Below are 368,216 nucleotides of genomic sequence, written 5' to 3' on the forward strand. Positions count from 1 at the left end.
CCCGACTGCGTGAAGGCGATCGCGTGCCCTATGCCGACATGGCGGCGCTGAAATGGCTGGCTTTGCGCGCCGCCTTTAACAGCTTCGTGACGAGCGCGAGCGAAGCGCGCCGCAAGGAATTCGACGCCTTCCGCGCTGCCCGCGCGCCGCTGTTGTCGCGCTTTGCCTGCTTCGAGGTGCTACGCCATCGCTTCACCGCGCCGTGGTGGGAATGGCCGGTGGAATGGCAGCAGCCTGACGAGGCCAAATGCGCCGAGTTGCGCAACGGCCCCGACAAGCGCGAGGTCGAATTCGTCGAATTCGTGCAATGGACGGCTGACGCGCAGCTGCATGCCGCCAAGGAGCTCGCAAGCCAGCTCGGCATGCGCGTCGGGCTCTACCTCGATGTCGCCGTCGGTGTGCAGTCCAACGGATTCGATGCCTGGAACGAGCAGATGGCGATCTCCCGTCATCTCGCCGTCGGCGCGCCGCCTGACGTGCTCAACACCATCGGCCAGGATTGGGGCCTTGCCGGCTTCAACGCCGGCGGTCTGGAAGCGCAATCCTTCGTGCCGTTCGCCGACATGCTCGCCGCTTCGATGCGCCATGCCGGCGCAATCAGGCTCGACCATGTGCTCGGCCTGAAGCGGCTCTATCTGGTGCCGCGCGGCTTCAAGCCGGACAATGGTGCCTATGTGCAGATGCCGTTCGAGGCGCTGCTTGGAGCCGTGGCGCGCGAGAGCGCGGCCCACAAATGCATCGTGATCGGCGAGGACCTCGGCACGGTGCCGGAAGGTTTCCGCGAGATGATGCAGGATTTCGGCATCTGGTCCTATCTCGTCATGATGTTCGAGCGGGACGAAACCGGCCGCTTCCGTCCCGTCGAGCATTACCGGCCCAACGCTCTGGTGACGTTGAACACGCATGATTTGTCGACCTATGCCGGCTGGCGCTCCTTTGGCGATCTCAAGATGAAGCGATCGCTCGGGCTCGATCCCGGCGAGAACGACCAGGCCCGCTGGGATGCGCTCGGCAGGCTCGACGAGATCCTGCGCCAGAACGGCATTCGTGCCAACGACCTCTATTCCGTGCTCGCCTTCCTGTCGCGCACGCCGTCCCGGCTGCTCGCTGTGTCGATGGAGGATCTGCTCGGCGTGATCGACCAGCCCAACATCCCCGGCACGATCGACGAACATCCGAACTGGCGCCAGCGCCTTCCCGTCGCGCTCGACAAGATCGCCTCGAAGATCGACCTCACGGCCTTGCGAGCGGCGACGCGGGAACGTTCGTTGAACGGCGGGAGTTGACGCGCAAGGGGTTTTCGGGGCTTTTCCAGGCTCGCACGACATTGTCTCAGAGGATCGAGGACTATGCGCTGATCGGTGATTGCGAGACCGCAGCGCTGGTCGGGCGCGACGGCTCGATCGACTGGCTGTGCTGGCCGGCCTTCGATTCCGACGCCTGCTTCGCCGCCATCCTCGGCAACCACAACAACGGCCGCTGGCTGATCGCACCGAGCGAGGACGTCACGAAGATTTCGCGCCGCTATCTCGGCGATACCCTCATCCTGGAAACGCATTTTGAGACCAAGAGCGGCGCCATTGCGCTGATCGACTTCATGCCGCCGCGCGGCAAGGCGTCCGATATCGTGCGGCTGGTGCGCGGCCTCACGGGCACGGTGAAAATGCGGATGGAGCTCGTCATCCGCTTCGGCTTCGGCGCCGATATTCCCTGGGTGCGGCGGATCGATCATTCCCTGATGGCAATCGCCGGCCAGGACATGACGGTGCTGCGCACGCCGGTGCAGACCCGCGGCGAAAACCTGACCACGGTCTCCGACTTCGAAGTGAACGCCGGCGAGACCGTGCCGTTCGTGCTCAGCTACGGCCCCTCGCATCTCGACCCACCCGCGCCGATCGAACCGGAAATCGCGCTCCGGGACACCGAGGAATTCTGGAAGGATTGGTGCGGCCATTGCGCCCGCGACGGCGACTATCGCGGCCTGATCATGCGCTCGCTGATCACGCTGAAAGCGCTGACTTTCGGACCGACCGGCGGCATCGTCGCGGCGCCCACCACCTCGTTACCGGAGAAGCTCGGCGGCAGCCGGAATTGGGATTATCGCTTCTGCTGGCTGCGCGATGCCACCTTCACGCTGCTGGCGCTGATGAACTCGGGCTATACCGAGGAAGCCTCGGCCTGGCACAATTGGCTGTTGCGCGCGGCCGCCGGCTCGCCGGCGAACATGCAGATCATGTACGGCATCTGGGGCCAGCGGCGGCTGTTGGAATGGGAGGCGGCCTGGCTCGACGGCTATGAGGGCGCGCAGCCGGTGCGCGTCGGCAATGCCGCGCATGCGCAGCTCCAGCTCGACGTCTATGGCGAGTTGATCGATGCCTTCCACCAGTCGCGCATGGCCAAGCTCAAGCTCGACGATGAAACGACCTGGGCGCTGGAATGCGCCGTGCTCAATCATCTCGCCGAAGTGTGGGACCGGCCCGATCACGGCATCTGGGAGCGGCGCGGCGAGCCCAAACACTACGTCTTCTCCAAGGTGATGACGTGGGTCGCCTTCGACCGCGGCATCAAGAGCGCCGAGACCTTTGGTTTCAAGGCGCCGCTGTTGCACTGGCGGGCCCTGCGCGAGGCCATTCATCGCGATGTCTGCAACAGGGGATTTGACGCGGAGGAAAACGCCTTCGTCGAATCCTATGGCTCGAAACTGCTCGATGCCAGCGTGCTGCTGCTGCCTTCTGTCGGTTTTCTGCCGGCGGAAGATCCACGCATCCGCGGCACCATCGCGGCGGTCGAGACATGTCTGATGCGCGACGGCTTCGTGCTGAGGCACGATCCGCGCGAGTTGCCTGTGGGGCAGCCGCCGCTCGAAGGCGCGTTCCTGGCCTGCACGTTGTGGCTGGCCGATGCCCACGTGCTGTCGGGCGATCTCGACAAGGCGCAAGGATTGCTCGACCGCGTGGCCGGCATCGCGAACGACGTCGGTCTATTGGCCGAGGAATACGATTCAGTCGCGCGGCGCCAGACCGGAAATTTCCCGCAGGCGCTGACCCACATCGCGCTGATCAACACCGCGCACAATCTGTCGGCGGCAAGGCAAAAGAGCGAGAAGCCGGCGATGCAGCGATCGAAGTGAGGCAGGCGCCCCTTGTGTGGGAGGGAACGTACCTCGTTGGAGCCTCTGTTGAGGCTCGTCCCGTCAAGCTTCACCCAACCCCATTCCGCTTCAAGATCATCTCCATCGCTTCCGCAAAACCGTCCTGCTCGTTGGTCGCGGTCACGTGGGTGGCCTGATCCTTGACGTTATCGGCGGCGTTGCCCATGGCGACCGAGACGCCGCTGACGGCGAACATCGCGAGGTCGTTCTGCATGTCGCCGATGGTGGCGACCGCATCGGTGGCAATCCCGAGGCGCTTGGCCATCGCCTTGACGAACGTGCCCTTGTTGAAGCCGGGCGGGGTGATGTCGAGATAATAGGTCTGCGAACGCACGGCGGTGGCCTCAACGCCGAGCGCTTCCTGCATCGCCTTCTCGCAAGCCTCGAGGCCGGCGGCATCGGCGCTGGCGCCGACGATCTTGCAGGCGCTGGCAAGGTAGGGCGAGAAGTCGGTCACGATGGTCGGATCGGAGCGGATCGTGTGCTGCTCATGCGCGACGTACTTGCCTTCGGGGTTGTCGATCAGCCATTTGTCGGTGGTGAACAGCCAGATATCTGCACCGAATTGACGCAGGATCTGCAGGGACCGCTCGGCCGCTTTTGCGGGGATGAGATGCTGCTCGAGCGGCCGCAGCTCGGGATCGACGATCGAGGAGCCGTTGAAGGGGCCGACCGGCAGCCACAATGCCAGCGGCTCGATCAAAAAGCGCATGCCGATGGCGGGGCGGCTGGAGGTGATGGTGAAACCGATGCCGGCCTGGTGCAGCCGCCGCACCGCACTCCTCGCACGTTCCGTCAGCGTCTTGTCCTTGGTCAGCAGCGTGCCGTCGACGTCGGAGACGACCAGTGAGATTTGCGTCATGGCAGGACCTAACGTTTCTGTTGCTTCAGCGTCTCGCGCCGCCCAGTTTCAGTTGCCGCACGATGCCATCCACGATCGCCTCGACGGTTTCGTCGATCGAAACGGTGACGACGTGCTCGCCCGCCTCCGGAGGCTCCAGCGTGTCGAACTGGCTCTTCAGCAACCCGGGAGGCATGAAATGGCCCTTGCGCTGCGCGAGCCGCTCGGCGATCACCTCCTTGGTGCCCTTCAGGAACACGAAGCGGACGTCATCGCGCCCGCGCAGCAGCACGTCACGATAGGTGTGCTTCAGCGCCGAGCAGGCGATGATGATGTGTCCGCCGCCTCCGCAGACCCGCGCGATCTCGTCGGCGATGGCGTTGAGCCAGGGCCAGCGGTCCTCGTCGGTGAGCGGATGGCCCGCCCGCATCTTCTCGACATTGCTGGCGGGGTGAAAGCTGTCGCCGTCCTCGAAGCGCCAGCCGAGCCGCTCGCCGAGCGCATTCGCAACCGTGCTCTTGCCCGAACCCGACACGCCCATCACGATCAATGCACAAGGTGCTTCAACGCCTGCCACGAATATCCTCCGGAAGCGCGGCCTGGTCGACCAGCCAGACGGTCTCACCATTCGAGCGCGCGCGTGTCGCCGGCAGAGTCTCGCCGTTGAGGAGGCGCGTCAAGATCACCTGCTTGTCGTGCCCGGCAATCTCGAACAGCATTTCACGACAGGAAGCCAAAACGGGCAGGGTGAGCGAGACCCGCGGCACGAACGGCGGCACATTGGCTTTGGGGACGCCGACCACCCAGCGTCCTGTCTCCTCGATCTCGGGGTAGCCCGGGAAGAGCGAAGCCGTGTGGCCGTCGGGGCCGACGCCCATCAGGACCAAGTCGAACAGCGGCCGTGCCGGATCGAGGTTTTCGGCGCCGTAAAAAGCTTGCAGCTCGCGCGCATAGGCTTCGGCGCTGCGATCAGGATTGTCGGCCGTGGTCGGGATCGGGTGAATATGGCCGGAGGGCGCGTTGCGATCGAGAAACGTCGCGCGCGCGACCGCCATGTTGTTGAGAGGGTCGCTGTCGGGGACAAAGCGCTCGTCGCCGATGAACCAGTGCACGCGCTCCCACGGAATCGCGCCGCGCCAGGCATCACTGCCGAGCAGTTGATACAGCTTCTTCGGGCTGGAGCCGCCGGTCAGGCAAATCGCGATGCGGCCGGCGTTGGCTGCGATCCGCGCCATCACCCGTTCGGCCGCGGCGCGCGCCAGCGCCTCGGCGTCGGCTGCGACGATCAGCTTCGGCTGGTCCGCCGCCGCCATCACGAGAATTTCCGCCAGCTTCGCCCGTCGCGCCGGAGCAGTTCGTCGGCACAGGCGGGTCCGTCGCTGCCGGCCTGGTAGGCCTCGATGCCGTTGCTGCCAGCGTTCTTCCAGGCATCCAGGAATGGCTGCACCGCCTGCCATCCGGCTTCGATGCCATCGGCGCGCTGGAACAGGATGTTGTCGCCGATCATGCAGTCGTAGATCAGCGTCTCATAGCCGGTCGAGGGATCGGCCCGGAAGTAGTCGCCATAGCGGAACTTCATCTCGACGCCGTCGATGGTGACGCTCGGCCCCGGGATCTTGGCGTTGAACTGCAGCTCGATCGTCTCGGTCGGCGCGATGCCGATGGTGAGGAAGTTCTGGGAGAGGCGATCGACAGCCGTGCCTGAGAACATCGACAGCGGGGCCTGCTTGAACTTGATCGCGACCTCGGTGCGCTTGTTGCCCAGCGCCTTGCCGGTTCGCAAATAGAAGGGAACCCCGGCCCAGCGCCAGTTGTCGATCATCAGCTTCAGCGCGACAAAGGTCTCGGTGGTGCTGCCGGGCTTGACGTCCTCGGTCCTGCGATAGTCCGGGATATCGTCGTCACCGATGCGGCCTGCGAGATATTGCGCGCGGACCGAGTTTTTCAGCGCTTCCTCCGGGCTCGGCTGCTGGATCGCGGTCAGCACCTCGGCCTTTTCGGAGCGGACCGAATGGGCATCGAAGCGCGCAGGCGGCTCCATCGCGACCAGCGACATCAGCTGGAACAGATGGTTCGGCACCATGTCGCGCAACGCGCCGGTGGCGTCGTAGAAGCCGCCGCGATGGCCGACGCCGAGCTTCTCCTCCACGGTGATCTGGATGTGGTCGATGTGGTTACGATTCCAGATCGGCTCGAACATGCCGTTGGCAAAGCGCAGCACCAGGATGTTCTGCACCGTCTCCTTGCCGAGATAATGATCGATCCGGTAGATCTGGTGCTCGTCCATGATCTTCAGGAGCTCGGCGTTGAGCGCGCGTGCCGAGGCGAGGTCGGTGCCGAACGGCTTTTCGATCACCAGCCGCCGCCAGGCGCCGTTCTCCTTGGTCAGGCCGGTGCGGCCAAGCTCGCGCGCGGTCGGCGCGAATGCGGCGGGCGGGGTGGCAAGATAGAACAGCCGGTTGCCGCCGGTCCCTTCCGAGCATTCCAGCGTATCGAGATGCTTGCTCAGCCGGTCGAACGAGGGCGGATCCTTCGGATCGGCCTCGACGAAGGTCACGCATTGCAGGAGCTGTTTCGCGATGACATCGTCGACGGGGCGGGTGGCGAACTCGCGCAGGCCTTTCATCAGGCTGTCGCGCAGCTCGCCATCCGACTGCGCCTTGCGGCCGACGCCGACGACGCAGAATTTCTCCGGCAGCATGTTCTCGGCCGCCAGATTGTAGAGCGACGGCATCACCAGCCGATGGGTGAGGTCGCCGGTCGCGCCAAAGATGACGAAGGCGCAATTTTCCGGCTTGCGCTTGGCCTGCGGGTCTTTTGTCACGAATGATTGGCCTTCGCTTGTTGCGCTTACTTGGGCTTCGCTGCGATCGGCTGCTTCGGCTCCTTGTGGCCGCCGAACCCTGCGCGCATCGCGGAGAGAATTTTCTCGGCGAAGGTGTGTTCCTTGCGGGATCGGAAACGGGTGTAGAGTGCCGCGGTGAGGACCTCGGCCGGCACCGCCTCGTCGATCGCCGCATTCACGGTCCAGCGTCCCTCGCCGGAATCCTCGACGAAGCCGGAATATTCCGACAGAAGCGGGCTGTCGGCGAGCGCGGTCGAGGTGAGGTCGAGCAGCCAGGACGGGATCACCGAGCCACGCCGCCACACCTCCGCGATGTCGGCGAGTTCGAAATCGTAGCGGTGGTCAGCCGGCAGCGCCTCGATGTTGGCATTCTTGAGAATGTCAAAACCTTCGGCATAGGCCTGCATCAGGCCGTATTCGATGCCGTTGTGGATCATCTTGACGAAATGGCCGGCGCCGACGGGGCCGGCATGGATGTAGCCCTGCTCGATGCGCGGATCGCGTCCCCCGCGTCCCTCCGTGCGCGGAATGTCCCCGGCACCGGGCGCGAGCGCGGCGAAGATCGGATCGAGCCGGTCGACCACTTGCTTCTCGCCGCCGATCATCATGCAATAGCCGCGGTCGAGACCCCAGACCCCGCCGGAGGTGCCAACGTCGACATAGTGGATGCCGCGCGCCTTCAGTGCCTTGCCGCGGCGAACGTCGTCCTGCCAGAAGGTGTTGCCGCCGTCGATGATGACATCGCCGTTCTGCATCACGCCCGCAATCGTGTCGATTGTGGCCTCTGTGATGTGGCCGGCCGGCAGCATCACCCAGGCCGTGCGGGGACGCTCGAGTTTCGAGATGAATTCCTCGAGCGTTGCGGAGCCCACCGCGCCGTCGGCGGCAAGGCTAGCTACGGCCTTGGCGTCCTTGTCATAGACCACGGTCGAATGTCCGTGGCGCATCAGGCGGCGAACGATGTTGCCGCCCATTCGGCCGAGGCCGATCATGCCGAGTTGCATTTGCAGAATTCCCTTAGTTCAGCGCCTCGTTAAGCGCCGCATTGAGTGCCGCAAGCCCCTTCTTGAGCCCGCCCTTGAGGTGAACGCGCAGCGCGCGCCGGCCGCGTTCGGTGAGCACGTCGAAATCGCCGCGTGCCTGCGCTGCCTTGATCACGCCGAAGCTCGCCTTTTGGCCAGGCACCGCAAGATCCTTGGCATCGTCGGCCGTGATCTGAAGGAACACGCCGCTGTCGGGCCCGCCCTTGTAGGCCTGCCCGGTCGAATGCAGGAAGCGTGGTCCGAACTCGGCGCAGGTCGCAACCTGACGCTTCTCGCGCACCTCGAGCCGCATCGCCTGGAGTGCATCGATCGTGCTCTTGTCACGCGCGATGTAGCCGAGCAGGGCGACGTAGTCGCCCTCGCCCGAGCGGGAGAGATGCGCCTTCAGCCAGGAGGTGAGATCGCCATTGGCGCCGGCGGCGCGGAGCGCCGTTGCGTTGGCCTCGTCGGTGTAAAGATCGGCTTCATCCGTGCTGACCACCGGCTCCTCGGCCGGCAACGCGCCGGTCTTTTCGAACGACGCCGTGAGCTCGCGGGTCTTGATCTTGGCGGCTTCAACGTCGGGCTGGTCGAACGGGTTGATGCCGAGGATCGAGCCTGCCACCGCGGTTGCCATCTCGAAGCGGAAGAACTCCTGGCCGAGATGGTCGATCGACTTCATGGCAATGCGTACGACGGGGTGGCCGGCCGCTTCGACCGCGGCAAGCTTGGAGTCATGGGCGGCGTCCGCTTCGCCCTCGACGCGGATGTCGATGAAGAAGCGGTCATTGCCGTAGACGGAAGGGTCGCCCAGCGGCTCGCCCTCTATCGGGATCAGGCCCTTGCCTTCCTTGCCGGTCGATTCCGCGATCAGCTGCTCGGCCCAGGCGCCGAAATCGGCGATCTTCTTCGATGCCAGGATCGTCACCTTGTCGCGGCCTTCAAGGCCGGCGAGGCCGATGGCGAGGCCGAGCTGCACGCCCGGATTTTCACTCGGCGGCACGTCCGGTCCGCAGGAGCGGGCCATCGCAAGCGCATGCTTGATGAAGGTCTTGACGTCGATGCCGGCCGTCGCCGCCGGCACCAGGCCGAACGGCGAGAGCACGGAGTAGCGTCCGCCGATCGAGGGCTCGCCGTGGAAGATGCGCGCATAGTTCAGCTTCTTGGCCGCCTTCTCCAGCGACGAGCCGGGATCGGTCACCGCGATGAAGCGATGGCCGGTCTTCACCTTCGGCCCAACCGCCTTGGCAACCTGCTCATGGAAATAGTCCTTCATCGCGTTCGGCTCGGTGGTGCCGCCCGACTTGCTCGACACGATGAACACGGTGTTGGCGATGTCGATCCTGGCTTCCATCGCCCGCACTTGCGCGGGATCGGTGGAATCCAGCACGTGGAGCTTCGGGAAGCCTGGCTTCTTCCCAAACGTCTCGGCCAGCACCTCCGGCCCGAGGCTCGATCCGCCCATGCCGAGCACGACGGCGTCGGAGAATTTCTGGCCCTTCACCCGGCCCGCATAGTCTTCGTAGTCGGCCACGTCGGCCTTGGCTGCGCTGTCGAGCCAGCCGAGCCATTTGTCCTCGTCTGCGCCGGTCCACACCGACTTGTCGCGCTGCCAGAGCCTGCGAATTTTTGCCGACGCCCGCCATTCCTCCGTGCCCTTGGCCACGGCCTTGCCGAGCCCGTCACCGAGCGAGAGAGACTGGCGGTCGATCGCGGGCCCCAGTACGGTTGCGCGCTTGTGGGCGACCGCGCCATACAGCTTGTCGGCGGCATCGGCGAATTGCTTGACGCCGTCCTTGACCAGCTCTTCGGTGATGGCCGCGAGCGAGATGCCGGAGCGCTCCAGCTCCTCCAGCACGCGCCTTGCGTCATCGACATTCTCTTCCAGGCTGTCGCGCGGCCTGCCGTGGTCGCGGAACGCGTCCAGCGTCGCCGGCGGCACGGTGTTGATGGTGTCGGGGCCGATCAGCTCCTCGACATAGAGAACGTCGCGGTAGTCCTTGTTCTTGGTGCCGGTCGAGGCCCACAGCATGCGCTGCGGCTTGGCGCCCTTGGCGGCAAGCTTGTCCCAGCGCGGACCTGAGAACAGGCGCTTGTAATCCTGGTAGGCGACCTTGGCGTTGGCGATCGCGACCTTGCCCTTGAGCGCGGCGAGCCGCTCCTTCTCGGACGGATCGTTGGCGCGGGCGATCTTCTCGTCGAGCTGCTTGTCGACCACGGAGTCGATGCGGCTGACGAAAAAGCTCGCCACGCTCGCGACATGCGAGGGGTCGCCGCCGCCGGCGACGTATTTCTCCAGGCCGGCGATGTAGGCTTCGGCCACCTGGAGGTACACCTCCTTGGAGAACAGCAGCGTGATGTTGATGCTGATCCCGTCGCCGATCAGCGTCTCGATCGCCGGCAGGCCGTCGGGCGTCGCCGGCACCTTCACCATCAGGTTCTCGCGAGCGACGCTCTTCCAGAGCCGCCGCGCCTCCGCCACCGTGCCTGGCGTGTCGAGCGCCAGATACGGCGAGACCTCGAGGCTGACATAGCCGTCGCCGCCCTTGAGGCGGTCATAGACCGGGCGCAGCACGTCGGCTGCGTTCTGGATGTCCTCGACCGCGACGGCCTCGAACAGATCGGCCACGGCCCGGTCGCCGCGCTTCAGCGCCTTGCCGATCGGGGCGTCGTATTCGTCCGAACTGCCGATCGCCTTCTCGAAGATCGAGGGATTGGAGGTGACGCCCTTGACGCCGTCGGTGTCGATCAGCCGCTTCAGGTCGCCCTTGGCGATGAAGCCGCGGGCGAGGAAGTCCAGCCAGACGGCCTGGCCGTGCTTTTCCAGTTCTTTGACGGGATTCATGATGCTTATTTATCTCCAAGCCTGCGGGCGAGGGGTTTCCGCGCCGGTCCTGACGCGCTATCCTCTAACTCACATGCTCCCCGGAGGGAACCAATCAAGGGTAACGGCGTCATACCCTCCAGTGTAACTCCGTCGCGATCATGGCGATCCGGGCGGCAGTAGCCGTTGTTGCGTAAAAAGTCGTTGGCCGACGGTTCGGCCGGGTCTCGTTGCGTAACGTCGGCCGCTTCGTTTGTAAGCCAGTGGCGTGGAGTGCCATCAGTGGATTTCGGTCCGTCTGGTGCATCGTGGCTCGGCCGCGAATGGCCATGCTGGGGGAAAGCATGCACGCACAAACTGACGGTATCGCCGTCGCCAAAGCTCCGCCACCGGTCGCGCCGGCCGGATGCGTTGACGCATCGCACGATCTTGAAATCGGCCCATGTACGACCTTGCTGCGACTGCTGGTCGCCGCGGGCTTTACCATGACCCTGCTCAGTGCGAGCCTCGCCTTCGACTGGTGGGACGGTCTTGGCGATTACGACACGATGCTCGGATCTGCCGGCGTCGTGGTGTTCGCCCTGATGACCATCAGGCTGATCTGGATGCTTCCCACCGAGCGGGGGCCGGTAGTGGTGGTCACGCCCTACGGCATCCGCGATCTCCGCATCGGTAATGAATTTCTGCCGTGGGACTCGATTGCGGAAATTTCGGCTGAAGAATGCGGCGGTCACAAGATGATCGTGCTGACGCCGACGCCAGGCTTGCAGCGGCAGCTCTGCAGCATCCGCAATTTGGCCCGCGGTGCGCAGAACAATCGGATCGTCATCCGGTCGGAGGGCCTGGCGACCGATTTTGATACATTGCTGCGCGCTTGTCGCGACTGTCACAATGCGGTCGGCAGTCCGCGCACCGCATTGCAGCAGGAAGATGAACGCGGCACCCAACGCACCCAAGGCTTCGCCGTACAAGCGTCATAAGATCGCCGCTGGCCGATCCCTATGCTGCGGCGCCGGATCCCCGGTAACGCCCGGATGTTGCGACCAAGTGACAATTTCTCGAAATGAGCCAATATAGACAGAGATTCGCACAAATTAGGGGCAGGTGCCTGTTCGTAACTCAGCGACTGCCTACGTTGTGCGTTGCGTCGTGTTGGCACCCGGGTGTCCAATGATCGTCATGTGCTCACGCTGATTCGAAACGGCCTGAGGAACGGTCCGGTAACTGCTTTCGTTTCAGCTTGTAGCGGAACTCACGCGGAGAGGGATCATGTACAACGATTCTCTATTTAACGCTTTCGCTAAGTCGTTCGAGGCGAGAAGCCAACACGACATGTCGATGGCGGAATATCTGGAATCGTGTCGAAGCGATCCCATGAAATACGCGAACGCGGCCGAACGACTGCTAGCGGCGATCGGTGAACCCCAGACGATTGACACGGCCAAGGACCCACGCCTTGGCCGAATTTTTTTGAACCGCACGATCCGTACCTATCCGGCCTTCGCCGGCTTCTACGGCATGGAAGAAACCATCGAGCGCATCGTCGGTTTTTTCCGCCATGCGGCGCAAGGTCTGGAGGAGCGCAAGCAGATCCTCTATCTGCTCGGCCCGGTCGGCGGCGGCAAATCCTCGCTCGCCGAGCGGCTGAAGTCGCTGATGGAAGTGCATCCGATCTACGTGCTCAAGGCCGGCGATGAACTCTCGCCCGTGTTCGAGAGCCCGCTCAGCCTGTTCGATCCCGATCAGCTCGGCCCGATGCTGGAGGAGAAGTACGGCATTCCGCGCCGTCGTCTCACCGGCCTGATGAGCCCGTGGTGCTACAAGCGGCTGGAAGCCTTCGGCGGCGACATTTCCCAGTTTCGGGTCGCAAAAATCCAGCCGTCTCGGCTGCGCCAGATCGGGATCGCCAAGACCGAGCCGGGTGACGAGAACAACCAGGATATCTCCTCGCTGGTCGGCAAGGTCGACATCCGCAAGCTCGAAACCTACGCGCAGAACGATCCCGACGCCTACAGCTATTCCGGCGGCCTCAACCGCGCCAACCAGGGCGTGCTCGAGTTCGTCGAGATGTTCAAGGCCCCGATCAAGATGCTGCACCCGCTGCTGACCGCAACGCAGGAAGGCAACTATATCGGCACCGAAAACATCGGCGCGATCCCGTTCACCGGCGTCATCCTCGCGCATTCCAACGAAGCGGAGTGGTCGAGCTTCAAGGCCAACAAGAACAACGAAGCCTTCATCGACCGCATCTGCGTGATCAAGGTGCCGTACTGCCTGCGGATCACGGAGGAGCAGAAGATCTACGAGAAGCTGATCCAGGGCTCCGAGCTGGCGGCGGCGCCTTGTGCGCCCTCGACGCTGGAGACGCTGGCGCGGTTCTCGGTGATGTCGCGCCTGCGCAAGCACGAGAATTCCACGGTGTTCGCCAAGATGCGGGTCTACGACGGGGAGAGCCTGAAGGAATCCGATCCAAAGGCGCGCAGCGTCCAGGAATATCGTGACGCCGCCGGCGTCGACGAGGGCATGGACGGTGTCTCCACGCGCTTCGCCTTCAAGATCCTGGCCGCCACCTTCAACCACGATCCGCAGGAAGTCGCCGCCGACGCCGTGCATCTGATGTACGCGCTGGAGCAGTCGATCAAACGCGAGCAGCTGCCCGAGGAAGTCGAGAAGCGCTACCTCGAATTCATCAAGGCGGATCTGGCGCCGCGTTATGCCGAGTTCATCGGCAACGAGATCCAGAAGGCCTATCTGGAATCCTACTCGGATTACGGCCAGAACCTGTTCGATCGCTACGTCGATTATGCCGACGCCTGGATCGAGGACCAGGACTTCAAGGATCCCGACACGGGCCAGCTGCTCGATCGCGAGCTTTTGAACCAGGAGCTGACGAAAATCGAGAAACCGGCGGGCATCGCCAATCCCAAGGACTTCCGCAACGAGGTCGTCAAATTCTCGTTACGGTCGCGGGCCCAGAACGGCGGCAAAAATCCGACCTGGACCTCCTACGAGAAGATTCGCGACGTGATCGAAAAGAGGATATTCTCCCAGGTCGAGGACCTGCTTCCGGTCATCTCCTTCGGGTCGAAGAAGGACGGCGAGACGGAGAAAAAGCATGGCGAGTTCGTCGCACGCATGGTGGAGCGCGGCTACACCGAGCGTCAGGTTCGCCGGCTCGTCGAATGGTACATGCGCGTGAAGCAGGCCGGTTGAGGCGGATGGGAGGCGAATGGTAAAGTGCCCATTCACATTATTGACAGGCGCCTGAATCCAGGCGGCAAGAGTCTTGAGAACCGCCAGCGGTTCTTGCGTCGGGCCAAGTCCCTGGTGCAGGGCGCCGTCAAGAAGACCTCGCAGGAACGCGACATCAAGGACGTCCTGGAGGGGGGCGAAGTCACGATCCCCCTCGACGGCATGCACGAGCCGCGCTTCCGCCGCGATGGCGGAACGCGCGACATGGTGCTGCCCGGCAACAAGAAGTTCATCGAGGGTGACTATCTCCAGCGCTCTGGCCAAGGCAGTGCCAAGGATTCCGGGCCGGGCGAAGGCGACAGCGAGGACGCGTTCCGCTTCGTACTGAGCCGTGACGAGTTCGTGGATCTCTTCCTCGACGATCTCGAGCTGCCGGATCTGGCCAAGCGCAAGATCGCGCAGACCGAGAGCGAGGGCATCCAGCGCGCCGGCTATACCACCTCCGGCTCGCCGTCCAACATTTCGGTCGGCCGGACGGTGCGGCTTGCGCTTGCGCGCCGCATCGCGCTCAAGCGTCCGCGCAAGGACGAGATCGAGGAACTGGAAGCCGCGATTGCCGCATGCACGGATGAGGACGAGCGTGTGATGCTGCTGGCCCAGCTGGAAAAGCTGAAAGCGAAAATCAAGCGCATTCCCTTCATCGATCCCCTCGACATCCGCTTCCGCCGCTTTGAGACGGTGCCGAAGCCCGTTGCCCAGGCCGTGATGTTCTGCCTGATGGACGTGTCGGGCTCGATGTCCGAGCACATGAAGGATCTCGCCAAGCGCTTTTACATGCTGCTCTACGTGTTCCTGAAGCGCCGCTACAAGCATGTCGAGATCGTCTTCGTCCGCCACACCGACCGCGCCGAGGAGGTCGACGAGCAGACCTTCTTCTACGGCCCGGCCTCGGGCGGCACGCTGGTGTCCAGCGCGCTGCAGGCGATGCACGAGATCGTGCGCGAGCGCTTCAATCCGTCGGACTGGAACATCTATGCCGCACAAGCCTCCGACGGCGACAATTCCTATTCCGACGGCGAGCTCGCGGGCATGCTGCTGACCGACAAGATCCTGCCGGTCTGCCAGTTCTTTGCCTATCTCGAGGTCGGGGAATCCGGCGGCAGCGCCTTCGATCTCTCCGACTCCTCGCTCTGGACCCTCTATGAACGCCTGCGCAACAGCGGCGCTCCGCTCTCGATGCGCAAGGTCTCGGAGCGCAGCGAGATCTTTCCGGTGTTCCACGATTTGTTTCAGCGTCGCGAGACTGCCCAGGAGAAAGCCGCTCCATGACGGAACGATTGTTCGAAGGCGCGGATTGGGATTTCCGCACCTTGCAGCGCATCACCGATGCCTGCGAGGAGGTGGCGCTGAAGGATCTCGGGCTCGACGTCTATCCGAACCAGATCGAGGTCATCACCGCCGAGCAGATGCTGGATGCGTATTCGTCGGTCGGCATGCCGCTGTTCTACAAGCACTGGTCGTTCGGCAAGCATTTTGCGTACCACGAGGCGTCCTATCGCAAAGGCCTGATGGGACTCGCCTACGAGATCGTCATCAACTCCTCGCCTTGTATCTCCTATCTGATGGAGGAGAACACGGCGACGATGCAGACGCTGGTGATCGCCCACGCCGCCTTCGGCCACAACCACTTTTTCAAGAACAATTATCTGTTCAAGCAGTGGACCGATGCCGACGGCATCCTGGATTATCTCGACTTCGCCAAGACCTATGTCATGCAATGCGAGGATCGCTACGGCCGCGTCGAGGTCGAGCGTACGCTCGATGCCGCGCACGCGCTGATGTCGCACGGCATCGACCGCTATCCCGGCAAGAAGAAGCTTGACCTGCGCGCTGAGGAGAAGCGGGCAGGGCGCCGCCGTCAGCACGAGGAGGAGGTCTTCAACGACCTCTGGCGCACTGTGCCCAAGGGCGCGGCCAAGAGCCGGACCGCGCTCAGCATCGAGCGCCGCCGAAAGCTGCTCGGCCTGCCGCAGGAGAACCTGCTCTACTTCCTGGAGAAGAGCGCGCCGCGCCTGGCACCGTGGCAGCGCGAGCTGCTGCGCATCGTCCGTCACATCGCGCAATATTTCTATCCGCAGAGTCAGACCAAGGTGATGAACGAGGGGACGGCGACCTACGTCCACTATCGCATCATGACCAAACTGCACGAGCAGGGCCGCATCAGCGACGGCAATTTCCTGGAATTCCTGGGATCGCACACCAACGTGGTGTTCCAGCCCGAATTCGACGACCCGCGCTTCTCCGGCTTCAATCCCTATGCGCTCGGCTTTGCCGTGATGCAGGACATCGAGCGCATCGTCACCAGACCGGAAGACGAGGACCGGGAGTGGTTCCCTGACATCGCCGGCAAGAACGACGTCATGGGCGTGCTGCGCGACGTCTGGGCCAATTACCGCGATGAAAGCTTCATCGCGCAGTTCCTGAGCCCGAAGCTGATGCGGCACTTCCGCATGTTCCACCTGCACGACGATCCCGAGGAGCGCGCCGGCATCCGGGTCGACGCCATCCACGACGAGCGTGGCTTCCGGCGCGTTCGCCGTGAGCTGGCGCGGCAGCACGACGTCGGCTTCATCGATGCCAATATCGAGGTGGTCGATGTCGATCTCTCCGGCGACCGGCGGCTGATCCTGCATCACCATGTCATCAAGGGCTCGCAGCTCAACGAGACCGACGCCAAGCGCGTGCTGCAGCATCTGGCCGATCTCTGGACCTACGACGTCGCGCTGATCGAGGTCGATTCCAACGACAAGGTCATGCGCGAATACGTCGTGAGCCCGCGCCCGATCTCGGCGGTGGCCTGACCCCGCTGACTACGCCTGGAGCATCGATGTGGCGGATAGCTCGCCCGCGGCCGATCCTTCGAGACGCCCGCCGTTGGCGGGCCCTCAGGATGAGGACGGAGTCTGCGGCTGCAATTTCGACCCATAGGGACGCTGCCTAGCCTCATCCTGAGGATGACCGCGGAGCGGTCGTCTCGAAGGACGAGGCGCTTGCGTTGGCCGCCGCCGAGAATTTGTGCCGACTCGAGGTGCCTTAAATCGATTTCTTCTTCGCCGGCTTCTTCTTGCTCACATTCAACTCCACCGCGGCGCGGATCAGCGCCTTCAACGCCTTGTCGTCGATCTTTTCGCCTTCGCGAATATCGATCGCACGCCGCACGTTGCCGTCGAGGCTGGAGTTGAACAGGCCCGCCGGATCCTCCAGCGCCGCGCCCTGGGCAAAGGTCATCTTCACCACCTCCTTGTAGGTCTCGCCGGTGCAGATGATGCCGTTGTGCTCCCATACGGGAACACCGCGCCATTTCCACTCCTCGACGATTTCAGGGTCGGCCTGCTTGATCAGCTCGCGGATCCGCGCAAGCGTCTGGCCCCGCCAGTCGCCGAGCTCCTTGATCCTGCCGTCGATCATCTTGGAGGGCGACGGCCCATTCGCGTCCTTCGCGCTGCTCTTCTTCGCCACTGCCTTCTTCACGAGCTTGCCTCGCTGCGCGCGCCGCCACGCTGGCCGAGATAAGGCAGCGCGAACAGATAGAGCCCGGTCGCGAGCAGCGGAATCAGCGGAACGAGCGCCAGGAAGCCGATCCAGACGGCCTGGACCTGCATGGTCATCGCCACGATGTTGGCGATGACCGCGAGCGTAAAAGCCATCGACAACCAGCGATGAATCTGCCGAACCCACATATGCGTGCTCACGAGAGACCTCCTTTGTGATCGATCGAAATGGACGCCGGCGGAGCTAGTCAGCCCGCGCCAGCACCTCGTCCAGCTTGTTGAAGAACTGCTTCCAGCCGGCGTGCGCGCCGCCATAGGCCTGCTTCTGCATCGGGCCGAAGCCCGCCTGCTCGACCCGCAGATGCGTGCCGGCGCTCGTCGGGGTGAGCGTGAAGGTCACGACACTCTTGAGGTCGAAGGCGGCGTCCTCATGCGAGAAATTCCAGGTATAGGCGAGGCTCTTCTGCGGCTCGATGGTGAGCACCTCGCAATCCAGCACGCCGCCCCATTCACCGCGCAGATTGAAGCGATGTCCGACCGAGGGCTTGAAGTCGTTCTTCATCAGCCATTCCTCGATCAGATGCGGCTGCGTCAGCGCACGCCAGAGGCGCTCCGCTGGAAACGCGAATTCGCGCTCGATCACGACGGAACGCATATCGGCGGCAGCTTCGTTCATTGGTCCATCCTCTTCAGGAGATCGTCGAGTGCGTCGAGCCGCCTCTGCCAGAAGCCGGCCATCTGGCTGGTCCAGTCGATCAGCGGATCGAGCGCGCCGGGCTGGGCGCTGTAATGGGTCTGCCGTCCCTCATGGCGGTCGCGCACGAGGCCGGCGAGCTTCAGAGCGCCGAGATGTTTCGACACGGCTGGCTGGGAAACGCCCGACAGTGCCGTCAAGGCCCCGACCGTCTGCTCGCCCTCACGACACAGCCGCTCGAAGATCGCCCGCCTGGTGGGGTCGGAGAGCGTCCTGAACAGGAGATCGTGGGCGGGTGACATAGCGATCCATAACCAATAAGTTATGGGTTAATTCATAACCTTAGGGTTATGGATAAGTCAAGAAGGATGTTGCGCCAAGCGGCGCCACATCCTCGGTCGTTGCGAGCGCAGCGAAGCAATCCAGTCCCTGCGTGGAGGCAGACTGGATTGCTTCGTCGCAAGGGCTCCTCGCAATGACGGCAAGAAGGCTGCGTGAGCACGCAATCCTACGGCCGCAAATACAAATACCCCTGCGACTGCAGCTCGGCCAGACGAACCACGCCGCCTTTCTCTGCACTGACAAAGCCCGGCAACAGATCCGTCAGCGTGACGTTCTGTGCCTTCATCGTGTTGCCGCACGCCGCGAGCTCGACGCCGTCCCTGGAGAATTCGCTGACTCGCTTGCTGATGTCGGGGTTGGCCTGTCCGCCGTGAAATGCCTTCAGCGCCGGCCCGTGGATCACCAGCGCGATCGTGACACGCTCCGCGCCGCCGACGCCGTCGATGTGGTTCTGGATATTGCCGAGCACGAAATTGACCTTCTCGGCGTCGCTGAGATGATAGACGACCTTCAGCTTGTTCGACGCCGCGGCCTCGGTTGCCGCCCTTGCGCCCGACGTGCCCAGCGCTGCGCCCAAAGCCGAGACGGCACTCCACAAGATGCTGCGGCGGTTCATGGCGGTCTCCCTAGCCTGCTTCGCCGGGACACATATCACTTGTGACGCAGCGCCGCGAGTTCCTTGCGATCCGTCACCAGCGAAGCGCATTCGCCGTTGTCGGTGCGGTCGAGCCGGAAAATCTTGTCGTCGGCGTCAGCGACGAGCGATTGCTCGGCATCGTCGTCTGGCTTGTTGTTTTGCCAGACGCGGACCTGCTCGAGCCGGACGATGGCCGACTTGTTGTCCTTGGACAGCGCCACCTCGATGCCGCCGCCCTCGCAGTCGACACCGCAGCCCATCCGGACCTCGTCGCCCTGGCTGAGAAGCGCCGCATGGCTGCCGCACGAGCCGCTGGAGTCGAAATCGCCGGAGCGGTGGCGGTAGCGAAAGCCGAGGCGGAAGGAATTGTGCAGCCGCTTGTCCTCCTTGTCGGTTTCCGCCGAGATCAGCAGCTTCATGGAAGCCACTTTTTGTTTGGCATGCCGCGCCAGGTGCTCGGCATCGTAGCGGCGGATGAAGCAGGCGTAGGCCTTGTCTGCAGGCGTCCCCCTATAAAGCCGCGCATGGAAGGCCTCGGCTTCCGCATTGCTGGTCTCGCGGACCTTGTCGGCGTCGCCGGCGTGCGCGGCGCTGGACAGCGCAGCCAAGGCTAGGACAGCAAAGATGGAGAGCTTCATGATGACCTTGCGCCCGTGACAAGTTTTGCCGCAGCAGGACAGAGCCGCTGTCTGTTGGACGCAGGCGAGGTGCTCCGCGTTCAATCTCCGACGGCGCGGACCATCGCGGTACCTTCACGCCGGACCTTAGTCGCGAACGAGATCAAGAAGGTTCAAAGCGGTGGAGCTCGTGCAAATCGGAACTTGATGCCGACAATTGCTGCGACATTGTCTCCGTTCGTCAATGTGGTAGCCTTCACAGACGATCGCCTCCGGCGGTCGTAAGCTGGGGCTACCTTGTAGGTTTGTGGAGTCCCCCGCAATGGGCGAAATTCGCAACTTTAGATCCGGGAATGACGAGCCGCCTTCGCACGGCCCTATGCCTCGTCGTCTCGCGGCCATCATTGTCGGTGACATCGCTTCCTACAGTCGCCTGATGCAGTCCGACGAGGAGGGAACGCACGTCCGCGTCAAGCGGATCGAGCGGGATCTCATCCAGCCCAGCATCGTCGAGCACCATGGAAGCCTGGTGAAGACCACGGGCGATGGCTTCATCGCGATTTTCGACAGTCCGGTCGAGGCCGTCCGGTGCAGCATCGTCATCCAGCAGAACCTCATCGGCCGCAACGCCTCGCTTCCGAAGGATACCCGGATCGAGTACCGAATTGGCGTCAATCTCGGTGACGTCATCGTAGAGCCCGATGACGTCTACGGCGACGGCGTCAACATCGCCACGCGCATCGAAGGCATCGCCGAGCCGGGCCAGGTGTATATCTCCGGCGCGATCTACGAGCAGATCAAGCACAAGGTCGTATGCGGTTACGAGTCGCTCGGGGACCGCAAAGTCAAGAACATCACCGATCCCGTGCGCGTCTATCGCGTGCTGCCGGATGCAGATGCGGTCGGCAGGACCCGAGGGCGGCGCGAGAATGCTCTGATCTTTCTCCTCGGAATCACGCTGTCTGTGATTGCCGCGGGCGTGCTGTGGTATCTGCTGGCTCAGGCGCCCGGCAGGGTGAGCGAGCAGGCCGCCGTGCCCACCGCTTCTCCGGCCGCATCACCGAGTCCGCAGCCTCCGCCGCGCGAAGCGGCGGCGCAGACGCCGCAGCCTTCGCCCTCGGCTTCATCATCTCCGTCGCCCGCTCCGGCGCCAAATCAATCGACAGCTCAATCGCCAATTCCCGTCCGCGAACCCGAGATGATCGCGATTCGCGGCGGCAGCTTTGCGATGGGAAGCAATGACGACCCGACCGAGCGTCCTGTCCACCAGGTGACGATCAAGCCGTTCTCGATCGGCAAATATCCCGTGACCGTGCAGGAATGGAACGAGTGCGCCGCTGCGAAGGCGTGCGGCTTCACGGCCATCGGCAAGGACGATGCGCCGGTCAGCAACGTCAGCTGGACGGACGCGCAGCAATATGCGGCCTATCTCGCTCAGGCGACGAAGAAGACTTATCGGCTTCCAACCGAAGCCGAATGGGAATATGCCGCGCGCGGCGGAACGCAGACCAAATATTGGTGGGGCGACAAGCTGCAGCCGGGCGTGGCCGGTTGCAAGGATTGCGGTGATCTCGCGGCCGAGCAGCCAGCGAAGGTCGGTAGCTTCAGGCCGAATCCGTTCGGGCTCCACGACATGGGCGGCGGTATCGATCAGTGGGTCGAGGACTGCTGGCATAAGACCTATCAGGGCGCACCCGGTGACGGCTCGGCATGGAGCAGCGGGGACTGCAGCGCTCACGTCCTGCGCTCGGGCTCCTGGAAGAACGATTCGAGATATGTGCGGCCGTCCAACCGCGACGGCTACGACACCAATGTTCGTTATCCGACGCACGGATTCCGCGTGGCGCTCAGTCCTTAAGTGGTGGAGTTGGTTTGATGCAGATCCTTGGTTGCGTCGCGCTGGCGGCGGCGCTCGCATTGCTCCCGGGGGCAGCCCTTTCGCAAGGCAAGACGGCCCCCAAGGACGCAAAGCTCTATTTCATCACCCCGCATGACGGGCAGAAGGTCCGCGGCGGATTCTGGGTGCGCTTCGGCTTGCGCAACATGGGAGTGACCCATGCCGGCGACGACTATCAGAACGCCGGCCATCATCATTTGCTGATCGACGTCAACGACCCAATCGATCCCAAGGAGCCGATCCTGCAGGACAAGTCGCATCTGCATTTCGGGGCAGGGCAGACCGAAACGCTGCTCGAGCTTCCGCCAGGGACGCACACGCTTCAGCTCGTGCTGGGCGATGCGAGGCACTATCCGTTCGAGCCACCTATCGTGTCGGAGAAGATCACCGTCCGCGTCAGGCAGCCCGCCGCAGCGCGCTAGGCGATCACCGCACGCTGGCGTTGAACTTGTCCAGCACCGCCGAGCCCGGGCACAGCGTGTCCGCCTCCAGCGTATTGAGCGGCGTCTCGACCGTGTTGAGATGCTCGTGCAGATCTTCCGCATCGGGGTCGACGTACAGAAGCCCGGTGACGATCTGGCCCTTGGCGGCGTGCCTTGCGAGGAAGGTCTGGGCTCCTAACCGGTCATGCGGATCGTAGTCGGCGTCGATCTTGCGCAGCGCGATCTTGCTGCCGTCATGCTGCTCGACCATTTGCACCGTGCCCGGCGCATAGTCGACCGCGATCGGGTCTCGGCCGACCAGCACGTCGAGCCGATTCACCGCGTCGTTGTGCTCGCGGACGTAATCAAAGCTCTTGGTCGAGCCGGCATGGTTGTTGAATGCGATGCAGGGACTGATGACATCGATGAACGACGCGCCCTTGTGTCGGATCGCGGCCGCGATCAGCGGCACCAGCTGGGTCTTGTCGCCGGAGAACGAGCGCGCGACGAAGGTGGCGCCGAGTTGCAGGGCGATCGCGACGAGGTCGATGGCGTTGTCGGTGTTGGTCACACCCTTCTTGGATTTCGAGCCGCGGTCGGCGGTCGCCGAAAACTGACCTTTGGTCAGGCCGTAGACGCCGTTGTTCTCGACGATATAGGTCATGTTGACGCCGCGCCGGATCGAATGCGCAAATTGGCCGAAGCCGATCGAGGCGGAATCGCCGTCGCCGGAAACGCCGAGATAGATCAAATCGCGGTTGGCCAGGTTGGCGCCGGTCAGCACGCTGGGCATGCGGCCATGCACGGAGTTGAAGCCGTGCGAATTGCCGAGGAAATAGTCCGGCGTCTTCGACGAGCAGCCGATGCCGGAGATCTTCGCCACCCGGTGCGGCTCGATCGAGAGCTCGTAGCAGGCTTCGATGATCGAGGCCGTGATCGAATCGTGGCCGCAGCCGGCGCACAGCGTCGAGATCTTACCCTCGTAGTCGCGGTGGGTGTAGCCGAGCTCGTTCTTCTTCAGGCTCGGATGATGGAATTTCGGCTTGGCAATATAGGTCATGACACGGCCTTGCGGAGCGGGGTCACCTTGAGGTGATCCTGGTGGTCGCCAATGGCTTTCGCGATGAAACGGGCGGTGATCGGCGAACCGTCATAGTGCACGATCGGCACCAGCCGCACCGGGTCGATTCCGTTCTCGTTGACGATGAGCTGGCGGAGCTGGCTGTCGCGGTTCTGCTCGACCACGTAGACGAAGTCGTGCTCGGCGAGGAAGCTCGCCACGCTGGAATGGAACGGGAAGGCGCGGATGCGCAGGCGGTCGAGATGATGCCCGCGCGCTTCCAATAGGCCGATCGCCTCGTCCATCGCCGGCGTGGTCGAGCCGAAATAGATCACGCCATATTTGGTCGGCCGTTCCGCATTGGCCTGCAGCGGTCGCGGCACCAGGTCCTGTGCGGTCTCGAATTTGCGCATCAGGCGCTGCATGTTGTCAGCGTAGACGGAGCCCTCCTCGGAGTAGCGGGCATAGCGGTCGCGCGATGTGCCGCGGGTAAAATACGAGCCCTTGGTCGCATGCGTGCCGGGATAGGTGCGGTAGGGAATGCCGTCGCCGTCGACGTCGAGATAGCGGCCGAAGTCGCGGCCCTCATCCAGCATATCCGCGGTCATCACCTTGCCGCGGTCATACTGCTTGGAATCGTCCCACTTCAGCGGGCGGCAGAGCCGGTGGTTCATGCCGATGTCGAGATCGAGCATCAGGAAGATCGTGGTCTGCAGCCGCTCGGCGAGATCGAACGCGGCGGCCGCGAATTCGAAGGCCTCGGCGGGATCTTCGGGGAACAGCAGCACGTGCTTGGTGTCGCCGTGCGAAGCATAGGCGCAGGCGATGATGTCGCACTGCTGGGTGCGTGTCGGCATTCCTGTTGAGGGGCCGGCGCGCTGGATGTTCATGATCACGGCCGGAATCTCGGCAAAGTACGAGAGCCCGATGAACTCCGTCATCAAGGAGATGCCGGGGCCGGAGGTCGCGGTGAAGGCGCGGGCGCCGTTCCAGGACGCGCCGATAACGATGCCGATTGAAGCCAGTTCGTCCTCGCCCTGCACGATGGCGTATTTGGCTTTGCCCGTTTCCGGATCGTGCCGGTACTTTTTGCAATGCGCGGTGAAGGCCTCCGCCACGGACGAGGACGGCGTGATCGGATACCAGGCGCACACGGTGGCGCCGCCATAGACGGCGCCGAGCGCGGCGGCGCTGTTGCCTTCGATGAAGATGCGGTCGCCGACCTTGTCGGACTTCTTCACCCGCAGCCCGACCGGGCATTTCAGGTTCTGCAGCGCCCAGTCGCGGCCGAGATGCAGCGCATGGACGTTGGAGGAAAGCAGTTTTTCCTTGCCCTTGTACTGCTCGCCGATCAGTTGCTCGATCAGCTTCGGGTCCATGTCGAGCAGTGCCGAGAGCGCGCCCAGATAGATGATGTTCTTGAACAGCTGGCGCTGGCGCGGATCGGTGTAGGTCGAATTGGTGATGGCGGTTAAGGGCACGCCGATCACGGTGATGTCGTCGCGGAATTTGGTTGACGGCATCGGCTTGGTGGAATCGTAGAACAAATAACCGCCCGGTTCGATGCCGGCGACGTCCTTGTCCCAGGTCTGCGGGTTCATGGCGACCATCATGTCGACGCCGCCGCGGGCGCCGAGATGGCCGTCTTCGGTCACCCGCACTTCGTACCAGGTCGGCAGGCCCTGGATGTTGGAGGGGAAGATGTTGCGCGGAGACACCGGCACGCCGTGGCGCAGGATCGCGCGCGCAAACATCTCGTTGGCGCTGGCCGAGCCCGATCCGTTGACGTTGGCGAAGCGGACGACGAAGTCGTTTACGCTGCTGATCGGCTTTTTGTCGGACATGCTGAACCTGCGTGAGTCATCTCGATCAAATATTTCTGCATGTCCCACGCTCCGGTGGGACAGCGCTCGGCACACAGCCCGCAATGCAGGCAGACGTCCTCGTCCTTGACCATCACGCGCCCGGTCTTGAGATCGGTGGAGACGTAAAGATCCTGGTCTGGGTGCAGCGAGGGCGCTTTCAGGCGCTGACGGAGATCGCCTTCCTCGCCGTTGCCGGTGAAGGTGATGCAGTCCATCGGGCAGATGTCGGCGCAGGCGTCGCATTCGATGCAGAGCGAGGTCGAGAACACCGTCTGCACGTCGCAGTTCAGGCAGCGTTCGGCTTCGCCGAGCGCCAGCTTGACGTCGTAGCCGAGCTCGACCTCGGTGCGGATGTCCTTCAGCGCGATCACCTTGTCGCGATGCGGCACCTTGTAACGCTTGTCGATCGAGATGTCGTTGTCATAGCTCCATTCGTGAATGCCCATCTTCTGGGATGAGACTTGCACGTCAGGCAGCGGCCGGTCGGTGATGTCCTCGCCCGACAGCATCTTGTGGATCGACAGCGCGGCGTCATGGCCGTGCGACACCGCCCAGATGATGTTCTTCGGGCCGAACGCGGCGTCACCGCCGAAGAACACCTTTGGATTGGTCGAGACGAATGTCTTCGGATCGACCTTGGGCATATGCCATTTGTCGAACTCGATGCCGCAATCCTGCTCGATCCAGGGGAAGGCGTTCTCCTGGCCGACCGCGACCAGCACGTCGTCGCATGCGATGGTCTGGTCCGGCTCGCCCGAGGGAACGAGGTTGCGGCGGCCCTTGGCATCGTACTCGGCCTTCACCTTCTGGAAGGTGATGCCGGTGAGCTTGCCGCCTGCGTGAACAAAGCCGACGGGGACCATGAAATTAAGGATCGGAATGTCCTCGTGGAGCGCGTCCTCCTTCTCCCACGGCGAGGCCTTCATCTCCTCGAAGCCGGAGCGGACGACGACCTTGACGTCCTCGCCGCCGAGGCGCCGCGCGGTGCGGCAGCAATCCATCGCGGTGTTGCCGCCGCCGAGCACGATCACGCGCTTGCCGATCTTGTCGATATGCCCGAACGAGACCGAGGCCAGCCACTCGATGCCGATATGGATATTGCCGGCGGCTTCTTTCCGGCCGGGAATGTCGAGCTCGCGGCCGCGCGGCGCGCCGGAGCCGACGAAGATCGCATCGTAATTCTCCGCAAGCAGCGATTTCATGCTCTCGATGCGGTGGCCGCCCCTGAAGTCGACGCCGAGGCCCAGGATGTAGCCGGTCTCCTCGTCGATGACGGAATTGGGCAGGCGGAATTTCGGGATCTGCGTGCGCATCATGCCGCCGGCTTCGGGATCGGCATCGAACACGGTGCAGTGATAGCCGAGCGGCGCGAGATCGCGCGCCACGGTCAACGAGGCCGGGCCCCCGCCGACGAAAGCGACGCGCTTGCCATTCTTTGTTGCGGGGCGCGGCAGGCGCTGCTTGATGTCGTCCTTGAAATCGGCGGCAACGCGCTTGAGACGGCAGATCGCGACCGGCGTTTCCTCGACGCGTCCGCGGCGGCACGCCGGCTCGCAGGGACGATCGCAGGTGCGTCCCAGGATTCCGGGAAACACGTTCGATTTCCAATTGATCATATAGGCGTCGCTATAGCGGCCTTGTGCGATCAGTCGGATGTATTCGGGAACGGGGGTGTGCGCAGGACAGGCCCATTGGCAGTCGACCACTTTGTGAAAGTAGTCGGGGGCCGCAATATCGGTCGGTTTCATTCCTACCCTGTCCGCGCAGGCTCAAAGACCCGGCGGCCTCTTTCTGAGCTTGGCGAACGCTTAACGCGCTTCGATCTGGTTTCTGAATGACGTCATTGGGTTAGCTTATTAGAACCTTTCCGAAGTACAACGGCAAATTTTCGCGCTTCCCCTCTTTCATGGGAGCTACGCGCGCACAGCATTAACGCCGCGCGCGCGGTGCGTGCGGTGCAACATGTTGCCATGCGTGCGAGCGCGTCAGCCGCGCGCGATGTCGCTCTTCGCGAGATCCCACATCAGGCAGTACGTGCCGACGGAGACCGGAGGCGGCAGGGGCGATGCAGCCGGGCCGGTGAAGCACTCAGCGATGACGGCCGAGACCGCGCCGATATGCGTGCCGTCGATCAACACGAACCAGTCGCGGGCGCCTTCATTGCGCACCGCCGGAATGCCCGCCGTTGCGCCCGACAATTCCGGTTCGCTTTCGAGCAGATGCATCGAGATGATGCCGTCGCGCTGTTCGGGCCTGAGCTTGGCTTGCAATGCGTCACGCCAGGGCGCGGCCTTGTCCGGCGTCGGCCGCAGCCGCACCACGCCGAGCGCAGCGCCTCGTCCAGTGCCGTTGCTGATGGTAATGCGTGCGACCACGCGCAGCATGTCCTTGAAGCGGGCCATGCTGCGCCGCGACCAATCGGTCTGGTTGGCGAGCCGCGCCCGGTAGGCAGGGCTGTCGAGCACGTCGAGCGTCGCGGTCGAGTACAGCGAGAGATATTTGGGATTAGCGGCATGCGCGACATAGCGCCGCGCTTCCAGGAATCCGTCGATCGCGACGCGCTCTTCCAGATGCTCGCGATCGTACCAGCGGTTGAAATCGGCCTCGTCGGCTGCATCGACATTCATCGACGTCAGCAGCATGCCTTTCCCGGCGAGCGGCATTCTTCTTGTCCTCTCATCGCCCGATCTTCGATGCGAGGTCGGCGATCGACTTCATCACCGCATCCCTCACGCCGGCATCATAGAGCGAATGTCCGGCGCCTTCCACGATGCGAAGCTCGGAACCCGGCCACACTTTCGTTAGGGCCTGCGATGTCTCGGGAGGGCACAGCAGATCGTAGCGGCCCTGGACGATGATGCCGGGAATGCCCGTGAGCCGGCCTGCGTTCCGCAACAAGTGGTGTTCGCTCATGAAGGAGTTGTTGATGAAATAATGCGCCTCCATGAACGGCGTCGCCGGCAGCGTGCGCCAGACGTTCAGTGACGCCAGGTCGAGCCGCGTCTTGGCGGGCTTGTGCTCGGACAAGGCGCGCTCGGTGTCATGCCAGGCGCGCGCCGCGGGTCCGTGAACGGCAGGATCGGCATCGAGGATGTGGCGCCAATAGGCGTCCACCGGCTGCGCCCGCTCTTCCGCTGGCAGCACGCTGAGAAAATCTTCGTAGAGCGCGGGATAAAATTGCGGCAGGCGCGAGCTGAACGCTGTCTCGACCTCCGTCCGCGTGCCAAGGAACGTCGCGCGTAGCGCAATGCCGGACACGCGATCGGGATGCGCCTGCGCATACGCCAGCGCCAGCGTCGCGCCCCAGGAGCCGCCGACCACCATCCAGCGGTCGAAGCCGAACTTTTCGCGGATTGTCTCCATGTCCGCGATCAGATGCGCCGTGCTGTTGTGCTCGCGCGATCCCTTGGGACGGCTGCGGCCGCAGCCGCGCTGGTCGAACAGCACCGCATGCATACGCTCGGGATCAAAAAGCCGGCGATGGTCGGGCTGGCAGCCCGAGCCGGGCCCGCCGTGCAGATAGACCGCGGCGATGCCGTCGCTGCGGCCGACGCTCTCGACATAGAGCTCATGGCCGGCGCTGACGGCGAGCATGTCGGACGTCAGCGGCGCAAACGGGTCGGCACGCCTTACGGATGTTCCTGCGTCGGCGTCAGGCGCCATTCTCGGATTCCAGGGTGCCGCCGGCAAAATTGCGGTAGAGGAAGCGGCTGGTCTCGCCCTCGGCCTCGCGCTCGGCCTGCTTGAAGATGGTCTCGTGCAACGGCGACAACGCACAGGCGGGATCGGTGTTGGCGGCATCGCCGGTCAGCGCGAAAGCCTGGCAGCGGCAGCCGCCGAAATCGATCTCGCGGAATTCGCAAGTCTTGCACGGCTCCTTCATCCAGCCGGTGCCGCGATAGCGGTTGAAGGCCTCGGAGTTCTGCCAGATCCAGGCAATCGAATGGTTGGAGCGCACCGATTCGAATTCGAGCCCGGTGATGCTCTCGGCGGCGTGGCAGGGCAGCACCTTGCCCGCGGGCGAGATGTTGAAGAACTGCCGGCCCCAGCCGCCCATGCATTTCTTCGGCCGCAACGCGTAATAATCGGGCACGACATAGTCGATCGTCAGCCGGCCCTTGAGCCGCTCGCGCGCCTCCTCGACGATGCGGGTGCACTCGTCGAGCTGCGCCACCGTCGGCATCAGCGCGGCGCGGTTCTTCAGCGCCCAGCCGTAATATTGCACGTTGGCGACCTCGAGCCGGTCGGCGTCGAGATCGACAGACATCTGGATGATGTCAGGAAGCTGGTGCAAATTCTGCCGATGCATCACCGCGTTCACGGTGAGCGGCAAATCGAGCTCGCGTGTCCATTTCGCCACTTCAAGCTTCTTGCGATGGCCGTTCCTGTAGCCGGCGACGCGATCGGCAAGGCCCTCTTCGACGCCCTGGAAGCTGATCTGCACATGGCAGAGCCCGGCATCGGCCAGTTCGCCCAGCCGCTCGCGCGTCAGCAGCACGGCCGAGGTGATGAGGTTGGTGTAGAGCCCGACGTCGGTGGCATGCTTGACCAGCTCGACAAGGTCTTTGCGCGCGGTCGGCTCGCCGCCGGAGAAATGCACCTGGAGCACGCCGATCTCGGCGAGCTCGCTCAGCACCTTCTTCCATTCGTCGGTGGTCAACTCCTTGCCGGAGCGGTCGAGCTCGACGGGGTTGGAGCAATAGGGACATTGCAGTGGACAGCGATGGGTGATCTCGAGCAGCACCGCGAGCGGAATGCCGAAGGTCTCCGCCGTCGAACGCTGCCTCTCCAGCACCGCGAGGCTGTCGCTGGGTGGGATGGTCACGTCGCTCATGACGTCTTCTCCCTGATCTCGGTGAGGAAGCCCTTGTCGGCGAGATCCTGCAGCATGACGATGACGTCGGCCAGGATCGCCTCGCGTGGAGCCGCATATTTCGCCGCGAGCTGATCGGACACGTCGCCGACACTGCGCTTGCCGTCGCAGAGTTGCAAGACTTCCACGGCGATCTCGTCGGGCGCCAGCACCCGCTCCGGCGCCAGGATCACCCACACCTTGCGGGTCTCGTCGTATTTCAGCTTGGCATGCCGCGGCAGCACGGGGCGGCTTGCCTCGCTGACGCTGATATTGCGCGGCCCGGCCATCCCGTTGCTCCCTAGGCCGCTTTGGGCACGAATGCGCCCGGCGGAATGTGGCCCTCGACATAGGCGTGCTGGAGCGCATCCAGCTGCACCCACAACACGTTGGTCTTGAAGATCAGCGCGTTGCACACAAGCGCGCGCTGCTCCGGCGTCGTGGCGTGCGCCTTGACATAGTCGAGCGCGAAGCCGGCATCGCGCGGCGCCTGCGCCAGGCGGCGCTTGAAATAGCTCATGATGTCGGGGTTGACGAAGTCGTAGTGCTCCAGCATGCCGGAGATACGCTCTTCATGCAGGTTCGGCGCGAACAATTCGGTGAGCGAGGAGGCGATCGCCTCCAGCGGGCTTTTTTCGCGACAATAGTGCACGTAAGCCTCCACCGCGAAGCGCGTCGCCGGCAAAATTCCTTCCGTCGATTCCACGTAGGCCGTGTCGAGGCCGAGGCCTTCGGTCAGCTTCAGCCAGCGCTCGATGCCGCCTTCGCTTCCGACATCGCCGTCGTGGTCCTCGATGCGATGGCGCCACTCTACGCGCGTGGCGCGGTCGCGGAAGCGCGAGATCACCACGGCGTCCTTGATCGGGATCGTGCTCTGGTAATAGTAGCGGTTCAGCGCCCAGGCCTGCACCTGGCCCTTGTTGAGCTTGCCGCCGTGCAGCAGCTTATGAAACGGATGCAGGCTGTGATAGCGCGTCGCCCCGATATGGCGCAGCGCCGCCTCGAGCTCATCGGCGCTGCTGAGCCTGATGTCCTTGCCGATCGAGAGCGCAGTCATTCCAGTCATTGACGCCGCATTCACAGCACGATCTCCGTTCCGTCGGCCGGTATCTGCCAGCCTGCCGCCTCCGCGGCCTTGCGCTCCAGGGAGGCGGGCAGGAGTGTCGGGTTCGAGTTATTGATATGCAGAAAGACCTTCCTGTCGAGCGTGAGGTCGGCCAGCCGTGCGATGGCGCCGGACTCGCCGGACATGGCGACATGTCCCATGCTCTTGCCTGTCTTCTGGCCGAGCCCGGCCTTGATCATCTCGTCGTCGCGCCACACCGTGCCGTCAAAGAACACCAAGGCGGCGCCGTCGATTTCGGCCTTGAGCGCGTCGGTGACCTCGGCGCAGGCTGCGATGAAGTAGAAGCACTTGCCCGTCGCCTTGTCAGTGATCTTCAGCCCCAGCGTATCGCCATCGCCGCTCTCCCCGCCGGGATGTGCCTTGCCCTCAAGATACCAGGCCGACTTGCCCGAGACTGCGAAGGGCAGCACCTCCAGCCCCGAGCGTGTGCCGTCGGTGAGGCGCGGCTCGAATGGCTCGTGAATGCCGATCGGCTGGCGCCGCACGTGCTTCTCGTTCAGCACGTTGAAGATGCTGTTGCTGGCAAGGATCGCCAGTACCTTCTCATGCGCATAGATCGTGAACGGCGAGCTCTCGCGCATCGACAGCAGCCCCGCCACCGCGTCCACTTCGCTGTTGGTCAAAATCACGCCCGCAATCGGCGTATGGCGCAGCGCCCCGGCCTTGGGGTGCAGTTGCGGCGTGGCATTCAATTGCTGGCGCAGATCGGGGGAGGCATTGATCAAGAACCAATGCTCGCCGTCGCCGCTGAAGGCGACCGAGGCCTGGGTTCTCTGAAACTCTGGGCCGTTTTCACGGGCCGCCCGGCAACCCTCGCAACCGCAATTCCATTGCGGCACTCCGCCGCCGGCTGCGGCGCCCAGGACGACGACGCGAAGCATGATCCGTCTCCTGGAGGCAACGTCGCCAGGTGGATCTCAGGCCGGCACAGTTTTTATCTTCCGGAAACTGATCGTGACCGAAAGAACGTGCGCCGAGAGATCCACCTGCGCAGAACGCAAACTCACCAGCCGCTTACTTGCGGGTGGCGCTCACATACATGTTGATTTCCATGCCGCAGGGCACTTCAACGATCTTCGGGGCTTTCCAAGCCATTTTGGCACTCCATTTTCGCGAATTCGGACGTATCCGCCCATCCTTAAGTTAGTGCGCGTCGCAAAGTTCGCCAGTGAAATTTTCCCGAGAAAGGCCATGTTGCGGCGCGAAAAGTGCCGGGAACACCACTTCTGACACGCTGCCTTGCATCAGGCGCATTCGGTCGCGAACCCTGTCCTGATAAAGCAGTTGTGAGTGCAGTGCAGCTTTCAATCCGGTACAGGCGCCCCAAACTGGATCTTCGTGATGCCCAAATATTTCTTCAACACCCGCATCGGCGACGAACTGATCGTGGATCCCGAAGGCGAGGACCTGCGCAACCCCGACCGCGCCTGGGAGGTCGCCCGCCAGATGATCCTGGAAGTGGTGAAGTCCGAGGGCGCCCAGCGCGCCCTGCTGGAGGCCGTGATCGAGGTCACCGACGTCGAAGGCGACATCGTGCTGGAATTTCCCTTCACCGAGGCCCTCCTGGACGTCCCGGACCCCTCAGCAACAAGGCATTAGCCCCACCTCTCTCCCGTCATTTCTTCGTGCCCTTCGCCCTGCGAAATGCGCATGGCTTTGCCGCGTTCCCGGCGCTAAAAGACGCCGGTCATACGGAGCAAGCCATGCAAGATCTCTGGCGCCTGTCGGCCGCCGACCTCGCCACCCTCGTCAGGTCCAGAAAGGTCTCCGCCAGGGAGGCCGCCAAGGCCGGGCTCGCCCGCCTGGACGCCGTCAATCCCCAGCTCAACGCCGTGATCGACCACCGTCCTGACGACGTGCTCAAGCAGGCCGACGCCGTCGATGCCGCTATCGCGAAAGGCGAGGACCCCGGCGTGCTCGCCGGCGTACCCGTCACCATCAAGGCCAATGTCGACCAGGAGGGCTTTGCCACGACCAATGGCCTCAAGCTCCAGCGCGATTTGATCGCGCGCGAGGACAATCCGGTCGTCGCCAATTTCCGCAAAGCCGGCGCGATCCTGCTCGGCCGCACCAATTGCCCGGCCTTCTCCTATCGCTGGTTCACCACCAATCTGGTCCACGGCGACACCAAGAACCCGCGCGACGCCTCGCTGACGCCGGGCGGTTCCTCCGGCGGCGCCGGTTCGGCGGTCGCGGCCGGTATCGGCCATATTGCCCATGGCACCGACATCGCCGGCTCGATCCGCTATCCCGCCTATGCCTGCGGCGTGCACGGCCTGCGCCCGACCCTCGGCCGCATTCCCGCCTTCAATCCGGCGCTGCCGGAGCGTCCGATCGGGCCGCAGATCATGGCGGTCTCGGGTCCGCTTGCGCGCACGGTCAACGACATCAGAATTTCGCTCGAAGCCATGTCGGCCCGCGACATCCGCGACCCCTGGTTCGCGCCGGTGCCGCTGCAAGGCCCCGCACGGGAAAAGCGTGCCGCGCTCTGCCTCAATCCGGGCGGGCTCGCCACCATACCGGAGGTGAAGGCGGCGGTGAGCGATGCCGGCAAGCGGCTCGAGCGCGCGGGTTGGACCGTCGACATCATCGAGGATACGCCGCCGATGCGCGAGGCGGTAGACTGGCAGATCAAGCTCTGGCTCGGCGACGGTTATGAGGCGCAGTTGGAGATGGCCGAGCGTGAGGGCGATCCCGGTGCGCTGGCGTGCCTCCGCGGCAACCGCAGCAGGGTCATGCCAATGGACCAGGCGAATTACGCGAAGGCGCTGACCCGACGCGCCACGCTGACCCGCGACTGGATGCTGTTCTTCGAAAAATATGCAGTGCTGTTGACGCCGGTCTCCGGCGAGTTGCCGTTCCCCGATCATCTCGACCGCAAGGACGACGACTCCTTCAAGCGGGTCTGGGAAGCCCAGCTGCCGCAGATCGCGATTCCCTTCATGGGATTGCCGGGCCTTGTGGTCTCCACAGGTCTTGTCGGCAAGGCGCCGGTCGGCGTGCACATCGTCTCCGGCCGCTATCGCGAGGATCTCTGTCTCCTCGCAGGCGAAGCGATCGAGGCCGGCGGCGTGCCGCCGTCGCCAATCGATCCCGTGGGCTAGCGATGTCCGTGATCTACGAGTTCAAGGCCAACTCGCTTGCCGGCGAGGAGGTCGCGATGCGCCGCTTCGAAGGGCAGGTGCTGCTGATCGTCAACACTGCGAGCAAATGCGGCTTCACGCCGCAATATCGCGGGCTGGAAGATCTCTATCGCGATCTGTCGCCGCGCGGCTTCTCCGTGCTCGGCTTTCCCTGCAACCAGTTCGGGGCGCAGGAGCCAGGGCAGGCGAACGAGATCCAGGCATTCTGCTCGACCAATTACGACGTCACCTTTCCCCTGTTCGAGAAGGTCGACGTCAACGGCGCAAATGCGCACCCTCTGTATGAGTACCTGAAACGTCAGCAATCCGGGCTTCTCGGCGCCTCCATCAAATGGAATTTCACCAAATTCCTGGTGGACCGTGCCGGCAAGGTGATCGCGCGCTACGCACCGACCGCCCGGCCCGAAGGATTGCGCAATCAAATCGAGACCCTGTTATGAGCGAGACAATCATGAGCGACGAATTTCCGGACCGCCTGTCGGTCGATCCGAACAGCCCCTATTACAACGCGGACATCCTGTCGCGCGACGTCGGCATCCGCTTCAAGGGCGTCGAGAAAACCAATGTCGAGGAATACTGCATCAGCGAAGGCTGGGTCCGCGTCACCGCAGGCAACGCCAAGGACCGCCACGGCAACCCGCTGACCATCAAGGTGCACGGCCCGGTCGAGCCGTATTTCAGGGATAAGAAGTAGTTTGAGCTGAACGCGCGCCGTGAGGTGCGCCGTCATGCCCGGGCTTGTCCCGGGCATCCACGTTCTTCGACGCGGCTAAGACGTGGATGGCGGGGGCAAGCCCGGCCATGACGAGAGGAGAGAGCCCGTAAGAAAGCCAAGCCCATGTCCGTCCGCATCGTCGACGTCCGAGAGATCACCAAGCCGATCTCATCGCCGATCCGCAACGCCTATATCGATTTCACCAAGATGACGACCAGCCTCGTTGCCGTCGTCACCGACGTGGTGCGCGACGGCAGGCGGGTCGTCGGCTACGGCTTCAATTCCAACGGCCGCTACGGCCAGGGCGGACTGATCCGCGAACGCTTCGCCTCGCGTATTCTGGAGACCGATCCGAAGTCGCTTCTCAACGTATCGGGTGACAATCTCGACCCCGACAAGGTCTGGGCCGCGATGATGACCAACGAGAAGCCGGGCGGCCATGGCGAGCGCTCGGTCGCGGTCGGCACCATCGACATGGCGGTGTGGGATGCGGTGGCGAAGATCGCGGGCAAGCCGCTGTTCCGGCTGCTGGCCGAGCGCCACGGCGTCACTGCCAATCCGCGCGTCTTCGTCTATGCCGCCGGCGGCTATTACTATCCCGGCAAGGATCTCTCGATGCTGCGCGGCGAGATGCGCGGCTACCTCGATCGCGGTTACAACGTCGTGAAGATGAAGATCGGCGGCGCGCCGATTGATGAGGATCGGACCCGCATCGAGGCAGTGCTGAAGGAGATCGGCAAGGACGCGCAGCTCGCGGTCGATGCCAACGGCCGCTTCAATCTGGAGACCGGCATCGCCTACGCAAAAATGCTGCGCGACTATCCGCTGTTCTGGTACGAGGAGGTCGGCGATCCCCTCGACTACGCGTTGCAAGCCGCGCTCGCCGAATTCTATCCAGGCCCGATGGCAACCGGCGAAAACCTGTTCAGCCACCAGGACGCCCGCAACCTCATCCGCTACGGCGGCATGCGCCCCGACCGCGACTGGCTGCAATTCGACTGCGCCCTGTCCTACGGCCTGTGCGAATACCAGCGCACGCTGGAAGTCCTGAAGACCCACGGCTGGTCGCCCAGCCGCTGCATCCCGCACGGCGGACACCAGATGTCGCTCAACATAGCGGCTGGTCTGGGCCTCGGCGGCAACGAAAGCTATCCCGACCTGTTCCAGCCCTACGGCGGCTTCCCCGACGGCGTCCGCGTCGAGAACGGCCACATCACCATGCCCGATCTTCCCGGCATCGGCTTCGAAGGCAAATCCGATCTCTACAAGGAGATGAAGGCGCTGGCGGAGTAAACGACGATCGAGTGAGCTGCTCGTTGTCTTCGCGAATGTTGCAGCACGGCCGCAAGTTGCGGATGTCTGCCACTGCTTCGATCATCGCCGCACGGCCGCCGCTTGTGGCAGCAGCATCGGCTGCCACACACCATACATTAGCGTGCGCCACAGCCATTCGATCGGGCCGTACCGGTAGTGACGCAGCCACCATGCGCTGAACAGCACCTGTCCGGCGTAGACGGTCATGCCGATTGTGAGGGCTTGCGTAATGCCGAGCCGCCCGAACAGGCCAAGGCCGTAGCCGTAAAAAATCCAGCCGAAGATGACGGATTGTGCGACGTAGTTGGTGAAGGCCATCCGGCCCAACGGCGCGGCCCAGCCGAGCAGCCTCTTGCCGCGCTCGAAACTGGTGATGCCGAGAACGGCGGCACCATAGCCCAGCGCCAGCACGATGGTGCCAAGTGGCTCGATGCCGACATAGAGTAAGGCCGTGCCGAGACTGATACTGGGGAGCGCGATGACGAACTGGCCGCGTGCATTGTGCAGAATGCCGCTACGCCATGCCAGCGCTCCGACCAGAAACAGCCCGATCGTGCGTAAAAAGACGAACGCGTGCAAAGACGCGATGAGGGGAATTTCGCGAAGGCGGAACGCCAGCACCTCGATGAAGCCGCCCGTCGCGTAGGTACGATTTGCGTCCATGACATCCCGCCAGATCGCGGCGCTGCTGGGAAACAATCCGGCCGGCGGAAACGCTTGCATGGCCAGATACAGCGCGAGAGACGCCAGCGCGGCGAGAGCAACCAGCCAGGACGGACCAAACAGGAAGGGCAGCACGATAAACCCCGCCAGTGCATATTCGGCGAGAATATCGCCGTTCCAGATCAGGCAGAGGTGAATGAGTCCGAACACCAGCAGCGCAGCTAGGCGGCGCAGGAGGAGCGAGGTGCGGCGTCCGCTGTTCTCGAGCCGATCGAATTGAATGGCAAGACCCGCGCCGAACAGAAGCGAAAACAGCGCAAATGCCTTTAGTTCGATGGCTTGTGTCAGGATCGCTTCGATGGCGCGATCGACCGGAGATGCCAACAGCTTGGGGCCAAGAAACTGTTCGAAGATCGAAACGCGGAATTCCATCACGACGTTGATTGCCATGACCCCAAGCAGAGCGATGCCTCGCAGCACGTCGATGGCGTCAATCCGCTCCGAGGGGTTGGCAGGCCGGGGAGATGCGACGCTATCGGAAGTCATTGCGCTATGAAATCCGGTTGCGCCTCGCGAATTATCTGTCGCTTACGACAACCGCATATCCAGCAACCGTCGCCCTTCGCCCTTCAGCAGCTTCTTCACCGCGTTCGACGCCACGACCTCGCCGTCGTTGGCATACGCTTCGTGGTTCTTCTCGATGTCGTCGAGGCGGTAGAGGTAATTGACCATCACGCCGGCCGATTCCCTCAATCCCTTCGGCGACAGGTCCCCCAGCCAGTTGATGCGCTCGAGCCGGGCGCCGTTGCCGAGATGGAAGCGGGCGACGGAGTCGATCAGCTTGCCCTTCGGCGTGCGCGCCTTGAGGAAGTAGTGCGCAGCTAATGGTTCCAGCACGCTGCGGAGCAGGGCCGTCGTCTCGGGGCTCTCGAACCATTTGGCATCGTCGAGGCGCTTCAGCGCCTCGCGGTCCTCGTCCGACAACGGCAAGTCCTTGTCCTGCTTCACCCAGGCCATGAAGCCCGGCACCGGCGAAAGCGTCACGAAGGTGTCGAGCTTGGGCGTCTCGCGGCGCAGCTCCTCGACCACCTGCTTGATCAGGAAGCTGCCGAAGGAGATGCCGCCGAGGCCGCGCTGGGTGTTGGAGATCGAATAGAACACGGCGGTGCGCGCTCGGTCGATCGGCAGATGCTGGCGGTCCACCGCGAGCAGCGGTGCGATCGCGCCCGGGATGGTCTCGGTCAGCGCCACCTCGACGAAGATCAGGGGCTCGTCGACCATCGCGGGATGGAAGAAGGCGTAGCAGCGCCGGTCGACCGGATCGATACGTCGGCGCAGATCGTCCCAATCGCTGATCTCGTGCACGGCTTCATAACGAATGATCTTTTCGAGGATGTTGGCCGGGGTCGACCAGTCGATCCTGCGCAGCACGAGAAACCCCCTGTTGAACCACGAAGAGAGAAGATGGGAGACGTCGCGATCGAGCGCGGCGAGATCGGTATGTCCGTTCATCATGTCGAGCAGATCGGCGCGCATGCTGACGAGATCGCCAGTGCCGCCGGGCGCGCGGTTGAGCCGGCGGATCAGCTCCTGCCGGCGCGGCTCCGAGGCGAAATGCAGCGCGCTTGCGTCCTCGTCGCTCGGCTCGGCGCGCCATTTCTCGATCGCCCTGGACAGGCGCTCCCGATCGGGGCCGAAATCGCGCACCAATCCGTCGAAGAAGGCGCGGCGTCCCGCCGCATCCAGCTCCCGATAGATGTCGAGCACCTCGCGCGCGATGGCGGTGCCGGAGGCTTCGCCCCGGCCCGACAGCAGCGCATCGCAGAGCTCGATCAGCCCATCGGCATCCCGTCTGGTGTCAGCGGAGTCTCCCCGACGAAGCAGCGTGCGGCCGCGCTCGGAGATGGTGGCGAGCAGGTCGGAGAAGAAGGCGTTGGCCATCTGGGCTTTCGTGTCAGGTTTGTGCGTTGCGGGAAGTTTACACGGAATTTGGGCGGAAGCCGATCACAATCAAGCGGAGGAATGCGGCATCTTTGGTGGTGCCATGTCGCCCCGACGAAGCTGTCATGAAAAAGGCGAGGCATGAAAAAGCCCCGGGAGGCCCAGGGCTTAAACTTGCTCGATCATTCGCTCGAAGAGAGTAATGATCAGTACTTCGCCACCACGGCGCCGCCAAATCGATAGTTGATGCCAAGTCGGAACGTATCCATCTCCTGCCGGAAACGATATGTGATGAAGCTAGTCGGAAAGGCCGGATCGAGCGCAGTTACGTTTGTCGTTCCTAGATCAATATGGAGATATTCGCCCTTCAGGCTCCAATTCGGCGCAAAGCCCCATTCAACGCCGGCGCCAGCGACCCAGCCAAAGCGCGTGTTGCTGGAGCTTCCAGCAAATGAACCAACTGCAATTGGCGTGGCGACGTCGGAAGCCCTGGTCTTGACGCCGCCATAGGCCGCGCCACCGGTCCCATAAAACAGAACGTTGTTGATAGCAAAGCCCAGCCGACCGCGGAAAGTACCGAACCAGTCGATATGGTCGCGTCCCGTGGACGTCGTCGTTGCCAGGCCCGGCGGCGTCACGACCGTTGTGTTCGAGCGGCCGATGTCAGCACCCTGAATATCGGTTTCGACGCCGAAGACTAGTCTCTCGACCTGCCAGTTGTAGCCGGCCTGCCCGCCGCCAAAATAGCCGTCATGTTTCGCATTCAGATTCGGTACCTGACCCACCGCGATAGCCGGGGCGAAGGTGGGCGAGGCGGCAACGCGATCGCCGGTCGTGGTACTCCAGGAACCGCCTGCGTTCACGCCGACATACCACCCGGACCAGCTATAGCTTGGGGCAACCACGATCGCGGGCGCCTTGGTGTAAGGGCGTGCAGCCATGTCAGCCGCGGAAGCGCTCACAGCACTGGCAGCCAGAATGGAAACAGCGAGGACGATATTTTTCATAGAGATCTCAACTAAAGAATTGTTTTCAGGATCAAGCGGCTGGGGCGATGAGTCTGAATCATGCAGGCTTGCGACAGCGGAGGCAATTGACGGAACGGAAATAGGGGGCGAGTGCCTCCACACAATTTGGGTATGTTGCAAAAAAGCATCGCACTACCCTTTCCCCGCAAACTCCGTCGGCGTCCGTCCCGTCACCTGACGGAACGCCGCCGAAAACGCTGGCACGCTGGCATAGCCGAGCGATGTCGCGAGCTGCTTCACCGACACACTGGCGTCGGTCGACAGCCGCTGGATCGCCGCGGCGATGCGGGCGCGCTGGCACCAGCTCTTGAAGCTCAATTGCGTCTCCGTCGAGAACAGCCGTGATAGCGTTCGCGCCGAGGTTCCGACCTCGCGGGCGAGCGTGTCGATGTCATGCAGACCGATGGGATCGTCGAGCACGATCATCGCGGCGCGGCGGCAGCGCACTTCGCGCGGCAGCGGCACGAAGGTCGCGGAATCCTCGGCCTGGTGCAGTTCGAGCATGACGAGCCGAACCAGCAGCTCGGTGCGCTCCTCCGTGTTGCGCGCATCGAACAGCGCGAGGATCGCCTGGTTCAGCAGCGGCGAGACCCGCACCACGAATTCCCTGGTCAATCCCTCATGGCGCTGCTCGCGCTGCAGCCAAGGCAGGTCGAAATACAGCGTCCGCATCTCGATGTCGGCGAGCAGGTCGATGGCGTGCTCGAGCCCGGCCGGGACCCAGACGGCCCGGTCCGGCGGCACCAGCCAGCGTCCCCCGGGCGTCGTCACCTGCATCGTGCCCTTGGCCGCATAGATCAGCTGCGCTTCGCGGTGCAAATGCGGGTCGATCCGCATGCCCCTGGGATAGTCGCGCGCGACCAGGTGCACGCCGGCGGGCGAGCGGTGGTTGCTCCGGACCTTCCGGAGGATTGGCGTTTCCAAGACAGTCATTGGCAGCATCCCGTCATGGGGAGGACATATAACTGATTTCGCAGCAGGAGAGGATTCGGGAAATGAACAGCCCCAGCCGGGTGATCAGTTTCGTCAACGCAGGCCATTTCATCGACCATTATGCGATGCTGATCTTCGCCGCCGCCGTCATCATCATGGGGCCGGCGCTCGGCATGGCCTATTCGGAACTTTTGCCTTACGCGACGCCGGGCTTCGTTGCCTTCGGCGCCGGCTCCCTGCTCACCGGCTGGCTGGGGGACCGCTGGAGCCGCCGCCACATGATGCTGATCTTCTTCGTCGGCATCGGTGCTTCCATGATCTCGGTCGGCTTCGTGCAGACCCCGGCGCAGCTCGGTGCCGCGTTGCTGGCGATCGGCATCTTCGCCTCGATCTATCATCCCGTCGGCACCGCCATGATCGTGTCCTATGCCGACCGGCTCGGCCGCGAGATGGGCATCAACGGCGTCTGGGGCAATCTCGGCGTTGCCTCCTCGGCGCTGGTCACCGGCGTGATCGGCCAATATCTCGGCTGGCGCTGTGCCTTCATCGTTCCCGGCGTGGTCACGATCCTGATCGGGGTCGCCTTTGCGATGATGGTCGTGCATGAGGATCGCAAGGGCGCCAAGCAGGCGGCGGCGCAGGCGCGGGTGGCAAAACAGGACATGTGGCGCGTGGTGCTGTCGCTGCTCATCGTCGTGATCGCGATCTCGACCACGTTCAACGCCGTTACGGTGGCGCTGCCAAAACTGTTTGCGGAGCGGCTCGCTGATCTCACCAAAAGCCCGGCGCTGCTCGGCGTCATCGCGGCCTGCGTCTACGTGTTCGGCGCGATGACGCAGTACACGATCGGTCGGCTGCTGGACCGCTACTCGCTGAAGACCGTGGCGCTGCCGCTGTCCTTCATGCTGGCGCCGTTCCTGTATCTGGCCGCGACCCTCAACAATCTGCCGCTGATCCTGGTCTCGATCGGCATCGTCATGGGCGCGTTCGGGCAGGTCACGGTGAACGACGCCATGGTCGGCAAATACACCAGCGAGGAATGGCGCTCGCGCGCCTACGCCGTGCGCTATTTCATCGGCTTCACCGCGGCGGGTGCCTCGGTCGGCCTGGTCGCCTGGCTCTACGAGCAGGGCGGCTTCGTCACCATGCTGCACGCCTTCGCCGCGCTCTGCCTGCTCGCCATCGCAGCCGCGATCATCCTGCCGCGCGAGATCAGGACGCCGCAGGCGGTGTGAGGACCTCGTGTTCCGGCCAAGGGCAGCGAAGCGGAGCGCAGAGCCGGGACCGAGAGCGCCACGAATCCCCGTCTCGCAGGGGACCCGGCTCTGCCGCGCACGCTGAAGCGCTGCGCTGCGTCCGGGGCACGAGAGGGTGAGGCGGCACGCCCGGCACACCAACCACGATGCTATTCTGCCAGTGTGTCGCCCGACGGCGCAAGCCATTTCGGCAGAGCCGAAAATTTCTCAAGCCTTTCAAAGCCATCTCTACTGTGCATGGGGTTGTTTCCGACTTTCTGTTGTCGCTGTCTGTCTCACACGTCAGGAACCCGCTCCACCTCCCGCGGGTTCTACTTGCGGTCGCCACCGGCATCCCGCCTGGGCGGACGAAGGGGGAAAATCACCTGCATGCGATGGCGCCTGCTCCGACCGGTCGGCCTCGTCTCCGCGGCGCTTGTCTTCACCACCGCTGCGGCCGGTGCCGCGGGCGGCACATCGGGCGGCCCGTCCGAATTCCTGCTGGTTGCGCAGATCGTGCTGTTGATCGCGGTCGGCCGCGGCCTCGGCGAGATCATGCAGCGGATCGGCCAGCCCTCGGTGATCGGCGAATTGCTCGCGGGCATCATTCTCGGGCCGTCGCTGTTCGGCTGGATATGGCCGGAGGCGCAGCACGCGATCTTCCCAAGGACACCCGAGCAGAAGGCGATGATCGACGGCATCGCGCAAATGGGCATCCTGCTCCTGCTGCTGCTCACCGGCATGGAAACCGATCTCAAGCTGGTCCGGAAGGTCGGCAAGGCCGCGATCGCGATCTCGATCGCCGGCATCCTGGTGCCTTTCGCCTGCGGCTTTGCGCTCGGCGAGTTCCTGCCCGATGCGCTGCTGCCCAATCCGCAAGCCCGCCTGGTGGCCTCGCTGTTCATGGGCACGGCGCTGTCGATCTCCTCGGTGAAGATCGTCGCGGTGGTCGTGCGCGAGATGAATTTCATGCGGCGCAATGTCGGCCAGATCATCGTCGCGACCGCCGTCATCGACGACACCATCGGCTGGATCATCATCGCCGTAATCTTCAGCCTGGCTTCGCACGGCACGCTGGATATCGCCTCGGTGGCGAAAGCCGCGCTGGGAACGCTCGCCTTCCTCGCCGTCAGCTTCACCATCGGGCGCCGCCTGGTGTTCCAGCTCATCCGGTGGGCCAACGACAACCTCGTCAGCGCGGCCGCGGTGATAACCGTCATCCTGCTGTTGATGTGCGTGATGGCAATGATCACGCATGCGATCGGCGTTCACACGGTTCTGGGCGCCTTCGTTGCCGGCATCCTCGTCGGAGAGTCCCCGATCCTGACGCGACAGATCGACGAGCGGTTGCGCGGGTTGATCTCCAGCTTCTTCATGCCGGTGTTCTTTGGCCTTGCGGGCCTTGCCGCCGATCTCTCGGTGCTGCGTGACCCCAATCTGCTGATGCTCACCGGCCTCTTGGTCGTGATCGCCAGCGTCGGCAAGTTCGGTGGCGCCTTCGTCGGCGGCACATTGGGCGGGCTGAACCATCGGGAGTCGCTGGCGCTCGCGAGCGGCATGAACGCGCGCGGCTCGACCGAGGTGATCATCGCGACCATTGGTCTGTCCATCGGCGTGCTCAGCCAGAACCTGTTCACGATGATCGTGACCATGGCGATCGTGACCACGATGGCGATGCCGCCGATGCTGCGCGCGGCGTTGGCAAGGCTGCCGATGAACAGGGAGGAGAAGGAACGGCTGGAGCGGGAGGAGTTCGAGAAGCGCGGCTTCCTCGCCAATCTCGAGCGGCCGTTGCTGGCGGTGGACGAAAGCGTCAACGCCACCTTTGCCGCCCACATCGCCGGCCTGATCGCCGGCATGCGCGGCCTGCCGATCACCGTGCTGCATATCGGCAAGCGGCCTGAGGAGCAGGAGAGGGGGCGCTACGAGGAGGAGAGCCACGAAGCCGTGGTGAAGAAGGCAGCCGAGGCGGTGTCGGGGAACAGCGAGACAGACGCCGGCAAAGTCGATGTCGTCACTCGTGCGAAGAAGGCGGAGCTCGGACAGACCATCAGTGAAGAGGCGCGTAAGGGCTTTGACCTGCTCGTCGTCGGGATCGACAAGGTCGCTGCGACCAAGGATCGCTTCGGCCGCAAGATCGAGGACATCGCAGCGACGTTCGAAGGACCGCTCGCGATCGTCGCCGCAAAGGGAAAGCACCTGAAGCAGCCGATGCCCGAAGGGCTCAACATCCTCGTTCCCGTTTCCGGCAGCGCCATCTCCAAGCGCGGCGCCGAGGTCGCGGTCGCGCTGGCGCAGGCCGGATCAGGCTCGCTTCGGGTGATCTATGTCGCGACGACGCGCGACAAGGGCGCGCAGCGCGCGCCATCCCGTGGCCTCAGCCAGGAGGCGGGCATCCTCAAGGACGCCAGCGATCTCGCCGCCCGCTATGACGTCGACATCACCACCACGTTGCGGGTGAACCGGGCGCCGGAGGCCGCGATCCTGCGCGAGATCGATACCACCGATGTCGATCTCGTCGTCTTGGGCGTCGACCGCATCCAGGCCGATCATCTGTCCTTCGGCGGCGTCGCCGACTCCGTGCTCAGGCAATCGAAGATCTCGGTGCTGCTGGTGTCGAGCGGCGAGGCCCGGCAAGCTCCGGCGGAGAATGCCTAACCTTTCGCCTCCGCCACTTTCTCCACCTTCGGCGCCTTCTTCGACGCCCGCCAGTTCTCAAACCGCAGCACCACCACGAAGAATGCAGGCACAAACAGCACCGCGAGGCAGGTCGAGGCCAGCATGCCCGAGAACACGGTGATGCCGATCGATTTGCGTGCGCTGGCGCCGGCGCCGGTGGCGAGCACCAGGGGAACCACGCCGAGGATGAAGGCGAACGACGTCATCAGGATCGGCCGGAAGCGGGCGCGGGCGGCCTCGATCGCGGCCTCCAGCACCGGCTTGCCGTCGCGGCCGTGCAGCTCGAGCCCGACCTCGACGATCAGGATCGCGTTCTTGGCCGACAGCGCGATCAAGAGGATCAGGCCAATCTGGCAATAGAGGTTGTTGTCGATCTTGAGCGCCGAGAGGATCAGCATCGGCCCGAGCAGCGACAGCGGCACTGCGAGGATCACGGAGATCGGCGCGTACCAGCTCTCATACTGGCCGGCGAGCACGAGATAGACCAGCAGCATGGCAAGCCCGAACACCCAGTAGATCTGGTTCGAGACCGCCTTCTCCTGATAGGACATCGCGGTCCATTCATAGCCGGTGCCCGGCGGCAGCGTCTTGTCCGCGATCTCTTCCATCAGCTTCAGCGACTGGCCGGATGAGTAGCCCTGTGCCGGCAGGCCGATCACGGTCGAGGACGGATAGAGGTTGTAGAGGCTGATCAGCGACGGGCCGGTGGCCGGTGTGATCTTGGCGATGGTGCCGATCGGGATCATGTCGCCGTTGGAGTTGCGCACCTGCATGTTGGCGATGTCGCGCTCGGTGACGCGGAACGCCGGATCGGCTTGCGTATAGACCTGGAACACGCGTCCGAACTTGTTGAACTGGTTGACAAAGGACGAGCCGAGATAGGTCGACAGCGCCGAGAACACCTGATCCGTCGTCACGTGCAGTGTCTGGGTCTTGACGCGGTCGATCTCGATGTTGAATTGAGGCACCGACGAGCGGAACGAGGACTGCACGCGCTGCAGCGCGCTCTGGCTCTGGCCGTTGCTGACCATCGCCGCGGTGATGGCTTGCAGCTTGGCGAAATCGCTGTTGCCGTCGCGCAGCTCGACCTGCATCGAGAAGCCGGCGGCGTTGCCGATGCCCTGGATCGGCGGCGGCGGCAGCACCAGCGTGCGCGCCTCCATGATGGTCGCGAGCTTGTCATTGAGCCCATACACCAGCGAGCGGAGATCCTCGCCGGGCCCTTTGCGTGCCTCCCAGTCCTTCAGGATGATGTAGGCGACGCCGGCATTGGCAAGGCTGGCGCTGTTGTCGAGCGCGGAGATGCCGGCGATGGTGATGACCTGCTGGACGCCGGGCGTGTCCTTGATGATCCCGCTCGCTCTGTCGAGCACGGCTTGGGTCCGCTCCAGCGCGGCGCCGTCGGGCAGCTGCACGGCGGCGATCAGATAGCCCTGGTCCTCGATCGGCAGGAAACCCGTCGGCACCCGCGACAGGCCGTAGCCGCTGGCTCCGATGACCAGCAGCGCGAACGCGACCGAGATGGTGGCGTGCCTGACCAGGAACGTGATCAGCCGCGTGTAGCCGCGCTCGACGCGGTTATAGACCGCATTGAAACCTCTGTAGAAGAAGTTGCGCCGCTCCGGCGGCACCGCCGGCCGCAGCCACAGCGCGCATTGCGTCGGCTTCAACGTCGCCGCGTTGATGGCGGAGAGAAGCGCGGTGGCCGCGATCACCAGCGCGAATTGCGAATAGATGCGCCCGGTAAGGCCGGCGAGGAACGAGGCCGGCAAGAACACCGAGATCAGCACCAGCGTGATGCCGACGATTGGCGCGAACAGCTGGTCCATCGCCTTGATCGCGGCGTCGTGGCCGTTCATGCCCTGCTCGATGTTGTGCGCCGCGCCTTCCACCACGACGATGGCATCGTCGACGACGATACCGATCGCGAGCACGATCGCGAACAGCGTCGACATGTTGATGGTGAAGCCGAGCGCTGCCATGGCCGCGAACGCGCCGATGATGGTCACCGGCACCGTGGTTGCCGGCACCAGCATCGCGCGCCAGTCCTGCAGGAACACCAGGATCACGACCAGCACCAAAAGGCCGGCCTCGATCAGGGTCATGTAGACCTCGTGCACCGACGCCTGCACGAATTTGGTGGTGTCGAACGGCGTGTCGTATTTGATGCCTTCCGGGAACCGCTTGGCGAGCTCGGCCATCTTCTTCTCGACGGCCTGCTCGACCTGGAGCGCGTTGGCGCCCGGCGATTGGAATACACCGATGCCGACGGCCGGTTGCTTGTTGAGCGAGAAGATCTGGCTGTAGGTCTGCGCGCCGAGCTCAACCCAGCCGACGTCGCGCACCCGCGTGACGTCGCCGCTGGTGCCCGATTTGACGATGATGTTCTCGAACTGGCCGGTGTCGTCGAGCCGTCCGTTGACGTTGAGCGTGTACTGGAACGCCTGTCCCGGCGGCGTCGGCGGCGCGCCGACTTGGCCGGCGGAGACCTGCTGGCTCTGCTGCTGGATCGCCTGGATCACGTCCTGCGGCACGAGGCCCCGGACCTGCAGCTTGTTGGGATCGAGCCAGACCCGCATCGAATACTGGCCGGCGCCGAATACGGTGACGTTGCCGACGCCGGGCAGGCGCGAGAGCTCGTCGCGGATGTTGATGGTGGCGTAGTTGCTTAGGTAAAGGCTGTCGTATCTGGAGTCCGGCGAGGTCAGGGTCACGAACAGCAGGATCGAGGTCGACCGCTTCTGCACGGTGACGCCCTGATTCTGGACGGCGCTCGGTAGCTGCGACAGCGCGCTGGAGACGCGGTTCTGCACCAGCACCTGCGCGAAGTTGAGGTCGGTGCCGATCTTGAAGGTCACGGTCAGCGTATAGGTGCCGTCCGAGCTGCTGTAGGACTGCATGTAGAGCATGTCCTCGACGCCGTTGACCTGCTGCTCGATCGGCAGCGCTACGGTGTCGATCACGGTCTTGGCGCTGGCGCCGGGATAGCGCGTGGTGACCTGCACGGTCGGCGGCACCACATCCGGATATTGCGCAATGGCCAGATTGAACAGCGCGACGCCGCCGATCAGGATCATCAACAGCGCGATGACGTTCGAGAGGACGGGCCGCTCGATGAAGAACTTTGAGATCATGGCTGGCAGCCCCTACTTGCTCGAGGCCTGCGGCTGCTCGATCTTCGTTGCTTGCGGATCGATCTTCTGGCCCGGGATCACCCGCAGCAGCCCCGCGATGACGACGCGGTCGTCCGGCTTCAAGCCGCTTTCGATGACGCGTAGCCCGTTGTCGACCGGGCCGATCTGCACCTTGCGCTGCGCGACGACGTTGTCGCCGTTGACCACCAGCAAATAGCGTCCGCCCTGGTCGCTGCCCAGCGCCGTATCAGGGACGAGCAGGGCGCTCTTCTCCTGGTCGAAGGGCACGCGCACCCGGACGAAATAACCGGGCAGCAGCACCCGCTTGTCGTTGGGGACGAGGCCGCGCACCGCCAGCGTGCCCGTCGATTGATTGAGGGTCGGCGCAACGTAATCGAGATGGCCTTGGTGCGGATAACCGGTCTCGGACTGGAGGCCGAGCTGGATCGGGAATTGCTTCATGTCTGCGGGCGTTAGTCCGCGGCGGGCCGCTTCGGCGCGGATGCGCAACACGTCCTGTTCGTTGACGGTGAAGTTCACATAGATCGGGTCCATCGCGACGATGGAGGCGAGCTGGGTCGGCGAGGAGACGCCGACGAGCTCGCCGACCGAGGCCATGTGGGCGCTGACGATGCCGTCGAACGGCGCGGTCACCTTGGTGTAGCCGTAGTTCACCTCGGCGAGCCTGGTATTGGCCTGCGCCTGCTGCAGATTGGCCTGGGCGTTGTCCCGCGCCGAGGTGGAATTTTCGAGCGTGGCTTGCGAGACCGCCTGGCGCTGCACCAGCTCGGCCTGCCGCTTGTAGTCGGCGTCCGACTGCCGGACCGAGGCCTGCGCGCCGGCCTCGGCCGCCTGCGCCTGTTCGAGCTTGAGCTTGTAGGTCTCGGGCTCGATCGTGAAAAGCTGGGTGCCCTGCTTGACGAAGCTGCCGTCCTGATAGTCGATCGATTGCAGAAAACCCTGCACCCGCGCCACTAAATCGACGCTCTTGATCGGCGCGGTGTTGCCGGTGGCCTCGATGTAGCGCGTGACCGGACGCTGCAGGGGTGTTGCCACTTCGACCTTGGGCGGTGGCGGTGCCACGAACGTGTTCTTGTCCTCGCAGCCGGTGAGCACGGCCACGGACGCCGCAGCGGACAGGACCCGCCCGAAGTGCCTCCACGCTCCATCGCGTCGTGCGGGAGAGACGGAATTCGTTGAGGTCATTCGATAGCCCCCGATTGCTGTCTGTCGCTGCAGCAGGCTAGCAACAAACGATTCGTCGTGGAACACCATAGCCATGGCAGCTATCGGCCTTGCACTGCAATGAGCGACGTGGCCTTTGACAAGTTTATCATGACAAACCGCTTTTCACCTGGGGCATGATCGATCAGAATTGTTTCAATGGCCGCGCGAGCCAAAGCAAACGGTCGGAAAGAAGAAAAGGTGAGGAGACCATGACATGCCAACGCCATTTCGGTCGGGCCTTGCCGGCCTCGTTCTCGCAGCGGTGGTTCGATGCCCGCGCTACCAGACGGTCTGAAGGACGAGATCGCACCGACCGGCAAGCTGCGGGTCGCGATCGCAATCAGCCCCGCAGGCGGGGCGTTCTGGTCGACCAAGACCGAAGCCGGCTATGCCGGCGTTCCCGTTGATCTTGGCAAGGCGATGGCCGCCCAGCTCGGCGTATCAGTCGAATATGTCATGCACCAGAATTCCGGACAGATCACCGACGCCGCCGGCAAGGCGACCTGGGACGTCACCTGGCTTCCGAGGGATCCGGAGCGCGAGACCAAAATGCTGTTCGGTCCGATCTACGAGGTCGCGGACGCCACCTACATCGTCAAGCCCGGCTCGAACGTCACGAACTTCGCCGGCCTCGACCAGCCCGGCGTCAGGGTAGCCGCCGTCAACGCCACAACGACGATGCGCGGCGCGATCGCGCATCTGAAGAATGCAACGGTCACGGGCTATCAGACCTATGACGAGATCTTCGGCCTCCTAAGCAGCGGCGAGATCGACGCCTTCGCGCTCTCGCGCGATCAGCTCAACAAGATGGCCCAGAAGATTCCGGGGACGCGCGTGCTCGATGAGACGTTCAAGAAGACGGTGACCGCAGTCGCCGTACCGCTCGGCCAGAGCCAGGCTCTGGCGTTCGTGACCAAATTCATGGCGGAAGCGACGACCAACGGAACGCTGCGTAAGGCCTATGACAACAACGGCCTGAAGGATTCGCCGATCCGGACGGAGTAGATCTGTCGTCCTGGCTCGCCCCGTCCGGCTAGATCCGGGCTGGTTCGCGCGCATGCCACGCTGAAAGCACTGCGACTTCCTCATCTGAGCTGAGGCCGATCACTGGCCCGTTGCCAGTGCGGAGCCAGTCGAGCGTATCGCGCGCGGTTATTGCCATCGGTCGCCAGCTCAGGCCGGCGTCGCGGGCCGGCGCGGTGTCGCGCGTCATGAAGCCGGCGAAGTCGGGCAGGGGCAGCCACAGCGGCAATGACCGCGGACCCGCCCAGCGCCGCACGTCGTGCGCCTCGAGAAAGGCGCGATCGACCCAAGTCAATGTGCAGGACGCGCTCAGCGCCGCTGCGCATTCCGCCAGGAATGCGCCGCGCGTGCGCACTGGTCCGATCCCGTCATAGATGCCGGTGAGGCGAACCTCTGCGGCATGCACGATCCATTGCGCGAGGTCGCGCACGTCGATGAACTGGACGGCGTCTTCGGGCGATCCCGGCGCCAGCACCTCGCCGCCGCGCGCGAGCCGCGCCGACCAATAGCGAAGCGCCCGGTCGGGTCCTCCGGCCCGGCGATAAGGCCGGCTCGGCAGATGAAGGCATCGGCACCGACCGCCTGCTCGCAAGCGACCTTGGCGGCGCCGTAGATGGCATCGGTGCTGTGTTCGATCTCCACTGCGACGGGCTCACGTAGCGGCGCCGTATCGGCGCGTTGTCCCGGTATGCGATTATCCGCATAGACGCTGATGGTCGATACCAAGGTCCAATGCACGCCCGGCCGCTTCAGCGCGGCGACGGCGCGGCGGACCTGGCCGGGATAACGCGAGACGTCGACCACCGCGTCGAACGTCTCGCTGGTCAGTGGCGCAAGACCGTCCGCGACGTCGCGATCGATCCGGATGAGGCGGGCGCCCGCCGCGACCGGCCCCGCGAGGCCGCGGGCGGCGCAGGTCACGTCATGGCCGGCAGCACAAGCATGGGCTGCGATAGCGCGGCCGAGAAACTGGCTGCCGCCGAGAATGAGCAGGCGCATGAAAATGTCCGTGCTGTCATCGCGGCGGAGAGCTTACAACGTCCGGTCGCGCTTGCAACCGCCGTCTCAGCGCCCCTTGATCTCCGCGTATTTCGCCATCGCCTTCTCGAACTTCCGGTTGAACAGCCACATCGCGCCCAAGATCTCGCGGAAGCTTGCCGAGGTGCGCGCCCGGTCGGCTTGTCCGAACGCGAAGATGCTGTTGTTGCGCAGATGCTTCATGATCGTCGGGCTGGACACCCTGTAGTTCAGGAGATCGCCCGACTTCAGTGCCGATCTGGTCGGGGTGGGGACGATCTGGATCAGCTCGAACAGCTTCATCTGGTCGATCGGGTTGGGCAGCGTCTTCACGATTCCTGGGATCTCACGGAACACATCCGCATGCGCGTTCATCAGGCCGTCGCGCACGTTGGTCCAGTGGTTGAAGCGTTGATCGGTGCCGCGGGCCCGCGCTTCCTCCTTGTCGTCGCGCGCACTCAGGCCCGGATCGATCGCAGCGATCTCGCCCTTGATGGTTTCCCATTTCCTGCGGCCGTTGCGGTCCTCGGCGGGGCCGGTCTGGAAGCTGCCCATATAGGTGTTCGAGCGTCCGTTGCGAACGTTCTGCTTGCCATTGGTCTCGGCAAAGAACAGCCCGAGGCTGATGCGTCCCGCGGCGTCCGCGTGGTCAGGCGCAAGCCCCTTGGCGCGGGCGATCACTGTCGCGAGATCGACGACGTCCTTGAACGGTGACGCCGAGTTCTGCGCATTGGCGGGCGGCGCCTCCATGACGTCGAACAGTTTTGAATATTCGTCGATCAACGGCTCGATCTCGGCGTCGAAATAGGCCGGCGGAATCTCGAACTTGTTGGGCCTGCCGATCCGCGAGGGCATAGCGTCGGTGAGATCCTTGTAAGTGCTGATCACCGCGACGCGCGCGAGATAGAGCGCCTGTCCCGGCAGGTTCGGCAGCGGCTCCTTGGCTTCGATCTGGCGGCGCCGTTCGGCAAGGATGGATTTGAACTCAGCGAGCGCGCGGTCATAGGAAGCAAGCGCTTCCGCTTGCCTAATCGTGAGCGTTTGCGCCCGACTCGGGAGAAAGGTCGTAAGGACCAGCCCAAGGGCCGCGATGATGGCGAGGAGTTGACGTCGTGCAGGCATGGCCGGCTCCCCCGAACGATTCGTCGGTCAGGGGATCCTAGCCTAGTCGTTGGCTTCGGGCGGCAGGAAGTCGACCTCATGCAGCGCCGAGATGCGCACGACCTCGGCCGGGTCGGTCAGGTCATGGAGCTGGTTGAACAGCTCCTCCAGCTTCTGCATCGGCGAGACCCAGAATAACGCGCGGGCCGGTTTGTCGGATTTGTTGAAATAGCCGTGCGGGATGCCGCGCGGCAGGCGCACGAGGTCGCCGGCATGGGCCTTCACCCATTTGCCGTCGAGCTTGAGGTCGAGCGTGCCTTCCTGCACCAGGATGAATTCGTCCTGGGTCGGATGGATGTGCACCGGCACGAACTGGCCGGGATCGCTGTTGGTCTCGAACGCGAAGGTGGACTCGGTGACGGCCTTGGGAAAATAGACCTGGCCCAGGATGTTCCAGGTCTTGCCGCCATAGCCCGTGCCGTTCGCGGTGATGCCTTTTTCGAGTGACGTCATGGCTCGCCTCCAATGGATTTGGCTGGGATGAGTTTTGCGCAGGTATCGCCCGCTGTCCACCGGTTGGACTCCTGGCAACGCGATTGACAGCTGTATTTAGTCTTGACGAACTTCTAATAGAGAAACTTAGAAGCACGAAAGCCCACTCCTGTCTCGGCGACGGTCTGCGCGACGCCCTCGATCCGCGAATGAACATCCGATGAGAGCAAGATCTCGAGCGAATTGAAGTCCAAGCTACGTTGAGGAGTGTCCCATGTCCCCGCCGCTCAACCGTATAAACAGCGACGAATGCCTGCCGCAGCAGGTGGACGTCGTCGTCATCGGCGGCGGGGTCGTCGGCGTCTCAGCGGCCTATCATCTGGCGCAGAAGGGCCATTCGGTCGCCCTCGTCGAGAAGGGCCATGTCGGCGGCGAGCAGTCGAGCCGCAACTGGGGCTGGTGCCGTCAGCAGGGGCGGGCGCGTGAGGAGATTCCGCTGGCCCGCGAGGCGCTGCAGCTGTGGGAGGATATGCAGATCGACGCCGGCGTCGATGCGGGCTTCCGCCGCACTGGCGTCTTGTTCCTCACCAAGAGCAAGGACGAGCTCGCCGGCTGGGAGCGCTGGGCGGCGATCGCGCGCGAACAGCAGGTCCATTCCACTGTGCTGACGCCGGCCGAGGTTGCCGAGCGCATGCCCGGCAATGCCGACAAATGGGCCGGCGGCCTGCACACGCCGAGCGACGGCCGCGCCGAACCGTCGATGGCTGTGCCCGCGCTTGCCACTGCCGCGCGAAAACATGGCGTGACCATTCATCAGGGCTGCGCCGCGCGCGGGCTGGAGACCACCGGCGGCAAGGTCAGCGCCGTCGTGACTGAAAAGGGCACCATCCGCACACAAGCGGTGCTGCTGTCGGGCGGTGCGTGGTCGTCGCTGTTCTGCCGCCGTCACGGCATCGAGCTGCCGATCGGCCTCGTCAACGCCACGGCCTGCCGGACCACGCCGGGACCGGAGATCATTTCGGGCGCGCTCGGCACCGACTTTTACTGCATCCGCCGCCGCCTCGATGGCGGGTTTACGCTGGCGCTGCGCAATCGCGGCACGGTGGAGCTGTCGCCCGATCTGTTCCGCTACGCCCGCACCTTCTGGCCGACCTATTTGCATCGCAAGAACGGGCTGAAACTGTCGTTCGGCAAGTCGTTCTTCGATCAACTCATGCGCGGCACCAGTTGGAGCTTCGACAAGCCGTCGCCGTTCGAGACCGAGCGCGTGCGCGATCCCGAGCCCGACATGTCGCTGGTCAATGCGGCGCTGGCCGCGCTGATCAAGTCGAATCCGGAATTGAAGGACATCGAGAGCGCGGAAGCTTGGGGCGGCACGATCGATTGCACGCCCGATACGATTCCGGTGATTTCGCCGGTCGACGCACTGCCCGGCTTTTTCCTCGCGACCGGTTTCTCCGGCCACGGTTTCGGCATTGGCCCCGCAGCCGGCAAACTGGCCGCCGATATCGTGACCGGCGCGGCGCCGCTGGTCGATCCCGCCGCCTACAGCCACAAGCGCATGATCGACGGCCGGCGCCTCGCGCCGGTCAGCCCGTTCTGAGGGCGGCATGACCGTTCTCTACAAGGCCAACATGGTTCGTGGTGCTGAGTGGGCGGGCCTCTTCGCCGAGTGCGCGCCCGAATTGCCGTTCCGGCTCTGGCCCGACATCGGCGATCCCGCTGACGAGCGCTATATGGTGGCATGGGTGCCGCCCGACGACATCGCGACGACCTTTCCCAATCTCGAGCTGGTCGTCTCGGCCGGTGCGTCTGCGGGGGCTGTCGAGGGATGAACGCCTGTGCGCTGCTTCCGAACGTGAGGCGATCGGTGGCGGTGCCTCTCACGAATTCACGTGGACGAAATCCCGCAGCAGCGGATAGATCTCGTTATTCCAACGCCTGCCCGAGAACACGCCGTAATGGCCGACGCCGGCCTGCATGTGGTGCACCCTGCGATAGGCGCGCACGCTGGTGCAGAGGTCTTGTGCCGCCAGCGTCTGGCCAATCGAGCAGATGTCGTCCTTCTCGCCCTCGACCGTCATCAGGCCCATGCGGCTGACGGCCTTGGTGTTCACGGGGCGGCCGCGATGCATCAGTTTGCCTCGCGGCAGGAGGTGCTCCTGGAACACGTCGCGCACGGTTTCGATGTAGAACTCGGCGGGAAGGTCCATCACGGCGAAATATTCGTCGTAGAAGGTCTTGATGGTCGCGGCCCTGTCCTTCTCGCCCTTGGCGATGTGGTTGGCGAGATCCATGTGCTGCTTGATGTGGCGCTCGAGATTCATCGAGACGAAAGCGGTGAGCTGCACGAAGCCGGGATAGACCTTCCGCAGGGCGCCGCGGCACTGCACCGGCACGTAGTTGATCAGGTTCTGCTCGAACCATTCGATCGGCTTGCTCTTGGCGAACTCGTTGACCCTGGTCGGCTGGATCCGGGTGTCGATCGGCCCCGCCATCAGCGTCAGCGTCGCCGGGCGCGAGGGATGGTTGTCCTCGCACATGATCGCGGCCGCCGCGAGCGCGGAGATGGAGGGCTGGCAGATCGCGACCATGTGCGGGCGCGGGCCGAGCTGGCCGAGGAAGTCGATGAGATGCTCGGTGTAGTCGTCGAGTCCGAAGCGGCCTTCACTGCGCGGAATGTCGCGCGGGTTGTGCCAGTCGGTGATGTAGACGTCGTGGTCCTGGAGCAGCGTCTGCACGGTGCCGCGCAGCAGCGTTGCGAAATGGCCGGACATCGGCGCCACCAGCAGCATGCGCGGCTGCTCGGACACGCCGTCTTTCCGGAAGTGCAGCAGCGAGCCGAACGGCGTCGCGTAGGCGATCTCCTCGGTGACGGCGACTTCCCGATTTCCCACCATGACGCTCTCGATGCCGTAGGCGGGACGGTGATAGGTGAGGGTGGAGCGCGAGATCAGCTCCAGCGCGGCCGACAGCCGGCCGACGATCTGATCCGACATGCCCTGCGGCACCAGATTGAGGAATTTGAGCGCGGACGAAGCGCCCGTGCGCCACGGCGCAGTCAGGTCCATTTGGTTCTGGAAGGCCTGATAATACATCGACATCATACTGAAACGCTCACCCGTTCCGTGAGGCTATGCAATAACGACGCCAAACGCCGGCCGGACCGGCCGCCAAAATTGGCACGTCGCTTGCTGTTCACGTCACGACAAGCACGGGGCACGTCCGCGAGCCGGCGGAGGCGGGGAGCAGGGAAGGGCCATATGGCAAAGGCGACACTCACCATCAGCAGCAAGAACTATTCGTCCTGGTCGCTGCGAGGCTGGCTGCTGGCAAAATTTTCAGGGCTCGATTTCGAGGAAATCGTCACCGCGCCGGACGATGCGTCGGCGCGCGCCGAAATCCTCTTGCTGTCGTCGTCGATTCTGGTGCCGTGCCTGCGGCATGAAGGCGCGGTGGTCTGGGATACGCTGGCGATCGGCGAATATCTCAACGAGGTGATGCCGTCAGCCGGCCTGTTGCCTGATGACCGCGTGCAGCGCGCCCATTGCCGCTCGATTTCAGGCGAAATCCATTCCGGCTTCACCACGCTGCGCGCCTCGCTGCCGGTGAATCTGAACGGACGTTTCCCCGGCTTCAAGATCTGGTCGCGAGCGCAGGCCGACATCGACCGCGTCCTGTCCATCTGGCGCGACTGTCTGGCAGTATCGGGCGGCCCCTTCCTGTTCGGCGCAAAGCGCACCATGGCGGAGGCGATGTACGCGCCGGTGGTGACGCGCTTCGCGACCTATGACGTCACGCTGGAGCCGCTGCTGAAGGCCTACGCCGACACCATCATGGCGATGCCCGAGATGCAGGAATGGATCGCGGCAGCAAAGGAGGAGCCAGCCGAGATCGAGGAGCTCGAGGTCGAATATTAGGCAGGCATGGCGCGGACTTGCCCGTTTCGGGGGTGGGGCCGGTCGCGGCGGCTTGAGACAGCTATGCCCTTGCCGGGATTAACCTTTGGCGACCGTGAGTGGTCGGTGCCGTTCGCCGCGCCGCACAGATATTGTACACGTCCGCGCAGCCGCATCGACATCTAGCCGTGAACAGCTGCGTACACGGCCGTTCGGCTGATTCGGGCGTGATTCGTTCGGGCCGCGTTCCGTTCGTTAAGGCGGAGCGCGGCGCCGTTGCATTTTGGAACAGATGCAGGTGTCAGGCGGCCCCGCGCTGCCTCACGCGCGGCAGGCGCCAGCCGATGACGGTGGCTTCGACCGCGATGCCGGCCTCGTGGTTCTGCCAGCGTCCCTCGACATAACGGCAGGCGAACGGCAGCTGGTACGTTCCGCTGTGATCCTCGCACAGCACTTCGAGCGCCAGGCCCGGCGGCGGTTCTCCGGCGCCATCGAATTCCGCAAGTCGTCTATCGCGCGTTGCCATTCCAAAAATCTCCCCTAAACAAAGCCGCGGAAAGAGCGCCCACTTCTTCCGCGCGCGGATCATCGTTCCCGGTCCGAAGGAACGGACGCAAGCTCAACGCGAGAATGCGGTACGAGTGTGGTAGCTTCACCCGGCTGTGCGTAAACAGCGCACATTGACGTGATCGATCGGACGAGGAACCTTCATGCTGCTTCGAAACGCCGGCATTTGTTTCGCGATATTGCTGCTCGCAACGCTGGCGAATGCGCCAGTGCACGCGCAGGACGTGCCCGGGATCGAAATCTGCACGGTCGAGAAGACCATGGAGCGGCGCACCAGCTGTCTGCAGAGCAATGTCGATTTCCTGCAGAAGACGATCACGAAGCTTAACCTCGATCATCAGCAGAAGCTGGACGCCGCGGGCCGCCAGATCGACGCGCTGAAGACGAACCTCGCCGGCCTGCAGAAGACGCTCGGCGATCTCCAGGCCGCCCAGGCGAAGACGGCCGAGGATCTGAAGAAGAAGCAGGACGCCCCGCCGGCAAAGGACGCTGCGAAATAAGCTTGGCCATCACGTCACGCGATATCGCTCCATCACGCCGCGATCAGGCTCATAGCCGAGCCCGGGTCCTGTCGGCACCGCGATATGGCCCGTGGCATCGCTATCGATGCGGCGGCCCCAGAGACAGGCTTCGCGTTTCAGATAGAACATCTCGACCAGCCCGTCGTCGCGCGTCGCGAGCAAGTGCAGTGTCGCGAGCAGGCCCGGACCGAAATACGGGGAGTGCGGGACGATCTTCACGCCGAGCTGATCGGCAAGCGCCGCGACCTTCAGAAATTCGGTGATGCCGCCGACCTTGATCACGGACGGCTGGGCGTGGCTGACCGCGCCCGCCTCCATCATCTGGCGGAATTGATATTCCGTGCAGGCATTCTCGCCGGCGGCAACGCCGAACCCTCCCTTGCTGCGGACCTCGGCGAGCGCGGCAAAATCTTCCGGCGGCCAGACCGGCTCTTCCAGAAACATCGGTCGCGCGTCCCGGCAGCTGGTCGCGAACGCGATCGCCTGCTCAGCCGCGAGCGGGCAGTTCATGTCGACCATCAGCGGAATGTTGGGGCCAATCGCCTCGCGCGCGGCGAACACCGCCGGTGTCGTGGTCTCGTGCAGCTTGATCGCGCCATAGCCGAGCGCGAGCGCCTTCCTGCATTCGGCCGCGATGTTCTCGGGCGAACCGATCCGCAGCAGGCTCGCGTAAGCCGGAATGGCCATACGCCTGGTCTCGCCGAGCAGGCGATGCACCGGCACGCCCTCGATTTTAGCAGCAAGGTCCCACAGCGCGATGTCGAGCCCCGAGATCGCGAACATGGTGATGCCGTAGCGGCCGAACAGATGCAGGTTGCGCTGAATCTGCTCCATCGCGGCGGGGATGCCGGCCGCATCGGGCACCTTCAGCCCGCGGGCCTGCGGTGCGATCATTTCCTCGACGGCACTGCGCGTGGTGCGCGGGCAGACATAGGCGAAGGCATCGCCCCAGCCGGTCAGCCCGGCATCCGTGGTGACCTCGACAAGCACCATGTCGAGGGCCGTGATCGCGGAAGCGCCTTGGCGAAAGCTCGCAACGCCGGCGTCATAGGGAATGCGGATATGGTGCGCCCGCACATCGGTAATTTCCATGGGGCGGTTCCTCCGTGCTTTCTCGTGAGCGGTTGCAGGGAGTGTAGCTGCGAATGCCGGGGCCTCGCCAGTGGCTGTTCGAGCGCTGTCTCAGCGCGCCTGCCAGGCAATGCAGCGCAATGCTGGCATACCGTCCGCCTTGCTTGGCAAGCCCCAACGACTTTGTCATAACCGCAGGCAAATCTTGCGTGTGGGGCCCGTGCCGGACATCCCGTGCAAGTCATAACAAGCAGCAGCCGGGAGGGTCCCCACATGTCCAACGTCCGCGTTCTCGCGACCGACCTTGAATTTCCCGAAGGGCCGGTCGTGATGCCGGACGGCTCGGTGGTGCTGGTGGAAATCCGCGGCCAGCGCCTGACCCGCGTCCACCCTGATGGCCGCAAGGAGATTGTCGCGAAGATTCCGGGCGGCCCGAACGGCGCCGCGCTCGGCCCCGACGGCAAGATCTACGTCTGCAACAATGGCGGCTTTTCCTGGATCCCGACCCGCAACATGATCATGCCGGGCCCGCAGCCGGACGATTATCTCGGCGGCTCGATCCAGCGCGTCGACCTGCAATCCGGCAAGGTCGAGACCGTCGTGACCAAATGCGGCGAGCACGATCTGCGCGGGCCGAACGATCTGGTGTTCGACAAGCAGGGCGGCCTCTGGTTCTCCGATCTCGGCAAGCGCCGCGCCCGCGAGATGGACGTCGGCGGCATGTACTATCTCAAGCCCGGCATGAGCGAGATCGTCGAGATCGTCCACGGCGTGCTGCCGGCCAACGGCATCGGGCTGTCGCCGGACGAGAACACCGTCTACATCGCGGAGACGCCGACGGGCCGGCTGTGGGCCTACGAGCTCTCCGCGCCCGGCACGCTCAGGCCGCGGGATCCGATCTATCGCGGCGAGCGTGGCAAGCCGATCTGCGGCCTCGGCGGCTACCAGATGTTCGACTCGCTCGCGGTGGAAGCTGGCGGCAATATCTGCGTCGCCACCCTCGTCTCCGGCTGCATCTCGGTGATCGCGCCCGACGGAACGCTGGTCGAGCAGGTCCCGACCGGCGATCGCGTCACCACCAACATCGCCTTCGGCGGCCCCGAGCTGAAGACGGCCTACATCACGCTGTCGGGCAAGGGCGAACTCGTCGCCATGGACTGGCCGCGCGGTGGATTGCCGCTCAATTTCCTAAACAAATAAACGGTGCTAGTGAGCGTCATTGCGAGCGAAGCGAAGCGATCCAGGAATGCGTCCGCGGTAAGATTCTGGTCGCTTCGCTTCGCTCGCGATGACGCAAGGAGAGATATTCGATGCCCTGGCCTGATCCTGTCACCCTGCGCGGACAGCATGCCCGTCTGGAGCCGCTGTCGCATCAGCATCGTGAGGCGCTGGTGGAGGCCGTCAAGGACGGCGAGCTGTCGAAGCTCTGGTACACCGCGATCCCGCTGCCGGAGAACATGGCCAAGGAGATCGACCGCCGCCTCGGCCTGCAGGCCGCGGGTTCAATGCTGCCGTTCACCGTGTTCGATGCCGGCGGCAAAATCGTCGGCATGACGACCTACATGAACATCGATGCCGTCAACCGCCGGGTCGAGATCGGCTCGACGTGGTACGGCAAGAGCGCGCAACGCGGCCCGCTCAACACGCAGTGCAAGCTCTTGCTGCTGCGCCACGCCTTCGAGACGCTGAACTGCATCGCGGTCGAATTCCGCACGCATTTCTTCAACCACCAGAGCCGCCGCGCCATCGAGCGTCTAGGCGCCAAGCAGGACGGCATCCTGCGCAGCCACCAGGTCGCGCCGAACGGCACGTTGCGCGACACCGTCGTCTACAGCATCACCGCCGCCGAATGGCCGACCGTGAAGACGCATCTGGAATATCAACTCAACGACAAGCCGCGCTAGTTATGATGTGCTCCGAATTGGCCGCGCGTTCGATCACCTCTCCCATAGGGAGAGGTCGGCGCGTAGCGCCGGGTGAGGGGACCGGTCTCTCGTGGGACCTGAGTCCCTCACCCGATTTGCACCGGACGATGCTACGCATCGGCGGGCGCAAATCGACCTCTCCCTCCGGGAGAGGTGTCGGCATCCGCGGCTGCAATTTACCTGATCTCACGACACGCCAGGGGCGGAAGAATGGACAGATTTGATTATGTGATCGTCGGCGCGGGCTCCGCCGGTTGCGTGCTCACCAGCCGGCTCAGCGAAGACCCCAACACCAGCGTCTGCGTGCTCGAGGCCGGGCCGAGCGACTGGCATCCCTACATCCATCTGCCGGCGGGCTTCATCAAGACCTTCCACATGAAGAGCATCAACTGGGCCTATCAGCAGGAGGTCGGGCCCTGGACCGGCGGGCGCAGCATCTACGCGCCGCGCGGCAAGACGCTCGGCGGCTCCTCCTCGATCAACGGCCACATTTATAATCGCGGCCAGCGCATGGATTTCGACACCTGGGCGCAGATGGGCAATCGCGGCTGGGGCTATGCCGACGTGCTGCCTTATTTCCGGCGGCTGGAGAAGCGGATCGGCGAAGGCGAGGACATTTATCGTGGTCGCGACGGCAACCTGATCGTCACCACCATGAACTGGCGCGATCCGCTCTGCGAGGCGTTCATGGAAGGCGCGGTGTCGCTCGGCATCCCCCGCAACCCCGATTACAACGGCAAGACCCAGGAAGGCGTCTCCTACTGTCAGCGCACCATCGACAAGGGCCTGCGTGTTTCCGGCGCGACCGCGTTCCTCAAGCCCGCGATGAAGCGGCCCAACGTGCATGTGCGTACCCATGCGCATGCGACCGAGATCATTTTTGAAGGCAAGCGCGCCGTCGGCGTGCGCTACATGAAGGGTGGCCCTCGTGGCACGCCGGTGGAGGTGCGCGCCAACAAGGAGGTGATCCTGTCCGGCGGCACCTATAATTCGCCGCAGCTCCTGCAGCTCTCCGGCATCGGCTCGCCGGACCTGCTGCAGCAACACGGCATCGCCGTGCGCCACGCGCTGCCGGTCGGCGAGGGCCTCCAGGACCATTACGCCCCGCGCACGGTGGCGCGCGTCAAGGACATCAAAACCATCAACGAGCTTCGCCGCGGTTTCTCGCTGTGGATTGAGGCGCTGAAATGGGCGACCGCGCGCAAAGGCTTGCTGTCGCTGTCGCCGACCATGGTCTATTGCTTCTGGCACTCCGGCGAGAGCGCCGACAGTTCCGACCTGCAGCTCACCTTCACGCCGGCGTCCTACAAGGAAGGCGTGCAGGGCCAGCTTGAGGACGAGCCCGGCATGACCGTCGCCTCCTGGCAGCAGCGCCCCGAGAGCCGCGGGTATGTCCGCATCCGTTCCAACGATCCATTCGCGCCGCCGATCATCCAGACCAACTATCTCGACGCCGAGCTCGACCGCCGCGTCATCGTCGGCGGCATGAAGCTGGCACGCCGCCTTTTGAAGTCCGCGCCGCTGTCGCCCTATTACGCCTACGAGGACTTCCCCGGCCCCAACATCAACACCGACGACGAATTCCTCGCCGCCGCCACCGAGCGCGGCACCACCACCTTCCACCCCGGCTGCACCTGCCGCATGGGCCCGGCGGACTCGACGTGGGCGGTGGTCGACGACCACCTCCGCGTCCACGGGCTGGAGGGCCTCCGCGTCATCGATGCCTCGGTCATGCCGCGCATGATCTCGGCCAACCTCAACGCCTCCACCATGATGATCGCCGACCGCGCCTCGGACCTGATCCGCGGCAAGCAGCCGATGGAGGCCGCGCGCGTGCCGGACGCCGCGGTGGCGTGAGAGCTTCGTAGGAGGGGTAGAGCGTAGCGAACCCATCGCCTCCATCATCGCGGAAAAGCTTGATGGGTTTCGCTGCGCTGTACCCATCCTACAGTTTGTCTTTGTCCTACACTTCCCGTCGGCTCAGGAACGCCAGCCGTTCGAACAGATGCACGTCCTGCTCGTTCTTGAGCAGCGCGCCGTGCAGCGGCGGGATCAGTTTTCGCGGATCACGCTCGCGCAACTGCTCGACGGTCATGTCTTCGTTGAGCAGCAGCTTAAGCCAGTCCAAAAGCTCCGAGGTCGACGGCTTCTTCTTCAGGCCGGGCACTTCGCGCACCTCGAAGAAGATGCGCAAAGCTTCTTCGACCAGACGCTTCTTGATGCCGGGGAAGTGGACGTCGACGATGCGGCCCATCGTGTCGGCGTCGGGGAATTTGATGTAGTGGAAGAAGCAGCGGCGCAGGAAGGCGTCCGGCAGCTCCTTCTCGTTGTTGGAGGTGATCATCATGATCGGGCGCTGCTTGGCCTTGATCGTCTCGCCGGTCTCGTAGACATGGAATTCCATGCGATCGAGCTCGAGCAAAAGATCGTTCGGGAATTCGATGTCGGCCTTGTCGATCTCGTCGATCAGGAGCACCGGGCGCTGCTCGGCGGTGAAGGCCTCCCACAGCTTGCCGCGCTTGATGTAGTTCTTGATGTCGGAGACGCGGGCATCGCCGAGCTGGCTGTCGCGCAAGCGCGACACCGCGTCGTATTCGTAGAGGCCCTGCTGCGCCTTGGTGGTGGACTTGATGTGCCAGGTCAGCAGCGGTGCGTTCAGCGCCTTCGCCACTTCCTCCGCCAGCACCGTCTTGCCGGTGCCGGGCTCGCCCTTGATCAGCAGCGGTCGCTCCAGCACGATTGAGGCATTGACCGCGACCTTGAGATCGTCGGTCGCAACATAGTCCTTGGTGCCGGTAAATTTCATCGCGCGTCCTTGTTGGTCGTCGTCCCAGGAATTGCCAAATTCATTGCCGTGGTCGCGACATGGGAACGGCCGCGCGTGGCGGCCGTTCCTGGTTCGGTCAGGCTTTCAGACCCGTTTTATCAGCGAAAGGATGACAAGCACAATCACCGCACCAATCCCGCCGGGCGGACAATCCTGTCCAGCCGCAGTAGCAAGGGTCTCTGGGGCACCTCTTGACGCCGACCATCCAAAGGGCAATCTGTCACCCATGTTCCTGCAATTCTTCACTTCTCTGCGCGACGCGCAGGTCCCCGTGACGCTGCGCGAATACCTCACGCTGGTGGAGGCGCTCGACGCTGACCTTGCGGACTACTCGGTCGAGAATTTCTACTATCTCTCGCGCACCGCGTTGGTGAAGGACGAGCGCAACCTCGACAAATTCGACCGCGTCTTCGGCTCGGTGTTCAAGGGGCTGGAAAGCCTGCTCGACGCCATGGAGAAGGCGGAGATCCCTGAGGAGTGGCTGAAGAAGCTCGCCGAGAAATATCTCACCGAAGAAGAGAAGAAGCAGATCGAGGCCATGGGCTGGGACAAGCTCATGGAGACCCTGAAGAAGCGCCTCGAGGAGCAGAAGGGCCGCCACCAGGGCGGCTCGAAGTGGATCGGCACCGCCGGCACCTCGCCATTCGGTGCCCATGGCTACAATCCCGAAGGCGTCCGCATCGGCCAGGAGAAGAACCGCAACAACCGCGCCGTCAAGGTGTGGGACAAGCGGGAATTCAAAGACCTCGACGGCAATGTCGAGCTCGGCATCCGCAACATCAAGGTGGCGCTGCGCCGCTTGCGCAAATTCGCGCGCACCGGCGCGCCCGACGAGCTCGATCTCGACACCACCATCCGCGAGACCGCCAATCACGGCTATCTCGACGTCCACATGCGGCCCGAGCGGCGCAACGCGGTGAAGCTGCTGGTGTTCTTCGACATCGGCGGTTCGATGGACGCGCATATTGAGCAGGTCGAGGAGCTGTTCTCGGCGGCGAAGAGCGAGTTCAAGCACATGGAGTATTTCTACTTCCACAACTGCCTCTATGAAGGCGTGTGGAAGCAGAACAAGCGCCGCTTCACCGACCGCACGCCGACCTGGGACGTGCTGCACAAATACCCCCACGACTACAAGATCGTGTTCGTCGGCGACGCCTCGATGTCGCCTTACGAGATCATGGTGCCCGGCGGCTCGGTCGAGCACGTCAACGAGGAGCCCGGCTCGGTCTGGCTCGACCGCATCATCCGCACCTATCCGCATTCGGTGTGGTTGAACCCGGTCGCCCAGAAGCATTGGGACTATTCGGAATCCACAACCATCATCAAGCGCATCTTCGCCAATCGCATGTACCCGATCACGATCGAGGGGCTTGAAGGTGCGATGAAGGAATTGACGCACTGATTGCTGCCATTCCGGGACGCGCATAGCGCGAGCCCGGAATCTCGACATGTTCAACTGCCGCTCGAGATTCCGGGTTCGCGACTTTGTCGCGCCCCGGAATGACAGCAAGAAGAAGGGAAGACCCATGCCCCAAAACATCACCCGCGGCATCAAAGCGCTAATCGACGAGGCCAATGCCGAGATCGAGACGCTCAACGCCAAGGACGCCATCGAGATCTCCAAGAACGGCGACGTCGTCATCGTCGACATCCGCGATCCCCGCGAGATCGAGCGTGAGGGGCGCATCCCCGGCGCGTTCGCCTGCACCCGCGGCATGCTCGAATTCTGGATCGATCCGCAGAGCCCTTATGCAAAGCCGGTTTTCCAGGAGGACAAGAAGTTCGTCTTCCACTGCGCCGGCGGCCTCCGCTCCGCGCTCGCGGCCAAGACCGCGCAGGACATGGGATTGAAGCCCGTCGCCCACATCGCCGGCGGCTACGCCGCCTGGCGCGATGCCGGCGGCCCCGTGGAGAAGTGGGAGCCGAAGAAGAAGGGGTGAGGCATGCTCCTCACGTGCCACGCGCTCCCTCATGGCCGGGCCTGTCCCGGTCATCCACGCTCTTGATCGATGCGCCGAAAGACGTGGATGCCCGGGACAAGCCCGGGCATGACGACTGAGAATCGCCGGAGAATACGTGAATGACTGACACGACAGCCGACCCACTCGTCTCCACCGAATGGCTCGCCGCCCATATGGGCGACGCCAACGTCAAGATTCTCGACGCCAGCTTCAAGCTGCCGGGCGTGCTGCCGCTGCCGAAGGATGACTATCTCGCCGCGCATCTGCCGGGTGCGGCCTTCTTCGACGTCGATGCGGTGTCGGACCATTCCAACCCGCTGCCTCACATGTATCCGAGCGCCGAGCAGTTCGGCCGCGACATCGGCAATCTCGGCATCGCAAATAGCGATACCGTCGTGCTCTACGATGCCGGTGGTTGGGTCGCGGCGCCCCGCGCATGGTGGATGTTCCTGGCCTTCGGCCACGGCAATGTGCGCATCCTCAATGGCGGCTTGAAGAAGTGGCGCGCCGAAGGGCGAGCGGTCGAGAGCGGGGAGGTGAAGCCGAAGCCGGCGAGCTTCAAGGCGAGCTATGATCCAAACCGCGTGCGCAGCATGCAGCAGCTGATCGCCAACGTCGAAAGCCGTGCCGAGCAGGTGATCGACGCGCGCGCCGCGGAGCGCTTCGAGGGCCGCGCGCCCGAGCCGCGGCCGGGCGTCCGCTCCGGCCACATCCCCGGCGCCCGCAACGTGCCCTACAATCTGCTGTTCGACGCAGGGACCGGCGAGATGAAGCCGCTCGACGATCTCCGCACCGCGTTCATGGGCGCCGGCGTCAAGCTCGATGCGCCGATCGTGACGAGCTGCGGCTCCGGCGTGTCGGCCGGCGTGCTGACGCTCGCGCTCTACCGTCTGGGGATCACCGACAGCGCGCTCTATGACGGCTCCTGGTCGGAATGGGGCCAGGAAAAAGGCCCGCCGATCGCGACCGGGCCGGCGTGAGGCGTCGATAGCCGCGGCGCCGCGCTCCCTCGCCCCGCAAGCGGGGGCGAAGAAGGAACGTCACCGCGTGCGCGTGGTCGGTGTCGCGAACGTCTGCGGCTGGCCGAACGGATCGAGCTGTTGCTGCTGCTGAGGCGGCGGACGCCGCACCACGCGATGCCGCTTCTTGGCCGCCTTGCGCTTGGTCGCCTTGCTGTCGGAGGCGCCGTCCGCCTTGCTTTTGGTCTTGGCCTTCGCCGGCGGAGCCTTCACGGCCGTCGCCGCCGGCTCGTTCAGTGCGGCCAATTTGGCCGCTGCGACATCGAGCGCCGAGGAGGCCAGGGCAGCGCTCGGATCAGCCGGCGCCGGCTCGCCGGCGGTCGCGACAGCGGCAGGCGCAAAGTCAGGCCTGGCTCCGGCGATCGATGACGTGGTGTCGGCGGGGGTGAGCGTGTCGGCGGGCGCCGGCGCTAGGGCTTCCGCCGTCGCCTCGGGCTTGGCCGGTTCGGCGGCTACCGGGTCGGTTGCGGATTCAGCGGCCTCCGTCCCTGCGTCAGCCTCGGTCGTCAGCGCGGCGACCTGCTCGGGCTCGGTTGCCGGCAATCCGATGGTCGGCACCTGGTCGCGCAATGACGGCTCGGGCTCGGCCGTCACCTCGGGCTCCACCCGGAGGACCGCGAGCACCGGCTGGGCGGGCTCGGACGCCTGCGCGAACCTCTGCTCCTGCGGCCCGTTCCGCCAGGACGAGTTGTTGGCATACTGCTCATGGTTCGCCCGCAGCAGCGCGGCGGCGCCCAGGCCGAACACCAGGACGGAAGTTGAGAGCAGGATCGCGGCAAACAGGAAGCGAAAGCCGGGAAGCATCGAGGGATTGCGAATTTCCGCCCCGGCGGCGAATTAGCCAGGGCCCATGAGCCATCTGAACGCGGTGACGGTACTGTTGGCCGCGTTCGCCACACGGGGATCGGGAGCTCAAATGGTGGCGAATCAGGCTGATTCGAACATACCGCAACGAGTCCGACCCGTTCCGCAAAAACGGGGCCGGAGACTTCGGCAAATGACGGCATGAGCTGATTTCCGCCCCGTGATGCAGCGGGGCAACGGTAGTCTTGCGGATCACAAATCGGCAAATCCGGCGCAAATAAGCCTGCTATGTCTTGAATGTGCCGCTATCTTCGGCCATCTGGCCGTTAACGGTCCGATCGGGCTTGGGGACTATACAAGAGCGATGATGATCAAACATTTTCTGACGATATGCGCTGCCGCAACAGTCGCTGCGGCGGGAACCTCGCTCGCGCAGGCTCAGAGCTATCCGGTCCAGCAGGCGCCGAGCTATGGCGCCCCCGCTGAATATCGGCCCGGCGATCGCACCCCGAATTTCGACGCGCTGGAAGATGATGATGACGACGCGATGCCGCAGGCATCGTTGCCGCCGCCCGGCCCGGCCGACGATCCGCGCTATGGCCGCCCGCTCGGCGCGCCACCGGTCTACTCGGCAGCGCCGCCGCAGGGTCCGGTGATGTCGCCGGATGATCCGCGCTATGGCCGCCCGGCTGGCGCTCCCCCGGTCTATTCGACCGCCCCGTCGCAGGGCCCGGTGATGTCGCCGGACGATCCCCGCTACGGCCGCCCCGCCGGTCCGCCGCCGGTGATCTATGCCAATCGTCCGGGGCAAGGCCAGCCGCCGGCCAATGACGGCTTGCGTCCGCCGGAGGCCGTCGGTGGTCCCGCCGCGACCGGAACGGTCCAGGCCGGGCAGCCGCCCGTCGGCGCCGATGGCCGTCCGATGACAATGGCCGCGCTCCCGCCCGAGGAGCAGCCCGATGCTGCGCCGGTGCAGCTGCCGCAGAACCTGCGCCGCCAGGAAGTCGCGTTCCAGACCAAGGAGCCGGCCGGCACGCTCGTGGTCGATACCCCCAACACCTACCTCTATTACGTGCTCGGCAATGGCCGTGCGGTTCGCTACGGCGTCCGCGTCGGCCGCGACGGCTTCACCTGGACCGGCGTGCAGAAGATCACCCGCAAGGCCGAATGGCCGGATTGGCATCCGCCGACCGAGATGATCGAGCGCCAGCCGTATCTGCCGCGCTTCATGGCCGGCGGTCCCGGCAATCCGCTCGGTGCCCGCGCGATGTATCTCGGCTCGACCGTCTATCGCATCCACGGCACCAACCAGCCCTCGACCATCGGCAAGTTCGTGTCGTCCGGCTGTATCGGTATGCTGAACGAGGACGTCTCCGACCTGTTCGATCGCGTCAAGGTCGGCACCCGCGTGGTGGTGATGCCGGGCGGCCCGCCGCCGGGAACGGCGACCGCCTCCGCAGCGCCCGCTGCCGCCGGTCCGGCTCCGATGGCCGCCCAGGCCGGTCCGGTCCCCGGCACGCAGCCGACCGTGGTGCCGCCGCTGCCCGCGCCGGTCACTGTGCGCTAACAGCTCCGCGCAATCTGAGAGCGCGAAATCTGAGGGAGCGAAGGGCGTGCCATCGGCACGCCCTTCATCGTTTCAGGCCAGCTTGCGCGGCAACTCGCGGCCGCCAGTGAAGGCGTCGATCGCCTCGACCATCTGGCCGTAATGGATGCGCAAGCCGTCCTTGGTGGCGTAGCCGAGATGCGGCGTCAGCACGAGATTGTCGAGCTTGCGGAAAGGATGGTCGACCGGCAGCGGCTCGGCCGCGAACACGTCGATGCCGGCGCCCGCGATCTTGCGCTGCTGCAGCGCCTCGAGCAGCGCCTGCTCGTCCACGATCGGCCCGCGCGCGGTGTTGACGAGAAAGGCCGTCGGCTTCATCCGCGCGAGATCGGCAGCGCCGACGAGGCCACGCGAGCGCTCGCTCAGCACCACATGGATGGTGATGATGTCGGCCTTGGCGAACAGCTCCTCCTTCGTCGCGTAGCCGACGCCGGCCGCCGCGCATTTCTCCGGCGTGAGGTTCGGGCTCCAGGCGATCACGTTCATGCCGAACGCCTTGGCGATCCCGGCCATCTTGCTGCCAAGCTTGCCGAGCCCGACGATACCGAGCGTCATTCCCTCGATCTCGACGCCGGCAAAGGTCTGCCAGGGCTCGCCGGCATGCATGCGCGCATTCTCGCGGCCGATGCCGCGCGTCAGCTCCAGGATCAGACCCATGGTGAGCGGAGCGGTGGGATCGCGCGAATATTGCGTGCCGCCGATGACGATCCCGCGCGCCTTCGCGGCTTCCATGTCGATCGCGGCGTTGCGCATGCCTGAGGTGAGCAGCAGCTTCAGCTTCGGCAAGCTCTCGAACAGGCTCTTGGGGAATGCGGTGCGCTCGCGCATCGCGCAGATGATGTCGAAATCGGCCAGCGCACTGGCCGCGGCCTGTTCGGAGCCGAAGGCATCGCTGAACACGGTGACGTCGAGGCGGTCGGACAATTTCTGCCAGTCGGCAATGTCGAGCGCGAGCTTGAAATAGTCATCGAGAATTGCACAGCGCAGCCGGCTCATCAGCGTTCATCCATGGCGAAAGGTGAGGGCGCCAGGCAAGCGCCGTCGTCGGAACCGCGCCATGGTTGCGCACAATCACGCCTGCGCGCAAGCCGCTTGCGTCTTCAAAAATCCGACAGCAGAGCGGGCGCTTTAGAAATCGCGGGGCTTCAGGCGGAACGGCGCATCCATGCCGTGCTTGGCGCGCCAGGCGGGGCCGGGGCCGCGCATGTAGTGCAGTTCGGGCCGGTAGGGATTGAAGGCGGTGGCAAAGAAGCGCTTCCAGAATCCCTTGATCTCCGAGGCGAAGTCGGAGACGTGGCCGGCTTCTCCCGGAACAGGAAGAGAATGGGTCTCGATCATGGCCATGACGCTGTCTCGCTGTGCTCCCCGTTCATTCTGAGCGGGTGGCGCTGTTTCCGCGCGAAACCGAGCTTTGGCCTGATTTATTAAAAGATGGTTTCAATTGTCCGGATCGGTGGCCGGATGGTGTCCGTCCCGTATTCACCCGTGGTGAACGGACGGAAAACATTGCCCTTTCGGGGCGGGGTCGCTACATCGGCGGCAAGCAGATTTCCTCAAATCGAAGGTTTTCGGGACCGATGGCGCGCCAGTTCATCTATTTCATGCAGGGCCTGACCAAGAGCTACCCGACCCGGAAGGTGCTCGATAACATCCATCTGAGCTTCTACCCGGACGCCAAGATCGGCGTGCTCGGCGTCAACGGCTCGGGCAAGTCGACGCTGCTCAAGATCATGGCTGGCCTCGACAAGGAGTATAACGGCGAGGCCTGGGTCGCCCAGGGCGCCCGTGTCGGCTATCTCGAGCAGGAGCCGCATCTCGATCCGGCACTTAGCGTGCGTGAGAACGTCATGCTGGGCGTCGCCAAGCAGAAGGCCATCCTCGATCGCTACAATGAGCTGGCGATGAACTACTCCGAGGAAACTGCCGACGAGATGACCAAGCTGCAGGACGAGATCGAGGCCCAGGGCCTCTGGGATCTCGACAGCAAGGTCGACCAGGCCATGGACGCGCTGCGCTGCCCGCCCGATGATGCCGACGTGACGAAGCTCTCCGGCGGTGAGCGTCGCCGCGTCGCACTGTGCAAGCTGCTGCTCGATCAGCCCGAGCTGCTGCTGCTGGACGAGCCGACCAACCATCTCGACGCCGAGTCGGTGTCCTGGCTCGAAGGCCATCTGCGCAGCTATCCCGGCGCGATTCTGATTGTGACCCATGATCGCTACTTCCTCGACAACGTCACGAGCTGGATTCTCGAGCTCGATCGCGGCAAGGGCATTCCCTACGAAGGCAACTACTCGTCCTGGCTGGTGCAGAAGCAGAAGCGGCTGGAGCAGGAAGGACGCGAGGACGCCGCGCACCAGAAGACGCTCGCGCGCGAGCAGGAATGGGTCGCCTCGTCACCGAAGGCACGCCAGGCCAAGTCCAAGGCGCGCTATCAGCGCTACGAGGACCTGCTCAAGCAGGCGAGCGAGAAGCAGACCCAGACCGCTCAGATCGTCATTCCCGTCGCCGAACGCCTTGGCGCCAACGTCGTCGACTTCGAAGGCCTCAGCAAAGGCTTCGGCGACCGCCTGCTGATCGACGATCTCACCTTCAAGCTGCCGCCCGGCGGCATCGTCGGCGTGATCGGCCCCAACGGCGCCGGCAAGACCACGCTGTTCAAGATGATCACCAAGCAGGACCAGCCGGACAAGGGCACCATCACGGTCGGCGAGACCGTGCATCTCGGTTATGTCGACCAATCGCGCGACGCGCTCGATGGCAGCAAGAACGTGTGGGAGGAGATTTCCGGCGGCAACGAGCTGATCCTGCTCGGCAAGAAGGAAGTGAACTCGCGCGGCTATTGCTCGGCGTTCAACTTCAAGGGCGCCGATCAGCAGAAGAAGGTCGGCGCGCTCTCCGGCGGTGAACGCAATCGCGTGCATCTCGCCAAGATGCTGAAGTCCGGCGCCAACGTGCTGCTGCTCGACGAACCGACCAACGACCTCGACGTCGACACGCTGCGCGCGCTCGAAGAGGCGCTGGAGGACTTCGCCGGCTGCGCGGTCATCATCAGCCATGATCGCTGGTTCCTCGACCGTATCGCGACGCACATCCTGGCCTTCGAAGGCGACAGTCACGTCGAATGGTTCGAAGGCAACTTCCAGGATTACGAGAAGGACAAGATGCGCCGGCTCGGCCAGGACAGCATCATTCCGCACCGCGTGAAGTACAAGAAGCTGACGCGGTGATGTCGGCATGATGCGGCGGGCGCTCATCGCTGCGGTGATCGTGGTCACCTGTGGCTGGTCGTCCGCCCGCGCCGCCGACGCCGCCTTCACGCAGTTCGTCGCCTCGCTCTGGCCGGAAGCGCAAGAGGCTGGCGTCTCGCGCAAGACCTTCGACGAGCAGACGCGCGGGCTTGAGCCTGACTACAAGCTGCCCGATCTGATCCTGCCGGGACGCCCCGCGACCGGCGCACCGTCGCAGGCCGAGTTCGTGCAGGTGCCCGCCGATTACGTCAAGGAAGGCTCGATCGCGCGGCTTGCGGGCGAGGGACAGCGGCTGCTGCAGAAATATCGCGACTCGCTGAACCAGATAGAGAAGAAGTCCGGCGTGCCTGCGACCGTCATGCTGGCGATCTGGGGCCGCGAGACAGACTACGGCCGCTACACGTTGCCTTACGATCTCGTCCGCGTGCTGGCCACGCAGGCCTATGTCGGCCGGCGCAAGGACCAGTATCGCAACGAGTTCATCCTTTCATTGAAGATCTTGGGCGAGGGCGTGGTGACGCGTAAGGACATGCGCTCGTCCTGGGCGGGCGCCACCGGGCTCACGCAGTTCCTGCCGTCGGAATACTACAAGCACGGTGTCGATTTCGACGGCGACGGTCGCATCGACATCTGGCATTCCGTGCCCGATGCGCTGGCCTCCGCCGCGCAGCAGCTCGTCAACAAGGGCTGGCAGAGCGGCGTCCGGTGGGCCTACGAGGTGCAGGCGCCGGCCAAGGTCGATTGCACGACGGGAGTGCCGGAGGTGACGAAGCCGATCGGCCAGTGGCTGCGCGAGGGCTTTGTGCCGGTGCGCGGCCAGCGCCTGAACGCCACGGAGCAGGCGCAGCCGGCTTCGCTGCTTCAGCCGGAAGGCATCTATGGTCCGTCGTTCCTGACGACGAAGAACTACTTCGTCATCAAGGAATACAATTTCTCCGACCTCTATGTGCTGTTCGTCGGCCATCTCGCCGACCGCATGACGAGCCCGCTTCCGTTCGCAACGCCCTGGGCGGCCTCCAAGCAATTGCGCACCAAGGACGTCGAGGCCATGCAGCGCGGGCTGACGCGCGTCGGGCTCTACAAGGACAAGATCGACGGCAAGGCCGGCATGCTGACGCGCGCGGCGCTCGGCGCCTATCAGAAGTCGGCCGGCCTCAAGGTTGATTGCTGGCCGAGCGAAGAGGTGCTGCGCTCGATCCAGACGGCGCGATAGCGTTTGACCAAAAGAAAAAGCCCGGTCGATGATCTCGGCCGGGCTTCGATCGCGGCGCTGGTGAGCGCGGTGCGATCAGATCAGTAGCAAACGCGAACCGGGCGAACGACCCAGCCATAGCCGTCCCAATAGCGCTGGCGCTGCCAATAGCAGGGCGCGGGCGGCGGGGGCTCGGCGACGTAAACCGGGCCGCCATAGGCGGGACGGCTCGACGCGATAGCGCCGCCGACGATCGCGCCGCCGATCAGGCCGGCCGCGATGCCGGCGCCGACGCCGTCATGGGCCTTCGCGGACGGAGTGGCAGTCACCAGCGAACCGGCGACGGTCGCAACCGTGAGGGCGGCAACTAGAGTCTTCTTCATGCTCAGGGCTCTCCTGCGAGATGGGTTCCTCTTGTTAGAGGCGCCCGGGTTACAAAGGTTCACGCACACGCTGGTGGAATTGGCCGTGCAGCTAGGAAGCGCGCAATTGGTCAACCCACGGTAAACGCACGCGGAGCTGTGACGAGAAAAAGCGGTCTTTTTCAGGCCCCGAGATGAACGGCGCGTCCGTAGTGAACCGACCAGCCGGCCCGCAGCGCCTTCAGCCGCAGACCCTGGCGCGGCGGACGCGCCAGCCATAGCCGTCCCAGAAGCGCTGCTTCTGCCAGACGCAGCCCCCACCGTAATAGCCGTCGGAGACATAGCCCGGACCCGGCGCGTAGTAGCGGCGCGGGTAGTAGCCGGGTTCGTAATAGCCCGGGCCGGGTCCGTAATAATACGGAGAGGCCAGTGCGCCGCCGACAATGGCGCCGCCGATGATTCCGGCCGCCACGCCCGCCGCGACACCGCGCTGCGCATTGGCCGGTGTTGCGGCCGCAAAGGCCAAGGAGGCGACGGCAGTAACCGCCAGGAGCAACTTCTTCATGGGTTTGGCCTTTCGTACGAACACGCGGGAACTGTTTGGGCGCAGAGTTCCATATTTCGCTTGAATGATCAATGAACGGCACCTTTGCCGGGCGCGACCAATTGATGTCGGGCGCGGATGTGCCTGGGAGGCGATGATGGGCAACGCGATGATAAATGCATTGATCGCTGCTGGAATTGTCCTCGCGATCGGCTACGGCTGGATCGCGCACCTTCAAAACCGCACCCAGCGCCGCTCGCGGGCTGCGGCTGGCGGCGATCGCGGCAATGGCGGCGACACCTATACGGGGTCAAATGACGGCTTCTCGCTGGGGAGCTGGTTTTCCGGCGGCAGCTCCGGCAGCTCGAGCGACGGCGGCAGCTGTTCCAGCAGTGACAGCGGCGGCGGTGGCGGGGATTGCGGAGGCGGGGGCGACGGTGGTGGAGGGGGCGGTGGCGACTAGATCCGCTCCAATTTTGATCCAGCGCAACGCTGAGATTTAGGGCCGTTCTAGGCTGCTTTCGGGCCAGTTTGGAATAGCTTCAAATCCCGCTTTTTCCTTTTGCATCCCGCCGGCCCGTTAAATATCGATGGTGAAGCATCACCAAAGGGCCTTCCGCTTCCATGATCGTTTGTTCCTGTAACGTGCTGAGCGATGACGACATCCGCGCCGCCGTCGCCGAGTCCGACGACGCCGTGCGCCATGCCAAGCAGGTCTATGGCTGCCTCGGCTGTAGCGCCGAATGCGGCCGCTGCGCCCGGACCATCAAAACCATCATCGACGAAACGCTTGGCCCCTGCGCCCAGTCCTGCTGCTCCGGCTGCCCGCACAGCCACACCGTGGCCGCCAATGACGAGGCCCCCCAGCCCGCCCAATTCGCTCTCGCGGCCTGCTGAATCTTCCGCCAGCCTGGCCTGAGCTTTTCCCCGGCTGCGTCTCCGTAGCTGGTTGCCCTCCCACGCAAACTGACTTAGAAGGATTCTAAACTCGGTTACGGCCGATTTGGAATGCAAGAGCTTGGAGTGAACCATGCAGGGCGACGCAAAAGTTATCGACTATCTCAACAAGGCACTGCGTCACGAGCTGACTGCAATCAACCAGTACTGGCTGCACTACCGCTTCCTCGACAATTGGGGCCTGCGGGACATGGCCAAGGTCTGGCGCAAGGAGTCCATCGAGGAGATGGAGCACGCTGACAAGCTCACCGAGCGGATCCTGTTCTTCGACGGCTTCCCGAACATGCAGGTGCTCGATCCCCTGCGCATCGGCCAGAACGTCAAGGAGATCATCGAGTGCGATCTCGCCGCCGAGATGAGCGCGCGGGCGCTCTACCAGGAGGCGGCTGGCTACTGCAACAGCGCCAAGGACTACGTCACGCGTGACCTGTTCGAGAAGCTGATGAGCGACGAGGAGCACCACATCGACTTCCTCGAAACTCAGCTCGATTTGATCGGCCGCATCGGCCTCGAGCTCTACACCCAGAAGCATGTCGGCGGGCTCGAGGGCGAGGGGCACTAAGCTCCGGCCCTGCTCCCTCCATTCGTCACGGCCGGGCTTGACCCGGCCATCCACGTTTTACCGCACGATGGAAGACGTGGATGCCCGGGTCACGACCGGCCTTGACGGTCTGATTGAGCGAGGCCGCTCCGAACCTACAACTGCGTCTTGTAGAGTTCTTCCACGGTCTCCTGGCTCGCCGGTTCGCCGAGGCCGGTCTGCTCGTGGACCACCGTGACGATGCTCGGCATCACCGAGCGCTGCACCTTCTCCGACGACCACAGCTGCGAGCGCATCAGCGCCTTGCCGCAGTGAAAATAGACTTCGCTGACTGCGACGTTCAGCACCGCGCGCGGCGGCTTGCCGAATTCCACCATCGACGCGAGCAGATCCGGATCGGCCGACAGCGTGCCGCGTCCGCCGACGCGCAGCGTCTCGTCAATCCCTGGCACGAAAAACAGCAGATGCACGAAGCCCGAGCCTTCGACGACGTTGCGAAAGCTGTCGATCCGGTTGTTGCCCGAGCGGTCAGGCATCAATAGCTGGTTGGGACCGGCGATGTGGACGAAGCCGATGCCGCCGCCGCGCGGCGAGGCATCGACGCTGCCGTCAGCACCCGATGTCGCGAGCACGCAAAACGGTGACATCTCGATGAACTTCTTCGCATGCGCATCGATCGCGGGACGCGCCTTCGCGATCACGCGAGGGCTCGGCTTGGCATAGATCGTGGTGAGGTCTTCGGCGCAAAGATCGGTCAACGGCGTGGCTCCGCATCAGCTTGGCGACACGCTACCCGATCGGGCGGCCTCAGCCAACGAAATCCATCAGGCTAGACTCCATTCGCCGGCACGAAGCAGCTGATGATGGCGCCGCGGTGGTGAACGTACCAGACCACGGCGTGGCCGACCGGATGCCCTGGCCGCGGATGATGGCGCCTTCGGGAACCTCCGTCCATTGTCCTTCGGTCGGCACCCAATAGGCGCCGCTCTGCACGTCGTAGTCGGTGCGATGGCCATCGGAGATGTCGCAGCAGGGCACTCCGTTCGGCGCCATCACGCTCTTGAACCAGGCGCAGATGTCGGGCGGGACGTGATCGTATCGGCCGTTGTCGACGCGAATGCGGCGCTGGTCAGCGCCGTCATCGCGGGGAACCCAACGCACAGTGCGAGCCCGCGCATGCGATCCTCCTCGTCGCGTTTTTCCTGCTCGCGCGTGAGTCCTGCTCGCGTCGCTTCGTGTCGTTGACGCGAGTAGGCCCGAGCTGTCAGCGCATTGCATGCCCAAACAATATGCGACGTTGGGGGCGTCGCACATGATGCGTGCAAAATCAGCGGCGCGCCGATTCGCTCGTTTGCTGAGGCGTGGTCTCCAGCAACTGCCGCACCTGCTCGCTGTAGAATTTCGCATTGCCGGTGGTGCCGTGGCCGCGTGTCTCGGCGCTCGCCGGGATCAGGAACAGGCGCCCGTTCTTGACCCGCTTCATCGCAGCGTCCGTGATGCCGGTCTCGGGCGGATTGCGCTCGTCGTCGGCGGAATTGATCAGCAACAGCGACGCTTCGATGGCCTCCAGCTTCTCGCCGGCATTGTAGTCGTGCGAGGACTCCCACTGATAGACGAAGTCGTTGGCATCCGCCGTGATCGGCGTCGCCAGCCGGTCGTCGACCATCTTGTCGGCCTTCGCTGCGGTCGGGGCCTGCGTTTGATAGGCCAGCGTGCCGCCGATGCTCGCGATGCCGTAGGCGGTGGCTGCGTATTTCATCATGCGCGGCTGGCTGGTATAGTTGCCGCCGTTGTAGTCGGGGTCGTTGCGGATGGTGTCGAGCATGATCCGCCGCATCATCCAGTTGCGCGAGGCCATCTCGGTCGGCTGCGAGGCCATCGGGATCAGCGCGTCCATCGCCTTCGGATATTTCTCGCCCCACAGCCAGGTGTGCATGCCACCCATCGAATTGCCGATGACGAGCCGCAGATGCTTGACGCCGAGGCCTTCCGTCACCAGTCGATACTGTGCCTCGACCATGTCGTCGTAATTGTATTTCGGAAAGTTTGTCTTCATGCCGTCGGACGGTTTTGACGATTTGCCGTGGCCGATGTTGTCGGGAATGATGATGTAATATTTGGAGGCGTCGAGCGGTTGCCCTGGGCCGAACAGCTCACCACCGAAGGAAGGACCCAGCATGCCGGTGCCCGAGCCGCCCGTTCCATGCAGCACCAGCACCGGCTGGCCTGAGGGCTCGCCGACGGTGGTGTAGTGCAGCTTCAACTCCGGCATGGTCTCGCCGGTGTGGAGCTTGAAGTCTTTGGCGATCCAGTCGCCCTGCTTGGGGGCCGGATAGTCGGCGGCCAAGACCGGTGCCGAAAAGGATAGCAGGACAGCCGTCAATGCGGCGCAAGAAGCCTTCATGTTTCTCTCCCCATTGCGGCTCATGCTCGGCGGCCGCGTTGCGGCGGAACTTAGCAGAAGTGCGCAGAAGGATGTAGGATTTCGGCTCCGCCGATCGTCTTCAAGGAAACATCCGGAGAGACCCTGCATGTGCCGCAACATCAAGACGCTGTTCAACTTCGAGCCGCCGGCGACGGAGGATGAGATCCACGCCAGCGCGCTCCAGTTCGTGCGAAAATTGTCCGGTTTCAACAAGCCGTCGCAGGCCAACGAGGCGGCGTTCGACCGCGCGGTGGCGGAGGTCTCGGAGGCCGCGCGAAACCTCCTGATTTCGCTGCACACCCATGCGCCGGCGCGCGACCGCGAGATCGAGGCGGAAAGGGCGAGGGAACGCTCACGGCTGCGGTTCGGCTAGCGATCGCCGAAGGGCTATTCCGTGATCTGGCTCACGGAAGAAGGCCCGCTAGTGCGCGATGCTGTCCGCCGGGGTTTTTGACAGCCCGGAGCACAATCATGAGCCGCCCCCTTCTGCCGCTAAAAGCAGGTGCCATTATCTTCACGCTGCTGTGGACGGCGTGGATGATGTGGTGGAGCGGCTCGTTCTCGAGCGCGAACGTGATCATCCTCGCCTTGTGCGGCGCGGCGGTCGGCTATCTCTGGTATCGCGCCATGCGCTGGCAGTTCGAGCGCATGGGCATGCTGCCGCGCAAGGATGATGCTTCCGGCGCGTCTTGATTTGGCACGTCTCCCGGACTTGGGTGCGGCGCGAAGTGCCGCTCCGCAGAGCCGGGACCCGGAAATCCTCAGCGCAGGTCTCGGCGACATGGGCCCCGGCTCAGCAGCGCATCACTACGTGTCGCGCTGCGCCCGGGGCACGCAGCCGCGCGCTAATCCTGATAGGCGGGCACGTCGATGCCGGAGGCGGCATAGATCCTGATCTTGTTGCGCAGCGTGCGCACTGACAGGCCGAGCACGCGCGAGGCGCGCGTGCGGTTGCCGTCGCAACGCGCCAGCGTCTGCAGCACGAGCTCGCGCTCGACCTCGTCGACGGTCGCGCCGATCAGCAACGGGACGATCTGGTTAGGAGCAAGAAACTGTGCGTCCGGCTCGGACGCAGCGACATGAACAGTGGTCATCGACACACTCCCCGATCAACGCCCGCTTCCATCGTTGGAAGCGGATCGAGAACAAACGACCCCCAAGCCGTAGATCTACGGTGGTCGGGTTTGGTTAATGAAAGGTTAACCGCGGCCGATCGCACCAGATGACCTCAGGAATGCCGCGAAGCCGCCGCGATTGGTGCGGGCTGAGCGATGTGTCCTCTCACACCGTCCGATAGCCGCCGTCCACCATCACGATGCTCCCGGTGACATAGGCCGACAGATCCGAGGCCAGGAAGATCGCTGGCCCCACGATGTCCTCGGGCTTGCCGGTGCGCGCGAGCGGCGTGTGATCAAGGAAGGCCTGCACCAGCGCCGGATTGGTGGCGCGCACATTGGCGTTGATGTTGGTCTCGATGAAGCCCGGTCCGATCGCGTTGACGCGCACGCCTTCCTTGCCGAGCTCGACCGCGAGCGCCTTGGTGAAGCCGAGCACGCCGTGTTTCGAGGTCGTGTAGGCCGCCGAGCTCGGCGTGCGCAGGTGCACGAAGGACTGGATCGAGCCGATATTGACGATGCGGCCTTTGCTCGCGCGCAAGGGGGCGAGGAAGGCCTGCGTCATGTTGAAGACGCCGTTGAGGTTGAGCGAGATAATGTCGTTCCAGTCCTTTGCCACCGTCTCGGTGTCCGCGGTGAAGGCGTTGCGGCGGGTGATGCCGGCATTGTTGACGAGGATCGAGACCTGCCCGACCTCGTCCGCGATTTGCTTGGCCAGCGCGAAGCAGTCCTCGCGCCGGGTCACATCGAGCGAAAAGCTCTCGGCCTTGCCGCCCGACTTTCGGATCTCCTCGGCGGCATCCGCGACGGTGTCTGAATTGACGTCGAGCAGCACCACTTGCGCGCCCTCGCGCGCATAACCGGCGGCGATCGCGCGGCCGATGCCGGAGCCGGCGCCGGTGACGACGGCTATGTGGTTTGCGAGCAGTGCCATGACATATTCCTCCCGATTTTCGTTTCGAAGTTTCACGAAACGCTAACTCGAAATTAAGGGGTCGGAAACGGCAGCCTTGGCATACTGATCTTGATTGCTAAACGTTGCGCGCATGATGGAACGGCTCGACTTCTGGAAACTCGCCCTTGAACGCCTCCGATCGGCGCAATCAGCCGACTTCGCCGAGGCGGGCCGGCTCGTGGCCGAGATCGCGCGAATGAGCACGGACACCATGCTGCGGCAGGCCGCCGAGCAGGCGCTTCCGGTGCTGCGCCAGGCCGCAGACAATGACGACCATGGCGTCGTGCTGGCGGCCCAGCGCCGTCTCGGTGTGGTGCTCGATGTCGTCCACGATTTGAGCGCGCCGCGTTTCGGCCGCCGCAATGCCAAGCCGAAGCAGCTGTCCAGCGAGGATCGCGCCCGCAAGGCGCTCGGCCTGCCGCTCGCGGTGCAACTCACCTGCGAGGACATCAATGGTGCCTATCGCCGCGCCGCCAAGAGCGTGCATCCCGACCACGGCGGCAGCGCGCAAGCCTTCATCGACCTCGCTGCCGCGCGCGACCTCCTGATCCATCCCGGCGCGCACAAGGACGCGTGAGAGCGCGTCGGCGTTTGTTCACGCAACCCAAAAAACAAGGCGGGCAAGGACGCCCGCGTCCTTGCCCGGCTTTTCGTCCGCCGATCGAAATCTTACCAAGTGCAGTGGCCGTTCTTGAGTGCGGCGTCCTTTGCCGCGAGTGCGTCGATCAAGGTCGGCATGCTCGGGCTGGCGCGGTGATAGCCGGCCGGCCACGGCGTGGTCGCCGAAAAACGCGATCGTCCTGCAAATGAAGAAGGGCGGACCGCTCGCGCGATCCGCCCTTGAAATCCGTTGTGTCGCGTCAAGCCTAGAGCGTGCAGCGGCGCTCGGCGCGCAACTTGATCTGGAGGTCGGAGGCGGCCTGGAACGTCGGGAGCGGCTTGCTGACGACCTTGTAGGTCGACACGCCCCACTGCAGCGGCTTGTACTTCAGCTCCTCGTTCCAGACCTGGCAGATGCCGGTGTTGTCCCAGCGGATCACGTAATAGCCGACCTTGGCCGAGGCCGGCACGGCGAACACGGAGGTGGCGATGCCGGCAACGGCACAGAGCGCGAGAACGCGACGCATGAAGTATCTCCTTGTGGGAACTTGGTATCCGAAAGTTCGTGCGGTAAAAACCGGCTCTTTGCAAGCCGGGGAGCGGCCGTTCACGGACATGTCAGTCGCGCCTGCGCATTTGGTTTGGCCGCGTGCCCGACAAGTCACAGACTTGGCTCACCGCGCAATCGAGGCCACCGCCTCGATCTCGATCAGCATCTTCGGATCGGGCAGGGCCTGCACCACGCAAGTGGTGCGCGCCGGGTAAGGCGGCGGGCCGAAGGCGCCGGCATAGAGCGCGTTCATGGCGGCAACGTCCGAGGCGCGGGTCAGGAGCACGTTGACCTTGGCGAGGTCGCGTGTGGTGACGCCGGCCTCGTCCAGCACGCGCTTGATGTTGACGACGACATTGGCGAACTGCGCCTCGAAACCATCGGGCAGCGCACCGCTCGCATCGAAGCCGGGAATGCCCGAGACGAACAGCAGATCGCCGACGCGCGTCGCAAAGGATAGCGGCGGCGCCTTGACGTGCGGCGGGGGCGCGAAATGCTGGATCGGCATGGGATCACCTCCGGGACTGTCGCTGACGCATCAGCGTAGCCGCAGGGAAGGGCGGCTCAAAACGAAAAATGCGAAAACAACCCCATGCACAGTAGCGATCATGCAGAGATCATTGAGTTTTCCAATTATTCGGGAACTACGAAATACCCGGTTGCTCCGTCGGGCAAAACGGGGGCATGATGACATCATGGCGGGGGTGCCGGTGTGCAGCACCAAGCCCCGTCGTCATGCCCCGGCTTGACCGGGGCCTCCAGTCCGCCGCGGCCTGTCGGTTCAATCTCGGCGTCTCTGGACGACTGGATCGCCCGGTTGAACCGGGCGATAACAGCTGAATGTGCTGCTGCAACTTCCGCCTCACCCCATCATGTCGCCGCCGCGATCGATCGGGTACATTCGCCTCCTCTGATTCGATCCCCCAAAAAAAATAGCCCGGAGACGCCCATGAAGATCGCATCCACCTTCCGCGCCGCGCTGGTCGCCATCGTCGCTCTTGCCGGGCTCTCGACCTCGGCGATGGCCGACGGTGGTTTCGTGACGCTGACGATCTACAAGGCGGGCTGGATCATCGGCGGCTCCGGCGGCTCGGGCGTGCTGAACTTCCGCGCCCGCTCCTATGGACTGTCCACCGGCGGGCTCGACTACGGCCTCGTGTTCGGTGGCTCCAAGACCGTGCTGCGCGGCCGCGTCTCCAACATCAACCGACCCTCCGACGTTGCCGGCGTCTATGGCGCCGCCGGAGCGGGCCTTGCGATCGGCCGCGGCGCGCGCGCCATCGTGCTGACCAACCAGAAGGGCGCGGTGCTGGAGCTGACGGGCTCGCAGGTCGGCCTGATGGCGAACGCGGATCTCAGCGGCCTTGCGATCACGATGCGGTAGGGGCGCAGGTCGCGCAGGGTGGGCAAAGGCGAGCAAGCGCCGTTCCCACCATCGTTGTCAGCACGCTTCGAACAGTTGGTGGGCACGCTTTCCCTTTGCCCGCCCTACGATCGCGACGCGGCGGTGAACACCGCAAGCTGCGCATCGAACGCGCGCCGGAACGCCGGCCGCGCCTCGCCGCGGGCGACATAGGCGGCGATCTCAAGGTATTCGTCGAGCACGCCCGACGTATTCAGCCGCCGCAGCACCGTCACCATCATGAGATCGCCGGCGCTGAAGGCACCGTCGAGCCACTCGGCATCACCGAGGCGACGGGACAATTCGCCAAGCCTGGTACGAACGCGATCCCTGAGCATCGGCAGTCGCTCCGCGTACCAGCTCTCGTCGCGCTCGAACAGCATCGCCATCGTGAGCTCGACGATGGGCGGCTCCACCGTGCTCAGCGCCGCGAACATCCACGCGATCGCGCGGCTCCTCGCGTTCGCATCCTTCGGCAGCAAGCCACCGTGGCGCTCGGCGATGTGCAGCAAGATCGCGCCGGATTCGAACAGCGCGAGATCGCCATCCTCATAGGTCGGGATCTGCCCGAACGGATGCAGCGCAAGGTGCGCCGGCGCCTTCATCGCCTCGAACGAGACAAGGCGGACATCGTAGGGCTGCCCGACCTCTTCCAGCGCCCAGCGAACCCGCATGTCCCGCGCCTGCCCGCGGCCGCGATCGGGGGAGTTTTCGAAGGCGGTGATGGTGGGCGGCATATCGGTCTCCGGGGCGATCGTGCTTGTCTCCAGAGGACGGATGACCAGCGCCCATTCCTACAGCCTATCTGTTTGTCGGGTAGGACGGGGCGAGCGCAGCAAAATCGATCACCCTTTCCACGGCGACAGAACGCGACCCTTATGGTGCGGCGGAGGCGCGAAGCGCCGTCTCGAACCATGTAAGGCCGACATCTCGCCCGCGGCCATCCTTCGAGACGACCGCTTCGCGGTCTCCTCAGGATGAGGTCTGTGCGTGTTCAGGGCCCAGCACAGCAATCCACGCCGCCAGCTCCCGCCACGGCTCCAGCGTCCAGTGCCCGGACGCAGCACCCGACGGCGACGGCAGGACGAAGATCTCCGGTGACTTCTCATCGCGCGGTTGCCGCCCCAGCGCGATCACACTCGACGGCCTGCCGTAAAACAGGCTCGCCGCTTTCTTGCTCGTGAACGCGATCGTCATCGGCCGATATGTCTCGATCTTGGCCTTGAACCCCGCCACGTCGATCGTCTCCGCCGCGATCTGGTGATCCATCCCGGCGCTTGACTTGGAGAGATCCGTGAAGCCGATCCCGAGGTCGAGCAGCTTCGCGAACTCGCCCGGCTGATAGCGCCGCGGCGTGATGCCGGCCTCACGGATCGCGCGCCAGAAGCGGTTGCCGGGATGGGCGTAGTAGTGCCCGAGCTCGGCCGAGCGCGTACTGGCCGCGGTGCCGACGAAGGCGAGGCGGAGGTTGGAGCGGAGCTGGTCGGGGAGGCGGTGGGGGGGCGTTTCGATAGGATGAGAGCTATTAGCTGTCTCCATATTTTGCGGTCCAGTTTCTACCCAGCAATCGGCGCGGGTGCGTGAAGTCCTAGTTCTGCAATAAATCGACTCGCGTGCAGTCGTGCCACACCATACTGTACCGATGCCGGCGTAATGCCTGCTCCCATCGCACCAGCCAATGTCATGCTGCGCGAATTTGTAAGAATTAATGTGCCCGGTTTCCCGTTAGCTAAGTCCGCCTTCACTCGCGATATTCCCACGAAGAAAAGCCGCCGCTGTTCTTCGATCTCAGCCGCAGCTTGAGCCGCCGGCGTACCTGTTGCCGGTTGTTTAGGAAGAAGTCCCTCGACGCAGCCGGCGATAATAGTGACCGGTGCACTGAGCCCTTTACTCTTATGCAGGCTCATGATTCTCACGTCGTGAATCTCTGACGGAATTTCGGGCTGGCTTATGGCTTGCATTAGAGCAAAGAGCCAATCCTCCCGATCGTTCGTTCCCACTTCTTGGAGTGCGAGAACGGCTAAGTCGCGCAAGTCTCGGACAGAGTTGTCGGCTGCAGGTAGCAGATAGTCAATTACGGCGGCCAAATCCGGAAGCGCCTCCAAAGCATCAAGCTCAGCTACCACTTCGTCGAAGGCGGCGACGATGTTCGCAGTGTACGGAATTTGTAGCGTGCCCGCAGAGAGTTGGCCAAGAACCTGACAGGGAGAGAGTCCCGCATTTTCGCAATGTTCTCTCACTCGTCGATATCCGCTCGCGTTCCAGTTGTTTCCGGGCAGTCCTACGATCCATCGGAGCGCGACTCGGTCTTCTCGATCTGCAAAGAGCTTTAGTAGGGCAAAGCGACGTTGCGCATCCTCCGAGTCAAGCTCAGCCTCGGAGTAGTACGAGCGTACAGGAACATTGCGTCCTTGCAGGGCTTCGTAGATCGGGGTCCCAATGACACCTCTTTGGGCGAGAATTAAGATGTCACCGGGTGGTGTCCCTTGATCCACCAAGTCTTGGACACGATCTGCGACGCCAACGACCTCGTCGGCCAGATTTTGGTATTGAATTATCTGAACATGCCCCGCTCCGTTTTGTGGGCGTGGTGTCAGTTGCCTTGGTACCAACCGCATTTGATTGTGCCCGATAAGGCTATTTGCCATGTGCACGACGGTTGTAGGACATCGGCGGCATTCGCTTAACTGAAGGTCGTCCGCGTTTGCGTTAATGGTAATCCAATCGCGGATGCCTTCCGGATGGGCGTGCTTGAAGCTGTATATCGACTGATCGTCGTCACCGACGATACAAACGTCTGCGATGTCCGATAGCAAATGAAGAACGCCCTGTTCCGCTTTGTTCAGATCCTGGAATTCATCGACTAGAATATGGTTGAACTCAGCGCGCTCGGGCGCTGCCGGATTGGACCTCAAATACTCGTAAAGTTGAGGAATTACCTCTCCAATCAACATCGACTCATGAAATAGGAGCCAAGACCCAAGATCAATTGCAAAGGCAGCGTCCGCCGGCGACTGAACGTACCCAGGTTGTTCGTGTTGCAGTCTGGCCCACGCGGCCTCGTACGCCTTCCTAAGACGTTCGACGCCTCTTTTGCCATCGTGAGCCTGCATTAGGTCGCTGACAAGCGGGGCGATTTCAAATTCATTCAGGGGGCGGGCAGTACGGCCAGTCGCTTGCAAGACGTGATTCCTCATGAGAATCTTCAGCGAAAGGCTGTGAAGAGTAACGCCATTCAACTCGTCACATCCAGGAACATTCATTCCTATTAGCTCGCGATGCAGGTCCTCTGCAGCTACACGAGTAAATGTTACAGGAAGTATAGTGCTCGGATCGACTGCAGCCTCTAGGAGGCGGGCGACGCGACGCTTCATTGCGAACGACTTTCCTGTGCCCGGTCCAGCGACAACCCTTATGCGAGCGTTCGCAGATGAGGCAATGCTGTGAGCGGGCGTTCCGGCGACAAGCCCATCAGACCAAGGCATATTGATTCTCGTGCAATGATTGAAAAATGGAGGCCCATAAATTCTACTAAAGGTAGTTTAGTGTAAATACATTAAACGTATAATAGGGGCAAAGCTTTTGCTTCGCCCCTATTTAATGTAACCAGACGGAGCCCCCGGGCTGACAGCCCCCTCACAACACCCGATTACTCTCCTTCACCTTCTCCGCATCCAGATACAAGTTCTCGCCCATCTCCTTGAACTTCGCGCTCATCTGCTTCATGCCGTCCTCCGCGGTCCCGCTCAGCGCCATGCCGATCGAGTTCGGATCGTTCAGCGTCGCCGCATAATCCCGCACGTCTTGCGTGATCTTCATCGAGCAGAATTTCGGTCCGCACATCGAGCAGAAATGCGCGACCTTGTGGGCTTCCTTCGGCAGGGTCTCGTCGTGGAAGTTCTTGGCGGTCTCGGGGTCGAGGCCGAGGTTGAACTGGTCGGTCCAGCGGAAGTCGAACCTTGCGCGGGAGAGCGCGTCGTCGCGCAGCTGGGCGGCCGGGTGACCCTTGGCGAGATCGGAGGCGTGGGCGGCGATCTTGTAGGTGATGACGCCGACCTTGACGTCGTTGCGATCGGGCAGGCCGAGATGCTCCTTCGGGGTGACGTAGCAGAGCATGGCGCAGCCGAACCAGCCGATCATGGCAGCGCCAATGCCCGAGGTGATGTGGTCGTAGCCCGGCGCGATGTCGGTGGTCAGGGGCCCGAGGGTGTAGAACGGCGCCTCGCCGCACTCCTTGAGCTGCTTGTCCATGTTGATCTTGATCTTGTGCATCGGCACGTGGCCGGGGCCTTCGATCATGACCTGGCAGCCCTTGTCCCACGCGATCTTGGTGAGCTCGCCGAGCGTCTCGAGTTCGGCGAACTGCGCGCGGTCGTTGGCGTCCGCAATCGAGCCCGGACGCAGGCCGTCGCCGAGCGAGAACGAGACGTCATACTTGCGCATGAGGTCGCAGATCTCGTCGAAATGCGTGTAGAGGAAGCTTTCCTTGTGATGCGCCAGGCACCACTTCGCCATGATCGAGCCGCCGCGGCTGACGATGCCGGTGACGCGGCTGGCGGTGAGGTGGATGTATTGCAGGCGCACGCCGGCGTGGATGGTGAAATAGTCGACGCCCTGCTCGCACTGCTCGATCAGCGTGTCCTTGTAGAGCTCCCAGGTCAGCTGCACCGGGTCGCCGTTGCACTTCTCCAGCGCCTGATAAATGGGAACGGTGCCGATCGGCACCGGTGAGTTGCGCAAGATCCACTCACGCGTGGTGTGGATGTTGCGGCCGGTCGAGAGATCCATCACGGTGTCGGCGCCCCAGCGGATCGCCCACACCATCTTCTCGACCTCTTCCTCCACCGACGAGGTCACCGCCGAGTTGCCGATATTGGCGTTGATCTTGGTCAGGAAGTTGCGGCCGATGATCATCGGCTCGAGTTCACTGTGGTTGATGTTGCAGGGGATGATGGCGCGGCCGCGGGCGATCTCGTCGCGGACGAACTCCGGGGTGATGAAGGCGGGCACCGCGGCGCCAAAACTTTCGCCGTCGGCGAGGGCGGCTTCGGCGCGCTCGAGCTGCTGTTTGCGGCCAAGGTTCTCGCGCGCGGCGACGTAGATCATCTCCTTGGTGATGATGCCGGCGCGGGCGAATTCGAGCTGGGTGATCTTGTGGCCGTCGAGCCCGCGCAGCGGCTTGTGATAGGCGCTGAACGCGCGCGCGGCCTTGTCGGTGGAGACGCTGCCATTGTCCTCGGGCTTGATCTGGCGCCCGTCATATTCCTCGACACCGCCGCGCTCCAGCACCCATTGCTTGCGGCTCCGCGCAAGGCCGGCGTTGACGTCGATGGTGACGCTCGGATCGGTGTAGGGGCCCGAGGTGTCGTACACCGGCAGGTTCGGCTCGCCGGCGCCCTCGGAGAGGATGATCTCGCGCAGGGGCACGCGCAGATCGGGCGCGGCATCCGGGGACGCGAAGATCTTTCGCGAGGAGGGGAGCGGGCCGGTGGTGACGGCGGGGACGGTCTTGTCGGGGTTGGAGCGGATGTTCATGGGATCCTCCGGTTTAATTCGTATGTGTTTGCGTCTGGGCGACGGTTGTGAATTCTTGCTCTGTCATTGCGAGGAGCTCGCGACAAAATTGCGCAGCAATTTTGCGCTGATGCGACGAAGCAATCCAGACTGTCTCTGCGGAGAGACTCTGGATTGCTTCGCTGCGCTCGCAATGACGGTGGGGAGAGAGTGCGGGCATCACGCCGGCTCCGCAGGCAGGCCGAGCCACTGCCGCACGCGGGCATCGGGGTCGGCATTCTGGGTGACGTCGCTGACGACGGCGATGGAATCCGCGCCGGCGGCAAAGATCTCCGCGGCGTGCTCGAACTTGATGCCGCCGATCGCGACCAGCGGGATGGGCCCGATGCGCTTCTTCCATTCGGTGATCTTGGCAATGCCCTGCGGCTCGAAGCGCATCGATTTGAGCGTGGTGAAGAAGATCGGGCCGAGCGCGACGTAATCGGGCTTTGCTTTGAGTGCGGTTTCAAGCTCGGCGTCGTCATGGGTGGAGATGCCGAGCGACAGGCCGGCTTCGCGGATCGCTTTCAGGTCCGCCTCAGCCAGATCCTCCTGGCCGAGATGCAGATATTTCGCGCCGGCCACGACTGCCGCGCGCCAATAATCGTTCACGACCAGCTTGGCTTGCGTGCCGTTCGTGATCGCCAGCGCGTCGGTGACGATCTGCAATGCGTCGGCGTCGTTCAGCTCCTTCGCACGCAGCTGAATGGTGCCGACGCCGAGCTTCGTCAGTCGCTCGACCCAGGCGAGGCTGTCGACGACGGGATAAAATCGATCAGGATACGCGTTGCGATCAGGATACGGCATGCCAGAACGGGGTCCCAACGACAGGGGTGGAGGGGGAGGCGAAGTCGCGAGCGTTCATCAGCCCGGCTTCATAAGCGGTGCGGCCGGCATCACAGCCCCGACGGAAGGCAGTGGCCATGGCGACGGGATCGGCGGCTTTGGCGATGGCAGTGTTGAGCAGCACGGCGTCATAGCCGAGCTCGAGCGCCTGCGCCGCGTGCGAGGGCGCACCGAGGCCGGCGTCGACCACCAGCGTGATGTCGGGCAGCCGGTCGCGCAGCAATTTCAGCGCATCGCGATTGGTGATGCCCTTCGCGCTGCCGATCGGGGCTGCCCACGGCATCACCACCTTGCAGCCGGCATCGACGAGGCGGTTCGCAACCGAGAGATCCTCTGTGCAATAGGGGAACACTTCAAAACCGTCCTTGATCAGGATGGTGGCGGCCTCGACCAGGCCGACGACATCGGGCTGCAGCGTGTCGTTATCCGCGATGACCTCGAGCTTGATCCAACTCGTGCCGAACAATTCGCGGGCGAGCTTGGCCGTCGTCACCGCCTCGCGCACGCTGCGGCATCCCGCGGTATTCGGCAGCACGGTGACGTCTAACTCGCGGATCAGATTCCAGAACGCGTCACCGGTTTTGCCGCCGGCGGATTCGCGCCGCAGCGACACCGTGACGATGTTCGAGCCGGAGGCGCGGATCGCGGACTGCATGATCGCAGGCGAGGGATAGAGCGCGCTGCCGATCAGCAGACGGGAAGCGAAGCTTTTGCCGTAGAAGGTCACCATGTCCTCACCCTCCCTGCCGCGGCGTGATGATCTCGATCTCGTCCCCGGCCTTCAAGCTCGTCTCGGCCCAGCGGCTTTTCGGCACGACGTCGTAGTTCAGCGCGATGGCAAAATGGGTGCCCTCGTAGTCGAGCTCTGCGAGGAGCGCGTCGACGCTGGCCGCGCTGATCTCCCGCGCCTCACCGTTGACGATCACCTGCATTGCATCACCTCGTTGTCGATCTGGCCGCGCTCGACATAGGCCAGCGTCAGTTCGGCAAGCGCAGGCGCGAGCAGGAAGCCGTGGCGGTAGAGTCCGTTGACGCTGATCTTGCGGCCGTGAATGCCGATACGCGGCAGGTTGTCGGGAAAAGCGGGACGAAGCCCCGAGCCGAATTCGACGATGCGGGCTTCACCGAACGCCGGGTGCACGGTGTAGGCTGCGCCGAGCAGCTCGAGCGCGGAGCGGACGCTGACGCCGGTGTCCTCGGCCTCGATCGAGGTCGCGCCCAGCATGAACAGATTGTCGGCGCGCGGGATCACATAGAGCGGCCAGCGCGGATGTATCAGCCGCACCGGGCGCGCAAGCTGCACCTCGTCCGTCTCGATCAGGATCATCTCGCCCTTGACGCCGCGAAGCTCCGGCTTCTCATCGCGCGCGCCAAGGCCGCGGCAGTCGATCACGATGCCGTCGGAATCTTTTGCGAGATCAGTGGCTGAAACGTCGCTGCAGAATTTGATGGTGCCGCCGGCGGCGCGGATGCGCTCGTGCAGCTGCGGCAGCACGCGGCGCGGCTCGACATGCCCCTCCGCCGGGAAGAACAGCGCATCGCGGAAGCGGCCCTCCAGCGACGGCTCGAGCTCGGCGAGGCCGGCTGCGTCGAGCCGGCGGTGGTCCTCGGTCATGCGGGCAAAACGCTCGAAATCGTTGCGTTCGCGCGGGTGGGCGACGACGAGCGAGCCGTTGAACGGTGTGTCCGGCAGCTCGCGCCGCCAGATATGAAGCGAGCGCAGCCCGAGGCGGCTGATGATGGGTTCGGCGACCTCCGCCTCGCAATAGGGCGCGAGCATGCCGCCGGCCCAATGGCTGGTGGCGTCGGTCATCGCCTCGTCACCACGCTCGTGCAAGGTCACGGCATGGCCGGCCTGCGCGAACAGCAAAGCCTGCCAGGCGCCCGCAATGCCTGCGCCGATGATGGATACCGGGGAATCCGGTCGCTTGGTCGTCTGCAACATCCCTGTCCCTTCGCCGGCATGACCCGGATCAGGTTCAAAGGGTCACCGCGGTCCTGGGCGGTATTGCCCATTTAGCGGTATCTCAGCTCCTCCTCGGAGCACCCCTCGGAACGGCTCTAATGTAGGACAGTGGGGCGGGGTGGTCAACGCGTTAGGCGGGAACCTCAGCCGTGCCCCGGACCCGATGCAGCGCGCCGCATTTTGCGGCGTGGTGCGTCGCAAAGCCGGGGCCCATGCTTGCGGGATTGCTGGGTCCCGGCTCTGCGCAGCAACGCTACGCGTTGCAGCGCGTCCGGGACACGAGAGGCTACTTCAAGGGAGGCTACTTCAAAGGAGGCTACTTCAAGGGAGCTACTTCAAGACCTGCGCCCGCGCGTTGTGGACGCGCTGGGTGAGCTTCCTGTGCGGCGTGGCGCCGAACATCGGCTGCGGGTTGCCGTTCGGCTCCAGCCAAGGTTGGCCCATACCTGTCTGACCCATACTGGTTTGGCCCATATCGGTCGCGCCCATATTGGCGACCTGCACGGCCTCGTGCCGCTGCCGCTTGGCCGCGTAGTAATAGCCGCCTGCGAAATAGCGAACCGCCCGGCCGTGGTCGCCATTGGCGGCGCGGTAGGCGCCGGCGAGGTATTTCACGGCATAGGTGAGGTTGGTGTTGGGGTCGCGCAGGCCGGCGGCATCGCCGGTGTAGCCGACCCCGCGGGCGGTCGCGAGCTTGATCTGCATCAGCCCGATGGTGCCGCCGCGACCGACGAGGTGGGGCTGATATCGGCTCTCGCGCACGATCACGCGGTGCACCAGCGCTTCCGGCACACCGTTGGCGCGGGCATGGGCCGCGACCATCTCGGCATATTCGGCTTCACCCGCGAAAGCGGCCTGCGGCAATGTCAATCCAGCCGCGAGCAGCGCGGCAATGCGTAAAATCTTCATCAGATATCCCAGCGGTCGTTGGAAGTGACCTGCACCCGGTTGCCGTTAGGCCCTCTGAAGGCGGCGATGATGTGACCAAACGCCGCCATCGCCTGATTTTGCAGTGCCGAGCCGCCGTTAGGACGCAAACCCCGTCCAGGCTCGTCCGGGTCAGACGAGCCCCGCTCGCGACAGCACGCCTGTCCATTCGCGCCGGCGCGTGAAAGCGAGTATGAAGATGCTGCAAATCGGGAGAGGTGCCATGATGAAATCGAACATCGCCCAGGCGCGTTCCGGTAGCGTTCCCAGAAACAATCCCTGTGCCCAGTGCGGCGTGCCGATCCCGCGGCCGGACTGGATCGAGCCGGGCGAGGGCCGCATGTCCTATCTCTGGACCTGCCACGCCTGCAATTACCGCTTCGAGGCGGTGGCCATTTTCGACGAGGTCGCCGTCGAGCACCCGCCGATTGCGGCATAGCGGGCTCGCCGCAAGCCGCGCTGCTGCACAATGGCAATTGCATCCGCACGATCAGCGTGCGGATTGCGGTCGTGCAGCGACAACCTCGCCCATGTGCAAGTGCGATTGCGCGCGCCGCGTGATCGTCAGCCGGGCAAACGTGCGCCGCAAAATGTTCCTGAGTGACTTAGGAACAATGGCCACTCGCTCGCCCAACTTGCGACGAAAGTTGCAGCCCAAACGGAACTGCAAGTGACCGGCGCTGTTTTCTCCGCACAAGTTTTCTGCTGAAGGAGAGGACGATATGATGATGAAATCGATCGCGGCTGGCCTGGCCGGTACCGCGCTGCTTGCGACTGTCGCGTTTGCGCAGACGACGACCACTGGCGATAAGCCATCGACATCGGCTGCCGCCACCACGACGACCACCTCGGCGTCTGGCCAGTGGCGCACGTCGAAGATGGACGGCCTCAAGGTCTATAACGAAGCCAACGAGAACATCGGCACCATCAGCGACCTGCTGATGGACAAGAGCGGCAACATCAAGATCGCCGTGATTGGCGTCGGCGGCTTCCTTGGCCTCGGCGAGCATTTGGTGGCCGTGCCCTACGAGAAGCTGAAGTTCGTCAACGAGGCCGTTGCCTACAGCGGCGCCGGGGCGAACAACACGGCCGCCCGGCCCGCATCGCCCACGACGACGACGACGACCGGCGCTGCGACGGGCGCTGACCGGCCGGCGACGACGACCAATACGAACGCCAACGCGAATGCTTCGTCCTCGTCGAAATGGTATCCGGACCACGCCGTGTTCAATGCCAGCAAGGACGAGCTGAAGAACATGCCGGAGTTCAAGTACTCGGAGTAACGCGGCTCGCGTAACCACCTGAACGAAGCGCGCCTGGTTTTCACCGGGCGCGCTGTCGTGTCCTTTCGTCACCGTCGTTGCGAGGAGCTCTTGCGACCAAGCACCGAGTGTGCGGTAGCTAAAGCATGATCCGGAAAAGTGCGCAGCGGTTTTCCGAAAGATCGTGGACCATGCGGCCGTCGATGCGGATGTTGCCAGCCTTGGCGAAGGGCGTTGACCTCCGTCTTGCGCATCTGCTCCATCACCTTCGGCGCCTCGTCGACTTGATGGCGCCGGACTTGATGTGGATCTTGTTCTTCCCCCGCGTCAGCGCGGATACCGGCAGCGCCACCGAGGACCTCGGCACGTCGAAGATTGCGTCGCGGCCGCTCAGCCGCCGCCCTTGAGCCGTTCGTTGCGCCGGCGCAGGGCTTCCATGGTGGCGAGGAGGATGACCGAGACTGTCGTCAGGATCAGCGCCGCTGCCGTGATGGTCGGGCTGATGTTCTCGCGGATGCCGCTGAACATCTCGCGCGGCAGGGTGCGCTGCTCGGGACCTGCCATGAACAGCACGATAACCACCTCGTCGAAGCTGGTCGCGAAGGCGAACAGCGCGCCCGATGCGAGGCCTGGCAGGATCAGCGGCAGGATCACGCGGCGGAACGCATAGAGCGGCGAGGCGCCGAGCGAGGCGGCGGCGCGAGCCAGATTGGTGTCGAAGCTTTGCAGCGTCGCGCCGACCGTGATCACCACAAAGGGCGTCGCCAGCGCGGTGTGGGCCAGGATCAAGCCGAGATAACTGCCGGTCAGTCCGATCGGCGCGAAGAAGAAATAGAGACCGACCGCGGTGATGACACCGGGCACGACGACCGGCGACAGCACGAAAGCCAGCACGAGGGGTTTGAACCGGCTCTTCCACTGTGCCAGCCCGAGCGCAGCCAGCGTGCCCAGCACCATGGACAGCGCCGTCGAGGCGATGCCAATGATCAAGCTGTTCTTGAGCGAATTCATCCAGCGAGGCGAAGTGATGAAGTCGTCGTACCAGCGCAACGACAGGCCGGGCAGCGGATAGGTGAGGTACGAGCCGGAGCTGAAGGACAGCGGCATGATCGCCAGGATCGGCGCGATCAGGAAGATGAACACCAGCGTGGAGACGACGATGGTCGCGGTCCACGCGATGCGCTGGCTGGCCGTGCGGAGGGAGGAGTTGTCGCTCAATTCTTCATGCCTCCCGTGACCTGTTGGCCCTGCACCAGTTTGCCATAGACGAGCGCCAGCAGAAGAGTGGCCAGCAGCAACACCGCACCCAGTGCCGAAGCAAGTCCCCAGTTGGCGGTCTCGGTCGTGTAGAGTGCGATGAAGTAGCTGATCATCTGATCGGCAGCGCCGCCGACGAGTGCGGGGGTGATGTAGTAGCCGAGCGCCAAAATAAAGACGAGCAGGCTTCCCGCGCCGATGCCGGGCAGGGTTTGAGGCAGGTAGATCCGCAGGAAGGCGGTGAGCGGCGGTGCGCCGAGCGAGGCGGCGGCCCGCATGTAAGCGGGCGAGATCGCCTTCATGCTGCTGTACAGCGGCAGGATCATGAAAGGCAGCAGAACGTGGGTCATCGCCACGCAGACGCCGAAGCGGTTGTAGATCAGGCGTAGCGGCTCGTCGATGATGCCGAGCCAGTGCAGGCTGTCGTTCACGACCCCCTTGCTCTGCAACAGCACGATCCAGGCGCAGGTGCGGACCAGCAGCGACGTCCAGAACGGCAGCAGGACGAAGATCATCAGGAGGTTCGACCGGCCTGGCGGCAACGCCGCCAAGAGGTAAGCGACCGGGAAGCCAAGGATCAGGCAGAGTGCGGTGACGCTGAGGCTGATGACGAAGGTGCGCATGAACAGGTTGCGGTAGATGGACTGGTCCGGCGCGGCCGCGATGATCGCGCCGTCCACGTTCCGCGTCAGGTCGAGCGCCGCCAGAAGGTAAAAGCCCGTGATGGGGCCGCTGGCGTCCTTGATCGTGGTCCACGTCGCGCGTTCGCGCCAGGCCGCATTGATCTTGCCAAGCGTCTCCTTGGCCATGCCCGGATCGGGCGCGGCCTTCAGGTTGCGCGCAGTGCTGGTCAGGATCGTGCGAAAGCCGTTCAGCGCGTAATTGAGCCGCTTGGCCGCGATGGCGACGGTGCCGGACGCGCGTGCCGCCAGCACATCGCTTGCCAGCGCGGCAAAGGCTGCTTCGTCCGGCAGGTCCTTGCCGTCCCAGCCAGCGAGAGCGGCTATGGTTTGAGGTAGAACCTGACGCACCTCCCGGTCGTCGACCGAGCGCCACAACATGCCGGCGATGGGCCCCGCGAAGGTGAAGAGCAGGAAGACGAGAAGCGGCAGTACCAGCGCCAATGCTTTGACCTGGCGTGTCCGCTCCGCGCGCCTCAATCGGCGCTTGAGCGGCACGTCCGCCGACGCAGTGGCGCCGGTTGAGGAGGCTGCCGTCATTGGAAGCCCCACCATGACTGGACATCTCCCGCCATCTTGGCTGTGGCAATGGCGTGTGACCTTTTGGAGCGACCTGAGCAAGCGCCTCGTCTTTCGAGACGACCGCTTCGCGGTCTTCTCAGGATGAGGCTCTCCGACGTCGCTGCCGCACACTCCGTCCTCATCCTGAGGAGCCCGCCCAAGGCGGGCATCTCGAAGGATGGCCGCGAGGAAGCTGCTTTCAATGCGCGCCGCACGCCGGTGCTGTCTCGGCCTATTTCGCCGCCCATTTGTTGAAGCGCTCGGTCAGGCGGTCGATATTCTCGAGCCAGAAGGCGACGTTGATCTCGACCGCGTTCTTGATGTTGTCAGGCGCGGTCGGCAGGTCCTTCAGAACGGCGGGCGCGAGCCGGCCGGCTGCATCCTTGTTCGAGGTGCCATAGGCAATGTTCTCCGACAGTTTCGACTGGTTCTCCGCCTTGCCGACGAAGTCGAGGAACTTGTAGGCGGCGTCCTTGTTCGGGCTGCCCTTCAGGATGACCCAGCTGTCCAGCGTGAACAGCGCCCCGTCCCACACCATGCCAAAGTTCTTCTTCTCGTTCTTGTTCGCGGTGTCGATGCGGCCATTATAGACCGAGGCCATCGCTACCTCGCCGGAGGCGAGCAATTGCGGCGGCTGCGCGCCGGCCTTCCACCAGACGATGTCGCCTTTGATGGTGTCCAACTTCTTGAACGCTCGCTCGACGCCCTCGTCAGTCGCCAGCACCTTGTAGACGTCCTTCGGCGCGACGCCATCGGCCAACAGCGCGATCTCCAGCGTGGTCTTCGGCCCCTGACGCAGGGCGCGCTTGCCCGGAATCTTCTTGGTGTCGAAGAAGTCGGCCCAGCCCTTCGGGGTCTCCTTCAGCTTGTCCTTGTCGTAGCCGAGGACGAAATCGTAGAGGATGGCGCCGACGCCGCAAGGATTGACCGACGGCGGGATATAGGCGGCCTCGCCGCCGATCTTGGAATAGTCCAGCTTCTCGAACAGGCCTTCCTCGCAGCCGACCGCGAGTTCGTCGCTCTCGACCTGGACGACGTCCCAGGTGGCGGCACCGCCCTGAACCTTGGCACGAAGCACACCAACGCCGCCGTCCCAGGACTCGTCATTCATGGCAATTCCGGCCGCCTTCTTGAACGGCTCGAAGTAGACCTTCTTCTGGGCATCCTGATAGGCGCCGCCCCAGGACACGACGGTGAGGTCACGCGCCTGCGCGACCGTCGCCAGCGCGGCGCTTGCAGCAAGCACCGCGGCGAAACCCAGAGCAATCTTGCCAATCTTGCGCTTCAGCATGGTCCTGGTTCCTTCTTCATGTCAGTTGCGTTCAGGTTGATTGTTTCAGGTCGGCTTCATCGGCGAAATGCCGCAGGGTCTGGATCAGACGGGATCGAGGGCCAGGCAGTCCTCGGGGCGGAAGGTGATGAACACGCTTTCACCATGTCGCAGGTTGTCATGCGCGCCGGGTTGAAGCTTGACCATGAACTCCCCGTTGCCGGCGACATCGAGCACGGCCAGCGCATGGTCGCCGAGATAGATCGCGTTCTGCACTTTGGCCGGCAGCCGGTTCGGTCCGTCGCTGGAGCTGCCGTCAGGGAGGATGGTGATCCGCTCCGGCCGCACGGACAGTGAGGTCGACGCACCCGCGCCTGAAATGTTGACCGCCCGTGCCGTCACGGTGCCGCCACCAGCCAGCGCGACGCGGCAATAGCCCTCGTCGACCGTCTCGACGGTACCGGCCAGCACGTTGTTCTCGCCGATGAAGTGGGCGACGAAGCTGTTCACCGGATGCTCATACAGCGCGTCGGGCCTGTCGATCTGCTGCACGACGCCGTCGTTGAACACGGCGATGCGGTCCGACATGGTGAGCGCTTCACTCTGATCGTGGGTGACGTAGACTACGGTGATGCCCATCCTCTCGTGCAGCTGCTTGATCTCCAGCTGCATCTGCTCGCGCAGGCGCTTGTCCAGCGCGCCGAGGGGCTCGTCCATCAGCACGAGCTGCGGATTGAAAACCAGCGCACGAGCCAGCGCCACGCGCTGCTGCTGACCGCCGGACAGTTGTCCGGGCCGCCGGTTCGCCAGGGCTTCCATCTTGATCATGCGCAGCGCCGACTTGACGCGCTCCTGCGCTTCCGCCTTGCTCGTCTTGCGAACGGACAGCGGGAAGGCGATATTCTCCGCGATCGTCAGGTGTGGAAACAAGGCATAGTTCTGGAATACCATGCCGATGTCGCGCTTGTGCGGCGGCATGTTCTTGATCGACCGGCCATCCAGATAGATCTCGCCATGGGTCGGAATCTCGAAACCAGCCAGCATCATCAGTGTGGTCGTCTTGCCCGAGCCCGACGGGCCAAGCAAGGTGATGAACTCGCCCTTCCTGATGTCGAGATCGAGGTTCTTCACCACGAGGTGCTCGCCATCGTAGGTCTTCTGTATGCCGGAAAAACGCACCAATGCCGGCGCGGGCGTGACCATGCCGGCTTCCATGTTGTCCTCGGCTCGCCGCTACTGTCAGCACCTCGTTCGAGGTTGCGAGCAACAGCTTAGCACCCTGCGATGAGAATGCCAGCGGGGGCGACCGATGAAGGCGTAGGCAGACCCGCGCTACATCTACGGCAGCTTCGTCACCGACACATTCAGCGAGCCGCCGGCTTCCGCGACCACGCGCAGCGTCTTGGAATCAAAGGCGATGTCGGCAAGCGTCAGGCTGTCGATCTTGGCCTCGACCTTGAGGCCGTCCTCGCTCTTCTGGTAGTCGGCGATCGCGGCGGCGATCTTCTCGCGCGCGTTTGCGGCGATGGGTTTCAGGTCGAGCGTCGCCTTCTGCACCAGCGCCTGCTGCATCTGCGGAACCACCGCGCGTGCCGCGGCGCCCAACAGGCCAAAGGCGGCCTCGGATTCCACCGCGAGCTGGACATCGGTGAGCCGGAGCGTCTGCTGCGCCTGGTCGAGCACCGGCCGTCCCCAGATGTGCACGGTCGCCTCGGCGCCGAGACCGAGCCAGCTCTTCTTTTCCTTGGCGCGCACCAGGAGCGAGATCAGCAGGCGTTCGCCCGACGGGATCACGTTGGCGCTCTTGACGGTGACGTCGACCGGACCGGAGCCGTCCTCGGGATAGGTGCGGCCGACCATCTGCGCCGTGATCAGCTTGTTGATCTCTGTAAAGGGCACATCGATGGGAACGCCGATATTCACGCCGGTGCCGGTCGGCGGCACGATCGAGATCTTGTCGGGGAACGGACAGTCCGGCTTGGTCGGCGTCGAGGTGACGCGCGTCTCCGCTTCCAGGCCCATCAGCAGCGTCACGGCTTGCGCATCGACCCGCGGCTGCGCGGCGATGGCGCGGATCGGCTTCATCTCCAGCCAGAGCGGCGGAAGCCCGGCTGAAGAGCCCGAGCCCTGCAGCGGGATCGAGCGGCACGCCTTGGCCCATTGCAGCTTCGCGTTCTCGCGCAGGCTCGGATCGTTGCGGATGCGTTCGGAGACGGCATTGATCTGCTCGCCGACATTCTTGTCGATCAGCGGCTTGACCTGTGCGGGGACGTTGACCTTGGCACCGGCGACGTTGAGGTTGGTGTCGCCAAGATTGACCTGGGCGGCGAGATTGGGCTCGAGGTGCCAGTTGGCCGCGAGCTTCGGGCGCGAGGTGACGACCACGTTGCCCTTGATCTCCGCGCTGGCGTTCAAATTCTTGATGTTGACTGCGCCGATCCGTTTCGCTGCGTCACCACCGAGCACGCTGCCGAGCGCCTCGCCGAGCGCACCTGTGGCTTTCGAGGACAGCGAGCCGGTCACGTTCAGCTTGCCGCTGAGCGGCGTCGAGATCGTCAGCGCGTCCTTGTCGCCGCTAGCCGCCATCGGCCCGCGCACCGCGGTCCAGCCAATGTCGGCGTTCTCCAGGATCTGCGAGATCGGGTTATCGGCCTTCCCTGCGAAATTGCGCGGCGCGGCCTTCTCGGCCTGTTCGCGGATCGCCGATATCGCGATGGCGACCGGCGCGATCACGATCGAGCTCTTCGCGACCGGCGGCAGCGGCGGCAATTGTACGACCGGCGGCGCCGAATTCGTCGCGCGCGGCGACAGCCAGTCCATCGCCTTCAAGCTGGCGAAGAACGACGCTGCGAGCACCGCGACGCCGATCAGGATAGTTCTCAAGTTCAACGTTAGTCGCATCAGTCCCCCAAGCCGCCCGATGGAGAGTCTACAGGGCAGGCGAGGAGGGCGCTAGAGCGCACCGATCGGGTGGAATTGGGGCGAACGGGTGGACGGCAGCGACCGCATCGCTGCCGTACATTCAGACCATCGTGACGGCCCTAGCCGCGGCGGGGACGGCGGACCGCCCTCACATTGCCGTTAGCACCGCCACCGCAGAAGAAGCGGTCGCCGCCATCGGACTCCAGCCCGGACACGCCCGTCCCGGCAGGCAGGTCGAGTTGCTCGAGCACCTTGCCCGTTTCAGAATCGATCCGCCTGATGTCGCTCTCGTCGTTCTCCCAGGTGCCATGCCAGAGCTCGCCGTCGACCCAGGTCACCCCGGTCACGAAGCGCTTGCTCTCGATGGTGCGGAGAACCTTACCCGTTTCCGGATCGACCTGGTGGATCTTGCGCTCACGATATTCCCCGACCCACAGCGAGCCCTCGGCCCAGGCGAGGCCGGAATCGCCACCTCCGCCCGGCGCCGGAATGGTGGTGAGCACCTTGCCAGAGGCCGCATCGATTTTCTGGATGCGATCCTCAGCGATCTGGAACAGGTGGCGGCCGTCGAACGCGGTGCCCGCATGAGCTGCGACATCGATGGAGCGTGCGACCTTGCCGCTGGCCGGATCGACAGCATTAAGCTTGTCGCCGGATGCGAACCAGACATGGCTGCCGTCATAGGTGACGCCATGCACGGCTTCGACCCCTGTAAAAGGCCCGTACTCCCTGACAATCTCGGCGGCTGAACGTTTCATGTGCTTGATCCCTGTGATGTCACCCATTCTACGTCTTCAGCAGCGGTCCGGGGAGTAACAAGGTTGTCGGGAAACCCGGGATCGGCGGCGTCATCCAGCGCCGCGCCCGCCCATGTCCGAAGGATTGCACCTTGTTCGATCGCGCCAACTCGTCGAGGGCGCGCTGCACCGTGCGCGCACTCGCTCCCAGCGCCAGCGCGAGCGCCGAGCTCGACCAGGGCTCGCCATCGGAGAGGATGGCGAGGATGGCGGCGTGCTTTTCCTCGACGGGCCGTGCCAGCACGAGAACTTGTCGGCTCTTACGCGGTGTCAGCGCAAAACCCTGCTTCGTCGCGGTCACATCGGCGAGTGGCCTGAGCTTCGCGCGGAGCCGCCCGATCTCGACCCGCAACCGCGCGCGATGGGATTCATCGAGATGCCTGGCCTGAAACGCTGCCGTGATCAGCGCTTCGCGCGAGACATCCGCAGGCCATGCTTGCGCCAGGATGCGCGCGAGCGCGAACAGCACGGGCCGCGTGCCGAGCGGCACGATGATGTCCTGCCGGCGAACCGAATGATGGAACGTGTCCACAACAAGCGCCGCTGAAGTGGCGAGATCTTCGATCTGTTCGAGCAGCAGCGGGCGCTCCTCGCCGCGCGTGATCAGCCGCGCTGCCGGCGTATCGAGCACGAGGCTCGTGCGTTCGACCTCGGCCGTGAGCGCAGCGATACCGGCCAGCCGGGCTGCGCGAGCCGCGCGGCCGAGTGCCGCGCGCGCGTCTTTCGTCCTGAGTTGCCGGATGGCGATGCCGGCGACGACGAGTTCGCGGGCAACTTGCGATGCGGGCGCGAGCGGGAAGGGGCCGAGATCGCCCAGCGTACGCCCAGCCTCGTCCGCGCGTCCGAGGAGAAGAAGACGACGGGCCTCGATGTGGCCCGCATGCATTGCATTGGCGAGATCGCCATGCCTTTCGAGGGTCGCACGCGCCGCGGCGAGCGTTTTTTCCGGCCAGTTCAGGTCGCGCGAGACGAGCGCGATCTCGGCCTCGGCAACCACGCACCTGGCGCGCGCGACCGCCTCGCGCGGGCCGAAAGCGCGCGCGGCGCTGCGCAGCAGCGACTTGGCCTTGGCGAGATCGCCGAGCTGTGCCATCGCAATGCCGCGCAACGCCAGCGACGGCGCGTCGTTGCGCAGCGCAACGCGGTTCAGCGCGCCGAGCGGATCGCCCGCTGCGAGCGCGCGCGCCGCCGCCGTGATCAGCGACTCCATGTCAATCCCGCCACACTTGTTACTCCCACCGCGCCACCGTTTGGTGCCAGAAATCGTTGACGGCCGACACCATGCGGCGAGGGGCGAACGGTTCTGCGACTGCAAGACGCGGACTTGCCGCCCGGATAGGAAGTTTGGAGAACCATGATGACGTCAGCAGACAAAGCAGCGACGAACGGACGGACCGCCATGCAGACACCGCCGGTGGTGTCGCCGCAGGACTGGGAGGCCGCCCGTCAGCAACTGCTCGTGAAGGAAAAGGCGCATACCCGTGCCCGTGACGCCCTGGCGGCCGAGCGCCGGCGCATGCCGTGGATGGAAGTGACCAAAACCTATGCGTTCGAGGGGCCCGGCGGCAAGCTCAGTCTGCCTGACCTGTTCCAGGGGCGGCGGCAGCTGATCGTCTACCGGGCCTTTTTCGAGCCCGGCGTGTTCGGCTGGCCCGATCACGCCTGCCGGGGCTGCTCCATGGTGGCCGACCAGGTCGCCCATGTCGCGCATTTGAACGCCCGCGACACCACGCTCGTGTTCGCATCGCGCGCGCCGCAGGCCGACATTATCAGGCTGAAGCAGCGGATGGGCTGGACCATGCCGTGGGTCACCGTCACCGACAGTTTCGATGCCGATTTCGGCGTCGACGAATGGCACGGGACCAACGTGTTCTACCGCGACGGGGCGCGCATCTTCCGCACCTATTTCGTCAAGAGCCGGGGCGACGAGCAGATGGGCGGCACCTGGAATTACCTCGACATCACCGCGCTCGGTCGCCAGGAGGTTTGGGAAGATTCGCCGCAAGGCTATCCGCAGACGCCGACCTACAAATGGTGGAACTGGCACGACAGCTACACGGAAGGCGCGGCGCCCGACAAGAAATGGGTCGAGATCTCCGACGCGGGCGAGAAGGCTTTTCGCGAGGAGGCCGCGGGAGGTCGTGACTAGTCCCGTCAGCGCAACTGCCGGCGCCTGCGGCGATGGCGTGGTGGCCGCGCGCCACCTCGCCAGATGGCTGGCGTTGGCGGCGACGCCGACCTTCGCGATCATGGCGCTGCTGGCGGCCATGCTCGGCGAGGGAGCGGCAGACATGCTCTGCACCGGCGGGCATGGATCCGTGCTCGGCGGGATGGTGCCGATGTATCTGCTGATGAGCGCGTTTCATTCGGCGGCATGGCTGAAGGTGATCGCGGAGCGGCGGCGCGGGTGAGCGGCCGGCAAATGCAGTGAAGCAGAACGGCGTGGCGCACCTGCGCGCTACTTTCCACCGGCTGACTGCAAATAGGCCACCACCTTGCCCGCTTCCTCCGTCGAGATACCGCCATAGGGCTGCATCTTGTGGCCGGACACGACCTCGTCGGGCTTGACCAGGAAGCGGGTAAGCTTGTCCTGGTCCCAGCTGAAGCCCGCCTCTTTCATCGAGGACGAATAATTGTAGTCCGGCAGCGAGCCGGCCTTGCGTCCGACGATCCTGTTGAGGTTGGGGCCGAGGCGGTTGTCGCCTTCTTTCACCGAGTGGCAGGTGCGGCAGGAATTGTTGAAGGCCTGCTGGGCTGCGTCGCCGCTCGCCGGCTGCTGGGCGAGCGTGGAGGAGGCGGACAGCAGCAGCGTCAATATCGCGACGCCCGAGATCGCGCGCAGCGACGTGCTTGGCGGGGTTTGCAGGCGTGATTGCATCCGCACCTCCATGCGCGATGACCTGGGAGCATGGGACAAACGAAAACGCCCCCGGTGGGTTCCGGCGCCGTTTGCGTCACAATGTCCTGCTCGCATTCGAGCCTTCTGTTGAAGGCTTCGGGGATTGGTCGCGAGGGCCTCGGGCCTGAACGGACGACATGGTAGAGGGCGGCGCCGGGCGATCTGATCATTGAAGTACACCTGGCAATGGGCGGTATGCCGCCCTGCGGAGCTCAACCGAAACTTGACTGACAAAGATGCGGTAACCTAGAATTGTCTATTATCTTGAGCAGGGGAAGGGCTATGTTATCTGGAAAATTGGTTGTCTTATTCGCATTGGGAAGTTCGGTCTGGTCAACAGCGGCCTCCGCGCAGCTCTCCGCGATGGATCTGAAACTCTTCTATCCACCGACGAACGCCCCGCTTAGCGAACAAAGGATTTACAAGGTTAGTTTCAGCTGCCAGGCGCGGGCGGATCTCGGCGGCGGGCAGGCTGCCAACCTTTTCATCAGGCAAGATGCCACATCTAGCCATTTCATCGTGATCAACGACAAGCTCGCCGCCACTGACGCCAATGGAAACGCTACGTTCCCGACGAGCGGTGTCGCATTCTTGCCGGTCTTCGCAATCACCAAAGGGGTCGTGAAGATCGACAATCGAACTGGTTGCTTAGCCACGCAGTACCTAACCGGTGGCCCAGATTTGTACCTCCAGGCGTATGCCAACTATTCAACCCAGAATCAGCCTGGCGTTCTGCTTAGCCTTGGCTACGCAATCGCCGGACTGATTCCGCCGCTCTGGGCAATGTTCAACGGCAATTTGAGTGGCCCAACTAAGGATCAACTGACCGCGTTCGGCAATACAGAAGATCCCCTCAAGAAGACCCTTTTAGCCCTCAATACTGAAGAGAATTATCCCGTCAGCATCAACCTTCGTCCGGGGGATTACGAAGTCAGAACGGCATTCAGCAGTGTGAAGATAAAAGTCACCTACGTGCCGTCCATCATCAAGAACGGCGGCGATACAGCGATGAAGTTCTTTCGGAAGCAGATCGATACATCACTTCAAAAGATTGACAGCAACAATCTCGCACAGTGCACTGATCTTGCCACCGATCTCCTCGCACTCGGATTTTCCAAGGAGGACGATATACCGTATGCGTTGGCGTATAAGGGCATTCGCTCTAAACTAACGGCAGCCCAGGCAAGCCAGTGTCTCGGCAAAGACTATGCAGTCGCGGCGGCATCGATCAAGCAAGGCCTTTGGGAATTCGCCAGCAGAAGGGATCAGATACTGTCGGTGGAACAAGCCAAGGCAGAGCATTCCGCTGTGCCTCTAGAGGTGCCATACCAGCCCGAATACGACGATACGCGCATGAAGCGCTTCACAGACGCACTGTCACGATTGACGCGGGTCGATACGATGGCAGCTTCGGACCAAGTTGCTTTTTCGAAGACCCTCAGGGAGCCGGTCAGCCTCGACGACCAATCTGTCGTCAAATTTTTCGGCGGAGACCCGAAAGACTATCCAGGACCGGCCCTTGCGGCATATTTCATCGAAAAAGGCTACCGGCGCTTCGGTTGCTATCAGTCAACGAATCTCGGTCAGAAGCTCGATGGCGGCAAAACGCTTCTCTTTGCATTCAAGGCAGACAAGGATGACGCTAGTCTCGGCATCGAGAATGTGGCGTTGCTCAAGCCGATTTTTACCGAAACGGGGGCCTTGAGCAAGTTGATCGCATACGATGACTTCGATTGGATAAATGCCGCGATGACCAGCCGTAGCTGGATGTGCGGACGAATCTCCATAAAGAAGCCGGCCTCTCCAGAGCCTGCCGTCGCAAAGCCCCTTGTTTCGCAGAACCAGTAGCGGCTCAGTCAGGTACTAGCTCAGCTGCTTTGCAAACGGCTCCCGCGATGCCGGAGCCCACTAGCTCTATGTGACCAGCTTTATGCTAGCGCGTGGCAGATCCGAGATCCGCACGGCGCTCCGTCATCGGCAGCACGATCACCTTGGTGCCGACGTTGACGCGGGAATAGAGGTCGGACACGTCGTCATTGGTCAGGCGGATGCAGCCGGATGACACGCGCTTGCCGATGGTGTCGGGCGCATTGGTGCCGTGGATCCGATAGATGGTGCCGCCGAGATACATGGCGCGGGCTCCCAGGGGATTGCCGGGGCCGCCGGCCATGTGACGCGGCAGATAGGGCTGGCGAGCGATCATCTCCGGCGGAGGAGTCCAGGCCGGCCACTCGGCCTTCCGGGTCACGGACTGGACGCCGGACCAGGTGAAGCCGTCGCGGCCGACGCCGATGCCGTAGCGCAGCGCCTGGCCATTGCCGAGCACGTAATAGAGATAAGTGTTGGGCGTATCGATGACGATGGTGCCCGGCGCCTCGCGCGTCGCGTAGGCAACGGTCTGGCGGCGGAAGCGCGCCGGCGTCTCGACCGCGTCCTGATCCTCGGAGGGTTCGGTCTGGTAGCTCGGCGCCTGATAGGGCTGATAGGGCTGGAACGGCTGCGGCGCGGCGAGCGGCGGCAGCGGCTGGAAGAAGGGGAAGAGCTGCACGGGCGCGGCCTTCGCCGTGCCTGCGAGAGCAATTGCGGAAACCGCGACTGCGCCAAAAACAGCGGCGCGCGAAAACGTCTTGAAGGTATCCATATTGAACATTTGATCGCCCCTGTCTGCTCGGTGTCGTTAATCACCGCGGCACCGTTTCGGTGCTCCGTTGCGTAGATCACTAACGGCGAAACGTTTCGGGACATTTGCGCGGGAAACCGAAAACGGTTTCGTCACGGCAAGGTTTGTTTCATGACAGTTTCGTGGCCGTGCCGGCCCGTTAACGAACAAAACGGCCCGCCGACACTTCCATGACGTCACACGCCTGAAATATCCTTCGTTGATGGTCGATGCCTGAGAATCATCAAACTCTCGGGATTTTCCCATGCGGGTATTAATCGCGACTGACGCCTGGCATCCGCAGGTCAACGGTGTGGTGCGGACGCTGACCTCGCTGGCGAACGCGGCCAAGGCCCTCGATGTCGAGATCGACTTCCTGACGCCGGACGGCTTTCGGTCCTGCCCGCTGCCGACCTATCCGGGCCTGCGCATCGCGCTGCCGAGCCGCAAAGAGATCGCGCGGCGGATCGAGAAGGTCGCGCCGGAAGCGCTGCACATCGCAACCGAAGGGTCGATCGGCTGGGCCGCACGCGCCTATTGCCGGCGCAACCGGCTTGCCTTCACCACTTCCTACACTACGCGCTTTCCGGAATATGTTTCGGTGCGGACCGGCATCCCGGCGGCGGTCGGCTATGCCGTGCTGCGCCACTTCCACGATGCCGCCGCCATGACCATGGTTGCGACGCCTTCGCTGCGGCAGGAGCTGTCCGAGCGCGGCTTCAAGCGGCTCGGCTTCTGGACCCGCGGCGTCAATACCGAGCTGTTCCATCCCGACGCTCCGGCCAGGCTCGATCTGCCGGGTCCGATCTTCATGACCATGGGCCGCGTGGCGCTAGAGAAGAATCTCGAAGCATTCCTCTCGCTCGACCTGCCCGGCACCAAGGTCGTCGTCGGCGACGGTCCGCAGAAGGCAGCGCTTGAAAAGAAATATCCCGACGTGGTCTTCCTCGGCGAGAAGATGGGCGCCGACCTCGCCGCGCAACTCGCGGCGGCCGATGTGTTCGTGTTTCCGAGCCTGACCGATACGTTTGGCGTGGTGCAGCTCGAGGCGCTGGCCTGCGGCACGCCGGTTGCGGCGTTTCCGGTCACGGGTCCTAAAGACGTCATCGCCGATCATCCGATCGGCGCGATCGATCACGATCTGCGCGCCGCGTGCCTGCGCGCACTCACCATGTCGCGCGAGACCTGCCGCAACTTCGCGCTGGAGCGCTCCTGGGAGAACAGTGCGCGCCAGTTCATCGGCAATCTCACCTCACTTCAGCCCAGCCGTGCCTTGCGCGCCTCGCCTCGCATGGCGCGGCGGCCGGTGCGCGGTTGACCTCTCCGTTTTGAACCACAGCGAGAACCTCAACCATGGCCAAGATCATGAACCTTGACGGCGCTCAGCAGCTCGACCTCACCCGTGGCGCGGTCGAGCAAGCCTATGACCGCTGGGCGCCCGTCTACGACCTCGTGTTTGGCGGCGTGTTCGCCAAGGGCCGGCAGGCGGCGATCGCGGCCACCAACAAGATCGGCGGCCGCGTGCTCGAGGTCGGCATCGGAACCGGCATCTCGCTGCCGCTCTATGCCCCGAACCTCCGCATTTTCGGCACCGACATTTCGGAGGCAATGTTGGACAAGGCGCGTCGGCGCGTCGCCGAGGGTGGGCTGAAGAACGTCGAGGGCCTCGCGGTGATGGACGCCGAGAAGCTCGAATTCTCTGACGATTCCTTCGACGTGGTGATGGCGCAATATGTCGTCACCGCCGTGCCGAACCCCGAAAAGGCGCTCGACGAGTTCGCCCGCGTGCTGCGTCCCGGCGGCGAGCTGATCATCCTCACCCGCGTCAGCGCGGATGCCGGCATGCGCCGCTTCATCGAGCAGAAGCTGCAGCCGGTGGTGCGTCCGCTCGGCTTCCGCACCGCCGAGTTCGCCTGGTCGCGTTATGCGAAGTGGCTGGCCGGCGCCCACGGCATCGAGCTCGCCGAGCGCCGTTTGATTCCGCCGCTCGGTCATTTCTCGCTGGTGCGCTTCCGCAAGGTCGACGTCGCCAAGGCGGCGTGAGCCGAAGCTTGCGCGTCGCATGCGTCCATCGCACCGCTGCACATCGGCACATGACAAGATGATGATGTCATACGGCCTACATCGAATCTCTTTAAATCCCGTACCTGAAGGCATTTTGGGGGAGAGCATGATCAAGAATTATCTCGAGCAGCTGCGGATCCAGCGCTGGGACGACCATCGTTACTATCACCACAGCCGCATCAATCAGAGCCTGCACTTCGTCAGCGCGCTGAGCTTCCTCTTCGCCTATGTCTGGCTGTTCATCGATCCTGTCGTCTCCGCGCTGGTCGGCTGGATGGTCTCGATGACGTCGCGCCAGGCCGGTCACTTCTTCTTCGAGCCGCACGGCTATGACCACATCAACCAGGCGACGCACGAGCACAAGGAAGAGATCAAGGTCGGCTACAACCTTCAGCGCAAGGTGGTGCTGATGTCGATCTGGGCGGCCTCGCCGCTGGTGCTGTTGGTCGATCCGACGCTGTTCGGCCTGTTCACGCCCTGGGTGAGCGCGACCGATTTCATGCGGGAGGTTGCCAAGATCTGGCTTGTGGTCGGCGGTGGCGGTCTTCTGTTCCGCACCGTGCACCTTTTCTTCATCCGCGACGTCGAGACCGGCCTCGTCTGGATGACCAAAATCCTGACCGACCCGTTCCATGACCTGATGCTCTATCGCAGCGCCCCGCTCGCCCTGATGCGCGGCGAGCTGATGGATCCCGGCCTGCACCTCAATCCGGAGCATACGCTGGGCCTGATCGGCGAGCCCACACGCGAAGAGCAGCACGCCTGAGCGTGCCGCCGCCCAGTCTGCGAATGTCCATGGTTTACGCCATGCCCGGGCTTGTCCCGGGCATCCACGTCCTGGAGCCATCGTGTGGTGATGCGTGGATGGCCGGGACAAGCCCGGCCGTGACGGAGTTAGAGAAATCGGGCTCAGCGCCCAAAACGCTTGGCCAGCATCTCCTTCAGGATCTGCCGCTTGATCTGCTTGTTGGTGAGCACGCCGTCGTGCCACCAGAAGCCGTCGGCCTTCATCTTCTCGGCGGCACGGACGAAGCGTTCGGCGACTTCAGTGAAGTTGGCGTCGGTGTAGTTGAGGCTGAAGATCAGCCGGCCGGTGCCGACCCAGCTCAGCGCGAGGCCTTCGGCGCGCAGGTAATATTGCAGCATCCAGTTGTAGCGGGACGGGGTGGTGTATTTCACCGTCCAGATCGACGAGAAGTTGGCGAGCCGCACCGGCAGGTCGGCGTCGGTCATCATCTGGTTGAGCTTTTCGGCGCGGCCGTTCCAGGTCGCCTCCAGGCCGTCATAGATGGCGCGAAAGTTCGGGCTGGCGAGCCGGCTCAAAAATTCGTCCATCGCCGTCATGACGTAGGGGTGCGAGTTGAAGGTGCCGCGGGCGAAGCAGATATCGGCGGGACGATCGTCGCGGAAGCGGCGCATCAGTTCACGCTTGCCGCAGACCACGCCGACCGGCAGGCCTCCGGCGAGACTCTTGCCGTAGGTCACCATGTCGGCCTTGACGCCGAAATATTCCTGGGCGCCGCCGGGGGCGAGCCGGAAGCCTACGAACACCTCGTCGAAGATCAGCACGATGCCCCGCTCGGTGCAGACTTCGCGCAGCCTCGCGAGCCACTCGGTGTAAGCCGTCCGGTCGAAATTGCCGCCGCGGGAGGAATCGACCAGCGAGGAATCGCCGGGCGCATTCCCGTTCGGATGCAGGCCCTGCAGCGGATTGACCAGTACGCAGGCGATGTCCTCGCGCGTCTTCAGCACGTGCAGCGTCTTCTCCGACATCTCGGCGAGGGTGTAGGTCTCGTGCGCGGCAATGGGGTTGCCGACGCCGGGCTGCACGTCGTCCCACCAGCCGTGATAGGCGCCGGCGAAACGAACAAGATGGGTACGCCTGGTGTGGTAGCGCGCCAGCCGCACGGCCTGCATCACGGCCTCGGTGCCGGACATGTGGAACGAGATCTCGTCGAGGCCCGAGATCCGGCAGAGCCGCTGCACGTTCTCGAGGATGACGGGATGGTAGGGGCCGAGCACCGGGCCGAGCGCGTGCGCGCGCTTCTCCGAGCCTTCGATGCACTCCTTGTAGAAGTCGTTGCCGAAGATGTTGACGCCGTAAGATCCCGTGAGATCGTACGAGGTGTTGCCGTCGACATCCGTGACGGTGACGCCACTCGAGGATTCCATGAAGGTCGAAGTGCCGAGATACTCGCGCACGAGACGCGAGAACTGGAACGGCACGCGGTAGCACTCGGTGAAGTTCAGGTCGGAGATTGTTTCCGCCGCTTCCTTCGTCATCGCGCGGCCCTTGGGGTAGCGATCGGCATAGAGAGCTGCAAGGCGGAAGAAGGCGTCCTTGCGCTGCTTGACCACGTTGTCAGGCGCGCCGTCGCAGCCAAAATACCGATCGCCCTCGAACTCGTAGAACGGGAGCAGCTTTGCCACCCGGCGCGACATCTTGGAGTGCCCGGCGAGCGATCGGTGCTTGGCGCGGGAGAGTTCGATCCGCGCTTTCAGCTTCGGGAGGACGGCGGCAGCGGACGCTGCGGCGGCCACGGACAGCGAGAGAATCGGGAGTGTCGTTTCCATGTCAACAAGCGCTAATACTGTGAGCTAACAGATTCATGACAGTCAAAGCCCTCATCGCCTCTTTCACCCAGCAGGAAGACCTCAATTTCCTGCTGACCAACCGCATTCCCCGCGCGGCGCTGACCCGTTTCATGGGCTGGTACTCCAAGATCGAGAACCCGTTTGTGCGGGACTTCTCGATCGCGCTGTGGAAGCTGTTCTCCGACCTCGATCTGTCGGAGGCGCGCAAGACGCATTTCAACAGCTTGCACGACTGCTTCACCCGGGAGCTCAAGCCGGGGCTGCGGCCGTTCGATCCGAATCCGTCGGTCGTCGCCAGCCCCTCCGACGGCATCGTCGGAGCTCACGGGAAGATCGCCGACACCGAGCTGTTCCAGGTCAAGGGCGCGCCGTATTCGCTGCTCGACCTGCTCGGCGATTCAGCTTTGGTCGATCAGCACCGCAATGGCCTCTTCGTCACGCTGCGGCTGACCTCCAGCATGTACCACCGCTTCCATGCGCCCTACGACGGGCACATCGAGCGGGTCACGCTGATTCATGGCGATGTCTGGAACGTCAACCCCATAGCGCTCAAGCGCGTCGAGCGTCTGTTTTGCAAGAACGAGCGTGCGGTGATCCGCACGCATCTGGCGACGGGCGAAGCCGTGACGCTGGTGCCGGTCGCCGCCATCCTGGTCGCGAGCATCCGCCTGCACTTCCTGGATATGGTGCTGAACGCGCAGACGCGCGGTCCAGTCAACTTTCCCTGCGACGTCAGCGTGACCAAGGGCGAGGAGCTTGGCTGGTTCGAGCACGGCTCGACCATCATCATGCTCGCGCCCGGCGACTTCACGTTCTGCGACGGCATCGCCGAGGGCACGCGCATTCGCGCAGGTCAAGCTCTGTTGAAAAGAAACTAGCCTTCAATCCGCCGCGCCCGGGGCCTATATCGTCGGTGGGGGCGATTCTAGACCCACGGATTGCTGATGGCGCGGGCGCCGGTGATGGCGGCGGGTGGTATTGTGTTGCGGCGAGGCGCTTTGCCGCTGATCGCGGTGGTGCGCCAGCGCAAGCGCAACGAATGGGTTCTGCCCAAGGGCAAGCTCGACGACGGCGAGACGCCGAAGGAAGCTGCGCATCGCGAGGTGATGGAGGAGACCGGCCACGACGTCGCCGTGCACGAATTCCTCGGCACGCTCGTTTACCAATCCGGCGGGCGCTCGAAGGTCGTGCATTTCTGGCGCATGGAGGCCGAGGGCGGTCCCGTCCGCAAGCTGATGAACGACATCAAGGGGGTCGACTGGTTGACACTGGACGATGCGATCGCGCGGCTGTCGCGCGAATATGAACGCGTGTTCCTCACGCAAATTGGCCCGATCGCGCTCGCGGCTGCGGGGCTGGCGCCGTCGCCCGATCCGGAGCCGACGCCGCCGTTGGCCGCAGAAGACGCCGATGCAGCACTGCACACGGCGACACCGGCCGAAGCCGCTGACGAGCTGCGACACGGTCTGTTTCAGAAGGTGCGGACCTGGCTGCGCGGCGAGGCGTGAGTTTGCTCGTCCTTGCGGGTGCGAGAATGTCCGCGACTTAGGATGGCGAGATCGCCAAGCGCTCTCCAAGTCGTCATCGCGAGCGCAGCGAAGCAATCCAGAATCTTTCCGCGGAGGGACTCTGGATTGCTTCGCTGCTCGCAATGACGAAGAGGAGCAGGCTGATCGCGATTGACGTCAATCCTCAGGGTGAGGGGCGGCACAATCACCACCGCTCCTTCTTCTCCTTTGGAGCTGGCGCTTGCCTTCGCGGCACCGCCGGACGCTGCGCGGCGGGGAGGCGCTGCTGGAATCCGTCCGGGCGCTGCAAGCCTGGCCGTTGAGCCGCGGGTGGTTGGCCGGGCTGCATGCCGGTGCGCGGCAGCTCTTGCTGCGGATTGGTCCCGCTAGGCTGCGGCGGCACAATACCTCCGGGCTGCGTCGAGCCCTGTCCACCACGTTGCGGCTGGGTTTGCGGCGTCCCGTTGGGCTGCGCGCCGGTGCGCGGCCCGCCTGGACGCCCCGCGCCGTGCTGCTGTCCCTGCTGGCCTTGCTGCTGCTGACCTTGACCCGCGCGCGGCGCCCCCGGCTGCACAGCGCCGCCTTGTTGTCCCTGCCGCTGCGGTGGCTGAGCGCGATGTCGGCCCGGTGTGCCCGGCTGCTGCTGACCCGGACGGTTGTTCAGGCCGGGCTGGCCGTTCGGCCGCTGCGGTTGCTGTCCCGGCGCCGCGTTGGGTCGCAATTGCTGCTGCTGCGGCGGCTGCGCCGGCCGCGGAATGCGGCTGAGCGCGGTCGGATTGGCGCGGCGGAAGTCGCGCTGCTCGTTGACGATCTGCCGGCCCGTGGTTTGCGCCAGATGCACCTGGCCGACGAAGCCGCGGTCGCGCGCGATCTGCTGCGGCGCGATCGTACCGCGGCGAAGCGCATGGTTCCGGCAGTGGCCGCGCCGGGACGGATCGCAAAGCCGCTCGATGCTTGCGTCAGCGCGCCGAGCCGCGTGCCGCTGGTGCGGTCGTCGACGTCGATGTGACCGACGCGGCCATCGGCGTCGGGATAGAGCTTGATGTTGACGTTGCGCGCGCCGTTCGCTGCCGCGCCTTCAGGCACGTCGATGACGCCGGTGGTGCCCCGGATGCCGAGCGTCGCCGTCGGCGTCGTGATCTTCATGTTGCCGGTCTTCGCCACCGCCGCCGCGACGAAGGCGACCGTGCCCTTGCCGACGTCGAAGATTCCCGAGTTCTGCTTGCCGCCGTCCTCGTAAACGTAATTGTCGATGGTGATCCTGGCGCTGGCCGAGAGGTTGAACGTTGTCGCGTCGTTGAACGTGATGCCAAGCGAGGAGTTCGACGAGGTCTGGACGACGTCGTTGAGATAGATGTCGTCGCGGACGCGCAGCGGATAGGAATTCTTGTCGCGGATCACGGTCGCGATGCCCGCCACGGTCGCGACGTTGCCGATCGGCTCGACGGCGGTGGGTTGCGCGTCTGGCGCGGGGGCGGGGGAAGCCGATGGAGTCGGGGAGGGATCCGGTGTCGGCTGCGCTTGCGGCTGCGCCTGGGCGAGCTCGATTGCATCGGATGCATACGCCACGCTGCCGCCTGCCAGCGGCAATGCCAGCAGCGCAAGCGCGAACAAGAGGCGGCGCCAAGCCAGCATTGATGTCACGAGGAAGTCCCGATCAGAACGCGAGGCGAGATCTGGCAATATCAGCCGGATTGAGCTGAATGGTGGATGAACATGTGTGGCAGGAGGGCGAACGTTCAACCGCGCTCTATCCCCTCATGGTGAGGAGCGCGCCCTTTGCGCGCGTCTCGAACCATGCAGGCCCCCCGTGCTGATCCGGGCCTTCGAGACGCCTGCTCTGCAGGCTCCTCTGGGTGAGGGGATAGAGTGAGGCTGTCGCGCGAAAATCCCGGGTCGATGTCTTTCATCGCCCGGGATTGAGATGCTGTGGGACGACACCCTCGTTTTATCAGCTCACCCGCTTCCAGGTCTGGCCGCCGCAGAACATGCCGCCGAAGGCGCAGCCCTGCACGCGCATCGCATTCGGGCCCTTCATGGCGATCGTGGAGTCGTAGTTGCGGCCGGAATCGGGATCGTGGATGCGGCCGCTCCACTTTGAGCCCTCGGGCTTCATGTTGATCAGGATGCGCGCATTGGTCTTCTCGGCGTAACCGCAGAGATTGGTGCCGCACTGTTCGACGCGGACATTGCCCTTGTTCTCTTCGGTGGCCCAGACGCCGATCGGCGAGTTCGCCGCGGCCACGGGCGCAGCGGCCACCGGGGCAGGGGCAGGCGCGGGAGCAACCGCGACCGGCGCGGGTGCAGGAGCAGGAGCAGGCGCCGCGGCCGGTGCGGGCTGCATCGTGTTGTCGAAGCTGACGGATGGCGCGGCGGTTGCGGCCGTCACGGGCGCGGCGGGAGCTGCCGGTGCGGTCGCCTGAACCGGCGCCTGTTGCACAGGCTGCTGCTGCACGGGAGCCGGCGCGGGCTGCGCGGTCGTCGCCGGAGCCGGCGTGGTATCGACGTCATCATCCTTGGAGCCGCCGAGACCCTTGAGGTTGATGTTGTTCAGCTTGATCGGCTTGTCCGACAGGCCCGGCGCGACGATGGTCACGCAGTTGAGCGAGGCACAGTTGCGCGGCGTCTCGATGCGGATGTGCTGGCCCTCGATCTGGAACGAGATCGAATTGCCGCCGGCATGTGCGGCGGCGGTCGAAGCGAGGAAGAGCGCAGTGGCGGCGATGGTGAGCTTGTTCATGACAACCTCCGAAAATGGCGTGGTCCGAGATGGACCGGAGTCGCTGGTGGATGAAGCGTGGTTCGACCCTACGCCGGGCCGCTCAGGTGTTCTGTGATGGGCGTCACAACGGTTCGCCAGCGTCTGGGTGAGGCAGCGCACATTCAGCCGCGCCTCATCCGCATAACTTTGCCGCGACACGACAGGAGACGCCGATGATCCGGCTTGTGACTTCGCTTGGCACATTGATCGCTTTGATGGCGGTCGTGCCCGCGGCCGAGGCCGGTTCCTACTCCTTCTCGATCGGCGGCCACCGCTTTCACGTCGAGTCGCCCAGGAGCTGCCGATCCGCCTCCTGCGTTTCAATTTCCTCCCATCGCAGCCTGCGGCGCGCGGAGGATGTCGACACCAGGCCCGTTCCGCCGCCCGCGCCGCTCGCCCAGGCGCCGCAGCCGGTCTATCCAGTGGCGCCGATCCGGCCGCCCGAGGCGGCCGTTGTCGCGGCACCGCCGCCAGCTCCCGCCCCCGTCCTTGCCGCAACGACGTCGCAGCCGGTTGCGCCGCCGCCCGCGCCGTCACGGATTGAGTTGCCGCGCGTCGATCCGCCGAAGACTATTACGCTCGACCCCCCGCGCATGGAGCCGCCGGTCGTTGCGCCAAGGCTCGAGATCAAGCAGGCGGCACCGGCCGCACAGCGCAGCGACGACGAGCCGGCCTATTCGCCGCTCGGCGAATGGGAAAGCCCGGGTGCCAAGGGGACGGTGCGGATCGAACGCTGCGGACCGGCGCTGTGCGGTTTCGCGCTCACGGAGGCGTCGAACAGGGGCGAGAGCGTGCTCGTCAACATGAAGCCGAGAACGCACGACGTTTGGGCCGGCAGCATCTACAGTCGTTCCAGCGGCAGCACCTATTATGGAACGATGACGTTGAAGAGCTCCGGCACGCTCCATGTCGAGGCCTGCGCGATCGGCCGCTTCTGGTGCTCGGGCAACGACTGGACGCGGGTCGAGGAGCCCCGCGAGCAACGGATCACGACATCGCGGCAGTGGGGCGCACGGTCGTAGCTCGTCACGATAAGCCGTCCCGACGCGCTTGATGAGTCTAGATCATGCCGAGCACGATGGCGCCGACGAAGGCCATGGCGAGGTACGCGGTGACTACGCTCAGTCTCCCGGCGAAGGTCATGAGGTCCCTCCCTCAACGCGCGCTGCTTGGCGCGCGACCTCATGGTTAACAGAAAGTGCGTTTCCGAAAAAGTCAGTCTTGCTGTCGCTCAGGCCTGCCGAGGTTTCGTCGCGCACAGCCGGCATGGTTAAAGAAACATGAAATCAACGTGTTGAAGAGTCTTTAAGTAAATTCACCGAACGTGCGTGCATGACGCGCGGAGTTCGTTTGTATCTCGTCGGCTCCATCGTCCTTGTTTCGCTAGCGGGTTGCGGACGCGGCTTCTTCCAGGCCGAACGCGAACCTTGGCGGGCCGAGGCGGAAGCCGCTTGCCTGAAATCGGGTGCGGTGAAGGAGGGACCGGATCTCGTCCGGATCGATCCCATTTCCGGCCCTGGTCAGTGCGGCGCCGAATTTCCCCTCAAAGTCGCCGCTCTCGGCGAGGCCTCCGGCAGTTATGGCTTTGCCGACGAGGAGCTGCGCCCGCCGGGCAGCGTCGGGGGCCAGCCGCGCTGGCCGGTGACGCAGCCGCGGTCGAATTATCCGCAGAGCCAGAATTATCCGTCATCCTCCTATCCGCAACGGCCGAATTATCCCGAGAGTGCGGTGCGCCAGCCGTCCGGCTATGGCACCTCGTCGGGACCGATGTCGCTGAACGCGCCCGGCGTCGCGCCGGAGGAAGACGAAATCGATCTGCCGCCCGAGGGCACCGATGCCGCGGGGGCTTCTCGCTACATGAATGCGCCGAGCTATCCCGCACGGCCCGCGAATCCCGCACCTTACTCGCAGGCGCCTGCACAGCAGCCGCTGCCGCGTCTTGGCCCGGCGCAGGGCAATCCCGTCACCGCGGTCGGTCCCGTTGCGATCAAGCCGACCGCGACGTTGGCCTGTCCGATCGTGTCCGAGCTCGACCGCTGGCTCGCCGACACCGTGCAGCCCTCGGCCATGCGCTGGTTCGGCGTCCGCGTCGCCGAGATCAAGCAGATCTCGGCTTATTCCTGCCGCGGCATGAACGGCAACTCGCGCGCCCACATCTCCGAGCACGCCTTCGGCAATGCGCTCGACATTTCCGCCTTCGTGCTTGTCGACGGCCGCCGTGTCACCGTAAAGGACGGCTGGCGCGGCATGCCGGAGGAGCAGGCATTCCTGCGCGACGTGCAGTCGGGCGCCTGCGCGCATTTCACCACCGTTCTTGCGCCGGGGTCGAACGTCCATCACTACGATCACATCCACGTCGATCTGATGCGCCGCGCCAGCCGCCGCCTGATCTGCCAGCCCGCCGCCGTCTCAGGCGAAGAGGTTGCCTCGCGTGCGCATTCGCGCAGTCCCTATGCCAATGCGCGCGATCCGTCCGTGACCGGTTCGCTCGGTGCGCGCAAAAGCGCGACGCGCAAGCGTGAAGAGGACGAGTACGCGGACGATTAGGCGCGGACGAGACCAGGCGCGCGGCCCTCCACCCGCTGCGGCTGGTCTGTTCAGCCAGCGCTGTGTCTTTGGCCAAGCGCAGCTGGCGCGCAAAAATTTGCGCCGCCGCGATTTTGCTCCAAATCATTGAATTTCCGTCAGTATTTGCGCCCGGACGGGCTTACCCGGCAGTTGGCACATTCGCTGCAATGAAGGTCCTGCAACGAAGCGGCGCGGCCGGCGCTGTGAGTCAACGGAACCCGTCATGCAGATGCCTCTCACTCCGCCCTACTCCGATCTCGAACAGCGCGTGCTGTCGCGCATCACGGAGCAGCGCTGGCTTGAACTGGCAACGGAGCTGATCCGTACCGGTCAACCGCGGTCCGGCAATCCGCTCGACCCCGACCTGCCGCCCGCCGAGGAGGAGGCGATCTCCATGCTGGTTGCGGGCAAGCTCGAAGCCCTCGGCATGGTGGTCACCAAGCACAGTGCACAGCCGCACCGGCCCAATGTGCTGGGCGTGCTGAAGGGGCGGGAGGGCGCGCCGTCGCTGATCCTCAACGATCACCTCGATACTTACCCCGTCGTCGAGCCGGAGAAATGGCACATGACGGATTTCGATCCGTTCAAGGCCACGCGTCATGGCGATTTGCTGTATGCCCGCGGCACCTCCGACACGCGCGGCAATCTTGCGGCATCGCTGCTCGCGGTGCAGGCCCTGATCGAAGAAGGTGTGAAGTTCGATGGCACGCTGATGTGCTGCTACACCGTTGACGAGGAGCGCAACGGCACCGAGGGTTCGATCTATATGCTGGAGAAGGTCGGCCTCACCGCCGACTACGAGATCACGGCCGAGCCGACCGCCTGGGGCGATGTCAGCAAGGACTGGGGCATGAACCTCTCGGTGGCCAATTCCGGCCATTGCCTGATCGAGGTCACGGTTCAGGGCATCAAGTCGCATATCTGGCGTCCCGACATCAGCGTCAACGCCATCATGGAGGCGGCGAAGCTGCTGCCGAGGCTGCAGGAGATGGCGTTCACGCACCTTCCCAGCGAGTTCATGGGGCATACGCCACCATGTTGCTCCGTGGTGCGCATCCGTGGTGGCCTGCCCGGCGAGATGCAGTTCTCACCCGATGCCTGCACCATCACCCTTGCGGTGGTCGGCATCGTGCCGGGCATGACGCTCGCCAGCGTGATGTCCGACATCGAGCGTCTCGGGCAAGCGACTTTAGCGGGTGCCAACGACGTCAAGGTCGAGGTGCGCCAGGTGCCCGGCTCACTGTTCGTCAACGCGACCCAACCGGTGCCGGTCGAAGAGGAGCCTTGCCGCTCGCTTCGTGCGGTCTACCGGCGGTTGATGGGCCGCGAGCCCGGGGTCAATCGCAAGAACGCCTTCAACGATACCATCCGTTTTCGCGAGGCGGGGATCAACGCGGTGACCTTTGGTCCCGGTGAGGATGGTTGGGCCGTCGACAACGAGAGCATCTCGATCACCAAGTCGGTGATGGCGACGCGGATCTACGCGCTGACCATCATGCAGATCTTGGGAGTGCGCATATGAGCGTCGAGGCGAGCCCCATGGAGATTCCGATTTCTGTCGATCGCACGCAGCGGGGCAGTCTGCGGCTGAACATCCCGAAGGTCTCGCGATCGCTTCTGCTCTCGACTGTCACCGTCGCCGTGCTGTTGGCCGCTTGGGCCATCGTCACGGAAGTGGGCTGGGCTAACGAGCTGTTCCTGGCGAAGCCGCAAACGGTCTGGGCTGCGTTCGTCAAGACCATGACGAAGGGCTACCAGGGAGCGACGCTACCCCAGCATCTCGGCGCAAGCCTCTACCGCATCCTAACTGCTTTCGCACTGGCCTGCTTCATCGGCATCCCGCTCGGGGTCCTCATGGGAGTGTCGCGCAATGCACGCGCGCTGCTCAATCCGCTGATCGAGTTCTACCGGCCGCTGCCGCCCCTCGGGCTCTATACGCTTCTGGTGATGTGGCTCGGCATCGGCGAGAGCTCGAAGCTATCGCTGCTGTTCCTCGCCGGTTTGCCGGGCATCGTCATCTCGACGATCCAGGCCGTCACCAGCGTCGATCCCGTCTACGTGCGTGCCGCGCAATCCCTTGGCGCGACCCGGCGTCACCTGCTCTTCCACGTCTATCTGCCCGCAGCGGGACCGCTGATCCTCGCCGGCATGCGCATCTCGCTTGGTTTCACCTATACGGTTCTCGTCGCCGCCGAGATCGTCGCGGCCTCAGCGGGCATCGGCTGGATGATCTGGGATGCCGCAAAATTCCTGCTGTCCGACGTGGTGATCATGGGCCTGATCGTGCTCGGATTTACCGGGGTCGTGCTGGACCTCATGATGCGTGGCATCGCGAAACTGTTGATGCCGTGGGCCTGACATCCAATCCTGATCGAGGGGAGATCGACATGATGAAGAGACTTCTTGCTACGCTTGTCATTGCCACGATGGCGCTCTCGGCCGCTGCGCGCGCCGAAGAGAAGCCGACCAAGGTGACCGTCGGCTATCTCAACTTGGTGAACGCGCAACTCGTCACCAAGCATCTCGGCCTGCTCGCCAAGGAGATGCCGGGCGTCGACATCAAATACGTCAAGGCCGGAGGCGGCGGCGACATGCTGCGCGCGATCGCAGGCAATGACGTCGACTTCGGCGGTCTCGGCAATCCGCCGACCGCAATCGGCGCGACCCGCGCGCTTCCGATCAAGGGCATCCTGGTTATCAACATGCTCGACTATGTCGAGTCGATGGTGGTTCGTAGCGACAAGAACATCACCTCGCTCAAGGATCTGAAGGGTAAGACGGTGGCTGCCCCCTTCGGGTCGACGACACATTACCTGCTGCTCCAGGCGCTGAAGGACGAAGGCGTCGACCCCGCTTCGATGAAGATCATCGACCTCGCGCCTTCCGACATTGCTGCCGCCTGGCTTCGCGGGGACATCGACGCTGCATGGTTCTGGGAGCCGAATTTGGACAAGGTCGTGAAGAACGGCGGCAAGATACTCGTCACCTCGGGCGAGATGGCCAAGCGTGGCTACCCGACCTGGGACATCGGCGTCGTCATGAATGCGTTCGCCGAGAAGTATCCGTCCTATGTCGAGAAGTTCATCAAGGCCGAGTGCGAGGGGATCGATTTCTGGCTGAAGAACCCGGAGAAGACGGCCGAGATCATTGCGGAGGAGCTGTCGCTGCCGCTCCCGGACGCTACTCGAATGATGAAGGGCACCGGCATGGTTCCTTGCAACCAGCAGCTTACCGAGGAATATCTCGGCACAAGCGCGAAGAAGGGCAGGTTCGTCGACACGCTGATTGCGACCGCCGACTTTCTGGTGAAGCAGGAGCGCCTGCCGAAATTGCTGCCGCGCGCCGACTTCGAAGCCTTCATCCAGCCGGCCTATATCGAGAAGGTGATCGGCCGCTGATGGCCCGTGCCGGCGGGTTCGTCTCGCCGACACCTCCGATTCCCGTGAGCACGTGACCGACATGGATATCTCGCCTCGCCATCTGCGCGCTCTCTATCGCAACGGCGCGCTCAAGCCCTCGGACGTCGCCACGCACGTGCTGTCGCGTCTAAGCGGCGCCGACCAGAGCGGCGTCTGGATATCGGCGGCAGAGCCCGAGAGCGTCATGGCCGCAGCGCGCGCGCTCGATGCGCGCATCGGCGAAATCGACAGCCTGCCGCTCTACGGGCTCGTCTTTTCGGTCAAGGACTGCATCGATGTTGCGGGCGAGCAAACCACGTCGGCCTGCCCGGAATTTGCCTATGTCGCGAAGGGTACGAGCCCGGTGGTGGCCGACGCCATTGCGGCCGGCGCGATCTATGTTGGCAAGACCAATATGGATCAGTTCGCGACCGGCCTTGTCGGCGTCCGCTCGCCTTACGGCATCGCTCGCAATCCGCACAATCCGGATTACATTCCGGGCGGCTCCAGCTCCGGCGCGGCGGTGTCGGTGGCAACCGGCACGTCGTCCTTCGCGTTCGGCACCGACACCGGCGGATCCGGCAGGGTGCCTGCGTCCTATTGCGGCGTCACGGGCTTCAAGCCGGCCCCGGGAGCCTTCAGCCAGCGCGGCATGGTCTACGCGTGCCGGAGCTTTGACACCATCTCGCTCTACACACGCACTCCCGGTGACGGCTATGACATCTATCGCGTGTTGGCACGGCGCGACCCTGCAGACTGCTTTTCGCCGGTGGATTTTGCCGGTTGGACGGAGCAGGCTTGCCCGGCGCGGTCGCTGAAGATCGCAACGCCGCGCGTCGATCAGCTCAGGTTCTTCGGCAATCCAGAGACGGAGAGGTTGTTCGGCGATGCGCTGCACAGGCTGCGACAGCTCGATCTGCCGATAACCCCGGTCGACTTCGCGCCGTTCACCTCGATCAACGATTTGATGTTCTTCGGCCCTTTCCTTGCCGAGCGCGACGTCTCGGTCGGTGCGTTCCTGGACGCCCATCCCGATGCGGGCATCGATATTGTGCGCGATCTCGTCCTCGGCAGCCGGAAATTCTCGGCCGCTGATGCCTATCGCGCGTTCTATGAGGTCAAGGCCGTCCAGCGTAGGCTTCGCGATTTCTGGGACGCGCACGATGCGCTGGTCGTGCCGACGGTCGGTACCATCCTCAGCATCGATGATGTGGCGCGCGATCCGCTGATGGCCAATTTCAACAACGGCTACTATACCAACTACGCCAATCCGCTCGGGCTCGCCGCGATCGCAGTGCCGAATGCGATGACCGCGGCCGGCGTGCCGTATGGCGTCACGTTCTTGGCGCCGGCCGGTCGGGAGCGCCTGCTGGCCGAGCTCGCCTGCGCGTTTATGGGAGCGGCAGCGCGGACTTGAGTATTTGCGCCGCGTTGCAATCCGACCGGAGACCTCCTAGCCTTCGAGCCGTCACTCGAAGGGAGACTGATCGTGGGGCGCGGTCATGCGCATGAAGTCGCCGATCCAAGCGCGCCTTGCGCTGAGGTACAAAGGGCCGGGACCGGACGTTACGTGCTGAACGCGCTGGACAAGCCCGATCTGGATCTGGTGATGCGGACCGGCAGGTTGGCGACCTACCAGAACCGCGAATATCTGCTGCGGGAAGGCGAGCCCGCCAACGGTATCCACGTCATTCTGAGCGGGATCGTCGAAAGCGCGCATGCCGGTACGCAGGGGCGCGAGTTGATGCTGGCGACCTGGGAGGCCGGTGACTTCGTCGGCGCTCCCTACATTCTCGGCGTTCACCGGCATAGCTGGTCGGCCCGCGCGCTCGGAAGGGTCGAGGCGCTTCATCTCGATCAGGATGCGATCCGCAGGCTGATCGCGCAGTCGCCCTCGTTCGCAGTCGCGCTGATCGAATGTCTCGGCTTCAAGGGCGAGACCTATTCCATGCTGGCGCAGACGCTGGCAGGGCAGAAGGCCGCCGAGCGGCTGGTGCTGTTGTTGGTGAAGCTGTCCGAGAACGCGGCGCAAAATGAGGACGGCCCGATTTCGCTCGGCCGCATCACGCAGGCCAACCTCGCGCGCATGATCGGTGCGACGCGCCAGTCGATCAGCCTGATCCTCAACCGTCTCCAGGACGACGGCATCATCTCGACCGGTCCGACCAAGATGGTCGTCAATGATCTTTCGGCGTTGAGGAAGCAGGTGACCGAGTAGCGCCCGCTGCCGTTGTCATGACGAGCCTGGCTTCGACCGTGCGAGGCCCGGCCCCATGCAGAGCTGCACCTCGCCTGGGACGTTGTAGGTGCGCATGATGTGGCGGCTGTCACGCAAGCCGGTCGCCTCACGCTGCACCACGAACATCCACAGTGCCTGGCCAGCTTCCATCACCAGCTTGCGCCTGGCCGGCTGCATCGAGGCGGGCATCTCCTGCGCGTGGGCAGCGTCGAACTCGCGCAAGCGCGCCAGCGCCTGTTCGAGTGTGCGGCCCATCCGTCCAAGCGCCGAGGCCTGTTCCTGGACGATCTCATAATGGAGGATATCGACCGGCGGGCGAAGATCACGAGACATGGCCGCAATATAGTGGCCGGTCCGGCCTGCGCAACGCGCCGACGGCTTGCCGTTACTTCGCCTTATAAGCCGCCAGGAACATCCGCGCCGCGCTGTCGACCACTTCGGTCATGCGCTGTTCCGACGGTGCGGGAGCGGCCTGGAAGACGAAGGGCAGAAAGAGCGAAGCCTTGCACAGTTCCATGAACTGCGCCGCCGCAAGGTCGCAATCGTCGATCTTGAGATCGCCGCAGCCGACACGAGTCTTGAGATAGTCGGAGAGGCGGCTGATGCTCTTGTCCAGCACCCGCGCATAATAACGGCGGCCGACATCGGGCATGCGCTCGGCGATCGCCATCACGGTGCGGATCGCCGATCCGCCGCCAGGCCGGCAGAGCAGGTGGATGTAGGCCCAGCCGAACTCCTTCAGCGTGGTCTCGGCATCGCGCGCGGGATCAAAATTGAACACGACCTGGCCGTGCTGGAGCGCCTCCTGCTCGAGGATGGCTTCGAACAACGCGCCCTTGTCGGCGAAGTAGACGTAGAGCGTGCCCTTGGAGACCTGCGCGGCGCGCGCGATCTCGCCCATGCTGGCGCCGTCGAAACCGAGATCCATGAACACCTTCCGGGCCCCGTCCAGTATCTGGCGGCGTTTGGAACTGTCCTCCTCTGGGATGACGTGCAGATGTTCGCTGGCAGCTACAACCATTGGTTCAGGGTCTCGGAAGGTTTTGAGTCGAGTCGTGGGCCATGAAACCTGAACAAAGCATTCTCGCCAGTAGGGTTTCGGCTGGGATGATTATGTATATTGACCGAACCGTTCGGTCAATGGTATTTAGATCATCGAGTGGGGAACAGGCCGCACACCTGCCGTCTCCTTGATCGCCTTTTTGGGGAGCCCTTTATGGCCGTATCGAGAGACCAGGCTGCGCGCGTCCTTCGCCAGGACGCGGTGGAGAAGCTCGCGGGGGATGATGCTGCCAGCGAGAGCGCAGCACCGCTGGCCGAGCAATTGCGCGCGCATGTGGCCGAGGAAGGCAAACGCCGCACCGGTGAGGCGCCGGAGAAGCCCCTGACCGACAAGCCGGCCGCATCTGCATCCGACGCACCCGCCGCCGGCGCTCCCAAATCCGGCAAGCGCAAGTTCGTCCTGATGGGCCTCGGCCTCGTGCTTGCGCTCGCCGCCGCGAGCTATGCCGGCTACTACACGCTGGTCGGCCGCTTCTACATCTCCACCGATGATTCCTATGTCCGCGCCAACAACACCATGCTGGGCGCGCGCGTTGCAGGCCACATCTCCTCGATCCTGGCTGGCGACAACACGCTGGTGAAAGCCGGCGATATCGTTCTGCGCATTGACGACGGTGATTACAAGATTGCGGTCGATGCCGCCGCAACCAAGATCGCCACCCAGCAGGCCACCATCGATCGCATTGGCCGCCAGGTCGCGGCGCTCGACAGCCAGGTCGCGCAGGCCAGGGCACAGCTCGTCTCGGCCGAAGCCGGCCTCAAGCGGGCCGATCTCGACTATGAGCGCCAGCAGGCGCTGAGCACCAAGGGCTTTGCCTCGCGCGCCGTGTTCGAGAGCTCGGAAGCCGGACGCGACCAGGGCGCCGCCGCGGTCAAGGCCGCGCAGGCCGCCTACGACGTTGCCGTCAGCAACGTGGACGTGGCCAAGGCGCAGCAGGCCGAAGCGCAGGCCCAGCTCGCCGAGCTCAAGACCACGCTCGCCAAGGCCGAGCGCGATCTGGCTTTCACAGCGGTGCGTGCGCCGGTCGACGGCACGTTCTCGAACCGTCTCGTCAGCACCGGCGATTTCGTCGCGATCGGCCAGCGGCTCGGCAACGTCGTGCCGCTCGACGACGTCTATATCGACGCCAATTTCAAAGAAACCCAGCTCAAGCGTATCCGTCCCGGCCAGCCGGTGACGATCAAGGTCGATGCCTACGGCATGCGCAAGTTCTCCGGCGTGGTCGACAGCATCGCGGCCGGCGCAGGCTCGGTGTTCACGCTGCTGCCGCCTGACAACGCGACCGGTAACTTCACCAAGATCGTGCAGCGCGTGCCGGTTCGCATCCGCGTGCCGAAGTCGGTGGCAAAGCAGAACCTGCTTCGTGCCGGCATGTCGGTCTACGTGACCGTCGACACCAACAAGGGCGCGGCCGACGCCGACAGCGAGGTCGACCTCGACGATCCCGCGGTCCATGCGCAGTAGGCGGCGGTAGGCAGATCATGTTCAACACGAGCGCCGCTTCGTCCGTCACCTCTCCCGAAGGGAGAGGTCGGATCGTATCGCAAGGTGCGATCCGGGTGAGGGGTTACGCCCCCTCGAGGGAGTTGCGGCCCCTCACCCGATTTGCGCTGGACGATGCTGCGCATCGCCAGGTGCAAATCGACCTCTCCCCGATGGGGAGAGGTGGACCGCGCACTCCCGCGCGAGTTGGGTGAGGGAATGGCCAGCGCCACCACTGCTTCACCTGCCATGATGGCGGATCCCGCTTCGGAGCGCATCGCGCCGAAGCGGCTGTTCGCGTTCATCATCATGGTGTTCGGGATGTTCATGTCGATCCTGGACATCCAGATCGTCTCGGCCTCCCTGAGTGAAATCCAGGCCGGACTTTCGGCGAGTTCCAGCGAGGTCGCCTGGGTCCAGACCGCCTATCTGATCGCCGAGGTGATCGCGATCCCGCTGTCGGGATTCCTGTCGCGCGCCTTCGGAACGCGGCTGTTGTTCGCGATCTCGGCGGCGGGCTTCACCGCCTCGAGCCTGCTTTGCGGCTTCGCCACCACTATCGAGGAGATGATCCTCTGGCGAGCGCTGCAAGGTTTTCTCGGCGCCGGGATGATCCCGACGGTGTTCGCCGCGGCCTACACCGTCTTCCCGCGATCGAAATTCCACATCGTCGGTCCCATCATCGGGCTTGTCGCGACCCTTGCTCCCACGATCGGTCCGACAGTCGGCGGCTACATCACCGACCTGATGTCGTGGAACTGGCTGTTCTTCATCAACGTCGTACCCGGCATCGGCATCACCATCGGCGTGCTCGCGCTTGTCGATTTCGACGAACCGCATTTCGAGCTGCTCGACCGCTTCGACTGGTGGGGCCTCTTGTTCATGGCCGGCTTCCTTGGCACGCTGGAATATGTGCTGGAGGAAGGTCCGCTGCACGAGTGGATGCAGGATACTTCGGTAGCGATCTGCGCCTGGATCTGCGCCATCTCGGCAATCGCCTTCTTCTGGCGCGTCTTCACGGCGGCCGAGCCGATCGTCAATCTGCGCACCTTCTCCAACCGCAATTTCGCTGTGGGCTGCGTGCTGCAATTCTGCATCGGCATCGGCCTCTACGGCCTGACCTACATCTATCCGCGCTATCTCGCCGAGGTGCGCGGCTACAGCGCGCTGATGATCGGCGAGACCATGTTCGTCTCCGGCATCACCATGTTCCTGGTCGCGCCGCTGGTGGGCCGCCTCATGGTGAAGCTCGACATGCGCTACATGATCGCATTCGGCCTCGTCGTGTTCGCGATCGGCTCCTACCAGATGACCTGGATCACGCGCGACTACGATTTCTACGAGCTGCTGATTCCGCAGATATTGCGCGGCGTCGGCATGATGTTCGCGATGGTGCCGACCAACAACATCGCGCTGGGCACGCTGGCGCCCGACAGGGTGAAGAACGCCTCGGGCCTGTTCAACCTGATGCGCAACCTCGGCGGCGCGGTCGGCCTCGCCGTCATCAACACCGTGCTCAACGACCGCACCGATCTGCACATCAGCCGCCTGCAGGAGCGCGTGACCTGGGGCAACGCGACCGCGACCGAAACCCTGACCATGTTCATGCAGAAGTTTCAGGGGCTCGGCGATGCCACGCTGATGGCGATGAAGCAGCTTTCCCAGCTCGTGCATCGCCAGGCCGTGGTGATGAGCTTTGGCGACGCCTTCTTCATCCTGACGCTGTTCTACCTCGGCCTCAGCCTGCTGGTGATGCTGCTGAACAAGCCGGCCGCGATGACCGGCGGTAGCGACGCGCACTAATTTGCAACACTCGTCGGTGATCTCGCGCGAGCCCCGTTGCAAAGCGCCGACGACACATCTATAAAGCGCACTCTTTCAACCGAACCGGGAGGGATTTGCATGATTTCGTCGCATTCGCAGATCGTACGCCCGCGCTCGATGATGTTTTCGATGTCCTGGCTCGGTATGTACGCGGCCTGTTAGAGGCCTCTTCCGCCAGCTTCGATTGGGCCAAGGTTTCGACCAGGCGTCCCGATCGCCCCGCTTCCCAAGTCAAAGTCAGTTTTGAGTGACGCCGTTTCGGCTCTCGTGGCCGGCCTGCGTCCATCGATGGAGCCGGCGCGCGCGTGCGGCGGGATGATGTCATGACTGCATTGTCCAAAAAACCTGCCGCAATTCGCGTGGTGCTCCCCTTCGTGTTCCGGCACTGGCCGAAGCAGCCGGGGCGCGGCCTCGATCGGATCCTGGTGTTCGACCGCGGCGAGATCGTCGAGCAGGGCACCCACGCCGTCCTCGCGGGCAAGCCAGGGGTATCTATCGCGGCCTGTTCGAGCGCCAGGTGGTGGAGCCCGGGCATATCGCAGCAGCGGAATAAGGGCGCGGGACGGCGGGGCCAATGTTTCGCCGTACTCCGCCTGAGGGGGAAGCCATGAAAGACCTGACGAACGGCTCCATCGTGAGACACATCCTGGCCATGGCACCTCCGATCATGGTCGGCATGGTCACGATCATGATTTGCCAGCTGGTCGACCTCTACTTCGTGTCGGGTCTGGGTGATGCCGCCGTTGCGGGCGTTGCCGCGGCAGGCAATGCCGGCTTTCTCATCAACGGGCTGATGCAGGTGCTGGGCGTCGGCACGGTGGCGCTGATCGCGCATGCGGTGGGACGCAAGGATCGGCCAGATGCCAATCTGATCTTCAACCAGGCTATCGCGCTGTCGGTGCTGTTCGGACTGTTGACCCTGGTCATGGGCGCAGCCATGTCGCGCCTTTACATGCGCTCGATTGCCGCCGACCAGGCCACGATCGAGGCGGGGACGACTTACCTGTTGTGGTTCATGCCGGCGCTCGCGCTGGAATTCGCCATGCAAGTGTTGGCATCCGCGCTGCGTGCGACCGGCATCGTAGGCCCCGCGATGTTCGTGCGGGTGCTCGCGGTCGTGATCAATATCGCGCTGGCGCCGGTGCTGATCTCAGGCTGGGGCACCGGTTACGCGCTTGGCGTTGCCGGTGCGGGGCTGGCGAGCTCGATCGCCTCGGCCATTGGTGCGCTGACGCTGCTTGCGTATTTCCGCAAGGTCGAGCGCTACGTCTCCTTCAATCCGGCGCAGTGGCGCCCGCAGCCGCGCCATTTGAAGCGCATCCTCAATGTCGGCCTGCCCGCCGGCGGTGAGTTTGCGATGATGTTCATCTTCATGGCGGTGGTCTACTACGTACTGCGCGATTTCGGCGCCGCGGCGCAGGCGGGTTTCGGCATCGGACAACGCGTCCTCGCCCTGATCCAGATGCCGGCGCTTGCGATTGCGCTCGCGGCCGGGCCGATCGCCGGCCAGAATGTCGGTGCCGCAAACGGCGCGCGCGTGCGGGAAACCTTCGTCCAGACGGCGTTGATCACCACCGTCGTGATGATCGGCTTCATGTGCGTGGCGCAGTTCAAGCCCGAACTCTTGCTCGCCGGGTTCTCCAACGACCGGGAAACGATGGAGGTCGCTTTCCTGTTCTTGCGGATCATCTCGCTCAACATGGTGGCGCAGGGTCTGATCTTCACCTGCTCGAGCATGTTCCAGGGCCTCGGCAATACCAAACCGGTGCTCTTGAGCTCGGCGACGCGCGTGTTCACGTACTCGCTGCCGGCGATCTGGCTCTCGACCCGGCCGGGCTTCCGCATGGAGTACGTCTGGTATCTGTCGGTCGCGGCGACCACGTTCCAGGCGGGGTTGAGCCTGTGGCTGCTGCGCCGCGAGTTCAGGAAGCGCCTGCCGCCAATTCGGCAGGCGGAGGCTCCGGCGCAGGCCGACGCCGATCCCGTGACGCCTCCGGCGCGCGCACCGGCATAGCGACGCTTGTGACCAGCCCACGGCTCCGGCTAATTTGCCGCGCCGTGGGCTGGCCAAAAGGGGCGTGATGCCGGGGGTGTCGAACGAACAGCGGGCGGCGTCGTGGCTCTCGGCAATCTGGGCGGCGCGCTATCGCACGCCGGCCCGCTTCGTCGCGCTGATCGCGCTGCTGCTGCCGTGGACGACGACCGGGCTGACCTTCGCGCTCATACCCTGGCTGATCGCGATCGCGTTCGTCGATCTCCGCGAGTTTCCGCGTTCGCTGCTTCGCCCGATCTGTCTGTTGCCGATCGCGCTGGTCGCGCTCGCCGCGGTCGGCACGCTCTGGTCGGATGCGCCATGGCCGGAACGTATCCATGCGATCGGGCCTGCGGCGAAGCTGCTGGTCATTCCGCTCCTGATCTATCAGTTCGAGCGCTGGCCTTACGGTCATTGGGTGTTTTCCGCCTTCCTGGTGTCCTGCACGGTCTTGATGCTCTATTCCTACGCCGTCGCCATCGACCCGGCACTCTCGCTGAAGCTCTATCTGTCGCGCGGACCCTACAAGGCCGAAAGCGGGATCGCGGTGCGCAATTATATCGACCAAAGCCAGGAATTCGCGCTCTGTGCGCTCGCGCTGGTCTATCCGATCCTGTCGCTGCTGCGACAACGTCGCATCGGCATCGCGGTGCTGTTCGCGGCACTCGCAATCGGATTTCTCGCCAACATGGTCTTCGTCGTGGTTTCGCGCACGGCACTCGTGACTTTGCCGATCCTGATCCTGATGTTCGCGCTCCTGCATCTGCACCGACGGGCCGCGCTGCTCGCCGCGGGCGCGATGGCGCTAGTGGCTCTGCTGCTCTGGAACGTCTCGCCGAACCTGCGCACGACGGTGGCCAAGTTCAACGGAGACTATGAGATGAGCGTGCAGGATGGTCAGATCAGTGGCATGGGCTCACGTCTGGAATATTGGCGAAAGTCCCTGGGCTTCGTCGCCGATGCACCCCTGGTCGGCCATGGCACCGGCTCGATCCGCGGGCTGTTCGCAAACGTGGCTGCCGATGCGCAGATCGATCCACTGCGCGGGGAGATCGTCAGCAACCCGCACAATCAGACCTTTAGCGTCGCCGTGCAGTGGGGCGTTGTCGGCGTCTTGATCCTCTACGCTCTCTGGTTCGCGCATCTCTTGCTGTTTCGCGGCGAGGGGCTCGCCTGCTGGATCGGCCTGCTGGTCGTGGTCCAGAACATGCTGACCTCGTTGCTCAACACGCATCTGTTCGACTTCACGCCGGGCTGGATCTATGTGCTCGGTGTCGGTGTCGCCGGCGGCATGGCGCTTGCCAAAAGGGCGCAAGGCTAGAGCGCGCCGAGACTGTTCCAGACGAGGGTAAGGCCCGACAGGAACAAGAGGCCGAGCACGACATCGCCAAAATGCTTGTCGTTGAGGGCATGATAGACGCGTGCGCCGGCCCAGGCGCCGACCAAGGTGCCTGGAAAGGCGACAAGTGCGAGCCAGACCACCTTGAATTCGACCAGACCCGATGCGGTCTGCAGCACCAATGCGGTGGCGAGCACCGTGAAATTGAAGAGCTGGAAGATGCCGCGCCGTTCGTGCTTGTTCCAGCCGCGGATGTTGGCCCACAGGATCGGCAGGGGACCCGATAGTCCCGCAAGGCCGCCCAATATGCCGCCGGCAAAGCCGATCACGCCGTCGGCGAAGCGGCCGCCGAACTTGAAGGCGAGCGGCCTCTTATTCAGGTAGAGCGCCGTCGAGAAGATCAGAATCAAAATGCCCACACTCAGCTTGAACACTTTAGGGTCGGCCGAGGCGACCAACATGATGCCCAAGGGTACCCCGATCAGCCCCCCAATCAGGAACGGCCACACCAGCGAGAGATCAAAACTCTTCCACATCGAGGGCAGCGTCGAGGTCTGCGCGATCACGGAGCAGATCAGCACCAGGGGCACCGCGAGCGAGGGCGGTAGCACGTAGAGCCAGATGCCGAGCGCCATCAAGGCCGTGCCGAATCCCGCCAGCCCCGAGACGAAGCCTCCGGCCAGAGCGCCGAACAGCAGCAGGACGTAGGTGAGCGTTTCCAACAGATCGTCCTCTTCGCAGCGGCGATCCCGAACTGTTGATCGCAGTCGCTCGCATAACACGCTTGCTGCCGTGCAGGTCAATCCATGCTGCACGCAAGCGTGATCTGCGGCATCGGGCTTTCGCGGAAGACGCGTCCGCATGACGGTCGTACGTCAATCCTCGGGCCGCCGTCGCCTTCGGCACCGGTCATGCGTTCCGGCCATCGCCGTCATCGCCGATGATCTAGACGATCTGCCTGGTGTCGGCGGGCTTCTGCAGCGCGCCGACCAGGATGCGCAGCGCTTCCGTCAATTCCGATCTGTTCCGTGCCGCCCCCAGCGAAACGCGTGCCGCATGCGGCGGCATCCCATCGACTGTGAAGGCATCGCCGGCGACGACCGCAAGTCCATTTCGCAGGAGATGTGCGGCGAGATCGGGCCGGCCCTCAGGCAGCCGCAACCACAGATGATGGGCTGCGGGCTTGGCCAGGAACTGGAAGCCCTTCAGCGTGCGTTGGGCAAGCTGCTGGCGGCCCACCGCCTCGTTGCGGATGGCGGTGATGATGCGGTCGGCAATGCCGCTTTCGATCCAATGCGTCACCAGTGCGACCATCAGCGGCGCCGGCATCTGCACGGTCGCCTGCAAGGACGTCCGCATCTCCCGCTGCGCGTCGCTGTCGGGCGTCACCAGATAGGCAACGCGCAGCGCCGGCGCGATGCATTTCGACAGCGTGGCCGCAAGATAAGTCCGCTCCGGAATGAGACCCGCGATCGGCGAGGCCGAGCGGTCGAGAAAGCCGTAGGCGTCGTCCTCGATCAAGATGGTGTCGGCATCGCGGATGATCCTCGCGACGTCACTGCGCCGCTCGGGGGAAAGCGTCGCGGTGGTGGGGTTGTGCAGCGTCGGAATGAGATAGACAGCCCTCGGCCGGTGCATGCGGCAGGCCTTTGCCAGCGCGTCGGGCAGGATGCCGCCATCATCCATGGCGACGCCGACGAGCTTGACGCCAAGCCGCCATGCTGCGGCCTTGATGCCGGGGAATGTCAGTGCCTCCGTCAGCACGATGTCGCCGGGCCGCGCGAGATAAGCGAGGAGGTTGAACAGGATCGTCTGCGCGCCTGGAAACACCACGAGCTTATCGGCCTGCGCATGCGGCACCCGCGCACGCATCCAGCGCGCGGCGACTTCGCGCTCATGTGCGCTGCCGCCGGGCGGCTGATAGTTGAGATACGCCGTCAGGCCCGATTGCCCCCGGATCGCTTCCATCCCGGCAATGATGCGCTCGTCGAGTTGCGCCTCCAGCGGGTGCGGCGGCACGTTCATCGAAAGATCGATCGCGACGGGATGCGGCAGGTCGATCGCGCGGCGCGCGCTGGTCTCCGACACGAACGAGCCCTGTCCGACCCGGGCTTCCATGATGCCGCGGCGCCGCGCTTCGGTGTAGGCGCGTGTCACCGTGGTGAGGTCGACGCCGAGCGCTTTTGCCAGCGCGCGCTGGGTCGGCAATTGCTGGCCGCGCACCAGTCTCCCTGCGGCGATGTCGGCTTCCATGGCCTCGACGATACGCTGGTAGCGCGGCCCCGGGAGCTCCGAGATTGTAGGGGTCCAATCCATGCAATTAAGCTCATATTCTTTGAATGTACGGATACAAAATAATATTGTATGGTTCGTTGGAAAGGAAGAGGTGTGGTCATGGTGATCTCTCTGGCAAAGGCGATGTGGCGCGGCTTTTGCGGCAAATGTCCAAATTGCGGGGAAGGACACATGTTCGGCCGCTTCCTGAAAGTGGCTGAGGCTTGCGACCATTGTGGCGAGGAGCTGTCCCACCAGCGCGCAGACGATTTTCCTGCCTATCTCGTGATGGTCGTGGTCGGCCATCTCGTGGTGCCGGCGATTCTTGCGGTCGAGACCGCCTACGCGCCGCCGGAGTGGCTGCAACTCGCGGTGTGGCTGCCCGTGACCCTGTTCGCCTCGCTTGCGCTGCTGCAGCCGACTAAGGGCGCCATCGTCGGGCTGCAATGGCAGCTCGGCATGCACGGTTTCGAGGCGAGCAAGCGGCGGCGCGAGGGCGATGAGCTTGCTCCGGTGCTGGTGAAGGCGGACGCGCGCGCGGCCTAAAGCGCGATGAGATCGATGAACCGTCATCGCGCTTTAGCTTATGTTTGAGCGTGATCCTTTTGGAAAACGGCTGCACACTTTTCCGGATCACGCTCTAAGCCGCAGCGTTTACATCGCGCGGCCGGCCGCTACACTCCATCGTGTCGAACAAGAACGATGGAAACGCCGATGGCCACGCGCGCGAAGACTTTCCTGCTCTGTCATGGCGCCTGGTCCGGGGCGTGGGCCTGGAAGAAGATGCATCCGCTGATGGCCGAGGCCGGTCACCGCCTGATGGCGCCGACCTACACCGGCCTTGGTGAGCGCGCGCATCTGGCCAATCCCTCGATCGACCTCGAGACGCATATCCAGGACATCCTCAACGTCATCAGATTCGAAGATCTGAACGACATCGTGCTGCTCGGCCACAGCTATGGCGGCATGGTCGCGACCGGCGTCGCCGATCGCGCCCGCGAGCGCGTGACGCAGTTGATCTATCTCGACGCCTTCGTGCCGCGTAACGGTCAGTCGCTGTTCGATCTCCACGATGGTGGACGCGAGCCGATGCGCAAGGCGGCAAGCTCCGGCGACGGCTATCGTGTTCCGCCGAACCCGCCGCCGCCGGATACGCCGCAAGCTGATCTCGACTGGCTCAACGCGCGCCGGGTCGACATGCCGATCAAATGCTTCGAGACGAGCTTGAGGCTCGATCATGGCGAACCATCGATGCCGCGTAGCTACATCTATTGCACCCGCATTCCACCGGGCGATGTGTTCGGGCAGTTTGCCAAGCGCACGAAGAACGAGGACGGCTGGCGCTATTTCGAGCTCGACGCCAGTCATGCACCGAATGTCACGGCGCCGGAGGCGCTGATGGCGGCGTTGCAAGAGATCGTCGCGTAACTCTCGTCGTCGTTCCGGGGCTCGCGCAGCGAAAGCCGGAATCCATCAGGCGGTAGAGCCGGTGGATAAATGGATTCCGGGCTCGTGCTGCGCACGGTCCGGAATGACGACGGTGGCCGAAATGGTGAGGGGCCCGGCGCATTCACGCCGAACCCCCCGTCACTTGTTCAGCAAGACGCGTTTTCTTCATGCGAACCGGAAAACCACTTCGCTCGAAAACGCTTTAGAATATCAGCCGGCCTGTAAGCCGGGTTCTGTAGGGCACCGTCCGCTTGCGCGAACGATACGTGACGGCCATTCCTCTGGGACCATGTTTGCACATGGCCTCGAGCAACCTACCCGGACGGCGGGCCTGACACCGCCCCGCGGCGTTATCGCTTGCGCGATCGGCCCGCATTTGCCGTCCCTATTCGGTTTTGCTCCCGGTGGGGTTTGCCATGCCGGCTCCGTTGCCGGAACCGCGGTGCGCTCTTACCGCACCTTTTCACCCTTACCCGCCTATGCAGCTTGCGCTGCTTCGGCGTGGCGAGCCCGAGGGCTTGTCACGCCATAGCCCTGAAGGGCGAAGGCGGGCGGTTCGTTCTCTGTGGCACTTTCCCTGGGGTCACCCCCGCCGGACGTTATCCGGCACCGTATGTCAAGGGAGCCCGGACTTTCCTCCCCGGCGGCCTTTCGGCGCTTGCCGGAGCGGCCGTCCGGCCGACTGACTGACAACGCATGGGGCATTTGTGACGGTTCCGTCAAGCCGAGATCGTCGCGCACGCGGCATCTAAAATAATTTATCCTGAAGATGTCGTTTGGAGCGTGCCCCGTTCGACTGGGTGTCGGCGATCCAGCCGTGCAACAGGAGTTAAGCGATGCAGTATTTGCTGATGATCTACCAGAACGAAGCCGAATACGCGAACATGCGTCCGGCGGCCGGCCAGCAGATGACGGCGGAATATCAGACCTTCACGCAAGGCATCATTCAGAGCGGCAATTTCAAGGCCGGCGACCGGCTCCAGCCGACCACGACCGCGACGACCGTGCGCGTGCGCGACGGCAAGACGCTGACGACCGACGGCCCATTCGCGGAAACCCGCGAGCAGCTCGGCGGCTATTACCTTGTCGAGGCCAAGGATCTCAATGCCGCGATCGAGATTGCGGCGCGGATTCCCAGCGCGCGGATCGGCTCAATCGAGGTGCGTCCGATCTGGGCTTACGACAAGTGACGGCTGAGCCGCGCGTCGCCGCATGACACCCAGCGAGATCGAAAAGATCTTCCGCGACGAGGCGGGGCGGGCGCTGGCCACCCTGATCCGCCTCGTCGGCGATTTCGATCTTGCCGAGGACGCGCTGCAGGACGCCTTTGCGGTTGCGCTCGAACGCTGGCCGGCGTGCGTCCTGCCCGACAATCCGCGCGCGTGGCTGGTCAATGTCGCCAAGCACAAGGCGATCGACCGTGTCAGGCGCCAGGCCGCCTTCCGCGGCAAGCAGCAGGCGCTTGTCCACGAGCTCGAGCTGAACGCGCAAACGGTCGATGAGCCAGCCTCGGTACTTGACGACGACATGCTGCGGCTGATCTTCACCTGTTGCCATCCCGCGTTCGCAGCCGAGGTCCAGGTCGCGCTGACGCTGCGCACGGTCTGCGGGCTGTCGGCCACGCAGGTCGCGCGCGCATTTCTCCTCAGTGAGGAGGCGATGGCGCAGCGGCTCGTCCGCGCCAAGCAGAAGATCCGCCTCGCCGGCATACCCTATGAGGTGCCCGAGCGCGACGCGCTGGCACCGCGGCTCGATGGCGTGCTGGCCGTAATCTATCTCGTCTTCACCGAGGGCTATGTCGCGACCGCCGGCGCGGATCTGATGCGGCCCGATCTTGCGGCTGAGGCCATCCGGCTCGGCCGCTTGCTTGACCGGCTGATACCGGATCGCGCGGGCATCAAGGGCCTGCTCGCCTTGATGCTGCTGCACGATGCGCGCCGCGCCGGGCGCGAGACGCCGGCCGGCGATGTCGTGCTGCTGGAGGAGCAGGACCGCATGCTGTGGGATCGCGCGCAGATCGATGAGGGCCTGCGTCTGGTCGACGATGCGCTACGCGTCCCCGGCCGGCCGCAGCCTTATGCCGTGCAGGCCGCGATTGCCGCGCTGCATGCGCGTGCGCCGAGCTTTGAGCAGACCGATTGGCCGCAGATCGCCGGCCTCTACGAGGTGTTGCTGCGCATCGGTCCCTCTCCGGTGATCGAGCTCAACCATGCTGCCGCGGTGTCGATGGTCGATGGGCCGGCCCGTGCGCTCGATCTCGTCGATGCGATCGGTGCCCGTGGCGGGCTCCGCGGCTATGAGCTGCTGCCCGCAGTGCGCGCGGATCTGTTGCGGCGGCTCGGCCGCAACGACGAAGCGCGCGAGGCGTATCGGGCGGCGACGGAGGCAACGCAGCTGGAGCCGTTGCGAAGATTGTATGCGCGGCGGGTGAGGGAGATGGAGTAGGTCTCTCGTGCCCCGGACGCAGCGCAGCGCTTCTTCAGCGATGCGCTGCAGAGCCGGGGCCCATACCACGGTCCGGATCTTGTCGCCGACTGGGTCCCGGCTCGCGCTTCGCGCGTCCGGGACACGAGAGCGGCGCACAAACCTCACTATTACTTCGACGCAACATCCGTCCCCTCCGCCGGCAAGCTTGCCAGCAGCGCCTGCAGGGTCGACAGCGTCGAGTGGTCCGCGACACCATCCAGCCGCGCCGGGCGGAAATGGCGCTGGAAGGCGGTGACGACTTCCATGGTCGCAGCGTCGTATTTGCCTGTCAGCGGCACACCGTAGCCGTATCTGGCGAGCGCCTGTTGCAAACCCAGCACCTCGTCGCTGATGGTGCCGAGCATCAGGGTCTCGCCGCGCACGACAGGGGCGGGCGTGACCCAGTGACCGACGCCGGAATTGGCCAGCGAGTGCCACGGAAACTTTTCGCCGGGGTCCTTCTTGCGCGCGGGCGCGACGTCGGAATGGCCGAGCACGCGGTGGGTCGGCACCTTGCGGCGGAGCATGATGCCGCGGCACAGCGCGATCACGGCGGCGATCTGGCGCAGCGGAAACTCGGGATAGCCCCAGTCATGGCCGCGATTGACGATCTCAATGCCGATCGAGCAGGAATTGATGTCGTCCTCGCCGGCCCAGGACGAGACGCCGGCGTGCCAGGCCCGCCTGGTCTCGGGCACGCATTGCACGATGCGGCCGTCCTCCAGCACGACGTAGTGCGCCGAGACTTCGGTGCCGGCGGTGCACAACCGGGCCAGCGCACCCTCGACATCGGGCATGCCAGTGTAGTGCAGCACGATCATGTCGGGCTGCCGTCCCTTGTTGCGCTCGCCATGGTTCGGCGAGGGGATGATGTCGGAGACGATCGAGGAGTCAGGCTCAAACGTCCGCAGGTTCGCCGCGGCCTTGGGAACCGGGAGAACGCGTTGGCGCTTCGAATCAGATCCAGACGGTGTGGACGAACCGGACGGCGGCATAGACAACTCAAGTCGAACGAGAACGGGCCAAGCCCTTCTCTTTACTATTCCTTTACCCTCCACCGTGCGCAATCGCGCGGCGCGGTTAACGGATGCATTTTGGCGCATGTGTGTGGATGAAGCATCACCGCCGCCGCACCTTTTTGTCTTGTCACGAGCCGATCAACGCTTTCTTAACGCTAAGGGCCGTTACTGAGGGATGAAGAGCCGACCCGTGCCCGGAGGCGGCCAAAGCGTATTTTGGCTCGAAATCCCATGGCTGCCCGACAAATTCCACTGGCAACACTGGGTTTGCAGCCCGGGACGACCGGCTTCGGTAACCATGCTGGACTGGGGCTTTGTCGTGGAACCGCCGCGACGCGGAATGATTCGAGGCGTTATGGGCTTGTTCGTCCCCGATCTCGTTTGGACGTCAGGCTGGACCTTCGGCCGGCGTGGCGCATGAGCTCGGCTCCGCACATCCCCGTTCTTGGCCGCGAGGCCGTCGCCCATCTCGCCCCGCGCGAGGGCGGCATATATATCGACGCCACCTTCGGCGCCGGCGGTTATAGCCGCGCGATCCTGGACGTGCCGGGAACCCGGGTCATTGCCATTGACCGCGACCACACAGCGATTACGGGCGGCGCCGAACTGGTCGAACGCTCGGCGGGCCGGCTGACCCTGGTCGAGGACCGCTTCTCCAACCTGGCCGAGGTCTGCGCGGCGCAAGGGCTCAATGGCGTCGATGGCGTCGTGATGGATGTCGGCGTGTCCTCGATGCAGCTCGACCAGGCCGCTCGTGGTTTCTCCTTCCGTCTCGACGGTCCGCTCGACATGCGGATGGGACAGGCCGGGCCGACTGCGGCCGACGTGGTCGCGCGCGCCTCGGAAGGCGATCTCGCCGACATCATCTATCTCCTCGGCGAGGAGCGGCAGTCGCGCCGCATCGCCCGCGCCATCGTTGCCGACCGGCAGGAGACCCCGTTCACGACCACGCGCGCGCTCGCCGATCTCATCGGCAGGATCGTGCGCTCCAAGCCCGGCGACATCCATCCGGCGACGCGGACGTTTCAGGCACTGCGCATCTTCGTCAACGAAGAGCTCGAGGAACTCCAGGCCGCGCTGGCCGCGGCCGAGCGCGTGCTCAAGCCGGGTGGCCGCCTCGTCGTGGTCTCGTTCCATTCGCTGGAAGACCGCATCGTCAAGAATTTCCTCTCTGAGCGTTCGAAGACCGGCGGCGGCTCGCGGCATCTGCCGGAAGTGGCGCAGGTTCCGCCGAGCTTCCAGCTGCTGACGCGGCGGCCCGTGGTCGCCGGTGAAGACGAAGTCGCGCACAATCCGCGCGCACGCTCCGCAAAACTGCGCGCAGCCGAGCGTACCTCCGCGCCGGCGCATGAGGATGGCGAGCCATCGTCCTGGCCTAAGCTCTCCGACGTGCTGAGGGGCGGCTAGCGCATGCGCATCATCCACCTTCTCGTCATCGGCGCGCTGATCTTCGCGGCGGCCTATGTCTACCGGATCAAGATGGACTCCACGGCGCGCACCGAGAAGGTGCTGCGGCTGCATGCGGAGATCCGCGAGCAGCGCGACGCGATCGCTTCGCTGCGGTCCGAATGGGCCAAGCTCGATGCGCCGCACCGGCTGCAGGGCCTGTCCGACCGGCATCTGCAGCTCAAGCCGGTCAACGGCACGCAATATGATGCGCTGAAGAATCTACCGGAACGTCCGCCGCGGATGTTCAGGCCGGGCGAGCCCGATCCGATCGGCGCCATGCTCAACACCATCGAAGCCGCCAGCGATCCTGACAACGTGACCGGCTCCGTGCCTCAGTCCGAGGACAAGCAATGAGCGCTGCCACTCCGGCCAAACTCACGGAACCCTGGCGCCAGCGGCTGATCCGCAGCCTGCTCTACGGGCGCAATGTCGACCGCGCGGCGAAGGCGCGCGCGCGCGTCGGACTGGCGATGCTCGCCTTCGCCTCCGTCTACGCCCTGATCGGCGGCCGGCTCGTGATGTTTGCGATCGGCGCGGATGCCCATGGCGCACGCCGCGCCGCGGCGCAGGAGGTGGTTGCGACCGCACGCCCCGACATCGTCGACCGCAACGGCGCCATCCTTGCGACCGACGTCAAGGCGGCGAGCCTGTTCGGCGAGCCGCGCCGCATCATCGACAAGGACGAGGCGATCGAGCTTCTCACCGCGACCGTGCCCGATCTCGACGAGGCCGAGGTGCGCGAGCGCCTGAGGACGCGCAAAGGCTTCGTCTGGCTCAAGCGCGAGGTCACTGCGAAGCAGCAGCAAGCCATTCACAAGCTCGGCATTCCCGGCATCGGCTTCCTGCGCGAGAACAAGCGCGTCTATCCCACTGGGAACGAGGTCGCCCACCTCATCGGTCTCGTCAACATCGACAACCAGGGCATCGCCGGCATGGAGAAGTGGCTCGACAATCAGGGCCTCGCCGATCTCCACCGCGCCGGCTTTGCCACAGACCGGCTGCAAAAGCCGATCGAGCTTTCGATCGATCTGCGCGTCGAGCATGCGCTGCGGGACGAGCTTCTGAAGGCCAAGGACAAGTTCCACGCCAAGGCCGCCTCGGGCATCATCTCGAACGTCAAGACCGGCGAGGTCGTGGCGATGGTGTCCCTTCCGGATTTCGATCCCAACAATCCGAAGGAAGCGCACGACCCTGACCGCATCAACCGCCTGACCACCGGCGTCTACGAGATGGGCTCGACCTTCAAGGCGTTCACGCTGGCGATGGCGCTCGATTCCGGAAAGATCAATTTGAACACGTCGTGGGACGCGCGCGGAAACCTGCACTACGGCAAGTTCACCATCCACGACAGCCACCCGCTCGGACGTTTCATCAACACCAAGGAAGTGTTCACCTACTCGTCCAACATCGGGGCTGCGCGGATCGCGCTGAGCCAGGGTGTGGAGGCGCACAAGGCGTTCCTCGCCAAGATGGGCCAGCTGTCGCGGCTGCGCACCGAACTGCCGGAGAGTGCGGCTCCGCTGGTGCCGCGACGCTGGGGCGAGCTGAATACGGTCACCATCGCGTTCGGCCAGGGCATGTCGGTGGCGCCACTCCAGGCGGTGATGGGAATCAACGCGCTGGTGAACGGCGGCTATTTGATTCCGCCGACCTTCATGAAGCGCAGCGAGTCCGAGGCCGCGGCCATGGCCAAGCGCGTCATCAAGACGGAGACCAGCGACAAGATGCGGTTCCTGATGCGGCTCAATGCCGAAATCGGCACCGCCAAGACCGCGGACGTCAAGGGCTACTATGTCGGCGGCAAGACCGGCACGTCCGAAAAGGTCATCAACGGCCGCTACGCCAAGAAGCGTGTGCTCAATTCCTTCACGGCGATCATGCCATGCGACGATCCGAAGTATCAGATCCTGATCATGCTGGACGAGCCGCAGGCTATTGCTGAAACGAAGGGTTTCATCACCTCGGGCTGGAACGCGGTGCCGACGGGCGGCAAGGTGATCGAGCGGATCGCGCCGCTTCTGGGCGTCGAGCCGCGGTTCGACCTGCCGCCTGCGGACCGCCTTATTCTTGCAGCATCCAGGACAACCCAGTAATCAACGGGGGCCATCGCCGCTGCTGAGTCGGGGCTTTTCCGAAGCTTCGGCTCTCCGGCTCGGCATGTCGACTGGAAGACCATGAAGCTGCGTGAACTCCTAGGCAATGACGCCGCGATCGACCCCGCCGTCGCGGCGCTCGAGGTGGCCGGCCTTGCGTTCGACAGCCGTCAGGTCAGGCCGGGCGATCTCTTCTTCGCACTTGCGGGCAGCAAGACCGACGGCGCACGTTTCATCGATGCTGCGATTGCCGCAGGTGCGCTCGCCGTCGTCGGCGATCATGCTCCCGAGGGGAGCAAGGTGCCGTTCATCACGGTTGTCAATCCGCGCCGCGCGCTGGCGCTGGCCGCGGCGCGTTTCTTCCCCGCCCAGCCGCAAACCATCGCGGCGGTGACCGGCACCAGCGGCAAGACCTCGGTCGCAGCCTTCACCCGCCAGATCTGGGAGCGGCTGGGACATGCCGCCGCCAGCGTCGGCACCATCGGCCTCGTCTCGCCCAAGCGCACGGTCTACGGCTCGTTGACGACGCCGGACCCAATCGCGCTGCACCGGCAGATCGACGAGATCGCACGCGAGGGCGTCACACATCTCGCCTTCGAAGCGTCCTCGCACGGGCTCGACCAGTACCGCCTCGATGGCGTGCGCGTCGCCGCCGGCGGCTTCACCAATCTCTCCCGCGACCACATGGATTATCATCCGACTGTCGCGCATTATCTCGCGGCGAAGCTCCGACTGTTCCGGGAGCTGGTGCCGCCTGATGGTGCGGCGGTGATCTCGGCCGATCATGATTGCTCGGCGGAAGTGATCGGCGCGGCAAGATCGCGTGGCCTGCGCGTGATGGCGGTCGGCCGCAACGGCGACGGGGCAGGCGAGGGCATCCGTCTCACCGAAGCCGTCGTCGAAGGTTTCTCGCAGAAGCTTACGGTCGAACATCGCGGCAAGCGCCATGCGATCCGGCTGCCGCTGGTCGGCGAATTCCAGATCGAGAACGCGCTGGTGTCGGCCGGCCTTGCGATCGGCACCGGCAGCGATGCGGCCGACGTATTCGCGAGCCTGGAGCATCTTGAAGGCGCCAAGGGCCGGCTTGAACGCGTCGGCGAGCGCAACGGCGCGCCGATCTTTGTCGACTACGCGCACAAGCCCGACGCGTTGGCAAAGGCGCTGCAGGCGCTGCGTCCCTATGCCAAGCGTCGGCTGGTGGTCGTGTTCGGTGCCGGCGGCGATCGCGATGCCGGCAAGCGGCCGATCATGGGCGAGATCGCTGCCGAGAACGCCGATGGCGTTATCGTCACCGACGACAATCCGCGCAGCGAGAAGCCGGAAGCGATCCGCGCCGCAATCCTCGCCACCGCCAAGGGCGCCCGCGAGATCGGTGATCGTGCCGCTGCGATCCGCGCGGCGATCGAGGAATTGCAGGATGGCGATGCATTGCTCATCGCCGGCAAGGGCCACGAGACCGGGCAGATCGTCGGCGGCGAGGTCTTGCCCTTCAGTGATCACGAGGCGGTTGCCGCCGCATTAGCGTCGAGGGTTGCATGAGCGCGCCGATATGGACGGTTGCCGAAGTGGCGCGCGCACTGGGCGCGGACGGAGCGTTCCCGAACACGCCGATCGACTTCGTCACCCAGGACAGCCGGCTGGTGAAGCCGGGCTGCCTGTTCGTCGCGCTGAGCGGCACGCCGAGCGGCGGCTTCGTCTCGGCCTTTGCCAGTGCGCGCGATGGCTGGGAGTTCGCGGACAAGGCGGAAGCCTCCGGCGCGGTCGCGATGATCGTGCCGCACGAGATCACGGGAATTCGCATTCCGCAGATCGTTGTCAAGGATACGCTGATCGATGGGCTCTGGGGCCTCGCGCGCGCCGCGCGCGCCCGCTTTAAGGGACCGGTCATCGGACTTACCGGCAGTGCGGGCAAGACCAGCACCAAGGAATTTCTGGCGGCCTACCCGAATGCCTATGCGAGCCCCTCGAGCTTCAACAATTTCTGGGGCGTACCGCTGACGCTGTGCAACGCCAGGCCCAACGCCAGCCTCTGGGTCGTCGAGATGGGCATGAACCAGAAAGGCGAGATCGCGCGGCTCAGCGAATTAACGCGGCCGACCGTCGCGCTGGTCGTCAACGTCCAGCCGGTGCATCTGGAAAAACTCGGCTCGCTCGACGCCATCAGACGCGAGAAGGTGTCGATCGCGCTCGGCCTGTCCGAGAACGGGGTGCTGGTGCTGCCGGCCGGGATCAAGGCGCCCGACTGGAAGGGCAAGGTCGTACGCTTCGGCGACAAAGCCGAGGTGCACGAGGTCGCGCACGCCCCGCATGGCGAGAGCTGGCAGGTCGTGGCCATGATCGGCAAGAAAGAGATCGCCTTCAGCCTGACGCCGGGCGCGCCGCACCGCGTGCAGAATGCGCTGGCCGCGCTCGCCGCGGCCCGTGCGGCCAATCTCGACACGGCGACGCTGGCGATCAAGCTCGACCGGGTCGGCATCATGACCGGCCGCGGCGTCGAGCAGGCGGTCGGCGGTATCACCGTGATCGACGACAGTTTCAACGGCAATCCGGCCAGCGTTGCTGCCGCGTTGCAAAGCCTCCAGGCGCGCAACGTGACCGGCGGCCGCCGCGTTGCGGTGCTCGGCGACATGCTGGAGCTGGGCGACGATGCGCGCGATTATCACACCGCCCTCGCCAAGCATCTCGACGGTATTGACGGGGTCTACTGCGTCGGCCCCCTGATGCGCCACCTCTACGACGTGCTGCCATCGGGCAAGGGCCTCGGATGGCACCACGATCCCGCCACGCTGAAGCCGGACGAGGTCGCAAATCTGCTGAGGGCGGGCGATGTCGTGGTTGTCAAGGGCAGCAAGAAGATGTTCTGGGTCAACAAGTTTGTGCCGGGGCTGGTGGCCGCCTTGCAGGCAAAGGCGTAAACTGCTTGGAAGGCGCTGTTCCCGAATCCCACCCTTTGCGGCGCAAGGCCGTCCGGTCTCCCCAGAGGTCGCCCGACCCATGATGAACACCAGCGAATGCGCGCCGAGGCAGGTTGAGGCCGGGACCAAGGCCAAGACCGCGTGCATAGGCGCCATAGGACCGACTGAATGTTTTACTGGCTGATCGAGCTCTCCAACACATTTCCGGGCTTCGGTGCCGTTCGCACCTTCCTGAACGTCTTCCGCTATATCACCTTCCGCACCGGCGGCGCCGTCGTCACCGGCGCGCTGTTCGTGTTCCTGTTCGGGCCCTGGATCATCGATCACTTACGTATCCGCCAGGGCAAGGGCCAGCCGATCCGCAGCGATGGTCCGCAATCGCATCTTGCCAAGAAGGGCACGCCCACCATGGGCGGGCTGATGATCCTGTCCGGCCTCACGGTCGGCACCGTGCTGTGGGCCAATCCGCTCAACCCCTACGTCTGGATCGTGCTCGCGGTGACACTCGGCTTCGGCTTCGTCGGCTTCTATGACGACTACCTCAAGGTGACCAAGCAGACCACGACCGGGTTCGGCAGCAAGCTTCGCCTGCTGATCGAGGCAGCGATCGCGCTGGTGGCCTGCTACGCCCTGGTGCGGCTGAACCGCGATCCCGCCTCGACCGCGCTGACCGTTCCCTTCCTCAAGGACACCGTGCTGCATTTCGGCTGGTTTTTCGTGGTCTTCGGCGCCTTCGTCATCGTCGGCGCCGGCAACGCGGTAAACCTCACCGACGGTCTCGACGGCCTCGCCATCGTTCCCGTGATGATCGCGACCGCGAGCTTTGCGATGATCGCCTATCTCGCCGGCAACGCGGTGTTCGCCGATTATCTCCAGATCAAATATGTCGCCGGCACCGGCGAGCTTGCCGTGCTCTGCGGCGCGCTGCTGGGCGCCGGCCTCGGCTTCCTCTGGTTCAACGCGCCGCCGGCCTCGATCTTCATGGGCGACACCGGCTCGCTCGCGCTCGGCGGCATGCTGGGAGCAATCGCGGTCGCGGTGAAGCACGAGATCGTGCTCGCGGTGATCGGCGGACTGTTCGTGCTGGAGGCGGTCTCCGTCATTGTGCAGGTGGTGTCGTTCAAGCTCACGGGCAAGCGCATCTTCCGGATGGCGCCGATCCATCACCATTTCGAGCAGCTGGGCTGGACCGAGCCGCAGATCGTGATCCGCTTCTGGATCATCTCGGTGATGCTGGCGCTCGCCGGCCTGTCGACGCTGAAGCTGCGGTGATGATGGTCGCCGTGTTTCAATTTTGCCGTCATTCCGGGGCTCGCGAAGCGAGAACTATGGTGCGCAATTGCGCACCAGAGAATCTCGAGATTCCGGGCTCGACGCTAACGCGTCGCCCCGGAATGACAGGGGTCCGATCATGATCCCCGTCACGTCCTTTGCCGGCAAGACCGTCGCGGTGTTCGGCCTCGGCGGTTCGGGGCTCGCCTCCTGCCATGCGCTGAAGGCCGGCGGCGCCGAGGTGATCGCGGCCGACGACAATGCAGAGAACGTCGCCAAGGCCGCGCAGGCCGGTTTCATCACCGCCGATTTGCGCAACGTCTCTTGGACAAATTTCGCAGCCCTCGTGCTCGCGCCCGGCGTGCCGCTGACGCATCCCGTGCCGCACTGGAGCGTGCTGAAGGCGCGCGAAGCGGGCGTTGAGGTGATCGGCGACATCGAGCTGTTCTGCCGCGAGCGCAGGCGGCACGCACCGGATGCGCCGTTCGTCGCCATCACCGGCACCAATGGCAAATCGACCACGACGGCGCTGATCGCGCATCTCACCAAGGTGGCCGGCTATGATACCCAGATGGGCGGCAATATCGGCACCGCGATCCTGTCGTTGGAGCAGCCAGGCATGGGCCGCGTCCACGTCATCGAGATGTCGTCCTATCAGATCGACCTCACGCCTTCGCTCGATCCCTCCGTCGGCATTCTGCTCAATATCAGCGAGGACCACATCGACCGTCACGGCACCATCGCGCATTACGCGGCGGTGAAGGAGCGCCTCGTTGCCGGCGTGCAGGCGGGCGGCACCGCGATCGTCGGTGTCGATGATGGCTTTTGCCGCGATATCGCGGACCGGCTCGACCGCGCCGGCAAGAACGTCGTGCGTATCTCGGTCAGGAATCCGCTCGCGAGCGGCATCCATGTCGAGCACGGCACTATCGTGCGCACGGCGGGCGGTGCGCGCAGCGAGGTCGCAAAGCTCGGCGGCATCGGCTCGCTGCGCGGCCAGCACAACGCACAGAACGCGGCCTGCGCCGCCGCCGCCGCGCTCGCGATGGGCATCAGTCTCGATGTGCTCCAGAACGGCCTGCGCAGCTTTCCCGGTCTGGCGCACCGCATGGAGCAGGTCGGCCGCCGCGGCAACGTGCTGTTCGTCAACGACTCCAAGGGCACTAACGCCGACGCCACGGCGCATGCGCTGTCGTCCTTTGTGGACATTTTCTGGATCGCCGGCGGCAAGCCGAAGGCAGGCGGGATCACTGGCCTCACCGGCTTCTTCCCGCGCATCCGAAAAGCCTATCTGATTGGCGAAGCCGCGCAGGAATTTTCCGGCACGCTCGGCACAGTCGCGCACGAGATCAGCCGGACGCTGGACGTCGCGGTCGAGCACGCCGCGCGCGATGCTGACGCCTCAGGCCTGCAAGATGCAGTCGTGCTGCTGTCACCCGCCTGCGCCTCCTTCGACCAGTACCGCAACTTCGAGATACGCGGCACCAAGTTCCGCGATCTGGTGCAGGCGCTGCCGGGCGTGAAGCCGGTGGTGTGAGCGGGCATTCGCGCTCCCATGTCGTCGCCCGGCTTGACCGGGCGACCCAGCATTCCAGATATCCAGCTCGAGCCGAGAGGCCGCGGCGTACTGGATGCCCCGGTCAAGCCGGAGCATGACGGTGTTTTGTGACGGCAGCGGAGATCATCTCCCAATCATCCGCGTTCCCTTAACCCTCCGGTAACCAACCTCGGCGACCAATGAACGGACCTCTGTCCGAAAGCGGCCGCCATGCTCTCCCGTGAAGAACGCACCCCCTTTTCCGAGTGGTGGTGGACCGTCGACAAGCCGCTGATGGGCGCGATCCTGGCCTTGATGCTGACCGGGGTGATCCTGTCGCTGGCGGCGAGCCCGCCGGTTGCGACCCGCATCGGGCTCGATCCCTTCCACTTCTTCAGCCGCCACGTGCTGTTTCTCCTCCCGTCCTGCCTGGTGCTGCTCGGCGTGTCGTTCCTGTCGCCGCGCGCGATCCGCCGCTCGGCCCTGATCATCTTCGCGGCCAGCATCATCCTGATCGTGCTGACGCTGGCGATCGGCCCCGAAGTGAAGGGCTCGCGGCGCTGGATCACGCTGCTCGGCGTCAACATCCAGGCTTCCGAAATCGCGAAACCTTCGTTCGTCGTCATCGCCGCCTGGCTTTTCGCCGAATCGACCAAGCGGCCGGAAATGCCGGCGACCTCGATGGCGCTGGTGCTGCTGTTGATGCTGGTCTCGCTGCTGGTGATGGAGCCGGACTTCGGCCAGACCATGCTGATCCTGATGGTGTGGGGCTCGCTGTTCTTCATCGCGGGCATGCGCATGATCTGGGTGTTCGGCCTCGCAGGTCTCGGTGCGGCCGGCCTGTTCAGTGCCTATCTGTTCGTCCCGCATGTCGCCGGCCGCATCAAGCGCTTCATGAACCCGGCCTCCGGCGACACCTTCCAGGTCGATACCGCCATGGAAGCTTTTTACAACGGGGGATGGTTCGGGCTCGGCCCCGGCGAGGGCATCGCCAAGCGCAGCCTGCCGGATAGCCACACCGACTTCGTGTTCGCGGTCGCCGCCGAAGAGTTCGGCATCATCCTGTGCCTCGCGATGCTGACGCTGTTTGCCTTCGTCGTCGTCCGCACGCTGTCGCGCGCCTATGCCACCGAGGACATGTTCTCGCGCTTTGCAGCTTCAGGGCTCGCCATCCTGTTCGGCGTGCAGGCCGCGATCAACATGTCGGTGAACCTGCAGCTGATCCCCGCCAAGGGCATGACGCTGCCCTTCATCTCCTATGGCGGCTCCTCGATCGTGTCGCTGGCCTATGGCGTCGGCATGATGCTGGCGCTGACGCGGCTGCGCCCACGCACCGAGGTTGAGGCGAGCGGCCACGCCGACGCGATGCGGAGTTACGCGTAGCCGCTCCCGTGTCCGGGACAAGCCGAGCGCAGAGCTAGGACCCCGACTGCGGCGATAGGCCCCGGTTCAGCAGCGCACCGCGCCGAAAGGCGGCGCACTGCGCCCGGGGGGGCGAGCACCGTCGTTGCGGCTCGCAATGACCGCTGACAGCCTGTAAAACGCTTCCACCATGGACAATTCCCCCCTGATTCTTCTCGCCGCGGGCGGCACCGGCGGCCATCTGTTTCCGGCCGAGGCGCTCGGTGTCGAACTGATCCGGCGCGGCTATCGCATCCGCCTCGTCACGGACGAGCGCGCGCTGCGCTATGGCGGACTGTTCAGCAAGGACATGATCGACGTCGTCAGGAGCGAGACCGCGCGCGGCCGTAATCCGTTTCAGCTCGCCTATGCCGGGCTCACGCTCGTGGCCGGCACGCTGTCGGCCTACACGCTGATCAAGCGCTTGAAGCCCGTCGCCGTCGTCGGCTTCGGCGGCTACCCGACGCTGCCGCCGCTGGTCGCGGCGAAATTTGCCAGCGTGCCCGGCATCATCCACGACGCCAACGCGGTGCTGGGCCGCGCCAACCGGTTCCTGTCGGGCCACGTGCGCGCCATCGCGACCTCCTTGCCCGGCGTGCTCGACCGCGATCCGGCGCTCTCTGGAAAGACCACGACGGTTGGCACCCCGATGCGGCCCACGGTCCTTGCAGCCGCTGCTGCGCCATATGCCGCGCCCGAGGTGAACGGACCGCTGCGGCTGCTCGTGGTCGGCGGCAGTCAGGGCGCGCGCATCATGGCCGATATCGTGCCGGGCGCGATTGAGCGGCTCGAGCCCGCGCTGTGGAGCCGGCTCGTCCTGACCCAGCAGGTGCGCGACGAGGACATGACCCGCGTCCGCGCGGTCTATGACAAGCTCAAGATCACGGCAGAGCTCGCGCCGTTCTTCACGGATCTGCCGGCGCGGCTCGCCTCCAACCATCTGATCGTGTCGCGCTCAGGCGCCGGCACGGTGGCCGAACTCGCCGCAATCGGGCGGCCCTCGATCCTGGTGCCGTTGCCAGGCTCGATCGACCAGGATCAGTTCGCCAATGCCGGCGTGCTGGTCAAGGTGGACGGCGCGATCCGCATCCCGCAGGCCGAGTTCACCTCCAATCGCCTTGCCGCCGAAATCTCCGCTTTCGCCGCCGAGCCCGCGCGCCTCGCCGCCATGGCCGGGGCCGCGAAGGGGGCAGGGCGGCTCGATGCCGCCGAGCGGCTGGCCGATCTGGTGGTCAAGGTCGCGGGAATCTGACGCGAAAAAGCCCTTGTCTTCGCCTTCTAAAGCGGGGCATCCAGTAGGAAAGGCACGCGCCTGATTTGGCCGTGACTTTCGCCAGATACCGCCTGTGCAAGGCGGCGAGGTCAGGGAACAGAGCATGAGACTGCCGCGCGAGATCGGACCCATCCACTTCGTCGGGATCGGCGGGATCGGCATGAGCGGCATCGCCGAGGTGCTGGTCAATCTCGGCTATGCGGTGCAGGGCTCGGACGCGTCCGACAATTACAATCTCGACCGTTTGCGCAAGAAGGGCGCAAAAGTCTCGATCGGCCACAAGGCCGAGAATGTCGACGGTGCCGAGGTCGTCGTGGTCTCCACCGCGATCAAGCGCGACAATCCGGAACTGATGGCGGCGCGCGAACGGCGCATTCCCGTGGTGCGCCGCGCCGAGATGCTGGCCGAGCTGATGCGGCTGAAGAGCTGCGTCGCCATCGCCGGCACCCACGGCAAGACCACGACGACCACGATGGTCGCAACATTGCTCGACGCCGGCGGCCTCGATCCCACCGTGATCAACGGCGGCATCATCAACGCCTACGGCTCCAACGCGCGCCTCGGCGCCGGCGACTGGATGGTGGTGGAGGCCGACGAGAGCGACGGCACGTTCCTGAAGCTGCCGACCGACGTTGCAATCGTCACCAACGTCGATCCCGAGCATCTCGACCACTTCAAGACCTTCGAGGCCGTGCAGGACGCTTTCCGCCATTTCGTCGAGAATTTGCCGTTCTACGGCTTCGCCGTGATGTGCATCGATCATCCCGTGGTGCAGAGCCTCGTCGGCAAGATCGAGGATCGCCGCATCATCACGTACGGCGAGACTCCGCAGGCCGATGCGCGGCTGGTCGATCTCACGGCCGGCGGCGGCGGCTCGAAATTCAAGGTCGTGATCCGCGATCGTAAGAGCGGGGCTGTGCACGAGATCGCCGATCTCGCGCTGCCGATGCCGGGCCGCCACAACGCCTCGAATGCGACGGCCGCGATTGCGGTCGCGCACGAGCTCGGCGTGCCGGACGAGGCGATCCGCAAGGCGCTGGCCGGCTTCGGCGGCGTAAAGCGCCGCTTCACCAGGACCGGTGAATGGAACGGCGTCACTGTCATCGACGATTACGGCCATCACCCCGTGGAAATCGCGGCCGTCCTGAAAGCGGCGCGCGACTCCTACGATGGCAAGGTCATCGCCGTGGTGCAGCCGCATCGTTACACCCGCCTGCAATCGCTGTTCGAGGAGTTCTGCACCTGCTTCAATGACGCCGATGCGGTTGTTGTCGCCGATGTCTATGCCGCCGGCGAAGCGCCGATCCACGGCATCGACCGCGACCATTTCGTCGCCGGCTTGCGCGCCTATGGACACCGCGAGGTGATCCCGCTGCCGGCTGCATCCGAGCTCGCGGGTATCGTCAAGGGGCTGGCGAAATCCGGCGATCTCGTCGTGTGCCTGGGCGCCGGTAACATCACGCAATGGGCATATGCCTTGCCGGACGAATTGAAGGCGCTGGGGTGAGCGTGGCGATGCTTCACTCACAGCTCGCTACACGGGACACTGCCCTCCCTTACCCCTTGCGGGGGAAGGCGGGGGAGAGGGGTGGCCACGCGCGAGGACTGAGCTTTTGGCTACCCCCCTCCCTGACCCTCCCCCGCAAGGGGGGAGGGAACGGAAAGTGCGTGCTCTCCTCACTTGGGGATACGGCATGAGCTTTCCCGACATCACGCCCTCGCTCAAAGCCGCAATGCCCGAGCTTCGCGGCCGGCTACTGGCCAACCAGTCGCTCGCCGAGCTCACCTGGTTTCGCGTCGGCGGTCCGGCTCAGGTGCTGTTCACGCCGGCGGATGAGGACGATCTCGCTTATTTCCTCGCGCGTCTCGCCAGCGATATCCCGGTCTACGTCGTCGGGGTCGGCTCCAACCTGATCGTGCGCGACGGCGGCATTGCGGGCGTGGTGATCCGGCTGGCACCGCGCGCCTTCGGCGAGGCGAGCGCGAGCGGCGATGTCGTCACCGCCGGTGCTGCCGCGCTCGACAAGCGCGTGGCGGAGGTCGCCGCGTCGGCCAATATCGGCGGGCTCGAATTCTACTTCGGCATTCCCGGCACCATCGGCGGCGCGCTGCGCATGAATGCCGGCGCCAATGGCGGCGAGACCAAGGACGTGCTGGTGGAGGCGCGAGGGGTTGGGCGCGACGGCAGCAAGCACGTGTTCTCCAACGCCGACATGAAATTCGTCTACCGGAGCAGCGGCGTCGATCCCTCCATCATCTTCACATCGGCGCGCTTTCGCGGCGAGATCAGGGACCTTGACGCGATCCGCGCGCGCATGGCGGAGGTGCAAAGCCATCGCGAGACCGCGCAGCCGATCCGCGAGAAGACCGGCGGCTCCACCTTCAAGAATCCGCCCGGCCATTCCGCCTGGAAGCTGGTCGACGTCGCCGGCTGCCGCGGCTTGCGTGTCGGCGGTGCTGAGGTCTCCGAGCTGCACTGCAATTTCCTGATCAACACCGGCGATGCCACCGCGCACGACATCGAGACGCTGGGCGAGACCGTGCGCGAACGGGTGAAGGCAAATTCCGGAATTGAGCTACACTGGGAAATCAAGCGGATTGGGATTCCGGCGTGAGTGTCAGTCCGGGGGCGCGTAGCGCAACCCGGAATCGCGAGGTTCCGGGTTCGATGCTGCGCATCGCCCCGGAATGACGAACACAGAGAGTTGACGGGCCAAAGAACATGCGCATCACCATCCTCTTCGGCGGCTCCAACCGGGAGCGTCTGGTTTCGGTCGCCTCGGCCCAGGCGCTGCATCTGGCATTGCCCGAGGCCGATCTGTGGTGGTGGGACGTCGAGGACAAGGTGCATGTCGTCCAGTCGAAGCAACTGCTCGAACATGCCCGTCCGTTCGAGGACGAGTTCAAGCCCGGCACATCAGGCATTCCGCTCGAACAGGCACTTGATCGGGCCAAGGCCGAGGATCGCGTGCTGGTGCTCGGCCTGCATGGCGGGCGAGCCGAGAACGGCGAATTGCAGGTGATGTGCGAGGCGCGCGGCGTCCCCTTCACCGGATCGGGCTCGGCCTCCTCGCATCTCGCCTTCGACAAGATCGCGGCCAAGCACTTCGCCGCTCTCGGCGGGGTGACGCCGCCGGCCAACATTGCGCTCGACAACATCGACGAAGCCTTCGCCGAATACGGCAGGCTGATCGCCAAGCCGGCGCGCGACGGATCGAGCTATGGCCTGATCTTCGTCAACGCCAAACAGGATCTCGTCGCCGTCCGTAACGCGGCGAAGCATGAAGAGTATGTCATCGAACCCTATATTGCCGGCGTCGAGGCGACCTGCGGCGTGCTGGAGCGCGCGGATGGTTCGATCATCTCGCTGCCGCCGATCGAGATCATTCCGGGCGAGGGCAGTTTCGACTACGCCGCAAAATATCTCCTGAAGTCGACCCAGGAGATCTGTCCGGGCCGTTTCGCGCCCGAGATCACCGACGCGCTGAAGGCGCAGGCGATGCTGGCGCACCGCGCGATGTCCTGCACCGGCTATTCCCGTTCCGACTTCATCGTCTCGGACAGGGGCCTGGTCTATCTCGAGACCAACACGCTGCCCGGGCTGACCAAGTCCTCGCTCTACCCCAAGGCGCTGAAAGCCGAGGGTATCGAGTTCGTCGACTTCCTGCGCGGCTTGGTGGAGCTCGCCGGACGGGGCGTGCGGAAATAGTTAGGACTGGTTAACGGCCGAACGGGCGAAACGGGCCGGTTTGGGGCTCAAAACCGGTAAAATGCCGGACATCCCTGCATAAATGCCTCACATAGCGGGGCAAAATGCGCCGGACGTTAACGAACTTTACCTTTTGTTTACCAGGACGTCCGAAGGTTAACGCTGGCGGCGCATATGGCGCTTTGGCTGCCGGCGCGTGAGCTGTCGCGGGTGATGTCACCTGCAGCAAACGCATTGAAGGGGAGAGGTTTTCTTCTGCTGAAGACCAGCACCCGACCCGGCATGTTCAAGACGTCATGTTCGCCAGGATCCGCGCAGTGTCGCGGTCAAACTGTTGACGAGCTCGTGCAATGGATGGAGCAGGAAGCCTCACCCGATCTCTTTTCAGATCGCTGAGGCCCCAAGCCGACCTGAAGGCGGCCGCGATCGGAGCGGTCGTGCTTCTGCGCGAGTGGCTGCAGGACAAGCGTGACGAGCGGCGCGCTGCCGCCAAGATCAAGTCCAGAGCAAAGGCCGTCGTCGAGCGTGAGCCGCCGCCGCGCGTCGTCGCATTCGTCGAGCGCTACCTGCCGCGCCGGGTCGGAATCAGCATGACCGTGCTGCTGCTGATCGGAAGCTGCGGCTTCGGCATCGTCAAGGGCGGCCACCTTCAGGATTTCATCACCGCGGTCAGCGACGCCCGCAACGCGCTGGCCAATTCCGCCGGGTTCCGCATCACCTCCGTCGTGATCAACGGCCGCAAGCAGCTCACCCAGGACGAGATCCTGGCGATCGGCGGCGTCAGCGGCCGCTCCTCGCTGCTGTTCCTCGACGCCGACGCGGTGCGCGACAAGCTCAAGGCCAATCCCTGGATCGCGGATGCCACCGTGCTGAAGCTCTATCCGGGCCAGCTCATGATCGAGCTTACCGAGCGCAAGGCGTTTGCGCTGTGGCAGGAGGCCGGCCGGCTCTCGGTCATCGCCGACGACGGCGCCGTGCTCGAGCCGTATGTTTCGCGCCGTTTCCTGTCGTTGCCGCTCGTGGTCGGCAAGGGCGCCGAAACCCAGGCCCGCGACTTCCTCGCGCTGCTGGCGCGCTATCCGCAGGTCAATGCCGTGACGAAGGCTGCGGTCTTCGTCGGCGAGCGGCGCTGGAATCTGAGGCTGAAGGACGGCCTCGACATCCGTCTGCCTGAGCAGGACGTCGGCAACGCGCTTGCGATGCTGTCCAGGCTCGACAAGGAGGACAGGCTGTTCTCCCGCGACATCGTCGCCGTCGACATGCGCCTGCCCGATCGACTGGTGGTGCAGCTGTCCGAGGACGCCGCCAAGGCGCGCGAAGATATGTTCAAGGACAAGAAGAAAAAGAAGGCCGGGGATTCCGCATGACCGGTCTCGATCGCACCCAGACGCCGAAGACGCGCCCGATGCCGCACAAGCGCGGCGGCCTCGTCGCCTGTCTCGACATCGGCACCAGCAAGATTGCCTGCATGATCGCGCGGCTGAAGCCGTCGCCACCGAGCGAGGCGTTGCGCGGCCGCACCCATGCGGTGGAACTGATTGGATACAGCCAGATCCAGTCGCGCGGCATGAAGGCCGGCGCGGTGATCGACTTGGGTGAATGCGAGCAGGCGGTGCGCCAGGCAGTCGCGCTGGCGGAGAAGATGGCCAAGGTGCGGGTCGAGTCCGTGCTGCTCTCGGTGTCCGGCGGCCGGCTTTCCGGCCAGCTGGTCGAAGCCGCCGCTGACATCCGCGGTGGCGCGGTCACCCAGGCCGATATCAGCCGCGTCACCTCCACCGGCATGCGTCACGCCACGGGCGAAGGCCGCACCGTGCTGCACGCGCTGCCGGTCGGCTACACGCTCGATGGCGTCAAGGGCATCCGCGATCCCCGCGGCATGGTCGCCCATCAATTCGGCATCGACATGAACGTCGTCACCTGCGACGCCACCGTGGCGCGGAACCTGATGCTGGCGGTGGAGCGTTGCCACATCAATGTCGAAGCCATGGCGGCGAGCGCTTATGTGGCCGGCCTGTCGGTGCTGACCGACGACGAAGCCGATCTCGGCGCTGCCGTCGTCGAGATGGGCGCTGGCACCACCACGATTGCCGTTTATTCGGGCGGCCGTTTCGTGCATGCGGCCGGTTTTGCGGTCGGCGGGCAACACATCACGATGGATCTCGCGCGCGGACTCTCCGCGACCATTGCCGATGCGGAGCGAATCAAGACGTTATACGGCACCGTCATCACCGGCGGATCGGACTCGCGTGAGCTGATGTCTGTGCCGACAGCCGGTGACGAGCAGGATCTGCCGCAGATCGTCTCCCGCGCCACCATCGCCAACATCGTCAAGCATCGTGCCGAGGAAGTCTTCGAAATGGTTCGGGACAAGCTGAAGGATTCGCCCTTCGCCGCAGAGCCCAACGGCCGCGTCGTGCTTTCGGGCGGAGCCTCGCAGCTCACCGGCCTCGTCGAACTCGGAACCCAAATTCTCGGCCGGCCCGTGCGGGTCGGGCGTCCGCTCGGCTTTGGCCGGCTACCGAACGAGGCGAAGAACGCCGCGTTCGCGGTGCCGGCCGGACTCCTCGTCTATCCGCAATATGTTCACCTCGAACATGTCGAACCGCGGCATACGCGGCAGCAGGTCAGGACAGGGACCGGCGGTTATTTCGGAAAGGTCGGACGATGGCTACGCGAGGGCTTCTGATGACTCCTTTCCGCAATTATCGATTTTCACCAACTCCCGCGGCCACCGGCCGGGGCGAACCCACGCGCGCGTGATCGAGAGGCAGCAACCATGACCATCAGCATCAACGTTCCTGATATTCACGAACTGAAGCCCCGGATCACCGTGTTCGGCGTCGGCGGCGCCGGTGGCAACGCCGTCAACAACATGATCACGGCGGGCCTTCAGGGCGTCGACTTCGTGGTCGCCAACACTGACGCGCAGGCGCTGACGATGTCGAAGGCGCAACGCATCGTGCAGATGGGCACCGCGGCCACGCAAGGGTTGGGCGCCGGCTCGCAGCCGAACGTCGGCGCCGCGGCGGCCGAAGAGGTGATCGACGAGCTGCGCGACCATCTCTCGGGCGCCAATATGGTGTTCGTCACCGCCGGCATGGGCGGAGGCACCGGCACCGGTGCAGCTCCCGTGATCGCCAAGACCGCGCGCGACATGGGCATCCTCACCGTCGGCGTCGTGACCAAGCCGTTCCACTTCGAGGGCGGCCGCCGCATGCGCACGGCTGAAGCCGGCATCAACGAGCTGCATAAGGTGGTCGACACGCTCCTGATCATCCCGAACCAGAACCTGTTCCGGGTCGCCAACGAGAAGACCACCTTCGCCGACGCCTTCGCGATGGCCGACCAGGTGCTCTATTCGGGCGTTGCCTGCATCACCGACCTGATGGTCAAGGAAGGCCTGATCAATCTCGACTTCGCCGACGTGCGCGCGGTCATGCGCGAGATGGGCAAGGCGATGATGGGCACGGGCGAAGCCTCCGGCGACAAGCGCGCGCTGACTGCCGCCGAAGCTGCGATCGCCAACCCGCTGATCGACGATAGCTCGATGAAGGGCGCCAAGGGCCTCCTCATCTCCATCACCGGCGGCAAGGACCTCACCTTGTTCGAGGTCGACGAAGCCGCGACCCGCATCCGCGAGGAAGTCGACCAGGACGCCAACATCATCGTCGGCGCGACCTTCGACGAAGCGCTCGACGGCCTGATCCGCGTCTCGGTCGTTGCCACCGGCATCGAGCAGGCCGCGATTGCCCGCAACAGCCAGGCCACCAGCGCTCCGGTCGCGAACGCGGCGCCGCAGGCACAGCAGGCGCCCGCAGCGCCCCCCGTGGCTGCCGAGAGCCGTCTCGCCGATTTGACCGCGCGGCTCCGCGCCGACAATCAGCGCATGGCCGAGCGCGCCCAGAAGCTGGAAACACAAACGCCGGGCGCAGCACAGGCTTCGGTCGCTGCCGCGCCTCGTACGAACGTCGAGCGCGCTGCGCTCGCCGCGATTGCCGCGGCCGTTGCGGAGGTCCCGCAGGCGCCTGCGCCGATGCAGACCTACGGCGACGTCACCGTGCGCCCGATTGCTCAGAAGCCGACCCTGTTTCCGGAGGCTGAGCAGGCCCCGGTCGCGATGCAGGAGCCGATGACCCCCGAGACCTTCATCCCGCCGCAGGCCGAGCGCCCGGTCCGTGCACCGCGGATGCCGCGCATCGACGAACTGCCGATGCCGGCCCAGGCCGAGCTTCGCCAGGCTCGCGGTGAGGTCGAGGAGGAGGCGCCGCAGAAGAGCCGCCTGTCGCTGCTCCAGCGCCTCGCCAATGTCGGCCTCGGCCGTCGCGACGAGGAAAGCGAGCCGCCGGTCGCGGCCCGCACCGCCGGTCCCGCGATGCCGCCGCTGCCCGAGCGCCGGCAGCAGAAGTCCGTGGCGCAGCAGATCGCGTCGAGCGAGCCGGTATCTGAGTATGCGCGCCGCCCGGCGCCGCAGGGCCTGGACATGCATGGCCGTCCAGCGCCTGTTGCGCCGGCGCCACAGGGCGACGACCATCTTGATATCCCGGCCTTCCTGCGGCGGCAGGCGACCTGAGGATTGTTACAATAAGGCAGACGAAAAAGGGTCCCGGCAACAAGCTTGCCGGGACCTTTCCTTTTGTCCCGTGCATGCCCCGATTGCGCCGACAAACAACTGATTTTAAATCATTAATTACGTGTTCGGGTGTTCAGTAAAACTGCCGGCAGCGGCCCAAAACCTCGGCGTAATTTGGTTAAGCCTTGGCGCGAATACGGCAGGTTTGGGGTAACAATCGGTAAAAAAGCGTGAGTTGGCGCTGTTTGGGGCAGTGACTATGGTTTGCCGTGACTTGGGGATACGGATTCGCGGATGCCGGCACTGGCCGGCCAAGTGGGTCTAGTATAAGTCGCAGTGGTCGTAGTGGGGCGGGTTCCTGATGAAATTTAGCCGGCAAACAACGCTTCGCGCGCAAGCCTCCGTGGCAGGCGTAGGCGTTCATTCCGGTCTCCCCGTCACCCTCACGCTTGGGCCTGCGTCTGTCGACGCGGGCTTTGTTTTTGTCCGGACGGGCCTTGAGGGAAGTGATCGCGAAGTTCAGGCGACCGCTGACCAGGTGATCGCGACCGACTTCGCCACCGTCCTCGGTGATCGCACCGGTCCGCTGGTGTCCACTGCCGAGCACGTGCTTGCTGCACTGCGGGGTATGGGTGTCGACAACGCTACCATCGAGATCGATGGTCCGGAAGTGCCGATCATGGACGGCAGCGCCGCGGCTTTCGTTGCGGCGATCGATCAGGCCGGCATCGTGACCCAGCCGGCACAGCGCCGCTTCATTCAGGTTTTGAAGCCGATTTCGGTCAAGATCGGTGACTCCTTCGGCGAGATCCGGCCCTACGCCAACGGGTTCTCCGTCGAGGTCGAGATCGACTTCACAAATCCCGTCATCGGCCAGCAGAGCTACGCTTTCGACCTTAGCCCCGAAGGTTTCCGCCGCGAAGTCGGCCGGGCCCGGACCTTTGGTCTGATGTCCGACGTCGCGCGGCTCTGGAGCGCGGGTTATGCCCTCGGCGCCTCCTTCGACAACACGGTCGTGTTCGACGAGGAGCGGCTGCTCAACACCGAGGGCCTGCGCTACGCCGATGAATGCGCCCGCCACAAGGTGCTGGACGTGATCGGCGATCTCTCGCTGGCCGGCCTGCCGCTGCTTGGCGCCTACCGCTCGGTGCGTGGCGGCCACAAGCTGAACCACGCTGTCCTGACCGCGTTGCTCGCCGATCGTACCGCCTGGCGGGTGGTCGAGGGCGAGGCGGTCCGCCGCACCACGCGTCCCCAGGGCGAAGTCGGTCGCGGTATCGTCGGCGGCCGGATCGCGGCCGCCTACGGGCCGGACGTGTCCTGACGCCTTGCTGTCGCAGGCCTTGGCCGCGGCTTACCCCGGGAAAACCCTGGTAACCATGATCGGCTAGGATTGCGGCACGTTCGCCTTAATCCGGGCGGAATGCCTGCCTATCCGGTTGGTTAAAGATCGCTTTTCGGATACATCGGCGTGGTCGCATGGCAGGCACCACGGTTACATTTCGCGCCCATGACGGGGTTCATGGGCTGGCGGGCACCGCACCACAGGGCGTCAGGGCTTAAACTCATGTCGGCACAGCGTATGACGCGCGGATATTTCTCGGTCTCGTCGCGAGCCCGTGGGCTGCTTCAGGCCGTCACCTTCATCATGCTCGCCCTGCCGCTCGCCGGCTGCGGCACCGGCTCGCTCTGGGACAAGTTCACCGCCAAGGACGACACCTTCGTCGAGGAGCCCGCCGACAAAATCTACAATGAGGGCCTGTACCTCATGAACGAGAAGAAGGACATGAAGGCGGCGAACAAGAAGTTCGAAGAGGTCGACCGCCAGCATCCTTATTCCGAGTGGGCCCGCAAATCGCTGCTGATGTCGGCCTATGCGTCCTACCAGGGCGGCGACTTCGACGGCTGCATCGGCGCCGCCACCCGCTACGTCACGCTGCATCCCGGCAGCCCGGATGCGGCCTATGCGCAATATCTGATCGCGGCCTCCCATTACGACCAGATCCCGGACATCAGCCGCGACCAGGCCCGCACCGAAAAGGCGATCGCCGCTCTTGAAGAGGTGGTGCGCAAATATCCGAACTCGGAATACGCGACCTCGGCCAAGGCCAAGATCGAGGGCGCGCGCGACCAGCTCGCCGGCAAGGAAATGAACGTCGGCCGCTACTACGCCCAGAAGCGCGACTACACCGCGGCGATCAACCGCTACAAGACGGTCGTTACGCAGTACCAGACCACCCGCCATGTCGAGGAGGCGCTGTTCCGGCTCACCGAGGCCTATATGGCGATCGGCATCGTCGGCGAGGCGCAAACCGCGGCAGCCGTGCTTGGGCACAATTTTCCTGATAGTCGCTGGTACAAGGACGCCTATAATCTTGTAAAATCCGGTGGTCTCGAGCCGAGCGAGAATCAGGGGTCCTGGATCAGCCGGACCTTCAAGAAGATGGGTCTCGGCTAGGAAATTTGGTTCCATGCTGGCGCGTCTGTCGATCCGTGACATCGTCCTGATCGAACGGCTCGATATCGAATTCGCCACCGGCCTCGCGGTTTTGACCGGCGAGACCGGTGCGGGCAAATCCATCCTGCTCGATGCCTTTGCGTTGGCGCTCGGCGGCCGCGGCGACGCTGGCCTCGTGCGCCACGGCGCGGAGCAGGGGCAGGTCACTGCCGTGTTCGATATCCCCAAAAATCACCCCGCAACCAAGATCCTGGCCGAGAACGGTCTGGACGATACGGGCGAGATGATTCTCCGCCGGGTGCAGCTCGCCGACGGCCGCACCCGCGCCTTCATCAACGACCAGTCGATCAGCGTGCAGACGTTGAAGGCGGTGGGCGCCGCCCTGGTCGAGATCCATGGTCAGCACGACGAGCGCGCGCTGGTCGATGCTGCCACCCACCGCCGCCTGCTCGATGCTTTCGCCGGCCTGGAGAAGGACGTCGCTGCCGTGGAGGCGCTCTGGGACGCGCGCCGCAGTGCCAACACCGCACTTGGGGAGCATCGCGCCGACATGGAGCGCGCTGCGCGGGAGGCCGATTACCTGCGCCACGCCTCCGACGAGCTGAAGCGGCTCGCGCCCAAGGACGGCGAGGAGACCTCGCTGGCCCATCGCCGCACCACCATGATGCAAGGCGAGAAGATCGCCTCCGATTTGCGCGAGGCGCAGGAGGCGGTCGGCGGCCACCATTCGCCGGTCTCGACGCTGTCGGCAGCGGTACGCCGGCTGGAGCGTCGCGGCGTGAATTCGCCGGCGCTGGTCGAGCCCGCGGTGAAGGCGATCGACGCCGCGATCAACGCACTGGAGGAGGCCGACCAGCATCTTCAGGCCGCGCTTGCCGCGACCGACTTCGATCCTTCAGAGCTCGAACGCATCGAGGAGCGCCTGTTTGCGCTGAGGGCCGCCTCGCGCAAATATTCGACGCCGGTCGACGGCCTCGCCGCGCTGGCCGCCAGATATGCCGCCGACGTGGTCCTGATCGATGCCGGCGCCTCGCGGCTGAAAAAGCTCGAGCAGGCCGCGATCGAGGCAGATAGCCGCTATGCCGCCGCCGCCAAGAAGCTGTCACTGGTGCGGCAGAAATCGGCGGAGAAGCTCAACAAGGCCGTCAATGCCGAGCTGGCGCCGCTCAAGCTCGAACGCGCCAAGTTCATGACCCAGGTCGCGACCGATGAGGCAACTCCGGGCCCGCAAGGCTTCGACCGAGTCGAGTTCTGGGTGCAGACCAATCCGGGCACCAAGCCGGGACCGATGATGAAGGTCGCCTCCGGCGGCGAACTCTCGCGCTTCCTGCTGGCGCTCAAGGTCGTGCTGTCCGACCGTGGCTCGGCGCCGACCCTGGTGTTCGACGAAATCGATACCGGCGTGGGCGGTGCGGTCGCCGACGCCATCGGCGGGCGCCTGGCGCGGCTTGCCGGCAAGGTCCAGGTGATGGCTGTGACCCACGCCCCGCAGGTTGCGGCCCGGGCCGACCAGCATCTGCTCATCTCCAAGGACGCGCTCGACAAGGGCAAGCGCGTCGCCACCCGCGTCAATGCGCTCGCCGCCGACCACCGCCGCGAAGAAATCGCGCGGATGCTCGCCGGCGCGGAGATCACCGCCGAGGCGAGGGCTGCCGCGGAACGGCTGCTCAAGGCGGCGAGTTAGCCTTGTGTCCCGGACGCGGTGCAGCGCGTAGCGCCGCTCCGCAGCGCCGAGACCCGGAGTGCTGCCACATGGGCCCCGGCTCTGCAGCGCTGCGCCCCGTCCCGGCACGAGACCTTTACCGCCTTTACCCTCCCGCCCGCTCCGTCGTATCCAAGCACCATGGCCAGAGCAGCAAAATCCAAAGCAACATCGCCGCGCGACGTCGCCGACCTTACCAAGGCGCAGGCCAAGGTCGAGCACATGCGGCTCGCGCTCGAGATCGAGGGGCATAACGAGCGCTACTATCAGGAGGATGCGCCCACCGTCACGGACGCCGAATACGACGCGCTGCGCCAGCGCTTCAATGCCATCGAGAAGCGGTTTCCTGAATTTGTCACCGCGGATTCCCCCTCGCAAAAGGTCGGTGCGGCCCCGTCAGGCCGCTTCAAGAAGGTCCGGCATTCCGTTCCGATGCTGTCGCTCGACAACGCCTTTGCCGAAGAGGACGTGCGCGATTTCGTCGGCCGCATCGTCCGCTTCCTGAAGCTCGACGACGACAAGGTCAATTTCTCCGCCGAGCCGAAGATCGATGGCCTCTCGATGTCGCTCCGCTATGAGGGCGGCGAGCTCGTCACCGCGGCGACGCGCGGCGACGGCGCGGTGGGCGAGGACGTCACCGCCAACATCCGTACCCTCGAAGACGTGCCGCAGAAGCTGAAAGGACGCAACGTCCCCGATATCTGCGAAGTCCGCGGCGAGGTCTACATGACCAAGAAGGCGTTCCTCGCGCTCAACGAGCGGCAGAAGGCGGCAGGCGATACCATCTTCGCCAATCCGCGCAATTCGGCCGCAGGCTCGCTCCGGCAGAAGGATCCGACCATCACCGCCTCGCGCCCGCTCGGCTTCTTTGCCTATGCCTGGGGTGAGATGAGCGCGATGCCGGAGGGCACGCAGAGCGGCATGATCCACTGGTTCGAGCGCTGCGGCTTCAAGACCAACCCTTTGACCAAGGTCTGTCACTCCGTCGAAGAGCTGCTCGCCTTCCATCATTCGATCGAGGAGCAGCGCGCAAAACTCGACTACGACATCGACGGTGTCGTCTACAAGGTCGACCGCATCGACTGGCAGGAGCGGCTCGGCTTCGTCTCGCGCACGCCGCGTTGGGGCATCGCGCACAAATTCCCCGCCGAGCGCGCCATGACCGTGCTGCGTGACATCGAGATCCAGGTCGGCCGCACCGGCTCGTTCACGCCGGTTGGAAAGCTCGAACCGGTCGGGGTGGGCGGCGTGATCGTGCAGAACGTCACGCTCCACAACGAGGACTACATCAAGGGCATCGGCAACAAGGGCGAGGTGCTGCGCGAGGGCCGTGATATCAGGATCGGCGACACCGTCGTGATCCAGCGCGCCGGCGACGTGATCCCGCAAGTGGTCGACGTCGTCCTCGACAAGCGGCCGAAGAGTGCCAAGGAATTTCCTTTCCCGAAGAAGTGCCCGTGCCCGCTGCGCACCGACGTCGTGCGCGGCGAGACGGCCGCCGGCGAAGAGGAATCTCGCGCCCGCTGCACCGGCGAGTTCGCCTGCCCCTATCAGAAGATCGAGCACCTCAAGCTGTTCGTATCACGCCGCGCCTTCGACATCGACGGTCTCGGCGAGAAGCAGCTGCAGTATTTCTTCGACGAGGGATGGGTCAAGGAGCCCGCCGACATCTTCACGCTGGAGAAGCGCAATTCGAAGCTCAAGCTCGAGGAGATCGAGGGCTACGGCGCGACCTCGGTGCGCAACCTGTTCGGCGCCATCGAGAGCCGGCGCAAGATCGCGCTGGAGCGCTTCGTCTACGCGCTCGGCATGCGCCATGTCGGCGAGACCACGGCACTGGCGCTGGCACGCGGCTACGGCTCCTGGGACGCGTTCCACGACGCCTGCCTGAAGGTCGCTGACGGTGACGAGGAGGCGATGGCGGAGATGGACGCGCTCGACCAGATCGGCGACACCGTGATCAAGAGCGTCGCCGATTATTTCGGCGAGAGCCACAATCGCGGCATCGTCGAGCGGCTGACCAAGGAAGTCGAGATCCTCGACGCCGAGAAGCCGAAGAGCAACTCGCCAGTCGCCGGCAAGACCGTGGTGTTCACGGGATCGCTGGAGAAGATGACGCGCGACGAGGCCAAGGCGACGGCAGAGCGTTTAGGGGCAAAGGTGTCGGGCTCGGTGTCGAAGAAGACCGACCTCGTCGTCGCCGGGCCAGGCGCCGGCTCCAAACTCGCCGAGGCCAACAAGCATGGCGTCACGGTGCTGACCGAAGACGAGTGGCTGAAGCTGATCGGGGAGTGAGGTCGGTACAGTCGTTCCGGGGCGATGCGAAGCATCGAACCCGGAAGCTCGAGATTCCGGGTTCGCCTCTTCGAGGCGCCCCGGAATGACGGAAATCCTCACATCATCCCCGTCTCTTCCTCTTCCGCCTGCTCGATCAGCGCCTCGCTGACCACGACTTCGCGGCGGGGGACGACGAAGAGCATCATGCAGGCACAGAGCAGCGAGATCGCCAGCACCGCGGCGGTGAGCGGCAGCGTCGTTGCGGAGTGGCCGCCGAGATAGGCGCCGAACTGGGACATCAGCGCGCCGATCCCCTGTTGCAGAAAGCCCATGGCACCCGATGCGGTGCCAGCGGCTTCGGGACGGATGCTGATTGCGCCGGCCGCGGAATTCGCCATCACGAAGGCATTGCCGACCATCACGATCATCTGCGTGCCGAAAAGCCAGGCGGGCGCTTCGTTCCAGCCGGCAAAACTCCACAGCAGGTTCAACAGGCTGCCGGCGAGCTGGAGCGCGAGCCCGAACCAGATCAGCTTTGCCAGCGAGTGCCGCGGCGCAAAGCGCACGCAGAGCAGATTGCCGACCAGATACGCAAATCCCGTCGTCGCGAACCAGGCGCCGTATTCGGCGCTGGTCCGGCCCATCTGGGTCACCACGATGTAGGGACCGCCGCCGGCGAACGTAAAGATGATCTGTGAGGCCAGCACCTGGCACATCACATAGCCGACGAAGGCACGATTGCGGATCAGGATGCCGACATCGCCACGGAAGCCGCTGCCGGCGGCGCGGTCGCGACGCGTCTCGGGCAGCGCCAGCGCGATGCCCACGGCGACCATGATCGCGGCCACGGTGATGGCGTAGAAGATCGCGCGCCAGCCGAACGCGGTCTCGATCAGGCCGCCGGTGAGCGGCGAAACCATCTGGCCGATCATCAGCGCGGCAACCACGAGGCTGATCATGGAAGCGACGCGGTCGCGCGCGTAGATGTCGCGGATGATGGCGCGGCTCACCACCATGCCGGAGGCGCCGCCGAGCGCCTGGAAGAAGCGCGCTGCGATCAGTTGCGGCAGGGTTTCGGCGAAGATGCAGGCGATGCTCGCCGCGACCATCAACGCAAGGCCTCCGAGCAGCACCGGGCGCCGGCCGAACTTGTCCGACAAGGGCCCCATGATGAGCTGCGACAGTGCGATGCCGACCATGTAGAGCGACACCGTCATCTGCGCGATGGAAATGTCGCGCCCGAAGGTCGTTGCCAGCACAGGCAGCGCCGGAACCAGGATGTAAAGCGAGATCGGCGCGACCCCGGTCATGACGACGAGCAGCAGCAACACCACGCGCGAGGTCGCAAGGTTGGTCGCCGCTCTCGGCGGCTTGCTGATGATGCCGTGCATGCGTGCCCGTCTTTCGATTTCGAGACGGACTGTAGCGGGCTCGCGCAAGAGCGATATCGGCGTTTCGGAATGCGGCTATACGGATTTCGGGATGGTTATGACGACCGCGCCATGGCGGCCGTTTGGGCGGTTTGCGTGCGCCACAGATTCGTTGTCGTCGCCCGGCTTGACCGGGCGATCCAGTATTCCAGAGAGAGAAGATGCATATGGAGAAGCTGCGGCCTACTGGATTCCGCTTTCGCGGTGAGACACTGGTGGTGTGGAAGCAGCCTTGCGCAAAACGCGTAGTGCTGTGCGCGCTCCGAAACAGGGCCTTAACCTTTCAGCTCCGCCGTGGCCTGATCGAGCCAGGCCTTCGTCGCCTCATCGAGCGCCGGCCCGACCTCGGCTCTCACGCGCGCATGGTACGCGTTGAGCCAGGCGAGTTCGTCGCGGCTCAGCATCGCTGCGTCGATCAGCCGGCGATCGATCGGCGCCAAGGTCAGCGTCTCGAACGCGTTCATCGGTTTCTCGGCGCCCTTGATGTCGGCGGCGACGACCAGCTCGAGATTCTCGATGCGGATGCCAAAGCCGTCGGTCTTGTAGTAGCCGGGCTCGTTGGAGAGGATCATGCCGCGCTTCAGCGGCGTGGTCCCGAGCTTCGAGATCCGCGCCGGACCTTCGTGTACCGACAGATAGCAGCCGACGCCATGGCCGGTGCCGTGCTCGAAATCGACGCCGGCGGCCCAGAGGTATTGCCGCGCCAGCGTATCGAGCTGCGCGCCGGTGGTGCCGTCCGGAAAGATCGCGCGCGCGATCGCGATATGGCCGCGCAGCACACGGGTGAAGCGATCGCGCATCTCGTCCGTCGGCTCGCCCACGGCCATGGTCCGCGTAACGTCGGTGGTGCCGTCTTCGTATTGCGCACCGGAATCGATCAGCAGCAGGTCGCCGGAAGCGATCCGCCGGTTGCTCTTGCGGGTGACGCGGTAGTGCACGATGGCGCCGTTCGGTCCGGTGCCGGAGATGGTTGGAAACGACACGTCTTTCAGCGCGCCGGTGTCGCGGCGAAACGTTTCCAGCGCCTCGACTGCGTCGATCTCGGTGAGCTTGCCGCTTGCGGCCTCGCGGTCGATGAAGGCGAGGAAGCGCGCGAGCGCCACGGCGTCGCGCCGATGCGCCGTCTGCGTACCCTTGATCTCGGTCGGGTTCTTGACAGCCTTGAGCAGTGCAATCGGATCGCTGCCGCGCACGGGCTTGCCGCCGGCACCCGCGATCAGTCGGCTGAGGGCGTCTGCCGCGGTCGCGCTGTCCAGTGCGATCGATCCGCCGCTCTTGGCCAGCGCCATCAGCGTCGGGGCCATCGCGTCGGGTTCGCGCACGTCGGCGGACTGCTCGAGATGGTCGCGCGTGAGGTTGGAGAGCTTGCGATGGTCGATGAAGATGGTGGGACGTCCGTCCTTCGGCACCAGCGCGTAGGACAGTGGCAGCGGGGTATGTGCGACGTCGGCGCCGCGGATGTTGAAGGTCCAGGCGACCGCGTGGCTGTCGGACAGCACCAGCGCATCGACGCCGAGCTTGCCGATCTCGCCTCTGATCTGCGTCAGCTTCTCGGCTTCAGCGACGCCGGCATGCTGCAGGCCGTGCACGGCGACGGGGGCGAGCGGCGGCTGCGGGCGGTCTTGCCAGATCGCGTCGACCGGATTGCTGTCGACGGCAACCAGCTCGGCGCCGGCCTTGGCGCAGGCGGCGGACAGGCGTTCGGCTGCCGCAAAAGTGTGCAGCCACGGATCAAATCCGAGGCGGTCGCCGGCTTTCAGATGCGCCGACACCCAGCTTTCCGGCGGCGGGTCGATCAGCGATTCCACGGCCCAGGCCTTTGCATCGACCTGCTTGGCGGCCTGAAGCGTGTAGCGGCCGTCGACGAACACGGCGGCCTCCTGGGTCAGAACCACCGCGAATCCCGCCGAGCCCGTAAAACCGGTCAGCCAGGCCAGCCGCTCTTCTGACGGCGGCACATATTCGTTCTGCTGCTGATCGGCGCGCGGAACGACGAAGCCGGTCAGCTTGCGGCGGGCGAGTTCTTCGCGAAGCGAGGCCAGCCGTGCGGTCAAGGCGACGCCGGCCTCCGGCTCCTCGAATGTCTGAAAGTGTGCTTCGAACATGTGGATCACTTTAGGATCACGGGGACGAGTCCGCAATCTGGGCGCATTTGCGTCGCATCTGGCATGGACCGTGCTTGAAGTGGTTCCACTTGAGTCGCGTGGAGTAAGGATGCGGCAGTCGCGCTTTGTCCGGATAACAGGGAAATTCGAGCAGGTGGTTCATCTCAACGACGAGGGGACACACGATGCCAGTGTTCACGTTTGAGAAGATTTCGCCGCCGGTGCGTCGTGCTCCGACCGCGGCGGCATCGAAGAAGCCGCGCGGCGTCATCAGGCAGATGATCGACCGCATCGCCGAGCGCCGCGCCAGGCGTACGTTGCAAGACGAGCGCGCGATGCGCCGGGACGAGAAGCCGGCGGAGTAGCGGCCAACTCGTAGGGTGGGGAAGGCGCGAAGCGCCGTGCCCACCATCTCTCCCGGTCGCAAAAAGTGCGTGGGCACGCTCCGCTTTGCCCACCCTACGGCACCTCGCTTATGCGACCTTCCGCAGCAACAGACTGCTCCACCCCTCGATCCGCAGATGCTTCAACGGCACGAGGCCGCGTGCGCGGTAGGCGGCGATCACGGCCGGGGCCTGGTGCGTCAGCAGGCCGGAGAGGATGACGCGTCCGCCGGGCGCGAGATGCAGCGCCATGGGGGCCGCCAATTGCCTGAGCGGGTTGGCAAGGATGTTGGCCAGCACCAGGTTGAATGGACCGCACTGGCCAAAATCCGGCGCGGCGAAGCCGGTGGCACGGATCACCCGCACATGGTTGCCAACTTCATTCAGCACCGCGTTCTCGGCCGCCACCCGCACCGACGGCGGGTCGATGTCGGAAGCGAGCACGTGGCGGTGCAACGCTTTCGCCGCGGCGATGGCCAGCACCCCCGTCCCGGTGCCGAGGTCGAGCAGGTTCCGCGGGCGGGAACTCTTCAGAACATGGTCAAGCAGCAGTAAACAGCCCCGGGTGGTGCCGTGGTGGCCAGTGCCGAAGGCGAGCGCGGCCTCGATCTCGATCTTGAGTTTGTTCGCCGCCACCCGGTCGCGATCGTGGCTTCCGTGCACGACGAAACGGCCGGCCGGGACCGGAACGAGGTCTTCAAGGCTGGCCTTGACCCAGTCCTTGGCCTCCATCGTATCGAAGATGAGCGTGTCGGCAATCGCAATTCCTGCCGAGTTTACAACGAGTTCGCGCAGGAGCGCCTGATCCGGCGCCTCCGCGAAATGCAGCGTGACGTCCCATCGTCCGTCCGGCCGCTCGAAGGCGGCGACTGCCGCATCGCCCTCGAAAAACACCTCGGTGAGCACGTCGACGACGCGCCGGGCGTCGGCCTCGCCGCCGGTCGAAAAGCTGGCGCGATGGGTCGGGGAAGGCTGCATTCAGGGTTCCGTTAAGTTCAATTTTTGGAACTTTTGTTCCCGATTTACCGCTTAAGTTGCGGTTCCCCGTTTAACTCGGCCGCAGGCTGTGCCCCGTAGGTTTGCGGGTGTTGAAGTAAGCCAACACAGCCTGGATTGAAACGGAGGCGAGTCTTGAAGAGCATGATTCAGAAGTTCTGGTCGGATGAGTCCGGTGCCACGGCGATCGAATACGGTCTGATTGCCGCGGGTATCGCCCTCGCGATCATCACCGTGGTGAACAACCTCGGCACTACCATGAACGAGAAGTTCACTTCGATTAGCACCTCCTTGAAGTAATTTCCGCCTCCTTTCCCAGCGGGGGCATGTTTTCTTCTGAGGCCATCCTGATCACCGCCCGCGAGGGGATTCCCCCTGGCGGGCGAGGTCGTTTTTGGCGAGCGTTTTCACAGGCTGTCCGCAGCTTGCCGCGACGCTATCCACCCGCTTTTCCCGCAATTGTCCGTGCGATTTTCCACCGACTTTTCCAGGTCTTTTCGAGTTCTGTCCAAGCATTCTCCGCGGCCCTTTCGACAGCTTGTCCACAGTCCATCCACAGGCCTATCCACGGCTTCCGAACAGCGACCGGTGATCCCTCAGGATGGCCTGCGCGGCGTTATGGCCGGGAGCGCCGGTGACGCCGCCGCCGGGATGGGCGCCCGAGCCGCAATGATAGAGGCCCTTGAGAGGGCCGCGATAGTCAGCGTGGCCGAGCATCGGCCGCGCCGAGAACAGCTGGTTCAAGCTCAGCGCGCCGTGGAAGATGTCGCCGCCAAGCAGGCCGAACTGCCGTTCGAGATCGAGCGGGGACAGGATCTGGCGGCCCAGCACGCTCGCCGCAAAACCCGGCGCGTATTTATCAACCGTCGCGATCATGAGATCGGCGACCTCGTCGCGATGGCCGTCCCACGACTTTCCGTCCGGGAGCTCCGGCGCGACGTGCTGGCAGAACAGGCTTGCGACATGCTTTCCCGCGGGCGCCAGCGTGTCGTCGAGCGTCGAGGGGATCAGCATCTCGACCACTGGCTCCCGACTCCAGCCCTGCGCCCGCGCATCGAGCCACGCGCGGTCCATGTAGCCGAGGCTCGGCGCCAGGATGATACCGGATGAGAGATGATCGCCTTCGCCCGGCAGCGCCGTGAAGGAGGGCAGGCGGTCCAGCGCCACGTTCATGCGGAAGGTGCCGGAGCCGTTCCGCCAGTGCCGGATACGCGCGAGGAAGTCCGCAGGCAGGGCATCGGCCGCGACCAAATGCGTGTAGAGCAGCTTTGGATTGACGTTCGCCGCGACATATTTGGCGCGGATGGTTGAGCCGTTCTCCAGCACGATTCCGACGGCGCGGTCGCGCTCGACGATGATCTCACGGACGCCCGCGTCGGTGTCGATCACGACGCCGCGGTCGCGTGCCGCGCGCGCCATTGCCTGCGTGATCGCGCCCATGCCGCCGATGGCGTGGCCCCAGACACCCTTCTTGCCGTTCACCTCGCCGAAGGCGTGATGCAGCATCACATAGGCCGAGCCGGCGGCGTAGGGGCTCGCATAGTTGCCGACGATGGCGTCGAAGCCGAACAGCGCCTTGACCAGATCATGCTCGAAGCGCTCGTCCAGCATCTCGCCGGCCGAGCGGGTGAAGAGATCGAGCAAGCTGCGGTTCTGTTCCAGCGTGAGGCCGCGCAGGAGGTTGGCGGTCTTCCAGGCGTTGACGCCTTCGCGGACGGCCGCTGCGCCAAAACCCTCGACGAGGTTCGGCGGCGCGCGGAGCACGAACTGCCGCAGGACGTCGGCGATGTCTTCCAGCTCACGTGAAAATCCCTCGATCGCAGCCGCGTCATGCGCGCTCAGCCGCGCGACTGATGCCTGCGTCCGTCCCTCGCCGGTGAGGAGATAGCTCGCATCAGGTGCGGGCAGGAAATTCTGGGCGCGCCTTTCGACGATCCGCAAGCCCTGCTCGGCGAGCTTGAGATCACGGATCACCTGCGGATTGAGCAGGCTCACTGTGTAGGCCGCGACCGAATTGCGGAATCCCGGGTGAAACTCCTCCGTGACCGCCGCACCGCCGACCACCTTGCGGCGCTCGACCACGCGCACGCGCAGGCCCGCCATCGCGAGATAGGCCGCGCAGGTGAGGCCGTTATGGCCAGCGCCGATGATGACGACGTCGGTTTCGCTCATGGTCAGTACAAGTCCAATCCACCGTCACTCCGGGCGTGCGGAGCGCGAGTAGGGTGCGGGGGTCCGCACTTGAGATTCTCGAGGTTCCGGGTTCGATGCTTCGCATCGCCCAGGAACGACATCTGTATATCAGGCATTCCTCACCGCAACATCACGGCCCCCTTTATTGCCCGTTCAGGCGCCTTATGCTCCATTGCGCCCGTCCGGCGCCCGCCGGGAATGTTTGCCGGAGCGCTCATGGATTCGATCGTGCAACCTGCCGCCGCGGAGCAGCCGTTTTCGTCGCGCAACCGGCTGCTGCTGACGGTCTACACCGCAGCGATTTTCGTCAGCGCGCTTTTGCTGTTCTCGGTGCAGCCGCTGTTCACGAAAATGGTGCTGCCGCGGCTCGGCGGCTCGCCGGCGGTGTGGTCGGTGGCGATGGTGTTCTTCCAGTCGCTGCTGCTGGCGGGCTACGCCTATGCGCATCTGTTGATGCAGGTGAAAAACCGCATCGTTCCTGTGGCGGTGCATCTGGTGCTGCTGATCGCAGCCTTCGCCACGCTGCCGCTCGGCATCGCCTCCGCCTATGGCGAGCCACCCGCTTCGGGCTATGCGTTCTGGCTGCTCGGCCTGTTCGTGGTCTCGATCGGTCTGCCGTTCTTTGCGCTCGCCGCCAACAATCCGCTGCTGCAGGCCTGGTTCGTCCGCACCGGTCATCCCGCCGGACACGATCCCTACTTCCTCTACGCCTCCTCCAACATCGGCAGCTTCCTCGCGCTGTTGTCCTATCCGTTCCTGCTGGAGCCTATGTTCACGCTGCATACGCAGAACCGGTTCTGGACCGCCGGCTATGGCCTGCTGATCCTCCTGATCGGCGCCTGCGGTGTGCTGTTGTTGCGCTCGCCGAAACTGGCAGAGGTCGATGTGCGGGCCGAGGACGCACATGCGCCGGCTCCCGGCTTCGTGACGCGTCTGCGCTGGATCTTCCTCGCCGCGGTGCCGTCGGGCCTGCTCATCGCGGTGACCGCGCACATCTCCACCGACGTCGCGGCGGCGCCGCTGCTATGGGTGCTGCCGCTGTCGCTGTATCTGCTCACCTGGGTGGTGGTGTTCCAGTCGCGGCCGCTGTTGCCGCACAAATGGATGCTGATGCTGCAGCCGGTCGCGATCGCGGGCGTCGTCGTCCTGCTGGCCTTCGGCGGCGAGCAAAATCTGCTGCTGACGCTCGGCGGTCACCAGCTCTGCTTCTTCGTCATCGCCATGGCGTGCCATGGCGAGCTGGCGCGGACCCGGCCGGCCGCCAAATATCTCACCGGCTTTTATGTCGCGCTGTCATTCGGCGGCATGGTCGGTGGCCTGTTCGCGGGGCTGCTCGCGCCGTTCACCTTCTCGTGGATCGCCGAATATCCGATCCTGATTGCGTTCGCGGCATTGTGCCGGCCGCCTGCGAACGAGCGGCTGGCGGGCCTCGTCAAATGGTATTGGCTCGCACTCGCCGCGCTCGCGGTGGCGCTCGTTGTGCCGTCCTATACCGCGGGCGGTCTCTCGACCTGGTTCGAAGATCACCGCGTCTGGGTCGCCGGCAGCGTCGGCGTGCTCGCAGCGCTGCTTGCCCTGGTGCTCAACGCCGGCCGCTGGAAGATATTCGCCACCGTCGCGCTCGCGCTGGCGCTGATCCGGGTCTATCCGGCGGACGAGGGCCGCGTCACCACGGTGCGTAGCTTCTTCGGCGTGCACAAGATCGTGGTGACGCCGGGCGGCTATTTCCATGTGCTGATGCACGGCACCACCATCCATGGCGCCGAACGCTTCCGGAACAATGACGGCACGCCGGTGACCGGCCGGCCCGAGCCGATCACCTATTATCATAAGGACGGCGGCATCGGTCAGGCCGTCAGCGCGATCCGCGAGCGCAAGGGCGCAGCTCTCGAGGTCGCCGCGATCGGCGTCGGATCTGGCACGCTCGCCTGCGCCGCCGCGCCTGGCGAGGACTGGAAATTCTTCGAAATCGACCAGTCCATGGTCGATGCCGCGCGTGACCCCAAAAATTTCCGCTACATCTCAAGCTGCATGCCGGACCTGAAACCGGTGATCGGCGATGCGCGCCTCACCTTCGCCAAGGAGCCCGACGGCGCCTACGACCTCATCATCGTCGATGCCTATTCGTCTGATGCGATTCCGATCCATCTCGCCACCGAAGAGGCGATGAAGATCTACAAAGACAAGCTCGCCCCGCACGGCGCCGTGGTCATGCACGTCTCCAACCGCCACCTCGATCTCGAGACCGTCGTGGTCGGCATTGCGGATGCCAACGATCTCAAGAGCTGGGTCTTCAACGAGGATTCCGGGCGCGATGGTGACTACATTTTCTCGACCGACGTCGTCATCTCCGCGCGCGAGGATGCTGATATCGGCCGGCTCGCCGCCTCCAAATCATGGGAGCAGACCGAAGCCGACGACAGGGTGCGGGTCTGGACCGACGACTATTCCAACATCCTGGGCGCGCTGTATCGGCGCTTCCGGGACGGGGAGTAGAACGCCGTCATGCCCGGGCTCGTCCCGGGCATCCACGTTCTTCGCGCCGCGGGGCAAGGCGTGGATGGCCGGGACAAGCCCGGCCATGACGATGCGGATACTACGGCTCCACCAGCGTTCCCGCCGGCAGCGCAATTCCCTTTTCGCCGGCGACCTGCCGCAACAGGTCCGGCCTGTCCGAAATAATGCCATCGACGCCGAGCTCGATCATGCGCGCCATGTCTTCGCGCTTGTTGACCGTCCACACCACCACGCGCAATCCGACTCCGTGGGCCTCCGAGACGAGCGCGGCGGTCACATCGCCGAAATAAGGCGACCAGATCGCACCGCCCGCCGCCTTGATCGTCCGCGGCAGCGAACCGCCGTGATCGGCCGGGCTGAAGCCCGCCGTCCAGTTGGTGGCCTGGTCCAGCGCCACTGTCTGGCCTGAGCCGCGCTGGAGCGTCAGGTACACCGTCGGTATCTCCGGAGCCTGCTGCTGCACGAGCTGCAAGGTTCTCCAGTCGAAGGACTGGATCATGACCCTGTCGGAAAACGTTTCGGCCTCGATCAGTCCCAGCAGCTTCGCGACAAAGGCTTGCGGATCGAACGTCTCGTCCGGACGGTTCGGGTCGATCTTGGTTTCGATGTTCAAGCGCACACGCAAATTGCCGGATTTTCGCACCAGAGTGAAAAGCTCGCTCAAGGTAGGAATGCGTGTCCCCGGCATGGCACGCTGGTCGGGGAATTGTTTCGCATAGGCGCTGTCCGGCCGGATCTGGCCGACGTCATAGGCCCTGACCTCGTCGAGCCGCAGTTTTACCAGGGGTGTGCCGGGTGCGGCCACATAGGCTCCGCGCGCGTCGCGTGCAAGATCAGGATTGATCCCGCGCTCATGCGAGACGACGATCTTGCCGTCCGAGGTCACCCCGACGTCGAGCTCCAGCGTGTCCACGCCCATCGACAGCGCGTTGGCGAAGGCCGGCAGGGTGTTTTCCGGCAACAGCGCCCGCCCGCCGCGATGCGCTTGGATGTCGAAGGCCATGGCCTGTCCCGCCATCAGAACCGAGAACGCAGTCACAACGGTCGCGGCACGTGATGGCATGGTGCCTCGAGGTGAAATCTGTTTGTTCGTGTTAATCGGCGAGAGAGGTCGATAGCGACCGGGGATGGCCGCGTCAGTTCTGATAGTAATAGCCGCGAGGCTGATAAACCTGCCGGGGCTGGTAGTAGGTGCCCTGCTGGCCATAGCCCTGATTGTAATATTGCTGCTGCTGCTGCTGATAGACCTGCGCGTCGTAGAGCGGGCGGTTGCCGCGCGGCGCGGGATAGCGTGCGCCGGTGTCGCTGCCGTCGGCGGGATAGATGTAGTTGTCGTCCTGCGGCAAGTAGCGGCGGGCGGGCTGCGCCGGCGGCGTCAGGTTCACCGGATCGCCCGATGTGGCGAATTGCTCCTCGGCGGGCGGCTGCGGAGCCCGCGCCACCGCGGTGTTGGCGCGGCCGCGCGGATTGCGGGCCAGCGCCACTTGTGCCGAGCCGGTCAGCGTCACCGTGGTGTTGAGCACGCCCTGCTGCTGCACCAACGCATAGAGCGTCGAGGCATTCTGGCGCGACAGCCGCACGCAGCCGTGCGAGGCGGGCGAGCCGAGACGGCCGACCGAGTCCGTGCCGTGGATGGCGTGCCCGACCTTGGTAAAGAAGATCGCGTGCGGCATCGGCGCGTCGTCGAATTCCTTGGAGTAGTGATCCTCTTCCATCCGGAAGGTACGGAAGGCGCCGTTCGGCGTCTCGCGCGAGGGGATGCCGGTCGACACCGGCCAGTGATAGCGCACGGCGCCGTCAACGGCGACGGTCATCTGCTGATTGTCCTTGTCGACGGTGATCTCGACCTTGGCTTGCGCGGTGCCCGCGCTCAAAAGCATCAGGGAGGTGAAAGCAATAAAAAACGAACGCATCTGACTTCTAGCCTCCGGCCTGTTCACGCTAGGCGCCGCGGCTCTCCGTCCCCGGCGTGCACTATGCCTGCAACCCGGCTTTCGTTCCAGCGGCCTGCCCATCCATCGTTAACGGGACGCCCGGCGTAAGCAAGGCCGCTTTGTGCCGCCAAGCCAGGGGCTGCGCTGACATTTTCGCGAGCAGGATGCGTCCACAACGCCGACAATTCGTCACAACGGCGCAACCATTTGGCCGCTGGGCGCGTTGACAATGCCCTGCCTCGATCGGCGCTTTCCGCTGCCGGTTTTACCTTTGGGAATGAAGATGAACAAAGTTTGCGTCACCGCCGCGTCACGGTCGGCTGGTCTGCCTTTCCGTTTCCTCTTCGCCGCCGCCGCCGTTCTGGCCGCCCTGTCCTGTTTGCCCCAGCCTGGCCACGCCCAGGGCATCGTGCGCGGCGCCCAGGAAGGCTCCTATGAAGGCAATCGTATTGCCGGCCCGGTGGGCGGTGCGGTCGGTGGCGTCGTCGGTGCCGGTGTCGGGGGCGCCGTTGGTGCGGTCGAGGGTGTGTTCGGCATTCCCCATCGCGGCCACCGTCGCTGCCGCGGCTATTACGACGGGTACAACCGCTTCCACTGCTATCGGTAGCTACGGGCGATTCCGGGGGCCGCGCGCGACCCCGGAATGACGGCCGGGATCAGTTCTTCAACCGATATCCCGTGCGGAAAATCCACCAGATCACGACGAGGCAGATCACCAGGAAAGCCGTGGTCATGCCCATGCTGACGGACACGCTGACATCCGCGATCTCGTAGAAGCTCCAGCGGAAGCCGGAGATCAGATAGACGACCGGGTTGAGCAGCGCCACCGTGCGCCAGGTGGGCGGCAGCATGTCGATGGAATAGAAGCTGCCACCGAGGAAGGTCAGCGGCGTCACCACCAGCATCGGGATCATCTGCAGCTTTTCGAACCCATCGGCCCAGATGCCGATGATGAAACCGAACAGGCTGAACGTCACCGCCGTCAACACCAGGAAGGTCAGCATCCAGACCGGATGCTGGATGTGCAGCGGCACGAACAGACCGGCCGTTGCCAGGATGATCAGGCCCAAAATGATCGACTTGGTCGCGGCAGCGCCGACATAGCCGAGCACGATCTCGAAATAGGAGATTGGCGCCGACAGGATCTCGTAGATCGTGCCGGTGAATTTCGGAAAGTAGATGCCGAACGAGGCGTTGGCGATGCTCTGGGTCAGCACCGAGAGCATGATCAGGCCCGGCACGATGAAGGTGCCGTAGCTGACGCCCTCGACCTGGCTGATGCGCGAGCCGATCGCGGCGCCGAACACCACGAAATAGAGCGAGGTCGAGACCACAGGCGAGACGATGCTTTGCAGCAGCGTGCGCCAGGTGCGTGCCATTTCGAACAGATAGATGGCGCGGATGGCGCGGTGGTTCATGACGTCCTCACGAGATCGACGAAGATGTCCTCGAGCGACGATTGCGTCGTGTCGAGATCATTGAAGCGGATGCCGGCGGTACGGAGATCGCCGAGCAGGCTGGTGATGCCGGTGCGCTCGCCCTTGGTGTCGTAATCGTAGACCAGCGTCGCGCCGGCATCGCAGAGCGCAAGCTCGTAATGGCTGAGGCTCTCCGGCAGCGCATCGAGCTTGCCCTGCAGATGCAGCGTCAGCCGCTTCTTGCCGAGCTTCTGCATCAAGGTCATCTTGTCCTCGATCAGCACGATCTCGCCCTTGTTGATGACGCCGATGCGGTCGGCCATCTCCTCGGCTTCCTCGATGTAATGAGTGGTGAGGATGATGGTGACGCCGGACTGCTGCAGCGTGCGCACCACCTCCCACATGCCCTTGCGCAGTTCGACGTCGACGCCGGCGGTGGGCTCGTCCAGGAACAGGATCTGCGGCTCGTGCGACAGCGCTTTCGCGATCATCACGCGGCGCTTCATGCCGCCGGAGAGCGTGATGATCTTGTTGTCCTTCTTGTCCCAGAGCGAGAGGTCCTTCAGCACCTTCTCGATGTGCGCAGGATTCTTCGGCTTGCCGAACAGCCCGCGGGAGAAGCTCACGGTGGCCCACACGCTCTCGAAGGCGTCGGTGTGCAATTCCTGCGGCACGAGGCCGATCAGCGAACGCGCCTTGCGATAAGAAGTCTGGATGTTCTCGCCGCCGACGAGGACCTTGCCTTCGCTCGGATTGGCAATGCCGCAGATGATCGAGATCAGCGTGGTCTTGCCGGCGCCGTTGGGGCCGAGCAGCGCGAAGATCTCGCCGCGCTTGATGTCGAGATTGATGTTCTTGAGTGCCTTGAAGCCGGACCCATAGGTCTTCGACAAATCGGCGACGGAAATGATAGAGGACATGATGGCCGCAGGTCTGAGGGGCAATGCTGGGAGGGGAGGCTGGAACCTGCCAGGAGGGGCGGGTCAGCGGAGCCCTGAGATAGGAATGACCTTGCCCGGCCGCAATCGGCAGGAGAAAAATGGTCCCGAAACAGGCCCTTCCGTGGCAGGTTACGGGCAAGTGTTGCGCGATGGTCACGGCTTGCTGCTAAGATCGCCGTTCACGCGGCTCTTTGTTGCGTCTGCGAGCAGGCCATGGCTACGATTCCGGCCAATCGCGAAGCGTATTCCCAGGGAAAACATCGATGAGACCGAACGGCCGTCACACCGCCGGCGCCAGCCAGTTGTCCGCCCTCCGTGTGTGGGCGATGGGCCTGCTCCTGCTGTCAGCTGTTGCCATGAGCCCGACCACCGCCAAGGCGGCGCCGAGCCAAGCTGCGGCCGCGACCACCCACGTCTATCTGCTCCGCGGCGTGCTCAACATCTTTTCGCTCGGGCTCGACACGATCGGCGCCCGGCTGCAGGCGCAGGGCATCCCGGTGACCGTCGCCAATTTCGTGTCCTGGTCCTCGCTCGCCGATGAAGCCGCGGCCGCCTACAAGGCCGGCCGGCTCAAGACCATCGTGCTGGTTGGGCACTCCTCCGGCGCGACCGCGCTGCCGGACATGATCGCCAAGCTCAACCGCCTCGGCGTTCCCGTGAAACTCGCGATCGGGCTCGACTCCGTGTTCAAGACCAAGCTCTCCACCGGCGCGGAGCGCTACATCAACATCTATATCGGCGACGGCCCCGGCGAGCCGGTGAAGCGCGCCGACGGGTTTCGCGGCAAGCTCGACAATGTCGACGTGCGCGGGTCCGGCGTCGGCCACGTCTCGATCGACAAGAACGAGGCGATCCAGCGCCGCGTGATCGCCGAGATCGACGCCGCAATCATGCGCTCGCGCGCCCCGGCGCCGGTTGCCGAACCCGGCGCGCCGCGCCCCGCGCGCGCGGCGGCCGCGACGGCTCCTGCCAGGAACTAGGCAGCCCTCACCCGCACGGGCATGCTCTGCAGTCCGCGCAGGGAGTTATTGAGCCTGCGCTTCGGCTCCGCCGTGAGTTCGATGGTCTTCACGCGCCTTGCAAGCTCGCTGAAGATCAATTCGCCTTCCAGCCGCGCGATCATCTGACCGACACAGGCGTGGATGCCCGCGCCGAACCCGACATGCCCGGTCGCGGCCCGTTCCAGCTCGAAACGATCCGGCTTGTCCCAGCGGGCGGGATCGCGGTTGGCGGAGGCCATGAACAGCAGCACCTTGCGATGCGCCGGGATCACCCCGCCGCCGATCTCGACGTCGCGCGACGTGGTGCGAAAGAACGTCTGTATCGGTGAATCGTAACGCAGGCCTTCCTCGAAAGCGTTGCGCGCCAGCTCCGGCCTGTGATGCAGCTTGCGATATTCCTCCGGATTGGTAGCGAGCGCTAGCAGGGTGTTGCCGATGCCGTTGACCGTGGTGTCGATCCCCGCCGTGAGGAACGGCCGCACCAGATGCGTCGCCTCGTGCTCGGTGATCTCGCCGTCGTCTGCCGCCTGGTAGATCATCATGCCGAGGCTGTCGGGCCGTAGCGCATCTCGCGCGCAACATTCCATGATCCAGTTCTGCGCCGCCAGGCCCGCCTTGCGCGAGCCGGCCTGAATCTCGTTGTCAGGGCCGAAGCTGTCGAACACGAACGTGCTCCAGGCCAGCAGCTTCTCGCGGCCGTCGGGCCGGATGCCGATCGCATCCGGAAACACCTTCATCGGATAGGCCTCGGCAAGATCGGTCACGGCATCGAACGTTCCGTTGTCGATCAGCTCCGAAACCTTCTTCTCCGCTTCCTTCTGAAACGTCTCCCGCAGCTTCCTTGCGACGCCTGGAGACAGCGTGCGGCCGAGCACCCGCCGGCCCTTGTCGTGATCGGGCGGATCGATCTGGAGCGTCAACGGTTTTGGCAGCGCCGGGTTCATCCCGTGGAGCCCGACGCCCTCGCCACTGATGAAGGTCTTCCAGTCCTTCAAAGCCGGCTCGACCTCGGCATAGCCGGCCATGGCCCACACCCCGTAACGCTCCAGCGCGAACGCGGGACCGAGTGCGCGCAGAGCCTCATAGGCGAGATAGGGATCCATCAGGAAGTCAGGTGCGAACGGGTCGACCGGACTGGATGAAAGGCCGCTCATGGTCTGCTCCCAACGGCTATTGCTTCGCCAGCGGGCACTGACCGTCGCCCTCGGAGCGGAACGCGTCCTCGCCCTTGATCGTGGCGACGACCTTCAGCAGATCCCAGGTCGAGGTCGACTCGTCGGGCGCCTTGACCTGCAAGAGGTAGAGCGGATGGATCTTGCGTCCGTCCTTGCGAATGTAGCCCTTGCCGAACAGGGGATCGTCAGTCGGCAACTCCTTCATCGCCGCGACCACCGCCTTGCCGTCCTTGGCGCCACCGGCCTTGTCGACGGCCTTGAGATAGTGAATGACCGAAGCATAGACGCCGGCCTGCATGTCGTTCGGATAGGCCTTCGAGGGAATGCGTTCGGCGAAGCGTTTGGCGAAAGCGCGCGTGCCGTCGTTCAGATCCCAATAGAACGGATTCATGATCTGGGCGCCTTGCGCAAACTTCAAGCCGAGCGAGGGCAGGCCGTTCATGCCGAGGATCAATCCGACCAGCTTGTGGTCCTTGGTCAGCCCGAACTCGGCGGCCTGCTTCATCGAGGTGATGGTATCGTCACCGGCATTGGCGAAGCCGATGACGTTCGCGCCTGACGCCTGGGCCTGGAGCAGGAATGAGGCATAATCCGCTGTTCCCAGCGGGTGCCGCACGCTGCCGAGCACCTCGCCGCCGGACGCTTTCACGGCTTCCGCAGCCTGCTTCTCGAGGTCGTGACCGAAGGCGTAGTCGGCGGTGATGAAGAACCATTTCTTGCCGCCCTGCTGCACGATCGCCTTGCCGAGACCGCGCCCATAGGCATAAGTGTCGTAGGTCCAGTGCACGGTGTTCGGCGTGCATTTCTCGCCGGTCAGCAGCACCGTTCCGGCGCCCGATCCGACGAAGACCTTGTTCTTCTCGGCGCTCATGCCGGCCACGGCGAGTGCGATCGACGAGTTGGGAATGTCGAAGATCGCATCGACACCCTCGTTCTCGTACCAGCGCCGGGCGATACCGATGCCGACATCCGTCTTGTTCTGATGATCGGCTGCGACGACCTCGACCGGCTTGCCGGCAGCCTTTCCGCCATAGTCTTCGACCGCCATTTTGGCGGCAACGACCGAGCCGATGCCCTGATAGCTCGCGAACGGACCCGATTGGTCGTTCAGGATGCCAATCTTCACCACGTCCTGGGCGAATGCCGGTGCGGCCGTCAGCATCGCCGCCAACATGAATAATTTGTGCAGGAATTTACTGTTCATTGTGTCCCTCCCGTGGGCGGTCTTGGTGCCGCTGTTTAATAGTTATATTTTATAGCTATTTTCCAGGGTGTCAATTCGGCCGGCTGATGCCGCCGCGGATCGAGGATGATGAGCGCGAAAGCAGTAAGACCCGGAGCGAAGCCCGCTCCGCCATCGGAGACGTCGCTGGACCTGCGCGCCCTGCAGCGGACGCCCGGCTTCATGCTGCGCCTCGCGCAGCTGAAGTTCTTCGAGGGCTTCTACGAGGAGTTCGCGGCGTTGGGCCTGACGCCGGCGACCTATGCGATCCTGGCCATCATTCGCGACAATCCCGGCGTTCCCCCCAGCAGCCTCGCCAGCGTGCTCCGCCTGCGCCTGCCGAACCTGATCAAGATCCTGAACGAGCTCGAATCGACCGGCTTCATCAAGCGCAGTCGCTCGAAGTCCGATCGCCGCGCCGTCGAGCTGATGCTGACGCCAAGGGGCGCAAAGCTCATTCAGGACGGGGCAAGGCTGACGGAGCCCTACAATCGGAAGATGCTGGTCCCGCTCACGGAGGCGGAGCAGCGTACGCTGCTTGAATTGCTGAACCGGATTCTGCCGTTGTAGCCCTTCGCGGCCGAGCTGAGGCCGATGGTGGCAAAGTCCGTGACGCCCGCGATGGGCGGCAGGTCGGCGGGCCGCCGGGGGAGGCAGCCGGTTCCGTGCCCCAAAATCCACCCAATCGGTGGTCACTAAGCCCCGGAGGGGCCATTGCCTCGGTGGTGGGACTGCTGGACTGATGATTGATCTGAGGCGACTCCTCGCGCTGGCAGCCGTCGCACTGCTCGCCTTGGGCAGCGGCATGGCCGCTGCCTCGCCCGCCAAGACGAAGCCCGCTGCGGCCGCACCCGCCGCGCCGCCGCCGCCACCGTTTGAGCCATTGGCGCCGCCGAAAATCTACCTGTTCCGTGGCGCCATGGGGCCGTTCTTCTCGACCGGCATGGACCGGCTGGAAGAGAAGCTGACGCAGGCCGGCTTTTCGGCCAACGTCTATGAATTCACCCTCTGCCGTTTCATCGGCAACCGCGTCATCGCCAGTTACAAGGAGAAGGCGGCGCCGATCGTGCTGATCGGCCACTCCATGGGCGGGCTGTGCTCGATCGTCATCGCCGAGATGGCGGCCAAGGAGAACATCCCGATCAGTCTCGTCATCGCCATCGATCCGGCGCATGCGACCGGCGACGTGCCGCTCAATGTCGAGCGCTTCATCAACATCTTCCTGTCCGACAGCGTGCTCGGCGGCGGCGACGTCGTCGCGGTCTCCGGCTTTCGCGGCCATTACGCGAGTTACGACCTGAAGGAAAACGCGCGGGTCTCGCACATCAACATCGAGAAGTCCGACGACATCCACCGCCAGATCGTCGAGATGGTGACGCAGTTGCCGCGCATTCCGCCGCAAACCCAGGCCAATGCCGTGCCGCTGCGCTATCTGGTGCCAGCGGATACGCTGGTCGAGTTGTGGGACAGTGGCGTGCGGCTGCCGGTGCGCCGCGGCGACACCATGGAGAGCATCGCCGCCGCCAATCGCGTGCCGCTATGGACGCTCGCGCAGAGCAATTCGCTGCCGGAAAACGCGCAGCTCACCCCAGGCCAGACCATCATCGTGCCGCGCCATCTGACACCGCCTGAGCCGGCAGCCGCGATGGCGACGCCGCCGTCTCCGCCGGCGGGGCGGAAGTAGCTCTTCGGCTCTAAAGCATGATCCGGAAAAGTGCGCAGCGGCTTTCCGGAAAGATCATGCTTAAACAACAACCTAAAGCGCGATGGCGATTCATCCTGATCGCATCGCGCTTTAGCTTGTGCCGCAGGGCACTTTGCATGTGAGAGTGTTTCCTTATGGTCATGCTTCGAGACGCCCGCCTTTGGCGGGCTCTCAGGATGAGGACGGAGTGCGCGGCATCAGTTTTCAGAAGAACCGATGCCGGTTGGCCTCATGCCGGACCGCCGCTCGCGGCCGCACAGCCACGACCTCACCATGAAACTGCTCGAGGCGCGCCTGCGCAGCTATGCGCGGGAAGCGTGAGGGGCTATGACGTGAGCGTGACGAGCAGGTGGGATGCGATGACGGAACGAACCGACTTGCGGGTTGCCGTCGCGGGAATGGGCTCGATCGGCACCAAGATCGCGACAGCGCTCGATCAGGGCATAGAGGGCTTGACGCTGTCGGCCGTCGGCGTGCGCGATCGCGCCAAGCATCAGGCTTTCATCAATAGCCTGCGTCACCCGCCGCACATCTTGCCGATCGGCCAGCTCGGCGACGCCGCGGACATCGTGGTGGAATGTGCGCCGAGCAGCCAGTTGCGCGCGATCGTCGAGCCCGCAGTGACGCGCGGCAAGGCCGCGGTCGTGGTCAGCGTCGGCGGCCTGCTCGACAATTTCGATCTCGTCGATTTAGCCCGCGTCCATGGCGGCCGCATCATCGTGCCGACCGGCGCGCTGATCGGGCTCGATGCCGTCAACGCCGCCGCGGTCGGCACCATTCACTCCGTGAAGATGGTGACGCGCAAGCCGATCGAGGGGCTGAAGGGCGCCCCGTTCATCGTTCAGAACAACATCGACATCGACAATCTACGCGAGCCGCTCAAGCTGTTCGAGGGCACGGCGCGCGAGGCTGCCAAGGGCTTTCCGGCCAATCTCAATGTCGCGGTGGCGCTGTCGCTCGCGGGTGTCGGGCCGGATCGCACCCAGGTGCAGATCTGGGCGGACCCGACCGTGACACGCAACGTTCATAGCATCGAGGTTGAGGCGGATTCGGCGCGTTTCTCGATGGCAATCGAGAACATCCCGTCCGAGAATCCCAAGACCGGCCTGATCACGGCGCTCTCGGTCATCGCGCTGCTGCGCAAGCAGCGCGCCACGCTGTGCGTCGGGACGTGAGCTCTTAGGCGCCGGTGACGCGCCAGATCACGTTGCCGACGTCGTCGGCCATCAGCAGCGACTTCTTGTCCGGACCGATCACGACGCCGACCGGGCGGCCGTAGGATTCCTTCTCGTCAGGGGACAGGAAGCCCGACAGGATGTCACGACCGGGGCCGGAGGGCTTGCCGTTCTCGAACGGAATGAACACCAGCTTGTAGCCGGACAGTTTGCTGCGATTCCACGAGCCGTGCTGGCCGATCACCATGCCGTCGGGGAAGCCCGGCAGCGTGCCCGCCGGCATCCAGCACAGGCCGAGCGAAGCGGTGTGGCCGCCGAGCGCGTAGTCCGGTTGAATCGCCTTGGCGACCAGCGCCGGATCCTGGGGCACGCGGTCGTCCACCGTCTTGCCCCAGTAGCAATAGGGCCAGCCGTAAAAACCGCCGTCGCGCACCGAGGTGAGATAATCCGGCGGTGTCTCGTCGCCGAGCCCGTCGCGCTCGTTGACGACAGTCCAGAGCACATTCGTATTCGGCTCCCAGGCAAGGCCCACGGGATTGCGCAGGCCGGCGCCGAAAATGCGATGCGTGCCGGCGACGAGGTCGAGTTCGTACACCGCGGCGCGGCCCTGCTCGACCTCCATGCCCATCTCGGCGATGTTGCTGAGCGAGCCGACGCCCGCATAGAGCTTCTTGCCGTCGGGGCTTGCGAGCAGGCTGCGCGTCCAGTGCCCGCCGGGCTTGAAGGTCGTGAGCCGCGTGCCCGGGGCGGTGATGCGGTCGGCGCCCGCGACATAGGGAAACGCCATCACGCCGTCGGTGTTGCCGACATAAAAGGTGTCGCCGACCAGCGCCATGCCGAACGGCTGGCTGAGGTTTTCCATGAACGCGCCGCGATGTTCGGCGACGCCGTCGCCGTCCTTGTCGCGCAGCAGCGTGATGCGATTGGCGGAAACGCCGAGCGCCGCGGCGCGCCGCATCGTTGCCTGCATCGCATAGTGAAACACGGACCTTGGTGCGCCCGCGATTTGCGTCGCCTCCGCGATCAACACGTCGCCATTCGGCAGCACCTCGATCCAGCGCGGATGATCAAGACCGGCCGCGAACGCATTGACCTTGAGCCCCGGCGCGGCCGTCGGCTTCTGTCCCTCGCTCCAGCCGCGCGCGGTCGGCATCTTCAGCGTCGGGATCGCACCTTGCGGCTTCGCTTCGGGAATGGCGGGCTTCTCTCCCCAGGCCGGCGCTGGCTCGGTGCCCGTCAGCTTCCGCCATTGCAGCGCGGCGCCGCCGAGGACTGCGACGAACTGCGCGAAGATGCTGGAAAAGGTCATGAGGAGCCCCTGTTTGCGCGCGCATCCAACTGGCTGACGGCGCCCGCGTCAACCGGTGCGGCGCGCCCGCGGGGTCTATTCCCGCGGAATGGCAGCCGATCGAATTTGCATGGGACGAACGCCGGCGGGCTTTGTCCGCATCAGCGGCGGATCTGCCGCTCCAGCCGCCGCGCCGCGCGAAAATCGTCAAGATGATGGAGGTTCGGCGCCAGCGCGGCCTCTTTGGACAGCAGATGATAGACCCGCGCCACCGTGCGCTGCTTCTGCTTCGGCCGCCCAGGCGGCAACGTCCGCGCCTTGCGGACGGCGGCGATCGCGTGCTCGCGAAAATAGTCGTAGGCGTCCGACATGGCTCGATGCTCTGCGGTCGATGGCAGGTATCGAGGGCTAACGGGCGGGTGCAGCGGCGGTTCCTTGGTGGATCGTGCGCTCGTGCCCCGGACGCAGCGCAGCGCGCCTTCGCGGTGCGCTGCAGAGCCGGGGTCCATCTCACCGCCATGCGAAGTGTCGCTATGGGTCCCGGCTCTGCGCAGCAGCGTTCCACGCTGCAGCGCGTCCGGGACACGAGAGTGAGGCGAGCTGCTACGCCTCTAGCGCGGCGACAGGAACGGAATGATCATCGGCACGCGGCGGCAATAGGCACCGTAGGCGTCTTCGCCGAGCTCCTTCGACAGGAACACTTCTTCCATCCGGCCCTTCTGCCACATGCCGAGCGAGATCAGGATCGCGCCGAGGATCGCGGTCACTGTGCCGACCGCGATGCCGGTGGCGAGCATGCCGGCGATCAGGCCGGTGTAGATCGGATGGCGCACGATGCCATACGGGCCGGTGTCGATGACGCGGTGGTCTTCCTTGTGGGTGATGGTGTTGGACCAGAACTGTCCGAGATGCAGCCGTCCCCACCAGGTGAAGGAGATTCCGGCAAGCACGATCAGCGCCACGATGTAGACGCCGGCATTGCTGAACACCCAGAGCGGCTTCTCACCGAGCACTTCCGCGGTCCACGGCGTGAACAGGATGCCGCCGACCAGGATCGGAATGCGATAGCGGCCGGACTCCAGCGTCATCACCTGCTTTTGCGTACGACCTTGCCAGAACGAGGCGCCGACCCAGCTGGCGAGCCAAGCGAGCCAGATCAAGGCGAGCAGTTGCGTCGGCCAGGTCGTGGTCCAGCCACCCCAGGCGACAGAGAGAAGCTTGCTGAAATCGAAGGACATGAAGGTTCTTTGCGTTGGGCGGCGGCTCAGCTCGCGCGCGAGGACAGGGCGTGATGCTCGATGGCGCCGGAGGGCTGCCGGCCGTTGCGGGCGAGCAGATGGGTGACGGTTTCGCGCAAGACAGGCTCGATCGGGCGCGGCGAATAGCCGAGTTCGGTGCGCGCCTTGCCGATCGAGAGGTCGCTGGCGGCGAGTGCGATGCGCACGCCCTCGGCGGTGCCGTTGGGCGGTCGCCGCGTGACACGATCGGAGATGTATTCGAGCATGATCGCGGAGAGCTCGGCGATCCTGCCGGGGACGGCGACCGGAAACTGTCGGCGGCCGCTCATCGCCGACATCATCCGCAGGATGTTGCCGAGCGGGACGCAGTCGCCGCCGAGGATGTAGCGCTGGCCGAGGCGGCCGCGCTCCATGGTCAGCACCAGGCCCATGGCGACGTCGCGGACATCGACGAGGTTGACCAGAAAGTTGAGATGCGGCTGCACCTTCTTCTGGAGGAAGTACCACAGCATCGCCGTCGGCGGCGTCAGGCTGTGGTCGGCGGCGCCGATCGGCATGGTCGGCGTGCCGATCACGAGCGGAAAGCCGTTGGCCGCAGCCTTGGCGGCATGATGCTCGGCGAGCGACTTCGACCGCGTATAGGCGCCCGGCATCGCATCGGCCGGCTGCAGCGCCTCTTCGGCGGGAGCGCCTTTGAGGTCGGAATAGGGGAACAGGATCGATTCGGTCGAGCAGTGCAAAAAGCGCGACACGCCGCGCTTCATGGCGGCCGCGAGCACGATCTCGGTGCCTCGGCAATTGACGTCGTGAAAGTCCTGCTTGTTGGCGACCCACATGCCGGGCAGGCCGGCGAGATGATAGACCTGATCGACGCCCGCGATGGCGGCATCGACCGCGGCGCCGTCCAGCACCGAGCCGTGGACATGTTCAACGTCCGCGTTCGCCGCTGCCGGCGCACGGACGTCGAGAACACGCACCCGCTGCCCACGGGCGCGGAGCGCTTCGACGAGATGATGTCCGATGAAGCCACTGCCACCGGTAACCAGGACGAGAGCCATGCAGAAGGTTGCTGTTTCGCTTCTAGAGCTATCGGGTTGAAAGGGAATTGGTCGGAACAGGCGCCAGAATCGCGGCAAGGTCGCGACGGAAGCCCAATGCAATGAATAATTTTGCCATGACGAACATCGGTCCAAGCAAAAGATGCGAAGGAAAAGTGAACAACGAGGCTTCGCGGCCCTCAAAAACCTTGTGGCCGATGGCCTGCGCGGCAAGGCCGAGCGCCACCAGCGCGGCGAAAATCGCCCACATCGTCGCGGTGCTGACTTGCGCCGCAATGCTCGTCGCAACCGAAAATAGCACGATCGAGACCGCCAGAATGCCGATCCCGAGCGCCATGTCGAGCAGCAGCCAATAGATCAGAACCGGCACGGCCAGGATCACGGCCAGGCTGACATCGAAACCGAACAGCGGAAGCCTGACCAGCGTCAGCGGCAGCACGGCGCCCGTGAACAACAGAAGAATCCCGACCACATGCAGCGCCGTGTTCCGGGGGTCGCGATGGTACTCGACGTAGACGGCAAGTTGGCGCTGAAAATAGCCACCCATTTCGGTCTCATGCAGCACGGGGTCGGGAAGGGCGAACAGAGGCTATAGCACTGGACCGGGCGGTGCACAAACCGGCGCTTTTGTCGCGCAAAACCGCATCGGTGCGCACCGGACCGGCCACAAAACGATTATTACTTCAAAGGGTTCCGTCGGATGCGAAGCTGCGTTTGCTTAGTGCTTCTTGGCCGGCTTTTTCGCCGCAGGCGCAGGCGCCGCAGCCGGATGCGCAGGCGCGTCCTCGGGCACCTTGGCATAGGTCAGGATTTGCAGCTGGCCGTTGACGGCCGAGGTCGGCTTGGCCCGGTCGAGAAACTGCTCCTCGCCGAGGCCGATCGGGTGCAGACGCTTGGTCGAGATCTTGAACGTGTTCACGAGCACGTCGCGGATCGCGTCGGCGCGGCGCTGACTCAGGATCGCGTTGGCCTCGCGCGTCTTCGAATTGGATTCGACGTGGCCGACGATCAGGAACGTGTACGGCAGCAGCGAGGCATGAACCAGCGCGTCCGCGATGCGGCCGACGGTCTGGTAGGAGGCCGGCTGGATGATCGGCGTGTCGGCGTCGAACTGGATCTGCGCGTTGAAGGTAGGCAGCTTGGCGAGGTCAGGCGCGATCGGCGGCCGGTTCACCGGGCCCGGATCGTTCTTGATCCTGGCCTTGGCGCGCTCCATCACCTGCAGCTTCAGCGCGGGAAGATCGACCTCGGCGGCTTCCTCGAAATGATTGAGCTTGCCGACGATGTCGTCACGGGTCGGCGCCGCCGTCTGCGCGCGTGCAGCGCCCGCGAGCAGGGCGAAACCCAGCGCGATGCCCAGTCCGGCCGTGGAGAGCCGCTTGGCGCGCATCAGCGATACCCCGCGTCGTCGACGGCCTTCAGGCAGTTGTTGCTGATGCCCTTGGGCGTCGAGACCAGGCAGGGAATCGACTTGCTGGTCTCCTTGGTCGAGCCGCCGCAGACCTTGACGATCTCGCGTTGGCAGGCGTTCGCCACCGTGACGCGCGCGGCGATGCGCTTCTGGATGGCGTCGAACACGCCGAGATAGTCGCTCGCGCACTGCGGGGAGAGCACGTCGCGGTTGCGCGACAGACACTCCTTCAGGCGGGTCGAGTCCGGATTGACGCCGCGGCAGTTGGCGACGATTTCCGCACCGCAGCTCTTGCCGAGCAGTCCGATCGAATCGCCAAAGCTCATGGTCTCCGCCGCTGCAAGCGACGGCATCCCCAATGCCAGCAAGATCAGTGCGATGCCCCGGACCATGGGCTGCATCTGATACGGGGAAGTTCGCGGCGGTCAAGGGCTGTTCGGGCGAGAACTGTCGAAGGTTCGCCCAGTGCGGCGAACAGTCCTCACTCCATGGCCTCAGTGGGGGGCGGCCATTCGATCAGGGCGACCGTGTGTTTCCCCAGATCGTCGGCGAACTCGGGGTCGGCCTTCAGCTCGTCCAGCGTTCTCGGCAGGGGAAGCTCACGGCCGTCCGCGCTCAGCTCCTGCGCATAGAATGCGAGTGCCTCAGGCGCATTCTCCAGGGCTTCGTCGATGTCGTCGCCGCCGGAAATGCAGCCGGGCAGGTCCGGAAACCACACGCCAACGGCATGGTCCGGGCCGGCCTCCTCGATGATGGCAATGTAGTGCGGCATGCAGGCCTCACGCCCGCTGCACGAAACTGTCCACGACCTTCTTCTCGCCGGCTTTGTCGAAATGGATGGTGAGCTTGTTGCCGTCGATCTTGGTGACGTGGCCGTAGCCGAATTTCTGGTGGAAGACGCGGTCTTCGAGCGAGAAATCCGAGGTCGTGCCGGTGGATTTGGCGACCAGCTCACCCTCGATCGTCAGCGGAGCGCGACGGCGTGAGGAGAAGCTGCCGAAATCGGGGCCGGATGACGAGGAGGAGGAGAATGTCGCGGCTTCTTCCTCGAAGCCGCCGCTTTGGCCGCCGCCGTCGCGGCCGCCGCCGCGGTTGCGGTTGGCCTGGGCGCGCTGCCAGCCCGGCGTCGAATAGGTCGAGCCGAACGCTTCCATGTCGTCGAAGCGCGAGGCGCCATAGCCGCCGCTGCCGCCCCAGGCCGAGCCGCCCTTGGATTCCGTGATCTCGACATTGGCCGCGGGCAGTTCGTCCAGGAAGCGCGACGGGATCGTGGTCGACCAGGTGCCGTGGATCCGGCGGTTGGTCGCGAAATAAATCATCGCGCGACGGCGGGCTCGGGTCAGGCCGACATGGCCGAGCCTGCGCTCTTCCTCCAGGCCGGCGCGGCCCTGCTCGTCCAGCGTGCGCTGGCTCGGAAACAGGCCTTCCTCCCAGCCGGGCAGGAATACGTTGTCGAATTCGAGCCCCTTGGCCGAATGCAGCGTCATCAGCGACACCGCGTCGTCCTCGGCGCCGCTGTCGCGGTCCATCACCAGCGAGATGTGTTCGAGGAACCCTTGCAGGTTCTCGAACTCCTCCATCGAGCGCACCAGCTCTTTCAGATTCTCCAGCCGCCCTGCGGCGTCGGCCGAACGGTCCTTCTGCCACATCTCGGTATAGCCGCTCTCGTCGAGCACGATCTGGGCGAGATCGGTGTGGGCGGTGACCTCGCGCTGGGCGCGCCAGCGATCGAAATGGGCGATGACGTCGCGAAGCGAGCCGCGCGCCTTCGGCTTCAGCTCGTCGGTCTCGACCACTGCGCGGGCCGCTTCGAACAGGGGAATGCGGCGCTTGCGGGCGTGGTCGTGCAACATCTGCACGGTGGCATCGCCGAGCCCCCGTTTAGGGACGTTGACGATGCGCTCGAAGGCGAGATCGTCGGCCGGTGAGTTGATGACGCGCAAGTACGCCAGCGCGTCGCGGATTTCGGCGCGCTCGTAAAAGCGCGGGCCGCCGATGACGCGATAGGGCAGGCCAAGCGTGACGAAGCGATCTTCGAACTCGCGCATCTGGTAGGAGGCGCGCACCAGGATCGCGATCTCGTTGAGCTTCTCGCCGCGGCGCTGGATCTGCTCGATCTCCTCGCCGATGCCGCGGGCCTCCTCTTCCGAATCCCACGAGCCCGTCACCGTGACCTTTTCGCCGTCCTGGTCCTCCGTGCGAAGCGTCTTGCCGAGCCGGCCTTCGTTGTGCGCGATCAGATGCGAGGCGGCGGCGAGGATGTGGCCGGTCGAGCGATAGTTGCGCTCGAGGCGGATCACCTTCGCGCCAGGAAAATCGTGGTCGAAGCGCAGGATGTTGTCGACCTCCGCCCCGCGCCAGCCATAGATCGACTGGTCGTCGTCGCCGACGCAGCAGATGTTTTTGGTGGCGCCTGCAGGAGCAGCCGCGATCGCCGCGCGCTCCGTCACTCCAGGATGCGCCGAAGGCGCAGACCCGGAATCTCGATCGTCGGACTCATTGCTGGAGTCCGGGTTCGGCTCTTCCATCCGCCCCGGAACGACGGTGGGTGTCGCTGCCTTCGATGGCGCCTGCGACAGCAGCCGCAGCCAGAGATATTGCGCGACATTGGTGTCTTGATATTCGTCGACCAGGATGAATTTGAAGCGCTGCTGGTATTGCCGCAGGATGTCCGGATGCTCGCGGAAGATGCGGATGTCTTCCAGCAGCAGATCGCCGAAATCGGCGGCATTCAGGATCTTCAACCGCTCCTGATAGCTCGCATAGAGCTTGCCGCCCTTGCCGTTGGCGAAGACAGCGGCTTCGCCTGGCGGCACCTGCGACGGCGTCAGGCCCCGGTTCTTCCAGCCGTCGATCAGGCCGGCCAACATGCGCGCCGGCCAGCGCTTGTCGTCGATGTTGTCGGCCTGCAGCAGCTGCTTGAGCAGACGAACCTGATCATCGGTGTCGAGCACGGTGAAGTTCGACTTGAGCTGTGCCAGTTCGGCATGGGTGCGCAGGATGCGGCCGCCGATGGAGTGGAAGGTGCCGAGCCACGGCATGCCTTCGACCGCGTGGCCGAGCATCTGGCCGAGCCGGTGCTTCATCTCGCGCGCGGCCTTGTTGGTGAAGGTCACCGACAGGATCTCCGCGGGGCGGGCGCGGCCCTGGCTCAGGATATGGGCGATACGAGTCGTCAGTACGCGGGTCTTGCCGGTACCGGCGCCGGCAAGCACCAGGACCGGTCCGTCGAGCGTCTCCACCGCCTCGCGCTGCTCAGGATTGAGGCCGGAGAGGTAGTTCGGGCCCACAGATGCGCGCGCACGCGCGGCGATGCCGCCGGCTGCGGGCTGGTGGTCGGGTACGCCAGTGATCTTGCTCGGCTCGGTCATGCGAATCATCGGCCCCACGATGGCACCGCGGGGTGGTGGAAGGGGAGCCTTCTTAACAGGGATGGTGGCTATATGGGGCGGCGGAACAAGGTTTTCCACGTGTGCGCAACGTCAATTTGTTCCTGCGGGCCCTGCGAATTTCCACCGTGTGCCGGCCGGAACCATCGTTCCCGCGTCGAGATTGTCTCGGCAGGTGGCGCGGCCCGCCGCGCTAATGCAGACAACATCAAGACGAGGATTTGACCATGCTTGGCTGGGTTGTGACGTTTCTGGTTATCGCGCTGATCGCCGGCATCCTGGGCTTCGGCGGTATCGCCGGCGCTTCGATCGAGATCGCCAAGATCATCTTCTTCATCGCGGTCGTTCTGTTCCTGGTCTCCGCCGTGGTCGGCTTGGCACGCGGCAGGAACAGGGTCTAGCGTAGTGTTTTCACCTCTCCCCGCTGGGGAGAGGTGAACCGTCGCGTGATCTGCTATTTCTTCGACGGCATCGCCACGTTGCGGCCGATGCCCTCGGGCCGCGGTATGGCACTGTGAGCCTTTGTGACCGCGCTGATACGCTCATGGATATCGGGCGGAAACGGCGCGACGCGCCGCGTATTCATATCCATGTGCAGCGACATGTTCTCCGAAGTCGCCGACAGCCAGCATTCGCTTGCATGCCGCATCTCCTCAAAGGTGTGGAGCCGCTTGTCGTCGGCCTCCAGCAACCAGACCAGGATCTGCACGGGATCGCCGAGGTGGATCTCGCGTAAATATCGCACGTGGCATTCGGCGGTGAACGTCGAGCCGTGGCGTTCCTTCATGTAGGTCGGCCCGATCCCGAGCTCGGCCCAGAGCTGATCGATCGCGCGGTCGAACATCACGTTGTAATAGGCCATGTTGAGATGGCCGTTATAGTCGATCCATTGCGGCTCGATCTGCATGATTGCGGCGCGGAACGGCTCTGCTTTCGGCGCTGAGGCGACGACCTCCGGCATGTGTTCTTCCCTAGCCATGCGTCCGGTCGCTTGACTTGACCGGTTTTATGTCCTTTGCCACGGTTCTTCTGTCGGGAGGAATTCCGTGGGCACCACCATCACCAATAATCCGCCGCGGCCGGAGCCGAAAGCCCTTGCGGGCGCGCTGGAGCAGCTTGCCGCACGCTTCGGCAACCGCCTGATCACCTCGCAGGCCGTCCGCGAGCAGCACGGCCATACCACCACCTGGCTCCCCAACCAGCCGCCTGATGGCGTGGTGATGGCGCAGGAGACCGCCGACATCCAGGACGTGGTGCGGATCTGCGCCAAAAATCGCGTCCCAGTCATTCCCTTCGGCACCGGTACCTCGCTCGAGGGCCAGGTCAACGCACCCGCCGGCGGCATCTCGATCGATTTGCGCGACATGAACAAGGTGCTCGCGGTGCATGCCGAGGATCTCGACTGCGTGATCCAGCCCGGCGTCACCCGCAAGGCACTGAACGAGCATCTGCGCGACCAGGGCCTGTTCTTCCCGATCGATCCCGGCGCGGATGCCTCGCTCGGCGGCATGGCCTCGACCCGTGCCTCCGGTACCAATGCGGTGCGTTACGGCACCATGCGCGACAGCGTGCTGGCGCTGAAGGTGGTGCGCGGCGACGGCGAGATCATCACCACAGGTACGCGCGCCAAGAAATCATCAGCCGGCTACGACCTGACGCATCTGTTCGTCGGCGCCGAAGGCACGCTCGGCATCATCTCGGAGCTGACCATTCGTCTGCGCGGCATCCCCGAGACGATCGCGGCCGGCGCGGTGTCGTTCGAGAGCGTGCACGGGGCCTGTCAGGCCGTCATCCTGGCGATCCAGACCGGCATTCCGGTGGCGCGCATAGAACTGCTCAACGCCGCGCAGGTGCAGGCCTGCAACGCCTATTCCAAGCTGACGCTGCCGGAGACGCCGCTGCTCCTGATGGAATTCCACGGCAGCGAGATCGAAGTCGCCGAGCAGTCCAAGGCGTTCGCCGAGATCGCGAAGGAGTGCGGCGGCGGTGATTTCTCCTGGACCACCAAGCCGGAGGATCGCACCAAGCTGTGGCAGGCCCGGCACGACGCTTACTGGTCGGTGAAGGCACTGCGGCCCGGCGACAGCATCGGTGTCGTCGCGACCGACGTGTGCGTGCCGATCTCCCGGCTCGCCGAGTGCGTCAGCGAGACCGAGGAGGATCTCAAGCGCCTCAATCTGCTGTCGCCGATCGTCGGCCACGTCGGCGACGGCAATTTCCATTGCTCGCTGGTCTGCGATACCAACGACGAGGGCGAGATGGCGCGCGGCGAGGAGTTCATGCATCGCCTGGTCGAGCGCGCGCAGGCGATGGACGGCACCTGTACCGGCGAACACGGCATCGGGCAGGGCAAGCAGAAATATCTCAAGGCCGAGCTCGGCCCTGAAGCGCTGGATGCGATGCGGGCGCTCAAAAAAGCGCTCGATCCGTTCAATATCTTCAACCCCGGCAAGATCGTACCGGAGGCGTAGGGCCCAAGCCCAAGTCCTGGCCCAGGGATCTCGGGCCGGGAACTTTCGGCAATCCTGTCGGTTCCAATTCCGCCAAGTTCCGATGCCTCAATGGCAGGGCTTTGCGCGGGAGGGTGCGATGGTACGACCGCTCATGGGAATAGCCGTGGTGGCATTTGCCTGCGTGCTGGCGGGCGCTGCGCTGGCGAAAGGCGGCCATGGCGGTGGTCACGGCGGCGGACATGGCGGAGGCCATGGAGGCGGGCGTGGCGGCGGTCATCATGGCGGCCATTTTCGCGGTCACGGTGGCGGTCATGCGCATGGCGGGCATCATCGGCCCGTCCGGTTCACGGCCGGCGCCCGACGCGGCGGCCCCAATTTCAGTCAGATCCGCAATGCGGCGATCCGACCGGCGAACTATCGCAACGCCCTGAACTCCAGCGCATTCCGCAACGGCCGGCTGATCAGCAACCCGGCGGCGCGCGCGCAGCTCGTGGCCGCGGCCGCACTGGCCGGCTGGAGCGGCGCAAGCAGCGGCTGGTGGCAACATCCGGGTGGCGGCTATGGCTGGGTTGGGCCGCTGTTCTGGCCGTTCGCTTATAATGATCTCTACGACTACACGATCTGGGGCGACGGGCTCGGCTTCTGGGGCTACGGCTATCCGGACATCTATGCCGGCCTGTTCGGCCCCTATGGCTATGATCGGCTGTCGGCCTATCTGCCGCAACAGCCGCAGGGACGACGGCGGGCGCGCAGCGCTCCGCTCGATCAGCTCTGCGGAAGCGACCGCCGGGCCATCATCGGTCTGCCGATCGACCAGATTGCAGCCGCCGTGCAACCCAGCGATCCGCAAGGCGCCGATCTTGACGCGCTCGGCAATGCCTCGGTCGATGCCGCGGCGCTGATCCGCACATCCTGCCCGACGCAGGCCGCAGCGACTGCCCCCGGCCGGCTCGCGGCGATGCAGTTGCGCGTCGAAGCGATGCAGAAGGCGGTCGATCTGGTCCAGCCCGCGCTCGACAAGTTCTACGGGTCGCTCATGGACGAACAGAAAGCGCGCTTCAATGCGCTGGCTGACGATCAGCGTCGTGCGACGGCGTCGAACAATGCGAACCCGTCGGTGCAGAATTGCGGCGCGTCCGCCGCGTTCGATTGGCCCGGCGCCACGATCGAGGAAAGGCTTCGTCCGAGCGACACCCAGCGCGCGGCGCTCCAGGTGCTCCAGGATACCAGCGCCAAGGTCAGCGCATCGCTCAAGGCGGCCTGCGAGCCCAACGAGGCAATGACACCGCCGGCACGGATGGCCGCAATCCGCAAGCGCCTTGAGGTAATGTTGGACGGGATCAAGTCGGTGCGCGCGGCGCTCGATGATTTCTACGCCACGCTGAACGATGAGCAGAAGGCGCAGTTCGAAGCGATCGGGCCGCGCCGCATCTCCTGAACACGCTGCGAATTATGCTGCCTCGAAGCTGGGACGAGGCGCGACGGGGGACGGGATGAGGTGGTTTGCAAGGCCGCGGCCGGCGGACATCTGGGACGAGCCGGTCCCGGGGCCGATCGGCGACATCCAAGCGGCCGACCGCATCCGCAACATCTGCGCGGATGCGAGGGCCTGCGCGGAGGCCGTCCGAGCTTACGCGAAGTCCGGCGAGCGCGAACGCTATGAACGCGCGGCACGCGCCGCGATGGAGATCGCGATGAAGATTTCCGACGATCTGATGCGCGACGACGCCGTCCGCCGCATCGTCGATCTCTGCATGAAGGCTGACGACGTCAGGACCGCCCAGATCCTGTCGCGCGCAATCCAGGCCAGCTGGGTTCGCGAGGCCGTGCAGCGGGACTATCCCGCACTCTCGGAGTAGATCCGGCTCGCGCGATCGGCGCGAGCGCGGATGTGCCGGACCCGTCTCAGTATCTGCGGTAGTCGCCGCGATAGTGGTCGCCGCCGCCGCGGCCGCCCATCCCAATGCCGATCCCGATTCCGACACCGATGCCCTGCATGACGGCGCCGGGCGGCGGCCGCGGAGGCGGCGCGCGCTCGTAGACCACTTCGTCAGGCGGCGGCCGGCGCTTGGGCGGCGTCTCGACCACCTTGCGCTTGGGCGGCGTGTCGTCGACGCGCTTCTTGATGACGGGCGCCACGCGCGGATTCACCGGCGTTGCCGGTGCCTGTGGCGCCGAGCATGGACAGGTCGGGGCCATCGCGACGGCGATCGGCGTAGGCGTCGCAGCGGCGGCAACGGGCTGGCCATAGTTGCGGTTCTGGACACGAAGCAGCATCTTGCGAGCGGTTGCCGCGAGGTCGCTGTTGTCCCAGTTGTTGAGATACGCCTCGAACGAGGCGCGGGTGTTGATCGCGGTGGCGCGCTCCCAGGCCAACATCTGGCGGCGGCGCTCGAGCACGGTGCGAACGCGTGGCGTCCGGGCATCCTGAGCATACAGCTCGATATAGGCCTGATACGCCTCCACGGTGTCATCGGTGATCACGAGTTCATAGGCGACCATGCTTGGCTTGCCCTGCAAGTCCTTGCGCCAGTCCGCGACGCTTCGCGTGCCGCCGGCGAGCGCCATCGAGGATGCGCCAGGCACGGCGGGCTGGCTGCCGCTGCTCTCGCCGAAGAACTTGAAGTCGGTGGTCAGCGAGGAGCTTTCCCAGGGGATCTGCCGTCCGTCGGTCGATTGCGCGACCGCGACGCGGATGCGCTTGAACACCTCCTCGATCGGCAGATTGGGCTGCTTGGCGACGGTGAGTGCTGCGGCGGTGTAGGGGCTGTCGATGCCGGAGCCGTCCTCTGCCTCGGCGCCCGGCGAGGTCGAATAGGAGATGAAGGAGCCCGGCGCACCGGCCTTGGTGTCGACGATCGCAAGCCCATGGCCCGCGCCGCTCAGCGCCGGGAACGGATTGTTGCGGCAGGCATCCAGCATGAAAATGCGCGCCCGCGTCGGCAGCGCGCCGAGCGTGTTGAGCAGGTCGTTCAGCCGGACGCCCTGGAGCGGAATGTCGGCCTCGCGCTTGGGATCGAGATCGACGGGAACGAGATAGTTCTCGCCGTCGATCTGCAGGCCGTGGCCGGCATAGAACACCAGCGCCACGGTATCGGCGCCACTGGCGCTGACCTTGCCGGCGAAATCGGAGATCGCCGCGCGCATCTCGTTCTGCGCCAGATTGGCGGCCGTTGTGACGGTGAAGCCGGCATTGCCGAGCAGCTCGGTCATGCCCTTGGCGTCGTTGGCGGCGTTGGGGAGTTCCGGCACCGTGCGATAGGCCGACTGACCGATCACCAGCGCGAGCCGCGCTTCGGCGGCGGCGTCCTCCGGCGTCATCAACTGTGCGAGCGCAAGAAAACCGGATGCAAGAAGCAAATTCGAAAAGACTGGGCGGCGCATGGTGTCACCTCCATCGGCAATGCGCGATGATGCCACTTTTTCTAGGGGGCCGCCACGCCCCAGTCTGTGCGCTGGATCACGCTCGGCGTGCGGCAAATTGGGTAGGGGTGTCTGCCGGAGACGGAAGCCATCGTTCTGGGCCCATCCATGTGAATTGCGCATTAATCCATGCGCCAATGGGATTGATGTCGACCCTGCGCAACAGCGCCCGTTGCGTGGATGTGGCCGCAGGCCGATCCTCGTCGCAAACCTGGGCAATCCTCCTCATTCAGCGGCGCTTGCGGACTGTCGTACGCGCGTCGTGCCGCGCTGCGGCTGCAGGCGGGCACGCTTGCCTGCGCCGCCGCTTTGGCCATACAGTCCATGCAACAGGCCGCGGCAACGACCGCGGCGAACAAAAAACAATGTGGGAGAGACCGCACCATGACCATCGTGCCCGTGAACCGTCGCGCGTTCATCAAGTCATCGGCCGCAGTCACCGCCGGTCTCGTGCTCTCCCCCGCCATCATCGGCCGCGCCGAAGCTGCGACGTTGAAGCTGAAATGCTCCTCCTCGCTGCCCAACGACCCCAAATTCGCAAACGGCCGTGTCTATTATGACAATCTCGTCAAGAGCCTGAAGGCGAACGGGCTTGGTGAGCAGATCGAGGTCGCCTTCTTTCCCGACAACCAGCTCGGCCAGGAGATCGACGTCATCAACTCGGTGAAGCTCGGCGTCATCGACCTCATGCTGTCGGGCTCGTCGATCTCGGCCAATCTGGTGCCGCTTGTCGGCACCTTCGACCTCGGCTTCCTCTTCTCGAGCTTCCCGCAGCAGACCAAGGCCTTCGATGCCGGCGCCGCCAAGCCGATCGAGGACGCCCTGCTCAAGGGCGGCAACATCCGCATCATCGCCTGGGCGTATAATTTCGGCTCGCGCAGCGTGCTGGCGAAGAAGCCGGTGAAGACGCCGGAGGATCTCGCCGGCCTCAAGATCAGGACGCTGCCAAACCCCGTGATCACCGAATGCCTGCGTCTGATGGGCGCCGCCGCGACCCCGCTGGCGTTCGGCGAGATCTACACCGCGTTGCAGGCGGGCGTGCTGGATGGGCTGGAGCACGATCCGCCGACGATCCTGGCCAGCAAGTTCTTTGAAACGTCGAAGTTCTACGGACTGACGCAGCATAATTTCTCGCCGCTCGCGATCTATTTCAGCGACATGACCTACAACCGCATGGATCCGAAGCTGCGCGAGGGGTTCCTCGACGCCGCGAAGAAGGCTGCGGCCGACACGCGTACCCATGGGCTTGCGGTCGAGAAGGAGGCGCTTGCGGCCCTGACCGAGAAGGGCGTGACGGTTGCCGAATGCGACCGCGAGGCCTTTAGAAAGCGCGTGGCGCCGCAGACCGAGAACTTCATGAAGGCGCGGCCGGAATCCAAGGCCGTCATCGACATCATCCGCGCGACGCAAGCCTGAGATGAACAAATCTGAGCTGGCCATGGCTGCCGCCGTGCCCGTTTCGCGCGGCCGCCACGGGAGCATCGCCCTGCTGCTGCGCGCCAGCGACGTGATCGCGGCCATCCTGCTCGCCGCCGATCTTGTGGTGGTCTGCGCCTCCGTGCTGCTGCGTTTCTTCTTCAACGCGCCGGTCGAATGGTCGGATGACGTGGCGCGCGGGCTGATGGTCGGCTCGGCCTTTTTCGGCGCGGCGAGCGCGCTCGCGCGCGGCGAGAATGTCGGCGTGTCCTTCTTCCGCGACCTGCTGCCGTTGCGGCTGCGCGCGCTCGTCGATGCCGCGAGCGCGCTCTTGATCGTGCTGATATCGGGATACGTCGCCTACAATGCCATCAAGCTGGGCTCATTGACCGCGGGCCAAACCACCGGCTCAGGCCTGCCGCTGGAGCTGACCTTCTACCCGATGGGCGTCGGCGCACTGTTCATGACGGTGTTCGCGATCGACCACCTCTGCGCAAGGCCGCTGCCGGAGATTGTCAGGGGCCTCGTTGCGATCGTCGTGGTGACCGGCCTTTATCTCGCCTGGGATTATCTGTCGCCGTCCTCGGTGCCGTCGGCGGGCACGCTGATGCTGATCGGCTTCTTCGCCACCCTGTTCGGCGGCTTGCCGATCGGCTTTGCGCTGGCGCTGGCCGCGCTCATCTTCATCTGGGTCGAGGGCGCGCTGCCCGGCGTCATCTTCGCCCAGCAGATGGCGCGCGGCATCGACAATTTCGTGCTGCTCGCGATCCCCTTCTTCATCCTCGTCGGCTATCTCATGGAAGCCAACGGCATGTCGGTGCGGCTGATCGAGCTGTTGCAGCGCGCGGTCGGGCGCATGCGCGGCGGGCTGAACGTCGTGATGGTCGCTTCCATGGTGCTGTTCTCGGGGATCTCGGGTTCGAAGATGGCCGATGTCGCCGCGGTCGGCTCGGTGCTGATCCCGGCGGCCCGCCGCTCCAGGCAAAATCCGGGCAGCGCGGTGGCGCTGCTGGCGGCGTCCGCGGTGATGGCGGAGACGATCCCGCCCTGCATCAACCTGATCATTCTCGGCTTCGTCGCGAACCTGTCGATCGGCGGCTTGTTCATGGCGGGGCTGCTGCCCGCGGCGCTGATGGCGCTGGTCCTGATCGCGGTGTCCATCATCTTCGGCAAGCCTCCGGCGGAGGACGACGACGTCGCACCGCAGGCGCCAGTGTCCGGGCTCTGGAGCGGTGCCATCGCCGCGTTCGGACTGATCTTCATGATCTTCTTCGGCTTCAAGAGCGGGTTTGCCACTGCGACCGAAATCTCGGCCTTCGCCGTGGCCTATGCGCTCGTCGTCGGCAGTGTGGTGTTCCGCGAGCTCAGCTTCAAATCGGCAACACACAGTTTCGTGCAGGCCGCCACGCGCGCAGGTCTCGTGCTGTTCATCGTCGCGGCCGCTCAGTCGCTCGCCTTCACGCTGACCTTGCAGCAGGTGCCGCATGCGGTCGGCGATTTCATGCTCGGCCTGTCAAAGACCTCGGGCGTCTGGCTCTTCATTCTGCTGGCGATCGCCGTGCTGATCGTGATGGGCTCGGTGCTGGAAGGCGCGGCTGCCCTCATCATCTTCGGGCCGTTGCTGTTGCCGGTCGCGGTGCAGCTCGGCGTCGATCCCCTGCATTTCGGCGTTGTTCTGGTCATCGCCATGGGCATCGGCCTGTTCGCGCCGCCGCTCGGGCTCGGGCTCTACGGCGCCTGCCTGATCGGCAACGTGCCGATCGAGCAGACGGTGAAGCCGATCATGGGCTATCTCGGCCTGTTATTCCTCTGCCTGCTCGTTATCGCCTTCGTGCCATGGCTGAGCACCGCGCTGCCGCGGGCATTCGGCTACTGAAGGAGACCAATCGTGAAGGTCCTGCTCGCTCACACGCCGGAGATGCGGCGGAATTACTACGGCGATCGCAGCCTGAATGGCCTGCGCGCGGCGGCCGAGGTGATCCTGCACGAGGGCGACGCGCCCCTGGACGCCGCCGGCGTCGTGCGCGCGGCGAAAGACGTCGACATCATCGTCGCCGATCGCATGACGGAAGGGCGCGGTGAGATCTTCGCGCAGTTGCCTGGCCTGCGGGCCTTCGTCCGCTGCGCTGTCGATATCCGTAACGTGGATGTCGAGGCGGCCTCGAAAGCGGGTGTGCTCGTGACCCGCGCCGGACCCGGCTTCGTGCAGGCCGTCGCCGAACTCGCGCTCGGCTTCATGGTCGATCTCTCCCGCGGCGTCTCGCGGAGCACAGCGGACTACCAGGCCGGCCGCAAGGCGGAAGCGCGGATGGGCCGCCAGCTCGCCGGCAGCAAGCTCGGCATCATCGGCTATGGCAGCATCGGGCGCTATCTCGCCGAAGTGGCAAAGGTGCTGCGCATGGAGGTGCTGGTCGCCGATCCCTTCGCGACCGTCAGCGACAGCGCGATCAGGCACGTCAGTCTCGACGAACTCCTCGCCGCATCGGACTATGTCGTCTGCCTCGCGATTGCCAACGAGCAGACCGAGAACCTGATCGGCGAGGCGGCGCTGGCGCGCATGCAGAAGCACGCAATGTTCATCAATCTCTCCCGCGGCAATCTCGTTGACGAGGCAGCGCTTGCGCGGGCGCTGCGCGATGGCCGCATCGCCGGCGCGGCCATGGACGTCGGCCGCGCTCCCGATCAGATGCCGACACCGGAGCTGGCGAAGCTCCCCAACGTCGTCGCCACACCGCATGTCGGCGGGCTGACGCCGCAGGCGATCGAGTATCAGTCGCTGGAAACCGTGCGGCAGGTCGAAGCGATCGTCAAAGGCGAGGTCCCGCCGGGTGCCGTCAACGCCGAGCGCTGGACGCGGCGGCCCTAAAGCCGATCCACCGGCCTGAACGTCCCGTCCTTCTGGATCACCGTCAAGAATACTTTCGGCGGCGTGTCGAGCATGCGCAGGCCGACGCTGACGATGCTGCCGCTGATGTCGAAGTCGCCGACATCGTTGATGGCGCGGAGCAGGCTTGCGCGCGTCGGTTTCGGCCCGGCCTTTTCCAGCGCGGCGGCTGCGAGGCGGCCGGAGAGATAGCCTTCCAGCGACACGAAGTCCGGTGTCGACGTCGGGTCGAACGCCTTCTGCGCCGCCTGGTAGTCGGCGACGAGCTTGAGCGAGCGATCCCATGGAAACGGCACGACCTGCGAGACGATGACGCCTTCGCCCTCGGGGCCGAGTTCCTTGGCGAGCGCAGTGGCGCCGACGAAGGAGACGTTGACGAAAGTCGGATGGAAGCCGCTGCGGTGTGCGAGCTTGATGAACTCGGCGCAGGGACCATAGGTCCCGACCATCACGATGGCCTCGGGTTCTGCGCGCTTGATCATGCGCCAGGCGGCCGTGACCGCGCGGGTGTTGCGCTCGAAGGTGCCTTCGGCGGCAAGCTCGAGGCCGCGCCTGGCGAGCGCGCGCTTCACACCGGTCAGACCGTCGCGGCCGAAGGAATCGTCCTGATAGAAGATGCCGATGCGGGTGAAGTGGCGATCCTCGGTGAGGTGCTTGATCCACGCTTCGGCCTCGGCACCATAGCTCGCACGGATGTTGACGACGTTTGCAAGCTCGAGGTCGCGCAGGAATTCGGCGCCACTGAGTGGGCCGATGAAGGGAACGTTCCTGGCGCTCGTGATCGGAATTGTCGCGATCGCGGTCGGCGTGCCCACCGCGCCGATCAGCGCGAACACCTTGTCGTCGTCGATCAGGTGCAGCGTCTCGGCCACCGACCGGTCGGGATCGTAGCCGTCATCGCGGCTGATGAGCTGGAGCTTGCGGCCGTAAACGCCGCCCTTGGCGTTGATTTCGGTGAACGCCGCGACGATGCCTTGTCGCATGCGCCGTCCGAGCGCCGAGGAGGGGCCTTCCAGCGCGGCGGCCTGGCCGAACAGGATCGCGTCCTCGCTCACCCCGGCCTCGTCCGCTTTCGCCGGAAGCATGGTCGTGCTCAGGAGCAAGATGGTCGGGACGACGGACGTCGCCAATCGAAATAGATACATCGGGAGGTCTTGCCGGATAGATGGACAGAAGACCTGTGCAAGATATCCCGGCTGCCTGAATAGCTCGCTAACCGGCGGGGTGTCGGCAGGCCGTAGTACTCCGGGCGAAATCGGCAAGGTGTCCACAATGCCGGGGCATTCGCGCAGTTCATTAACTAATCCATGCGGTGCGGTACGATCCGGTTCCGAAATTGTGCAGTTCTTAACCGCGGCCTTGTTCCGATAGCGGCGCCGGTGCCTCAACCAGAGGTTCGGCGTCGCAGACAGGGGACGGCGGCTTCAAGATGGGCGATCGCGATCAGAACGATCAGGATCGGGGGCGTGTGACCGGATGGTGGCGTGCTGCGCCGCTGCTCAGTCTCTATCGCCCTGCGCTCGTCGCGGCCGGCGTCGGTCTTCTGTTTTCGCTCGTGAGCGCGGCCGCCGTGGCGCGGTGGGAAGATCGCGTCAACAGGATCGAGTTCGAGAACGCGGCCGAAACCGAGGCGATCGTCATGCAGAACGGCATGGGCGAATACATCTCCAGGCTGCTCGCGCTGCGCACGCTGTTCGAATCGACCAACGACGAAGTCACCCGCAGTGAATTCGAGACCTTCAGCGCCCGCCTGTTCGAGCGCCATCCCGGCATGCTGCGCATCGCCTGGCTGCCGCGGGTCAACCGCAAGGAGCGCTCCGAATACGAGGCCGCGGCGATCACGGACGGGGTTTCAGGTTATCGCATCAAGGCGCTCCAGGGCGAGAGCTTCGCGACCGCGCCTCAAAGCGATGAATATTTTCCGGTGTTCTACTCGACCCAGCCGAAGACCTCGCCGGTCTATGGCATGGACTACGCCACCGTTCCCGAGCGCCGTGCGGTTCTGGAGCGTGCGCGCGACAACGACAAGGTCGCGGCCATTCGCACGCGCCTTTTCGAGCCGAGGGAAGGGGGCCGGCTGCCTGATGTCCTCGTTGCCGTTCCCGTCTATGCCAAGGGAACGTCGCGCGAGACGGACGCGGACCGGCGCCGCAATCTCGCCGGCTTCGTGGTCGGCGTGTTCGACCTGCCGCTGCTGATCCAGACCATTCGCGTGACCACCGCAGCAAGCCCCGCGGTCAGCATGAACGTCTATCCGCCGTTCACCGGACAGATCGTCAGCCTGGAGCAGATGCTGCCGGACTATTCATCGGCGGCCACGGCGCCGCAATCGATGCGCGAGGTCGCGCAGGCGCTGCACTGGTCGGGAAGTCTCAGGATCGGCGATACCGATTGGCAGGTGCGGGCGGTGCCGACTGCCGGCGGTCCGCTGGAGACGACTTACGATCGCGCGGGCGCGGTGCTGATCGTCGGCATGCTGCTGACGCTATCGCTGTCGACTTATCTCATGCTCGCCAGCCGCAATTCGCGGCGGCTGTCGCTGGCCAACCGGCGGGTGCTCGAGCTCGCCCAGACCGACATCCTGACCGGGCTGCCGAACCGCGCCTTTTTCCTCGCCCGGCTGGACGAGCTCAATGGCCGGCTGGAGGACGGCGGGCCGACGTTCTCGATCCTGATGCTCGACCTCGACCGCTTCAAGAACGTCAATGACTCGCTCGGTCACGGCGCCGGCGATGCGCTGCTGCGCCAAGTGGCGCAGCGGCTGAAATCGGCCGTGCGCGCCGGCGACGTGCTGGCACGGCTCGGCGGCGACGAATTCGCCATCATCCAGGAGCGCTGCCAGGATCAGCGCACCTGCTCGACCGAGCTGGCGGCGCGGATCGCCAAGCTGTTGACCGAACCGTTCCTCCTGCCCGGTCACCGCGTCGAGATCGGCACCAGCATCGGCATCGCCATCGCGCCGGATCACGGCCGCGATCAGGAGCAGCTCCTGAAGAAGGCGGATCTTGCGCTGTATCGCTCGAAATCAGCGGGCCGCAACTGCTTCACCATCTACGACGAGGCGATGTCGGCCGAGCTGGAGGCCCGCAACACGCTGGAGGGCGATCTGCGCGATGCCATCGCGCAGTGCCAGCTGGAGGTGCATTACCAGCCGTTTGTCGACGCCCTTAGCGGCACGCGCCGCGGTTTCGAGGCGTTGGTGCGCTGGCGGCATCCGACACGCGGCCTGATCCCGCCGGACCAGTTCATCTCGCTTGCGGAGGAGACCGGGCTGATCGTGCCGCTCGGGGAGTTCGTGCTGCGGCGCGCGTGCGCGGACGCGGCCGGCTGGCCCTCCGACCTCGCGGTCGCCGTCAACCTGTCGCCGATCCAATTCAAGGAGGCCAGGCTGTTCGAAATGATCTGCGCGGCGCTCGCCGATGCCGGCCTGCCGCCCCAGCGGCTGGAGATCGAGATCACCGAATCCGTGCTGCTGGAGCGCGGCAGCGAGAATCACGCCTTCATGCAGCGGTTGAAGCAGCTCGGCATCGAGCTCGCGCTCGATGATTTCGGTACCGGCTATTCCTCGCTCAGCTATCTGACGGCGTTCCCGTTCGACAAGATCAAGATCGACAAATCGTTCATCCGCAATCTCACACATCAGCCGCGCAGCTCCGCCATCATCTCCGCGATCGTGACGCTGGCGCGCGGGCTGGACATGTCGGTCACCGCCGAGGGCGTCGAAACCCGCGAGGAGTTCGACCGGCTGAAGGCGCTCGGCGTCAATTTTGCGCAAGGGTATCTATTCGGCCGCCCGCAGCCGATCGAGCGGATTCTGTTCGATGCGCCCGTCAAATCGTCGCGCCGCGACGCCGCCTGAGCGCGCCGCCTTCACGGCGTTTGAACATGCACAAGAGACCCTCGTGCCCGGGCTTGTCTCCGGCATCCACGTTCGTCGTTTTGGATAGCCGAGGCGTGGATAGCGGGGACAGGCCCGTCCATGCCGTCGCGGAGGCGCCGGCGCATGAACTCGACGTCTGGAGTGCTGGTCCACCGCTCTAGGGGCCGTACGCGAAAAGCGCTTGACCCAGGCGATCCCGGATGATCGGTAGGACCGTCCAGGGATGAAACAAACACAATATGCGACTTCCGTTCTTCTACGGCTGGGTCGTGGTCGCCGTGACCTTCGTCACCATGGCCATCGGCGTCAACGCGCGTACCGCCTTTTCACTGTTCTTTCCTCCCATCATCTCCGAATTCGGTTGGGAGCGTGGCGTCACTGCCGGCGCCTTCTCCTTCGGCTTCGTGGTATCCGGTGTGGTCAGTCCGCTGATCGGCCGCCTGATGGATCGCGCCGGCCCGCGCGCGGTGATGGAACTGGGTGTATTGCTGATGGGCGGCGGGCTGCTGCTTGCGCCGCTCACCAGCACGCCGTGGCATCTCTATGTCACCATCGGCGTCATGGTCGGTGCCGGCTCGGTATGTCTCGGCTACTCCGGCCAGTCGCTGTTCCTGCCGAACTGGTTCATCCGCAAACGCGGCTTCGCCATCGGCATCGCCTTTGCCGGCGTCGGCATCGGCTCGGTGACGCTGCTGCCGTGGGTGCAGCACATGATCGAGCAGACCGGCTGGCGCACCGCCTGCACCGCGATGGGGCTACTTATTCTGGTCGTGCTGGCGCCGATCAATTTGTTGCTGCACAAGCGTCCCGAGGATATCGGCCTGCAGCCGGACGGCGATGCCGCTCCGGTCGCGGGAGCGGCAAAGCCCGTCTCCAATATCGTAGATCCGGTCTGGGTCGGCACCGAATGGACGCTGAAGCGCGCCGTCGCGACCGCGCGGTTCTGGTGGATCGCGCTCGGCTATTTTTCCGGCCTGTACATCTGGTACGCGGTGCAGGTGCACCAGACCAAATTCCTGCTCGACATCGGCTTCAGCCCTGGCGTGGCGGTGTGGGCGCTCGGCACCGTCAGCCTGCTCGGCATTCCAGGCCAGATCCTGCTCGGCTATGTCTCCGACCGGATCGGGCGGGAATGGGTATGGGCGATCAGCTGCGCAGGCTTTGCGATCTGCTTTGCAGCGCTGATGGCATTGAAGTTCCAGCCGTCGCTGTTGCTGGTCTACGTGATGGTGTTCGCGCAGGGCGCGCTCGGCTACGGGCTCACCTCGATCATGGGCGCGGTGGTGTTCGAGATTTTCCAGGGCAGGCACCAGGGCAGCATCTTCGGCACGATCATGCTGGCGGCGCTGGCGGGCGGTGCGGCTGGTCCCTGGGTGACCGGCTTTCTCTACGATCGCACCGGCGACTACACGCTCGCCTTCGGCATCGCGATAGTCGTGAGCGGATTGTCGGCGCTGTCGATCTGGCAGGCTGCGCCAGGCAAGGTGCGGGCCGTGGCCGGCCGGCTGCACAAGCTCCAGGGCCGCGCCGCGGAGTGAGTTCCGGACATACCGCATTAGCTGCGCTTCTTTCGCCGAAAGTTAAGCATGTCGCGGCTTGGCAGGCGTGGAGAGGGATTGCAAAAACGTCTCGGATACCATCGGACCGTTAGCCTCGGGCCGATTGCCGCTTCGTCCCGATGCCCCCGGGTCTGTCGATGTCTGCCTCCGATTGTCTCGTGACTGAAACTCCGGACGTGTTGTTGGCCGCGCTGGAACGCGTCGAGGATGCTATCGTCATCGTGGACAGCGCGCGTCGCATCACGCATTTCAACGCCGGTGCGGAGCGGGTCTGGAAGCTCGCGCGCATCGACGTGCTCGGCCATGATGCCGAAATTCTCACCTTGAAGTGTCTTCAGGACGATTCGATCGCGGAGTTCCGCGACGAGATCAGCCTGATCCGACCCGACGGCAGCCGGATTCGGGCGGCCGTCTCGCTTTCGTCCTTCGCAAGCGGCGGCGCGACCCATCGCGTCGTGTTCGCGCGCAACGTTACCACCGAAGCGGAACGCCGCGCGCGCATCGCGCTGCTCGACGCCGTCTCGGACCAGACCAACCGCGCCGTGCTCATCACCGACACCGAGCTCGACATCCGCTACATCAATGCAGCGTTCACCTCGCTTTTCGGCTATTCCGTCGCGGAAGCCGAGGGGCGACGGGCGAGCGACCTGCTGGCCGGTCGTCACACCAACCGCAAAGTGCTGACGACGATCGGACGGCGTCTCATCAAGGGCGGTCCGGGCGGTGAAGCCGAAATTCTAATCTATACTAAGGACGGCGAGGAGATCTGGGTCAGCGCCCGGATCGATGCCTTTCGCGACAGGAAGGGCCGGGTCAAGCACATCTTCGCGCTGCTCGACGACATCACCGAGACCAAGCAGCTGCGCTCGCTCCAGCAGCTCATCATGGGGGCACTGGCTGACGAGGTGCCGATCGGCGAGATCGCCGACCGGCTCTGTCGCCGCGTCGAGGAGATCGCGCCCGACGTCGTCTGTTCGCTGCTTCACGTCGATGCCGCGGGCCTGATCCACCCGCTCGGTGGTCCCAGCCTGCCCGAGGACTATTCCCGCGCATTGGAGGGTGTTGCGATCGGCCCCGCTGTCGGCTCCTGCGGCACTGCCGCCTTCTATGGTGAACCGGTGCTGGCTATCGATCTCGAGACCGATCCCCGCTGGCAGCCTTACAAGGCCATGCCGCTGGCGATCGGCCTGCGCGCTTGCTGGTCGACCCCCGTCAAAGCCAAGGACGGGCGGGTCATTGCGACGTTCGCTTTCTATTACCGGGAGCCCCGCGCGCCGAGCAATTGGCACCGACGCATCGTCGAGGCCTGCGTCGACCTCGCTGCCTTCGCGATCGAGCGCAAGGAAGCCCGCGCCGAGATCGCGCGGCTCGCCTATCACGACATCCTCACCGGCCTGCCGAACCGCGCGCAGCTGCGGCACCTGATCACCACGGCGATCGATGCCTGCCCGACCGGTAGCCATATCGCACTGGCATTCCTCGACGTCGATCATTTCAAGGACGTCAACGATACCCTGGGTCACGCCGCGGGCGACGAGCTCCTGATCCAGCTCGCGGAACGCCTGCGCGAGCGGATCGGCCCGGAAGACATGCTGGGACGGCTCGGCGGCGACGAGTTCGTCATTCTGCTGCCACAACGCAACGCCGAGAGCGCCGAGCGCGTCGCGGTGGAAATCACCGAAGCGATGGCCGCCCCCTTGAGGCTCGGATCCAAGTTGATGCCGATGTCGGTCAGCATCGGCATCAGCCTTTATCCCGACCATGCCACCGACATCGACACGTTGATGCAGCAGGCCGACGCCGCCATGTACATGGCCAAGCAGGCCGGCCGCTCGACCCATCGCATTTTCAGTGCTGAGGTGAACGGGGTCACCGAGCAGCGGTTGGCGCTGATCGCAGCGCTCCGCCGCGCCATCGCGGAAGGCGCGCTGAGCCTGAGCTACCAGCCGCAGATTCGCAGCTGCGACGGCGCCATCCACGGCGTCGAGGCGCTATCGCGCTGGCGTGATGCCGTACTCGGCGACGTCTCACCGGCAAAGTTCATCCCGCTCGCCGAGGAGTGCGGCCTGATCGGGCAGATCGGCCTGTGGTCGGTGCGCGAGGCCTGCCGCCAGATGGCGAGCTGGCGCCGCGCCGGACTCGACATTCCCTGCGTCTCGGTGAACCTGTCGCCGATCAATTTCCGTAACGTCACGCTGGCCGCGCGGCTAAAGGACATCCTCGCCGAAAACGATCTGCCGGCGGACGCCTTGATGCTGGAGATCACCGAAGGCGCGTTTATGCAGGACAGCGTCGCGGCGCTGGAGACGATGAACGCGATCCGCGAACTCGGCGTCGGCCTCTCCGTGGACGATTTCGGCACCGGTTATTCGAGCCTCAGCCGGCTCGCGCATCTGCCGATCCGCGAATTGAAGATCGACCGCAGTTTCATGCGCGACATCGAGAAAGACGCGGGCGCGCTCGCGATCGCCACCGCCGTGGTGCGCGTCGGCCAGGGCCTCGGCATGACCGTGGTCGCCGAGGGCGTCGAAACCGAGGGCCAGCGCAAGACGTTGGCCGAGCTCGGCTGCGACGTCGTGCAAGGCTTCCTCTACGCCCCCGCGCTTCCTCCCGTCGCGTTCGAACGCTGGCTGATCGAGCACTGTGCCGAGCAGGCGAGGGCGATGCTGCGGCGGCTGGATGTTGCGGCGCGCGACGCGGCGAAGCAATCGGCCTAGGCCTTCGGGAGTGTTGCTCTGGAGCCAGAGATCTTATATCTCCCCGCATCGAATGATGCGTATTGGGCTGAACAAGACAGATGCCGTTCAACCGACTTCACGTCCCCGAGGCATTGGCAACTGAGACATGCCAGGCCATCAATGCATGCCTCCATGCAAGTCTCGTGGCCACCTGTGGGGTCCATCCGGAGGACGACTTTTGCTTGATCTCGCGGTATCCCCCAAGCGAGATGATCTGCCATCCGACGTTCTTGGGACGACGCGATCCGAGTTCGACCATCATCATCGAAATCACGTTGCTTGCTGGCCGCTCCGACGCGCAAAGGAAGCTTTGTACAAGGATGTTCGCGGTCGACTCGCCGAGATCGGCTTTGATCCGGCCAATTCAATCGTCTTCCTGACGGAGAACAAGCCGATTGACTGGTCCTTCAGCGAAGCTGGATCGGTCAAGTCGGTTCTCGGGCTGTAGTCGATAAACCGGCCGTTCCGCGTTCGATCGGGAGTCCGCTTTAGCGAGAACCGATCCATCTAACGTTGGTCACCCTCACTCCGCCGCCAACGCATTACCAGAGGTCTGGATTAACCAGCCGGCGGGCTGCGGAGATCGAGGCGGCGCGGTCTCTTGCCGATATTGCCAAACAGCGCGAGCTGTTCGCCAGCAGCGGCGGTCTGGCCATCAATGTGCGGGATGCGAGCGGCTTCCGTCTTGGGGAGCGATGTTCGTCTGCGAGAGAGTTCGACGGGTCAGTTGAGATCGCCGAAAGGGCTCATGCTCACGTCTTTGCTCCGACTAGAGCATCGGAAGCACGACAATCCCGTCTTCGAGCTCTCCTGAAGCAAGGCGCGCCCGCGCCATACGTTCGAACTCCGTTCGATGCTTCTGCAAATAGCTGAAGGCCTGCTTCTGCGTGTTGAATGTCGTGGCAAGCCGGCACATCTGCCGATTTGCGCCGGACGCGAGAAGGAAGGTGATGGTTCCGTGGTCTGGTTTGATTCTAGGCACGATCTGCACTCTCCGGCATGTGATCGGTCCCCCAAATTCGGCGGCGCCTCAAGACGCTATCGCGCCGGCTTCCGTGAACGCTTCTTGGGCGCGGGCGCCGGCAAGGCGAGCCGAAGAGCTTCGTCAGCCGCTTCCTTGGCCTCGCGCGCCGCTCGGAGCCGCGCCATGTTCTTGCGAACGTCGATGGCTTGCCTTTCGGCATCGGCCATTGCCTGCGCTCCGTCTTCAGCGGCCAGGCGCCGACGATCGGACCGCGCGACGCTTTCAGGTGACGGCGGTGCCGGTTTCTTGGTGCTCATCGTTCCCCCGGCTCCGAAAACGACTAAACCCGCTCAATCCAGGAGATCGAGCGGGGGCAGGGCGACCGTTTCAGTACATCCGTGAAACGGCGCCACGATATCAAGCCAGCGAGAGGTTCTCGGCGCTGACTTTGCCTCGCATCTTATCGGTCTTGACCTCGAAATTGACCTGTTGGCCCTCTCCGAGACCTGCAAGACCGGCCCGTTCAACGGCGCTGATGTGAACGAACACATCGTTGCCACCGTCGTTCGGCTGAATGAAACCGAAGCCCTTTTGGCCATTGAACCACTTAACAGTACCTGTCGTCATCGTCTTCTCCAAAGTGCGCGCGAACGCGTCCCGCGCGATAATCACGCGGCCATCTTCAACTTCGTCGATGTCTCTGGAAAAGCAGCCCGCGGGCGCATTCAACAAGGCACAGCGGCTAATCGAACGAGTTCACTATATACGATTTCCATGATTTTGCAAGGAGCTAAGCCAGTTTGTCGTCTGCGAGGCAGTTCTCCTGTCCCGATCGAGGCGCTTTGTGTCCATCGTCTGCAAGCAGGACGTTAGCGATTGACAGCGCTGCACGACGGTGGTCACGTTCACGCCGCCAAGCTGCATCGCTTTGACAAGCAGATCAGCTCGTCCGAAGCCGCGACGAGTGTCGCCGCACCTCTCCTCAAAAATCACAATCAAGCTCCTGCGCAATCGGCTGCCCTGCAGGACGTCTCGCATTGGCAGCCCCCCAGCTCGGAGGATCAATTGCACGTACTCGTCAGAGACAACAATATCGAGCAGGCACTCCGCGTTCTCAAGAAGAAGATGCAGCGCGAGGGCGTCTTCCGGGAAATGAAACAGCGGCGCTCCTACGAAAAGCCGTCGGAGAAAAAGACGCGCGAGAAATCGGAAGCTATTCGTCGCGCCCGCAAGCTCGCCAGGAAGCAGGCGATCAGAGAGGGATTGCTGCCCGCGCCGCCGAAAAAGAAGCCCTTTGAACGCAAAGCGCCATTGCCGGCGGTCAAAACGGGGACGGCGTAGAGAAAAGGTTGGGGGGCTGCGATGATGGGACCGCGACGATAGCGGGCCCTTTCGCCTTGCTTCCGGCGGTCGGGTGCTGCCTTCCCCTATGGCCTGAAATCGATGCCGCGTAGCACGATGCCCGGCGGCGTGCCTTCGAACTCCGTCGCGTGATATTTGCTCGCCGCGCGCGCCTCAATGCGATCCCGCAGGCGAGTGAACTGGGCCTCCCGCTGCTCGGGCCTGACTTGCGGGCCGCGCTCGAGATCGTCCATCGCGGAGGTCGAGATCGCGCAGGGAACCTCCCTGGTGCCGTCATGCATCGAGAACCGGACGATCATCCGGTCGTATTCGTGGCTGATAAAGCGGCCGCTGGTCAATGTCATGGCTTGCTCCGTTACGTGATTGCAAGGCACGATCGCGCCCCTCATATCACCACCGGCGACCGGCCGCCTGCTTTCCCGTCGCGCGTGGCACGTGTCGAGAATGCAGGCGGCGGTCGTTCACCTCAGCTCTCCCCCGACAGCCGGGCGAAATCGTCGAACAGCGCCGACACGAGCGCGCGGTGCCGCGTGTCCTCGGCGGGTAGGCCCGCGGCATAGAGGTTAAGCAAATGACGCGCCTTCACCGCGGCCTCCGCCCAGGACGCGGCAGGCACCGTCATCATGCGGTGCTCGAGATCGGCTTCGCGCTCGCGCAGCTCCCTGACCTGGGCTTCGACGTCGGCCAGCGCGCGGCGCAGGTCGGTCGCCTTTTGCGCGGCCATGCCGCGGTGCTTGTCGAGGTCGACCGGGTGTTCAGTCATTGGCGATGCTCGCGTCTGCGGCTTGCGCATTCGCCAGATCCACAGAGCCGATCGACAGCATCTCCGTGGTGCCGCCCCTACCTTCGGCCGGCACCGTGATCATCGTAGCGATGCGGCGGTAGGCGGCGAAGGTCAGGCCCTCGATCGTCTCCTCGTCAGTGACGACCTCGTAGGCGCCGGCCGGCAAGATGCGGTCGATACCGCGGACCCGGAACGGATGCTTGAAGGTGACGGTTTCTCGCCGCGAGCGGATGGTCATGCACGCCTGTCTTTCGCAAGTGAAGCCCCAACCGGTGCCGGCACCTCAAACCATGCGCCTTTGGCACGGCCATGGCCAGCACTATCGTCACCGCGTTGGCAAACGACGGGGTCCACGGCGGCATAGCCGCCCGCGAGGGATTTAATGCTCGCTATTGGTTCGGCACGGGGGTAGCGTTGTGTCATCACCGCACGTCTCGACGGCTTTGACCGGTGACTGAGGGGCCGTGGGCTCCCGCCGAAGGCTTCGCAGGAGCGTTCGATGTCGCGTGTTCGGGATCTCGAACTGGATCGTGCCGCGGGCGATCGGGCCGCCGTTTTTTCTGATTCTCGCGTGCGGCGCGGCCATTCCAAATGGCTGGGCCAGCAAGCGTGCCGTATCTGGTCAGCGGAACCAACGAATACGCCAGCTCCAATCTCGGCCGCGGCACCGCGACGGTCGCACTGCGCCTCGCTCGAAAGTTGCTGCGCGAAGGCTACATGGACGTCAGGGTCTGCACCCCGCGCGGACGGGTGCTGCAAGCGGATGAATTCGACCAACTCGAACCAACAGAGGAGAGTGACATGGCAAAGGGCCAGCAACGCAGCAATCGCGAAACCAAGAAGCCGAAGAAAGACAAAACCAAGGTGATCGCCGCGGCCCCGACCCGCAAGGAAGCCGCCTGGCAGCCGGATTTCGGGCCTGCAAAGAAGAAGTAGCGCCGAGCCGACACCGGGCAGGCAATGAAGCGGCCCGGGGCAGCGTCGAGGCGTGAATCAATCGTCTGCCTTCGGGAGCTCTGATGTCGGCGCGCGGAGTGGCCGACGCTTGACCGGACCGCTCGAACGGTCCGCGTTCGAGCGTGGAGCCAGCTTGGCGGTGCATCAGGACTCTCGCCGGTCCGACGCCAATCCCGTCCTGCGCCGCAAATCCGTAATCGCGCGCAGGAAACTGTCGGCCGGCGTCGTCTCGGGATCGATCAGCCGGTGCAGGCGAAAGCCGTCTTCGAGCGCGAGCACGATCGAGGCCATCCAGGGCGAGTTCAGCTTCTCGTTCTTGCCGTTGCTCTTCAAGGTCGCCTCGAGGATCTCGGCGACCAGCTTGCGCCGTGCGCGCAGGCGTTTTGCAAGTTCGGGGCGGCGCTTCTCGGCGCGCGCGACGAACAGGATCATCTCCATGTGCAGCAGCGGCGAACGGCCGAGCGGATCCTGCCGGCTGCGGTCCATCGTCTTCAGCGCAGCGATGAAATCGTCGAGATTGTCGTGCTCGGCGAGGATGTCGAGGTTACGACGGATCGACTGCTCGACATGGTCCTCGAGCATGGCGATGATCAGCTCGTCCTTGCTCTTGAAGTTCGAATAGAACGCGCCGCGGGTGAAGCCTGCCGCCGCCGCGATCGCCTCGATGCTGGCGCCGCCGATGCCGTCCTCCTCGAACACGCGCGCTGCCGCCTCGAACAGCCTGTCCCGCGTAGCGTCCCTGGTCGGCCTGGTTCTCGCCCTTGACATCGGACCAGGTTAAGGCAGAGTGCAACTCGATACAACAATGTATCGAGTTGATAAATTCAGGGATGGTTACGCCGGGCAGTGGCACTGCGATCGGCGTGTGGCGTGTCATGCGGCAACCGATTTGAGGTCACCATGAACGAGCATGTGCAAGGCGCCGGCGGCGCACCGCTGTTCAATCCGCTGTCGCCGGACTTCATCCGCGATCCCTATCCGCATTACGACCGGCTGCGCACGATCGATCCGGTCCATGTGACGCCGTTCGGCCAGTTCGTTGCCAGCCGCCATGCCGATGTCACCCTCGTGATGCGCGACAAGCGCTTCGGCAAGGATTTCGTCGAGCGTTCCAGGCGCCGCTACAGCGACAAGATCATGGACGAGCCGGTGTTCCGCAGCATGAGCCATTGGATGCTGCAGGCTGATCCGCCCGACCACACACGCCTGCGCGGCCTCGTCGTGAAGGCCTTCACCGCGCGCCGGGTCGAGGACATGCGGCCGCGCATCCAGGAGATCGTCGACCAGGCCATCGACGCCGTGATCGACCGCGGCCACATGGACCTGATCGAGGATTTCGCTTTCCGCCTGCCGGTCACCATCATCTGCGAGATGCTCGGCATCCCCGAGGATCATCGCGAGGTCTTCTACAAGAGCTCGCGCGACGGCGGGCGGCTGCTCGATCCCGTGCCCTTGTCTGCCGAGGAGATCAAGAAGGGCAACGAGGGCAACCTGATGGCGCAGATGTATTTTCAGCAGCTGTTCGAGCTGCGCCGCCGCAATCCCGGGAACGATCTCACCACCCAGCTCGTGCAGGCCGAGGAGGACGGCAACAAGCTCACCAACGAGGAGTTGACCGCCAACATCATCCTGCTGTTCGGCGCCGGCCACGAGACCACCGTCAACCTGATCGGCAACGGCCTTTTGGCGCTTCACCGCAATCCGGACCAGCTTGCGCTGCTCAAGGCGCGCCCCGAACTGATGGAAGGCGCGATCGAGGAATTCCTGCGCTACGATTCCTCGGTGCAGATGACCGGACGCGTCGCGCTGGAGGATATCGACGATCTCGGCGGCAAGAGGATCCCCAAGGGCGAGACCGTGCTGTGCCTGCTCGGCTCGGCCAACCGCGATCCGGCGGTCTATCCTGACCGGCCGGACCGGCTTGATGTCACCCGCCAGAACGTGAAGCCGCTGTCGTTCGGCGGCGGCATCCATTTCTGCCTGGGCGCCCAATTGGCGCGCATCGAGGCCGAGATCGCCATTGCCACGCTGCTGCGGCGCTTGCCCGATCTGCGCATCGACGACGTCGAAAACCCGGAATGGCGGCCGACCTTCGTGCTGCGCGGCCTCAAGAGGCTGCCGGCGAGCTGGTGAGGCGCCCGAGTGTTAACCTCCGCGCGCAACAGTCGCTGTGACTTCGCCACACTTCCCCCTATATAAGGACTGTTCCGGCACGCCTGAAGTCCGCTAAGGCCAGGGTTTGGTCCGGTTGCCGGTTTGGCCGAGGGGAGACCCGTGCAGACGACGCTGCTCGGATTGGCGATTGCCTTCATCATTGCGCTGCTGGCCGCGCTGATCGGGCCTTACTACGTCGACTGGAACCAGTTCAGGCCCCAGTTCGAGGCGGAGGCTGGCAAGATCATCGGCGTGCCGGTGCGGGTCGCGGGCGAACTCGACGCGCGGCTGTTGCCGGCGCCGACGCTGCGGCTGCGCTCCGTCGCTTTCGGCGGCAACAACGATCTCGGCCGCCTGCGCGCCGACAAGCTCGACGTCGAGTTCAGCCTCAGCTCCCTGATGCGCGGCGAATGGCGCGCCACCGAGCTTTCGGTGGGCGGCATGGCGGTCGATCTCGGCCTCGATGCGAGGGGACGGGTGGACTTGCCCTCCACCGCGAGCGGCACCTTCAATCTGGCGTCCCTCGCCATCGAGCGGCTCAATCTCACCGGTCGCATTGCGCTGCACGATGCCGCCAGCCGCTCGACGCTGGAGCTGAACGACATCGCCTTTTCCGGCGATGTCCGCTCGCTCGCGGGCTCAGTGCGCGGCGACGGCAGATTCACCGCCGCCGGGGTGCGCTATCCGTTCCGCGTCTCCTCCGGCCCGAGCGCCGACGGTAACGCCACCCGTCTCCACCTCAACATCGATCCCGGCGAGCGCGCCATCCTCGCGGATCTCGAAGGCGTGCTGGCCTTCGACAACCGCCTGCCGAAATTCGACGGCGCGCTGACGCTGGCCGTGCCGGCCGTCAAGAAGGCGGGCGAGGCCGGGCCGATGCCGTGGAAGCTCACGACCAAGCTCAGGGCGGACCCGGCCGGCGCGAAGTTCGAGCAGATCGACGCGAGCTTCGGCACTGAAGACAGCGCGCTGAAGCTCGGCGGCGTCGGCGACCTCAAATTCGGCGCCTCGCCGCTGCTGCGCGCGGTTCTGTCGGCGCGCCAGGTCGATGCCGACAGGCTAACGGCCAAGGACGATGCCGAGCCGCTCCGCATCCTGCCGGCGCTGCGCGCAGGGCTCGCCGCAATTCCGCAGGCGCCGATTCCGGCGCAGATCGAGTTCAACTCCGACCAGATCATGCTCGGCGGCCGTCCGCTGCAGAACATCACCGCGGAGCTTCAGACCGACGGACGATCCTGGACCTTCCAGCGGCTCGAGCTGCGCGCGCCCGGCATGACGCAGCTCTCGCTCAATGGCGCGACGCCCGGCGCCGACAGCTTCAGCGGCCGTCTCGGCGTCGAATCGTCCGACCCGGACACGCTGATGGCCTGGCTGCAGGGCCGCAGTGAGATCAACCGCCGCAGCACGCGGCCGCTGCGCCTTGCCGGCGACGTGACGATCGCCGCCAACCATCTCGCCATCGACAGGCTGAGGGCCGACATCGAAGGCGGCACCGTGGAGGGCCATATCGCCTTCGTGCAGACAGGGGCGAGCAAGGGCTCGCGGATCGACGCCGACCTCAAGGCCGACCGGCTCGACCTCGACGCCGCCGCAAGTTTCGTCCGCGCGCTCGCGGGACCGCAAGGCGAGTGGCCGGAAGAGGCAAAACTCTCGCTCGATATCGGCCGCGCGATCTCCGCCGGCCAGGAGCTGCGGCCGTTCGCGGCGAAGCTCGCTTTCGGCCCCGCATCGCTGTCGCTGGAGCAGCTGCGCTTCGGTCAGGCCAGCGGCGTCACCACCGAGGCGAGCGGCAGCTTCGACCGCACCAAAGCGACCGGCAAGCTCGGGCTGAAATCCTCGGCCAATTCGCTGCGCGACCTCACCGCGCTGATCGAGCCGTTTGCGCCTGCGGTGCGCGCGCGCGTCGATGCCATCCCGGCACTGCCCGGCGGGGCCCGCCTCAAGCTCGATCTCAGCCTCGACAAGAACGCCGAGCATGCCGATCGCAGCAATGCCCGCGCCGTGCTCGAGCTAGACGCGCCGCAGCTCAGGGCGGCCGCGACGCTGGCCACGCAGCTGCCGGCGGCCGCCACCGGCGGCATCGATCTCGACCGCTTGCGAAGCAGCGATTTCACGCTGGAGTCGAAAGTCTCGACGCCGCAGGCCGGCGCGCTGCTGACGCTGCTTGGGCTCGACCGCGTGGTGGCCGCAGGCGAGGGCGCCTCGCAATTCGAGGGCAAGCTGACCGGCGCCTGGCGGCGACCGTTGCAATTGAACGCGAAGCTCGGCGGCGGCGGTCTGGATGCCGATGCGCAAGGTAGCGTCGAATTGTCGGAGCCGAAAGGCAGCGTCAATTTACGTGTCCGCAATGTCAATCTGGCGCCGCTGCTCGGGATCAGCCCGACCGACAAATCGGCGCAGAACGTCAGCCTGTCCTCCCGCGTCGGGCTGACAGGCAATCGCCTGACCTTCGACGATCTCGACGGCAATGCGGCCGGCTCGCATCTGCGCGGCCATTTGGCGGTGACGCTCGATCAGGAGAAGAGCGTCGACGGCGAAGTCGGTCTCGATACGCTCGATCTTGCGCCGGCGCTCGCGATGGCGATCGGCGCGGTCGGGCAGGATACGGGCGAGCCGCTGAGTGCGGGGCTCCCCACGGGTTGGCGCGGCCGGGTCGCCTTCCAGGCGTTGCGCGGGACGTTGCCCGGGGGCATCGAGCTGCGCCCCTTTGGCGGCACGATCCGCAGCGACGGCCAGTCGCTCGCGTTCGATGCGCTGAAAGGCGGCGTTGGCGGCGGCGAGATGTCGGCGGGTTTTGACGCGCGCAACGGCGCGGGTGGTCTTGCGCTGAATGCGCGTATCGAGCTCGGCAATGTCGACGCGGCGACGCTGCGCTACCGTGGTCTCGCGCTGCCGAAGGGGCGCGTCTCGGTGCAGATGGCGCTGACCAGCCAGGGCCGCAGCGTCGCGGCGCTCACCGGCGCGCTCGCCGGCAATGGCACGGTGACGCTGGACTCCGCGGAAATCAGCGGCCTCAATCCGCGTGCATTCGAGATCGCGATCCGCGCCAGCGATGGCGGCCAGCTCTCCGACGACAACCGCTTGCGCCAGCTCGTCGAGCCAGCGCTTGCCGCCGCACCGATCGCGGTGCCCTCGGCGCAAATCCCGTTCACGATCCGCGACGGACGCTTACGCGTCGGTGCGACGCCGCTGGAAGCGAAGAACGCCCGCGCCATCGTCTCCGGCGGCTACGACATTCCCGCCGACCAGGCCGACATCCGCGCCAGCCTGACGCCGATCATGACCGGCCTCTCCGGCGCCCCGCCGGAGATCCAGCTGTTCGCGGCGGGACCTCCCGACAGGCTGAACCGCACCATCGACGTTGCGCCGCTGTCCTCGTGGCTTGCGGTGCGCACGATCGATCGCGAGACGCGCCGGCTCGATGCCATCGAGCGCGGCGAGCCGCCACCGGCGACCGCGGCGCTGCCGACGCTGGTGTCTCCGGATACATCGCCCGAGCAGGCGCCGGCCAATGTGCCGCTGCCGGGTCAGGATCCGCGCCGCGCGCCGTCAAAGCTCAAGGTCGACCCCAGGGTCGAGCCAAAGGCTGCTCCGACGCCGAAGGCGCCGCAGGCCGCGCCCGCCGCGCCGAGCCCGCCGCTTGCGAGCCAACAGCTTGCACCGCTGCCGCCGCCAATCGACGTGAAGCCGGCCCCGGGCCCTGCGCCCGCAAAGCCCAAGCCAAAGCCGCCGCTGGTGCTGATGCCGCAGAATCCGTGAGACGGCTCCAGCTAAATCGCGCTCCGTCGCTGATGCCTTGCGCATCGGTAAACCCGTTCCCTCGCATTTGAATGAATTTTGCCCGGCAAAACTGATTTGCCGATTTTACTGAATTCTCGCGTTTCATCTCTAGCGTCGGTTTCCAGAGGAATTCGGCGTCGCGTCAACTGAGGCGCAACGGTTCGCAAAAGAACGACCAAGAGCTGGGGTGATCGAGATGAACGGGGCGAAATCGCTTCTGCAGGATCTGGACGACGCGATCGCGCGCGGCACCGACGAAAGCCGGGCGAAGGCGTTGTGGCATGCGACCGACATTCTGATTACCGGTCGCTACAGCGACGACGAGATCAGTACGTTCGGCGAGGTCATCGGCCGGCTCGCCGAAGAGATCGAGGTCGCCGCGCGGGCGCAGCTCTCGGAGCTGATGTCGGCGTGCGATCACGCTCCCCTGAACGTCATCGAAAAGCTCGCGCTCGACGACGAGATCGAGGTCGCCGGTCCCGTGCTGCGCGACTCCAATCGCCTCGACGAGAAGATGCTGGTCGAGAGCGCCATGACCAAGGGACAGTCGCATCTGCTCGCGATCGCCCAGCGCAAGTCGATTGGCGAGGCCCTCACCGACGTGCTGGTCAAGCGCGGCGATCAGGAGGTCGTGACCTCGGTAGTCAGGAACGAGGGCGCGCGCTTCTCCGGTTCGGGCCTGTTGCACATGGTCCGCCGCGCCGAGGGCGATTCGATCCTCGCCGAGCAGCTTGGCCTGCGCAAGGACGTGCCGCGCCACATCTTCCAGCAGCTGATCTCGAAGGCCTCGGCAGACGTCCGCCACCGCCTCGAGACGGAGCGGCCCGAAATGATGGCGCAGATCCAGAGCTCGGTGACCGAGGTCACCGGCGATCTTCAGTCCAAGTTCGGCCCGTCCTCGCGCAGCTATTTCGTCGCCAAGCGCGTGGTGACGACGCAGTATCGCCAGGGCAACCTCAACCAGGATTCGATCTCGAACTATGCGCGCCAGCATCGCTTCGACGAGGTGCAGATCGGCCTGTCGCTGCTCTCGTCGCTGCCGGTCGACGTGATCGAGCGCGCGATGATGGACCGCAACCGCGAGATGATTCTGGTGCTGTGCAGGGCGCTCGACTTCTCCTGGGACACGACCATGTCGTTGTTGTTCCTCGGTGCCAGGGATCATCTGATCACGGCGCGCGAGCTCCACGACAACGAGCGCGATTTCGGCCGGCTCAAGATCGAGACCTCGCGCAGCGTTCTGAAGTTCTACCAGTCGCGCAAGAATAGCACGGGTGCCGATTCCGTTTCGGGCCATCAGCCCGAGCTTCAGGTCCACTGAGCGGGAATTCGACAGGGGAGTATTTGCAATGTTGCCTCAGTTCGGCGCAGCCGTTCGCAAGAAGAAGCTCGACAGTGCCGTCACCGCCGATATCGGCGGAGCACCTGACAAGGCGTCGGTGGACGCGGCCTGGCTCGTGCTGGAAGCCGCAAATGATCTGGGCGACCACGCCGCGATCGAAGCCTGCCGCCGCGTCATCGACGCCGAGCTGAACGGCACGGTTGCCGGCGGCTCGGACATCGATCTGGTGTTGGGATATTTCCGGTAAGACGGCGTACCTGGATCGACGCAGCGAATCCTCGACCGTTCAACAGGAATTGGAGCGCTTGGATCCTGCCTCGGGCTGTAGACTTGATCTTGCCGCGCTCAGCGCTGCCGCCAGCTCCTCGATATGGTAGGGCTTCGCGAGGATCTGGATGCCCGCTGCGTGAGCGTCGTGGGCTGAGGCTTCGGCATATCCGCTGGTCAATAATACCGGGATGTCGCTTCGCCGCTTTCGGATCTCGCGCGCGAGCTCGACGCCGTTCATGCCGCCCGGCATCATGATGTCCGAAAAAACAACATCGACCGAGCGGGCATCGGCCAAAGCGCCGAGCGCCGCGGCAGCGCTGGCGGCGCGCGTGACTTCGTAACCGAGCTGGCCGAGCATCTCGCTGACCAGCGCGGCAACCTCGTCGTCGTCTTCAACCAGCAGGACCTGGCCCTGGTTGCTTCTTTTCGGCCGCACCCGGGTGAGGTCGATCAGATGTCGCTCGCTGGAAGGAAGATCGTACGATCGCGGTAAGTACAGCTCGATGCTCGTGCCTCGGCCGACCTCCGATCGAATTCGCACGGTGCCCCGGGACTGGGTCGCAAATCCGTGGACCTGCGCGAGCCCAAGTCCCGAGCCCTTGCCGACGTCCTTGGTCGTGAAGAACGGCTCGTAAACCCGGGACAGGATCTCGGGAGCCATGCCGACGCCTGTGTCGATCACGGACAGCCGGACATAGTCGCCGGCGATCTCATCGTCGTTCAGACCGGGCAGATTCTCGCCGCGGACGAGGATCGTACCGCCATTGGGCATAGCGTCGCGGGCGTTGACGGCCAAATTGAGGAACACCAGCTCGAGTTCTCCGGGATCGACCTCCACCGGCCACAGCGAATCCGGAAGCTCGAACTCGACATGGACGTCGCCTCTCAGGCTTCGATCGAGCAGTTCACGCATGCCGCCGATCTGCGCAGCGATGTCGACGGGCTCCGGTCGAAGCTTCTGACGGCGCGAGAACGCCAGCAGCTGCTTGGTCAGGCTGGCGCCGCGCTGCGCTGCCTGGATCATACCGTCCATCAGGCGGCGGCGTCTGTTCGGATCCGACTGGCGGTCGAGCATGTCGAGGCCGCCGGATATCACCATCAGCAGATTGTTGAAGTCGTGCGCCACGCCGCCGGTGAGCTGGCCGATGGCTTCGATCTTCTGAGCCTGGCGAAGCGTCTCCTCGACGCGGGCGCGCTCGTTCATTTCGAGGCGCAGTTGCTCGTTGGCGTCCTTCAGCTCGCGCGTCCGCTCCACGACGAGCTTCTCGAGCTCCTGTGCACTCTGCTCGCGTGCCTCGAGGAGAGCCCGGATTTCGTACTGGCGCCGGCGCGCCCGTATCGCTGATTGGATCGCGCTGGTCAGCGTGATCGGCTGCACGGGCCGTTCGAGCAGCGAAACGTTGCGGAGGATCTCGACCATCCGATGGCGCCAGGCGACGACCGCCTGCTGCTCGCGATGGCTCGTGAGCATGACAAAGGGAAGATCCGACCATGGCGGCTGCCGCTCGACCCATTCTGCCAACGGTGCCGTTTCCTTTCCGAACAACCCTTCCTCGGCCAGGAATACCGCTCCGACCCCGGCGTTCAACGCGCTGACGAGTTCAGGCAGAGTTCGGCAATTGACCGCTTCGAGGCCCGAGCTGCGGAAAAGATCGGTGGACGCCGGTCCGTCGCGGCCGATCGGAGCGTAGACGAGAACCTGATGACCGCGGGCGGGGCTCATTCCGCCGATCCTTCCGGCAGCGTCGTCCCGGTATAGTGCGGAGTGCCGGAGAAGATGCCGCTGAAGTTCTTCAACGGTGGCCCGAGCACGACGCCGCGGCTGGTGAGGCGAAATTCGCGGATGGTATGCTCGTGATTGCCGCTGCGCTTCTTGACGACAGACAAGGCGCGCCGAACCGTTCCGCCTGCTTCGAAATAGCGCAGCATCAGTACCGAATCACTGAGATAGCTGATGTCGAGCGGCGTCTCTGCCGGGCCGACCAGCCCATGTTGGGCAAGGATCAGGATGGTCATCACGCCTTGCTGTCCGAGATAAGTCAGCAGCTCGTGCATTTGCAGGATGAGGAATCGCTCGTCCGGCATCGCGTGCATATAGCCGTTCAGACTATCGATGATGACGATGCGGGCTTTGTCGACTTCGACGCTTTGCCGCACGATTGCGGCGAACTCGCCCGGGGACAGCTCGGCTGGATCAATTTGTTGAAACCGAAGCACCCCCGACTCGATGTGGCGTTCCATGGGCAGTCCCAGGGTGCGGGCGCGGGCCTCGATCGTGCCGCGGCCTTCGTCGAACGCGAAAAACACCGCGTGCTCGCCACGTTCGGCCGCTGCGATCGCATAGCTGAGTGCCAGCGACGATTTACCGACACCGGCAGCGCCTAACAGAAGCGCATTGGTGCCGCGCTCCAGTCCGCCGCCGAGGAGTTGGTCGATCTCGGCATTGCCGCTGGGCGTGACCTCGCCGGTAAAGGGCGTGTGATGTTCGGCCGCTATCAGCCGCGGGAAGATGCGCAGGCCGCCTCGTTCGATGTTGAAATCGTGGAAGCCGCCGCGAAAGCGCATCCCGCGCATCTTGATCACGCGAAGCCGACGTCGCTCCGACCCATAGTCGAGGGCAAGCTGTTCGAGCATCACCACGCCGTGCGCGATCGAATGCAGCTGCAGGTCGTCCTGAGACGACGACAGATCGTCGAGCAGGACGATGGTGCAGTTGCGCTTGGCGAAGAAATGCTTCAGGGCCAGTACCTGCCGCCTGTAGCGCAACGGGTTTTGGGCGAGCAGGCGAAGTTCGGAGAGGCTGTCGAGCACAACGCGGGCAGGGTTGATCCGATCGACCTCCTTGAAGATCACATTGGTGGTTTCACTCAGTTCCATCTCGGCAGGATGAAACACGGTGAGCTCCCGGTCGGGATCGAGCGTCGTTTCAGGCGGGACCAACTCGAAGATATCGACGCCGTCCAGCGACCAGCCGTGCCGCTGCGCGACGACGCTCAGCTCCCTCTTGGTTTCGGACAGCGAGATATAGAGCACGCGTTCGCCATCATGCGCTCCCCTCAGTAGGAATTGCAGCGCGATCGTGGTCTTGCCGGTGCCCGGCCTTCCCTCATAGAGATACATCCGGTTGGCATCCAAGCCGCCGCCCAGGATGTCATCAAGGCCCTCGCTGCCGGTGGAAACTCTTGGCAAATCTTTGGGGCTGCTATCGGAAGCACCCGTGGACGTACCGGTCATTGCACCCCCTCAAAGCATTCCCAAAAAGAAGACCCGTGTTTGCCCCGGCGGCCACGCGTAGCCGGGACCGGACCACAGGGTCGGTACAAGGAACTCACAGTTGGGCTTTGAGTTCCGGGGTTCCATCGTCCGCCAAGGGGCGGCCTGAAGCAGCTTGGACGCGTCGGACAGGCGATGCCTGCCGGCCGCCGATCAGCAGGGCGTCGGCTCGGCAGCCTTGGCTTGAGGTGCGGGGATCGTTCGTGCCGTGTCGGTTCAAAGCAGACCATGCACCGGTCGGTCCGGGCGACTTACCGCCGTTTCCGGTAGATCACCACGTCCTCGCCGCGACTGTTCGCGCTCCGCTCGAGGAGATAGTCTGATCTCTCCAGCACGCGGCGGGATGCACCGTTCCCGACATTCACGATGCCGATGAGAGATGGCAGCGCGAGCTGTAACAGCCCGATGTCCGTCATCGCGGCCGCAATCTCGGTTGCAAATCCCTGGCCCCAGAATTCGCGTTTGAACGCGTAGAAGATCTCGATTTCGTCGATGTCATCGACGAGGATGTGCCGGACCGCGAACGCCCCGTATTTTGTTCGTAGCGTCCAGAGTCCGAACCCGTGCTGGTCCCAATGCGCCATGTTGGTCGCGATATAGGTCTTCGTGACGTCGGGCGTCCGCACCCCACCGAGATAGCGGGAGACTTCGGAATCCTGATGGAGCGCGACGAGGTCGGCGAGGTGACTTTCGTTCAGTCGCTCGGCGGATAGCCGATTCGTGCTGAAGTGATCCATGACTGAAGAGGTCGTCACCAAGAGCGGGTCATCAACTGGTCGCCAGTTGGATGCCGCTAAAGTCGATCATGTCATCGTGCCAGTGTTTTGCCCGACGGGTCAACCTGCCGGTGGCCCGATCTGCGGTCGGATGATTTTTGCACACGCGTAAGCCATTGAATTCACAAACCCCGTCTACTGTGCATGGGGTTGTTTTCGCGAGTTTGGCTTCTGAGGCCTAGCCCGCCCCCAACGCGACCGCGACATTGTACGTCAACAGGCTCGCCGCATAGGCCAGCACCAGCATGTAGGTGAAGGTCACCGCCATCCAGGTCCAGCTTCCGGTCTCGCGCCGGATCACGGCAAGCGTCGAGGCGCATTGCGGAGCGAAGATGTACCAGGCCAGCATCGACAGGGCGGTTGCGAGCGACCATTTCGTCGCCAGCACCTGGCCGATCTGCTCGGCCGCTTCCTTGCCGCCTTCGATCGCGTAGACGGTGCCGAGGGCTGCGACCGCGACCTCGCGCGCCGCCATGCCCGGGATCAGCGCGACCGCGATCTGCCAGTTGAAGCCGACCGGGGCGAGCAGCGGCTCGAGCGCCTTGCCGATGATCGCAGCCAGGCTGAAGTCGATTGCGGGCTCGGTGGCGCCTGCGGGCGGCTGCGGGAACGAGGCCAGAAACCAGATCAGCACCATCATCGAGAAGATCGTGGTGCCGGCGCGCACCAGGAACATCTTGGCGCGGGTGTAGATGCCGATCGCGATCGATTTCAGCCGCGGCATCTTGTAGTCCGGCAGCTCCAGCATGAACGGCGCCGGCGCATAGTCGCGCAGCATGAAGAATTTGATGAGGAACGAGACGATGAGTGCGCTGGCGATGCCGGCGGCGTAGAGGCCGAACATCACGAGGCCCTGCAGGTTGATGAAGCCCCAGACGTCCTTCGCCGGAATGAAGGCGGAGATGATCAGCGTGTAGACCGGAATGCGCGCCGAGCAGGTCATCAGCGGCGCGATCAGGATCGTGGTCAGCCGGTCGCGCTTGTTGTCGATCACGCGCGTCGCCATGATGCCGGGAATGGCGCAGGCAAAGCTCGACAGCAGCGGAATGAAGGCGCGGCCGTGCAGCCCCGCGCCGCCCATGATGCGGTCCATCAGGAACGCGGCGCGCGCCATGTAGCCGAAATCTTCCAGGAGCAGGATGAACAGGAAGATGAGAATGATCTGCGGCAGGAATACGATGACGCTGCCGACTCCCGAGATCACGCCGTTCTGCAGGAAGCTCTGCAACAGGCCGTCGGGCAGGGTGGCCCGCACGAGCTCCCCGAGCGCGTCGAAGCTGGACTTCAGCAGGTCCATCGCCGGTTGCGCCCAGGCGAACACCGCCTGGAACATCACGAACAGGATCAGCGTCAGCACCATGAGGCCGCAGACGGGATGCAGCACGACCGCGTCGATCCGCGCGGTCCAGGTGTCGGGTCTAGCAGGCAGGCTGACGCAGTCGGCGATGATGCGGTCGGCCTCTCGCTGCGTCGCGCGCAGTTCGGCGACGCTGAGCGCGCGCCAGCTGTTCGCCTCGGCCTCGGCGGCGATTTTTGCCGAGATCTCGTCGGTCAGCCTCAGGAGGTCGGCGGTGCCGCCCTTGCGCACCGCGATCGAGGTGACCACGGGCAGGCCGAGCTCCTTGGCGAGCCGCTCGACATCGACGGTGATGCCGCGGCGGGCGGCAATGTCGAACATGTTGAGCACGAGGACCATCGGCCGTCCGGTGCGCTTGAGCTCGAGCAACAGGCGGATGGTCAGCCGCAGATTGGTCGCATCGGCCACGCACAGCACGAGATCGGGCACGCTCTCGCCGGAGGCCTTGCCGAGCACGAAATCGCGGGTGATCTCCTCGTCCGGGCTGCGGCCGCGCAGCGAATAGGTGCCGGGCAGGTCGACCACCGAGACCTGGCGTCCCTGGGGCGTGACGAAGAAGCCTTCCTTGCGTTCGACGGTGACGCCGGGATAGTTCGCGACCTTCTGCCGGCTGCCGGTCAGGGCGTTGAACAGCGAGGTCTTGCCGCTGTTCGGCGTGCCCACCAGGGCGAGATGCAGCAGGGGTAATTCCATGGAATCACTGGTCCGGGATCAGAGGTCCGGTCGCGGTCTAGGCGACGATGATGGCCATGGCTTCGCGGCGGCGGACCGCGATCGTGATGCTGTCGACCCGCACGGCGATCGGGTCACGCCCGACCAGCCCCTCATGCAAGACCTCGACCCGGGCGCCCTCGACGAAGCCGAGTTCGATCAGGCGGCTCTCGAGCTCGATGTCCGAGAGCGCCGAGCCGGCCTCGCGAGCGGAAAGATGCTGGATGACGCCGGTATAGCCGCGCTTGGCCAAACCCAGCGGTATGTGCGGGCGCGTGTCATTGGTGTCAGTCATGCCCTGTATTTTCAACGCAGGGCAGTGAGGTCAAGCGCGCGTGCTCGCCGAAACCGCACCTTAGAGTGATTTTAAAGTGCGGCTCACGGAGCGCTGTCGAAAAGGCGCCCCCGAGGATTGGCTACTGGGCCGGGACGTTGTTGTCCGGCTGGGCGGCCATGGCCCGGCTCCTGAAGTAGTCCAGGACGAACAGACGGATCGCCGAGGACAGGTTGCCCTGCTGGCGATTGTTGTCGATCTCGCCGACGAGCTCGGACAACGTCATGTTGCGCAGGGCGGAAATCTCCTTCATGCCGTTCCAGAACGCCTCTTCGAGGCTGACGCTGGTCTTGTGCCCGGCGACAACGATCGACCGTTTCACCACGGGCGATTTCATGGCTGCTCCTCGCGATCGATCTGATGCTGATCCAGGTGCGCCTTCGCCTTGTCCGCGCGCGTCTCTTGCGTCGACCGTTCCGCCTTCGTGCGGCCGAACTTCGTCCGGTTGGCGTCCGCCTGTTTCGCCGAGGCTTCCCGCTCGGCGCGCTTCCTGAAGCGATTCAGGTTGATGACGTTCCCCATGCCGCGTCTCCATCATCCGATCCTCTTCAGGCTGGATGAAACATTCAGAAACAGGGTGCCGCTTTGCGCCCCACAAGACTTGATCGCCATTCGCTCGTCCTCGTCAATCGGCGCCTCGGGCCATCAAACGATGAATTTCGCCCCGAGGGGCGGAATGGCTGCGTAGCGCGCCGTCCCGCCGGAACATTGACGGTAATCAAATCCTGCCCCCAAAGCCGCATATTTCTGGGCGCCGAGCGTCCGTATCACTACGGATGCCTATCGGAATTCGGAATTTTATCCCGGGCTGGTCATCTTCTCGGGACGCACCAGGCGATCAAACTCGTCCGCCGAGACGAAGCCGAGCCGCAGCGCCTCCTCCTTCAACGTGGTGCCGTTGGCATGGGCCGTCTTGGCCACCTTGGCGGCGTTGTCGTAGCCGATCTTGGGGGCGAGCGCCGTCACCAGCATCAGCGAACGCTGCATCAGCTCGCTTATGCGCTTTTCGTCGGCACGGATGCCGCTCACACAATGCTCGGTGAAGGATCGCGCCGCATCGGCCAACAGGCGGATCGAGTGCAGCATGTTGTAGGCGAGCACGGGCTTGTAGACGTTGAGCTCGAAATGGCCCTGGCTGCCGGCGACCGTGATCGCGGTGTGATTGCCGAACACCTGGCAGCACACCATGGTCATCGCCTCGCACTGGGTCGGATTGACCTTGCCCGGCATGATCGAGGAGCCCGGCTCGTTCTCCGGCAGGATCAACTCGCCGAGGCCAGAGCGCGGGCCTGATCCCAACAGGCGGATGTCGTTGGCGATCTTGAACAGGCCCGTCGCCACCGAATTGACGGCGCCATGCACCAGCACATAGGCATCGTTCGAGGCGAGCGCCTCGAATTTGTTGGCGGCGCTGGTGAAGGGCAGTTTCGTGATGCCGGCAACGTGCCTTGCGAACAGCTTTGCAAAGCGCGGTTTCGAGTTGAGGCCGGTGCCGACGGCAGTGCCGCCCTGCGCCAGCGGATAGAGATCCTTCATCGCGACCTTGAGCCGGGCGATGCCGCTCTCGACCTGCGCGGCATAGCCGGAAAATTCCTGGCCGAGCGTCAGCGGCGTCGCGTCCTGGGTGTGGGTCCGCCCGATCTTGACGATTTTTGCGAACGCCTTCTCCTTCTTGCGCAGCGCGCGGAGCAGCTCACCGAGCGCTGGGATCAGATCGGCATTGATGCGGCTGGCGGCCGCGATGTGCATCGCGGTCGGGAAAGAGTCGTTCGACGACTGGCTCATGTTGACGTGGTCGTTCGGATGCACCGGCTTCTTGGCGCCGAGCTCGCCGCCCAAGAGCTCGTTGGCGCGGTTGGCGATCACTTCATTGAGGTTCATGTTGCTCTGCGTGCCGGAGCCGGTCTGCCACACGACGAGCGGAAAATGATCGTCCAGCCTGCCTTCGATCACCTCGCGCGCGGCGCGGATGATGGCGTCCGCGCGGCGCCGGTCGAGCAGGCCGAGCTCGAGGTTGGACTGCGCTGCGGCGAGCTTGACGATGCCGAGCGCGTGCACGAGCGCAATCGGCATGCGATCCGTGCCGATGCGAAAGTTCTGGCGCGAGCGCTCGGTCTGCGCCCCCCAATAGCGGTCGGCGGCGACCTCGATGGGACCGAAGCTGTCGGTCTCGATGCGGGTTGCGGGGCGGGCGGTCTTCGAGCGGGAAGCTTTGGCCATGAGCACATCCATTCTGCCGCGCGAACGCCGTGCGGCCTCTTCGTGTGCTCTTTTATATAGGCAGTCTGGCCGGGCGCGACGGCTTCGCGGCCAGCCTAGATCATTTCTTGCGGAAACGATCGAGCCGCACGACCTCGGCGCCGCCCTGGTTCGGCGGGGGCGGCTCTTCTGTGGTCTCCACCTTTTCAGTGGCGGCAGCGGGCACCGATACGGCTGAAGGGGCAGGGGCCGCCGGCAAATTCTCCGGCGTGACCTCGGCGACGTCGGACGTTTCGAACTGGAGGCCGAACTTCACGGACGGGTCGAGGAAGCTCTTGATGGCGCTGAACGGCACCACCAGTCGCTCCGGAATGCCGCCGAACGACAGGCCGACCTCGAAGCGGTCTTCGAGCACGGTCAGATCCCAGAACTGGTGCTGCAGGATGATCGTCATCTCTTCCGGATATTGCGCGAGCAGCCGCGGCGAGATCTTCACGCCCTCGGCCTTCGACACGAAGGTGATGAAGAAATGGTGCTCGCCCGGCAGGCCCTGGGCCGCGGCATCGGTCAAAACCTTCCGGAGCACGCCGCGCAGCGCGTCGCGGGCCAGCACATCGTATCGGATATGATCGGTCGCCATGGTGGTCCTGTTGCATCCCCGAAGCCGGACCGTGCCGGCCCGACTCGCCAAACCGCAATAGTACCGCGCCTGACGGGTCAGCAGGAGTCCCCGCCGGGGCAGAAATCAAGAGTAAAGTGGAGGCTTCTGTTGCCAGGTGCCTCCGAACCCCGCCTAACGGAGCTTAACCCGTTAGGACTTCAGAATGGTCTTTCAAACTGCGTTACGCAGCCTGAGCAACCGGAGCAAAGTTGTCGTTGGCAACTATTGCATAGCCCGATAACGGCGGAACAATACCGGGAAAAAGTTCGCCCTTTACGCCCTCGTCGATCCTATTTCGCCCCCGCCAAAACCCGCTTCTTGGGCATGCCCCGAGTGGGCTTTGGTGGAGGCGCCGGGTACCGCCCCCGGGTCCGAATGGTTTATTGCGACGACCGTTTATTTCCATAGCCGGCGAACCGGCATCCCCAATATAGGGGGTAAAGGTTTCGAAAAACAGAGGTTTCGCGTGCGTTCGGCGCGTTTCCCTTTGGATAGGTTCCGGACTGTCTTAGCCGCGGCGTGCCCCCTGTTCTAAGCTCCTGAGATGTCCTCGGATTCAGTGCTGGCCGGCCAAGAACGAGATCAAGAGCCGGCTCCCGTCACGGCACCGCCGGGCCCGGGCTGCGCTGTTCCTGGCGTTCGCCCGGATGTCGCTGGCCGGTTTCGGCGGCGTGCTGGTGTTTGCCCGGCGCGCCGTCATCGAGCAGCACCGCTGGATTACCGCGCACGAGTTCAACGAGACCCTTCGCGCTTTGCCATTTCCTGCCGGGGCCCAACATCGTCAATCTGTCGATGGTGTTCGGCGCGCAACTGCGCGGGATCGCCGGGGGAGTTGCCGCCTTTGCCGGCCTGCTGCTGCCGGCGACATTGATCATGACCGTGCTCGCGATCATCTACGCCCGGTTCGGCGAACTGGAGCTGCTGCGCCGCAGCCTCGCCGGCACTCCTGCGCGGCGGTAGGCCTGTTGATCGCGGTGGTCTTCCGCCTGATGACCCCGCTGTTGAAGCGGATGGACGCGGTCGCGCTCGCCTGATGCTCGGCGTGTTGCAGCTATCGGCGTGTTCCGTCTGCCGCTCCAGGCGGTGCTGCTGGTCGCGATCCCATGAGTATCGGCGCTACTTATTTTCTGCGACGGAAAGTAGCAGCATGAACGCCGAGAACCCGATCTGGCTGCTGATCTCCACCTCCGGCCTGATGTCGCTGTTCGCGGTCGGCGGCGCCGCGGCTGCGGTGCCGGAGATGCACCGCATCGCGGTCGAGGTGCATCACTGGATGGGTGAGAAGCAGTTCACCGACGCCTATGCGATCGCGCAGCTCTCGCCAGGTCCGAACGTGCTTATCGTGACGCTCATCGGCTATGCCGTCGCCGGAATCCGAGGCGCGATGGCGGCGACGCTGGCGATGTGCCTGCCCACCGCGCTGCTTGCCTATTATGTCACCCGGCTCCTGAACCGGCCGAGCCAATCGCGCTGGCCTGGGCTGATCCAGGCTGCACTGGTTCCGCTCTCGATCGGCTTGATGGCGGCGAGCGCCCTGATCCTCGCCCAGTCGACCGATCGCGCAATTGTTGCAGTGCTTCTGACCGCGACGGTTGCAGTGGTCGCATCCATCTCGCGCACCATCCGCTGTCGCTTTTGCTCGCCGGGGGCCTTTTGGGTTTCGCTGGCATTGTGTAATGAAAATCGCTAGGCAGTGGGCCGGGCGGGGGATCCAATTCCAGCCGATAGAACAACAGTGCGCGTGACTTAAAGAGTCGCGGAGGAGACAGGCATGGCCGATACGATGGGCCACTCGGCGACAGCCAACCGAAACACCTCGGTGGTGATCAGCTTTTGTCTGCTGGCCATAGCGCCGCAGATTTTCGAATTCATCTGGTCGTTTGGGACGATGTTTGGCTGGGGCGCCGGACGCGGCCCGGCCGCCGTCGTGATCGGCCACGGTACGGCGCTGCTCGCGGGCGGGCCCGGCGCCTTGCTCGGGGCGGTTGGCGGTGACACCAAGAAGGCGTCATCCGATGTGCTGCTGGCGCTGATCTATTCCTATCCGATCTTTGCGGTGGCGATTCTCACGATCTTCATGACGATCAGGTCGGCGCAGGATTATGTCGGCGGGATCGCGCTGCTGGCGCTCGCCTTGTTCGCACTGTGGGCTTCCAGCGATTTGCAGGGGATGCGCGGCTTCTCCTTTGGCGCCGGCACGGCGCCGCGGATGTTTGGCGGGCTGCTCGTCGCACTTGGCGCTGGCATCGCGTTGACGGGACTGCTGACCGATGGCCCGGCGATGGCGCACTATGCCTGGCGCGGGCCGCTGTTCGTGATGGCCTCGATTGTTTTCTTCGCTCTGGCAATTCGTCCGCTTGGGGTGGTGGTTACGGCGTTCGCGAGCTTCATGATCGCGGCGATGGGCACGCATGAGACACGCTGGGTCGAAGCGGTCATCGTCGGTGCCTGCCTGACGCTCGGTTGCGCGCTGCTCTTCCCCTACGTGCTCGGCCTGCCGATGCCGATGTTCCCGCGCTTCTTGGTTCAGTGAGGGTGTGATGTTTGATATCTTCCACAATCTGGGCCTCGGTTTCGGTGTCGTGTTCCAGATCTCGTGGTGGTCACCCTGGTGGCTCTACGGCGCGTCGCTACCGATCTCGATCAATATTCTCATGTGCCTGATTGGCGCATTGGTCGGCACGCTGGTCGGCGTGCTGCCCGGTATCGGCACCGTCGCAACGGTGGCGATGCTCCTGCCGATCACGTTCGGATTGCCGCCGATTGGGGCGCTGATCATGCTCGCCGGCATCTATTACGGTGCCCAGTACGGCGGTTCGACCACCTCGATCCTGGTCAATATTCCCGGTGAGGCGACATCGGTCGTCACCGCCATCGACGGTCACCAGATGGCAAAGCAGGGCCGTGCCGGCCCGGCGCTGGCGATCGCGGCGATCGGCTCGTTCTTCGCCGGCTGCGTCGCGACCGTGCTGATCGCCGTGCTCGGTGCGCCGCTGACCAAGCTGGCGCTGGCGTTCGGTCCAGCCGAATATTTCTCGCTGATGGTGCTCGGCCTGATCTTCGCGGTGGTGCTGGCCAAGGGCTCGGTGCTGAAAGCGATCGCGATGATCGTGTTCGGCCTGATGCTTTCGATGGTCGGCTCCGACATCGAGACTGGCGCCTCGCGCATGGCGTTCAACATTCCGGAGCTCGCCGACGGTCTAGGCTTTGCGACAGTGGCGATGGGCGTGTTTGGTTTCGCCGAGATCATCCGCAATCTCGACGCCGGCGCCGAGATGAACCGCGACCTCGTGCAGCAGAAGATCACCGGCCTGATGCCGACCAGGAAGGATCTGATCGACTCGGCGCCTGCGATCCTGCGCGGCACCGTGCTCGGCTCGATCCTCGGTATCCTGCCGGGTGGCGGCGCTGTCATTGCGTCCTTTGCATCCTACACGCTCGAGAAGAAGATCGCCAAGAACCCGTCGCGGTTCGGCCGCGGTGCGATCGAGGGCGTGGCGGCGCCTGAAAGCGCCAACAACGCTGCGGCGCAGACCTCCTTCATCCCGCTGCTGACGCTCGGCATTCCGCCGAACGCGGTGATGGCGCTGATGGTGGGCGCGATGACCATCCACGGCATCGTGCCGGGTCCGCAGGTGATGCAGAAGCAGCCGGAACTGGTCTGGGGCATGATTGCCTCGATGTGGATCGGCAATCTGATGCTGATCATCATCAACCTGCCGCTGGTCGGAATCTGGGTGCGGCTGTTGCGCGTTCCGTACCGGCTGATGTTCCCATCGATCGTGATCTTCTGTGCGATCGGCATCTACTCGGTGAACAACGCGCCGGTCGACGTCATCCTCGCAGGCGTGTTCGGTCTGGTCGGATACTGGCTGATCAAGCACGATTTCGAGCCGGCGCCGCTGTTGCTCGGCATGGTGCTCGGACCGCTGATGGAAGAGAACTTGCGCCGTGCGCTGCTGATCTCGCGCGGCGACTGGAGCGTATTCCTGACGCGTCCGCTGTCGGCCGTGCTGCTGGCGATTGCGGCCTTCCTCCTGGTGCTCACGGTGCTGCCCGCGCTGCGTGCCAAGCGCGACGAGGTGTTCACTGAATCCGAGAACTGAGCGCCACCGCTCCTGCGTCGCCGCCGCGCTCCTGCGTCGGCGCGCCGCATTCGGAAGTCGAATCGACTTGCGTGACGGCTTCGTGAAATGAACATGCCGGCCTTTGGGCCGGCATTTTTGTTTGTGTCCGGTTTGTTTGTATCCAAGGGACCAACACGGGGATCGAGATGACCTTTATTCGCGCGCTCACGGGCGCATGTGCCGCAGCGCTCACCTCGCTGTGCACCTTCATCGCGCCGGCCGAGGCGCAGACCTATCCGACGCGCAGCATCACCATGGTCGTGCCATTTGCGGCCGGCGGCCCGACCGACGTCGTCGCGCGTATCGTCACCGCGCACATGGCGCAGACGCTCGGACAGAGCATCATCATCGAGAACGTGGTCGGCGCCGGCGGCACCACCGCGACTACGCGCGCCGCGCGCGCGGCCAATGACGGCTACACGCTCATCACCGGGCATATGGGCACGCATGCCGCCTCCGTGCCCCTCTATCCGAAGCTTGCCTATCATCCCGAGAAGGACTTCGAGCCGATCGCGCTGCTCGCGGGCACGCCGATCCTGATCCTGGCGCGCAAGGACTTTCCGCCGAAGGACCTGAAGGAGTTCGTTGCCTATGTGAAGGCAAATTCCGAGAAGGTGAACGCTGCGCATGCCGGCGTCGGCTCGGTCTCGCACGTCTCCTGTGAGCTCTTGCACTCGATCCTCGACGTCAAGCCGGTCGGCGTGCCCTTCAACGGCACGGGCCCCGCCATGAACGCGCTGGTGGCCGGGCAGGTCGACTACATGTGCGACCAAATCGTCAACGCCGTGCCGCAGATCAATGCCGGCACCATCAAGGCCTATGCGATCGCGACGCCAGAGCGCAATCCGTCGCTGCCGAACGTGCCGACAACAGCGGAAGCCGGTCTGCCGAAATTCCAAGCCCAGGCCTGGAATGCGATGTTCGCGCCCAAGGGAACTTCGGCTGCGATCGTGGCCAGCCTGAACGCTGCGGCCAGCAAGGCGCTCGACGACGAGACCGTGCGCAAGCGCCTGCTCGAGCTCGGCAGCGTCATCCCGGGCCCTGCGGAGCGGACGCCGGAGGCGCTGGCCAGCCTCGTCAAGAACGAGATCGCGAAATGGACCCCGGTGCTCAAGCCGGCAACTTAGGCCATGCTATCAAGCCGGTAGGGCAAGGGGCGGGACGCCGGGTTCCGCCCCTTGTCGTTTGCGCCGGGAGCGCTCACTTTTCCGGGTATAATCGGAGCGGACAGCGAATCGCCGCTGTTGCAGCGCGGGTGCGGCCGCTAAGTTTGCCGCCTCCCCAAAGGCCCAGTCGCACATGCACCAGTATCAGGACCTGCTCGAGCGGATTCTTTCAGACGGCGCCGAGAAGAACGATCGGACCGGCACCGGCACGCTCTCGGTGTTCGGGCATCAGATGCGCTTCAATCTGTCCGCCGGCTTCCCGATGCTGACGACCAAGCGGCTGCCGCTGAAGGCGATCGTGCATGAGCTGTTGTGGTTCCTGAAGGGCGACACCAACATCAAATATCTGCGCGACAACGGCGTCACCATCTGGGACGAGTGGGCGGACGCCAATGGCGATCTCGGTCCGGTCTACGGCCAGCAGTGGCGCTCCTGGCCGGCGCCCGACGGCCGCAGCATCGACCAGATTGCGAACGTGGTCGATATGATCAAGCGCAATCCCGACTCGCGCCGCCTGATCGTCTCGGCGTGGAATCCGGCCGAGGTCGACAAGATGGCGCTGCCGCCGTGCCATTGCCTGTTCCAGTTCTACGTCGCGGGCGGCAAGCTGTCCTGCCAACTCTATCAACGCTCGGCCGACGTCTTCCTCGGCGTGCCCTTCAACATCGCCTCCTACGCACTGCTGACGATGATGGTGGCGCAGGTCACCGGCCTGAAGCCCGGCGACTTCGTGCATTCGTTCGGCGACACCCATCTCTATTCCAACCATCTGGAGCAGGCAAAGCTCCAGCTCACCCGTGCGCCGCGTGCGCTGCCGGTGATGCGGATCAATCCGGACGTGGAAGACATCTTCTCCTTCCGCTTCGAGGATTTCGAGCTCCTCGGCTACGACCCGCATCCGCACATCAAGGCGGAAGTCGCGGTCTAGCGCATGACCCGGAAAAGTGTGCCGCGGTTCCGAAAAGATCATGCGCAAACAAAAGAGTGAAAGCGCGATGACCATTCAATTCAAAACGATCGCGCTTTAGATGTCGCTCAATATCCGCCGCGCACGTCCCGGCGAAGCCGGGCTCGTTCTGGATTTCATCCGCGAGCTCGCCGAATACGAAAAGCTTTCGCATGAGGTCGAGGCGACCGAAGCTGACATCGCCGACGCGCTGTTCGGCGACAGGCCGCAACTCTATTGCGCGATCGCCGACTGGAACGGCGACGCCGTCGGCTTCGCGGTCTGGTTTAGGAATTTCTCCACCTTCAGCGGCCGCCACGGCATCTATCTCGAGGATCTCTACGTGCGGCCGTCGCACCGGGGCAGGGGTCTCGGCAAGGCGCTGCTGGTCCATCTCGCGAAAGAATGCGTCGACAACGGCTGGGCGCGCTTGCAATGGGCGGTGCTCGACTGGAACGCGCCGTCGATCGCGTTCTACAAGTCGCTCGGCGCCGTGATGCTGGACGATTGGACGCTGTGCCGCGTCACCGGGCCGGCGCTGACGCAGCTTGCCGGGAGGGCACCCTGATGGAGATCGTCTTCGTCGTCGCGATCGCGGAAAACGGCGTGATCGGCGCGGGCAACGCGATGCCGTGGCGATTGAAATCCGACATGGCTCGTTTCAAGGCGCTCACGATCGGCAAGCCCGTGATCATGGGCCGCAAGACGTTCGAATCGCTGCCCCGCCGTCCTCTGCCGGCCCGCACCAATATCGTGATCACGCGCGATGCGGACTATCGCGCCGCAGGTGCCATCGTCACGACATCGGCGGCAGATGCGGATGCGGTTGCGCGCGGCGATGCCCTGCGGCGTTCGGTCACTGAGATCGCGGTGATCGGCGGTGCCGAGATCTTTCGGCAATGGGTCGATCGCGCCGATCGCCTCGAAATCACCGAGGTGCATGCCCGGCCGGAAGGCGACACCCATTTTGACATCGACAGGGCTAAATGGGACGAGGTCGCACGTGTCCGCCATCCTGCCGGAGGCGACGACAGCGCCGATTTCTCCTATGTGACATATCGTCGGCGGCCCCGCCATTAACCGCATTTGCCAATGTTAACATTGACTTTTCTGTCCCCGGGCTTAGCTCGAAGGGCGGCTGAGGTTACGTTGTAAGGGACCGGCCTGTCCCCTATAAAGCCGGACCGGATAAAGCGGGCGGGGCAATTCCACCCGCCGAGGAGAGCGTCGAATGCCGTGGAAGAATCAGGGCGGTGGCCCGTGGGGCTCCGGTCCAAAGGGACCATGGGGCTCAGGCCCGCAACCGGTCGGGCCGAGGCCGCCGGATCTGGAAGACCTTCTGCGGCGCGGCCAGGACCGCCTCCAGCAGATCATGCCGGGCGGCTATTTCTCCGGCATCGGCATCACGCTGATCGTGCTGCTGATCGTCGCGTTCTGGCTGCTGTCGGGCTTCTTCCGCGTGCAATCGGAAGAGCTCGGCGTGGTGCTGCGCTTCGGCAAGCATGTTCGCACCGTGCAGCCGGGCCTGAACTATCATCTGCCCTATCCGATCGAGACAGTGCTGCTGCCCAAGGCGCTACGCGTCTCCACCATCTCCATCGGCATGACGCTGATCGACGATCCGGCGCGACGCGGCCGCTCCATTCGTGACGTGCCGGAAGAGAGCCTGATGTTGACCGGCGACGAGAATATCGTCGACGTCGACTTCACCGTGCTCTGGCGTATCAAGCCGGATGGTGTCGGCGACTTCCTCTTCAACATCCAGAATCCTGAAGGCACCGTGAAGGCGGTCGCCGAGAGCGCGATGCGCGAGGTGATCGGCCGCTCGCAGATCCAGCCGATCCTGACCGGTGCGCGCAACGTGACCGAGCAGGGCGTGCAGGAACTGATCCAGAAGACTCTGGACACCTACGGCGCCGGCATTCAGATCAGCCAGGTGCAGATGCAGAAGGTCGACCCACCGGCCCAGGTGATCGACGCCTTCCGCGACGTCCAGGCGGCGCGCGCCAATCTCGAGCAGCTGCAAAACGAGGCGCAGACCTACGCCAATCAGGTCGTGCCGCAGGCCCGCGGACGTTCCGCGCAGATCCTGCAGGCCGCCGAAGGCTACAGGGAGCAGACGGTCGCCGAGGCCAAGGGCCAGAGCTCGCGCTTCCTGAAGGTGTACGAGGAATACAAGAAGGCCCCCGACGTGACCCGTGAACGGATCTATCTGGAGACGATGGAGCGCGTGCTCGGCGGCGCGGAAAAGCTCGTCTATGACGGTGGCCGCTCCGGCCAGGGCGTCGTGCCCTATCTGCCACTTTCCGAATTGACGGCCAAGCGGCCGCCTGCCACCGGTCAGCAGTCGAGCGGAGGCAACCGATGAGGTCCCCGGTCACAGGTATCGTCACGCTGCTCGGGCTCCTCCTCGTCGTGATCGTCGGCTACATGTCGCTGTTCACGGTTGCGCAGACGGAGCAGACCATCGTGCTTCAATTCGGCCGGCCCGTCGAGGTCGTCACCAATCCCGGCCTGCATTTCAAGGCACCGTGGAATTCGGTGATCAACATCGACAAGCGGATCCTCGATCTTGAGAACCCGTCGCAGGAAGCGATCGCGTCCGACCAGAAGCGGCTCGTGGTCGATGCCTTCGCACGCTATCGCATCAAGGACGCGCTGCGCTTCTATCAGAGCATCGGCTCGATCCAGGCCGCCAACATCCAGCTCACCACGCTCTTGAACGCGGCGCTGCGCCGCGTGCTCGGCGAGGTCACCTTCATCAACGTGGTGCGGGACGACCGCGAGAAGCTGATGCAGCGCATCCGCGACCAGCTCGATCACGAGGCCGACGGCTACGGCATTCAGGTCGTCGATGTCCGGATCCGGCGCGCCGACCTGCCGGAGCAGAACAGCCAGGCGGTCTATTTGCGCATGAAGACCGAGCGCGAGCGCGAAGCCGCCGAGTTCCGCGCGCAGGGTGGCCAGAAGGCGCAGGAGATCCGGTCGAAGGCCGACCGCGAGGCAACCGTGATCGAGGCAGAAGCAAGGTCGCAGGCCGAGCAGACGCGCGGCGTCGGCGATGCCGAGCGCAATCGTCTGTTCGCGGAAGCCTACGGCAAGGATGCCGACTTCTTCGCGTTCTACCGCTCGATGACGGCTTATGAGAATGGGCTGAAGTCGAGCGACACCCGCTTCCTGCTGCGGCCCGATTCGGATTTCTTCCGGTTTTTCGGTAACCCGTCGGGCAAGACGGCAGTCGAGACGCCGGCGAAACCGTAAGCTAGACAAGGGCGGCGGGTCTGGCCGCCCTTCGTCCAGACAAGAACAGCATAACGGGAGGTTCCATTCCGATGAGGTCAATTGCGCTCGCCGACTTCCTCATCGGCCTAGGCATCCTGTTCGTGCTGGAAGGCTTGATGTTCGCGGCCAGTCCGAATTGGATGCGCAAAGCCATGAAGAGCGCCATCGCCACGCCGGACAATGTCCTGCGGGCGGTCGGGATCGGTTCGGCCGTCGCCGGCCTGATCCTGATCTGGGTTATGCGACGTCCGGTTTAGGCCTCGCGCCAACGCCAAAGTGAAGGCGAAAGCCGGGTTTTCGCCGTATTATCGGGGTCTTGAGGTGCATCGAGCTCCATGCTTGCGCCGTCCCCCCGTTCGAGCGCAGTCTGGACGCCGAATCCGCTTTCCTGGAGATACCAATGTCCGCTGCCACCATTGCCCCGACCCGCTTGCGTTTAGGGCTGGCCGCGCTCGCCATCAGTGCATTCAGCGTGTTTGGAACGCCGGCTCATGCTCGAGGGCCGGATGGCATCGCCGACGTTGCCGAGAAGGTGATCGACGCGGTCGTCAACATCTCGACCTCGCAGACCGTCGACGCCAAGGGCGGCGGCAGCAATACCATGCCGCAACTGCCGCCCGGCTCGCCCTTCGAGGAGTTCTTCGACGACTTCTTCAAGAACCGGAAGGGCCCAGGCGGCAGCAAGGGCGGTGAAAACAGTCCGGCGCCGCGCAAGACCAATTCGCTCGGAAGCGGCTTTATCATCGACACCGCAGGCGTCGTCGTCACCAACAACCACGTCATTGCAGACGCCGACGAGATCCACGTCATCCTCAACGACGGCACCAAGATCAAGGCCGAGCTGGTCGGCGTCGACAAGAAGACCGATCTCGCCGTGCTCAAGATCAAGCCGCCGAAGCCGCTGGTCGCGGTGAAGTTCGGCGACAGCGACAAGCTGCGCCTCGGCGACTGGGTGGTCGCGATCGGCAATCCGTTCAGCCTGGGGGGTACGGTGACCGCAGGCATCGTCTCGGCCAAGAACCGCGACATCTCGTCAGGGCCGTACGACAGCTACATCCAGACCGACGCCTCCATCAACCGCGGCAATTCCGGCGGTCCGCTGTTTAACCTCGACGGCGACGTCATCGGCGTCAACACGCTGATCATCTCCCCCTCCGGCGGCTCGATCGGCATCGGCTTCGCCGTGCCGTCGAAGACTGTGGTGGGCGTCGTCGACCAGCTCCGTCAATTCGGCGAGCTGCGCCGCGGCTGGCTGGGCGTGCGCATCCAGAGTGTCACCGACGAGATCGCCGAAAGCCTCAACATCAAGCCGCCGCGCGGCGCGCTGGTTGCCGGCGTCGACGACAAGGGACCGGCCAAGCCGGCCGGCATCGAGCCGGGCGACGTCGTCGTCAAGTTCGACGGCAAGGACGTCAAGGATCCGAAGGACCTGTCCCGCGTCGTTGCTGACACGGCGGTCGGCAAGGAGGTCGACGTCGTCATTATTCGCAAGGGCCAGGAAGAAACCAAGAAGGTCATGCTCGGCCGCCTCCAGGATCCCGAAAAGGTGCAGGCCGCGGCGAAGACCGACGAGCCGGCGCCGGAGAAGCCGGTGACCCAGAAGGCGCTCGGCCTTGATCTGGCAGCGCTGAGCAAGGATCTGCGCACGCGCTACAAGATCAAGGAGAGCGTCAAGGGCGTGGTGGTCACCAATGTCGATGCCAGTTCCGACGCCGCCGAGAAGCGCCTCTCCGCCGGTGACGTCATCGTCGAGGTTGCGCAGGAGGCCGTTTCCAGCGGCGCCGACATCCAGAAGCGGGTCGACCAGCTCAAGAAGGACGGCAAGAAGTCGGTGCTGCTGCTGGTCTCGAACGCCGACGGCGAGCTGCGCTTTGTTGCCCTGAGCGTGCAATAGGGCAACGCACGGTCCCGTAGGGTGGGCAAAGCGAAAGCGTGCGCACCATCTTTCCACCATGCAGCAAGAATGGTGGGCACGGCGCAAGTACGCCTTTGCCCACCTGCGGCTGCCGAGTGTGCGGCAAGGCTATGCGACGGGTCGCCCCTTCAGCATACCGGCGACGCCGACATCCTCGTCGAGCTCGGGCAGATGCCTGACTATAGCGCCGTTTCGTGTGCTGGAAATCCGGCGTTGACCGCCACGTCCAGGTCGTGCAGCCAAAACTTGGCCTCGCAATTGGCCGCACGCACGTGGACATGCGGTGGCTCGTTGCCTTCGTTTGAGTAGAAGAATGCGCGATAAGGTCCCCAACGCAGGACGGTCGGCATCTACCCCTCCACGAACTCCTCGCGCCGATATCCCTGCGCATAGAGCAACGCGGTGAGATCGCCGTGATCGATCCGCGCGGCGGCCGCGGCCGCGACCGCCGGCTTGGCGTGATAGGCGACGCCGAGCCCCGCCGCCTGGATCATGGCAAGGTCATTGGCGCCGTCGCCGACCACGACCGAGTCGATGTCGTCGAGATCGAACGATTCCATCAGATCCACCAGGGTCGCGAGCTTGGCCGCGCGACCCAAAATCGGCTCCTTCACTTCGCCGGTGAATTTGCCATCGCGCACGACGAGCTCGTTGGCGCGGTTCTCCTGAAAGCCGATCTTTGCGGCGACCGCGGTCGTGAACAGTGTGAAGCCGCCAGAGACGAGGCAGGTATAGGCGCCGTGGGCGCGCATGGTTGCGACCAGTGTGCTGCCGCCCGGGGTCAGCGTGATGCGTTTGGCCAGCACCTCGTCGACCGCGCTGGCGGGCAGGTCCTTGAGCAGCGCGACGCGCTCGCGCAGCGCCGGCTCGAACTCGATCTCGCCGCGCATGGCACGTTCGGTGATGGCGGCCACATGCGCCTTCACCCCGACGAGGTCCGCGAGCTCGTCGATGCATTCCTGGCCGATCATGGTGGAATCCATGTCGGCGAGAAAAAGCTTCTTGCGCCGGACGCCGACAGGCTGCACGACGATGTCGATGGGCAGGTCGCCGCGCAGCTCGCGGAGCCGCTGCGCGATGGCGTGACGGTTGCCTTCGAGGTTAGCGTCGGCGCCGAAGGGGATGTCGACCGCGACCCCGTCGAACAGCCAGTGCGCGGGAGCTGCCTGGGGCAGCACGGCGCGGGCGCCGTCGACGATGGTCGAGTCGAGCGCGGGATTGTCAGGGTTGCAGATCAGCGTGGCAACGAGAGACATTTGAGGTTTTCGTGAACGAGGAGCAAGTCGGCAGAAGGCCTGTTGGCGAGGCCGTGCTTATCGCAGGCCCGACCGCCAGCGGCAAGTCGGCGCTGGCGCTGGAGCTCGCGCTCGCCACCGGCGGTATCGTCATCAATGCCGATTCCATGCAGGTCTATCGTGACCTCCGCGTCATCACGGCACGGCCCACGGATGGCGAGGAAGCCCGCGCTCCGCACCGTCTCTACGGTCATGTCGATGCGGCCGTGAACTTCTCGGCGGGCGCCTGGGTGGCTGACGCGGCAAAGGCGCTCGACGAGGCGAAGGCGGAGGCCCGCCTGCCGATCTTCATCGGCGGCACCGGGCTGTATTTCAAGGCGCTGACGGCGGGGCTCTCCGTGGTGCCGCCAATCCCTGCCGAGGTGCGCGAGGCCGTGCGCGCGCGGCTGGAACGGAACGGCGCGGAAGCGCTGCACGCGGAACTGACGCGTCGCGATCCGCGCGCCGCCGAACGATTGAACCTGCGTGACCGCACCCGGATCGCGCGCGCGCTCGAAGTGGTCGAGGCGACCGGCCGCTCGCTGCTCGACTGGCATCGGGAGGGCCAGCCGCCGCTGCTGCCGAAGGACAGTTTTCGCGCGGTCTTTCTCGCGCCCGAGCGCGACGAGCTCTATGCCCGAATCGATGCCCGCTTCGACGCCATGTTAGATACCGGCGCGCTGAACGAGGTCGAGCGTCTCGCCGCCCGAAACCTCGATCCGCTGCTGCCGGCGATGAAAGCTCACGGCGTGCCGGCCCTGATCCGGCATCTGCATGGTGAACTTAGCCTGGAGCAGGCCGCCGCGATCGGGCGCGCCGACACCCGCCACTATGCCAAGCGGCAATTCACCTGGTTCCGGCATCAATTGCCGGCGTTCGAATGGGTGAAGCCGCAGGAGGTGAGGGCATGGCTCGCTGCCATCGTGAACGCGGCCGGAGACCCCGGCTGAGGCGCTTTTGGGCCGCGGTTTCCCAATTTCCCTCTCGCCGAACCCGGGGAACACCGCTACACTGCCAAAATCGTGCGGGAACGGCCGCATTGCCTTGACATCCAGGCTTTGGCCGCTATGTTTCGCGCAACCTTTGGGAAGCTGAGAGCCTGCCATGCGTAATATTATTACCAGACTCCTTATCGCCGTCGTACCCAGGCACACCGCCGGGGATGGCTAGCTGCCATCCACATGACAGGCGGTGTGCATGGGCCCTCTTCGGGGCCTTTTTTATTTCCCAAGCCCGACACGACCAAAGCCGCTGACAACAGCGCATCCGGAGCAAGCAATGAGCGACAAGAGCCACGATCCGAACCAGATGACCGGCGCCGCGATGATCGTTCGCGCGCTCATCGATCACGGCGTGACCGACATTTTCGGCTATCCCGGCGGCGCCGTGCTTCCGATCTATGACGAGATCTTCCAGCAGAGCGAGGTCCAGCACATCCTGGTCCGCCACGAGCAAGGCGCGGGCCACGCCGCCGAGGGCTATGCGCGCTCGACCGGCAAGCCGGGCGTCGCGCTGGTGACCTCCGGTCCCGGCGCCACCAACATGGTGACGCCGCTGACCGACGCGCTGATGGACTCGATCCCGCTGGTCTGCATCTCCGGCCAGGTGCCGACGCATCTGATCGGCAACGACGCGTTCCAGGAATGCGACACCGTCGGCATCACGCGCCCCTGCACCAAGCACAACTGGCTGGTGCGCGACGTCAACGACCTCGCAAAAGTCCTGCACGAAGCTTTCTATGTCGCGACCTCCGGCCGTCCAGGCCCGGTGCTCGTCGACGTTCCCAAGGACGTGCAGTTCGCGACCGGCACCTATCATCCGCCGCGCAAGTCCGACGTGCACCGCTCCTATGCGCCGCGCGTGAAGGGTGATGCGGCACAGATCCGCAAGGCGGTGGCACTGCTGGCCAATGCCAAGCGCCCTGTGATCTACAGCGGCGGCGGCGTCATCAATTCCGGCCCCGAAGCGACCAAGCTCCTGCGCGAGCTGGTCGAGGTCACCGGTTTTCCGATCACCTCCACGCTGATGGGCCTCGGGGCATACCCCGCGTCGGGCAAGAACTGGCTCGGCATGCTGGGCATGCACGGCACTTACGAAGCCAACATGACGATGCATGATTGCGACGTCATGCTGTGCGTCGGCGCGCGCTTCGACGACCGCATCACCGGCCGCGTCGATGCGTTCTCGCCGGGCTCGAAGAAGATCCACATCGACATCGACCCGTCCTCGATCAACAAGAACATCCGCGTGGACGTGCCGATCATCGGCGACTGCGGCAACGTCCTCGGCGACATTCTCCAGGTGTTCAAGGCGGAGGCGAAGAAGCCCGACATCAAGGCGTGGTGGCAGCAGATCGCGCAGTGGCGCGCGCGCAACTCGCTCTATTACAGGAAGAGCAACGACGTCATCCTGCCACAGCACGCGATCCAGAGCCTGTTCGAGGCGACGCGCGGCAAGGATACCTACATCACGACCGAGGTCGGCCAGCACCAGATGTGGGCGGCGCAGTTCTTCGGCTTCGAGGAGCCGCATCGCTGGATGACGTCGGGCGGTCTTGGCACCATGGGCTACGGCCTGCCAGCCGCGGTCGGCGTGCAGGTGGCGCATCCCGACAGCCTCGTCATCGACATCGCGGGCGACGCCTCGGTGCAGATGACGATGCAGGAGATGTCGACGGCGGTGCAGTACGAGTTGCCGATCAAGATCTTCATCCTCAACAACCAGTACATGGGCATGGTGCGGCAGTGGCAGCAGCTGCTGCACGGCAATCGCCTGTCGCATTCCTACTCGGAGGCGCTGCCGGATTTCGTCAAGCTCGCCGAAGCCTATGGCGGAGTCGGCATCCAGGTGCACAAGCCCGGCGATCTCGACGGCGCCATCCAGGAGATGATCTCGGTCAAGCGCCCCGTGCTGTTCGACTGCCGCGTCGCAGCGCTCGAAAACTGCTTCCCGATGATTCCGTCCGGCAAGGCTCACAACGAGATGCTGCTGCCGGAGCAGGCCAACGACGAGGCCACCGCCAAGGCCTTTGCCGGCGGCAAGGCGCTGGTGTGAGCGCGACGTTCGCAAACTCCGCCGTCGTCGCCCGGCTTGACCGGGCGATCCGGTACGCCGCGGCCCCTCGATCAACCTCAGAGGCCTCCGGAATGCTGGATCCCCGCCTTCGCCGCGATGACAGCTACCAGGGATGGCCGTGAAAGGACTGCGATGTTCGACCTGACGGAGCTCGAGCGCGCACATGCGATCGTGGGGCAGGCGGTGCCGGCAACGCCGGCGCATGCCTGGCCTTTGCTCGCAGAACGGCTCGGCACCGAAATCGTCGTCAAGCACGAGAACCACACGCCGATCGGCGCCTTCAAGGTGCGCGGCGGTCTGGTCTATCTCGACCGCCTTAAGCGCGAGCGGCCGAGCATTCCGGGCATCATCTCGGCGACGCGCGGCAATCACGGCCAGAGCCTGGCCTTTGCGGCGAGCCGTCACGGCATCCCGGCCGTGATCTACGTGCCGCGCGGCAACTCGGTCGAGAAGAACCGCGCGATGAAGGCCTTTGGCGCCGACCTCGTCGAGCATGGCCAGGACTTTCAAGCAGCCGCTGAAGAGGCCCAGCGGCGCGCCCAGTTTACCGGCCTGCACATGGTGCCGTCGTTCCATCCGGATCTGGTGCTCGGGGTCGCGACCTATGCGCTCGAACTGTTCAGGAACGCGCCGGACCTCGATATCCTCTATGTCCCGATCGGGCAGGGCTCCGGCATCTGCGGCTGCATCATGGCGCGCGATCTTCTGGGCCTGAAGACCGAGATCGTCGGCGTGCAGTCGACACAAGCGCCGTCCTACGCACTGTCGTTTGCGGCCGGCAAGATCGTGACGACCGAAACCAGCAACACGCTCGCCGATGGCATGGCGACGCGCATTCCCGATGCAAATGCGTTTGCGCTGATCCGCAAGGGAGCCGCCCGCATCGTGCAGGTCACCGACGACGAAGTCGGCGCAGCGATCCGCGCCTACTGGACCGATACGCACAACCTTGCCGAAGGCGCCGGCGCCGCCGCGCTCGCCGCAGCGCTTCAGGAAAAGCCAAAGCTGTCGGGCAAGCGCGTCGGTCTCGTGCTGTCCGGCGGCAACATCGATTTCGATCTGTTCCGCCGTTGGGTTGGAACAGACGCGCCAGCGATGGCGTGACGGAGAGACAAGAGGGGACGATCATGAACCAGCCCGCATCCGCCTATTTCATCGAGGAGCGCCACGATCCAAACGAGACGCATACGCTCTCGGTGCTCGTGCAGAACGAGCCGGGCGTGCTCGCGCGCGTCATTGGCCTGTTCTCGGGCCGTGGCTACAACATCGAGAGCCTCACCGTCTCGGAGACCGAGAGCCAGAAACATCTGTCGCGCATCACCATCGTCACCACGGGTACGCCGATGGTGATCGTGCAGATCAAGCACCAGCTCGATCGGATGATTCCGGTCTACCGGGTCGTCGACATGACCCTGACCAAGCGCTCGATTGAGCGAGAACTGGCGATGGTGAAAGTCCGCGGGCAGGGCGAGCATCGGGTCGAGGCGCTCAGGCTCGCGGACGCGTTCCGCGCCCGGGTGATCGATGCAACGACCGAGAGCTTTGTGTTCGAGATCACAGGCAATACGGACAAGATCAACCAGTTTATCGACCTGATGCGCCCGCTCGGCCTTGTCGAGGTGTCGCGCACCGGCGTTGCCGCGATCGGCCGCGGGCCTGAAGGGATGTGAACCATGCTGGCTCGGGACTGGTACTATAACGAGCGGAACCGAATGGGGATCGGTCCCGCAGTTGCGTCGATCTACGACAAGCACGACGATGCGGATCTGCGGGCGCGTGCCGCGCTGAAAATGCTCGGGGTGCAGCGCGGCTGGCGCATCGCCGATATCGGTTGCGGCAACGGCGTGCTCGCCACCGAAGCCGCCCTGATGGGTGCAGAGGTCGACGCCATCGACATCTCGCCGGCGATGCTAGCGCTCGCCGAGATCTACGCCCGCGACCGCAAGGCAGCGGTGCGCACGCAATCGGCTGGCCTGCTCAGCTTTGCCTACCGGCCCGAATCCTATGACCTGATTGTCAGCGAGTTCACGCTGCACCACCTGCCGGATTTCTGGAAGGCGGTGGCGATGTCGCGGATCTACCGCGCGCTCAAGCCCGGCGCGACGTTCTATCTCCGCGATATCGTGTACGCCTCGATGCCCGATGCGATCGAGCGCGACGTCGAGCAATGGGCCGATTTCCAGATCAAGAACCACGATTTTTCGCGCGACAGCGTGGTGGCGCACATGCGCGACGAATATTCGACATTCGGCTGGGTGATGGAGCGGATGCTGACCGACATCGGCTTCACGCTCGTCTCGGCCGATTACCATGCACCGATGCACGGCACTTATCTGCTGCGCAAACCGAAAGCCGGCGAGCAAGGCTAGACGAATAACAACAGGGCTGCACGACAGGGCAGAACCGAGAACGACAATGAAGCCGGCCGATATCCTCATCGCCATCCTGGTGGCGATCATCTGGGGGCTTGCCTTCGTGGCGAGCCGGATCGCGCTCGACGAGTTTTCGCCGGAGCTGATGACTGCGATGCGCTTTGCCATCGCCGCGCTGCCGTGCCTGTTCATTCCCAAGCCGAAGGTCGCCTGGTCGCTTCTGGTTGCGATCAGCTTCACGCTGTTCCTCGGCCAATTCCTGTCGCAGGCTTACGGCATCGCCCAAGGCGTGCCGGTGGGGTTGACCAGCGTTGTAGTGCAGAGCCAGGCGCTGTTCACGATAGGCTTTGCCGCGATCGCATTCGGCGAGCGACCGACCCCGGTGCAGACGCTCAGCATCGTCATCGCGGCGGCCGGACTTCTCATGATCTGCGGCACCGTCGGTTATGATTTCAGCGTCGGTGCGTTCGCGGTGCTGATGATCGCTCCGATCTGCTTTGCGGTCGGCAATCTCCTGCTGCGCGGCGCTCGCGGTGCGCCGATGTTCGACTTGTTTGCCTGGCTCTGCCTCACCGCCGCGGTGCCGCTGTTCGCGCTCGCGCTGATTGTCGATGGGCCCGCGCCGACTTTCCAATCGCTGATCCACATGTCGCTCACCGGGCTCATCTGCCTGCTGGCGATCGGCGCTATCTCCACCAGCATTGCTTATTGGCTGTGGGGCCGGCTGCTGCGCGACTATCCCGCCGCGCAGGTGGTGCCGTTCGCGCTGCTGGTGCCATTCGTCGGCTCGGCCGCCTCGAGCATCGTGTTCGGCGAGCGGTTCGGACCGTTGCGGCTCACCGGCATGCTGACCGTGATCGTTGGTATCGCGGTGATGGTTCTGGCGAATCGGCCCAAGGCGTTTAGCCAAACCGCTGCCGAAGACGACGTGAGGTGAGCATGTCCCAGTCGCTGTTCTATGCCTTCCTCATCTTCATGATCGTGATGTACTTCACGCCCGGGCCGAACAACATCATGCTGCTGTCCTCGGGCCTGACCTACGGCTTCCGGCGCACCGTCCCTCACATCGTCGGCATCGTCCTCGGCTTCGCTTTCATGGTCGCCGCTGTCGGCCTTGGGCTCGGCTCCGTGTTCCTGGCCTATCCGATCCTCCAGACCATCCTGAAATATGCCGGTGCCGCCTATCTGATCTATCTTGCCGCCGCGATTGCCATGTCCGGCCCGACCAAGCCGGGGGAGGGGGATGGCCGCGGTCCGATGACCTTCTGGGGCGCGGCGATGTTCCAATGGATCAACGCGAAGGGCTGGGTGATCGTGATCGGCACCATCACCGCCTACGCGGCGATCGCCCAATTCCCGCTCAACATCGCGATCCAGACCTTGATCAGCCTGCTCGTCGGCACGGTCTCGACCGTGGTCTGGGCCCTGTTCGGCTCCGCATTGCGGCCGGTCCTGACGTCGGCGCGGCTGGTGCGCTCCTTCAACATCCTGATGGCGATCCTGCTGCTGGCCTCCCTCTACCCCGTTTTCATGGATGCATGATGTCGCGGATTTCCATGCAGAAACGGGTTTCCCTAAGCGCTGAAAATGCTCTAGACAGCCCCCGAAATCCGCAAATTTCACCCTTCGGACACTGACCAATGGCCGATTTTCGGCCCTGAACGAGGAAACGACCATGCGTGTTTATTACGATCGCGACGCCGACCTGAACCTGATCAAGGGCAAGAAGGTCGCCATCGTCGGCTATGGCAGCCAGGGCCACGCCCATGCGCTCAACCTGAAGGATTCCGGCGTCAAGGAAGTCGCCATTGCGCTCCGCAAGGACTCGGGCTCGGTCAAGAAGGCGGAAGCCGCCGGCTTCAAGGTGATGGAAGTCGCCGAAGCCGCCAAATGGGCCGACCTCGTCATGATGCTGACCCCGGACGAGCTCCAGGGCGACATCTATCGTGAGCACCTGCACGACAACATGAAGAAGGGCGCCGCCCTCGTGTTCGCGCACGGGCTCAACGTCCACTTCAACCTGCTCGACCCACGCGCCGACCTCGACGTGCTGATGATCGCGCCGAAGGGCCCCGGCCACACCGTGCGCTCCGAATATCAGCGCGGCGGCGGCGTACCCTGCCTGATCGCGATTGCCAAGGACGTTTCGGGCAACGCCCATGATCTCGGCCTGTCCTACGCCTCGGCTGTCGGCGGCGGCCGCGCCGGCATCATCGAGACCACCTTCAAGGAAGAGTGCGAGACCGACCTGTTCGGCGAGCAGGTCGTGCTCTGCGGCGGCCTGGTCGAGCTGATCAAGGGCGGCTACGAGACCCTGGTCGAAGCCGGCTACGCCCCGGAGATGGCGTATTTCGAGTGCCTGCACGAAGTGAAGCTGATCGTCGACCTGATCTATGAAGGCGGCATCGCCAACATGAACTACTCGATCTCCAACACCGCCGAGTACGGCGAGTACGTCACGGGCCCGCGCATCGTCACCGCCGAGACCAAAGCCGAGATGAAGCGTGTTCTCGCCGACATCCAGGGCGGCAAGTTCGCCCGCGACTGGATGCTCGAGAACAAGGTCAACCAGACCTCGTTCAAGGCGACCCGCGCCAAGCTCGCCCAGCACCCGATCGAGGAAGTCGGCGCGAAGCTGCGCGACATGATGCCCTGGATCAAGAAGGGCGCGCTGGTCGACAAGAGCAAGAACTGACGCTAGGTGGCCCCGGGGGCGTGACGACGTCGCGCCTCCGGATTCGTCTCCGACCATTCAAGTATCTGGGCATCGTTGCTGCCGCGGTCGTCGCGCTGTCGCTCATGAGCGATCTGCCGATCGGAACGATCGAGCGTGCGCTGGTGCGCTCCGAGCCCGAGCAGATTCTCATCGTCGCCAAGGCGATCGGGCTATCCTGGGATACGACGAAGGCGGTCTTGATGTTCAGGCCTGGTTCGGGTCCTGAGGCGAGGGGGCGGCTGGAGCAATGCTTGGCATGCTTCCTGCGATTGAAGCCAAGCACCGCGAAGTCAGCGCTCCAGTTATATCGGCTCCGCGAGCGCGCGAGCCAAGGGCCGCCGCACTAGGTCTCATCCCGCGATCGACCTCGTCGAGAGCGAGCGCCATTGCGTGCTGGTGCCTTTCTCCTTCATGATCGCGGTAGCTTGAGGGGAGGGGACCATGCGATCAGTCGTCGTCACAGGCGTGTCCACCGGCATCGGCTGGGCCACTGCAAAAGTTTTACTCGGGCGCGGCTTCCGCGTCTTCGGCAGCGTCCGCAAGCAGACGGATGCGGATCGGCTCAAGGCCGAGTTCGGTGCCAATTTCGTCCCCCTGATGTTCGACGTCACCGATGAACCCGCGGTGCTTGCCGCCGGTCGCCAGGTGCTTGAGGCGCTGGGTGGCGAGACGCTTGCCGGCCTCGTCAACAATGCCGGGATTGCCGTGGCCGGGCCGCTGCTGGAGCTGTCAGCGGATGAATTCCGCCGCCAGATGGACATCAACGTCATCGGTCCTGTGATCGCGACGCAGGCTTTTGGTCCGCTGCTCGGTTCTGATCCGTCGCTCAAGGGACCGAAGGGCCGGATCGTGATGATCAGCTCGGTCGCCGGCAAGAACGGCAATCCCTTTTCCGCGCCCTATTGCGCCTCAAAGCACGCGGTCGAGGGACTATCCGAAAGCCTGCGCCGTGAATTGATCCTGTACGGCATCGACGTGATCATTGTCGCCCCCGGCGCCGTGAAGACCCCGATCTGGGACAAGGCCGAGCAGATCGATCTCTCCGTCTACAAGAACTCGCCCTATTTCCCGGCACTCAACAAGGTCTTGGCTTTCATGAGGAAGCTCGGCGAAGCAGGTCTGCCGGCAGAGCGGATTGGCGAAGTCGTGGTCGAGGCACTCACGACGGCGAAGCCGCGGGTGCGCTATCAGGTCACGCCAGACCCGACCAGGCACATGATGCAGGCGATGCTGCCCAAGCGGGCCGTCGACCGCATCTATGCCAAGCGGCTCGGGCTCCTGCCGCAATAAGGCAGGCGCGCCTCAGCCCGCCGCAACGGTCTGTCCGCGCGGGTGGCGGGCCATCGCGATCGTGCGCAGCGTCATCACGATCAGGAGCGGGATGAGGAACGCGGCATAGAGCGGCATCGTCGGCACGCGCTTGCCGAACGAGACCATGAACTGGAACCAGAGATAATATCCGCCCGCGAGGTGCAGCGTACGCCAGGTGCGTGGCCCGATCAGCACGGCGGCGCGGTCGAACGAGGTCGCGCTCATGGCAATGATGCAGGCATAGCCGATGCCGCCGAAGATGTAGGAAACGGCCGAGGTGGCCTCGGCAAAGCCGGCCGGATCCATCCTGGCGAACGTGACGATCGCGACCGCGTGGATGGCGTGGGAAGCAGCAAAACTCAGGCCGAGATAACGTCGGTTGCGGCGCTGCCAGCGCGTCCAGGCGTTGGGCCACAGCCGCGCCAGTGCCGCGGCGCTGAAGGCGAGGCAGAACAGCAGCAGCGAGCTTCGTGCCGTGAAACGGATCACCATCCGCACGCCCTCGACCTCGAACTGCCGCATCGAGGCGATCCACAGGCTGAGGACGACCAGGCTCGCCGCGAGCGCGGCAAGCAGCCGCCAGCCTTCGAACCAGTTTTGACGCTGCGGCATGGTGCTTCCCTCCCCTTATGTAATCATTGATTACATTTCGATGAGCGTATTGGTCAATGGTGTAATCGCTGCTTACATTCACGTTCGGGTGATGCTAGGAAGCTGCCATGCCCATCCGTCAGCCGTCCAAGCCGCGTGCCAGCCGCCCCAGAGCTCAAGCCCGGCCGTATCACCACGGCGATCTTCGCCGCGTGCTGATCGAGGCTGCCTTGCAATTGGCGGCGGAGGGAGCGGATGTGTCTGTCCGTGAGGCCGCGCGCCGGGCTGCGGTGTCGCCGGGCGCGCCGTTCCGGCACTTTCCGAACCGCGATGCCCTGATGGCGGCGGCGGCCGAGGAGGCGCAGCGGCGTTTTCGTGCCGAGATCGAGGCGGCGCTGAGCAAGGCTCCGGCCTCCGGCCCGCTCGCCCGTTTCCGTGCCTTCGGCCTCGCTTACCTGCGCTGGGCGCTGCGCAATCCCGCCCATTTCGAGATCATCTCCACCGGGCGTTACTTCGTCCATGGCAGCTCCGCTGAACTGACGCGCGACAATGCCGAGTTGATCGCGCTGACCGAAGGAATACTGGCGCAGGCGGCGGAGCAGGGCCTGCTGCGCTCGGTGGACCTCAAGCGCATTCAGATCGCCGGCCGGGCCCTGGTTTACGGTTTTGCCCGGATGAATCTCGACGGCCACTTTCCGCGTTGGGGCGTCGAGGCAGGTGAGATCGAGCGGATGGCGGAAGGGGCGCTCGACCTGTTCATCGCCGGGATCGCAAAGCCCTAGCGCCAAGCAGCTTTGCCCGCCCGCCGGGCGCCGTTCGCGCTCACCAACATAATGCGCAGGTCGGATCACGACGCGCGTTGCCTGTCCTTGACCGTTCCGTTACAGTTTTATGACATGGTGCAGGCATCCGGCTGCGCCGGAAGCCCTTAGCCGCCCTTATTCAGCCCTTGGGCCGGCCAGACGGCTGCGATCATTGCGCCGGACCAGAGTTGCGTGTCGTCGATGGCGTCCGCGCCCAATCCAGGACCTTCTGCCGCCACCGCCGCCCTCGCCAGCGTCGCCGCGCTCGGCATCTGGCGGCTGCTCGCTGTTGCCGCCCCGCATCTGGCCGCGCTCGCGCTGATGTACCAGACCGAGACTGATTTCGGCTCGCGCCTCTCCTTTGCGCTCGCCTGGGGCATCCTCAACTTCTTCTGGATCACGCTGCTGCGCCGGCCGGCGCTATCCGGCGCGCTGTCGCTGACCATGGTCGTCGTGCTGGTGCTGCTGTCGCGGCTCAAGCACGACGTCGTGCAGATGACGGTCAACTTCATCGACCTGATGATGATCGACCGCGACACCGTCGCGTTCCTGTTCACGATCTTCCCGAACCTGCGCTGGTCGGTGATCCTGGCCGGCCTCGTCACGTTGCCACTGATGTATGCGCTGTGGTGGCTCGATCCGTTCCGCATCCGCCGTCTGCCGGCGCTCGCCTGCAAGCTCGCCTGCCTTGCCGCGCTGGTGGGCTATTCGCTCTATCATCCGGACGAGGCCTGGCGCGGATATTACGACGACGGCTATCTCTCGAAATTCTTCCGCTCCGGCGTCAGCTCGGTCTCCGATTTCGTGCAATACGGCTTCATGGAATCGGCCGCCTCGACCAATGAGCGGCTCAACGTGCCGCTGCTCGATTCCTGCCATCCCGCGGGCCGCCGGCCGCACATCATCATGATCCATGATGAATCCAGCTTCGACATCCGCGCCGCACAGGAGATCAAGGTGCCGCCGCGCTATGGCGATCACTTCAAGTCCTGGGACGGCAAGCAGCGCACGTTCCTGGCCGAGAGCAACGGCGGGCCGAGCTGGCTCACCGAATACAACGTGCTCGCGGGGCTTTCCTCGCGATCGTTCGGCCGCTTCGCCTATTTCGTGACGCGCATCGCCACGAACCGGGTCGAACGCGGCCTGCCGCTGGCGCTGCGCCGTTGCGGCTACGATACCATGTCGCTCTATCCCGCCTATGGCGGCTTCATGGCTGCCCGCAGCTTCCAGATGACGACCGGCATCGAACGCTTCCTCGATTCGAAAGATCTCGGCGCCAAGGACGTCGAGCCCGACAGCTTCTTCTACGACAAGGCGCTCCAGCTGATGGGCCAGCAGCCGCCGAACAAGCCGCTGTTCACCTTCATCTATCTCGGCGCCAATCATTTCCCCTGGGAGACGCGCTTCCGCCCCGACCTGGTGCCGAACTGGCGCGCGCCGGGCAATGTGCCGTCCATCGACGAATATCTGCGCCGGCAGGCGATGAGCGCCGAGCAGTACAAGGCGTTCGTCGCGGGGCTGAAGAAGACGTTTCCTGGCGAGCCCTTCCTGATCGTGCGCTACGGCGATCATCAGCCGGAGTTCGCGCCTGGTATCCTCGAGCCCGGGCTCGACGAGGGCGCGATCGGCAAGAAGCTCGACGCCTACGACCCGCGCCTCTATGCGACCTACTATGCGATCGACGCCGTCAATTTCGAGCCGGTGAAGAGCGATGCCGTGATGGACACGATCGACGGGCCCTATCTGCCGCTGGTCATCCAGGAGGCCGCCGGCATCCCGCTCGATCCGTCCTTTGCCGAGCAGAAAGAGATCATGCTCCGCTGCAAGGGTACGTTCTACGGCTGCAAGGACGGCGCTGAAGCACGGAGGCTGAACCGCCTGCTGATCGACGCAGGGATGATCAGGGGGCTGTAGTTTCTATGAAGGTCATCCCAATATGGCGTGCAAAGCGACTTGTCCGCCGTAGCTCAAAGAGCGAAGGCGGAAGCGTGCCCACCACTTCTCACGCCTAGCCTGAGACGGTGGGGACGGCGCTCACGCGCCTTTGCCCACCCGACGAAATCTCACCCTACCGCCGGCCCACCTTTTGCCGCAGCCACTTCGCCACCGCATCCGGCGACGAGTTCGCGTCGTTGCCGCTGGCGCGCAGGTTCGCTTCGCGCATGGTGGCGATGTCGATCTTGCCGAGCAGTGGCTCGAGCGCGGCTTGCAGCCGCTCGTCCCCGGCGCGTTTCGGCGCGAGCAGCAAGATGGCATCATAGGGCGGGATCGCGTGCCTGGGATCCTCGAGCGCGACGAGATCGTATTTCGCGATCAGGCCGTCGCTGGTGTAACCGGCGATCACGTCGACCTCGCCGCTGGCGACCGCCGCATACATGAAATCGGGCTGCATCTGGCGCTGGGCGCGGAAGGAGAGGCCATAGGCCTTTTGCAGCGCAGCCCATTCCGGCCGTGAGAAGAATTCATAGTCGCCCGCGATCGACAGGCTCGACGCACGCGCGGCCAGGTCGGCGATGGTGCGGACGCCAAGCGCATCGGCGCGTTTTTTCGGCATCACCAGCGCATAGGCATTCTCGAAGCCGAGCTCGCCGAGCAAAGTGATGTTGTCCTTGGCGAGCGCCGCCTTTAGCTCGGCGACCAGCTCGGCGCGTGGCTTGATATCGGAGCGATGCAGCTGGTTGGCCCAAAGCGTGCCGGAATAATCGATATAGAGATCGATGTCGCCGGCCTTCAACGCCCCAAAGATCACGCTGGAGCCGAGGCCGGAACGTGCGGTGGCGGAAAGGCCTGCCGTCTGAAGGCGGTCCCTGAGCAGGGCCGAGAGCACATATTGCTCCGCGAATGTCTTCGCACCGACGACATAGCCCTGCGATGAGCGTCCCATCGACGGGATCAGCGTTGCGGCGACCAGCGCTGCGATGCCTGCCGCGCCGAGCGCGGAGCGGACGTGGCTGCGGTGACGCAGGCCGGCCTCGATCAGGCCGAGCAGCTGATCGACGGCGAGCGCCAGCAGGGCCGAGGCAAAGCAGCCGAACAGCACGAACACCCAGTTCTGGGTCTGAAGCCCGGCAAAGATGTAATTGCCGAGGCTGGTCTGCCCGATCGGTGTCGACAGCGTCGCGGTCCCGATCACCCACACCGCAGCGGTGCGGATGCCCGCCATCATCACCGGCAGCGCCAGCGGCAGCTCGACCATCAGCAGCGACTGCCGCGCGGTCATGCCGACGCCCTTGGCTGCCTCAATCAGCGCGGGATCGATGCCATTGAGCCCGGTGATACCGTTGCGCAGTACCGGCAGCATCGAATAGAGCGCCAGCGCCAGCATGGCCGGCAGGAAGCCGAACGCCGAGAAGGAAACGCCGAACCAGGCCAGCGTGACGGACGCGGCCAGCAGCAGCAGCGGATAGAACAGCGCCAGCAGCGCAAGTCCCGGCACGGTCTGCACGATGCTGGCGATTGCGAGCAGGATGGCGCGCGGCGCCGGGCGGTTGCGCGTCAGGATCGCCAGCGGCAGGCTGACGGCGAGACCGAGCGCGAGCGCGGCGAGGCTCACCCGCACATGGTTGCCGAGATAGTCGGGCAGATGCGCCAGCGCCTCGCCCCAGCGTGGATCGGGGAGGAAGCTCATGCCGCACCGCTCGTCGGCAGCAGCGCGTTCAACCGCTCGACCTGGCGCCGCGGCGTACGCAGCAGCTCCAGCACATAGGCGTCCTCGCTGTTCGATAGTTCCGCTGGCGTACCCTGCGCCAGCAGCTTGCCGCCACGCATCACGGCGATGCGGTCTGCGAGCAGGATCGCCTCCGTGATGTCGTGCGTGATCATCACGGTGGTCAGGCCGAGCTTGCGGTGCAGCGAACGATAGTCGTCGCCGAGCGCGTCGCGGGTGAGGGGATCGAGTGCGCCGAAGGGCTCGTCCATCAGTACGATGCGGGGTTTTGCCGCGAGTGCCCGCGCCACGCCGACGCGCTGGCGTTGGCCACCGGAGAGCGCCTCCGGCAGCCGGTTGCGATGCGCATCACGGTCAAGCTGTACGAGCTCCAGCAGCTCGTCGACGCGTCTCGCGATATCCGATGCCGGCGCGCCCAGCAGCCTCGGCGTGATCCCGATGTTGTCGGCAACGCTCAAATGGGGAAACAGCCCGCCGGCCTGAAACACGTAGCCGATCCGCCGCCGCAGCGCGACCGGATCAACGTCTCGCACGTTCTCGCCCTCGACCGTGATGGTGCCGCTATCCGCCTCGATCAGCCGGTTGGCGAGCCGCAGCAGCGTGGTCTTGCCCGAGCCCGAGCCGCCGACGATGGACACAAATTCGCCCGCGGCGATGCCGAGCGACACATCGTCGACGGCCTTGAGCCGGCCGAAGCTCTTGGTGACGTGGTGATAGCTGATCGCCAGCTTGGAAGGCATCGCCGGGGCTCGCTCTTACCCTCCGGGGGAGGGGAGGATGAGGGAAGTGAACCCATGCGTAGCACGCTTGGCGCCTTGATTGAACTTGGCGGCGCGAGCGGCTAAGGCTTCAAGCGAAATTCGGAGGAAGCATATGTCGACGCCTACGGCAGTGGCGCTGGAAGATGCCAAGGTCGCGTTCCGGCTCGGGGACGGGCGGGTTTATACGGCGGTGGAGAAAGCCCATCTCGCAGTGGCGCAGGGGGAGTTCGTGGCCATTGTCGGCCCCACCGGCTGCGGGAAATCCACGCTGCTCAACGTTGCGGCCGGGCTACTGAAGCCCGCCGCCGGCAGCGTGAAAATCTTCGACCGGCCGCTGGCAGGGCTGAACCGGGATGCCGGCTACCTGTTCCAGGCCGACGCGTTGTTTCCGTGGAAGACCGCGCTCGACAACGTCGCGATCGGGCTCGAGATCCAAGGAACGTCCCGTGCGGAGGCGCTGCCGCGGGCGCAGAAATGGCTGACCTCCGTTGGCCTCGGCGCGTTCGGGGGTCGCTATCCGCACATGCTCTCCGGCGGCCAGCGCAAGCGCGTCGCACTGGCGCAGGTGCTGATCCGCGACCCAAAGATCCTGTTGATGGACGAGCCGTTCGGGCCGCTCGATGCGCAGACGCGCCAGGTGATGGGCAATCTGCTGCTCGATCTCTGGAATGCCGACCGCAAGGCCGTGCTGTTCGTCACTCATGATCTCGAAGAGGCGATCGCGCTCGCCGACCGCGTCGTGATCATGTCGGCCGGGCCGTCCTCGCGCATCATCGGCGACTGGCGGGTGAGCCTGCCGCGCCCGCGCGACATCTTCGAGGTGCGGCTCGACAAGGAGTTCCATGCGCTCCATCGCGAGATCTGGAGCGTGCTCAAGGACGAGGTGATGAAGGGCTACGCGCAGTCCACGCAAGCGGCGGAGGCGGTCTGATGTCGCGCCCGACGCTGCTTGCACTGCAAATCCTGGTCGCGGTGGTCTGCATTGTGCTGTGGCAGGTGCTGTCAACCGTCCCCGTGTTCGGCAAGATCCTGCTGCCGCCATTTTTCTTTTCCAACCCGCTCGACGTGTTCAGTCAGATCGTGAAATGGTTCTCGTCCGGCGTGATATGGAAACATCTCGGCATCACGCTGACGGAATCGATCCTGGCCTTTGTGATCGGATCGACCGGCGGCGTGCTGGTCGGCTTCTGGTTCGCGCGCCAGCCGCTGGTGGCCGCCGTGTTCGACCCCTACGTCAAGATGGTCAACGCGCTGCCACGTGTGGTGCTGGCGCCGATCTTCGCGCTGTGGCTCGGGCTTGGCATCTGGTCCAAGGTCGCGCTTGGTGTGACCCTGGTGTTCTTCATCGTGTTCTTCAACGTCTATCAGGGCGTGAAGGAGGTCAGCCGTACCGTGCTCGACAATGGCCGCATGCTGGGCATGAGCGAGCGGCAGTTGATGCAGCACGTCTATTGGCCTTCGGCGCTGTCCTGGATGTTCTCCTCGCTGCACACCTCGGTCGGCTTCGCCGTGGTGGGTGCGGTCGTCGGTGAATATCTGGGATCGGCGGCGGGGCTCGGCTATCTGATCCAGCAGGCCGAGGGCGTGTTCGACGTCGCCGGCGTGTTCGCCGGCATGTTCGTGCTATCGGCCTTCGTGATCCTGATCGACTATGGGGTGACGCTGGTCGAGCGCCGCCTTCTGGTGTGGCGGCCCACGGCCTCCGACGGGCGCGGCTAGATGGAAGATGGAAGGCGGGGCCCGCGTATCGTCGCGAGCCCCGTGACCGCTCAATCCAGCAGCTTGGTGTCGTCGGGCGCCTGCGGCGGGGTCTTGATCGCGATCGCCTTGACCTGTCCGCTGATCGGCTTGGTGCCGCCATGCGGCGTGCCCTTCGGAATGATAACGAGGTCGCCGGGCTTCACCGTCACCTCCTTGTCGCCGAGCCAGATCGTGCCGGTGCCATCCAGGATGTACTGGATCTCGTTGGTGTTGGGATGCATGTGCTTGGGCACATTGCCGACCTGGATGGAGATGGTGGCGCCGTCCGCGCTGGCGAACATCTTGGAGCGGTACCCCACGGCATTGGCAGACCCGAGCGCATCGCCTTCCATCTCGCCGGTATGGATGATCTGCGCAGTGATGTTTTCGGCGGCGAGTGCCGGCCGGAGCAAATGGGTTGCGCCGCATCCGGCGGCAAAGGCGGCGGCAATCGACACTCCGGCTGTAAAGCGATTCATGGATGTTCCTCCCCATCGACAATTACTGTTGTCTGGGCATGCTATTGCGCCGAATGGCCGATGACCAGTGCCTGCGGCAACGCTTCTCAAGCTAGCCCTGCTGCTTTATGGTGCCGCCGGCCGAACGGAGGAAACCAATGAAGAACACGATTGCCAGGCTCGCCGGCGCGCTGCTCGCGCTGACGCTCACCACCGGTTTTGCCGCGGCGCAAAGCAAGGTCACTATCGCGATCGGCGGCGGCTCCTGCCTGTGCTATCTGCCAACAGTGCTGGCAAAGCAGCTCGGCGAATACGAGAAGGCCGGCCTCAATGTCGAGCTGGTCGACCTCAAGGGCGGTTCGGACGCGCTCAAGGCCGTGCTCGGCGGCAGCGCCGACGTGGTGTCCGGCTATTTCGACCATTGCGTCAATCTGGCCGCCAAGAAGCAGGAGCTGCAGGCTTTCGTGGTCTATGACCGCTATCCCGGCCTCGTGCTCGTGGTCGCGCCCTCGCGAACCAACGACATCAAGTCGGTCAAGGACCTCGCCGGCAAGAAGGTCGGCGTCAGCGCGCCCGGCTCATCCACCGACTTCTTTCTGAAGTATATGCTCAAGAAGAACGGCATCGATCCCACCAGTGCCGCCGTGATCGGTGTCGGCCTCGGTGCCACTGCCGTCGCCGCAATGGAGCAGGGCCAGATCGATGCGGCCGTGATGCTCGATCCCTCCGTCACCGTGCTCCAAGGCAACCACAAGGATCTGCGCATCCTCTCCGACACCCGCACGCAAAAGGACACGCTCGAGACCTTCGGCGGCGAATATCCCGGCGGGGCCCTGTATTCGACGGCGGCCTGGGTGAGCGGTCACGAGAAGGAGACGCAGGGGCTCACCAACGCAATCCTCGCCACGCTCGCCTGGATCCATTCGCACAGCCCTGAGGAGATCATGGCGAAGATGCCGGAAGAGACGGTCGGCAAGAACAAGGACCTCTATCTCGCCGCGCTGAAGAACACGATCCCGATGTATTCGGAGACCGGCAAGATGGATCCAAAGGGCGCGGACGCCGTGCTTGCGGTGTTCAGCGTCAGTTCGCCGGAAGTGGCCAATGCCAAGATCGACGTCAGCAAGACCTTTACCAACAAGTTCGTCGAGCAGGCCAGGAAGACCACGGGGAATGCCAAATAGCTGACGCGAAGATGCGGTAGCCGTCCCCTCATGACGTCGCCAGTCATTCATCGCGTCACGACGCTCGATCTTGCCGTGCGGCCGATCGTCTGGCCCTTCGCGGAGCAACGGCGCGCCGAGATCGCGGCACATTTCGCCGAAAAGCAGCGCGAGCGGCCGAAGATCTGGAACGGCCGCGTCCTGCTCGGGCGGGACGCGGTGTTTGCGGATGGCCATCTCTCCGCGACCTATTTCGAGACCGATTTTGCCAGCTTCCTCGCCTGGCGTGACTGGGGCTTTCCCGACAAGGCGGTGTTCAACGGGTTTGGCATGGGCGCGCTGCGCAGCTCCGACGGTGCCTTCATCATGGGCGAAATGGCGCAGCACACGGCCAATGCGGGCCGCATCTATTTCCCCTCGGGCACGCCCGACCTCGACGATATCAGGGATGGCGGGCTGGACATTCCCGGCAGCGTCGTCCGCGAGATCGAGGAGGAGACCGGCCTGACCGCGGCGGACTATCGGGCCGAGCCGGATTGGCACTGCATCGTCAGCGGCCCCACGATTGCGATGATTCAGGTGCTCAACCTGGAAATGACTGGCGTGGAGGCTCGCGCCTTGATCGAAGCCAATCTCGCCCGCCAGGACGAGCCTGAATTGTCGGCCATTCACCTCGTGCGGGGGACGAGTGATCTCACGCCGTCCATGCCGCGATTTGTCACGGCCTTCGTCGAGCAGCAGTTCGCCTCGCGCTAATGCGCAAGGCTTGACATCGCTGCGCTCTGCCCATGTGATGGGGGCAAGCAAAAGCAAGACGAATGCAATGCACAATCGTCCAGGGAGGTTTTGATGCGCGTGCGCATGGCTGCCGGTTTGGTGCGTGGGCTGTTGGTCGCGATATCAGCGACGGGCTTGGCGATGTCCGCCCAGGCCCAGGAGAAGAAGATCAAGATCGGCGTCGTCTTTGATTTGACCGGGCCTCTGGCCGGCGGCGGCTCTGAGCTCGGCTATATCGGCGCAAAAATCGTCCTCGACCATTTCGCCAAGACCGGCGTCGAGGGTTACAAGATCGAGGCGGTCTATGCGGACGCGCAGAGCAAGCCCGACATCGCCATCAACGAATCCGTCCGCCTGCTCGAGCAGGAGAAGGTCGACATGGTGCTCGGCTTCTTCTCCTCGGCGCAATGCGTGCCGGTGGCTGCCCGCGTCGAGCAGCTCAAGAAGTTCATGTGGATGACGACCTGCATCTCGTCTGCCGTCTTCAACGAGAAGGGCTACAAATACGTGTTCCGCCCGCAGGCGAGCGGCGACCAGTTCGGCATGATGACGATGGATTTCATCGCGCAGAACGCCAAGGCGAAGTTCGACAAGGAGCCGAAGGATCTGCGCGTCGCTATCATTCACGAAGACGGCGCCTATGGAGTCGACGTGTCCAGGGGCAACGAGGCTGGTGCGAAGAAGGCTGGCTTCAACGTCGTGATGAAGGAGGGCTATTCGGCCACCGCGCCCGATCTGTCGGCGCTGGTGACCAAGCTCAAGCGCGCAAAGCCCGACGTCATTTTCCACACCGGCTACAACCCTGACATTACGCTGTTGCTGCGCCAGGCCCGCGAGCAAGGGCTGAAGTTCGGCGCGCTGATGGGACACGGCGCGGGCTATGGCGTCTATGAGAAGCTGAAGGAAGGTATGGGGGCCGACGCCACCTATATCTTCAACACCGACCCGATCTCGATCTGGCTCGCCAACCAGAAGACCATGGATGCCAAGCTCCCGCCCGTGATCAAAATGGTCGGCGAGGAATTCGACAAGATCCGGCCCGGCGTCGCCATTCGCTCGGCGCATGTCGGCATCGGTGCGTCCAACACTTACGTGTTCATGAGCGACGTACTGCCGCGCGCGATCAAGAAATATGGCGGGGTGGATCCGGATGCGCTGCGCAAGGCCGCGCTCGACACCGACATCCCCGAGGGCGGCACCATGCTCGGCTTCGGCGTGAAGTTCTACGGCGAGGGCACGCCGATGGCGGGCCAGAACGAGCGCTCGTTCCCGGTCGTGATCCAGTATCTCGAGGACAAGTCTCATGTGGTGTGGCCGAAGAGCCAGGCGCAGCGCGATGCCGTGCTGCCGCTGCCGAAAGGCACCACCTACAGCAACCAGTAGCAGCGGAGGGCTTTGGTGCTGGAAGTCAGCGGGCTGGTGAAGCGGTTCGGCGGCTTCATCGCCGTCAACAACGTGTCGTTCAAAGTCGATCAGGGCGAGATTCTCGGCCTGATCGGCCCCAACGGTTCGGGCAAGAGCACGATCTTCAACATGCTTTCCGGCACGCTGGCGCCGACATCGGGCTCGATCCTGTTCGGCGGCTCCGAGATCGCAGGCCTTCCGCCGCACCGGATCATCAACAGCGGCATCGGCCGCACCTTCCAGATTCCGCGACCATTCCGCCGTCTGACCATCTTCGAGAACGTCGCGCTCGCCGGCTTTTACGGCCAGGGCCGTCACAGCCGTGCCAGAGCGGAAGAGGCCGCCGAGCGATCGCTGGCGATGGTAGGCCTGCCGACCGATCGCCATGCCAGCGTCGATGGCCTCGGCGCCGCCGGTCTGAAGAAGCTTGAACTGGCCAAGGCGCTCGCCACTTCGCCAAAACTGCTGCTCGCCGATGAGAGCCTCGGCGGTCTTGACGAGGCCGAGATGGGGCAGGCGGCCGACATGCTGCGCAACATCCGCGACGAGCTTGGCATCACCATCATCTGGGTCGAGCACATCATGGGCGTCCTGATGCGCGTCGTCGATCGCGTCATGGTGCTCGATCACGGCGAGAAGATCTCGGAAGGCTTGCCAAGTGCGGTCGCGGGCGATCCGCGCGTGATCGAAGTCTATCTCGGCACCGATGCCGAGACCACGCAGGCCGCGGCCGCCGCAGCGCGCCGCCGCGCGGGAGTGCAGTGATGCTGGAGCTTCGCGGCGTCAATGCCGGCTATGGCACGTTCCAGGCACTGTTCGACGTCAATCTCGACGTGAAGGCGGGCGAGGCCGTCGGCGTCATCGGCCCCAATGGCGCCGGCAAGACCACCTTGATGCGCGTCATCTCCGGCCTGATCCGGCCCTCGCGCGGCTCGATCCGGATGGAGGGTGGGGACGTCGTGGCAACGCCGCCGCACAAGATCGTCAGCCTCGGCATTGCGCACGTGCCGGAAAACCGGCGGCTGTTTCCGCAGCTCTCGGTCGACGACAATCTCAAGATGGGCGCCTTCATGAAGGAGGCGCGCGGTCACTATGCAGAGCGGGTCGAGGTTGTGTTCGACCTGTTTCCGCGCCTGAAGGAACGGCGCCATCAGATGGCCGGCACCATGTCCGGCGGCGAGCAGCAGATGTGCGCGATCGGCCGCGCGCTGATGTCCAATCCAAAACTGCTGCTGCTCGACGAACCGTCGGCGGGGCTGGCGCCGGTCGTAGTGCAGCAGGTGTTCGAGCTGGTGAAACGGATCCGCGCCAGCGGGCTGACCGTGCTGATCGTCGAGCAGAACGTGCAGCAGGTGCTGAAAGTTGTCGATCGCGCCTATCTGATCGAGGCGGGCACGATCAGGTCCTCAGGCACCTCGGCCGAGATGCTGGCGAGCGACACGGTCAAGGAAGCTTATCTCGGGGTGTGAGGTTCCTGCAAGCATGCAAGCATTTTTGGACATATTCGACGTCTACCTGCTGGAGGCCGTGATCAACGGCATCCTGCTCGGCGGCGTGCTGGCGCTGCTCGCGCTCGGGCTCAACCTGATCTTCGGCGTCATCGACGTGACCTGGATCTGCTATGCCGAGCTCGTGATGATCGGCATGTACGCCATGTATTTCATGGTGCAGTATTACGGAGTTAGCTACTTCGTTGCGGCGCCGCTCACCACTGTGCTGGTCGCAATGCTCGGCGCGGCGCTGCATTACCTCGTGATCGCGCCGCTTTTGGCCGCGCCGCCCATCAACCAGCTGCTCGCGACCGGCGGGGTTCTGTTCGTGCTGCAGAGCTTTGCCACCGTCGCCTTCGGCATCGACTTCCGCAATCTCGGCATCCGCCTGCCGGTGCTCGCCTTCGGCGAGATGCATTTCAGCTACGCGCGGCTGCTGTCATTTCTGGCCGCGCTGGTCGGCATGGTCGTGGTCTATCTGTTCATGACGCGGACCTTCACCGGCACCGCGATCCGGGCGATCTCACAGGACCGGCAGATCATGGCGCTGATGGGCGTCGACACCAGGCGGATCTATCTCATTACCTCCGCAATCGGCGGCGCGCTGGCCGGGCTCGCGGCCTGCCTCCTGGTGCTGCAATATGACGTGCATCCCTTTGTCGGCCTCTCCTTCGGGCCCATCACCTTCCTGATCTGCGTGCTCGGGGGGCTCGGAAATTTCATCGGCGGCTTTATCGCCGCCTTCGTCTTCGCCGAGATCATCTCGCTCGGCGGCCTGTTCTCCGATCTCGAATGGGGCTATGTGCTCGCCTTCGCCTTCTTTATCGTCATGATGTTCATCCGGCCTGCGGGCCTGCTCGCGAGGCGCCGATGATCGGGCAGGGGCGGCTTGCAGCCTGGGGGATAGGATTGGCGGCGCTCGTCGCGCTGCCTTTCGTCTATCGTGATCCCTATCATCTGCACATCCTGGTGCTGATCCTGATCTGGTCGTTCGCCTACACCTCCTGGTCGATGATGGGGCGGTTTGGCCTCGTCTCGCTGGGCCATGGCGGCTTCATGGGGATCGGCGCCTATGTCACCGCGCTGCTGTGGAATCATCTGGGCTGGTCGCCCTGGATCGGCATTCCCGTCAGCATGGTCGCGGCCGGCGCGCTGGCGCTGATCGTGGGCTATCCCTGCTTCCGTTTCCGCATCACCGGCCACTATTTCGTGCTGGTGACGCTGGCGCTGTCAGGCATCGTGCTGCAGGTCATCACGGCGACGCGCGACTACACCGGCGGCTCGCTGGGCTATACGCCGAACCGGACCGCGGGCAACAAGCTGCTGGCGCTGCAATTCGACGACAAGACGACCTGGTACCTGATCGCGCTTGGGGTCTGGCTGTTCGGTATCGTGGTCTGGCATTGGGTCGACCGCAGCATGGCACGCTATGCGCTGGAGGCGATCTCGGAGGATGAGGATGCCGCGGCCGCCGCCGGCGTCGACGTCACCGCGGAGAAGCTGAAGATCACGCTGCTCAGTGCGGTGATGACGGCGCTCGCGGGCGCGATCTACTGCCAGTACCAGATGTTCATCACGCCGGACACGGTCAGCGGCATTGCGGTGTCGCTTCAGATGGTGTTCGCGGCCATCGTCGGCGGCCTGTTCGTCTCGCTCGGCCCGACCTTCGGTGCCGTGATCACCATCATGCTGGCGGAAACCCTTCGCATCGGCTTCGGCACCAAGGCGGTCGGCTGGGACAATCTCGTCTACGGCGTGCTGCTCGTGCTTTTCATCATATTCCTTCCCAAGGGCATCCTTGGTAGCGTGCTCGACCGATTGAAGCCGCAACGCAAGGTGTCCCGCGCTCATGAGCAAGAAGCCGTCCAAATCGCTGGCCCAGGAACTTGACTGCTACATCACGCCGTTCCGCTACGATGGCTCCGGCAAGTTTCACCTCAAGGACCACACGACCGACGAGAAGGGCGATCTCGACAAGGAGAAGGCGCAAGCGATCCTCGAGGCCAACAAGAAGCGGCTGATCCAGTTTCAGGAGAAGCTCTACGCCCAGGACCGCTGGTCGGTGCTGATCGTGTTCCAGGCGATGGACGCCGGCGGCAAGGATTCTGCGATCAAGGCGATCTTCGAAGGCATCAATCCGCAGGGCTGCGAGGTCCATGCCTTCAAGGCGCCGAGCAGCAAGGAGCTCGACCACGATTTCCTCTGGCGCCACGTGATCGCGCTGCCCGAGCGCGGCCATATCGGCATCTTCAACCGCTCCCACTACGAGGAATGCCTGGTGACGCGCGTGCACCCGGAGATCCTTGCCAAGGAGAAACTTCCGTCCAAGGTCGTGACGAAGAACATCTGGAAGGAGCGGTTCGAGGACATCTCGGCCTTCGAGCGCTACCTCTGCCGCAACGGCACCGTGGTGCTGAAATTCTTCCTCAACGTCTCCAGGGACGAGCAGCGCAAGCGCTTCCTCGATCGGCTGGAGGACCCGTCCAAGCAGTGGAAGTTCTCGATGGACGATATCAAGGAGCGCGCGCTGTGGCCGCGCTACCAGGCGGTCTACCAGGACATCGTCCGGCATACCTCTACGTCCCATGCGCCGTGGTATGTCGTGCCCGCCGACCACAAATGGTTCGCGCGCGTCGTGATCGGCTCGGTGATCAATGCGGCTCTCGAAAAGCTCGACTTGCGTTTCCCGCGCGCCGACAAGGCCTCGGTGCGGGAGTTCGACGCGGTGCGCAAAGCGCTGGAGAAGGAGGAGAAGGCGGGCAAGAAGCGAGCACAAAAACAAAAAGCGCGAAAACAACCCCATGCACAGTAGCCGGACATAGCGAACTCAATGACTTGCGGACCGCGCGTCAGCTTCTACGGATTCACCGAACCGTTTGACCTGTCGGGCAAAACAGGGGCATGATGTCATCATCCCTGAAGCGCTCGGTAGCCGCGTTCCCGTCAGGAGCAGAAGGGCTCTACATTGGCGGCGACCTCAAATGTGATACCGCGGCCGTTGATCCCCGCTTGACAGTTTGGCGTCACGGGAGGACCATCGCAATGGTCGCTAACAAGCGACGCACAACGTCCACTTCATGAGCAAGGGGAGGTCTATGACTCCACCTCCGCAGATCCAGCCGCGTTAAGTGCGATGGAGCTCGTTCGGACTATCGCATAGCGGCAGAAACCGCGAACGGCACGCCGGGTCAAGGTTTAGCGGGCTGCATCAGTAAGGCAGAGCCCCTACCTTCCCGGCGCTGTATTTCGTTCACCGAACGTGTCGGACGGCCGCGATGAGGCCGGCGGCGACGGGCGGCTTTGACATCCTGCTTCTCTCCTCCTCATCGCCGTCATTCCGGGCCGCCTCCCGGAATGACGGAGGACTGTCGCGTATGACGTCTCAGCGGCGACTGAGCGAGCGCCTCGTCCTTCGAGACGCCGCGTTCCGCGGCTCCTCAGGATGAGGCTCAGCTGCATCCATCTCCGTTGAAATGTTGCCGCATACTCATCCCTCATCCTGAGGGCCCGCCGCAGGCGGGCGTCTCGAAGGATGGCTGCGGTCGAGCTTCCAGCCATATGTTTCTTCATGTGCGAAAGCCCTGCGGAATGATGGGCGAGGTTTTGCGCGTGCGCATTCCAGTGGCTGCACGTCGCGCTTGAGCCGCGGTTCCTGCTTCTGCACCGTGGCAAATGCCAAGAGAATGTCGCCTCACTGGCCAACTTCCGACACAGCGCCGGGGCGAATAGCGTCGATCCGGCATGATGCATGTGCTTCGGCGGTGACGGTCCCGACGTCGCCGTCGCATTCATTCTCCCAGGGAATCCCTCGTGTCGCATAAGCTTGCCCCGGCGCTCGTCGCCGCTCTCTTCCTCGCGATCTCATCTGTCTCCGGCGCCCGCGCCGAGACGCCGGCTGCGAACAGTGCTGCCGCCTTGTCGTCCGAGGAAGCCAAGCGCGCGCTGGAGACGCTCCAGGACGACAAAAGACGCGCGCAGATGATCGATACGCTGCGCACCATCGCCAATGCGTCTGGTCCGCAAGCGCCCGCGCCGGAGCAGAAGTCGCCGATCCCGCTCGCTGCCGACGGCCTCGGTGCGCAGCTCCTGCTCACCGTGTCGGAGGAGATCGGCGCGATATCGAGCCAGATCGCCAGCGTGGCGCGGACGCTCACGCATTTCCCGGCGTTCTACTATTGGATCGTGCGGACCGCGAACGATCCTGCGGCTTATAATCTCCTGATCGAGATCGCCTGGAAGCTCGCACTGGTGCTGGGTTGCGCGCTCGCGGCCGAATGGGTGCTGTTCCGGCTGATCCGGCGTCCGGTCGCATTTCTGGAAGGACGCGTGCCGCATGCCGCGCGCCTGCCAGCGCAGGCGCTGCCCATTGCCGATCCGCCGTCGTCAGTCGCCGACGTGACGCCGGCACCTGAATTGCAAAAGCGCCGCCACAGCCTGGCGCGGATCTGGCAAGTCCTGTTGCGACTGCCCTTCGTGGTGGGGCGCCTCGTGCTCGAATTGCTTCCGGTGTTCCTTTTCATGGGCGTGGCCACCGCGCTGCTCGGCACCGAGATCGGCGAGCCCACCACCGTCCGCCTCGTGATCCTCGCGGTTGCGAACGCCTATGCGTTCTCGCGCGGGCTCATCTGCGTGGTCCGTGCGCTGGCGGGGCCGTTCGGCCTGTTTCCTGTCAGGGCGGAGACCGCCGCCTATGTCGAGATATGGGCGCGCCGCATCGTCGGTGTCGGCGTGTCCGGCATCGCTTTCGCCAATGTGGCGCTGCTGCTGGGCCTGCATCGAGCCGGTTACGCCGCGCTGCTCCGCATGGTGATGCTGGTCGTGCATCTCTTCATCGTCGTCATCATCCTGCAGTGTCGCCGCCAGGTCGCAGATGCCATTCGCGCTCCTGCCGACCAGACGGGAATCGCGGCGCGCCTGCGCAACCGCGCCGCCGGCGGCTGGCACTATCTTGCGATCGCGCTCGATCTTGCACTCTGGGCGGTGTGGGCGCTCAACATCCGCAACGGCTATTCGCTGCTGTTGCAATATTTCGTCGGCACCATTTTGGTCGCAGCGATCACGCGCGTCGCCATCATGCTGACGCTGAGCCTGATCGACCGCGGCTTCCGCATCAAGCCGGAGATCCTCCAGCGCTTTCCGGGCCTCGAAATCCGCGCCAACCGCTATCTGCCGCTGCTGCGCAAGATCGTATCCGGCGTGATCGTGTTCATCGGGCTCGTGGCCGTGCTCGAGGTCTGGGGCGTTGACGCCATCGTCTGGTTCTATGGCGGCCAGATCGGCAGCCGGCTTATCTCGGCCGTGGTGACGATCGGCGTCGCCGTCCTCGCCGCGGCGGCGATCTGGGAAGCCAGCAACGCGCTGCTGGACCGCCAGATCAATACGCTGTCCCGGGACGGGCACTACGCCCGTGCCGCGCGCTTGCGCACCTTCCAGCCGATGCTGCGTACAGCGCTGCTGTGCCTGATCGCCACCGTGGTCGGCCTTACCGCGCTGAGCGAGATCGGCGTCAACGTCGCGCCGCTGCTCGCGGGTGCCGGTATTGTCGGCATCGCCATCGGATTCGGCTCGCAGAAGCTGGTGCAGGACCTCATCACCGGGCTGTTCCTGTTGCTGGAGAACACCGTCCAGGTCGGCGACAATGTTAGCGTCTCGGGGCTCTCGGGCGTGGTCGAGAATGTCTCGATCCGCACCATCCGCCTGCGCGCCGGCGACGGCGCCGTGCACATCGTGCCGTTCAGCGCGGTCACGACCATCACCAATGCCAGCCGCGGCGCCGGCAACGCCTCGGTCAGCGTCAACGTCGCCTACAAGGAAGACACCGATCGCGCGGGCCAGATCCTGAAGGAGATCGTCGACGAGATGCGCCGCGAACCCGAATTTCGCGCGCTGATCCGGGGCGACCTCGATCTGTGGGGCATCGACAAGGTCGACGGCGCGATGGTGTCGATCGTCGGCCAGATCCGCTGCACCGAGGCCGGGCGCTGGCCTGTCCAGCGCGAATTCAACCGTCGCATGAAGCTGCGCTTCCAGCAGAACGGCATCGGCGTCGCATCCGCCACCCAGACCATCTTGATGCATATCGCGCCGCCAGCGGACGGCTCGGCCAATCTGACGCCGCGGCGGGCGGCCGTATAGTCGCCCAGCGGAAATTTCCGGCTTGCCACAGTCGAGCCGGCAGCGTTCACTCGGCCTCCAGCCCGCTGCCAATATGCGGGCGGCGACAATGGTGGGTGGAATGATCCGAGGGCTGTGGGCCGTCTTGCGCGGTCATGTGATCGTCGTGTGCGCGTTGGCCGGATCTGCGGCGTGGACGACGGCGGGTCATGCGCAGGCGTTTCCCTCGCGTCCGATTACCCTCATCGTACCGTTCGCGGCGGGCGGTCCGACCGATACGCTGGCGCGGATCCTGTCCGAGCGCATCGCCGCCGAGCTGCGCACCACGGTCGTGGTCGAGAACGTGGCCGGAGCCTCCGGCAGCATCGCCGGCGCCCGCGTCGCACGGGCAACGCCGGACGGAGCGACGATCACGATCGGCCATTGGGGCACCCATGTGCTGAACGGCGCGGTCCTCAAGCTGCCTTATGACGTCGTAAGTGATTTCGAGCCGGTCGCCATGATCGCGATGGGCACGCAGCTCATCGTCGGCCGCAAGTCGCTCGAAGCGGGCAATCTCAAGGAGCTGATCGCCTGGCTGAAGGCCAATCCCAGCAAGGCCACAGCGGGGACCTCAGGGGCGGGCACAGGAGCCCATGTCGCCGCCGTCTTCTTCAAGGACAAGACCGGCACGGACTTCCAGTTCGTGCCCTATCGCGGCGCCGGGCCCGCCATGATCGATCTCGTCGCCGGGCAGATCGACATCATGTTCGACCAAGCGGCGAATTCGCTGCCGCACGTCAAGAACGGTACGATCAAGGCGTTCGCGGTGACCTCGCCGACCAGGCTTGCATCTGCGCCCGATGTGCCGACCGTCGACGAAGCAGGTTTGCCTGGCCTTTATATTTCCTACTGGCACGGCATCTGGGCACCGAAGAACACGCCGAAGGACATTGTCGCCAAGCTCAACGCGGCCGTCAGCGCCGTGCTTGCCGACGCCGCGGTCAAGCAGCGCTTTGCCGAACTGGGGCAGGAAATTCCGCCATCGGAGCAGCAGACGCCCGCAGCGCTCGCCACCTTCCAGAAGGCCGAGACCGAGAAATGGTGGCCGATCGTGAAGGCCGCCGACATCAAGGCCGAATAGCGCTACGCATAACACCCGCATCCTGAAAGTTTCTCGTCATTCCGGGGCGCCCGAAGGGCGAGGCCGGAATCCATCGGGCCGCAGAGACGGCTGCAAAATGGATTCTCAGGTGCGCAATTGCGCACCATAGTTCGCGCTGGCGCGCGCCCCGGAATGACGAGGGGAGAGAGCGGGCGCCGCTCCCAATACCTCACCATGAGGAGAGAGAGCCTTGTCGCGTTAACCTTTCGCGCGACTGCCAGTCGTTCGCGACAATCTCGCTGCGGTGCGAGATCGAAAGCCTCAGTCTCTACGTCCTTGATCTCGTTGGAGCGCTGGCCGACAATGTCTGCGGTTCAATGTGAAGCTCCTTTGGGGGGAATTCGTGAATAGACCTGCCCGGGTCGTTGCCCAATCGACGTCGTCCAATCCGCCGCAAGGCATGTCGCTGCTGCGCGATCCCTTGCTCAACAAGGGCACCGCCTTCACGGAATCCGAGCGCGACGCACTCGGCCTGCGTGGCCTGTTGCCGCCTTGCGTGCTGACGATGGAGACGCAGGCTCAGCGCGTGCTCACCAATTTGCGCACGCTGCCGACCGATCTGGAAAAATACGTCGCGCTGAACGCGCTGCATGACCGGAACGAGGCGTTGTTCTTCCGCGTCGTGGTCGACAACATCGACGAGATCCAGCCGATCATCTACACCCCGACGGTGGGGCTCGCCTGCCAGAAATACGGCCTGATTTTCCAGCGGCCCCGCGGTATGTTCATCTCCTCGCGCGACCGCGGCCAGATTGCCGAGCTTCTGAAGAACTGGCCCTATCAGGCCAAGCTGATCGTCGTCACCGATGGCGAGCGCATCCTGGGACTTGGCGATCTCGGTGCCAATGGCATGGGTATTCCCGTCGGCAAGCTGTCGCTCTATTCCGCCTGTGCCGGCGTGCATCCGGAAGCATGCCTGCCCATTGTGCTCGACGTCGGCACCAACAACCAAGAGCTCCTGAACGACCCCTATTATCTCGGCCTGCGCGAGCGGCGGCTCACGGGCGAAGCCTATGACAGCTTCGTCGACGAGTTCATGCAAGCTGCGCGAAAAACCTTTCCGGGCGTGCTGATCCAGTTCGAAGATTTCGCCAATCACTCGGCGTTCAAGCTGCTGCACAAATATCGGGATGAAGCCTGCGTCTTCAACGACGATATCCAGGGCACCGCGGCGGTGGCGCTCGCCGGCCTGTTCTCGGCCTTGCGCGTCTCCGGCGGCAAGCTCAGGGACCAGCGCATCCTGTTCCTCGGTGCGGGCGAGGCCGCAACCGGCATCGCCGATCTCGTGGTGTCCGCCATGATGGCGGAGGGCGCAACGGAGGCCGAAGCACTCCGGCGCAACTGGCTGCTGGATTCCCGCGGCCTTGTCGTCGGCGGCCGCGAAGGCGTCTCCGGCCACAAGCTGCGCTACGCCCATGCCGACCAGGCGCCGATCGCCGACTTCCTCACTGCGATCAAGACGCTGAAGCCGACGGCGATCATCGGTGTCGCCGCGGCCGGGGGCGCCTTCACGCCAGAGGTGCTCAAGACGATGGCCGAACTCAACGCGCAGCCGATCGTGTTCGCGCTCTCCAACCCGACTTCCAAGGCGGAGTGCTCGGCGGAGGATGCCTATCGCTACACCGAGGGCCGTGCGCTGTTCGCCTGCGGCAGCCCCTATGACCCGGTCACGCTCAACGGCCGCAGCTTCGTGCCGCGCCAGGGCAACAACTCCTACATCTTCCCGGGCGTCGGCCTCGGCGTCATCGCCAGCGGCTCGCGCCTCGTAACCGACGAGATGTTCATGGCGGCCGCCCACACGCTGGCCGATTGCGTCGGCAAGGACGACCTCGCGCAGGGCAGTCTCTATCCGGCACTGCCGCGCATCCGCGAGGTCTCCATCCGCATCGCGGCGGCCGTTGCGGACGTCGCCTATCAGCGCGGGCTCGCGGACGGACCGGCGCCCAACGACGTCAAGGCTCTGGTCCAATCCCAGATGTACGAGCCGCATTACTGAGACACCGGATTGGCCGGCCACTCTGGTGGCCTGTCCCGATTCAGGACGCGCGACTGTGGTGGAATCGTCACAGCTGACGCGAAACGGCGGCGGCCTCAGGCCTGCTTATGTTCCGACAAGGTTCTGCCCTCATTGCCCACCGAAAATCGGGCCGTTCGGAGGGGCGTACCATGTCTCGTCTTGCACGTGCCGAAACTGCCCGGATTTCCTTCGCAACCTCATGCCGGCTGTTGCTGGCCATCGCCGGCGCCGCCTCGCTTGCCGCCTGCGCGCAATCGCCGGTCGGCCGCCAGAAGGCCGATCTCGCCGGCGCGGGCCGGCAGGCCGCGGTCGAGCGCACGCAGCGTGTGGCGGCGCTGCATCCACGCCCGATCAGCCGGGCGCGCGTGCCCGACGGTGATACCAAGCAGACCGCTTCGCATGGCTTCGCCAGCTTCTATTCCGATACGGAGACCGCGAGCGGCGAGAGGTTCGACAAGAACGAGTTGACCGCGGCGCATCCCAGCTTGCCGTTCGGCACCAAGTTGCGCGTCACCGACACCAACTCCGGTCGCTTCGTCACGGTCAGGGTCAACGATCGCGGTCCCTATGTTCGCGGGCGTGTGGTCGACATTTCTCCTTCCGCGGCCGAGGCGCTTGGCATGGTCGACAAGGGCATCACCAACGTCCGGCTCGAGGTCCTGCGATGAGCTCGCACCATCGCGGCGTTTAACCGGCTGTTAGCCGCCCTGTCGCACCATGGCTGTCCAGCAATTCTGGGCTTTCGGGGGAGGTGGCGCTTGAACACGATCCAGTATCTCGAAGATCAGGCTGCGCGCGCCGAGCGGCTCGCCAAACGGATCACGGATACGCTGACGATCGAAAGGCTCCTGACCTTCGCGAACGAGCGCCGCCGCGAGATCGAGGTCATCGCCGGCAAGTACCGGCGCGCCTAACCCCTCACAAACCCATGCCTGCGATCTGAAGGTCGTTGGTGCGGCGACGCGGTCAGCTGTGGCTGTCGACGAAGTCGCTGAGATAGTCGGGTAGCTCCAGGCCGTCGATGTCGCAGCGCGCCTTTATCTCGCCGGCGACGTCGGTCGAGATGTCCTTCATCCAATGTTCGAGCGTGTTGAACGAAATCACCTTGATAGGGTCATTGAAGCAGCCGGCGACGAGCTCGCCGATCGTGGCTTCGAGATCGCTCCGTTCGACGCGAATCTCGGTGGCCTCGTCGAGGCGATCGATGACCACGAACAGGGTCTGATCTGCGCCATAGGGCACGACCGGAGATGCTACGCCAGCTTCAAGCATGTGGGGCGCTCACGTCTTGACTTCCGATCTTTCGACAACGGGAAAAACCGGAAGAAGGTTCCTGCACGAGCATGTGAAGCGCGGTCAGAGGAATTCTCTCAGTCGCGAGAGTTCGATGACGTGCTCGGACGAGAGAATGCCCGTCACGAGCGGCGGCTGCGCCACTGTCCGGATCTCATAGAGATGCCGGGTCGCCGTCGGCTTCTCCATGAAGGCCGAGATGCACTCATCGAGAGTGCCTTCGCTTATCTGATACGGTTGCCGGTCGAGCCGGCGCTGGTTCGCAAGCGATGGCCATTTATGCAGCGCGGCAAGCGCACCGAAATCGACCTTTGAATCCGCAACACCGTCCCCCATCGCTTTGCCTCACGCAAAAAATGCCCCGGCACACGGATCGACGTGCCGGGGCCTAGACTTATCGCTGCATCTCAATGCCACGGACATCGAACGCGGCCGCCGGAAAAAAGTTCCCGGCCGGCCTGTCGTCGTCAGCTCGCGGCCGCAGCGATTTTGTGCCCCGGGCTGGCCTGACCCTGGCTGTGCTCGTCACTGCTGCTGACTTCCGGCGGCAGCCCCGCGAAGCGCCGCAAGGCTTTCGCCATCTGCCCCCGGCCCGGCGCGCCGGTGATCACCACATCGACCATGGTGAAGGACGAGTGGAAATGGCCGTGCGCCCTGAGTTGCTCGACCGGGACCCCTGCGGCCGCCATGGCCTCGGCATAGGCAATACCCTCGTCGCGCAAGGGATCGAACTCGCAGGTCACCACGAGAGCCGGCGGCAGCCCGGCGATCCGGCCGCGGAGCGGCGAGACGCGCGGATCGGTGCGATCCGCCGGCGAGCAGTACAGGTCCCAGAACCAGTACATCAGCGAGCGCGTCAGGAAATAGCCGATCGCATTGTCGTTGTAGGAGGGACGGTCGAAGGTGCAGTCGGTGACCGGGCAGATCAGGAGCTGGCCCGCGATCTCGGGCCCGCCACGGTCGCGCGCGAGCTGGCAGGTGACGGCGGCGACGTTGCCGCCGGCACTCCAGCCGGCAACCAGCACCGGGCCCGGTTTGCCGCCGAGTTCAGTGGCGTGCTCGGCGATCCAGCGGGTTGCCGCATAGCTGTCTTCGGCCGCAGTCGGGAAGCGATACTCCGGCGCGTGACGATAGCCGACGCTGACGAACATCATGCCGGTCCGCCGCACCATGTCGCGGCAGAACGGCTCGTCCGACTGCTCGTCGCCGAGCACCCAGCCGCCGCCGTGGAAATAGACCACGACCGGATGCGGTCCCGGCGTTGCCGGCTTGTAGACGCGATAAGGCAACGCGCCGCCCGTGACGGGCAGGGTGCCGTCGACGATGTCGCCGATCGGCCGTCCGGCGGGCCGACCCTTGTTGAACTCGTTCACGAAAGCGCGCGCGCCTTCCGCGCCCATCGACTCGATCGGCGACAGGTTCAGCGACGCCAGCAGGTTGAGCACCAGCCGCACGTCCGGCTGCAGGCGCACCACCTCGCCGTCATTGCATTGGGCGGCGCCGCCCGGGCCGGTGAGCTTGAAGCCCAGCATGCCGCGGCTGACCACCTCGTCGCAGATGCTGCGATAGGGGCCGACGCCGCCGGTATAGGGCATCAGGCCTTGCACCTTGCCGGGCACGTTGGCGCCCGTGTACCAGGTGTTGGCGAGCCGGTGCAGCGTCAGCGTCGAACAGTCGGCCATATGCCTGGCCCAGCCGGCCTGCGCCGTCTCGGTCGGCTCCATCGTGGTGAAGCCGGCATCGCGCAGCGCGGCCAGGCGGTCGACCACCCAGTCGACATGCTGCTCGATCGACACCGCCATATTCGACAGCACCGACGGGCTGCCCGGCCCGGTAATCATGAAGAAGTTCGGGAAGCCCTCGACCGTGAGCCCGAGATAGGTCTGCGGCCCCTGCGCCCACACGTCGGTGAGCGACTTGCCGCCGCGCCCGGTGATCGGATGCACGGCGCGGATCGCGCCGGTCATGGCGTCGAACCCGGTCGCGAACACGATGACGTCGATGTCGAAGCTTCGGCCGTTCGTGGAGATCCCGCTCGCGGTGATCGCCTTGATCGGCTCCTGGCGCAGATTGACCAGCGTGACGTTCGGCCGGTTGTAGGTGGCGTAGTAGTTGGTATCGAGACAGGGACGCTTGGCGCCGAAGGGATGGTCGTGCGGCGTGAGCGCCGCGGCGATCTCGGGATCCCTGACCGCGGCGCGGATCTTCTCGCGGATCAGCTCCTGGACGATCCTGTTGCCGTCGATATCGACAGCCTGGTCGGCCCAGAGCTGCGTCAGGATGTGGATGAGGTCGCCGGCCGCCCAGGCACGCTCGAACCGCTCACGACGCTCGGCATCGCTCAATTGCCAGCTCACGACCGTCTGCTGCGGATAGGGGACGCCGGTCATCGACTGCCGCGCCTGCTCGCGATAGGCCGCGCGATCGCTTTGCAGCAGGCTCATGCGGTCGGACGGCGCCGGACCGTTATGCGCGGGCAGCGCGAAGTTCGGCGTGCGCTGGAATACGGTCAAATGCGCCGCCTGCTCGGCGATCAGCGGGATCGATTGGATGGCCGACGAACCCGTGCCGATCACGGCGACACGCTTTCCCGCGAGGTTCACGCCGTCATGCGGCCAGCGTCCGGTGAAGTAGACCTCGCCTTTGAAATCCTTGACTCCGTCGATCTCCGGGGGCTTTGGCGCCGAAAGGCAGCCGGTGGCCATGATGTAATGGCGGCAGGAGACCGGCACGCCGTTGTCGGTGGTGATGAGCCAGCGCTCGGCGTTCTCGTCCCATTTCGCTTCCGTGACCTTGGTCCCGAAGCGGATGTCGCGCCTGAGATCGTAGCGGTCGGCAACGAAGCCGAGATAGCGCAGGATCTCCGGCTGGGCCGCGTATTTCTCCGACCATGTCCAGGCGGCCTCGAGCTCCGGATCGAAGGTGTAGCTGTAATCGATGGTCTGGATGTCGCAGCGGGCGCCCGGATAGCGGTTCCAGTACCAGGTGCCGCCGACATCGCCGGCCTCTTCGAGGCCGAGCGCCTCGAAGCCGGCCTTGCGCAGGCGGTGCAGGAGATAAAGGCCGGCAAATCCGGCGCCAACCACGGCGACGTCGACCTGGTGAGCGGTTCCGCGCTCGGCGGAGGCACGTGTAGCAACGATTGCGTCAGACATCGCATTCCTCCCGTATGTTGTGTTTTGCCGGCAGGCTATCGCCGCAGGTTCAGCTTGTCACCAGAGCAAGTGCAATCTTCGGTGGTCGTTTGGGGCGGCATCATGGCCACGTGAATCTTGCGGCGTTACACGCATCGCGATGCACAATGGCCGTGATCACCCGGGGTAATCATGTCCGATCCGTCTGTGTATGCTTGCGGCTACAAGCCACGCGTAGCGACGAGCGTCATGCCAGAGTTGAGTGAGCGGACCAAAGCGAACATGGACGTCGTCCTGGAGGAGACGTGCCGCCAACTGCCGCATGGTGGCGATCACGACAGCCGCAGGTTCATCGCCGAGCGCCTGATCGAGGCAGCACGGGAGGGGCATTCCACACTCGGCGAGCTCGGCATCGTCGCGCGGCACGCGCTGGCCGAGCTCATTGCCAAGGGCGGTTAGGCACGGCCGCAAGACTTGCTTCGCTGACCGTCAGGGGCATACCCTGCAGGCAACCTGTCCGCGCATCGAGATGCTTTGAAGATGCGTTTGCTGCTTTCACTTCTTGCTGTTTGCGTTTTGCATGGCGCCGGTTCGGCCGCGGCTCAGCCGGTCGGACAGTTTCCATTTGCGCTGACGCGTGAAGGACAGATGCTCGGCGCCGTCGAAGGAGAGGTGGCGTCGTTCAAGGGACTGGCCTACGCGGCGCCGCCGGTGGGTGCGCTGCGCTGGCGCCCGCCGCAGCCGGCGCCCGAAAGTTCGGAGATGCACACTGCCTACGCGTATGGCGCGCCCTGCCTTCAGCCGGCGCTACAGGCATCGAGCGAAGATTGTCTCATGCTGAACGTGTTCCGTCCCTTCGGGGTCGATGGCCCGCTGCCGGTGTTGGTGTTCATCCACGGCGGCGGCTTTGTCGGCGGCACGGCCAATGAGCGGCTGTACGACGGTGCCAAGCTCGCGCGGGCTGGGCTCATCGTCGTCACCGTGAACTATCGCCTGGGCGTGCTCGGCTGGCTCGCTCATCCGGCGCTGTCGCAAGGCTCCGGCAATTACGGCCTGATGGACCAGATCGCGGCGCTGCATTGGGTCCACGAGAACGTCGCGGCGTTCGGCGGCGATCCAGGTAACGTCACCTTGTTTGGCAGCGACGCAGGCGCGACGTCGATTGCGCATCTGATGTTGTCTGCGAAATCGCAGGGTCTCTTCCACAAAGCCATTCTGCAATCGGTCCCCGGCCGCGCGCACCTGCGTTCGGCACAGGAGGCGGAGGCCATCGGCCGGCAGTTCGTGGCGGCGCTTGGACCGCAGGCGGATTTGCGCGCCGCCGAACCGCGACGCCTGCTTGCCGCCGCAAGCAGTCTTGCGGAGACATCGCGGCGTGGCTTCGCACCGATGATGGACGGAGATCTGGTGACTGAGGATATTGCCGCCGGCTTTGCGGCCGGACATCAAAGCCGCATTCCGCTGATCATCGGCTCGAACGACGACGAGACCGGTTTCGACAGTGAGTCCGAGATCAAGGAGGCGGTCGCATCCTCAGCCACTATAAGCGACGAGTTGCGCAGGCTCTATCCCGACATCGCCAGGCCTTCGGAGCTTGCAGCGCGGTTCTATACCGACAAGGTCTTCTCCGAGCCCGCAAGACTGCTGGCTCGGCTGCATGCCGCACACGGTGCGACGACCTTTCGCTATCGCTTCGGCTATGTGCCCGAATCCCGCCGCGCGAATCCCGAGGGCGGGCACGGGCGGGAGTTGCAGTTCATCTTCGGTGCGGAAGGCGTGCCGGGAGCGGGCATCTTCTCGCGAGGTGATCGCGAGGTCGCAAGCCGCCTGCGCTCCTATTGGATCAACTTCGCCAGGAGTGGCGATCCCAATGGTCCCGATCTGCCGCATTGGAACGCTGCGGCAGGCCGCGATCGCATGCTGCTGATCACGAACGATGGCATCGCGAGCGGCGACGATCCGTTCGCGGAGCGTCTCGATCGGCTCACAGACGAGAGCAAGAATTGAGTTGGACTTAAGCCGCGAGCTCGACGCGCGGCGCCGGGCTCAGCCGGTCTTCCTCCAGATAGTCCATCGCACCGTCCTTCTCGACGGCATAGAACTGCTGGCCGTCCCGCGACTTGAAGGCGGCGCGAACGATGCCGCGGCGGCCCTTGTCACTGTTGACGACGTCCCCCAGCGCAAACTTCTTCATCTCACGTCTCACTTGTCTTCAGGCCGACTGCTTCGGCCACGTCCGGATTTTGGGCGGCAAATCGTTAACGACTTGCTAACCATCCTGGTTTGCCTATGCTCGCCGCCGGTCGCGCGGGCAATTGCACGCGCATGTTGCCGACGAGACGAACCATGACGCGATTTCCGACCCTGTTCCTGTCGCATGGCGGCGGCCCTTGGCCGTTCATGGAGGACAGGCGGCTGCAATATGCCAGGACCGCGGCGGAGTTCGGCCGGCTGCCGCAGCTGTTGCCGGCGAGGCCGAAGGCCGTGCTCGTCATCACCGGCCATTGGGAGGCCGATGCCTTCACCGTGTCGACCTCGGCGCATCCGCCGATGGTGTACGACTATTACGGATTCCCCGAGCACACCTACCACCTCAAATATCCGGCGCCGGGGCAGCCCGAACTCGCTGCGCAGGTGAAGACGCTGCTTGGGCGCGCAGGGCTCGATTGCCGGGAAGATCCCAATCAGGGTTTTGATCACGGCACCTTCGTGCCGCTCGGGCTGATGTATCCGAACGCCGACATGCCGATCGTGCTGCTCTCGCTCAAGTCTGCCTACGATGCGGCCGAGCACGTCAAGGTCGGGCAGGCGATTGCGTCGCTCCGTGACGATGGCGTTCTGATCGTCGGCAGCGGGCTGACCTATCACAACATGCGTGGCTTCAACCGGCCGGAGTCCAAGCCTGTCTCCTACGATTTCGAGGCCTATCTGAACGAGGCGATCAGCAATCCCGATCCGGCGCGCCGCAACGCGATGCTGGTCGATTGGGAGAACGCACCGAGCGCGCGCCTGGCGCATCCGCGCGAGGACCATCTGCTGCCGCTGATGGTCGCAGCCGGCGCCGCAGGCAACGACGTGGGCCATCGGGTTTTTGTGGACGAGGTCGCCAATGTGGCGATGGCGTCGTATATGTTTGGATGAGTGTAGGGTGGCACGCGCCTTAACCCTCTCCCCTTGTGGGAGAGGGTGGCTCGCCGCGTAGCGGCGAGACGGGTGAGGGGTCTCTCTCCGCGGGGTAGTCTCGCAGCGAACTTGCGGAGCGAACCCCTCATCCGGCGCTTCGCGCCACCTTCTCCCACAAGGGGAGAAGGAAGAGAGTGCGTCGCTACCTCACCCGTATCTCAGCTTCATGAACAGGATGCCGCCGGCGAGCACGATGGTAATGGCGTTGGCGACGACGAGCGGGGCGTCGCCCGAGAGCAGGCCGTAGACCAGCCAGAGCGCCAGCCCCAGCACCATGACCAGGAACATGCCGAGCGAGATATCTCCGGTGGAGCGGCTCTTCCACACCTTGATGGCTTGCGGCGCGTAGGCCACGGTGGTGCAGGTCGCGGCGGCAAAGCCGATCAGCTTGATCACGAAGGGGTCCATGGCGGCTCTATAGCATGGATTAGACGACGGCCACGCCTCACGCGCGAGATGTCATGAGATCGCGGTAGAGCGCGGCATAGTCGCCGGCGCGGTTGCGCCAGGAGACGTCGGTGGCAAGGCCGTTTCGTTGCAGCCGACGCCAGGTCTGCTTGTCGTGGAAGGTGATGTTGGCTTTGCGCAGCGTGCCGGCAAAGGCCTCCGCTGTCACGGGGCCGAACTTGAAACCGGTGGCATCGCGGCCGGAAGCGTCGGCCTCGCCGATGTCGACGATGGTGTCCTCGAGCCCGCCGACGCGTGAGACGATCGGGACGGCACCGTAGCGCAGTGCGCACAGCTGGGTCAGCCCGCATGGCTCGAAGCGGGAGGGCACGAGAAGCGCGTCCGAGCCGGCCTGGAGCAGGTGCGCCAGGATCTCGTCATAGCCGATCACGACCCCGATCCGGCCGGGATTGGCGCGGGCTGCGGCCTGATAGCGATCCTGGAGATCGCGGTCGCCGCTGCCGAGCAGCGCGAGCTGCATGCCTTCGCCCAGGATGGTCGGAAGGACATCGAGCAGGAGATCGAGCCCCTTCTGCCACGAGAGCCGGCTGATGACGCCGAGCAGCGGCGCTTCGTCCGAGGAATCGAGGTTGAACTGCTGCTGCAGCACCGCCTTGTTCGCAGCCCGGAACGTCAGATCGTCGGCGCCGTAACGGTAGGCGATGTGCGGATCTTGTTCCGGATTCCACACCGAGATGTCGATGCCGTTGAGGATGCCGCTGAGCACGCCGGCGCGTGCGCGCAAGAGGCCGCCGAACCCCATGCCGCCTTCGTCGCTCTGGATCTCCCGTGCGTAGGTCGGCGACACCGTGGTGATGCGATCGGCGAATTGCAGGCCGGCTTTCAGGAAGCTGATGCCGCCGAAATATTCGAGTTCATTGACGTTGAAGGAGTGCCAGGGCAGGCCGATCGATCCGATCAGCGCAGGCGCGAACTTGCCCTGGTAGGCCATGTTGTGGATGGTCATCACGGTCGCGGGCCGCGGGCGATTGTCGTAGTGCAGATAGGCCGGCGCGAGCCCGGCCTGCCAGTCGTGGGCGTGGACGACATCGGGTACGAAGGCCGGGACAAGGCCGTGGCCGATATCGGCAGCGATGCGCGACAGCGCCGCGAAGCGCACGCCATTGTCCGGCCAGTCGAGGCCTTCGCTGGTGACGTAGGGGTTGCCCGGCCGCGCATAGAGATGCGGCACGTCGAGCACGAACAGGTCGAGCCCCTCGTGGGAGCCGGCGAGCAGCCGTCCGGGTCCGCCAAAATAATCCGGCCAGCGCCGGATCTCCTCTGTGCCCGATACGAGCCGCATCACGTCGGGATAGCCCGGCATCAAAGTGCGCATTTCGACGCCATGCGCCTTCAGCGCCACCGGAAGGGCGCCGGCGACATCAGCGAGGCCGCCGGTCTTGACGATGGGATAGACTTCAGAAGCGACCGCGAGGACGCGAACAGGCGTCATTTATTGAGCCCGTCGATCATCGGCTGCGTGATCAGCGAGATGCCTTGCTCGGTGGTCCGGAATCGCTTCGAGTCGAGTTCGGGATCTTCGCCGACGACGAGTCCCTCCGGAATCTCGACGCCGCGGTCGATCACGACGTTCTTCAATCGTGCGCCGCGGCCGACATTGACATAAGGCATGATGACGGCGTTCTCGACATTGGCATAGGAGTTGATGCGCACGCCGGTGAACAGCAGCGACCGGCGCAGCGACGCGCCGGAGATGATGCAGCCGCCCGAAACCAGCGAGCTCACGGCCTGGCCGCGCCGACTCTCCTCGTCATGGACGAACTTGGCTGGCGGCGTGATCTCCGAATAGGACCAGATCGGCCAGGCGCGGTCGAACAGATCCAGCTCCGGCACCACGTCGGTGAGGTCAATATTGGCAGACCAGTAAGCGTCGACGGTGCCGACGTCGCGCCAGTAGGCGGTGTTGTTGTGGCTGGAGCGCACGCAGGAGGTCGAGAACTGGTGCGCGATCGCGCGGCCGTTCTTGACGAGGTAAGGAATGATGTCCTTGCCGAAATCGTGGTTGGAGTTCGGGTCCTCGGCGTCGCGCTTGAGTTGGTCGAACAGAAATTTCGCGTTGAAGACGTAGATACCCATGCTGGCCAGCGAGACATCCGGCTTGCCCGGCATCGGCGGCGGATCTTTCGGCTTCTCCAGGAACTCCTGGATCCAGCCGTTCTCGTCGACATGCATGATGCCGAAGCCGGAGGATTCCGACCGCGGCATCTCCAGGCAGCCGACAGTGACGTCGGCGCCGCTCTCGACGTGCTGGCGCAGCATCACCTCGTAGTCCATCTTATAGATATGATCGCCCGCCAGCACGACGATGAAGCGGCAGGCGTGGGATTCGATGATGTCGATATTCTGGTAGACCGCGTCCGCCGTGCCGACATACCACATGTTCTCGGAGACGCGCTGGCTCGCGGGGAGGATGTCGAAGCTCTCGTTGCGTTCGGGTCGGAAGAAGTTCCAGCCCATCTGGAGATGACGGATCAGGCTATGCGCCTTGTACTGGGTCGCCACCGCGATCCGGCGGATGCCTGAATTGACGGCATTCGACAGCGCGAAATCTATGATGCGGGATTTTCCGCCGAAATAGACGGCCGGCTTGGCACGCCGGTCGGTCAGCTCCAAAAGCCGGCTGCCGCGTCCCCCGGCCAGGACGAACGCCAACGCCTGACGGGCAAGCGGCTCATTACCGACGGCACTCATGTCATCCTCCCACACTCCGGCATTTCGGGGCTTTTCGTCGCGAGAAGGCCCCGCGGTCCCGCGCCCACTGGAACCGATAGTAACGGCACGCATAGTAAATCAGGAAGTAGGTTGTTGGTTGCGAACGCGGCAAGCTTAATGCTTTCGTCTTGGTCATCCGGCAGCGCGCCGTGGGCGGACTTGTGCGCCGCACGCAAAATCGGCTTTGACTCGACGCCGGGATACCCGATCATGGTGCTGCGATCCTTTTTCCAAGCAGAACGTCAGACAAGGAGTAGGACGATGAGGATCTGGAGAACGGCAATTGCCTGTGGCCTGGCCGGCGCGGTCATCGCCGGCGAAATCCAACAGGCGGCGGCAGCCCCGCTGCCGACCAACGTCGCGACCATGAAGGCCGCGGTCGGCGACGATGTCACGCCGGTGCATTGGCGCGGCGGCGGATTCGGATGGGGCATCGGCGGGCTCGCGGCCGGCGCCATCATCGGCGGTGCCATCGCCAGCGGCGCGCCTTACGGCTACGGCTATTATGGCGGCGGCCCGTATTACGGCGGCTATGGATATCCGGGACCGTCCTACGGCTACGCGCCGGCCTATTACGGCTATGGACCGGCCTACGCCTATCCTCGCTACTATGGCTATCGCCGATACTATCGGCCCTACCGTCCCTATTACGGCTACGTCCGCCCGTATCCGCGTCCGTACTACCGGGCCTATTGGTAATGTTGCGCGGCTAAAGCATGATCCGGAAAAGTGCGCAGCGGTTTTCCGAAAAGATCATGCTTAAACAACAATCTAAAGCGCGATGGCGATTCATCCTAATCGCATCGCGCTTTAGAGCGAGAGCCAGACGATCAGGCTCATGCATGCGAAATGCGTCAGTACGATTGCGGCGAGATGCAGTGGGCCGGTTTTGAGGCGAGGCCAGCGTATCCCGCCGCTTCGGCTTAGTTCAATCCGGCGGCCGCGGCGATGAAGCTGCTGTCGACGGCTTTGGTCGGATCGAGCTTCTTCGCGAGGATGCCATAGCGCGTCGGAGGCTGCGAGACCTCACATGCCGCTCGAATGTCCGTGAAGCGCGCACCGGCGATCTCGTCGCCTCCGATCTGATCTATTCCAACCGACGGCCGCACGCGGTTGGGCCGCACACACTGCGTGCGTCGATCCGACCTCGCCGCGAGGTGCCGCGCCGCGCGAAAGCATTGAGGTGCGGTGCTGGTATTCCACAACAGTAACAAGTGTGATGGCGCTGCCGGGCATTGTCCCGGCCGGCTCTGAGGAACCTTCGGGAACAAGCCGACGTTTGCAGCGCCGGGCAGGGCCAACCGGGAGCGGTGCCGTGCGAGTGCAGACCACGCTATTCTTCTCTCTGGCCAGTTTTTCGCTTTCTGCCTTTTCTGGTGCCCATGCCGAAAGCGGGCTTGCCTCGTATTACGGCTATGGCAAAGCCAGCAAAGACGGCGCTCTGACCTGCGCGCACCGGACGCGCCCGTACGGCAGCGTGCTCAAGGTGTCCTATGGCGGCCGTTCGATCCAGTGCCGCGTGAATGATCGCGGCCCCTTCGTTCGCGGCCGGATTGTCGATCTCTCGGTGCCGGCCGCCCGCGCGCTCGGCATGATGAGCGCCGGCGTGGTGCGAGTCTCCGTGGAATAGGTCAGGCGGCGCGCTATAGTGCCTCGAAAGCAAGGGGGCGCGAATGGCTCGGATCAGGGTGGGACTCGTCGGCTGCGGCTTCGTGTCGGAGCTGCATATGTATGCGTTCCGGCGCGTCTATGGCGTGGACGTCGAAGTCGCGGCGGTCGCCGCGCGCGGCGATCACGTCGTCGCATTCGCGGATCGCCACAATATCCCGCGCGTCTATCGCAGCTTTCCCGAGCTGATCGCGGACCGCGATCTCGACGTCGTCGATATCTGCACGCCGCCCAATCTTCATGCCGCGATGATCATCGCGGCGATGCGGGCCGGCAAGCACGTGATCTGCGAAAAGCCGTTCGCCGGCTATTTCGGCCGCGATGGCGATGCGCAGCCGATCGGCAAGCATGTGCCGAAGGCGCTGATGTATGAGCGCGTGCTGGAGGAGATGGACGCAACGCGCGCAGCGATCGAGCGCACCGGCAAACTCTTCATGTATGCCGAGGACTGGATCTACGCGCCGGCGGTGACCAAGACTGCGGAGATCCTGAGGGCCACCAGGGACAAGGTCCTGTTCATGAAGGGCGAGGAGAGCCATTCCGGCTCGCATGCGACCCACGCCGCGCAATGGGCGATGACCGGCGGCGGCTCGCTGATCCGCATGGGCTGTCACCCGCTCTCGGCCGTGCTCTATCTCAAGCAGGTCGAGGCGAAGGCGCGCGGCGAGATCATCGGCGTCGCCAGCGTCACCTGCGACGTCGGCAACGTCACCGCCGGCCTCAAGCCCGAAGAGCGTACCTACATCAAGGCCAATCCCCTGGATGTCGAGGATTGGGGCACGCTCACCGCGACTTTCTCGGACGGCACCAAGGCGACTGTGTTCTCCGGCGACATGATCATGGGCGGCGTGCGCAACCTGATCGAGACCTACACCAGCGGCGGATCGCTGTTCGCCAACATCACTCCGAACACGCATCTGATGAGCTACCAAACCAGCGAGGAGAAGCTCGCCTCGGTCTACATCACCGAAAAGGTCGACCGCAAAACCGGCTGGCAATATGTCTGTCTGGAGGAGGAATGGACGCGCGGCTATTTGCAGGAGATCCAGGACTTCATGGAATGCGTGGCGACCGGACGACAGCCGCTATCGGACCTTGCGCTGGCCTACGAGACGATCAAGGTGAACTACGCGGGATATTGGGCCGCGGAGGAGGGGCGACGGGTGGTGTTGTAGGTTGTGCTGAACTGACAGCCACATGCACACTGCCAATCCTTCTCCCCCTTGTGGGAGAAGGTGGCGCGAAGCGCGGATGAGGGGTTGTCTCCGCGAATTCAAACGGGAGTTGGATTTGCGGAGAGAATCCCTTACCCGTCTCGCCGCTTGCGCGGCGAGCCACCCTCTCCCACAAGGGGAGAGGGGCGCACCGCTCGCGCCGCTTGAAGCTTACGTCCCGTAAGTCGAGCCCTTCGGCAACGGAAACACCGGGTCTTGCGTCCTGATATTCGTTGGCCAAACCACCGAGATGTGCTCGCCGGCATTCTGCATCACCACCGGTGTCGAGCGCTCGTTCTGGCCGGAGAGCGGGGTGCCGGGCGGGAAGAATTTCACGCCATAGCCCTGGATGGTGCCGCCAGCGGGAATATCAACGTCGAGCGCTGCTTTGCGAATGGCTTCGGGCTCGAAGCTGCCGTACTTCTCCTTGGCGACCGGCAACACGCTGTTGAGCAGGATCCAGGTCTGGTTGAAGCCCATCGAGCAATGCGGCGGCACATCGGTGGCGCCGGTCTTGGCCTTGTAGCGCGTGACCATGGCGTTGGTGAGATCGCCGATGCCCGGCGCGAGCTTGGCCGGATCGAGCAACTGCGCCGGCACCGGATCGATGTTGCAGAAATTGTCGATGTCGGGACCGAAGGTCGCGCGCAGCTTGTCGAGCTGGCTGTAGCCGGCGCCGGCGCCGAACAGCATCTTGAAGCGCAATCCGCTCTCGCGGGCCTGGCGCAGGAACAGGGTGATGTCCGGATTGTAGCCGGCATGCGAGATCACATCGACCTTGGCGCGCTTGAGCTTGGTAACGAGCACCGAAAGGTCGGGCGCGGACGCCGAATAGCCCTCACGCATCGCCACCTGGATGCCGGCCTGCTTGGCATAGGCCTCGTCGGCGGCAGCGACGCCGACGCCGTAGGGGCCGTCCTCGTGGATCAACGCGACCTTGACGTCCTTGGCATCCATGCCGAGCTTGCCTTGCGCATGCTCGGCAATGAAGCCGGCGAAGGCCTGGCCGTATTGATCGGAATGGATCTGCGCGCGAAACACATATTGCAGGTTCTTGTCCTTGAACACGGCGGTCGAGACCGCGGTCGTGATCCAGAGGATCTTCTTCTGCTGCTCGACCTTGGCGGCCATCGGCACCGCGTGCGCACTGGAATAGACGCCGTTGATGATGTCGATCTTTTCCTGGCTGATCAGGCGTTCCGCCTCGTTGATCGCCACATCCGCCTTACTCTGCGAATCCGCGGCAACGGGCACGATCTTGGTCTTGCCGCCGATGCCGCCCTTCTCGTTGACGAGGTCGATGGCGATCTGTGCGCCGACCGAGGAGGCGACCGAGCCGCCGGCGGCGAACGGGCCGGTCAGGTCGTAGATCAGGCCGATGCGCAAATTCTCGGCCTGCGCCTGGGCCCTGGTCCAATCGAGACTGAGTGCGGCGGCCGCAGCCGCCGAGCTCTTCAGCAGCTGCCTGCGTGAAGTCGGCATCCAATCCTCCCTCAAAACCTGTTTTTGATTTGGTCTTGTTATCTTTTTTCGAAGTATGGGGAGCGGGATAGCGGAAAGTCAACATCGCGAAAGTCGGGGTTCGTCCTCGACGGCGTTGGACGCAATTGCGAAATGAGCGACGAGACCGCCTTTCACTGTTTCAAGCGGCGCGCCAGATAGGGCGCTGTCTTGCCCCCGGCCTTGGCGACCTGCTCCGGCGTGCCCGATGCGACGATACGCCCGCCTTCGTCACCGGCGCCGGGGCCGAGATCGATGATCCAGTCGCTGTGAGAGACGACATCCATGTCATGCTCGATCACAACGACGCTGTTGCCGGCGTCCACGATCCGCTCGAGCTGGGCGATCAGTCGTTCGACATCGCGCGGGTGAAGGCCCGTGGTGGGCTCGTCCAGGACATAGAGCGTGTGACCGCGTTGCGGACGCATCAGCTCGGTCGCGAGCTTGATCCGCTGGGCTTCGCCGCCCGACAACTCGGTCGCGGATTGACCGAGGCGGATATAACCGAGGCCGACCTCGCGGACGACCGACAGCGACCGGTTCAGCGTCGCATCCCCCTCGAAGAACTCGAAGGCCTCGTCGACCCGCATCGCCAGCACGTCCGCAATGGATTTCCCGCGGATCTTGACCTCGAGCGTCTTGTCGTTGTAGCGGGCGCCCTTGCAGGTCGGACAGGGCGCGTAGACGCTGGGCAGGAACAGCAGCTCGACCGAGACGAAGCCTTCGCCCTCGCAGGTCGCGCAGCGGCCTTTTGCGACATTGAACGAGAAGCGACCGGCATCGTAGCGGCGGGACTTGGCCTGCGGCGTTGCCGCGAATATCCGCCGCACATGGTCGAACAGGCCGGTATAGGTCGCAAGGTTGGAACGCGGCGTACGGCCAATCGGCTTCTGGTCGACGACGACGAGGCGGTTCACCTGGTCGAGGCCGGCAACGATCTTGCCGCCCAATGTCTCGACCGTGGGTGCCAGGCTGTCGTCGTCCGCCTCCGCGGCACGTGCATGGCCGAGATGCTCCGCTACGGCATCGACGAGGAATTGGCTGATCAGGCTCGATTTGCCGGAGCCCGACACGCCGGTCACGCTGGCGAGAATGCGCAGCGGGATATCGACGTCGAGGCCGCGAAGATTATTCCTGGTCACACCCCGGAGTTTCAGATGCTCCGTCGGCTCGCGGCGGACCGTCGGCAGTGGCTTTCGTGGCTGCGCGAGATAACGAGCGGTTCGCGATTGCGCGACCTTGCCGAGGCCGGCGGGCGGTCCGCTATAGAGGATGTTCCCGCCGCCTTCGCCGGCGTCGGGGCCGACGTCCACCAGCCAGTCCGCATGCCGGATCACCTCGATCTCGTGCTCGACCACCAAGATCGAGTTTCCCGCGTGCTTCAACCGCTCCAGCGCTCGCATTAGCGCCTCAGTGTCGGCGGGATGCAGGCCCGCGGAGGGCTCGTCGAGCACGTAGACGACGCCGAACAGGTTGGAGCGGACCTGCGTCGCCAGACGCAACCGCTGCAACTCTCCTGGCGAGAGCGTCGGCGTGCTGCGCTCGCAGGCAAGATAACCAAGGCCAAGGTCGAGCAGCACGGTCAGCCGGGCGGATAGATCCTCGCAGATGCGCCTGGCAACGACGGCCTTCTCCGACCTGCCCGTCGAAGCTCTCGCGAACGGCTTGACCAGATCCTTCAATTGCTTGAGCGGCAGATGCGACATCTCGGCGATGTTGAGCCCGGCGAACTTGACCTTGAGCGCCTCGGGCTTCAGCCTCGTGCCGTGGCAGGTCGGGCAGCCCCGTGTGATCATGAATTGCGCGACGCGGCGCTTCATCATCGCGCTCTCGGACTTGGCGTAGGTCTGCATCACGTAGCGTTTCGCGCCTGTGAAGGTGCCCTGATAGCTCGGCTCCTCCTTGCGGCGCAGGGCGCGTCTGACCTCGGCGGCATCGTAACCGGCATAGACCGGAACGGTCGGCTGCTCCTCCGTGAACAGGATCCAGTCGCGATCCTTTTTGGGTAACTCCCGCCACGGCTTGTCGACGTCGTAACCGAGTGTCGTCAGGATGTCGCGCAGGTTCTGGCCCTGCCAGGCGCTCGGCCAGGCCGCGACGGCGCGTTCGCGGATCGTCTTGGTGCCGTCGGGCACCATCGACTTCTCGGTCGCGTCGAGCATCCTGCCGATTCCGTGGCAGGTCGGGCACGCCCCCTCGGGCGTGTTCGGCGAGAACGCTTCCGCATAGAGCATCGGTTGTCCCCGCGGATAATCGCCGGCGCGGGAATAGAGCATCCTGAGCAGGTTCGAGATGGTGGTCACGCTGCCGACGGATGACCGCGTGGTGGGTGCGCCGCGCTGCTGCTGGAGCGCGACCGCGGGCGGCAGGCCCTCGATGTCGTCGACTTCAGGAATTTGCATCTGGTGGAACAGCCGCCGCGCGTAGGGCGATACCGACTCAAGATAGCGCCGCTGCGCCTCGGCGTAGATCGTCCCGAAAGCCAGTGAGGATTTCCCGGAGCCCGACACGCCTGTGAACACGACGAGCGCGTTGCGGGGAATGCGAACGTCGACGTTCCTGAGGTTGTGCTCGCGCGCGCCGCGCACCCGCACGAAGCCGTCATCCTGCATCAGGCTGTCGGATTGCCTTGGTCGATCGTCCATCTCGCCTCCTCGGGCTCCCGTGAGGGATCAACCGCAGGATCGCAGGATGGGTCCCGCGGGGCCAGCATGCCAGTTCCGCCCTGCGCAGGGCAAAGGCCCGTCCGGTCGTGGCGACGGGACTTGCAAGCGACGTTGCGGCTGGTAGCGGCTTGCAGCGAGCCTGGCCTCAGACGATGAAATCCCCGGCCTGGAGATCGGCGGCATGGATGCCGTCCAGCGTGATCTTATCGTTGGCCGTCAGATGGATCACCGCGTTTCCGGAGCCGTCGTCGCTGATCAGGCTCTTCAGTTCGGCCCAGCCCGCAAAGCCGTAATCGCGGACGTCGATCACATCATGCTCTGGTGCCGTGCTGCCGACGGCCTTGTTGCCCTGGTCGAAATCGTTGATCACGTCCTCGCCCGAGCCGCCATTGAACACGAACAGATCGCTGTTCGGTCCGCCCCAGAGCTGATCGTTGCCGCCCCCGCCATTCAGGAGGTCCCGGCCGCCGGTGATCGAGCCGGCTGCGGAGGGGGCGTAGCTGTTGGCGTCGCCATACAGCCAGTCGCCACGCTGGCTGCCCCAGAGGATGTCGTTGCCGCCATGCGCACTGCCTGACATGTTCGAGGCATCACCGATGAGCACGATCGACGTCGAGTCGGGATTGCCCTGGACGGCCGCGATCAGGACGTCGTCCCCGCCGCTCGCATTATCGCTCATGTAGCCGGTATCCCCCATCAGAGAGGCACCTCCCGAGCGGGCGTCGGCGCCGACGGTGTAGATGAGGATGTCGTTGCCGCCATGCACATTGCCGCTCATGGTGGCGAGCGCGTCACCGGATATCTGTGCGCCGCCGTAGGTGCCGGCCTGGGTCACGCAGATGATATCGTTGCCACCGAGGGCATCGGCGCTCATGGCGTAGCCCGCGTCCCCGCTGAACGCGCCATACGCTCGGCTGCCCAACTCCGCGGTGATGAGGTCATTGCCTCCTGCCGCAGCGCCCGCCATGGTGCTTTCGGCATCGCCGGCGAGATAAAGGCTGACATACGTCGTGCCTGAGGCGTCCACGCGGATCGTGTCATTGCCGCCCTTGGCATGGTCGGACATGGTTTGGGCATCGCCATCAACGAGTGCATAATTCGCAAAGCCGTCGACAGTCGCGAGCAGAAGGTCGTTGCCGGCATGGGATCGGCCTTGCAGGGCGGCGTCGTCACCCACCAATGTCAGGGTCCCGTTTGCCGCCACGACGGTCGCGATCATGGTGTCGTTGCCTCCGTGGCCGTCGATCGGGAGACCGGGGTCTCCAAATGCGGTCACGAATTGCTGGTCTCCCACGCTGACCATGATCGTGTCGTTTGGCATGCGGCGCATCGCATAACTCCCACTTCATGCTCGAGCGCGGGTCGACGCCGCGCGGTTTTGGTGCGCGGCCTATCTTCATTGAATTGATGGCGGAGATTTGCCCGAGGCGTTGATTGATGACCCGGGAACCGCGCTTCGATCAACGGGTCGGTGCGACGTCACAAACGCGCATTTGCCGTGGCGTTGGCGGGGATCGATCGAGTGCCGTAGGTGGGCAAAGGCGCAAAGCGCCGTGCCCACCATCTCGTTGCGCATCAAAGCATCCGTGGGCACGCTTCCGCCTTTGCTCTTCGAGCTACGGCGGACAAGTCGCTTCGCCTAGGATCGCGCTGCTTGTCTCAGCCCGGTCCCGCGCCTTGCGTCGCCGTGTACACCGCGTAGAGGGACTGGCTCGCCGCCATGAACAGGCGGTTGCGCTTGGGGCCGCCGAAGGTGACGTTGCCGCACACTTCGGGCAGGCGGATGCGGCCGAGCAGCTTGCCCTCCGGCGACCACACGGTCACGCCACTGTAGCCGACGGCGCGCCCGGCATTGCTGGCGGCCCAGACATTGCCGTTGACGTCGCAGCGCACGCCGTCCGGTCCGCACTTCACCCCGTCGATCACGCAATCGCTGAACTTCTTGGGGTTCGACAGCTTGTTGTCGCTGCCGACGTCGAACACGAAGATCTCGCCCTTGCCGCCCGGCCCGGTGTCGCCCGGGCCCTTGCCGGTGGACGCGATGTAGAGCTTCTTGTAATCCGGCGAGAAGCACAGCCCGTTCGGATCGGGCACCTGGTCCTCGGTGACGACAAGATCGATGCGGCCCGAGGGGTCGATGCGATAGCAATTGGTCGGCAGCTCGCGTCTGCCCGGTGTGAAACCGGCCGGCTGTCCGATCCGCGGATTGAGCTTGCCGCCCGCATTGCTCGCGCCGCCCGCGACATCCGGCTCGCCTTCGTAGAGCTGACCGCCATAAGGCGGATCGGTGAACCAGTAGCTGCCGTCGGGATGCGCGACGACGTCGTTCGGCGAGTTCAGCCTCTTGCCTTGATAGGAGTCCGCCAGCACGGTGGCGGTGCCGTCATGCTCATAGCGCGTCACCCGCCGCGTCAGATGCTCGCAGGAGAGCTGGCGGCCCTGGAAGTCGAAGGAGTTGCCGTTGGAATTGTTCGAGGGTGAACGAAACACGCTGACATGGCCGTCGTCCTCGCTCCAGCGCATCTGCCGGTTATTGGGAATGTCGCTCCACAACAGATAACGGCCCTGCGCGCTCCACGCCGGGCCCTCGGCCCAGAGCACGCCGGTGTAGAGACGCTTGATCGCGGTGTTGGGCTGCGCGAGATCGTTGAAGGAGGGATCGACCGCGATGATGTCGGGGTCCCAGAAATAAGTGGTCGGCGCACCACGCGGGCTGAAATCCCGCGGCGGGGTTGTGATGGTGGTCGGCGGTGCGGCGGGACCGGTCTGGGCCAACGCGGAGCCGGCTCCGGCAATTGTTGCCGCACTGATTGCAAGTCCCTGCACCAGCGTTCGTCGTGAAAGCCCAGCATCCTGGTCACGCTGCTCTTTGTCACGAGCCTCTTGGCGTATCATCGCGTCCTCCCGATCATGTTCGCTGGCCGGTTGATCCGGCCGAGCAAGAGCGGAGGTTAATGCGGTCCGCAGCCGGTTGCGAGGGGTGGAATCGCATCCTTCAAGGAATGTCGGGTCGCAATCCCGACATATTCGGATGCGTACGGAATGAATGCGCTTCGGGTCCGACGTAGGCGATTTGCAAGGCGCGAAAATGTTCCGCGGGCCTTAGCAAAATTTGCTTGCGACAAAGCGCGGCACGCAACGTATTCGGCGCAGTTCAAGCCTTGATTTCGCGCGCATTGCCGCGCAGAAACCGTCGGGGGCGATGGACGGAGTAGATTGTGGCTGGCGTCATCGTATTGGTCGTATTGCTGGGAGTCGCGTTCGCGGCCGGCTATTTCACGCGCGAATTCATCTCCAACAAACGACGTGCGGAAGCACGCCGCTGGCGCGAGTATAACGAGCCGGATTGGCTCCCCGCTAACGCGCCCGCCAACACCAACATCGCGAGCGCGGTCACGGCCATTCCCGTGGTGACCGGTGAGCTCGGCCAGATGCTGGACCGCTGGGAGACGAGGGCCCGCGCCCGCCGCGCGGGATAGGTCGAAGTTCTCGCAGCCCGCATGAGTGGCTTGTCCGCCGAAGCTAGCGAAGGCGAAGCGCAATCCGGGATGTTCGTGCCTGCCGCACCGATCCCGGATCACGCTGCGTGTCGCGATTGAGGTGGCACGGCGCAGCGTCCCGCGATGCGAAGCATCGTCCGGTGCGGTGCGCTGCAGAGCCGAGGTCCATCTGACTGCGTGATGTTGCCGCTCGGATCCCGGCTCTGCGCCCCAACGCAAACGGGATACCGAAGCGCACCCGCAACCAGGTCAGTCGTCTTGACCATCTTTTGGCGTTGCGGTTGCTGCCATTTTTCGTCTAGAAACAGGCCTACTGAGCCTCCCGGCAACCAACCGTCAACGGTTTTGGCCGAGGATTTGTGGGCTCAAAAGGGTCTGGCAATGCTGATTCGCGGCCAAATCGAAGGGATTTCCGGGGAGGTGGCTCTGGCCGCCGCCACGATCCCGGCCGCGCTGCTGCCCACCCTCCTTATTGGCGGCCTTCTTCTTATTTGCCCCTGAGGGCCGGCTGGGCGCCACGCGCCTGGGCGCTCAGGGGCTGGTCGAGATCACCGGACACCTCAGCGCCCTGACGATCGAACGGCGCAAAAGCTCAAAAGGAAATTTGAAATGGCCACCGCGAACAAGTCCGACAAGGACCGCGTCATCATTTTTGACACCACGCTGCGCGACGGCGAGCAATGCCCCGGCGCCACCATGACCTTCGAGGAAAAGCTCGACGTCGCCGAGCTGCTGGACGATATGGGCGTTGACGTCATCGAAGCCGGCTTCCCCATCACCTCGGAGGGTGACTTCCAGGCGGTGAGCGAGATCGCCCGCCGCTCCAAGAACGCGGTCATTGCGGGCCTGGCCCGTGCCCACCCGGCCGATATCGACCGCTGCGCCGAGGCGGTGAAATTTGCAAAACGCGGCCGCGTCCACACCGTGATCGCGACCTCTCCGTTGCACATGCGGGTGAAGCTGAACAAGACGCCGGAGCAGGTGATCGAGACCTCGGTCGCCATGGTCGCGCGCGCCCGCAACCAGATCGACGACGTCGAATGGTCGGCCGAGGACGGCACCCGCAGCGAGATGGACTATCTGTGCCGCATCGTGGAAGCCGTCATCAAGGCCGGCGCCACTACGGTGAACATCCCCGACACCGTCGGCTACACGGTGCCGGAGGAATACACCCACTTCATGAAGACGCTGATCGAGCGCGTGCCGAATTCGGACAAGGCGGTGTTCTCCGTGCACTGCCATAACGATCTCGGCATGGCGGTCGCGAACTCGCTGGCCGGCATCGTCGGCGGCGCGCGCCAGGTCGAGTGCACCATCAACGGCATCGGCGAGCGCGCCGGCAACGCTGCGCTCGAAGAGATCGTGATGGCGATCAACGTCCGCAACGACAAATTCCCGTACTGGAACAAGATCGACACCACCCAGCTCACCCGCGCCTCGAAGCTGGTCTCGGCGGCGACCTCGTTCCCGGTGCAGTACAACAAGGCGATCGTCGGCCGCAACGCGTTTGCGCACGAGAGCGGCATCCATCAGGACGGCGTGCTGAAGGATGCTTCCACCTACGAGATCATGCGGCCCGAAATGGTCGGCCTGAAGCAGTCTTCGCTGGTGCTCGGCAAGCACTCCGGCCGCCATGCCTTCGTGCACAAGCTGGAGGAGATGGGCTACAAGCTCGGCCCGAACCAGCTGGAAGATGCGTTCACGCGGATGAAGGCCTTGGCCGACCGCAAGAAGGACATCTACGACGAGGACATCGAGGCGCTGGTCGACGAGAAGATGGCGGCCTCCCATGACCGCATCAAGCTGACCTCGCTGACCGTGATCGCCGGCACCCATGGCCCGCAGCGCGCGACCATGAAGCTCGACGTCGACGGCCAGATCAAGATCGAGGAGGCCGAGGGCAACGGTCCGGTGGACGCGGTGTTCAACTGCATCAAGCGCCTGGTGCCGCACGAGGCCAAGCTCGAGCTGTATCAGGTCCATGCCGTCACCGAGGGCACGGACGCGCAGGCCGAAGTGTCGGTGCGGCTGTCGCAGGAGGGACGTGCGATGACGGCACGCGCGGCGGATCCGGATACGCTGGTGGCCTCGGCCAAGGCCTATCTGGGCGCGCTCAACAAGATCGTCATGAAGCGTCAGCGCGACACGGTGACCACCGCGGCGGCGAGCTGACAAGCGAAGTTCGTCATTCCGGGTTCGATGCTTTGCATCGTCCCGGAATGACGGCCAAAGAGATACCAGCCCTGCTAACGGCCAATAGCGGCTCCGTCTCCGAGCCGCTATTGATGTCGCCGGCATGAGGATTGGCCGCCCGCGCGCCGGCGGCTCAAATAGAACGACAGGGAGAGAATATGCGCACCTTCGCGATCGCTGCGTCCGTCGCGGCATTGGCCTTGAGCCTTGCCGGCCCCGCCAGCGCCGACCCGATCATCATCAAGTTCAGCCACGTCGTCGCCACCGACACGCCGAAGGGCAAGGGCGCGGAGAAGTTCAAGGAGCTGGCCGAGAAGTACACCGCCGGCAAGGTCAAGGTCGAGGTCTACCCGAACTCGACACTGTACAAGGACAAGGAAGAGCTCGAGGCACTCCAGCTCGGCAGCGTGCAGATGCTGGCGCCGTCCAACTCCAAGTTCGGGCCGCTCGGCATCCGCGAGTTCGAAGTGTTCGATCTGCCCTACATCCTGCCCGACCTGAAGACGCTGCGGAAGGTAACGGAAGGCCCGCTCGGCACGCGGCTGCTCAAGCTGCTGGACGCCAAGGGCATCACCGGCCTTGCCTATTGGGACAACGGCTTCAAGCAGATGAGCGCCAACAAGAAGCTGGTGACGCCGGCGGACTATCAGGGCGTCAAGTTCCGCATCCAGTCCTCGCGCGTGCTGCAGGCCCAGTTCAAGGCCCTGAGCTCGCTGCCGCAGGTGATGGCGTTCTCGGAAGTCTACCAGGCACTCCAGACCGGCGTGGTCGACGGCCAGGAGAACACCTGGTCGAACATCTATACCCAGAAGATGCACGAGGTGCAGAAGTACATCACCGAGACCAATCACGGCTACATCGGCTACGTCGTGATCGTGAACAAGAAGTTCTGGGACGATCTGCCGGCCGACATCCGCGACCAGCTTTCCAAGGCGATGAAGGAAGCGACCGAATTCGGCAACACGCAGTCGCAGAAGGAAAACGACGACGCTCTGGCCGAAATCAAGAAGAGCGGAAAGAGCGAGATCATCAAGCTCACGGCGGAGCAGAACGAGGCGATGCGCAAGGCGATGGAGCCGGTCTACAAGGACGCCGCGGGCCGTATCGGCCAGCCGCTGATCGACGAATTCGTCAAGGAAGCCAAGAGCACGACGAACTGATCCATCCGAACGACCAGCGAAAGGCTTCCGTGCGGTCTGCACGGAGGCTTTTTTGTTGCGAATGATTTCCGATCGCGGCTGGGGGTGAAATCGGTCCTTACATCCTGGTGAGGACGCGCTCCCTGTCCAAGTTGTAATTTGCGTGTCAGCCGCACCGCGCCCATCTTGATCAACATCCTTTCCAGAGGAGGTTCGGATGAGGAAGTTCACCATCGCCGCCATCGCCGTGCTCAGCATTGCCGGCTCGGGCGCGGTCTATGCCCAATTTCATCGCCCGTGGATGGAGCACGTCCGCCACATCCGCATGAATCCGGAAGACCGCGGCGCCTTCGTCGAGGCGCGAATCGCCGCCGTCCATGCAGGCTTGAGGCTCAACGCCGACCAGGAGAAGCTGTGGCCGCCGGTCGAGGCTGCCGTGCGGGAATTCGCCAAGCTGCGCATCGACCACGCCAATGCGCGGATGAATGCCGGGCCGGGTGATGCCGGCAAGGGCGCCGACAGGGCCGAGGATCCGGTCGCCCGCCTGCGCCAGCGCGCCGAGGACATGGGCGCCAGCTCCGCGGCCCTGAAGAAGATCGCCGATGCCGCCGATCCGCTCTACAAGACCCTGGACGAGGGCCAGAAACGGCGCCTCGCCGTGCTGACCCGCCACCGCGGCCCGTTCGGCAGCGAAGACGGCCCACCCCGCCACTTCATGGAACGCGGCATGGGCCGGATGATGGAGCGCGGCATGGAGCACTTCCCTCATGACCGTTTCGACGGCGGCGCGGACCGGGACCGCGAGGGCCGGCTCTGAGCGGTGCAGGTTTTTGCGGGGATTAATCCCGGGATTAACCTTGGCGAAGCCGCTGGAATCCAGCGGCTTTTCGCTTTTCCGGACCTGTGGAAGAACCTTGGAAAACTTGCGTCCGATCGCTTGCCAGACCAGGATCGCTTTGCTAAACGACCGGCCTCGCAAGGCTTTGACGGCCTTTCGGGCGCATAGCTCAGTTGGTAGAGCAGCTGACTCTTAATCAGCGGGTCCCAGGTTCGAGCCCTGGTGCGCCCACCAAACCAAACAAAGGCGTACCAAAGCTGCGCCCCAGAACGGACCTTTCAGTTGGGAGTTTCGTTCGGTTTTCGTGCTCATCCGCACGTATCTCATGGCGGGATGGCTGCGCGTCACTGCAGCGGTTACCTCGTTCTCGGCGTCGTGGAGCACTCTCCCACGCACAAGCCTCGGCGGCCTATGAACGCCTTCACCTGGAATCCAATCCACATCCCAAACCTTTATTTCGGCGCTTGTCCGTAAACTGGACTGAGCTTCTTGATCGCTGACTGCGCAAGCTCTACTCGGCCGCCAAGATGGTGCGCATCGAGTATCTGCGTGGAATGCCCTGTTACTGCGGCAATCTCGGGCACCGAGCAATTCGACAGCGCTAGCCATGTGACAGCGGTTCCGCGCAAATCGTGGAAGTGCAAGTCCTTTAGCGAAGTCCTTTTGGATGCCTTGTCCCAGCTTGTCCGGAAACCGTCCTCCGTCCAAGGTCGGCCAAACGAGTTGACCAAGATGGTGACGGCTGAGCGCTTCTCCGCTGAGCGAAGCGTCAAGGGCGGCCTTGAGCGGCAGCCCGAGCGGGATCGGTACGCGCCGCGGTCCGAACCAGTTGCGGGGGACGTCACAGAGCGAGCCGATTTCCTTGATGATATCGGCATCGACCTGTTCGAAGCGCAAGTTGAAGCATCGCGTTTGTTCTGGGAGCTCATCGAACTGACGCGCCTACAACCGGCACTCCGAGGTCGCGTCTGCAGTTGCGCTGGAGACGGACTTGTCATCGGCGATTCTTTGGGACGGACCCTCACCAGGAGGACCGCTCATCTGGCGCGGACTGAAGTGCCCAAGACCGCAATGGACGACAGGACCGGGTTGCTGAGCACCCAGCCACGGTAGACGACGACCATGCCACCCGCGCGCTCGTTTCGCCTCCGCTATCCCGGCAAGCTCCGACGAGACGAGCGCTACAGCAAGGCCCACCGCCCCTTGAATGCGGATTAACAGTCAACCGACGTGGCGCGATTCTCAGCCGATCAAACTATCCCGAATTCGCGGACCACGAGTGATCCGTTTGGAGCAGGAATGCCGTTGCTGATGGCGAGCGAGGTCGGCGCGCGCTGTAGCAGGTCGCGCCTCTGGCGGGCGTTCTCATGGTAGTATGTCAGAGTGACCGGGGAAGCCCGCTCGGGCTCCGGCGCGGTCGAGCTCACGAAGCAGTCCTTAACCACTGCGGAATCTTTGCAGGTCGGCCGAGGTCCTCGTTAACTCCTCGTTTTAGCGCCGCACGGACACTTTCTGCTTATTGTGGGTGGGAACAGTTTCATGTCGAGCAAGGGCACGTACGCATTTCGTGTCGCCGCGTCTATGTTGGTGGCATGCGGGGCGGTGCTTCAGCCGGCGGCGGCGCATTCAGGAGAAATCAAGATCAGTGGCGCCACCACGGTTGCGTTCGGCTTGGTCATGCCGCAACGGCAGATCATCGAGCGGTTGTCTGGTCGCGAGATCACCGTCCTTCCAAGCAGCACCATACACGGCCTTGGCGATCTGGCCTCGGGCAGGGCCGACATAGCCATGCTGGCGGAGCCGCTTGCGTCCGCCGCGGCGGTGCTCAACCGGAAGAGTCCGGGCTCCGTCGAGGCGTCCCAACTTGTGGAACGTCACGTCGGCGACGCATACGTGCAATTCATCGTACATCCCAGCAATCCGTTGCTCAGCCTGAGCCGCGCGCAATTGGCCGACCTCTATTCCGGCAAAGTCAAGAATTGGGCGGAGTTTGGCGGCAACAATCAGCCAGTCCTGGTCGTTGTCGAGCCGACCAGTTCCCCTTTCCATCTGATCCGGGATGCTCTGGCGATTTCTTACACCCCCGATCTGCGGGTGGTGCAGAACACGAACCAGACTGCCATCGTTGTCGCGCAGGCGCCGGGCGCCATCAGCAACATATCGACGGCGCATGACGTGCCGGAGCGGAGCCGCTTCAAGGTGCTCGATACCGACGTGAAGCTGCCGCTTCATCTCTATCTCGCCTATCGCAAGGATGCGTCGCCGGATGTCGTGAGCGTGGCCGAAGCGGCGATCACCGCAGCCAAGCCATGATCGTTGGCCAAACAGGCTTGTTCGGTGGGCGGAGCCTGCGGGGCAAGACCATGCTCGCCCTTGCCGCCGCGGCCGTGCCGGCCCTGATCGCGGCGCTCGTGCTCGGAAGCACGCTGGTTACCGCCGTCGGCCGCGCCGAAAAGGATTTCGACACGGCAATGGCGGCGGCGCAGCGACTGGCGGAAATCCGCGTGCTGATCGAGCGTGAGCATGGCATTGTCACGCGTATTCCGGCCGAGCTCAATCTCGACAACGTGGAGCGCTACCGGCAGGAGATCGCCGACATCGACATTGGCATCGACGCCAATTTGGCACAGCTCGCCCGCAACGAGCAGGTCGTCTCGCGCAGCACCGCGACGGAAATCGCCGCCATCCGCGGCGAATTGTCCACAATCACGGGCAGGATCGTGATCTGTGCGAGGAGCTTCGCGCAATCGACTGCGCTCGCGCTGGTCCATGATTACTTCGAGCCGGCCAATGGCGCGTTGATCACCATGCTCGACGCCGTGACCTCAAATGTCAATTCCACCTCGGAAAAGGCCCGCGGCGATTTGCGGCGCAGCTCCGAGCTCGCCTGGGTCACGACGCCGCTCGCCCTGGTGGCCGCGCTGCTCGCCGCTGGCTTCGGCTTCTGGCTGGTGCAGCGCTACTTTGTCGATCCCGTTCTCCGGCTGACCAGTCACATGATCAGGATACGGCAGACCGGAAACCCGGACCCGATCGGCAACGCGGACCTTGCGCGGCGCAATGACGAAGTCGGCACACTGGCCCGTGCCTTCGATCTCACGATGGAAGAGCTCGCCGAGGCTCGCCGCGAATTGATGGCGCGCTCGGAAGCGGAGATTAACACTCAGTATCGGCGGCTTGAGGCGGCGATCAGCAACATGCCGCAGGGACTGTCGATGTTTGATGCCGCACAGAAGCTCATCGTCTGCAACCGCCGCTATGCGGAGCTCTACGAGCTCGGGCCCGAGCTGACGGTTGCGGGCACCGATCTCGCCCGCATTCTGGATCATCGCGCTTCACTCAAACTGAACGAAGCGCCGGGGTTCCTGCGGGAAAGTGCGAAAGCTTTGGCCGAAGGTGGACCTTGGTATTACGTGCAGGAGATGCGTGACGGCCAGGCGATCGCAATCTCCTACCGGCCGATGGCGTCCGGTGGCTTCGTTGCTACCCATGAGGACATCACCGAGCGCCGGAGGGCGGAAGCGCGGATCGCCTATATGGCGCATCATGACGCGCTCACCGGGTTGTTGAACCGGGTCAAGTTCCGCGAAGAGCTCGAAGGAATTCTGGGCACAATCGCGCCAGGTGAGCGTGCCGCCGTGCTGTGCGTCGATCTCGACCGCTTCAAATCCGTCAACGACACGCTCGGCCATCCCGCCGGGGACGCCCTGCTGCAGGCCGTCGCTGACCGGCTGCGAGGCTGCCTTGGGCCTTTGGACGTGGTCGCCCGAGTCGGCGGCGATGAGTTCGCGCTGGTGCAGTATGGGGCTCAGCCGGTGGATGCGACAACCCTCTCCACAGAGATCATCAAGGCCGTCGGCCAGCCGTACGACATCGACGGCCATCAGGTAATCGTGAGCGCGAGCGTGGGCATCGCCCTCGCGCCGGACGATGGCGATGACCCGGACATCCTGCTGAAGAAAGCCGACATCGCGCTGTACCGCGCCAAGAAAGACGGCCGCAATGCGTATCGCTTCTTCGAATCCGACATGGATGCGACCATGCAGGAACGGCGTGTGCTTGAGATGGGACTCCGTCAAGCACTGGAACTTAACCAGTTCGAGATCTTCTACCAGCCGCTGCTCGACCTGAAATCCGGCAGGGTCTCCGGTTTCGAGGCCCTCTTGCGGTGGCGGCACCAAGCCCGCGGGCTGGTATCGCCCGCGGACTTCATCCCGCTCGCCGAAGAGATCGGGCTTATCGTTCCGATCGGCCGCTGGGTGCTGCAACGAGCTTGTCAGGACGCTATGAATTGGCCCGGCGACATCAAGCTCGCGGTCAACCTGTCGCCCGTGCAGTTCAAGAGCGGCACGCTGGTGTTCGACGTAGTATCGGCGCTGGCGAGGTCCGGGCTCCCCGCGCATCGGTTGGAACTGGAGATCACGGAGAGCGCGCTTCTGGAAAGCACCGAGGCAACCATCGCGATCCTCGACCAACTGCGCGAACTCGGCGCGCGGATCTCGATGGACGATTTCGGAACGGGCTATTCCAGCCTCAGTTATCTGCGCAGCTTCCCGTTTGACAAGATCAAGATCGACCAATCCTTCATTCGCGAGCTCTCCGACGCGCCGGAATCGATCGCCATCGTGCGGGCGATCGCCAGCCTGGGCAGCTCCCTTGGAATGTCGGTCACAGCGGAGGGCGTCGAGACGACCGATCAGCTTCGGCGGATCCACGTCGAGGGGTGCACCGAGGCGCAGGGCTATCTGTTCAGCAGGCCTCGGCCCGCCCACGAGGTGGAAATGGTGTTGCGCGACCTTGTTTCCGCCAATGGGACGACTCCTGCAACGCCGGCGCAGCAGCGGTCAGGCCGGGCGGGTCGGTGACGTACCTCGGATGAACCTAGCGGGGTGCCCGCGGCGGCCGCGCTGATCTCGTGCGCTGGTCGGTCAGGTACCGAGCTTCCACGAAGCGAGACCTGAGCACTCACCTGCGAAGCAAAGTCGCGAGTGCTCTGCGCTTATGGATCGGCGAAATTGGACGGGTGGGTACTCGTGCTCAACGGCACACGATGTGAGACTTTTTCAAAGCGGTGATGCACCTACGGCAAGCTTTGCGGTGGAGCCTTGGAAGGGACCGCATCCGCCCGCTGCCGCTTTATTCCACGTACCACCGGAAAGTCGAGCCCGACTACCTTGTCGAGCCGTATCCAGCACGGGACCAGCCTGCACAACTCGCGATTTCCCTCTACTGTGATTGCCTTCCCTTCCACGTCTCGCCACATCGCATGGCCAAGATATACGGCAACGAAGTCGGCGATGTTGCCGCGAAAAATGACGTCCGTATCGAAGCCGGGGTCTTTTGCACAGACGTCCACGCCGCCGGGGTCCAGGACGAGCCAAAGGATCCTATACTTTGTCCGGTTCGACGGAACGCCAGAAAATTCGAACCGAGCGACTACCCGACGGGTGATGCTCTCACCGGCAGCACGCTTGCGAAAACCCCAAACCAGAAAGAACGGATCGAGGTCGGTAGGCTTGATTGCATCACGTGCGTGCACCAGCCCCCAATGGCCCATCTCGCTAATGATGGCACGGAGGGCCTCGCCTGCTTCCGTTAGCCAGTATTCCTTTCCCGATCCATTAGAGCGCACCCGCCGCTCGACTATGCCCTGATCCTCGAGCTCGCGAAGGCGGCTAACCAGGACGGCCCTCGAAATCAGCGGTACGCCGCGATGGATGTCGTTGAATGCACGATGATCGGCCATCAACTCGCGAAGGATCAAGGGGGTCCACCGGGTGGCCATGATCTCGGCCGTCTTCGCAATCGGGCAAAATTGGTCGTATCCGCTTTGCATGAAGGTATCTGATCATTTCTGGCCCACGTCGACCAGTTCGAATTTCAGACTAGCGGCGGACAGGGGCCTAATGCTTGCCTCCGGGTGCGTCCTTAATCTTCCTGGAGGGTCCGATGCGAGCCACATTGCATTGCACAATGGTTGCGTTGACGCTTGCCTGTTTCGCCGACGGTGCCTTTGCGGGGGTCGTGGCGAATTGGAACGAGCGCGCGGTGAAGTGGGTGCTTCTTCAGAAACTTGGTCCACCGCCAGCCGAACGTGCGCTTGCGATGATGCATGTCGCGATGTTCGATGCCGCGAATTCAATCGATAGGCGATATTCTCCCTATTTGGTCCAGTTGCCCGCGAGCACCTCGGCATCGACGGAAGCCGCGGTAGCTGCGGCCGCGGCGGCAATTATCATATCCCTCAATCCTGCGTCCGCGCCGGAATTCAAGGCGCTTCTCGCCGCCGATCTCGATCGCATCCCAGACGGCCCTCCTAAAGCGGAGGGGATCAAGATAGGCGAGACGGTGGCAGCGAAAGTCATGGAGTCGAGAGAGAACGACGGATCTAGCGCTCCGGAGGCGTATAGACCGGCCGTAACGCCGGGAGTTTATGCTCCAACGCCTCCGATGTTCGTTGCTCATTGGACCAATGTGAAGCCCTTCGCAATGAAGAGCACATCGCAATTCCGTCCGGGCCCGCCGGTCGCGCTTGCGAGCGCCGAATGGGCCGCCGACTTCAACGAAATAAAGGCCTTGGGCCGCCAGGACAGCACCTCCCGCACCGCAGAGCAGACGAATGCCGCCCGGTTCTGGCTTTCGATCGGCGGAGACGTCTTCTATCCTCTGGTTAGGTCACTGGCGGCTACGACAGCGACGGAGATCGTGGATGACGCCCGTTTGTTTGCCTTGGTTGCGGTTGCCCGCGCCGACAGTCTAACGGCCGTCTTTGAGGCGAAATATCATTACAACTTCTGGCGGCCGATCACGGCGATCCGCCACGGCGACAACGATAGCAACCCGGCGACCGAGCGTGACGCGACTTGGCGGCCCATTGCCGAGACGCCCATGCATCCCGAATATCCCTGTGCGCATTGCATCCAGGCCGCGAGCATGTGCGCGGTGCTGGAGTCCGTGCTCGGCAGCTCCCGCTTCACTGAGATAACGATGACCAGCACGACCGCACCTGGGATCACGCGTCATTGGACGGACCTCAACACCTTCGTCGCTGAAGTATCGGATGCGAGAGTTTGGGCTGGATTCCACTACCGATCCTCGGCCAGGGTGGGCCGGGAGATGGGGATGGAGATTGGGCAGTACGTGGTCGCAAATTACATGCGCCCGATCGAGACCAAGCGCTAACGGACACGTTCGCCTTCTGAAGGAATTCCAGACTCGGGGCACCGTGCTGCGAGCCTTCTACTCCACGGCAGTGATCAGGATCAGGAATTCTCCTCGATCTGGCGATCGGTCATCCCATCAACTACGTGAACGTGCCTTGGGAACCCTGGCGCAAGCAGCTCGAGGCCAGCGGGAGGTTGTCACCACATGCACTCGCCCATCTCGCGACAATGGCCCTTCTCAAGCAGCAAACCGCTATGACCTCTTGACGTCGGATGTGAAGAAAGTCACCGGCAAGCCGCCGCTCAGCGTTTACGACTTCGTCCTGCGACACGCCGCGATATACGGCTGGGAGCCGGGTATCCCAGCCATGAGGCGGATCGTGTGGTCGTCGGCACTGATCATGCTGGCGATGTCTGCGCCGGCTCGCGACGATGGGCGCTATGCCGATTCATTGCTGAAGGAATGGTTCGAGAGCCTGTCCAGCGACTTCGGGTCATGCTGTTCGGAAGCCGATGGCTACATGGTCGCGGACATCGATTGGGAATCCGACCACGGGCACTACTGGATGCGCATCGATGGCGAGTGGGTGATGGTGCCCGACGGCGCCGTGGTCACACAGCCGAACAAGACCGCGCGGACCATGGGGTAGAACTACTACATCGACGGTCACCCGCGGGTCCGCTGCTTCATGCGGAGCACCATGATCTGAGATGCGGCTTTCAGCGGGTGCCTGACTGTTCGCGCTCCAAGGCCCGCGCCCGCCCGGCCGCAGACGACATCTGGTAAGTTCAGTAATAGAATTAATATACTCGAGTGCTCCGCATCTTACGTTTCCCACGCCGGAATTCCGGTTGATGGCGCTTTTGGCCGCCTCGTTGCCCCCTTTCCAATAAGACCAGCACTTCTTACCGAACGTAGCCGCACGGCTCCGCGTCAACCAATCACATGAATGCGCTTGACTAGTTCTGAAAAAGAACTGTAGGTTTCGCGAGCGAGACGGCCGAGCTCAACGGCCGCAGGGCTCACCGCGCGCACTGACGAACACATCCTGGACAGCGAGGCGCGCAGTTCGCTCCGAAGTCGCCGGGCGGGCAGCCGGGTGACGCGACAGAACACAATGACGTGCCCGGAGGGGTGCGCATCAGGGAGGACGAGCCATGTTGGCGAAATGGAAGAGTCTTGCGGCTCTGGCTTTGCTTTTGAGTAGCCCGGCGTTTGCAGCTGACGAGCCCGGAGTTACCGCAACCGAGATCAAGATCGGTGGGGTGTTTCCGTTCAGCGGGCCGGCGTCATCGATCGGTCTCGTCGGCAAGGGCCTTATCGCCTACATTCAATCAATAAACGACCGCGGCGGCATCAACGGCCGCAAGATCAACTACATCGCCTATGACGATGCCTACAGCCCTCCGAAGGCGGTGGAGCACGTCCGCAAGCTCGTCGAGAGCGATGAAGTGGCATTCATGTTCGGGCAGCTCGGCACGCCGGGCCTTTCGGCCACGGCAAAATATTTGAGGGCGAAAGGGGTGCCCAGCATCGCAATCATCAGCGGCTCGTCCAAGTTCACGGACGTTGCCAATTACCCGCTGACGACGACCGGCCTCGTCAGCTACGACACCGAGGGAAAGATCTACGCCAAGTATCTGACCAAGACGCTGCCGAGCGCTAAATACGCGATCCTCTATCAGAACGACGATCTCGGCAAAGATTATGTCAATGCCTTCAAGTCCTTTCTCGGAAAGGATTACGATCGAAGGGTCGTCAGCGCGTCCTATGAGGTCACGGAGCCGACCGTCGATTCGCAGATCACGACCCTGAAAAGCTCCGGTGCCGAGGCCCTGATGATCGCGGGAACGCCGAAATTCGCCGCGCAGGCGATCCGGCAAGCTTCGGTAATCGGCTGGAAGGCGACCGTCATCATCAACTTTCCGTCCGGTTCGGTCGGCGGCACCCTTGCGCCGGCGGGTCTCGACAAATCGGTCGGCGTGATCGTCGGTACCATCAACAAGGACGTGGTGGATCCGACCTGGAAAGACGATCCCGCCATGCAAGCCTATCGGGCCTTTCTCGACAAGTACCTGGCTGGCGTCGATATCACCAACGGCAGCTATCTCACCGGCTATCAGCAAGGCGTCCTGCTTGAGCAGATCCTGCAACAATGCGGCAATGATCTGTCCCACAAGAACGTTCTGGCGCAGGCCAAGAACCTCAGAGAGTTCGTCGTCCCGACCGCGCTGCCGGGGATCAAGGTGAACACCAGCGAGTCCGAGAACATGATCTGGACGCAGATGCGGCTGCAGCGCTGGACCGGCTCGACCTGGGAAGCCTTCAGCGAGGTGTTGGACGCCAAGTCCGAATGAATTGGCGACAGCCAGAATAGCGGACGCGGCGCGAGCCGCGTGCGAGCTTGCTCTGCGCCGGCCCGCCGCCGGTGAGCGCTACAGGAATGCACCGTGTGCGGTCGCCTTTCAGCAATTCGGGAGATCATTTTCGATGTCGACGACGGCACTGACGTTTGCACCACGTGAGGTTTCGATCGATCGTCGGATCGATGGCACACTTATCTTGAGCTCGCCGCTTGAGTGGGAGCCGTGCGATTGGCGCATCACCGATTTTCTTCCACGCTGGGCCGATGCCGTTCCGGACCGGGTTTTCCTTGCGCAGCGCAATGCGAAGGGAGGATGGGACGAGATCACCTATGCGGAGGCATGGTCGCAGGTTCAGGCGGCCGGCCAAAGCCTGATCGACATGGGCGCAAAGCCGGCCGACAAGCTTGCGGTCCTGTCCGGAAACTCCATCGAGAACGCGGTGATCTCGTTTGCGGCGATGTCGATCGGGGTCGTTCTGGCGCCGATATCGCCAAACTACACGCTGATGCCCGGGGGGCTTGCGCGTCTCAAGGACATCGCGGAAGTACTGCGCCCGAGCTTCGTGTTCGCTCAAAGCGGCCGCGACTTTTCCGCTGGCCGGGCCATTCCCGAATTGGCAGCTGCGAGCTGGATCAGCGTCGATGGTGCGCCGGACACAGTGCCTTTCAAGGTTCTGACCGAGCGGACCGGGAGCGACGGATTCGCGCGGGCATCGCGTGAGGTGCCTTGCGACGCGGTCGCCAAGATCCTCTTCACGTCCGGATCGACCGGCTTCCCCAAAGGAGTGCTCAACACCCACCGGATGATGTCAAGCTCCCTGCAGATGGGGAGCCTGCTCGTGTCACCTCCGGCTGCGCCGGTGCAGGTTGAATGGCTGCCCTGGCACCATACGATGGGCAGCAATGTCATCCTTCACGGCATCCTCAAGAACGGGGGGACCCTCTATATCGACGATGGGCGGCCGATGCCGCAGCTCTTTCACAAAACGATTGCCAATCTCAGGGAGATTTCGCCGACCGCGATGTTCAATGTGCCCGCCGGCTACAATCTCTTATGCGACGCGATCGAGAAAGACCGCGACCTTGGCGCCAGCGTGTTCAAGCGGATGGATCGCTTGAGCTACGCCGGAGCTGCAATTTCGCAGGGCACGCTTGAGAAACTGTACCGGTTGACATCGTCGATCACGGGACGGTCAATCCCGGTGATGTCAGGCTACGGCACGACCGAAACCGCCCCGACGATCAGTACGACCCATTGGGCAACGGATCAGCCGGGGGAGATTGGTCTTCCCGCGCCGGGACTTCAGCTCAAGCTGATTCCCGTTACCGACACCTACGAGGTCAGGGTCAAGGGACCCAACGTCACACCCGGTTATCTCGGCCAACCGGAGTTGACGGAAAAGGCTTTCGATGAAGAGGGCTTCTACCGCATCGGCGATACCGTCTCGTTTCTGGATCCGCAGAAGCCTGAGCGGGGTCTTCGCTTTACCGGGAGGATCTCCGAGAACTTCAAGCTTGCAAACGGCACCTGGGTCTCGATTGGAAATTTGCGCGCGGCAATCCTGGCCGCGACCCGCGGCGTCTTGCTCGACATTGTCGTTGCGGGCGAAAATCGCGAGGCGTGCGCGCTGCTGTGCTGGTTGAATCCGACCGAGGCTGCACGACTTTCGAACGGCCAAGCCGCGGATTTGACTGGCGATCGTCTCGTGATTCAATTTCTGAGGGATCGTCTTCGGGACTATAACGAGACCGTCGGGAGCAGCGAAAAAATCTGTTCCTTCTCTCTGCTGAAGGATCCGCCATCAATGGCTGCGGGAGAGATCACCGACAAGGCCTACGTCAACCAGCGTGCCGTGCTGAAAGTTCGGTCCGAACAGGTTGAGCGCCTCTACACGAGCGAACCGGGCCGCGGTGTGGTGGTGGTGTAGGAACGAGTTCAGCGTTGCGGCAGCATGCCGCGCGCTGCCGTCTCAAGCGGCGCGTGAGCGCGCCTTTGCCTTCCTGGTCTCCAGCGCGCTTTTCTCCGGGAGGCTGCGGGCACCCGGCCCCGGGTGCGTATGAACTTCCTTGGCCGACAGCGGCTCGCCGCATTCGGAGCACACCATGACCGGATCGAAGTCCTTTCCGCATTTGCGGTGCTGGTGCAGCAAGGGGCGGCCGCGCTCGTCGACCATATGAGTATCTCCCCAATGGACGATCGCCATCATGATCGGATAGAGGTCGATGCCCTTCTGAGTCAGGATATATTCGTGGCGCTTGGGCGATTCCTGGTAGGGAATGCGGCGCAGGATGCCCTGCCGAACCAGTTTTTTCAGCCGCTCGGCGAGCAAGTGCCGTGTGATTCCCAGCGCCGACTGAAATCCCTCGAAGCGGCGCGTGCGCAGGAAGCATTCGCGCAGGATCAGAAGCGTCCAGCGATCGCCGATCACGCCGATGGTTCGGGCCATCGAACACGGCTCTTCCTCGAGTTCTTTCCACTTCATCCACACACTCCAGTCGTGCCGGCCTGGGCTCGATCCGAATCTTCGCAGAGGCCAGTGCGGTCCCTTGCATTCTAGATAGGTACTAAATTCCAGACAATCCCCGTCGAGGCGGGGGAAATCAGTAGACGACAGGCATGTTTGACAGTTCCATTTTAGAACTATAAGGTAGAAGAGTTGAGGCTGGCGATGGGATCGCCAGTGCCCGCCATGCGATCTCCGGAGAAGCCGCGATGACCTTGAAGGTTGAATTCCAGTTCGATTTCGGTAGTCCGAACGCCTATCTGGCGGAAGTGGCCATTCCCGGCATTGAGCAGCGGACCGGCGTGAAGTTCGCGTATGTCCCGGTTCTGCTTGGCGGAATTTACAAGGCGACCGGCAATATGTCGCCGTTCGAATCGCTGCGCGGAATCAAGAACAAGCCGGAATATCAGGCGCTCGAGACTGAGCGGTTCATCCGACGCCACAACATCACGAAATTTCGCCAAAATCCCTTCTTTCCGGTCAACACGCTGATGCTGATGCGCGGCGCTGTCGCCGCCCAGTTCGAGGGCATGTTCGAGCCGTATTTTCGCGCCGCCTATCATCACATGTGGGAAGAGCCGAAGAAAATGGACGATCTCGAAATCTTCCGCAGCGCGTTTGCTTCCTCGGGCCTCGACATCGACCGGCTGATGGCGCGCGCGCAGCAGGATGACGTCAAGAAGCGGCTGATTGATCTGACCACCGACGCCGTCAGCCGAGGCGCATTCGGCTCTCCGACCTTTTTCGTCGGAAAGGAAATGTTCTTCGGCAAGGACCAGATCCGCGACGTCGAGGAGTCGATCGTCGAGCAAACACGACAACCTGTTCCCAAGACGGCCTGACGGCGCCGACCGTCCGGGATGGGTGGCGAAAACCACGCTCGGATTAGAAAACAAAATTACATCAGGGAGAATGCCTATGCCCGGCCCACTTCACGGCGTTCGCGTGCTCGATTTGACCGGCGTGGTGTCGGGCCCGTTCGCGACCATGTTTCTGGCGGACCAGGGCGCCGACGTGCTGAAGATCGAGCCGATCGGCGGCGACATCACCCGCCGCAGCCGTGCCACCATCGACAAGGAGGGCGAGTTCTCCGCGTTGTTCATCTCCTCGAACCGCGGCAAGCGCTCGTTGTCGATCGACGTCAAGAGCCCGTCGGGGCGCGAAGTGCTGACCCGACTGCTCGCGCAGGCCGACGTCCTGGTGCAGAATTTCCGGCCGGGTACTATGGAACGTCTCGGTCTTGGCGTTCAGGAACTGCGCCAGCGCCATCCGCGCCTGATCTACGTCTCCATCAGCGGCGTCGGTGATACCGGCCCGTATGTCAAGAAGCGCGTCTATGATCCGATCGTTCAGGCACTGTCGGGCTTCGCCGATATTCAGTCGCAGCCGGTCACCAACCGGCCGCAGATGATCCGCACCATCGTCTGCGACAAGACCACCGCGGTGTTCACCGCTCAGGCGGTGGCCGCGGCGCTCTACGCGCGCGAGAAGACGGGGCAGGGCGACCACATTCAGGTGGCGATGCTGGATGCGATGATCTCGTATCTGTGGCCGGAAGGCATGATGCAATACACCGTGGTCGGCGCCGAGGCGGCCGCGGCCGATCCCAATGATCGGCCCGACCTGGTGTTCAAGACGCGCGACGGCTACATCACCGCAGGCACCATTTCCGATTCCGAATGGCAAGGTTTTTGCCGCGCTTGCGGCGATCCTGAACTGGCCAAGGACACCCGCTTTGCCACGCCGGCGGCGCGTTCGGTCAATGCCACCGCGCGGATCAACAGGATGGCGGAATACATCAGCCAGCATACGACAGCCGAATGGCTGGAACGGCTGGACGCGGCGGATGTGCCTTGCGCGCCGATCCTGCGTCGGGGCGAAATCATTCACAATGAACAGGTCGTCGCGCGCGGCATCATTGCCGAATTTGACCAGCCGAAGGTCGGCCGGGTGCGACAGCCGAAGCCGGCGGCCCGCTTCGAGGTCAACCAGGCCGCGATCGGCGGGCCGGCTCCCCGGGTCGGCGAGCACTCGCGCGAGGTGCTGCGCGATCTCGGGTACGACGACCGCGCCATCGACAAGATGATCGCGGAGCGGGCCCTGCGCGCGGCCGTCTAAAGCGCGATGCGATTAAGATGCCATCGCGCTTTAGATTGTTGTTTAAGCATGATCTTTCGGAAAACCGCTGCGCACTTTTCCGGATCATGCTCTAGCCCAAGGCCTTTCGTCGGCCGGCAATCGGCTCTTCAGGCTTTTGCCGGCGCCGCTGCCATGGGAGCGACCGGAGCATTTGCTGCGACCGCATGCTGATAGGCTTCTCGTCGATGGATATGTTCGAGGTAGGGCTGCGCATTGTCGCAAATGCCGACGCCGTAAGCGATGGCCCAGTCGAGGCACGTTGTCAGGAGGATGTCCGCGCTGCTGAAGCGCTCGCCCATGAGAAACGGCCGGCCGTCAGCCAGGGCGACTTCGACGTGGCGCAGCTGCCCGCGGAAATATTCGGCGGCTTGAGCGACGACCTCGGGCGCAACGCCATAGATATGTCCCAGTGCGTCGGCCCGATGGCGGCGCATGACGTAAAGACTCGTGGAATCCAGCTCGGCCACGACAAAGAAGCACCATTCAAGCCATGCGGCGTAGTCGCGGGGAGCTTCAGGAATCAAAGAGCGTTCCGGCGTGGAATACATGCGCGATAGATAGGCGACGATCGCGGCGCTTTCCCCGATGCAGAAATCACCGTCCTGAAGCAGCGGGATCTTCTGGCGGGGATTGAGCCTGGTGTATTCAGCGGTCTTGGTTTCGCCTGTCCGCGGTCCGATTGGCTTGACCTGATAGGATAAGCCAAGTTCGTGCATCGCCCAGTGTGCACGGACGGTGCGGCTGGTGCCGGCGCCCCAGAGCGTGAGATCGGGTGTCGCCCTCATCACCACTTCTCCACCGACGGACGAAGATCGAGTTCATGGGTCCAGCCGTCGCGGCTCTGCTGGTGCGCGAACCAATAGGCTTCTGCGATGGAGAAGGTTTTCGTCAGGCTGTCCGGCGGGATCTCGCTTGCCTCGATCCCCTTTGCCGCTTTCATGCGCTGGTGGATAGCCTCGCTGTCGACGCCCGCGTCGATGATGAGATGGACGACGTGGATATTCTTCGGGCCCAACTCGCGCGCCATGGCCTGGGCCACCGCGCGAAGCCCGAATTTCGCAGAGGAAAACGCGGCGAAGCCCTTGCCGCCGCGAATGCTGGCCGTCGCGCCCGTAAAGAAAATGGTGCCGCGCCCCCGCGGCGTCATGACACGCGCGGCCTCGCGGCCCACGAGGAATCCAGCGTAGCAGGCCAGCTCCCAAGCCTTGAAGAACAGCTTTTCCGTGGTGTCCAGGAGAGGCTTGTTGACGTTCGAGCCGGCATTGAAAAGGCAGACCTCGATCGGTCCGATATTGCTTTCGATGTCGGAAAAGAGCTTCTGGACCTCGGCCTCCTGGCGCGCATCGACGCTGAAAGCGTGGATGCGATGGCCGGCGGCGGTCAGTTCGTCCACAAGCCCTTGGGATTTGGCGGCGTCGCGCCGGCAGATGCAAACCGTATAGCCGCCCTCGGCAAAACGCCGTGCGACGGCCGCGCCGATCGCATCGCCCGCGCCCACCAGGATCGCCACGCCGCGGCTCTCAATCATTCTCTTTCCTCCGCTACGTTCTTATTTGGAACGTATTGGTAATTGCTCCGTGGCGAGTTGTAAAGAACACTCAAAACGGCAGGTCCGTTGCCGCATTCTCCGGCAGGCCCAGGATGGCGCAAAATAGCAATTGACGAGTTCTAAAAAAGAACGTTAGATCGGATTTAGGAATGCGCTGCGGCAAAGGACATGCGCTCATCATCCGGGAGGTTGGCAGTGATGGCTCTTTCAAGCGCAACCGATACGGCAGATGGCCGCATGCTCATGGCCCGCGACTGCTATTGGCTAGCCGCTCCGCCCTTTGCGGAATAGCTTCGACAGATCCAACCTAACCGGGAGACGAGCCTTGCAAAAGAGAAACGCAACTGCGGCCGTGATAGGCGCGGGCGACTTCATCGGCGGCGAGATCGCCAAAAAGTTCGCAGCAGAAGGGTTCACGGTCTTCGCCGGCCGTCGTAACGGCGACAAGCTGGCTCCGCTCGTTAAAGATATAGAGGCTGCCGGAGGAGAGGTTCACGCCCGTTCGCTCGACGCGCGCAAGGAAGACGAAATCGTCTCCTTCCTCAATGATGCGGACAAACACGCGCCGCTGGAAGTCTGCATCTTCAACATCGGTGCGAACGTCAACTTCCCGGTTCTGGATACTACTGAGCGCGTTTTCCGGAAGGTCTGGGAAATGGCGTGCTATTCCGGCTTTCTGGCCGGGCGCGAGGCGGCCCGCCTGATGCTGCCGCGCGGGGGTGGCAACATCTTCTTTACCGGGGCGACGGCTTCGCTCCGCGGCGGCAGCGGCTATGCAGCTTTCGCGAGCGCCAAGTTTGGCCTTCGCGCCGTCGCGCAAGCAATGGCCCGCGAGCTTGGTCCGAAAAATATTCACGTCGCGCATCTCATCATCGATTCCGGCGTGGATACCGAGTGGGTTCGGCAACGCCGGCTGGAGGCTCTCGGGCCCAACGCGCTGGACGATCCGGATGCGCTGATGCCTCCGTCCTCCGTCGCAGCATCCTATTGGCAGCTCTACCAGCAGCCGCGCAGCGCCTGGACCTTCGAGCTCGAGATCCGTCCCTTCGGCGAGAAGTGGTAGCGGGGCCTGCTACGATGGAGCTCAACCTTTCGCGCGAGGACGCCGCGTTTCGTGACGAGGTCCGCACCTTCATTGCGGAGAACTACCCGCAGGAAATGCGCGTTCCCAATCCGGAGACCGACCTGACGAAGGAGCAGTCGCTGCTCTGGCACCGGATCCTCCACAAGAAGGGTTGGCTCGCGCCGCTCTGGCCCAAGGAGTATGGCGGCCCGGGCTGGTCCGTCACGCGGCGCTTCATCTTCGAGCAGGAAACCTCTCGCGCAGGCACGCTGCCGCCGCTCGCGTTCAGCGTCACCATGGTCGGGCCGGTGATCTACACGTTCGGCAACGAGGCGCAGAAGAAGAAATTTCTGCCGCGCATTCTGTCCGGCGAGGATTGGTGGTGTCAGGGCTATTCGGAGCCGGGCTCGGGCTCGGACCTCGCGACCGTCAGAACGAAGGCGGTGCGTGACGGCGACCACTACATCGTCAACGGTCACAAGACCTGGACCACGCTGGCGCAGCATGCCGACTGGATCTTCTGCCTCGTGCGCACCGATCCGACCGCGAAGCCGCAATCCGGAATCTCCTTTCTGCTGATCGACATGAAGTCGCCCGGCGTCACCGTGCGGCCGATCATCACGATCGACGGCAGCCACGAGGTCAACGACGTCTTCCTCGAAGACGTCCGCGTGCCCGTCGAGAATCTGGTCGGCGAAGAGAACAAAGGCTGGACTTACGCCAAGTTCCTGCTGGGCAACGAGCGCACCAGCATGGCCGGCATCGGCCGGTCCACCCGCTACATCAGCAGGCTTAAGAAGATTGTGAAGGCCGAGATCCCGGCCGACGATCCCGCGCATCTGGAGTTTCTGCGGGACATCGCCCGCATCGAGCTCGACGTGCTCGCGCTTGAGGCGACGGAGCTGCGCGTCGTCGCCCAGATGGCGCGTGGCATAGATCCTGGTCCCGCGGCCTCGCTGTTCAAGATCCGCGGCACCGAGATATTTCAGAACATCACCGAGCTCACCCATCGCGCGATCGGGAATTACGGCCTGGCCATCCGCGAGCATCCGGTCAGCGCCAACCGCTTCATGCCGGGCCCCGATTACGGCCATACCGCGTCGGAGAAATATCTGAACGCGCGCAAGCTCAGCATCTACGGCGGATCCAACGAGATCCAGCGAAACATCATCGCCAAGGCCGTGCTCGGGCTCTAGCCACGGCGGATCGGGAGGACCGGATGGATATTCAGTTCACGGAAGAGCAGGAATTGCTGCGATCCAGCGTCCAGCGCCTGCTGCGCGACCAGTACGACTTCGAGGCGCGGCGCAAGATCGTGGCGAGCGAGGAGGGCTTCAGCCGGAAGCAATGGGCGGTTTTCGCCGAGCTCGGCCTGCTGGCTGCACCGCTCTCCGAGGGTGCCGGCGGTCTCGGCGGCGGTCCACTGTCGACCATGATCGTCATGCATGAGTTCGGCCGTCACCTCGTGGTTGAGCCTTTCTTCGAAACGGTGGTGGTGGCCGCCGGACTGATCGAGCAAATGGGCTCGCCGGAGCAGCAGCAAAGCTTCATCCCAAGTATAGTCGACGGCTCGAAAATCTGGACGCTGGCCTGGACGGAGAAGGCATCGCGCTTCGATTTTGCCAATGTCACGACGAGGGCGCGGCGCGAGGGGAGCGACTACGTCCTGACCGGTGCGAAGACCATGGTGGTCGCCGCGCCCTGGGCCGACTATTTGATCGTCTCGGCGCGGACCTCCGGCGACGATCGTGACCGCGGCGGCGTCAGCCTGTTCGTGGTCGATCGCCGCGCGACCGGCGTCGATCTCCAGAGCTTCAAGACGATCGACGGCCGTCGGGCCGCCGAGGTTAGTCTGCGCGATGCCCGCGGGCAATTGCTGGGAGTGGAAGGCAAGGGCGTTGCCGCGCTGGAAGCGTGCCGCGACCGCGCCATCGGCGCGCTCTGCGCGGAAACGGTCGGCGCGATCGGTGAGCTGAACGCGGCGACGCTGGACTATTCCAAGACCCGCAAGCAGTTCGGCACCACCATCGGCTCGTTCCAGGTGCTGCAGCATCGGATGGTCGACATGTTCATCGCCCATCAGGAAGCGCTCTCCCTGATGCAGCATCTGAGCCTCAGCCTCAGTGCCGGCGATTCCGCACTGTCGCGGCTCGCCTCCGGTGCCAAGTCGAAGATCGGCGATGCCGGAAAATTCGTCGCCGACCAGGCGGTGCAGCTTCACGGCGGCATGGGAATGACCGACGAGCTCAACGTCGGGCACTATTTCAAGCGAATCTCCTCCATCAACATCCAGTTCGGCGATCCCGCCTTCCATGTGCTGCGTTACGCGCAGCTGGACGCGGCCGCGTAAGCAGCGAGGCAGACATGACGACTGAAGCAGTAATCGTTTCCACGGCCCGGACGGCCGTCGGCAAAGCCTACCGCGGCGCGCTCAACAATACGGAGGGCCCGACCCTGGCCGGGCACGTGATGGCCGAAGCCGTAAAACGCGCCGGCATCGCGCCGGGCGAGGTGGAAGACGTGGTCATGGGCTGCGCGATGCAGCAGGGCACCATGGTGATGAACGTGGCGCGCAAGGGCGCGATCCGTGCCGGCCTGCCAGCGACAGTCGCCGGCACTACCATCGACCGGCAATGTGCGTCCGGTCTTCAGGCCATCGCGGTGGCCGCGCGCTCGGTCATGCTTGATGGAGTCGAGATCGCGATCGGCGGAGGCATCGAGTCGATCAGCCTCGTGCAGAACGAGCACATGAATAAATTCCACGCCGTCGACGAAGAGCTGATGGTGATGAAGCCCGAAATGTACATGTCGATGCTCGATACCGCCGAGGTCGTCGCCGAGCGCTACAAGATCGGCCGCGACAAGCAGGACGAATACAGCCTCGAGTGCCAGCGCCGCGTCGGCGCTGCGCTGCAGGCCGGCCGCTTCAACGATGAGATCGTGCCGTTCACGACCAGGATGGCGCTGTTCAACAAGGACACCAAGGAGGTCTCCTACGAGCAGGTGACGCTCACCAAAGACGAAGGCCCGCGTCCCGAAACCACCGCCGAAGGCCTCGCCAAGATCAAGCCGGTGTTCGAGGGCAAGACAATCAGCGCGGGCAATGCGAGCCAGCTTTCGGACGGTGCCTCGGCCTGTGTAATCATGAGCGACAAGATTGCAGCCAGGAAGGGCCTCAAGCCGCTCGGCATCTTCCGCGGCTTCGTCGCCGCTGGCGTCGAGCCGGACGAGATGGGCGTGGGGCCGGTCGCCGCGATCCCGCGGCTGCTCAAGCGCCATAACCTCAAGATCGACGACATCGATCTCTGGGAGCTCAACGAAGCCTATGCGGTGCAGGTGATCTACTGCCGCGACAAGCTCGGCATCCACCCGGACAAGCTCAACGTCAATGGCGGCTCGATCGCGATCGGTCATCCCTATGGCATGACGGGGGCGCGGCTGACCGGCCATCTCCTGATCGAGGGCCGCCGGCGCAAGGCGAAGTACGGCGTGGTGACCATGTGCATCGGTGGCGGCATGGGCGCAGCCGGCTTGTTCGAAATCATCCATTAAGCGGGAATACGGGGAGATCATTCGTGAAGACAGCGATCACTGAACTGTTCGGCATCGAGCACCCGATCATCCAGGGCGGAATGCACTATGTCGGCTTCGCCGAAATGGCGGCGGCGGTCTCCAACGCGGGCGGCCTCGGCCTGATCACGGGCCTGACGCAGCGGACGCCGGAATTGCTGGCCAAGGAGATCGCGCGCTGCCGCGACATGACGGACAAGCCGTTCGGCGTGAACCTCACGTTCCTGCCGACCTTCAGCGCGCCGCCCTATCCGGAATACATCGCTGCGATCAGGGAGGGCGGCGTCAGGATCGTCGAAACCGCCGGACGCAGTCCCGAACAGTACATGCCGGCCCTGAAGGCGGGCGGCATCAAGGTGATCCACAAATGCACCTCCGTCCGGCATTCGCTGAAGGCGGAGCAGATCGGCTGCGATGCCGTCAGCGTCGACGGCTTCGAGTGCGGCGGTCATCCCGGCGAGGATGACATGCCGAACATGATCCTGTTGCCGCGCGCGGCCGAGGAACTGAAGATCCCGTTCGTTGCCTCGGGCGGCATGGCGGACGCGCGCAGCCTGGTTGCGGCACTGGCGATGGGCGCCGCGGGCATGAACATGGGCACGCGCTTCATCGCCACCAAGGAAGCGCCGGTGCACGAGAACGTCAAGAAGGCCCTGGTCGCGGCGTCGGAGCTCGATACAAGGCTGGTCATGCGCGCGCTCCGCAACACCGAGCGGGTCCTGAACAACAAGGGTGTCGAGCACCTGCTCGAGGTCGAGCGAGAGAAGGGCAAGAGCCTCAAGATCGAGGACATCCATGACCAGGTGGCGGGCGTCTATCCCAAGGTGATGATCGACGGCGACATGGACGCGGGCGCCTGGAGCTGCGGCATGGTTGTCGGGCTCATTCACGACATTCCGACCGTGAAGGAACTGATCGACCGCATCATGGCGGATGCCGAGCGCCTGATCAGGGGCAGGCTGACCGGATTCCTTGACGCCGACAGCGGGGCCGCGCGCAAGGTGGCGTGAGGCCACGACCCGGGATCGGCGCGTCAAGCGCCGGTGCCTGCGAGCGAGGCGCCGCTGCTACGCGGCCATTCGCAGCAGATCGACGATGTCGGCTTCCTCTTTGAAGGGGCGCGGGTTGGCTTTTACGAAGCGATGATTGATCGCGATCTTGCTGATCTGATCGAACTTGTCTTCACCGATGCCGACCTCGGCGAGTCGCCCAGGCAACCCGAGCCTCCCAGTGAATTCGGCGAAGGCATCTGCGGCTTCGTCACCCGGAGCGCCCAGAGCCGCCGCCAAACGCTTCTGCGCATCTTCGGTGAACGGCTTGTTGTAGCGAAGAAGGCTGGGCATGATGACGGGCGTGCAATAGTAGTGGGGAACGTCGAACGTGCCGCCAAGCACGTGGCCGATGCCGTGACTTGCGCCCATGGGGACGCGGGCCTGCAGCCCGAACGAGGCGAGCCAAGAGCCGTATTGTGACAAGCGGCGTGCCTCGAGATCATCAGGTTGTTGCAAGGTCTGGAGCATTCCCTCACGCAACGTGCGGATGCCCGCCAGGATGACTTCGTCGGCCAAGGGAGTGCCGGCCGGCGAGCACAATGCCTCGATGCCGTGATCCATCGCGCGTGTGCCCGATCCCATCCAGAGCTTTGTCGGCGTATGAAGCGTGAGGGCGGGGTCGAGAATGATCGCCAGCGGCATCATCTGTGGGTGAAAGAAAATCTGCTTCAGCTTCTGGCGCTCGTCGGTGACGAGCGCTGCGGCATTGTATTCGCCGCCGTTCAGCGTCGAGGGCACGGCAATCTGCCGGACCGTCGGCGCGCGGAAAGGAGATTGGCTCACGCCCGGTCCCATCGGAAAGGGATCGAAGCCCGCTTCATCGCGGATATCGTGCTCCATCGCCATGATGACGATCTTGGCGAGATCGACCGCGGAGCCTCCGCCGACCGCCACGACGAGATCGGCTCGCATCTCCTTTGCGTGAAGGGCGACTTCGGCTGCCTGCTTGCGCGTCGTGTGCTGCGCAATTCCGTCGAAGGTTGCTGCATGTTTGTCGCCAAGTGCACGCCGGATCTTCTCGATTTCGTCGGTCTTGGAGTTCAGGGTTCTGCTGGCAATGAGGAAGACGCGCTTTGCGCCAAGTCGCTCCGCCTCGTCGCGGATAGCTTCAGAGGCGGCTTTGCCATAAACGACACGGTCAATTGCCGGAAAATTATGTACACCGGTTCTGCGCATTTCTTCCTCCCAATAGATACCCGACATGGGCGTTATATGATGATTATCATTCAAGTTCGAGTCGGCATCTCGGCAAGCCGGAGCCCTGCGGCGTGCTTGAACGGTTAGATGGCGACACTTGCCGTCGCCGGATTAAAGGCGTTCGCTATCGCTGATCATGGATGGCTGCCGCCAATATCAGGCGAGCCAGCTCGGACGGGTGCTCGACAGAGGCCTAAGCTTTTCGACGGCGCCCACACGCAACCGCTCCAGGCCTCAAGCGTCCATTATTCTTTTCATCGTGGCCCTTTGCATCGATCGCGGCGTCAGGCGATTTGAAAACGCAGCCATGTTGTTCGCCAGGCCAGGGATCACCATGGCCTTTCCCTGCGAGAGCGCCCGAACGCCGCTCTCGGCAACCGGACGCGGCTTCATGGTGAGAAGCCGCAGCATGGCTGATGTGGTTGCGCCGGCCGCCGCATCGAAACCAGTCGCGGTGTGCCCCGGGCAGAGACTGGTAACGACCACGCCGTGCGGGCGGAGTTCTTCATGCAGGGCCTCGCCGAAGGCGAGTACATAAGCCTTGGTCGCCGCATAGGCCGCGTAGCTGGGAACGGCCTGGAAGGCCAGGAGGCTGGCGACGAGAAGGATATGTCCAGACCGCCGCTTGGCCATGTCGCGGCCGAAAAGATAGGTCAGCTCCGTGAGCGTCGTGACGTTGAGCTGGATCATGTCCGCGGTGCGTTCGATCGGTGTGTCCAGCAAATCGCCGTGTAAGCCGTAGCCGGCATTGTTCAGCAAGATGTCGATGGCCAGCGACTTCTCGTCGAGATTGCTTTTCAGTCGGCTGGCCGCGCCCGGCGCGGCAAGATCGATCGCCTCGACGAGCACTTCCACGCCGTATTTGCGGCGGAGATCGGAGGCAAGCTTTTCCATCGGCTCCTGCCGTCGGGCCGCCAAGACGAGATTGGCTTTCTGCGCCGCCAGCAGATCTGCAAATTCAAGGCCGAGGCCACTCGACGCTCCCGTGATCAGAGCCCATTTTCCGGCGAAGCTGTTCATTGCTTCATTCGACATCGTTCTCGTCCTCATCTGTTTGTTGGTCGGCGAATGAAGCTCGGCCAGACTCTCAATCACAACGCTGGCCCGTCCTTTCAGGCTGCGGCGGCGCCGCGAACCTGTTCGGCTGCGGCATCCAAAAGCGCCTGAGCCAGATCGGGGTCGTTGACGACGCGCGAGAGCGTCACCGCGCCGACCATCGTCGCGAGAATGGCCATGGCCTTGCCGCGGGAGGCCTCGTCGCCGGTCCCGCCGATGAAGCGGACGAGCACATCGAGATGCGCCTTGATTCCCGCTTCGAACTCCGCCTTCACGTCGGGGCCCTGACGGGCGGCATCTGCGCCGAGCGCCACGATCGGGCAGCCGTCCATCTTTTCTCCGCGATGGTCGCCGCTGAGGTAAAACCCGATCACCGCACTGAGCGGATCATCGGGATTCTGCGCGGCCGCATCCGACCATCGGCCGGACGCGGTTTCCAACGCGCGCCTTGACGCCTCGACGGCCAGGTCCTCTTTTGACGCGAATTGCTTGTAGAAAGCGCCTTGGGTTAGCCCGGCCCCCTCCATCAGGTCCTTGAGCCCGATGCCATCAAAGCCGCGCTCCCTGAACAGGCGACTTGCCACATCGATCACGGTCTTGCGGTTCTCCGCGGCCTGAACGCGACTGACTCGCATCGGCACCTCCAAATTTAGATTTCAGTCAAACTCTATTAGGACAAATAGAAGCCGAACGCAATCTATCAAGAGGCCCAATGCCAAACTCTCCTTGGTGGGAAGCCCTCAGCCGGCCCTCTTTCGTCCCCGGAGGGCCGGAATCACAATTTGCTCGCTCCTCGTCGTTTTTAGATTGCGTTCGAAATCTAATCCGGATATAGAGTTCGTATGAAATCTAAATTCGGGAGACTGGCATGAAGATGCGGGGTTTTGTGGTTTTGGCCGGTATTTTGATCCCGGCAGGGGTGGCGACTTTCGTTGCCCTTGGGATCCCGCCCCGAGAAGCCTCTGCGGTCGGTGATCCCAGGCAAGAGCCCCCAATGGTCCGTCTCGTGATGGCCGCGCCGGTCAGCGGATCCGACCGCGGCTTCACCGGCACCATCGGCGCGAGGGTGGAAAGCAATCTCGGTTTTCGCGTCGCCGGTAAGATCATCGAGCGGCTCGTGAGTGTCGGTGAGCAGGTCAAATCCGGGCAGCCGCTGATGCGGATCGACGAAACCGACCTCCGCCTGGCACTCGCAGCGAAGCGCAATGCCGTCGCCGCTGCGCGTGCAGTCGTCGTTCAGACCGACGCCGATGAGCGGCGATACGCCAACCTGGTCAGCGACGGATGGACTTCCAAACAGCGCTACGAGCAGGCGAAGGCCGCCTCGGATACAGCCAAAGCGCAGCTTGCCGCGGCGGAAGCCGACGCCGGGGTTGCAGAAAACCAGGCGACCTATTCCGTCCTGGTAGCCGATGCGGATGGAACGGTCACCCAAACGCTGGGCGAGCCGGGACAAGTTGTCTCCGCCGGCCAAGCGGTCGTTCGGGTGGCGCAGTCCGGTCCGCGCGAAGCTGTGGTGGCGCTCCCCGAAACGATCCGGCCGGCGATCGGCTCGGTCGCCGAGGCGAGCCTGTATGGGAGCGATGGGCGGTTCACTGCGCATCTGCGGCAGTTGTCGGACTCCGCCGATATCCAGACCCGCACTTATGAGGCCCGCTACGTGCTCGGCGGTGAGGCCGCGGCGGCACCGCTTGGCGCGACGATCACCATTCGGCTTGCAAGCCAGGGGAGCCAGCCGGAAGTTCAGGTGCCGCTGGGTGCGGTGCTCGACGACGGCAGAAAGACCGGCGTTTGGGTGTTCGACGGCGGCACCTCGACCGTCCGCTTTCAGACCATCAAGCTTGTGCGTGTGACCAGCGAAAATGCCGTTATCTCCGGGCTGAGCTCCGGTGATCGGGTTGTCTCTCTGGGCGCACACCTCCTGCAGGAGGGCGCCCACGTCAGGACGGCCTCTCAAGGCAGGAGCAACTGATGAGCTTCAATCTTTCCGCGATCGCGGTCCGTGAACGGGCCGCAACGCTCTTCTTCTTGCTTTTGCTGGCAGCCGCGGGCGCCTACGCCTTCCTCATGCTCGGACGCGCCGAGGATCCCTCCTTCACCATCAAGACTCTGACGGTCACGACCGTGTGGCCGGGTGCCACCGCACGCGAGATGCAAGACCAGGTCGCCGAACCCCTGGAGAAGCGGATTCAGGAGCTGACATGGTACGACCGGGTGGAGACGACCACACGGCCGGGTTATGCCTACATGACCGTGACGCTGAAGGACAATACACCGCCATCGAGCGTGCAGGAGGAATTCTACCAGGCCCGCAAGAAGCTGGGCGATGAAGCGCGCAAGCTGCCCTCCGGTGTGCTCGGCCCCTTCATCAATGACGAATATTCGGACGTCAGCTTCGCCCTTTATGCCCTCAAGGCCAAGGGCATGCCGATGCGGGAGCTCGCCAGGCAAGCAGAGACCATTCGCCAGGATCTCCTGCACGTGCCCGGCGTCAAGAAGATCAACATCCTCGGTGAACGCCCCGAGCAGATATTTGTCGAGTTCTCCTATCCCAAGCTGGCGACCCTCGGCGTGTCGGCGCAGGATATCGTCGCAGCTTTGCAGCGGCAGAACACCGTTACGGCGGCAGGCTCGATCGACACCAAGGGGCCGCAGGTGTTCATCCGGGTCGAGGGCGCCTATGACAGCGTCCACGCGATCGCCGACACTCCGATCGTCGCAGCCGGGCGAACGCTGAAGCTTTCCGACATCGCCGAAGTCCGTCGCGGTTACGAGGATCCTCCCACCTACCTCATCCGGCACCAGGGCGAGCCCACCATCATGCTCGCGGCGGTCATGCAGGAGGGCTGGAATGGTCTCGCGCTCGGCAAGGAGCTGGAGGAGAGGTCCGCAACGATCTCCCGGCCGCTGCCACTCGGGATGACGTTGGCCAAGGTCAGCGACCAGGCCGTCAACATCTCCTCATCGGTGAACGAATTCATGATGAAGTTTGCGATGGCGCTCGGCGTGGTGCTCCTGGTCAGCCTGCTCAGCCTCGGCTGGCGCGTCGGGATCGTCGTTGCGGCTGCCGTTCCTTTGACGCTTGCCGTCGTGTTCCTCATCATGCTCGAGACCGGGCGCTTCTTCGATCGCATCACGCTCGGCGCCCTCATCCTGGCGCTGGGCCTTCTCGTGGACGACGCCATCATCGCGATCGAGGTGATGGTGGTGAAAATGGAAGAGGGCATGGACCGCATCTCGGCGGCAGCCTATGCGTGGAGCCACACTGCGGCACCGATGCTGTCGGGAACACTCGTGACGATCGCAGGCTTCCTGCCGGTGGGCTTCGCCCGCTCGACGGCCGGAGAATACGCCGGCAACATTTTCTGGGTCGTGGGGTTCGCTCTGATCGTCTCCTGGATCGTCGCGGTGGTCTTCACGCCCTATCTCGGCGTCAAGATGCTGCCCACGATCAAACCGATCGAAGGCGGTCACCACGCGATTTACGGTACGCCCAACTATCGGCGCTTGCGCGCGCTCATTACCTTCGTCGTGCGCCACAAGTTCGTGACCTGCGGCATCGTCGCCGTCGCTTTTGCGCTTTCCGTCGCGGGCATGGGAGGCCTCAAACAGCAGTTCTTCCCGACGTCCGACCGCCCCGAAGTTCTGGTGGAAGTTCGTCTGCCGGAAGGCACCAGCATCGGCACGACGACCGCCACCGTCGCAAAGCTTGAGCGCTGGCTGGAAGGCCAGTCGGAGGCCAAGATCGTCACGAGCTATGTCGGTCAGGGTGCGCCGCGCTTCTTCTTCGCGATGGCGCCGGAGCTGCCCGATCCGGCCTTCGCAAAGATCGTCGTGCTGACACCGGACGCGGAAGCCCGCGAGGTCTTGAAGCATCGGCTCCGACAGGCGGTGTCGGATGGGCTTGTACCCGAGGCGAATGTGCGCGTCACGCAGCTTGTGTTCGGACCCTATACGCCATTCCCAGTCGAGTTTCGGATCATGGGGCCTGACCCCGCGCAACTATACGCGATTTCTGAAAAGGCGCTCGGTATCATGCGTGGCGTTCCTGATGTGCGCCAGGCGAACCGCGATTGGGGTGATCGGACGCCGGTGCTCTGCTTCATCCCGGATCAGGATCGACTGAACCTCATCGGCCTTTCCCCCGCGGAGGTGGGCCGGCAACTCCAGTTCCTTCTCACTGGCATCGCCGTGACACAGGTCCGCGAGGACATTCGCAATGTCCCCATCGTGGCACGCAGCGCCGGCGGCGAGCGGCTGGATCCGACGCGACTGGCGGATTTCTCATTGATGAGCCGAGACGGCCGTGCCGTTCCGCTGGACCAGGTCGGCCATTCGGAAGTCCAGCTTGAAGAACCAATCATGAAGCGTCGCGATCGCACCCCCGTCGTCATGATCAGGTCGGACATCAATGAGGCGACTCAGCCTCCGGAGGTCTCCAAGGATATCAAGACGGCCCTTCAGCCGCTGATCGCATCCCTTCCGGCCGGTTATCGCATCGAGTTGGGCGGATCGATCGAGGAAGCAACCAAAGCCAACGACGCGTTGGCGACAATCTTTCCAGTCATGATTGCCGCAATGCTGATCGTCATCATGCTGCAGGTGCGATCGTTCTCGATGATGGCCATGGTCGTGCTGACCGGACCACTTGGCCTCGCCGGGGTCGTGCCGATGTTGCTGATCTTTCACCAGCCCTTCGGATTCAACGCCATTCTCGGCCTGATAGGCCTGGCGGGCATCCTGATGCGCAATACGCTTATCTTGACCGACCAAATCAAGGAGAACCTTGCCGCCGGCCTCGATGAATATCACGCCGTCATCGAGGCCACGGTGCAACGCACGAGGCCCGTGATCCTGACTGCGCTTGCTGCCGTGCTCGCCTTCATCCCCCTCACGCATTCCGTTTTCTGGGGATCGATGGCCTACACGCTGATCGGCGGCACCGCGGTCGGAACGGTTCTGATTCTGCTGTTCCTCCCTGCGCTTTATGCCGCCTGGTTTCGGATCAAGCCGACCGCAGATCATATGCATGAGGTTTCGCCCGAGAAGCCGGAACTGCAGCCAGCATTGGCTGCCGGATAAGGCTCTGCTGCCCCCCATGGATCGTCCGGTCCGAACGGGAAGAGAGTCCGACCATGCCCGCGCCCGGATCCTGGGAGCGGCGGAAGAGCGCTTTCGGCGTGTCGGTCACCACAGGACGTCCGTGGCCGACATCGCCGCCGAGTTCGGCATCAGCCCGGCAAATATCTACCGCTTCTTTCCGTCGAGCTTGGCACCCTAGGCGCGGCAAGTCTGTAGAGCCTTTGCGAGCTGCGGCGGTCGTCATCTCGCGTACCGCTTTCCACCTCGGTGAATGCTTCTACAAGCGACGACTGGCCGCCATTGAGATAGTTGCGGACAGCTTCCCGCTGAGCGGGGCATTATTCGCGAAGACTTCGAACCAGACGAGCTTGCCGGCCTATGAGAGGGGCGGCGCTGCCTGTCTATCCGTACTGACCGACGCACCGTGCTTCAAGGGTGCGCCCGGACATCTCACGGTGGCGAGGGCCGCGTGAGGCCTGCCGGCGATGTGAAAGGACTTCATCTTCTGGCAGCAGCGCTGCCGACGCGCACCCAGTTGCCGGGTCGTCGCGGTGCTCCGCCGAAAGGCAGTCGGCCGGATTGCCTCCAGGCCGCGAGCGACGACGACCCCGCGCAACTGGCCACTCTGGCCTGTCGTGAATCGGCGCCGCGCCTCAATATTGCGGGTTAGGCGGTGACACTTTGAGGTAGAAAGACAATCGGTCGAGCAAGGCTCACATATTCTCCAACGGGCTCGCCACCGGCTTAAACCGGGTAAACCGAACACGACATTAAGGATATGTTGCCAACGGCTTTGACGCCCCGTTCGTACTCATTCCTTACATTATATACCAATATGGAAATTTCTGGATTCAGCGAATTGCGAGATCAAAAGTTGATTACCTTATCGGCAAAGCTAATCCGGTCATCTTAGCCTACGTGGACTATGGATACGGGCTTTTGGATGCTACCTCATCGTATCGCCCGGCGGTGCCGGCTGACTTTAGCCTCCTTGCTTTTCGATTTTTGAATTCAACCCGCATCTGCGCGACGATTACGACTGCAATAGCTTAGCCGTCAGATCCGCGCCTGTTGCGGCTGGCCCTGTCAGACACCTCGGCGCTCTCATGGGTCCGCCAAAGATGGAGATGACTTGAAGTGCCGTTCGCTAAGCCGCTCCCTCGAGCTCTACGTAGTATCTAGGGGCAGAGATGTCAGACGTTGCAAGGTCTCGAGAACCTGTATCTACCGTCGTTGAAGCGGCGGCTGCAGAGGCGCCAAATAGTCGCGCTCCGATCCAGACGTGGAGAGGCAAGCAGATCACGGATCAGATACATTCCAGATCGCTTGATGCTGCTCACCGAAGCTGGCTGTTTCATCGTGTCAGCCGCCAGCCACGACTTCGTGACATGTTTTCCGCCGCAAGTAGCCTGGACCAAACCCTGCTGGCCATGAAAGCGGGTAACGAATACCTGATCGTAAGCCAGAGCGAGGCTTATATCGCCAGCGTAGGACGCGACCTGCGCGGTTGCTTGACCTCAGAACTCAAGTTTGCGACGGCAAATAGCCTTCGTGAACTCTATGACGAAAGTCTTGGCGCGCAGCAGCCTATCTATGCACGCTATATCTCGTCTCTTTCGCAGAAGCACACGTACTGGGAATGCCTCATTCTTCCCGTTTCCGCTGAGGAGCGCAGCAAGCCTGTTTTCGCGCTGAGTTACCTGGCGACGCTGAGCGACAAGGTAGACGTTTTGCAGATTCTGTTCGAGAGATCGCTGATAGGCATTCTTGCAGCGGTTCCCATCATGGACGGCCGCCAGAAGACCGATGATGCTCGAATACTAACGCTCAATCCGAAGGCGAGAAGCATACTTCAGCTTCCTCCAAATCGAATCTTACATACGGTCGGGGAGCTCCTTCGTTACATCAGGGATGACCTGAAATGGAGCATCGCCAAAACCTCCTCACAGGAGCAAACAACGACAGTCGAGTATCTGGCGCCGCCCAAAGAGGAATTCAAAGTAGCAATTGAACTTATCAATCAGTTTATCCTCATCAGCATAACCGAGCGCGAGCACGAAAGGGAGCAGCCTCAATCTTCTCCTTTTGCGCGACTACTTGGAATTTCTTCTTGAGACTTGTGAGCTCGAGTCAGGGGAACATTTTGAACCCTTTGCCCTTTCGCGTTAAGGCTCGTCTCGCGATGCAATAAGGGGCTACGCCGGACCATTCGCAACCTTCGAGGAAGCGCTTGCGAGCCTGAAGAATGCCCCTGGCAAGGACTACGTCATTACCTCGGGCGATGGGGCAACATGGCCAGAAACAGCAAGCGCCTATCGTACAAGTGACAAAATTCATCCTGACGCGTTTGCCAGGGGAGCATGTGAGAAAAAGGTAGTGACCTGGAAGAGCAAGGAGGGCTATCGAATGGAGGACGAGGTTACAAGATCCCAAAGAGGCCGCTAGGCAGTGACTCTGCCCGACTGGCACGGTCGCAGGCTGAGACTTTCGCGAGCCCACCATGGTAAATTGGTCGGCACGATAGGCAACCGACCCTGCCGCGCGCCCGGGAATCCGGCGACTTTACGAGCGGCGCCACCAATAAGCAGAAGAGCCTCCTAGCCTTAGCGGCCATTAAGCCGGAAGACACCAAGCCCCTTTACGCGTCCTTCGGCAGTTTGCCCTAGCTTGTCGATGGACTGGGGATGTCTGGATGGGCGTATTTGCGCGAATTGGTGACGCATTTTTGGTCGGCGACATTGCCGATCCGCTGGGCCGTGCTCTGGTCGTCGAACAATTCCGTGTGCTGCGGAAACAGGTGCCGGTTCTCTACGCGGCATTGCTGATAGATAGCATCAGCGTAGGTTTGGTTCTCCCGCCCACCGTGTCGGCATGGCTGAGGTTTGCCTTGCCGGCCGCTCTTCTGGCCGCTTGTTTCGTCCGGTTGATCCAGTGGATCCGCCTGAAACGCGACGATTTCTCGCCCGAAGAGGCGCACCGTCAGCTTGCCAGGACCCGTCTTGTGGCGGTCGTGATCAACGCAGGTTTTGTGTTCTGGATCTTGGCGCTGTTCGGGGCTGTCGAGCCCAATTTACGTGCGCCAGTAGCATTGCTCGTCTTCATGGGGTGCGTGGGCGCCGCCTACTGCCTGGGCAGCTTCCCGCCGGCCTCGCGGCTGACAATGCTCATCGCCGGCGCACCGATCGCGACCGTACTCCTTCTTTCCGGCGACGGTATGATGATCTCGCTGGGCATCAATCTGCTGCTGCTGCTCGTGCTGCTCGGCCGCATGATCAACACCAACTTTCGATCTTTCGTCCAACTGGTCCAAACCCACGCTAAGCTAACCGAAGAAGGCGGGCGCGCACGGACGGCAGAGAAGGCCGCCATCGCCTTTGCCGAACGGTTCGATACCGCGCTAAATAACATGTCGCAAGGTCTCTGCTTTTTCGACGAGGATCAGCGCCTGATCGTCTGCAATCGGCAATATCTGGAGATATACGATCTCGATCCAGAAGTCGTCCGACCCGGCATGAGGCTGAACGACATTGTCGATCTTCGGTATTCGGCCGGCAGCGCACCGAAGATGTCGAAGCCGGAATATTTGACCTGGCGTAACAGCGCCGCAGTGATAGCCCAGCCATCAGATACCACCATCGAGCTAATCAACGGACGCATTGTGCGCATCCGGCATCGGCCGATGGAGGGCAAAGGCTGGGTCGCGACGCATGAGGACATCACGGAGCCTCATCGAACCGAAATGGCTCTTGCCGCTGCGAAGACCGCGGCTGAGCAAGCCGAAGCCGCCGCCCGCGCGGCTCACACTCACCTCACGGAGGCGCTGGACGTCGTCCCTGAAGGTCTCGCGGTTTTTGACAAGGACGATCGACTGGTTCTTTGGAACCAGCAGTACGCGGAGTTTTACGCCGTCAGCCAGGAGGCACTCGCGACCGGAGTCCGGTTCGAAAGTATCCTGCGGGCTGGATTGTTGCGGGGGCAGTACCCGGAGGCGCGCGGACGGGAGGAGGCCTGGCTTGTTGAGCGCTTGGCCCGCCACGCCTTGCCGCACTACTCTCACGAGCAGCATCTGGCCGGCGATCGGTGGGTACGCGTCGAGGAGAGACGCACGGCAGATGGCGGCAGCATCGGCGTCAGGATCGACATCACCGACCTGAAGCGGCGCGAGGCGTCCTTCAGGCTTCTCTTCGAAGAAAATCCGCTACCGATGTGGGTAGCGGATGCGAAAACACGGCAAGTGCTCGCGGTGAATGCCGCGATGTGTAGCCACTACGGATATGGCCGCGAGGAACTCCTCGCCATGACGGAGCTTCAATTCGAGTGCAACTCTTGGAATGGCGGCGCCAGATCCGATTTTGAACTGCATAGGACAGCGTGCGGCGACGTTATTCAGGTGGCAATCGAGACCCGACCGCTCGTTTACGAGGGCCACGCCGCGCATGTCAGCGTCGCATTCGACGTGACGGATCGTAATCGAAACCAAGAGAAGATCACCTATCTGGCGTCCCATGATGCGCTCACCGACCTACCCAATAGGAGCGCTCTGGATCGGCACCTTGCGGCCGCCGTCGACCGAGCAGAGATCACCGGCTCCGGCTTCGCCGTTCTCTGCATCGATCTCGATCATTTCAAGGAGATCAACGACCTCTTTGGCCACGCAATCGGAGACGCCGTGCTGCGGGAAGTCTGCCGACGACTGCAGGACGCGGCCCAGGGTTCTTATGTGGCTCGAGTTGGTGGCGACGAGTTCATCGGGATCACCGATGAAGTTCCCCTGTCCGCAACGGCAGAACTGCTGGCCACCAGGATGCGGGCCACACTGGAGCGCCCGATCGAAGTTGGGGCTCATTCCCTCAAGGTCGATCTTTGCGTGGGGGTGGCATTATTCCCTAGAGACGCCGACAATGCAGTCTCGTTGCTGGCGAATGCCGATGCCGCCCTCTATCGGGCCAAGCACGATGGCAGGGGCGCGATCCGCCTGTTCACCAGCGCCATGGACCAGCAGCTCCGGGACCGCCGAGCCCTTGAGCACGATCTCCGCTTCGCCGTGGAGCGGAGGGAACTGTTCCTGGAGTACCAGCCGCAACAGCACCGGGATGGGGACATCATTGGGTACGAGGCGCTCGTTCGCTGGAAGCATCCCATCCGCGGGATCGTTCCACCCGGAGAGTTCATACCGATCGCGGAGCGGAGCGGCTCCATCTCTCAGATCGACGACTGGGTGCTGATGGAGGCCTGCAGGGAAGCGGCATCTTGGGAGCAGCCTCTCCGGATTGCCGTCAACGTCTCGGCTGCGCAGTTTCGGCGGGAAAACCTCGACACGCAGGTTCACAATGCATTGCAGGAAAGCGGATTGGCGGCCTCGCGCCTTGAGCTTGAAATTACTGAAGGCGTCCTGATCGAGGATATCGCGCGCGCCAAGAAGGCGATGCAGTCGCTCAAGGCTCTCGGAGTCCTGATCGCACTGGACGACTTTGGAACCGGCTATTCTTCGCTGTCATACCTCGAGGCATTTCCTCTGGACAGAATCAAGCTGGACCGGTCATTCGTCGCTTCACTCGGAGGCAGCGAGCGCGCCTTGGCGATTGTTCGCGCGATCATCGCACTTGCTCACGGCCTCGGCGTACCCATTCTGGCGGAGGGCATCGAAACCGAAGCTCAGAGGTTGCTCCTACTGCACGAGGGATGTGATGAGGTGCAGGGATATTTGATCGGACGCCCAAGTCGCTTCCAGGCCGTTTCTGCTTTGAACGAAGGCAAGAAGTCGCTCGCGCGAACTGCGTCCCGAACGTCATGAACTTCGCTGATCGCGGGGGGTATTGCGCGTGATCCATTCGGCCGCTCTGACCGGCCGTCATGCTTGGCTTCATACGGGGCACTGTCGGCCCTGCCTATCCAATCCAGCAACGGTTCCCCGGGCTCATAGCAGGCGAGCCCGAGCGATACCGTGAGGCCGCCGATCGTTTGCCGGCCCGCTCTTGAAACAAACTGCTGCCTCTCCATGGCCTGGCGAATATTCTCGGCTACGGTAGTTGTGCCGGCGATCGGCGCTGGCCGGTAATACCGACATTGCCGAGATTGATCTCGGCCTTTTGCTCGACCTGGAGGCGCTGCTGCGTGAGCGGAACGTCACGCGCGCGGCGTCGCGCCTGAACATAGGGCAGCCGGCGCTATCGGCTCGGCTGAACCGGTTGCGGCAGGTCTTGCTGATCCCTTGTTCGTGCCCGCCGCCGCGGACCGCGGCGTCGTGCCAACGACGAGAGCGGTGGAGCTGCAGGCGGAGCTGGCGGACGTGCTCGGCAAGCTCCGTCGCATGGTCGAGGGGCCGGCCGTATTTGACCCGGTCCAGAGTCAGCGCACCTTCGTTGCCATCCATGAGAATCCAGCGGTGACGCTGGCGCCTGGGTTCGTCGCGCGATAGGAGCGAATTCAGCGTCGCGGCAGGCATGCCGCGCGCTGCCGTCTCAAGCGGCGCGTGAGCGCGCCTTTGCCTTCCTGGTCTCCGGCGCGCTTTTCTCCGGGAGGCTGCGGGCACCCGGCCCCGGGTGGGTATGAACTTCCTTGGCCGACAGCGGCTCGCCGCATTCGGAGCACACCATGACCGGATCGAAGTCCTTTCCGCATTTGCGGTGCTGGTGCAGCAAGGGGCGGCCGCGCTCGTCGACCATATGAGTATCTCCCCAATGCACGATCGCCATCATGATCGGATAGAGGTCGATGCCCTTCTGGGTCAGGATATATTCGTGGCGCTTAGGCGATTCCTGATAGGGAATGCGGCGCAGGATGCCCTGCCGAACCAGTTTCTTCAGCCGCTCGGCGAGCAAGTGCCGCGTGATTCCCAGCGCCGACTGAAATCCCTCGAAGCGGCGCGTGCGCAGGAAGCATTCGCGCAGGATCAGAAGCGTCCAGCGATCGCCGATCACGCCGATGGTTCGGGCCATCGAACACGGCTCTTCCTCGAGTTCTTTCCACTTCATCCACACACTCCACTCGTGCCGGCCTGGGCTCGATCCGAATCTTCGCAGAGGCCAGTGCGGTCCCTTGCATTCTAGATAGGTACTAAATTCCAAACAATCCCCATCGAGGCGGGGAAAATCAGTGGACTACAGGCGTATCTTACAGTTCTATTTTAGAACTATAAGGTACTGCTTGAAGCAGTAATTTCCACCGCCCGGACGACCATCGGCAATGCGCAAGGGTATCGGCCTGAAGGCAGGACAGATGGTCAGCACGGGCACGCTGACAGGCATGTTGCGGCCGAAGGCAGGTGAGACCTTTGTTGGCGACTTCGGACCATTCGGCAGCGTCAGCGCGAAACATTCGTGAGACTGGCGTGGCCTGAGATCGATCTCGCTGCTGACGCACCTTGAACGGTGACGCTGAACTGCGGCAGCATCGACGACAGGCCCCATCAACCGTCGAGGATTCAAATCGGGCCTCCCTAACGCGATCAAGCGACGCCGGGATGTTTCAGAAAGTCGCGGCCATTGCAGCCAGACGTCGAAGCGCCCTTTCCCGCGCAGCCTCGATCGGCTGTTGCGGCCCGGTGGTTGGCCCGATCGGCACGAACCGGACGTTGTCGATCCCGATGAAGCGCAGGATGTCCCGCAGGTACGGCGTTGCCATGTCGATGCGGCCGCGGTTCATGCCGGTGGTAAAGTCGCTGCCGCTGGCGAGGATTACCAGCGTCGGCCGGTCCTTGAGCAGGGGGAGATAACCCTGTGACGGGTCGAACCGGAAAGTCAGCCCGGGCTGCACGATGATGTCGAACCAGTGCTTGAGCTTGTAGGGAATGCCGAAGTTCCACATCGGCGTCGAGATCAGCACGCGATCGGCAAGCGACAGGCGCAGCGCCATGCGCTCGGCCTCGGCAAAGCTCTCGCGCTGCGGGTCGCTAAACGCTTGCGCGTTCATCCGCGCATATTTCGCCTCGACGATGGGACCCGCAAATTCCGGCATCCGCTCCCGCCAGATGTCCATGATATCGAGATCCCAGTCCGGCCGGGCCCGGCCAAAGCTGTCGAGAAAGACGCGCGCGCCGGCACTCGAGACCGAGTCGGCGCGGGGCGAGCAAGACAGGTGGAGGAGCTTCACCAGCGTTCATCCCAACGCCCTGATGACGGCGTCCGCCCGAGTGACGATCGCGACGTTCTGCATGGCGAAATTAATTGACGCGTTGTGCCAGTCGGCATTCATGGTCGAGCAGCAATCCTCGGGAACGATCATGAAGTAGCCCTTGTCTGCGCCGGTGCGGGCGGTGTGCTCGACCGACATGTTGGTCCAGGCGCCGGTGTTGATGATCATGTCGCGCCCGGTCGCCTTCAGAATCGTCTCGAGCCGCGTGCCTTCCCAGGCGCTCATGCGCATCTTCTCGACGACGAAGTCGCCGGGCCGTGGTTCGAGGCCGGAGACGGGCGCCGCGCCCCAGCTTCCGCGCACCATCGCCTTGCTGTCGACGAGGCCCTCGAACAACGGCGCATTCAGTGTGACGCCGGGCGCGCCGGGCTCGACGACGAACCAGACATGGATGATCGCGACACCGCGGGCGCGCGCGGTCTCCGCCAGGCGCCGGACATTCTCGATGACGTGCTGTTGCTTTGCGTGGCCGGGCGCGCCGGAGTCGGCGAAGGCACCGCCATCCATGATGACGTCGTTCTGCAGGTCCTGGATGATCATGGCGCAGCGCTGCGGATCGAGCCGCATCTCGCCGTCGGTCAAGATTGGCGCCCCCGGCGCCGCGCTTGCCGTCGCGTCGCCGCCGCTTCGCCGGCCGCTCATGTAGGGCTCGTGCCGCGGGCCGACCTTGGTTGGGATCGCGTAGACCGAATGGGTTGAAGTCAGGTACAGCGTGCGAAAATCAGGTGCGCCCCAGGCGAGGTTGGCGACGAGCTCGGGCACGCGGACTTTGCCGAGCAGCTCGCCGCGCGGCGAATAGACCCAGACGCCGCCGGGCGCGGTGACCCAGATATTGCCGTGCTGATCGCACTTCATGCCGTCGGGCAAGCCGGGCTCCAACTCGGAGCGGATGGCGCTTGCGAACACCCGCGCATTCGACAACGAACCGTCGCCATCGACGTCGAAGACGCGGATCAGCGCCTGCACGGTGTCGTTGACGTAGAGCAGCTTCTCGTCCGGCGAGAAGCACAGCCCGTTCGGCTGGTCGAACAGATTGCGCTCGACCACGAGCTTCGGTTCGCCACCGGGCACGACGCGATAGACGCCCTGAAAGCCGAGCTGGCGCGGCCGCTCGACGCCATAGACCGGCATGCGGCCGTACCAGGGGTCCGAGAAATAGATGGCGCCGGAGGAGTGCACGCAGACATCGTTCGGGCTGTTCAGCTCCTGTCCCCTAAAATGCGAAGCCAGCACCTCGCGCCGGCCATCCGGCCGCTCGCGGATCAGCTGCGAGGTCGCGTGCTCGCAGACGATGAGATTGAGCTCGGCATCATAGGTCATGCCGTTGCATTTGTTGGAGGGGCGCTTGACCTCCACGACACCGCGCCGCGCATCCCAGCGCCGGCGCACGTCGCCGGGCATGTCCGAGAACAGCAGATAATGATCGACCGGATGCCAGATCGGCCCCTCCGTGAAGTCGAAGCCGGTGCCGACTTGCGCGACCGGCGCATAGGGGTCGATCAGGATCTCGAACTCGCTTCGCAAGGTGACGTGGGTCATTGTCGATCCTCAGGTCACGTTAAGCCGGAAACCAGTTGCGTGTGGGCAGCGATTGCACGATCGGGCCGGGGACCTGATCGTGCAGGCGCCCGACGACGTTGCCGCCTTCGATCTTGGCGGGACGGTCGTGCACCGGCAGCAAATAGCGCGAATTGCTGAGGAGCTTCTTGATCGAGGCCTTCTCCGCCCGCTTGCTGGTGCCGTGATTGCCTGTGGTGCGCGGCTCCCAATCGTGGATTTCGTTGAAGGGCGTCACGATCTGGTCGTTGAAGTCGTAAATCACGTCGCCGCAGATCGTCGCAATGCCGTCGGACGTCTCGACGATGATGTTCATCGAGCCCTCCGTATGTGCATTGGCAGCGTCGCAATAGACGCCGGGCATCAGCTCGATCGGACCGGTGATCTCGAGGTCAAGAAAGCGCAGCGCGCTCTTGGTGTGCAGCCGGTCGATCAGGTGCTTGATGTCGGGTGCCGGATATTGCGGATGCATCAGGCCGGAGACCGAATATTCGAGCTCCTTGCGGTTGAGCACGACGGTCGTGTTCATCGGGAACAGATCGTCCTTGCCGGCATGGTCGATGTGCAGATGGGTGTGGCAGACGAAGCGGACGTCGCCCATACGCACGCCGTGGCGCGCGAGCTGGTTCTCGATCATGTTCTCGTGGTACTGCATCCCGCGCATGCCCAGCGTCTCCATGATCTGGTTGGAGCGGTAGCCGGTGTCGACCACGACCGGATACTTCCCCCCGAGGATCAGGAAGCCGAGGGTGAGGACGCGGCGGGTGCGGCCGCAGTCGCGGCCGAGAACCAGAAAGCTCGATTCCAGTTCGATATCGCCGTAGTCCAGGATCTTGATCTCCAGCGCCATTCGTTGCCCTCCTGTCTAGTTTCTTGTCTGTCAAAGCCGATAGACGCGCGCTGCCGTCGTCCTGAAGATGGCATCCTGCTGCTCCGCGCTGAACGGCGCGGCCGCGCTGCGAAAGGCGTCCACGAGTTCGCGATAGCTGGTCCACAATTTCTCGATCGGGAAGTTGGAGCCGAACAGGCAGCGCTCGGCGCCGAAGATCGCGACCGTGTCAGTGAGCACGGCGGCGATGTGCGAGGGATCGTTGCGATGGATGAAGGTGCCGAGTCCGGACAGCTTTGAGACCACGTTGGGGCAGGCCGCGAGCCGGGCCATCCCGCCGCGCCAGGCGGCGCGGCCGCCAGGCGAGAGATCCTCCAGCATGCCGGCATGTTGGAGGATGAAGGTCACCCCCGGGCAGGCCTCGGCGAGCGCTGCGGCCTGCGGCATTTGCGGCGTGAACACCTGCAAGTCGAAGCTCCAGCCATAGTCGGCAAGGCGCGCCACGTTGCGATGAATCATCGGATCGGCGCAGAGATCCGGGCGGGCCGCAAAGCGGTAGAGCCGGTTTTCGTGCCAGTGCAGCTGCATGCGCACGCCGCGCACCAGCGGGTAGCGTTTCAGGCGATCGAGCTGCGGGCGAACGTCGTCCACGGCAAAATCGGCATAAGCGACGATCGCGTGCGGCCAGCCGTGCTCGCCGGCAGTCTGCTGCACCCATGCGGCCTCGTCCTCGAAACGCTCGGTGGCCCAGTTAGTTTGCACATAGACCGAGCGCGTGACGCCGGTGCCCCTGAGGTCGTCGAGATATTCCTGGATCGGATAGTCGCGCCGGATCGGTTCATAGGGGCCGAAGATGCGCGGCTGCATGGGGCCAATCAGCCAGGGCAGGTCCGCCTGCCGCCAGATATGATGATGGCCATCGACAATGTCGCTCACGCCGCTCTCCTTCGTCCCAACGCCAGAATGTGCGCGACGATCGACGCGCTGGAGCCGCCATCCACGAGGTCGTCGACGAAGCGCTCGATGGCGATCAGCGCCTCGGTCTGCGGGCGGAAGCCGGGGCTTGTCGCCAGCGGCGTCAGCCAGCTCAAGCGCCAGGCTCGCCGTGACAGCTTCGCGACGGCGTCGGCGAGTGCGTCGGTCTCGCCACGCTCGAGACCATCGGAGACGATCACCACGGCGGCGCCGCGGGCGTAGCCACCGAACCGCGGAACTGCCAGGAAAGCTTGCAGCGCGTCGCCGATGCGGGTGCCGCCGTCCCAGTCGCTGACCAGATGCGCGGCAGCGTTCATGGCCTGCTCGCGGCGCTTCAGCCGCAACGGGCGGGTGACGCGGGTCAGCCGCGTGCCGAAGGTGAAGACTTCGACGTTAGGGGCGGCCTGCACCAGCGCATGCGCGAGCTTCATGTTCTCCTCGGTGCGGCTCTTCATCGAGCCGGAGACGTCGATCAGCAGCAGCATCTTGCGCGGACGTTGGCGCCGCTTCATGTGACCGAGCCGCAGGATCTCGCCGTCGCTGCGGACGCTGTCGCGCAGGGTGCGGCGGAGATCGGCGAACGGTCCGCGGCGGGCGCGCATGCGGCGGTGGCCGCGCCGCCGCGGCAGGCGTCGCGCTGCCTCCCGCGCCAGACGGCGCAATGCGTCCGTGCTCGCGGTCGTTGCAAATCGGCGCTCGACCAGCGCCTCGGCACGCGTCGCGGTCAGGCCGGAATCGCTCGCCTCGTCGGCAAGAAGCGGCTCCTCATCACCGCGGCCTTCTTCTTGAAGCCGGACGGTCTCGTCGTCCTCACCGTCATCGGTGCGCTCGATGGCCTCGTTGCCGCGGAAATGCAGATCGAACAGCCGGTCGAACGTCGCGCGGCGCTCGGGCGGCGGGGCCAGCGTCGCCAGGGCAGCTTGCCTGATGTGCTCGATGCTGCCGGGGCCGAGCAGCTCGATCGCCGCCAGAAACGTCGTGGTTTGCTCCGGTGCGACGGCGAAGCCGTTCGCGCGCAGCAGCGGGACGAAGGCGACGAAGATCCGCGCGGCGCGCGGCAGCTGCGGCTCGGGGGTCATGCCGTCGCCTCCGCGAGCATGGCATCGAGCCGCGGCGAGATGAAGTGCAGGTCTTCCTCATCCTTGAGCGCCACGCCGATCGAGCGCTTGAACGCATCCGGCCAGCGCGCGCCGCCCTTGTGCAGCAGGGTCGCGGCCTCGGCCCAGTCGACCGCCTCGGCAATGCCCGGCGCCTTGCTCAGCGGTTCGCGCCGCAACTTTTCCACGGCTGCAACGACGGCGCGGGCCGTTGCCTCGGCGACGCTGGAGGCGCGCATCATGATGATCCGCGCTTCGCGCTCGGCACTGGGATAGTCGATCCAGTGATAGACGCAGCGGCGGCGCAAGGCCTCGTGCAGATCGCGTGTCCGGTTCGACGTGAGGACCACGACCGGGCGCTCGGCCGCGCGCACCGTGCCGCGCTCGGGAATCGAGATCTGAAAGTCGGAGAGGAATTCGAGCAGGAAGGCCTCGAACTCCTGGTCGGCGCGGTCGATCTCGTCGATCAACAGCACGGTGGAATCGGGCGCGCGGAGCGTGGCCAGCATCGGCCGCTCGATCAGAAAGGTCTCGCCGTAGATGTCGATGCTCTCGTCGCCGGCCTGGCGGATCGCCAGCATCTGGCGCGGGTAGTTCCACTCATAAAGCGCAGCAGAGGCGTCGATGCCCTCGTAGCATTGCAGGCGGATCAGGCGGCGCCCGAGCACGGCAGCGATCGCCTTTGCGGCCTCGGTCTTGCCGACGCCCGGCGCGCCCTCGAGCAGCAGCGGCTTGCCGAGTGCAAGGCCGAGATAGGCCGATGTCGCAAGACCCTCGTCGGCGAGGTAATAGGCGGCCCGCAACGCTTTCTCCAGCGCCTCGGGGCTGTCGATGCCGACGATGTTGCTGCGAACCGCCACGGCCGATCCTCTAGCGCCGCGCCTGCGGCCGCGCGCCGCCCTGGCTCTTGATCGCGCGCAGCACCTTTTCGGGCGTGATCGGCAGGTCGTCGATGCGCACGCCCACGGCGTTGAAGATCGCATTGGCGACGGCCGGCAGCACCGGATTGGCGCACATCTCGCCGGGGCCCTTGGCGCCGAACGGGCCATCGGGGGCGGGACGCTCCAGCACTGCGATATCGTGCGGGCAGATGTCGCCCGGGCCGGGCATCAGGTATTCGACGAAGTCGCGGGGGCCGTGAACGGGATCGGGATAATAGGGCTCGGGGGTCTCGTAGAGCGCGTGGCTGACGCCCATCCAGGCGCCGCCGACCAGCTGCTGCTCGACCAGACGCGGGTTGAGCGCGCGGCCGAGCTCATACGCGGAGTCCATGCGGACCATCGCGACCTCGCCGGTCTCGTCGTCGACCTCGACCTCGGCGACGAGGCAGGCATGGGCGTAGCAGGTCGCCGGCGACATCTCGCCGGTCTCGGGATCAACGTTGGAGAGCGGAACGAGAAAGATGCCGCGGCCGGAGATGGTCTTGCCCTGCTTGAACTGCGCGGCAATCGCGACGTCCTTGGTCGAGATCGAGCGATGCGGCGCGCCCTTGACGTGGATGTTACCGCGGCCGTCGGTTTCGAGATCGGACGCGTTGACCTCGAGCTCCTCGGCCGCCGCCTCCATCATCACGCCGCGGGCCTCGCGTGCGGCGGCCATCACGGCGTTGCCGACGCGGTGGGTGCCGCGCGAGGCGAACGAGCCCATGCAGTGCGGGCCGGTGTCGGAATCCGCCGTGTCGACATAGACGTCCTCGACCGGCACGCCCAGCGTCTCGGCGCAGATCTGCCGCGTCACCGACTTCATGCCCTGTCCCAAATCGATCGAGGACAGCGCCACGGTGAACTTGCCGCTGGGATTGGAGTGAACCAGTGCCTGGCTTGGATCGCCGCCAAGGTTCATGCCGATGGGATAATTGATCGACGCCATGCCGCGTCCGCGATGCCTGGTCATGTCAGCGTCTCCTGGTGCCGAACACGGACGAGAACCTGGTCGCGCCGTGCGATGGCGCGGCCGGGCGCGGCGGGGGAGGCGGCGGTGCCGGCGGCGGCGGATCGCGCGGCGGCTCCCGCGTCGCGTTCACCGGCGCGCGGTCATAGCTGGTGCGCTGCTGCGCGGGGGCGGCCGGACGCGCGCGCGAATCCGTCGGGGTCGGTGGGACCGCCGCGCGGCTGCCGCCGCCATCCTTGCGCGAGGAGGCGCGCCTGAACTCGTCGCGGATCGGCCATTTGGCCTTTTCGGCCGCGACCTGAACGCATTCGATCAGCGCGGTGTTCTTGGCCTCGCGCCGGTGTGCCTTCATGTCGCCGTCGCGATAGGCGTTCAGTATCCGAAATTCCATCGGGTCCATGCCGACGAGGTTTGCCAGCTTGTCCATCTGGCATTCGATGGCAAAGTCCATCGCCGTGACGCCGAAGCCGCGCATGGCGGTCGCGGGCGTCCGGTTGGTGAAGACGCAGTAGACGTCGCCATAGACGTTCGGGATCGTATAGGGCCCCGGCAGATGCGCCGCACACTTCACCGCGGCGTAGCTGGACAGCCGTGTATAAGCGCCGCTGTCGAAATAGGCGCGGATCTTGCGTGCGACGACGCGGCCGTCGCGCATCACGCCGTCTTTGATAAAGATGCGTTCGGCGCCGCGCGGCGGGCCGTACTGCATCTCATCCTCGCGTCCGAACACGTAGCGGACGGGGCGCCCGGTCAGCATGGCGCCGAGGATGGCGAGCGGCTCGGTCAGGGTGTCCACCTTGCCGCCGAAGCCGCCGCCGACGGTGCCGCCGATAAAATGGAAGGTATTGGAGGGCACGTCCAGAATTTTGGCGCAGGTGTCGACGGAGAAGAACAGCGCCTGGGTCGAGGTGTAGACGACGTAGCGGCCGTTGGTGTCGGGCGCGGCAATGGCGCCGTTGGTCTCGGTCGGCGCGTGTTCGATTGGCGACATCTGGTAGCGCTGTTCGAGCACGTGGTCGGCGCTCGCGAGCGCCGCATCGGCATCGCCGAAGCGCAGGCGCTGGTGGTCATAGACGTCGTGATAGATGAAGGCGTTCTTCGGATAGGTCTCGTTGACCACGGGCGCGCCGGCCTTGAGAGCATCCTCGACGTCGAACACGGCCGGCAGCGGTTCGTAGTCGACCTTGACCTTAGCGATCGCTTCGAACGCCTCGCGCTCGCTGTCGGCGACGATGGCGAGGATCGGCTCGCCCTTGTAGCGAACCTTGTCGACCGCCAGCGACGGCTCGTCGTCCTTGCCGAAGTTGATCAGGCTCAAAAGCGTGTTGAGGTTAACAGGCACATCAGTGCCGCGAATGATACGGCGCACGCCGGCCGAGCGTTCGGCCTCGGTGGTATCGATCCGGCGGATCCTTGCATGGGCCTGTGTCGAGCGAACGGCCTTCAGGTGCAGCATGCCTTGCAGCTTATGATCGTTGAAATAGCTCGACGTGCCCGTGACATGGCCGAGCATGTCCTGGCGTTGCGTGCCCTTGCCGATTTCGTTGAGGTTATCGTCGCGCTCGTCGGCGAAGATGTCCTTGCGCAGTTCCAGCATTGTCTGACCTCAGGCGCTGACCCGGCCGCCGGCGGCGGCGAGGATGGCATTGATGATCGGCTCGTAGCCGGTGCAGCGGCAGATGTTGCCGGAGATCGCCTCGACGACCTCGTCACGGCTGGGCGAGGGGTTGCGGTCGAGCAGCGCCTTTGCGGCCATCAGCATCCCCGGCGTGCAATAGCCGCACTGGGCCGCAAAATTGTCGGCGAAGGCGCGTTGCAGAGGGTGCAGGTTCGGGCCCTGCTTGATGCCGTCGAGCGTCTCGATCGAGCGGCCGGCGACCGTCTCCGCCAATGTCAGGCAGGAGAGGTGGAGTTCGCCGTCGATCAGCACACTGCAGGTGCCGCAGCCGCCCTGGCCACAGCCGAATTTCGGCGTCATGTCGCCGATCAGCTCGCGCAGCGCCACCAGAAGATTGGTGCCGCCGTCGACGAAGATCGCGACGTCGCGGCCGTTGTGACGAAATTGCAGGGGTATCTTGGACATGGGTCTATTCCTGTCCCGACAGCAGGCGCCGCAGATGGACGCCGACGATCTCGCGGCGATACCAGGCGCTGCCGAGCGCGTTGTCGGATGGCGATGTTCCCTCGGACGCTGCGGATGCCGCGGCCGCGATGGTTGCAGCGTCGAGCGAGCGACCCTCGAGCGCACGCTCGGCGGCGCGGGCGCGGATCTGGGTCGGTGCCATCGATCCCAGTGCGATCCGCGCGCCCGCGATCCGGCCGCCGCTGAGTGGCAGATGCGCCGCGAGCGTCACGACCGAGCCGCCCTTCGGCTTGATGCGGGCGATCTTGCGATAGCGGAAGGCTTCACTGTTGGCGGGCCGGGTGCAGGACACCGACAGCACCAATGTCCCGGTCTGCCGTTCGCGCGCCTGCAAGAACTCTTCGATCGGAATGTCGCGCGCGCCGAAGCCGCCGGCGACGGCGATCGTGGCATCCAGCGCCAGTAGCGCCACGGTGAAATCGCCATAGGGATTTGGTGCGAAGAGGTTGCCGCCGACCGTGCCCATGTTGCGGACGGCGGGCCCGCCGATCGAACGGGCGGGCGCGTGCAGGAAGGCGAGGTCGCGTTCGGCGAGGACGCGCGCGAAGGTGACGCCGGCGCCGAGGGTGATGCGCGGGCCCGAGGCGTCGATCCGGGTCAGCGCCCGGTCCTGAGCGCGCACGACCGTCGAGATGGAAACGTCCCCCTCGTTCAGCGCCCGCATCACCAGCGTGCCGCCGCCGAGATAGCGCGCGTTGCGGTCCGAGGACAGCGCGCCGGCCGCCTCGCTGGCGCTTGTAAAAGTCTTCACGGTCACGGCCATGATTATGCAGCCTCCTTCAGATGTCGGCGGATCGCCTCGAAGCCTGCCTGATAGATGTCTTCCGCCACCATTTGCGTCAGGCGGTCGCGATCCTCCGGCCTGGTGGTGAAGCGCGATTCCCAGTGCCAGAAGGTGCGGTCGCCGTCGGTGACAGGCAGCAGCCGCACATGGGCGACGTAGTTGAACATCGGCACCGGCGTATCGAGCAGGCAATAGCTGAAGGACTGTTCGAGGTCCGACAGCGCCAGCAATTGCTCGCGCAGCTCGGAGCCGTCGTTGAGCTTGAACCGCCTGACGCAGCCGATCTTGTCGGCGGACTGTGCGCGTTCGATCGAGGAGGTCGCGACCGCCGGATGCCAGCGATCGTGCCCGTTGAAATCGCGCAGCACGTTCCACGCCGCGTCGGTCGGAGCGTCCAAAATCGTGCTCTTGACGATGTGCGGCACGGCTAGCCTCCAAACACGCGCTTCAGCGCGTCAAATCCGCCCTGGAACACGCCGCCACCGATATTGCTGACGAGCTCGATCTCCCGCTCCGGTGGGCAGTCGAACTCGGCGGTCCATTCCATGAAGGTCTGGTCGCCGTCGGTGACGGGAGTGAGCCGCAGCGTCGCGACGTAGTTCTCGACGCCCATCGGCGATTCCAGGATCGAATAGGTGCAGAACATGTCATAGTCGGAGAGGCCGAGCAGCTTCTCGCGGATGCGGTCGCCGTTGCGCAGGCGAAAATCCCGCACACAACCGATCTTGTCGGAGGGCTCGCCGCCCTCGATGCGGCTTTCGGCAATGGCCGGATGCCAGTTCGGCAGGCCATTGAAATCACGCACCCGCGCCCAGACGCGGTCGTTGCGGGCGTTGACGACGGTGGAGACATAGACGCGCGCCATGGTGCGACCTCAGCCCTTCTTCTTCGGCCCGCGCTCGGCCCCCGGTTCGCCGCCCTCGGCCGCAGGCGAAGCGGCTGTCGCTTTGTCGCCGCCACCACCGCCTCCGCCGCTCTTGCGCGCGGACTCCTTGATGCCCTGCATGTCACGCGCTTCGCGGATCAGGCCCGGCATCTTGGAGAGACTGCCGCCCTCGACACCGATGTCGGCCAGGATGGAATCGATCAGCGGCGCCTGGACGCGATAGCGCAGGGCGGAGTCGATTACCTCGTCGGTGGCGCTGCGGCCGCCATTGCCGCCATGGCCGTTGCCGTTGAGGCCGTCGACCTGGAGAATGCGGATGCCCTCGATCTTCTCCATCGGCTTGACGCTTTCGCGCACGATGCCCTCGATCCGGTCGAGCAGCTTTCTGCGGAACAGCGAGTAGCGCGCCTGATCGGTCAGCACGTTCTCGGCCTCGTTGAGCATCCGCTGCGCCTCGGCCTCGACCGCTGCGCGGACGCGCTCGGCTTCCGCGGCGATCCGGGTCTCCTCGGCCTGTTTCTCGGCGATCAGGATTTCCACCGTTTTGCGCCGCTTGGCGATCTCGTTCTCGCGCGCGGTGATGACGCGCTCGGTCGCTTCGGTCGCGCGCATCCGCGCTTCCTCGGCCGACGCCTTGGCGGCGGACTCTTCCAGAGATTTCAGATGAATGGCGATGGCCTTCTCCATCAGGACCGTCTCGACCTCCTTCTCGCGGTTGACTTCGAGCTTGCGCAGCTCGCGCTCGCGGCCGACGCGGGCCTCGTCCAGGCCCCGGTCGGACGCGATGCGCGCGCGCTCGACCTCCTCGCGGGAGGCGATCTCGGCCTCCTGCAAGGACTGCACGCGCGCGACCTCGAGCTGCTCGATGGCGCGGCGACGTTCGATGCGGGCAGCTTCCAGCGCCTGCTCGCGCGAGACGTCGGTTGTCTCGACCTCCTTGCGCGCGACGATCTCGGCCTGCCGGACCAGGCGGTCGGCGTCGATCCGCTCGGACTTCTTGGTCGACAGCGCGATGACGCGATCCTCGTCGGCGAGCTCGATCGCCTTCTTCTGCTCGATGTTGAGCACCTCGCGCTTCTTTGAGGAGTTGATGCGCTCGGCTTCGAGCGCCAGATCAATCGTAATCCGTTCGCGCTCGATGGTGTCGCGCCGCTTCAGCTCGGCTGCCTCCAGCACGCCGGTGCGCTCGATTTCGAGCGCTTGGGTTTCGCGCTCGGCCCGGATGCGCTCGGCCGCAACCGCCTTCTCCTGGGCGATGCGGGCCGCCTCGATCGCCTCGCGGGAGGCGATGTCGGCCTCCTCGACAGCGCGGTTGCGGGCGATCTCCAGCGACCGCACGCGCTCCTCCTGCGCGATGCGGCTGGCCTCGGTGGCTTCACGCGCGGAGATGCCGGCGACATCAAGTGTCTGGTTGCGTGCGATCTCCAGCTGACGCGTGTTCTGCTCGGCCGCGATGCGCTCGGCGGCGAGCGTCCGCTCGCGGGCGATGCGGGCGGCTTCCACCGCGCGCTGCGCCTCGATCTCGGCCTCCTGGATGGTGCGGACCTGCTGGATCTCCAGCGCGCGGGTGCGCTCGTCGGAGGAGATGCGTTCGACATTGACGATCAGCGTCTGGGCGATGCGGGCCTTCTCGGTCGCCTCGCGCGCGGCGATCTCGGCTTCGTCCACGGTACGAGTCCGCTCGATCTCGCGGCGCCTCGTTTCTTCTTCGTTGGCGATGCGGGCGTCGGTGACGACACGGTCCTGCTGGATCCGCGCCTTCTCGATGGCTTCGCGGGCGGAAATCTCGGCTTCCTCGACTGTGCGCATCCGCTCGATCTCGCGCTGGCGCACCTCGCGTTCCGAGGCGATGCGGGTGGTGTCGATCGAGCGCTGGTTGGCGATCCTCGTCTTCTCGATCTCCTCGCGCGCCAGCAGCTCCTTCTCCTCGATGGTGCGGGTCCGCTCGATCTCCTTCTGGCGGGTTTCACGCTCGGAGGCGATGCGGGCTTCCGCGATCGCCTGGTCGTTGGCAATGCGGGCGCGTTCGATGGCCTCGCGCGCGGAAATCTGCGCCTGTTCGGCCTCGGTTTCGCGCAGCGCCCGTTCGCGGGCAACTTCCGTACGCTGAAGCGCGCGGCGCATCTCAATATCGCGTTCCTGGTCCAGCCGCGCGGTTTCGCTCTCGCGCTCGATCTCGAGCGCCTGCCGCTCGGCTTCCAGATTGCGGGCGCGGATCTTGATCATCGAGTCCTGCTCGATGTCGTTGCGCAGCTTCCGCTTGGCCTCGATGTCCTGCATCAGCTGGGTTAGGCCTTCGGCATCGAACCGGTTCGATGGGTTGAAGAACTCCAGATCGGTCTGGTCGAGATCGGTGATGGCGACCGATTCCAGCTCGAGTCCGTTCTGAGCGAGGGCTTCGGCGGCGTTGGCCTTGACGCGAGCGACATACTCGCCGCGCTGCTCGTGCATCTGCTCGAGAGTCATCTCGGAGGCGATCGAACGGATCGCGGAGATGAACTTGCCGGCGAGGAGGGCGTGGAGCTGTTCCGGCTCCATGGTACGGCGGCCGAGAGTGGCGGCCGCGATCGACACGGCTTCGCGGGTCGCCTGGACGCGCACATAGAAATCGGCCTCGATGTCCACGCGCATGCGGTCGCGGGTGATCACGGCATCCTGCCTGGAGCGCACGATGCCCATCGGCTGCACGTTCATATTGACCGGCGTGTAATCGTGGATGAACGGCAGCACGAAGGCACCGCCGTTGATCACCACGCGTTCGCCGAGAAAGCCGGTCCGGACGAACGAGGTCTCCTTGGAGGAGCGGTGGTAGAGCCAGTTCACGATATAGACGCCGACCACGACCACGACGATCGCGACGATCAGCCAGAGGATCAATTCACCGACCAATATCCCCGACATCTTTCCCTCCCTCGAACCTATCAGGCGTTACCGCGCGCCGATCGCTTTGAATTGACGTACCTGCTCCGTCAGCGCCCGCTCCACGGGAAGCCGCTCCATCGAGGACGCCCCGTAGAAGCCGTGGCAATGGCGGGTGTTCTTCATGATAAAATCGGCATCAGCGGGATCCGCGATCGGACCGCCATGCGCTAGCACCAGGATGTCAGGATTGACGCTGAGCGCTGCGGACGCCCAGGTGTCGATCTGGGCGGGGCAGTCCTTGAGCTTGGGCGCCGTCTGCGCGCCGATCGAGCCGCCGGTCGTCAGGCCCATGTGGCAGACGATGATGTCCGCGCCGGCGATCGCCATCGCGGCGGCCTCCTTCTCGCTGAACACGTAGGGCGTGGTCAGCATGTCCTTGTCGTGCGCCTTGGCGATCATGTCGATCTCCAGCGCGTAGGACATGCCGGTCTCTTCCAGATTGGCGCGGAACGTGCCGTCGATCAGGCCGACGGTCGGAAAGTTCTGGACGCCGGCAAACCCGAGCGCCTTCAACTGGTCGAGGAAAACGTCCATGTCGCGGAACGGATCAGTGCCGTTGACGCCCGCAAGCACCGGCGTCCTCGTGACGACGGGCAGCACTTCGTTCGCCATTTCGAGCACGATGGCATTGGCATCGCCGTACGCCATCAGCCCCGCGAGCGAGCCGCGGCCGGCCATCCGATAGCGGCCCGAATTGTAGATGACGATGAGATCGACGCCGCCGGCCTCCTCGCATTTGGCGGAGAGCCCGGTGCCGGCGCCACCGCCGACGATCGGCTCGCCGCGCTTCGCCATCTCGCGAAACCGCCTCAGCAGTGCTGTGCGTTCAAACCTGGCCATCGGTCACCTCGCTAGTCTCCGCCGCGCGCCGGTGCGGCCGAACAGGGTTCGGAATGCACTGACGATGGCGGCGGCGAAATCGGGATCGTTGATGTTCTTAGGGATACGGATGAGCTGACGATTGCCGGTCTGCCGCACCGTTCGCTCCAAGGTGCGGAACAGCGCGGCGTCGGCGTCCGGATCCCAGAACGGTTGTCCCCGCGCGTCGAGTGCGGAGACGCCGGCCTCCGGCAGGAAGAAGCGCACGGGACCATCCATCTGGTTGAGCCGCTCGCCAATCCAGCGGCCCATCCGCTCATTCTCTTCCACGGTCGTCCGCATCAGCGTCACCTGCGGATTGTGGACGTGGAATTTGCGGCCGCGATAACGTTCGGGAATGGTGTCGGGCGCGCCGAAATTGACCATGTCGAGGGCGCCGACCGAGCCGACATAGGGGATGCGCGTGCGGATGATCGCACCGAATCGGTCCTCCGTCGCCGGAAACACGCCGCCCATGAGGAGATCGCAGATTTCGGTGGTGGTGAGGTCGATGACGCCGGCGAGCTGGCCCGACTCGACGAGTTTTTCCATGGAACGGCCGCCGACGCCGGTGGCATGGAAGACCAGACACTCGAAATCGTCACGCAAATCGGCAGCGATCTTCTGCACCGCCGGCGTCGTCACGCCGAACATGGTGATGCCGACCGGGAGCAGCTTGCTGGCCTCGCGCGCCGTCGCGGCGCGTCCATCCAGCCGCGCCTTGACCATACCGGCGAGCGCATGGGCGCCATTGGCCATCACCGCGCGCGAGATCGAGTTCAGCCCCTGCACGTCGGTGACCGAGTGCATCATCGTGATATCGGCAGGGCCGACATAGGGTCCGACGTCACCGGACGCGACGGAGGAGATGATCAGCTTGGGGACGCCGACGGGGAGCGTGCGCATGGCCGGGGCAACCAGCGACGCCGCGCCCGAGCCGCCGGCCGAGATCACGCCGGCGACATTGCCCTGGCGCTGCAGCCAGCTGGCGAACGCATCGGCCATCGCGGTCACTGCGGCGCCGCGGTCGGGGCCGAACACGGCTGAGCCGCCGCGGCCGTGATTCAGCGCGATTTCCTGCGCGGAGACGTCGCAGCTGGAATGTTTGCCACTGGTCGAGACGTCGACCAGCCGCGTGCGCAGGCCGGTTTCCGCGATGATGTCCCGGATGAAGCGCAGCTCGAGGCCCTTGGTGTCGAGTGTGCCGACGACCAGCACAACGGGCGGGCTGGCGGTCTGCGCCGCCATCGGCTCGCGCTTGCGACGCGCTGTCTCGTCGAGCCGCGCCACTTGCGTCGAGAGCGTGCGCGCTGCGGCCTCGATGCGGGCGATCGGCACCGGCTGCGACCACCGCGTCGGAAGCGTCGGGTTGGAGATGTAGATGCGGATCGGCCCGTCGCGCCGTGGCGTCGGCGCAGATTTTGCCTCGGGGCCGGATGCAGGGGCCTCGATGTCAACCTCGAGCTCGGCGTGAAGCCCGACGCCGAGCAGGCGCTGCTGGAGCTCGCGGTCGGCAGCGAGCCGCGCGGAATCGATGATGCGGTTGATGCGGCCGTTGACCATGATCGCGACCTTGCGCGAGATCGCGGTGGCGACGCCGATATTCTGCTCGATCACGAGCACGGACATGTCGCCGTCCTCACCCAAGCGCAGCAGCATCTCCTCGACCTGCGTCACGATGACGGGCGCAAGGCCCTCGGTCGGCTCGTCCATGATCAAGAGCTGCGGATTGGTGAGCAGCGCGCGCGAAATCGCCAGCATCTGCTGCTCGCCGCCGGAGAGCTGGCCGCCGCCGTGATCCCTACGCTCGGCAAGGCGCGGGAACGTGTCGTAGATGCGCTCGACCGTCCAGGCCCCGGAGCGCATCCCGCCAGCAAGCTGCAGATGCTCATCAACGCTGAGCGAGCGCCAGAGGCGGCGGCCCTGCGGCACATAGCCGACGCCGAGCCGGGCAATCTGGGCCGATGGCCGCCGCGTGACGTCCTCGCCGCGCACGCGGATCGAGCCGCCGCTCACGCCCACCAGCCCCATGATCGCCTTGCACAGCGTGGTCTTGCCCATGCCGTTGCGTCCGACGACGGAGAACACGCCGCCCTCCAGCGTGAGGTCGACCCCTTGCAGGGCGTGCGAGTGACCGTAGTAGACGTCGAGCCCGCGGACCTCGAGTGCGGCGGCAGAGCGGCGGACCTCATTCATGGCCGCCTCCGAGATATAGCTCCTGCACCTCGGGATCGGACTGGATCTCTTCCGGCACCCCCTCCTTGAAAACGCGGCCATTGTGCATCATCGTGACGCTCTCGACGACGCGTAGCGCCACGTCCATGTCGTGCTCGATGATGATGTAGCCGATATGCGCCGGCAGCGAGGTCAGGATCTCGATCAGCTCGGCCCGTTCGGTCGGCGACAGGCCCGCGGCCGGCTCGTCGAACAGCACGAAGCGTGGGGCCCCGGCGAGCGCAAGTGCGATCTCGAGCTGCCGCTGCTGGCCATGCGCGAGCTCGGCCACGCGCTGGTCCTTCACGGCGGAAAGATGCACGGCCTGGACCAGATTGTCTGCCGCATGCATCAGGGCATCGTTCTGCCCCGGTCGCAGCAACGAGAAGCGCCCGCGCGAGACGCCGCGGCACGCGAGATAGACGTTGTCCTGCACGGTGAGGCCGGTGAATAGCGCCGAGATCTGATAGGTCCGGCGCAGCCCGCGGCGGATCCGTTCGTAGGGTGGGAAGTGGGTGACGTCCTCGCCGAAGAAGCGGATGGTGCCGGAGGAGGGCGAAAAGTCCCCGGTGATGCAGTTGAACAGCGTGGTCTTGCCGGCGCCGTTGGAGCCGAGCACGGCGCGGCGTTCCCCGGGCCGTACGGTCATGGTGACGTCGGTCAGCGCGGCGAGCGCTCCGAACATCCTTGTCACGCCGCGCAGCTCCAGCGCGGCACCGGCGCCGACGGCCGAGAGGCGTTGCGCGACGCTATCCATGACCGCGTCCTCCGCCGGGCCGATTTGCGGCTGGACGCTGGCTCTGACGCCAGCGCTGCCACAGGCCGATGACGCCATCCGAGGACCAGAACACGATGGCGAGGAAGCCGAGCCCGATCAGCAGCCGGAAGCGGTTGCCGTCGAGGCCGACCCTGACCAGGAAGTCGAGCGCGAAGGTGCGCAGCAGCACGAAGATCAGCGCGCCGATGAAGGGACCGATCGGGCGCGTGATGCCGCCGACGACGGCGATGATCAGCACATCGATGCAGGCCCCGACGCTGACCGAGCCCGGCGAGATCTGGCGGTAGTTCCAGACCTGGAGCACACCGGCCAGAGCCGCCACGAACGAGGCGAAGGCATAGGCGGCGATGCGGTGCGCATTGACGTTGAAGCCGAGCGCTGCCATGCGGCGTGGATTGTCGCGCACGCCCTGGAGAGCAAGGCCGAAGGGTGCGCGTGAAAGATATTCGACCGCGAAATAGCAGAGTGCGGCGACTGCAAGCACGACGTAATAAAAGGGAATGTCGGCGCGCCAGTTCACGCCCCAGAAATGCGGCGTGGCCACGGTGTTGATGCCGGTATGACCGTTGAATATCGCCCAGTTCTGATTGGTGAAATAATAGAAGGCAGCCCCAATCGCGAGCGTGATCATGATGGTGTAGATGCCTTCGGTTCGCACTGCGAGCGCGCCGCCAAGCGTGCCGAACGCGGTTGCCAGCGCCAGCGCCATGGGGACCGCGAGCCACCACGGCCAGCCCAGGCTGATATTGGCGTTGCCGCTGACGCCGAACACGGCGACCATGTAAGCCGAGAAACCGGCGATGGTGAGCTGCATCAGGCTGACCATGCCGCCATAACCGGCAAGGAACATCAGGCTGAGCGCCATGGTGCCGAGGATCAAGGTGGAGGCAAAGATTTCGATCAGGAAGAAGCCGTTGGCGATCAGCGGCATGACCAGGAGGATGATAGCGACAACCCAGGCCGCGGGATCGTTGATCTCGGGCCACGTCCGCACCGCGCGCTGCGCCATTGTGGCGGGACGAACCGCAACGCGGGCATCTTGGGCGAGCGACATGTCAGCGCCTCGCCAATAGGCCTTGCGGCCGGATCGCCAGCACCAGCACCATGATCAGGAAGGTCACGACGATGGCATAGGTCGGGATGTAGACCGAGCCGAGCTGTTCGGCGAGGCCGATGATCAGTGCACCGAGCGCGGCGCCGGGGATCGAGCCCATGCCGCCCACGATCACGACCACGAGGGAGGCGAGCAGGAAGCGAATGTCCTCGCCGGGCGACAGCGACTGGAAGGTGCCGCCGACGACGCCGGCCATGCCCGCAAGTCCCGCGCCGAACGCGAACACCAGCACAAAGACGAGCTGGATCCGCACGCCTGTCGCGGCCAGGATATCGCGGTCGTCGACGCCGGCGCGAATGATCATGCCGATGCGGGTGCGGTTGAGCGCAAGCCACATCGCCACGCCTATGATCACGGACGCTGCGAAGATCACCAGCCGCACCATGGGATATCTGAGATAGACCGGCTCGCCCGAGGACTTGATCGCCGTGATCAGCGGCAGCTCCACGGGGCCGATCAGCCAGTTCGGCGTTTGGACCTGGTAGAAATCGCCGCCGCAGGCCCACAGCATGAGGTCCGCGAACACGATCGAAAGCCCGATCGTCACCATGGTCTGCCTGAGATCCTGTCCCTCCATCCGGCGGAACACGATCAATTGGAGCAGGACGCCGACCAGGGCGGTGAGGATGAAGGCGACGATGAAGCTGAGCACCCAGGAGCCGGTCGCCGTGCTGATGGCATAGCCGACATAGCCGCCGAACAGATAGAGCGAGCCGTGCGCGAGGTTGACGTTGCGCATCAGCCCGAAAATCAGCGTGAAGCCGCTGGCGACGAGGAAGTAGAGCCCTCCGAGCGTGATGCCGTTGAAGACGGCATTGAGGAAGACGCGCTTGCGTCCCACGGCCTCTTCGAGGCCCGGCGGCCAGACCGCGAAGATCAGCCAGAGCAGGATCGCAACGGCAATGATCACGATCAGCGCCCAGGCCGGATGGCGTTCGACAAAGCGGCTCATGACGAAACCCTTGCCTTCACCTCACCCCGCAATGGGGGCGAGGGGGCAGGCAGACCGTCACCGGCTGCTAGCCTCGCCATGGACGTGCGCTCCCGTCGGTCGCAATCCTCTTTCGGGATCGCGTTGCCGACATCCTAGCCGGGCTCGCAGGGGAACGTTTGATCGTGAGTATCTTTTCGCGCGGCGCTCAGGCGCGCAAAATCTTGGCTGCGCGACGATAATCGGTCGGGGCCATCCCGACATTGGCGGCGAAAAAGCGAGTGAAGCCGCTCTGCGAGGAGAAGCCGAGATCGAAGCCGATATCGGCGATCGGCGTCTCGCTGGCCACCAGCGCGTCGAGCGCCTGTTCCATGATCAACGTGTTGAGATAGAGATTTGGCGTGACGCCGGTCTGTGTGCGAAACAGGCGGTAAAAGTGTGGCCGCGACAGGCCGGATTCCCGCGCGATGGTATCGAGCTCGATCTCCGCACCGGGGCTTTCCGACATCATCTTGATGCACTTGCGCACGCGAAAATCAGTGACGGACCCGCTTGCGCGCGGATCGCGGGCGATCTTGGCCTGCTGCCAGCTTTCGTCGTAACAGATGTCGATCAGCCTTCGCAGTTCGGCATCAAGACTGGAGAGGGATGGTGCGCCGCAAACGAGCGCGGCGGTCCGCCTGATATGCTTGTCGAGTGCGGGCGTGCGTTTGAACTGGGTGCGGCCGAAACGGAGCCGGTGGGTGCCGGAGGCATCGGGCGCGAACCATTCGGCATTGACGTAGAGCACGAAGAAGATCGCGCCGCCGTCGACATCTGCCGGCAGGAAGTTGTGCGGCTCCCAGGGATTGACCGCGACGACGGACGTCTCGTTGAGATCGTGGTGCCCCTCGGAAACGTCGATGCATGCGGGCATGCCGCCGACATGGAAGATCAGATGACCTTCGCGATGGGCGTGGATATTGAAAGGGCGGTTCAACTGATAAACCGTCGCCCGACCGAACCGGCCATGGAAGACGGCGAGCGCACGGCTCATGCCTTCCCCTCCCGAATGTTCTTGTCTTTTCACTCAGCGTTCAACAACGCCGACACAATTGCAAGAGCGGAGAGCGACCGCGTCAGCAAGTCGCTCCCCGGTACCGTTACAGCGCGATGCGTCAGTATTTCTTACATTCCGGCACGGTGCGGCTCGGCAGCCCGATTTTCGAAAAGACGGCCGGATCATAGCCAAGCGTCTGATTTACATTCGGGATCACCTTCACGACTTTGCTGAACAGCGCGCCCTTGCCGTCGTCGACGACTTCGGTGACGAAGTTGGTGCCGATCGCCTGGCGGTTGGCGTCGAGCTTGATTTTGCCGTTCGGCGCGTCGATCTCAATCTTCGCCAGTGCAGCCTTGAATTTCGACTGATTGTCGCTGAGGTCGCCATTGACCTCACGCAGGGCGAGGATCAGGGCCATGGTCGAGTCATAATAGTTGGTCGCGAGCAGCGACGGGCTCGGGAAGCGCTTGTTGGGCGGGAACGCATCCTGGTAGGCCTTCACGAATTTCTGCCAGCCCGGATCCTCCCAGGTGTCGGCCTGGCCGCTCGCCGCGATGGTGCCGACCAGGGCGTTCTTGGCGTTGCCCTTTGACGACAGGATGGTCTGGTCGATCATGATGGAGCCGCCCATCAGATGCGCCTTGCCGCCGGCCTGCTGATATTGGTTGAGGAAGTTGACAGCGTCCGCGCCGCCGAGCCCGAGATAGATCGCATCGACATCGTCGGGCAGCGCGGCGATGACCGAGGCGAAGTCCTTGGTGCCGAGCGGCACCCATTGCCGGTTGGTGACCTGTCCGCCGGCGCCGCAGAATTCCAGCACGAGGCCGAACACCTGGGTGTAGATGAAGGAATAGTCCTCACCGACGGTTGCGATCTTGCGGTACTTCTTCTCGTCATAGGCATATTTGCCGAGGCCCACCTGCCACTGTGCGCCGTCCATGTTGTAACGGAAGAAGTTCGGGGCAGGATCGACATAGGTCGTTTCCTGCGCGCCTGATGCGGCGTTGATGAAGGTCAGCTCGGGATGGGTTTTCGCAAAGTTCTTCACCGCGATGCCCTCATCGCCGGAGAGCGGCGACAGCAGGATCTGCACCTTGTCCTGCTCGATCAGCTTGCGCACGGCGCGCACCGCGGAGTCCGGCGTTGCGTCGGTCGAGGCGACGATGAATTCGAGCTCCTTGTCGCCGATTTTCTTGCCCAGCACGTTGAGCGCGGTCTGGTGGCCGCGCATGCCGTCCTCGCCGAGCACCGTGTAGGTGCCTTCGAGGGTCGCGGTTACGCCCACCTTGATCTTTTCCTGGGCGATCGCTGCGCCCGAAAGAAACAGGCTGCTCAGCGCGAGCAGTCCCACACTGCATTTTGACATTGTGCTCCTCCCTGTGTCGATTTATGGCCGCACCGAACTGGTACGGCGCCGCGTGACTCTCGAAGGCCCGCAGCTTTGAAGAAGAAGCTAGCCGAAGTCACACGCGGTGCATGCGCGGGCGCCTGCTTTGGTTTGACGGGCAGTCTCATTTTCGAATGTTGCGGCGCAAATGGTTCCGCGGTGCAGCAGCGTGGGTCGCAGGAACGCTTCCGGCGGGCCTCTGTTAGCGCAGCACAACGCTGGAGCCTCTTCATGACCGATTATCCAAAGCCGCCTTATCCCTCGCAGCAGCAACCAATGCCCGGTTCGACGCGTGCGATGAAACCACGCCCCGATCATGGCGAGGAAAGTTACAGAGGCTCGGGACGTCTGGCCGGAAAAAAGGCGCTCATCACCGGCGGCGACAGCGGCATCGGCCGCGCCGTCGCGATTGCCTATGCTCGAGAGGGCGCCGACATCGTCATCTCCTATCTGAACGAGGACGAGGATGCGGCCGAGGTCAAGGCGCTGGTGGAGCGGGAGGGACGCAAGGCGATCCTCATTCCCGGCGACATCAGCAATCCCGAGCACTGCCGTTCCATCGTGCGTCGCACGGTCGAGGAGCTCGGCGGCATCGATATCCTCGTCAACAATGCGGCCCACCAGGCCACGTTCAAGGACATCGGAGACATCAGCGACGAGGAGTGGCAGCTCACGTTCGAGACCAACATTCACGCCATGTTCTATCTGACCAAGGCCGCCGTGCCTCACATGGGGCCGGGAGCTGCGATCGTCAACACGGCCTCTGTGAACTCGGATATGCCGAACCCGACCCTGCTGGCTTACGCCACGACCAAGGGCGCCATCCAGAATTTCACCGGTGGGCTTGCGCAAATGCTGGCCGAGAAGGGCATTCGGGTCAACGCCGTCGCGCCGGGTCCGATCTGGACGCCGCTGATTCCCTCGACCATGTCGGAGGACAGGGTCAAGAACTTCGGCAAGCAGGTGCCGATGCAGCGCGCTGGCCAGCCGGCCGAACTCGCAACCGCCTATGTCATGCTGGCCGATCCGCTATCGAGCTATACGTCCGGTGCCACGCTGGCCGTCACCGGCGGCAAGCCGTTCATCTGATCGTTTCTGGAGCACAAGGACCGTGGCGGCACCGGAAAGCCGGGCCGCCACGACACTCTCAGCAAATCAAATCAGGCAGCGTTGGATGCCTTGGCGTTGACGCCCTTGCGAAGCGCCACCGTGTTCAGCTTGGTGTTGGCGGCCTTCTCTTCATTCAGATTGGTGGTGAGGAAGCGCACGATGTCGTCGTGGCCGAGTGCTTCCGCCCAAGCGATCAGCGTCCCGTAGCGGCACATCTCGTAGTGCTCCACGGCTTGCGCGTTGGCCACGATCGCGGCATCGAGCACGGCCTTGTCCTCGATCTCACCGGCGGTCGCGTCGGCTTCCTCGATCAGGCCGTCGATGGCCGGACATTGCGTGCCGCTGGGCTCCTTGCCGAGCTTCGCGAACACTTTGTCGAGCCGTTCGACCTGCTTGTTGGTCTCGTCCAGATGAGCTTTCAGTCCGGCGGCGAGATCCCTGTTGGTCGCCTTGTCGATCATCTTGGGCAGCGCCTTCAGGATCTGCTGCTCCGCGTAATAGATGTCCTGCAGCCCATGCAGCAGCAGATCTTCCATCGTTTTGATGTCCTTGGTGAAGAATCCCATAAAAGATGCCTCCTTTTCACAATGATGGCAGGGGAACGCTGCACGGCCGCAGCTGTTCCATTCCCGTGTGCAGATCAGGAGAACCGAATGAGCGATGGAATTGATCATCTGGCGGGCCTGCTCGGACGCGCGGCCATGGACGTGTGGGGCGACATGCCTCGCGATATCCAGGAGGCCCTGTTCGAGACCGCCATGAAGGGGCGCGCGAGCGAGCGCGAGGAGCTCGCGCGGCTGCTGCACGAGCGGCATCCGCGCACGCTTCATCCGGCGCGGCCGGGATGAGGTCCAGAAGCGGAACGATCATGCATGCTCATGGTTGGTAAACTGGGTGGCGCGTCGCCGAATGGCTCGAATGAGCCGCGGCAGACGCCTCACTCGACCGTTGATCAATTTGTGAGTCGATCGCCGTGACTGGGATGAACATCGGCAAATGGTACGACCCGATCTCGGAACGGTGGATCGTGCCGCGTGAAGCGCGCGCGTTCGCCGCATATGGTTTGCCCAGTGCCGAGAAGGTGCCGGAGGATCAGGAGCGGGGCGAGGCGCAACGGATCTGGCAGCTCTTGATCGATTGCTGCGCGGGCGAGTGATGAACTCCGGTAGCTCTTGGCCGGAGATCACCTGTTGTGTCGTCAGCCTGTTGTGTCGTCAAAGTGTGATGACGAAGATGGCGAAGCCGATGGCCATCGCCCGAATCACGACGACGATGCTGATCAGTACCTTGCCCATGCCGGTCCGCGCTACTCCACAGCATCAATAAACCAGTCAGGGCTTTCGTTCCGTTGCGGCCGCCGCACCGAGGGGCCGCGGCATGGCGCGGGGCAGCCCAGCGTTTGCGTCAAGGCTGATCTCGACGAGGTCCGGAGCAGATCGGTATATTACCTGCCGATACAGGCCGGGCCCGGAATGAGGATCAGACGATGGACGATACGATTGGCTTTCCCGACCCCGGTCTCGACCTGTCGGACGGCTTCAAGCCGCACACCTCGCATTGGGGCGTGTTTTCCGCGCGTCAGGGCGCGGGAGGGCTGGAGGTCAGGGCCTATGCGGGCGATCCCGATCCGAACGGCATCATCGATAATTTCCCCGGTGCGCTCCGCCACCAGGCGCGCATCGCCCAGCCGGCGGTCCGCCGCGGCTGGCTCGAGCGGGGGCCGGGCCCCGACAATCGCCGCGGCCGCGACGAGTTCGTCTCCGTCAGCTGGGACAAGGCGATCGCTCTCCTCGGCGATGAGCTTGCGCGCATCCGCGACACGCGCGGCCCCGGCGCCGTGTTCGGCGGCTCCTATGGCTGGTCGAGCGCGGGCCGCTTTCATCACGCCCAGAGCCAGGTGCATCGCTTCCTCAACATCGCGATGGGCGGCTACGTCCGCTCGGTGAACACTTACTCGTCGGGCGCATCCTCGGTGCTGCTGCCGCAGATTCTGGCGGGCTATGAGGACATCACCAAGCGCAACGTCACCTGGGAGCAGATCGCGGCCGAGACCGAGATCGTGCTGGCGTTCGGCGGCATGGCGCTGAAGAACTCAATGGTGGCCGGCGGCTCGATCAGCAAGCATGTCGAGCGCGGCGCCATGGCAGCGGCGCACAAGCGCGGCTGCGAATTCGTCCTGGTCAGTCCGCTGCGCGATGACCTGCCATTCGAGGCCGGTGCCGAATGGATGAGTTGCGTGCCCGGCACCGATACCGCGCTGATGCTCGGCCTCGTCTACACGCTTGTCAGCGAAGGTCTGCACGATCAGGCCTTCCTCGATCGCTACACCGAGGGCTGGCCGGTCTTCCTGCGCTATCTCACCGGCGAAACCGATGGGCAAGCCAAGCACGCCGAATGGGCCGCCGCGATCTCCGGCGTCGACGCGGGCACGATCCGTACGCTCGCCCGTCGTCTTGCCGGAAAGCGCGCGCTGATCACTGTCTCGCATTCGCTGCAGCGCGCCGAGCATGGCGAGCAGCCGGTGTGGATGGGCATGGTGCTGGCGGCAGCGCTCGGCCAGATCGGTCTTCCCGGCGGCGGCTATGCCTATTCGCTCGGGGCGATCGGCTATTACGGCCGCCGCGTCAACGACGTGCCGGGGCCGACGCTGGGGCAGGGCCGCAACGGCGTCGCTGATTTCATCCCGGTGGCGCGCATCGCCGATATGCTGCTGGGTCCCGGCAGCACCTATCGCTACAACGGTGAGACGCGGACCTACCCGGACATCCGCATGGTCTACTGGGCCGGTGGCAATCCCTTCCATCACCATCAGGACATCAACCGCCTGCGCAAGGCGTTTGCGCAGCTCGATACCTTCGTCGTGCACGAGCTCGCATGGACCGCCACGGCCCGGCACGCGGACATCGTGTTGCCCGCGACGATGACGCTCGAACGCGAGGACATCGGCTACTCCACCAATGATCCCCTGATGGTCGCCATGCACAAGGTCGCCGAGCCGTTCGGCCTCGCGCGCGACGACTACGACATCTTCGCCGATCTCGCCGATCATCTCGGGGCTCGCGAGCCCTTCACCGAGGGACGCACGTCGCGGCAATGGCTGGAGCATCTCTACCAGCCGACCCGCGCCTCGCTTGCGAAGCGTGGCCTCGAAGCCCCAAGCTTCGACGAATTCTGGGCGCGCGGCAGCCTGGTCGTGCCGCAGCAGCCCGATGACGGCGGGCGGCTGCGCCGTTTTCGCGAAGACCCGGTCAATCATGCCCTGCCGACGCCGAGCGGCCGCATCGAGATCTTTTCGCAGAAGATCGCCGGCCACGGCGATGCGGATTGTCCCGGTCATCCGGTCTGGCTCGACAAGACCGACATGCCAAAACCTGGTAAGCCGTGTTTCCTCGTCGCCAACCAGCCGGTGACGCGCCTGCACAGCCAGTTTGATTTCGGCGGACATTCGCTTGCCGCAAAACATCGCGGCCGCGAGGTCGCGCGCATGAACCCGGTTGATGCCGGCGCGCGCGGCATCAAGGATGGCGACATCATCCGCCTGTTTAACGAGCGCGGCGCCTGCCTTGCCGCGGTCCACGTCACCGACGGCATCGCCTCCGGCGTGGTGCAGCTTCCGACCGGCGCCTGGTACGATCCGATGGATCCCGAAGACGAGGCGCCGCTGTGCGTGCACGGCAATCCGAACGTGCTCACCCGCGACATCGGCACCTCATCCTTGGCGCAGGGCTGCACCGGTCAACTGACGGCGGTCGAAGTCGAGAAGTTCACCGGCAATCTGCCCCCGATCCGCGCGTTCGATCCGGTATAGCGGAGCGGCGGCAAGCGTGCCGACGTAAAATTGATCTGGCGGCCCGCCTCGCACAGGTTGCCGATCGGTCGCACATCGGGAACACTGGGTGTATCCGCGGTTTGGTGACAAACGGACATCAATGAGAATGCCTGGCGGGCGCCCTGTGATCGCGCGTATCGCGCAGGGGCAGGCCGGGAGATCTACTGGGAGCACGTCACATGACGATGGAACGAGCAGTTTTGGCGGGAGGATGCTTCTGGGGCATGCAGGATCTGATCCGCAAGCAGCCGGGCGTGATTTCCACCCGCGTCGGTTACACCGGTGGCCACGCGAAGAACGCGACGTATCGCAATCACGAAGGTCATGCCGAGGCGATCGAAATCATGTTCGATCCGACAAAGACCAGCTACCGGACGATGCTGGAGTTCTTCTTCCAGATCCATGATCCCACCACACTCAATCGCCAGGGCAACGATCTGGGCACGAGCTACCGCTCCGCGATCTTCTACACGAGCGAGGAGCAGAAGAGGATCGCCGAAGACACCATCGCGGACGTCGAGGCGTCCGGCCTTTGGCCGGGCAAGGTGGTGACGGAGGTCGCCCCCGCTCGCGAATTCTGGGAGGCCGAGCCCGAGCATCAGGATTATCTCGAACGCTATCCGGAGGGCTATACCTGCCACTTCATCCGGCCGGACTGGAAGCTGCCGCGCCGCGCGGCAGCCGTCGGCGGCTAGATCGGCTCGCGCGCCGTCTGTTATGCTTGAGACAGGAGGGGCTACGTCGGCTTGGTCCGACGCGCATCCTTTGTGACGATGCGCGCCGACAGCGTGACGAGACCCATCAGTGCGGCCAGCAGCCAGAACGCCATGGGCAATCCGCCAAGACGCGCGACGAAGCCGACCCCGGCCGGGCCGATCAGGATCCCGGCATAGCCCGTAGTCGTGATCGCCGCGACCGCAAGTCCCGTCGGCATGACGGTTTGCCGCGCCGCGCGGCGGAATAGCACCGGCACGAGGTTCGACGCGCCGAGCCCGATCAGCAGGAATCCGACGATGGCCACCGCCGCGACGGGCGCCGTGAGCAGGACAACGAAGCCGGCGATCGCGATGAGGCTGCCCCAGAGCAATGTCGCGCGGTCCCCGATGCGCGCAACGACGGCGTCGCCGCCGAGCCGGCCCGCGGTCATCGCGATCGAGAACACGATGTAGCCGGCTCCGCCTTGTGCCTCGGTGACCAAACCTGCGCCGATGACGAGCAGTGCGCCCCAATCGAGCATCGCGCCCTCGACCAGGAAAGTGATGGCGCCTAGCAGCGCGAGCAGCAGCACCGATCCGTGCGGCATCACGAACAACGGGCCCTCCTGCACCTGCACGGAGCGGAGCAGGCGCGGCCAGGTCGCGATCATTGCCATGAGCATCAGGACGGAGCAGATCAGCGTACAGGCCAGCGTGCCGAATTGCAGCGAGAGCAGTGCTGTCATAAGCCCGGAACCGGCGAAGCCCCCGATGCTGAACAGCGCGTGGAAGCCCGACATCAGCGGGCGTCCCGCGGCGCGCTCCACCTCGACGGCGTGGATGTTCATGGCGACGTCGATCGAGCCGAGCGCCGCGCCAAACGCGAAAAGTGCGAGCGCGAGCGTTGCGGGCGAGCTTGCGACCGCGAGCAGGGGCAGGACTAGCGCGAGGCCGAAGCCGCCCGCGACGATGATGGGCCTGCTGCCGTGGCGCGCGCTGATGATTCCGGTCAGCAGCATCGCAACGACTGAACCGATGCCAAGGCTGAGCAGGAGCAGTCCGAGGACGCCGTCGTCGACGCCGAGCCGTGTCTTCGCGAACGGCACCAGCGGCGCCCAGCACGAGATGCCGAAGCCCGCGACGAGGAAGGCAAGCCGGGTCGCAAGGCGTGTCGCCGGACGGTCGGCAGAAGACATGGGAACTCCGGGGGAAGCAGAGGCGGGCAGGGCGGACGACAAGCCCGAGAAATGCCGCAGCTTTATGTCCGAGGCATTCCCGAATTGCGCGGCCGACCCCAGCAAGCCGCAGACGGACGGCACGCGGTGCCGCGGAAGTGACGAGGCTTACCTGGATGAAGCGCAGGCAATCGGGGGCCGCTCGCCCGGCATCTCGCACTGCCCCGGATTGCGCTGCGCTCATCCGGGGTACCGACCGCGCCTGTGTCGCCCCGCTGTCAATCCACTTCGCTAAAAATATTCCACTTTACCGAATTTCGGTTTCGGCGTATGTGTCGCCCATCCCGGCTCATCCAAGAGGGGCGATCTTGTGGTCGTCACGTTCGCGAGCCGGGCTTGCGGTGGACGCGGCAGCGTCGGCACGAGAGGGGGCGGGCGG

Annotated in this window: 334 protein-coding genes, 1 tRNA gene, 2 other RNA genes, 9 pseudogenes and 1 riboswitch (1 of these 347 only partly in view); of the genes and pseudogenes, 183 read left to right on the forward strand and 163 right to left on the reverse strand. The window is 64.3% G+C overall.

Annotated features, from left to right (window positions below; all coding sequences use genetic code 11):
• Positions 1 to 1,286, forward strand: the 3' portion of a protein-coding gene (malQ, locus tag IVB28_RS05370) for a 4-alpha-glucanotransferase (RefSeq protein WP_247524997.1). The gene continues 691 nt to the left of window position 1, outside the view; the window shows 1,286 of its 1,977 coding nt (coding positions 692-1,977); the start codon falls outside the window, past its left edge; its stop codon occupies positions 1,284 to 1,286.
• 41 nt (positions 1,287 to 1,327) lie between these two features.
• Positions 1,328 to 3,130 carry a glycoside hydrolase family 15 protein gene (locus tag IVB28_RS05375; protein WP_247524998.1) on the forward strand — a complete coding sequence of 601 codons (1,803 nt, stop codon included), beginning with the start codon at positions 1,328 to 1,330 and terminating at the stop codon, positions 3,128 to 3,130.
• A gap of 70 nt (positions 3,131 to 3,200) precedes the next feature.
• Here IVB28_RS05375 and IVB28_RS05380 read toward each other — a convergent pair whose 3' ends face one another.
• The 6 genes from IVB28_RS05380 to IVB28_RS05405 are packed head-to-tail and all read right to left on the reverse strand — an operon-like array spanning position 3,201 to position 10,704.
• A complete protein-coding gene (locus IVB28_RS05380) occupies positions 3,201 to 4,013 on the reverse strand; it encodes an HAD family hydrolase (protein WP_247524999.1) in 813 nt (270 codons plus the stop codon).
• A 25-nt stretch (positions 4,014 to 4,038) separates the two neighbouring features.
• Positions 4,039 to 4,569, reverse strand: a complete 531-nt coding sequence (locus tag IVB28_RS05385) for a gluconokinase (protein WP_247525000.1) — start codon at positions 4,567 to 4,569, stop codon at positions 4,039 to 4,041.
• Positions 4,556 to 5,305, reverse strand: a complete 750-nt coding sequence (pgl, locus tag IVB28_RS05390) for a 6-phosphogluconolactonase (protein WP_247525001.1) — start codon at positions 5,303 to 5,305, stop codon at positions 4,556 to 4,558. Before pgl ends, IVB28_RS05385 begins: the two co-directional genes overlap by 14 nt.
• Positions 5,305 to 6,816, reverse strand: coding sequence for a glucose-6-phosphate dehydrogenase (zwf, locus tag IVB28_RS05395; protein ID WP_247525002.1), 1,512 nt, complete (start codon positions 6,814 to 6,816; stop codon positions 5,305 to 5,307). The genes pgl and zwf overlap by 1 nt, the downstream gene beginning before the upstream one ends.
• A 26-nt stretch (positions 6,817 to 6,842) precedes the next feature.
• Positions 6,843 to 7,841: a phosphogluconate dehydrogenase (NAD(+)-dependent, decarboxylating) gene (gene gnd, locus IVB28_RS05400; protein ID WP_247525003.1), complete on the reverse strand. Its 999-nt coding sequence runs from the start codon at positions 7,839 to 7,841 to the stop codon at positions 6,843 to 6,845.
• A gap of 13 nt (positions 7,842 to 7,854) precedes the next feature.
• A complete protein-coding gene (locus IVB28_RS05405) occupies positions 7,855 to 10,704 on the reverse strand; it encodes a bifunctional transaldolase/phosoglucose isomerase (protein WP_247525004.1) in 2,850 nt (949 codons plus the stop codon).
• A 302-nt stretch (positions 10,705 to 11,006) separates the two neighbouring features.
• Between IVB28_RS05405 and IVB28_RS05410 the strand changes: the two genes are divergently transcribed.
• The 4 genes from IVB28_RS05410 to IVB28_RS05425 all read left to right on the forward strand — a co-directional run bounded on the left by IVB28_RS05410 (position 11,007) and on the right by IVB28_RS05425 (position 16,736).
• Entirely contained in the window at positions 11,007 to 11,663 is a 657-nt protein-coding gene (locus IVB28_RS05410; RefSeq protein ID WP_247525005.1) for an STM3941 family protein, read from the forward strand.
• A gap of 289 nt (positions 11,664 to 11,952) precedes the next feature.
• On the forward strand, positions 11,953 to 13,896 hold the full coding sequence (locus tag IVB28_RS05415; protein ID WP_247525006.1) for a PrkA family serine protein kinase: 1,944 nt from the start codon (positions 11,953 to 11,955) through the stop codon (positions 13,894 to 13,896).
• A gap of 30 nt (positions 13,897 to 13,926) precedes the next feature.
• The gene (locus IVB28_RS05420; protein WP_247525349.1) at positions 13,927 to 15,204 is read left to right on the forward strand and encodes a YeaH/YhbH family protein; all 1,278 of its coding nucleotides are present in this window, start codon (positions 13,927 to 13,929) and stop codon (positions 15,202 to 15,204) included.
• Positions 15,201 to 16,736, forward strand: coding sequence for a SpoVR family protein (locus IVB28_RS05425; protein ID WP_247525007.1), 1,536 nt, complete (start codon positions 15,201 to 15,203; stop codon positions 16,734 to 16,736). Before IVB28_RS05420 ends, IVB28_RS05425 begins: the two co-directional genes overlap by 4 nt.
• A 232-nt stretch (positions 16,737 to 16,968) precedes the next feature.
• Here the strand turns inward: IVB28_RS05425 and IVB28_RS05430 are convergent, their stop codons facing one another.
• The 6 genes from IVB28_RS05430 to IVB28_RS05455 form a co-directional block, all read right to left on the reverse strand.
• Complete coding sequence (locus IVB28_RS05430) at positions 16,969 to 17,406, reverse strand: DUF1801 domain-containing protein (RefSeq protein WP_247525008.1); 438 nt, start codon at positions 17,404 to 17,406, stop codon at positions 16,969 to 16,971.
• Positions 17,403 to 17,627, reverse strand: a complete 225-nt coding sequence (locus tag IVB28_RS05435; protein ID WP_247525009.1) for a hypothetical protein — start codon at positions 17,625 to 17,627, stop codon at positions 17,403 to 17,405. Before IVB28_RS05435 ends, IVB28_RS05430 begins: the two co-directional genes overlap by 4 nt.
• 43 nt (positions 17,628 to 17,670) lie before the next feature.
• Positions 17,671 to 18,102, reverse strand: a complete 432-nt coding sequence (locus tag IVB28_RS05440) for an SRPBCC domain-containing protein (RefSeq protein ID WP_247525010.1) — start codon at positions 18,100 to 18,102, stop codon at positions 17,671 to 17,673.
• The gene (locus IVB28_RS05445) at positions 18,099 to 18,422 is read right to left on the reverse strand and encodes a metalloregulator ArsR/SmtB family transcription factor (RefSeq protein ID WP_247525011.1); all 324 of its coding nucleotides are present in this window, start codon (positions 18,420 to 18,422) and stop codon (positions 18,099 to 18,101) included. Before IVB28_RS05445 ends, IVB28_RS05440 begins: the two co-directional genes overlap by 4 nt.
• Before the next feature lie 206 nt (positions 18,423 to 18,628).
• A complete protein-coding gene (locus IVB28_RS05450; protein WP_247525012.1) occupies positions 18,629 to 19,078 on the reverse strand; it encodes a DsrE family protein in 450 nt (149 codons plus the stop codon).
• A 35-nt stretch (positions 19,079 to 19,113) separates the two neighbouring features.
• Entirely contained in the window at positions 19,114 to 19,737 is a 624-nt protein-coding gene (locus IVB28_RS05455) for a hypothetical protein (RefSeq protein WP_247525013.1), read from the reverse strand.
• A gap of 301 nt (positions 19,738 to 20,038) precedes the next feature.
• Here IVB28_RS05455 and IVB28_RS05460 point away from each other — a divergent pair, with 301 nt between their 5' ends.
• Positions 20,039 to 21,574, forward strand: a complete 1,536-nt coding sequence (locus IVB28_RS05460) for an SUMF1/EgtB/PvdO family nonheme iron enzyme (RefSeq protein ID WP_247525014.1) — start codon at positions 20,039 to 20,041, stop codon at positions 21,572 to 21,574.
• A 17-nt stretch (positions 21,575 to 21,591) separates the two neighbouring features.
• Positions 21,592 to 22,035 carry a DUF4399 domain-containing protein gene (locus tag IVB28_RS05465; RefSeq protein WP_247525015.1) on the forward strand — a complete coding sequence of 148 codons (444 nt, stop codon included), beginning with the start codon at positions 21,592 to 21,594 and terminating at the stop codon, positions 22,033 to 22,035.
• 4 nt (positions 22,036 to 22,039) lie between these two features.
• Here the strand turns inward: IVB28_RS05465 and IVB28_RS05470 are convergent, their stop codons facing one another.
• From IVB28_RS05470 to pqqA, 10 genes are all read right to left on the reverse strand, one after another.
• Positions 22,040 to 23,095, reverse strand: coding sequence for a 2-oxoacid:ferredoxin oxidoreductase subunit beta (locus IVB28_RS05470; protein WP_247525016.1), 1,056 nt, complete (start codon positions 23,093 to 23,095; stop codon positions 22,040 to 22,042).
• Positions 23,092 to 24,939 carry a 2-oxoacid:acceptor oxidoreductase subunit alpha gene (locus IVB28_RS05475; protein ID WP_247525017.1) on the reverse strand — a complete coding sequence of 616 codons (1,848 nt, stop codon included), beginning with the start codon at positions 24,937 to 24,939 and terminating at the stop codon, positions 23,092 to 23,094. Before IVB28_RS05475 ends, IVB28_RS05470 begins: the two co-directional genes overlap by 4 nt.
• Entirely contained in the window at positions 24,909 to 26,708 is a 1,800-nt protein-coding gene (locus IVB28_RS05480) for an FAD-dependent oxidoreductase (RefSeq protein ID WP_247525018.1), read from the reverse strand. The genes IVB28_RS05475 and IVB28_RS05480 overlap by 31 nt, the downstream gene beginning before the upstream one ends.
• Positions 26,709 to 26,945: 237 nt before the next feature.
• On the reverse strand, positions 26,946 to 27,623 hold the full coding sequence (locus IVB28_RS05485; RefSeq protein ID WP_247525019.1) for a DUF4286 family protein: 678 nt from the start codon (positions 27,621 to 27,623) through the stop codon (positions 26,946 to 26,948).
• Between the two features lie 13 nt (positions 27,624 to 27,636).
• Positions 27,637 to 28,623: a prolyl aminopeptidase gene (gene pip / locus IVB28_RS05490; RefSeq protein WP_247525020.1), complete on the reverse strand. Its 987-nt coding sequence runs from the start codon at positions 28,621 to 28,623 to the stop codon at positions 27,637 to 27,639.
• Positions 28,613 to 29,794 (reverse strand): pyrroloquinoline quinone biosynthesis protein PqqE, encoded by a 1,182-nt coding sequence (gene pqqE, locus IVB28_RS05495; RefSeq protein ID WP_247525021.1) that lies wholly within the window; start codon positions 29,792 to 29,794, stop codon positions 28,613 to 28,615. Before pqqE ends, pip begins: the two co-directional genes overlap by 11 nt.
• Positions 29,791 to 30,102 (reverse strand): pyrroloquinoline quinone biosynthesis peptide chaperone PqqD, encoded by a 312-nt coding sequence (pqqD, locus tag IVB28_RS05500; RefSeq protein WP_126255155.1) that lies wholly within the window; start codon positions 30,100 to 30,102, stop codon positions 29,791 to 29,793. The genes pqqE and pqqD overlap by 4 nt, the downstream gene beginning before the upstream one ends.
• 11 nt (positions 30,103 to 30,113) lie before the next feature.
• On the reverse strand, positions 30,114 to 30,893 hold the full coding sequence (gene pqqC, locus IVB28_RS05505) for a pyrroloquinoline-quinone synthase PqqC (RefSeq protein ID WP_247525022.1): 780 nt from the start codon (positions 30,891 to 30,893) through the stop codon (positions 30,114 to 30,116).
• Positions 30,890 to 31,819 (reverse strand): pyrroloquinoline quinone biosynthesis protein PqqB, encoded by a 930-nt coding sequence (pqqB, locus tag IVB28_RS05510; protein WP_247525023.1) that lies wholly within the window; start codon positions 31,817 to 31,819, stop codon positions 30,890 to 30,892. Before pqqB ends, pqqC begins: the two co-directional genes overlap by 4 nt.
• A gap of 133 nt (positions 31,820 to 31,952) precedes the next feature.
• The gene (pqqA, locus tag IVB28_RS05515; RefSeq protein ID WP_007595659.1) at positions 31,953 to 32,033 is read right to left on the reverse strand and encodes a pyrroloquinoline quinone precursor peptide PqqA; all 81 of its coding nucleotides are present in this window, start codon (positions 32,031 to 32,033) and stop codon (positions 31,953 to 31,955) included.
• 246 nt (positions 32,034 to 32,279) lie between these two features.
• Between pqqA and IVB28_RS05520 the strand changes: the two genes are divergently transcribed.
• From IVB28_RS05520 to tarD, 5 genes are all read left to right on the forward strand, one after another.
• On the forward strand, positions 32,280 to 32,537 hold the full coding sequence (locus tag IVB28_RS05520; RefSeq protein WP_247525024.1) for a hypothetical protein: 258 nt from the start codon (positions 32,280 to 32,282) through the stop codon (positions 32,535 to 32,537).
• 104 nt (positions 32,538 to 32,641) lie between these two features.
• Entirely contained in the window at positions 32,642 to 34,042 is a 1,401-nt protein-coding gene (locus tag IVB28_RS05525) for an amidase family protein (protein WP_247525025.1), read from the forward strand.
• Positions 34,043 to 34,044: 2 nt separating this feature from the next.
• Positions 34,045 to 34,521, forward strand: a complete 477-nt coding sequence (locus tag IVB28_RS05530; RefSeq protein WP_247525026.1) for a glutathione peroxidase — start codon at positions 34,045 to 34,047, stop codon at positions 34,519 to 34,521.
• Positions 34,518 to 34,775: a DUF3297 family protein gene (locus tag IVB28_RS05535; protein WP_015684132.1), complete on the forward strand. Its 258-nt coding sequence runs from the start codon at positions 34,518 to 34,520 to the stop codon at positions 34,773 to 34,775. The genes IVB28_RS05530 and IVB28_RS05535 overlap by 4 nt, the downstream gene beginning before the upstream one ends.
• Before the next feature lie 144 nt (positions 34,776 to 34,919).
• Positions 34,920 to 36,089, forward strand: a complete 1,170-nt coding sequence (gene tarD / locus IVB28_RS05540) for a mandelate racemase/muconate lactonizing enzyme family protein (RefSeq protein ID WP_247525027.1) — start codon at positions 34,920 to 34,922, stop codon at positions 36,087 to 36,089.
• Positions 36,090 to 36,170: 81 nt separating this feature from the next.
• Here tarD and IVB28_RS05545 read toward each other — a convergent pair whose 3' ends face one another.
• The 4 genes from IVB28_RS05545 to IVB28_RS05560 form a co-directional block, all read right to left on the reverse strand.
• Entirely contained in the window at positions 36,171 to 37,319 is a 1,149-nt protein-coding gene (locus tag IVB28_RS05545; RefSeq protein WP_247525028.1) for a DUF418 domain-containing protein, read from the reverse strand.
• A gap of 42 nt (positions 37,320 to 37,361) precedes the next feature.
• Positions 37,362 to 38,714: a malonyl-CoA decarboxylase gene (locus IVB28_RS05550; RefSeq protein ID WP_247525029.1), complete on the reverse strand. Its 1,353-nt coding sequence runs from the start codon at positions 38,712 to 38,714 to the stop codon at positions 37,362 to 37,364.
• A gap of 206 nt (positions 38,715 to 38,920) precedes the next feature.
• Entirely contained in the window at positions 38,921 to 39,721 is an 801-nt protein-coding gene (locus IVB28_RS05555) for an outer membrane beta-barrel protein (protein ID WP_247525030.1), read from the reverse strand.
• Between the two features lie 153 nt (positions 39,722 to 39,874).
• Positions 39,875 to 40,675: a helix-turn-helix transcriptional regulator gene (locus IVB28_RS05560; RefSeq protein WP_247525031.1), complete on the reverse strand. Its 801-nt coding sequence runs from the start codon at positions 40,673 to 40,675 to the stop codon at positions 39,875 to 39,877.
• Positions 40,676 to 40,737: 62 nt separating this feature from the next.
• Here IVB28_RS05560 and IVB28_RS05565 point away from each other — a divergent pair, with 62 nt between their 5' ends.
• The gene (locus IVB28_RS05565) at positions 40,738 to 41,910 is read left to right on the forward strand and encodes an MFS transporter (RefSeq protein WP_247525032.1); all 1,173 of its coding nucleotides are present in this window, start codon (positions 40,738 to 40,740) and stop codon (positions 41,908 to 41,910) included.
• Between the two features lie 390 nt (positions 41,911 to 42,300).
• Positions 42,301 to 44,568 carry a cation:proton antiporter gene (locus IVB28_RS05570; protein ID WP_247525033.1) on the forward strand — a complete coding sequence of 756 codons (2,268 nt, stop codon included), beginning with the start codon at positions 42,301 to 42,303 and terminating at the stop codon, positions 44,566 to 44,568.
• Here the strand turns inward: IVB28_RS05570 and IVB28_RS05575 are convergent.
• Together IVB28_RS05575 and IVB28_RS05580 are read right to left on the reverse strand one after the other, a co-directional pair.
• Positions 44,565 to 47,723: a multidrug efflux RND transporter permease subunit gene (locus IVB28_RS05575; RefSeq protein WP_247525034.1), complete on the reverse strand. Its 3,159-nt coding sequence runs from the start codon at positions 47,721 to 47,723 to the stop codon at positions 44,565 to 44,567. The genes IVB28_RS05570 and IVB28_RS05575 overlap by 4 nt on opposite strands.
• Positions 47,724 to 47,735: 12 nt before the next feature.
• Positions 47,736 to 48,929: an efflux RND transporter periplasmic adaptor subunit gene (locus IVB28_RS05580; RefSeq protein ID WP_247525035.1), complete on the reverse strand. Its 1,194-nt coding sequence runs from the start codon at positions 48,927 to 48,929 to the stop codon at positions 47,736 to 47,738.
• Positions 48,930 to 49,164: 235 nt separating this feature from the next.
• On the opposite strand from IVB28_RS05580, the pseudogene IVB28_RS05585 reads away from it, so the two are divergent.
• Positions 49,165 to 49,955 (forward strand): annotated as a pseudogene (locus IVB28_RS05585) (transporter substrate-binding domain-containing protein).
• Between the two features lie 28 nt (positions 49,956 to 49,983).
• Here the strand turns inward: IVB28_RS05585 and IVB28_RS05590 are convergent.
• The 4 genes from IVB28_RS05590 to IVB28_RS05605 all read right to left on the reverse strand — a co-directional run bounded on the left by IVB28_RS05590 (position 49,984) and on the right by IVB28_RS05605 (position 52,604).
• The gene (locus IVB28_RS05590) at positions 49,984 to 50,328 is read right to left on the reverse strand and encodes a hypothetical protein (RefSeq protein ID WP_247525036.1); all 345 of its coding nucleotides are present in this window, start codon (positions 50,326 to 50,328) and stop codon (positions 49,984 to 49,986) included.
• Positions 50,283 to 50,972, reverse strand: a complete 690-nt coding sequence (locus IVB28_RS05595) for a hypothetical protein (protein WP_247525037.1) — start codon at positions 50,970 to 50,972, stop codon at positions 50,283 to 50,285. The genes IVB28_RS05590 and IVB28_RS05595 overlap by 46 nt, the downstream gene beginning before the upstream one ends.
• A 66-nt stretch (positions 50,973 to 51,038) precedes the next feature.
• Positions 51,039 to 52,112, reverse strand: a complete 1,074-nt coding sequence (locus IVB28_RS05600; protein WP_247525038.1) for a hypothetical protein — start codon at positions 52,110 to 52,112, stop codon at positions 51,039 to 51,041.
• Between the two features lie 42 nt (positions 52,113 to 52,154).
• The gene (locus tag IVB28_RS05605; protein ID WP_247525039.1) at positions 52,155 to 52,604 is read right to left on the reverse strand and encodes a cupin domain-containing protein; all 450 of its coding nucleotides are present in this window, start codon (positions 52,602 to 52,604) and stop codon (positions 52,155 to 52,157) included.
• 253 nt (positions 52,605 to 52,857) lie between these two features.
• Here IVB28_RS05605 and IVB28_RS05610 point away from each other — a divergent pair, with 253 nt between their 5' ends.
• Together IVB28_RS05610 and IVB28_RS05615 are read left to right on the forward strand one after the other, a co-directional pair.
• Positions 52,858 to 54,186, forward strand: coding sequence for an FAD-binding oxidoreductase (locus tag IVB28_RS05610; RefSeq protein WP_247525040.1), 1,329 nt, complete (start codon positions 52,858 to 52,860; stop codon positions 54,184 to 54,186).
• A gap of 7 nt (positions 54,187 to 54,193) precedes the next feature.
• Positions 54,194 to 54,394 (forward strand): annotated as a pseudogene (locus IVB28_RS05615) (glyoxylate/hydroxypyruvate reductase A); the annotation flags it as partial.
• Positions 54,395 to 54,466: 72 nt separating this feature from the next.
• On the opposite strand, the gene phaZ reads toward IVB28_RS05615, so the two are convergent.
• On the reverse strand, positions 54,467 to 55,690 hold the full coding sequence (phaZ, locus tag IVB28_RS05620) for a polyhydroxyalkanoate depolymerase (RefSeq protein WP_247525042.1): 1,224 nt from the start codon (positions 55,688 to 55,690) through the stop codon (positions 54,467 to 54,469).
• 156 nt (positions 55,691 to 55,846) lie between these two features.
• Here phaZ and IVB28_RS05625 point away from each other — a divergent pair, with 156 nt between their 5' ends.
• Positions 55,847 to 56,503 (forward strand): glutathione S-transferase family protein, encoded by a 657-nt coding sequence (locus tag IVB28_RS05625; protein ID WP_247525043.1) that lies wholly within the window; start codon positions 55,847 to 55,849, stop codon positions 56,501 to 56,503.
• Between the two features lie 280 nt (positions 56,504 to 56,783).
• Here IVB28_RS05625 and IVB28_RS05630 read toward each other — a convergent pair whose 3' ends face one another.
• Positions 56,784 to 57,008, reverse strand: a complete 225-nt coding sequence (locus IVB28_RS05630; RefSeq protein WP_018318578.1) for a hypothetical protein — start codon at positions 57,006 to 57,008, stop codon at positions 56,784 to 56,786.
• A gap of 184 nt (positions 57,009 to 57,192) precedes the next feature.
• Here IVB28_RS05630 and IVB28_RS05635 point away from each other — a divergent pair, with 184 nt between their 5' ends.
• Positions 57,193 to 57,549: a hypothetical protein gene (locus IVB28_RS05635; protein ID WP_247525044.1), complete on the forward strand. Its 357-nt coding sequence runs from the start codon at positions 57,193 to 57,195 to the stop codon at positions 57,547 to 57,549.
• A 9-nt stretch (positions 57,550 to 57,558) separates the two neighbouring features.
• Here IVB28_RS05635 and IVB28_RS05640 read toward each other — a convergent pair whose 3' ends face one another.
• Positions 57,559 to 58,662: a mandelate racemase/muconate lactonizing enzyme family protein gene (locus IVB28_RS05640; protein WP_247525045.1), complete on the reverse strand. Its 1,104-nt coding sequence runs from the start codon at positions 58,660 to 58,662 to the stop codon at positions 57,559 to 57,561.
• Between the two features lie 252 nt (positions 58,663 to 58,914).
• On the opposite strand from IVB28_RS05640, the gene IVB28_RS05645 reads away from it, so the two are divergent.
• The 3 genes from IVB28_RS05645 (at position 58,915) to IVB28_RS05655 (ending at position 62,423) form a co-directional block, all read left to right on the forward strand.
• Positions 58,915 to 59,841, forward strand: coding sequence for an SMP-30/gluconolactonase/LRE family protein (locus IVB28_RS05645; protein ID WP_247525046.1), 927 nt, complete (start codon positions 58,915 to 58,917; stop codon positions 59,839 to 59,841).
• 110 nt (positions 59,842 to 59,951) lie between these two features.
• Positions 59,952 to 60,545, forward strand: coding sequence for a GNAT family protein (locus tag IVB28_RS05650; RefSeq protein WP_247525047.1), 594 nt, complete (start codon positions 59,952 to 59,954; stop codon positions 60,543 to 60,545).
• 231 nt (positions 60,546 to 60,776) lie between these two features.
• A complete protein-coding gene (locus tag IVB28_RS05655) occupies positions 60,777 to 62,423 on the forward strand; it encodes a GMC family oxidoreductase N-terminal domain-containing protein (RefSeq protein WP_247525048.1) in 1,647 nt (548 codons plus the stop codon).
• A gap of 106 nt (positions 62,424 to 62,529) precedes the next feature.
• Here IVB28_RS05655 and IVB28_RS05660 read toward each other — a convergent pair whose 3' ends face one another.
• Entirely contained in the window at positions 62,530 to 63,372 is an 843-nt protein-coding gene (locus tag IVB28_RS05660) for a MoxR family ATPase (RefSeq protein ID WP_247525049.1), read from the reverse strand.
• Between the two features lie 247 nt (positions 63,373 to 63,619).
• Between IVB28_RS05660 and IVB28_RS05665 the strand changes: the two genes are divergently transcribed.
• The 3 genes from IVB28_RS05665 to sseA all read left to right on the forward strand — a co-directional run bounded on the left by IVB28_RS05665 (position 63,620) and on the right by sseA (position 66,334).
• Positions 63,620 to 64,795 carry a VWA domain-containing protein gene (locus tag IVB28_RS05665; protein ID WP_247525050.1) on the forward strand — a complete coding sequence of 392 codons (1,176 nt, stop codon included), beginning with the start codon at positions 63,620 to 63,622 and terminating at the stop codon, positions 64,793 to 64,795.
• 124 nt (positions 64,796 to 64,919) lie between these two features.
• Positions 64,920 to 65,333, forward strand: coding sequence for a rhodanese-like domain-containing protein (locus IVB28_RS05670; protein WP_247525051.1), 414 nt, complete (start codon positions 64,920 to 64,922; stop codon positions 65,331 to 65,333).
• Positions 65,334 to 65,473: 140 nt separating this feature from the next.
• Positions 65,474 to 66,334 (forward strand): 3-mercaptopyruvate sulfurtransferase, encoded by an 861-nt coding sequence (gene sseA / locus IVB28_RS05675; protein ID WP_247525052.1) that lies wholly within the window; start codon positions 65,474 to 65,476, stop codon positions 66,332 to 66,334.
• A gap of 60 nt (positions 66,335 to 66,394) precedes the next feature.
• On the opposite strand, the gene IVB28_RS05680 is transcribed toward sseA, so the two are convergent.
• Positions 66,395 to 67,177, reverse strand: a complete 783-nt coding sequence (locus IVB28_RS05680) for a hypothetical protein (RefSeq protein ID WP_247525053.1) — start codon at positions 67,175 to 67,177, stop codon at positions 66,395 to 66,397.
• A 367-nt stretch (positions 67,178 to 67,544) separates the two neighbouring features.
• On the opposite strand from IVB28_RS05680, the gene IVB28_RS05685 reads away from it, so the two are divergent.
• On the forward strand, positions 67,545 to 68,744 hold the full coding sequence (locus tag IVB28_RS05685; RefSeq protein WP_247525054.1) for a L,D-transpeptidase: 1,200 nt from the start codon (positions 67,545 to 67,547) through the stop codon (positions 68,742 to 68,744).
• A gap of 72 nt (positions 68,745 to 68,816) precedes the next feature.
• On the opposite strand, the gene IVB28_RS05690 is transcribed toward IVB28_RS05685, so the two are convergent.
• Together IVB28_RS05690 and IVB28_RS05695 are read right to left on the reverse strand one after the other, a co-directional pair.
• Complete coding sequence (locus tag IVB28_RS05690; RefSeq protein WP_247525055.1) at positions 68,817 to 69,779, reverse strand: D-2-hydroxyacid dehydrogenase family protein; 963 nt, start codon at positions 69,777 to 69,779, stop codon at positions 68,817 to 68,819.
• 132 nt (positions 69,780 to 69,911) lie between these two features.
• The gene (locus IVB28_RS05695) at positions 69,912 to 70,127 is read right to left on the reverse strand and encodes a hypothetical protein (protein WP_247525056.1); all 216 of its coding nucleotides are present in this window, start codon (positions 70,125 to 70,127) and stop codon (positions 69,912 to 69,914) included.
• Between the two features lie 233 nt (positions 70,128 to 70,360).
• Between IVB28_RS05695 and ettA the strand changes: the two genes are divergently transcribed.
• Both ettA and IVB28_RS05705 read left to right on the forward strand, forming a co-directional pair.
• Positions 70,361 to 72,010, forward strand: coding sequence for an energy-dependent translational throttle protein EttA (gene ettA / locus IVB28_RS05700; RefSeq protein ID WP_247525057.1), 1,650 nt, complete (start codon positions 70,361 to 70,363; stop codon positions 72,008 to 72,010).
• Between the two features lie 7 nt (positions 72,011 to 72,017).
• Positions 72,018 to 73,244: a lytic murein transglycosylase gene (locus tag IVB28_RS05705; protein WP_247525058.1), complete on the forward strand. Its 1,227-nt coding sequence runs from the start codon at positions 72,018 to 72,020 to the stop codon at positions 73,242 to 73,244.
• Between the two features lie 80 nt (positions 73,245 to 73,324).
• Here IVB28_RS05705 and IVB28_RS05710 read toward each other — a convergent pair whose 3' ends face one another.
• Positions 73,325 to 73,606, reverse strand: a complete 282-nt coding sequence (locus IVB28_RS05710) for a hypothetical protein (RefSeq protein ID WP_063201912.1) — start codon at positions 73,604 to 73,606, stop codon at positions 73,325 to 73,327.
• A 220-nt stretch (positions 73,607 to 73,826) separates the two neighbouring features.
• Entirely contained in the window at positions 73,827 to 74,150 is a 324-nt protein-coding gene (locus tag IVB28_RS05715) for a hypothetical protein (protein ID WP_247525059.1), read from the reverse strand.
• Positions 74,151 to 74,283: 133 nt separating this feature from the next.
• Between IVB28_RS05715 and IVB28_RS05720 the strand changes: the two genes are divergently transcribed.
• The 3 genes from IVB28_RS05720 to bfr all read left to right on the forward strand — a co-directional run bounded on the left by IVB28_RS05720 (position 74,284) and on the right by bfr (position 75,648).
• Complete coding sequence (locus IVB28_RS05720; RefSeq protein WP_247525350.1) at positions 74,284 to 74,592, forward strand: hypothetical protein; 309 nt, start codon at positions 74,284 to 74,286, stop codon at positions 74,590 to 74,592.
• 161 nt (positions 74,593 to 74,753) lie between these two features.
• The gene (locus tag IVB28_RS05725; RefSeq protein ID WP_247525060.1) at positions 74,754 to 75,026 is read left to right on the forward strand and encodes a (2Fe-2S)-binding protein; all 273 of its coding nucleotides are present in this window, start codon (positions 74,754 to 74,756) and stop codon (positions 75,024 to 75,026) included.
• Between the two features lie 133 nt (positions 75,027 to 75,159).
• Positions 75,160 to 75,648: a bacterioferritin gene (gene bfr / locus IVB28_RS05730; RefSeq protein ID WP_092021671.1), complete on the forward strand. Its 489-nt coding sequence runs from the start codon at positions 75,160 to 75,162 to the stop codon at positions 75,646 to 75,648.
• Positions 75,649 to 75,782: 134 nt separating this feature from the next.
• On the opposite strand, the gene IVB28_RS05735 is transcribed toward bfr, so the two are convergent.
• The 3 genes and pseudogenes from IVB28_RS05735 to IVB28_RS05745 all read right to left on the reverse strand — a co-directional run bounded on the left by IVB28_RS05735 (position 75,783) and on the right by IVB28_RS05745 (position 78,031).
• Complete coding sequence (locus IVB28_RS05735) at positions 75,783 to 76,385, reverse strand: MSMEG_1061 family FMN-dependent PPOX-type flavoprotein (protein ID WP_247525061.1); 603 nt, start codon at positions 76,383 to 76,385, stop codon at positions 75,783 to 75,785.
• Positions 76,386 to 76,456: 71 nt separating this feature from the next.
• Positions 76,457 to 76,805, reverse strand: a pseudogene (locus IVB28_RS05740) (hypothetical protein).
• 149 nt (positions 76,806 to 76,954) lie between these two features.
• A complete protein-coding gene (locus IVB28_RS05745) occupies positions 76,955 to 78,031 on the reverse strand; it encodes an alpha/beta fold hydrolase (protein ID WP_247525062.1) in 1,077 nt (358 codons plus the stop codon).
• Between the two features lie 127 nt (positions 78,032 to 78,158).
• Here IVB28_RS05745 and IVB28_RS05750 point away from each other — a divergent pair, with 127 nt between their 5' ends.
• Together IVB28_RS05750 and IVB28_RS05755 are read left to right on the forward strand one after the other, a co-directional pair.
• Positions 78,159 to 78,425, forward strand: coding sequence for a DUF2277 domain-containing protein (locus tag IVB28_RS05750; RefSeq protein ID WP_247525063.1), 267 nt, complete (start codon positions 78,159 to 78,161; stop codon positions 78,423 to 78,425).
• 98 nt (positions 78,426 to 78,523) lie between these two features.
• Positions 78,524 to 78,745, forward strand: a complete 222-nt coding sequence (locus IVB28_RS05755; RefSeq protein ID WP_247525064.1) for a hypothetical protein — start codon at positions 78,524 to 78,526, stop codon at positions 78,743 to 78,745.
• Between the two features lie 152 nt (positions 78,746 to 78,897).
• Here the strand turns inward: IVB28_RS05755 and IVB28_RS05760 are convergent, their stop codons facing one another.
• Positions 78,898 to 79,146 carry a helix-turn-helix domain-containing protein gene (locus IVB28_RS05760; protein WP_247525065.1) on the reverse strand — a complete coding sequence of 83 codons (249 nt, stop codon included), beginning with the start codon at positions 79,144 to 79,146 and terminating at the stop codon, positions 78,898 to 78,900.
• 187 nt (positions 79,147 to 79,333) lie between these two features.
• Positions 79,334 to 80,101 (reverse strand): 3-oxoacyl-ACP reductase FabG, encoded by a 768-nt coding sequence (gene fabG / locus IVB28_RS05765; RefSeq protein ID WP_247525066.1) that lies wholly within the window; start codon positions 80,099 to 80,101, stop codon positions 79,334 to 79,336.
• 112 nt (positions 80,102 to 80,213) lie between these two features.
• Between fabG and IVB28_RS05770 the strand changes: the two genes are divergently transcribed.
• Entirely contained in the window at positions 80,214 to 80,699 is a 486-nt protein-coding gene (locus IVB28_RS05770; RefSeq protein WP_247525067.1) for a J domain-containing protein, read from the forward strand.
• A gap of 289 nt (positions 80,700 to 80,988) precedes the next feature.
• Here the strand turns inward: IVB28_RS05770 and IVB28_RS05775 are convergent, their stop codons facing one another.
• Together IVB28_RS05775 and IVB28_RS05780 are read right to left on the reverse strand one after the other, a co-directional pair.
• On the reverse strand, positions 80,989 to 81,249 hold the full coding sequence (locus IVB28_RS05775) for a hypothetical protein (protein WP_247525068.1): 261 nt from the start codon (positions 81,247 to 81,249) through the stop codon (positions 80,989 to 80,991).
• A 147-nt stretch (positions 81,250 to 81,396) separates the two neighbouring features.
• Entirely contained in the window at positions 81,397 to 81,780 is a 384-nt protein-coding gene (locus IVB28_RS05780) for a RidA family protein (RefSeq protein ID WP_247525069.1), read from the reverse strand.
• 441 nt (positions 81,781 to 82,221) lie between these two features.
• On the opposite strand from IVB28_RS05780, the gene IVB28_RS05785 reads away from it, so the two are divergent.
• Positions 82,222 to 82,656, forward strand: coding sequence for a hypothetical protein (locus IVB28_RS05785; protein WP_247525070.1), 435 nt, complete (start codon positions 82,222 to 82,224; stop codon positions 82,654 to 82,656).
• A 104-nt stretch (positions 82,657 to 82,760) separates the two neighbouring features.
• Here IVB28_RS05785 and IVB28_RS05790 read toward each other — a convergent pair whose 3' ends face one another.
• The 9 genes from IVB28_RS05790 to IVB28_RS05830 all read right to left on the reverse strand — a co-directional run bounded on the left by IVB28_RS05790 (position 82,761) and on the right by IVB28_RS05830 (position 91,948).
• Positions 82,761 to 83,411: a glutathione S-transferase family protein gene (locus tag IVB28_RS05790; RefSeq protein WP_247525071.1), complete on the reverse strand. Its 651-nt coding sequence runs from the start codon at positions 83,409 to 83,411 to the stop codon at positions 82,761 to 82,763.
• Positions 83,412 to 83,646: 235 nt separating this feature from the next.
• The gene (locus IVB28_RS05795) at positions 83,647 to 84,213 is read right to left on the reverse strand and encodes a mismatch-specific DNA-glycosylase (protein ID WP_247525072.1); all 567 of its coding nucleotides are present in this window, start codon (positions 84,211 to 84,213) and stop codon (positions 83,647 to 83,649) included.
• A 17-nt stretch (positions 84,214 to 84,230) separates the two neighbouring features.
• Entirely contained in the window at positions 84,231 to 86,159 is a 1,929-nt protein-coding gene (locus tag IVB28_RS05800; protein ID WP_247525073.1) for an ATP-dependent helicase, read from the reverse strand.
• 151 nt (positions 86,160 to 86,310) lie between these two features.
• The gene (gene thiC / locus IVB28_RS05805) at positions 86,311 to 88,209 is read right to left on the reverse strand and encodes a phosphomethylpyrimidine synthase ThiC (RefSeq protein WP_247525074.1); all 1,899 of its coding nucleotides are present in this window, start codon (positions 88,207 to 88,209) and stop codon (positions 86,311 to 86,313) included.
• Between the two features lie 198 nt (positions 88,210 to 88,407).
• Positions 88,408 to 89,034 carry a thiamine phosphate synthase gene (locus IVB28_RS05810; RefSeq protein ID WP_247525075.1) on the reverse strand — a complete coding sequence of 209 codons (627 nt, stop codon included), beginning with the start codon at positions 89,032 to 89,034 and terminating at the stop codon, positions 88,408 to 88,410.
• The gene (locus IVB28_RS05815; RefSeq protein ID WP_247525076.1) at positions 89,021 to 89,803 is read right to left on the reverse strand and encodes a thiazole synthase; all 783 of its coding nucleotides are present in this window, start codon (positions 89,801 to 89,803) and stop codon (positions 89,021 to 89,023) included. The genes IVB28_RS05810 and IVB28_RS05815 overlap by 14 nt, the downstream gene beginning before the upstream one ends.
• 4 nt (positions 89,804 to 89,807) lie before the next feature.
• The gene (thiS, locus tag IVB28_RS05820; protein ID WP_247525077.1) at positions 89,808 to 90,005 is read right to left on the reverse strand and encodes a sulfur carrier protein ThiS; all 198 of its coding nucleotides are present in this window, start codon (positions 90,003 to 90,005) and stop codon (positions 89,808 to 89,810) included.
• Positions 89,996 to 91,018: an FAD-dependent oxidoreductase gene (locus IVB28_RS05825; protein WP_247525078.1), complete on the reverse strand. Its 1,023-nt coding sequence runs from the start codon at positions 91,016 to 91,018 to the stop codon at positions 89,996 to 89,998. Before IVB28_RS05825 ends, thiS begins: the two co-directional genes overlap by 10 nt.
• A riboswitch (TPP riboswitch) is annotated at positions 91,006 to 91,134 on the reverse strand. (Overlaps the previous gene by 13 nt.)
• Before the next feature lie 235 nt (positions 91,135 to 91,369).
• Positions 91,370 to 91,948, reverse strand: coding sequence for a lytic transglycosylase domain-containing protein (locus tag IVB28_RS05830; RefSeq protein WP_247525079.1), 579 nt, complete (start codon positions 91,946 to 91,948; stop codon positions 91,370 to 91,372).
• Between the two features lie 241 nt (positions 91,949 to 92,189).
• Between IVB28_RS05830 and IVB28_RS05835 the strand changes: the two genes are divergently transcribed.
• Both IVB28_RS05835 and IVB28_RS05840 read left to right on the forward strand, forming a co-directional pair.
• Positions 92,190 to 92,405, forward strand: coding sequence for a hypothetical protein (locus IVB28_RS05835; protein ID WP_247525080.1), 216 nt, complete (start codon positions 92,190 to 92,192; stop codon positions 92,403 to 92,405).
• Positions 92,406 to 92,688: 283 nt separating this feature from the next.
• A complete protein-coding gene (locus tag IVB28_RS05840) occupies positions 92,689 to 93,249 on the forward strand; it encodes a PRC-barrel domain-containing protein (RefSeq protein WP_247525081.1) in 561 nt (186 codons plus the stop codon).
• 369 nt (positions 93,250 to 93,618) lie between these two features.
• Here IVB28_RS05840 and IVB28_RS05845 read toward each other — a convergent pair whose 3' ends face one another.
• The 7 genes from IVB28_RS05845 to IVB28_RS05875 form a co-directional block, all read right to left on the reverse strand.
• On the reverse strand, positions 93,619 to 94,446 hold the full coding sequence (locus IVB28_RS05845) for an ABC transporter permease (RefSeq protein ID WP_247525082.1): 828 nt from the start codon (positions 94,444 to 94,446) through the stop codon (positions 93,619 to 93,621).
• Positions 94,443 to 95,705 (reverse strand): ABC transporter permease, encoded by a 1,263-nt coding sequence (locus IVB28_RS05850; protein WP_247525351.1) that lies wholly within the window; start codon positions 95,703 to 95,705, stop codon positions 94,443 to 94,445. The genes IVB28_RS05845 and IVB28_RS05850 overlap by 4 nt, the downstream gene beginning before the upstream one ends.
• 253 nt (positions 95,706 to 95,958) lie before the next feature.
• On the reverse strand, positions 95,959 to 97,017 hold the full coding sequence (locus tag IVB28_RS05855) for an ABC transporter substrate-binding protein (protein WP_247525083.1): 1,059 nt from the start codon (positions 97,015 to 97,017) through the stop codon (positions 95,959 to 95,961).
• A gap of 84 nt (positions 97,018 to 97,101) precedes the next feature.
• Positions 97,102 to 98,211: an ABC transporter ATP-binding protein gene (locus tag IVB28_RS05860; RefSeq protein ID WP_247525084.1), complete on the reverse strand. Its 1,110-nt coding sequence runs from the start codon at positions 98,209 to 98,211 to the stop codon at positions 97,102 to 97,104.
• A 123-nt stretch (positions 98,212 to 98,334) separates the two neighbouring features.
• Positions 98,335 to 99,897, reverse strand: coding sequence for a DUF4403 family protein (locus IVB28_RS05865; protein WP_247525085.1), 1,563 nt, complete (start codon positions 99,895 to 99,897; stop codon positions 98,335 to 98,337).
• A 140-nt stretch (positions 99,898 to 100,037) separates the two neighbouring features.
• Positions 100,038 to 100,676 (reverse strand): PQQ-binding-like beta-propeller repeat protein, encoded by a 639-nt coding sequence (locus IVB28_RS05870; protein ID WP_247525086.1) that lies wholly within the window; start codon positions 100,674 to 100,676, stop codon positions 100,038 to 100,040.
• Positions 100,677 to 100,704: 28 nt separating this feature from the next.
• Positions 100,705 to 101,925 carry a helix-turn-helix domain-containing protein gene (locus IVB28_RS05875; protein WP_247525352.1) on the reverse strand — a complete coding sequence of 407 codons (1,221 nt, stop codon included), beginning with the start codon at positions 101,923 to 101,925 and terminating at the stop codon, positions 100,705 to 100,707.
• 144 nt (positions 101,926 to 102,069) lie between these two features.
• Here IVB28_RS05875 and IVB28_RS05880 point away from each other — a divergent pair, with 144 nt between their 5' ends.
• Positions 102,070 to 102,864, forward strand: coding sequence for a DUF899 domain-containing protein (locus IVB28_RS05880; RefSeq protein WP_247525087.1), 795 nt, complete (start codon positions 102,070 to 102,072; stop codon positions 102,862 to 102,864).
• Positions 102,857 to 103,126 carry a hypothetical protein gene (locus IVB28_RS05885; RefSeq protein ID WP_247525088.1) on the forward strand — a complete coding sequence of 90 codons (270 nt, stop codon included), beginning with the start codon at positions 102,857 to 102,859 and terminating at the stop codon, positions 103,124 to 103,126. The genes IVB28_RS05880 and IVB28_RS05885 overlap by 8 nt, the downstream gene beginning before the upstream one ends.
• Positions 103,127 to 103,173: 47 nt before the next feature.
• Here IVB28_RS05885 and IVB28_RS05890 read toward each other — a convergent pair whose 3' ends face one another.
• Positions 103,174 to 103,593: a c-type cytochrome gene (locus IVB28_RS05890; protein ID WP_247525089.1), complete on the reverse strand. Its 420-nt coding sequence runs from the start codon at positions 103,591 to 103,593 to the stop codon at positions 103,174 to 103,176.
• A 384-nt stretch (positions 103,594 to 103,977) separates the two neighbouring features.
• On the opposite strand from IVB28_RS05890, the gene IVB28_RS05895 reads away from it, so the two are divergent.
• Positions 103,978 to 105,462, forward strand: coding sequence for a hypothetical protein (locus IVB28_RS05895; RefSeq protein ID WP_247525090.1), 1,485 nt, complete (start codon positions 103,978 to 103,980; stop codon positions 105,460 to 105,462).
• Positions 105,463 to 105,547: 85 nt separating this feature from the next.
• Here IVB28_RS05895 and IVB28_RS05900 read toward each other — a convergent pair whose 3' ends face one another.
• A complete protein-coding gene (locus IVB28_RS05900) occupies positions 105,548 to 106,264 on the reverse strand; it encodes a L,D-transpeptidase (RefSeq protein ID WP_247525091.1) in 717 nt (238 codons plus the stop codon).
• Positions 106,265 to 106,538: 274 nt separating this feature from the next.
• Here IVB28_RS05900 and IVB28_RS05905 point away from each other — a divergent pair, with 274 nt between their 5' ends.
• The 3 genes from IVB28_RS05905 to IVB28_RS05915 all read left to right on the forward strand — a co-directional run bounded on the left by IVB28_RS05905 (position 106,539) and on the right by IVB28_RS05915 (position 109,103).
• The gene (locus tag IVB28_RS05905) at positions 106,539 to 107,591 is read left to right on the forward strand and encodes a glycosyltransferase family 1 protein (RefSeq protein ID WP_247525092.1); all 1,053 of its coding nucleotides are present in this window, start codon (positions 106,539 to 106,541) and stop codon (positions 107,589 to 107,591) included.
• Positions 107,592 to 107,626: 35 nt separating this feature from the next.
• Entirely contained in the window at positions 107,627 to 108,316 is a 690-nt protein-coding gene (locus tag IVB28_RS05910) for a methyltransferase domain-containing protein (RefSeq protein ID WP_247525093.1), read from the forward strand.
• Positions 108,317 to 108,443: 127 nt separating this feature from the next.
• Entirely contained in the window at positions 108,444 to 109,103 is a 660-nt protein-coding gene (locus IVB28_RS05915; RefSeq protein ID WP_247525094.1) for a hypothetical protein, read from the forward strand.
• A gap of 143 nt (positions 109,104 to 109,246) precedes the next feature.
• Here the strand turns inward: IVB28_RS05915 and IVB28_RS05920 are convergent, their stop codons facing one another.
• Positions 109,247 to 110,911, reverse strand: a complete 1,665-nt coding sequence (locus IVB28_RS05920) for an aminotransferase class III-fold pyridoxal phosphate-dependent enzyme (RefSeq protein WP_247525095.1) — start codon at positions 110,909 to 110,911, stop codon at positions 109,247 to 109,249.
• Between the two features lie 35 nt (positions 110,912 to 110,946).
• On the opposite strand from IVB28_RS05920, the gene asd reads away from it, so the two are divergent.
• Both asd and IVB28_RS05930 read left to right on the forward strand, forming a co-directional pair.
• Positions 110,947 to 111,810, forward strand: coding sequence for an archaetidylserine decarboxylase (gene asd / locus IVB28_RS05925; RefSeq protein ID WP_247525096.1), 864 nt, complete (start codon positions 110,947 to 110,949; stop codon positions 111,808 to 111,810).
• Between the two features lie 66 nt (positions 111,811 to 111,876).
• The gene (locus IVB28_RS05930; protein ID WP_247525097.1) at positions 111,877 to 112,440 is read left to right on the forward strand and encodes an NUDIX hydrolase; all 564 of its coding nucleotides are present in this window, start codon (positions 111,877 to 111,879) and stop codon (positions 112,438 to 112,440) included.
• Between the two features lie 205 nt (positions 112,441 to 112,645).
• Here the strand turns inward: IVB28_RS05930 and IVB28_RS05935 are convergent.
• A pseudogene (locus tag IVB28_RS05935) lies at positions 112,646 to 114,075 on the reverse strand (FecR domain-containing protein).
• A 316-nt stretch (positions 114,076 to 114,391) separates the two neighbouring features.
• Positions 114,392 to 115,180: a DUF2147 domain-containing protein gene (locus IVB28_RS05940; RefSeq protein WP_247525098.1), complete on the reverse strand. Its 789-nt coding sequence runs from the start codon at positions 115,178 to 115,180 to the stop codon at positions 114,392 to 114,394.
• 194 nt (positions 115,181 to 115,374) lie between these two features.
• Between IVB28_RS05940 and IVB28_RS05945 the strand changes: the two genes are divergently transcribed.
• From IVB28_RS05945 to IVB28_RS05975, 7 genes are all read left to right on the forward strand, one after another.
• Positions 115,375 to 116,223: a DUF2147 domain-containing protein gene (locus IVB28_RS05945; protein WP_247525099.1), complete on the forward strand. Its 849-nt coding sequence runs from the start codon at positions 115,375 to 115,377 to the stop codon at positions 116,221 to 116,223.
• A gap of 310 nt (positions 116,224 to 116,533) precedes the next feature.
• The gene (locus IVB28_RS05950) at positions 116,534 to 117,748 is read left to right on the forward strand and encodes an extensin family protein (RefSeq protein ID WP_247525100.1); all 1,215 of its coding nucleotides are present in this window, start codon (positions 116,534 to 116,536) and stop codon (positions 117,746 to 117,748) included.
• A gap of 244 nt (positions 117,749 to 117,992) precedes the next feature.
• Positions 117,993 to 119,291, forward strand: coding sequence for a M20 family metallopeptidase (locus IVB28_RS05955; RefSeq protein ID WP_247525101.1), 1,299 nt, complete (start codon positions 117,993 to 117,995; stop codon positions 119,289 to 119,291).
• Positions 119,288 to 120,127, forward strand: a complete 840-nt coding sequence (locus IVB28_RS05960) for an ABC transporter permease subunit (protein ID WP_247525102.1) — start codon at positions 119,288 to 119,290, stop codon at positions 120,125 to 120,127. Before IVB28_RS05955 ends, IVB28_RS05960 begins: the two co-directional genes overlap by 4 nt.
• A gap of 29 nt (positions 120,128 to 120,156) precedes the next feature.
• Entirely contained in the window at positions 120,157 to 121,167 is a 1,011-nt protein-coding gene (locus IVB28_RS05965) for an ABC transporter substrate-binding protein (protein WP_247525103.1), read from the forward strand.
• A 61-nt stretch (positions 121,168 to 121,228) separates the two neighbouring features.
• Complete coding sequence (locus tag IVB28_RS05970) at positions 121,229 to 122,584, forward strand: amidase family protein (RefSeq protein ID WP_247525104.1); 1,356 nt, start codon at positions 121,229 to 121,231, stop codon at positions 122,582 to 122,584.
• Between the two features lie 153 nt (positions 122,585 to 122,737).
• Positions 122,738 to 123,385, forward strand: coding sequence for a Crp/Fnr family transcriptional regulator (locus IVB28_RS05975; RefSeq protein WP_247525105.1), 648 nt, complete (start codon positions 122,738 to 122,740; stop codon positions 123,383 to 123,385).
• A gap of 15 nt (positions 123,386 to 123,400) precedes the next feature.
• On the opposite strand, the gene IVB28_RS05980 is transcribed toward IVB28_RS05975, so the two are convergent.
• A complete protein-coding gene (locus IVB28_RS05980; protein WP_247525106.1) occupies positions 123,401 to 123,739 on the reverse strand; it encodes a DUF6665 family protein in 339 nt (112 codons plus the stop codon).
• Between the two features lie 52 nt (positions 123,740 to 123,791).
• Positions 123,792 to 124,427, reverse strand: a complete 636-nt coding sequence (locus IVB28_RS05985) for a TetR/AcrR family transcriptional regulator (protein ID WP_247525107.1) — start codon at positions 124,425 to 124,427, stop codon at positions 123,792 to 123,794.
• 195 nt (positions 124,428 to 124,622) lie between these two features.
• Here IVB28_RS05985 and IVB28_RS05990 point away from each other — a divergent pair, with 195 nt between their 5' ends.
• The 5 genes from IVB28_RS05990 to IVB28_RS06010 all read left to right on the forward strand — a co-directional run bounded on the left by IVB28_RS05990 (position 124,623) and on the right by IVB28_RS06010 (position 131,128).
• Positions 124,623 to 125,933 carry an HlyD family secretion protein gene (locus tag IVB28_RS05990; protein ID WP_247525108.1) on the forward strand — a complete coding sequence of 437 codons (1,311 nt, stop codon included), beginning with the start codon at positions 124,623 to 124,625 and terminating at the stop codon, positions 125,931 to 125,933.
• A gap of 237 nt (positions 125,934 to 126,170) precedes the next feature.
• Positions 126,171 to 127,754: a DHA2 family efflux MFS transporter permease subunit gene (locus IVB28_RS05995; protein ID WP_247525109.1), complete on the forward strand. Its 1,584-nt coding sequence runs from the start codon at positions 126,171 to 126,173 to the stop codon at positions 127,752 to 127,754.
• Positions 127,755 to 128,098: 344 nt separating this feature from the next.
• Positions 128,099 to 128,386, forward strand: a complete 288-nt coding sequence (locus tag IVB28_RS06000) for a hypothetical protein (protein WP_247525366.1) — start codon at positions 128,099 to 128,101, stop codon at positions 128,384 to 128,386.
• Positions 128,383 to 129,789, forward strand: a complete 1,407-nt coding sequence (locus IVB28_RS06005) for an MATE family efflux transporter (RefSeq protein ID WP_247525110.1) — start codon at positions 128,383 to 128,385, stop codon at positions 129,787 to 129,789. The genes IVB28_RS06000 and IVB28_RS06005 overlap by 4 nt, the downstream gene beginning before the upstream one ends.
• A gap of 67 nt (positions 129,790 to 129,856) precedes the next feature.
• Positions 129,857 to 131,128, forward strand: coding sequence for an O-antigen ligase family protein (locus IVB28_RS06010; protein WP_247525111.1), 1,272 nt, complete (start codon positions 129,857 to 129,859; stop codon positions 131,126 to 131,128).
• On the opposite strand, the gene IVB28_RS06015 is transcribed toward IVB28_RS06010, so the two are convergent.
• Together IVB28_RS06015 and IVB28_RS06020 are read right to left on the reverse strand one after the other, a co-directional pair.
• Positions 131,125 to 131,868, reverse strand: coding sequence for a sulfite exporter TauE/SafE family protein (locus tag IVB28_RS06015; protein WP_247525112.1), 744 nt, complete (start codon positions 131,866 to 131,868; stop codon positions 131,125 to 131,127). The genes IVB28_RS06010 and IVB28_RS06015 overlap by 4 nt on opposite strands.
• Positions 131,869 to 132,091: 223 nt before the next feature.
• Entirely contained in the window at positions 132,092 to 133,462 is a 1,371-nt protein-coding gene (locus tag IVB28_RS06020; RefSeq protein WP_247525113.1) for a PLP-dependent aminotransferase family protein, read from the reverse strand.
• Between the two features lie 48 nt (positions 133,463 to 133,510).
• On the opposite strand from IVB28_RS06020, the gene IVB28_RS06025 reads away from it, so the two are divergent.
• Complete coding sequence (locus tag IVB28_RS06025) at positions 133,511 to 133,966, forward strand: DUF983 domain-containing protein (RefSeq protein ID WP_346730709.1); 456 nt, start codon at positions 133,511 to 133,513, stop codon at positions 133,964 to 133,966.
• Positions 133,967 to 134,134: 168 nt separating this feature from the next.
• Positions 134,135 to 134,848, forward strand: coding sequence for an alpha/beta hydrolase (locus IVB28_RS06030; protein ID WP_247525115.1), 714 nt, complete (start codon positions 134,135 to 134,137; stop codon positions 134,846 to 134,848).
• Positions 134,849 to 135,075: 227 nt separating this feature from the next.
• On the opposite strand, the gene rnpB is transcribed toward IVB28_RS06030, so the two are convergent.
• Positions 135,076 to 135,555, reverse strand: an RNA gene (gene rnpB / locus IVB28_RS06035) — RNase P RNA component class A.
• Between the two features lie 150 nt (positions 135,556 to 135,705).
• Between rnpB and IVB28_RS06040 the strand changes: the two genes are divergently transcribed.
• Both IVB28_RS06040 and IVB28_RS06045 read left to right on the forward strand, forming a co-directional pair.
• The gene (locus tag IVB28_RS06040) at positions 135,706 to 136,059 is read left to right on the forward strand and encodes a YciI family protein (RefSeq protein WP_247525116.1); all 354 of its coding nucleotides are present in this window, start codon (positions 135,706 to 135,708) and stop codon (positions 136,057 to 136,059) included.
• A 22-nt stretch (positions 136,060 to 136,081) separates the two neighbouring features.
• Positions 136,082 to 137,314, forward strand: a complete 1,233-nt coding sequence (locus IVB28_RS06045) for an RNA polymerase sigma factor (protein ID WP_247525117.1) — start codon at positions 136,082 to 136,084, stop codon at positions 137,312 to 137,314.
• A 149-nt stretch (positions 137,315 to 137,463) separates the two neighbouring features.
• Here the strand turns inward: IVB28_RS06045 and IVB28_RS06050 are convergent, their stop codons facing one another.
• The gene (locus IVB28_RS06050; RefSeq protein WP_247525118.1) at positions 137,464 to 138,330 is read right to left on the reverse strand and encodes an N-acetylmuramoyl-L-alanine amidase; all 867 of its coding nucleotides are present in this window, start codon (positions 138,328 to 138,330) and stop codon (positions 137,464 to 137,466) included.
• Positions 138,331 to 138,771: 441 nt separating this feature from the next.
• Between IVB28_RS06050 and rsmH the strand changes: the two genes are divergently transcribed.
• From rsmH to ligA, 19 genes are all read left to right on the forward strand, one after another.
• On the forward strand, positions 138,772 to 139,761 hold the full coding sequence (gene rsmH / locus IVB28_RS06055) for a 16S rRNA (cytosine(1402)-N(4))-methyltransferase RsmH (protein WP_247525119.1): 990 nt from the start codon (positions 138,772 to 138,774) through the stop codon (positions 139,759 to 139,761).
• A gap of 3 nt (positions 139,762 to 139,764) precedes the next feature.
• Positions 139,765 to 140,157, forward strand: a complete 393-nt coding sequence (locus IVB28_RS06060) for a hypothetical protein (protein ID WP_247525120.1) — start codon at positions 139,765 to 139,767, stop codon at positions 140,155 to 140,157.
• Positions 140,154 to 141,896 (forward strand): penicillin-binding protein 2, encoded by a 1,743-nt coding sequence (locus IVB28_RS06065; protein ID WP_247525121.1) that lies wholly within the window; start codon positions 140,154 to 140,156, stop codon positions 141,894 to 141,896. Before IVB28_RS06060 ends, IVB28_RS06065 begins: the two co-directional genes overlap by 4 nt.
• 81 nt (positions 141,897 to 141,977) lie before the next feature.
• Complete coding sequence (locus IVB28_RS06070) at positions 141,978 to 143,435, forward strand: UDP-N-acetylmuramoyl-L-alanyl-D-glutamate--2,6-diaminopimelate ligase (protein WP_247525122.1); 1,458 nt, start codon at positions 141,978 to 141,980, stop codon at positions 143,433 to 143,435.
• Complete coding sequence (gene murF / locus IVB28_RS06075) at positions 143,432 to 144,811, forward strand: UDP-N-acetylmuramoyl-tripeptide--D-alanyl-D-alanine ligase (RefSeq protein ID WP_247525123.1); 1,380 nt, start codon at positions 143,432 to 143,434, stop codon at positions 144,809 to 144,811. Before IVB28_RS06070 ends, murF begins: the two co-directional genes overlap by 4 nt.
• 168 nt (positions 144,812 to 144,979) lie before the next feature.
• Positions 144,980 to 146,083: a phospho-N-acetylmuramoyl-pentapeptide-transferase gene (gene mraY, locus IVB28_RS06080; protein ID WP_247525124.1), complete on the forward strand. Its 1,104-nt coding sequence runs from the start codon at positions 144,980 to 144,982 to the stop codon at positions 146,081 to 146,083.
• 139 nt (positions 146,084 to 146,222) lie between these two features.
• Positions 146,223 to 147,620 carry a UDP-N-acetylmuramoyl-L-alanine--D-glutamate ligase gene (gene murD / locus IVB28_RS06085; protein ID WP_247525125.1) on the forward strand — a complete coding sequence of 466 codons (1,398 nt, stop codon included), beginning with the start codon at positions 146,223 to 146,225 and terminating at the stop codon, positions 147,618 to 147,620.
• A 231-nt stretch (positions 147,621 to 147,851) separates the two neighbouring features.
• Positions 147,852 to 149,003, forward strand: a complete 1,152-nt coding sequence (gene ftsW / locus IVB28_RS06090; protein ID WP_247525126.1) for a putative lipid II flippase FtsW — start codon at positions 147,852 to 147,854, stop codon at positions 149,001 to 149,003.
• A 169-nt stretch (positions 149,004 to 149,172) separates the two neighbouring features.
• Positions 149,173 to 150,273, forward strand: coding sequence for an undecaprenyldiphospho-muramoylpentapeptide beta-N-acetylglucosaminyltransferase (gene murG / locus IVB28_RS06095; RefSeq protein WP_247525127.1), 1,101 nt, complete (start codon positions 149,173 to 149,175; stop codon positions 150,271 to 150,273).
• 124 nt (positions 150,274 to 150,397) lie between these two features.
• On the forward strand, positions 150,398 to 151,801 hold the full coding sequence (murC, locus tag IVB28_RS06100) for a UDP-N-acetylmuramate--L-alanine ligase (RefSeq protein WP_247525128.1): 1,404 nt from the start codon (positions 150,398 to 150,400) through the stop codon (positions 151,799 to 151,801).
• A gap of 187 nt (positions 151,802 to 151,988) precedes the next feature.
• On the forward strand, positions 151,989 to 152,909 hold the full coding sequence (murB, locus tag IVB28_RS06105; RefSeq protein WP_247525129.1) for a UDP-N-acetylmuramate dehydrogenase: 921 nt from the start codon (positions 151,989 to 151,991) through the stop codon (positions 152,907 to 152,909).
• 107 nt (positions 152,910 to 153,016) lie between these two features.
• Positions 153,017 to 154,003 carry a D-alanine--D-alanine ligase gene (locus tag IVB28_RS06110; RefSeq protein ID WP_247525130.1) on the forward strand — a complete coding sequence of 329 codons (987 nt, stop codon included), beginning with the start codon at positions 153,017 to 153,019 and terminating at the stop codon, positions 154,001 to 154,003.
• A 350-nt stretch (positions 154,004 to 154,353) separates the two neighbouring features.
• On the forward strand, positions 154,354 to 155,370 hold the full coding sequence (locus IVB28_RS06115) for a cell division protein FtsQ/DivIB (protein ID WP_247525131.1): 1,017 nt from the start codon (positions 154,354 to 154,356) through the stop codon (positions 155,368 to 155,370).
• Complete coding sequence (gene ftsA / locus IVB28_RS06120; RefSeq protein ID WP_247525132.1) at positions 155,367 to 156,689, forward strand: cell division protein FtsA; 1,323 nt, start codon at positions 155,367 to 155,369, stop codon at positions 156,687 to 156,689. The genes IVB28_RS06115 and ftsA overlap by 4 nt, the downstream gene beginning before the upstream one ends.
• Before the next feature lie 90 nt (positions 156,690 to 156,779).
• On the forward strand, positions 156,780 to 158,573 hold the full coding sequence (gene ftsZ / locus IVB28_RS06125) for a cell division protein FtsZ (RefSeq protein ID WP_247525133.1): 1,794 nt from the start codon (positions 156,780 to 156,782) through the stop codon (positions 158,571 to 158,573).
• Positions 158,574 to 158,934: 361 nt separating this feature from the next.
• Entirely contained in the window at positions 158,935 to 159,897 is a 963-nt protein-coding gene (lpxC, locus tag IVB28_RS06130; protein WP_247525134.1) for a UDP-3-O-acyl-N-acetylglucosamine deacetylase, read from the forward strand.
• Positions 159,898 to 160,140: 243 nt separating this feature from the next.
• Entirely contained in the window at positions 160,141 to 161,031 is an 891-nt protein-coding gene (locus IVB28_RS06135; protein WP_247525135.1) for an outer membrane protein assembly factor BamD, read from the forward strand.
• A 13-nt stretch (positions 161,032 to 161,044) separates the two neighbouring features.
• Positions 161,045 to 162,715, forward strand: coding sequence for a DNA repair protein RecN (gene recN, locus IVB28_RS06140; protein WP_247525136.1), 1,671 nt, complete (start codon positions 161,045 to 161,047; stop codon positions 162,713 to 162,715).
• Positions 162,716 to 162,874: 159 nt separating this feature from the next.
• The gene (gene ligA, locus IVB28_RS06145; protein WP_247525137.1) at positions 162,875 to 165,028 is read left to right on the forward strand and encodes an NAD-dependent DNA ligase LigA; all 2,154 of its coding nucleotides are present in this window, start codon (positions 162,875 to 162,877) and stop codon (positions 165,026 to 165,028) included.
• Between the two features lie 98 nt (positions 165,029 to 165,126).
• Here the strand turns inward: ligA and IVB28_RS06150 are convergent, their stop codons facing one another.
• Complete coding sequence (locus IVB28_RS06150; protein WP_247525138.1) at positions 165,127 to 166,401, reverse strand: multidrug effflux MFS transporter; 1,275 nt, start codon at positions 166,399 to 166,401, stop codon at positions 165,127 to 165,129.
• Between the two features lie 314 nt (positions 166,402 to 166,715).
• Complete coding sequence (locus IVB28_RS06155) at positions 166,716 to 168,545, reverse strand: aminopeptidase P family protein (RefSeq protein ID WP_247525139.1); 1,830 nt, start codon at positions 168,543 to 168,545, stop codon at positions 166,716 to 166,718.
• A 185-nt stretch (positions 168,546 to 168,730) separates the two neighbouring features.
• On the opposite strand from IVB28_RS06155, the gene IVB28_RS06160 reads away from it, so the two are divergent.
• Positions 168,731 to 168,910 carry a hypothetical protein gene (locus IVB28_RS06160; protein WP_247525140.1) on the forward strand — a complete coding sequence of 60 codons (180 nt, stop codon included), beginning with the start codon at positions 168,731 to 168,733 and terminating at the stop codon, positions 168,908 to 168,910.
• A gap of 108 nt (positions 168,911 to 169,018) precedes the next feature.
• Here the strand turns inward: IVB28_RS06160 and IVB28_RS06165 are convergent, their stop codons facing one another.
• A complete protein-coding gene (locus IVB28_RS06165; protein ID WP_247525141.1) occupies positions 169,019 to 169,906 on the reverse strand; it encodes a 50S ribosomal protein L11 methyltransferase in 888 nt (295 codons plus the stop codon).
• Between the two features lie 153 nt (positions 169,907 to 170,059).
• Between IVB28_RS06165 and IVB28_RS06170 the strand changes: the two genes are divergently transcribed.
• Positions 170,060 to 170,224 (forward strand): Flp family type IVb pilin, encoded by a 165-nt coding sequence (locus tag IVB28_RS06170; RefSeq protein WP_212080623.1) that lies wholly within the window; start codon positions 170,060 to 170,062, stop codon positions 170,222 to 170,224.
• Positions 170,225 to 170,485: 261 nt separating this feature from the next.
• Here IVB28_RS06170 and IVB28_RS06175 read toward each other — a convergent pair whose 3' ends face one another.
• Positions 170,486 to 172,096 (reverse strand): NAD(P)/FAD-dependent oxidoreductase, encoded by a 1,611-nt coding sequence (locus tag IVB28_RS06175; protein ID WP_247525142.1) that lies wholly within the window; start codon positions 172,094 to 172,096, stop codon positions 170,486 to 170,488.
• A 237-nt stretch (positions 172,097 to 172,333) separates the two neighbouring features.
• On the opposite strand from IVB28_RS06175, the gene IVB28_RS06180 reads away from it, so the two are divergent.
• On the forward strand, positions 172,334 to 174,613 hold the full coding sequence (locus IVB28_RS06180; protein ID WP_247525143.1) for a fused MFS/spermidine synthase: 2,280 nt from the start codon (positions 172,334 to 172,336) through the stop codon (positions 174,611 to 174,613).
• A gap of 100 nt (positions 174,614 to 174,713) precedes the next feature.
• On the opposite strand, the gene IVB28_RS06185 is transcribed toward IVB28_RS06180, so the two are convergent.
• Together IVB28_RS06185 and IVB28_RS06190 are read right to left on the reverse strand one after the other, a co-directional pair.
• Entirely contained in the window at positions 174,714 to 175,697 is a 984-nt protein-coding gene (locus IVB28_RS06185; RefSeq protein ID WP_247525353.1) for a glycerophosphodiester phosphodiesterase, read from the reverse strand.
• A gap of 73 nt (positions 175,698 to 175,770) precedes the next feature.
• Entirely contained in the window at positions 175,771 to 176,547 is a 777-nt protein-coding gene (locus IVB28_RS06190) for a L,D-transpeptidase (protein WP_247525144.1), read from the reverse strand.
• A gap of 304 nt (positions 176,548 to 176,851) precedes the next feature.
• Here IVB28_RS06190 and IVB28_RS06195 point away from each other — a divergent pair, with 304 nt between their 5' ends.
• Positions 176,852 to 177,175 carry a hypothetical protein gene (locus IVB28_RS06195; protein WP_247525354.1) on the forward strand — a complete coding sequence of 108 codons (324 nt, stop codon included), beginning with the start codon at positions 176,852 to 176,854 and terminating at the stop codon, positions 177,173 to 177,175.
• A 49-nt stretch (positions 177,176 to 177,224) separates the two neighbouring features.
• Here IVB28_RS06195 and IVB28_RS06200 read toward each other — a convergent pair whose 3' ends face one another.
• Both IVB28_RS06200 and IVB28_RS06205 read right to left on the reverse strand, forming a co-directional pair.
• The gene (locus IVB28_RS06200; RefSeq protein WP_247525145.1) at positions 177,225 to 177,986 is read right to left on the reverse strand and encodes an ABC transporter permease; all 762 of its coding nucleotides are present in this window, start codon (positions 177,984 to 177,986) and stop codon (positions 177,225 to 177,227) included.
• Positions 177,983 to 178,906, reverse strand: coding sequence for an ABC transporter ATP-binding protein (locus IVB28_RS06205; protein ID WP_247525146.1), 924 nt, complete (start codon positions 178,904 to 178,906; stop codon positions 177,983 to 177,985). Before IVB28_RS06205 ends, IVB28_RS06200 begins: the two co-directional genes overlap by 4 nt.
• 284 nt (positions 178,907 to 179,190) lie before the next feature.
• Here IVB28_RS06205 and IVB28_RS06210 point away from each other — a divergent pair, with 284 nt between their 5' ends.
• Positions 179,191 to 179,907 carry a hypothetical protein gene (locus IVB28_RS06210; RefSeq protein ID WP_247525147.1) on the forward strand — a complete coding sequence of 239 codons (717 nt, stop codon included), beginning with the start codon at positions 179,191 to 179,193 and terminating at the stop codon, positions 179,905 to 179,907.
• On the opposite strand, the gene IVB28_RS06215 is transcribed toward IVB28_RS06210, so the two are convergent.
• The gene (locus IVB28_RS06215) at positions 179,904 to 181,082 is read right to left on the reverse strand and encodes a cytochrome P450 (RefSeq protein WP_247525148.1); all 1,179 of its coding nucleotides are present in this window, start codon (positions 181,080 to 181,082) and stop codon (positions 179,904 to 179,906) included. The genes IVB28_RS06210 and IVB28_RS06215 overlap by 4 nt on opposite strands.
• 16 nt (positions 181,083 to 181,098) lie before the next feature.
• The gene (locus tag IVB28_RS06220; protein ID WP_247525149.1) at positions 181,099 to 182,307 is read right to left on the reverse strand and encodes an ABC transporter substrate-binding protein; all 1,209 of its coding nucleotides are present in this window, start codon (positions 182,305 to 182,307) and stop codon (positions 181,099 to 181,101) included.
• Positions 182,308 to 182,415: 108 nt separating this feature from the next.
• Here IVB28_RS06220 and IVB28_RS06225 point away from each other — a divergent pair, with 108 nt between their 5' ends.
• From IVB28_RS06225 to IVB28_RS06235, 3 genes are all read left to right on the forward strand, one after another.
• Entirely contained in the window at positions 182,416 to 182,895 is a 480-nt protein-coding gene (locus IVB28_RS06225) for a MarR family transcriptional regulator (protein WP_247525150.1), read from the forward strand.
• 172 nt (positions 182,896 to 183,067) lie between these two features.
• A complete protein-coding gene (locus IVB28_RS06230) occupies positions 183,068 to 184,009 on the forward strand; it encodes a LysM peptidoglycan-binding domain-containing protein (RefSeq protein ID WP_247525151.1) in 942 nt (313 codons plus the stop codon).
• 380 nt (positions 184,010 to 184,389) lie between these two features.
• Complete coding sequence (locus IVB28_RS06235; protein ID WP_247525152.1) at positions 184,390 to 185,205, forward strand: aspartate dehydrogenase; 816 nt, start codon at positions 184,390 to 184,392, stop codon at positions 185,203 to 185,205.
• 4 nt (positions 185,206 to 185,209) lie between these two features.
• Here IVB28_RS06235 and IVB28_RS06240 read toward each other — a convergent pair whose 3' ends face one another.
• From IVB28_RS06240 to IVB28_RS06280, 9 genes are all read right to left on the reverse strand, one after another.
• Positions 185,210 to 186,514: a sorbosone dehydrogenase family protein gene (locus IVB28_RS06240; protein ID WP_247525153.1), complete on the reverse strand. Its 1,305-nt coding sequence runs from the start codon at positions 186,512 to 186,514 to the stop codon at positions 185,210 to 185,212.
• Between the two features lie 140 nt (positions 186,515 to 186,654).
• Positions 186,655 to 186,864 carry a hypothetical protein gene (locus IVB28_RS06245; protein WP_247525154.1) on the reverse strand — a complete coding sequence of 70 codons (210 nt, stop codon included), beginning with the start codon at positions 186,862 to 186,864 and terminating at the stop codon, positions 186,655 to 186,657.
• Between the two features lie 240 nt (positions 186,865 to 187,104).
• Positions 187,105 to 187,731: an isoprenylcysteine carboxylmethyltransferase family protein gene (locus tag IVB28_RS06250; protein WP_074116704.1), complete on the reverse strand. Its 627-nt coding sequence runs from the start codon at positions 187,729 to 187,731 to the stop codon at positions 187,105 to 187,107.
• Between the two features lie 26 nt (positions 187,732 to 187,757).
• Positions 187,758 to 188,789, reverse strand: a complete 1,032-nt coding sequence (locus tag IVB28_RS06255; RefSeq protein WP_247525155.1) for an NAD-dependent epimerase/dehydratase family protein — start codon at positions 188,787 to 188,789, stop codon at positions 187,758 to 187,760.
• A 28-nt stretch (positions 188,790 to 188,817) separates the two neighbouring features.
• Positions 188,818 to 189,336 (reverse strand): Mpo1-like protein, encoded by a 519-nt coding sequence (locus tag IVB28_RS06260; RefSeq protein ID WP_249797692.1) that lies wholly within the window; start codon positions 189,334 to 189,336, stop codon positions 188,818 to 188,820.
• A gap of 171 nt (positions 189,337 to 189,507) precedes the next feature.
• Positions 189,508 to 190,179 carry an OmpA family protein gene (locus tag IVB28_RS06265; protein ID WP_247525158.1) on the reverse strand — a complete coding sequence of 224 codons (672 nt, stop codon included), beginning with the start codon at positions 190,177 to 190,179 and terminating at the stop codon, positions 189,508 to 189,510.
• Positions 190,179 to 190,592, reverse strand: coding sequence for a hypothetical protein (locus tag IVB28_RS06270; RefSeq protein WP_247525159.1), 414 nt, complete (start codon positions 190,590 to 190,592; stop codon positions 190,179 to 190,181). Before IVB28_RS06270 ends, IVB28_RS06265 begins: the two co-directional genes overlap by 1 nt.
• Before the next feature lie 89 nt (positions 190,593 to 190,681).
• Positions 190,682 to 190,972 (reverse strand): type II toxin-antitoxin system HicB family antitoxin, encoded by a 291-nt coding sequence (locus tag IVB28_RS06275; protein ID WP_247525161.1) that lies wholly within the window; start codon positions 190,970 to 190,972, stop codon positions 190,682 to 190,684.
• A gap of 7 nt (positions 190,973 to 190,979) precedes the next feature.
• The gene (locus IVB28_RS06280; RefSeq protein WP_247525162.1) at positions 190,980 to 193,580 is read right to left on the reverse strand and encodes a UvrD-helicase domain-containing protein; all 2,601 of its coding nucleotides are present in this window, start codon (positions 193,578 to 193,580) and stop codon (positions 190,980 to 190,982) included.
• Between the two features lie 236 nt (positions 193,581 to 193,816).
• Here IVB28_RS06280 and IVB28_RS06285 point away from each other — a divergent pair, with 236 nt between their 5' ends.
• Positions 193,817 to 193,990, forward strand: a complete 174-nt coding sequence (locus IVB28_RS06285) for a DUF1328 domain-containing protein (protein ID WP_018319670.1) — start codon at positions 193,817 to 193,819, stop codon at positions 193,988 to 193,990.
• Between the two features lie 53 nt (positions 193,991 to 194,043).
• On the opposite strand, the gene IVB28_RS06290 is transcribed toward IVB28_RS06285, so the two are convergent.
• A complete protein-coding gene (locus IVB28_RS06290) occupies positions 194,044 to 194,550 on the reverse strand; it encodes a thioesterase family protein (protein WP_247525163.1) in 507 nt (168 codons plus the stop codon).
• Between the two features lie 85 nt (positions 194,551 to 194,635).
• Here IVB28_RS06290 and IVB28_RS06295 point away from each other — a divergent pair, with 85 nt between their 5' ends.
• From IVB28_RS06295 to IVB28_RS06305, 3 genes are all read left to right on the forward strand, one after another.
• Positions 194,636 to 196,060 (forward strand): FAD-linked oxidase C-terminal domain-containing protein, encoded by a 1,425-nt coding sequence (locus IVB28_RS06295; protein WP_247525164.1) that lies wholly within the window; start codon positions 194,636 to 194,638, stop codon positions 196,058 to 196,060.
• Between the two features lie 118 nt (positions 196,061 to 196,178).
• Positions 196,179 to 197,480, forward strand: coding sequence for a Spy/CpxP family protein refolding chaperone (locus IVB28_RS06300; protein WP_247525165.1), 1,302 nt, complete (start codon positions 196,179 to 196,181; stop codon positions 197,478 to 197,480).
• Positions 197,481 to 197,535: 55 nt separating this feature from the next.
• Complete coding sequence (locus tag IVB28_RS06305) at positions 197,536 to 197,901, forward strand: hypothetical protein (protein ID WP_247525166.1); 366 nt, start codon at positions 197,536 to 197,538, stop codon at positions 197,899 to 197,901.
• A gap of 46 nt (positions 197,902 to 197,947) precedes the next feature.
• On the opposite strand, the gene IVB28_RS06310 is transcribed toward IVB28_RS06305, so the two are convergent.
• Complete coding sequence (locus IVB28_RS06310; protein WP_247525167.1) at positions 197,948 to 199,426, reverse strand: caspase family protein; 1,479 nt, start codon at positions 199,424 to 199,426, stop codon at positions 197,948 to 197,950.
• A 423-nt stretch (positions 199,427 to 199,849) separates the two neighbouring features.
• Here IVB28_RS06310 and IVB28_RS06315 point away from each other — a divergent pair, with 423 nt between their 5' ends.
• The 3 genes from IVB28_RS06315 to IVB28_RS06325 are packed head-to-tail and all read left to right on the forward strand — an operon-like array spanning position 199,850 to position 203,747.
• The gene (locus tag IVB28_RS06315; RefSeq protein ID WP_247525168.1) at positions 199,850 to 200,881 is read left to right on the forward strand and encodes a TRAP transporter substrate-binding protein; all 1,032 of its coding nucleotides are present in this window, start codon (positions 199,850 to 199,852) and stop codon (positions 200,879 to 200,881) included.
• Position 200,882: 1 nt separating this feature from the next.
• Positions 200,883 to 202,757 (forward strand): TRAP transporter large permease subunit, encoded by a 1,875-nt coding sequence (locus tag IVB28_RS06320; protein ID WP_247525169.1) that lies wholly within the window; start codon positions 200,883 to 200,885, stop codon positions 202,755 to 202,757.
• Positions 202,758 to 202,769: 12 nt separating this feature from the next.
• The gene (locus IVB28_RS06325) at positions 202,770 to 203,747 is read left to right on the forward strand and encodes a hydroxyacid dehydrogenase (RefSeq protein ID WP_247525170.1); all 978 of its coding nucleotides are present in this window, start codon (positions 202,770 to 202,772) and stop codon (positions 203,745 to 203,747) included.
• Here the strand turns inward: IVB28_RS06325 and IVB28_RS06330 are convergent.
• Entirely contained in the window at positions 203,744 to 204,910 is a 1,167-nt protein-coding gene (locus IVB28_RS06330) for an ABC transporter substrate-binding protein (protein ID WP_247525171.1), read from the reverse strand. The two genes, IVB28_RS06325 and IVB28_RS06330, sit on opposite strands and share 4 nt — an antisense overlap.
• Positions 204,911 to 205,194: 284 nt before the next feature.
• Here IVB28_RS06330 and IVB28_RS06335 point away from each other — a divergent pair, with 284 nt between their 5' ends.
• The 4 genes and pseudogenes from IVB28_RS06335 to IVB28_RS06350 all read left to right on the forward strand — a co-directional run bounded on the left by IVB28_RS06335 (position 205,195) and on the right by IVB28_RS06350 (position 212,390).
• Positions 205,195 to 207,624 (forward strand): EAL domain-containing protein, encoded by a 2,430-nt coding sequence (locus tag IVB28_RS06335; RefSeq protein ID WP_247525173.1) that lies wholly within the window; start codon positions 205,195 to 205,197, stop codon positions 207,622 to 207,624.
• Between the two features lie 260 nt (positions 207,625 to 207,884).
• Positions 207,885 to 209,183: an MFS transporter gene (locus IVB28_RS06340; RefSeq protein ID WP_247525175.1), complete on the forward strand. Its 1,299-nt coding sequence runs from the start codon at positions 207,885 to 207,887 to the stop codon at positions 209,181 to 209,183.
• A gap of 158 nt (positions 209,184 to 209,341) precedes the next feature.
• Positions 209,342 to 211,921 carry an EAL domain-containing protein gene (locus IVB28_RS06345; RefSeq protein WP_247525176.1) on the forward strand — a complete coding sequence of 860 codons (2,580 nt, stop codon included), beginning with the start codon at positions 209,342 to 209,344 and terminating at the stop codon, positions 211,919 to 211,921.
• A 230-nt stretch (positions 211,922 to 212,151) separates the two neighbouring features.
• Positions 212,152 to 212,390 (forward strand): annotated as a pseudogene (locus IVB28_RS06350) (tautomerase family protein).
• A 321-nt stretch (positions 212,391 to 212,711) separates the two neighbouring features.
• On the opposite strand, the gene IVB28_RS06355 reads toward IVB28_RS06350, so the two are convergent.
• The 3 genes from IVB28_RS06355 to IVB28_RS06365 form a co-directional block, all read right to left on the reverse strand.
• Positions 212,712 to 212,933, reverse strand: a complete 222-nt coding sequence (locus IVB28_RS06355; RefSeq protein WP_247525177.1) for a hypothetical protein — start codon at positions 212,931 to 212,933, stop codon at positions 212,712 to 212,714.
• A gap of 47 nt (positions 212,934 to 212,980) precedes the next feature.
• On the reverse strand, positions 212,981 to 213,223 hold the full coding sequence (locus IVB28_RS06360; RefSeq protein ID WP_247525179.1) for a transcriptional regulator: 243 nt from the start codon (positions 213,221 to 213,223) through the stop codon (positions 212,981 to 212,983).
• Positions 213,224 to 213,323: 100 nt separating this feature from the next.
• Positions 213,324 to 213,533: a cold-shock protein gene (locus IVB28_RS06365; RefSeq protein WP_028138021.1), complete on the reverse strand. Its 210-nt coding sequence runs from the start codon at positions 213,531 to 213,533 to the stop codon at positions 213,324 to 213,326.
• Between the two features lie 438 nt (positions 213,534 to 213,971).
• Here IVB28_RS06365 and rpsU point away from each other — a divergent pair, with 438 nt between their 5' ends.
• On the forward strand, positions 213,972 to 214,247 hold the full coding sequence (gene rpsU / locus IVB28_RS06370; RefSeq protein ID WP_247525355.1) for a 30S ribosomal protein S21: 276 nt from the start codon (positions 213,972 to 213,974) through the stop codon (positions 214,245 to 214,247).
• An 86-nt stretch (positions 214,248 to 214,333) separates the two neighbouring features.
• On the opposite strand, the gene IVB28_RS06375 is transcribed toward rpsU, so the two are convergent.
• From IVB28_RS06375 to IVB28_RS06385, 3 genes are all read right to left on the reverse strand, one after another.
• A complete protein-coding gene (locus IVB28_RS06375) occupies positions 214,334 to 214,612 on the reverse strand; it encodes a DUF1488 domain-containing protein (protein ID WP_247525180.1) in 279 nt (92 codons plus the stop codon).
• A 122-nt stretch (positions 214,613 to 214,734) separates the two neighbouring features.
• Positions 214,735 to 215,031 (reverse strand): hypothetical protein, encoded by a 297-nt coding sequence (locus IVB28_RS06380; protein WP_247525181.1) that lies wholly within the window; start codon positions 215,029 to 215,031, stop codon positions 214,735 to 214,737.
• Positions 215,024 to 215,290 (reverse strand): hypothetical protein, encoded by a 267-nt coding sequence (locus tag IVB28_RS06385; RefSeq protein WP_247525182.1) that lies wholly within the window; start codon positions 215,288 to 215,290, stop codon positions 215,024 to 215,026. The genes IVB28_RS06380 and IVB28_RS06385 overlap by 8 nt, the downstream gene beginning before the upstream one ends.
• A gap of 353 nt (positions 215,291 to 215,643) precedes the next feature.
• Between IVB28_RS06385 and IVB28_RS06390 the strand changes: the two genes are divergently transcribed.
• The gene (locus tag IVB28_RS06390) at positions 215,644 to 215,988 is read left to right on the forward strand and encodes a hypothetical protein (RefSeq protein ID WP_247525184.1); all 345 of its coding nucleotides are present in this window, start codon (positions 215,644 to 215,646) and stop codon (positions 215,986 to 215,988) included.
• Between the two features lie 165 nt (positions 215,989 to 216,153).
• Here IVB28_RS06390 and IVB28_RS06395 read toward each other — a convergent pair whose 3' ends face one another.
• Positions 216,154 to 216,777 (reverse strand): TetR/AcrR family transcriptional regulator, encoded by a 624-nt coding sequence (locus IVB28_RS06395; protein ID WP_247525185.1) that lies wholly within the window; start codon positions 216,775 to 216,777, stop codon positions 216,154 to 216,156.
• A 132-nt stretch (positions 216,778 to 216,909) separates the two neighbouring features.
• Here IVB28_RS06395 and IVB28_RS06400 point away from each other — a divergent pair, with 132 nt between their 5' ends.
• From IVB28_RS06400 to IVB28_RS06415, 4 genes are all read left to right on the forward strand, one after another.
• Positions 216,910 to 218,142: a cytochrome P450 gene (locus IVB28_RS06400; RefSeq protein ID WP_247525186.1), complete on the forward strand. Its 1,233-nt coding sequence runs from the start codon at positions 216,910 to 216,912 to the stop codon at positions 218,140 to 218,142.
• A 141-nt stretch (positions 218,143 to 218,283) separates the two neighbouring features.
• Positions 218,284 to 221,922 (forward strand): AsmA-like C-terminal region-containing protein, encoded by a 3,639-nt coding sequence (locus IVB28_RS06405; protein ID WP_247525187.1) that lies wholly within the window; start codon positions 218,284 to 218,286, stop codon positions 221,920 to 221,922.
• A gap of 217 nt (positions 221,923 to 222,139) precedes the next feature.
• Complete coding sequence (locus IVB28_RS06410; protein ID WP_247525188.1) at positions 222,140 to 223,264, forward strand: DUF2336 domain-containing protein; 1,125 nt, start codon at positions 222,140 to 222,142, stop codon at positions 223,262 to 223,264.
• Positions 223,265 to 223,292: 28 nt separating this feature from the next.
• Entirely contained in the window at positions 223,293 to 223,532 is a 240-nt protein-coding gene (locus IVB28_RS06415) for a hypothetical protein (RefSeq protein WP_247525189.1), read from the forward strand.
• Between the two features lie 39 nt (positions 223,533 to 223,571).
• Here the strand turns inward: IVB28_RS06415 and IVB28_RS06420 are convergent, their stop codons facing one another.
• The 3 genes from IVB28_RS06420 to IVB28_RS06430 all read right to left on the reverse strand — a co-directional run bounded on the left by IVB28_RS06420 (position 223,572) and on the right by IVB28_RS06430 (position 227,565).
• On the reverse strand, positions 223,572 to 225,278 hold the full coding sequence (locus IVB28_RS06420; RefSeq protein WP_247525190.1) for a response regulator: 1,707 nt from the start codon (positions 225,276 to 225,278) through the stop codon (positions 223,572 to 223,574).
• Positions 225,275 to 226,789: an ATPase domain-containing protein gene (locus IVB28_RS06425; protein WP_247525191.1), complete on the reverse strand. Its 1,515-nt coding sequence runs from the start codon at positions 226,787 to 226,789 to the stop codon at positions 225,275 to 225,277. The genes IVB28_RS06420 and IVB28_RS06425 overlap by 4 nt, the downstream gene beginning before the upstream one ends.
• Before the next feature lie 290 nt (positions 226,790 to 227,079).
• Complete coding sequence (locus IVB28_RS06430; protein WP_247525192.1) at positions 227,080 to 227,565, reverse strand: GNAT family N-acetyltransferase; 486 nt, start codon at positions 227,563 to 227,565, stop codon at positions 227,080 to 227,082.
• Here IVB28_RS06430 and IVB28_RS06435 point away from each other — a divergent pair.
• The gene (locus IVB28_RS06435; protein WP_247525193.1) at positions 227,564 to 227,716 is read left to right on the forward strand and encodes a hypothetical protein; all 153 of its coding nucleotides are present in this window, start codon (positions 227,564 to 227,566) and stop codon (positions 227,714 to 227,716) included. The genes IVB28_RS06430 and IVB28_RS06435 overlap by 2 nt on opposite strands.
• A gap of 66 nt (positions 227,717 to 227,782) precedes the next feature.
• Here the strand turns inward: IVB28_RS06435 and IVB28_RS06440 are convergent, their stop codons facing one another.
• From IVB28_RS06440 to ssrA, 7 genes are all read right to left on the reverse strand, one after another.
• On the reverse strand, positions 227,783 to 229,654 hold the full coding sequence (locus IVB28_RS06440) for a ferrous iron transporter B (protein ID WP_247525194.1): 1,872 nt from the start codon (positions 229,652 to 229,654) through the stop codon (positions 227,783 to 227,785).
• A 37-nt stretch (positions 229,655 to 229,691) separates the two neighbouring features.
• Positions 229,692 to 229,967, reverse strand: a complete 276-nt coding sequence (locus IVB28_RS06445; RefSeq protein ID WP_247525195.1) for a FeoA family protein — start codon at positions 229,965 to 229,967, stop codon at positions 229,692 to 229,694.
• Between the two features lie 121 nt (positions 229,968 to 230,088).
• Positions 230,089 to 230,343, reverse strand: coding sequence for a ribbon-helix-helix domain-containing protein (locus IVB28_RS06450; RefSeq protein WP_247525196.1), 255 nt, complete (start codon positions 230,341 to 230,343; stop codon positions 230,089 to 230,091).
• On the reverse strand, positions 230,340 to 230,528 hold the full coding sequence (locus IVB28_RS06455; protein ID WP_247525197.1) for a DUF4169 family protein: 189 nt from the start codon (positions 230,526 to 230,528) through the stop codon (positions 230,340 to 230,342). Before IVB28_RS06455 ends, IVB28_RS06450 begins: the two co-directional genes overlap by 4 nt.
• A 276-nt stretch (positions 230,529 to 230,804) precedes the next feature.
• Entirely contained in the window at positions 230,805 to 232,238 is a 1,434-nt protein-coding gene (gene fumC / locus IVB28_RS06460; RefSeq protein WP_247525198.1) for a class II fumarate hydratase, read from the reverse strand.
• 88 nt (positions 232,239 to 232,326) lie between these two features.
• Positions 232,327 to 232,845 (reverse strand): ClpXP protease specificity-enhancing factor SspB, encoded by a 519-nt coding sequence (locus IVB28_RS06465; RefSeq protein ID WP_247525199.1) that lies wholly within the window; start codon positions 232,843 to 232,845, stop codon positions 232,327 to 232,329.
• A 115-nt stretch (positions 232,846 to 232,960) separates the two neighbouring features.
• Positions 232,961 to 233,326, reverse strand: a transfer-messenger RNA (tmRNA) gene (ssrA, locus tag IVB28_RS06470).
• A 166-nt stretch (positions 233,327 to 233,492) separates the two neighbouring features.
• Between ssrA and IVB28_RS06475 the strand changes: the two are divergent.
• The 12 genes and pseudogenes from IVB28_RS06475 to IVB28_RS06530 all read left to right on the forward strand — a co-directional run.
• Positions 233,493 to 234,017: pseudogene (locus IVB28_RS06475) on the forward strand (chromate transporter); the annotation flags it as partial.
• A pseudogene (locus IVB28_RS06480) lies at positions 234,014 to 234,543 on the forward strand (chromate transporter). The pseudogenes IVB28_RS06475 and IVB28_RS06480, both read left to right, overlap by 4 nt.
• Before the next feature lie 94 nt (positions 234,544 to 234,637).
• A complete protein-coding gene (locus tag IVB28_RS06485) occupies positions 234,638 to 235,399 on the forward strand; it encodes a tripartite tricarboxylate transporter TctB family protein (protein ID WP_247525200.1) in 762 nt (253 codons plus the stop codon).
• 7 nt (positions 235,400 to 235,406) lie between these two features.
• Positions 235,407 to 236,972, forward strand: a complete 1,566-nt coding sequence (locus tag IVB28_RS06490; RefSeq protein WP_247525201.1) for a tripartite tricarboxylate transporter permease — start codon at positions 235,407 to 235,409, stop codon at positions 236,970 to 236,972.
• Positions 236,973 to 237,139: 167 nt separating this feature from the next.
• The gene (locus IVB28_RS06495) at positions 237,140 to 238,120 is read left to right on the forward strand and encodes a tripartite tricarboxylate transporter substrate binding protein BugD (RefSeq protein WP_247525202.1); all 981 of its coding nucleotides are present in this window, start codon (positions 237,140 to 237,142) and stop codon (positions 238,118 to 238,120) included.
• A 172-nt stretch (positions 238,121 to 238,292) separates the two neighbouring features.
• Positions 238,293 to 239,087, forward strand: a complete 795-nt coding sequence (locus IVB28_RS06500) for a thymidylate synthase (RefSeq protein WP_247525203.1) — start codon at positions 238,293 to 238,295, stop codon at positions 239,085 to 239,087.
• A gap of 100 nt (positions 239,088 to 239,187) precedes the next feature.
• Complete coding sequence (locus IVB28_RS06505) at positions 239,188 to 239,673, forward strand: GNAT family N-acetyltransferase (RefSeq protein ID WP_247525204.1); 486 nt, start codon at positions 239,188 to 239,190, stop codon at positions 239,671 to 239,673.
• A complete protein-coding gene (locus tag IVB28_RS06510; protein ID WP_247525205.1) occupies positions 239,673 to 240,185 on the forward strand; it encodes a dihydrofolate reductase in 513 nt (170 codons plus the stop codon). Before IVB28_RS06505 ends, IVB28_RS06510 begins: the two co-directional genes overlap by 1 nt.
• 151 nt (positions 240,186 to 240,336) lie before the next feature.
• Complete coding sequence (hflK, locus tag IVB28_RS06515) at positions 240,337 to 241,473, forward strand: FtsH protease activity modulator HflK (RefSeq protein WP_247525206.1); 1,137 nt, start codon at positions 240,337 to 240,339, stop codon at positions 241,471 to 241,473.
• Positions 241,470 to 242,366, forward strand: a complete 897-nt coding sequence (locus IVB28_RS06520; RefSeq protein ID WP_247525207.1) for a protease modulator HflC — start codon at positions 241,470 to 241,472, stop codon at positions 242,364 to 242,366. Before hflK ends, IVB28_RS06520 begins: the two co-directional genes overlap by 4 nt.
• A gap of 71 nt (positions 242,367 to 242,437) precedes the next feature.
• Positions 242,438 to 242,644: a DUF2065 domain-containing protein gene (locus IVB28_RS06525; RefSeq protein WP_247525208.1), complete on the forward strand. Its 207-nt coding sequence runs from the start codon at positions 242,438 to 242,440 to the stop codon at positions 242,642 to 242,644.
• A gap of 143 nt (positions 242,645 to 242,787) precedes the next feature.
• Positions 242,788 to 244,281, forward strand: a complete 1,494-nt coding sequence (locus IVB28_RS06530; RefSeq protein WP_247525209.1) for a Do family serine endopeptidase — start codon at positions 242,788 to 242,790, stop codon at positions 244,279 to 244,281.
• 200 nt (positions 244,282 to 244,481) lie between these two features.
• Here the strand turns inward: IVB28_RS06530 and IVB28_RS06535 are convergent, their stop codons facing one another.
• Positions 244,482 to 244,652 (reverse strand): DUF4160 domain-containing protein, encoded by a 171-nt coding sequence (locus IVB28_RS06535; RefSeq protein WP_247525210.1) that lies wholly within the window; start codon positions 244,650 to 244,652, stop codon positions 244,482 to 244,484.
• Positions 244,653 to 245,558, reverse strand: a complete 906-nt coding sequence (gene serB, locus IVB28_RS06540) for a phosphoserine phosphatase SerB (RefSeq protein ID WP_247525211.1) — start codon at positions 245,556 to 245,558, stop codon at positions 244,653 to 244,655.
• Positions 245,559 to 245,569: 11 nt separating this feature from the next.
• Here serB and miaA point away from each other — a divergent pair, with 11 nt between their 5' ends.
• The 10 genes from miaA to IVB28_RS06590 all read left to right on the forward strand — a co-directional run bounded on the left by miaA (position 245,570) and on the right by IVB28_RS06590 (position 255,029).
• Positions 245,570 to 246,526: a tRNA (adenosine(37)-N6)-dimethylallyltransferase MiaA gene (gene miaA, locus IVB28_RS06545; protein ID WP_247525212.1), complete on the forward strand. Its 957-nt coding sequence runs from the start codon at positions 245,570 to 245,572 to the stop codon at positions 246,524 to 246,526.
• 328 nt (positions 246,527 to 246,854) lie between these two features.
• Positions 246,855 to 248,630: an acetolactate synthase 3 large subunit gene (locus IVB28_RS06550; RefSeq protein WP_247525213.1), complete on the forward strand. Its 1,776-nt coding sequence runs from the start codon at positions 246,855 to 246,857 to the stop codon at positions 248,628 to 248,630.
• Positions 248,631 to 248,783: 153 nt separating this feature from the next.
• The gene (locus IVB28_RS06555; protein WP_247525214.1) at positions 248,784 to 249,755 is read left to right on the forward strand and encodes a threonine dehydratase; all 972 of its coding nucleotides are present in this window, start codon (positions 248,784 to 248,786) and stop codon (positions 249,753 to 249,755) included.
• Between the two features lie 23 nt (positions 249,756 to 249,778).
• Positions 249,779 to 250,321: an acetolactate synthase small subunit gene (ilvN, locus tag IVB28_RS06560; protein WP_247525215.1), complete on the forward strand. Its 543-nt coding sequence runs from the start codon at positions 249,779 to 249,781 to the stop codon at positions 250,319 to 250,321.
• 3 nt (positions 250,322 to 250,324) lie between these two features.
• Positions 250,325 to 251,020: a class I SAM-dependent methyltransferase gene (locus tag IVB28_RS06565; protein WP_247525216.1), complete on the forward strand. Its 696-nt coding sequence runs from the start codon at positions 250,325 to 250,327 to the stop codon at positions 251,018 to 251,020.
• 46 nt (positions 251,021 to 251,066) lie between these two features.
• Positions 251,067 to 251,960 carry an EamA family transporter gene (locus IVB28_RS06570; RefSeq protein WP_247525217.1) on the forward strand — a complete coding sequence of 298 codons (894 nt, stop codon included), beginning with the start codon at positions 251,067 to 251,069 and terminating at the stop codon, positions 251,958 to 251,960.
• 2 nt (positions 251,961 to 251,962) lie between these two features.
• Positions 251,963 to 252,565, forward strand: coding sequence for a LysE family translocator (locus IVB28_RS06575; protein WP_247525218.1), 603 nt, complete (start codon positions 251,963 to 251,965; stop codon positions 252,563 to 252,565).
• A 133-nt stretch (positions 252,566 to 252,698) separates the two neighbouring features.
• Entirely contained in the window at positions 252,699 to 253,718 is a 1,020-nt protein-coding gene (ilvC, locus tag IVB28_RS06580; RefSeq protein WP_027529584.1) for a ketol-acid reductoisomerase, read from the forward strand.
• A gap of 20 nt (positions 253,719 to 253,738) precedes the next feature.
• The gene (locus tag IVB28_RS06585) at positions 253,739 to 254,086 is read left to right on the forward strand and encodes a DUF2336 domain-containing protein (protein ID WP_346730712.1); all 348 of its coding nucleotides are present in this window, start codon (positions 253,739 to 253,741) and stop codon (positions 254,084 to 254,086) included.
• A 94-nt stretch (positions 254,087 to 254,180) separates the two neighbouring features.
• Positions 254,181 to 255,029 (forward strand): SDR family oxidoreductase, encoded by an 849-nt coding sequence (locus IVB28_RS06590; RefSeq protein WP_247525219.1) that lies wholly within the window; start codon positions 254,181 to 254,183, stop codon positions 255,027 to 255,029.
• 12 nt (positions 255,030 to 255,041) lie between these two features.
• Here the strand turns inward: IVB28_RS06590 and IVB28_RS06595 are convergent, their stop codons facing one another.
• On the reverse strand, positions 255,042 to 255,662 hold the full coding sequence (locus IVB28_RS06595; RefSeq protein WP_247525220.1) for a hypothetical protein: 621 nt from the start codon (positions 255,660 to 255,662) through the stop codon (positions 255,042 to 255,044).
• A 191-nt stretch (positions 255,663 to 255,853) separates the two neighbouring features.
• On the opposite strand from IVB28_RS06595, the gene IVB28_RS06600 reads away from it, so the two are divergent.
• The gene (locus IVB28_RS06600; RefSeq protein ID WP_247525221.1) at positions 255,854 to 256,423 is read left to right on the forward strand and encodes a TetR/AcrR family transcriptional regulator; all 570 of its coding nucleotides are present in this window, start codon (positions 255,854 to 255,856) and stop codon (positions 256,421 to 256,423) included.
• Between the two features lie 222 nt (positions 256,424 to 256,645).
• Positions 256,646 to 258,358 carry a sulfatase-like hydrolase/transferase gene (locus tag IVB28_RS06605; protein ID WP_247525222.1) on the forward strand — a complete coding sequence of 571 codons (1,713 nt, stop codon included), beginning with the start codon at positions 256,646 to 256,648 and terminating at the stop codon, positions 258,356 to 258,358.
• A 154-nt stretch (positions 258,359 to 258,512) separates the two neighbouring features.
• Here the strand turns inward: IVB28_RS06605 and IVB28_RS06610 are convergent, their stop codons facing one another.
• Positions 258,513 to 260,072 carry a glycine betaine ABC transporter substrate-binding protein gene (locus IVB28_RS06610; protein ID WP_247525223.1) on the reverse strand — a complete coding sequence of 520 codons (1,560 nt, stop codon included), beginning with the start codon at positions 260,070 to 260,072 and terminating at the stop codon, positions 258,513 to 258,515.
• Positions 260,069 to 260,851, reverse strand: a complete 783-nt coding sequence (locus tag IVB28_RS06615; RefSeq protein ID WP_247525224.1) for an ABC transporter ATP-binding protein — start codon at positions 260,849 to 260,851, stop codon at positions 260,069 to 260,071. Before IVB28_RS06615 ends, IVB28_RS06610 begins: the two co-directional genes overlap by 4 nt.
• A 133-nt stretch (positions 260,852 to 260,984) precedes the next feature.
• Between IVB28_RS06615 and IVB28_RS06620 the strand changes: the two genes are divergently transcribed.
• Entirely contained in the window at positions 260,985 to 261,803 is an 819-nt protein-coding gene (locus IVB28_RS06620) for an ABC transporter ATP-binding protein (RefSeq protein WP_247525225.1), read from the forward strand.
• The gene (locus tag IVB28_RS06625; protein WP_247525226.1) at positions 261,803 to 262,591 is read left to right on the forward strand and encodes an ABC transporter permease; all 789 of its coding nucleotides are present in this window, start codon (positions 261,803 to 261,805) and stop codon (positions 262,589 to 262,591) included. Before IVB28_RS06620 ends, IVB28_RS06625 begins: the two co-directional genes overlap by 1 nt.
• Positions 262,592 to 262,641: 50 nt before the next feature.
• Here IVB28_RS06625 and IVB28_RS06630 read toward each other — a convergent pair whose 3' ends face one another.
• The gene (locus IVB28_RS06630; RefSeq protein ID WP_247525227.1) at positions 262,642 to 263,091 is read right to left on the reverse strand and encodes a cupin domain-containing protein; all 450 of its coding nucleotides are present in this window, start codon (positions 263,089 to 263,091) and stop codon (positions 262,642 to 262,644) included.
• A gap of 137 nt (positions 263,092 to 263,228) precedes the next feature.
• Between IVB28_RS06630 and IVB28_RS06635 the strand changes: the two genes are divergently transcribed.
• From IVB28_RS06635 to IVB28_RS06695, 13 genes are all read left to right on the forward strand, one after another.
• Entirely contained in the window at positions 263,229 to 264,254 is a 1,026-nt protein-coding gene (locus IVB28_RS06635; RefSeq protein ID WP_247525228.1) for an ABC transporter substrate-binding protein, read from the forward strand.
• 30 nt (positions 264,255 to 264,284) lie between these two features.
• Positions 264,285 to 264,989 (forward strand): NUDIX hydrolase, encoded by a 705-nt coding sequence (locus tag IVB28_RS06640; protein ID WP_247525229.1) that lies wholly within the window; start codon positions 264,285 to 264,287, stop codon positions 264,987 to 264,989.
• A gap of 93 nt (positions 264,990 to 265,082) precedes the next feature.
• Entirely contained in the window at positions 265,083 to 266,393 is a 1,311-nt protein-coding gene (locus IVB28_RS06645) for an ABC transporter substrate-binding protein (RefSeq protein WP_247525230.1), read from the forward strand.
• Between the two features lie 15 nt (positions 266,394 to 266,408).
• On the forward strand, positions 266,409 to 267,179 hold the full coding sequence (locus IVB28_RS06650) for an ABC transporter ATP-binding protein (RefSeq protein WP_247525231.1): 771 nt from the start codon (positions 266,409 to 266,411) through the stop codon (positions 267,177 to 267,179).
• The gene (locus IVB28_RS06655; RefSeq protein WP_247525232.1) at positions 267,179 to 267,883 is read left to right on the forward strand and encodes an ABC transporter ATP-binding protein; all 705 of its coding nucleotides are present in this window, start codon (positions 267,179 to 267,181) and stop codon (positions 267,881 to 267,883) included. Before IVB28_RS06650 ends, IVB28_RS06655 begins: the two co-directional genes overlap by 1 nt.
• A 13-nt stretch (positions 267,884 to 267,896) precedes the next feature.
• Entirely contained in the window at positions 267,897 to 268,778 is an 882-nt protein-coding gene (locus IVB28_RS06660) for a branched-chain amino acid ABC transporter permease (RefSeq protein WP_247525233.1), read from the forward strand.
• The gene (locus tag IVB28_RS06665) at positions 268,775 to 269,794 is read left to right on the forward strand and encodes a branched-chain amino acid ABC transporter permease (protein ID WP_247525234.1); all 1,020 of its coding nucleotides are present in this window, start codon (positions 268,775 to 268,777) and stop codon (positions 269,792 to 269,794) included. Before IVB28_RS06660 ends, IVB28_RS06665 begins: the two co-directional genes overlap by 4 nt.
• Positions 269,754 to 270,716 (forward strand): polyphosphate kinase 2 family protein, encoded by a 963-nt coding sequence (locus IVB28_RS06670; protein ID WP_247525235.1) that lies wholly within the window; start codon positions 269,754 to 269,756, stop codon positions 270,714 to 270,716. The genes IVB28_RS06665 and IVB28_RS06670 overlap by 41 nt, the downstream gene beginning before the upstream one ends.
• A 998-nt stretch (positions 270,717 to 271,714) precedes the next feature.
• Positions 271,715 to 274,039, forward strand: a complete 2,325-nt coding sequence (locus tag IVB28_RS06675) for a mechanosensitive ion channel domain-containing protein (RefSeq protein ID WP_247525236.1) — start codon at positions 271,715 to 271,717, stop codon at positions 274,037 to 274,039.
• Positions 274,040 to 274,142: 103 nt separating this feature from the next.
• Entirely contained in the window at positions 274,143 to 275,141 is a 999-nt protein-coding gene (locus IVB28_RS06680) for a tripartite tricarboxylate transporter substrate-binding protein (protein ID WP_247525357.1), read from the forward strand.
• Between the two features lie 364 nt (positions 275,142 to 275,505).
• The gene (locus IVB28_RS06685) at positions 275,506 to 277,158 is read left to right on the forward strand and encodes an NAD-dependent malic enzyme (protein ID WP_346730714.1); all 1,653 of its coding nucleotides are present in this window, start codon (positions 275,506 to 275,508) and stop codon (positions 277,156 to 277,158) included.
• A gap of 170 nt (positions 277,159 to 277,328) precedes the next feature.
• Positions 277,329 to 277,847 carry a septal ring lytic transglycosylase RlpA family protein gene (locus IVB28_RS06690; RefSeq protein ID WP_247525237.1) on the forward strand — a complete coding sequence of 173 codons (519 nt, stop codon included), beginning with the start codon at positions 277,329 to 277,331 and terminating at the stop codon, positions 277,845 to 277,847.
• Positions 277,848 to 277,937: 90 nt separating this feature from the next.
• Complete coding sequence (locus IVB28_RS06695) at positions 277,938 to 278,093, forward strand: hypothetical protein (RefSeq protein WP_247525238.1); 156 nt, start codon at positions 277,938 to 277,940, stop codon at positions 278,091 to 278,093.
• Between the two features lie 52 nt (positions 278,094 to 278,145).
• Here IVB28_RS06695 and IVB28_RS06700 read toward each other — a convergent pair whose 3' ends face one another.
• The 3 genes from IVB28_RS06700 to IVB28_RS06710 form a co-directional block, all read right to left on the reverse strand.
• Entirely contained in the window at positions 278,146 to 278,451 is a 306-nt protein-coding gene (locus IVB28_RS06700) for a hypothetical protein (protein WP_247525239.1), read from the reverse strand.
• Positions 278,452 to 278,535: 84 nt separating this feature from the next.
• The gene (locus IVB28_RS06705) at positions 278,536 to 278,808 is read right to left on the reverse strand and encodes a hypothetical protein (protein ID WP_247525240.1); all 273 of its coding nucleotides are present in this window, start codon (positions 278,806 to 278,808) and stop codon (positions 278,536 to 278,538) included.
• 131 nt (positions 278,809 to 278,939) lie between these two features.
• Positions 278,940 to 281,627 carry an alpha/beta hydrolase fold domain-containing protein gene (locus IVB28_RS06710; protein ID WP_247525241.1) on the reverse strand — a complete coding sequence of 896 codons (2,688 nt, stop codon included), beginning with the start codon at positions 281,625 to 281,627 and terminating at the stop codon, positions 278,940 to 278,942.
• 228 nt (positions 281,628 to 281,855) lie between these two features.
• Between IVB28_RS06710 and IVB28_RS06715 the strand changes: the two genes are divergently transcribed.
• Together IVB28_RS06715 and IVB28_RS06720 are read left to right on the forward strand one after the other, a co-directional pair.
• Positions 281,856 to 282,065: a hypothetical protein gene (locus tag IVB28_RS06715; protein ID WP_247525242.1), complete on the forward strand. Its 210-nt coding sequence runs from the start codon at positions 281,856 to 281,858 to the stop codon at positions 282,063 to 282,065.
• An 81-nt stretch (positions 282,066 to 282,146) separates the two neighbouring features.
• Positions 282,147 to 283,613, forward strand: coding sequence for a carboxylesterase family protein (locus tag IVB28_RS06720; RefSeq protein WP_247525243.1), 1,467 nt, complete (start codon positions 282,147 to 282,149; stop codon positions 283,611 to 283,613).
• A 7-nt stretch (positions 283,614 to 283,620) separates the two neighbouring features.
• Here IVB28_RS06720 and IVB28_RS06725 read toward each other — a convergent pair whose 3' ends face one another.
• Positions 283,621 to 283,800: a hypothetical protein gene (locus tag IVB28_RS06725; RefSeq protein WP_246930086.1), complete on the reverse strand. Its 180-nt coding sequence runs from the start codon at positions 283,798 to 283,800 to the stop codon at positions 283,621 to 283,623.
• 152 nt (positions 283,801 to 283,952) lie between these two features.
• On the opposite strand from IVB28_RS06725, the gene IVB28_RS06730 reads away from it, so the two are divergent.
• Positions 283,953 to 284,747: a class III extradiol ring-cleavage dioxygenase gene (locus tag IVB28_RS06730; RefSeq protein ID WP_247525244.1), complete on the forward strand. Its 795-nt coding sequence runs from the start codon at positions 283,953 to 283,955 to the stop codon at positions 284,745 to 284,747.
• Between the two features lie 189 nt (positions 284,748 to 284,936).
• Here the strand turns inward: IVB28_RS06730 and IVB28_RS06735 are convergent, their stop codons facing one another.
• Genes IVB28_RS06735 through glgC form a run of 3 tightly spaced genes read right to left on the reverse strand, consistent with a single transcriptional unit; the run spans position 284,937 to position 287,948 of the window.
• Complete coding sequence (locus tag IVB28_RS06735; RefSeq protein WP_247525245.1) at positions 284,937 to 285,197, reverse strand: SemiSWEET transporter; 261 nt, start codon at positions 285,195 to 285,197, stop codon at positions 284,937 to 284,939.
• A gap of 37 nt (positions 285,198 to 285,234) precedes the next feature.
• Positions 285,235 to 286,689, reverse strand: coding sequence for a glycogen synthase GlgA (gene glgA / locus IVB28_RS06740; RefSeq protein WP_247525246.1), 1,455 nt, complete (start codon positions 286,687 to 286,689; stop codon positions 285,235 to 285,237).
• Positions 286,686 to 287,948, reverse strand: coding sequence for a glucose-1-phosphate adenylyltransferase (gene glgC / locus IVB28_RS06745; RefSeq protein ID WP_247525247.1), 1,263 nt, complete (start codon positions 287,946 to 287,948; stop codon positions 286,686 to 286,688). Before glgC ends, glgA begins: the two co-directional genes overlap by 4 nt.
• Before the next feature lie 282 nt (positions 287,949 to 288,230).
• Between glgC and IVB28_RS06750 the strand changes: the two genes are divergently transcribed.
• Complete coding sequence (locus IVB28_RS06750; protein WP_247525248.1) at positions 288,231 to 288,668, forward strand: hypothetical protein; 438 nt, start codon at positions 288,231 to 288,233, stop codon at positions 288,666 to 288,668.
• A 224-nt stretch (positions 288,669 to 288,892) separates the two neighbouring features.
• Here IVB28_RS06750 and IVB28_RS06755 read toward each other — a convergent pair whose 3' ends face one another.
• Positions 288,893 to 289,078: a hypothetical protein gene (locus IVB28_RS06755; RefSeq protein ID WP_247525249.1), complete on the reverse strand. Its 186-nt coding sequence runs from the start codon at positions 289,076 to 289,078 to the stop codon at positions 288,893 to 288,895.
• A gap of 206 nt (positions 289,079 to 289,284) precedes the next feature.
• Between IVB28_RS06755 and IVB28_RS06760 the strand changes: the two genes are divergently transcribed.
• Both IVB28_RS06760 and IVB28_RS06765 read left to right on the forward strand, forming a co-directional pair.
• Positions 289,285 to 289,599: a septal ring lytic transglycosylase RlpA family protein gene (locus IVB28_RS06760; RefSeq protein WP_247525250.1), complete on the forward strand. Its 315-nt coding sequence runs from the start codon at positions 289,285 to 289,287 to the stop codon at positions 289,597 to 289,599.
• 43 nt (positions 289,600 to 289,642) lie between these two features.
• Entirely contained in the window at positions 289,643 to 290,812 is a 1,170-nt protein-coding gene (locus IVB28_RS06765; RefSeq protein ID WP_247525251.1) for a Gfo/Idh/MocA family oxidoreductase, read from the forward strand.
• A gap of 210 nt (positions 290,813 to 291,022) precedes the next feature.
• Here the strand turns inward: IVB28_RS06765 and IVB28_RS06770 are convergent, their stop codons facing one another.
• From IVB28_RS06770 to IVB28_RS06785, 4 genes are all read right to left on the reverse strand, one after another.
• Complete coding sequence (locus tag IVB28_RS06770; RefSeq protein ID WP_247525252.1) at positions 291,023 to 292,333, reverse strand: ABC transporter substrate-binding protein; 1,311 nt, start codon at positions 292,331 to 292,333, stop codon at positions 291,023 to 291,025.
• Positions 292,334 to 292,485: 152 nt separating this feature from the next.
• On the reverse strand, positions 292,486 to 294,996 hold the full coding sequence (gene uvrA / locus IVB28_RS06775; protein ID WP_247525253.1) for an excinuclease ABC subunit UvrA: 2,511 nt from the start codon (positions 294,994 to 294,996) through the stop codon (positions 292,486 to 292,488).
• 166 nt (positions 294,997 to 295,162) lie between these two features.
• The gene (locus IVB28_RS06780) at positions 295,163 to 296,347 is read right to left on the reverse strand and encodes a hypothetical protein (RefSeq protein WP_247525254.1); all 1,185 of its coding nucleotides are present in this window, start codon (positions 296,345 to 296,347) and stop codon (positions 295,163 to 295,165) included.
• 329 nt (positions 296,348 to 296,676) lie between these two features.
• Positions 296,677 to 297,912, reverse strand: a complete 1,236-nt coding sequence (locus IVB28_RS06785) for an SMP-30/gluconolactonase/LRE family protein (RefSeq protein WP_247525255.1) — start codon at positions 297,910 to 297,912, stop codon at positions 296,677 to 296,679.
• A 323-nt stretch (positions 297,913 to 298,235) separates the two neighbouring features.
• Here IVB28_RS06785 and IVB28_RS06790 point away from each other — a divergent pair, with 323 nt between their 5' ends.
• The 5 genes from IVB28_RS06790 to IVB28_RS06810 all read left to right on the forward strand — a co-directional run bounded on the left by IVB28_RS06790 (position 298,236) and on the right by IVB28_RS06810 (position 302,921).
• Positions 298,236 to 298,496 carry a hypothetical protein gene (locus IVB28_RS06790; RefSeq protein WP_247525256.1) on the forward strand — a complete coding sequence of 87 codons (261 nt, stop codon included), beginning with the start codon at positions 298,236 to 298,238 and terminating at the stop codon, positions 298,494 to 298,496.
• 630 nt (positions 298,497 to 299,126) lie between these two features.
• Positions 299,127 to 300,689 (forward strand): 2-isopropylmalate synthase, encoded by a 1,563-nt coding sequence (locus IVB28_RS06795; RefSeq protein ID WP_247525257.1) that lies wholly within the window; start codon positions 299,127 to 299,129, stop codon positions 300,687 to 300,689.
• A 179-nt stretch (positions 300,690 to 300,868) separates the two neighbouring features.
• Positions 300,869 to 301,870 (forward strand): TRAP transporter substrate-binding protein, encoded by a 1,002-nt coding sequence (locus tag IVB28_RS06800; protein WP_247525258.1) that lies wholly within the window; start codon positions 300,869 to 300,871, stop codon positions 301,868 to 301,870.
• A 196-nt stretch (positions 301,871 to 302,066) separates the two neighbouring features.
• Complete coding sequence (locus IVB28_RS06805) at positions 302,067 to 302,666, forward strand: Spy/CpxP family protein refolding chaperone (RefSeq protein ID WP_247525259.1); 600 nt, start codon at positions 302,067 to 302,069, stop codon at positions 302,664 to 302,666.
• Between the two features lie 179 nt (positions 302,667 to 302,845).
• Positions 302,846 to 302,921 (forward strand) — tRNA-Lys (locus IVB28_RS06810).
• Between the two features lie 218 nt (positions 302,922 to 303,139).
• On the opposite strand, the gene IVB28_RS06815 is transcribed toward IVB28_RS06810, so the two are convergent.
• Entirely contained in the window at positions 303,140 to 303,685 is a 546-nt protein-coding gene (locus tag IVB28_RS06815; protein ID WP_346730715.1) for a tyrosine-type recombinase/integrase, read from the reverse strand.
• 541 nt (positions 303,686 to 304,226) lie between these two features.
• On the opposite strand from IVB28_RS06815, the gene IVB28_RS06820 reads away from it, so the two are divergent.
• Both IVB28_RS06820 and IVB28_RS06825 read left to right on the forward strand, forming a co-directional pair.
• Complete coding sequence (locus tag IVB28_RS06820; RefSeq protein WP_247525260.1) at positions 304,227 to 305,000, forward strand: substrate-binding domain-containing protein; 774 nt, start codon at positions 304,227 to 304,229, stop codon at positions 304,998 to 305,000.
• Positions 304,997 to 307,552, forward strand: coding sequence for an EAL domain-containing protein (locus tag IVB28_RS06825; RefSeq protein ID WP_247525261.1), 2,556 nt, complete (start codon positions 304,997 to 304,999; stop codon positions 307,550 to 307,552). The genes IVB28_RS06820 and IVB28_RS06825 overlap by 4 nt, the downstream gene beginning before the upstream one ends.
• 215 nt (positions 307,553 to 307,767) lie before the next feature.
• Here the strand turns inward: IVB28_RS06825 and IVB28_RS06830 are convergent, their stop codons facing one another.
• Positions 307,768 to 308,523 (reverse strand): helix-turn-helix domain-containing protein, encoded by a 756-nt coding sequence (locus IVB28_RS06830; protein WP_247525262.1) that lies wholly within the window; start codon positions 308,521 to 308,523, stop codon positions 307,768 to 307,770.
• Positions 308,524 to 308,660: 137 nt separating this feature from the next.
• On the opposite strand from IVB28_RS06830, the gene IVB28_RS06835 reads away from it, so the two are divergent.
• The 4 genes from IVB28_RS06835 (at position 308,661) to IVB28_RS06850 (ending at position 314,144) form a co-directional block, all read left to right on the forward strand.
• Entirely contained in the window at positions 308,661 to 309,869 is a 1,209-nt protein-coding gene (locus tag IVB28_RS06835) for a vanadium-dependent haloperoxidase (protein WP_247525263.1), read from the forward strand.
• 349 nt (positions 309,870 to 310,218) lie between these two features.
• A complete protein-coding gene (locus tag IVB28_RS06840; protein ID WP_247525360.1) occupies positions 310,219 to 310,500 on the forward strand; it encodes a hypothetical protein in 282 nt (93 codons plus the stop codon).
• Positions 310,501 to 311,008: 508 nt separating this feature from the next.
• Complete coding sequence (locus IVB28_RS06845) at positions 311,009 to 312,208, forward strand: ABC transporter substrate-binding protein (protein WP_247525264.1); 1,200 nt, start codon at positions 311,009 to 311,011, stop codon at positions 312,206 to 312,208.
• A 133-nt stretch (positions 312,209 to 312,341) separates the two neighbouring features.
• Complete coding sequence (locus IVB28_RS06850) at positions 312,342 to 314,144, forward strand: AMP-binding protein (RefSeq protein WP_247525265.1); 1,803 nt, start codon at positions 312,342 to 312,344, stop codon at positions 314,142 to 314,144.
• A 42-nt stretch (positions 314,145 to 314,186) separates the two neighbouring features.
• On the opposite strand, the gene IVB28_RS06855 is transcribed toward IVB28_RS06850, so the two are convergent.
• Complete coding sequence (locus IVB28_RS06855; protein WP_247525266.1) at positions 314,187 to 314,699, reverse strand: helix-turn-helix domain-containing protein; 513 nt, start codon at positions 314,697 to 314,699, stop codon at positions 314,187 to 314,189.
• Between the two features lie 230 nt (positions 314,700 to 314,929).
• On the opposite strand from IVB28_RS06855, the gene IVB28_RS06860 reads away from it, so the two are divergent.
• Positions 314,930 to 315,562 (forward strand): 2-hydroxychromene-2-carboxylate isomerase, encoded by a 633-nt coding sequence (locus IVB28_RS06860; protein WP_247525267.1) that lies wholly within the window; start codon positions 314,930 to 314,932, stop codon positions 315,560 to 315,562.
• 76 nt (positions 315,563 to 315,638) lie between these two features.
• Positions 315,639 to 316,838, forward strand: a complete 1,200-nt coding sequence (locus IVB28_RS06865; protein WP_247525268.1) for a CoA transferase — start codon at positions 315,639 to 315,641, stop codon at positions 316,836 to 316,838.
• A gap of 128 nt (positions 316,839 to 316,966) precedes the next feature.
• On the opposite strand, the gene IVB28_RS06870 is transcribed toward IVB28_RS06865, so the two are convergent.
• Positions 316,967 to 317,644 carry a glutathione S-transferase family protein gene (locus IVB28_RS06870; RefSeq protein WP_247525269.1) on the reverse strand — a complete coding sequence of 226 codons (678 nt, stop codon included), beginning with the start codon at positions 317,642 to 317,644 and terminating at the stop codon, positions 316,967 to 316,969.
• Positions 317,644 to 318,387 (reverse strand): SDR family NAD(P)-dependent oxidoreductase, encoded by a 744-nt coding sequence (locus IVB28_RS06875; RefSeq protein WP_247525270.1) that lies wholly within the window; start codon positions 318,385 to 318,387, stop codon positions 317,644 to 317,646. Before IVB28_RS06875 ends, IVB28_RS06870 begins: the two co-directional genes overlap by 1 nt.
• Before the next feature lie 346 nt (positions 318,388 to 318,733).
• Here IVB28_RS06875 and IVB28_RS06880 point away from each other — a divergent pair, with 346 nt between their 5' ends.
• From IVB28_RS06880 to IVB28_RS06900, 5 genes are read left to right on the forward strand one after another with little or no spacing between them, the layout of a single operon-like run.
• Positions 318,734 to 319,471 carry an SDR family oxidoreductase gene (locus tag IVB28_RS06880; protein ID WP_247525271.1) on the forward strand — a complete coding sequence of 246 codons (738 nt, stop codon included), beginning with the start codon at positions 318,734 to 318,736 and terminating at the stop codon, positions 319,469 to 319,471.
• 14 nt (positions 319,472 to 319,485) lie between these two features.
• A complete protein-coding gene (locus tag IVB28_RS06885; RefSeq protein WP_247525272.1) occupies positions 319,486 to 320,667 on the forward strand; it encodes an acyl-CoA dehydrogenase family protein in 1,182 nt (393 codons plus the stop codon).
• A 23-nt stretch (positions 320,668 to 320,690) separates the two neighbouring features.
• Positions 320,691 to 321,821, forward strand: coding sequence for an acyl-CoA dehydrogenase family protein (locus tag IVB28_RS06890; RefSeq protein WP_247525273.1), 1,131 nt, complete (start codon positions 320,691 to 320,693; stop codon positions 321,819 to 321,821).
• Positions 321,822 to 321,835: 14 nt separating this feature from the next.
• Positions 321,836 to 323,023, forward strand: a complete 1,188-nt coding sequence (locus IVB28_RS06895) for an acetyl-CoA C-acyltransferase (protein ID WP_247525274.1) — start codon at positions 321,836 to 321,838, stop codon at positions 323,021 to 323,023.
• A 23-nt stretch (positions 323,024 to 323,046) separates the two neighbouring features.
• Positions 323,047 to 324,051, forward strand: a complete 1,005-nt coding sequence (locus IVB28_RS06900; protein ID WP_247525275.1) for a nitronate monooxygenase family protein — start codon at positions 323,047 to 323,049, stop codon at positions 324,049 to 324,051.
• 57 nt (positions 324,052 to 324,108) lie between these two features.
• Here IVB28_RS06900 and IVB28_RS06905 read toward each other — a convergent pair whose 3' ends face one another.
• From IVB28_RS06905 to IVB28_RS06915, 3 genes are all read right to left on the reverse strand, one after another.
• Complete coding sequence (locus IVB28_RS06905) at positions 324,109 to 325,269, reverse strand: iron-containing alcohol dehydrogenase (protein WP_247525361.1); 1,161 nt, start codon at positions 325,267 to 325,269, stop codon at positions 324,109 to 324,111.
• Between the two features lie 255 nt (positions 325,270 to 325,524).
• A complete protein-coding gene (locus IVB28_RS06910; RefSeq protein ID WP_247525362.1) occupies positions 325,525 to 326,325 on the reverse strand; it encodes an SDR family oxidoreductase in 801 nt (266 codons plus the stop codon).
• 77 nt (positions 326,326 to 326,402) lie between these two features.
• Positions 326,403 to 326,981 carry a TetR/AcrR family transcriptional regulator gene (locus IVB28_RS06915; protein ID WP_247525363.1) on the reverse strand — a complete coding sequence of 193 codons (579 nt, stop codon included), beginning with the start codon at positions 326,979 to 326,981 and terminating at the stop codon, positions 326,403 to 326,405.
• A gap of 233 nt (positions 326,982 to 327,214) precedes the next feature.
• On the opposite strand from IVB28_RS06915, the gene IVB28_RS06920 reads away from it, so the two are divergent.
• The 7 genes and pseudogenes from IVB28_RS06920 to IVB28_RS06955 form a co-directional block, all read left to right on the forward strand.
• Positions 327,215 to 328,318: an efflux RND transporter periplasmic adaptor subunit gene (locus tag IVB28_RS06920; RefSeq protein WP_247525276.1), complete on the forward strand. Its 1,104-nt coding sequence runs from the start codon at positions 327,215 to 327,217 to the stop codon at positions 328,316 to 328,318.
• Entirely contained in the window at positions 328,318 to 331,428 is a 3,111-nt protein-coding gene (locus tag IVB28_RS06925; RefSeq protein WP_247525277.1) for an efflux RND transporter permease subunit, read from the forward strand. Before IVB28_RS06920 ends, IVB28_RS06925 begins: the two co-directional genes overlap by 1 nt.
• A 16-nt stretch (positions 331,429 to 331,444) precedes the next feature.
• Positions 331,445 to 331,627 (forward strand): helix-turn-helix domain-containing protein, encoded by a 183-nt coding sequence (locus IVB28_RS06930; RefSeq protein ID WP_346730716.1) that lies wholly within the window; start codon positions 331,445 to 331,447, stop codon positions 331,625 to 331,627.
• A gap of 175 nt (positions 331,628 to 331,802) precedes the next feature.
• A pseudogene (locus IVB28_RS06940) lies at positions 331,803 to 331,898 on the forward strand (indole-3-glycerol-phosphate synthase TrpC); the annotation flags it as partial.
• Positions 331,899 to 332,618: 720 nt separating this feature from the next.
• Positions 332,619 to 333,542 (forward strand): hypothetical protein, encoded by a 924-nt coding sequence (locus IVB28_RS06945; protein ID WP_247525278.1) that lies wholly within the window; start codon positions 332,619 to 332,621, stop codon positions 333,540 to 333,542.
• A gap of 578 nt (positions 333,543 to 334,120) precedes the next feature.
• Positions 334,121 to 337,222, forward strand: coding sequence for an EAL domain-containing protein (locus tag IVB28_RS06950; RefSeq protein WP_247525279.1), 3,102 nt, complete (start codon positions 334,121 to 334,123; stop codon positions 337,220 to 337,222).
• A 271-nt stretch (positions 337,223 to 337,493) separates the two neighbouring features.
• Positions 337,494 to 337,843 (forward strand): annotated as a pseudogene (locus IVB28_RS06955) (LysR family transcriptional regulator); the annotation flags it as partial.
• A gap of 46 nt (positions 337,844 to 337,889) precedes the next feature.
• Here the strand turns inward: IVB28_RS06955 and IVB28_RS06960 are convergent.
• Positions 337,890 to 338,402, reverse strand: coding sequence for a helix-turn-helix domain-containing protein (locus IVB28_RS06960; RefSeq protein ID WP_247525280.1), 513 nt, complete (start codon positions 338,400 to 338,402; stop codon positions 337,890 to 337,892).
• A 211-nt stretch (positions 338,403 to 338,613) separates the two neighbouring features.
• Here IVB28_RS06960 and IVB28_RS06965 point away from each other — a divergent pair, with 211 nt between their 5' ends.
• Positions 338,614 to 338,751 (forward strand): hypothetical protein, encoded by a 138-nt coding sequence (locus IVB28_RS06965; protein WP_247525281.1) that lies wholly within the window; start codon positions 338,614 to 338,616, stop codon positions 338,749 to 338,751.
• 144 nt (positions 338,752 to 338,895) lie between these two features.
• Here the strand turns inward: IVB28_RS06965 and IVB28_RS06970 are convergent, their stop codons facing one another.
• The 20 genes from IVB28_RS06970 to IVB28_RS07065 form a co-directional block, all read right to left on the reverse strand.
• Positions 338,896 to 339,522, reverse strand: coding sequence for an NAD(P)H-dependent oxidoreductase (locus tag IVB28_RS06970; protein ID WP_247525364.1), 627 nt, complete (start codon positions 339,520 to 339,522; stop codon positions 338,896 to 338,898).
• Positions 339,523 to 339,525: 3 nt separating this feature from the next.
• The gene (locus IVB28_RS06975) at positions 339,526 to 341,100 is read right to left on the reverse strand and encodes an isochorismatase family protein (protein WP_247525282.1); all 1,575 of its coding nucleotides are present in this window, start codon (positions 341,098 to 341,100) and stop codon (positions 339,526 to 339,528) included.
• A gap of 19 nt (positions 341,101 to 341,119) precedes the next feature.
• Entirely contained in the window at positions 341,120 to 341,968 is an 849-nt protein-coding gene (locus IVB28_RS06980; RefSeq protein ID WP_247525283.1) for an MBL fold metallo-hydrolase, read from the reverse strand.
• 30 nt (positions 341,969 to 341,998) lie between these two features.
• Positions 341,999 to 342,883: an amidohydrolase family protein gene (locus IVB28_RS06985; protein ID WP_247525284.1), complete on the reverse strand. Its 885-nt coding sequence runs from the start codon at positions 342,881 to 342,883 to the stop codon at positions 341,999 to 342,001.
• Entirely contained in the window at positions 342,880 to 344,001 is a 1,122-nt protein-coding gene (locus tag IVB28_RS06990; protein ID WP_247525285.1) for a VWA domain-containing protein, read from the reverse strand. The genes IVB28_RS06985 and IVB28_RS06990 overlap by 4 nt, the downstream gene beginning before the upstream one ends.
• Positions 343,998 to 344,879 (reverse strand): MoxR family ATPase, encoded by an 882-nt coding sequence (locus IVB28_RS06995; protein ID WP_038949662.1) that lies wholly within the window; start codon positions 344,877 to 344,879, stop codon positions 343,998 to 344,000. Before IVB28_RS06995 ends, IVB28_RS06990 begins: the two co-directional genes overlap by 4 nt.
• Positions 344,880 to 344,889: 10 nt before the next feature.
• Positions 344,890 to 345,912, reverse strand: coding sequence for a molybdopterin cofactor-binding domain-containing protein (locus IVB28_RS07000; RefSeq protein WP_247525286.1), 1,023 nt, complete (start codon positions 345,910 to 345,912; stop codon positions 344,890 to 344,892).
• Position 345,913: 1 nt separating this feature from the next.
• A complete protein-coding gene (locus IVB28_RS07005; protein ID WP_247525287.1) occupies positions 345,914 to 347,506 on the reverse strand; it encodes a molybdopterin cofactor-binding domain-containing protein in 1,593 nt (530 codons plus the stop codon).
• A gap of 9 nt (positions 347,507 to 347,515) precedes the next feature.
• The gene (locus tag IVB28_RS07010; RefSeq protein WP_247525288.1) at positions 347,516 to 347,992 is read right to left on the reverse strand and encodes a (2Fe-2S)-binding protein; all 477 of its coding nucleotides are present in this window, start codon (positions 347,990 to 347,992) and stop codon (positions 347,516 to 347,518) included.
• Between the two features lie 4 nt (positions 347,993 to 347,996).
• Positions 347,997 to 348,815 (reverse strand): FAD binding domain-containing protein, encoded by an 819-nt coding sequence (locus IVB28_RS07015; protein WP_247525289.1) that lies wholly within the window; start codon positions 348,813 to 348,815, stop codon positions 347,997 to 347,999.
• A 2-nt stretch (positions 348,816 to 348,817) separates the two neighbouring features.
• Positions 348,818 to 349,261: an SRPBCC family protein gene (locus IVB28_RS07020; protein ID WP_247525290.1), complete on the reverse strand. Its 444-nt coding sequence runs from the start codon at positions 349,259 to 349,261 to the stop codon at positions 348,818 to 348,820.
• A 2-nt stretch (positions 349,262 to 349,263) separates the two neighbouring features.
• Positions 349,264 to 349,701 (reverse strand): SRPBCC family protein, encoded by a 438-nt coding sequence (locus tag IVB28_RS07025; protein WP_247525291.1) that lies wholly within the window; start codon positions 349,699 to 349,701, stop codon positions 349,264 to 349,266.
• 9 nt (positions 349,702 to 349,710) lie between these two features.
• The gene (locus IVB28_RS07030; protein ID WP_247525292.1) at positions 349,711 to 352,623 is read right to left on the reverse strand and encodes a flotillin family protein; all 2,913 of its coding nucleotides are present in this window, start codon (positions 352,621 to 352,623) and stop codon (positions 349,711 to 349,713) included.
• Between the two features lie 27 nt (positions 352,624 to 352,650).
• Positions 352,651 to 353,484, reverse strand: a complete 834-nt coding sequence (locus IVB28_RS07035) for a phosphoenolpyruvate hydrolase family protein (RefSeq protein ID WP_247525293.1) — start codon at positions 353,482 to 353,484, stop codon at positions 352,651 to 352,653.
• A 3-nt stretch (positions 353,485 to 353,487) separates the two neighbouring features.
• Positions 353,488 to 355,698 (reverse strand): ABC transporter permease, encoded by a 2,211-nt coding sequence (locus IVB28_RS07040; protein ID WP_247525294.1) that lies wholly within the window; start codon positions 355,696 to 355,698, stop codon positions 353,488 to 353,490.
• The gene (locus IVB28_RS07045; RefSeq protein WP_247525295.1) at positions 355,691 to 356,473 is read right to left on the reverse strand and encodes an ABC transporter ATP-binding protein; all 783 of its coding nucleotides are present in this window, start codon (positions 356,471 to 356,473) and stop codon (positions 355,691 to 355,693) included. The genes IVB28_RS07040 and IVB28_RS07045 overlap by 8 nt, the downstream gene beginning before the upstream one ends.
• Positions 356,466 to 357,548, reverse strand: coding sequence for a branched-chain amino acid ABC transporter permease (locus IVB28_RS07050; protein WP_247525296.1), 1,083 nt, complete (start codon positions 357,546 to 357,548; stop codon positions 356,466 to 356,468). Before IVB28_RS07050 ends, IVB28_RS07045 begins: the two co-directional genes overlap by 8 nt.
• A 1-nt stretch (position 357,549) precedes the next feature.
• Positions 357,550 to 358,560, reverse strand: coding sequence for a branched-chain amino acid ABC transporter permease (locus IVB28_RS07055; RefSeq protein WP_247525297.1), 1,011 nt, complete (start codon positions 358,558 to 358,560; stop codon positions 357,550 to 357,552).
• 187 nt (positions 358,561 to 358,747) lie between these two features.
• Positions 358,748 to 359,575 (reverse strand): AraC family transcriptional regulator, encoded by an 828-nt coding sequence (locus IVB28_RS07060; RefSeq protein WP_247525298.1) that lies wholly within the window; start codon positions 359,573 to 359,575, stop codon positions 358,748 to 358,750.
• 121 nt (positions 359,576 to 359,696) lie between these two features.
• Positions 359,697 to 360,947: an ABC transporter substrate-binding protein gene (locus IVB28_RS07065; protein ID WP_247525299.1), complete on the reverse strand. Its 1,251-nt coding sequence runs from the start codon at positions 360,945 to 360,947 to the stop codon at positions 359,697 to 359,699.
• A gap of 252 nt (positions 360,948 to 361,199) precedes the next feature.
• On the opposite strand from IVB28_RS07065, the gene IVB28_RS07070 reads away from it, so the two are divergent.
• Entirely contained in the window at positions 361,200 to 362,057 is an 858-nt protein-coding gene (locus tag IVB28_RS07070) for an SDR family oxidoreductase (RefSeq protein ID WP_247525300.1), read from the forward strand.
• 71 nt (positions 362,058 to 362,128) lie between these two features.
• Here the strand turns inward: IVB28_RS07070 and IVB28_RS07075 are convergent, their stop codons facing one another.
• On the reverse strand, positions 362,129 to 362,644 hold the full coding sequence (locus IVB28_RS07075; RefSeq protein WP_247525301.1) for a ferritin-like domain-containing protein: 516 nt from the start codon (positions 362,642 to 362,644) through the stop codon (positions 362,129 to 362,131).
• Between the two features lie 87 nt (positions 362,645 to 362,731).
• On the opposite strand from IVB28_RS07075, the gene IVB28_RS07080 reads away from it, so the two are divergent.
• The 4 genes from IVB28_RS07080 to msrA all read left to right on the forward strand — a co-directional run bounded on the left by IVB28_RS07080 (position 362,732) and on the right by msrA (position 366,602).
• On the forward strand, positions 362,732 to 362,926 hold the full coding sequence (locus tag IVB28_RS07080) for a hypothetical protein (RefSeq protein ID WP_247525302.1): 195 nt from the start codon (positions 362,732 to 362,734) through the stop codon (positions 362,924 to 362,926).
• 134 nt (positions 362,927 to 363,060) lie between these two features.
• A complete protein-coding gene (locus IVB28_RS07085) occupies positions 363,061 to 363,234 on the forward strand; it encodes a hypothetical protein (RefSeq protein ID WP_247525303.1) in 174 nt (57 codons plus the stop codon).
• A gap of 330 nt (positions 363,235 to 363,564) precedes the next feature.
• On the forward strand, positions 363,565 to 365,886 hold the full coding sequence (locus IVB28_RS07090; RefSeq protein WP_247525304.1) for a molybdopterin guanine dinucleotide-containing S/N-oxide reductase: 2,322 nt from the start codon (positions 363,565 to 363,567) through the stop codon (positions 365,884 to 365,886).
• A gap of 200 nt (positions 365,887 to 366,086) precedes the next feature.
• Positions 366,087 to 366,602, forward strand: a complete 516-nt coding sequence (gene msrA / locus IVB28_RS07095) for a peptide-methionine (S)-S-oxide reductase MsrA (RefSeq protein WP_247525305.1) — start codon at positions 366,087 to 366,089, stop codon at positions 366,600 to 366,602.
• A gap of 41 nt (positions 366,603 to 366,643) precedes the next feature.
• On the opposite strand, the gene IVB28_RS07100 is transcribed toward msrA, so the two are convergent.
• Positions 366,644 to 367,798, reverse strand: a complete 1,155-nt coding sequence (locus IVB28_RS07100; RefSeq protein WP_247525306.1) for an MFS transporter — start codon at positions 367,796 to 367,798, stop codon at positions 366,644 to 366,646.
• Positions 367,799 to 368,216 lie beyond the last annotated feature (418 nt).

Source organism: Bradyrhizobium sp. 199, from assembly GCF_023073355.1.
Lineage (GTDB): Bacteria > Pseudomonadota > Alphaproteobacteria > Rhizobiales > Xanthobacteraceae > Bradyrhizobium.

Bases quoted from the DNA above. Each gene is read 5' to 3' on its own strand.
- IVB28_RS06190 (WP_247525144.1), bottom strand. From the start codon at position 176,547: ATGCGTTCGTTTTTTATTGCTTTCACCTCCCTGATGCTTTTGAGCGCG.
- murB (WP_247525129.1), top strand. From the start codon at position 151,989: ATGAGCTTTCCCGACATCACGCCCTCGCTCAAAGCCGCAATGCCCGAG.
- IVB28_RS05770 (WP_247525067.1), top strand. From the start codon at position 80,214: ATGATGGAACGGCTCGACTTCTGGAAACTCGCCCTTGAACGCCTCCGA.
- IVB28_RS05535 (WP_015684132.1), top strand. From the start codon at position 34,518: ATGAGCGAGACAATCATGAGCGACGAATTTCCGGACCGCCTGTCGGTC.
- IVB28_RS06210 (WP_247525147.1), top strand. From the start codon at position 179,191: ATGAGACCGAACGGCCGTCACACCGCCGGCGCCAGCCAGTTGTCCGCC.
- IVB28_RS06715 (WP_247525242.1), top strand. From the start codon at position 281,856: ATGCCAGAGTTGAGTGAGCGGACCAAAGCGAACATGGACGTCGTCCTG.
- IVB28_RS06535 (WP_247525210.1), bottom strand. From the start codon at position 244,652: ATGCCGACCGTCCTGCGTTGGGGACCTTATCGCGCATTCTTCTACTCA.
- IVB28_RS06845 (WP_247525264.1), top strand. From the start codon at position 311,009: ATGTTGGCGAAATGGAAGAGTCTTGCGGCTCTGGCTTTGCTTTTGAGT.
- IVB28_RS05945 (WP_247525099.1), top strand. From the start codon at position 115,375: ATGATCCGGCTTGTGACTTCGCTTGGCACATTGATCGCTTTGATGGCG.
- IVB28_RS05685 (WP_247525054.1), top strand. From the start codon at position 67,545: ATGATCAAACATTTTCTGACGATATGCGCTGCCGCAACAGTCGCTGCG.
- IVB28_RS07010 (WP_247525288.1), bottom strand. From the start codon at position 347,992: ATGTCCAAGATACCCCTGCAATTTCGTCACAACGGCCGCGACGTCGCG.
- IVB28_RS06925 (WP_247525277.1), top strand. From the start codon at position 328,318: ATGAGCTTCAATCTTTCCGCGATCGCGGTCCGTGAACGGGCCGCAACG.
- IVB28_RS06635 (WP_247525228.1), top strand. From the start codon at position 263,229: ATGAAGAACACGATTGCCAGGCTCGCCGGCGCGCTGCTCGCGCTGACG.
- IVB28_RS06820 (WP_247525260.1), top strand. From the start codon at position 304,227: ATGTCGAGCAAGGGCACGTACGCATTTCGTGTCGCCGCGTCTATGTTG.
- IVB28_RS06530 (WP_247525209.1), top strand. From the start codon at position 242,788: ATGTCCGCTGCCACCATTGCCCCGACCCGCTTGCGTTTAGGGCTGGCC.
- IVB28_RS06385 (WP_247525182.1), bottom strand. From the start codon at position 215,290: ATGACCATCCGCTCGCGGCGAGAAACCGTCACCTTCAAGCATCCGTTC.
- IVB28_RS06445 (WP_247525195.1), bottom strand. From the start codon at position 229,967: ATGACTGACACCAATGACACGCGCCCGCACATACCGCTGGGTTTGGCC.
- IVB28_RS05660 (WP_247525049.1), bottom strand. From the start codon at position 63,372: ATGAAATTTACCGGCACCAAGGACTATGTTGCGACCGACGATCTCAAG.
- IVB28_RS05780 (WP_247525069.1), bottom strand. From the start codon at position 81,780: ATGCCGATCCAGCATTTCGCGCCCCCGCCGCACGTCAAGGCGCCGCCG.
- IVB28_RS05630 (WP_018318578.1), bottom strand. From the start codon at position 57,008: ATGGCAACGCGCGATAGACGACTTGCGGAATTCGATGGCGCCGGAGAA.
- IVB28_RS05795 (WP_247525072.1), bottom strand. From the start codon at position 84,213: ATGGAGACAGCTAATAGCTCTCATCCTATCGAAACGCCCCCCCACCGC.
- IVB28_RS06400 (WP_247525186.1), top strand. From the start codon at position 216,910: ATGAACGAGCATGTGCAAGGCGCCGGCGGCGCACCGCTGTTCAATCCG.
- IVB28_RS05480 (WP_247525018.1), bottom strand. From the start codon at position 26,708: ATGAAACCGACCGATATTGCGGCCCCCGACTACTTTCACAAAGTGGTC.
- IVB28_RS06070 (WP_247525122.1), top strand. From the start codon at position 141,978: ATGAAGCTGCGTGAACTCCTAGGCAATGACGCCGCGATCGACCCCGCC.
- IVB28_RS06135 (WP_247525135.1), top strand. From the start codon at position 160,141: ATGTCGGCACAGCGTATGACGCGCGGATATTTCTCGGTCTCGTCGCGA.
- IVB28_RS06850 (WP_247525265.1), top strand. From the start codon at position 312,342: ATGTCGACGACGGCACTGACGTTTGCACCACGTGAGGTTTCGATCGAT.
- IVB28_RS06245 (WP_247525154.1), bottom strand. From the start codon at position 186,864: ATGTCGGACGCCTACGACTATTTTCGCGAGCACGCGATCGCCGCCGTC.
- IVB28_RS05840 (WP_247525081.1), top strand. From the start codon at position 92,689: ATGATGATGAAATCGATCGCGGCTGGCCTGGCCGGTACCGCGCTGCTT.
- IVB28_RS05980 (WP_247525106.1), bottom strand. From the start codon at position 123,739: ATGTCTCGTGATCTTCGCCCGCCGGTCGATATCCTCCATTATGAGATC.
- IVB28_RS06005 (WP_247525110.1), top strand. From the start codon at position 128,383: ATGAAAGACCTGACGAACGGCTCCATCGTGAGACACATCCTGGCCATG.
- IVB28_RS06805 (WP_247525259.1), top strand. From the start codon at position 302,067: ATGAGGAAGTTCACCATCGCCGCCATCGCCGTGCTCAGCATTGCCGGC.
- IVB28_RS05880 (WP_247525087.1), top strand. From the start codon at position 102,070: ATGATGACGTCAGCAGACAAAGCAGCGACGAACGGACGGACCGCCATG.
- IVB28_RS06975 (WP_247525282.1), bottom strand. From the start codon at position 341,100: ATGACCCACGTCACCTTGCGAAGCGAGTTCGAGATCCTGATCGACCCC.
- IVB28_RS05605 (WP_247525039.1), bottom strand. From the start codon at position 52,604: ATGACGTCACTCGAAAAAGGCATCACCGCGAACGGCACGGGCTATGGC.
- IVB28_RS06865 (WP_247525268.1), top strand. From the start codon at position 315,639: ATGCCCGGCCCACTTCACGGCGTTCGCGTGCTCGATTTGACCGGCGTG.
- IVB28_RS05850 (WP_247525351.1), bottom strand. From the start codon at position 95,705: ATGACGGCAGCCTCCTCAACCGGCGCCACTGCGTCGGCGGACGTGCCG.
- thiC (WP_247525074.1), bottom strand. From the start codon at position 88,209: ATGAACATCCGCTCCAACCCCGACAAGACCGTCCCCGCCGTCACCACC.
- IVB28_RS06450 (WP_247525196.1), bottom strand. From the start codon at position 230,343: ATGAAATCGCCCGTGGTGAAACGGTCGATCGTTGTCGCCGGGCACAAG.
- IVB28_RS06990 (WP_247525285.1), bottom strand. From the start codon at position 344,001: ATGACCCCCGAGCCGCAGCTGCCGCGCGCCGCGCGGATCTTCGTCGCC.
- IVB28_RS06605 (WP_247525222.1), top strand. From the start codon at position 256,646: ATGGCGTCCGCGCCCAATCCAGGACCTTCTGCCGCCACCGCCGCCCTC.
- IVB28_RS06235 (WP_247525152.1), top strand. From the start codon at position 184,390: ATGACGGAACGAACCGACTTGCGGGTTGCCGTCGCGGGAATGGGCTCG.
- IVB28_RS06590 (WP_247525219.1), top strand. From the start codon at position 254,181: ATGCGATCAGTCGTCGTCACAGGCGTGTCCACCGGCATCGGCTGGGCC.
- IVB28_RS06665 (WP_247525234.1), top strand. From the start codon at position 268,775: ATGATCGGGCAGGGGCGGCTTGCAGCCTGGGGGATAGGATTGGCGGCG.
- IVB28_RS05440 (WP_247525010.1), bottom strand. From the start codon at position 18,102: ATGAACGAAGCTGCCGCCGATATGCGTTCCGTCGTGATCGAGCGCGAA.
- IVB28_RS06835 (WP_247525263.1), top strand. From the start codon at position 308,661: ATGGTTGCGTTGACGCTTGCCTGTTTCGCCGACGGTGCCTTTGCGGGG.
- IVB28_RS06700 (WP_247525239.1), bottom strand. From the start codon at position 278,451: ATGCTTGAAGCTGGCGTAGCATCTCCGGTCGTGCCCTATGGCGCAGAT.
- pip (WP_247525020.1), bottom strand. From the start codon at position 28,623: ATGGCGCCTGACGCCGACGCAGGAACATCCGTAAGGCGTGCCGACCCG.
- IVB28_RS06735 (WP_247525245.1), bottom strand. From the start codon at position 285,197: ATGGACCCCTTCGTGATCAAGCTGATCGGCTTTGCCGCCGCGACCTGC.
- IVB28_RS05545 (WP_247525028.1), bottom strand. From the start codon at position 37,319: ATGACTTCCGATAGCGTCGCATCTCCCCGGCCTGCCAACCCCTCGGAG.
- ligA (WP_247525137.1), top strand. From the start codon at position 162,875: ATGGCCAGAGCAGCAAAATCCAAAGCAACATCGCCGCGCGACGTCGCC.
- IVB28_RS06040 (WP_247525116.1), top strand. From the start codon at position 135,706: ATGCAGTATTTGCTGATGATCTACCAGAACGAAGCCGAATACGCGAAC.
- IVB28_RS06365 (WP_028138021.1), bottom strand. From the start codon at position 213,533: ATGACGACAGGTACTGTTAAGTGGTTCAATGGCCAAAAGGGCTTCGGT.
- IVB28_RS06205 (WP_247525146.1), bottom strand. From the start codon at position 178,906: ATGTCCTCTATCATTTCCGTCGCCGATTTGTCGAAGACCTATGGGTCC.
- lpxC (WP_247525134.1), top strand. From the start codon at position 158,935: ATGAAATTTAGCCGGCAAACAACGCTTCGCGCGCAAGCCTCCGTGGCA.
- IVB28_RS05990 (WP_247525108.1), top strand. From the start codon at position 124,623: ATGGCCGTATCGAGAGACCAGGCTGCGCGCGTCCTTCGCCAGGACGCG.
- IVB28_RS06485 (WP_247525200.1), top strand. From the start codon at position 234,638: ATGGCCGATACGATGGGCCACTCGGCGACAGCCAACCGAAACACCTCG.
- IVB28_RS06655 (WP_247525232.1), top strand. From the start codon at position 267,179: ATGCTGGAGCTTCGCGGCGTCAATGCCGGCTATGGCACGTTCCAGGCA.
- IVB28_RS05520 (WP_247525024.1), top strand. From the start codon at position 32,280: ATGCCCAAATATTTCTTCAACACCCGCATCGGCGACGAACTGATCGTG.
- fabG (WP_247525066.1), bottom strand. From the start codon at position 80,101: ATGGCACTGCTCGCAAACCACATAGCCGTCGTCACCGGCGCCGGCTCC.
- IVB28_RS06640 (WP_247525229.1), top strand. From the start codon at position 264,285: ATGACGTCGCCAGTCATTCATCGCGTCACGACGCTCGATCTTGCCGTG.
- IVB28_RS05715 (WP_247525059.1), bottom strand. From the start codon at position 74,150: ATGAAGAAGTTGCTCCTGGCGGTTACTGCCGTCGCCTCCTTGGCCTTT.
- IVB28_RS06795 (WP_247525257.1), top strand. From the start codon at position 299,127: ATGGCCACCGCGAACAAGTCCGACAAGGACCGCGTCATCATTTTTGAC.
- asd (WP_247525096.1), top strand. From the start codon at position 110,947: ATGACAGTCAAAGCCCTCATCGCCTCTTTCACCCAGCAGGAAGACCTC.
- IVB28_RS06595 (WP_247525220.1), bottom strand. From the start codon at position 255,662: ATGCCGCAGCGTCAAAACTGGTTCGAAGGCTGGCGGCTGCTTGCCGCG.
- IVB28_RS05930 (WP_247525097.1), top strand. From the start codon at position 111,877: ATGGCGCGGGCGCCGGTGATGGCGGCGGGTGGTATTGTGTTGCGGCGA.
- IVB28_RS06920 (WP_247525276.1), top strand. From the start codon at position 327,215: ATGAAGATGCGGGGTTTTGTGGTTTTGGCCGGTATTTTGATCCCGGCA.
- recN (WP_247525136.1), top strand. From the start codon at position 161,045: ATGCTGGCGCGTCTGTCGATCCGTGACATCGTCCTGATCGAACGGCTC.
- IVB28_RS06315 (WP_247525168.1), top strand. From the start codon at position 199,850: ATGACCATCGTGCCCGTGAACCGTCGCGCGTTCATCAAGTCATCGGCC.
- IVB28_RS06610 (WP_247525223.1), bottom strand. From the start codon at position 260,072: ATGAGCTTCCTCCCCGATCCACGCTGGGGCGAGGCGCTGGCGCATCTG.
- IVB28_RS05965 (WP_247525103.1), top strand. From the start codon at position 120,157: ATGATGAAGAGACTTCTTGCTACGCTTGTCATTGCCACGATGGCGCTC.
- IVB28_RS07000 (WP_247525286.1), bottom strand. From the start codon at position 345,912: ATGACCAGGCATCGCGGACGCGGCATGGCGTCGATCAATTATCCCATC.
- IVB28_RS06945 (WP_247525278.1), top strand. From the start codon at position 332,619: ATGTCAGACGTTGCAAGGTCTCGAGAACCTGTATCTACCGTCGTTGAA.
- phaZ (WP_247525042.1), bottom strand. From the start codon at position 55,690: ATGATGTCGATGTATTATCAGGCCTTCCAGAACCAAATGGACCTGACT.
- IVB28_RS06045 (WP_247525117.1), top strand. From the start codon at position 136,082: ATGACACCCAGCGAGATCGAAAAGATCTTCCGCGACGAGGCGGGGCGG.
- IVB28_RS06870 (WP_247525269.1), bottom strand. From the start codon at position 317,644: ATGAGGGCGACACCCGATCTCACGCTCTGGGGCGCCGGCACCAGCCGC.
- IVB28_RS05550 (WP_247525029.1), bottom strand. From the start codon at position 38,714: ATGGCCAACGCCTTCTTCTCCGACCTGCTCGCCACCATCTCCGAGCGC.
- ilvN (WP_247525215.1), top strand. From the start codon at position 249,779: ATGAACCAGCCCGCATCCGCCTATTTCATCGAGGAGCGCCACGATCCA.
- IVB28_RS06645 (WP_247525230.1), top strand. From the start codon at position 265,083: ATGCGCGTGCGCATGGCTGCCGGTTTGGTGCGTGGGCTGTTGGTCGCG.
- IVB28_RS06670 (WP_247525235.1), top strand. From the start codon at position 269,754: ATGAGCAAGAAGCCGTCCAAATCGCTGGCCCAGGAACTTGACTGCTAC.
- IVB28_RS06305 (WP_247525166.1), top strand. From the start codon at position 197,536: ATGAGGTGGTTTGCAAGGCCGCGGCCGGCGGACATCTGGGACGAGCCG.
- IVB28_RS06830 (WP_247525262.1), bottom strand. From the start codon at position 308,523: ATGCAAAGCGGATACGACCAATTTTGCCCGATTGCGAAGACGGCCGAG.
- IVB28_RS06565 (WP_247525216.1), top strand. From the start codon at position 250,325: ATGCTGGCTCGGGACTGGTACTATAACGAGCGGAACCGAATGGGGATC.
- IVB28_RS06250 (WP_074116704.1), bottom strand. From the start codon at position 187,731: ATGTCCTTCGATTTCAGCAAGCTTCTCTCTGTCGCCTGGGGTGGCTGG.
- IVB28_RS06490 (WP_247525201.1), top strand. From the start codon at position 235,407: ATGTTTGATATCTTCCACAATCTGGGCCTCGGTTTCGGTGTCGTGTTC.
- IVB28_RS06785 (WP_247525255.1), bottom strand. From the start codon at position 297,912: ATGATACGCCAAGAGGCTCGTGACAAAGAGCAGCGTGACCAGGATGCT.
- IVB28_RS06050 (WP_247525118.1), bottom strand. From the start codon at position 138,330: ATGCCGCCGTCCGGTTCGTCCACACCGTCTGGATCTGATTCGAAGCGC.
- IVB28_RS06750 (WP_247525248.1), top strand. From the start codon at position 288,231: ATGAGGATCTGGAGAACGGCAATTGCCTGTGGCCTGGCCGGCGCGGTC.
- IVB28_RS06910 (WP_247525362.1), bottom strand. From the start codon at position 326,325: ATGTCGAATGAAGCAATGAACAGCTTCGCCGGAAAATGGGCTCTGATC.
- IVB28_RS05960 (WP_247525102.1), top strand. From the start codon at position 119,288: ATGAGCGTCGAGGCGAGCCCCATGGAGATTCCGATTTCTGTCGATCGC.
- IVB28_RS06060 (WP_247525120.1), top strand. From the start codon at position 139,765: ATGCGCATCATCCACCTTCTCGTCATCGGCGCGCTGATCTTCGCGGCG.
- tarD (WP_247525027.1), top strand. From the start codon at position 34,920: ATGTCCGTCCGCATCGTCGACGTCCGAGAGATCACCAAGCCGATCTCA.
- IVB28_RS05995 (WP_247525109.1), top strand. From the start codon at position 126,171: ATGGCCAGCGCCACCACTGCTTCACCTGCCATGATGGCGGATCCCGCT.
- IVB28_RS06300 (WP_247525165.1), top strand. From the start codon at position 196,179: ATGGTACGACCGCTCATGGGAATAGCCGTGGTGGCATTTGCCTGCGTG.
- IVB28_RS05560 (WP_247525031.1), bottom strand. From the start codon at position 40,675: ATGACTGTCTTGGAAACGCCAATCCTCCGGAAGGTCCGGAGCAACCAC.
- IVB28_RS06225 (WP_247525150.1), top strand. From the start codon at position 182,416: ATGAGCGCGAAAGCAGTAAGACCCGGAGCGAAGCCCGCTCCGCCATCG.
- IVB28_RS06345 (WP_247525176.1), top strand. From the start codon at position 209,342: ATGTCTGCCTCCGATTGTCTCGTGACTGAAACTCCGGACGTGTTGTTG.
- IVB28_RS06195 (WP_247525354.1), top strand. From the start codon at position 176,852: ATGAACAAAGTTTGCGTCACCGCCGCGTCACGGTCGGCTGGTCTGCCT.
- IVB28_RS05410 (WP_247525005.1), top strand. From the start codon at position 11,007: ATGGCCATGCTGGGGGAAAGCATGCACGCACAAACTGACGGTATCGCC.
- IVB28_RS06980 (WP_247525283.1), bottom strand. From the start codon at position 341,968: ATGGCGCTGGAGATCAAGATCCTGGACTACGGCGATATCGAACTGGAA.
- IVB28_RS06555 (WP_247525214.1), top strand. From the start codon at position 248,784: ATGTTCGACCTGACGGAGCTCGAGCGCGCACATGCGATCGTGGGGCAG.
- IVB28_RS06390 (WP_247525184.1), top strand. From the start codon at position 215,644: ATGGCTGGGCCAGCAAGCGTGCCGTATCTGGTCAGCGGAACCAACGAA.
- msrA (WP_247525305.1), top strand. From the start codon at position 366,087: ATGACGATGGAACGAGCAGTTTTGGCGGGAGGATGCTTCTGGGGCATG.
- glgC (WP_247525247.1), bottom strand. From the start codon at position 287,948: ATGAGTGCCGTCGGTAATGAGCCGCTTGCCCGTCAGGCGTTGGCGTTC.
- IVB28_RS07035 (WP_247525293.1), bottom strand. From the start codon at position 353,484: ATGGCCAGGTTTGAACGCACAGCACTGCTGAGGCGGTTTCGCGAGATG.
- IVB28_RS06395 (WP_247525185.1), bottom strand. From the start codon at position 216,777: ATGTCAAGGGCGAGAACCAGGCCGACCAGGGACGCTACGCGGGACAGG.
- IVB28_RS06310 (WP_247525167.1), bottom strand. From the start codon at position 199,426: ATGCGCCGCCCAGTCTTTTCGAATTTGCTTCTTGCATCCGGTTTTCTT.
- IVB28_RS06855 (WP_247525266.1), bottom strand. From the start codon at position 314,699: ATGAAGTGGAAAGAACTCGAGGAAGAGCCGTGTTCGATGGCCCGAACC.
- IVB28_RS06180 (WP_247525143.1), top strand. From the start codon at position 172,334: ATGGATTCGATCGTGCAACCTGCCGCCGCGGAGCAGCCGTTTTCGTCG.
- IVB28_RS06255 (WP_247525155.1), bottom strand. From the start codon at position 188,789: ATGGCTCTCGTCCTGGTTACCGGTGGCAGTGGCTTCATCGGACATCAT.
- IVB28_RS06290 (WP_247525163.1), bottom strand. From the start codon at position 194,550: ATGCCGGAGGTCGTCGCCTCAGCGCCGAAAGCAGAGCCGTTCCGCGCC.
- IVB28_RS05870 (WP_247525086.1), bottom strand. From the start codon at position 100,676: ATGAAACGTTCAGCCGCCGAGATTGTCAGGGAGTACGGGCCTTTTACA.
- IVB28_RS05905 (WP_247525092.1), top strand. From the start codon at position 106,539: ATGCGGGTATTAATCGCGACTGACGCCTGGCATCCGCAGGTCAACGGT.
- IVB28_RS07075 (WP_247525301.1), bottom strand. From the start codon at position 362,644: ATGGGATTCTTCACCAAGGACATCAAAACGATGGAAGATCTGCTGCTG.
- ftsW (WP_247525126.1), top strand. From the start codon at position 147,852: ATGCTCTCCCGTGAAGAACGCACCCCCTTTTCCGAGTGGTGGTGGACC.
- IVB28_RS06420 (WP_247525190.1), bottom strand. From the start codon at position 225,278: ATGAGCCCCGCCCGCGGTCATCAGGTTCTCGTCTACGCTCCGATCGGC.
- IVB28_RS06660 (WP_247525233.1), top strand. From the start codon at position 267,897: ATGCAAGCATTTTTGGACATATTCGACGTCTACCTGCTGGAGGCCGTG.
- IVB28_RS05955 (WP_247525101.1), top strand. From the start codon at position 117,993: ATGCAGATGCCTCTCACTCCGCCCTACTCCGATCTCGAACAGCGCGTG.
- IVB28_RS06165 (WP_247525141.1), bottom strand. From the start codon at position 169,906: ATGCAGCCTTCCCCGACCCATCGCGCCAGCTTTTCGACCGGCGGCGAG.
- IVB28_RS06615 (WP_247525224.1), bottom strand. From the start codon at position 260,851: ATGCCTTCCAAGCTGGCGATCAGCTATCACCACGTCACCAAGAGCTTC.
- IVB28_RS05915 (WP_247525094.1), top strand. From the start codon at position 108,444: ATGATCAAGAATTATCTCGAGCAGCTGCGGATCCAGCGCTGGGACGAC.
- ftsA (WP_247525132.1), top strand. From the start codon at position 155,367: ATGACCGGTCTCGATCGCACCCAGACGCCGAAGACGCGCCCGATGCCG.
- IVB28_RS06010 (WP_247525111.1), top strand. From the start codon at position 129,857: ATGCCGGGGGTGTCGAACGAACAGCGGGCGGCGTCGTGGCTCTCGGCA.
- IVB28_RS05415 (WP_247525006.1), top strand. From the start codon at position 11,953: ATGTACAACGATTCTCTATTTAACGCTTTCGCTAAGTCGTTCGAGGCG.
- IVB28_RS05865 (WP_247525085.1), bottom strand. From the start codon at position 99,897: ATGCGACTAACGTTGAACTTGAGAACTATCCTGATCGGCGTCGCGGTG.
- IVB28_RS06495 (WP_247525202.1), top strand. From the start codon at position 237,140: ATGACCTTTATTCGCGCGCTCACGGGCGCATGTGCCGCAGCGCTCACC.
- IVB28_RS06455 (WP_247525197.1), bottom strand. From the start codon at position 230,528: ATGGGGAACGTCATCAACCTGAATCGCTTCAGGAAGCGCGCCGAGCGG.
- IVB28_RS05530 (WP_247525026.1), top strand. From the start codon at position 34,045: ATGTCCGTGATCTACGAGTTCAAGGCCAACTCGCTTGCCGGCGAGGAG.
- IVB28_RS07025 (WP_247525291.1), bottom strand. From the start codon at position 349,701: ATGGCGCGCGTCTATGTCTCCACCGTCGTCAACGCCCGCAACGACCGC.
- IVB28_RS06000 (WP_247525366.1), top strand. From the start codon at position 128,099: ATGACTGCATTGTCCAAAAAACCTGCCGCAATTCGCGTGGTGCTCCCC.
- IVB28_RS06110 (WP_247525130.1), top strand. From the start codon at position 153,017: ATGCGCATCACCATCCTCTTCGGCGGCTCCAACCGGGAGCGTCTGGTT.
- IVB28_RS05665 (WP_247525050.1), top strand. From the start codon at position 63,620: ATGTTCCTGCAATTCTTCACTTCTCTGCGCGACGCGCAGGTCCCCGTG.
- IVB28_RS06815 (WP_346730715.1), bottom strand. From the start codon at position 303,685: ATGACAAGTCCGTCTCCAGCGCAACTGCAGACGCGACCTCGGAGTGCC.
- IVB28_RS06950 (WP_247525279.1), top strand. From the start codon at position 334,121: ATGGGCGTATTTGCGCGAATTGGTGACGCATTTTTGGTCGGCGACATT.
- IVB28_RS06380 (WP_247525181.1), bottom strand. From the start codon at position 215,031: ATGACTGAACACCCGGTCGACCTCGACAAGCACCGCGGCATGGCCGCG.
- murD (WP_247525125.1), top strand. From the start codon at position 146,223: ATGATCCCCGTCACGTCCTTTGCCGGCAAGACCGTCGCGGTGTTCGGC.
- IVB28_RS05405 (WP_247525004.1), bottom strand. From the start codon at position 10,704: ATGAATCCCGTCAAAGAACTGGAAAAGCACGGCCAGGCCGTCTGGCTG.
- IVB28_RS06175 (WP_247525142.1), bottom strand. From the start codon at position 172,096: ATGAGCGAAACCGACGTCGTCATCATCGGCGCTGGCCATAACGGCCTC.
- IVB28_RS06275 (WP_247525161.1), bottom strand. From the start codon at position 190,972: ATGCCGCACTACATTGCCATCATCGAGGAGGCCGGCCCGGACCATGCC.
- pgl (WP_247525001.1), bottom strand. From the start codon at position 5,305: ATGGCGGCGGCGGACCAGCCGAAGCTGATCGTCGCAGCCGACGCCGAG.
- IVB28_RS05775 (WP_247525068.1), bottom strand. From the start codon at position 81,249: ATGCGTCGCGTTCTCGCGCTCTGTGCCGTTGCCGGCATCGCCACCTCC.
- IVB28_RS06620 (WP_247525225.1), top strand. From the start codon at position 260,985: ATGTCGACGCCTACGGCAGTGGCGCTGGAAGATGCCAAGGTCGCGTTC.
- IVB28_RS05425 (WP_247525007.1), top strand. From the start codon at position 15,201: ATGACGGAACGATTGTTCGAAGGCGCGGATTGGGATTTCCGCACCTTG.
- IVB28_RS05900 (WP_247525091.1), bottom strand. From the start codon at position 106,264: ATGTTCAATATGGATACCTTCAAGACGTTTTCGCGCGCCGCTGTTTTT.
- murC (WP_247525128.1), top strand. From the start codon at position 150,398: ATGAGACTGCCGCGCGAGATCGGACCCATCCACTTCGTCGGGATCGGC.
- IVB28_RS06915 (WP_247525363.1), bottom strand. From the start codon at position 326,981: ATGCGAGTCAGTCGCGTTCAGGCCGCGGAGAACCGCAAGACCGTGATC.
- IVB28_RS05720 (WP_247525350.1), top strand. From the start codon at position 74,284: ATGATGGGCAACGCGATGATAAATGCATTGATCGCTGCTGGAATTGTC.
- IVB28_RS06625 (WP_247525226.1), top strand. From the start codon at position 261,803: ATGTCGCGCCCGACGCTGCTTGCACTGCAAATCCTGGTCGCGGTGGTC.
- IVB28_RS06155 (WP_247525139.1), bottom strand. From the start codon at position 168,545: ATGTTCGAAGCACACTTTCAGACATTCGAGGAGCCGGAGGCCGGCGTC.
- IVB28_RS05750 (WP_247525063.1), top strand. From the start codon at position 78,159: ATGTGCCGCAACATCAAGACGCTGTTCAACTTCGAGCCGCCGGCGACG.
- IVB28_RS06765 (WP_247525251.1), top strand. From the start codon at position 289,643: ATGGCTCGGATCAGGGTGGGACTCGTCGGCTGCGGCTTCGTGTCGGAG.
- IVB28_RS05485 (WP_247525019.1), bottom strand. From the start codon at position 27,623: ATGCCGCTCGCCGGGAAAGGCATGCTGCTGACGTCGATGAATGTCGAT.
- uvrA (WP_247525253.1), bottom strand. From the start codon at position 294,996: ATGGACGATCGACCAAGGCAATCCGACAGCCTGATGCAGGATGACGGC.
- IVB28_RS06215 (WP_247525148.1), bottom strand. From the start codon at position 181,082: ATGAGCGGCCTTTCATCCAGTCCGGTCGACCCGTTCGCACCTGACTTC.
- IVB28_RS05455 (WP_247525013.1), bottom strand. From the start codon at position 19,737: ATGAAGCTCTCCATCTTTGCTGTCCTAGCCTTGGCTGCGCTGTCCAGC.
- IVB28_RS06200 (WP_247525145.1), bottom strand. From the start codon at position 177,986: ATGAACCACCGCGCCATCCGCGCCATCTATCTGTTCGAAATGGCACGC.
- IVB28_RS06960 (WP_247525280.1), bottom strand. From the start codon at position 338,402: ATGAAGTGGAAAGAACTCGAGGAAGAGCCGTGTTCGATGGCCCGAACC.
- IVB28_RS05785 (WP_247525070.1), top strand. From the start codon at position 82,222: ATGAAGATCGCATCCACCTTCCGCGCCGCGCTGGTCGCCATCGTCGCT.
- IVB28_RS05565 (WP_247525032.1), top strand. From the start codon at position 40,738: ATGAACAGCCCCAGCCGGGTGATCAGTTTCGTCAACGCAGGCCATTTC.
- fumC (WP_247525198.1), bottom strand. From the start codon at position 232,238: ATGGATGTGCTCATGGCCAAAGCTTCCCGCTCGAAGACCGCCCGCCCC.
- IVB28_RS05475 (WP_247525017.1), bottom strand. From the start codon at position 24,939: ATGTCCGACAAAAAGCCGATCAGCAGCGTAAACGACTTCGTCGTCCGC.
- IVB28_RS05450 (WP_247525012.1), bottom strand. From the start codon at position 19,078: ATGAACCGCCGCAGCATCTTGTGGAGTGCCGTCTCGGCTTTGGGCGCA.
- IVB28_RS07065 (WP_247525299.1), bottom strand. From the start codon at position 360,947: ATGTCAAAATGCAGTGTGGGACTGCTCGCGCTGAGCAGCCTGTTTCTT.
- IVB28_RS06500 (WP_247525203.1), top strand. From the start codon at position 238,293: ATGCACCAGTATCAGGACCTGCTCGAGCGGATTCTTTCAGACGGCGCC.
- IVB28_RS05855 (WP_247525083.1), bottom strand. From the start codon at position 97,017: ATGCTGAAGCGCAAGATTGGCAAGATTGCTCTGGGTTTCGCCGCGGTG.
- IVB28_RS06065 (WP_247525121.1), top strand. From the start codon at position 140,154: ATGAGCGCTGCCACTCCGGCCAAACTCACGGAACCCTGGCGCCAGCGG.
- IVB28_RS05645 (WP_247525046.1), top strand. From the start codon at position 58,915: ATGTCCAACGTCCGCGTTCTCGCGACCGACCTTGAATTTCCCGAAGGG.
- IVB28_RS05575 (WP_247525034.1), bottom strand. From the start codon at position 47,723: ATGATCTCAAAGTTCTTCATCGAGCGGCCCGTCCTCTCGAACGTCATC.
- IVB28_RS05555 (WP_247525030.1), bottom strand. From the start codon at position 39,721: ATGAAAAATATCGTCCTCGCTGTTTCCATTCTGGCTGCCAGTGCTGTG.
- IVB28_RS05725 (WP_247525060.1), top strand. From the start codon at position 74,754: ATGATCGTTTGTTCCTGTAACGTGCTGAGCGATGACGACATCCGCGCC.
- IVB28_RS05570 (WP_247525033.1), top strand. From the start codon at position 42,301: ATGCGATGGCGCCTGCTCCGACCGGTCGGCCTCGTCTCCGCGGCGCTT.
- IVB28_RS06340 (WP_247525175.1), top strand. From the start codon at position 207,885: ATGCGACTTCCGTTCTTCTACGGCTGGGTCGTGGTCGCCGTGACCTTC.
- IVB28_RS06330 (WP_247525171.1), bottom strand. From the start codon at position 204,910: ATGTATCTATTTCGATTGGCGACGTCCGTCGTCCCGACCATCTTGCTC.
- IVB28_RS06720 (WP_247525243.1), top strand. From the start codon at position 282,147: ATGCGTTTGCTGCTTTCACTTCTTGCTGTTTGCGTTTTGCATGGCGCC.
- IVB28_RS06890 (WP_247525273.1), top strand. From the start codon at position 320,691: ATGGATATTCAGTTCACGGAAGAGCAGGAATTGCTGCGATCCAGCGTC.
- IVB28_RS07060 (WP_247525298.1), bottom strand. From the start codon at position 359,575: ATGAGCCGTGCGCTCGCCGTCTTCCATGGCCGGTTCGGTCGGGCGACG.
- IVB28_RS07030 (WP_247525292.1), bottom strand. From the start codon at position 352,623: ATGTCGGGGATATTGGTCGGTGAATTGATCCTCTGGCTGATCGTCGCG.
- IVB28_RS07040 (WP_247525294.1), bottom strand. From the start codon at position 355,698: ATGAATGAGGTCCGCCGCTCTGCCGCCGCACTCGAGGTCCGCGGGCTC.
- IVB28_RS05910 (WP_247525093.1), top strand. From the start codon at position 107,627: ATGGCCAAGATCATGAACCTTGACGGCGCTCAGCAGCTCGACCTCACC.
- IVB28_RS06265 (WP_247525158.1), bottom strand. From the start codon at position 190,179: ATGCGCGCCAAGCGGCTCTCCACGGCCGGACTGGGCATCGCGCTGGGT.
- IVB28_RS06185 (WP_247525353.1), bottom strand. From the start codon at position 175,697: ATGCCATCACGTGCCGCGACCGTTGTGACTGCGTTCTCGGTTCTGATG.
- IVB28_RS06905 (WP_247525361.1), bottom strand. From the start codon at position 325,269: ATGCGCAGAACCGGTGTACATAATTTTCCGGCAATTGACCGTGTCGTT.
- IVB28_RS05470 (WP_247525016.1), bottom strand. From the start codon at position 23,095: ATGACCTATATTGCCAAGCCGAAATTCCATCATCCGAGCCTGAAGAAG.
- IVB28_RS06425 (WP_247525191.1), bottom strand. From the start codon at position 226,789: ATGACCGGTACGTCCACGGGTGCTTCCGATAGCAGCCCCAAAGATTTG.
- IVB28_RS06525 (WP_247525208.1), top strand. From the start codon at position 242,438: ATGAGGTCAATTGCGCTCGCCGACTTCCTCATCGGCCTAGGCATCCTG.
- IVB28_RS05525 (WP_247525025.1), top strand. From the start codon at position 32,642: ATGCAAGATCTCTGGCGCCTGTCGGCCGCCGACCTCGCCACCCTCGTC.
- IVB28_RS06030 (WP_247525115.1), top strand. From the start codon at position 134,135: ATGGCCACGCGCGCGAAGACTTTCCTGCTCTGTCATGGCGCCTGGTCC.
- bfr (WP_092021671.1), top strand. From the start codon at position 75,160: ATGCAGGGCGACGCAAAAGTTATCGACTATCTCAACAAGGCACTGCGT.
- IVB28_RS06430 (WP_247525192.1), bottom strand. From the start codon at position 227,565: ATGGATCACTTCAGCACGAATCGGCTATCCGCCGAGCGACTGAACGAA.
- IVB28_RS06375 (WP_247525180.1), bottom strand. From the start codon at position 214,612: ATGACATTGACCAGCGGCCGCTTTATCAGCCACGAATACGACCGGATG.
- IVB28_RS06360 (WP_247525179.1), bottom strand. From the start codon at position 213,223: ATGAGCACCAAGAAACCGGCACCGCCGTCACCTGAAAGCGTCGCGCGG.
- IVB28_RS06465 (WP_247525199.1), bottom strand. From the start codon at position 232,845: ATGGCGACCGATCATATCCGATACGATGTGCTGGCCCGCGACGCGCTG.
- pqqD (WP_126255155.1), bottom strand. From the start codon at position 30,102: ATGGCCGGGCCGCGCAATATCAGCGTCAGCGAGGCAAGCCGCCCCGTG.
- IVB28_RS07100 (WP_247525306.1), bottom strand. From the start codon at position 367,798: ATGTCTTCTGCCGACCGTCCGGCGACACGCCTTGCGACCCGGCTTGCC.
- IVB28_RS06335 (WP_247525173.1), top strand. From the start codon at position 205,195: ATGGGCGATCGCGATCAGAACGATCAGGATCGGGGGCGTGTGACCGGA.
- IVB28_RS05710 (WP_063201912.1), bottom strand. From the start codon at position 73,606: ATGAAGAAGACTCTAGTTGCCGCCCTCACGGTTGCGACCGTCGCCGGT.
- IVB28_RS05640 (WP_247525045.1), bottom strand. From the start codon at position 58,662: ATGGAAATTACCGATGTGCGGGCGCACCATATCCGCATTCCCTATGAC.
- IVB28_RS06630 (WP_247525227.1), bottom strand. From the start codon at position 263,091: ATGAATCGCTTTACAGCCGGAGTGTCGATTGCCGCCGCCTTTGCCGCC.
- IVB28_RS05950 (WP_247525100.1), top strand. From the start codon at position 116,534: ATGACGCGCGGAGTTCGTTTGTATCTCGTCGGCTCCATCGTCCTTGTT.
- IVB28_RS05655 (WP_247525048.1), top strand. From the start codon at position 60,777: ATGGACAGATTTGATTATGTGATCGTCGGCGCGGGCTCCGCCGGTTGC.
- mraY (WP_247525124.1), top strand. From the start codon at position 144,980: ATGTTTTACTGGCTGATCGAGCTCTCCAACACATTTCCGGGCTTCGGT.
- IVB28_RS06115 (WP_247525131.1), top strand. From the start codon at position 154,354: ATGGATGGAGCAGGAAGCCTCACCCGATCTCTTTTCAGATCGCTGAGG.
- IVB28_RS05760 (WP_247525065.1), bottom strand. From the start codon at position 79,146: ATGACCACTGTTCATGTCGCTGCGTCCGAGCCGGACGCACAGTTTCTT.
- ilvC (WP_027529584.1), top strand. From the start codon at position 252,699: ATGCGTGTTTATTACGATCGCGACGCCGACCTGAACCTGATCAAGGGC.
- IVB28_RS06270 (WP_247525159.1), bottom strand. From the start codon at position 190,592: ATGGTCCGGGGCATCGCACTGATCTTGCTGGCATTGGGGATGCCGTCG.
- IVB28_RS06575 (WP_247525218.1), top strand. From the start codon at position 251,963: ATGTCCCAGTCGCTGTTCTATGCCTTCCTCATCTTCATGATCGTGATG.
- IVB28_RS05465 (WP_247525015.1), top strand. From the start codon at position 21,592: ATGCAGATCCTTGGTTGCGTCGCGCTGGCGGCGGCGCTCGCATTGCTC.
- murF (WP_247525123.1), top strand. From the start codon at position 143,432: ATGAGCGCGCCGATATGGACGGTTGCCGAAGTGGCGCGCGCACTGGGC.
- IVB28_RS05625 (WP_247525043.1), top strand. From the start codon at position 55,847: ATGGCAAAGGCGACACTCACCATCAGCAGCAAGAACTATTCGTCCTGG.
- IVB28_RS06690 (WP_247525237.1), top strand. From the start codon at position 277,329: ATGTCTCGTCTTGCACGTGCCGAAACTGCCCGGATTTCCTTCGCAACC.
- IVB28_RS05755 (WP_247525064.1), top strand. From the start codon at position 78,524: ATGAGCCGCCCCCTTCTGCCGCTAAAAGCAGGTGCCATTATCTTCACG.
- IVB28_RS05940 (WP_247525098.1), bottom strand. From the start codon at position 115,180: ATGAACAAGCTCACCATCGCCGCCACTGCGCTCTTCCTCGCTTCGACC.
- IVB28_RS06415 (WP_247525189.1), top strand. From the start codon at position 223,293: ATGTTGCCTCAGTTCGGCGCAGCCGTTCGCAAGAAGAAGCTCGACAGT.
- IVB28_RS06520 (WP_247525207.1), top strand. From the start codon at position 241,470: ATGAGGTCCCCGGTCACAGGTATCGTCACGCTGCTCGGGCTCCTCCTC.
- IVB28_RS05830 (WP_247525079.1), bottom strand. From the start codon at position 91,948: ATGAAGATTTTACGCATTGCCGCGCTGCTCGCGGCTGGATTGACATTG.
- IVB28_RS06570 (WP_247525217.1), top strand. From the start codon at position 251,067: ATGAAGCCGGCCGATATCCTCATCGCCATCCTGGTGGCGATCATCTGG.
- IVB28_RS06725 (WP_246930086.1), bottom strand. From the start codon at position 283,800: ATGAAGAAGTTTGCGCTGGGGGACGTCGTCAACAGTGACAAGGGCCGC.
- IVB28_RS05815 (WP_247525076.1), bottom strand. From the start codon at position 89,803: ATGGTGACCTTCTACGGCAAAAGCTTCGCTTCCCGTCTGCTGATCGGC.
- IVB28_RS06840 (WP_247525360.1), top strand. From the start codon at position 310,219: ATGAGGCGGATCGTGTGGTCGTCGGCACTGATCATGCTGGCGATGTCT.
- IVB28_RS06860 (WP_247525267.1), top strand. From the start codon at position 314,930: ATGACCTTGAAGGTTGAATTCCAGTTCGATTTCGGTAGTCCGAACGCC.
- IVB28_RS06260 (WP_249797692.1), bottom strand. From the start codon at position 189,336: ATGGGTGGCTATTTTCAGCGCCAACTTGCCGTCTACGTCGAGTACCAT.
- IVB28_RS06150 (WP_247525138.1), bottom strand. From the start codon at position 166,401: ATGCACGGCATCATCAGCAAGCCGCCGAGAGCGGCGACCAACCTTGCG.
- IVB28_RS07015 (WP_247525289.1), bottom strand. From the start codon at position 348,815: ATGGCCGTGACCGTGAAGACTTTTACAAGCGCCAGCGAGGCGGCCGGC.
- IVB28_RS05705 (WP_247525058.1), top strand. From the start codon at position 72,018: ATGATGCGGCGGGCGCTCATCGCTGCGGTGATCGTGGTCACCTGTGGC.
- IVB28_RS06280 (WP_247525162.1), bottom strand. From the start codon at position 193,580: ATGATTCGCATGACCGAGCCGAGCAAGATCACTGGCGTACCCGACCAC.
- IVB28_RS06160 (WP_247525140.1), top strand. From the start codon at position 168,731: ATGCCAGTGTTCACGTTTGAGAAGATTTCGCCGCCGGTGCGTCGTGCT.
- IVB28_RS06730 (WP_247525244.1), top strand. From the start codon at position 283,953: ATGACGCGATTTCCGACCCTGTTCCTGTCGCATGGCGGCGGCCCTTGG.
- IVB28_RS06025 (WP_346730709.1), top strand. From the start codon at position 133,511: ATGGTTCGTTGGAAAGGAAGAGGTGTGGTCATGGTGATCTCTCTGGCA.
- ettA (WP_247525057.1), top strand. From the start codon at position 70,361: ATGGCGCGCCAGTTCATCTATTTCATGCAGGGCCTGACCAAGAGCTAC.
- pqqA (WP_007595659.1), bottom strand. From the start codon at position 32,033: ATGGCTTGGAAAGCCCCGAAGATCGTTGAAGTGCCCTGCGGCATGGAA.
- IVB28_RS06885 (WP_247525272.1), top strand. From the start codon at position 319,486: ATGGAGCTCAACCTTTCGCGCGAGGACGCCGCGTTTCGTGACGAGGTC.
- pqqE (WP_247525021.1), bottom strand. From the start codon at position 29,794: ATGAGCGACGTGACCATCCCACCCAGCGACAGCCTCGCGGTGCTGGAG.
- IVB28_RS05920 (WP_247525095.1), bottom strand. From the start codon at position 110,911: ATGGAAACGACACTCCCGATTCTCTCGCTGTCCGTGGCCGCCGCAGCG.
- thiS (WP_247525077.1), bottom strand. From the start codon at position 90,005: ATGCAGGTGATCGTCAACGGTGAGGCGCGGGAGATCAGCGCGGCCAGC.
- IVB28_RS06780 (WP_247525254.1), bottom strand. From the start codon at position 296,347: ATGCGCCGCATGCCAAACGACACGATCATGGTCAGCGTGGGAGACCAG.
- IVB28_RS05875 (WP_247525352.1), bottom strand. From the start codon at position 101,925: ATGGAGTCGCTGATCACGGCGGCGGCGCGCGCGCTCGCAGCGGGCGAT.
- IVB28_RS07090 (WP_247525304.1), top strand. From the start codon at position 363,565: ATGGACGATACGATTGGCTTTCCCGACCCCGGTCTCGACCTGTCGGAC.
- ftsZ (WP_247525133.1), top strand. From the start codon at position 156,780: ATGACCATCAGCATCAACGTTCCTGATATTCACGAACTGAAGCCCCGG.
- IVB28_RS05790 (WP_247525071.1), bottom strand. From the start codon at position 83,411: ATGCCGCCCACCATCACCGCCTTCGAAAACTCCCCCGATCGCGGCCGC.
- IVB28_RS06320 (WP_247525169.1), top strand. From the start codon at position 200,883: ATGAACAAATCTGAGCTGGCCATGGCTGCCGCCGTGCCCGTTTCGCGC.
- IVB28_RS06930 (WP_346730716.1), top strand. From the start codon at position 331,445: ATGGATCGTCCGGTCCGAACGGGAAGAGAGTCCGACCATGCCCGCGCC.
- sseA (WP_247525052.1), top strand. From the start codon at position 65,474: ATGACTGACACGACAGCCGACCCACTCGTCTCCACCGAATGGCTCGCC.
- IVB28_RS06410 (WP_247525188.1), top strand. From the start codon at position 222,140: ATGAACGGGGCGAAATCGCTTCTGCAGGATCTGGACGACGCGATCGCG.
- IVB28_RS07085 (WP_247525303.1), top strand. From the start codon at position 363,061: ATGAACATCGGCAAATGGTACGACCCGATCTCGGAACGGTGGATCGTG.
- IVB28_RS06825 (WP_247525261.1), top strand. From the start codon at position 304,997: ATGATCGTTGGCCAAACAGGCTTGTTCGGTGGGCGGAGCCTGCGGGGC.
- IVB28_RS05635 (WP_247525044.1), top strand. From the start codon at position 57,193: ATGCTGCTTCGAAACGCCGGCATTTGTTTCGCGATATTGCTGCTCGCA.
- IVB28_RS05680 (WP_247525053.1), bottom strand. From the start codon at position 67,177: ATGCTTCCCGGCTTTCGCTTCCTGTTTGCCGCGATCCTGCTCTCAACT.
- IVB28_RS07080 (WP_247525302.1), top strand. From the start codon at position 362,732: ATGAGCGATGGAATTGATCATCTGGCGGGCCTGCTCGGACGCGCGGCC.
- IVB28_RS06240 (WP_247525153.1), bottom strand. From the start codon at position 186,514: ATGACCTTTTCCAGCATCTTCGCGCAGTTCGTCGCAGTCCTCGGCGGC.
- IVB28_RS06440 (WP_247525194.1), bottom strand. From the start codon at position 229,654: ATGGAATTACCCCTGCTGCATCTCGCCCTGGTGGGCACGCCGAACAGC.
- IVB28_RS06965 (WP_247525281.1), top strand. From the start codon at position 338,614: ATGCGCAAGGGTATCGGCCTGAAGGCAGGACAGATGGTCAGCACGGGC.
- hflK (WP_247525206.1), top strand. From the start codon at position 240,337: ATGCCGTGGAAGAATCAGGGCGGTGGCCCGTGGGGCTCCGGTCCAAAG.
- IVB28_RS06220 (WP_247525149.1), bottom strand. From the start codon at position 182,307: ATGAACAGTAAATTCCTGCACAAATTATTCATGTTGGCGGCGATGCTG.
- IVB28_RS06020 (WP_247525113.1), bottom strand. From the start codon at position 133,462: ATGGATTGGACCCCTACAATCTCGGAGCTCCCGGGGCCGCGCTACCAG.
- IVB28_RS05985 (WP_247525107.1), bottom strand. From the start codon at position 124,427: ATGGTTGTAGCTGCCAGCGAACATCTGCACGTCATCCCAGAGGAGGAC.
- IVB28_RS07055 (WP_247525297.1), bottom strand. From the start codon at position 358,560: ATGAGCCGCTTTGTCGAACGCCATCCGGCCTGGGCGCTGATCGTGATC.
- IVB28_RS06285 (WP_018319670.1), top strand. From the start codon at position 193,817: ATGCTTGGCTGGGTTGTGACGTTTCTGGTTATCGCGCTGATCGCCGGC.
- pqqB (WP_247525023.1), bottom strand. From the start codon at position 31,819: ATGCTTCGCGTCGTCGTCCTGGGCGCCGCAGCCGGCGGCGGAGTGCCG.
- IVB28_RS06435 (WP_247525193.1), top strand. From the start codon at position 227,564: ATGACTGAAGAGGTCGTCACCAAGAGCGGGTCATCAACTGGTCGCCAG.
- IVB28_RS05745 (WP_247525062.1), bottom strand. From the start codon at position 78,031: ATGAAGGCTTCTTGCGCCGCATTGACGGCTGTCCTGCTATCCTTTTCG.
- IVB28_RS05610 (WP_247525040.1), top strand. From the start codon at position 52,858: ATGTCCCCGCCGCTCAACCGTATAAACAGCGACGAATGCCTGCCGCAG.
- IVB28_RS05800 (WP_247525073.1), bottom strand. From the start codon at position 86,159: ATGCCTTGGTCTGATGGGCTTGTCGCCGGAACGCCCGCTCACAGCATT.
- gnd (WP_247525003.1), bottom strand. From the start codon at position 7,841: ATGCAACTCGGCATGATCGGCCTCGGCCGAATGGGCGGCAACATCGTT.
- glgA (WP_247525246.1), bottom strand. From the start codon at position 286,689: ATGACGCCTGTTCGCGTCCTCGCGGTCGCTTCTGAAGTCTATCCCATC.
- murG (WP_247525127.1), top strand. From the start codon at position 149,173: ATGGACAATTCCCCCCTGATTCTTCTCGCCGCGGGCGGCACCGGCGGC.
- IVB28_RS06510 (WP_247525205.1), top strand. From the start codon at position 239,673: ATGGAGATCGTCTTCGTCGTCGCGATCGCGGAAAACGGCGTGATCGGC.
- IVB28_RS07005 (WP_247525287.1), bottom strand. From the start codon at position 347,506: ATGCTGGAACTGCGCAAGGACATCTTCGCCGACGAGCGCGACGATAAC.
- IVB28_RS05690 (WP_247525055.1), bottom strand. From the start codon at position 69,779: ATGAGCCGGCTGCGCTGTGCAATTCTCGATGACTATTTCAAGCTCGCG.
- IVB28_RS07050 (WP_247525296.1), bottom strand. From the start codon at position 357,548: ATGTCGCTCGCCCAAGATGCCCGCGTTGCGGTTCGTCCCGCCACAATG.
- IVB28_RS05650 (WP_247525047.1), top strand. From the start codon at position 59,952: ATGCCCTGGCCTGATCCTGTCACCCTGCGCGGACAGCATGCCCGTCTG.
- IVB28_RS05695 (WP_247525056.1), bottom strand. From the start codon at position 70,127: ATGGCCATGATCGAGACCCATTCTCTTCCTGTTCCGGGAGAAGCCGGC.
- serB (WP_247525211.1), bottom strand. From the start codon at position 245,558: ATGTCTCTCGTTGCCACGCTGATCTGCAACCCTGACAATCCCGCGCTC.
- IVB28_RS05895 (WP_247525090.1), top strand. From the start codon at position 103,978: ATGGATCTGAAACTCTTCTATCCACCGACGAACGCCCCGCTTAGCGAA.
- IVB28_RS06505 (WP_247525204.1), top strand. From the start codon at position 239,188: ATGTCGCTCAATATCCGCCGCGCACGTCCCGGCGAAGCCGGGCTCGTT.
- IVB28_RS06895 (WP_247525274.1), top strand. From the start codon at position 321,836: ATGACGACTGAAGCAGTAATCGTTTCCACGGCCCGGACGGCCGTCGGC.
- IVB28_RS05860 (WP_247525084.1), bottom strand. From the start codon at position 98,211: ATGGAAGCCGGCATGGTCACGCCCGCGCCGGCATTGGTGCGTTTTTCC.
- IVB28_RS05380 (WP_247524999.1), bottom strand. From the start codon at position 4,013: ATGACGCAAATCTCACTGGTCGTCTCCGACGTCGACGGCACGCTGCTG.
- IVB28_RS05595 (WP_247525037.1), bottom strand. From the start codon at position 50,972: ATGCGCCTGCTCATTCTCGGCGGCAGCCAGTTTCTCGGCCGCGCTATC.
- IVB28_RS05810 (WP_247525075.1), bottom strand. From the start codon at position 89,034: ATGCCGTATCCTGATCGCAACGCGTATCCTGATCGATTTTATCCCGTC.
- IVB28_RS06770 (WP_247525252.1), bottom strand. From the start codon at position 292,333: ATGCCGACTTCACGCAGGCAGCTGCTGAAGAGCTCGGCGGCTGCGGCC.
- IVB28_RS05600 (WP_247525038.1), bottom strand. From the start codon at position 52,112: ATGCCTGCACGACGTCAACTCCTCGCCATCATCGCGGCCCTTGGGCTG.
- IVB28_RS05825 (WP_247525078.1), bottom strand. From the start codon at position 91,018: ATGTTGCAGACGACCAAGCGACCGGATTCCCCGGTATCCATCATCGGC.
- IVB28_RS05970 (WP_247525104.1), top strand. From the start codon at position 121,229: ATGGATATCTCGCCTCGCCATCTGCGCGCTCTCTATCGCAACGGCGCG.
- IVB28_RS06710 (WP_247525241.1), bottom strand. From the start codon at position 281,627: ATGTCTGACGCAATCGTTGCTACACGTGCCTCCGCCGAGCGCGGAACC.
- IVB28_RS07070 (WP_247525300.1), top strand. From the start codon at position 361,200: ATGACCGATTATCCAAAGCCGCCTTATCCCTCGCAGCAGCAACCAATG.
- IVB28_RS05580 (WP_247525035.1), bottom strand. From the start codon at position 48,929: ATGACCTCAACGAATTCCGTCTCTCCCGCACGACGCGATGGAGCGTGG.
- IVB28_RS05460 (WP_247525014.1), top strand. From the start codon at position 20,039: ATGGGCGAAATTCGCAACTTTAGATCCGGGAATGACGAGCCGCCTTCG.
- IVB28_RS06875 (WP_247525270.1), bottom strand. From the start codon at position 318,387: ATGATTGAGAGCCGCGGCGTGGCGATCCTGGTGGGCGCGGGCGATGCG.
- IVB28_RS06705 (WP_247525240.1), bottom strand. From the start codon at position 278,808: ATGGGGGACGGTGTTGCGGATTCAAAGGTCGATTTCGGTGCGCTTGCC.
- IVB28_RS06550 (WP_247525213.1), top strand. From the start codon at position 246,855: ATGAGCGACAAGAGCCACGATCCGAACCAGATGACCGGCGCCGCGATG.
- IVB28_RS06230 (WP_247525151.1), top strand. From the start codon at position 183,068: ATGATTGATCTGAGGCGACTCCTCGCGCTGGCAGCCGTCGCACTGCTC.
- IVB28_RS05445 (WP_247525011.1), bottom strand. From the start codon at position 18,422: ATGTCACCCGCCCACGATCTCCTGTTCAGGACGCTCTCCGACCCCACC.
- IVB28_RS07045 (WP_247525295.1), bottom strand. From the start codon at position 356,473: ATGGATAGCGTCGCGCAACGCCTCTCGGCCGTCGGCGCCGGTGCCGCG.
- IVB28_RS05835 (WP_247525080.1), top strand. From the start codon at position 92,190: ATGATGAAATCGAACATCGCCCAGGCGCGTTCCGGTAGCGTTCCCAGA.
- rsmH (WP_247525119.1), top strand. From the start codon at position 138,772: ATGAGCTCGGCTCCGCACATCCCCGTTCTTGGCCGCGAGGCCGTCGCC.
- IVB28_RS05670 (WP_247525051.1), top strand. From the start codon at position 64,920: ATGCCCCAAAACATCACCCGCGGCATCAAAGCGCTAATCGACGAGGCC.
- IVB28_RS05890 (WP_247525089.1), bottom strand. From the start codon at position 103,593: ATGCAATCACGCCTGCAAACCCCGCCAAGCACGTCGCTGCGCGCGATC.
- IVB28_RS06800 (WP_247525258.1), top strand. From the start codon at position 300,869: ATGCGCACCTTCGCGATCGCTGCGTCCGTCGCGGCATTGGCCTTGAGC.